Annotated in this window: 387 protein-coding genes, 8 tRNA genes and 2 riboswitches (2 of these 397 running past the window's edge); of the genes, 205 read left to right on the forward strand and 190 right to left on the reverse strand. The window is 65.9% G+C overall.

Annotated features, from left to right (window positions below):
• On the reverse strand, positions 1-167 hold the 5' end (the start) of the coding sequence (locus tag AC3QL3_RS10290; RefSeq protein WP_492898651.1) for an MBL fold metallo-hydrolase. Its footprint begins 640 nt before the window's first position; only the first 167 of its 807 coding nucleotides appear in the window; the start codon lies at positions 165-167; the stop codon falls past the left edge of the window.
• Positions 168-276: 109 nt separating this feature from the next.
• Between AC3QL3_RS10290 and pdxR the strand changes: the two genes are divergently transcribed.
• Positions 277-1,716, forward strand: coding sequence for a MocR-like pyridoxine biosynthesis transcription factor PdxR (gene pdxR / locus AC3QL3_RS10295; RefSeq protein ID WP_492898653.1), 1,440 nt, complete (start codon positions 277-279; stop codon positions 1,714-1,716).
• A 26-nt stretch (positions 1,717-1,742) separates the two neighbouring features.
• On the opposite strand, the gene AC3QL3_RS10300 is transcribed toward pdxR, so the two are convergent.
• Both AC3QL3_RS10300 and AC3QL3_RS10305 read right to left on the reverse strand, forming a co-directional pair.
• A complete protein-coding gene (locus AC3QL3_RS10300; RefSeq protein WP_492898655.1) occupies positions 1,743-1,958 on the reverse strand; it encodes a tautomerase family protein in 216 nt (71 codons plus the stop codon).
• Positions 1,959-1,997: 39 nt separating this feature from the next.
• Positions 1,998-2,735 carry an SDR family NAD(P)-dependent oxidoreductase gene (locus tag AC3QL3_RS10305; protein ID WP_492898657.1) on the reverse strand — a complete coding sequence of 246 codons (738 nt, stop codon included), beginning with the start codon at positions 2,733-2,735 and terminating at the stop codon, positions 1,998-2,000.
• Positions 2,736-2,865: 130 nt separating this feature from the next.
• Between AC3QL3_RS10305 and AC3QL3_RS10310 the strand changes: the two genes are divergently transcribed.
• Together AC3QL3_RS10310 and AC3QL3_RS10315 are read left to right on the forward strand one after the other, a co-directional pair.
• A complete protein-coding gene (locus tag AC3QL3_RS10310; protein WP_492898659.1) occupies positions 2,866-3,822 on the forward strand; it encodes a LysR family transcriptional regulator in 957 nt (318 codons plus the stop codon).
• 324 nt (positions 3,823-4,146) lie between these two features.
• Positions 4,147-4,896: a hypothetical protein gene (locus AC3QL3_RS10315; RefSeq protein ID WP_492898661.1), complete on the forward strand. Its 750-nt coding sequence runs from the start codon at positions 4,147-4,149 to the stop codon at positions 4,894-4,896.
• A gap of 85 nt (positions 4,897-4,981) precedes the next feature.
• Here AC3QL3_RS10315 and AC3QL3_RS10320 read toward each other — a convergent pair whose 3' ends face one another.
• Positions 4,982-5,857, reverse strand: coding sequence for an NmrA family NAD(P)-binding protein (locus AC3QL3_RS10320; RefSeq protein ID WP_492898663.1), 876 nt, complete (start codon positions 5,855-5,857; stop codon positions 4,982-4,984).
• A gap of 547 nt (positions 5,858-6,404) precedes the next feature.
• On the opposite strand from AC3QL3_RS10320, the gene AC3QL3_RS10325 reads away from it, so the two are divergent.
• Together AC3QL3_RS10325 and AC3QL3_RS10330 are read left to right on the forward strand one after the other, a co-directional pair.
• Positions 6,405-8,768 (forward strand): protease pro-enzyme activation domain-containing protein, encoded by a 2,364-nt coding sequence (locus tag AC3QL3_RS10325; protein WP_492898665.1) that lies wholly within the window; start codon positions 6,405-6,407, stop codon positions 8,766-8,768.
• Between the two features lie 14 nt (positions 8,769-8,782).
• Positions 8,783-9,457, forward strand: coding sequence for an NUDIX hydrolase (locus AC3QL3_RS10330; protein WP_492898667.1), 675 nt, complete (start codon positions 8,783-8,785; stop codon positions 9,455-9,457).
• Between the two features lie 113 nt (positions 9,458-9,570).
• Here the strand turns inward: AC3QL3_RS10330 and AC3QL3_RS10335 are convergent, their stop codons facing one another.
• The gene (locus tag AC3QL3_RS10335) at positions 9,571-10,593 is read right to left on the reverse strand and encodes a S1C family serine protease (RefSeq protein ID WP_492898669.1); all 1,023 of its coding nucleotides are present in this window, start codon (positions 10,591-10,593) and stop codon (positions 9,571-9,573) included.
• Between the two features lie 301 nt (positions 10,594-10,894).
• On the opposite strand from AC3QL3_RS10335, the gene AC3QL3_RS10340 reads away from it, so the two are divergent.
• Together AC3QL3_RS10340 and AC3QL3_RS10345 are read left to right on the forward strand one after the other, a co-directional pair.
• Positions 10,895-14,179, forward strand: a complete 3,285-nt coding sequence (locus AC3QL3_RS10340) for an ATP-binding protein (RefSeq protein WP_492898671.1) — start codon at positions 10,895-10,897, stop codon at positions 14,177-14,179.
• Positions 14,172-14,531 carry a response regulator gene (locus tag AC3QL3_RS10345; protein ID WP_492898673.1) on the forward strand — a complete coding sequence of 120 codons (360 nt, stop codon included), beginning with the start codon at positions 14,172-14,174 and terminating at the stop codon, positions 14,529-14,531. The genes AC3QL3_RS10340 and AC3QL3_RS10345 overlap by 8 nt, the downstream gene beginning before the upstream one ends.
• 20 nt (positions 14,532-14,551) lie before the next feature.
• Here AC3QL3_RS10345 and AC3QL3_RS10350 read toward each other — a convergent pair whose 3' ends face one another.
• From AC3QL3_RS10350 to AC3QL3_RS10360, 3 genes are all read right to left on the reverse strand, one after another.
• Positions 14,552-14,902, reverse strand: a complete 351-nt coding sequence (locus tag AC3QL3_RS10350; protein WP_492898675.1) for a winged helix-turn-helix transcriptional regulator — start codon at positions 14,900-14,902, stop codon at positions 14,552-14,554.
• Between the two features lie 64 nt (positions 14,903-14,966).
• Positions 14,967-16,142: a CDGSH iron-sulfur domain-containing protein gene (locus AC3QL3_RS10355; RefSeq protein ID WP_492898677.1), complete on the reverse strand. Its 1,176-nt coding sequence runs from the start codon at positions 16,140-16,142 to the stop codon at positions 14,967-14,969.
• Between the two features lie 88 nt (positions 16,143-16,230).
• Positions 16,231-16,680 carry a nuclear transport factor 2 family protein gene (locus AC3QL3_RS10360; RefSeq protein WP_492898679.1) on the reverse strand — a complete coding sequence of 150 codons (450 nt, stop codon included), beginning with the start codon at positions 16,678-16,680 and terminating at the stop codon, positions 16,231-16,233.
• Between the two features lie 232 nt (positions 16,681-16,912).
• On the opposite strand from AC3QL3_RS10360, the gene AC3QL3_RS10365 reads away from it, so the two are divergent.
• Entirely contained in the window at positions 16,913-17,365 is a 453-nt protein-coding gene (locus AC3QL3_RS10365) for an SRPBCC domain-containing protein (RefSeq protein ID WP_492898681.1), read from the forward strand.
• A gap of 25 nt (positions 17,366-17,390) precedes the next feature.
• The gene (locus AC3QL3_RS10370) at positions 17,391-18,251 is read left to right on the forward strand and encodes an alpha/beta fold hydrolase (protein ID WP_492898683.1); all 861 of its coding nucleotides are present in this window, start codon (positions 17,391-17,393) and stop codon (positions 18,249-18,251) included.
• Here the strand turns inward: AC3QL3_RS10370 and AC3QL3_RS10375 are convergent.
• A complete protein-coding gene (locus tag AC3QL3_RS10375; RefSeq protein WP_492898685.1) occupies positions 18,248-19,816 on the reverse strand; it encodes an alpha/beta hydrolase in 1,569 nt (522 codons plus the stop codon). The genes AC3QL3_RS10370 and AC3QL3_RS10375 overlap by 4 nt on opposite strands.
• Between AC3QL3_RS10375 and AC3QL3_RS10380 the strand changes: the two genes are divergently transcribed.
• The 6 genes from AC3QL3_RS10380 to AC3QL3_RS10405 all read left to right on the forward strand — a co-directional run bounded on the left by AC3QL3_RS10380 (position 19,764) and on the right by AC3QL3_RS10405 (position 25,531).
• A complete protein-coding gene (locus tag AC3QL3_RS10380; RefSeq protein ID WP_492898687.1) occupies positions 19,764-21,224 on the forward strand; it encodes a cytochrome ubiquinol oxidase subunit I in 1,461 nt (486 codons plus the stop codon). The two genes, AC3QL3_RS10375 and AC3QL3_RS10380, sit on opposite strands and share 53 nt — an antisense overlap.
• On the forward strand, positions 21,221-22,222 hold the full coding sequence (gene cydB, locus AC3QL3_RS10385) for a cytochrome d ubiquinol oxidase subunit II (RefSeq protein WP_492898689.1): 1,002 nt from the start codon (positions 21,221-21,223) through the stop codon (positions 22,220-22,222). The genes AC3QL3_RS10380 and cydB overlap by 4 nt, the downstream gene beginning before the upstream one ends.
• The gene (locus AC3QL3_RS10390) at positions 22,222-22,350 is read left to right on the forward strand and encodes a DUF2474 family protein (RefSeq protein ID WP_492898691.1); all 129 of its coding nucleotides are present in this window, start codon (positions 22,222-22,224) and stop codon (positions 22,348-22,350) included. Before cydB ends, AC3QL3_RS10390 begins: the two co-directional genes overlap by 1 nt.
• A 118-nt stretch (positions 22,351-22,468) precedes the next feature.
• Positions 22,469-23,287 carry a hypothetical protein gene (locus tag AC3QL3_RS10395; protein WP_492898693.1) on the forward strand — a complete coding sequence of 273 codons (819 nt, stop codon included), beginning with the start codon at positions 22,469-22,471 and terminating at the stop codon, positions 23,285-23,287.
• A 265-nt stretch (positions 23,288-23,552) separates the two neighbouring features.
• The gene (locus tag AC3QL3_RS10400) at positions 23,553-25,076 is read left to right on the forward strand and encodes an FAD-dependent monooxygenase (RefSeq protein ID WP_492898695.1); all 1,524 of its coding nucleotides are present in this window, start codon (positions 23,553-23,555) and stop codon (positions 25,074-25,076) included.
• A 68-nt stretch (positions 25,077-25,144) separates the two neighbouring features.
• On the forward strand, positions 25,145-25,531 hold the full coding sequence (locus AC3QL3_RS10405; RefSeq protein ID WP_492898697.1) for a RidA family protein: 387 nt from the start codon (positions 25,145-25,147) through the stop codon (positions 25,529-25,531).
• Between the two features lie 292 nt (positions 25,532-25,823).
• On the opposite strand, the gene AC3QL3_RS10410 is transcribed toward AC3QL3_RS10405, so the two are convergent.
• Positions 25,824-26,411 carry a hypothetical protein gene (locus AC3QL3_RS10410; RefSeq protein ID WP_492898699.1) on the reverse strand — a complete coding sequence of 196 codons (588 nt, stop codon included), beginning with the start codon at positions 26,409-26,411 and terminating at the stop codon, positions 25,824-25,826.
• A 427-nt stretch (positions 26,412-26,838) separates the two neighbouring features.
• On the opposite strand from AC3QL3_RS10410, the gene AC3QL3_RS10415 reads away from it, so the two are divergent.
• From AC3QL3_RS10415 to AC3QL3_RS10465, 11 genes are all read left to right on the forward strand, one after another.
• On the forward strand, positions 26,839-27,348 hold the full coding sequence (locus tag AC3QL3_RS10415; RefSeq protein WP_492898701.1) for an RNA polymerase sigma factor: 510 nt from the start codon (positions 26,839-26,841) through the stop codon (positions 27,346-27,348).
• A gap of 131 nt (positions 27,349-27,479) precedes the next feature.
• Positions 27,480-28,436, forward strand: coding sequence for a FecR family protein (locus AC3QL3_RS10420; protein WP_492898703.1), 957 nt, complete (start codon positions 27,480-27,482; stop codon positions 28,434-28,436).
• Positions 28,437-28,612: 176 nt separating this feature from the next.
• Positions 28,613-31,729 (forward strand): TonB-dependent receptor, encoded by a 3,117-nt coding sequence (locus AC3QL3_RS10425; protein ID WP_492898705.1) that lies wholly within the window; start codon positions 28,613-28,615, stop codon positions 31,727-31,729.
• Between the two features lie 78 nt (positions 31,730-31,807).
• Positions 31,808-32,575, forward strand: a complete 768-nt coding sequence (locus AC3QL3_RS10430; protein ID WP_492898707.1) for a Slam-dependent surface lipoprotein — start codon at positions 31,808-31,810, stop codon at positions 32,573-32,575.
• A gap of 316 nt (positions 32,576-32,891) precedes the next feature.
• Positions 32,892-34,337 carry a surface lipoprotein assembly modifier gene (locus tag AC3QL3_RS10435; RefSeq protein WP_492898709.1) on the forward strand — a complete coding sequence of 482 codons (1,446 nt, stop codon included), beginning with the start codon at positions 32,892-32,894 and terminating at the stop codon, positions 34,335-34,337.
• A gap of 54 nt (positions 34,338-34,391) precedes the next feature.
• Positions 34,392-35,036 carry a biliverdin-producing heme oxygenase gene (locus AC3QL3_RS10440; protein WP_492898711.1) on the forward strand — a complete coding sequence of 215 codons (645 nt, stop codon included), beginning with the start codon at positions 34,392-34,394 and terminating at the stop codon, positions 35,034-35,036.
• Positions 35,037-35,115: 79 nt separating this feature from the next.
• Positions 35,116-35,499 (forward strand): YbaN family protein, encoded by a 384-nt coding sequence (locus tag AC3QL3_RS10445; protein WP_492898713.1) that lies wholly within the window; start codon positions 35,116-35,118, stop codon positions 35,497-35,499.
• A complete protein-coding gene (locus tag AC3QL3_RS10450) occupies positions 35,496-35,807 on the forward strand; it encodes a hypothetical protein (RefSeq protein WP_492898715.1) in 312 nt (103 codons plus the stop codon). Before AC3QL3_RS10445 ends, AC3QL3_RS10450 begins: the two co-directional genes overlap by 4 nt.
• A gap of 4 nt (positions 35,808-35,811) precedes the next feature.
• Entirely contained in the window at positions 35,812-36,534 is a 723-nt protein-coding gene (gene exbB / locus AC3QL3_RS10455; protein ID WP_492898717.1) for a tonB-system energizer ExbB, read from the forward strand.
• A gap of 7 nt (positions 36,535-36,541) precedes the next feature.
• Positions 36,542-36,964, forward strand: coding sequence for a TonB system transport protein ExbD (gene exbD / locus AC3QL3_RS10460; RefSeq protein WP_492898719.1), 423 nt, complete (start codon positions 36,542-36,544; stop codon positions 36,962-36,964).
• Complete coding sequence (locus AC3QL3_RS10465) at positions 36,961-37,794, forward strand: energy transducer TonB family protein (RefSeq protein ID WP_492898721.1); 834 nt, start codon at positions 36,961-36,963, stop codon at positions 37,792-37,794. The genes exbD and AC3QL3_RS10465 overlap by 4 nt, the downstream gene beginning before the upstream one ends.
• A gap of 47 nt (positions 37,795-37,841) precedes the next feature.
• Here AC3QL3_RS10465 and AC3QL3_RS10470 read toward each other — a convergent pair whose 3' ends face one another.
• The gene (locus AC3QL3_RS10470; RefSeq protein WP_492898723.1) at positions 37,842-38,774 is read right to left on the reverse strand and encodes an aromatic alcohol reductase; all 933 of its coding nucleotides are present in this window, start codon (positions 38,772-38,774) and stop codon (positions 37,842-37,844) included.
• A 68-nt stretch (positions 38,775-38,842) separates the two neighbouring features.
• Here AC3QL3_RS10470 and AC3QL3_RS10475 point away from each other — a divergent pair, with 68 nt between their 5' ends.
• Positions 38,843-39,271 (forward strand): winged helix-turn-helix transcriptional regulator, encoded by a 429-nt coding sequence (locus tag AC3QL3_RS10475; protein WP_492898725.1) that lies wholly within the window; start codon positions 38,843-38,845, stop codon positions 39,269-39,271.
• Positions 39,272-39,357: 86 nt separating this feature from the next.
• On the opposite strand, the gene AC3QL3_RS10480 is transcribed toward AC3QL3_RS10475, so the two are convergent.
• Positions 39,358-39,606: a hypothetical protein gene (locus AC3QL3_RS10480; RefSeq protein ID WP_492898727.1), complete on the reverse strand. Its 249-nt coding sequence runs from the start codon at positions 39,604-39,606 to the stop codon at positions 39,358-39,360.
• A 33-nt stretch (positions 39,607-39,639) separates the two neighbouring features.
• Here AC3QL3_RS10480 and AC3QL3_RS10485 point away from each other — a divergent pair, with 33 nt between their 5' ends.
• Positions 39,640-40,284 (forward strand): dienelactone hydrolase family protein, encoded by a 645-nt coding sequence (locus AC3QL3_RS10485; RefSeq protein ID WP_492898729.1) that lies wholly within the window; start codon positions 39,640-39,642, stop codon positions 40,282-40,284.
• 180 nt (positions 40,285-40,464) lie between these two features.
• Positions 40,465-41,079, forward strand: a complete 615-nt coding sequence (locus AC3QL3_RS10490; protein WP_492898731.1) for a DedA family protein — start codon at positions 40,465-40,467, stop codon at positions 41,077-41,079.
• Positions 41,080-41,113: 34 nt separating this feature from the next.
• Here the strand turns inward: AC3QL3_RS10490 and AC3QL3_RS10495 are convergent, their stop codons facing one another.
• A complete protein-coding gene (locus AC3QL3_RS10495; protein ID WP_492898733.1) occupies positions 41,114-42,103 on the reverse strand; it encodes an oxidoreductase in 990 nt (329 codons plus the stop codon).
• A gap of 60 nt (positions 42,104-42,163) precedes the next feature.
• Between AC3QL3_RS10495 and AC3QL3_RS10500 the strand changes: the two genes are divergently transcribed.
• From AC3QL3_RS10500 to AC3QL3_RS10525, 6 genes are all read left to right on the forward strand, one after another.
• A complete protein-coding gene (locus tag AC3QL3_RS10500; RefSeq protein ID WP_492898735.1) occupies positions 42,164-42,811 on the forward strand; it encodes a TetR/AcrR family transcriptional regulator in 648 nt (215 codons plus the stop codon).
• A 192-nt stretch (positions 42,812-43,003) separates the two neighbouring features.
• On the forward strand, positions 43,004-44,659 hold the full coding sequence (locus AC3QL3_RS10505) for a hypothetical protein (RefSeq protein WP_492898737.1): 1,656 nt from the start codon (positions 43,004-43,006) through the stop codon (positions 44,657-44,659).
• Between the two features lie 50 nt (positions 44,660-44,709).
• Positions 44,710-45,174, forward strand: a complete 465-nt coding sequence (locus tag AC3QL3_RS10510) for a nuclear transport factor 2 family protein (protein ID WP_492898738.1) — start codon at positions 44,710-44,712, stop codon at positions 45,172-45,174.
• A 33-nt stretch (positions 45,175-45,207) separates the two neighbouring features.
• The gene (locus AC3QL3_RS10515; RefSeq protein ID WP_492898740.1) at positions 45,208-45,498 is read left to right on the forward strand and encodes a hypothetical protein; all 291 of its coding nucleotides are present in this window, start codon (positions 45,208-45,210) and stop codon (positions 45,496-45,498) included.
• The gene (locus AC3QL3_RS10520; RefSeq protein WP_492898742.1) at positions 45,479-45,676 is read left to right on the forward strand and encodes a DUF4926 domain-containing protein; all 198 of its coding nucleotides are present in this window, start codon (positions 45,479-45,481) and stop codon (positions 45,674-45,676) included. Before AC3QL3_RS10515 ends, AC3QL3_RS10520 begins: the two co-directional genes overlap by 20 nt.
• A gap of 158 nt (positions 45,677-45,834) precedes the next feature.
• A complete protein-coding gene (locus tag AC3QL3_RS10525) occupies positions 45,835-46,236 on the forward strand; it encodes a VOC family protein (protein WP_492898744.1) in 402 nt (133 codons plus the stop codon).
• 19 nt (positions 46,237-46,255) lie between these two features.
• Here the strand turns inward: AC3QL3_RS10525 and AC3QL3_RS10530 are convergent, their stop codons facing one another.
• Positions 46,256-48,472, reverse strand: coding sequence for a TonB-dependent siderophore receptor (locus tag AC3QL3_RS10530; protein ID WP_492898746.1), 2,217 nt, complete (start codon positions 48,470-48,472; stop codon positions 46,256-46,258).
• A gap of 191 nt (positions 48,473-48,663) precedes the next feature.
• On the opposite strand from AC3QL3_RS10530, the gene AC3QL3_RS10535 reads away from it, so the two are divergent.
• Positions 48,664-49,047 carry a hypothetical protein gene (locus tag AC3QL3_RS10535; RefSeq protein ID WP_492898748.1) on the forward strand — a complete coding sequence of 128 codons (384 nt, stop codon included), beginning with the start codon at positions 48,664-48,666 and terminating at the stop codon, positions 49,045-49,047.
• Between the two features lie 109 nt (positions 49,048-49,156).
• Here the strand turns inward: AC3QL3_RS10535 and AC3QL3_RS10540 are convergent, their stop codons facing one another.
• From AC3QL3_RS10540 to AC3QL3_RS10570, 7 genes are all read right to left on the reverse strand, one after another.
• The gene (locus tag AC3QL3_RS10540; RefSeq protein WP_492898750.1) at positions 49,157-49,513 is read right to left on the reverse strand and encodes a hypothetical protein; all 357 of its coding nucleotides are present in this window, start codon (positions 49,511-49,513) and stop codon (positions 49,157-49,159) included.
• 107 nt (positions 49,514-49,620) lie between these two features.
• Entirely contained in the window at positions 49,621-50,490 is an 870-nt protein-coding gene (locus AC3QL3_RS10545) for an FAD:protein FMN transferase (protein ID WP_492898752.1), read from the reverse strand.
• A 6-nt stretch (positions 50,491-50,496) separates the two neighbouring features.
• Entirely contained in the window at positions 50,497-51,003 is a 507-nt protein-coding gene (locus AC3QL3_RS10550; RefSeq protein ID WP_492898754.1) for an FMN-binding protein, read from the reverse strand.
• A gap of 32 nt (positions 51,004-51,035) precedes the next feature.
• Complete coding sequence (locus AC3QL3_RS10555; protein ID WP_492898756.1) at positions 51,036-52,406, reverse strand: porin; 1,371 nt, start codon at positions 52,404-52,406, stop codon at positions 51,036-51,038.
• Between the two features lie 21 nt (positions 52,407-52,427).
• Entirely contained in the window at positions 52,428-53,627 is a 1,200-nt protein-coding gene (locus AC3QL3_RS10560; protein ID WP_492898758.1) for a cytochrome-c peroxidase, read from the reverse strand.
• Between the two features lie 360 nt (positions 53,628-53,987).
• A complete protein-coding gene (locus AC3QL3_RS10565; protein ID WP_492898760.1) occupies positions 53,988-54,800 on the reverse strand; it encodes a COG4705 family protein in 813 nt (270 codons plus the stop codon).
• Between the two features lie 243 nt (positions 54,801-55,043).
• Entirely contained in the window at positions 55,044-55,703 is a 660-nt protein-coding gene (locus tag AC3QL3_RS10570) for a glutathione S-transferase family protein (RefSeq protein ID WP_492898762.1), read from the reverse strand.
• Between the two features lie 271 nt (positions 55,704-55,974).
• Between AC3QL3_RS10570 and AC3QL3_RS10575 the strand changes: the two genes are divergently transcribed.
• The 3 genes from AC3QL3_RS10575 to AC3QL3_RS10585 are packed head-to-tail and all read left to right on the forward strand — an operon-like array spanning position 55,975 to position 59,199.
• Positions 55,975-56,583, forward strand: coding sequence for an ECF-type sigma factor (locus AC3QL3_RS10575; RefSeq protein WP_492898764.1), 609 nt, complete (start codon positions 55,975-55,977; stop codon positions 56,581-56,583).
• Positions 56,580-57,638 carry a serine/threonine-protein kinase gene (locus tag AC3QL3_RS10580; RefSeq protein WP_492898766.1) on the forward strand — a complete coding sequence of 353 codons (1,059 nt, stop codon included), beginning with the start codon at positions 56,580-56,582 and terminating at the stop codon, positions 57,636-57,638. The genes AC3QL3_RS10575 and AC3QL3_RS10580 overlap by 4 nt, the downstream gene beginning before the upstream one ends.
• Positions 57,568-59,199: a hypothetical protein gene (locus AC3QL3_RS10585; protein ID WP_492898768.1), complete on the forward strand. Its 1,632-nt coding sequence runs from the start codon at positions 57,568-57,570 to the stop codon at positions 59,197-59,199. Before AC3QL3_RS10580 ends, AC3QL3_RS10585 begins: the two co-directional genes overlap by 71 nt.
• Here the strand turns inward: AC3QL3_RS10585 and AC3QL3_RS10590 are convergent.
• The gene (locus AC3QL3_RS10590) at positions 59,196-59,474 is read right to left on the reverse strand and encodes a hypothetical protein (RefSeq protein ID WP_492898770.1); all 279 of its coding nucleotides are present in this window, start codon (positions 59,472-59,474) and stop codon (positions 59,196-59,198) included. The two genes, AC3QL3_RS10585 and AC3QL3_RS10590, sit on opposite strands and share 4 nt — an antisense overlap.
• Between AC3QL3_RS10590 and AC3QL3_RS10595 the strand changes: the two genes are divergently transcribed.
• Positions 59,473-61,365 carry a hypothetical protein gene (locus tag AC3QL3_RS10595; RefSeq protein ID WP_492898772.1) on the forward strand — a complete coding sequence of 631 codons (1,893 nt, stop codon included), beginning with the start codon at positions 59,473-59,475 and terminating at the stop codon, positions 61,363-61,365. The two genes, AC3QL3_RS10590 and AC3QL3_RS10595, sit on opposite strands and share 2 nt — an antisense overlap.
• Positions 61,366-61,457: 92 nt before the next feature.
• Here AC3QL3_RS10595 and AC3QL3_RS10600 read toward each other — a convergent pair whose 3' ends face one another.
• Positions 61,458-62,045: a YdeI/OmpD-associated family protein gene (locus tag AC3QL3_RS10600; protein WP_492898774.1), complete on the reverse strand. Its 588-nt coding sequence runs from the start codon at positions 62,043-62,045 to the stop codon at positions 61,458-61,460.
• 80 nt (positions 62,046-62,125) lie between these two features.
• On the opposite strand from AC3QL3_RS10600, the gene AC3QL3_RS10605 reads away from it, so the two are divergent.
• Positions 62,126-62,281 (forward strand): hypothetical protein, encoded by a 156-nt coding sequence (locus tag AC3QL3_RS10605; RefSeq protein ID WP_492898776.1) that lies wholly within the window; start codon positions 62,126-62,128, stop codon positions 62,279-62,281.
• A 102-nt stretch (positions 62,282-62,383) separates the two neighbouring features.
• Here AC3QL3_RS10605 and nadC read toward each other — a convergent pair whose 3' ends face one another.
• Positions 62,384-63,241 carry a carboxylating nicotinate-nucleotide diphosphorylase gene (gene nadC / locus AC3QL3_RS10610; RefSeq protein ID WP_492898778.1) on the reverse strand — a complete coding sequence of 286 codons (858 nt, stop codon included), beginning with the start codon at positions 63,239-63,241 and terminating at the stop codon, positions 62,384-62,386.
• Positions 63,242-63,823: 582 nt separating this feature from the next.
• On the opposite strand from nadC, the gene AC3QL3_RS10615 reads away from it, so the two are divergent.
• Positions 63,824-66,424 carry a prealbumin-like fold domain-containing protein gene (locus tag AC3QL3_RS10615; RefSeq protein WP_492898780.1) on the forward strand — a complete coding sequence of 867 codons (2,601 nt, stop codon included), beginning with the start codon at positions 63,824-63,826 and terminating at the stop codon, positions 66,422-66,424.
• A gap of 139 nt (positions 66,425-66,563) precedes the next feature.
• Here the strand turns inward: AC3QL3_RS10615 and AC3QL3_RS10620 are convergent, their stop codons facing one another.
• Positions 66,564-66,746 (reverse strand): CsbD family protein, encoded by a 183-nt coding sequence (locus AC3QL3_RS10620; protein ID WP_492898782.1) that lies wholly within the window; start codon positions 66,744-66,746, stop codon positions 66,564-66,566.
• A 100-nt stretch (positions 66,747-66,846) separates the two neighbouring features.
• Positions 66,847-68,379 carry a PAS domain S-box protein gene (locus tag AC3QL3_RS10625; RefSeq protein WP_492898784.1) on the reverse strand — a complete coding sequence of 511 codons (1,533 nt, stop codon included), beginning with the start codon at positions 68,377-68,379 and terminating at the stop codon, positions 66,847-66,849.
• Between the two features lie 224 nt (positions 68,380-68,603).
• Between AC3QL3_RS10625 and AC3QL3_RS10630 the strand changes: the two genes are divergently transcribed.
• Positions 68,604-69,593: a hypothetical protein gene (locus AC3QL3_RS10630; RefSeq protein ID WP_492898786.1), complete on the forward strand. Its 990-nt coding sequence runs from the start codon at positions 68,604-68,606 to the stop codon at positions 69,591-69,593.
• Between the two features lie 20 nt (positions 69,594-69,613).
• Here AC3QL3_RS10630 and AC3QL3_RS10635 read toward each other — a convergent pair whose 3' ends face one another.
• The 7 genes from AC3QL3_RS10635 to AC3QL3_RS10665 are packed head-to-tail and all read right to left on the reverse strand — an operon-like array spanning position 69,614 to position 76,362.
• Positions 69,614-70,759: an SAM-dependent methyltransferase gene (locus AC3QL3_RS10635; protein WP_492898788.1), complete on the reverse strand. Its 1,146-nt coding sequence runs from the start codon at positions 70,757-70,759 to the stop codon at positions 69,614-69,616.
• A complete protein-coding gene (locus AC3QL3_RS10640) occupies positions 70,756-71,553 on the reverse strand; it encodes a DUF1295 domain-containing protein (protein WP_492898790.1) in 798 nt (265 codons plus the stop codon). Before AC3QL3_RS10640 ends, AC3QL3_RS10635 begins: the two co-directional genes overlap by 4 nt.
• Positions 71,550-72,083: a DUF2878 domain-containing protein gene (locus AC3QL3_RS10645; protein ID WP_492898792.1), complete on the reverse strand. Its 534-nt coding sequence runs from the start codon at positions 72,081-72,083 to the stop codon at positions 71,550-71,552. Before AC3QL3_RS10645 ends, AC3QL3_RS10640 begins: the two co-directional genes overlap by 4 nt.
• Positions 72,080-73,345: a class I SAM-dependent methyltransferase gene (locus AC3QL3_RS10650; RefSeq protein WP_492898794.1), complete on the reverse strand. Its 1,266-nt coding sequence runs from the start codon at positions 73,343-73,345 to the stop codon at positions 72,080-72,082. The genes AC3QL3_RS10645 and AC3QL3_RS10650 overlap by 4 nt, the downstream gene beginning before the upstream one ends.
• Entirely contained in the window at positions 73,342-74,118 is a 777-nt protein-coding gene (locus tag AC3QL3_RS10655; RefSeq protein ID WP_492898796.1) for a DUF1365 domain-containing protein, read from the reverse strand. The genes AC3QL3_RS10650 and AC3QL3_RS10655 overlap by 4 nt, the downstream gene beginning before the upstream one ends.
• Complete coding sequence (locus AC3QL3_RS10660; RefSeq protein ID WP_492898798.1) at positions 74,115-75,395, reverse strand: NAD(P)/FAD-dependent oxidoreductase; 1,281 nt, start codon at positions 75,393-75,395, stop codon at positions 74,115-74,117. Before AC3QL3_RS10660 ends, AC3QL3_RS10655 begins: the two co-directional genes overlap by 4 nt.
• Position 75,396: 1 nt before the next feature.
• Positions 75,397-76,362, reverse strand: coding sequence for an acyl-CoA desaturase (locus AC3QL3_RS10665; RefSeq protein WP_492898800.1), 966 nt, complete (start codon positions 76,360-76,362; stop codon positions 75,397-75,399).
• Positions 76,363-76,503: 141 nt separating this feature from the next.
• On the opposite strand from AC3QL3_RS10665, the gene AC3QL3_RS10670 reads away from it, so the two are divergent.
• Both AC3QL3_RS10670 and AC3QL3_RS10675 read left to right on the forward strand, forming a co-directional pair.
• Entirely contained in the window at positions 76,504-77,130 is a 627-nt protein-coding gene (locus AC3QL3_RS10670; RefSeq protein WP_492898802.1) for a sigma-70 family RNA polymerase sigma factor, read from the forward strand.
• Positions 77,127-77,807, forward strand: a complete 681-nt coding sequence (locus AC3QL3_RS10675; RefSeq protein WP_492898804.1) for a ChrR family anti-sigma-E factor — start codon at positions 77,127-77,129, stop codon at positions 77,805-77,807. The genes AC3QL3_RS10670 and AC3QL3_RS10675 overlap by 4 nt, the downstream gene beginning before the upstream one ends.
• A gap of 125 nt (positions 77,808-77,932) precedes the next feature.
• On the opposite strand, the gene AC3QL3_RS10680 is transcribed toward AC3QL3_RS10675, so the two are convergent.
• Entirely contained in the window at positions 77,933-78,508 is a 576-nt protein-coding gene (locus tag AC3QL3_RS10680; protein WP_492898806.1) for a lipocalin family protein, read from the reverse strand.
• A 356-nt stretch (positions 78,509-78,864) separates the two neighbouring features.
• Here AC3QL3_RS10680 and AC3QL3_RS10685 point away from each other — a divergent pair, with 356 nt between their 5' ends.
• From AC3QL3_RS10685 to AC3QL3_RS10700, 4 genes are all read left to right on the forward strand, one after another.
• Positions 78,865-80,412 (forward strand): DUF4331 domain-containing protein, encoded by a 1,548-nt coding sequence (locus tag AC3QL3_RS10685; protein WP_492898808.1) that lies wholly within the window; start codon positions 78,865-78,867, stop codon positions 80,410-80,412.
• 54 nt (positions 80,413-80,466) lie between these two features.
• Positions 80,467-81,651 carry a tetratricopeptide repeat protein gene (locus AC3QL3_RS10690; RefSeq protein WP_492898810.1) on the forward strand — a complete coding sequence of 395 codons (1,185 nt, stop codon included), beginning with the start codon at positions 80,467-80,469 and terminating at the stop codon, positions 81,649-81,651.
• Positions 81,648-82,787 carry a HupE/UreJ family protein gene (locus AC3QL3_RS10695; RefSeq protein WP_492898812.1) on the forward strand — a complete coding sequence of 380 codons (1,140 nt, stop codon included), beginning with the start codon at positions 81,648-81,650 and terminating at the stop codon, positions 82,785-82,787. Before AC3QL3_RS10690 ends, AC3QL3_RS10695 begins: the two co-directional genes overlap by 4 nt.
• 72 nt (positions 82,788-82,859) lie before the next feature.
• A complete protein-coding gene (locus tag AC3QL3_RS10700) occupies positions 82,860-83,501 on the forward strand; it encodes an outer membrane beta-barrel protein (protein WP_492898814.1) in 642 nt (213 codons plus the stop codon).
• A 48-nt stretch (positions 83,502-83,549) separates the two neighbouring features.
• On the opposite strand, the gene AC3QL3_RS10705 is transcribed toward AC3QL3_RS10700, so the two are convergent.
• Positions 83,550-85,448, reverse strand: a complete 1,899-nt coding sequence (locus tag AC3QL3_RS10705) for a TonB-dependent receptor (protein WP_492893366.1) — start codon at positions 85,446-85,448, stop codon at positions 83,550-83,552.
• Between AC3QL3_RS10705 and AC3QL3_RS10710 the strand changes: the two genes are divergently transcribed.
• Together AC3QL3_RS10710 and AC3QL3_RS10715 are read left to right on the forward strand one after the other, a co-directional pair.
• Positions 85,434-85,613 (forward strand): hypothetical protein, encoded by a 180-nt coding sequence (locus AC3QL3_RS10710; RefSeq protein WP_492893368.1) that lies wholly within the window; start codon positions 85,434-85,436, stop codon positions 85,611-85,613. The genes AC3QL3_RS10705 and AC3QL3_RS10710 overlap by 15 nt on opposite strands.
• Positions 85,614-85,864: 251 nt before the next feature.
• A complete protein-coding gene (locus AC3QL3_RS10715; RefSeq protein ID WP_492893370.1) occupies positions 85,865-86,104 on the forward strand; it encodes a DUF3653 domain-containing protein in 240 nt (79 codons plus the stop codon).
• Positions 86,105-86,482: 378 nt separating this feature from the next.
• Here AC3QL3_RS10715 and AC3QL3_RS10720 read toward each other — a convergent pair whose 3' ends face one another.
• The 7 genes from AC3QL3_RS10720 to AC3QL3_RS10750 form a co-directional block, all read right to left on the reverse strand.
• Complete coding sequence (locus AC3QL3_RS10720) at positions 86,483-87,484, reverse strand: zonular occludens toxin domain-containing protein (protein ID WP_492893372.1); 1,002 nt, start codon at positions 87,482-87,484, stop codon at positions 86,483-86,485.
• The gene (locus AC3QL3_RS10725; RefSeq protein WP_492893374.1) at positions 87,481-87,771 is read right to left on the reverse strand and encodes a DUF2523 family protein; all 291 of its coding nucleotides are present in this window, start codon (positions 87,769-87,771) and stop codon (positions 87,481-87,483) included. The genes AC3QL3_RS10720 and AC3QL3_RS10725 overlap by 4 nt, the downstream gene beginning before the upstream one ends.
• A gap of 2 nt (positions 87,772-87,773) precedes the next feature.
• A complete protein-coding gene (locus AC3QL3_RS10730) occupies positions 87,774-88,043 on the reverse strand; it encodes a hypothetical protein (protein ID WP_492893376.1) in 270 nt (89 codons plus the stop codon).
• A gap of 1,471 nt (positions 88,044-89,514) precedes the next feature.
• Complete coding sequence (locus tag AC3QL3_RS10735) at positions 89,515-89,739, reverse strand: major capsid protein (RefSeq protein WP_492893378.1); 225 nt, start codon at positions 89,737-89,739, stop codon at positions 89,515-89,517.
• Positions 89,740-89,940: 201 nt separating this feature from the next.
• Positions 89,941-90,204: a single-stranded DNA-binding protein gene (locus tag AC3QL3_RS10740; RefSeq protein WP_492893380.1), complete on the reverse strand. Its 264-nt coding sequence runs from the start codon at positions 90,202-90,204 to the stop codon at positions 89,941-89,943.
• The gene (locus AC3QL3_RS10745) at positions 90,192-90,818 is read right to left on the reverse strand and encodes a rolling circle replication-associated protein (protein ID WP_492893382.1); all 627 of its coding nucleotides are present in this window, start codon (positions 90,816-90,818) and stop codon (positions 90,192-90,194) included. The genes AC3QL3_RS10740 and AC3QL3_RS10745 overlap by 13 nt, the downstream gene beginning before the upstream one ends.
• Before the next feature lie 121 nt (positions 90,819-90,939).
• Positions 90,940-91,119, reverse strand: a complete 180-nt coding sequence (locus AC3QL3_RS10750; RefSeq protein ID WP_492893384.1) for a hypothetical protein — start codon at positions 91,117-91,119, stop codon at positions 90,940-90,942.
• A 141-nt stretch (positions 91,120-91,260) separates the two neighbouring features.
• Here AC3QL3_RS10750 and AC3QL3_RS10755 point away from each other — a divergent pair, with 141 nt between their 5' ends.
• Both AC3QL3_RS10755 and AC3QL3_RS10760 read left to right on the forward strand, forming a co-directional pair.
• Positions 91,261-91,812: a helix-turn-helix domain-containing protein gene (locus AC3QL3_RS10755; RefSeq protein ID WP_492893386.1), complete on the forward strand. Its 552-nt coding sequence runs from the start codon at positions 91,261-91,263 to the stop codon at positions 91,810-91,812.
• A gap of 103 nt (positions 91,813-91,915) precedes the next feature.
• A complete protein-coding gene (locus AC3QL3_RS10760; protein ID WP_492893388.1) occupies positions 91,916-92,623 on the forward strand; it encodes a PP2C family protein-serine/threonine phosphatase in 708 nt (235 codons plus the stop codon).
• A 9-nt stretch (positions 92,624-92,632) separates the two neighbouring features.
• On the opposite strand, the gene dnaQ is transcribed toward AC3QL3_RS10760, so the two are convergent.
• Genes dnaQ through AC3QL3_RS10775 form a run of 3 tightly spaced genes read right to left on the reverse strand, consistent with a single transcriptional unit; the run spans position 92,633 to position 94,502 of the window.
• Positions 92,633-93,334, reverse strand: coding sequence for a DNA polymerase III subunit epsilon (dnaQ, locus tag AC3QL3_RS10765; protein WP_492893390.1), 702 nt, complete (start codon positions 93,332-93,334; stop codon positions 92,633-92,635).
• A gap of 11 nt (positions 93,335-93,345) precedes the next feature.
• A complete protein-coding gene (gene rnhA, locus AC3QL3_RS10770; protein ID WP_492893392.1) occupies positions 93,346-93,804 on the reverse strand; it encodes a ribonuclease HI in 459 nt (152 codons plus the stop codon).
• The gene (locus tag AC3QL3_RS10775) at positions 93,801-94,502 is read right to left on the reverse strand and encodes a methyltransferase domain-containing protein (protein ID WP_492893394.1); all 702 of its coding nucleotides are present in this window, start codon (positions 94,500-94,502) and stop codon (positions 93,801-93,803) included. The genes rnhA and AC3QL3_RS10775 overlap by 4 nt, the downstream gene beginning before the upstream one ends.
• A gap of 185 nt (positions 94,503-94,687) precedes the next feature.
• Between AC3QL3_RS10775 and gloB the strand changes: the two genes are divergently transcribed.
• The 3 genes from gloB to AC3QL3_RS10790 are packed head-to-tail and all read left to right on the forward strand — an operon-like array spanning position 94,688 to position 97,639.
• Positions 94,688-95,449 carry a hydroxyacylglutathione hydrolase gene (gloB, locus tag AC3QL3_RS10780; RefSeq protein WP_492893396.1) on the forward strand — a complete coding sequence of 254 codons (762 nt, stop codon included), beginning with the start codon at positions 94,688-94,690 and terminating at the stop codon, positions 95,447-95,449.
• A complete protein-coding gene (locus AC3QL3_RS10785; protein ID WP_492893398.1) occupies positions 95,449-96,807 on the forward strand; it encodes a transglycosylase SLT domain-containing protein in 1,359 nt (452 codons plus the stop codon). Before gloB ends, AC3QL3_RS10785 begins: the two co-directional genes overlap by 1 nt.
• A 49-nt stretch (positions 96,808-96,856) precedes the next feature.
• Complete coding sequence (locus AC3QL3_RS10790) at positions 96,857-97,639, forward strand: enoyl-ACP reductase FabI (protein WP_492893400.1); 783 nt, start codon at positions 96,857-96,859, stop codon at positions 97,637-97,639.
• Positions 97,640-97,785: 146 nt separating this feature from the next.
• Here the strand turns inward: AC3QL3_RS10790 and AC3QL3_RS10795 are convergent, their stop codons facing one another.
• The 15 genes from AC3QL3_RS10795 to AC3QL3_RS10865 form a co-directional block, all read right to left on the reverse strand.
• Positions 97,786-99,666: a SurA N-terminal domain-containing protein gene (locus AC3QL3_RS10795; RefSeq protein WP_492893402.1), complete on the reverse strand. Its 1,881-nt coding sequence runs from the start codon at positions 99,664-99,666 to the stop codon at positions 97,786-97,788.
• A gap of 253 nt (positions 99,667-99,919) precedes the next feature.
• Positions 99,920-99,994, reverse strand: a tRNA-Val gene (locus AC3QL3_RS10800).
• A gap of 62 nt (positions 99,995-100,056) precedes the next feature.
• On the reverse strand, positions 100,057-100,329 hold the full coding sequence (locus AC3QL3_RS10805; protein ID WP_492893404.1) for an HU family DNA-binding protein: 273 nt from the start codon (positions 100,327-100,329) through the stop codon (positions 100,057-100,059).
• 374 nt (positions 100,330-100,703) lie between these two features.
• Positions 100,704-103,166, reverse strand: a complete 2,463-nt coding sequence (gene lon / locus AC3QL3_RS10810; protein WP_492893406.1) for an endopeptidase La — start codon at positions 103,164-103,166, stop codon at positions 100,704-100,706.
• 165 nt (positions 103,167-103,331) lie between these two features.
• Positions 103,332-104,615: an ATP-dependent Clp protease ATP-binding subunit ClpX gene (gene clpX, locus AC3QL3_RS10815; protein WP_492893408.1), complete on the reverse strand. Its 1,284-nt coding sequence runs from the start codon at positions 104,613-104,615 to the stop codon at positions 103,332-103,334.
• 121 nt (positions 104,616-104,736) lie between these two features.
• Positions 104,737-105,372, reverse strand: coding sequence for an ATP-dependent Clp endopeptidase proteolytic subunit ClpP (clpP, locus tag AC3QL3_RS10820; protein ID WP_492893410.1), 636 nt, complete (start codon positions 105,370-105,372; stop codon positions 104,737-104,739).
• 23 nt (positions 105,373-105,395) lie between these two features.
• Complete coding sequence (tig, locus tag AC3QL3_RS10825) at positions 105,396-106,673, reverse strand: trigger factor (RefSeq protein WP_492893412.1); 1,278 nt, start codon at positions 106,671-106,673, stop codon at positions 105,396-105,398.
• A gap of 125 nt (positions 106,674-106,798) precedes the next feature.
• Positions 106,799-106,880 (reverse strand) — tRNA-Leu (locus tag AC3QL3_RS10830).
• Positions 106,881-106,935: 55 nt separating this feature from the next.
• A tRNA-Lys gene (locus AC3QL3_RS10835) sits at positions 106,936-107,011 on the reverse strand.
• A 133-nt stretch (positions 107,012-107,144) separates the two neighbouring features.
• Positions 107,145-107,221, reverse strand: a tRNA-His gene (locus AC3QL3_RS10840).
• A 125-nt stretch (positions 107,222-107,346) separates the two neighbouring features.
• A tRNA-Arg gene (locus tag AC3QL3_RS10845) sits at positions 107,347-107,423 on the reverse strand.
• A 29-nt stretch (positions 107,424-107,452) separates the two neighbouring features.
• Positions 107,453-107,529: transfer RNA gene (locus AC3QL3_RS10850), tRNA-Pro, on the reverse strand.
• 150 nt (positions 107,530-107,679) lie between these two features.
• Positions 107,680-108,687 (reverse strand): ribonucleotide-diphosphate reductase subunit beta, encoded by a 1,008-nt coding sequence (locus tag AC3QL3_RS10855; protein WP_492893414.1) that lies wholly within the window; start codon positions 108,685-108,687, stop codon positions 107,680-107,682.
• A gap of 49 nt (positions 108,688-108,736) precedes the next feature.
• Complete coding sequence (locus tag AC3QL3_RS10860; protein WP_492893416.1) at positions 108,737-108,964, reverse strand: hypothetical protein; 228 nt, start codon at positions 108,962-108,964, stop codon at positions 108,737-108,739.
• A 28-nt stretch (positions 108,965-108,992) separates the two neighbouring features.
• The gene (locus AC3QL3_RS10865; protein WP_492893418.1) at positions 108,993-111,428 is read right to left on the reverse strand and encodes a ribonucleoside-diphosphate reductase subunit alpha; all 2,436 of its coding nucleotides are present in this window, start codon (positions 111,426-111,428) and stop codon (positions 108,993-108,995) included.
• 209 nt (positions 111,429-111,637) lie between these two features.
• A riboswitch (cobalamin riboswitch) is annotated at positions 111,638-111,842 on the reverse strand.
• A gap of 257 nt (positions 111,843-112,099) precedes the next feature.
• Here AC3QL3_RS10865 and AC3QL3_RS10870 point away from each other — a divergent pair.
• Entirely contained in the window at positions 112,100-115,465 is a 3,366-nt protein-coding gene (locus AC3QL3_RS10870; protein ID WP_492893420.1) for an Ig-like domain-containing protein, read from the forward strand.
• A gap of 113 nt (positions 115,466-115,578) precedes the next feature.
• On the opposite strand, the gene AC3QL3_RS10875 is transcribed toward AC3QL3_RS10870, so the two are convergent.
• Positions 115,579-117,369: a DUF885 domain-containing protein gene (locus tag AC3QL3_RS10875; RefSeq protein WP_492893422.1), complete on the reverse strand. Its 1,791-nt coding sequence runs from the start codon at positions 117,367-117,369 to the stop codon at positions 115,579-115,581.
• Between the two features lie 87 nt (positions 117,370-117,456).
• On the opposite strand from AC3QL3_RS10875, the gene AC3QL3_RS10880 reads away from it, so the two are divergent.
• The 3 genes from AC3QL3_RS10880 to AC3QL3_RS10890 all read left to right on the forward strand — a co-directional run bounded on the left by AC3QL3_RS10880 (position 117,457) and on the right by AC3QL3_RS10890 (position 122,139).
• A complete protein-coding gene (locus AC3QL3_RS10880; protein ID WP_492893424.1) occupies positions 117,457-118,107 on the forward strand; it encodes a TetR/AcrR family transcriptional regulator in 651 nt (216 codons plus the stop codon).
• Positions 118,108-118,117: 10 nt separating this feature from the next.
• A complete protein-coding gene (locus AC3QL3_RS10885) occupies positions 118,118-120,535 on the forward strand; it encodes a S9 family peptidase (protein ID WP_492893426.1) in 2,418 nt (805 codons plus the stop codon).
• Positions 120,536-120,870: 335 nt separating this feature from the next.
• Complete coding sequence (locus tag AC3QL3_RS10890; protein ID WP_492893428.1) at positions 120,871-122,139, forward strand: SH3 domain-containing protein; 1,269 nt, start codon at positions 120,871-120,873, stop codon at positions 122,137-122,139.
• A 75-nt stretch (positions 122,140-122,214) separates the two neighbouring features.
• Here AC3QL3_RS10890 and AC3QL3_RS10895 read toward each other — a convergent pair whose 3' ends face one another.
• Complete coding sequence (locus AC3QL3_RS10895; protein ID WP_492893430.1) at positions 122,215-124,065, reverse strand: hypothetical protein; 1,851 nt, start codon at positions 124,063-124,065, stop codon at positions 122,215-122,217.
• Positions 124,066-124,621: 556 nt separating this feature from the next.
• Positions 124,622-125,686, reverse strand: coding sequence for a hypothetical protein (locus AC3QL3_RS10900; RefSeq protein WP_492893432.1), 1,065 nt, complete (start codon positions 125,684-125,686; stop codon positions 124,622-124,624).
• A gap of 100 nt (positions 125,687-125,786) precedes the next feature.
• On the opposite strand from AC3QL3_RS10900, the gene AC3QL3_RS10905 reads away from it, so the two are divergent.
• A complete protein-coding gene (locus tag AC3QL3_RS10905) occupies positions 125,787-127,112 on the forward strand; it encodes a Spo0J and IME4 domain-containing protein (RefSeq protein ID WP_492893434.1) in 1,326 nt (441 codons plus the stop codon).
• Positions 127,113-127,353: 241 nt separating this feature from the next.
• Here the strand turns inward: AC3QL3_RS10905 and AC3QL3_RS10910 are convergent, their stop codons facing one another.
• From AC3QL3_RS10910 to AC3QL3_RS10940, 7 genes are all read right to left on the reverse strand, one after another.
• Entirely contained in the window at positions 127,354-128,481 is a 1,128-nt protein-coding gene (locus AC3QL3_RS10910; RefSeq protein WP_492893436.1) for a DNA methyltransferase, read from the reverse strand.
• On the reverse strand, positions 128,478-129,836 hold the full coding sequence (locus AC3QL3_RS10915; RefSeq protein ID WP_492893438.1) for a hypothetical protein: 1,359 nt from the start codon (positions 129,834-129,836) through the stop codon (positions 128,478-128,480). Before AC3QL3_RS10915 ends, AC3QL3_RS10910 begins: the two co-directional genes overlap by 4 nt.
• A complete protein-coding gene (locus AC3QL3_RS10920) occupies positions 129,826-131,949 on the reverse strand; it encodes an ATP-binding protein (protein WP_492893440.1) in 2,124 nt (707 codons plus the stop codon). The genes AC3QL3_RS10915 and AC3QL3_RS10920 overlap by 11 nt, the downstream gene beginning before the upstream one ends.
• Positions 131,950-132,119: 170 nt before the next feature.
• On the reverse strand, positions 132,120-132,857 hold the full coding sequence (gene gmtX, locus AC3QL3_RS10925; RefSeq protein WP_492893442.1) for a gamma-mobile-trio protein GmtX: 738 nt from the start codon (positions 132,855-132,857) through the stop codon (positions 132,120-132,122).
• On the reverse strand, positions 132,854-135,217 hold the full coding sequence (gene gmtZ, locus AC3QL3_RS10930) for a gamma-mobile-trio integrase GmtZ (RefSeq protein ID WP_492893444.1): 2,364 nt from the start codon (positions 135,215-135,217) through the stop codon (positions 132,854-132,856). Before gmtZ ends, gmtX begins: the two co-directional genes overlap by 4 nt.
• Entirely contained in the window at positions 135,214-136,704 is a 1,491-nt protein-coding gene (gmtY, locus tag AC3QL3_RS10935; RefSeq protein WP_492893446.1) for a gamma-mobile-trio recombinase GmtY, read from the reverse strand. The genes gmtZ and gmtY overlap by 4 nt, the downstream gene beginning before the upstream one ends.
• 459 nt (positions 136,705-137,163) lie before the next feature.
• The gene (locus tag AC3QL3_RS10940; protein ID WP_492893448.1) at positions 137,164-138,816 is read right to left on the reverse strand and encodes a MobA/MobL family protein; all 1,653 of its coding nucleotides are present in this window, start codon (positions 138,814-138,816) and stop codon (positions 137,164-137,166) included.
• A gap of 88 nt (positions 138,817-138,904) precedes the next feature.
• Here AC3QL3_RS10940 and AC3QL3_RS10945 point away from each other — a divergent pair, with 88 nt between their 5' ends.
• The 3 genes from AC3QL3_RS10945 (at position 138,905) to traD (ending at position 141,036) form a co-directional block, all read left to right on the forward strand.
• The gene (locus AC3QL3_RS10945; RefSeq protein WP_492893450.1) at positions 138,905-139,516 is read left to right on the forward strand and encodes a hypothetical protein; all 612 of its coding nucleotides are present in this window, start codon (positions 138,905-138,907) and stop codon (positions 139,514-139,516) included.
• Between the two features lie 690 nt (positions 139,517-140,206).
• A complete protein-coding gene (locus tag AC3QL3_RS10950) occupies positions 140,207-140,629 on the forward strand; it encodes a hypothetical protein (RefSeq protein WP_492893452.1) in 423 nt (140 codons plus the stop codon).
• Positions 140,630-140,760: 131 nt separating this feature from the next.
• Entirely contained in the window at positions 140,761-141,036 is a 276-nt protein-coding gene (gene traD / locus AC3QL3_RS10955) for a conjugal transfer protein TraD (protein ID WP_492898908.1), read from the forward strand.
• Between the two features lie 234 nt (positions 141,037-141,270).
• Here traD and AC3QL3_RS10960 read toward each other — a convergent pair whose 3' ends face one another.
• A complete protein-coding gene (locus AC3QL3_RS10960; protein ID WP_492893454.1) occupies positions 141,271-142,137 on the reverse strand; it encodes a hypothetical protein in 867 nt (288 codons plus the stop codon).
• A gap of 119 nt (positions 142,138-142,256) precedes the next feature.
• Between AC3QL3_RS10960 and AC3QL3_RS10965 the strand changes: the two genes are divergently transcribed.
• Both AC3QL3_RS10965 and AC3QL3_RS10970 read left to right on the forward strand, forming a co-directional pair.
• Positions 142,257-142,709: a hypothetical protein gene (locus tag AC3QL3_RS10965; RefSeq protein ID WP_492893456.1), complete on the forward strand. Its 453-nt coding sequence runs from the start codon at positions 142,257-142,259 to the stop codon at positions 142,707-142,709.
• Positions 142,709-143,755 carry a hypothetical protein gene (locus AC3QL3_RS10970; protein WP_492893458.1) on the forward strand — a complete coding sequence of 349 codons (1,047 nt, stop codon included), beginning with the start codon at positions 142,709-142,711 and terminating at the stop codon, positions 143,753-143,755. Before AC3QL3_RS10965 ends, AC3QL3_RS10970 begins: the two co-directional genes overlap by 1 nt.
• Before the next feature lie 49 nt (positions 143,756-143,804).
• Here AC3QL3_RS10970 and AC3QL3_RS10975 read toward each other — a convergent pair whose 3' ends face one another.
• From AC3QL3_RS10975 to AC3QL3_RS10985, 3 genes are all read right to left on the reverse strand, one after another.
• On the reverse strand, positions 143,805-144,281 hold the full coding sequence (locus AC3QL3_RS10975) for a JAB domain-containing protein (RefSeq protein WP_492893460.1): 477 nt from the start codon (positions 144,279-144,281) through the stop codon (positions 143,805-143,807).
• 199 nt (positions 144,282-144,480) lie between these two features.
• On the reverse strand, positions 144,481-145,611 hold the full coding sequence (locus tag AC3QL3_RS10980) for a Kelch repeat-containing protein (protein ID WP_492893462.1): 1,131 nt from the start codon (positions 145,609-145,611) through the stop codon (positions 144,481-144,483).
• Between the two features lie 52 nt (positions 145,612-145,663).
• Positions 145,664-146,785 carry a hypothetical protein gene (locus tag AC3QL3_RS10985; RefSeq protein WP_492893464.1) on the reverse strand — a complete coding sequence of 374 codons (1,122 nt, stop codon included), beginning with the start codon at positions 146,783-146,785 and terminating at the stop codon, positions 145,664-145,666.
• A gap of 113 nt (positions 146,786-146,898) precedes the next feature.
• Here AC3QL3_RS10985 and AC3QL3_RS10990 point away from each other — a divergent pair, with 113 nt between their 5' ends.
• A complete protein-coding gene (locus tag AC3QL3_RS10990) occupies positions 146,899-147,210 on the forward strand; it encodes a helix-turn-helix domain-containing protein (protein WP_492893466.1) in 312 nt (103 codons plus the stop codon).
• 21 nt (positions 147,211-147,231) lie between these two features.
• Here the strand turns inward: AC3QL3_RS10990 and AC3QL3_RS10995 are convergent, their stop codons facing one another.
• From AC3QL3_RS10995 to AC3QL3_RS11010, 4 genes are read right to left on the reverse strand one after another with little or no spacing between them, the layout of a single operon-like run.
• On the reverse strand, positions 147,232-148,194 hold the full coding sequence (locus tag AC3QL3_RS10995; protein ID WP_492893468.1) for a hypothetical protein: 963 nt from the start codon (positions 148,192-148,194) through the stop codon (positions 147,232-147,234).
• A 7-nt stretch (positions 148,195-148,201) separates the two neighbouring features.
• A complete protein-coding gene (locus AC3QL3_RS11000) occupies positions 148,202-148,738 on the reverse strand; it encodes a hypothetical protein (RefSeq protein ID WP_492893470.1) in 537 nt (178 codons plus the stop codon).
• 27 nt (positions 148,739-148,765) lie between these two features.
• Positions 148,766-149,434 (reverse strand): hypothetical protein, encoded by a 669-nt coding sequence (locus AC3QL3_RS11005; protein ID WP_492893472.1) that lies wholly within the window; start codon positions 149,432-149,434, stop codon positions 148,766-148,768.
• Positions 149,400-150,875, reverse strand: a complete 1,476-nt coding sequence (locus tag AC3QL3_RS11010) for a tyrosine-type recombinase/integrase (protein WP_492893474.1) — start codon at positions 150,873-150,875, stop codon at positions 149,400-149,402. Before AC3QL3_RS11010 ends, AC3QL3_RS11005 begins: the two co-directional genes overlap by 35 nt.
• 199 nt (positions 150,876-151,074) lie before the next feature.
• On the opposite strand from AC3QL3_RS11010, the gene mutS reads away from it, so the two are divergent.
• Positions 151,075-153,681: a DNA mismatch repair protein MutS gene (mutS, locus tag AC3QL3_RS11015; RefSeq protein ID WP_492898910.1), complete on the forward strand. Its 2,607-nt coding sequence runs from the start codon at positions 151,075-151,077 to the stop codon at positions 153,679-153,681.
• A gap of 15 nt (positions 153,682-153,696) precedes the next feature.
• Here the strand turns inward: mutS and AC3QL3_RS11020 are convergent, their stop codons facing one another.
• Complete coding sequence (locus tag AC3QL3_RS11020; RefSeq protein WP_492893476.1) at positions 153,697-154,305, reverse strand: O-methyltransferase; 609 nt, start codon at positions 154,303-154,305, stop codon at positions 153,697-153,699.
• Positions 154,302-154,970, reverse strand: a complete 669-nt coding sequence (locus AC3QL3_RS11025) for a PadR family transcriptional regulator (protein WP_492893478.1) — start codon at positions 154,968-154,970, stop codon at positions 154,302-154,304. The genes AC3QL3_RS11020 and AC3QL3_RS11025 overlap by 4 nt, the downstream gene beginning before the upstream one ends.
• A 178-nt stretch (positions 154,971-155,148) precedes the next feature.
• On the opposite strand from AC3QL3_RS11025, the gene bla reads away from it, so the two are divergent.
• Positions 155,149-156,105 carry a subclass B3 metallo-beta-lactamase gene (gene bla, locus AC3QL3_RS11030; RefSeq protein ID WP_492893480.1) on the forward strand — a complete coding sequence of 319 codons (957 nt, stop codon included), beginning with the start codon at positions 155,149-155,151 and terminating at the stop codon, positions 156,103-156,105.
• A gap of 33 nt (positions 156,106-156,138) precedes the next feature.
• Here the strand turns inward: bla and AC3QL3_RS11035 are convergent, their stop codons facing one another.
• Positions 156,139-157,185 carry an AraC family transcriptional regulator gene (locus tag AC3QL3_RS11035; protein ID WP_492893482.1) on the reverse strand — a complete coding sequence of 349 codons (1,047 nt, stop codon included), beginning with the start codon at positions 157,183-157,185 and terminating at the stop codon, positions 156,139-156,141.
• Between the two features lie 101 nt (positions 157,186-157,286).
• Between AC3QL3_RS11035 and AC3QL3_RS11040 the strand changes: the two genes are divergently transcribed.
• The 4 genes from AC3QL3_RS11040 to AC3QL3_RS11055 are packed head-to-tail and all read left to right on the forward strand — an operon-like array spanning position 157,287 to position 161,571.
• Positions 157,287-158,786, forward strand: a complete 1,500-nt coding sequence (locus AC3QL3_RS11040) for a flavin-containing monooxygenase (protein ID WP_492893484.1) — start codon at positions 157,287-157,289, stop codon at positions 158,784-158,786.
• Positions 158,783-159,661 (forward strand): SDR family NAD(P)-dependent oxidoreductase, encoded by an 879-nt coding sequence (locus tag AC3QL3_RS11045; RefSeq protein ID WP_492893486.1) that lies wholly within the window; start codon positions 158,783-158,785, stop codon positions 159,659-159,661. Before AC3QL3_RS11040 ends, AC3QL3_RS11045 begins: the two co-directional genes overlap by 4 nt.
• A gap of 28 nt (positions 159,662-159,689) precedes the next feature.
• A complete protein-coding gene (locus AC3QL3_RS11050) occupies positions 159,690-160,574 on the forward strand; it encodes a metal-dependent hydrolase (RefSeq protein ID WP_492893488.1) in 885 nt (294 codons plus the stop codon).
• 19 nt (positions 160,575-160,593) lie between these two features.
• A complete protein-coding gene (locus AC3QL3_RS11055; RefSeq protein ID WP_492893490.1) occupies positions 160,594-161,571 on the forward strand; it encodes an alpha/beta fold hydrolase in 978 nt (325 codons plus the stop codon).
• A 12-nt stretch (positions 161,572-161,583) separates the two neighbouring features.
• Here AC3QL3_RS11055 and AC3QL3_RS11060 read toward each other — a convergent pair whose 3' ends face one another.
• Positions 161,584-161,994, reverse strand: a complete 411-nt coding sequence (locus AC3QL3_RS11060) for an RNA-binding S4 domain-containing protein (protein WP_492893492.1) — start codon at positions 161,992-161,994, stop codon at positions 161,584-161,586.
• 43 nt (positions 161,995-162,037) lie between these two features.
• Positions 162,038-162,382, reverse strand: coding sequence for a quaternary ammonium compound efflux SMR transporter SugE (sugE, locus tag AC3QL3_RS11065; protein ID WP_492893494.1), 345 nt, complete (start codon positions 162,380-162,382; stop codon positions 162,038-162,040).
• A 410-nt stretch (positions 162,383-162,792) separates the two neighbouring features.
• Between sugE and AC3QL3_RS11070 the strand changes: the two genes are divergently transcribed.
• Positions 162,793-164,115 (forward strand): DEAD/DEAH box helicase, encoded by a 1,323-nt coding sequence (locus tag AC3QL3_RS11070; protein ID WP_492893496.1) that lies wholly within the window; start codon positions 162,793-162,795, stop codon positions 164,113-164,115.
• A 28-nt stretch (positions 164,116-164,143) separates the two neighbouring features.
• Here the strand turns inward: AC3QL3_RS11070 and AC3QL3_RS11075 are convergent, their stop codons facing one another.
• The 4 genes from AC3QL3_RS11075 to AC3QL3_RS11090 all read right to left on the reverse strand — a co-directional run bounded on the left by AC3QL3_RS11075 (position 164,144) and on the right by AC3QL3_RS11090 (position 168,490).
• Positions 164,144-164,752: a ParB-like protein gene (locus AC3QL3_RS11075; protein ID WP_492893498.1), complete on the reverse strand. Its 609-nt coding sequence runs from the start codon at positions 164,750-164,752 to the stop codon at positions 164,144-164,146.
• A 9-nt stretch (positions 164,753-164,761) separates the two neighbouring features.
• Positions 164,762-165,244 (reverse strand): MgtC/SapB family protein, encoded by a 483-nt coding sequence (locus AC3QL3_RS11080; protein WP_492893500.1) that lies wholly within the window; start codon positions 165,242-165,244, stop codon positions 164,762-164,764.
• A 110-nt stretch (positions 165,245-165,354) separates the two neighbouring features.
• On the reverse strand, positions 165,355-166,605 hold the full coding sequence (locus AC3QL3_RS11085) for a winged helix-turn-helix domain-containing protein (RefSeq protein ID WP_492893502.1): 1,251 nt from the start codon (positions 166,603-166,605) through the stop codon (positions 165,355-165,357).
• 16 nt (positions 166,606-166,621) lie between these two features.
• Positions 166,622-168,490 (reverse strand): M61 family metallopeptidase, encoded by a 1,869-nt coding sequence (locus tag AC3QL3_RS11090; RefSeq protein WP_492898912.1) that lies wholly within the window; start codon positions 168,488-168,490, stop codon positions 166,622-166,624.
• Positions 168,491-168,833: 343 nt separating this feature from the next.
• Here AC3QL3_RS11090 and AC3QL3_RS11095 point away from each other — a divergent pair, with 343 nt between their 5' ends.
• Together AC3QL3_RS11095 and AC3QL3_RS11100 are read left to right on the forward strand one after the other, a co-directional pair.
• Positions 168,834-170,081, forward strand: coding sequence for a polyhydroxyalkanoate depolymerase (locus AC3QL3_RS11095; RefSeq protein WP_492893504.1), 1,248 nt, complete (start codon positions 168,834-168,836; stop codon positions 170,079-170,081).
• A gap of 47 nt (positions 170,082-170,128) precedes the next feature.
• On the forward strand, positions 170,129-171,058 hold the full coding sequence (locus AC3QL3_RS11100) for a peptidylprolyl isomerase (RefSeq protein ID WP_492893506.1): 930 nt from the start codon (positions 170,129-170,131) through the stop codon (positions 171,056-171,058).
• 99 nt (positions 171,059-171,157) lie between these two features.
• Here the strand turns inward: AC3QL3_RS11100 and ypfJ are convergent, their stop codons facing one another.
• The gene (ypfJ, locus tag AC3QL3_RS11105) at positions 171,158-172,042 is read right to left on the reverse strand and encodes a KPN_02809 family neutral zinc metallopeptidase (protein ID WP_492898914.1); all 885 of its coding nucleotides are present in this window, start codon (positions 172,040-172,042) and stop codon (positions 171,158-171,160) included.
• Positions 172,043-172,287: 245 nt separating this feature from the next.
• Here ypfJ and AC3QL3_RS11110 point away from each other — a divergent pair, with 245 nt between their 5' ends.
• The 12 genes from AC3QL3_RS11110 (at position 172,288) to phoU (ending at position 189,602) form a co-directional block, all read left to right on the forward strand.
• Positions 172,288-175,440 carry a sulfotransferase gene (locus AC3QL3_RS11110; protein ID WP_492893508.1) on the forward strand — a complete coding sequence of 1,051 codons (3,153 nt, stop codon included), beginning with the start codon at positions 172,288-172,290 and terminating at the stop codon, positions 175,438-175,440.
• 48 nt (positions 175,441-175,488) lie between these two features.
• Positions 175,489-177,135, forward strand: a complete 1,647-nt coding sequence (locus AC3QL3_RS11115; RefSeq protein ID WP_492893510.1) for a sulfotransferase family protein — start codon at positions 175,489-175,491, stop codon at positions 177,133-177,135.
• Between the two features lie 72 nt (positions 177,136-177,207).
• The gene (locus AC3QL3_RS11120; RefSeq protein WP_492893512.1) at positions 177,208-177,798 is read left to right on the forward strand and encodes a tetratricopeptide repeat protein; all 591 of its coding nucleotides are present in this window, start codon (positions 177,208-177,210) and stop codon (positions 177,796-177,798) included.
• Positions 177,795-179,393 carry a sulfotransferase family protein gene (locus AC3QL3_RS11125; protein ID WP_492893514.1) on the forward strand — a complete coding sequence of 533 codons (1,599 nt, stop codon included), beginning with the start codon at positions 177,795-177,797 and terminating at the stop codon, positions 179,391-179,393. Before AC3QL3_RS11120 ends, AC3QL3_RS11125 begins: the two co-directional genes overlap by 4 nt.
• 185 nt (positions 179,394-179,578) lie before the next feature.
• On the forward strand, positions 179,579-183,415 hold the full coding sequence (locus AC3QL3_RS11130) for a beta strand repeat-containing protein (RefSeq protein WP_492893516.1): 3,837 nt from the start codon (positions 179,579-179,581) through the stop codon (positions 183,413-183,415).
• 240 nt (positions 183,416-183,655) lie between these two features.
• Positions 183,656-184,315, forward strand: a complete 660-nt coding sequence (gene rnt / locus AC3QL3_RS11135; protein ID WP_492893518.1) for a ribonuclease T — start codon at positions 183,656-183,658, stop codon at positions 184,313-184,315.
• Between the two features lie 31 nt (positions 184,316-184,346).
• Complete coding sequence (locus AC3QL3_RS11140) at positions 184,347-184,631, forward strand: FmdB family zinc ribbon protein (protein WP_492893520.1); 285 nt, start codon at positions 184,347-184,349, stop codon at positions 184,629-184,631.
• A 249-nt stretch (positions 184,632-184,880) separates the two neighbouring features.
• Complete coding sequence (gene pstS / locus AC3QL3_RS11145) at positions 184,881-185,864, forward strand: phosphate ABC transporter substrate-binding protein PstS (RefSeq protein ID WP_492898916.1); 984 nt, start codon at positions 184,881-184,883, stop codon at positions 185,862-185,864.
• Positions 185,865-186,025: 161 nt separating this feature from the next.
• Entirely contained in the window at positions 186,026-187,021 is a 996-nt protein-coding gene (pstC, locus tag AC3QL3_RS11150; protein ID WP_492893522.1) for a phosphate ABC transporter permease subunit PstC, read from the forward strand.
• Positions 187,018-187,917 carry a phosphate ABC transporter permease PstA gene (gene pstA, locus AC3QL3_RS11155; RefSeq protein WP_492893524.1) on the forward strand — a complete coding sequence of 300 codons (900 nt, stop codon included), beginning with the start codon at positions 187,018-187,020 and terminating at the stop codon, positions 187,915-187,917. The genes pstC and pstA overlap by 4 nt, the downstream gene beginning before the upstream one ends.
• 73 nt (positions 187,918-187,990) lie before the next feature.
• A complete protein-coding gene (gene pstB, locus AC3QL3_RS11160) occupies positions 187,991-188,734 on the forward strand; it encodes a phosphate ABC transporter ATP-binding protein PstB (RefSeq protein WP_492898918.1) in 744 nt (247 codons plus the stop codon).
• 136 nt (positions 188,735-188,870) lie between these two features.
• Positions 188,871-189,602: a phosphate signaling complex protein PhoU gene (phoU, locus tag AC3QL3_RS11165; protein WP_492893526.1), complete on the forward strand. Its 732-nt coding sequence runs from the start codon at positions 188,871-188,873 to the stop codon at positions 189,600-189,602.
• A gap of 129 nt (positions 189,603-189,731) precedes the next feature.
• Here phoU and AC3QL3_RS11170 read toward each other — a convergent pair whose 3' ends face one another.
• The 6 genes from AC3QL3_RS11170 to rnr form a co-directional block, all read right to left on the reverse strand.
• Positions 189,732-190,298 carry a hypothetical protein gene (locus AC3QL3_RS11170; protein ID WP_492893528.1) on the reverse strand — a complete coding sequence of 189 codons (567 nt, stop codon included), beginning with the start codon at positions 190,296-190,298 and terminating at the stop codon, positions 189,732-189,734.
• 34 nt (positions 190,299-190,332) lie between these two features.
• The gene (locus AC3QL3_RS11175; RefSeq protein WP_492893530.1) at positions 190,333-190,689 is read right to left on the reverse strand and encodes a hypothetical protein; all 357 of its coding nucleotides are present in this window, start codon (positions 190,687-190,689) and stop codon (positions 190,333-190,335) included.
• Positions 190,686-191,357: a sigma-70 family RNA polymerase sigma factor gene (locus tag AC3QL3_RS11180; protein WP_492893532.1), complete on the reverse strand. Its 672-nt coding sequence runs from the start codon at positions 191,355-191,357 to the stop codon at positions 190,686-190,688. Before AC3QL3_RS11180 ends, AC3QL3_RS11175 begins: the two co-directional genes overlap by 4 nt.
• A gap of 80 nt (positions 191,358-191,437) precedes the next feature.
• Positions 191,438-192,187, reverse strand: coding sequence for a 23S rRNA (guanosine(2251)-2'-O)-methyltransferase RlmB (gene rlmB, locus AC3QL3_RS11185; protein WP_492898920.1), 750 nt, complete (start codon positions 192,185-192,187; stop codon positions 191,438-191,440).
• 108 nt (positions 192,188-192,295) lie between these two features.
• Positions 192,296-193,777, reverse strand: coding sequence for a tetratricopeptide repeat protein (locus AC3QL3_RS11190; RefSeq protein ID WP_492893534.1), 1,482 nt, complete (start codon positions 193,775-193,777; stop codon positions 192,296-192,298).
• Between the two features lie 139 nt (positions 193,778-193,916).
• On the reverse strand, positions 193,917-196,232 hold the full coding sequence (rnr, locus tag AC3QL3_RS11195; protein WP_492893536.1) for a ribonuclease R: 2,316 nt from the start codon (positions 196,230-196,232) through the stop codon (positions 193,917-193,919).
• A gap of 119 nt (positions 196,233-196,351) precedes the next feature.
• Here rnr and AC3QL3_RS11200 point away from each other — a divergent pair.
• The 9 genes from AC3QL3_RS11200 to AC3QL3_RS11240 all read left to right on the forward strand — a co-directional run bounded on the left by AC3QL3_RS11200 (position 196,352) and on the right by AC3QL3_RS11240 (position 210,721).
• Positions 196,352-196,436 (forward strand) — tRNA-Leu (locus AC3QL3_RS11200).
• Between the two features lie 222 nt (positions 196,437-196,658).
• Entirely contained in the window at positions 196,659-200,156 is a 3,498-nt protein-coding gene (locus AC3QL3_RS11205; protein ID WP_492893538.1) for a GEVED domain-containing protein, read from the forward strand.
• Between the two features lie 176 nt (positions 200,157-200,332).
• Positions 200,333-200,447: riboswitch (glycine riboswitch) on the forward strand.
• Positions 200,448-200,491: 44 nt separating this feature from the next.
• Complete coding sequence (gcvP, locus tag AC3QL3_RS11210) at positions 200,492-203,365, forward strand: aminomethyl-transferring glycine dehydrogenase (RefSeq protein WP_492893540.1); 2,874 nt, start codon at positions 200,492-200,494, stop codon at positions 203,363-203,365.
• A 425-nt stretch (positions 203,366-203,790) separates the two neighbouring features.
• The gene (locus AC3QL3_RS11215) at positions 203,791-206,220 is read left to right on the forward strand and encodes a DUF6531 domain-containing protein (protein ID WP_492893542.1); all 2,430 of its coding nucleotides are present in this window, start codon (positions 203,791-203,793) and stop codon (positions 206,218-206,220) included.
• Positions 206,221-206,396: 176 nt separating this feature from the next.
• On the forward strand, positions 206,397-206,762 hold the full coding sequence (locus AC3QL3_RS11220; protein WP_492893544.1) for a hypothetical protein: 366 nt from the start codon (positions 206,397-206,399) through the stop codon (positions 206,760-206,762).
• A gap of 20 nt (positions 206,763-206,782) precedes the next feature.
• Complete coding sequence (locus tag AC3QL3_RS11225) at positions 206,783-208,495, forward strand: AMMECR1 domain-containing protein (RefSeq protein WP_492893546.1); 1,713 nt, start codon at positions 206,783-206,785, stop codon at positions 208,493-208,495.
• Positions 208,492-209,409 (forward strand): Fic family protein, encoded by a 918-nt coding sequence (locus tag AC3QL3_RS11230; protein ID WP_492893548.1) that lies wholly within the window; start codon positions 208,492-208,494, stop codon positions 209,407-209,409. The genes AC3QL3_RS11225 and AC3QL3_RS11230 overlap by 4 nt, the downstream gene beginning before the upstream one ends.
• Entirely contained in the window at positions 209,406-209,930 is a 525-nt protein-coding gene (locus tag AC3QL3_RS11235) for a DUF6932 family protein (protein ID WP_492893550.1), read from the forward strand. The genes AC3QL3_RS11230 and AC3QL3_RS11235 overlap by 4 nt, the downstream gene beginning before the upstream one ends.
• Positions 209,930-210,721, forward strand: coding sequence for a Stf0 family sulfotransferase (locus tag AC3QL3_RS11240; protein ID WP_492893552.1), 792 nt, complete (start codon positions 209,930-209,932; stop codon positions 210,719-210,721). The genes AC3QL3_RS11235 and AC3QL3_RS11240 overlap by 1 nt, the downstream gene beginning before the upstream one ends.
• Before the next feature lie 130 nt (positions 210,722-210,851).
• Here AC3QL3_RS11240 and AC3QL3_RS11245 read toward each other — a convergent pair whose 3' ends face one another.
• The 3 genes from AC3QL3_RS11245 to AC3QL3_RS11255 all read right to left on the reverse strand — a co-directional run bounded on the left by AC3QL3_RS11245 (position 210,852) and on the right by AC3QL3_RS11255 (position 214,823).
• The gene (locus AC3QL3_RS11245) at positions 210,852-212,420 is read right to left on the reverse strand and encodes a hypothetical protein (RefSeq protein WP_492893554.1); all 1,569 of its coding nucleotides are present in this window, start codon (positions 212,418-212,420) and stop codon (positions 210,852-210,854) included.
• Positions 212,421-212,767: 347 nt separating this feature from the next.
• Complete coding sequence (locus AC3QL3_RS11250; protein ID WP_492893555.1) at positions 212,768-213,025, reverse strand: hypothetical protein; 258 nt, start codon at positions 213,023-213,025, stop codon at positions 212,768-212,770.
• Between the two features lie 148 nt (positions 213,026-213,173).
• Positions 213,174-214,823, reverse strand: coding sequence for a hypothetical protein (locus AC3QL3_RS11255; RefSeq protein ID WP_492893556.1), 1,650 nt, complete (start codon positions 214,821-214,823; stop codon positions 213,174-213,176).
• Between the two features lie 236 nt (positions 214,824-215,059).
• Here AC3QL3_RS11255 and AC3QL3_RS11260 point away from each other — a divergent pair, with 236 nt between their 5' ends.
• The 5 genes from AC3QL3_RS11260 (at position 215,060) to AC3QL3_RS11280 (ending at position 219,849) form a co-directional block, all read left to right on the forward strand.
• A complete protein-coding gene (locus tag AC3QL3_RS11260) occupies positions 215,060-216,079 on the forward strand; it encodes an amidohydrolase family protein (protein WP_492893558.1) in 1,020 nt (339 codons plus the stop codon).
• A 4-nt stretch (positions 216,080-216,083) separates the two neighbouring features.
• Positions 216,084-216,593, forward strand: coding sequence for a hypothetical protein (locus tag AC3QL3_RS11265; RefSeq protein ID WP_492893560.1), 510 nt, complete (start codon positions 216,084-216,086; stop codon positions 216,591-216,593).
• A gap of 90 nt (positions 216,594-216,683) precedes the next feature.
• Entirely contained in the window at positions 216,684-217,955 is a 1,272-nt protein-coding gene (gene kynU, locus AC3QL3_RS11270) for a kynureninase (RefSeq protein WP_492893562.1), read from the forward strand.
• Entirely contained in the window at positions 217,952-219,358 is a 1,407-nt protein-coding gene (locus tag AC3QL3_RS11275; RefSeq protein ID WP_492893564.1) for an FAD-dependent oxidoreductase, read from the forward strand. The genes kynU and AC3QL3_RS11275 overlap by 4 nt, the downstream gene beginning before the upstream one ends.
• On the forward strand, positions 219,355-219,849 hold the full coding sequence (locus AC3QL3_RS11280) for a DUF3293 domain-containing protein (RefSeq protein ID WP_492893566.1): 495 nt from the start codon (positions 219,355-219,357) through the stop codon (positions 219,847-219,849). The genes AC3QL3_RS11275 and AC3QL3_RS11280 overlap by 4 nt, the downstream gene beginning before the upstream one ends.
• Before the next feature lie 25 nt (positions 219,850-219,874).
• Here the strand turns inward: AC3QL3_RS11280 and AC3QL3_RS11285 are convergent, their stop codons facing one another.
• Positions 219,875-220,462, reverse strand: a complete 588-nt coding sequence (locus tag AC3QL3_RS11285; protein WP_492893568.1) for a TetR/AcrR family transcriptional regulator — start codon at positions 220,460-220,462, stop codon at positions 219,875-219,877.
• 200 nt (positions 220,463-220,662) lie between these two features.
• Between AC3QL3_RS11285 and AC3QL3_RS11290 the strand changes: the two genes are divergently transcribed.
• The 9 genes from AC3QL3_RS11290 (at position 220,663) to ccmE (ending at position 229,234) form a co-directional block, all read left to right on the forward strand.
• Positions 220,663-221,337 (forward strand): class I SAM-dependent methyltransferase, encoded by a 675-nt coding sequence (locus AC3QL3_RS11290; protein WP_492893570.1) that lies wholly within the window; start codon positions 220,663-220,665, stop codon positions 221,335-221,337.
• A gap of 87 nt (positions 221,338-221,424) precedes the next feature.
• Positions 221,425-223,836 carry a serine/threonine-protein kinase gene (locus AC3QL3_RS11295; RefSeq protein WP_492893572.1) on the forward strand — a complete coding sequence of 804 codons (2,412 nt, stop codon included), beginning with the start codon at positions 221,425-221,427 and terminating at the stop codon, positions 223,834-223,836.
• Positions 223,833-224,396, forward strand: coding sequence for an ECF-type sigma factor (locus AC3QL3_RS11300; protein ID WP_492893574.1), 564 nt, complete (start codon positions 223,833-223,835; stop codon positions 224,394-224,396). The genes AC3QL3_RS11295 and AC3QL3_RS11300 overlap by 4 nt, the downstream gene beginning before the upstream one ends.
• 70 nt (positions 224,397-224,466) lie before the next feature.
• Positions 224,467-225,174: a heme ABC exporter ATP-binding protein CcmA gene (gene ccmA, locus AC3QL3_RS11305; protein WP_492893576.1), complete on the forward strand. Its 708-nt coding sequence runs from the start codon at positions 224,467-224,469 to the stop codon at positions 225,172-225,174.
• Positions 225,171-225,854 (forward strand): heme exporter protein CcmB, encoded by a 684-nt coding sequence (ccmB, locus tag AC3QL3_RS11310; RefSeq protein WP_492893578.1) that lies wholly within the window; start codon positions 225,171-225,173, stop codon positions 225,852-225,854. Before ccmA ends, ccmB begins: the two co-directional genes overlap by 4 nt.
• Positions 225,851-226,603 (forward strand): heme ABC transporter permease, encoded by a 753-nt coding sequence (locus tag AC3QL3_RS11315; protein WP_492893580.1) that lies wholly within the window; start codon positions 225,851-225,853, stop codon positions 226,601-226,603. The genes ccmB and AC3QL3_RS11315 overlap by 4 nt, the downstream gene beginning before the upstream one ends.
• Positions 226,604-226,785: 182 nt before the next feature.
• On the forward strand, positions 226,786-228,450 hold the full coding sequence (locus tag AC3QL3_RS11320; protein ID WP_492893582.1) for a hypothetical protein: 1,665 nt from the start codon (positions 226,786-226,788) through the stop codon (positions 228,448-228,450).
• Between the two features lie 152 nt (positions 228,451-228,602).
• Positions 228,603-228,788, forward strand: a complete 186-nt coding sequence (gene ccmD, locus AC3QL3_RS11325) for a heme exporter protein CcmD (RefSeq protein WP_492893584.1) — start codon at positions 228,603-228,605, stop codon at positions 228,786-228,788.
• Positions 228,785-229,234: a cytochrome c maturation protein CcmE gene (gene ccmE, locus AC3QL3_RS11330; RefSeq protein WP_492893586.1), complete on the forward strand. Its 450-nt coding sequence runs from the start codon at positions 228,785-228,787 to the stop codon at positions 229,232-229,234. Before ccmD ends, ccmE begins: the two co-directional genes overlap by 4 nt.
• A gap of 2 nt (positions 229,235-229,236) precedes the next feature.
• Here the strand turns inward: ccmE and AC3QL3_RS11335 are convergent, their stop codons facing one another.
• Positions 229,237-230,223 carry a LysR substrate-binding domain-containing protein gene (locus AC3QL3_RS11335; protein ID WP_492893588.1) on the reverse strand — a complete coding sequence of 329 codons (987 nt, stop codon included), beginning with the start codon at positions 230,221-230,223 and terminating at the stop codon, positions 229,237-229,239.
• 360 nt (positions 230,224-230,583) lie between these two features.
• On the opposite strand from AC3QL3_RS11335, the gene AC3QL3_RS11340 reads away from it, so the two are divergent.
• The 20 genes from AC3QL3_RS11340 to AC3QL3_RS11435 all read left to right on the forward strand — a co-directional run bounded on the left by AC3QL3_RS11340 (position 230,584) and on the right by AC3QL3_RS11435 (position 251,873).
• Positions 230,584-231,630 carry a DmsE family decaheme c-type cytochrome gene (locus tag AC3QL3_RS11340; protein WP_492893590.1) on the forward strand — a complete coding sequence of 349 codons (1,047 nt, stop codon included), beginning with the start codon at positions 230,584-230,586 and terminating at the stop codon, positions 231,628-231,630.
• Between the two features lie 99 nt (positions 231,631-231,729).
• Complete coding sequence (locus AC3QL3_RS11345; protein ID WP_492893592.1) at positions 231,730-234,321, forward strand: MtrB/PioB family outer membrane beta-barrel protein; 2,592 nt, start codon at positions 231,730-231,732, stop codon at positions 234,319-234,321.
• Positions 234,322-234,333: 12 nt separating this feature from the next.
• Positions 234,334-235,041: a c-type cytochrome gene (locus tag AC3QL3_RS11350; RefSeq protein ID WP_492893594.1), complete on the forward strand. Its 708-nt coding sequence runs from the start codon at positions 234,334-234,336 to the stop codon at positions 235,039-235,041.
• A 53-nt stretch (positions 235,042-235,094) separates the two neighbouring features.
• The gene (locus tag AC3QL3_RS11355) at positions 235,095-235,307 is read left to right on the forward strand and encodes a ribbon-helix-helix domain-containing protein (protein WP_492893596.1); all 213 of its coding nucleotides are present in this window, start codon (positions 235,095-235,097) and stop codon (positions 235,305-235,307) included.
• On the forward strand, positions 235,301-235,660 hold the full coding sequence (locus AC3QL3_RS11360) for a type II toxin-antitoxin system VapC family toxin (protein ID WP_492893598.1): 360 nt from the start codon (positions 235,301-235,303) through the stop codon (positions 235,658-235,660). Before AC3QL3_RS11355 ends, AC3QL3_RS11360 begins: the two co-directional genes overlap by 7 nt.
• 105 nt (positions 235,661-235,765) lie before the next feature.
• Complete coding sequence (locus AC3QL3_RS11365) at positions 235,766-237,784, forward strand: heme lyase CcmF/NrfE family subunit (RefSeq protein ID WP_492893600.1); 2,019 nt, start codon at positions 235,766-235,768, stop codon at positions 237,782-237,784.
• On the forward strand, positions 237,781-238,326 hold the full coding sequence (locus AC3QL3_RS11370) for a DsbE family thiol:disulfide interchange protein (protein WP_492893602.1): 546 nt from the start codon (positions 237,781-237,783) through the stop codon (positions 238,324-238,326). Before AC3QL3_RS11365 ends, AC3QL3_RS11370 begins: the two co-directional genes overlap by 4 nt.
• Positions 238,323-238,787, forward strand: a complete 465-nt coding sequence (locus AC3QL3_RS11375) for a cytochrome c-type biogenesis protein (RefSeq protein WP_492893604.1) — start codon at positions 238,323-238,325, stop codon at positions 238,785-238,787. The genes AC3QL3_RS11370 and AC3QL3_RS11375 overlap by 4 nt, the downstream gene beginning before the upstream one ends.
• On the forward strand, positions 238,787-240,022 hold the full coding sequence (ccmI, locus tag AC3QL3_RS11380) for a c-type cytochrome biogenesis protein CcmI (RefSeq protein WP_492893606.1): 1,236 nt from the start codon (positions 238,787-238,789) through the stop codon (positions 240,020-240,022). Before AC3QL3_RS11375 ends, ccmI begins: the two co-directional genes overlap by 1 nt.
• A 137-nt stretch (positions 240,023-240,159) precedes the next feature.
• Positions 240,160-240,990 carry a M48 family metallopeptidase gene (locus AC3QL3_RS11385; protein WP_492893608.1) on the forward strand — a complete coding sequence of 277 codons (831 nt, stop codon included), beginning with the start codon at positions 240,160-240,162 and terminating at the stop codon, positions 240,988-240,990.
• 472 nt (positions 240,991-241,462) lie between these two features.
• Positions 241,463-242,659 (forward strand): choice-of-anchor Q domain-containing protein, encoded by a 1,197-nt coding sequence (locus tag AC3QL3_RS11390; RefSeq protein ID WP_492893610.1) that lies wholly within the window; start codon positions 241,463-241,465, stop codon positions 242,657-242,659.
• Positions 242,660-242,747: 88 nt separating this feature from the next.
• Positions 242,748-243,848: a homoserine O-acetyltransferase MetX gene (gene metX, locus AC3QL3_RS11395; protein WP_492893612.1), complete on the forward strand. Its 1,101-nt coding sequence runs from the start codon at positions 242,748-242,750 to the stop codon at positions 243,846-243,848.
• Positions 243,849-243,884: 36 nt separating this feature from the next.
• Positions 243,885-244,463 (forward strand): cysteine dioxygenase family protein, encoded by a 579-nt coding sequence (locus AC3QL3_RS11400; protein ID WP_492893614.1) that lies wholly within the window; start codon positions 243,885-243,887, stop codon positions 244,461-244,463.
• Between the two features lie 277 nt (positions 244,464-244,740).
• Complete coding sequence (locus AC3QL3_RS11405) at positions 244,741-245,205, forward strand: MarR family winged helix-turn-helix transcriptional regulator (protein WP_492893616.1); 465 nt, start codon at positions 244,741-244,743, stop codon at positions 245,203-245,205.
• Positions 245,206-245,227: 22 nt separating this feature from the next.
• Positions 245,228-246,685 carry an efflux transporter outer membrane subunit gene (locus AC3QL3_RS11410; protein ID WP_492893618.1) on the forward strand — a complete coding sequence of 486 codons (1,458 nt, stop codon included), beginning with the start codon at positions 245,228-245,230 and terminating at the stop codon, positions 246,683-246,685.
• A gap of 45 nt (positions 246,686-246,730) precedes the next feature.
• Complete coding sequence (locus AC3QL3_RS11415; protein WP_492893620.1) at positions 246,731-247,948, forward strand: HlyD family secretion protein; 1,218 nt, start codon at positions 246,731-246,733, stop codon at positions 247,946-247,948.
• 125 nt (positions 247,949-248,073) lie between these two features.
• Complete coding sequence (locus AC3QL3_RS11420) at positions 248,074-249,606, forward strand: DHA2 family efflux MFS transporter permease subunit (RefSeq protein ID WP_492893622.1); 1,533 nt, start codon at positions 248,074-248,076, stop codon at positions 249,604-249,606.
• Between the two features lie 276 nt (positions 249,607-249,882).
• Positions 249,883-250,224 (forward strand): BON domain-containing protein, encoded by a 342-nt coding sequence (locus AC3QL3_RS11425; RefSeq protein WP_492893624.1) that lies wholly within the window; start codon positions 249,883-249,885, stop codon positions 250,222-250,224.
• 40 nt (positions 250,225-250,264) lie between these two features.
• The gene (locus AC3QL3_RS11430) at positions 250,265-250,462 is read left to right on the forward strand and encodes a CsbD family protein (protein WP_492893626.1); all 198 of its coding nucleotides are present in this window, start codon (positions 250,265-250,267) and stop codon (positions 250,460-250,462) included.
• A 196-nt stretch (positions 250,463-250,658) separates the two neighbouring features.
• Entirely contained in the window at positions 250,659-251,873 is a 1,215-nt protein-coding gene (locus tag AC3QL3_RS11435) for an NAD(P)/FAD-dependent oxidoreductase (RefSeq protein ID WP_492893628.1), read from the forward strand.
• 209 nt (positions 251,874-252,082) lie between these two features.
• Here the strand turns inward: AC3QL3_RS11435 and AC3QL3_RS11440 are convergent, their stop codons facing one another.
• Both AC3QL3_RS11440 and AC3QL3_RS11445 read right to left on the reverse strand, forming a co-directional pair.
• Positions 252,083-252,229, reverse strand: a complete 147-nt coding sequence (locus AC3QL3_RS11440; protein WP_492893630.1) for a DUF3309 family protein — start codon at positions 252,227-252,229, stop codon at positions 252,083-252,085.
• 65 nt (positions 252,230-252,294) lie between these two features.
• Positions 252,295-252,627 carry a hypothetical protein gene (locus tag AC3QL3_RS11445; protein ID WP_492893632.1) on the reverse strand — a complete coding sequence of 111 codons (333 nt, stop codon included), beginning with the start codon at positions 252,625-252,627 and terminating at the stop codon, positions 252,295-252,297.
• 712 nt (positions 252,628-253,339) lie between these two features.
• On the opposite strand from AC3QL3_RS11445, the gene AC3QL3_RS11450 reads away from it, so the two are divergent.
• The gene (locus AC3QL3_RS11450) at positions 253,340-253,597 is read left to right on the forward strand and encodes an RNA recognition motif domain-containing protein (RefSeq protein ID WP_492893634.1); all 258 of its coding nucleotides are present in this window, start codon (positions 253,340-253,342) and stop codon (positions 253,595-253,597) included.
• 298 nt (positions 253,598-253,895) lie between these two features.
• Here AC3QL3_RS11450 and AC3QL3_RS11455 read toward each other — a convergent pair whose 3' ends face one another.
• Complete coding sequence (locus AC3QL3_RS11455; RefSeq protein ID WP_492893636.1) at positions 253,896-257,360, reverse strand: S8 family serine peptidase; 3,465 nt, start codon at positions 257,358-257,360, stop codon at positions 253,896-253,898.
• Between the two features lie 475 nt (positions 257,361-257,835).
• On the opposite strand from AC3QL3_RS11455, the gene AC3QL3_RS11460 reads away from it, so the two are divergent.
• The 3 genes from AC3QL3_RS11460 (at position 257,836) to AC3QL3_RS11470 (ending at position 263,994) form a co-directional block, all read left to right on the forward strand.
• Positions 257,836-258,495, forward strand: coding sequence for a hypothetical protein (locus AC3QL3_RS11460; protein WP_492893638.1), 660 nt, complete (start codon positions 257,836-257,838; stop codon positions 258,493-258,495).
• 415 nt (positions 258,496-258,910) lie between these two features.
• Positions 258,911-261,763, forward strand: a complete 2,853-nt coding sequence (locus AC3QL3_RS11465; protein WP_492893640.1) for a PKD domain-containing protein — start codon at positions 258,911-258,913, stop codon at positions 261,761-261,763.
• Positions 261,764-261,888: 125 nt separating this feature from the next.
• Positions 261,889-263,994, forward strand: a complete 2,106-nt coding sequence (locus AC3QL3_RS11470; protein ID WP_492893642.1) for a TonB-dependent receptor — start codon at positions 261,889-261,891, stop codon at positions 263,992-263,994.
• 136 nt (positions 263,995-264,130) lie between these two features.
• On the opposite strand, the gene AC3QL3_RS11475 is transcribed toward AC3QL3_RS11470, so the two are convergent.
• Together AC3QL3_RS11475 and AC3QL3_RS11480 are read right to left on the reverse strand one after the other, a co-directional pair.
• Entirely contained in the window at positions 264,131-266,320 is a 2,190-nt protein-coding gene (locus AC3QL3_RS11475) for a TonB-dependent receptor family protein (protein ID WP_492893644.1), read from the reverse strand.
• A 116-nt stretch (positions 266,321-266,436) separates the two neighbouring features.
• The gene (locus AC3QL3_RS11480; RefSeq protein ID WP_492893646.1) at positions 266,437-269,433 is read right to left on the reverse strand and encodes a hypothetical protein; all 2,997 of its coding nucleotides are present in this window, start codon (positions 269,431-269,433) and stop codon (positions 266,437-266,439) included.
• A gap of 1,045 nt (positions 269,434-270,478) precedes the next feature.
• Between AC3QL3_RS11480 and AC3QL3_RS11485 the strand changes: the two genes are divergently transcribed.
• Positions 270,479-270,907, forward strand: coding sequence for a hypothetical protein (locus AC3QL3_RS11485; RefSeq protein ID WP_492893648.1), 429 nt, complete (start codon positions 270,479-270,481; stop codon positions 270,905-270,907).
• Between the two features lie 600 nt (positions 270,908-271,507).
• Here AC3QL3_RS11485 and AC3QL3_RS11490 read toward each other — a convergent pair.
• Positions 271,508-271,594 (reverse strand) — tRNA-Leu (locus AC3QL3_RS11490).
• A 278-nt stretch (positions 271,595-271,872) separates the two neighbouring features.
• On the opposite strand from AC3QL3_RS11490, the gene AC3QL3_RS11495 reads away from it, so the two are divergent.
• On the forward strand, positions 271,873-273,786 hold the full coding sequence (locus AC3QL3_RS11495; protein WP_492893650.1) for a M20/M25/M40 family metallo-hydrolase: 1,914 nt from the start codon (positions 271,873-271,875) through the stop codon (positions 273,784-273,786).
• Between the two features lie 45 nt (positions 273,787-273,831).
• Here AC3QL3_RS11495 and AC3QL3_RS11500 read toward each other — a convergent pair whose 3' ends face one another.
• Both AC3QL3_RS11500 and AC3QL3_RS11505 read right to left on the reverse strand, forming a co-directional pair.
• Positions 273,832-274,395, reverse strand: coding sequence for a hypothetical protein (locus tag AC3QL3_RS11500; RefSeq protein WP_492893652.1), 564 nt, complete (start codon positions 274,393-274,395; stop codon positions 273,832-273,834).
• Between the two features lie 62 nt (positions 274,396-274,457).
• On the reverse strand, positions 274,458-275,486 hold the full coding sequence (locus AC3QL3_RS11505) for a sensor domain-containing diguanylate cyclase (RefSeq protein ID WP_492893654.1): 1,029 nt from the start codon (positions 275,484-275,486) through the stop codon (positions 274,458-274,460).
• 178 nt (positions 275,487-275,664) lie between these two features.
• Between AC3QL3_RS11505 and AC3QL3_RS11510 the strand changes: the two genes are divergently transcribed.
• Positions 275,665-276,780: an alpha/beta fold hydrolase gene (locus AC3QL3_RS11510; RefSeq protein WP_492893656.1), complete on the forward strand. Its 1,116-nt coding sequence runs from the start codon at positions 275,665-275,667 to the stop codon at positions 276,778-276,780.
• 11 nt (positions 276,781-276,791) lie between these two features.
• Here AC3QL3_RS11510 and AC3QL3_RS11515 read toward each other — a convergent pair whose 3' ends face one another.
• Positions 276,792-277,715 carry a M14 family metallopeptidase gene (locus AC3QL3_RS11515; protein ID WP_492893658.1) on the reverse strand — a complete coding sequence of 308 codons (924 nt, stop codon included), beginning with the start codon at positions 277,713-277,715 and terminating at the stop codon, positions 276,792-276,794.
• Positions 277,716-277,856: 141 nt separating this feature from the next.
• On the opposite strand from AC3QL3_RS11515, the gene AC3QL3_RS11520 reads away from it, so the two are divergent.
• Together AC3QL3_RS11520 and AC3QL3_RS11525 are read left to right on the forward strand one after the other, a co-directional pair.
• Positions 277,857-279,056 (forward strand): reprolysin-like metallopeptidase, encoded by a 1,200-nt coding sequence (locus AC3QL3_RS11520; protein WP_492893660.1) that lies wholly within the window; start codon positions 277,857-277,859, stop codon positions 279,054-279,056.
• A 71-nt stretch (positions 279,057-279,127) separates the two neighbouring features.
• Positions 279,128-280,006 carry a class I SAM-dependent methyltransferase gene (locus AC3QL3_RS11525; protein ID WP_492893662.1) on the forward strand — a complete coding sequence of 293 codons (879 nt, stop codon included), beginning with the start codon at positions 279,128-279,130 and terminating at the stop codon, positions 280,004-280,006.
• A gap of 12 nt (positions 280,007-280,018) precedes the next feature.
• Here AC3QL3_RS11525 and AC3QL3_RS11530 read toward each other — a convergent pair whose 3' ends face one another.
• On the reverse strand, positions 280,019-281,242 hold the full coding sequence (locus AC3QL3_RS11530; protein WP_492893664.1) for an MFS transporter: 1,224 nt from the start codon (positions 281,240-281,242) through the stop codon (positions 280,019-280,021).
• A 213-nt stretch (positions 281,243-281,455) separates the two neighbouring features.
• Between AC3QL3_RS11530 and AC3QL3_RS11535 the strand changes: the two genes are divergently transcribed.
• The 4 genes from AC3QL3_RS11535 (at position 281,456) to AC3QL3_RS11550 (ending at position 288,026) form a co-directional block, all read left to right on the forward strand.
• Positions 281,456-282,679, forward strand: a complete 1,224-nt coding sequence (locus tag AC3QL3_RS11535) for a DUF418 domain-containing protein (protein WP_492893666.1) — start codon at positions 281,456-281,458, stop codon at positions 282,677-282,679.
• 91 nt (positions 282,680-282,770) lie between these two features.
• On the forward strand, positions 282,771-285,209 hold the full coding sequence (locus tag AC3QL3_RS11540; RefSeq protein ID WP_492893668.1) for a winged helix-turn-helix domain-containing protein: 2,439 nt from the start codon (positions 282,771-282,773) through the stop codon (positions 285,207-285,209).
• 112 nt (positions 285,210-285,321) lie between these two features.
• Positions 285,322-286,026 carry a hypothetical protein gene (locus AC3QL3_RS11545; RefSeq protein ID WP_492893670.1) on the forward strand — a complete coding sequence of 235 codons (705 nt, stop codon included), beginning with the start codon at positions 285,322-285,324 and terminating at the stop codon, positions 286,024-286,026.
• The gene (locus AC3QL3_RS11550; protein WP_492893672.1) at positions 286,023-288,026 is read left to right on the forward strand and encodes a hypothetical protein; all 2,004 of its coding nucleotides are present in this window, start codon (positions 286,023-286,025) and stop codon (positions 288,024-288,026) included. The genes AC3QL3_RS11545 and AC3QL3_RS11550 overlap by 4 nt, the downstream gene beginning before the upstream one ends.
• Before the next feature lie 65 nt (positions 288,027-288,091).
• Here AC3QL3_RS11550 and AC3QL3_RS11555 read toward each other — a convergent pair whose 3' ends face one another.
• Positions 288,092-289,900 (reverse strand): GmrSD restriction endonuclease domain-containing protein, encoded by a 1,809-nt coding sequence (locus tag AC3QL3_RS11555; RefSeq protein ID WP_492893674.1) that lies wholly within the window; start codon positions 289,898-289,900, stop codon positions 288,092-288,094.
• A 121-nt stretch (positions 289,901-290,021) separates the two neighbouring features.
• On the opposite strand from AC3QL3_RS11555, the gene AC3QL3_RS11560 reads away from it, so the two are divergent.
• The gene (locus AC3QL3_RS11560; RefSeq protein ID WP_492893676.1) at positions 290,022-290,192 is read left to right on the forward strand and encodes an oxidoreductase-like domain-containing protein; all 171 of its coding nucleotides are present in this window, start codon (positions 290,022-290,024) and stop codon (positions 290,190-290,192) included.
• A gap of 29 nt (positions 290,193-290,221) precedes the next feature.
• On the opposite strand, the gene AC3QL3_RS11565 is transcribed toward AC3QL3_RS11560, so the two are convergent.
• The 4 genes from AC3QL3_RS11565 to AC3QL3_RS11580 form a co-directional block, all read right to left on the reverse strand.
• Positions 290,222-290,722 (reverse strand): YciI family protein, encoded by a 501-nt coding sequence (locus tag AC3QL3_RS11565; RefSeq protein ID WP_492893678.1) that lies wholly within the window; start codon positions 290,720-290,722, stop codon positions 290,222-290,224.
• A gap of 76 nt (positions 290,723-290,798) precedes the next feature.
• Positions 290,799-291,248 (reverse strand): helix-turn-helix transcriptional regulator, encoded by a 450-nt coding sequence (locus AC3QL3_RS11570; protein WP_492893680.1) that lies wholly within the window; start codon positions 291,246-291,248, stop codon positions 290,799-290,801.
• Between the two features lie 71 nt (positions 291,249-291,319).
• Positions 291,320-292,012, reverse strand: coding sequence for an alpha/beta fold hydrolase (locus AC3QL3_RS11575; RefSeq protein WP_492893682.1), 693 nt, complete (start codon positions 292,010-292,012; stop codon positions 291,320-291,322).
• Positions 292,013-292,195: 183 nt separating this feature from the next.
• Positions 292,196-293,737 carry a serine hydrolase gene (locus AC3QL3_RS11580; RefSeq protein ID WP_492893684.1) on the reverse strand — a complete coding sequence of 514 codons (1,542 nt, stop codon included), beginning with the start codon at positions 293,735-293,737 and terminating at the stop codon, positions 292,196-292,198.
• Between the two features lie 332 nt (positions 293,738-294,069).
• On the opposite strand from AC3QL3_RS11580, the gene AC3QL3_RS11585 reads away from it, so the two are divergent.
• From AC3QL3_RS11585 to AC3QL3_RS11595, 3 genes are all read left to right on the forward strand, one after another.
• Positions 294,070-294,324, forward strand: coding sequence for a hypothetical protein (locus AC3QL3_RS11585; protein ID WP_492893686.1), 255 nt, complete (start codon positions 294,070-294,072; stop codon positions 294,322-294,324).
• On the forward strand, positions 294,321-294,689 hold the full coding sequence (locus tag AC3QL3_RS11590; protein WP_492893688.1) for a DUF1028 domain-containing protein: 369 nt from the start codon (positions 294,321-294,323) through the stop codon (positions 294,687-294,689). The genes AC3QL3_RS11585 and AC3QL3_RS11590 overlap by 4 nt, the downstream gene beginning before the upstream one ends.
• Before the next feature lie 141 nt (positions 294,690-294,830).
• Entirely contained in the window at positions 294,831-296,141 is a 1,311-nt protein-coding gene (locus AC3QL3_RS11595) for a CSLREA domain-containing protein (protein ID WP_492893690.1), read from the forward strand.
• On the opposite strand, the gene AC3QL3_RS11600 is transcribed toward AC3QL3_RS11595, so the two are convergent.
• Positions 296,138-296,983: an amidohydrolase family protein gene (locus tag AC3QL3_RS11600; RefSeq protein ID WP_492893692.1), complete on the reverse strand. Its 846-nt coding sequence runs from the start codon at positions 296,981-296,983 to the stop codon at positions 296,138-296,140. The two genes, AC3QL3_RS11595 and AC3QL3_RS11600, sit on opposite strands and share 4 nt — an antisense overlap.
• A 61-nt stretch (positions 296,984-297,044) precedes the next feature.
• Positions 297,045-298,286, reverse strand: a complete 1,242-nt coding sequence (locus AC3QL3_RS11605; RefSeq protein ID WP_492893694.1) for a right-handed parallel beta-helix repeat-containing protein — start codon at positions 298,284-298,286, stop codon at positions 297,045-297,047.
• Between the two features lie 216 nt (positions 298,287-298,502).
• Here AC3QL3_RS11605 and AC3QL3_RS11610 point away from each other — a divergent pair, with 216 nt between their 5' ends.
• On the forward strand, positions 298,503-298,946 hold the full coding sequence (locus tag AC3QL3_RS11610; RefSeq protein WP_492893696.1) for a DUF2231 domain-containing protein: 444 nt from the start codon (positions 298,503-298,505) through the stop codon (positions 298,944-298,946).
• Positions 298,939-300,261, forward strand: coding sequence for a PQQ-dependent sugar dehydrogenase (locus AC3QL3_RS11615; RefSeq protein ID WP_492893698.1), 1,323 nt, complete (start codon positions 298,939-298,941; stop codon positions 300,259-300,261). The genes AC3QL3_RS11610 and AC3QL3_RS11615 overlap by 8 nt, the downstream gene beginning before the upstream one ends.
• Before the next feature lie 62 nt (positions 300,262-300,323).
• Here AC3QL3_RS11615 and AC3QL3_RS11620 read toward each other — a convergent pair whose 3' ends face one another.
• The gene (locus AC3QL3_RS11620; RefSeq protein WP_492893700.1) at positions 300,324-301,238 is read right to left on the reverse strand and encodes a VOC family protein; all 915 of its coding nucleotides are present in this window, start codon (positions 301,236-301,238) and stop codon (positions 300,324-300,326) included.
• Positions 301,239-301,399: 161 nt separating this feature from the next.
• Between AC3QL3_RS11620 and AC3QL3_RS11625 the strand changes: the two genes are divergently transcribed.
• The 3 genes from AC3QL3_RS11625 (at position 301,400) to AC3QL3_RS11635 (ending at position 303,625) form a co-directional block, all read left to right on the forward strand.
• Positions 301,400-302,086, forward strand: a complete 687-nt coding sequence (locus tag AC3QL3_RS11625) for a MerR family transcriptional regulator (RefSeq protein WP_492893702.1) — start codon at positions 301,400-301,402, stop codon at positions 302,084-302,086.
• 5 nt (positions 302,087-302,091) lie between these two features.
• Positions 302,092-303,012 carry an alpha/beta fold hydrolase gene (locus AC3QL3_RS11630; protein WP_492893704.1) on the forward strand — a complete coding sequence of 307 codons (921 nt, stop codon included), beginning with the start codon at positions 302,092-302,094 and terminating at the stop codon, positions 303,010-303,012.
• Between the two features lie 103 nt (positions 303,013-303,115).
• Positions 303,116-303,625 carry a hypothetical protein gene (locus AC3QL3_RS11635; RefSeq protein ID WP_492893705.1) on the forward strand — a complete coding sequence of 170 codons (510 nt, stop codon included), beginning with the start codon at positions 303,116-303,118 and terminating at the stop codon, positions 303,623-303,625.
• A gap of 61 nt (positions 303,626-303,686) precedes the next feature.
• Here the strand turns inward: AC3QL3_RS11635 and AC3QL3_RS11640 are convergent, their stop codons facing one another.
• From AC3QL3_RS11640 to AC3QL3_RS11685, 10 genes are all read right to left on the reverse strand, one after another.
• Complete coding sequence (locus tag AC3QL3_RS11640; RefSeq protein ID WP_492893707.1) at positions 303,687-304,433, reverse strand: histidine phosphatase family protein; 747 nt, start codon at positions 304,431-304,433, stop codon at positions 303,687-303,689.
• A 133-nt stretch (positions 304,434-304,566) separates the two neighbouring features.
• Entirely contained in the window at positions 304,567-305,259 is a 693-nt protein-coding gene (locus tag AC3QL3_RS11645) for a glutathione S-transferase (RefSeq protein WP_492893709.1), read from the reverse strand.
• Positions 305,260-305,346: 87 nt separating this feature from the next.
• Positions 305,347-305,604, reverse strand: a complete 258-nt coding sequence (locus AC3QL3_RS11650; RefSeq protein ID WP_492893711.1) for a hypothetical protein — start codon at positions 305,602-305,604, stop codon at positions 305,347-305,349.
• A 22-nt stretch (positions 305,605-305,626) separates the two neighbouring features.
• Positions 305,627-306,082 carry a DUF6841 family protein gene (locus tag AC3QL3_RS11655; RefSeq protein WP_492893713.1) on the reverse strand — a complete coding sequence of 152 codons (456 nt, stop codon included), beginning with the start codon at positions 306,080-306,082 and terminating at the stop codon, positions 305,627-305,629.
• A gap of 95 nt (positions 306,083-306,177) precedes the next feature.
• Entirely contained in the window at positions 306,178-306,621 is a 444-nt protein-coding gene (locus AC3QL3_RS11660) for a hypothetical protein (RefSeq protein ID WP_492893715.1), read from the reverse strand.
• Positions 306,622-306,852: 231 nt separating this feature from the next.
• Positions 306,853-309,441: a rifamycin-inactivating phosphotransferase gene (rph, locus tag AC3QL3_RS11665; RefSeq protein ID WP_492893717.1), complete on the reverse strand. Its 2,589-nt coding sequence runs from the start codon at positions 309,439-309,441 to the stop codon at positions 306,853-306,855.
• Between the two features lie 196 nt (positions 309,442-309,637).
• On the reverse strand, positions 309,638-310,543 hold the full coding sequence (locus tag AC3QL3_RS11670; RefSeq protein WP_492893719.1) for an NAD(P)/FAD-dependent oxidoreductase: 906 nt from the start codon (positions 310,541-310,543) through the stop codon (positions 309,638-309,640).
• Entirely contained in the window at positions 310,530-310,997 is a 468-nt protein-coding gene (locus tag AC3QL3_RS11675; RefSeq protein WP_492893721.1) for an Rrf2 family transcriptional regulator, read from the reverse strand. Before AC3QL3_RS11675 ends, AC3QL3_RS11670 begins: the two co-directional genes overlap by 14 nt.
• Positions 310,998-311,004: 7 nt before the next feature.
• Positions 311,005-311,646, reverse strand: coding sequence for a class I SAM-dependent methyltransferase (locus AC3QL3_RS11680; RefSeq protein WP_492893723.1), 642 nt, complete (start codon positions 311,644-311,646; stop codon positions 311,005-311,007).
• Between the two features lie 145 nt (positions 311,647-311,791).
• A complete protein-coding gene (locus AC3QL3_RS11685) occupies positions 311,792-312,652 on the reverse strand; it encodes a DMT family transporter (protein WP_492893725.1) in 861 nt (286 codons plus the stop codon).
• 85 nt (positions 312,653-312,737) lie between these two features.
• Here AC3QL3_RS11685 and AC3QL3_RS11690 point away from each other — a divergent pair, with 85 nt between their 5' ends.
• Both AC3QL3_RS11690 and AC3QL3_RS11695 read left to right on the forward strand, forming a co-directional pair.
• Positions 312,738-314,192, forward strand: a complete 1,455-nt coding sequence (locus AC3QL3_RS11690; protein ID WP_492893727.1) for an aminotransferase-like domain-containing protein — start codon at positions 312,738-312,740, stop codon at positions 314,190-314,192.
• 171 nt (positions 314,193-314,363) lie between these two features.
• Complete coding sequence (locus tag AC3QL3_RS11695) at positions 314,364-314,585, forward strand: hypothetical protein (protein ID WP_492893729.1); 222 nt, start codon at positions 314,364-314,366, stop codon at positions 314,583-314,585.
• A gap of 99 nt (positions 314,586-314,684) precedes the next feature.
• Here AC3QL3_RS11695 and AC3QL3_RS11700 read toward each other — a convergent pair whose 3' ends face one another.
• Positions 314,685-315,797: a S41 family peptidase gene (locus AC3QL3_RS11700; protein WP_492893731.1), complete on the reverse strand. Its 1,113-nt coding sequence runs from the start codon at positions 315,795-315,797 to the stop codon at positions 314,685-314,687.
• A 262-nt stretch (positions 315,798-316,059) separates the two neighbouring features.
• Here AC3QL3_RS11700 and AC3QL3_RS11705 point away from each other — a divergent pair, with 262 nt between their 5' ends.
• From AC3QL3_RS11705 to AC3QL3_RS11720, 4 genes are all read left to right on the forward strand, one after another.
• Entirely contained in the window at positions 316,060-317,211 is a 1,152-nt protein-coding gene (locus tag AC3QL3_RS11705; protein ID WP_492893733.1) for an SPFH domain-containing protein, read from the forward strand.
• A gap of 20 nt (positions 317,212-317,231) precedes the next feature.
• The gene (locus tag AC3QL3_RS11710; RefSeq protein ID WP_492893735.1) at positions 317,232-318,536 is read left to right on the forward strand and encodes a TFIIB-type zinc ribbon-containing protein; all 1,305 of its coding nucleotides are present in this window, start codon (positions 317,232-317,234) and stop codon (positions 318,534-318,536) included.
• Positions 318,533-318,793: a hypothetical protein gene (locus AC3QL3_RS11715; RefSeq protein WP_492893737.1), complete on the forward strand. Its 261-nt coding sequence runs from the start codon at positions 318,533-318,535 to the stop codon at positions 318,791-318,793. The genes AC3QL3_RS11710 and AC3QL3_RS11715 overlap by 4 nt, the downstream gene beginning before the upstream one ends.
• A 269-nt stretch (positions 318,794-319,062) precedes the next feature.
• Complete coding sequence (locus AC3QL3_RS11720) at positions 319,063-319,866, forward strand: type II toxin-antitoxin system RelE/ParE family toxin (RefSeq protein ID WP_492893739.1); 804 nt, start codon at positions 319,063-319,065, stop codon at positions 319,864-319,866.
• A gap of 57 nt (positions 319,867-319,923) precedes the next feature.
• Here AC3QL3_RS11720 and AC3QL3_RS11725 read toward each other — a convergent pair whose 3' ends face one another.
• Both AC3QL3_RS11725 and AC3QL3_RS11730 read right to left on the reverse strand, forming a co-directional pair.
• Positions 319,924-320,457 (reverse strand): pyridoxamine 5'-phosphate oxidase family protein, encoded by a 534-nt coding sequence (locus AC3QL3_RS11725; protein WP_492893741.1) that lies wholly within the window; start codon positions 320,455-320,457, stop codon positions 319,924-319,926.
• Positions 320,458-320,616: 159 nt separating this feature from the next.
• Entirely contained in the window at positions 320,617-322,137 is a 1,521-nt protein-coding gene (locus AC3QL3_RS11730; RefSeq protein ID WP_492893743.1) for a TolB family protein, read from the reverse strand.
• 426 nt (positions 322,138-322,563) lie between these two features.
• Between AC3QL3_RS11730 and AC3QL3_RS11735 the strand changes: the two genes are divergently transcribed.
• Complete coding sequence (locus AC3QL3_RS11735; RefSeq protein WP_492893745.1) at positions 322,564-323,898, forward strand: MFS transporter; 1,335 nt, start codon at positions 322,564-322,566, stop codon at positions 323,896-323,898.
• A 68-nt stretch (positions 323,899-323,966) separates the two neighbouring features.
• Here AC3QL3_RS11735 and AC3QL3_RS11740 read toward each other — a convergent pair whose 3' ends face one another.
• The 4 genes from AC3QL3_RS11740 to AC3QL3_RS11755 all read right to left on the reverse strand — a co-directional run bounded on the left by AC3QL3_RS11740 (position 323,967) and on the right by AC3QL3_RS11755 (position 329,144).
• Positions 323,967-324,323, reverse strand: a complete 357-nt coding sequence (locus tag AC3QL3_RS11740) for a SymE family type I addiction module toxin (protein ID WP_492893747.1) — start codon at positions 324,321-324,323, stop codon at positions 323,967-323,969.
• A 209-nt stretch (positions 324,324-324,532) separates the two neighbouring features.
• Positions 324,533-327,562: a metallophosphoesterase gene (locus tag AC3QL3_RS11745; protein ID WP_492893749.1), complete on the reverse strand. Its 3,030-nt coding sequence runs from the start codon at positions 327,560-327,562 to the stop codon at positions 324,533-324,535.
• 155 nt (positions 327,563-327,717) lie between these two features.
• Positions 327,718-328,302, reverse strand: coding sequence for a hypothetical protein (locus AC3QL3_RS11750; RefSeq protein WP_492893751.1), 585 nt, complete (start codon positions 328,300-328,302; stop codon positions 327,718-327,720).
• A gap of 191 nt (positions 328,303-328,493) precedes the next feature.
• Positions 328,494-329,144, reverse strand: coding sequence for a hypothetical protein (locus tag AC3QL3_RS11755; protein WP_492893753.1), 651 nt, complete (start codon positions 329,142-329,144; stop codon positions 328,494-328,496).
• A 210-nt stretch (positions 329,145-329,354) separates the two neighbouring features.
• Between AC3QL3_RS11755 and AC3QL3_RS11760 the strand changes: the two genes are divergently transcribed.
• Entirely contained in the window at positions 329,355-331,436 is a 2,082-nt protein-coding gene (locus tag AC3QL3_RS11760) for an alkaline phosphatase D family protein (RefSeq protein ID WP_492893755.1), read from the forward strand.
• Positions 331,437-331,443: 7 nt separating this feature from the next.
• Here the strand turns inward: AC3QL3_RS11760 and AC3QL3_RS11765 are convergent, their stop codons facing one another.
• The 6 genes from AC3QL3_RS11765 to AC3QL3_RS11790 all read right to left on the reverse strand — a co-directional run bounded on the left by AC3QL3_RS11765 (position 331,444) and on the right by AC3QL3_RS11790 (position 340,074).
• Entirely contained in the window at positions 331,444-333,477 is a 2,034-nt protein-coding gene (locus tag AC3QL3_RS11765; RefSeq protein ID WP_492893757.1) for a tetratricopeptide repeat protein, read from the reverse strand.
• A gap of 113 nt (positions 333,478-333,590) precedes the next feature.
• Positions 333,591-333,794, reverse strand: coding sequence for a hypothetical protein (locus AC3QL3_RS11770; protein ID WP_492893759.1), 204 nt, complete (start codon positions 333,792-333,794; stop codon positions 333,591-333,593).
• A gap of 113 nt (positions 333,795-333,907) precedes the next feature.
• Complete coding sequence (locus AC3QL3_RS11775; protein ID WP_492893761.1) at positions 333,908-337,459, reverse strand: methylmalonyl-CoA mutase family protein; 3,552 nt, start codon at positions 337,457-337,459, stop codon at positions 333,908-333,910.
• Positions 337,460-337,613: 154 nt separating this feature from the next.
• Positions 337,614-338,480: an alpha/beta hydrolase gene (locus AC3QL3_RS11780; RefSeq protein ID WP_492893763.1), complete on the reverse strand. Its 867-nt coding sequence runs from the start codon at positions 338,478-338,480 to the stop codon at positions 337,614-337,616.
• A gap of 79 nt (positions 338,481-338,559) precedes the next feature.
• Positions 338,560-339,162 (reverse strand): TetR/AcrR family transcriptional regulator, encoded by a 603-nt coding sequence (locus AC3QL3_RS11785; RefSeq protein WP_492893765.1) that lies wholly within the window; start codon positions 339,160-339,162, stop codon positions 338,560-338,562.
• Between the two features lie 45 nt (positions 339,163-339,207).
• Positions 339,208-340,074, reverse strand: a complete 867-nt coding sequence (locus AC3QL3_RS11790) for a hypothetical protein (protein WP_492893767.1) — start codon at positions 340,072-340,074, stop codon at positions 339,208-339,210.
• Positions 340,075-340,142: 68 nt separating this feature from the next.
• On the opposite strand from AC3QL3_RS11790, the gene AC3QL3_RS11795 reads away from it, so the two are divergent.
• A complete protein-coding gene (locus AC3QL3_RS11795) occupies positions 340,143-341,246 on the forward strand; it encodes a Glu/Leu/Phe/Val dehydrogenase dimerization domain-containing protein (protein ID WP_492893769.1) in 1,104 nt (367 codons plus the stop codon).
• Between the two features lie 65 nt (positions 341,247-341,311).
• On the opposite strand, the gene AC3QL3_RS11800 is transcribed toward AC3QL3_RS11795, so the two are convergent.
• Both AC3QL3_RS11800 and AC3QL3_RS11805 read right to left on the reverse strand, forming a co-directional pair.
• A complete protein-coding gene (locus tag AC3QL3_RS11800) occupies positions 341,312-342,814 on the reverse strand; it encodes a choice-of-anchor J domain-containing protein (RefSeq protein WP_492893771.1) in 1,503 nt (500 codons plus the stop codon).
• A gap of 164 nt (positions 342,815-342,978) precedes the next feature.
• Positions 342,979-345,465, reverse strand: a complete 2,487-nt coding sequence (locus tag AC3QL3_RS11805; RefSeq protein WP_492893773.1) for a winged helix-turn-helix domain-containing protein — start codon at positions 345,463-345,465, stop codon at positions 342,979-342,981.
• 231 nt (positions 345,466-345,696) lie between these two features.
• On the opposite strand from AC3QL3_RS11805, the gene AC3QL3_RS11810 reads away from it, so the two are divergent.
• The gene (locus tag AC3QL3_RS11810) at positions 345,697-345,885 is read left to right on the forward strand and encodes a DUF6229 family protein (protein WP_492893775.1); all 189 of its coding nucleotides are present in this window, start codon (positions 345,697-345,699) and stop codon (positions 345,883-345,885) included.
• A gap of 238 nt (positions 345,886-346,123) precedes the next feature.
• Entirely contained in the window at positions 346,124-348,871 is a 2,748-nt protein-coding gene (locus AC3QL3_RS11815) for a type 2 lanthipeptide synthetase LanM family protein (protein WP_492893777.1), read from the forward strand.
• A 64-nt stretch (positions 348,872-348,935) separates the two neighbouring features.
• Here the strand turns inward: AC3QL3_RS11815 and AC3QL3_RS11820 are convergent, their stop codons facing one another.
• Together AC3QL3_RS11820 and AC3QL3_RS11825 are read right to left on the reverse strand one after the other, a co-directional pair.
• Positions 348,936-349,784 carry a hypothetical protein gene (locus AC3QL3_RS11820; RefSeq protein ID WP_492893779.1) on the reverse strand — a complete coding sequence of 283 codons (849 nt, stop codon included), beginning with the start codon at positions 349,782-349,784 and terminating at the stop codon, positions 348,936-348,938.
• Positions 349,785-349,824: 40 nt separating this feature from the next.
• Positions 349,825-350,874 (reverse strand): hypothetical protein, encoded by a 1,050-nt coding sequence (locus tag AC3QL3_RS11825; protein WP_492893781.1) that lies wholly within the window; start codon positions 350,872-350,874, stop codon positions 349,825-349,827.
• 76 nt (positions 350,875-350,950) lie between these two features.
• On the opposite strand from AC3QL3_RS11825, the gene AC3QL3_RS11830 reads away from it, so the two are divergent.
• From AC3QL3_RS11830 to AC3QL3_RS11895, 14 genes are all read left to right on the forward strand, one after another.
• Positions 350,951-351,316: a hypothetical protein gene (locus AC3QL3_RS11830; protein WP_492893783.1), complete on the forward strand. Its 366-nt coding sequence runs from the start codon at positions 350,951-350,953 to the stop codon at positions 351,314-351,316.
• Between the two features lie 133 nt (positions 351,317-351,449).
• Complete coding sequence (locus AC3QL3_RS11835) at positions 351,450-351,911, forward strand: (2Fe-2S)-binding protein (protein ID WP_492893785.1); 462 nt, start codon at positions 351,450-351,452, stop codon at positions 351,909-351,911.
• Positions 351,908-354,250, forward strand: coding sequence for a xanthine dehydrogenase family protein molybdopterin-binding subunit (locus AC3QL3_RS11840; protein WP_492893787.1), 2,343 nt, complete (start codon positions 351,908-351,910; stop codon positions 354,248-354,250). Before AC3QL3_RS11835 ends, AC3QL3_RS11840 begins: the two co-directional genes overlap by 4 nt.
• A 142-nt stretch (positions 354,251-354,392) precedes the next feature.
• On the forward strand, positions 354,393-355,550 hold the full coding sequence (locus AC3QL3_RS11845) for an isovaleryl-CoA dehydrogenase (RefSeq protein ID WP_492893789.1): 1,158 nt from the start codon (positions 354,393-354,395) through the stop codon (positions 355,548-355,550).
• A 7-nt stretch (positions 355,551-355,557) separates the two neighbouring features.
• Positions 355,558-356,100: a nucleotidyl transferase AbiEii/AbiGii toxin family protein gene (locus AC3QL3_RS11850; protein WP_492893791.1), complete on the forward strand. Its 543-nt coding sequence runs from the start codon at positions 355,558-355,560 to the stop codon at positions 356,098-356,100.
• A 266-nt stretch (positions 356,101-356,366) separates the two neighbouring features.
• Positions 356,367-357,539: a thiolase family protein gene (locus AC3QL3_RS11855; protein WP_492893793.1), complete on the forward strand. Its 1,173-nt coding sequence runs from the start codon at positions 356,367-356,369 to the stop codon at positions 357,537-357,539.
• Between the two features lie 91 nt (positions 357,540-357,630).
• The gene (locus tag AC3QL3_RS11860; RefSeq protein WP_492893795.1) at positions 357,631-358,182 is read left to right on the forward strand and encodes a hypothetical protein; all 552 of its coding nucleotides are present in this window, start codon (positions 357,631-357,633) and stop codon (positions 358,180-358,182) included.
• Positions 358,183-358,405: 223 nt separating this feature from the next.
• Positions 358,406-360,013, forward strand: coding sequence for a carboxyl transferase domain-containing protein (locus AC3QL3_RS11865; RefSeq protein ID WP_492893797.1), 1,608 nt, complete (start codon positions 358,406-358,408; stop codon positions 360,011-360,013).
• A 354-nt stretch (positions 360,014-360,367) separates the two neighbouring features.
• The gene (locus tag AC3QL3_RS11870; protein WP_492893799.1) at positions 360,368-362,059 is read left to right on the forward strand and encodes an Hsp70 family protein; all 1,692 of its coding nucleotides are present in this window, start codon (positions 360,368-360,370) and stop codon (positions 362,057-362,059) included.
• Position 362,060: 1 nt separating this feature from the next.
• Positions 362,061-363,641 carry a hypothetical protein gene (locus tag AC3QL3_RS11875; RefSeq protein WP_492893801.1) on the forward strand — a complete coding sequence of 527 codons (1,581 nt, stop codon included), beginning with the start codon at positions 362,061-362,063 and terminating at the stop codon, positions 363,639-363,641.
• A gap of 199 nt (positions 363,642-363,840) precedes the next feature.
• Entirely contained in the window at positions 363,841-364,383 is a 543-nt protein-coding gene (locus AC3QL3_RS11880) for a hypothetical protein (RefSeq protein ID WP_492893803.1), read from the forward strand.
• Between the two features lie 44 nt (positions 364,384-364,427).
• On the forward strand, positions 364,428-366,464 hold the full coding sequence (locus AC3QL3_RS11885) for an alkaline phosphatase (protein WP_492893805.1): 2,037 nt from the start codon (positions 364,428-364,430) through the stop codon (positions 366,462-366,464).
• Between the two features lie 151 nt (positions 366,465-366,615).
• A complete protein-coding gene (locus AC3QL3_RS11890) occupies positions 366,616-368,256 on the forward strand; it encodes a fatty acid--CoA ligase (RefSeq protein ID WP_492893807.1) in 1,641 nt (546 codons plus the stop codon).
• Positions 368,257-368,316: 60 nt separating this feature from the next.
• Complete coding sequence (locus AC3QL3_RS11895) at positions 368,317-369,972, forward strand: hypothetical protein (RefSeq protein WP_492893809.1); 1,656 nt, start codon at positions 368,317-368,319, stop codon at positions 369,970-369,972.
• 44 nt (positions 369,973-370,016) lie between these two features.
• Here AC3QL3_RS11895 and gorA read toward each other — a convergent pair whose 3' ends face one another.
• Positions 370,017-371,399 carry a glutathione-disulfide reductase gene (gene gorA / locus AC3QL3_RS11900; RefSeq protein WP_492893811.1) on the reverse strand — a complete coding sequence of 461 codons (1,383 nt, stop codon included), beginning with the start codon at positions 371,397-371,399 and terminating at the stop codon, positions 370,017-370,019.
• A gap of 332 nt (positions 371,400-371,731) precedes the next feature.
• On the opposite strand from gorA, the gene AC3QL3_RS11905 reads away from it, so the two are divergent.
• Both AC3QL3_RS11905 and AC3QL3_RS11910 read left to right on the forward strand, forming a co-directional pair.
• Positions 371,732-372,238 (forward strand): bactofilin family protein, encoded by a 507-nt coding sequence (locus AC3QL3_RS11905; protein WP_492893813.1) that lies wholly within the window; start codon positions 371,732-371,734, stop codon positions 372,236-372,238.
• Positions 372,235-372,561: a hypothetical protein gene (locus tag AC3QL3_RS11910; protein ID WP_492893815.1), complete on the forward strand. Its 327-nt coding sequence runs from the start codon at positions 372,235-372,237 to the stop codon at positions 372,559-372,561. Before AC3QL3_RS11905 ends, AC3QL3_RS11910 begins: the two co-directional genes overlap by 4 nt.
• Positions 372,562-372,720: 159 nt before the next feature.
• Here the strand turns inward: AC3QL3_RS11910 and AC3QL3_RS11915 are convergent, their stop codons facing one another.
• From AC3QL3_RS11915 to AC3QL3_RS11925, 3 genes are read right to left on the reverse strand one after another with little or no spacing between them, the layout of a single operon-like run.
• Positions 372,721-374,520, reverse strand: a complete 1,800-nt coding sequence (locus tag AC3QL3_RS11915) for a CocE/NonD family hydrolase (protein WP_492893817.1) — start codon at positions 374,518-374,520, stop codon at positions 372,721-372,723.
• Between the two features lie 36 nt (positions 374,521-374,556).
• Positions 374,557-376,365 (reverse strand): CocE/NonD family hydrolase, encoded by a 1,809-nt coding sequence (locus AC3QL3_RS11920; protein ID WP_492893819.1) that lies wholly within the window; start codon positions 376,363-376,365, stop codon positions 374,557-374,559.
• Positions 376,366-376,382: 17 nt separating this feature from the next.
• The gene (locus tag AC3QL3_RS11925; RefSeq protein WP_492893821.1) at positions 376,383-377,639 is read right to left on the reverse strand and encodes an NAD(P)/FAD-dependent oxidoreductase; all 1,257 of its coding nucleotides are present in this window, start codon (positions 377,637-377,639) and stop codon (positions 376,383-376,385) included.
• Between the two features lie 145 nt (positions 377,640-377,784).
• Here AC3QL3_RS11925 and AC3QL3_RS11930 point away from each other — a divergent pair, with 145 nt between their 5' ends.
• From AC3QL3_RS11930 to AC3QL3_RS11950, 5 genes are all read left to right on the forward strand, one after another.
• Positions 377,785-378,306: an RNA polymerase sigma factor gene (locus AC3QL3_RS11930; protein ID WP_492893823.1), complete on the forward strand. Its 522-nt coding sequence runs from the start codon at positions 377,785-377,787 to the stop codon at positions 378,304-378,306.
• Entirely contained in the window at positions 378,303-379,169 is an 867-nt protein-coding gene (locus AC3QL3_RS11935) for a hypothetical protein (RefSeq protein WP_492893825.1), read from the forward strand. Before AC3QL3_RS11930 ends, AC3QL3_RS11935 begins: the two co-directional genes overlap by 4 nt.
• A complete protein-coding gene (locus tag AC3QL3_RS11940; RefSeq protein ID WP_492893827.1) occupies positions 379,166-379,762 on the forward strand; it encodes an IMPACT family protein in 597 nt (198 codons plus the stop codon). The genes AC3QL3_RS11935 and AC3QL3_RS11940 overlap by 4 nt, the downstream gene beginning before the upstream one ends.
• 52 nt (positions 379,763-379,814) lie before the next feature.
• Positions 379,815-381,593, forward strand: a complete 1,779-nt coding sequence (locus tag AC3QL3_RS11945; RefSeq protein WP_492893829.1) for an ABC transporter transmembrane domain-containing protein — start codon at positions 379,815-379,817, stop codon at positions 381,591-381,593.
• Positions 381,594-381,740: 147 nt separating this feature from the next.
• A complete protein-coding gene (locus AC3QL3_RS11950) occupies positions 381,741-383,567 on the forward strand; it encodes an O-linked N-acetylglucosamine transferase, SPINDLY family protein (RefSeq protein WP_492893831.1) in 1,827 nt (608 codons plus the stop codon).
• 22 nt (positions 383,568-383,589) lie between these two features.
• Here AC3QL3_RS11950 and AC3QL3_RS11955 read toward each other — a convergent pair whose 3' ends face one another.
• The 10 genes from AC3QL3_RS11955 to AC3QL3_RS12000 form a co-directional block, all read right to left on the reverse strand.
• Positions 383,590-385,260 carry a hypothetical protein gene (locus AC3QL3_RS11955; protein WP_492893833.1) on the reverse strand — a complete coding sequence of 557 codons (1,671 nt, stop codon included), beginning with the start codon at positions 385,258-385,260 and terminating at the stop codon, positions 383,590-383,592.
• A 177-nt stretch (positions 385,261-385,437) separates the two neighbouring features.
• Positions 385,438-385,644, reverse strand: a complete 207-nt coding sequence (locus AC3QL3_RS11960) for a cold-shock protein (protein WP_492893835.1) — start codon at positions 385,642-385,644, stop codon at positions 385,438-385,440.
• A 166-nt stretch (positions 385,645-385,810) separates the two neighbouring features.
• Positions 385,811-386,557, reverse strand: a complete 747-nt coding sequence (locus tag AC3QL3_RS11965) for an S-methyl-5'-thioinosine phosphorylase (protein ID WP_492893837.1) — start codon at positions 386,555-386,557, stop codon at positions 385,811-385,813.
• Between the two features lie 21 nt (positions 386,558-386,578).
• Positions 386,579-387,121 carry a hypoxanthine-guanine phosphoribosyltransferase gene (locus AC3QL3_RS11970; protein ID WP_492893839.1) on the reverse strand — a complete coding sequence of 181 codons (543 nt, stop codon included), beginning with the start codon at positions 387,119-387,121 and terminating at the stop codon, positions 386,579-386,581.
• Positions 387,118-388,134, reverse strand: coding sequence for a beta-N-acetylhexosaminidase (gene nagZ / locus AC3QL3_RS11975; RefSeq protein ID WP_492893841.1), 1,017 nt, complete (start codon positions 388,132-388,134; stop codon positions 387,118-387,120). The genes AC3QL3_RS11970 and nagZ overlap by 4 nt, the downstream gene beginning before the upstream one ends.
• Before the next feature lie 15 nt (positions 388,135-388,149).
• On the reverse strand, positions 388,150-388,653 hold the full coding sequence (locus AC3QL3_RS11980) for a CYTH domain-containing protein (protein WP_492893843.1): 504 nt from the start codon (positions 388,651-388,653) through the stop codon (positions 388,150-388,152).
• Between the two features lie 7 nt (positions 388,654-388,660).
• Entirely contained in the window at positions 388,661-389,956 is a 1,296-nt protein-coding gene (rlmD, locus tag AC3QL3_RS11985) for a 23S rRNA (uracil(1939)-C(5))-methyltransferase RlmD (protein WP_492893845.1), read from the reverse strand.
• An 86-nt stretch (positions 389,957-390,042) separates the two neighbouring features.
• Complete coding sequence (locus AC3QL3_RS11990; RefSeq protein WP_492893847.1) at positions 390,043-390,306, reverse strand: hypothetical protein; 264 nt, start codon at positions 390,304-390,306, stop codon at positions 390,043-390,045.
• 25 nt (positions 390,307-390,331) lie between these two features.
• Positions 390,332-390,931, reverse strand: coding sequence for a YdbL family probable chaperone protein (locus AC3QL3_RS11995; protein ID WP_492893849.1), 600 nt, complete (start codon positions 390,929-390,931; stop codon positions 390,332-390,334).
• Between the two features lie 158 nt (positions 390,932-391,089).
• Positions 391,090-393,894 carry a translocation/assembly module TamB domain-containing protein gene (locus AC3QL3_RS12000; RefSeq protein ID WP_492893851.1) on the reverse strand — a complete coding sequence of 935 codons (2,805 nt, stop codon included), beginning with the start codon at positions 393,892-393,894 and terminating at the stop codon, positions 391,090-391,092.
• 41 nt (positions 393,895-393,935) lie between these two features.
• Here AC3QL3_RS12000 and AC3QL3_RS12005 point away from each other — a divergent pair, with 41 nt between their 5' ends.
• The gene (locus AC3QL3_RS12005; protein ID WP_492893853.1) at positions 393,936-394,637 is read left to right on the forward strand and encodes a response regulator; all 702 of its coding nucleotides are present in this window, start codon (positions 393,936-393,938) and stop codon (positions 394,635-394,637) included.
• A gap of 14 nt (positions 394,638-394,651) precedes the next feature.
• On the opposite strand, the gene recO is transcribed toward AC3QL3_RS12005, so the two are convergent.
• From recO to AC3QL3_RS12065, 12 genes are all read right to left on the reverse strand, one after another.
• Complete coding sequence (gene recO / locus AC3QL3_RS12010; protein WP_492893855.1) at positions 394,652-395,362, reverse strand: DNA repair protein RecO; 711 nt, start codon at positions 395,360-395,362, stop codon at positions 394,652-394,654.
• Positions 395,363-395,420: 58 nt separating this feature from the next.
• Positions 395,421-396,323 carry a GTPase Era gene (gene era, locus AC3QL3_RS12015; RefSeq protein ID WP_492893857.1) on the reverse strand — a complete coding sequence of 301 codons (903 nt, stop codon included), beginning with the start codon at positions 396,321-396,323 and terminating at the stop codon, positions 395,421-395,423.
• Entirely contained in the window at positions 396,316-396,984 is a 669-nt protein-coding gene (rnc, locus tag AC3QL3_RS12020) for a ribonuclease III (protein ID WP_492893859.1), read from the reverse strand. The genes era and rnc overlap by 8 nt, the downstream gene beginning before the upstream one ends.
• On the reverse strand, positions 396,974-397,363 hold the full coding sequence (locus AC3QL3_RS12025; RefSeq protein ID WP_492893861.1) for a DUF4845 domain-containing protein: 390 nt from the start codon (positions 397,361-397,363) through the stop codon (positions 396,974-396,976). The genes rnc and AC3QL3_RS12025 overlap by 11 nt, the downstream gene beginning before the upstream one ends.
• A gap of 32 nt (positions 397,364-397,395) precedes the next feature.
• On the reverse strand, positions 397,396-398,229 hold the full coding sequence (gene lepB / locus AC3QL3_RS12030; protein ID WP_492893863.1) for a signal peptidase I: 834 nt from the start codon (positions 398,227-398,229) through the stop codon (positions 397,396-397,398).
• Positions 398,230-398,333: 104 nt separating this feature from the next.
• Positions 398,334-400,124, reverse strand: a complete 1,791-nt coding sequence (gene lepA / locus AC3QL3_RS12035; protein ID WP_492893864.1) for a translation elongation factor 4 — start codon at positions 400,122-400,124, stop codon at positions 398,334-398,336.
• A gap of 155 nt (positions 400,125-400,279) precedes the next feature.
• Positions 400,280-401,722: a DegQ family serine endoprotease gene (locus AC3QL3_RS12040; RefSeq protein WP_492893866.1), complete on the reverse strand. Its 1,443-nt coding sequence runs from the start codon at positions 401,720-401,722 to the stop codon at positions 400,280-400,282.
• Positions 401,723-401,861: 139 nt separating this feature from the next.
• The gene (locus AC3QL3_RS12045; protein ID WP_492893868.1) at positions 401,862-402,959 is read right to left on the reverse strand and encodes a MucB/RseB C-terminal domain-containing protein; all 1,098 of its coding nucleotides are present in this window, start codon (positions 402,957-402,959) and stop codon (positions 401,862-401,864) included.
• Between the two features lie 3 nt (positions 402,960-402,962).
• Positions 402,963-403,655, reverse strand: coding sequence for a sigma-E factor negative regulatory protein (locus tag AC3QL3_RS12050; RefSeq protein WP_492893870.1), 693 nt, complete (start codon positions 403,653-403,655; stop codon positions 402,963-402,965).
• The gene (gene rpoE / locus AC3QL3_RS12055; protein WP_492893872.1) at positions 403,652-404,245 is read right to left on the reverse strand and encodes an RNA polymerase sigma factor RpoE; all 594 of its coding nucleotides are present in this window, start codon (positions 404,243-404,245) and stop codon (positions 403,652-403,654) included. The genes AC3QL3_RS12050 and rpoE overlap by 4 nt, the downstream gene beginning before the upstream one ends.
• A gap of 245 nt (positions 404,246-404,490) precedes the next feature.
• The gene (locus tag AC3QL3_RS12060) at positions 404,491-407,088 is read right to left on the reverse strand and encodes an EAL domain-containing protein (RefSeq protein WP_492893874.1); all 2,598 of its coding nucleotides are present in this window, start codon (positions 407,086-407,088) and stop codon (positions 404,491-404,493) included.
• Positions 407,085-407,579: a hypothetical protein gene (locus tag AC3QL3_RS12065; RefSeq protein WP_492893876.1), complete on the reverse strand. Its 495-nt coding sequence runs from the start codon at positions 407,577-407,579 to the stop codon at positions 407,085-407,087. Before AC3QL3_RS12065 ends, AC3QL3_RS12060 begins: the two co-directional genes overlap by 4 nt.
• Positions 407,580-407,797: 218 nt before the next feature.
• Here AC3QL3_RS12065 and AC3QL3_RS12070 point away from each other — a divergent pair, with 218 nt between their 5' ends.
• The gene (locus AC3QL3_RS12070; protein WP_492893878.1) at positions 407,798-409,873 is read left to right on the forward strand and encodes a 3-hydroxyacyl-CoA dehydrogenase NAD-binding domain-containing protein; all 2,076 of its coding nucleotides are present in this window, start codon (positions 407,798-407,800) and stop codon (positions 409,871-409,873) included.
• On the opposite strand, the gene AC3QL3_RS12075 is transcribed toward AC3QL3_RS12070, so the two are convergent.
• The 4 genes from AC3QL3_RS12075 to AC3QL3_RS12090 form a co-directional block, all read right to left on the reverse strand.
• On the reverse strand, positions 409,870-411,429 hold the full coding sequence (locus AC3QL3_RS12075; RefSeq protein ID WP_492893880.1) for a choice-of-anchor Q domain-containing protein: 1,560 nt from the start codon (positions 411,427-411,429) through the stop codon (positions 409,870-409,872). The genes AC3QL3_RS12070 and AC3QL3_RS12075 overlap by 4 nt on opposite strands.
• Before the next feature lie 29 nt (positions 411,430-411,458).
• On the reverse strand, positions 411,459-414,296 hold the full coding sequence (locus AC3QL3_RS12080; RefSeq protein WP_492893882.1) for a choice-of-anchor J domain-containing protein: 2,838 nt from the start codon (positions 414,294-414,296) through the stop codon (positions 411,459-411,461).
• Between the two features lie 190 nt (positions 414,297-414,486).
• On the reverse strand, positions 414,487-416,880 hold the full coding sequence (locus AC3QL3_RS12085) for a winged helix-turn-helix domain-containing protein (protein WP_492893884.1): 2,394 nt from the start codon (positions 416,878-416,880) through the stop codon (positions 414,487-414,489).
• A 246-nt stretch (positions 416,881-417,126) separates the two neighbouring features.
• Positions 417,127-419,115, reverse strand: a complete 1,989-nt coding sequence (locus tag AC3QL3_RS12090) for an SDR family oxidoreductase (RefSeq protein ID WP_492893886.1) — start codon at positions 419,113-419,115, stop codon at positions 417,127-417,129.
• Positions 419,116-419,248: 133 nt separating this feature from the next.
• Here AC3QL3_RS12090 and AC3QL3_RS12095 point away from each other — a divergent pair, with 133 nt between their 5' ends.
• Positions 419,249-419,506 carry an acyl-CoA-binding protein gene (locus AC3QL3_RS12095; RefSeq protein ID WP_492893888.1) on the forward strand — a complete coding sequence of 86 codons (258 nt, stop codon included), beginning with the start codon at positions 419,249-419,251 and terminating at the stop codon, positions 419,504-419,506.
• A 34-nt stretch (positions 419,507-419,540) separates the two neighbouring features.
• Positions 419,541-420,173, forward strand: coding sequence for a TetR/AcrR family transcriptional regulator (locus AC3QL3_RS12100; RefSeq protein WP_492893890.1), 633 nt, complete (start codon positions 419,541-419,543; stop codon positions 420,171-420,173).
• 22 nt (positions 420,174-420,195) lie between these two features.
• Here the strand turns inward: AC3QL3_RS12100 and AC3QL3_RS12105 are convergent, their stop codons facing one another.
• The 10 genes from AC3QL3_RS12105 to AC3QL3_RS12150 all read right to left on the reverse strand — a co-directional run bounded on the left by AC3QL3_RS12105 (position 420,196) and on the right by AC3QL3_RS12150 (position 432,896).
• Complete coding sequence (locus AC3QL3_RS12105; RefSeq protein WP_492893893.1) at positions 420,196-421,629, reverse strand: FG-GAP repeat protein; 1,434 nt, start codon at positions 421,627-421,629, stop codon at positions 420,196-420,198.
• Positions 421,630-421,804: 175 nt separating this feature from the next.
• Positions 421,805-424,234 (reverse strand): DUF7933 domain-containing protein, encoded by a 2,430-nt coding sequence (locus AC3QL3_RS12110; RefSeq protein ID WP_492893895.1) that lies wholly within the window; start codon positions 424,232-424,234, stop codon positions 421,805-421,807.
• Positions 424,235-424,286: 52 nt separating this feature from the next.
• On the reverse strand, positions 424,287-425,717 hold the full coding sequence (locus tag AC3QL3_RS12115) for an NHL repeat-containing protein (RefSeq protein ID WP_492893897.1): 1,431 nt from the start codon (positions 425,715-425,717) through the stop codon (positions 424,287-424,289).
• 184 nt (positions 425,718-425,901) lie between these two features.
• On the reverse strand, positions 425,902-426,504 hold the full coding sequence (locus AC3QL3_RS12120; RefSeq protein ID WP_492893899.1) for an ATPase: 603 nt from the start codon (positions 426,502-426,504) through the stop codon (positions 425,902-425,904).
• Positions 426,485-426,715 carry a hypothetical protein gene (locus AC3QL3_RS12125; protein ID WP_492893901.1) on the reverse strand — a complete coding sequence of 77 codons (231 nt, stop codon included), beginning with the start codon at positions 426,713-426,715 and terminating at the stop codon, positions 426,485-426,487. Before AC3QL3_RS12125 ends, AC3QL3_RS12120 begins: the two co-directional genes overlap by 20 nt.
• A 60-nt stretch (positions 426,716-426,775) precedes the next feature.
• Positions 426,776-427,531 carry a cell division protein ZipA gene (gene zipA / locus AC3QL3_RS12130; RefSeq protein WP_492893903.1) on the reverse strand — a complete coding sequence of 252 codons (756 nt, stop codon included), beginning with the start codon at positions 427,529-427,531 and terminating at the stop codon, positions 426,776-426,778.
• A 119-nt stretch (positions 427,532-427,650) separates the two neighbouring features.
• Positions 427,651-431,154: a chromosome segregation protein SMC gene (smc, locus tag AC3QL3_RS12135; protein ID WP_492893905.1), complete on the reverse strand. Its 3,504-nt coding sequence runs from the start codon at positions 431,152-431,154 to the stop codon at positions 427,651-427,653.
• Between the two features lie 196 nt (positions 431,155-431,350).
• Positions 431,351-432,331 (reverse strand): peptidyl-prolyl cis-trans isomerase, encoded by a 981-nt coding sequence (locus tag AC3QL3_RS12140; RefSeq protein ID WP_492893907.1) that lies wholly within the window; start codon positions 432,329-432,331, stop codon positions 431,351-431,353.
• Positions 432,331-432,594, reverse strand: a complete 264-nt coding sequence (locus AC3QL3_RS12145) for a BolA family protein (protein ID WP_492898922.1) — start codon at positions 432,592-432,594, stop codon at positions 432,331-432,333. Before AC3QL3_RS12145 ends, AC3QL3_RS12140 begins: the two co-directional genes overlap by 1 nt.
• Before the next feature lie 2 nt (positions 432,595-432,596).
• Positions 432,597-432,896 (reverse strand): YciI family protein, encoded by a 300-nt coding sequence (locus AC3QL3_RS12150; protein WP_492893909.1) that lies wholly within the window; start codon positions 432,894-432,896, stop codon positions 432,597-432,599.
• Between the two features lie 365 nt (positions 432,897-433,261).
• On the opposite strand from AC3QL3_RS12150, the gene AC3QL3_RS12155 reads away from it, so the two are divergent.
• From AC3QL3_RS12155 to AC3QL3_RS12210, 12 genes are all read left to right on the forward strand, one after another.
• Positions 433,262-434,113: a segregation and condensation protein A gene (locus tag AC3QL3_RS12155; RefSeq protein ID WP_492893911.1), complete on the forward strand. Its 852-nt coding sequence runs from the start codon at positions 433,262-433,264 to the stop codon at positions 434,111-434,113.
• Between the two features lie 156 nt (positions 434,114-434,269).
• On the forward strand, positions 434,270-435,154 hold the full coding sequence (gene scpB / locus AC3QL3_RS12160; RefSeq protein ID WP_492893913.1) for an SMC-Scp complex subunit ScpB: 885 nt from the start codon (positions 434,270-434,272) through the stop codon (positions 435,152-435,154).
• Positions 435,151-436,701 (forward strand): pseudouridine synthase, encoded by a 1,551-nt coding sequence (locus AC3QL3_RS12165; RefSeq protein ID WP_492893915.1) that lies wholly within the window; start codon positions 435,151-435,153, stop codon positions 436,699-436,701. The genes scpB and AC3QL3_RS12165 overlap by 4 nt, the downstream gene beginning before the upstream one ends.
• Before the next feature lie 152 nt (positions 436,702-436,853).
• The gene (locus AC3QL3_RS12170; protein WP_492893917.1) at positions 436,854-438,443 is read left to right on the forward strand and encodes a hypothetical protein; all 1,590 of its coding nucleotides are present in this window, start codon (positions 436,854-436,856) and stop codon (positions 438,441-438,443) included.
• 60 nt (positions 438,444-438,503) lie between these two features.
• Positions 438,504-439,850 (forward strand): choice-of-anchor Q domain-containing protein, encoded by a 1,347-nt coding sequence (locus AC3QL3_RS12175; RefSeq protein ID WP_492893919.1) that lies wholly within the window; start codon positions 438,504-438,506, stop codon positions 439,848-439,850.
• Complete coding sequence (locus tag AC3QL3_RS12180) at positions 439,847-442,321, forward strand: NosD domain-containing protein (RefSeq protein ID WP_492893921.1); 2,475 nt, start codon at positions 439,847-439,849, stop codon at positions 442,319-442,321. Before AC3QL3_RS12175 ends, AC3QL3_RS12180 begins: the two co-directional genes overlap by 4 nt.
• Positions 442,322-442,389: 68 nt before the next feature.
• Positions 442,390-444,825, forward strand: coding sequence for a right-handed parallel beta-helix repeat-containing protein (locus AC3QL3_RS12185; protein WP_492893923.1), 2,436 nt, complete (start codon positions 442,390-442,392; stop codon positions 444,823-444,825).
• Positions 444,826-444,923: 98 nt separating this feature from the next.
• Complete coding sequence (locus AC3QL3_RS12190; protein ID WP_492893925.1) at positions 444,924-445,481, forward strand: RNA polymerase sigma factor; 558 nt, start codon at positions 444,924-444,926, stop codon at positions 445,479-445,481.
• Positions 445,474-447,054 carry a serine/threonine protein kinase gene (locus AC3QL3_RS12195; RefSeq protein WP_492893927.1) on the forward strand — a complete coding sequence of 527 codons (1,581 nt, stop codon included), beginning with the start codon at positions 445,474-445,476 and terminating at the stop codon, positions 447,052-447,054. Before AC3QL3_RS12190 ends, AC3QL3_RS12195 begins: the two co-directional genes overlap by 8 nt.
• Positions 447,055-447,184: 130 nt before the next feature.
• Entirely contained in the window at positions 447,185-450,199 is a 3,015-nt protein-coding gene (locus AC3QL3_RS12200; protein WP_492893929.1) for a CHAT domain-containing protein, read from the forward strand.
• A gap of 58 nt (positions 450,200-450,257) precedes the next feature.
• Entirely contained in the window at positions 450,258-450,569 is a 312-nt protein-coding gene (locus tag AC3QL3_RS12205) for a hypothetical protein (protein ID WP_492893931.1), read from the forward strand.
• A gap of 57 nt (positions 450,570-450,626) precedes the next feature.
• Complete coding sequence (locus tag AC3QL3_RS12210) at positions 450,627-451,121, forward strand: C40 family peptidase (protein ID WP_492893933.1); 495 nt, start codon at positions 450,627-450,629, stop codon at positions 451,119-451,121.
• A 279-nt stretch (positions 451,122-451,400) separates the two neighbouring features.
• Here the strand turns inward: AC3QL3_RS12210 and AC3QL3_RS12215 are convergent, their stop codons facing one another.
• Together AC3QL3_RS12215 and AC3QL3_RS12220 are read right to left on the reverse strand one after the other, a co-directional pair.
• The gene (locus AC3QL3_RS12215; RefSeq protein WP_492893935.1) at positions 451,401-451,886 is read right to left on the reverse strand and encodes an FKBP-type peptidyl-prolyl cis-trans isomerase; all 486 of its coding nucleotides are present in this window, start codon (positions 451,884-451,886) and stop codon (positions 451,401-451,403) included.
• A 54-nt stretch (positions 451,887-451,940) separates the two neighbouring features.
• Positions 451,941-453,182 (reverse strand): MFS transporter, encoded by a 1,242-nt coding sequence (locus AC3QL3_RS12220; protein WP_492893937.1) that lies wholly within the window; start codon positions 453,180-453,182, stop codon positions 451,941-451,943.
• Positions 453,183-453,287: 105 nt separating this feature from the next.
• On the opposite strand from AC3QL3_RS12220, the gene AC3QL3_RS12225 reads away from it, so the two are divergent.
• A complete protein-coding gene (locus tag AC3QL3_RS12225) occupies positions 453,288-453,962 on the forward strand; it encodes a class I SAM-dependent methyltransferase (protein WP_492893939.1) in 675 nt (224 codons plus the stop codon).
• Here the strand turns inward: AC3QL3_RS12225 and AC3QL3_RS12230 are convergent.
• Entirely contained in the window at positions 453,959-454,501 is a 543-nt protein-coding gene (locus tag AC3QL3_RS12230; protein ID WP_492893941.1) for a YkvA family protein, read from the reverse strand. The two genes, AC3QL3_RS12225 and AC3QL3_RS12230, sit on opposite strands and share 4 nt — an antisense overlap.
• A 358-nt stretch (positions 454,502-454,859) precedes the next feature.
• Positions 454,860-457,382: a DNA ligase D gene (gene ligD / locus AC3QL3_RS12235; protein WP_492893943.1), complete on the reverse strand. Its 2,523-nt coding sequence runs from the start codon at positions 457,380-457,382 to the stop codon at positions 454,860-454,862.
• Positions 457,383-457,817: 435 nt separating this feature from the next.
• On the opposite strand from ligD, the gene AC3QL3_RS12240 reads away from it, so the two are divergent.
• The 3 genes from AC3QL3_RS12240 (at position 457,818) to AC3QL3_RS12250 (ending at position 459,631) form a co-directional block, all read left to right on the forward strand.
• Positions 457,818-458,081 (forward strand): hypothetical protein, encoded by a 264-nt coding sequence (locus AC3QL3_RS12240; RefSeq protein WP_492893945.1) that lies wholly within the window; start codon positions 457,818-457,820, stop codon positions 458,079-458,081.
• 624 nt (positions 458,082-458,705) lie between these two features.
• Positions 458,706-458,840, forward strand: coding sequence for a hypothetical protein (locus tag AC3QL3_RS12245; protein ID WP_492893947.1), 135 nt, complete (start codon positions 458,706-458,708; stop codon positions 458,838-458,840).
• 236 nt (positions 458,841-459,076) lie between these two features.
• Positions 459,077-459,631 (forward strand): metal-dependent hydrolase, encoded by a 555-nt coding sequence (locus AC3QL3_RS12250; protein ID WP_492893949.1) that lies wholly within the window; start codon positions 459,077-459,079, stop codon positions 459,629-459,631.
• A gap of 210 nt (positions 459,632-459,841) precedes the next feature.
• On the opposite strand, the gene AC3QL3_RS12255 is transcribed toward AC3QL3_RS12250, so the two are convergent.
• On the reverse strand, positions 459,842-460,423 hold the full coding sequence (locus tag AC3QL3_RS12255; RefSeq protein WP_492893951.1) for a hypothetical protein: 582 nt from the start codon (positions 460,421-460,423) through the stop codon (positions 459,842-459,844).
• A gap of 658 nt (positions 460,424-461,081) precedes the next feature.
• On the reverse strand, positions 461,082-461,373 hold the 3' portion of the coding sequence (locus AC3QL3_RS12260) for a hypothetical protein (RefSeq protein ID WP_492893953.1). Its footprint extends 248 nt past the window's final position; only the last 292 of its 540 coding nucleotides appear in the window; the start codon falls outside the window, past its right edge; it ends in the stop codon at positions 461,082-461,084.

A 461,373-nucleotide genomic window follows, 5' to 3' on the forward strand; every position in this document is an offset into this window, starting at 1 on the left:
TCGTCGATGCGCAAAGCGTGCGTGGCGGCGAGTTCGTCGTGGCTCAGCCAGCGCTGGCCGCTCCAGCCGACGTATTGGCGTTCGTCCTCGCAGATGTCGCAGCGGGCGGGCGGCGAGGGCGCCTCCGCGTGTTGGGTGCCGCAGGTTTCGCAGATCGATGCCGGCATCGGGTTCGCTCGTTCGGCTTGCACTGGTAGGGTCGCACTGTAGACTCGTCGTGGTTCCAGTAATGAGCCAGTTTGTATGAGTTTGCAGGAACCAGTTTTCGAGTTCTCGTTGAGCTTCGACGACGGCCGCAGCAGCGTCACGCGCACGCGTTCCCTGCATGCGCAGCTGCGCGCCGCGATCCTCGACCAGCGCTTGCGCGCCGGCACCGAGTTGCCGTCGACGCGGCGCGTCGCGTCGGCCTACGGCATCGCGCGCAATACGGTGATCGCCGCGTACGATTTGCTGATCGCCGAGGGTTACGTCGCGACGCGACGCGGTGCCAAGGCGGTGGTGACGGCGCACGCGGCGCGCAAACCTTCGCCGCGTGCCGCGCCCAGATCCCACGCACGCATACCGATCGATCCGATCTGGCAGACACCTGCGCTGCGCGGCATGCCGAGCCGCTCGCTGCCGGCGCGCAGCTTTCGTCTGGGCATGCCCGAGCATCGGTACTTCCCGTTCGCGACCTGGCAGCGGCTGAGCGCACGCGCGCAACGCGCCTGGGCCAAGGCGGCGTTCGCCTACGGTCCGACGCAGGGCCTGCCGGCGTTGTGCGAAGCGATCGCGCAGCACGTCGCTTTCGCACGCGCGGTCGCGTGCACGGGCGAGGACGTCGTCGTCACCACCGGCGCGCAGCAGGCGTTCGATCTGCTCGCCCGCTTGCTGGTGCGCTCGGGGCAGACGCGCGTCGCGGTGGAGGAACCGGGCTATCCGCCGCTGCGCGCCGCGTTCCTCGCGGCCGGTGCGGAAATCGTGCCGATCGCCGTCGACGAGGAGGGGCTGTGCGTCGATCGGCTCGAACGCGACGTGCGCGTGATCTATGTGACGCCGTCGCACCAGTCGCCGACCGGCGTGGTGCTTTCGCTGCGCCGCCGCCGCGCCTTGCTCGATTTCGCGCGCGCGACCGGCGCCGTCGTGATCGAGGACGACTACGACGGCGAGTTCCGTTTCGGTCCGCGCCCGCTCGACGCCTTGCAGACGCTCGATCGCGACCAACGCGTGTTCTATGTCGGCACGTTTTCCAAGAGCCTGTTTCCGGCGCTGCGCAAAGGCTTCATCGTGGCACCGGCATGGGCGCGCGAGGCGCTGCTCGCGGTGAAGTCGTGCGTCGACCCGCACTGCGATCCGCACAGCCAGTCCGTACTCGCGGCGTTCATCCGCGAGGGTCATCTCGCACGCCACGTACGTCGCATGCGCCCGATCTACGCGGCACGGCGCGACGCCTTGCTCGAAGGCCTGCACGACCTCCTCGGCGACTGGCTGCAAGCGATTGCGCCGGAGGCCGGCTTGCATCTGGCCGCCCGCGTGCTCGAGCCGCGCCGCGCTCCGGCGATACTCGCGTCGATGGCCGAGTGCCTGCCCGGCGCGCAGTCGATCACCGACTACGCCCTTACGCCACCGTCGCCAGCCCTGGTCTGCGGCTACGGCACGATCGATGCGGAAGCGATCCGGCCCGCGCTGGCGCAATGGCGGCGCAGCTTGCTACGGGCGGAGCGGCGCGACGGCTGAATCTCGGCGGCGAACGCAGCACGCCGTTACGACGCGCTGAGCTTCGCGCGCTGACGAAACTCGGTAGTGGTCAGGCCGCCGAAGCCCCAATTGTCGGTATCGACTTCCTCGATCACGACATGCGTCCATTCGGGCGGCTTGTGCAGCACGCGCTGCAGGGTTTGGGTTACTTCGGCGATGACCTGGGCCTTCTGTTCGGCGGTGTTCCCTTCGCGGGTGATGCGAATGCTGACGAAAGGCATGCTGCGCTCCTCAAGGACGATGGGGTCGATTGCTCTGCTTCAACGGCCGGCGCTGAAGCCGCCGTCGACCGGCAGCACGGTGCCGGTCACGAAGTCGGCTTGGGCGAGATAGAGCACCGCCGCATTGATGTCGGCGTTGGTTCCGATCCGACCCAGCGGATGCAAGCGTGCCAGCGCGGCGTGATGTTCCGGTGCATGCATCGGCGTATCGATGATGCCGGGCGCGACCGCGTTGACCGTCACTCCGTGCGGCGCGAGTTCGAGCGCCAAGGCTCGCGTGGCCTGATTGATGCCGCCCTTGATCGCGACCGCGAGCAGGGCCGGCACGTCGCCGAGCGGCTGCATCGCAATGGCCGCGGTGATGTTGATGATCTTGCCGCTCTTGCGCTCGCTCATGTGGCTGGCCGCTTGCTGCGAGGCGTACAAGACGCCCTTGAGATTGGTCGAGATGTTCTCTTCGATTTCTTCCACCGTGAACTGCACGAACGGCTTGGGCGTGAAGAGACCGGCGTTGTTGATCAGCACGTCGACCTTGCCGTAACGGGCGATCGCCTGCTCGAACAGCTGTCGCGCCGACTCCGGCTTGCCGACGTCGCCGACGACGCCGAAGAAGCGCTCGCCCGCGTTCAGCTTTTCCGCAGCGCTGCGCAAGCGCTCGGCGCTGCGGCTGCTGCCGACGACGTTGTCGCCTTGATTCAAAAAGGCTTCGGCCAGGCCCAGGCCGATGCCGCTGCTGGCGCCGGTGATGACCACGGTGCGTTTATTTGAGCTGCTCATGAGACGTCTCCCGATGCGTGATTGGATGTCGGCACGGACTCTTTCCCGCCGTCGGGAGGCAATGTATTGATGTCGTAACGTATAAAAAATCGGATTCGGTACACTTGTATTGATACATGGTGTAAAGAATATGCAGCGACATTTCGACGACATCCTGCTCGGCAGCATCGAGTTGTTCTGCCTCGCGGTGGAGGCGGGCAGCTTCACCGCGGCGGCCAAGACCGCCGGCGTCACGCCTGCGGCGGTCAGCCGCTCGATCGCGCGCTTGGAACAGCGCCTAGGGGCGCGCTTGTTCGTGCGCTCCACGCGGCGCATCCGGCTGACGGAAAGCGGCAAGGTCTACTACGAGCAGAGCCGCGCCGCGCTCGATCAGCTGATCGAGGCGGAGCGCAGGATCAGCGGCGAACAAGAACAGCCGGCGGGCACGATCCGCATCAGCGCGCCGACTACTTACGGGCACTACCGTCTGCTGCCGCTGCTGCCCGCGTTTCGTGCCAGATATCCGCAGATCAAGCTGGAAACGCACATCAGCAACCGCAACGTCGACTTTCGCGAGGAGAATTTCGATCTCGCCATCCGCTTTCGCGCGCAACCCGATTCGATGATGGTTTCGCGCCACCTCGAAGAAGCGGTACTGGTGGTGGTCGCCAGCCCCGCCTATCTGCAAGAGGCGGGATCGCCGCGGAACCTCCAAGACCTCGAACGGCACGAATGCATCCAGTTCGATCTGCCCAGCAGCGGACGGCCGATTTCCTGGTTGTTCGCCGAGAATGGCCGCGAGCAGGAAATCTTTACCGCCGGCCACTACGTCTGCGCCGAGGACGTGCTCGCCGGCGTGACCTTGGCCAGGGCGGGCGCCGGCTTGTTCCAAACCTACCGCTTCATCGTCGAGCAGGATTTGGCTGCCGGTCGTTTGGTCGAGGTTTTGCAGTCCTTCGGTGGACGCTCGCGGCCGGTCAGCTTGATGTATCCGCATGGCCGTCTGTTGCCCTCGCGCGTGCGCGTCTTCGTCGATTTCCTGATCGAACAGGCGCGTACGCGGTCGCCGGCATCACGCAAGGCTTCGTCGCCTCGACGCAAGTCGTAAGCGGGGCCGCGGCAAGCGTCGGCGTTGTGCGAAGACCTGCTCGTATCGATTGCATCGCATAGCTCTGATTTCACGCGCTCTCGACGCCGCTGAACGTACGCACCAAATCGAAAGCGGCCGCATGTGCAATTCGCTACCCGCATCGCGGTCGCGTCCACGGTGCAGTGCGAGCATCGCGCAAGCGGCGAATTCTTCGCCCTCGCTCATCCACTCCGGATGCGCGTCTTCGCAGTTCGCGTTCGTCGACGCCGCTCGCGCGGTCGACGAGCACGCGAGACCGGCGATCGGCGATCCCGCCGTCGCCCTTCGATCAGGAGCGAAACCATGTTCGATGCACAGAAAGCTTTGGTGGTGTATTCCGGCGCGCTGACCTTGGCCTGCGTCGCGATGTTGCTCAGCGGCTTCACCGAGAGCGGCGGTCGCGATGCGCGCTTCGATACCCTGACCGTACAACGCATCAACTTCATCGAGCCCGACGGCACCTTGCGCATGGTGCTGTCCAACAACCGCAAGATCCCCAACGTGATCGTCGCCGGCCACGAGTATCCCGACTACGGCAACCGCAAACCGTCGAACGCGGCCGGCATGCTGTTCTACGACGCGCAAGGAACCGAAAGCGGCGGCCTCACCTTCGGCGGCAGCAAGGCCGGCGAGGCGAACAAGTTGCGTTGGGGCCATCTCAGCTTCGACGCGTACGATCAGGACCAGATGTTCGCGATCGACGCCAGGAGCGACGGCACCAACCAGATCGCGAAGATGCAAATCTGGGATACGCCGAGCTGGTCGATCAAGGAATATCTCGATCTGCGCGACGACATCCGCCATCTGCCGCCCGAACAGCAGCAGGCGCGCCTGGAGGAATTCGCCGCCACGCATCCGGAGGCGAAGCTGCGCACGCTGTTGAGCGAAGAGAACTATCCGGACGCGCCCGACTCCAGCCGCAACATCTTCAGCCTCAACGACCAGGCCGGCAACGAGCGTTCGCGCCTCGGCGTCGACGCGGCGGACGATCCGAGCCTGAAGTTCTTGGACGCCGCGGGCACGGTGACGCACGAGTACCCGCCGTCTCCTTGAGCGTTTTCGTTTTGCGACACTGAAGGCCGCACCGATTGGCGGCCTTCAGTGCGCTCGCGCGAAGGATTCACGTGCTCGGCAATGTTTACCGAGCCGCTCCGGCACGACTCGATTCGACCACGCCGCGTATGTGCTCCTGCAAGGTCGTGCTGCCGCGCAGAGGGTCTTCCGCCATCGCCATGTCCTCGACCACGGTTGCGGTCATGCACGCGTACGACTTCGCCGCGGCTTCGGAAAATCCGAGTTCGCGGAAGGCCCTTTCCCACGCTTCGGCGGGCACGCTTTCCACCCGCACCTCGATGCCCAGCGCCTGCGCGTAGGCGTCGGCGACATCCTGCGGCGTGTAGCGCTGCGGACCCTCGACGTGACGCAGAGCCGTCTCGCCTTTCGATTCGAGCAGACGGCGCGCGGCGATCTCGCCGAGATCGGCCGGCGCGACCATCGGGATCGACAAGTTGGCCGGAAAGAAGCTGCGCAGCACGCCGGTCGCGCGTACGTCGTCGAGAAGGCCGTCCCAGTTGCTCAGGTAGTACGCACCGCGATTGATGGCCGCAGGAATCGGCTGTGCGCGCACGCGCCGCTCCAATTCGTACAAGACGGTCAAGTCGCCGCAGCGCTGGCCGGGTCGCGCGCCGTAGGCTGACGCGAGCACGACCTTCTCCAGCTTGGAGCCGGCTAGCGCCTCGACGATGCCGGCGAGATTGGCGCGTTCCTCGGCATCGGTATCCGTCGACGGCGCCGCCGGCGGATTGAGAAGAAAGGCGCGGCGGCCTTGGCGGAAGACGGCACGCAGGGCTTGCACGTCGCGCACGTCGGCTTCCGCGATTTCCGCACCGGCTTGCTTCAATGCGGTCGCGTGCGCCGCCTCGCGCGTCACTACCGTAACCGGCTCGCCACGTGCGAGTAGCGCGCGTGCCGTAGCCGCGCCGACGTGGCCGGTGCCACCGAGAACGATATTCACGACAGCCTCCATGGTGAGCTATGGGCGAATACGAGAATGGCGTCACGAACTTGATGAACGGCTGAACTGTTCGCAGGCGCACTCAGGTGCGAGCCAGACTTCGCCGCGCATGTCACTCGCACGTCCGCGCGTGTGCGAAAAGCGAATCGCAAGACGCGCCGTCGATGCGCGACTGCGCGGAGCGCGCAATGCCTCGCCGATGCATTCGCACGACTCGCGACGAGCGATGTGCTTTTGCACATTGGGAAGCGACGCACACTTCGGGGCGTGTCTCGCAATCTGTCAGGTTGTTGACAGCTTTCGGGTGATAGCAACGACGACGCAGTCGACGTCGGGCCTCCGCTTCACGCAGCAAACAAGCCCTTGTGCGCCTTCCATCGCCTCGCCGGGGCGAGGCGATGGGAGCGCCTTCGACGATTGCAGGGGTAATCGTTTCACGTTTGGAAATTGCACCAAGCAAGAGGACGCGCAGCACGGCGGAGCCGGCAGAAGGCCGCGCCCGGTATGTGTTGCGCGCAACGACCATTCGCATTGGAGGGAGTCAGCAATGCAAACGACGATTCGGATCTTGCATCGGAACCTTTTGGCGGCGGCCATCGTGCTCGCCTGCGGCGGCACCGCGGCGCAAGCGGCGACCGGCGCGGCCATCGACAGCAATGCCGGCAAGGTGACGCCGGCGAAGACGCTGCCGGAAGGTTTGCAGTTCAGCGGTGTGGTGGCGAACGACAAGGTGATCCACATCACCGTATCGTTGCGCATGCGCGATCGCGCCAAGCTCGACGCGCGCATCGCGTCGCGCAACTTCGTCACCCGCAGCACGACGGCACCGGCGATGACCGGCGCCGAGTTCCTGGCGGCGCACGCGCCGACCGCGGAACGTGCGCAGGCGGTGATCGACTATCTCGAAAAATCCGGCTTCAAGAACATCGAGCTGGCCTCGAACCGTCTGCTGATCACCGCCGACGGCAGCGCCGACGTCGTGCAGTCGGCCTTCGCCACGCGGCTGTCGCGCGTGGTCACCAAGGACGGCCGCGAGGCTTACGCCAACAGCGAACCGGCCTCGGTGCCGGCCGAACTGGCCGGCGACGTGCTCGCGATTCTCGGTCTGCAGGACGTGACGCGCCCGTACCTGATGCACCGCTTCCTCGACAACAGCGGCCCGGTCACCAATGCGATCGTCGGCCATAACCCGGCCGAGTTCTCTTCGATCTACGGCGGCAGCGGCGTCGCCACCGCGGCCGGCGTGCGCGTGGGTATCCTGGCCGACGGCAATCTCTCGCGCGTGATCAGTTCGCTCAACCGCTTCACCTCCAACAACGGCTTCTCGACCGTGACGACGCAGACGGTCGGCACCGCCAACAGCGACACGCAAGGCGTCACCGAGTGGGAGCTCGACAGTCAGAGCATCGTCGGTGCCGGCGGCGGCCAGGTCGGCGCGCTGGTGTTCTACATGATGCCGAACGTGACCAGCGGCTCGGCGATCGCATCGGGCATCAACACCGCGGTGACCGACAACACCTCGAAGATCGTCAACGGCTCGCTCGGCTATTGCGAAGCGGATGCGCAAAGCGAAGGCCTGATCGCGACCGGCGATCAGTCGCTGGCGCAAGCGGTGGCGCAGAACCAGACGTTCTCGTTCTCGACCGGCGACTCCGGCGCGGACGAATGCGGCGACGGCGGCACCAAGGCGAGCTGGCCGGCGAACTCGCCCTACGTGGTCGCGGTATCGGGCACGCGGCTCGACGCTTCCACCGGCGCCAGCGCCTCGTGGAACGGCGAAACGGTGTGGAGCGATTCGGGCGGCAGCCAGAGCACGATCGAACCGAAGCCGAGCTGGCAGACGCTGTGGAGCGGCGCGCATCGCGGCGTCGCCGACGTCGCCTTCGACGGCGATCCAAGCTCGGGCGCCCTGGTCGTCGACGGCACCAGCACGCAGCAGGTCGGCGGCACCAGCCTGTCCTCGCCGATCTTCGCCGGCTTGTGGGCGCGCGTGATCGCGATCAAGGGCAATCTCGGCTTCGCCGCGCCCTTGCTGTATCAGTTGCCGGCCGGCGATTTCCACGACGTGACCTCGGGCAGTAACGGCATTTCCGCCGCTGCCGGCTACGACCTCGCCAGCGGCCGCGGCAGCATGGTCCTGAGTTCGGCGCTGAATCATCTCGGCGGCGGTGGGAGCAACGTACCGCCGACGGCGAACTTCAGCGTCACCACCAGCGGCCTCAGCGCGAGCTTCACCGACTCCTCCACCGACAGCGACGGCACCATCGCGTCGCGCGCGTGGAACTTCGGCGATGGCGGCACCTCGACCGCGACCAACCCGAGCCACACCTACGCGGCCGCGGGCACCTACACGGTGACGCTGACGGTGACCGACAATGGCAATGCGTCCAACACCAAGACGCAATCGGTGACGGTCAGCACGGGCAGCGGCGGCAGCACGCAGCTGTTCTCCAACACCGGCTTCGAAAGCGGCACGGCGCCGTGGACCGGTACCACCGGTTCGATCTGCACGACCGCCTGCGGCACCGGCGAGTCGCCGCATGCGGGTACGCACTTCGTCTGGCTAGACGGCTACGGTTCGACCCACAGCGAGAGCATCGCGCAGCCGGTCACGATCACGGCCGGCAAGACTTCGGCGACGCTGCAGTACTACCTGCATATCGATACTGCCGAGACCACCACGACGACGGCCTACGACACCCTCAAGGTGCAGGTGCTGAACTCGTCCGGCACGGTGCTGGCGACGCTGCAGACCTACTCGAACCTCAACAAGAACACCGGCTACGCGGTGCACACGAACGATCTGTCCGCCTACATCGGCCAGACCGTGCAGGTGCGTTTCCTCGGTGCCGAGGATTCTTCGTTGCAGACCTCGTTCGTACTCGACGATGTGACGTTGACGGTGCAGTAAGTACGATTGCTTGGTTGTTCGATCTCGTTGGAAGGAGGGCCGCCGCGTGCGGCCCTCCCTTTTCGTGGAGTCGAAGTGCATCGCGGGCGCCTTGCCGAGATCCGAACCGCCATCGTCGTCCGTACGAATCGAGCGCGTGCCGTCATAATGAGATTCCTGTCGACGGAAGCGGGCGCGACATCCGCTCATCTATGCCGAAGCGCAGTGCGGGCATCTTGATGTACCGGAACGAGGGCGAACAACGGCTCGTCCTGCTCGCACATCCCGGCGGTCCGTTCTGGCAGCGCCGCGACGACGGCGCGTGGTCGATCCCGAAAGGGGAATTGGTCGGCGAAGAATCGGCCGCAGCGGCAGCGCGGCGCGAGTTCGAGGAAGAACTCGGCATGCCCGTGGTCGGAGAAATCCATTCGCTCGGCAGCATCCGGCAGGCCGGCGGCAAGTGGGTGGAAGCGTTCGCGCTCGAGGGCGAGTTCGACGTGGCTGCGTTGCGCAGCAACCCTTTCGAGATCGAGTGGCCGCCGCGCAGCGGCAAGCTGCAGACGTTTCCGGAGATCGATCGCGTGGCGTGGTTCTCGCTGGCGGAAGCCCGCACGAAGATTCTCGCCGGGCAGCGGCCCTTGCTGGATCGCCTCGAAGCTTGGGTTGGCGGCGCCGGTGGCATCGCCGATGGAAGCTCCGCGGAAGATTGATCGTTCCGAACCTGCCGCCGCGTTCGTTCACAACATGCGGCCGATGTCGCGATGCTTGGAATGCGAGGTTAGCGATTCCTCCGGCGCTCCGCGCAGCCCAGCGCGAGGTCGAATCAGCCGACGAGTTCGCGCGGCACGACATCCAGGCGCACGCGCCGATCGCGACGCAGCACCTCGATCTGCGCGGCGCGACCGATCGCATCGGCATTCAGCACGCGATGCAGCGCATCGATGCCGTCGATCGGCTGGCCGCCGAAGGCGACGACGACATCGCCGCTCTGCAAGCCGGCTTGTGCGGCCGGGCCGTCGTCGCTCACTTCCATCACACGCACGGCGGTGGCGGCGGGCAATTCGAACCAGCGCACGTAGCGTCGCGACAGCTCCAGATTCTGCGCGCCGATGCCGAGCGAAGCGCGACGCACTCGACCGTGCCGCATCAGCTCGGCGACGACCTGGTTGGCGATGTCGATCGAGGTGGCGAAGCAGATGCCTTGCGCGCCGGCGATGATCGCCGTGTTGACGCCGATCACGCGGCCGCCGGCATCGAGCAGCGGGCCGCCGGAATTGCCGGGATTGAGCGCCGCGTCGGTCTGGATCACGTCTTCGATCAGACGTCCGCCGGTCGAGCGCAGGCTGCGGCCGAGTGCGCTGACGACGCCGGCGGTGACGGTGCAGGCGAAGCCGAGCGGATTGCCGATCGCGACCACCAGTTGGCCGGCGCGAATCGCGCGCGCCGAACCGAGCGGCAAGGTCGGCAGCGGCTGCGGCGCGGCGACGCGCAGCAGCGCGACGTCGGTATGCGGGTCTTCGCCGATCAGATCGGCGGCGAAGTTCTGTCCGGCCGTGGTCGCGATCTCGATCCGTCGCGCGCGATGCACGACGTGCGAATTGGTCAGGATCAGCCCGTCGGGCGTGAACAGGAAACCGGAACCGCCGCCGCCGGGCAGGGCGCGGCCGTCGTGGCCGCTGCGGCCGGATACCGCGATCGAAACGACCGCATTGGCGGCCGTTTCGACCACGCCGGTGACGACGCGGGAGTAGGCGTCGAGCGCCGCGCTTTCATCGGCGGGGAGGCTGTCGCGAGTCTGATCGGCGGGGACCGGGTCGCCGCCGCAAGGGGAGTCGGATTCGAGCATGCGCTGGAAATGGGGGCCGGCGCGCCGCGCTCAAGCAGGGCGCTATCCGGCGCCCAGGAAGAGCCGTCGGGGACGCGATCGTCGATCCGCCTCGACGTCAGCCGCCGTGATTTAGCCGGCCAAACGGTTGCGATTTTCAGCGTTGCGCCGGCTGCCGGTGTGATCGAATGCGACGCACCGCGGGCGGCGCCAACCGTCTCGACACGGCGGCGCCCGAGATGGCATCTTTGGCGCCCTTCGCGCCACCCTGGTCTCGCTACCGGAACCTCGAGACCGCGACGCATTCGATGAGGGAGCCGAGTTGTCCGGCAGCACTTCCGACCGCAGTCTTTCCTTCCTCGCCGGCGGCGGCGAGATGGGCGAACGCATGCGCGCGATGGATTGGGCGCAGAAGCCACTCGGACCGCCCGAGCAGTGGCCGCCGGCGCTGAAGATGATCGTCGGCGTGCTGTTGGCGAGCCGCTTCCCGCACTTGCTCTGGTGGGGGCCGGACTATCTGTCGATCTACAACGACGCCTACCGTTCGGTGCTCGGCACCAAGCATCCGTGGGCGCTCGGTCGCCCGTTTCGTGAGGTCTGGACCGAAGTCGCGCACGTGCTCGCACCGCTGATCGACACACCATTCCACGGCGGTCCGGCGAGTTGGACCGACGACATCCAGCTCGAGATCAATCGCCACGGCTTCTTCGAAGAAAGCCATTTCCAATTCGCCTACAGTCCGGTTCCGGACGACACCGCGCCGAACGGTATCGGCGGCGTGCTGGCGACGGTGAACGAGATCACCGAGAAGGTGATCGGCGAACGGCGCCTCGCCATCTTGCGCGACGTCGGCAGCGACAGCGGGGCGGCGCGGCCGGTCGAGGAAGTCTGTGCGGAGATTGCGCAGGCGCTCGCGTCATACCCGCTCGACATCCCGTTCGCGCTGATCTACCTCTGCGAAAGCGAAGGGAATCGCGCCCGTCTCGCCGGCGCGACCGGCGTCGCCGGCGGTGCGCCGGCCGCGCCGATATCGATCGATCTTGCCACGCCGTCGAACTGCTGGCGCTTCGACGAGGTCGCGCGCACGCAGGCGCCGGTGATCGTCGAAGCGCTGTCCGAGCGCTTCGAGGAGGTGCCGCCCGGTCCCTGGTCCGATCCGCCGCAGAAGGCTTTCGTCGCGCCGATCCAATCGTCGCCGCCGGGCCAGTTAGCGGGCTTCCTCGTCGTCGGCGTGAGTGCGCGGCTGGCCTTGGACGAGCGCTATCTGGCCTTCCTCGATCTGCTGGTGGCGCGGGTGTCGGCCGCCATTGCGACCGCGCGCGCCTACCAGGCCGAGCGGCATCGCGCGGAAGCGCTGGCCAAGATCGATCGCGCGAAGACCGTGTTCTTCTCCAACGTCAGCCACGAATTCCGCACGCCGCTGACGCTGCTGCTGGCGCCGCTGGAGGACTTGCTCGGTGGGGTCGTGCCGGACGAGGCGGTCGCGCGCCGGGCAATGATCGAAGTCGCGCATCGCAACGCGCTCAGGCTGACCAAGCTGGTCAACACACTGCTCGATTTCTCGCGCATCGAGGCCGGTCGCGCCGATGCCGTGTACGAGCCGACCGACCTGGCGCAGCTGAGCGCGGAGCTGGCGAGCAACTTCCGATCGCTGGTGGAACGCGCCGGCCTTGACCTCGAAATCGATGCCGCGCAACCGGTGATCGCCGTCGTCGATCGCGAGCTGTGGGAAAAGGTCGTCCTCAACCTGGTTTCCAACGCATTCAAATTCACCTTCGAAGGCCGCATTTCCGTGCGCGTGCGGCGCGAAGGCGAGTACGTCGTGCTCGGCGTCAGCGATACCGGAACTGGCATCGCGGCACACGAACTGCCGAACCTGTTCAAGCGCTTCCATCGCATCAGCGGGGCGCGCGGGCGTTCGTTCGAGGGCAGCGGCATCGGCCTGGCGCTGGTGCACGAGATCGTGCGCTTGCACGGCGGCACGATCGAGGTCGACAGCAGCGAGGGCCGCGGCAGCACCTTTCGCGTCACGATTCCGAGCGGATCCTCGCACCTGCCGCCCGAGCGCATACGCGCCGAACGAGCTCGCCTCTCCACCGCGATTCGCCCGCGCGCCTACGTCGAGGAAGCGACGCGCTGGCTGTCCGCTCCGGCGCCGGACGCGCTCGAAGTCGACTCGCCGCCCGACTACCTCGAGACGGACGTGCCGCGGCGGCGCGTGCTGGTCGTCGACGACAACACCGACATGCGCGAGTACATCGCGCGGCGCATCGCGATGCATCACGAAGTCGTGGTCGCGTCGGACGGCGAGGAAGCGCTGCGCGCAGTTGCCGCCCGGCCGCCCGATCTGGTCGTCACCGACGTGATGATGCCGCGCCTGGACGGCTTCGGCTTCCTGCGCGCGCTGCGCGCCGATCCGAGTCTGCAAGGCATTCCGGTGATTCTGCTTTCGGCACGCGCCGGCGACGCCGCGCGCGTGGAAGGCATCGACGCGGGCGCCGACGACTACCTGACCAAGCCGTTCTCCGCCGACGAGCTGCTCGCGCGCGCGAACAACGCGCTTCGACTGGTCGACTTGCGCCGGCGCGAAGCATCGGCGCTGCGCGAGAGCGAGGCGCGCTTCCGCGCCCTGGTCAACGCGTCTTCCAACGTGGTCTATCGCATGAGCGCGGACTGGACCGAGATGCGCCACCTCGACGGCCGCGGCTTTCTCGCCGACCTCGAGCGGCCGAGCATCGCCTGGCTGACCGAATACATCCTGCCGGAAGACCACGCCGAGGTGACTCGCGCGATCGAGAACGCCGTGCGCGAAAAGAGCGTCTTCGAGTTCGAGCATCGCGTGCGCCGCATCGACGGCTCGGTCGGCTGGGCCCAGTCGCGCGCGATTCCGATCGTCGAAGACGGCCGCATTGTCGAGTGGTTCGGCATGGCCACCGACGTGACCGCGCGCAAGCAGTCCGAACAACATCGCAAGCTGCTGCTCGACGAACTCAATCACCGCGTCAAGAACACTCTCGCGATCGTGCAATCGATCGTGCGGCAGTCGTTGCGCGAGGTTGAAGGTTCCGAGCTCGCGCGCGATCAGCTCGACCAGCGCCTGATCGCGTTGGCCAAGGCGCACGACACGCTGACGCGCGAGCACTGGGAGGACGCGCCGATCGCGCGCGTCGTCGCCGACGCGCTGCGGCCGCACCGGCTCGAAGGGCGTGCCGACTTTTCGATTCAAGGTCCGCCGGTGTCGCTGTCGCCGCGTCAGGTGATCGGGCTTTCGATGGCCTTGCAAGAGCTCGTCACCAACGCGATCAAGTACGGCGCGCTGTCGGTCGCGGGCGGCACGGTCGACCTTTCTTGGCAGCTGGTGCCCGAGTCCGCGCCGCCGTTGTTGCGCATCCGCTGGATCGAACGCGGCGGGCCACCCGTGCGCGCGCCGCGGCGTCGCGGCTTCGGCATGCGCCTGCTGTCGCGCGGCTTGAGCCAGGACTTGGGCGGCGGCGTCGAGCTCGACTTCGCACCCGGCGGACTGCGCTGCACGATGGAAGCGACGCTCGAGATGCGGCAGCGTCGTGCGCCGAGCGCACACGCCGGCGGGGAGGGGTCGCGTGCCTGAGCTGGCCGGTAAGCGCATCTTCGTGGTCGAAGACGAAGGCATGATCGCGATCTTGCTCGAGGATTTTCTCGAGGAGATCGGCTGCGTCGTCGCGGCCAGCGCGGCGACGCTGGAACAAGCTCTCGCGCAAGCCGAATCGGTCGACGCCGATGCGGCGGTTCTCGACCTCAATCTCGCCGGACGTTCCTCGGTCGACGTCGCCGCCGTGCTGGCGCGACGCGGCATTCCGTATCTGTTCGTGACCGGCTACGGCGGCATGGCGGAAACGGAGCCGACCTCGGCATCGGTGTTGACCAAACCGTTCCGAACGCGCGATCTCGAGCGCGCGCTGCGCACACTTTTTAGCGCTTGAGCACCGCTGCGATCGCCGCGTCAGGCGCGCTCGGTGTCAGTGCGGAAGCGCACGCCGAACGTGCGTCCGTGCTTGTTGCCCCAGTCGTACAGTGCCTGCAGCGGAGCGGCGAGCTCGCGACCGCTGGCAGTCATCGCGTAGCGCTCCTTGCCGTCGGCACCGGCCTGCAATGCGATGAAGCCGGTCTCGACCAGATCCGCCAGACGCTGCGTCAGCATCTTGTCCGACAGCGACGGAATCAGCCGGCGCAATTCCGAATAGCGCAACGGCTCTTGCTTGATCCGCGCCAAGATCACCGCTTTCCATTTGCCGCCGAGCGTGTCGAGCGCGAACTCGACCGGGCAACCGTAGGTTCTGCCGCGCTGGGTCATACGCGCATGATAGGCGCTGCGGCGGCGCGAGGGCGAGCGAACCGAGAGCCAGCGAACGACGCCATCACTTGTCGGCGTCGTTCGAGCGGTCACCGGCCTCGCGGTGCCCTTGCGCAGGTCCCCAACCCCAGCGCGGCATCGGCCATTCGCCTTCGGGTTTTTCGATTCCCTCGGCGGAGTTGATGACCGCGAGCTTGGAGCCCCATTCGAGGTAGCCGACGAACGCGTCGCGAAACGCGGGATCGGCCGGCAGGCCGACTTCGACTGCGGTCTCGAGCATCATCTCCACCCAGCGCGCGCGCTGCGCTTCGGTGATGCGGCGACCCAGATGCTTGGCGATCATGCCGATGTGGCTGCCGCCTTCGCTGGAGTAGAGCGGCGCGCCGCCGAACACTTCGGCGATGAAGTCGGCGACGCGTTCGGCGTGACGGCGATCCATGTGTTCGAACACCGGCGCCAGCAGCGGATCGTGCGGCACCTTGGCGTAGAACGCGACGGTCAGCGCCTTCAGCTTCTCGCGCCCGCCGGCCCATATCGCGAGCGAGGGCAGGTTCGGATGCGGCGTCGGCCGTTCCGCTGGCGGACGATCGCTGAAGCCGTTGAGCGCATGCGTGCCGTCGCAGAACGGCTTGCTGCTCGATCCGCCGCAACGGCAGAGCAGGGCGTGCGTGGTCTTGGCGAAGGTTCGTCCGGTGCCGCTGACCAGCTCGGCCGGTCCTGCGACTTCGAGCGGACCGTCTTTCATCGGGGTGATCGTCAGCGGGCCGGCGCGCGGGTCGAGCGGACGATAGGGCAGGGTGTCGGGCTCGCCGGTGGCTTGGAAGGCGACCTCCGCATGACTGCCGTCGCAGAACGGCTTGTTCCGCGACGCGCCGCAGCGGCACAACGTGCGGCGGCGCATCGGTGCAGCGGACGGATGACCGGCGATCTCGATGCGCGCATCGATCGCGTAGGGCCCGTTCTGGCGCGTGCGGATGGTATTGACCGGCGGATCGACCTCGTCGAGCGCGGCATCCTTGGCGCGATAGGCGATGGCGCCCGAGGGGCAATTGCGCGCGACCGCCGCGAGCGCGGCCGCGTGCATTTGATCGGGAAAGATCCACTCGCCCGGCGTGTTCGCCTTGAAGACGTCCGGCGCTTGCAATACGCAGAATCGCGAATGGATGCACAGCCGCGCGTCGAAGCGTATTTCGATCTGCTCGCCGATGGCGACTTCGGGTTGGCTCGGCTCGTCCGTCACGCGCAAGCCGCCTTCGCACGGCCTTCGTGCGACGGATTGGCATCGATCCGATCCGATGCCGGCGAGAGCAAAAGCGATCCGACCATGCTCAATCGGCCTTGGTCACTTGCGTGAAGACGACCTGCCAATGCCCTTTGCGTTTGGCCCAGACGTCGACGAAACGCGCGTGGATGGTCGACTCCTTGCCGCGATTGAGCCCTTTCGCATCGACCATTCCGCCGAGCACCGCGCCGTCGCGCCAGACGCGCGTGACCGGCTGGGTGAGGTCGACCGCGAGCGTCTTGCTCCCGGGTGCGGTCGCATCGGCGATGGAGTCCGCCTTGGTATGCGTCTTACCGTCCGCGTCCACCACCGCATAGTCGTCGGCCAGCAAGCGCTCGAGTTCGGCACGGTCGGATTTGAATTGCGCCAGGTCGTAGGCGGTCGCGGCGGCGGCGAGATCCTTCGGCAGCGCGCGATAGTCGCCGACTTCGCCGGCTTGCGCGGACGTCGCCATCCAGGCGGCACAAACGATCCAACTCCAGAGTATCGAACGCATGCGGTTCTCCGATGGCGGGATGGAGGGACGAGCGAGTGCGCGTAAAAGAGCAGGGCGGCAAGTGCATTTCAACGAACCAATTGGTTCGTGGCGGCGAACGATAACAACGTGCCGAGAAGAAGTCCGTCGGCGCCGAAGCCGAATGCGAGCTTTCACCGCGGCGGCAGGGTTCACCCGCGACTCAGTTGCCGCCTCGCAGCATTTCGGTCATCGGGCTTACGGAGAGGCGGCAATGAGCGAGAACCGGCGCGTGCGCGTTTCCCTGTGGATCGAAAGCGAACCTGCGCGTATCCACGCGGCCTTCATCGATCCCGCCGCGCTGACGCGCTTTTGGCTCGCATCGGCCGACGCGCCGCTCGCGCTGGGGCGCAGCGTGCGCTGGGTGTTCAAGGTCGCCGGCGCCCACACCGATACGACGGCGACACGGCTCGATCCGCCCCACACCTTGGAATGGGATTGGTCGGACGGATCGCATGTGCGCATCGAGCTGGAGCCGATCGCCGGCGGCAGCGCGGTGACGGTGCTGCACGATCTGGCCGCCGACATCGCCGATCCGCACGCCGCGGCGCTCGACGCGACGGAAGGCTTCGCCTACGTGCTGGCCGATCTGAAGAGTTGGATCGAGTCGGGAACCTCAGCGGGAATCACGGCGGGCAAAACGAAACTGATCGAGCTTCAGCGCTGACGCGCGCAAACGGCAGGAGGTGGCGATGCCCGTTCTGAGCCGAAAATATTTGCGTTTGTCCGGCGGCAGCAGGCTCGCCTATGCATCGGCCGGTGATCCTTCCTTGCCGGCCGTGCTGTTGCTGCACGGCCTGCCGAGTTCGGCCGACACGTTCCGCGACGTCGTCTCCGAGCTGGCGCAGGTCGCGTACCTGATCGTGCCCGACCTGCCGGGTTTCGGTGCGTCCGAACCGCTGGCGAAAACTTCGTTCGAGGGTTACGGCGAGGCGATGTTCGAGCTGTTGGCGGCGCTGAACGTCGGGCCGCGCTATCTGTATCTGCACGACTTCGGTGCGCCGGCCGCTTTGCACGTGGCGATGAACGAGCCCGATGCGGTGCTCGGTCTGATCGTGCAGAACGCGAATGCGCACCGCTCGGGCTTCAGTCAGCAGTGGGACGACGTATTCGCCTTCTGGGCCAATCCCAATGCAGAGACGACAGCGGCCGTGACCGGCCATCTGACCTACGAAGGGACGCGCGATCAGTATCTCGCCGGCGTGCCGCCCGAGTTCGCGGCGCACATATCGCCGCAAGGCTGGGAAGAAGATTGGCGCGTAATGAGCCTGCCCGGCCGGCTCGACATGCAGCGCGAACTGCTCGCCGACTACGGCAACTACGTCGCGCGGTTCGACCAAATCTCGCGCTATCTGATCGAGCAGCAGCCGCGCGCGCTGATGGTGTGGGGACGCCACGACGTGTACTTCGAGATCGAGGAGACCTTGTCCTGGATGCAAGAGCTGCCGCGGATGGAGTCGCACATTCTCGACGGCGGGCATATGCTGCTGGAGACGCACGCGGCGCCGGCAGCGGAACTCTTCGCCAAGTTCATCGCGGGCGGCACGCACTAGGCGCCGTCGTTTTGCGACGGCGAAACCGAAGGCTGCGTGGGCGTCGTATCGATCGACGCCGGCAAAATCCCGATGCCCTGCAGCCAACGCTCGAGCAGGGAAGGCCAAACCGCAACCGGATGCTCGGTGGGCCGCAAGGTGAAGGCGTGTCCGCCCTTGGCGAAGAGATGGACTTCGGCGGGCACGCCGGCCGCGTCGAGCGCGCGTGCGTACAGCGTGCTGTTGCAGATTTCGTCGACCGGATCGTCCCAAGCCTGCAGCAAGAAGGTCGGCGGCGTTTGTTGAGTGACGCGGATGCCGGGATCGAGCTTGCCGCCGCGGCGGCAGAGATGGCCCGGATAGAACGCGACGGCGAAATCCGGGCGGCTGCTGACGCGATCAACGGCGTCGGCCGGCACATAAGCCGGCTCGAATAGGTTGCTGGTCTGCGCGACCAGATAGCCGCCGGCGGAAAAACCGATCACGCCGATCTTGTGCGGATCGATCCGCAGGCTTTCGGCCTGCGCGCGCACCAGCTTGATCGTGCGCTGGGCATCTTGCAGCGCGCGCGGCACTTTCGGCGTGACGGCGCAGCGGCAGTTCTCGTCCCAATGGTGAGCGCTTTTGGGAACGCGATATTTGGATAGGACGCAGGTGATGCCTTTGGAGGCGAGCCATTGGCAGATCTCGGTGCCTTCGGAGGTGATCACCACCGCCTTGAAGCCGCCGCCCGGGAACACGATCATCGCAGCGCCGGTGTTGCGGCCCTCGGCGGGAAAGATCGTCATGGTCGGATCGGTAACGTCGAACACCGCTTCGGAGACGGTTCCTCCGATCGCCTGCGGCGTTTGCACGGTCAAGACGCTCTCGGGCGCACGCGCGCCGCTCTCCGTTCCGGGTGCGCCGTTCGGCCAGATCGGAACCTGTTTCAGTCCGGCAGGCGCTTGCCAAAGACGAACCGTTTTGACTTGGGCTGGCGGTGACTTCGTCGGTGCCGCTTCATTCGCTTGCGCACCGGCTTCGCCCGCGATCGAGAGCGGCGTTCCGAAAAGTAAAACGAGAAGCCAACAAATCCTGTGCATCGTCGATCCCGCTCGATGGATGGGCCGGCGCAGGCTGCGCCGATGCCGTAGTCCGAACAAGCGCGCCGGCGCAATCGCCCGAGTTTCGACTGCGCAAGCGCCTGCGTGCGCCTCATCGGTGGCCGTCTTGCCATCTATCGCCCGCAGAATGTCCGTTCGCGCGATCGCCATCGAGCCGCGGCGGCGCACGCGTTGTCGCTCGCTTTGTCTTGTCGATGAGGCAAAGGCGCGCACGTCGCACAATGTCGCGGCCCCCGTTCTGCGCTTGCGTTCCCGATAGGGCCGAGCTTTACTGACCGTGGGTTGCGCGCTTGCCATCCCGCGGGCAGCAAGACGCAAGCTCTTTCGATCCGAGCGCCGCAACACGCGGCGTCGGCGAGCGGTCCGGGGAGCTGAAATCCGGGTCGATGGCGCCGCGCCGATCGCAGCGAAGTCCTTCGAGGAAGCCGTCATGTTCGACCACTTCGATCCGGTCCTGCTCGCACGAATCCAGTTCGCTTTCACGGTCAGCTTCCACTTCCTGTTTCCGGCCTTCTCGATCGGGCTCGCGAGTTTCCTCGCCGTGCTCGAAGCGCTGTGGCTGAAGACGCGCAAGCAGGTCTATCTCGACCTGTTCCGTTTCTGGTTGAAGATCTTCGCGGTCGCGTTCGCGATGGGTGTGGTGTCGGGCATCGTCATGTCGTATCAGTTCGGCACGAACTGGGCGGTGTTCTCCGACAAGGCGGGGCCGATCATCGGGCCGCTGATGGCGTACGAGGTGATGACGGCGTTTTTCCTCGAAGCCGGCTTCCTCGGTGTGATGCTGTTCGGCATGAAGCGAGTGGGGCCGCGCCTGCATTTCTTGGCGACGCTGATGGTCGCACTCGGCACCTTCATCTCCGCGTTTTGGATCTTGAGCGCGAACAGCTGGATGCACACGCCGACCGGCTACGCGATCAACGAAACGGGCCAGTTCGTACCGGCCGGCAGCTGGCTCGACATCATCTTCAATCCGAGCTTCCCCTACCGCCTCGCGCACACGCTGATCGCGGCTTACTTGACCACCGCGATGGCAGTCGGCGGCGTCGGCGCGTATCACTTGCTGAAGGATCGCCGTGCGGCGAAGGATCGGCGCGAAGGGCAGGAGTTGTCGCCGTCGCTGGCCGCATCGAGAACGATGTTTTCGATGGCGATGTGGATGGCCGCGATCGTCGCGCCGATCCAGATCGTCGCCGGCGATCAGCACGGTCTCAATACGCTCGAACACCAGCCGGCCAAGGTGATGGCGATGGAGGGTCACTACGACAGCCATCCCGACGGCGCGCCGCTGATCTTGTTCGGCATTCCGAATACGCCCGAGCGCAGGGTCGACTACGCCATCGAAATTCCCAAGCTGTCGTCCTTGATCCTCAAGCACGATCTCAACGCGCCGCTGGCGGGGTTGGATACGATTCCGCTCGATCGGCAGCCGCCGGTCGGCATCGTGTTCTGGTCGTTCCGCATCATGGTCGGGCTCGGCTTGGCCATGCTCGCACTCGGCGCGTGGAGCTTGCTCGCGCGCCTGCGCAAGCGGCTGTACGACTGGCCGGCGCTGCATCGTGCCGCGATCGCGATGGCGCCGTCCGGCTTCGTCGCGGTGTTGGCCGGCTGGGTCACCACCGAAGTCGGGCGGCAGCCGTTCACCGTCTACAACCTGCTGACCACGGCGCAGAGTGCGTCGCCGCTGGCCGCGCCGGCCGTGGGCGCGTCGCTGCTTGCCTTCATCGTGGTGTACTTCATCGTGTTCGGCTTCGGCACGTCTTACATCCTGCGCTTGATGGCGAAGGGCGTGCAGATCCAGGAAGAGCCGCTGGCCGAAGGCGACGGCCCGATCCGCACCGCCGGCCTCACGCCGGGCCCCGGCATGAAGATGGCCAAGGGAGGCACGCCATGAGCTTCGACATCGCCATCGTGTGGGCGGCGATCATCCTGTTCGCGGTGTTCGCCTACGTCGCCATGGACGGTTTCGATCTCGGCATCGGCATCCTGTTCCCGATCTTTCCACCCGGTCGCGAACGCGACCAGGCGATCAATTCGATCGCGCCGGTGTGGGACGGCAACGAGACCTGGCTGGTGCTCGGCGGCGGCGGGCTGATGGCCGCGTTTCCGCTGGCCTACGGCGTGGTGATGACAGCGCTGTATCCGCCCATCATCGCGATGCTGCTGGCGCTGGTGTTTCGCGGCGTCGCGTTCGAAGCGCGCTGGCGCGATCCTGCACATCGTCCGTGGTGGGATCTGGCCTTCACGCTCGGCTCCACCGTGGCGGCGTTTGCGCAAGGGGTGACCTTGGGCGCGTTGCTGCAAGGTGTCCACGTCGAGAATCGCGTCTACGCCGGCGGCTGGCTCGACTGGTTGTCGCCGTTCTCGCTGCTGACCGGCGCCAGCGTCGTGATCGGCTACGCCTTGCTCGGCGCCACCTGGCTGATCTGGAAGACCGAAGGCGTGGCGCAGGCGCATGCGTATCGGATCGCACCGCGGCTGGGTTTGGCTTTGCTGGCCGGCATCGTCCTGGTCAGCGTGGCGACGATCGGGCTGCGCTTCGACTACTACAGCCGCTGGACCGCCTACCCGGCGGTCTTGCTGACCGCGCAGGTGCCTCTGCTGACCGCGATCCTCGGCTACGCGTTCCTGCGCGCGCTGCGCAAGCGACGCGAACTGTCGCCGTTTCTGCTCACGCTCGGCTTGTTCCTGCTGACTTTCGTCGGCTTGTGCATCAGCATGTTTCCCTACGTCGTGCCGCGCGCGCTGACGATCTGGGATGCTGCGGCGCCGGCAGCCAGCCTGCGCTTCATGCTGGTCGGTGCCGCGGTGCTGATTCCGATCATTCTCGCCTACACCAGCTGGTCGTACTGGGTGTTCCGCGGCAAGGTCGGCCACGAGGGCTACCACTGATGGCGACGCAAGGCGAATGGCGCGAACCGTTGTGGAAGCGTCTGGCCTGGTTCGTCGCGCTGTGGATCGGCGGCGTCGCCGTGGTCGGAGCGGTGGCCTGGCTGCTGCGGCTTTGGATCGGTCGATGAGCATGCAAATAGTCGACCGGTAGCGTCCACTCGATCGTTTCGACCGAAGGTCGATGTCAGCGAATGGCCCGAACCGACGTAACCGCCGGTTTCGTCGCCTGAGCTTGCAGGACCTCCGATGCCGTTTCCTCTCGCGTCTTTCTTATTGGCGGCATTCGCAGCCGCCGATGGCGGGCAAACCCTGCCGCCCGCCGCCGCTTCGAACGATGCGGACACCACGGCCGTCGGTCGCGTCGACGTCGTTGCCGTCGTTCCGCTCGACCAAGTTACTGCCGGCGTGGAGTCGCGTCCTTCGAACGTGGCCGTCGATCCCACCGCCTACTATTCCAATCTCAGCGGATTCTCCGGCGTCATCGCGCCGTTCGGAAACACCGCGGCCTTTCCGATCGGCCTCAGCACGACCATGGGCTGCGACGACCTGACCGTGGGGGGAGGCGCGCCCAGTATCGATCTCGGCCGCGTGCGCTTCACCATCGCCAACCAGAACAACGTCGCGATGCGCGTGACTCCGACGATCGTGTTCTACCAAAGCGACGATCTTCGAGCCCCGCGCAGGCGCGTCAGCGCCCCGGTCCGTGCGGCCCATCCGGTGACGATCCCCGCGAACGCGATGCAGATCGTGCAGCTGGACATCGCGATGCAGACGCTCTGGCTCGATGCAACGCGAACCTTGTGGGCCTGCGTCTTCTACGACAATTTCGACGACCCGTCGGCCGGCACGGTGGCGCAAATGAATCAGCTCGGTGCCGCGCTATTCGATCCGATCGCGATTGGCAGTTCGAGCAACATACTGTTCGTCAACGTCGATCCGCACGACAACATGGCGGAGCGGCCGCTGGGTTCGCTGTTCTTCTACGACACCGTGCCTTCGAATTTCGGTTGGGAGCTGTTGCCCGTTCCTCCCGATGCGATTTTTGCGAACGGATTCGAGCGCTAGCTCAGGATCGCTACGCAATTCATCGTGCGGCGCCACGTCGCGGATGGGGCGCAGCCAAAATCGACGAGAAGTGCTAAATTCCCGCGGTCGAAAAAGGCAGGCTTGGTTCGGGTAGGCCCAAGCCCTTCCGCTCGCGGAAGCTCTTATCCTTGCGTGGTCGCAATGAGATACCTCGACGTTCCCGGCGCGTTTGCGTCTTGGGTTCGTCCGAGTGCGATCGTCGTTCGACACGTCGCTCCAGCGAACCCGTTCTTGGAGCAGATTGATGATCTACGACGTCGTGATTGCCGGTGCAGGCCCCGTCGGCTTGTTTCTGGCCTGCGAGCTGCGGCTCGCGAATGTGTCGGTACTGGTGCTGGAACAGGCCGAAGATCCGAGTTCGCCGCTGAAGCGGCTGCCGTTCGGCATGCGCGGGCTTTCGGTGCCTAGCCTCGAAGCCTTTTATCGTCGCGACTTGCTCGACGAGATCGTGGCGCCGCACGCCAGCGAGGATTCGAGCGGCGGCGCACCGCAAAAACCGCGCCGCCAGGTCGGCCACTTCGCCGGCATTCCCTTCCACTCCGCCAACATCGACCGCGCCAAGTGGCGCCATCGGCTGCCGAGCCCGGTCGACACGAACGCAGCGGTCGAGATGGCGCACATCGAAACCGTCCTGGCCGCGCGAGCGGACGCGATGGGTGTCGAGATCCGGCGCGGTTTCGCTGTCGAAGACCTGCAGCAGTCGGACGAAGACGTCGTCGTCCGCGCGAACGGCGAAGCATTCCGCGCGCGCTGGCTGGTCGGCTGCGACGGCGGCCGCAGTCGGGTGCGCAAGGCGGGCGGCTTCGAGTTTGTCGGCACCGATCCCGAGTTCACCGGCTACTCCGTGCAAGTCGACGTTGCCGACCCGGACAAGCTCAGCCTGGGCCGCCACTACACGCCGACCGGCATGTACTTCCAGTCGCAGCCGGGCACCATCGCCATGCTCGCCTTCGACGGCGGTGCCTACCATCGAACCCAGCCGATCACGCTCGAGCACGTGCAGGCGGTGCTGCGTCACATCTCCGGCACCGACGTGCGCCTGACCGCGCTGCGGCTGGCCACGACCTGGACCGATCGCACCTATCAAGCGAGCGCGTACCGCAAAGGACGCGTGTTGCTCGCCGGCGACGCCGCCCATATTCATTCGCCCTTGGGCGGGCAGGGGCTGAATCTCGGGCTCGGCGATGCGATGAATCTCGGCTGGAAGCTCGGCGCCGTCGTTCGCGACGCAGTGCCCCCCGATCTTCTCGACAGCTACTACGACGAACGGCATCCGGTCGGAGCGCAAGTGTTGGATTGGTCGCGCGCGCAAGTCGCGCTGATGCGGCCGAGCCCGAGTTCGCGCGCGCTCGAAGCCATCATTCGCGACCTCATCGACACGCGCGATGGCGCGACTTACTTCGCCGAGCGCGTGTGGGGCATTTCCCTACGCTACGATCTCGGCGACGAGCATCCGCTGGTCGGCCGCAGCGCGCCCGATTTCGAATGGGCCGATGGCACCAAGCTCGGCGCGCTGCTGCGCCAGGGCAGGGGCTTGTTGCTCGACTTCGAGGTCGATGCACCATTGCGCGCACTCGCAGGTCGCTGGAGCGGGCGCATCGCGTACGTCGCGGGCGAGGTGACGGAGCGGCTCGGGGTGAGCGCCGTACTGGTGCGCCCCGACGGCATCGTCGCTTGGGTCGCCGAGGCGTCGTCTGACGACGAAGGTGCTACGCGGGCGGCTTCGCGATGGTTCGGCGAGCCGCGAGACGCGCACGGATCGGCCTGAGAGCGTGGGTGCGACTCGGCCCTCGCACGGAATATTCCCGAGTTCGTTCGATCCATCGGAGCACACAGATGAGCATTCAATTGCACAACCCTGCCGGCATCGCGCCGCCGTTCTCTTCTTACAGCCACGGCGCATCGGCGCCGGCCGGCGCGCGCTGGCTGTATGTGTCCGGGCAAGTCGGCATCACGCCCGACGGCGTGGTTCCGGACGACGCCGAAAAGCAGATCGTCTTGGCCTGGGACAACTTGTTCGCCGTGCTCGCGGATGCCGGCATGAACAAGAACGACTTGGTCAAGGTCGACTGCTTCCTCACGCGGTCGGACTTGGTGCCTCTCTATCGGCGCGAGCGCGAACGGCGAGTCGCCGGCCACGCCCCTGCAACCACCACGGTCATCGTCGCCGGTTTGGTCGAATCCAATCTGTTGGTGGAAATCCAGGCGGTCGCGGCGCGCTAGTCTCCGCGCCTTCGGCCGGCGGCATGTGAACAGAGCAGGGCTCTCGCGAATGCACAGGCGTGGACGCGACCACATTCAATCGGTACCGGAATCTGTATTGGTCGATCGAGTGAAAAACTGTAGCTGCCCCGGCAGCTCGCCATTCGCTACGGTTCGGCGCTACCTCGGCTGCGCCGACCATCGAGAGCGCATGGCGAAGTACGGGATCGCGCAGGCCGAGATCGACGGCGCGCTCTGAGGGCGAGAGCGGACATCGCCCTCGCGAGCTTTGCGAACTGAGACCGACATTCGGCTAGAGACCATCCACACCGTTCGACAGCGGCCCGTAAACGAGCGTGCATGCGCCGGCTTCTGGCGACAACGACCGGCCGGACTCGTCGTAGGTGATGCGATTGCCGGAAGCGGCATCGTTCCAGCGCAGTCGTAGCGGTTCGCGCGGGCTGCTCAGTTCTTCGCCCGCACCGTACTTGTCGCGCAGATCGCGCAGCGTGCGTGCGCATTCGCGCGGCAGATCCTGCGACAGCGCGACACCGACCAGCGTATCGCCCTCATCGAACAACGCCGCCGCTTTGAATGCGTGTTCCCCGGCCGTGTATTTGCCGCGCAGGCCGACATAAGGCGTGCCGGCGCGACGTGCGGACACCGGAGACAGCGCGCCGTTGGAAGCCAGAAATACCTGGTCCTTGTTCATGCCCCAGCGGGTGTATTGCCAGTTCGCCTGGGCAATCGGAGCGAACAAGAAAACACCGCTCAGAACCAGAAATCCGAGTCCAGGCCGTCGTTGCACGAATTGCCGCGCAATGCGCGAGCGAGAGGAAGAAGCCGGTCGATTTCGCGTCAGGGTTCGCATGGTCGTCGTTCCTGGGTGGACGAATCGCATCGAAGCAAACGGGAGGTTACCGCGCCGAAAAAGTATTCATTCGCCAGGCGAGGTTGTCGAACGGATTTACAGAACTTTGAAAGGCTCGCGCGTTTCCTTACAGCGTGCAGCGCGGGCGATGACAGGTCACTGAACCCATCAGCGAATGCTTCGTCGCAGCGGCCCGAAACGACGAAGCGCGCGGCGCGTTTTCGCAGCACGCGTGACGCAAGCGACGCGAGCCGAGCGCGATCCGTGCCTTGGAAGGTTATGATAGGGAGGTCAGCCAGCGACGAGCCCGCCGACGACTGTTGAACGTCGGAGATCGTCGCATGGCGCAATTTGCACGCCACTGTTTTTCCTTGCGCGGCCCACGGGCCGCTGCCGCGCACGCGGCTGATGCGTCCTTCCGTTTGCGAACGGCGTGTCCTGATCGAGTTCGCGTCCAGTGACGCGTCCTCCTTCGCGCTTGATCGACAGCTTCCTCGGCTTCTACGACGAGCTGGTGCGCCACTTGCGCCGGCGCGGCGGCGACGCCGAACGAGCCGAGGACATCGCTCAAGACACGTATCTGCGTCTGCTCGACAGCGAGGCTCGGCAAGAACGCGAGGAGGAGATTCGCGACCAGCGCGCCTTCATCTACCGCGTGGCCGGCAATCTCGCCATCGACGCCGCGCGCCGGGATCTGCGCACGGCGAGTGAAGGCGAGCCCGATGTCGCGCTGCCCGATCCGGCTGCGGGTCCCGAGCACCGAACCCTCGCGCAAGCGCGCTTGTGGCAGCTCGACCAAGCCTTGCGCGAACTGCCGCCGAACGCGCGGCTGGCGCTGCTGTTGTTTCGCGTAGACGGCTTGTCGCACGTACAAATCGCGAGTCGCTTGGCGGTGTCCGAGAGCATGGTGGCCAAGTATCTCGCGCAGGCGCTGCGGCACTGCCGCGAGCGTCTGGCCGAGCCTTGACCGTCCGGCGTTGACGCCGTGAGTCGGCATCGCTGCAAGTTTCCCCTGAGCCGATCGTCTTGTTAGGAAGAGGGGAGTCTTCTGTACCTGCCGCCATCCGCCCGTTCCGCGCAGCCCATGGCCACGCCACGATGCTCGACCGCTTCCAATTCCGCAACGACACGCTCAGCGACGAAGCGATCCAGTGGCTCGTTCGCCTAGGGCATGAGCCGACGCCGGGGCAACGGCGCAGCCTCGAGCAATGGAGCCGGCGCTCGCCGGCGCATGCCGAGGCTTTGCGGCAGGCGCAGTCGCTGTTGAAAGAGGTCGGGCACACCGAGGTCGCGGCCGAACATCGACGCTGGACCCAGGCCCTGGCCGCTGCGCCGAGACGCGGCATGCGCCGGCGCGCCTTCCTCGCCGGCGGCGCCGCGGCGGCATGCGTGGCGGGCCTTGCCGGCAGCGGTCTGCTCGGATCGCCGAGCGTCCTCTTCGCCGATCGCAGCACGCGCGTCGGCCAGCGCAGCCGCAGCGCGTTGCCCGACGGCTCGCAGGCCTGGCTCAACACGGCGAGCGCGTTCTCGATGGATTTCTCGCCGACCTCGCGCCAGGTCTCGCTGGCGGCGGGCGAGCTGATGTTGCAGATCGCAGCCGATCCGCAGCGCGCCTTCGTCGCGCGCTGCCGCGACGGCGTGATCCGGGCCTCGTCCGGGCATTACGCACTGCGTTGCGAGTCGCGTCGCAGCACGCTCACCGTGCTGTCCGGAACGGTGGAGGTACGCAATGCGGCCGGCGTGGCTACCGTCAGCGATGATCAGCGTCTTGCCTTCAGCGCGGATGTCTTGGGCCTGATCGAGGCGGTGAATGCGGACGAGCTGACCGCTTGGGTGCGCGGCAAGCTGATCTTCAATCGCCAGTCGCTGGCGGCGATCGCAGCGGAACTGGAGCGCTATGTCGCCGGTCGCGTGGTCGTGGTCGGCGATCGACTTCGCCGTCTGCCACTAAGCGGCGTGTTCGACCTGGACGATCCGGACGCGTCGCTGGACGCCGTCGCTACGCTGGCGCGTGCCGATATCGTGCGGCTGCCGTTGTTGACCCTGATTCGCTGACTGCCGCGCCGCGGTCCGCCGTACGAGTACCTGCGAGAAAAATCGACGCTGCCGCGAAGCCGCCGCTGCAAGTTTGCCCAGGCCGATTCGTCTATAGGAAATGAGAGTCATTTGCATTTGCTGGGGACGCCCACGAATGCAGGCGCTCGCTCCTCCATAGAACCTCGATCGGACTCATGAGATTTTCTGCTTCTTCGCGTCATCGCTCGCGCCTGCGTTCCGTACTCGCCGCCGGCATCACCTGGGCCTTGTCGGAGCCGCTGCTGGCGCAGGAGTCGGCCGCCGTTGCGGCTGCGGCGACGCCTGCGCTGAACTTCGACATCCCGGCGCAGCCCTTGGATACCGCGCTGACGCGCCTGGCCGACCAAGGCGGTGTGCGCATCCTGTTCGTCTCGGACGCGGTGGCGGGATTGCAGGGCAAGAACATCGCCGGCCGTCGCACCGCCGCGCAGGCCTTGACCGAGTTGCTGGCCGGCACCGGCCTCGCCTGGCGCTGGCGCGAACCGGGCATCGTGATGGTGGAGGAGGCGGCATCGACCGCAGCGCCCGGCGATTCCGCCGTCGTCACCGATGCGCTCAGCGTGGCCGGTCAACGTGCCGACGATACCGGCGGCGCCGAGCGCGATGTGCGCGGATACGACGGCGTCTACGATCTCGATCTGTCCAGCGTCTACGCCGGCAAGGAGCAGATCGAACGCTACAAGGGCGCCGCACCGGCCGACCTGTTCAAGGGCATGGTCAACGTTTACAGCGGCGATGCGCGCAACAGCGGCGCGCTCGATCCGAACATCCGCGGCATCCAGGGACCGGGGCGCGTGCCGGTCACCATCGACGGCACCGAGCAGGCGCTGACCGTTTGGCGCGGCTACATGGGCGCCAACAACCGCAACTACATCGATCCGAATCTGATCGGCGGCATTCAGGTCATCAAGGGGCCGCAGCTGACTCGCAACGTCGACACCTCGGTCGGCGGCGCCGTCGTCATCAACACGCTGGACGTCGACGACGTTCTCGCCAAGGGCGAAGGCTTCGGCGCGGAGATCAAGGTCGAGGGCAGCGACAACGCGGTCTCGCCGCGCTTGCCCAAGCTGTTGACCGGGCAGCGCTATCGCGACATCCCCGGCTGGCCGACGCAAAGTTGGAATTACTACGACCCGAGTCTGTACGTGCAGCCGCGCAGCGACGGCAGCAATCATCTGCTGTCGGGCGACGACTACGCCTATCGCGCCGCGCTCGGCTGGCGCAAAGGCAGTTTCGATGTGCTGGCTGCTTACGCTTATCGCGAGAAGGGCAATCACTTCGCCGGCAAGAACGGCAGCGGCTACTACTCCCATCCGGTCGAGGCAGGTTGGGACTACATCCCGTTTCTCGCCAACATCTACAAGCCCGGCGACGAAGTGCCCAACACCTCCAGCGAGATGGAGTCGTGGCTGGGCAAGGTCACCTATCGCATCAGCGACGAGCAGGTGCTGCAACTGGGCGTGCGCAAGACGCTTTCGCACTACGGCGAGATTCTTCCCTCGCGCATCGCGTGGGTGGACACGGCCAGCCACGGCGTGCCGCAGTGGCCGCTGAGCCGCGTCGACGCCAAGGCCTACAACCTCGAATACAAATGGCGGCCGGACGGCAGTCGTTGGGTCGATTTCTACGCCAACCTGTGGCGCACCGACACCGTCAGCGACACCTACAGCGCCGGCGGCCGTCCGAACGATACCAGCCCCTATTACGTGCCCAACGACGCGGGCACCGGTGGGCGCTCGATCAACAGCGATTTCCTGCGCAACACCGCCTTGGCCAATGCCGACGACACGCGCAGCGGCCTCACCGTGAGCAACAACTTCGCCCTGTCCGACGATCTCACGCTGAGCCTGGGCGGCAACTATCAGCACGAAAAGCTGGGTTCGGACGACGACTACTGGGACACCGCGATCAACGGGAACTTCCGCATGTTCCCGCGCGCCGGCCGGCGCGAAGAAAAGGAGTTCAAGCTCAAGGTCGAGTGGCGACAGCAGGACTGGCTCACCCTCGGCGGCGGTCTGCGCTATCAATCGTTCTGGGCCTACGACGATTTCGTCGACGGCATGGCCAGGGACGGCTACACCAATATCAGCACGCGCTCGTACTGGGATTTCTACGGGCTGAGCTACTACACCGCCAATCCGGACCTCGACGCAGCGCAGATCGAGGCGTATCGGCAGGAGTTCATCGCGCAGGGGCTGAGCGGACAGCAGCTCGAAAACGCGATGGACAATGCGGTCTACACCCAGCAGCACATCGTCGAGTGGCACGCCGACAAGAACGGCAGGTATTCGCGCGGCGACAACATCTTCCTCAACGGCGCGCTCGACGGTATCGACTATCGGCGGCTTTCCGCGACGAATGGCCTTTCCGCCGACGGCAGCTCGGACATCGCCACGGCCAAGCGCGTCGTCGCGGCGGCGCGCAAGAACGGCAACGGCTGGGCGCCGTCGTTCTCCGCCGCGGTGCATTTCAACGACTCCAGCCGTCTCTACTTTTTATACAACCAGGCGCGGCGCTATCCGAGCTTGTTCGAGAGCACGCTCGGATTCTCGGCCGCGATCCCCGCGGCGAATCTGAAGCCCGAGCACGTCTACAGCTACGAACTCGGCTACGTGCACGATCTTTCCGGTCTGCTCGACGTCGGCGAGAACGGCCACGCGGACTTCAAGCTGGCCTATTACCACCACAAGACGCGCGATGTGATCGAGCGCGATCCGAACCTGATGTTCAGCAATCTGGATCGGCAGATCCTGCGCGGCGTCGAGATGCAGAGCCGCTACGACGACGGACGCTACTTCGCCGATCTGAGCGCGGCCCACACGATCGAGAACAAGGTCTGCGACGAGCATTCGGCCGTGCTGCTCGATCCGGTGACCGGCGCGGTTCCCAACTGCGTCGACAACGGTTTCGTCGGCGGCTACGTCGTCACTCAAGCCATCCCCAAGTGGAGCGCGAACCTGATGGCCGGGATGCGCTTCCTCGAGCGCAAGCTCGAAGTGGGCGGGCGCGTCGTCTACTACAGCGCTTTCGACAATCCCTATCGCAACAACTACGGCACGCAGACCATCGTCAGCTACTACGCCAACACGCCGATGCAATGGGATCGCATCGTCACCTACGACGCTTACGTGTCCTACCGACCGCGAGAAAACCTTTCCTTCGAACTGGTCGGAACCAACCTCGGCAACCTCTACTACATCGATCCGTTGACGCGCTCGGCAATGGCCGCGCCCGGACGAACGTTCAAGCTGAGCATGAACTATCGGTTCTGACAGCGACGCTTTTGGAGCAATGCCAACGGCAAGGATGCCTCTTTCCCGAACATCGATACTCAACGAACGGAGTTGGATATGAAGACGATGAAAATTTCGATGCTGGCCCTCGCGCTGGCCGGTTTCGCCGGCGCCGCGCAGGCGGCGGTCTACAGCGGCACCAGCGACGACACCTACATCTCGGTCGGCGGCGCCAGCGGTTCCACCGTCGACGACCACGGCGGCCAGGCCGGCGATCCGGCGATCGGCGTGAAGGCGTTCTACAACGGCGCGCGCGTCAGCTTCTCGGGCCTGCAGGGCATGGGTACGACCACCGGCGCCGGCACCGCGGCCAGCCCGAAGGTCACGCGCATCACGCCGGCGATGATGCCGCCGAGCCACGCCGCGCTGGGTTACTTCAACTTCGCCCAGGCCGGTTCGCAAGCCGTCTACTTCGGCGAATGGTCCAACACCGGCAGCTCCTCGAGCAGCCAGCACACCGTCTACTACTCCGGTGAAGCAGGCAACGTCGCTACGACTCTGCCGAGCGGCACCGCGACCTACACGGTGAAGTCGATCAACAACGCGTACGCGTCCACCAGCGTGCTGCCGACCAGCACTCTCACGGCGAACTTCGGCAGCAAGACCGCCAGCTCCACCGGCGACATCGCCTTCACCAGCGGCAACATCACGGTCAACGGCGCGCGCGTGCAGCTGGGCGCGAACAACGTCTCGGTGAGCAGCGTCAGCGGCACCGGCGGCGTTCTCAACGGCGACTTCTTCGGTACCGGCGCGGCTGCCGTCGCCGGCGTCGTCAAGTTCGCCGATCGCAGCAAGAACACGGCTTTCGGCGGCGTCAAGAACTGATCCGCCGACGGCTTTCCCAGGCAGCAAGCTCCGCCGCCGGCGGTGCCGCCAACCCAAGGAAATCCGATGTTCCATCCCGCAAGAACGGGCAGGGGCGGGCCGCAGCCGCCCCTGTCTTCCAGCACGCAGCGATCGGCGACAGGGCATCTGCAGATCAGGTGTGGCCTGCGGCTCGTTCGTTCGTGGCGATCGTCCATTGCCGTCCGTACCGATGCCCAAGATTCGAGCGCGAAGTTTTCCGATCTCCCTCATTCGCGCAGCCGCCGCAGCCGCGATCTGTTCTCCGCGCCGACGCCGCGTTGACGGCGCGTTCGCCTTGCTGTGTGCGCTGATGCTGCCGCTGTTGGCGCAGGCGCAAAGCCAGGAAGACACGCGCCGGCTGCTCGAGCAGGGCTCGCAGCTGCAAGCGATCGAGCGCGAGCAGGAACTGTTGAAAGACGGGCAGGGCGACGAACGTCCGACGCTCACCATCGACGGGCGCACTTACGCCGTCGGACACAATGCGAACGACCTCGGTCAAGCTTTGCATCTGATGCTGCAGAGCCGGCAATGGTCGTCGGCGCAACGCTTTCTGGCGGAGTATCTCGAACTTCCCGATCGCGATCCGCTCTTGGTGCACTACGCGCAGGGCACGCTGGCGCGGGCCGGTGGCCGTTACGCCGACGCGCTGCGCGAGTATCGCGCGCTGCTGGCGCTGCAGCCTGATTTCCTGCTCGGCCGCTTGGAGCTGGCACGCACTTTGTTCGAGGATCAGCAGGATCGCGAGGCGGAGCAGCTGTTCGATGCCGTCGTCGCGTCGCTCGATGCGGCCGATGCGAAGAACGCCGGCGTATTGCGCTCGATCGAGACGTTTCGTCAGGCCCTGCTCGACCGCGACGCTTGGGACGGCTCGTTCTCGCTCGGTCCGACGTGGAACGACAACGTCAACCGCACCTCGGCCAGTCACGTATGCCTGTTCTACATCGGCAACGAGTGCATCGTCGATCGCAAGACGCCCGATTCGATCTCGGCCGCAGGCCTCGACTACGACGCGACCTTGAACAAGCGCTGGTCGCTGCGCGGCCATCACGGGCTGTATGTGCGCTCGCTGCTGTTCGGCCAGGCGCATCGCGAGCAAAGCCTCTACAACGAACTCAACTTCGCAGCGCAAGCCGGCTACAGCTATCGCAATGCGCGCCATAGCGTGCTGCTCGCACCGTCGTTCGACTACTACGCCTCAGGCAACCAGGCGCTGTACGGCGCGTTCGGAGCGCACGGCGAATGGAACTGGACGCTGTCGTCCCGATCGATGCTCAAGCTCGAAGGGGACTGGAAGGACATGCGCTATCGCGGCCAGGCCTATGCGCGCAACTACGACGGCCCGTCGCGCTCGGTCTATCTCACCTATTTTCGCGGCGTGGGAACGCGCTGGACGTTGTTCGGCGGCGTCGACCTCACCGACAGCGCCGCACCCGATCACGCCAACGCGTACTTGCAGAAAGGGGTGCGCCTGGGCGCGACGCTGCAATGGCCGCAAGGATTCAGCGTCACCGCGCTCGCTTCGTATCGTCGCCGCGACTACGACGCCTACACGCCGCTGCTCGATGCCAAGCGCAACGACGGTGAACAGAACTACACCTTGATGATCAAAGCGACGCGTTGGAGTTTCGCCGGGTTCACGCCGCTCCTGACGCTGCGCCACAACACCGTCAACAGCAACGTCGATTGGCTGTACAGCTACGACAAGAACGTCGTCAATCTCAAGCTCGAACGCGCGTTCTGAGCGCGAGCCCCGTCACGCGCACGCCGCCTCCGCTTACTTTCGCGAACCTCCGTCATGAACCCGACCATCGCCGATCCAAGTCCCGCTGTTTCGCAGCTCACGCGCAGCCAACGCCTGAAGAGCGCGACGCAGGCCACGCACGCGCTGCTGGATCGACGCATCATGCGCGCCGACATCTTCGGCAGCCGCGAGCAGTTCGCGCGATTCCTGCGCGTGCAATATCGCTTTCACCGCGACGTCGACGTGTTGTATTCCGACGCACGGCTGGCGCAACGGCTGCCGGGCTTGAGCGAACGCGCACGCATGCTGCAGATCGCCGCCGATCTGCGCGATCTCGGCCACGCGCTGCCGGCGCCGGCAGCGCCGCGCTTGCAAGGCGATACGCCGCTGCCGACTGCGCTGGGTTGGTTGTACGTCGCCGAAGGCTCGAACCTCGGCGGCGCGGTGTTGTTCAAGCTGGCACAGGACAAGCTCGGGCTGCGGCGCGAGTTCGGCGCGCGCCATCTCGCTGCGCATCCCGACGGCGCCGCCCGGCATTGGCGCGAATTCACCGCCGCGCTCGACGCCGTCTCTCTGTCGCCGGCGCAAGAAGAGCAGGCGTCGAGCGGAGCGGAAGAGGCATTCCGTACCGTGCTCGGTTACGTCGAAGAGGAGCTGCCTCTGGCGGACGTTCGCACGACCGAGGCGGCGGCGCTGTGAATCGGGGCGAAGTCCAGTTCTGGCTCATTGACGCGGATGTGTTCGCGGAAATTCCTGCCGGCACTTGCCGAGGTTATACATGCCGATGAAGCCGGCCACGAGCGGCGGTCTGCGCGGCTGGATGCTGCGTGCCTTCGCTGTGCTCTGCCTCGGCCTCGCGTTCGTAGGCTTAGTGACGCCGGGACTTCCGACCACCGAATTCGTGCTGCTGGCGGCGTGGGCCGCCGCGCGCAGTTCGCCGCGGCTGCACGCGTGGATTCTGCGGCATCGGCTGTTCGGTCCGCTGCTGGCGCATTGGCAGGCGGGCAAGCTGCCGCGTCGCGCGAAATGGGCAGCGACGGCCACGATGGCGATTGCCGGCACGTTTTCGGCATGGACCATTCCGCATCGTCCGAGCGTGGCGATCATCCTCGGCTGCATGGCCTGCGTGCTGCTGTGGCTTTGGTGCAGGCCGGAACCGTGAGCGCGAAATTCCCGATCCGCCGCGACTTCGATCGCGCCGCTCCCGCTACGGACGCGCCTTCGCCGCACGCGCGCATCCTGCGTGCGGCCGGGCTGACGGTAACCACGGCGCGCCTGGCCGCATTGCGCCTCGCACCCGAAGTGCTGCGCGAACACGGTTCATTGACGCCGGGCAATCTGCACGCGGCGGCATGCCACCACGGCTACGTCGTGTCGCCGACGGCGTTTCGCGGCGTGCTGCGCCGGCTGCGCGAAGCCGGCTTGCTGCCGCCACCGATTCTTCCTTCTTGCTCCGACGACTGGGACTGACCCCATGCAAAGCGCAAACCTCGAACTTCCGCCCGATCTCGGCCCCTGGCAGATGTTCCAGCACGCCGACTGGGTCGTGCAGACCGTCATGATCGGGCTGGCGTTGGCCTCGATCGTCACTTGGACGGTCCTTCTGGCCAAGGTCTGGGAGTTGAACAAAGTCGGCCGCTCCTTGCGCGCGGCGCGCGCCGTGCTTGCTCGCGCGGCGCGGCTGTCGGAAGCCGAGGCCGACGCGCAGCTCGGTAGCGGCATCGCACGTGACTTGATCGACGAAGCGCGCAGCGAATTGCAGCAGTCGGCGGGGCTGTCGGACAAGGCTGGGATCAAGGAGCGTCTGGCGTCGCGATTGGAACGATGCGAGTCCGCCTACGCGCGTCACTTGCGCGTAGGCACCGGCGTTCTCGCCACGATCGGCGCGACGGCGCCGTTCGTCGGCTTGCTCGGCACGGTGTGGGGCATCATGAACAGTTTCATCGGCATCGCGCGCTCCAACACCACGACCTTGGCGGTGGTCGCACCGGGGATTGCCGAGGCCTTGCTCGCCACCGCGCTGGGCTTGGCGGCGGCGATTCCGGCTGTCGTGATCTACAACCATTTCAGCCGCCGTCTGGCCGCGTTGCGTGGCGGTCTCGGCGATCTCTCGGCCATGGTGCAGCAGCTGCTGTCGCGCGATCTCGACCGCCGCGAAGCGCCCAAGGGCGGGCTCGCGGCGGTGGCGGCGCATTGAGGTGGGCATGGCGATCCGCACCAGCCGCGAAGACGACGAGCTGGACGAGCAGCACGAGATCAACGTCACCCCGTTCATCGACGTGATGCTGGTGCTGCTGATCATCTTCATGGTGGCCGCACCGCTGGCGACCGTGGACGTGCCGGTGGAACTGCCGTCGAGCAGCGCGCAGCCGCAACCCAAACAGCGCGATCCGATTTATCTGACCGTGCAAGCCGATCTGTCCCTGAGCCTCGGCCAAGAAAAAATCGCGCCTACTGAGCTACAGACGAAGCTCGATGCGCTGACCGGCAGCGATCGCGACGAGCGCATCTTCCTGCGCGCCGACCAAGCCGTGCCCTACGGCGACTTGATGAAAACGATGAACGTGCTGCGGCAGGCCGGCTATCTGAAGGTGGCGCTGGTCGAACTGCAGCAGGGCGCGGAATGAGGGCATGGCAGAACGAGCGCGCCGCGCTGCGCTGGGGCGGCAGCCTCGGCGTGGTGTTGATCGCTTATGCGCTGATCTTCGCCGCGGCATCGCTGTGGCGTTCGTCGCAGCCGCTGCCGCCGCAAACCGAGCCGGCCGATGCCGTGAGGATGGAATTGGCGCCGCTCGCTGTCGCCCCGGCAGCGCCGCACTCTGAGGTGCTGCCGGGGCCGCCGCAACAGGAGCAGCACAAAGCGCAATCGAAACCGAAGCGATCTCCGACAGCCACAGCGCAGTCGCAAACCCTGTCCGAGACAGCGGACTCGGCGCGATTGCAGACGGCACCGAAGAAGCAAGCGAAGGCCGAGCCGCTGCCTGCGCTGGCGCAAGAGAGTTCTCTCGCTACGAGCGATGCACAACTCACGGCTCCGTCGCAGGCCGCCGCTCCGAGCCGCGACAACGCCGCAAGCGATGTTGCGCAAACCAGCGCACCGCCGAGCGTGCAAGCACCGATTGCGAACCGCTACGCCGCGCCGCAAACCTTGTCGGGCCGCGCCAGCCAGGCGATGGTCGATTGGCAGGCGCAAGTGCTGGGGCAGCTGGAACGGTTCAAGCGCTATCCGCGTGCCGCGCAGCGGCGGCGTTACGAAGGCAGCGCGCAGATACGCTATGCGGTGGATCGGCAAGGAAACGTGCTCTCGGTCCGCTTGGCGCGCAGCAGTGGGCACGAGCCCTTGGACACGGAAGCGCTGGCTGCGGTGCAGCGCGCGAGCCCGTTGCCGCCGCCGCCGGTGGAGATTGCGGGAGATCCGGTCGAGGTGATCACGCCGGTGGATTTCTTCCTGCGCTAGACGCATCGTCGATGGATCTCGATCATGCGCCGAAGTACGCAGGTGCTTTACGCCGCTTCGCGCTGCACGAGCCAGGCGGCTACGTCAGTTACCGGAATTCCCTGCGCGAAGTTGAAAGTGTCTTGCATGTCCCAAACCACGCCCGTTTCGCGCGCGAAGGCCAAGTGATACTTGCGCATGCCGTCTTCGGGATGTTCGGCCGCCGCCGATCGAAGCGTGTCCATGTCCCACAGCACGCGCTCGATGCGTCGCCCGAGATGCGCTTCCACCGTGTCGGCGAGCTGCGCGTACGAAAAGGTATCTCCCGCCACGAAGACCACCCGATCGGCCAGCGGCGGCTCGTGCGCCAGAATGGCGGCGGTCAGGCGGCCGATGTCGTCGGGTGTCGTCACCGTCAGCCGGTGGTCCCAGCGGCCGAGCGCGTGCACGCGATTCTGCTCGAAATCGACCACGCCGAACGAAGGCTCGAACAGGAAGCTGGTGAACATGCCGGTAGAGACTACGATCCAATGCGTGCGCGACTGCGCGCGCAGCAGGTCGCGCACGTCCAATTGCTCGTCGAACACCGGCTGGCCGCTGCCGCGTCCGACCGCGTCGTAGTCGACCCCGAACTGCCACGGAACGTAGCGTTCGACGCCGGCCTTCAGCACGGCTGCGGTGATCTTGCGTTGCGTGCCCGGACCGCCGACGAAGCCCGTGCAGCAGATGACGGTTGCGAAGTCGGCGAAGATCGCTGCGAGGCCGTCTTCCGTTTCCGCCGCCAGGTCGGCACGCACGATGTTCACGCCCATGTACCGCAGCATGGCTGCCTGGCGGTTCTGCGCAGCGCGGTCTTCCTGCACCGCGATGGGGCGCAGGAGGACGTTCAATGATCCTCGATGAGACGCGCTCGGCTCGGACAAGGCGCGTAGCATCGCCATACCAAGTTCGCCGGCACCGATGACCAGGATGGCATCGGCGTTGGATTGAGCGTTCGACATGGGTGTCTCCATGAAAAGCGAGTCGTCATGGTGGGGCGCCCGCCCCGAAAGCAGAAGAAGGCACACGCGTGATACCGATCGATGAAATCGACTTCGAAGCAGTGATCGCGCGCTCGCAGGCCGCGTGCGAAGCGTTGACGGACGACGAGGACGGCTTGAAGCGCGAAGTACTCGCGCACGCCGGCAATCGCTGGTCGCTCGGCATCGTGCACGCCTTGGGCGTGCACGGAACGCTGCGACACGCTGAGTTGGCGCGGCAACTCGAGGGCGTCACCCAGCGCATGCTGACGCGCTCCCTGCGCCAGCTGGAGCGCGACGGCTTGATCGTGCGTTGCGATCATCGCGAAGTGCCGCCGCGCGTGGACTACGCGTTGACGAAACTCGGTCGCGGCCTGCTGCTCGGCATGATGCCGCTGTGGACTTGGGTCATCGATAACGCCGTGGCCTTCAGAAAAGCGCGCGACGATTTCGATGCGCGCAGCGCTCACGAAGATTGACGCAGAGTCGACGAGCGGCAACGAGCCGAATCGGTTCGTTGCAAGCTTCCAGCAAGCTTCGCGGAGTAGGGTGCATAGGCATTCCTTCACAGCCGGCGTATCGCGAACGATGCATCGGACCGGCGAGGCAATCGGCCATGCGCAAGATCGGTTTGCTCGTATCTCTCGCTGTCGTGCTGTTCTCTTCTCAGTGCGCGGCCGGCCTTTTCGCCAAAAATGACGGTCAGGCGATCCAGATTCCGATCGTCGATCTGACCGGCAAATTGTGGGAAATGCAGGGGCGAATCTGTCGCCCCGAAGGCGTCGAACGCCCGCGACTGGTCGTCATCAATCACGGTTCTCCGCCGCGGCCGGATGCGCGGCCGCATATGGCTCTACCGAGTTGCGACGACGAGTCGGTGCAGTGGTTCGTGCATCGGCGCTACGCCGTGGTGGTCGCGCTCAGGCTCGGCTATGGCGCGACCGGCGGTCCCTGGAGCGAAGGCTACGGCGCTTGCGACAGCACAAGCTATCGCCGCGCCGGCTTGGAGACGGCGCGCGAGATCAAGACCATCGTCGACTACGCGGTGACCTTGCCCGGCGTGGATCCGAGCAATGCGGTCGTGGTCGGACAATCGGCCGGCGGATGGGGAACCTTGGCCTACGACAGCATCGATCATCCGAACGTCGCGGCCTTCGTGAACATGGCGGGAGGACGCGGCGGCCATATGCACGACATGCCGAACAACAACTGCCATCCGGAAAACTTGGTCGATGCGGCAGGGCAGTTCGGCCGCACGGCGAGCACGCCGATGCTCTGGATCTACGCCAAGAACGACAGCTTCTTCGGCCCCCAGCTGGCCGCTGCGATGTATCAAGCGTTCAGCGCGGCGGGCGGAAAGGCCGAATTCGTTGCGGCGCCGGCGTTCGAAAACGACGGGCATCACCTGTTCGCCGGGCACAACGGTTCGAGCGAGTGGGGAGCATCCGTCGAAGCGTATTTGCGGCGACAAAGCTCTCCGCCATCGCGCTGATCCACGAAACAGACACGTACGCATTCTCGTCGTCGCGCGAACGCGAATCCGCTCGCGCACCGCACCGCATTCGCACCGTTAAACAAAAACTAAAAACTGAGAGACAGAATGCCGCGACCGTCGAGATCCATGAAGGCGTGATGCCTCACATCGCGCTCGACGAAGCCGGAGACGAATGCAATGGACCCGCTCGGCACTCTCATTCAGTGGGTCGCGGAATACGGCGTATTCGGCCTCATCGCGCTCGGTATCGCGGAACGCTTCGTGCCGATCCTGCCGTCGTACGGCGTACTCGTCGCGATCGGCATCGCCACCTCCAACGGCGCTTGGACAGTACTGGCCGCCGTTGCCGGGACCGGCATCGGCAGCGCGATCGGTTGCCTGGTTCTGTTCCGGTGCGCACGCGTTCTGAGCGAGGAGAAGACGTATCGCTTGCTGATCCGAGTCGGCCGCTTGCTCGGCCTGTCGCCCAAGCGTGTAGACGGCACCATGGCTGCGTTCCGAGCGCATCAGCACGCGCTTGCGTTCGGCACCCAGCTCGTTCCCACTCTGCGGCTGATCTCGCCGGTGATCGCAGGCTTGTTCCGAGCCGACACCAAGGCGTTCACGCTCGCTACGACGTCGGGAATCGCCCTCTGGAACGGTCTTTTCATCGGCGTCGGCCACATCGCCGGCGGCATTCTTCCGGCAGCCAACGCCTCGGCCTTGGCCTTCAAGATTCTGATGTTGATGCTCGGCTGCGAAGTGATCGTGGGACTTCTGTGGCGATACTTCCGCGCGCCGGCTTCCGCTTGATCGAAGGGCGCAGCGGTGACGACCTGGCCGCGATCTAGACCGCTGCTTCAGATGCCACGTCACGCCAATTCACGCCCACGCCGGTGAGTTCTTCCGAAAGCACCCACAAGCGTTCGGCGAGCGCTGCATCGCGTGCTGCTTTCACGGGTTCTACCAGCGTCGGATAGCCTTTCATCTCGTTCGGGCCGTCGGGTCCGAAGAATTGCCCGCTGCGGACTTGCGGCGCGGTGGCGGCATAGAGTTGCGGCAGCACACCCATTTCTGCGGGCTGGGCGAAAAAGCGGTTGCCGATGCGCATGAACAATTTGAGCACGCCGCTGGGGCCGCTCATTTGCAGATTGGTCGCGGCGTAGCCGGGATGCGCCAAGAGACTTTTCACCGGCCAATGCGCGGCCTCGAGGCGGCGATCCAACTCCAGCGCGAACAGCGTATTGGCGAACTTCGACTGCGCGTAGTAGGCAACGCGGCCGTAGTGACGGCGGCCGGTGAGATCGTCGAAGTGAATGCGCCCGCGTTTGTGCAGGTCGGAACTGATCGTGACGACGCGGCCGTCTGCGCTTTTGCGCAACAGCGGCAGCAGCAAACCGGTGAGAGCGAAATGCGCCAGATGGTTGACGCCGAACTGCAGCTCGTGACCCTGCCGCGTCAGGGAGTGCGGCGGCATCATGATGCCGGCGTTGTTGATCAGCAGATCCAGACCGCCGTTCTCGCGCAGCAAGTCGTCGGCGAAGGTCTTCACTTGCTCGAGATCCGCCAGGTCCAGTTGGCGCAGTTCGGCGCTGCCTTTGGGGCGCGTGGCCAACAGCGTGGCGTGGGCACGGCGACCTTTCTCGATGTCGCGCGCGGTCATGATCACATGCGCGCCGTGCTCGGCGAGATGCAAGCAGGTCAGATAGCCGAGTCCGCTGTTGGCGCCGGTAACGAGGACGGTGCGACCGCTCTGATCCGGAATATCTCGCTCGGTCCAGTTGCGCTCACCCGCTGCGGCTGCCGCTCCGTTGTTGCCTTTCAAGACCGTACTCATGTCGCTCTCCAATCTTGACAGTGTTAATATACGCTACCGTCAAATTTGAACACCGTCAAGATGACCCGGCAGACTCGTCAGAAAACCGGCCGCAAAGCCGCACCCGTCAAGGGCTATCACCACGGCGATCTGAAAGCCGCTCTGATCGAGGCCGCCGACCGCATCCTCGCCGAGCACGGCGTCGAGGGTTTCAGCCTGCGCGAAGCGGCCCGGCGCGCAGGCGTGTCGGCGGCTGCGCCAGCCCACCATTTCGGCAGCGCCGCCGGCCTGCTCTCGGAAGTGGCCGTGCTCGGATTCGAGGAGCTGGCCAAGTACCTGGACGTCGATCCTGCCGCCGGCACACCGACCCAACGGTTGCGCATGCAGGCGATCGGCTATGTTCGTTTCGCGCTGGCCCATCCGGGCCGATTCCACCTGATGTTTCGCCACGACCTGTTGAGCCACGATCACGCCGCCTTGCAGGCCGCAGGCGACCGAACCTTGCTGCAGCTTGAGCAGACCATCCGGGCGATACGCTCCTTGCCGGCACAGCGCGCGCTGGATGCGCCGGCGCGCGCCGAGTTGCTGGCGGCGTGGTCGATAGTGCACGGCTTCGCCCACCTCGCGCTCGACGGCAAGCTCGGCCAGCTGCGCGGCGGCGCAGGGTCCGGTGACCTGCTCGCCGATCTACTGCCGGCGATGCTGAAGAATCGCTGGCCCGATGCCTGATTCGATACCCGCCATCGGCCGCCGTGGCTGTTCGATCTGATCTCGCCGCGAAGCTGGGTCAAGAAACTAGGCCACTTCCGTCCACCGAAGCGGGACGGAAGCGAATCGGAAGTCCTTTGGAATGGACACACCCGCCTAGCTGCAACCACAGTCGTCTAAGGCTCGATCCGTCGTCGCGGCGGCCGAAACGCCGTGTCCGATGTCGACGGCGACGTCGCTCGGCGGAGGCCCTCAAAGCTGTCGATGCCTGAACGCCTTGGCGAACGGGCGAGCGTCTCGCGTGCTCACTTGCCCGGAGATCCGCCGGGTTCCGACCTGCGCCCAAGGAGATGTCGAATGAAGTCCCGCATGAGTCTTGTTCTGAATCTCGCGCTGGTGGGTGGACTGCTCGCCGGCAGTGGACTTGCCCGGTCGCAAAGCAACGGCGTCGTTCACGTCGACATCGATCATTTGATCCACGACAGTTTCTTCGGAACCTCGTTGAACCTCGTCACTGGCGCGTACGACGACAACGGCTCGCTCAGCGGCGACTACGACGTCAACTTCTCCAACGGCGGGGGAGGGATGGTGGCTTGGCCTCTCGCCATGCACAGCGCCGCGATTGCGGTGGATTCCGACGGCTTGGCGCTGGCGCTGCACGACGGCGACACGATCGGTCCGAGCAGCACGTTTCAAGACTTCCCATCGGAAGTCGCAGACGAATGGAGTCTGGGCACCGTCGCGGCGCTCGGCGTGCGCTTCAACTGCGACGGGCGCTTGCCCAATCCGGTGGCGAGCGGCGTCTGCTACGGCTACGTGCAATTGCGCACGACCGGCACCGCGGCGTTTCCGGCCACGATGATCGATGCGACCTTCGATGGAGACGGCAATGCGGTCACGGTTTCCGGTCTCGGCTCGCTGCCGCCGCCCGCGGCCGCGGCATCGCCCGATTCGCTGGCCTTGTCGCTGATCGCCGCTGAAAACGAGACCGCGGCGGCGGCGATCCAGCTCGCCAATGCCGAAGGCGGCCAATCGTTGACTTATGCAGCCACCACCGGCACCGATTGCTCCGGCGCGGCCGTACCTTGGCTTTTGGTTTCGCCCGCGAGCGGCGTGATCGGTGCCGGCTCGAGTACAGATATCACGCTCACCGCAAACGCGACGGCGAACGGTTTGTCGGTGGGCGTGTACCCCGCTGTCGTTTGTCTCACGACCAACGATCCGACGCATGCGTTGATCCAGGTTCCGCTCGTGCTGACGGTGACCGCTGCGACGACGAGTTCCGCCTGCCCGGAGGGCGTCGACGACGCGGTCTTTTGCGATGGCTTCGAGAGCTCGACCACGGTCGTCGGTTTGCCCGGAGCCTACACCGACCGCACGGCGTTCCTCGGCGGAATCGCCGCGGGCTACTACGAGAACGGATTCGACGAGCTGGGCGAAAGCGTGGCGCAGGAGCCGGCACGCGACTATCACGACAAGACCTCCGGCATCGCCTACACGGTCGATTCGTCACCGGAACCGGACAACCTTTGGTTTTATCCGGGGGTACTCTCGGACGGCAACTCGGTCGCTTCGATCGTCGTCACGTTCACCGGCGAACCCGTCACCGCCGTCGGCGGCAACTTCTACGGCGTCGATGGCGGCAGCGGAACACCGCTGTCGCAATCAGGACTCACGATGACGCTCACTCTAAGCGACGGCAGTACGCGAACCTTCGACGCGACCGCGACCGGCGCGGACGATTTCCACGGCTACACCTCGACGCAACCGATCGTCAGCATCGCCTTTACGACGCCGATGCCGCCGCCGGCAGACCTCGACTTCGATTGGGCCGCGATGGACAATTTGATCGTCGGCAAGGCGAAGTAGCAGCGAGCTGCTTGCGACCAGCCCACACGATCACGATAGGAGTAAGCGCCGTGTCCAGACCTCCCTTGCCTCCGTTCACTCGCGACACCGCCATCGAAAAGATCCGGCTCGCGGAAGACGGTTGGAACACGCGCGATCCCGACAAGGTATCGCTCGCTTACTCGGAGAACAGCCGCTGGCGAAACCGCGCGGAGTTCGCCACCGGCCGTGCCGAAATCGTGGCGCTGCTTCGGCGCAAGTGGACGCGCGAACTGGACTATCGCTTGGTCAAAGAACTGTGGGCGTTCGGCGGCAACCGCATCGCGGTGCGGTTCGCCTACGAGTTCCACGACGACAGCGGCCAATGGTTCCGCGCTTACGGCAACGAGAACTGGGAATTCGATGCGGACGGCTTGATGCACACCCGTCACGCCAGCATCAACGAGCACCCCATTACCGAAAGCGAGCGCCGTCTGCGCTGGCCGCTCGGCCGCAGGCCGGACGATCACCCCAGTCTGAGCGACCTTGGCTTCTGAGCGTTCGAGATTCGCCGGCAGAGAAGCTGCACGATGTTTCCCTACACCATCGGCGATCCGATCGAGACCGCTCAGACGGGCTCCGTCGAGGTCACGATCGACTTCCCTGCGGGTAAGCGCTGGTTGTTCTTCGTCACGCCTGTCGCTCTGGCGCAGATCGGCGACTTCGTCGAGGGAACGCAGGCTCGCCTGCATCTCGGCGAGACGCACATGATCGTAGTCAGCGAACTCAACGCCGCGATCATTGATTCGGTTTTGCGACAGCTGGCCGATGCCGGCGAACTCGAGAGCAGGACGCTTCCCTATGAAGCCGCAGATCCATGACGTCGTTCGCTTAGTCGACGACATTCCAAGTCCGTCACTCCCCAAAGGACTTGTCGGTGCGATCGTCGCCGTGTTCGCCGACCCGCACGAGGCGTATGAAGTGGAGTTCTGCGATGAGAGTGGGCGTGTCGTGGCTCAGCTCGCACTACGACCCACTCAGTTTGTCTCGGTGGCGTGACCAAGCGGATAGTGGCGCATCCGCATTGCGCGTACTGTGCGGCTCTTACTTCTCAGTTTCCCGGCACGGAACGCAGCCCATTCGGCGCGCGGATCGGCAGCTTCGTGCGAGGTTTGATCGGCCGGTACTTGCGTGCGCCGCAGAACAGGAGCACTGCCATGCTGGACCACGTTTTTCTTTCGGTGAGCGACACCGCGCGTTCGATCGAGTTCTACACAGCCGTACTCGCGCCGCTCGGCATCACGGTTCGTCTGGACTACGACGGCCGCCTAGGACCGCCCGGCCACCCGGACCTCAAGGGATTTGGTGCGAATGGCCGGGTGTTCTTCTGGCTCAGACAAGGAGTGGCGGCGCCCGCTGCCGCTCATGTCGGTTTCGTGGCCGATTCCGAAGCGATGGTGGATCAAGCCCATGCCGCAGCGATGGCGGCAGGAGCGACCGAGATCCATCCTCCTGGACCGCAGCTTCACTACGACCCGCGCTATTACGCCGCCCAAGTCAGAGACCTCGACGGATACAGTCTGGAGTTCGTCTACAAAAGCTGGCAACACGGTCGGTGATGCCATCGGTGTCCGCGGCTCAGTAAGTCACTCGCAAGGTGAGAGACGCGTTGGCCGGAGCGCCGTAGTAGGTGTTGTCGTACTCGTCGAGCACATAGAACTTTCGATCGAATACGTTGTTCGCGTTCAACTGCAGCGAGGCGTGTGTCGAGAGATCGTACTTCGCCATCAGGCTGACCTGCGCCAGGCTGCCTTGGCGAAAGATCGTGCCGTCGTTGGGCGAGCTCACGAAGGTGCTGCTCTCCGACTGCCAGTTGACGCCGGCGCCGAGGGTCAATCCGGATATCCATGTGGTCGGCGTCCAGGTCGTGAACCAGCGCAGCAGAGTGCGCGGAATGAACGTGCGCACGGGCTTGCCGCTGCCGTCGTGGATCAGCGTGCGTGTCAGGCCGAACGAAGTCTGCCAATCCTCGGCGAGGCGACCGGCCACTTCGAATTCGAAGCCGCGCGAACGCGTACCGTCGAGCGCTTGCGAAACCTGCGAATGATCCGGCAGCAGCACGGGTTCGCCCGTCTCCGGATCGAACACCGGCGCGGCGACGTTGTTCTGCAGGGTGTCGAACAGCGTGAGCGCCGTATTCAAGCGGCCGTCGAAATGTTCGCCCTTGATGCCGATCTCATAGCTCTTGCCGTCGATCGGATCGAGGTAGTGACCGTTGATGTCGCGTGCGTTCTGCGGCTTGAAGATGCCGGTGTAGCTCGCGAACACCGAGTAGGTGGAATTGAGGTCGTAAATCAGACCTGCGTAGGGGATCGTGCGCTTGAAGTCGTAGGTCGACGCGTTGGGCGTGTCGTAGGCGTAGACCGAATCGACCTTCCACGTTGCGTAACGCGCGCCGGCGATCAGCTTCAAGCGATCGGCCAGCGACCAGCGCGTTGCTGCGTACAGCCCGTTTTGCGTCGTGTAGATGTTGTTGAGGGGCGTGGCCGGCCCGAATTCGGGCCGCGGGTAGGAGCCGTCCCAGTGAAAGAAATTGCCGGGGGCGGGCAGCTCTTCGCCGAGTGGCTGGCTTTCCGTTCCGGTATTGGTCGATCGCGAGCCGTTGTAGCCGACCACCAGTTCGTGCTGGCGGCCCCATGCTTCGAACGGGCCGCTCGCATACAAGTCCACGGCGCGCTCGATGACGTTGCCGCGGTTCTTGTAAGCGGACGCAGTCAAGCCCTCGCCGGTTTCGGGGTCCGGGAACCCGGACATATAGAGCAGCTCCGCGCTTTCGCGGAAGCGTCGCCAGTCCGCCGACGCTTGCACCGTCCAGCCGTTGTCGAAGCTGTGCCTGAGTTCCGCGAAGACCGTATCGGTGCGGCGCGTCCAAAACGTCCAGTCCGCCGCCGTGGTCACCGAACGCGGCCAGTTCGCCGGCGCCCCGTCCGCAAGGAACAGCGGAAAAGAGCCCCACGTATTGGAGCGCGGACGGTTGGCCTGATGGTCGAATCCGACGGAGGCCAGCGTCGCCGGCGTTACGTCCCAGTCGACGATGCCGTACAGCACAGCGGTTTTCTTGTGGTAGAGCGCTTGGTAGGAGCCTTGATCCTCGTACACGGCGACGCCGCGCGCACGCAGGCTGCCGTCCGCATTCAGCGGCGCGCTCGCGTCCAGTTCGACACGCCCATCACGCCACGAGCCCGCGGTCAGGTCGGCCGCAAAGCGCGGCGTCTTGCTGTCGGCGTGCTTGCGCACGAGATTGATCGAGGCCGCAGGACTGCCGGCACCGCTGGTGAGTCCGGTCGCGCCGCGCACGACTTCGATGCGGTCGTAAAGGGACGTGTCCAAGGTTTCGTTGATCGATCCGGTGTCGAACGACGACAACGCAGGCACACCATCCACCATCAGCGTGTCGATGACGAAGCCGCGCGAAAAGAACAACACGCGCTCGGAATCGTAGGCGTCCGAGTAGATGCCGGTGGTGCTGTCGAGCACGTGGCGCAGCGAAGTCAGATTCTGATCGTCGAGTCGCTGGCGCGTGATCACGGTCAAAGACTGCGGCGTATCGCGCGGCGAGAGATCGAGCTTCGTCGCCGCCGCGCTGCTCGGCACGGTATAGCCCGGATCCGACGCCGTCGTCACCACGGCTTCCAGCTCGACGGTGTTCTTGTCGCGTTCTTTGTCCGCGGCTTCCGCATTCGCTTCGGCGGCGCGGAGCGGCGTCAGCTGGACGACGAGCAAGGCGCCGGCCAGCACCGTGCGACCAGTAGCGATAGAACGGGATGAAGCGAAGGATCGGGTGTGCGAGGGCATGGCGCTCAAATGCGAATGGTTATCAGTTATTTTGCCTGCCCAAACGCAGTTCGTCACCCCGCCACGCACCGAGACGACTTCGATTCACCAAGACGGACGACAGTCGCTGGAAAGATTCGTGGCGTTGCGTCGAATGCCTCAAACGGCTTCTAGCGGCTATCCTCGACGCATCGACCTCGCTGCAACGACGCATGCCTCGTTACTTCATCTCTGCCGAGTGCATATCCGCGGAATCCATTCGCTTCGATACGTCCGATGCAACCCGATTGGTGGCCATTCGCGAATGCGAGTCGGGGCATGAGATCGAAGGGACTCTGTTTGACTTCTCGATCGACATCGTCGCTCCGCATCGCGCCAACAACCGCATGCACACGCAAACGGTCGAGAAGCCCACAGTCGATGGCTTCATTCAGAACGTGCTCAAGCCGGGGCGCCGATACCGCGAGATATCCGAGCAGGAATACTCGGCGTTCTACGCTCAGTTGATCTCCAAGGCCAAGCACCTGGAGAGGAAACGCCGCAGAAAATTCATCGTCACTGAAGTGCGGGGCGATGAAAGCCTGCCACTCCCATAGGTGGCGCGAGGCAGGCGCGAACGACGATTTGGAAAGCGACGGCGCTGCTCCAGGCAATGCCGCAGGGCTCCGCGATCGTACTGCTCGCTGCGCTCTGTCGGAGCGAACGTCAGGTTCGGCGTTTCGCACGTCCACGAATCGAGTGCCACAGCAACGGCAGCGGCAGTGCGATGCCGACGATCCAATGCATCAGTCCGACGACGTCGCGAAAACCCTCACTTGCGTAATAGAGGAAGTATCCAGTCGCGACCAGCAACGTAGTGATCGACGCGAGCACGATGCCGCTCCAGCGCCGTTGAGCGCGCCAGGCGGGGACGAGGTGTGTGACCCAGAGCACGCCGAGAAGCCACAGAAAGACGAACGCACCCAGGCCGTGAAGCCGCAGCCACCAAGCTTCCAGCGGATGCGGAAGCTCGCCAAACTCGCCTACGGGCCGAAGAAAGTATCGAAACACCAGCCAGCCCACACCGCTCGCCCAAAGCCCGCCGACGACTGCGTAGATCAGTCTCTCTCGGGTCCGAGAAAGGCGGCCGCGACCTGGGGAATGCGTGAAAGGATGCGAACGGCGCGGTTTCATGAGCGGTGCAGCATGGACCAACCACGCCGTTCGTCATAGACGCAGGCGCTGGCGGAATGCGTGCGCAGCAGGCGCTTGCCGATCCTGAGGTCGACAAGCAGGATTTTCGTCAGCGCGTCCGCGGTGCAGCAGTCGGCCGCGACGACGCTGACCGAACGTCCCGCGCGCAGAGATCTCCTCGTGCGGCCGTGAACGTGCGCAGCAGCCAACCTGCCTGCCGATTGCCGCCTCGCCGGGGTCGCAATGCTGGTGGCTACAGCACCATCGGCGACCTCGAGTGCCGGGACTCGGATGTCTGTGTTCGGTGTGAGGCGCAGTTCGACCGCCTCCGCTGTCGCGCCGAAGCGCCGCAAGTCTCCGCCGGCATTGACGCAAGCCGACGCGGCACCGGCGTCACGGAGAATGTCGATGGCGCGGTCGACCGCATAACCCTTGGCAATTCCGCCCAGGTCGATCCAGAGACGGCGCCGAAGCCGAACCCGCCGCCGGTCCGACAGATCGATGTCGCGCCAAGTCGCTCCGATCTCCGTTTCTCGCGCCGCATGCGGTGGCGGCAGACAGCCGAGCTCGACCAATTCGGCTGCCACGCACGGATCGAAGCATCCATTCGACGCTTGCGCGAAATGCAGCGCGCGCGCAAGCACTTCATGGGTGCGGAAATTTACGGTGATCGCCTTTCCGTTGGCAGCGCGATGAAGGCGCGAGAGATCGCTGTCCGCTTGGTGGAAGCTCATGTATCGGTGAACTTCACCGATCTCGAGGAAGGCCCGCTCGATAGCGGCGAGCGCGTCCGCGCTGGGCATTCCGGCGGCGCGAACTTCGACGAAAGTCCCGAGCAGGGGACGCGCGCGTGCAAGTTCGCGCATCGCGCTTCAGCTCACGGAACGGAGCGAACGCTCGTACAGTTGCAGCAACCGATGGACACCCTCGGTGACGTGCCGAGATGACAGCGTTGCACCCGAGATGTTCTTGATGTCCCGATCGAGCTGTACCGGATCCTGTGCCGTCTTGCCGGTGAACTGGCGGCGCCAGGCCGGAAGACGAATTTCGGACCCGTGCGTTTCCCGATACTCCATGATCTCGATCGACTTGATCGCGCCCTTGTCGTCCAATGCGAGGGCATAGGTGATCAGTTCGCTCTTGCCGATCACACGATCCACCAACACCCAACCGAGGCTACGTTCACCGGCGCGCGCTTGCCAGATCTGCGGCGACCATCCCGGTGCGGCGAGCGCGGTGGCCGTCTCTGCGTCGATCGGCGGCTGCGCGCGAAACTCGCTCGCCTCAGAAAACGCAGCGCGCTGCGCTTCCTCGACACTGAGGTATTGCGTCGCGTAGGCCGCGTGGTAGGCCGGTACACTCAACAAACCGACCGGCAACAGCCAACGCGCTCGCGGTGAACTCGCCATGGTCAGAACTGATAGCCGACGCCGACGTCGAATCGCGTGTCGTAGCCGAGCAGCTCATCGGTCAGGTTGAAATGCTGGTAGTCGACCTTGAAGACGACCTGCGGCGTCATGTAGTAGTTCAGACCCACGGTCCAGACTTTCTCGGTAGGGGCGTTGGGCACACCGAGGCCGAGCGGAACGTCGGCGTATGAAGCCGCGGTATTGAATTCTTCGTAGCGTACGAACGGCGCGAGAGACGAATCGCTCTTTTGCCAGACACGCCAAGCTCCCTGCACGTAGCCGCCCCAGAACGACTTCGGCACCGGATACGGGCTGCCGATGAAGGTCAGATTGAGAGCTTGGGTATCGGTGATCTTTCCACGCGAATACAGCGCAGAAAAATCGAACGGTCCGGGTTGCCAGCGCGCATGGACTTCACCGATCGTCACGCGCGAGTCGTCCGCCAACGAGTTTTTCTGACCTTGCCCCAGGTCACTCGTGAAGACACCGCCGCCCAACTCAAGACCCGGAATCCCCTTCCAACTCGCCGCCGCATAGACGGCCAGATCGTGCGCCTTCGCCAGCTGCAGTTCCTGGTGAATCGCGCCGAGCGGAGAAGCGCGCGATTCCGGATCGGTCGGATCCCACTTGTTGAGATCCTGTGTGGTGACGATGCCGACGTTCCAGCTCAGACCGAAGTCGGTGGTACCGAGCGCCGAGAAACCGCCCTCGCGCCAGGTCGACGGGATGATCGCCGTCTCGACGAAATTTCGCTCGACGCCGTAGTAGTTGGTCGGTTCGTGGCGTTCGTTGAGGAAGCCGAACGGAATCAAAGTTAGACCTGCGCGGAACGCGACGGCCGGATTCCACTGATGCTCGACATACAGTTGCTCGACTTCGCTTTCGCCCGAGTCGTCGGCCGAGACCACGGCGTGCTCCCATTCCAGCTCGCCGTAGACACGCGTGTCTTCATCGAACGCATGACTGAAACCGATCACAGCGCGGCGCACATCCGCCTGGGTGTTCGCGGATTTGCCGGTCGGGCGGTTGTAGTTGAGTTCGCCGTAGCCCCAAAGGCGCGTGCTGTCGTTCACGGCGATGCCGGAACCGGAGGCTGGAGCCGCGGCAATATCGCCGCTCGTGCTGTTGCGATCGGCGAGTGCCGGAGCCACCGCAGTCGTAGGTGGCGGCGTGCTCGCCACACTGCTCTGGCTCGCCGCAGGGGTTGTCGCCTTCGGCGAGTTGCGCAGCGCGTTCACTTCGGCTTTCAAGGCGCCGACCTCGGCGCGCAGCGCATCGAGCTCCTTACGCAGACTCTCTTCGTCTGCATGCGCGGGCAATGCGGCGAGCAAGCCGGCGGCAAGTGCCGCGAGCGGCACGGAACTACGCAACATGATCTTCTCCCTGAGATTTCGTCACGGTGCCGGAGGCACGTTACGCGCTGGATCAGCGGTGTCGGTCGCCGGGTCGTAGCCGTCCGTCAATGTGCCGAGGAACGCCATCAAATCGTCAATCTCGCCGTCGTCCAGGCGCGGTGCCTGACCGGGATGGCGGTCGTAGGGAACCTCTTCGGTATTCACGTTCCGATGCAGTTCCACGGGTAGATCGTCGAATTTCTGGACCGCGCCGCCTGCATCCAGCGAGTAGAACTCCTCGGGATTGGTGTCGCGTCTGACGTAGAAGCGGAGCGCGTCGCGCAGTTTCGTGAACTGGCCGTTGTGAAAGAACACCAGTCGCGTCGCGACGTTGCGCAAGGTGGGCACCTTGAATGCGCCGCATAGATCACGTTGTGCATCGAGATCGGCCCGTTCCGGTCCGCATAGGCCGAGATCGAAGTAGGCTGGATCCGAATTGGCCGGAATCTGCACGTTTCGCGGCACACCCAGGTTGTCGTAGGTGTAGTCGGTGAAGAGGGGAGGCGATCCGTCGCTGCCGCGCCTACTCGGATGGCAGCCGGCGCAGTTTCCCTTGTCGGCCCGATTGAACACCGCGAAGCCACGCAGCTCCGATGGCGACAACATGGTCTTGCCTTGCAGAAAGAGGTCGTACTTGGAATCGAACGGTTGGAATTCCGCCGATGATTTCTCGTACGCCGCAATGGCGAAGCGCGCGCTCAGGAAAGCCGCGTCGGCGTCGTCGAAAACGTGTGCGCCGAACAGCGCCTTGAAATCGTCTGCGTAGCTGGCGACCGCCAGTTTGCCGGCGACCGTCGCGGCGTCGCCATTCGCCATCTCATGTGCGGCCAGGAACGGACGCTCCGCTTGATCGATCAGCGTGGCGGCGCGGCCGTCGCGATTGAAGCCGGCGGTCGGAGTGCCTTCGCTATCGAAGAAGAAGGCCTGTGTCGTCATGTAGCGGAGCGAAGGGACGCTGCGGAATCCCGGTACGTCGAGGTTCGCACCGCCCGATTGCACGGCCAACGCGTTCGTTTGCGCGTGCGCGTGCGCGGGGTCGTGGCAAGTGGCGCACGACATTTGTCCGGATGCGGAGAGCGATGTATCGAAGAAGATCTCGCGACCGAGTGAGGCGGCGGTCAGGCTACTGTCCGCTCGAACAAGATGGAACGGGCTGCAAAGCAGCAGCGCGACTACAACGATCCGTTGCGCGTTGGACAAGGACGCCAACGCGCTTCGCTTGCCCCAAGGTATACCCACGCTGGCGCTTCCCCGCCGGAATATGCGAACGATTCTCAGTCGTCCTTTCGTTGTTGTCAACGCGTTAAGAGAGCGCTCCGCCTGAGTCGTCTGTAGGGATCGACGGCGAGGTGGCTTCTGCCGCACTCGACGCTTGAACGAGCCAAGCTAGGCTGCGCTTCGACGACAACATCGTGCCGCATTCGAAGTAAGAGCACACCGAGCGCGATCGCAAACAGGATGATGAGTCTGTCGATCGGCGCGACCTTGGCCAGAGGGTCCAGCCGGTAAGCGCGGCGAACGCCGCCGAGCCGAGTGCAAACCACCGCCCGGAAGGAAACTTCATGGGGAGCCTTTCGTGCGGCTAGTACGTTGCGCGATCAGAAGGCCGACGACGAGGACGGTCGCCAGGACAGCAGAAGAGCCGGCCGTCCCGAAACCCAAACCACCGAGGTCGTGGCCCTTGGTCAAAAGGTCGCCGAATGTCGCGCCGAACGGGCGAGTCAGCACGAACGCGGCCCAGAACAATGCGATGCGGTTCACCCGCGGCAGGAAATACAGCGAAGCAAGCACGGCGATGGCCGCACCGACCAAGGAAGCGCCGCCCAGAAATCCGAGGCCCGAGCTGTCTGCGAGGCAGTCGCCGAGCGCCGTGCCGAGCGTGTTCGACACCAGGATCGCGCTCCAGTAAAAGCCCTCCGCTTTCGGTCCGCGTATTCGCTCGACGGAGAGCGTGCCCACGTTCCACAACCACAACGCCAGGACGAACAGCAAAACGACGATCAGCAGCGCTGTTCCAACGACGTAGCCAAGACCGAGCGTACGATCCATGAAGTCGGACACGGTGGTACCCGCGGTGCTCGTCGCCAGAACGACGGCCCAGTAGAGCGGCGGGTAGAAATGTTCTGCGCGGAGCTGGGCGATCAGGGTTACGACGAAAAATCCCAGCAGTAGCAGCGAGCTCGCCGCGTAGCCGATTCCGAACGTCATGGAAAAAAGATCGCCGGCCGTCTCGCCTAGCGTCGTGACGCAAATCTTGAGTATCCAGAAGCCGATCGTGACGGACGCAACCTTGTTGGCTGCGTCGTAGGGCGACGTCTTGCTCGCCTCCTCGGCGATGGAGAACGCTGCGCTCGTCCGGCGCGTATCGCCCAACTTTCTGTGAGTTGAACCGGCGCGTCGAGATGTGGGCATAAGCTGCGTGAGATCGTCGCTACTGGCTTGCGCGGCTTCGCGCCGCAACCCGAAGAGAGAGACGTCATCGACGACAATGCGTGCGTGAGCCTCTTGCCTGATGAAGGCACGATATCGTGGCCAGCTTAGGTCGAGCTTAAGTTGAGCACGCCTGCCGAAGGCTCCTCGAAAACTTCGAGCCGCTCGGCCTGCCGATGGCTACCGCTACTCGAAGTAGTCGTCCAATCGGACTGGCGGCATCGCGTAGGCTTCAGTCAGCCACTCGGACACGGACTCCAGCGCCAGCATCCGCTCTATCCAGAGATGGGTCAGCGGCCATGCGGTCTTGTATTCCATGTGCGTGGTCAAACGTTGAATCGTCGGAACGAACATCAAATCGGCCAGCGACAATTGTCCAGTCAGAAAAGGTCCGCCGCTGTCGGCGAGTTCCTCTTCCCACACCGCGAATATCCGCGCAGCCTGTTTTTGTTCCTCGCTCGTCATTGCCCGCTTTTCAACGTAGAAAGAGGCTTCAAATGACAGCCTCGGGCAGATGTTCGATAGCCCCGAGTGCTGCCATGCAAGCAGCGAACGACAGTGCGCCCGCTTCTTGATTTCAGCGGGAAGCAGCTTCCCGTCGGCCAATTCGTTCGCGTACTCCATGATGGCCAGGGAGTCGTAGATGACGACATCTCCCTCGGTGAGCACGGGAACCGCACCAGGAGGAGAGAACTTCGCGATCGCCGCCAGGTTGTCGAATCGCTGCGGAACGCGGATGTCCACAACGACTTCTTCAAAGGGCACGCCGGCTTCGCGAAGTCCCAACCAAGCTCGCAGTGCCCAACTGGATGCGTTGCGGGTGCCGCTGTAGAGAATGCGCTTCATCGGTCGGCGTCGTCCGAGTGTCGGTTATCGAGGAGGTCCGCACGATACCGGCAGCGCCAGACTCGTTGCCACCTCGCGGCGACCGGGTAGCGACGCCAGCAATGCAAGGCCACGCCGCCGAGCCCCGCAGCGCAGCCTGCGGCGCGATAGTGGCGAGACCGCGAAACGTTTCGCCACTCGGCTGCGTCCCGAGCGGACGGCTGCGGCGCGGGACAGGTGCTCTCCAACGTTGCAGGCTCTTCAGCCTCCCATGTCGACCGAGACGTCAACGATGCTTCCGATTCCCCCGAACGCAGCGGCCGGCAGCCCGTCGCACGAAGTCACGCGTCTGCTCGGCCGCTGGCGCGCAGGAGATCCGGATGCCGAGCAGCGTCTGATCGCGCTGCTCTATCCCATGCTGCGCGCGCTGGCTCGGCGCGAACTCGCGCTCGGCCGCCTCACCTTACGCGCGACTGAGCTGGTGCACGAGACGTATTTGAGATTCGTCGAGCAGTCGACGCCATTGCGAAATCGCGCGCACTTCCTCGCGCTGTTCGCGCGCGTCCTGCGCCGCGTCGTGGTCGACGTTCTGCGCTACCGCAGCGCGGCGAAACGTGATCGCGATCTGCGCATGACGCTACCGGAGGGAGACGGCGAGGGCACCGAGTTCGCCGCATCGATGGATATCGTCGACGGCCTCGCCCTCGACGCCGCGCTCAAAGCGCTTTCGGAACACGACCCGCTCGCCGCCGAAATCGTCGAGGCGCGTTACTTCGGCGGCATGAGCAACGAGGAGATCGCGGCAGCCCTCGAGCTGAGCACGGCGACGGTGGTGCGCCATTGGCGCTTCGCGCGCGCCTGGCTGCATGCACGGCTTCATTCCGCCGGCGGTGCGCCGTGAGCGCACCGGCGAGCGCGCAGCGCGACGACGGCGCGAGCCGCTTCGCCAGGCTGCGCGCGCTGTTCGACGCCGGCTGCCTGCTCGCCACCGGCGATCGCACGCGCTTTCTCGCACGCGTGACGGCCGAAGATGCCGCGCTCGGCGGCGAGCTGTCGCTTCTCTTCACCGAGCACGATCGCGCCGATACCGGTCGCTCGCGCCGCGAGCTGCTCGCGATGGTCGCCGAACTCGCTGCGGCTCCGTCGCACAAGGCCGGCAGCCGCATCGGCCGCTACGAGGTGCGGCGCGAGCTCGGGCGGGGAGGGATGGGCGTGGTCTACCTCGCCGAGGATGGACACGGCGCACCGGTAGCGGTGAAGGTGCTCGCGGCGAGCGGCACGCGTCCGCGATTCGAGCGCGAATGGGCGATCCTCGCCGCGCTCGAACATACCCACATCGCGCGCTTCCTCGGTGCGGGCGACACCGACGACGGCGCGCCGTACTACGCGATGGAATACGTTCCCGGCGTCGCGCTCGGCGAATACTGCGACGGCGCCGCGCTGTCGGTGGCCGCGCGTCTCGCGATGTTCCTCGAGGTCTGCGCTGCGGTGCAGTTCGCGCATGCGAACTTGGTCCTGCATCGCGACATCAAGGGCGACAACATCCTGGTCACGCCCGAAGGCGTACCCAAGCTGATCGATTTCGGCATCGCCCGCTCGCTCGACCGCGGTGCGGCGACGCGCACGCAGCAACGATTCTTTTCGCCGGTGAACGCTGCGCCGGAGCAGATCAAGGGCGAACGGCTCGGCGTCACCTGCGACGTGTATCAGCTGGGTACCGTGCTGTACGAGCTCCTGTGCGGGCGGCGGATCTTCGATCTCGCGCAGCTGACGCCGAGCCAGCTCGAGCAGCACATCCTCGACTCGCCGCCGCTGGCGCCGAGCCTCGTCGCGCAACGCGGCGCCGTGCGCGGCTGCGCGGCTGCGCGGCTGCGCGACGCCGCGTGTGCTGGCAGCGGCCCTCGCCGGCGATCTCGACAACATCGTGCTGCAGGCGCTGCGCAAGAAGCCGGATGAGCGCTACGCTTCGGTCGAGCGTCTCGCCGACGACGTGCGCGCGCATCTCCAGCGCCGGCCGGTGTCGGCGCGCAGCGGTCAGACTTGGTACCGCGTGCGCCGCTTCGTCAGCCGCCATCGCATCGCCGTCGCGGCGAGCGCGCTCGCGCTCGCGACCGCCGTGGCGCTGGTCGCGGCGCTGGCGCTGCAGGCGCGCGACCTCGAGCGAGAGCGCGACGCCGCGCGGCACGACCGCGATCGCGCGGACACCACCGCGCACTTCCTGGTCGACCTGTTCAAGACCGCCGACCCCGGCACGGCGCTCACGCGCGACATGCGCGTCGGCGAAGTGCTCGCGAGCGCCGAGCGCAGCCTGGTGGGTCGCACCGACCTGTCCGCGGACATCCGTGTCGGACTGATGACGGCGCTCGCCGACGTGCAGCTTTCCCTCAGCGACCATCGCGCCGCGCGGCGCTTGCTCGACGCGGGCGCGGCCGTGCTGGATGCCGCGGGCCTCGCGCGCAGCGCCGCGATGGCGAGCGTGCTGGAGATACGTGCGCGCGTCGAAGGTGCCTCCGGCAATACGCGTGCGGCTCACGCGCTGGCCGAGGAGGCGCTAGCTCTTCACGAACGGCTCGGCAGTCCGCCGCCTGCGCGGATCGGCGCGCAACATACCGCCGTGCGCGCACTCGAGGATTTCGCGCCGGCACGGGAAGCGATCGACGCCTATCGGGCATTGCTGGCGCAGATGCAGCAGGCGCATGCCGATCCGTCGCGGCTCTCGCGCATCGAAATCCAACTCTCGCAGCTGCTGCTCGCCGAGCGCGATTCGGCGGCGTGCGATCTCGCCACCAGCGCGTCGGCGCGCCTGCGCGCCGCGCTGCCGGCGCGGCATCCCGACGTGCTATGGGCGGCCGCTGCCGTCGCCGCTTGCCGCGACGAAACCGCCGCCGTGCCCACGCCTTCGGTGCTCGCCGAGCTGCAACATGTGTACGGCGAGCAGATCGATCTGCTCGGCCCGCGATCGTTCGTGCCGGTGGCGACGCTGGCGTGGATCGCGGCGGCGTTCCATCGCCGCGGCGCGAACGCCGGCGCCATCGTCCTCGCGAGCGAAGTCGAGCGCCTGTTCTCGAGCCTGCACGGCCATGCGCAATTCGACAGCTTCGGCGCCTTGACCCAGCTCGCCGAGTACGAGCTCGCCGACGGCCGCATCGACGCGGCAATCGCGCATCTCGAGCAAGCCGCTTCGATGGCGCGCGCGATCTGGGGCGAGTACGGCGCCAAGATCGCCGCGGCCGACGGCCGTCTCGGGCGCGCGTATGCGAAGGGCGGCCGCTGGGACGCGGCCGAAACCGCGTTGCGCCGCGCCGCCGGTCGCGTGCGCGACGATGGGCCGAGCGCGGCGTGGGTTGCACTGGAATTCGTCGATGTCGCGATCCGGCGCGGCCGCATCGACGAGGCACGCGCGGAGCTGGCCGCGATCGAGCCGATCGTCGTCGCCGGCACGGCGAGGTTTCCCGAGTTCAGTGCGCGCTGGGCGGCGCTGCATGCGCGCCTGCCTCCCGTAGAAACAGCACCTTAGCCGATATTCTTCCGGCTCTTTTTCGAAGTGATCGCGTCGCGCGACGTTTTACGCGTCTCTCCCGACGAGTCGGACGGCAGCCCGCCGTGCGCGTTTTCCATCGTGAGGAGATTGACGATCGTGGCGTATTTGAGAATGCGAGAGTTGCCGGCGCCGGGCCGGAAGTGGACTGTGGGTGCGCTCGCCTGCGTAGTGCTCGTCTTGTCGCTCGGCGCGGCGGGGGCGTCGGCCGGCGCGTGGGATTGGAAGCTTCCTGCGCCGACCGGCAATGCCATGCGCGCGGTCGCGCACGGCGCCGGCGCCTACGTGGCCGTCGGCAACGGCGGCAGCATTCTCTACTCCGACGACGGTCGCGCATGGTCGCTGGTGCGCGCAGGCGGTCCTGGCGAAGCGCTCGATGCGGTCGCCTACGGCGACGGCGTTTTCGTCGCCGTGGGGCAGGGCGGTGCCGTGTGGCGATCGCCGGACGGCCGCCAATGGACGCGCTCGAGCACGCCGACCACGACCTTTTTGCGCTCCGTCGCGCACGGAAGCTCGGGCTTCGTCGCTTGTGGAGAACTGACGATGATCGCCTCCGCCGACGGCGCGACGTGGACACGAGTCGACACGGGCTTGACGCCTGGTGTCTTCGGTCCAAGTTTGCAGGGCGTCGCGTTCGGCAACGGCGTCTATGCGGCATGGATCGACATCGATCCGATCGGCGCCGCCTCGTCCGCAGCGGTGTTGACGTCGGTCGATGCCGCGACGTGGACGCGGGTGCCGCTCGGTCCGTTCGCAGGACATGACGGCGTGCTGTTCGGACGCGGCTTCGTCTATGCCGGCGGCCGCTTCGTCGCGTTCGCCACGAGCGACACTTTCGACAGCCTCAGCCTGACCTCGCTCGACGGATCGAGCTGGAGCGCCGGCAGCACGGCAGCGCACGAAGGCAATACGGTGTACTTCAAATCCGGCGCGTTCGACCCGGCCAGCGGACGCTACATCGCGCTCGCCGGCCTCAACGATCCGCCCGAAGCGCTCGACGTGCAGGCGGCCGTCATGAGCTCCGCGGACGGCCTCGATTGGACGGGCGAGGGGCTCGTCGACCGCATTCCGCTGGTCCGGCTGGCGCAGGCAGGCGACACCGTATTCGGCTTGCCCAACTTGGGCGGCGGCCTCTACGCCAGGACCGGCGCGTCGAGCTTTGGCGCGATCACGCCGGTATCGCCGGCCTGGCGGCTGTCGTCGATCCTCGCTGAGGACGGCATGCTGATCGCCGCGGGGACGGGCGCCGGCGACAGCGTCCACGGTTCCAGCGCCGCGCTGATCGCGTCGTTCGACGACGGCGCGACCTGGTCGAAGGTGCTGACCGTGGAAGGCGACTTCGCCGGCGGCGGATTCGCGGGCCTCGCATCCGGCGCTTCGCACCGGGTCGCAGTGGGCACGACCAACCGTTCCGCCGACGGCGCCTTCGTGCCGATGGCGTACTCATCGACTGACGGTGCCGTCTGGACGCGCGCCGATCTCTCCGCCGTGGATGCCGCCGTCAGCGGACTGTACGGCGTCGCGTACGGCAACGGTCTCTTCGTCGCCAGCGCGGCGTACAACGGCGACGCGACCGAGGTGCTCATCTCCAACGACGACGGTTCGACTTGGCGATCGCAACCCGTCGAGCTGTCGCAGCCGCTCGGCCGCATTGTCTTCGCCGGCGACAAGTTCGTAGCAATTTCGGCCGGCTTCTCGACCTCGGTGTTCTTTTCGTCCGATGCGGCGACCTGGTCGGAAAGCGCTACCGGCACGAGCGCGAGCTATCTCACCGACATCGCCTACCGCGACGGCACCTATGTCGCGCTCGGCCAAGCGTTCGGGCCGGCAGGCAACGTATCGACGCTCGTCGTGTCGACCGATGGCATCTCGTGGACGCCCGTCGACGCGGCACCGACGGATATTGTCGGCCTGTCTGCTAACGCCGACGGCTTCGTCGCGACCGGAACGAGCGGAAACGTCTATCGCAGCATCGATGGCCGCGTCTGGACCTCGAGCTGGTCCGGCTCGGCGGACTGGATCACCGCATCGGCGCGGCTTCCCGACGGTCGACTCGCCGTGGCCACGGTGAGAGGCGGGGTGCTGGTCGGCAGCGCTGCGGATCGCATCTTTGCCGACGGATTCGAACGAGACGGGAAGCGGTAGGCCGCGCGGCGATGCCGCTGGCAAAGGCCGGCGGTATCTCGGCGAACACGAAGCACCGCTGATGCAGTGCTTCGAGGCGCGGGCCTCGGCGGTCAGTGAAATTTCTCGCCGCGCGCGAGCATGTCGATGATGAGCTTGATGCGCTTGATCTTGGTCTCTGGGCGCTTTGCCGTTTGCAGTCGGTAGGCAATCGCGTACAGATTGGTCTTGTTGAGCGTCGCGTAAAACTGCTCCGCCTTGGCGTTGCGTGCCAGCTCCTCGACGAACTCCGGAGGCACCGTTGCGCTAGTGGACGAATCGTACGCAGCGGCCCAACGCCCATCGGCTTTGGCGGCTTCTACTTCCTTGAGGCCCGCCGGCGTCATTTGATCCTCCCTGGCAAGCCGATCCACATGCGCCGTATTGATCTTGGACCAACGACTTCTTGCCCTGCGCGGGGTGAATTTTTGCAGCCAAGAGTCCGCGTCAAGCGGCCACTTTTGCCCGTCGATCCAACCGAAACAGAGCGCCTGGTCGAGCGCATCGGCATAGGTGACCGATGGAACACCCGAGTCTTTCTTGTAGATTCGCAGGAGCAAAGCAGGGGTTCGGGCGTGTTCCTTCGTCAGCCACGCGCGAAGTTCTTTCGATGATCGAAAACTCTGCGGTTCCGGCAGATTTTGGGAAGGCAGCTTGCGCATAAGTGGTTCAGTTCAGGCGCGTGCGAGCGAGCGAGTGGTCACACTCTATCAAGCCGCGGGTGTGCTCCAGCACAAGCACGATGACCGCTTCCGATGCATGGCGAAGCGTCCGCTTCCTGGTGGCGACGCGGTTGTTCTACGGTCGTTCTTCCGGCGCGCTGAAAGCAGTCCAATGTTTCGCGGATCCACTTGCCACCTGCGGCCTGGACGAGGGCACGATCGGTTCGATGATCTAGGAAGGCGAGGAAGGATCGCGCCAAGAATAGCGAGCGCGGCAGGGTTGGCGAGCAGACGCCGTCCCAGACATCAATCGAAAACGCGCCCTCGCATAAATCCCATCACGCCAGCTCAAAATCCAGCCCGATATCCGCCGCAGGCGCGCTTTGCATCAGCCGCCCGACTGAGACGTAATCCACTCCGCTCGCAGCGATCGCGCCGATGTTGTCGAGCCGCACGCCGCCGCTGGCTTCGGTTGCCGCACGGCCCGCCACCAGCGCCACGGCCTCGGCGAGCATCGCCGGCGCCATATTGTCGAGCAGGATATGCGCGGCGCCAGCGACGATCGCCGGCTCGATCTGGTCGATCCGATCGACCTCGCAGATGATCCGCTCGACGCCCGCCGCCTTGGCCCGCGCCACCGCTGGGCCGACACCGCCCGCCACCGCGACATGGTTGTCCTTGATCATCGCCGCATCCCACAGACCCATGCGGTAGTTGGTCGCGCCGCCCATCCGCGTCGCGTATTTCTCCAGCACGCGCAGGCCGGGAATGGTCTTGCGGGTGTCGAGCAGCGTGGCGCGGCCGTGCATCGCATCGACATAGGCGCGCGTCATCGTCGCGATGCCCGAGAGGTGCTGGACGGTATTGAGAGCATTGCGCTCGGCGGTGAGCAGGGCGCGGGCGTTGCCGGCGATCCGCATCAGCGCGGTCCCGGGAGTGACGCTTTGCCCATCCTGCACAAGCATTTCGATCTCACACGCCGGGTCGAGATGGCGGAAGAAGGCGGCGGCCAAAGGTAGCCCTGCGACGGTGATCGCCTCGCGGCTGTCCATCACCCCGGCAAAACGCGCGTCCGCTGGGATGACGCTCTCTGAGGTGATGTCGCGCCCGCCACCGGGAAGGCCAATGCCGAGATCTTCGGCTAGCGTGGCGGTGACAAAGGCAGCCAGGTCAAAGCCGGGGAGGGTGAAAGACATACGCGTGGATCTTAGGGGATTGAGGGGAAGATGAAAGGGTTCTCCCATTGTGAAACGCCCAATTTTCCAACGTGAGAGATAGCTGGGAGCGGCATTGCTCGGCGTTGGTGTGCCAATTCGTGTGGTCGCTCGCGCATGGCGCTCAAAGCAACTCGGCGATTCGCGGACCAGCTTGCTGCCATTCGAGGAGGGAGAGGGCTGTGGCCCGGTCGATGGCCCGGCAATGCATCGAATGCGTCGGCGCTGCTCGCTGAACTCGTAGTCAATCGAATGCCTGCTCCGACTGTGTGGCAGTAGACGTATCAGGCAGCGATGGTTGTGCTATGGGTTACAGCGCCCACCGAAATAGTGGATTTATCCACGCCTGCAAACGAAACGGTGATCACCGGCTCCCCGCAGTCTCCAGGGCCGCAATCCCAACATCTGAAAATGCCAGGGGGATCTGTGAATCGGCTGACACTCTCTTTCGGACATCCTGGCGGCTTGGATCCGCAGAGCCGCGTTTGCGGCATCGTCCCCGCAGGCCAAAGTCCGGAAAGGGCTCGAGTCCGTCGACTTGGCCTGCGCTTGCTCGCATCGAGCATGCTACTGCTCGGACCGGCTGCGCAGGCGCAGTTCAAGGTGAACTCCCCCTTCACCAATAACACCGAGCCCGGCTGGACGATCACGGGCACCAACAACGCCGGCACCAACGACAGTGGCATCCTCACCGGCGGCTACGGGGCGATTCCGGTGGGTATCGATGACGCCATAGGCAGCGGCTGGTTGCGGTTGACCACCAACTCGACGAACCAACAGGGGCGCGCGCTTTATCAAGACGGCTCGTTCACCTCTGCCATGGGTGTCGTGGCGGAGTTCGACTACGTCAGCTGGGGCGGCAGCGGAGCGGATGGCCTGTCGATGTTCTTGTACGACGCCACTCAGAACATGGCCGGCGCGGGCATCGGCGGTGCTTTGGGCTATTGCAACGGAGCAGGCGGCTACCTAGGCGTGGGCCTGGATGAGTTCGGCGATTTCTCGGGGAGCAACACTGGGGTGAACTTTTGCCACTCCGGTAGCCCCGGCACGACTCCCGACCAGGTGGTGGTGCGCGGGCCGGCAGATGTTCCGGCTCCGACCGGCCCCAATCCGCTCGTAGGGATGGCTGCGGTGACCGATTTGGATTCACCCAACGCTGCCGCCCGGCCCACAAGCCGACGTGTACGCATGCTCCTGGTACCCAATGGCTCAGGCGGGTATCGCGTCACGGTGCTGTTGGGCCCCACAGGCGGCACCCTGTCGACATTTCTAGATGCGTTGAATTTCCCCTATACCGCTCCCGCGACCTTGCGCCTGGGCTTCGCCGCTTCGGCGCTCAGCTCAACCAACATCCACGAAGTACGCAATGCGCTGGTGTCCACGCCCGCCGACATCGTGGTGACGAAAACGGTATCGGCGGCCACGGTGCTGCGCGGCCAGCCGGTCAGCTACACGGTCGCAGTGCGCAATAACGACACCAATCCGACCGACCCCGGCGATCAGTCGCCGCCCATCGACGCCGCCAATGCGCCGGACATCACCGACACGTTCCCCGCGGAGCTGGCCAACGCCACTTGGACCTGCACCGCCACGTCGGGATCCACCTGCCCAGCCGCCAGCGGCACGGGCAATCTGGCGATCACCGGGGGCTACACCTTGGCGGCCGCCGGTCAACTCACTTTCACCATCACCGGCACGGTGGCAACCACGGCCACCTGCGGCGGCACCGTGAACAACGCCGCCACCGCGGATTTTTCCGCCCCCGATGGTCTTTTGGACATCGACCCGAGCAACAACACGGCCAGCGCCAGCTTCACCGTAGCCTGCCCGCAGCTGATCGTGCGCAAGACTAGCCAGACGACCGATGCGACCGGCACCTTCCAGTTCAGCGGCGACAACGGAATTCAGGCGCACACCATCACCACCACGGCCGCCACCGTGGGCACGCCGGTCAGCGGCACCACCCAGACCTTGCTCGCCGCCGGCACCGCGACGACCATCACCGAGGCCGCGGCCGCCAACACCGCCCTCAGCAATGTTGCCTGCACCGGAATGGGCAGCGGGGGTACCGCAACCGCGACCGTCAACGGCAGCACGGGCGGCAGCGTCCTGCTCGATGCCGCGGCCACCAATACTGCCGGGCCGATCACCTGCACCTTCACCAATCGAGCCCAATCTGCGGATCTTGCGATCACCAAATCGCAGGCGACGCCGAACCCGGCGGTGCCGGGCCAGAACGTGACGTGGACGATCACGGTGACCAACAACGGCCCGGACCCGGCGGTGAACGTCACCGTGGCGGATGCGGTGCCAGCCGCGGTGACGCCGGTGACGGTGGGCGGCCCGGACGGCGCATCGTGCCTGCCGACGAACCAGACGGTGAACTGCACGTTCGGCACGCTGGCGGTGAATGCGACGCGCACGTTCACGGTCTCAGGTGCGCTCGCGGCGGGGTTCGCGGGCAATCTCGCGAACACGGCGACGACGACGAGTAGCACACCGGACCCGACGCTTGGCAACAACAGCGCAACCTCGACGACGCCGATGGGCGCGCCGAGCTTGAACGTAACCAAGTCGGCCACGCCGACATCGTTCATCGTGGCCCAAAGCGCCGCGTACACGTTGACGGTGGGCAACAGCGGCACGGCGCCGACGAGCGGCGCCGCGAGCGTGCTGGACACGTTGCCGGCGGGCATCACGCTGGCGTCCGACCCAACCACGAGCAACGGCTGGAGCTGCACGGCGAACGGCGGCACGACGGTGACCTGCACGAGCGCTACGACGCTGAACTTGTCGCCGGGAGCGAGCTCGGCGATCAGCCTGCCGGTGACGGTGGGTGCCGCTGCCGTGCCGAGCGCGGTCAATCACGCTTCGGTGGGCGGTGGCGGTGATCCGTTCAACGGCGGCACCCCGCCGAACCCGAACACCTGCACGGACAGCGCCGCGGCGCCGAACCACTGCGCGATGCTCACCACGTCGGTCAACACGCCGGTCAATACGCCGGCACCGACGCCAATAAACGCACGCTGGATGCTGGTGCTCATGTTGCTGGCGGTGAGCGCCTTGGCCGCAAGGCATTTCTCACGCGTCGGGCCCGCCAGGATGAGCAGGGCGTCAGAAGAAGCATTGCTGAGAAGCGAGGCGGGGGAGGCGGAGAAGGACTAAGTTGCCGGGACGCCAACGCGAACGAGCATTCCTCCTGAACGGCTCGTTCGCTTCTGCCTCCGCCGTTATGTCCAGCGGAGTACAGAATCCAGAGCGATCGCCTGCGAGGGACGATCGCCCCGGAGTCCGACCTAGATCGTCACTTGTCCAGCTTTGAACGAGCCTTGTCCGCCAGCTCGCCGGCTTTGGCCTGGGCCTTGCCGATGTTCTTTTCGGCGACACCTTCCAGTTCCGTCTTGGTGTCGCCGGTCATCTTGCCGATCGCTTCCTTGACCGAACCTTTGACCTGTTTCGCAACGCCTTCGATACGATTCTTGTCCATGAAACACCTCATGAGAGTCGAACGTCCGGAGCAACCGCGTCCGGATCGGTTGCGACTGTAGGAAACGCAGGTGAGTCGCAACAGCTGAAAATGAACTAAGTCAGCTAGTGCGTTTACGCCGGTCCTTGCGCGACCGCGGGCGCGGCGCGGGCTTGTCCGTCGCTCGGCCGAAGAAGCCGCGTTCGCGTGCCCACACAATCGCCTCGCTGCGGCTGTGGACATCCAGCTTGGAGTACAGCGCGGCGACGTGGTTGCGCACCGTGTTGGGTGCCAGCCCGAGGCTCGCCGCAATTTCCTTGTCGGCCATGCCTTCGCAGAGCAATCCCAATACGTCGCGCTCGCGCGCGGTCAACTCGGCCAACGCGACATGCCGCTCGTGGGGTGCACGGGTTCGACGGACATTGGCCAACTTCTCGATAAGAGTCTGGCTGAACCACGATGCATCCTGCATCACGGTCTCGATCGCCGTCACCAGCTCGAGTTCGGCGCGCTTCCGGTTGCTGATGTCCAGCAGCACCATCAAGTAGCAGTCGGCGCCGTGGATGGTGACGGCCTCGGCCGACACCAGACAATCCAACGTGCTGCCGTCCTTGTGCGCGATCACATACTCCTCGTTCTGCAGGTTGCCGCGTTTGAGCAGGGTGGCGGCCGCCTCCTCGGCATCACGGACGTCGTCGAATACGCCCGATTCTTCCAATGCCTTGCCGGTCACTTCCTCCAGGCCGCGGCCAGTGGCGGCAAAGAACGCGTCATTGGCTTCGAGTACGCGCAGATGGTCGGCGCTGCACACCAGCGTTGGTACGGGGGTCATCTTGAAAGCCTTGGCGAAACGCTCTTCGCTTTGTCGCAGGGCGATTTCGGCTTTGCGTCGCGGCTCCAGGTCCATGAAGGTGAACAGCATGCACGCCTCTTCGCCGACTTCGATCGGCTGACCGGCGACGATCACCAACTTGGTGCTCCCATCAGGCAGGCCGAGCTCGGCTTCCATTTGCGGAATCGTCGTGCCCTGTGCCAGCCGCTCGACGGCGAGATCTTTGTTCTGCGCGCGCTCCAGCACATCCAATTCGTAAACCGAGTGGCCGATCACTTGATCGCGCTCGTAGCCGGTCATCTCCAGAAATCCGACATTGACCTTGATGTAGCGCAAATCGCTGAGGCGACAGATCACCGCTGGCGACGGGTTGGCGTTGAACGTCTTCTCGAAGCGCTGCTCTGCGCTCGCCCAATCGGTGGCGTCGGCAAGGATCAATACCAGGCAGTCGGGAGCTCCATTGGTGTCCGTGAGCACCAGGCTGCGCACGCGGTGCACCCAGCGATTCTCTTCGTCGCCGATCGGCGTGACCTCGACCACGACATCGGTGAAAACCTCGCCCGCGATGACTCGGTCGATGGGATAGCTGCCTTCGTCCAGCCGGTGATGATTGCGGTAGCGCAGCTCGAAGCGTCGGCGATACTCGGCGACGCTCGTGCCGAGCGCTTCTACGCTGTCGACCCCGTGCATCTGCAAGGCCGCGTCGTTGGCCCAGACGATCCGTTGATCGGGCTCGACCAGAATCACCCCATCACTGAGGCCACGGATGATGTGTTGCAGCTGCTGCCGGTCTGTCTGGCGTTGCAGGACGAGATCGTTCATTGGCCGGTGCCCAGAGCCTGAGTGGTCTGCCTAGGATGCGTAGGAGAGTTCATCACCGAATGAAGCGAATGCACCATCGAAAGAGGTGCATTTGCGCGGCGAGCGCGAGCGGCGCGGTGAGCATACTACCGCCCCTCGATCGGCGGCTCGCGACACCACCCAGGAGTCGGCACGGATGGGCCGCGACGATCGCCGTCTCCAGCATTCTTCTCGCGAGGTTCGCCATGAATACTTATGTCGCACGCGTACGCTCCACACACATTTCTTGGGGAGCCGTGTTCGCCGGTGGACTGATTTCACTGATCGTCTACCTGATCTTGAGCGTGCTCGGCACGGCGATCGGCGCATCGGCGATCGACCCAATGCACGATGCGCATCCCTTGTCCGGATTTGCTGCAGGAACCGGCCTTTGGCTGAGCGCGACGACCCTGCTGTCGATCTTTGCCGGTGCCTACGTCGCGGGTCGCTCAACCCTCGCTCAAGGCGCTTTGCACGGAGTCTTGTCTTGGTCGCTAACCACGCTGATGGCGGTTTGGCTGCTTGCGTCGGTCGTCAGCAGCGTGACGGGCACGGTTGCAGGGGCCGCGGGCCAGGGCTTGAGCGTGGTGGGGCAGGGCGTCGCCGCCGCCGCGCCCGAAGTTGCCTCCGGCATCAAAGACCGGCTGCGCGAGAACGGTGTCGAGTTGGACTGGGACAGCCTCAAGCGCGAACTGGATACTGCTCTACGTCAGACCGGTAAGGCCGAACTCGATCCCGCTCGCTTGAAAGACCAGGCACAGCGCGACGCCAACGATGCTGCGGCGACCGCCGATGCAGCCGCGCGCGATCCGCAGGCCGCGGGCCAGGCGTTGACCGATTGGTTCAATACCGTACGTGCACGCGGCGAAACCGCCCTCAATGCGGCCGACAAGGAGGCGCTCGCGAACCTGATCGCTGCCCGCACCGACCAGACACCGGAGCAGGCTCGCGCTACGGTAGATCGCTACGCGCAGACCTACGCCAACGCCATGGCCAAGTACGAGCAACTCAAGGCGCAAGCGGAGCGTAAGGCTCGTGAAGTCGCTCAAGTTTCCGCCGATCAGATCTCCAAGGCGGCGTGGAGCACGCTCATCGTCCTGCTGCTCGGTGGTTTGATCGCTGCGGCCGCCGGCCATTTGGGTTATCGCCATCGACCGGCCGCGTATGCTCTAGACGCTGAAGTCACGGCGGCTTGAAACGTAGGCATCCCGCTATCTCAGTTCTCACCTGACACGTCATGCGCACCGTGCAATGTGCACGGTGCGCTGTAAGGCACGTGATCGCTCCGACGCTCGAAGCGATAGTGCGCGACGAACCACTCTTGACCCTGCGCATAGCCGAACAACTCGGCGCAAGACATCCAGAAGATGCGCCAGCGCTGAAACCACAGAGCAGCGCTTTCGCCGTACGCTTCTCGTAGCACGGCCATCACCCGATCGCGCTGGCTGTCTTGCCGTTGCAGCCACTGATTGGCGGTCTTCTCGTAGTGCGTCCCGTCGACCAGCCAGCGCTGTTCGATTTCGAGTGCCTGCTGGAAATGCAGCAATGTGTCGGCTGCGGGCATCAGTCCGCCGGTGAAAAAATGCCGTCCGAGCCAGTTGCCGGCGCCGGCGGTTTCGAACGGATACAGCAGGTCGCGGTGCGCGAAAATGTGTACGAACAGCTTGCCGCCCGGTACCAACCAGTGGGCGATGCGGGCCATCAGCGTGCGGTAGTTGCGCATGTGCTCGAACATCTCGACCGAGACGCAGCGATCGAAGCTGGCGGGGTCGAGGGCCAAAGAGTTCACGTCGCGCGTCAGCACCAGCACGTTGCTCAGGCCGCGTTCGCGGCAGCGCGCTTCGATGAAGCCGCGCTGGCTGTTCGAGTTGGACACCGCAGTGATGCACGCGTTCGGGTAGCGCTCCGCCATCCACAAAGTCAACGACCCCCAGCCACAACCGAGTTCCAGGATGCGCTGCCCGTCGGCCAGTTCGGCACGTTCGGCGTACAGGGTCAGCATCGCGATTTCCGCCTCGGCCAGTGACTCGTCGCCGCGCGCGTAGTGGCAACACGAGTACTTCAAGCGCGGACCCAGGCAGTGTTCGAAGAATGCAGGAGGCAACTCGTAGTGCTGGGCGTTCGCGGCCGCAGTCTCGATCGCCACGGCGCTCTGCTGCAGCGCTAGGAGACGTTGCGTTTGGCGCTCACCCTGCGCACGAGCGCCACCCACACGCTCGGCGCGCAAGCGCTCGGCACACAGACGGCGTATGCCCAGGCGTATCAGCGCGTCCGGTACGAGTCCGCGCTCGGCGAGACCGAGCAGGCCGGGCGCGGCATGGTCGGCGACGAGATCCTCGGCTTCCACGTTCGTCGTCGTCATCGTTCGACCCTTGCGTCGTCGGCATGCTTGGGAAACCATGGGAACAGCATCGGCGTGCTGCGCTGATAGGCGCGGTAGTCCTCACCGCGCGTGCGCAGCGCCTGCGCCTCGGTGAACGGAATACCGCTGACGTATCGAAGAAACAAGAACATCAGCAGCGGTCCGCACCAAGCCAGCCACGCCAACGGCGAGCCGACGGCGAGTGCTACGTAGGCGAACCAGTGCAGCCATTCGAAGAAGTAGTTCGGGTGTCTGGAATAGCGCCACAATCCGTGGCGCAGGGTGCGGCCGTGTTGTGCCGGATCGGCGCGGAAACGCACAAGCTGGAGGTCGGCGGTCGCTTCGCCGATCACCGCCAGCAGCCAGACCGCGACACCGAGCACCAGCCACGCCGGCGAACTCGCCCGGTTCGTGGCGACGGCGAGGAACGGCAACGCGAACAGCGGAATCGACACGGCTTGCAGCAGGAAGAACGCGAGCAGCTTGCGCTGATCGCCGCGCCAGTGTTCACGCAGCGCCCGATAGCGGCCGTCCTCTGGCTCACTCCGCACGCGTCGCCACAAATGCCGAGCGAGGCGCGCGCCCCACAATCCGCCGAGGACGCCGAGAGTGATGCGTATCGGAAAGGCTCCTGTACCGAGCAGCGCCAGTAGCACGGCTGCGCCGGCGAGGCCGCACGCCCACAGCACATCGACGATTCCGGCGTTGGCTTGACGTCGCTGCCACAGCCAGCCGAGCAACATCATCGGCATCGCGAGCAAGCCAACCAGCAACAGTGCCGACCATGGACTCATGGAGAACTCCGCGCGGCGTCGGTGCGCAGTCCGTGTCGGGCCAACGAGGTCAGCAGCGTCAACGCGACCGCCCAGCCGGCCGCCAGCGCGAGCAGACTTGGCCACAGTGGAGTGGGGAAGCGCACCACCTGCCAGCCACGCGCGGCGCCGAGATACGCCAAAGGGCCGCCAATCGCGCCGAGCACCGCAGCCAGAACCGGACGTGTTCTCAAATAACCGAACAGCGGTATCACGGTGAACGCGAACGCCAGCCACAAGGCCATCAGCCACGCCGGCGCTTCGGCCAAGGGCCACGCAACCGCGTAGCTCAGCAGGCCCGAGCGCACCCACCAGCATTCCAAGCCGAAGCCGATCGCCAAAGCGGCGGCGGCAAGGTGCAGTTCCGCGCGACGATGCGAAGAGGTCGCGGCGCGCGCGGCCACGAACACGAAAGCGGCGGCGACTCCGGGCCACCACGATCCACGGCCGGCACCGGCGACCGCGAGGAACCACACGGCCTGATAGGCGAGCAGGATCAGCCAGAAGCTCATGCAGCGGCGGTCCGTCGTTCGTGCCGCCACTGCGGACGTGCCAACAGCAGTTGCGAGACTCCGATCGAACGTTCGCGGAAGCCGCCTTCGCAGTACGCCAGGTAGAACTCCCACAGGCGAATGAAGCGGTCGTCGAAGCCTTGCCGGCGCACGGCCGGCAGTTGCGCCATGAAGCGCTCGCGCCAAGCGTGCAGCGTACGCGCATAGGAGTCGCCGAGATCTTCCTGCGAAATCAAAGCGAGGTCACTGCTGCGCGTCTTCGCCGTCAGCATCGCGTTGATGGAGGGGATGAAGCAGCCGGGAAATACGTGGCGCTTGATGAAATCCACCGAACGCACGGCGCGTGCGTAGCGATGGTCCTCGATCGTGATGGCCTGCAACAGCGCGAGGCCGTCCGGCTTCAGCAAGCGACCGAGCTGGCGAAAATACGTATCGAGATGATCGGCACCGATCGCCTCGATCATCTCGATCGACACGAGTTTGTCGAAGCGGCCTTCGAGATCGCGGTAGTCGCGCAGCAGCACCTCGATGCGATCGTCGAGCCCGGCGGCGGCGACACGTTCGCGCGCCAGCACGTATTGCTCCTGGGAAATCGTCGCCGTAATGACGTGGCAACCGTAGTGGGCGGCCGCATACAGGGCGAAGCCGCCCCAGCCGGTGCCGATTTCGATCAGGCGATCGCTCGGCTTCAGCGCGAGCTTGCGGCAAATCCGGTCGAGCTTGCGCTCGGAAGCCGCCTCCAGCGTGTCGTCTTCGTCGGCCCAGCAAGCCGAGGAGTACATCAGGTCGGGCGACAAGAACAGCCCGAAGAATTCATTGCCGAGATCGTAGTGCGCCGCGATATTGCGCCGGCTGCCGCGTCGCGTGTTCCGGCGCAGTGAATGCAGGACGCGCATCGCCAGGCCGCCGACCCGCGCCAATCCGGTTTCCATGCGATCGAGCAGATCGCGGTTGCGCAGCAGCAGGCGGATCAGCCCGACCAAGTCGTCGCAACGCCATTGGCCGTCCATGTAGGCCTCGCCGGCGCCGACGCTGCCATTGGTGGCGACGGCGCGATAGAAGTCCGGGTCGAGTACCTCGAGGTCTACGCTGAGGTCCGTCCATTGCTCGGTGGGCGTTCCGAACCGTTGCGTAGCAAGAGCGTCTCGCACTGTCAGCCGGCCGCCTCCGAACTCGGCCAGCCGCGCCAGCAATCGCTGGCGCAGCAGACGATCCAAGCCGGCGAGGGAAGCGGATCGGTCGTGCTGGACGATGGCGTTCAAGGTGGATTCCTCGTGAGTCGTGGATGGCTGTGGAAAGGCGTTCGCTTTCGCCACAGCTGCAGCGCGTTCCAGTAAATCGAACCGACGACTTGAGCAGTCATCAACGGATAGCGCCACAGCACGCGCGCGAGCGAAGCGCCGCTCAGCGGCAGACGGCGCATGCGGATGTGCGCGTCGAATTCGCGGCGGCTGCCGTCCAGCACGTTCATGTGCACGTGCAGGTCTTCGTGCGGCACGCTGAAACGCCAGTCGTAGCGGCGCTCCATCGACATGAACGGCGAGACGTGAAACGCCTTCGGGAAGTCCCAGCGCAAGAGCGAGCCGGACACGCGAGCGGCTTCTCGCGTGAGCACGTAAGCGTGGCGTTCGCGCCAGGGCGTGTTGGTGATCTCGGCGACGATGCAATCCAGCGTGTCGCCGTCCTCGGCGTAGCAGTAGTAGAAGCTCACCGGGTTGAATACGAAACCGGCGTAACGCAAGTGCGCGAGCAGGCGGATCGGGCCGAGCGGGCGGCGGCCGATCGCCTGCTGCACTCGCCGCCGTACCGCTTCGGCCAGCGGCACCTCGCTCGGCGCGAGATAGTCGCTGCGGCGGAATTGCGCGAGATTGCGGCGACCGTTCGACCACAACCAGCGGGCCTCGAAAACGCGATCGACCTCGTCGAGATCGAGATACAACTGAGCCAGGCGGTAGGAGAACGCGTGCGAGGTAGGAAGGTGGCGCCGATGCCACACCGTTCCTTCGTACACCGCACTGCGCAGCGCCGTGTTCACGCTGCAATGTCCGTCGCGACAGGAGCGCGGGTTCGCTCCCAGTGCACGCCGAGCGCGTGCGCCACCTCCACCGCGCTGCGCATGCCGTCCTCGTGAAAACCCCATCCCCAATAGGCGCCGGCGAACCAGACGCGAGCGGTTCCTTGAATTTCGGCCTTGCGCCGGCGCGCGGCCACCGCCGCGTGCGTGTGCAACGGATGCTGATAGCGGATGCGTCGCAGAATCTTGGCCGGATCGATCGCCTCGCTGCGATTGAGCGTGACGACGAAGGGATCGGGCGAAGCGATACCCTGGAGCAAGTTCATGCAGTAACTCACCGTGCAAGGTGTGTCGGACGCGCGCGGCATGAAGGCGTTCCATGCGGCCCAAGCCTTGCGCCGCGTCGGCAGCAAGCGCGCATCGGTGTGCAGGATCACATCGTTGACCTGATACGGAATCGAGCCGAGGATGGCGCGCTCTCGCTCACTGGGCTCGGCCAGCAGAGCCAGCGCCTGATCGCTGTGGCAGGCGAGCACGACGTGATCGAAGCGGTCTTGACCTGCGACGCTGTCGAGGGTGACCCCCGCTGCGTCGCGACGAACCGCATAGACGGGGCAGCGCCGGCGTTCGCGCACTCTCCAACGGCGGCTCAACGCGCTCACGTAACTGGCCGAGCCACCGCAAACCACGCGCCACTCGGGCCGGCCACTCGCCTGCAACATCTGGTGATTGGCCATGAACTGCACCAGATAGGCGGCCGGAAACGCCAGAATCTGCCGCGGCGACGACGACCACAGCGCGGACGCCATCGGTACCAGATGATCGTCGCGAAACGCAGCGCCGTAGCGTTTCTCGGCCAGGTATTCGCCGAGTGTCGGACCGTCGTCTTCGCAGTCCAGTAACGCCGGCGCCTCGCGGTAGAAGCGGAACACATCGCGCAACATGCCGAGGAAGCGCGGCGACAGCAGGTTGCGCCGTTGACAGAAGAGTGCGTCCAGCGAGGTCGCGTTGTATTCCAGGCCGGTCGCTTGGTTCTGCACGGAGAAGCTCATCGTGGTCGGCTGCGTGGCGACGGCGAGCTCGTCGAAGAACCGCGTGAGCAGCGGATAGTGCGCGCGGTTGTGCACGATGAAGCCGGTGTCGATCGCGTAGCGGCGACCGTCGCGCTCGATGTCGTGCGTGTGCGTGTGGCCGCCGAGATAGTCATTCGCCTCGTACAACGTCACCTCGTGCTCGCGCGAGAGCAGCCAGGCGGAAGCCGAGCCGGCGATGCCCGATCCGATCACGGCGATGCGCATGTCAGGGCGCCGCCTTCGCGTGAACCCAGGCCGGCACCGGTTTCAAGTCGTGCACCCAACCCAGTCGCTCCATCAGCTTTAGCCCGTACCAGGTCAGGTCGATTTCCCACCAGCGAAATCCCTGGCGCGCGCTGCCGGGAAAGAAGTGGTGATTGTTGTGCCAGCCTTCGCCGAAGGTGAGCAGGGCGAGCCACAAATTGTTGCGGCTGTCGTCGCGTGTCGCGTAGCGGCGCGATCCGTAGCGATGCGCGAGCGAGTTGATCGTCACCGTCGCATGAAACAGCGCGACCGTGGAGACGAAAAATCCCCACACCAGCAGCTGCGCGCCGCTGGTGCGCAGCTCGGGTGCCAGCTGTTGCAGCACGGCGCCAAGGGCGTACAGCGAGACGGTCAGCAAGACCGGCACGACGATGTCGTAGCGATCGAGCCAGCGCAACTCCGGGTACACCGCCAGGTCACGGACGCGTTCGAGGTCGGTGCGGAACGCGCGCGCGGTCAGGAACCAGCCCATGTGGCTCCACAGGAAGCCGCGTACGCCCGGGGAATGCGGGTCCAACGACGTGTCCGCGTGACGGTGATGCGCACGATGGTGCGCGGCCCACCACAGCGGACCGCGTTGCACACACGCCGCTCCGATCAGTGCAAAAGCGAACTGCACACCGCGCGAGGTGCGGAAGGTCTTGTGCGAGAAGTAGCGGTGATAGAAGCCGGTCAGCGCGAACATGCGCAGCGCATACAGCGCCGACGCCGTGATCAACGCGACCGGAGACACACCCACCCACAGCACCCCTATACATGCGAAGTGCATGGCGAAGAACGGGACGGCACGTACCCAATCGATGCGGTCGGCTGACGCGACGTCGAGGTCGGCCTGCGCGCCGGCTGCGTCGAACCATCGATGCACGCTGCGGCGAAGGCGCGGCGTGATGCCGCGCGACGCGGCAGCAGATGGGTCGAAGTCGGGCATGGCGGCGATCGAGGGCGTGACTGAGACACTTACGTGTGTCAGAGGCAAATAGATGCGGTCCGCCGAAAAATGCATCCAAGCGTCGCGGTTCGCCGTATCGGCTGGTGCAATCCGCCCAGTGCAGCCTCGTTCTGTCCTACCATGAGCAACATCAGCCGCGTGAAACGGTGGCCATCCGATATCGCGAGAGCCATGGCAACCGGTCAATCGCCAGGAAAAGATGACGCGAGCTACTGGTCCGGCCAGATGAGCGCCGTTTCGCGCAAGCGAGATCGCGACAGTTTCATGCGCATCTACGACCATTTCATGCCGCGCGTGCGCCTGTATCTGCGCGGCCTCGGTTCGCCCGAGGCGGTGGCCGAGGAACTGGCGCAGGAGGCGCTGCTTCGGCTCTGGCAGCGCGCCGAGATCTACGACGACGCGCGCAGCAGCCTGTCCACCTGGTTGTTCCGCATCGCACGCAACCTGCACATCGATCGCGTGCGCCGGGAACCGGACTGGGGCCCAGTCCAGGACGATCTGGACCGGGTGTCGGAAATCGAAGAGGATGTCTTTTCATCGGCGGAAAGCCACGCCGACCACGCCGAATGTCAATCTCGCATCGAGCGCCTGCCGGCGGTGCAGGCGCGCCTGATCCGCATGTCGTACTTCGAAGCCAAATCGCACCAGGAAATCGCTGACGAGCTTCACATGCCGCTGGGCACGGTTAAATCCAGCTTGCGTCGCGCATTTCTCCGGCTGCAGCGCAGCGTGAGGGGGACGGCATGACACCGCGCCATCACCTCGACCAGGCCACCTTGCTCAGCTATGCCGCGGGCGCTTTGTCGCCCGAGATGGCCGCCGTCGCCGCCACCCATTTCGAGGTATGTCGGGACTGCCGCAGCCGACTCGCCGAGGCCGAGCGTATCGGCGGTGCGTTGTTGAAACAGCAGCAGCCGACCGAAGCGGATCTAGCCAGCGCCGCGCGTTTGCGCGCCGACATGCTGAGCCGTTTGCAAGAAGTGCCGACGGTCGAGCTCGTGACGTCGCTGGCGCCCAGGCATGCCGAAGACGCGGCCGACCCGGATCGACTGCCGCGGTCGCTGCACTCCTACTTCGGTTCTTCGTGGAGTGGGCTGCGCTGGCGCTGGATGGCGCCGGGCGTGCACATGATCCGCGCCGCGCGCACCAGCGGAGACACCCTGATTCTGCTGAAGATCGCGCCTGGCAAGAGCATGCCTCTGCACAGCCACGGCGGAGTCGAGCTGACCCAGATCCTCAAGGGCGCCTACGACGACAGCCTCGGCCATTTCGCCGCTGGGGATATGGCGGACCTCGACAGCGAGACCGAGCACCAGCCGGTCACTTCGCCCGGCGTGCCTTGTATCTGCGTCGCCGCGTTGAATGCGCGGCTGCGGTTTCCTAGCTGGCTGGCGCGTGCATTTCAGCCGTTGGTCGGACTGTAGGAATCGCGCGCGGGCTCGCGCGGCATACGAGAGCGGGATGGCCGTCGACGGTCTCGAATCGTCTATCGGTGGGAGCGGATCGGCGACTGCCTGCGGCCGCAGGCAGAAGAGGGGGCTTCGCTACGTCACGAACATTCGCCCGTGAATGTCTCGCTGTCCGCTGCGGTTTCAGGCCAACGTTGCGGCGACTTCTCGATGCGGTTGACGTCGTAACCCAAGACCTTGGCGCGCTCGAGCATGGCCTGATAGTCGGCTTCGGAGACTTCGGCCGAGCGCGCCATATACCAGAGGTAGTCGCGCGCGTCTCGCACCACCAAGGTCTGGCTGTAGTCGGGCTTCAGCCAGCCAACCAGATATTGCATGCTCAGAACAGCGAACAGGCGAACCCGCCATTCGCCGTTGCCGCTGTCGGGCAGCACTTTGGCGGTGGAATGCAGCAACTTCACCGGCGCCTCGAAGCTGCCCGGGCGATGGCGGAACGACGTGCAGATGGTGCCGTCCGCGTTACGAACGTAGGTTTCCACCGGATTGTGCCCACCGCGTTCGTAGCGAGTCGGAATCGAGGCGATCACATACCAACGCCCCATGAAGCGCGGCAAATCCACATCGCGCACCGGTTCGATCGGCGCAGCGCCCCAGGCGCCGTTCCAACTCGAGGCGAACGACAGAGCGAGTACGAGCGGCACACGCGTCGGCTTCATGGCGTCGGGCTCCATCAGGGATGTTTCGAGCGGGCGATGATTCGATATACGGCCGCCGGTCGCGATCGGATGCGCATGGATCCGGCCGAGTCGATGCCAGTGCGAATCGCATAGTCCAACGAATAGCGCTCCCGTCTGCGAACGCGCAGCGCTCCTTCATCGTCAGCGCCGGCCGCGCCCATCCTGAATGGGCGCCCTCAGCCGGCACTCGCTCGAGCAAAGCACAGCGGCGCGACACGCAGCTCGACAACTCGCCGTAAATATTTGCGCAGCCACTGCATCCGGATCGCCCTCGCGTCCGTACCGTTCATCGCGCCATCCCACCAAACCGTTCTTCTTCGACCAAGGAAAGCGACATGCGACAGCATTCCCTCGGAAATTCGCTACGCGCCGCTTTCGCGGCGACGCTCGCCGGCTGTTTCGGTATCGCGGCGCTACCGGCCGCTGCCTCCAGCCATCGCGAGGCACCGGCCATTACGCAGTATCCGAAGATGGACGGTACGGACGTCTATGCGTTCCGCAGCTACGAGCCGGGCCGCGCCGACTTCATCACCATCGTCGCCAACTACGATCCGCTGCAGGATCCGTTCGGCGGACCGAACTACTTCACCATGGATCCCGACGGCATCTATGAGATCCACATCGACAACAACGGCGACGCACGCGAAGATCTGACGTTCCAGTTCAAGTTCCAGTACCAACTCAAGAACATCGAACTGAACGTCGGCGGCCAGAACGTCGCCATCCCGTTGCGCAATGCCGGCGCGATCAGTGCCGGCGATGCCTCGGCGCGCAACGACGAAGAAACCTACACGGTGACCGAAATCAAGGGTCCGCGCCGGCAACCCGGCGGTGTCGCCGGCATGTTGGTCAACGCAGCCGACGGCACGACCAAGTTCGCCAAACCAATCGACAATCTGGGCAATAAATCGATCGCGGATTATGCCGGCTATGCCGCGGCGCACATTTTCTCGACGACCATCCCAGGCTGTTCGTCGCCGGGCAAAGTGTTCGTCGGACAGCGCAAGGAAGGGTTCGGGGTCAATCTTGGCGAAATCTTCGATCTGGTGAACATCCCGGCCGCGCGCGTGCTCGGCAGCCGTTCCGGATCGACCAACGCGACGGCGGGCAAGAACGTCACCGCGATCGCATTGGAACTGCCGATCGCCTGTGTCACCAGCGGTGATCCCGTGATCGGCGTGTGGAGCACATCAAGCCTGCCGCGATCGCGGCTGGTCAGCAACGAGCCGCTGCGCCAGCTGATCCTCGATCGCAACCTGGTGCAGGTGTCCCGCCTGGGTATGCCGCTGGTCAATGAAATCGTCATCGGCCTCAAGGACAAGGACACGTTCAATGCCAGCGAACCGAAAGACGACGCGCAATTCGCCACCTATGTCACCAATCCGACCTTGCCCGCACTGCTCGAAGTGCTGTTCGGCGCGGAGGGCGTGAAGGCACCGACGGTATTTCCGCGCGTGGACCTCGTTGCTGCGTTCCTGACCGGCGTACCGAGCGTGAACCAGCCCAAGAACGTCGTCGCATCGGAAATGATCCGGCTCAACACGGCGCTGCCTGTGACGCCGAAGGGCAGTCAGAACAGCCTCGGTGCAGCGGCTTGCTTCGTCGATGGAGCGTTGACGCTCAGCAATCCGGGCTGCGACCCGGCCGGATTTCCCAATGGCCGCCGCCCCGGCGATGACGTCGTCGACATCGAGCTGCGCGTCGCGATGGGGTATCTGCTGCCGCCGAGCAGCAACAAGCCAGGCAGCGCGGTGCTTCCTTACACCGACGGGGTATTGGTCGAAGACAGCCAGTTCGACGCGAGATTTCCGTATCTGACGACGCCACTGCCGGGTTCGCCGAACGGCAACAACGGTCTGTCTCCCAATCCCGCCACGCCGTAACTCGAGCAGCGCCGCCGTTCGCACGAACGGCGGCGCTGAAGGGGAGTATCCGAGATGAGGCCGCCGAAGCTCGGTATTGCCACTGCGTGGATCGCGGCGCTCGTCATCGGCTGCGCCGCTGCGGCACCGTATACGCCGAGCAATGACGACGAGGTGGTCGAATATCTGCCGTGGCAGGGCGGTGACGCCGATCGCGTGACGCGTGCGTTGCGTACCTTGCTGGCAAGAGATCCTAAAAACCTCGACATTGCTTTGCGGCTCGCGCAACTCGATGTCGAGCATGCACGGCGCGAAGCCGACCCACGCCGCCTTGGACAAGCCGAAGCGGCGCTGGCTCCGTGGTGGAGCGAGGCCGATCCGGCCGTGCCGGTGCTGCTGCTGCGAGCGACGATTCGGCAGAGCAGCCATCATTTCGACGCTGCACGCGCCGATCTCGAAAAAGCCATCGCGCGCGACCCGGGCAACGCGCAGGCATGGCTCACTCTCGCGACCGTGCAGCAAGTCACCGGGGATTTCGCGGCAGCAGCGCGAAGTTGTGGGCACCTGCGATCGGTAGCCGCGAACTCCGTCGGCGTACTTTGCACCGCAGCACTCGACGGCGTGACCGGTCGTGCCGCCGAAGCGTATGCGGCGATCGACGCGCTGCTCGCGCGCCCCGGATCGCTCGGCGATTCGGCGAGTATCGCGGCATGGGCGACCACGCTCGCCGCCGAACTCGCGCAGCGCATCGATCGCCCGGCCGACGCGGAACGTTGGTATCGGCGAAGTCTTGCTGCAGACGACAAGGACACGTATGCGATTGCCGGCTACGCGGACTTTCTTCTCGACTCGGGCAGGCCAGCGGAGGTCGCGAGCCTGATTGCGGCGGACACGCCGGTCGACGTGCTGCTGCTGCGCCGCGCGCAAGCCGATCGCGAGCTGCAGTCGGTCGACGCGGCACGCAGCGCGAGCGATCTCGCCGACCGTTTCGCCGCACTGCGCGCTCGTGGCGATCGCGTGCATCTGCGTGAGGAAGCGCGCTTCACATTGGCGATTCTGAATCAGCCCCAAGAGGCGCTTGCACTCGCGCTGCAGAACTGGACGGTGCAAAAGGAGCCGCTCGACGCGCGCATCGCGCTCGAAAGCGCACTGGCGGCGCGTGACCCGCAATCCGTCTCATCGCTGCTCGGATGGATCGATCGCACGCATCTGCAGGACGCGCGCTTGGCCGAGCTGGTCCGCCAAGTGCGTGCGCTGTGAGCCTGCTCTGGTTCAAAGGCGTTGCGATTCTGCTGTTGGCGTATGCGGCTTGCGCGAGCGCCCACAAACCGAGCGACAGCTACTTGACGCTGCGCACCGAGAACAGCGCGGTCAGCGGACGCTGGGATATCGCGCTGCGCGATCTGGACGTCGTGCTCGATCTCGACCGCGATCACGACGGACGCATCGACTGGCGCGAGGTGAGGACACGGTTCCCCGACATCGAAAGCTATGCGGTGAAGCATCTTTCGTTGAGCGCGGACGGACTGGCCTGCACTCTGAGCGCGAACGGGTATCAAATCGATCGCCACACCGACGGTGCCTACGCGGTGCTGGATCTTTCGGGCCGCTGCCCGAAGTCGATCGAAAGGCTCACGGTCGTCTACCAGCTTCTGTTCGAGCAAGACGCGCAGCATCGTGGCCTGTTGAAACTCGAACGCGCGGCGAGCGAGGCGGTCACCACGGCGGTGTTTTCCACCGAGCAGCGTCAGCAAAGTTTCGCGTCTTCGGGCGTGTCGGCGTGGTCGCAGCTGAGGAGCTTCATCGCCGATGGTGTTCGTCACATCGCTCTGGGCTACGACCACATCCTGTTCCTCGTCGCGCTGCTGCTTCCGGCCGTGCTCGGCCGCGCGGGCCGTGTATGGGGGCCGGTGCCGCGGTTGTCGGTTGCGCTCGTCAATGTCGCGAAGACGGTAACCGCGTTCACGCTGGCGCATTCGATCACCTTGAGCCTGGCGACCTTGCATTGGGTGCAACTGCCTTCGCGCTTGACCGAGTCGCTGATCGCGCTGTCGGTGCTGGTGACTGCGGTGGACAACGTGGTGCCGATCCTGCCGCAGAAGCGGTGGATGGTGGCGTTTGCGTTCGGCCTGATTCACGGTTTCGGTTTCGCCAGCGTGCTGCTCGATCTCGACTTGCCCGGGTCGGCGCTCGCGCTGTCCTTGTTCGGCTTCAACCTCGGCGTGGAAATCGGGCAGCTCATCCTCGTCGCGATTCTCATACCGCTTGCTTACGCGATGCGCGCAAGCCGGTTGTACCAGCCGCTCGCACTGCGCGGCGGTTCGATCGTCATCGCAACACTCGCGTTCGGCTGGCTGGTCGAACGCAGCTTCAACCTGAAGGTCATGCCGTTCTAGATCCAACCCATCAGCCAGAGCGGAGCCCTCGGCCGGCGTGGCCGTACGATCCTCAAGTCGAAGGAAATTTCCATGAACCACTATCGTATGCAGACACTGGCCGCACTGATCGCCGCGATCGCCGTCGTTCCCGCGCACGCTCAGCTCTATCTTGGCGGGAGTGTCGGCCGCTCCGATATCTCCATCGATGGCGACAAGAAAGCCGACGAGTTCCTCGACCTGGGCTTCGACAGTGCTAAGACCACCAGCGACGACAACGACATTGGCTATCGCGCGTTCGTCGGCTACCAGTTCCTGCCTTACCTCGGCGTCGAAGCCGCCTCCGTCGACCTCGGCAGCTACCGGTTCCGCACCGAGGTGCAGCCGACGGGTTCGCTGAGCGGCAACGCGAAGGTCAAAGGCGCCGAACTCAGTCTGGTCGGGCAGCTGCCGATCGCCGACCAATTCGCTCTCTATGCACGAGTGGGCGCATTTCGCGGCCGCGTGCGCACCTCCTACCGCGGCGACGGCTCGGTCGAACTGATCAGCGGTGCCGAACGCCAAAGCAAGACCAGCACCGAACTCGCCTACGCGGCGGGAGCTTCGTATGCCTTTACGCCGAACCTCGGCTTGCGGGCGGAATGGGCTCGATACACGAATCTCGGTAACGACCTCACGGGTTTGAAGAGCGACGCGAATCTGTTCTCGCTCGGAGTCGTCTATTCGTTCCGATAGAAGTTCGACGTTCCGATTGCGGCGCGAGCGTGTTCGCGCCGCATCCGCTCAAAACGTGCCGCGCAAGGTCAGGCGTATCTGCCGCGGCTCCAGCGGGTGAAAGTGGAAGTCCGACGTCGGGCTGGATTCGCCGGGCAGTTGCGACTCGTAAAAATAGGTGATGTCGTTCTGCCGGCTGTCGAACAGGTTCAATACTTCCAACGATGCTCTCAGCCGATCCGTGAAGCGGTATCCCCATTCAGCGTTCACGGTCGTGGTTGAACGCGAGCGGGCGCTGTCGTCTTCGACCAGCGGCGCAGGCCCGAGGAAACGATAGCGCACGCCGCCGAACCAGCGTCCCGGCCCGCTGAATTGGGCGCCCACCGAGGCCACACGCTCGATCGCATTGGGAATGCGCGTGCCGGCCGGATTGGCCTTGCTGAATCGCGCGTGCGAAGCGGCGTAGTCAGCGTCCATCAGAAGCCACGGCAGCGCGCGGTAGTACACCGACAACTCGAGTCCACGACGCGTGGACGAGTAGCTAGGCTCGGTGGTGCCGCCGTCGCCGGCGAAGACGAGTTCCGAGCCGATCTTCAAGTGCCACAGCGACGCGGTGAGCGTGAGTTGATCGGCCGGGCTGGTGCGCAAGCCGATTTCGCGTCCGGTGGTCGGCACCAGCAAGGCTTGCGATGCGGCCGGCTGGCTGGGATCGTTCGGGTCGACGCGAAGCGTTCCGCCGCGCGCGTCGTTCGAATGGAAGCCGCGGCCGGCATTGACGAACAGTTCCGTGTTCGCCCATGGGCCGAAGATCAGGCTCAGCTTCGGGCTTGGCCGGGTATCGGTAGCGCGCCCCGAATTCTGCGCGATGTTGCTGTCGACGCTTGCATGATAGTAGTCGTAGCGCGCTCCGATCACACTGCGGAACCAGCGATTCCAGCGCACGGAATAGCTGACGAAACCGCCGATCGACGCTTCGCCGACCGAGTCGTGGCGTACCGTGCCGATCCGTTCTCGCGCCTGTGTGTGGTAGAGGCCGACCGTGCCGATATCGTCGTACCGCGTCTCCAAACCGACGGAAAGCTCCTGCTCGATGCCGCCGCCGCTCCAGCCCTGCACGTACTTCATTGCGCCGCCGTAATAGTTGCGGCTGTCGGCCTGCTCGAACTCGTCGCCGTGCACGGGATCGTCGAGGTAGTAGGTGAAATTCGAATAGAGGTTCAGCGCGTAGTGCACAGCATAGGCGGTGACGATGAGATGCCCGGGGCCGAGTCTCGTGTGCAGATCGCCCGAAGCCGTGTAGCGAGAGGTATCGCCGCCGAGATACGGATCGATCTGGCCGAACGCGTCGATGAGGCCCTCGTCGACTGCGCGCTGAGGAATCTGGTCCGACGATTGCCAGCGATTGCGATAGATCAGCAGGTTCAAGTGATAGCCGAAGTCTGCGTCACCGCCGGTGTAGCGACCGAGCAGCGAAATCTTGCGCTCGTCCTGTGCTTTGTCCCAAGGCCCGTCATAGACGCCAAGATCGGCCGCGCCGAGCCATCGGTCCGAACCCACGGAGCCGGATCGCGCGAACAGCGCTCGCGCATATCCGTGCTCGCCGTCGGTGATCTGATAGATATCGTCGTCGAGGCGGTCCTTGTAGCGGATCCGCACCGATCCGGCCGAGGAGAAGTCGCCGTCCTCGGCGTAGTAGGGGCCCTTGCGGTACTCGATCACGTCGATCAGTTCGGGAATCAGGCCGTTGAGATCGTTGTAGCCTTGGCCGTGAGCGTGCGTTCGCAGGTTGTTCGGCACGCCGTCGATAAACGTCGACAGATCGGTGCCGTGATCGAGATTGAAGCCGCGCAGGAAGTACTGGTTCGCCTTGCCGTCGCCGCTGTGCTGGGTGGCGACGAGACCAGGCACCACCTCCAGCACTTCCGCGGGACGCGAGATCGGCCGGTTCTCGATTTGTTCCTGAGTCACCACGCCGGCGGACGCCGCATCGGCCTGCGCGAGCTGATCGATATCGGTTTCACCGACGACCCGCACGACGGCGAGCTGCGTTGCCGGGACGCCGCCGGCGCCAGCGTCGAGCGCCAGGGCGATTCCACACAGGACAAGGAGGCGCCGGATGCGTCTGGACGCTGAAGTCTGCATGGGCGTCCTTGGGCAGTGGGTTCTGCGTATACGCAGAATTCGTGCTGCTGGATGCGCGAACCTCGATGTCGGCAAGGGCGCCGACTATTTATCTGGGGATTTTGTTTGACCGCTGAGGGGGCGGAATTAGACGTTAGAGAGATTCCATTTATTATTTTACATAATATACATTGCGCACGTTAGACGGTGGGTGGCACGTCGATTGCTGTCACTACGATCCAGTATCTTTGGAGCCGTCCGGCATGGACAAGCCGCCTTGTGTTGAGCGTGGCAAGCCCTTCAACTGGTGTGCACGCGATCGCTTTCACGAACAGATCGAGGGGCGTCTCATCCTGCCGGCCGACTGGTGGAAAGGCTGGCGTGTCAGTAAGGGGCATCTGATCGGACCAGGCGGCATACGCTTCACGCCGCGAATGCTGACCGCGCTGCATCGTCTGGAAAACTTGCGAGCTCGTGAGAGACGTCGGCGTGAAAATCCCTAAGCCCAACGGAAAGGACTTGGCTGTTCTGATCGCCACGTGCGCGATCCTGACAGTCGGAATTAGCTACGGCCTGCAACAGGTCATGCGGTGGCGGCTCGAATCACCGCCGACACCGCCAACGGTTACTGCAGCAACACCGTCTGCAGGAGGCGCGGGAGATCCGCGAACGATCGCCGTCGCAGGCGCAGCCGCACCCCAGTACGCCCGATCGGCCCCAGATCAAGGGCGTCAGCGTCTACGACGTGAGCCACAACCGGACAACTACACGCCGGCAGCTGCAAAGACCTTGGGCTACGAATGCCTAGGCAACGTTGCGTATACGAAGAAGATCGTCAACGGCGTAACGGTCGTCGAGAACGATCCGACCATCCGTTGTCGTTAGTGCGTTGACGCGACCGACGTCGGCCGCTCAGCCTCATACCGCGTATTGAGTGATCGCGTGGCCGCCGCACGAAACGGGTTATAGATGCCGTTCTTCGCGATCTGGTAGCAGTCCAAGATCGACACCTTCAAGCGCGTTATCTGCTCGGTGTAGCACTGACAGCCCTTGATCTCGCTCGCCACGCACAAGATGTCCGGCTCAGCCTTGGGCTTCGCAGCGTCGTGCCAAGGAGCGGACCATGGCATGCCAGGCACACGCGGCACCATCTGCTGTAGATACTGCTCGGCCGTCATCGGCGCAGTCGGTTGTTGCGGAGACGCCGGGTTACGCGCCGCTGGCGCGGCGCTCTCACCCGGCGTTTTCTGCGGTTTTCCTCTCGCCTCGAAATCATGGAAGACCCACCACAAGCAGCCGGCCACCACGATCAAGAGAACCGGAATCGCCAAGACCTGCCACGGCAACGATCGCTTGACCGTGTGCACCTCAGCCGATTGGTACAGCGCGAACACATCGCGAGGGTAAGACCACATCGACCTGCGTGCGCTCTTCCCTTCCGCGTCGCTCGACACGTTCGACTGGTAGCGATCCCATTCGAGCAGCACCGCTTTCTCGAACCCAAACTTGCGCCGCACGTGCACGTGACGATCGACCAGGCCGCGCACAAACGTGCTGATCTGCGTCCCCAGCTGGCAGATCAAGATGAAGTCGAAGCCGCGATGCCGGTGCGTCGCCAACGCCTTCTCCCAATCGGGCATTCCCTTGCCCTGCCCTCGCGCCGGAATGTCCTCGTAACACTCGTCGACGAGAACCACCGATCCATCCGGCAACGATTGCCACTCACTGAGGGATACGAGCTCTTTGAACCCGGTCGCTTCGTGATCGAGGCCGCGAACCCGGCAGGCGTACACGACTCGACCTTCCTCGCGCTCCTTGCGCGCCATCCACAGAGCGCGAAGGGTCTTGCCGTGGCCAGGCTGGCCAGTGACCAGGTAGATCACGCTGCGGCCCTCGTAGAGAGCGCCACTTTGCCGACCGTGCGAGCGACGCCGGCCGAGAGCATCATCGTGACGGCCTTATCGACGTTGAGATACGCGAACAAGCCAACGACGTCGGCCGGAAGGCCGCTCGCGTGGCTCTGCACAAACGCGATCAGGTCCGGCAAAACGAGCGTCGTCGTCGCGAACGTGAGGCCCAACGTGAGCAGGATTTTTCCGACGATCGACGGAAGAACCGAGCGAGCGACGTTCCAGAACAGACCAACTAAAGCAAGAATTATCGCAGGCATGGTCAACCCTCAATCAGAATGCGCATGGAGATCACGCCGCCGATAAACAGAATGATCGCGCTCAGTGCGGTCATGAGATCGCACCACCACGACACCTCCGCGAAATCGAACGACGTGCCGAAAGCCGAGAACGCCGGAGGTCGCGGGCAATTGCCACCGCCCAGAAACCCCGTTGAAGAAACTCGCGTGAGCATGTCCGCGCCGACGTCTTTGATGACGTTCGTATCGCCGGGGCTTTCCCCTTCATGACCTGTCGGAATTTCGCCGGTCACCTTGCCGAGGTTCTCAACAGCGCATCGCGTAGACCACTGCTGCGCGAGGATGTTGCACAGCGCTTCGTCACCCGAACAGAACGGTTGCGCGGCGCACGTTTCTCCACCGCCTGCATGATTGTCATCACCCTCGCAGTGATTTGGGTCCGTCGCCGGATCGCAGTCGCTGCCTACCGGGCATTTACCGTCTACCGGCTGCGACCCATTGGGGCACCGCCCAAGCGTCGGCGGACATTTCCCACCAACCGGCTGAGAACCGTCCGCACAAGGCGCGTACGACGCGGGACAAGTGTGCCCATCCGGAGGTGGCTTACCATCCGCGCACAGCCCTTGCTGCGGCATGCAGTAGCCATCACGTGGCTTTGAACCATCGGGGCAGTTCGCCCAAGGCGCTTCACACTTACCGTTAACCGGCTTCGTGCCGTCAGGGCAATTCGCGTTTGGCGCGGGACACTCGCCATTCACCGGTTGCGAGCCGTCAGGGCACTGCCCTTCGTCGCTTACACACGCACCGTTCGCGCCCTGATGCGTTCCCGCAGGGCACGCGTGCGGCTGCACGCAGCCTTCTGGAGGACACCCGCCGTAATGCGTGATCTCCACCGGCACACAGTTCGAGCCCGTACATCTGGCACCTTCCGCGACGTGATCGGGCGGGCCCGTCTCGTCCGGATTCGCGGGCGGCGGCCCAGGCTTGCTATCAGGTGGTGGCGGCGGCTTCGGCGCATTCGGACTGCCAGCGCACAACCAACCTTCGGTGCGACCACCCGCGCAAGGACCGTCGTCGGCCGGCACGCACATGTACTTTCCGTTGAACGTCCCACAGAACTTCGGCGGGTGCGACTTGCTGTCGCCGCCCAAACAATCACCGTCGCTATTGCACGTCGGATTGCTGGGATCACCCGGTTCTTCGGCAAAAGGATCGCAGTTGCTGCCGTCCGGCTTACGAGCGCCATCGCATACTTTTGCGCCACCAGCGCTCCCAGGTGGGTGCGGCGCACCCCAACAAACGGACGGCGTTTCCGGGATGTATTTGCACCCAGCAACGCAGTTTCCTGACACGCCACCAGACCAGGCCTCACCAGCCGGAATTGGCGGCTGCGCTGCACAGTTACACGCCTGAAACGTTTCGATGGTTACGAACGCGCTCCACGCTTCCGGACCAGTACACGATTGCAGATTGGATTGCTTCAAATCGACCGCATCATTTGCACGCCCTTCGCAGCGAAATCTCGCAGCAACGCGACCGTCCGTGCATCTACCAGCGGCAATCGTATGACTCACCACGCCAGCCTGACACGCCAAAAATCCACATTGCGACGTGTCGATTGCTTGCGCACTCAGTCCGAGAAAGCCAACCAACACGCAGGCAAGATAGCCAACATAACGAAATAGCCGGCCATACGTCTTTACCTCCATAGCACTCCCCCGAAAAAAAAGGGGAGCCCGAAGGCTCCCCGACCCCACCGCCGAATTACTTCTTGATCGAACGGGCAACCCAGCCGATCGCGGCAATCAGGACGATCACGGCGAGAACCGCAATGCCGATCGTCGTGACGTCCGACTTCGTGCTGTTGATCGTGCCCGTCACAGCGGTCGCAAAACCGCTGTCCTGTGCCATCGCTGCCACAGGAACAAGCGCGGCACCCAACGGCGCCAACGAAAGAACACCAAACTTGCGCAACTTCGCAGTACCCATTTCTCACCTCCGTAGAACCCGCGCACACTGACGGATCGCCCAACCGATGGCCCAAACGCCAACGATCGCGGCAGAAATCTGAACCCCTTCCGTCGCCGAGAGCGGCGGGAAACCCCCGGCATACTCGACCCAAATCGGGCCGGCGCAGGTCTGCGTCGCGGCGTCGTATTGCGATTCCGGGCAGACCTGCACCAGCACGACTTAGGCCACCTTCTGCGGAGAAGTCTTCAACGGCACCAAGCGCGGCGACACCGACAACTTGCCGTCGCGCGAGACGTAGATCGCATCAGGCGCGAACTCGTATGGGCCGGGCGGATACGCTTTCTTGGCGTCGTCGTGCAGGATGTCGAACGGCGACGGAAAGTCGTTTGCCGACTCCAACGCTGCGGTTTGCACGAAGTAGGTACGGCCGGTTTTACGCGATTGAAGCTCACGCAGATTGCTGCTTTTGATCAGGACTCGCATTGCTCTCTCCAGACGAATACACGTCCCCGGTCACCGATATGCACGTGCCACGGCGACCGGAGAAAAAGGCCGTTGCACCGATCGACGTACCCGCCGACCACTTTCCGAATGTCAGCCGCGACGCCAAGGGCATCGCGCGAAAATAGAGGGGCCTTCCACCAGCGAAGCTCCCTCTTCCCTTCCTGCATCAACCCACCAACACCATGCGTGCGCGCGCCTTTCGGCAGTGCAGCCATCGCGTCCGGTGTCGCCTTGCTCGCATACTTCGCGACATAGCCCACAGCGCGCCGCGCCCACTCGACGCGAGTCATGCCCCACGGCCACCACCCGCGTTTGTCGGGCTTCGGGATCGTGAGTCCGCGCGGTAGCCATATCAGGACGTGGTAATGCGGCACGCGCCGCTTGGTGAGTTCGAGGCACCAGACGAACCGAGCTGAAACGCCGCGCCGGCCGAGCCATTGGCGAACGTGTTTGAGAAGGTCTGCGACCTGTCGAGGCTTCCACTCCGCGTCTTGGCGGTACGTCGCGGTGACCATCGCCCAACGGCCACGAAAACCGCCGCGCGATCCTTCCTCGACCAGGAGACGTGCGCCGGTGAGAATCGACTTACGCATGCGCGTTGCACGCGACTTACAGCGATCGATTTCAAGAAGACCATCGTGAAACGCCTTGCCCTCTGGCGAGAGCGACGGCGTGTCACTTGTTGTAGAAGGGACAAGCCCAGAAGAGCTGCCATCAGCGGGCACCGTCTGCACCCTTCGGCGGCACGTACGAAACGGCCTTGAGCGCTGCCCTGAGCGCCAATTTGGACGCTACGTCCTCGCCCTCGTTCGCGAGGTCTAGCGCGATCTGCTGCAACTCGCGGCCGAGGTCGCGGATGCGCTTCGTCTTAACGACGCCCTCCTCGCTCGTCATGGCGACACCTCGGAGGCGACCGACGCAGCAGGCCGGATCGGCAGGGGCGCAGACACGCGCCGCGCCGGTCGCCATAGCAACCCGAGAAGGAACGAAAAGATCGCGAGCAGGACTGCTGCGACGAGAGCTTCAAAACCATTCATGCTGCGCCCCTTGCAGTGCAAGACCGTTGCACCGTGGCGCCTGTATATTGGGCTTGAACTCTCAGGTCAAGAGGCTTGCACCTTGGACGCAGTGAATAATCTCCTTGACAAAGTCAAGGAAACATGCTCGCTCGAATCAGATAAGGAACTAGCTGAAAAACTCGGCGTCGTCAAGTCAGCCGTCAGCAACTGGCGCAACGGTCGTGCGAAGCCCGACGTAGTCGCCGCTGCCGAAATCGCGAAACTCACGCATATGAAGCTCGGCGCCGTGATCGGAATGATCGAAGAGGCACGGGCGCTATCCCCGGCTGCTAAAGCGATATGGCGCAAGCTCGCCACCGCCGCAGGAATACTTTTAGCTGTCTACACAACCACTTACCCGCAGACCGCAAGCGCTAAAATTTTTGGACATAACGCCGACAAACTATACATTGCACACATTGCACACATTAGATGCGGTTGGCAGGACGAAACGAATTCCAGGAACCAGGCACACCTAAGCCCAAGCTCGACGGTCTTCGACGCGAACCGCTGCCGGACAACTATTTGATTTCGCTCAGACACGAAAAGTATCGTCTTGCCAGATACCGCCTCGTATTGCGCGCGGCCCGAACCAACCGGCATCCTATGCCGCTCACGGGCCCGCCTAGCGCATGATCGAATACGGACACAGCACCCACGTCGGCTTGCGGCGCGAGCACAACGAGGACACGTACTACGCCGACGGCGATCTCGGTCTGTGGCTGGTCGCCGACGGCATGGGCGGTCACGAGCACGGTGAGGTCGCCAGCGCGCTCGCGCGCGACACCCTGGTGCGCGAAGTCGGCAAAGGCGTCGAGCTGGTACGGGCGATTCAGCTGGCCGACGAAGAAATCATCCGTCATTCCACGCGTCGTTCCGAGTCGTTGCCGATGGGTACGACGATCGCCGCGCTGCGCATTCCCGACAGTGGCGAGTTCGAGGTCGCCTGGGTCGGCGACAGCCGCGTTTATCTCTGGAGCGACGGCGGCTTGAAGCAGCTTTCGCAGGACCATTCCTACGTGCAGGAACTGGTCGACCAGGGTGCGATCACCAGCGAACAGGCACGCAGCCATCCGCATCGCAACGTGGTCACGCAGGCGCTCGGTGTGACCGATCCGCAGGCGCTGCGCGTGGAGAGCGTGCGCGGCGTGCTGCGCCCGGGCATGCAGCTGCTCTTATGCAGCGATGGGTTGACCGAGGAAGTCAAAGACGCCTCGATCGCCGGCATCGTCGGCCGCCAGGATCTGAGCACGCAGGAGTGCGTCGACCACCTCGTCATCGCCGCGCTCGATGGCGGTGGCTCGGATAACGTCACCGTCGTGCTGGTGCGCGCGCGCTGAGCCGTCCGCTCAGTCGGACGGCTGTCGCCACAGGCAACTGCCGCCGCTTTTCTTGTCGAGCGCCGTGAGGCGCAGCTCGTGTGCTTCGAGTTCGGCGCTGCCGGCGCGCAGTACGCGCGGCCGCACGCTTATGTGCAAGGTCGTCGCCACCACCAGCGTTTCCACCGTATCGGCTTCGCTGGCGAAACCGAGCTGCCCCTGCCCTGCGGTCAGCGCCAAATAGACGTCGGCGAGGAGATTCGCATCGAGCAAGGCGCCGTGCAGCTCGCGATGGCTGTTGTCGACGCCGAGCCGCTTGCACAAGGCATCGAGGCTGTTGCGTTGCCCGGGAAATTTTTCGCGCGCCAGTGCCAGCGTGTCGAGCACCTGCACACGATCGGCCAAGCGTCCTGCACTGATCCGCGCGAGTTCGGCATCGATGAAGCCGGCGTCGAACGCGGCGTTGTGCGCGATCACTTCGGCGCCGTCGATGAATTCGAGAAACTCCGCCGCGATGTCGGCGAACAGCGGCTTGTCGAGCAGGAAATCGTCTTCGATGCCGGTCACCGCACGCGCGCCTTCGTCGATCGCGCGCTGGGGATTCAAATAGGTGTGGAAGGTGCGGCCGGTCGGGCGCCGCTGCACCAGCTCGATGCAGCCGATCTCGATCAGGCGATGGCCGCGCTGCGCTTCAAGTCCGGTCGTTTCGGTATCGAGAATGATCTGTCTCATGCGCTGTTCCATTACTCCTTGAACGCCAGCGCCTGCAGCCGCGCCAACGTGTCGACGCGCTCGTTCTCGGCGTGGCCGGCATGGCCCTTGACCCACTGCCACTTCACGCGATGGCTGACCAGCGCGGCCGACAGACGCTCCCACAGATCCTGATTCTTGACCGGCTTGCGGTCGCTGGTGCGCCAGCCGTTCGCGCGCCAGCGCGCCATCCATTCCTCGACGCCGCGTTTGACGTATTGCGAGTCGGTGGTGAGGACGACAGTACAGGGCCGCTTCAAGGCCTCCAGGCCCGCGATCGCAGCCATCAGCTCCATGCGGTTGTTGGTGGTCAACACCTCGCCGCCGGAAAGCTCTTTTTCGCGTGTGCCGAACCGCAGCAAGGCGCCCCAGCCGCCCGGACCGGGATTGCCGAGGCAGGCGCCGTCGGTATACAGCTCGACGCGTTCGGCGTCCGCAGGAAGTTCGCTCATGCGCAGGCGCGGTGGCTCGGGCTGGCCAGGCGTGGGCCGAGCGCCACGCGCTCGCGCGCGAAGCGACGGCGCAGCGGGGTCAGCACCGCGCGCTGCTTGGATGCGGTCAGCAGGTAGGCACCGCGCAGCAGGGTCAACACACGCAGTTCGTGCAGCGCCGAAGGCACGCCGCGCGGCGGCCAGCAGGCGCCGAGATAGTCGACGCTGACCGGCGCGAACTGCCGCTTAAGCAAGCGCCGGCGCGCCAGTTCCGCGTGTGCCGTATGCGGCAAGGGCAGACCGCCGCGTGCTTGCCAGTGCAGCCAGGCCAGCCACGGGCTCCAGGGATTCAAGGCGAACCAGAGCATCACGCCGCCGGGTGCGAGCAGGCGCGCAAGTTCTTCGGTGAAACCCTCCGCCGCCGGCAGTGCGTCGGCGCAATGCTGCACCACGATCAGGCGAAACGCCTCGTCTTCCCACGGCAATGCGTTCGGGGCGCAGATGACGTCGCCGGCGAGCCGGTCGCGCTCGGCATGCGCGCGCACGGCCAGAAGGTGGCGCGTGTCGACCGCGAGTTCCCGATTCGCAGCGCTGGCCTGCAGCACCAGCGCGCGCCCGTTCGGCTGGCGCGCCGCGTGTTCGGCGACGCGATCCAGCTCGTCGCGCAACAGCGCAGTGACGTCGGGAAAGGCGAAAAGGCTGTCGGGACCGGTGATCACGGAACGAAGCGAAAGAAGGACCGCGGAAGTGTACCCGTTCACGGACAGCGCGGGCCGCACGACGTTCATAGCCTCCGCCGCGGAGCGGGGTCTGCAGCCTATTCCACTTTTTACATGAATGCCCCTGCCCGGCTAATGCCGGCTTAACCTCGACCGCAAACGCCCTGGCTATATTCGCGCCGCCCATGCGCCTGACCGCCCTCCCTGCCCTAGCCGACAACTACATCTGGCTGCTTGCCGACGCAGCGGGCGCCGCGGTGGTGGTCGACCCCGGCGAGGCCGCCCCCGTGCGCGCGGCACTCGTGCGCGAACGCTTGAATCTGCGTGCGATCCTGTTGACGCATCATCATCCCGATCACGTCGGCGGCGCGGCCGAGCTCGCCGCAGAAACCGGCGCCGTGGTGTATGCGCCGGCGGACGAACGCATCGCCGCCGCCAGCATCCGTGTCGGCGAAGGCGACCTCGTACGCTTGTCCGAACCGGAGCTCGCGTTCGAGGTGATCGAGATTCCCGGTCACACGCGCAGCCACATCGCTTACTACGGCCACGGCCTCCTGTTCTGCGGCGACACGTTGTTCAGTGTCGGCTGCGGGCGAATGTTCGAGGGAACGCCGCAGCAAATGCTGGCCTCGCTCGATCGCCTGGCCGAGCTGCCGGGCGATACGCGCGTGTGCTGCGGACACGAATACACTTTGGCCAATTGCGCTTTTGCGCTTACGCTGGATCCCGACAACGCCGCGCTGCAGGCACGCAGCGCACAAGCCGAGCAATTGCGCTCGCATGGCGCGCCGACCGTGCCGTCGATCTTGGCCGAGGAGCGCGCTTGCAATCCGTTCTTGCGCGTCGATTCCGCAGCCTTGGCCGCGGCGCTCGAAAGTGACGATCGCGTCGCGCGCTTTGCCGAGCTGCGGCGGCGCAAAGATGTCTTCAAGGCACCCGCCGCGTGATGCGCGGATCGTGCAAGCGCCTGCGCGGCGGCCTGCTCGGCGTCGGTGTCGCCGTACTGGCCGCGTGTAGCGCACCCTCGGTGCGCCCGCCTGCCCCGCCCGCCCTCCCCTCACCGACGCCGGCACCGGCGCCGCGCGTCGGCGACATTTCGCAGCAAACCGCGCCGGTGACGCTGTCACCCGCGCAAGCGAACTCGCCATGGGCACGCCTGCGCGCGCGCTTCGCTCTACAAGGTTGCGAGTATCGGCCCGGCGTGCAACGTTGGGCGCGCAACTACGTGCGCGGTTCGCGTGCATTCCTCGCCAGCTGGGAGCAGGCGATGCCGCTACTGCTCTTGGTGGCGGACGAAGTCGAAAAACGCGACCTGCCGGGCGAGTTCGCGATGCTGCCCTACGTCGAAAGCACCTACCAGCCAGTCGCGAGCAGCGGCGATCGCCCGGCCGGCATGTGGCAGATGACGCCGGATACCGCACGCAGCGTCGGCCTGACCATCGACAAGAACTACGACGGCCGGCTCGACGCGCTCGCCTCCACGCGCGCCGCGCTCGACCTCATCGAGCGCTATCACAAGGAATTCGCCGACTGGCGTCTCGCCAACATGGCGTTCAACAGCGGCGAGTTCCGCGTCAAGAAGCTGCTCGGCGAGCGCGACCCGCGCACGCTGTCGGCGGAGGAGCTGGGCAAGATCGCGTTCAATCCGGTCACCCACGATCATCTGGACCGCCTGCTCGCGCTCGCCTGCATCGTCGACGACCCGCAGCGCTTCGGCATCGAACTGCCCGAGCCGAGTGCGGACGATCGCCTGCGCAGCGTCGATCTGCAGGCGGCGATGGATTTGCGCCTGGCGGCGCGCCTTGCCGGCGTCGATGCGGACGACCTCAAGCGCTGGAACGCCGGGCATCGGCGCAATCGCATGGCGAACGAGGCGGGCCGCAGCTTGCTGCTGCCGGCGACGCACGTCGAGCGTTTCCAAGCGGCGGCGCAGTCGGTGCCGCTTGCATACTGGAGCGAATGGCGCGAACAGCCGGTCGCGCACAGCGGCGGCCTCGGCAGCTGGGCGGCGCAGATCGGCGTGCCGGTCGCAGTGCTCGCGCTGGCCAACTCGATCGACGAGAACGCGACCGTCGGCCGCAGCACGCGGCTGCTCCTGCCCGGCCGCGAGCCGGAGCCGCTGGCCGATACGCGCAAGGACAGCGGGCGGCGTCCGCGCGTGCACGTGGTCGCCGCCGGCGACACCCTGTCCGCCATCGCGCGCCGCTACGACGTGGCGCTGAAGGATCTGCGGCGCTGGAATCCGCGCGCGAACGGGACGCTGCGTCTGGGCGAGCGCCTGCGCCTCGGCCTCGCGTCGGACTGACTCGGTTACACTGCGCGGCTTTACCGTCTACGCAGTTTTCGGAGGACAGATGGGTTTCCTGCACGGCAAGCGCGCTTTGATCACCGGCATCCTCAGCCAGCGTTCGATCGCTTGGGGCATCGCCAATGCAATGCATCGCGAAGGCGCTCAACTCGCCTTCACCTACGTCGATGAAAAACTCAAGGATCGCGTCGACGAAGCCGCCGCGGCGTTCGGCTCGAACATCGTATTGCCTTGCGACGTCACCCGCGACACCGACATCGACGCGCTGTTCGCCGAATTGGGCAAACAGTGGGACGGCTTCGACATCCTCGTGCACTCGATCGGCTTCGCGCCGCGCGAGGCGCTGCAGGGCGAATTCCTGGACGGCCTCACGCGCGAGAATTTCGCCGTCGCGCACGACATTTCCAGTTACAGCCTCGCCGCGATGGCGAAGGCCGCGCGACCGCTGATGAAGGATCGCGGCGGCGCCATTCTGACGTTGACCTATCTCGGCGCCGAGCGCGCGCTGGCGAACTACAACGTAATGGGCCTGGCCAAGGCGAGCCTCGAGGCGAACGTGCGTTATCTCGCCTACAACCTCGGCCCGGAAGGCACGCGCGTCAACGCGATTTCGGCCGGCCCGATCAAGACCCTCGCGGCAGCGGGCATCGCGAACTTCCGCAAGATGCTCGACCACGTCGAGCAGAACGCACCGCTGCGCCGCAGCGTGACGATCGACGAGGTCGGCAACACCGCCGCGTTCCTGTGTTCGGATCTCGCGTCTGGCATCACCGGCGAGGTGACCTTCGTCGATGCCGGCTACAACACGCTCGGTATGACCGGAATTTGAGATAGGGGTGCGCGCAGGCGAATGTCGAAGACATCGCCGCGCGCTCTGATCTTTCCGGGTCGGAGCGCTCAGGAACAAAAAAAAGGCCGATCGATTGATCGGCCTTTTTCTTGGTGCGAAGGCGGAACGTCCGCAGCAGCGCTCGCTTACTCTTCGAGACGGGCCTGCGACATGGTGACCTTGGTGTTCTTGCGCAGTGCCGAGACGAACTCGCGCGTGCTGGCATAGCCGAGACCGTCGGTCAGCGTGGTGCGCGTCGCTTCGCGCGTCTTCGCATCGAGCTTGGACGGATCGCCGTCGACGACGTGATCGAGCTGGACCAGCGCGTAGTTGTCGCCGCCGAGTTCGATCAGCTTCTGCTGCGACTTGCCTTCGGCCGGGCGCGGCATCGCGAACACCGCCTTGACCAGCGCGCTTTCGGGCACCGCCGCATCACGGCCGACGCCCTTCTGCTCTTCCAATTTCAGTTTCTGCGCGGTGGCGATCTGATCGAGCGTCTGGCCCTTGCCGAGGTCGGCGAACAGGCCATCGGCACGTTCTTTCGCCTGCTTGGTGGCGCGCTCGGCGAGAATCTTGCCGCGCACCGAACTCTTGACCTCTTCCAACGGAATCGGCGCCGACGGCTTGTGCTCGGCGATGCGCACGACGACGACGCGATTGGGGCCGACTTCGATCGGATCGGAGTTGTTGTTCTGTACCAGCACGCTGTCGGAGAACGCGGCCTTGGCGATGGCCGGATTCGCGCCGAGACCGTCGCCGCCGGTGCGTCCGAACAGCGCGGTTTTCTGCACTGTGAGACCGAGTTCCTTCGCCGCTGGCTCCAGCGAGGCCGGGTTCTGATAAGCCAGATCGGTCAGGCGGCCGGCCTTTTCGGCGTAGACGCGGTCCTTTTCAGAATCTGCGTACTGCTTGGCCAGCTCCGGCTTGACCTCTTCGAAGCTGCGCGTCTTGCCCGGACGGAGGTCACGCAGCTCGATCAGGTGGTAGCCCTCGCCGGTCAGGATCGGCTTGGACACCTCGCCCTTCTGCAGGGCGAACAGCGCCGTTTCGAAAGCCTCGTCGGTGGCGCCCTTGTCGAGCCAGCCGAGATCGCCGCCCTGATTCTTCGAACCCAGGTCGGCTGATTCCTGCTTGGCGACGTCGGCGAAGGCCTTGCCGCCCTTGATCTGCTGTTCGATCGCTTCGGCTTTGGCCAGCGCCTGCTTCTGATCTTCGGGGCTGCCCTTGCCGTCGACCTTGATCAGGATGTGCGAGGCGAGACGCTGCTCGGCGGTGACGTAGCGCGCCTTCTCTTTCTCATAGCGTTCTTTCAGCACGCTGTCGTCCGGCGTCAGATTGACTTCGAGCTTGGAGCCGTCGAGTTCGAGGTAATCCAGCGCGACGCGCTCGGGCGTCATGAAGTCGGTCGTGTGCGCCTTGTAATAGGTGTCGATGTCGGCGTCGGAAACCTCGGCGTCGGTGGCCGCCGGCTTGTCGAGTTTGACGTAGTGGAAATCGCGACGCTGATCCTTCAGACGCAAATAAGCGTCGATTTCCGCGTCGGTCACCAGCGCGGTCGCCGTCACCTGCGTCGGCAGCTCGCGCACGGCGATGTCGTCACGCAAACGCTGCTCGAAACCGGCCGGCGTCATGCCTTGCGCTCCAAGCAACATCTTGTATTGGTCGGGATCGAACTTGCCTTCGCTCTGGAACGCGGCGATGCCGAGAATCTCGCTGCGGATGCGCTGCGCCGGGACCGACACGCCGAGCTTCTCGTTCGCATCCAGCAGCACGCGCTCGTCGACCATCTGATTGAGTACCTGAAGCTTGGCTTCGGGCCGGTCCAGGAACGAGGTGTCGATGTTGGCCGCCCCGCCCATCATCTGCAGCATGCGCTGGCGATATTGGCTGTAGCGTTCGCGAAACTGGTCCTGGCTGATCTCGTTGCTGCCGACACGCGCGACGCTGGTATCGACGTTGGAGATGAAATACGACTCGATTCCGAAGAACGAGAAGCCGATCACGATCACCACGAGGACGATCTTCACGAACAGACTGGATTTCTTTCCGCGGAGCAGCTGCAGCATGGGTACGGGGACCTGTTCTGGATTATGACGCCGCCGGTGCCGAGGGCGACTCGTCCGGGGCGCGAATTCTACGCGGTCGGCGGCCGCGAACACAGGCCGCACGGGAGGCCGACAAGCCGAGGGCGCCACGTGGGCGCCCTCGCTGTTGACGCTCAACCGGACTTGGATCGTTCCGGTTCCGCTCCAGCGAACGCATTCGGCATCCGCTGCGACTTGGTGGGTGCTGAGGGTTTCGAACCCCCGACCCTCGCCTTGTAAGGGCGACGCTCTACCGCTGAGCTAAGCACCCGGATCGTTTTCGTTGGACCCGGCCGACTTCGCCGGAGTCGACGAAGCGGGGCGCGGATCGTATCAGCCGAGCGCGTCCTTGAGCGCCTTGCCGGCCTTGAACGCCGGAACCTTCGAAGCCTTGATCTTGATCGTCGCGCCCGTGCGCGGATTGCGACCAGTACGCGCCGCGCGCTTGCGCACGACGAAAGTGCCGAAACCGACCAGCGAGATCGACTCACCCGCCTTCAAGGTTTTCTTGACCACCTTGAACATGGCTTCGACCGCGCGCTCGGCATCGGCCTTGGTCAGCTCGGACGCATCGGCAATGGCAGAAACGAATTCGCCTTTATTCATGTATTGACTCCCATCTCGGGGACGCTCGCCCCGCAGTGAATTTGATCGAGCCGAAACGCGATTCGGGAGGTCCTTCCGCCTCGAATTCTTGCGCTTCGCTACCCCGCAATCGCCCGGATTTTGCATCGCCCGGATCGCGGCGGGCCCTTTATACCAGCGCCCCCCAGGGCACGCAATACAAGGCGTGGCGCGGGTTTGCGGCCATTCGAGCTAACCCAGGAAGTGAATTTTTCGCATGCTCCCTTGACAGGGAGACGCGATCGAAGGCGGGAGTTTTTTGACTTCGCTGCGATCGCCGACATCGTCGCGATCGAGGTGTCGAATGGCGCGATCGCTCGACATCGCCGCAAGCAGCGGCGATGTCGAGCGCATGTTCAGTGCGGACGCGCCGGCGTCTCGACCACCGCTTCTTCGCGCGCGATCGGTGCCTCGCCTTCTTCGCGCGCACGCGGCAGCGGCCGTTCCAGTGCGATGTCGAGCACCTCGTCGATCCAGCGCACCGGATGGATCTCCAGCGACTGCGTCACGTTCTTCGGAATGTCGGCGAGATCCTTGCGGTTCTCCTCCGGAATGATCACCGTCGTGATACCGCCGCGATGAGCCGCCAGCAGCTTCTCCTTGAGGCCGCCGATCGGCAACACGCGGCCGCGCAGCGTGATCTCGCCGGTCATCGCGACTTCCGAGCGCACCGGTACCTTCGTCAACAGCGAAACCAAGGCCGTGCACATCGCGATACCGGCGCTGGGGCCGTCCTTCGGCGTCGCGCCTTCCGGCACGTGCACGTGGATGTCGAACTTCTGATAGAAATCCGAATCGATGCCGAGCCGGCTGGCACGCGCGCGCACGACGCTGAGGGCGGCTTGGATCGACTCCTGCATCACGTCGCCGAGCTGGCCGGTGTGGATCAGCTTGCCCTTGCCCGGCACCACGGTCGCTTCGATGCTGAGCAGGTCGCCGCCGACTTCGGTCCAGGCAAGTCCGGTGACCAGACCGACTTCGTTCTGCTGCTCGGCACGACCGAAGGTGAACTTGCGCACGCCAAGATAGTCGTCGAGGTTTTTCGCCGTGACGTTGACCTTGCGCTTGCGCTCTTCGCCGTCCTTGCCCTTCTTGGCGGCCTTGGCCGCGGCGAGGCTGAGTTCCTTGACCACCTTGCGGCAGATCTTGGAGATCTCGCGGTCGAGGCTGCGCACGCCGGACTCGCGCGTGTAGTAGCGGATCATGTCGCGAATTGCCGCTTCGGCGATCGACAGCTCGCTCGCCTTGAGTCCGTTCGCCTTGAGCTGCTTGGGCACGAGGTAGCGATCGGCGATGTTGACCTTCTCGTCCTCGGTGTAACCCGGGATGCGGATCACTTCCATGCGATCGGCCAGAGCCGGCGGAATGTTCAGCGAGTTCGCGGTCGCGATCCACATGACCTCGGACAAGTCGACGTCGACTTCGAGATAGTGATCGTTGAACGTGTGGTTCTGCTCGGGATCGAGCACTTCCAGCAAGGCCGCCGACGGATCGCCGCGGAAGTCCATCGACATCTTGTCGATTTCGTCCAGCACGAACAACGGATTCTTGGTGCCGGCCTTGGCCAGGTTCTGGATGATGCGACCGGGCATCGAGCCGATGTACGTGCGGCGATGACCGCGAATCTCAGCCTCGTCGCGCACGCCGCCGAGCGACATGCGGATGAACTTGCGGTTGGTCGCCTTCGCGATTGACTGCCCGAGCGAGGTCTTGCCGACGCCGGGCGGTCCGACCAAGCACAAGATCGGGCCCTTCATCTTGTTCACGCGCTGCTGCACGGCGAGGTATTCGAGAATGCGTTCCTTCACCTTCTCGAGGCCGAAATGGTCGGCGTCGAGCACTTCTTCGGCGCGCTTCAAATCGCGGCGCACCTTGGTCTTCTTCTTCCACGGCACGCTGAGCATGACGTCGATGTAGTTGCGCACGACCGTCGCCTCGGCCGACATCGGCGACATCTGCTTGAGCTTGTTGAGTTCGGCGCGCGCCTTCGTCTCGATCGGCTTGGGCATGCCGGCCTCGCCGATGCGGCGCGCCAGCTCCTCGAGCTCGTTGGGCGAATCCTCGGAATCACCGAGTTCCTTCTGAATCGCCTTCATCTGCTCGTTGAGGTAGTACTCGCGCTGGCTCTTCTCCATCTGCGTCTTGACGCGACCGCGGATGCGCTTTTCGATCTGCTGCACGTCGATCTCGCCGTCGACCATGCCGACCAGGAGTTCCTGCCGGTCGGCGACGTCGACGGTCTCCAGCACTTTCTGCTTTTCAGCCACGCGGACGGCGATGTGCGAAGCGACCGTGTCGGCCAGACGCGAAGGATCGTCGATGCCGGCCAGCGTCGACATCAGCTCCGGCGGAATCTTGCGCGACAGCTTCACCAGCTGCTCGAACTGGCCGACCAGCTGGCGGCCGATCACTTCGACTTCGCGCTCGCTGCGCGTGTAGGTGGCTTCGAGCACGCGTGCGTGCGCCACCATCAAGCCGTTACGCTCGCCGAAGGTCGCGATCTCGGCGCGATCGGTGCCTTCGACCAGCACTTTGATCGTGCCGTCGGGCAGCTTCAGCAGCTGCAGCACGCTGGCGATCGTGCCGATCGAGTACAAGTCACCGGCGCCCGGCTCGTCCACGTCCGGGCTGCGCTGCGCGACTAGCAGGATCTTGCGACCGCTCTCCATCGCGATATCCAGCGCTCGCACGGATTTCTCCCGGCCGACGAACAGCGGGATCACCATGTGCGGAAACACCACGACGTCGCGCAGCGGCAGTACCGGCAGCTCGGCGAGGTCGGTGGAAGACGGGGTGGATTTGATCGGCTTGTCGGTCATCGGCCTGTGGAAATTGGAGGAATGGAAAAACGCCACGCCAAAACGCTTACGGCAGCGTGTACCCACGCTGCCGTATCGTCAAGTAAGGATTTCTGAAGCGGATTGCAAGGCGACCCCTTGCAGGGCGAGCCGGCGGCGATACGCCGGCTGTGGGTCGCGGATCGCCTATTCCGACGAGGCCGCCGCACGCGTCTGCATGTTGCCGCGATAGATCAGGTACGGCTCGGCCTGACCGTTGATGACGGCTTCGTCAACGACGACCTTACTGACGTGTTCGAGTGACGGCAGCTCGAACATCGTGTCGAGCAACACCTGCTCGAGGATCGTGCGCAAACCACGCGCACCGGTCTTGCGTTTGATCGCCTTGCTCGCGACCGCGGTCAGCGCGTCCGGGCGGAACTCGAGTTCCACGCCTTCCATCTCGAATAGACGCTTGAACTGCTTGGTGATCGCGTTCTTCGGCTCGGTCAGGATCTTGACCAGGGCCGTCTCGTCGAGCTCTTCCAGCGTCGCCACGACCGGCAAGCGGCCGACGAATTCGGGGATCAGGCCGAACTTGATCAGGTCTTCCGGCTGTACATCGGCGAGCAACTTGCCGGTGTCGGCGCGGCGATCCTTGCTGCGCACTTCGGCGTTGAAGCCGATCCCGGTCGACTCCGAGCGCTGCAGGATGATCTTCTCGAGCCCGGCGAACGCGCCGCCGACGATGAACAGGATGTTCTTCGTGTCGACTTGCAGGAATTCCTGCTGCGGATGCTTGCGCCCGCCTTGCGGCGGCACCGATGCGATAGTGCCCTCGATCAGCTTGAGCAGCGCCTGCTGCACGCCTTCGCCGGAGACATCGCGTGTGATCGACGGGTTCTCACTCTTGCGTGAAATCTTGTCGATTTCATCGATGTAGACGATGCCGGTTTGTGCCTTCTCGACGTCGTAATCGCACTTTTGCAGGAGCTTCTGAATGATGTTCTCGACGTCCTCACCGACGTAACCCGCTTCGGTCAAGGTCGTCGCATCGGCGATCGTGAACGGCACGTTCAACAGGCGCGCCAGCGTGTCGGCCAACAAGGTCTTGCCCGAGCCGGTCGGTCCGACCAGGAGGATGTTCGACTTGGCGAGCTCGACTTCTTCGTTGCGACCGCGCGATTCGAGTCGCTTGTAGTGGTTGTAAACCGCTACGGCGAGCACCTTCTTCGCGCGCGACTGACCGATCACGTACTGGTCGAGCACGTCGAGAATCTCGGCCGGCTTGGGCAGATCGCTGCGCGCGCTGGCCGCTTTTTCCTCGAGTTCTTCGCGGATGATGTCGTTGCACAGCTCGACGCACTCGTCGCAGATGAACACCGACGGGCCCGCGATCAGCTTGCGTACCTCGTGCTGGCTCTTGCCGCAGAACGAGCAGTAAAGAATTTTGCCGTTGTCGCCCGATCGGCTTTGCCGCTCGTCTGTCATGCTCCGCCTCGGAGTCGCCCGCTATTTGGGCCGAGAATAGCACAGCGGAACCGGGCGCCCAGCCCGATCCGCAGTGGCTTCAGGAAAGTGAAAAATCCGCTGTTAAAACGTTCAGCGGCGGTCAGGGGGTCGTCGCGACGTCGCCGGGGCGGCGCTCGAGCACCGAGTCGATCAGACCGTAGGTCTTGGCCTCTTCGCCGCTCATGAAGCGGTCGCGCTCCATGTCGCGCTCGATCTGCTCGAGTGCTTGACCGGTGTGCTTGACGTAGATCTGATTCAATCGGTTGCGCAGATAAAGGATCTCGCGCGCCTGGATCTCGATATCGGTGGCCTGACCCTGCGCACCGCCCGAAGGCTGGTGAATCATCACGCGCGAATTGGGCAGGGCGTAACGCTTGCCCTTGGTGCCCGCCATCAAGAGCAGCGACGCTGCGCTGGCGGCTTGGCCGATGCACATCGTGCTGACGTCGCAGCGGATGTACTGCATCGTGTCGTAGATCGCCAGGCCCGCGGTGACCACGCCGCCGGGGCTGTTGATGTAGAGGTTGATGTCCTTGTCCGGATTCTCCGATTCCAGGAACAGCAACTGCGCGACGATCACATTGGCCATGTAATCGTCGATCGGACCGACCACGAACACCAGACGCTCCTTCAACAGGCGCGAATAGATGTCGTATGCCCGCTCGCCGCGCGAGGTCTGCTCCACGACCATCGGCACGAGGTTCAAACCATGGATCGGCGAATTCTGGCTGGACATGGGTACTCCTAGGTACCCGGCGCTCAGGCGCCGGGACGCATGACTTCGTTGAAACTCAAGGCTTGTTCACTGTGCTTGGCGTGTTCGGCGATCCATTCGACCACCTGGTCCTCGATCACGCGGTTGCGCAGCGCATTCATCAATTGGGGATCGCGCGTATAGAGTTCAACGACCTTTTCCGGCTCCTCGTAGGTCGAGGCGATCGTCGCCAGCGACTCGCTGACACGGCGGGAATCGAGACGGATGTCGTTTTGGCGCGCCAGCTCGGAAATCAAGAGGCCGGCGGCCACGCGACGGCGCGCGGCCGGCAGATACGCGACGAAAGCGTCATCGCCCGGCGCATTCGCCTGGCGCGCGAGCATCCGCGCTTCGTTCTCGATCATGCTCTGCGGCAGATCGAGTTCGGGGTGCGCGTCGACCAACTTTTCCACCACGCCGGCCTTCAGGCGGCCCATCAACACGCCTTTCAGTTCGCGATCGAGGTTGCTGCGCACGTCCTCGCGGAACTTGTCCAAGCCGCCGTCCTTGACGCCGAAGCTGGCCGCGAAAGTCTCGTCGATCGCCGGCAGCTGCGGCTCCTGCACGCGCATCACCTTGCCGGCGATGTCGGCCGACTTGCCCGCCAGCGCAGCGATGCGGAAGGTTTCCGGGAACTGCACGTTCGCCTTGAACTCTTCGCCCGTCGATTTGCCGCTCAGTACGCGCTCGAGCTCGGGCGAATACGCGTTCGAGCCGATCACGATGCCGACGCGATCGGAGCCTTCTTCCGGATGGCGGAAGCCTTCGCCCTCGCCGACGTACTCGAACAGCACCATGTCGCCGTCCTGCGCCGGACGCTCGACCTGCGTCCAGCTGCGGCGCTGCTGGCGCAGCGTCTCGATCATCTGGTCGACATCGGCGTCGGTCACCTCGGCGGTCGGCTTGACGATCTCGAGCTCACCGACCTCGAGCTTGCCGATCTCCGGCAGCACTTCGAACGTTGCGGTGTACTCGATCTCGCCGTTCTCGGGATATCCGCTGGTGGCGATCGACGGCTGCACCGCCGGACGCAGTTTTTCCTGATTGACCGCTTCCTGGAAGCTCGATCCGATCATCTCCGACAGCGCTTCGTTGCGGATCTGGAGACCGAAACGTTGCTCGATGACCTTGGTCGGCACCTTGCCCGGACGGAAACCCTTCAGACGTGCCGTGCGCCCCATTTCCTGGATGCGCGAACGGATGGTGTCTTCCAGCCGCGCGGCCGGCAGGCGGACGGTCAGCTTGCGGCCGAGGGAGCCAACGTTTTCGATCGAAACTTGCATCGGGTGTACCTCAATAGGCCGGCGAACGTTCCTGCGGAAGTTTCGCCTCGGTGTCTACGAATCGGGATTGCCGGAGCGCGGCGACGAGGGCGCGACCGGGCAGCGAAGCGGTCCGTAGGGCGGCGTGCGAAAGGAGAGACTCGAACTCTCACGGGTTGCCCCACTGGAACCTAAATCCAGCGCGTCTACCAGTTCCGCCACTTTCGCCCGGATCGACACTCTTTACCCGCAAGCGCGCAGACTCGACGTTGCGCGGTGAAATTGGTGGGCCGTCTAGGACTCGAACCTAGGACCAAGAGATTAAGAGTCTCCTGCTCTACCAACTGAGCTAACGGCCCCCGTTTGCATCAAACCAACTCGGCAGTTTGTCGCGCAACCCTCGTTCGTACTCCCTGGCGGGAGCGACTGAGGGCGGAAGGTTGGGGTACCTTCGACGCACCGACCGGAACTGCCAAGTATAGCGAAACAATTTGGGGTGGACGAGGGGATTCGAACCCCCGACAACCGGAATCACAATCCGGTACTCTAACCAACTGAGCTACGCCCACCACGAAAACTCGTACTGCAACCATCCTTGTTACGCTTTCCGGTCGGCTCATCGCCGCCCGCCTGCGTTCTTCCCTGCCCTCCTCTCCGGCGTTCCGGCTTGCGCACGCGCCTCGCGTCGCTCAACTGGCACGCCCGACAGGACTCGAACCTGCAACCGTCGGCTTAGAAGGCCGATGCTCTATCCGGTTGAGCTACGGGCGCATCATCAGCCGCATTCGCCGCACGTCGGGTGGTCGGGGTAGAGGGATTCGAACCCCCGACATCCTGCTCCCAAAGCAGGCGCGCTACCAGACTGCGCTATACCCCGCCGCTGCTTCCGTCGACCGGGTCGCCTCGGGAAGACGCGGGATGTTACGAACCGAGGTCAGCGCCGTCAATCGCTCCGGCGCATCGGATCGCGGCCGGCTGCGATCTGGTGTCCTTCTGGCAGAGCGCGCCGCGACCGATCTGCATCGCCTCAGAACGCGTGATCGAAGCCAACCTCGCCTTCCACCGCAACCTGATAAGCCGAAACTCGACGCTCGAAGAAGTTGGTCAACTCCTGTACATCCTGCAGCTCCATGAACGGGAACGGGTTGCGCGCGCCGTAACGACGTTTCAGACCGAGCATTTCCAGCCGCCGGTCGGCCACGTATTCGAGGTACTGGCGCATTTCCTTCACCGTCATGCCGACGACACCGCCGGCGAGCACGTCTTCGGCGAACGCGGTTTCGCAGTCGACCGCCTCGGCGATCATCGTTTCGACCTGCGTCGCCCACTCGGCGTCGAACAGCTGCGGCTGTTCGCTCTGCACCGTGCGCAGGACTTCGAAGGCGAAGCCCATGTGCGCGGATTCGTCGCGGAACACCCAGGCGGTACCGGCGGCAAGCCCCGGCAACAGGCCGCGCGAGCGCAGGAAGTAGACATAGGCGAACGCGCCGAAGAAGAACAAGCCCTCGATGCAGGTCGCAAAACAGGTCAGATTGAGCAGGAACTGGCGCCGTTCGGCGTCGTTCGAAATGCGTTCCAGGGTGTAGATCGAGTCGATCCAGCGTTGGCAGAACTCGGCTTTCGCGCGAATCGAGGGAATGTTCTCGACCGCCGCGAACGCCTGCGCGCGCCGTTCCGGTTGCGGGATGTAGTTGTCCAGCAGGGTCAGATAGAACTGCACGTGCAGAGCTTCTTCGAACAACTGGCGCGACAGATACATGCGCGCTTCGGGCGCGTTGATGTGCTTGTACAGGTTCAGCACGAGGTTGTTGGCGACGATCGAATCGCCGGTGGCGAAGAACGCGACCAGGCGCTCGATCAAATGCCGATCCGCCGGCGTCATGCGCTGCGCGAGATGACCGAGGTCGATCTGGAAGTCGATCTCTTCGACCGACCAGGTGTTCTTGATCGCGGCGCGATACATCTCGTAGAACTGCGGATAACGCATCGGCCGCAGCGTCAGGTCGAAGCCGGGATCGAGAAGTTGATTGCTCATTGTTGAAAAATTCCTTGTGCAGCCGGCTTCGTTCGGCGGAACGGATGAATCAACGTCCCGACCATGCGTACGAACTCCAACAGTGCGAACTGATGTAGGTGTTGAGGCCCCGCCCTGCCACGGCGAGCCGCTTCAATTGGGCGAGATGAGCAGAACCGGCGCTGGCTTCGGTGTAGAGATATTTCTTGCCGTCGTGGAATTGGACCAGGATGCCGGCGTCGTCGATCCGGTAGGCGACGACGCCGGAGGTGCCGCTCAGATTTCGGTAGCGCTCCATGCCTCTTCCCACAGCGACCATCGACGTCTTACTGGCAGGCCTCGCACATCTCCGGGTTCTCCAACGAGCACACCACCGCTTCGGTGTCGCTGTAGGGTTTTGCCGCCGCATTCGCATCGACCGTCGCCTTGGCGATGCGCGTCGCCGGACGCGAACGCAGGTAATAGGTCGTCTTCAAGCCTTTCTTCCACGCATACATGTACATGCTCGACAGCTGGCCGATGTTCGGACTTTCGATGAACAGGTTCAGCGACTGGCTCTGGTCGATGTAAGCGCCGCGGTCCGCGGCCATGTCGATCAGCGAACGCATCGGCAGCTCCCACACCGTGCGATAGATCGCCTTCAATTCATTTGGCAGCTCCGCGATCGACTGCACCGAACCCTCGGCGAGCTTGATCGCATCGCGAATCTCCGCGGTCCAAAGACCCAGCCGCTTCAGCTCGTCGACCAGATACCGATTGACCTGCAGGAAATCGCCGGACAAGGTTTCGCGCTTGAACAGGTTCGACAGCTGCGGTTCGATGCATTCGTAACAGCCGGCGATCGAGGCGATCGTCGCGGTCGGTGCGATCGCGATCAACAGCGAATTGCGCAAGCCGTGCGCCTTGATCTCCTCGCGCAGCGCGTCCCAGCGCACCGTATCGCGCGGCGTCACCTTCCAAGCATCGAACTGCAGTTCGCCGCGCGCCGCGCGCGTCTGCGCGAACGCCGCGTGCGCGCCCTTCTCGCGCGCCAGCTCGAGCGAAGTGCGCAGAGCCCAGTAATAGATTTCTTCGGAAATACGCGCCGACAGATCGCGCGCCGCTGCGCCGTCGAACGGCAGGCGCAGAGCGAAGAACAAATCCTGCAAGCCCATCAGGCCGAGGCCGACCGGGCGCCAGCGCAGATTCGATGCGCGCGCGGTCGCGATCGGATAGAAATTGAGGTCGATCACGCGATCGAGCTGGCGCACCGCGACTTGCACCGTGTGCGCGAGCTTGTCGAAATCGAACGCGCTGCCGTCGTGGTGCTGGGCTAGATTGATCGAGCCGAGATTGCAGACCGCAGTCTCGCCAGTGCTGGTCACCTCGATGATCTCGGTGCACAGATTCGACAGATGCACCGCGTTCTCGCTGCGCGCGGTCTGGTTGCAGGCACGGTTGCAGGCGTCCTTGAAGGTCATCCAGCCGTTGCCGGTCTGCGCCAGCGTACGCATCATGCGCGCGTAGAGATCGCGCGCCTGCAGCGTCTTTTTCGCCAGCCCGCGCGCTTCGGCCTGCGTATAAGCGTGTTCGAACGCCGCGCCCCACAAATCAGGCAGATCCGGCACTTCGCTCGGATCGAACAAGGACCAGCTGCCGTTCTCGTCGACGCGACGCATGAACAGGTCCGGCACCCAGTTCGCCAGATTGAGGTGATGCGTGCGGCGCGCGTCGTCACCGGTGTTCTCGCGCAACTCCAGAAACGCCTCGATGTCGGCGTGCCACGGTTCCAGATAGACGCAGGCGGCGCCCTTGCGCTTGCCACCCTGGTTGACCGCCGCGACCGATGAATCGAGCGTCTTCAGCCACGGCACGATGCCGTTGCTGAGACCGTTGGTGGAACGGATCAGCGAGCCTTCCGAGCGCACGCGATGCCAGGCCAGACCGATGCCGCCTGAAAATTTCGACAGCAACGCGACGTCGCGGTACTTGTCGTAGATCGCTTCGAGCGAATCTTCCGGCGAATCGAGCAGGAAGCAGCTCGACAGCTGCTCGTGGCGCGTGCCGGCGTTGAACAGGGTCGGCGAGCTGGGAACGTAGTCGAGCGCGCCGAACTGCTGGTACAGCTCGATCGCTTCAGGCACGTTCTCGCTCAGCGCGCAGGCCACGCGCAGCCAGAAATGCTGCGGCGTCTCGATCACCTGGCGTTTGCTCGGGTGCTTGAGCAGGTAGCGGTCGTACAAGGTGCGCAGGCCGAAGTATTCGAAGCGCAGCGTATGACGCGCGTCGATGGCGTCGTTGAGCTTGCGCGCGTTGGCTTCGACGAAGTTGAGTACGCGCTCGTTGATCAGCCCGGCGTCGAAGCCGAGCCGGATCGACTGCGAAAACGAGTACACGCCCAGACCCTGCACTTCCTTGTCGATGTAGCCGGCGAGCAGACGCGCGGCCGCCTTGGAGTATTCCGGCTCCTCGGCGATGAACGAAGCCGCGGTGCGGATCGACAACTCGTCGAGTTCGCGCGTGGTGGCGCCGTCGTAAAGTCCGCTGATGGTCTTTAGCGCGACGCGCATCGCGTCGACGTCGGCCAAACCTTCGCAGCAGCGCGTGACCGCGCGCACGATTTTGTTGAGGTCGACCGGTTCTTGCGCGCCCGAACGTTTGGTCACCTGCATCGCGACCGGTCCCGCGTGCGGCGCGGTCAGCTTGAAGCCGGGCTGTTGTTGCGCCGCAGGCGCGTCGGCAGGGGAAGCGATCGGGGCGGCGGCAATTTCAGAGGTGGTCATGCGTGTACTCCTTTACGAGCGATCGAACTCGCTAAGGAGAAAGGCACGGCGACGCACGGCGTGAGACACGATTCCGCGATCCGCCGGCCTTCGCTCCCGCGAGCGAATTCAGTCCCGGCGGAACGAAAGGTCGAAGGACCGTCGCTCCAAGAGGAACGTCGACGGTTCTCGGCCAGCCCGTCCCGCGAGGGCCTGAAGCCAGACGCCGCGCAAGCGCGACGATTGCGGCAGGTATTCGGACTCTCGGGCGCGAGGAAGCCTCTCCTCACCTAATGGACGCCGCTTCCCAAGCCTTCGCTCAGTGCGTGCTGCGTCGGTCGTTCCCGATCACCGCTGCGGGGCAGTTCCGGATTCGCACCGGATTCCCTTGAACCCAGCATCTTGGGCTGGGCTACCGCAATGGACACAAGATATTCGATACGCGCAGTCGAAGCAATGAAAATCTTCGAGTTCGAGACGGCGCTTTTGCAGGCCTGCGGCGCGTGCTGCGCAGCAGCCGAATGTCGAGCGGCGGCGGCGTCACGATTCGGCCTTCAGCCGACCCGGCATTCCGCCGCCCGCCCATGATCCGCGGCGTCGCCACTTTGCGCGTTCCTGCCATCGAGGGATCGTTCTCAGCCGCAATCCAGTAGCTGCGAACCCTCTTCAAGCGGATCAGGGGAAAGGCAGCCGTGGCGACCAATGCGACGAAGGGCTCGGTAACAGGCGGTTGGTGGCTGCTCGGAGTCCTCGGACTGCTGCTGACCGGCTGCGGTGGCAGCGGCCCGATGTGGATCCACGCCCCGCTGATCGCCGACACCTCGCGCGATACCGGCGCCGCAGGCGCCGGCCGGCCATTCGATGAAAACCTGCTGGTCGGCGAAGACGCCTACGCCGAGTTGAAATTCTCGCTCGACACGCTACCGAACGGGGTCTTGTCGAAACTCACCATCGCCGACGGGGCAGCCACGATCGGCAGCGAAACCTACACGCTGACGCCGGAAAAAGTGTTCCGAGCGCGACTGGTGCTGTTCGTCGACACCGTCGAGCAACCGGGCTATCTCGCGATCGACGGCGCCTACACGCCGGGCGTCGACTGCTTCGCCGACGAATCGGCACCCGCTGTCTGTACCCAGACGGTGGCCGGTACCGCGCTCGCCGCCGACGCCGACGCTCCAACACAGACCTTGCGCATCACGCAGCGCGGCTACTACAGCTTTGACGTCACCGAGTTGGTCAAGGATCGCTTGCGCAACGGCTACGCCGGCATTCTGCGCATCCGCGCGGCGCGCGACCCGCAAGCGAACGACTGGGGCCGGTTCCTGTTCGCCAGTAAGGAGAAGGTGATGGGGCAGGCGTTCGTCCACCACCCGCAGCCGCAGTTGCTGGTGACCCTGACCGATGCCGCCGCGGTGACCTCCAGCGCCTTCATCACCTCGAGCGTGCAGAACTCGCAAACCGACCCGTCATTGGCGGGCCGCGACTTCTCGCAGGATGCGCAGATGCTGGCGAACGGCATGCCGAGCGAGATCGCTTATGCGCTGGCCGAGCCGCGCGGCATTCCGACCGCCGGCGCCACCGTCCGCACCTTCCTCAACCAATTCGGCACGCGCAGCTACAAGATGACGATGACGAGCAGCGTCGATTCGGCCGTGCCGTTCTCCGCGCAAGATCCGGCGCGCATCGACTGGTATCGCGTCGGCCGGCTCAATAATCCCAACAACAACAATCGCGTCATCACCTGGAACAACGGCTGGAGCGAGCCGCCGGCGAGCGCGCTGATCGCGAGTAATCGATTGGCCAGCGACCTGCCCTCGCAACCGGTGGTCACCGATCTCAGCGCCGGCTATGTCGCTGCGCTGCGGTCGTCCTACGCCGCCGACGATCTGAGCGTTTCTTTCGCCGTCGCCGGCAAGACCAATGTGCAAGGCCCTGTCACGCTGGAAGCCCGTTACAACGCGCAAACGGCGCGCTCGCCGCGATTCGAGACGGTGATCGTGCCGCTGCCGACCAATTCGTTCTACACCTTCGACATCAACGACAGCACACGAGCGATCAAGTACTGCATCGGCACCTCTGTGACCGGCGCGCAGTGCGACGCGCCCACGCTCGCACTGCGTGCCCGCGCCGGACAGCCGTACGCGGCGAACACGCTGATCGTCGACATCCGTTCACTGCAAGGCGACACCAACGTCCCTTACGCGGCACCGATCCACATCGATGTGCCGAAGGCGGGAGCCAGTGTCGATCTGGAAGCCGATCCGAACCCCGACGAGCAGGCGCTCGCCGCCGGCATCGCCGACGCGCCGGGCTACTACATCAGCGTGCGGCGAGCGAATCGCGAGGTCGGTACGTACAAGGCGGTCATCAGCATGCCCGGCCACAACGCACGCGCCGAAATCGACTTCACCAACCTCCCCTTGCCCTCGCCATCGTTGTCCGGCCCCGCGCGCGTCACGCTCCCGGCCGGTGCCGGCTCGGTGAGCGTGCCCGTCGACGCCGAAGTCCCGTTCGTGCTCGAAGTCGAGGACCCGGTCAACGCCAACATCGACGACACCACGAAATGGCTGTTCGCCAGCAGCGTCGCAGCCGACACGATGCCGGGAGAAACCCAACGCAGCGACGGCCGCGTCAACCTGGCGATGAGCTTCGCCTCGCCGGGACCGCGCACGATCAGCGTGCGCAGCAAGGGAGACGCAACCCTCATGGCGGCGTTCGACCTCGTCGTCGACGGCGGCAGCACGACGACGCTCGTCACGCCAGGGCCGGCCGCCGTGTTCGGCCAATCGGTAACGTTGACGGCGCAGGTCTTCGATTACGCCGGTGCGCCGCTGGACTCGGGCACGGTCGAATTCCGTGACGGTGCCGACCTGCTCGGCGTCGGCGAGATCGTGGCTGGTACGGCGGAGTTCGCCACCTCGACATTAGCCGTCGGCGTCCATGCGCTCAGCGTCAACTACGCGGGCGACCCGGACCGTTCGATCGCCGCGTCGAATTCGGCGGAAAGTGCGTTTGTCGTCGACCGCGCTGCCACGGCGATGACGGTCTCCGCCCCCGCATCCAGCCTGATCGGCGCTCCGGTGGCGGTCGGGATCACGCTCGGCGTGGTGGCGCCCGGAGCCGGTACGCCGAACGGCTCGGTGTCGATCAGCGACGGCAAGGTTTCCTGCAGCTTCGAGATCGGCAGCGCCGCTGGCTGCACGCTGACACCGACCACTGCGGGCGAGCGTCTTCTCACGGCGACCTATTCGGGCGATGCGAACTTCCTCACCTCTTCCGCGTCCGCGTCGATCGCGGTGCTCGAACGCGCGGTCCTCGTAGCGAGCTTCGCCGACATCCACGACTACGCACGCTACGGACGCGTCGCCGACTTCACCGTGACTTTGCGCAACACCGGCCTCGGCACCGCCACGCAAGTTGCGGTCGCCGCCACGCTATCGGCCGCGTTCGACGACACCTTCGCTCACTGGCAGTGTTTCGGTGCCGGTGCCGGCGCGACCTGCGCCGAAAACGGAAACGGCGCCCTGCACGACCTCGTCACGATTCCGCCCGGCCGCAGCCTGACTTGGCGCGTCAGTGCCCCCGTGCGCTACGACACCCCCGAACCCGAAGCGGCATTCACGTTCGATGTCGGCGCTCCCTCCACGCAGAGCATCGTGCACACCGCCACGCTGGTGCTGCTGCGCGACGGTTTCGATCGGCCTTACGCCTCCGGCACAGCGATGACGGCGAACGATGCCGAGGCGATCCTTTCCGGAACCCGCACGTTCGCTTTCGCGTTGCCTGCTGCGACAGGCCGCGCCATCGACGAAGTGCTCGCCGTCCAAGGCAACGGCCATGCCATCGGCGTGCAGCGCACTTGGCAGGACGCGAGCACGCCGCTCATCCGGTTGTTCGTACGCGACGAGAACAGTATCGAGCGCGTGTCGCCTTGGGCGCGAACGTCGGCCGATGCCTCGCTCGCGATCTCGGTGCTGACGACGGAAGATGATCGCGCCACGTTGCTGCTCGAAGGCAGCGCGACGCCGATATCCATGACGTTTCCGCTCCGCGAATAGGCCGCACTGGCGCAGCGGTGCGCGCAACCGGGCGGCCTACCCTTCCACGCTGCGGTTCGTGGCACGTCCGAACGCCAGCAGCGGCGCGCATAGTGCCGCGCTCACTCGGCGATTCAGTCCTTCGTCGGCGCCGGTATCGCCGCGGACAGTGGCGCGCCGTCGGTAGCGCCGCGCCCGCCCGCCGCCGGACAACGGTCGATGTAGCGTTCGAGCACGCCCAACGGCATCGATCCCTGCTCCAATACGCAGCCGTGAAACGCACGCAGGTCGAACGCGGCGCCCGCGCGGCGCTCGGCGCCCTCGCGCAGACCGATCCATTCCTCGAAGCCGATCCGGTAGGCCAACGCCTGCCCGGGCATGTCCACCGCATAGCGCAAGGTTTCCGAACCGATCTCGACCTCCGACAGAGTCAGATGCTCGCGCATGTAGGCCATCGCGCGCTCGCGCGACCAACCGTAGTAGTTCATACCGGTGTCGACCACCAGGCGCGCAGCCATGAACAGGTCCGAGGCGAGCTGGCCGTAGAGATCGTAGGGATCGTCATACAACCCCATCTCGACGCCGAGCTGGCTGGCGTAGGTGGCCCAGCCTTCGACATAAGCGGTCGGCGAGCCGAAGCGGCGGAACTCCGGAATGGATCGGTTCTCCATCTGCAGCGACAGTTGCAGATGATGTCCGGGCAAGAGCTCGTGCAGGATGATCGAGCGCGACTCAAGCAAGGAGCGTTGATCCAGCTGCGAGGCGTTGTAGTTGTAGTAACCCTTCGGCTCTTCCGGCGTCGGCGTATCGTAGTAACCGAAGGTCTGCGAACCTTCCAATGCAGGATCGAGCCGCCGCAGACCGTAGGGCGCCTTCGGCCGCACCGGAAAGTAACGATCGAGCACGGCGCTCGCCTGCTCGACCGGTTTCGCCAAGCGTCGTTCGAACTCTTCCGGCGTTGCGGCGTAGAAACGGCGATCGTTGCGCAGGAACTGGCGGAACTCCGCTTCGCTGCCGCTGAAGCCGGCTTTGCCGCGCACGGCGAGCATGCGCGCCTCCAGCTCGGCGACCGCTTTCAAGCCGCGTTCATGCACCGCTTCGGGCGTCAATTCCAGCGTCGTGTGGTAGCGCACCAGATAGCGGTAGTAGTCCTTACCCTGCGGATACTGGAACAAGCCGACCGCGACCGGCGCCTTCTCCCGGTACGCGCCGGCGAGGTAGTCGCGCAAGGAGCGCAGCGATGGATCGATGCGCTGGTCGACCAGGCGCTTCACCTCGGCTTGAAAGGCCAGCGCCGTCTTCGCATCGAGCTTGCTAAGCCGTTCGTCGCCGACCAGGAACGGCTTCGTGCTGAGATAGGAATCGAGCAGGCCGAGCACCGCCGGCAGCTCGTCGCGCGGCAACACGATGCCGCGCGTGGCCTGACCGCGCGTAAATGCTTCCATCGCCGCGACCAGCCGCGGCACCTCGCCGAGCAGGCGGCGGTAGTCATCGAGATCCTTGCGCTGCTTCAGCGCGAAGCCGGTGAAGTAGCGTTGCGCCGAATTCAACGGCGTCGAATACGGTGTCAGCAGCGGTTGCAGCCAGCAGTAGCGCGCACCTTCGACACGTTGGCCGAACTCCCAACGCAAGACATCGAGCGTGACGAGATCGCCGGCGGCAAGCGACTTCGCATCGACCTCGGCGAGCTGATCGAGCCCGCGTTTGGCCGCGCGCGCATCGGCTTCGCAGCGAGCCGCCGACGGCAGCGGCAGATGAGACGGCATATATCCGGCGAGGCGGGCCACGTCCAGGTTCTCTTGCTGCGCCGCGAGCCAGAAGTTGTCGGCTACGCGCGCCAGCCGTGCTTGTGCGGCCGAGCCGCCCGCTTCTGCCGGTGCTGCAATCGCAACGCCCGAGATCGACAAGGCACCTATCAAAGCCAACCGCACTCCACGCATCGCATCCCCCATAGACATGTCTATTGAATGACCATAGAGTAGTCTACGGATCGACGCAAGGAGCCGTGCACCATGCGAGCCACTCGACTACGCAGCAGTACCGGACGCGAAGGCAGAAGCCTCGATCGCCAACGCTGGCTCGACGCCGCGCGCGCGGCGCTGATCGAGGGCGGCGTCGAGCGCGTCAAGGTCGATGCGCTGGCGAAAAACCTCGGCGTCACCGGCGGCAGCTTCTATTGGCACTTTCGCGACCGCTCCGACCTGCTCGAAGCGCTGCTCGAGCATTGGCGCACCAGCAACACCTCGCCGTGGTTCGACGCCGTTGCCGCCGCCGGCGACGACCCCTATCAGCAGTTCGAAGCGATCGTCGCGATGTGGATCGACGAGACCGGCTTCAGCGCGGCCTACGACTCCGCCGTGCGCGACTGGGCGCGCACCGCGCCGCAGACCGAAACCGCCGTACGCGAGATCGACACGCGCCGCATCGAACTCTTGGCCGGCATCTTCCGCCGCTTCGGCTACGCCAAATCGCAGGCCTTCGTGCGCGCGCGCATCACCTATTTCCACCAGGTCGGCTACTACGCCATGCGCATCGTCGAAACGCCGGCGCAACGGCGGCGATTGAAGCCGCTGTACTACGAAGGACTGCTCGGCACCGACATCGTTCGCCGTTACGCCGATTCCGCCGCGCGCCGACGCCCTGCGCGCACTCCACGATCCTGAGGACTCTTTCATGCCCCATCGTGTCTGGCCGTCATCGTGTCTCCTACTCGCCGGCTTCTGCAGCACTGCTGCCGCAGCGCCGTCCGTCATAACCGCAGCCGACTACGCGCGAGCGGAAAAAGTACTCGACTCGCGCCTCGCCGGCGCGGTACGGAACGGACGCGTGGCCGCGCATTGGATCGGCGACGAGCCGCGCTTTTGGTATCGCCGCGACGGCGCGGAAGGCACCGAATACGTCTTGATCGATGCCGGTCAAGCAAGGCGCGCCGCTTTGTTCGATCGCGCGCAGCTGCTCGCCGCATTCACCGCCGCCAAAGCACCGGACGGCGTGCGCAAGGGGAGCTTCGAGATCGATCGCGTCGAGCGCATCGACAACCGCCTGCAAGCGACGTTGAAACCAACCGACGGCAAGGTGTTGAGCTGCGATCTGGAACGCTACGTCTGCACCGTCGCGAACCCGCAGCCAGCACCCGCCGACGCCTTGTTGTCGCCGGACGGCAGCGCACAGCTGTTCGCGCGCAACGACAATCTCTGGCTGCGCAAAGACGGCGGCGAACGTGCGCTGAGCCGCGACGGCGAGGCGTATTTCTCCTACGGCAAGCTGCCCGATTCCTCGCTCGCGAGCGTGCCGCAGCTGCGCAACAAGACGCCGCTGCCGCCGATCGACGTGGCCTGGTCGAAAGACGGCCGCTACGTATTCGGACAGCGTATCGACGAACGTGCGCTCGCCTCGTATCCGTTCGTCGAGTCGGTGCCGCAGGACGGCAGCTTCCGCCCGATCGTCTACAACCTGCGCATGCCGCTGCTCGGCGACGAAGGCCAACCGCGCGCGGAGGCATTCGCCATCGATACGCGCGACGGCAGCAAGCGCGTGTTCGATCTCGGCGAAGGCGCCGCGTTCGATCCGGCCGCGACCTTGGCCTGGTCCGACGACGGCCGCGAGGCTTACGCGCTGGTCCGCGGCAAAGACGGCCTTCGCCTCAGCCTCGATGCGCTCGATCTCGCCAGCGGTAAGACGCGACGTATCGTCGACGAAAGCGGCGCGACCAGCGTGCTGCCGAACAATCTGCTCTACAGCGCCCCGAACGTGCGCGTGCTGCCGGAAACGAACGAAGCGGTCTGGTTCTCCGAGAAAAGCGGCTGGGGCCATCTGTACCTGTACGACCTGCGCAACGGCCACCTCAAGCGCGCACTGACTTCCGGCGACTGGCTCGTGCGCGACCTCATCCATGTCGACGCCAAACGGCGCCTGCTCTGGTTCACCGCCAGCGGCCGCGAGGCGGGACGCGATCCGTACTATCGCCATCTCTATCGGGTCTCGCTCGACGGCGGCCGCCCACGATTGCTGACACCCGAAAACGCCGAACACGAGATCGAATCGCCGCTGCCGGGCCTGTTCGACGGCGCCGCCGACGGCCGCGCGTTCTCGCCCGACGGACGCTATTTCGTCGATAGCTATTCGACCGTCTCGACCGCACCGCTGACCCTGCTGCGTTCGAGCGACGACGGCCGCGTAGTGATGACACTCGAACAAGCCGACGTCAGCAAGGTGCTCGCCGCCGGCTGGCAAGCGCCGCAGCGCATGAGCGCGAAATCCGCCGACGGCAAGACCGACCTGTACGCCTTGGTCTACCTGCCGCCCGGCTTCCGGCGCGACGGCAAATACCCGGTCATCGACGCGTTCTACGGCGGCCCGCAAATGATGAACGCCTCGCGCAGCTACGCCGAAGCGGTAAAGACCTTCAATCCCGTCGCGCGTTCGAGCCTGGCCCAGCTCGGCTTCGTCGTCGTCACCATCGACGGCCGCGGCACGCGCGGACGCTCCAAGGCCTTCGCCGACGTCGGCTACGGCAACTTCGCCGATCCGCAGATCGAGGACCACATCGCCGTCTTGCGCCAGCTGGCCGAACGCTACGGCGGCTTCGATCTCGACCGCGTCGGCGTCTACGGCCATTCCTTCGGCGGCTACACCTCGGCGCGCGCAATCCTGTCGCACCCCGAATTCTACAAAGTGGCGGCCTCCTCAGCCGGTCCGCACAACTATCAGGGTTTCTACGACGGGCTCGAAGGCTTGCTCGGCATTCCCGACTACGGCGACGGCCGCCGCGTGCGCCCGACGCCGCAGAGCGTGCCGAACAACTTCGCCGCGATGGACAACGGCAAGCTCGCAGCAAACCTGCGCGGCCACCTGATGCTCGCTTACGGCGAAATGGACGAGAACGCGCTGCCGTCGGTGACCTTGCAGCTGGCCGACGCCTTGATCAAGGCGAACAAGAGCTTCGATCTGGTGTATCTGCCCAACCGCACGCACAACTTCTTCCGCACCGACGACTACTACCTGCGCCGGATGTGGGACTACTTCGTCGAGCATTTGATGGGCACCACGCCGCCGCCGAACTACGATCTCACCGCCTCGTCGCCGCGCTAGCGACGAGGCAAGCGCCGACCTGAGCGCGGAGGCGGTCGGCTACACTAGCCGGCCCCTCGTTCGCGCCGATCGGATGAACGCGCCCGACCTGTCTCTGCACACGCCTTTGATGCGCCAGTAACGGCGTCCATCATCGAAAAGGCCTATAAATAAGGCGCTTTAATACAATCCAATAGACGCGTAGAACCTGGGCTACAAGACTGGGCTACATTATTGGTAGAAAGTCGGGGGTTAGCCGGTATGTTGCTGCTGGCCAGTTCTTCAGCGCGCGCTCGTTGAAAAAGCTCTCAGAATCCCCACTGATTTTTTGCTAGGGGTGACGTCGAGGAGGGAGCGTGAGCAAGAATCTTTTTGACCCATTTAGTGGGCTCGGAAGCATCCAGAACATCCAGGATCAGCTGGGGATCGGGCGGCAACCGCGGTGGATCGACGAACTGCAGGACACCGTCTCTCGATGGAACCGCAATCAGGCGAACTTGGCGTCCACATTAGGAAGCCAGCTCTGGGCGCAGGAAGAAGCGCGCCGGCTTATGGCACCCCAAGTCGATGCCATCCAGGCGTTAGGCAGTCAGCGCCTCCTCCAGGAAGCTATCAACCAAACGCGGGCCTTTGATCCGAACAACCTTCAGGCACTCGCCGAATCGTTGTCGGTGCGCGAGATGTTCGGCGCCCATCACTTTCTCGGAGAAGACCTCTCGAAGCAGTGGGGTCGGATGTTCGACACAAAGGCGTTCACCGGCTACGCGGCAGAACAGCTGAGCGGAACGGCGGCGCTGCGCGCTGCAGCCGAACAGTACGCCATGCCCGAGTCCGTCAAGTTTGCCGAACAACTGACCCGGCAAGTCCAAGCGCTCCTGCCGAAGAACTACGCCGATCAACTTCAGGGCATCTTCGGCGGCATCGACTTCGAAACCATTCGGTCGGCTGCCGAGGCTGCGTCGTCTCGGATGTACGACGACCTGCAGGCTGACCAGGACTTCGATTTCGACAACGTCTACGACGCGGCCGAACAAGCGAACCTGGATAGTGTGCGGGCGGCCGTCGAAGAGGCACTGGCAGCAGCCTTCGTGGCCGCGGCAGAAAAGGGCCTGCTGACCGGCGGCCCCTCGCAATGGAAGTTGTTTTTCCTTTCGACGCTCGTCGCCATGCTGATGACGATCACGCAGACCATCGGCCAACCGATATTTCAACACTGGTACGAAAAAGCCCAGGAGCCTTCCGCGGCCACGAAGAAAACGGCTGCAAAGGCCATCCGCACGGCCTCTGGTCCGTCGGCTCATGTCGAAGCACGCATCACGTTCGCCTCACCTCCTCCAGCGTCCGACACGATGCTGGTGTCGTTGAAGGAGGTGGCCCTGCTTCGGGGGCCCGATACGAAGCAGCGCATCGTCAGCACAGTGGCCCCCGGACAAATCCTGCGCAAACGCCGCACTCAGAGAGATTGGGTACTCGTCGAGTACACCGATCCCCTCGGCGACGGCACATCTGTGACCGGCTGGTTACGGGCCAAGCACGTACGTTCGGTTGAGGCGGCGACGCGCCAAATCATCCTGTCCGCCTTCGATGCGGCCAGGGATGAACAGGACGGCTGCGTCGAGCGGTAAGACGCGTTGGCTCGCCCCTCCAGCAGGGCGCCTTAGCACGGGCTCGCATACCAATGAATGCGTCGCAGCATTAGGTCATTGCTGTGGTGCCGATGGCCAGACGAGGCGGTCCGCGGTGCGGCTCTTCTCATCCAGGATGTCGCCGAACGTGAGGCCCTCACCTGCCCGGGCCACCAGTCGGTCCGACAGGTAGTTGTATCGAAGCGCCTCATGTGCCAACGCGACATCAAGGTCCCACGATTTTTTCAAATCGAAATCGCGAAGGATTCGAGCCACCACCGTCGAAACATAATACTGAGCGTTCTGGAGCAATCGCAGAACCAACTGGTCTTGCTCGCCGGTGTGGACTACGATGTTTCTCGCACGGTATATCCGGAATATTTGCCACGCCACGCGCTGCTCCGATTGCCGCAGCGCCTGACCCAACTTCTTCGGTTCGTTGAACTCTGACCAAACTGCGAAAAAGCGGTGAACGAGCAGCGGCGCGTCTGTCAGCAGTTTGAAGAAGTGCATGATTTGGGCGTTACCGCTCGGCCCGGTGAGCGCTGTCAGCACGTCGTCCGGTGCGATGCGATTCGCGGTCGATACGGGAAGAATGGTCTCGTCCACCTCCAGTTTTCGAGCCTGGATATGCTTGTGGGCGGAGAATGCGAGGTAGGTGATGATTTTGTCCATTCGCCGCATGGCGACGACTGGCGCCAACTTCTCGGCGACCCGCTCACCGATGTTGGTCGAGCCGATGGAACCGGTGATGGTTTCCATAGCCGTCCAGAGGTTAATGATGGCGGTGCGCGAGTCCGCCGAACCCAGGGCCAGCGAGTAGCACTCCAAGGCGTTGGAAAGCCGCCCTGACAAATGCTCACCGGCTTGACGGTAACGAAGAGCGGCCTTGGCTTGGTAGTTGCTGCGCGGGAACAACCCAAAATACTTGCTCGCCTTGATGTCTTCCACAGAGAAGACGTTGTTGTCGACAACGAGGATGCGGGTGTTGGCTCGGAACACCGACGCATTGACGTAGAGGTTGAAGAGATTGAGGTAGGTCGACACCTTCGTCAGGGCCGTCTCCGCAGCCTTGGTCGATGAGACAGCGGGAATGTCTACTTGGAGCAACGTCCTGTCCTTGAAGTCGGCGACCCACAATGAAGACTCGGGGTTGTTCTTCAACATACTCGGACGGACGCGTTTGAACTCGGATGTGCGCGATGCTTGCCACACGGCCGACCGGGCGTCGTCGATGGCTAGATAGCAGGTGAACACGCGTGTTGCCTTGCGCAGCGGAGCGACCAGCGCGTCGATAATGGGCGCCGCAGCCTGCTCGTCTGACACCGCCAATAGGGCGGCCCGCGACTCCGCGGCCAAGCCCTGGAAGTGAATATGGGTGATGACGGTCGAAACCCGATGAAGGAACCGTTCTTTTTCGTTCGTGGACGAAAGCGCCACGAGATCCTGGCCTAAGGCACTCACGTCAGGTTCGAGGCGGCGGATGACATCGAGCGCTTTTTCCAGCTTCTTGACCTTGGCCCCCTGCTTGACATCTTCGACCACCGAGCGCAACGCGGTGTCGAGGTAGGGATGGCTTTTCAGAAACACACTCTCTTTCCGAGCGGTCTCGCCGATTTCTTCAGCGATGTGCTTGAGATGCGCCGCCCACTGCTCGTTCCCCTTCGCCAGCACGCACACACGGTGCAGTTCTTGAACCAGGAGAATCAAGTCCAGGGTGCGCGGCTGAAAGGAGTCGGGCGACTCGGGACTTAGAAACGCATTCCACGCCGCACGAATGAAGTCGGCACTGATACCCACAAGACGCGTACGAGTCTCGGTCGATTCGGCGGTAGGAACCTCGGGGCTGGCCGGCTGGTCCCGGCCAACTTGCACCGGCGCAGCGTCGGCAGCCTCGGCGGAAAGTTCCGCCGGGTCAACGGCCATCGAACGATGGCCCCAGAAAGAGGGAGGGCCGGCTTAGCCGCTTAACTTGCTTCGCAAGCTCCACGGTTTGGCCGACCCTAAATGCTGCTGCCCCTTGAGGGCATGACATCATCATGGCGTCACCCTATGTCTATGTCAAGGCTGAAGATTGGCGGCGCTGGGGAAATACGGGAACCCTTTGTAGCACACACCAGCCGCCCGAACGGGTCGCTGGTCATCGCCGTGGGCACTCCCACCCAGGGGCCGTGTACATGAGTGCCTCGCGCCGACGAGTGTATCAATGCCACGCGGATGGGCGAGCTCACACTCCACGCCTACCAATGAGATCGATTGGCGCGACGGTGTCGGCGGGCAGCGCATCGCTGCTGGGTTTTTCGCCTGTGCCTCTGTCAGGGAAACAAGCGGCAGCCGTATGGCGCCGACATGCCAACCCCGGAAATCACCACCGGCCAGCGTCGCTACATTGCATGGGCCCGACCGAAGTAAATCGGGGGTCAGGTGAAAGAGCAAATCAACACTCCACACGACGTGGCTGCCGCTGGAGCGGCAGGCGCACTTACAACACGCGTTCCACCACGTCATCGACGGGTGATCGGCCCTTGGGGAGTCGCGCGTAGCTTTTTTCTTCGAGCTCACGAAAGGCCACCGTGAGGCTCCGATGCACCCCGTTGAGCCACCAAACGGTGAGGTCCTGCGCCACGCCCAGCATGGACGACACCCGCCGTGCTGCTATTGCGTTGGACAGAGTCACCCACTGCCATTCGGGGGACAGGCGACCGACGCCCTTGGAAAGATCGATCGAGACTCTTCCACCCCCGACCGGGGCTTCTGTCAACAGGCGGGCAATGGCGGCGTCGATCTCTTCGCCGGGGGCGCTGGCAAGATCAGGATAGGTAGCCAGCGCGGCAGCGTGTTCGATCATCGCTTCGAATGTGCGGACATCGGCGGCCGACACCGTGTAGTCGGCGAACTGGTGAGCCCGCACAGCGTCCGTGAACTCGGTTTGGCCCAGACCACCGTCGGGCTCCAGCAGCTCATCCCACCCCGGATCTTCCATCGAGGGATCCAACGCCCGCCAAAGGAACATCTTGGCGAACCACGGGCTGGTGAAATCGAGCGCGTCATAGAACCACGGGTCGACACCGGCAGGTTCGTTCTCGAACGCTCGACGCGATCCGGGCACGAGGTCATCGAGCCGCTGAAGACGCGTGGCGTCCGGACTCGCGAGGCCACGCGCGATTCGGTCGGAGAAGTACCGTCCCCCCGTGCCTTCAGCGCCTCCGAACACTGGCCCAAACACTTCATCGAGCTGTGAGGGCGAGCGCCTGAGCTTTTCCCCAGGGATCGGGCTCATTGCCAAAAAACATTGCTTCAGCAGCTCCGCATCGATGGGGCGTGTCCTCCAACCCATTGGCAGAGGCGGAATGGACGGCTGTTCTGCTTTCTTGGTCTGCGCGTCGCGACGGCTGTCGACGGCGCCTGACCAATGCTGCACATGGTCGAGTGAATCCAGGAGGTACCGAATCCAAGCGAGGTTCCGCAATGAGTAGGAGGGCGTGCGCGCGGGGCGTCCGCTCTTTGCGGAGCTTGAAAAGGCGGTGGGTTGAAAGCCTTCCAGCATCTGCGTAGGAAACCATGGGGTATTTCGGGTTGCATAACCGGCCGGCCCATGTCCTTAAAAAGACGGTCGCTGCGATGGGCAGCTTAGCCGGAACGCGACCATGAACACGCACAAGAAGACTCCGACGGTGCTCGCCACCTCGGCCCAGACCGACACCCTGGCTGCGGTGCTCGCCCACGTCCCCTCGATGGACTTCGACGCGGACAAGATGCTCGCCCGCAGCCTCACCGCCCACGGGCAGCTGTCCCCGATTCTCCGCCGAGGTGGTCAGATCGTGGACGGTCGTCGCCGGCTGCACGCCCTCACGGCCTTGGGCCGCGAAGCGTGGATCGTCGACTTGCCGATGTCCGAGGAAACGACATCCGACGCCGAGCTGCTCGGTCGCAGCTTCTTCGAACTCAACGGCTGCCGCCGCGAGCTCACGCTGGGGGTCCGAGCAGCGATTGCGGATACGCTGGCGACTCTTCGCAAGGGCGCGAATCAACACGGCGGCGGTTCGGGTATCAGTCGAGCGGAAGCGGCACGCACGATGGGGCTCAGCGCAGATACGCTCGATCGCTATCGGAAAATCAAACTCGTCGACGACGTGCATGCCAAAGTGCTGGCCGGCACGATGTCCTTGCCGCAGGCGGTTCGCACCGTAGAAAGCCGCGCCATCGCTGCAAAAGCCCGCACGGCCGTCTTGCCGGAAGGCGATCTCGCCACGTGCATCGACCAACTGATGATCGAGGGCGTTGCGTACAGCGTGGTGTTGGCCGACCCACCCTGGAACTACGACGTCAGGGGGCCGGCCACGTACAGTGCTGCGCCGGGGCGCCACTATCCCACCATGGACCTGCCCGACATCAAGGCTTTGCCGGTCGACCGAATTTCCGCGAAAGATTCGGTGCTGTGGCTGTGGACGCCGAACTGTCTGCTCACCGACGCGTTGGAAGTCATGAAGGCGTGGGGCTTCGAGTACGTCACGCATGCGGTCTGGGTGAAGCGCAGGGGTTGCCCGAGCAACTCAGCCATTCGGCCCACGCACGAAGTGCTGCTCATGGGACGCCGCGGACAGGGATTCAGTTCGGCCAAGCCCGCGATGAAGAGCGTGTTCATCGACGACCAGACCGTCACGTTGCATTCGCGCAAGCCAGCCCACTTCGCCCAGGAGCTTGAGCGGTTGTACCCCAACGCGGCCAGAGTCGAGCTGTTCTGCCGCACCGCGCGGCCGGGGTGGGCAGCTTTGGGCAATCAGCTGGACGTTGTGTTCGATGAGGGGTCAGCGGCCAATGACGACGCTGCTCCGGATCCGACTGAGCGCACTATCAGCTCAAAGAAGACCCCGCGCGCGAAGAAACCGATGAAGAAGACCAAAACGTCTCCGATGAAAGGCAAGCGCGAGTCGAAGCCTGCATCGCGCGCGTCCCGCAAGGAGAAAAAATGACTCGCGTGATGAGCGACGATGCGATAAGACCCGCGGCGGTGCCGCCGTGCGCACGGCGGCACCGCTTTTTTTCATTGAACTTTGCCGAAGCCTCGTCTGCGCCGGCATGCCGCTGGCAGTATCGACGCACCGAGGACCGCGAACCAATGTTCTAACCGCGCTGCATCCTACAATCGGCCTTGCGCGTTCGTTTCGAACTAAAATCTATCGCTGTGAGTTCGCATCCTCAGATGCGCGAATCTCAAGCAGCTCGCGGAAGCGCGGGCATGCGATCAGGCCATCGATGGAATCCGTGCGGGCGCCGCACGCTTCGGGGCAGCAGTAACAAATCAGTCTCCCCAGGTTTCGCGCTCGTGTCACCAAACAGATGGGTCTGAGTCTTGGCTGGCTGTTCACTTCGTTGATACGCAGTGTGTTCCGGCCAAATGTCGGCCAGAACGTTTTTAGTTGTTTGAAGCGTAAACGGACGGCTGTCCGTCCGCACGTATACCACCGCATCCTCGAACATGCAGCCGTGCGAGGCTCGAAACACGCCTTCAAGCATCTCCTTGTAGGCTAGACGGTTGACATGTCGGTACGCAGACTCGTGAACGGGTAAGGCGGGGTTTCCTAACATCCACAAGCGAATCCAGTTATCGAGACGGTAGTTCGTGACCCCGCAATACGGGGGCGATGTCAGCAACAACGAAAATCGGCGCCGCACCGCGGGCAAGACGGTCCGTGCATCACCCCACGCGATGCGGCTTTCAGACCGCTTGGGAACTCCGCGCGCATATCTCCACTCTGCGCGTGCTTTGAAATACGCCACAGGATCCAGATCAGGCGGTTCCATATTGCGTTCTCGCCACCATCGCACCGCATAATCGGGCGCCATGCTCTTGCTCTGACGCATTTGGTTGCTCACAGCCCCCCCAGTCTTGCCATGGAGATGGATGAGGATCAACGCCATCAGGGTGCGGTCGCAGCGATCATTCTGCCAGTCAAGTTCGCGCCGAGCGGCGCGTAGGAAACCCAGCACCCTCGGTGCCCATGCCCACTTCTGAAATTCATTTTCTGGGCGACGATCTGACTGTCTTACCTCGCGCGCGATCTCGTCGATGCGACCGATAACATTCCGCACGTGGAGCTCTGGCTGCGTCTTGGCCGCGGAATAAACATAGGCCACCTCATTGATGTCGATTCCCACGGCCTGGCGCCCGGATGTTGCCGCGACATACGGCACAGTGCCCCGGCCGCAAAATGGGTCAAGCACTGCTGACCCCGGCGGTGAAAACTCGTCGACAATACGCCGTACGAAGTCGACCGGGAACATTGCATAGTAGGGCCCCAGCTTCGCCCATCGCGTGTTGGCGTCGAACACCGTCGTCATGGCGCCGCCTTGACGATGGGCGTGCCTTTTCCGAACAGGCCTTGGATGAGATCCGCACCGCGCTTGAGCGGAATAGCCGCATGTGCATTCGCACGTACCAGCGGCATGAATCCATCTCGGTAAAGGTAAGTTGCCAGCACGTCCAGGACATTGAGTGTATCGCCCAATCGTGGGTAGCAAGCAGCGTCACACCGGTGGAAATTGCGGGACGCCGCATTGACCATTGCGGCGGTGATCACCGCATGTTCTCCTGCACGGGTCTTGTAAAAAAGCTTCCTACCAAAGTACGTGTCTTGGCCATGTGGCTTGGAACCCGAAGGCCGCATGGTGATGTTGCAATTGATATAGTCAGCGTCTAAGGAAAAGACAGTTCCAGGGGCAAACTGGCCACGTGGTCCCTTCTTTTCGTCTCGATCAAGCTGATCGAAATGCTCGACAAACGCGCCTGACTTTTCAAACCCGAACACCGCAAGTTCAAAGCCTCGGTTCAGGCAGAGGTCATTGATGCGTTTGAGTTCCTCACGAAGATAGGGCGCAAGCCATGCCGGGTGGCCGAACAGCGCAAGAGGACCATCGAGCACGAATACGCTGTTTCTAAGGTAAGAAAAACCGAGTTCATCCTTAGTGAAGAACCGGAGCATGTTGAACAACGAAACAACTTCGATCACGTGACGGACTTCGCCGTGCGATTCGCCATTGCTGGCCACTTCGTTGAATCGCTCTGAAAACCGGAAAGCATCTGTCTCGAAGAGACGTTCGGCTCGCGAGCAAGGGCACGAATACTCATTCACCCCTGGCAATAGCTCCGAATCGCAGTCATCGACGGGGCAAGAAGGCGGCCGCGCAACGGATCGATGTGTGCCGACGATATTGCGCACCGTCTCTAGTAACGTTTCATGTTTCTCGTCAAGTTTTCCGCCAAACGCCTGAAACACCGAATGCCTAAAAAATCGCTTTGGCGTATCACCTTCTTCGTCAGGGCGCACGATATTTGCGCCTGGTAACACGCTGTCGAAAGTAGAAGCCTTTTCCATATCGTAAAAAACGGCGGGATGTGGAATTGTTCCGCTGTTTCCCTCCAAGAGTTTCGCGATGTCGATGCTCACGACCGAGACCTTCATCAGACTTACCTCGGCCAGTGGGAAGCCATTCTCGACTGGCGCTGTCACGGTCGATCCATCGATGGCGATGACGCGATGCGGCCGCCAATCGGTTCGAATCGGCGCCAGCTGACTCGGCAGAGCAGAAGCCGCGCCGTTGCGTGATCGGATTTTTCCGCGAAACTCCCTGAAAGCCGCGCTTGACTGAAGAGAGCTTAAGCTCTCGCCGGTCGCAAACTCGTGGTCAAAGGGCATCGGAACTCCCTGCAACCACAAATGGATCGATTTGAACGGGGACTGTGTACGGATTGGACAGCGTGCGCATGCGCAAGAACCCCGGCTCTGGGACCGCCAAAATCTGCTGTGCGAAATCGTCGAAGTCGTAGTATTTTTTTAGTTCGCGCAGCTCATCTGCGTTGTTCAAATGCGCAATGAACCAGTTGTCGGTGTTCTTAAGGATGTTGGACTGTATGGAGCTGGGTTCTTGCGTTGCGTATGCCAGACCGATCTTGAACTTCGAACCTTCTTTGGCGATGCGCGACCATATGAGCGTTATGTCGTCGTTCTTGGCTGGCAACAGGTTGTGCGCTTCTTCCACATAGACGAGAACGTCCGGCGGAGGAATCAGCCCGCCCTGGCTGTCGCGCTTGGGATTGATGAAATCCTCACGCTGCCTGTTGAAAACGTGCCACATCAACCGGTCAGATGCGGCTTTGTTCAACAGGGGATCACCGGTCGACTGATCGATGATGACCAAGCGGCCCGCGCGCAAGTCGGCTACGACGTCGTCGGCGTAGTCGGACGTGCTGGATGGATGATGGTATTCGCTCAGGCGGGAAATGAGGCGCACGCCACCGGGCTTGGTGATGTAATCCAACACGGCCATAAGCGAGTGATCGTGCCAATCACGCCCTTCTTTTTTGGCCGCGTACGCACGATTGAAGTCAGCGTAAGGAGACTTCGGATCATGGATGGCCTCACTCAGCTTCTGCCATGCCGCGCGCGTGGCATCCCAATGTGCAGACTCTTGCGAAAACGTCTGCGCAATCGCCGCATGGCCGGGAGATTTTGACAGCGCGGTGCGCAATTCCTCATTGGTGAGGCGTTTGAGATTTGCTTGCGCCATTGCCGGCGGCGGGGCTAAATGACTGGACAGAAGAGCCCGGTAGGCGGTGATGACCCTACGGTAACGGGATTGTGTGCTTTCGTCCCACTCGCTGGGGACGTCCAGACGCAGAGCGCGGAACTGTGAGAAGTATTGTGAAGACTGATCGCTCAACAGCGTATCGAGCACTTCCTTGCCGCGAATCAAACCGACCAAAGATCGCTCAACGTTCTCCCGATTCCGCCAGTCGCTGGGTTCGTTTCCGAAAAAGTTGAGCTTGATGATTCGACGCTGCGGATCATTGGGGTGTGGATGCAACCCGTAGGTTACGACATCTCCTGCGAGGGCTCCGGGCGTATATGTGGGGTTCGCAACAGCCTTCAGCGAACCGCGGTCCTGGACATTGTCGTTGGCGTATTCCCCATTCGGATCGAGAATCAACTGACCCACCCGAACGTCACGGTTGCGCAGCCCAAACACGGCGGACGCAATGATCTTTGTCGTATTGGACTTGCCGGTCCGACTCATGCCGAACAACGCCGTTCGGCGCGCCAGCAGATCCGTTGGATCCATGCTGACGGCACTGAGATGGGTGACATCGCTGTCGCGCTCGCTTGCGGCATAGCGCACGCGCCCAACACGAATGCGCGCATCGCCGATTGCCGGCCGATCTTGGCGTGGCCGCATGAAGTTGACTATGAAATCCAGAAGGGCGGCGTCCGGCTTGTACACCTTCATCCCGCGACCGGAGTAAAAATTCGCTAGGTCAGCTCCGAACAGTAACTTCCATTCTCGCTGTTCGTTTTCTTTCAGCAAGAACGTGCCCAGGATGCGGCAACGCAACCCTGAATAGCGCAGGAGGTTGAGCGTGAACTGGTCCGTTGATTTTTCATCATCCCACTGCACGTCCGCGCGCGCCGTGGATCGTTTTGCCGCCTCAAAGCGATCACGGTCCATCTCGATGGTGTTCGGGAGCATGGAAGGACCGAGTACGCGCATAAGGATGAGCGACGTGTCCTCCTGAGATGGATTCGGCTGGCTGTTTGGTGCGATGCGCGTTGCAACGAGAAAGCAACCCAGAGGCACGCCTCCGACCTCTTGGCGAAAAAAGTCATGGATGACGATCAACGCTTCGCTGTAGTCCAGCTTCAATAAGTCGCCGACTCGGCGGTCATCTTTGAGTCGTGCCGCAAGCTCCCGTCCTGCTCGCTCCGCCTCGGCTTGCGCCTGAGCGGCTTTCTGTCCTGAAAGGAAATCGTTCACCGCGTCGCTCCCTTAGCCCAATTCCTGCGACCAGCGTAGCGCATTCTGAACATTTGCCAACCTGCCCCTTTTGGAACGTCCGAAACCCCACCCTTCGCACTTTCGGTGACCTTACGTTACTAGGGAAAACGGGAGGATTCCCTAGTAACAGACTCACTTATCTCAAAGGATCAGGGACTTGTCTCGGTGACGTCACCGAACTGACGGTCACCGACCTCTATACCGGCCGCTGCCGCCACCTTGACCAGCATGGTCGCGAAGCCGATCGGTAAGACGGCCTTGCCTGCGGCGTCGAGCACACGCCCACGGCTGTCAACGCGTAGGCCCACGGAGGCCAAGCGGCGGGGGTTCAGCGCATCGGCCAAAGCAGCCCGTTCGATGGGCAGAAGATCCAACCGCATGCGGTGTCCCGGATGCGCCATTGGCAGTTCACCGGCGGTGGATGCCGGCTCCAAGGTCAGGGTGGCGGACGCATTCGCAACGGCTTGCAGCGCATTGGCCTTGAGCCGCCAGCGCTTTGCTTCTTCCGCGCACCGTCGCGCATCGGCCAACGCCGTGCGCACGCGGGCGCGGTGCAGCGGATTCTTCAGGCCAGCCAACAACTCGGCTTCCTCGTTGTGCGCTGCTGGAGAAGTTTTACCGGAAGCAGCGCGAGCGCGTTCGTGCGCCGCGATCAGCTGGCGGTAAGGAGCGCCGGCCGGATTCGCGATGGCTGCGCGCGTGGGCCCTTTCCGGGCCGATGACAGCCGCCCGATGGTCACCAGGGTGTAATCGCGACTCCCGTGCTCGTGCTGGGCCTGGCACACCGCATCGATGACGTCGAACGAGCGGCGGCGCCGCGGGTCGGGGTACAGCGCCCGCAGTCGTTGCAGCACCGCTTCGGGCGACTCCTGTGCATGCCCGTTCATCGCGTGCACTCCAGTTGCAGCGGGGGTGCCGCTGCAGCGTCATGCGCGAGATGCTCGACCATGTCCGCCACCAGCTGCCCCACGTCCGTCGACCCGACTGCCTGGCCGTCGAGCAGCGTGAGCGCGGTATCTCTTCCGACCTGCCGACTCATCCACCGCATCATCTCGTTGCCAGCAGCCAGTGCGACGTCGTCGGGAAGGTTCATGAGGAGCGGCGGCGCTCCGTGGCGCATCAGCAGCCGGTCGATCGCCTGTGCGCGGCGCAGCGTGGCTTCACTGACTTCAGGGCACGGATGCACGTGCGCGGATTGGCACACCGCGTCCCACAGCTCCACCTGGGAGGTCTCGCGCACCGCGATCTCCAAGTCGGGCATCGAGCCCGCCAGCACCAGATTGAGGCCGCCTCGATGGGTGCGCGCGACGGTCTTGCATCGTTCGCTGAGCTCGTAGCTGGCCTGCATGGCCGTGACCGCGGCAGCCAAGCGCGTTTCCGCCGCTTCCAGCCGACTGTTCGCACGCGCCAGCTCCAGCACATCTCCTTCCTTTCCTTCCTGCTCGCGATCGAAGCGGTTGTCTTCCGCTGTCGCGAGCGCCGCCTCCGCTGCACGGTGTTCGCGGCGCGCCCCCTCCATCGACAGACTGGCGGCGTTGAAGCGGGCGAGCAGCCCTGGCAAAAAAGCCGGTCCGGTCACGTGGAATCGACAGCTCACGCAGTTCGATGCGCCACCGGGCACCGGAGCGTGGCGATTGCCCGACAACCGCGGCCCGCCATCGCCGCAGCGGGTGCCGCCCACCGGGCAAACACCGGTGGACACGGTTTTCCAAAGCCCGGCGTCCGTACGACTCAGCGCAGCGACCCCGGCAGAGTCGTTACTAACAACCCCTTCTTCTTTGCGCTGCTCGGACGCGAGGTAACGGATGAAGTCGGCCTGCTCGCCCGCTTCGACCTTCTGTGATGCCTCAGTCAGGCAGCGCGACAGATCCGCGGGGTTGGTCTTCACGTAGTACAACGTCATCACCACGGACGCGTGGCCCGCGACGACCTTGGAAAGGATGTGCAAAGGCACAGCCCCTTCGGTCGCCAGGGCGGTCAACAGGCTTACTCGCAACGAATGGAGGCCAAACAACGGCGTGCTTTTCTTCTCCGCTTCGGTCGCCGTGACGAAGCGGATGCGGCTGCCGTCAGGGCGCGTTTGACCACGCGCGGCCACCCGGTCTTCCAGTTCGATCAGCAACGAAATCCAAAACCGATTCAACGCACCATCGCTGACCGGCTGCCGTGAATCGTGCTTCCGCGGAAGACGCATCAGGAAGTACGCGCTCCCACACCGCTGCGTGCCGGACAACCGAACCTCGGGATCCGCGACGTCACGCCACGCCAGCGGACCATCCACGGCGTTGAAGCGCGCCTGCCATGCCGCCAATGCATCCACGATGGTGATCGCCTCTCGCTGTTCCCACGGGATGTCGTAGCCGTGGTCGGCCTCCCCGGCACGATGGTCCGCGGTCTTGTTCGTGTTGACGAAGAATCCGGTGACCTCCGCACCCGTCGCGGTGTCGACGAACCGCCGCAGAAAGCCGCGTCGAACGTCTCGCTTCCCAGCCGGCGCATGGCGCCCCGTGTTGGGGGCCCAGCCGGCGTCCGAGTGCATGAGCGAGTCGCCTTCTCCCGAGTCCACCATGCGAACTTGGAACGTGCGCAGGGGAAGCAGGAGCTTCAACGCAATGGCCGATGCCCGAACCGGGCACCAGGTGCGCACGCGCTCGCCCGTGTGCGTGTCGAGGGACTCGACCCAGTCCACCTTCTGTTTCTTAGCCCACTCCCAATCGTTCGCCAGCAGAATCTGACGAAGCTCCCGCAGATACCGCGTGGGCAGTGGATCCCGACTGGTTTCCGCGTCGCTCGCCGGAGCCACACGCCTCGCAATGGGGTTGAAATGGGAAGGGCTTCGGATCAGACGACCGTGGTCATCCGATGCGCTGAGATGCGTGTCGAGGTACCAATCGAAAAACTCGTGAGCAAGGTTGACGATTTCTTTCCGATCCTTCGGCGTGCCACTCACCCATGCGTTGAACGACGTCAAAAGCGCACCATCGCGCCGGCACAGCACCTCCGGTGACGCACGCTCCTGCGGTCGTTCGCTCACGAAGTCGAGGAGTGCGTTGCCGCTCTTTACCGCAGCCTTCCGCGACAACCGCTGACCAACCCATTGCGCCAGCGCTCTGCGCCACGCATCAAGCCGCTTGTCGGTCGCGGCCCATCCAAAGCGGGGATCTTCCCGCCGCGGGAAGGGGCGCTCGTCCGTTTTTTCTGAATGTGGAGCCGCGGGATGCTCCCACCGGATCGGAGGCGAGTTCAAAGGATTTCTCCCGCCAGCTCCACCGGCAGACCGCTCATGCGCTTCGACGCCATGTCGAGCACCTGCGCTACTTCAGCCGCCTGTGCGGCGGTGTACACGTCCTGCGACCACGGGCTTTTGTGGTGAAGGGCGCGTTGGACAATTCGGCGATCAATCGCTGCGTTGGCCAAGGCCAACCCGTACGCGTGCCGGTGTCCATGCGGCGACGTGCCGTGTCGCTTACCGTGAATTAAACCGGCGCGGCGTACGGCGCGAGCGTGTGCCTGTTCGAACGCCGCGACGGTGTACGGGTGGCCTCGCTCGCCCGGACGCTCGCTCACGAACAGCCACGGATGCTGAGCGTCGGGTCGATGGCGGATATAGGCTCGATAGAGGGTCCAAAACACCTGCCCCCAATGCGTCGGGAACCAATAGACCTGCGATGCCTTGCGGCGGGTGTCGGTCAGCGCGAGATTTTTCCAGCCCGCTTGCCGCGCACCGGCTTCCAGGTTTCGTGGACGTAGCCCCCAGCGGTCCCGCAGGTAGTGCTCGCGATCGCGCCAGATGCCACCCGCGTCGTACGGCGCTTCGCCCCGTTCGGGATGAAACAGATGCACGAGTGCCGAACCCGGTTGATCCGGGTCTTCGATCACGTCGCCCACGAACAAGTGAAACGGCTCACACGCACGCAGACCACCCCCGTGCATCAGGATCGTCAGCATCAAATCGCGCAAGCGGTAGCGTGCGGACAGCGACGCTCCTACCGGTGCGCGCTTCGACCAACCGTGCGTCAGCAACCGCAGGAACGCCTCCTCATTGAACGCACGCACCTCGTCGAACGTGCTGCGCCCTTGTCGCGGCGCTTGGATGGTCCGCACGCGCCCCGCGGAGATGGCTTCGTGCGCGCGGTACGCGGCGTGCGCAAGCAGTGAACCTTTGGCACGGCGCTCGAACCGCCGCAGTTGCACGATCCGCTCCTCCGGGCGAGCGCTCCGCCACGGGTTGAGCGGCGCACTTCCGGTGCGTTCGGAAAGCCAATCCGCAAATGCGGTGATGCGAGCGAGGTGTGCCTCGACGATGGCCGGCGAATGGGGCGGCCAGTGCAAACCGCTGGGATCGCGCCCATCGAGCCCCACGGTTCCGGCGGCCAAGTCATCGACGAAGCGCTGAAGCGCGTTGGCTGGCGCGGACTCCACCGAGTCGCCGTGTGTGGCCAAGTGATCGAGAAGCAACCCCACGCTGCGCGCGTGCGTGCGCTGCCACGGCAATTGACTCACCTTTCCGCGGTCAATGAAAAACTGAAGCAGAGAAACGAACGGGTCAAGAGTGTTGCCTTCGTTCGCGGCGCGGTAGATGACGTAGTACCGTGCGGGGCGCAATCCTGATCCGGTGACCGTCGTCAGCGCGCAGACGTGAGCTGCGTGTGCGGGTGGCTCGGCCTTGCGACCACCTGCATCAGGACCGATCCTCGCGTCACTCGGAGGCGGCAGCGCATCGCCGGCGTTCACGACGACACCCCGGAGGCGTCGCGCCTGAGGCGCATGAACTGCGAGTACCCCATTGGAAGAGCGCCACGCTCTCGCTCGTGCGCCGCGTACGCCCGCCATGCCTTACGTCCGGTAGCGCCGGGGTGATCCCGTTCCAGTTGCGCAAAATCAGGCGGCGTGTAGCGCTGTGGTGCCCCGGGCCGCGCATTCAACACGTCGCGCAGGACATCGGGATCGCATGCCACCACCGCCGAGGGGTCGGCTCCCTTGAGCAATTGACGGTAGCGGCGCACACGGCGGCGATCGCAACCGAACCGGTTGGCTATGACGGCGTTCGACCATTTAGGACGCTCCACGATCAGCGTCGCGATGGGTCGAATGCACTCCATAAAAGGGCTTCCCGCTGGACACAATGAAGTCCAACGTATGCAGGTTGCACCGGCAGTCAAGTCCCCTTGGGACTCGCGCCGGGATGCACGTTCAGCGCGGTGACAACTTGCGCCTTGCACGTTCCGGACGCGCTGCCGGAGGTGGCGTTGGGCTCGCCGACAGCACGCGTTCCACGCCGTCCCGCAATGCCGGGTTGTCGCTCCTTTCCTTCGACGCAGAGGGATGACGAGCGCGTCGCTGCTTCTCCCGATATGCGGCATCGAGTTCGCGCAGAAGCTCTCCATGCGCCGCAGCCCATTCGAGGTGACGTGCCGCTGCATGGCCTTCCAGCGCACCGACTTGCGTTCGCGCTCGGCGTTCCTGACCTTCGACCGATGCAAGCAACGCGCGCTGACGGCGGCGATGCTCCGCCCAGTCACGCCGACTCAGCGGCCTCATCACACTCGGCCTTGCCGTTTCGGAACGCTCTACCTCAGCGCGCGCCTTCGCCGTGCGAAGCTCCGCCCGCGCTGCTTGGCGCCGCACCGATGCGTGGCGTTGGTGCGATCGATGGTAAGCAGCCTGTGCCGCTATTGCGCGCTCCAGGACCGACGTAGGCAGCGGGCACGCACCCAATGAGTTCGCTGTCCATCCGGTCGGTTGCAGCGGCGCGGCCGGCCACCACTGGCGCACTTGCGCGAAGTACGTCCGCAACTCTTCGGCTTGCCGATCGGCTTCGCGCGCCAACGTGTCGAGGTATTTCTCGGAGGCGTCGCGCGCCGCTCGCGCAGCAGAATGCGCCAGCGCGGCCTGCTCGTTGAGCAACTCGGCGTCGGCGCCCGTTGCACGCGTGATCGCGTTGAGTGGACCGAGACCCTTGCTCAAGGTGCGCAGCCGGGGAGCCGCCGCGCCCGTTGAGGCCGTCGAACGACGGACACATCGGACAGCTCGCTTCTGTGCTGCTCGCCCGAGCTTCTGCGCTCGTTTCGATGCCCATGCGCTCACCATAGCGTTGTCCGCTCGCCGCGCCGCGTTCTCGACGACGACCGGGCTCGAAAGGCCGCGGCGTGCCAACGCGGATGCCTCTTTGCCCTCATGAAGGGTCGGCGTGCGAGAGAGCTTGATGACGGCATCGAAGTCGCCGCGATCTGCCGCGTCGTTCGCCTGATCCCGCAGCCGGCGCGGGTCCACCTGAGCCGTGTGGCCCGAGACGGTCAAGGCGGCGTTGATGCGCTCGGCTACGCGGGCGCGCATCGTTTCGGCTTCGATGGGGCCGGTGGTGCGATCGTCGAGGATGCGAACCTTTGCGCCGAACCCATCGGGCCCGGCGACGCGGGTGCTCATCAAGAGATGACAATGAACATTGCGATCGTCGCCGTGCGCGTCGGGGCGGTGGACCGCCACGAGAACTGCAACGCCGTACCTGCCGACAAGATCCTGCGCGATCTCGTGCGCCAATCGTTGGTTCTGCTTCTCACTCAGCTCCGCCGGCAGAGCAACGAGGAGTTCGCGCGCCGTGCAGGCGTTACGTCGAACTTCGGCTCGCTCCGCACGGTTCCAGACGGAAAGGAGATCCAAAGCCCACGAAGCGCGTGCTGGAGCCCGCATCACCGCTGAAAGGACGCCCTTCCGTTTCGAGTAGTCATGAGCCTGATCGGTCCGTTCGTCGTGAAGGCGGACACCTGCACGGTAGGCCGCCGCCGAGACCGCGCTGTGGCCGCGGGAACGGGAGACGAGGGAGAGGCGGGAGTAGTAGATTGCCAAAATAGCTCACTGCAAATGAGAAATGTGCGAGCCAGCCTCGTCCAGCGATCGAACATACAATGGTCCGCCAACAAAGCCGGAGACTTCAATGGCGATTTCCCCGTGTGCTAGGAGCGTTTGGTCGGAGCTTTTGCTTCATTCTCCGCGCTCCGCCCCTTTTTCAGACGAGGAGCTCTGGTTCGCAGAATGGATGTGCGCTCAACCTTGGGCACCGGAACTTATCGCTTTTCACATCGCCGGAACACGCCGATGGCTTCGGATGTTCTTTACTCTCAAGCTTGAACTCGAACCCATCGGAGTTGAGGAAGCTGAGGTGTGTCGACGCCTTCTTCTCGGAAGAGTGAAAGTTGAAGACATAGTCATTCTCATACGGACCGGTCGGAAAAACGCAGAGCAAAGATCAAGTGACTATTTCTCGCAGCTGGAATGGTCCGAAGCTCGTCGGAAGCGAGAATCACAACAATGCGAAGACTGGTTGAACGTCACTAGAGAGCTTAGCGGCGAACTCAAGAAACTCGGCGTTGGAATAGGGACTTGGGAAATTGAGATGTGCCGCCGCCTTCGCTTGGAGGGGATTGAAATACCTGTTTTGATCCGGCTAGTTCAGAAGTTCAGGAATGGGAATCCTGTGAAGCTGGCGTTGGACGGATTGGCACAACGGTTATCGGTACGGCGCGAACAGAAGGTCGAAAAGGGCTGACCGCCTCATCCCGCACTGTCGTGTGTACGAGGTCGATAAACCCCCGGACTTTTTGCTCGCCCCAGGAAATGTCCTCGGCCGGCAAACATCCAACCCAGTTCAACAGTCCTGCGACCATAGTTCGGTTGGTACCGTATAGCTTGAAGATTTCCGAAAGATCGACCGGGTAGCGGATGGGGTCGTGCAGTGCGTTGAGCGCGATGCGAGCAAGCAACGCCCTGTGCCTTCGCTCAGCAGTTCGAACAAAGTTCAAGTAGTCGAGTGGATGGAGCATGTCGCCTCCGAAAACGGTGCTTCTACTGATCTAGCAGAGTTTGGCGGTTTGGCAAGGCCAAACGCTCCTTTGCACTCATGTCGGCGCGCGAGCGTCGGGGTCCGGGGCGCAGCTCCGGCGCAGCGGCCCCGCCAAGGGGCTGAGCAAAACCCGGAGGGAGTTTGCATCCTTGCGCTCTTGCTTCGGTTGGAACGTCGTCCTCTTCGGCCCCCTTCGCACCGGCGGCTGAGCGCTCCGGCCCACTGCGGCGATTTCTTCGAGCTCGACGTTCGCGGAATCGGCGTACCGCTGCGTGACGTGAACTGCGTCACAGGGGCCCGGACCCCATTATGCGAACCGTCGTGCGCACAACAAATGCCCTTGTGGCCGCCGCTCAATCGGATACCCAGGGAGTGTCTTCAACCAATGGACCTTCCATGACCGCCTACGAACCGCAACATCGCGCCGCCCTTCTTGAAGCCGGCTTCGCCCTCGATCACCTCGTGTGGTGCTACCGCTCCGAACTCGATCAGCGTCCGCATTTCTTGATGACCGCGGATGACATCTGCCTCCATGATTTCGCAAACCGAACGGCCTCCCTGGTTCGGGTCGTGCTCGACGAAGACACCCGACGGCGCGGACCCCGTCCTGCGTACAAGCCCACCGAGAATGAGCTGCGATTGCGCGCAGCCATAGAGGCGCGCCGACGCGCTCGCCGCGACGCCGACCGAGCCTCAAGTACATCGAGCGAAACCACTCCCGAGTACGACGAGTCGGCAGGCCAAGAGCCGATTGCGCTCGTCGAAGAGGTAGGTCCGTCAGAACACGCCACGGTTCGCTGCCGGAGGCGTCCACGGTGAGTTCCGCATCGGACCGATTCAACGAACGAGTCGCTGCGGCCACGAAGCGATTGGCCGCACTGAAGGCAAGGCAGCTGATGCGCGAAATACGAGAGGCCAACTCGGCCCGACAACGGGCGCGGCGTCAGGAAATGCGCCGACGCCTGGAGCTTGGCGGCGCGGTGCTGGCCGCAGGCTGCGGGGAGTTCACCGTCGTGGAAGTGATTGGGCTCTTGCTGGATTCAAGGGATCGCGTCGAGGCGTCTCCGACAGTACGGCTCGCTCTTCGGAAACGAGGGCAAGAATGGTTCGCGTCTCTGGGTCCATCGGGGCAGGTCGATCCAACGGCTCCAACGGAGGAGCGCCGCGACGTGGCTTCGGATACGGCTTCGATTCCGGACAGGCCGCCCGTCTTCTCGCATCAATAGGGCTTAGGAGCTGCATGGGTTATTGAGTGTCGGAAACGGGGCGGATGAACGTCGCGTTTCCGCGCTCCCCAGGTGATCAACCCATGCCGTGATGGCTCGGGTTCAGACCACAGACGCTGACCGTCTTCTTCGCGTTTTCATCGAGCTTCTCCAATCCCCGCGGTACGCGCGGGTGGGGGCACGATCGGCGGATCAGGCAGAACGGGGGCAGATCACGATGCGCTCCAGCCACCCCTAACCACCAAACAGTCTCTTTTCCAGGTCTTCGCGCGTTGGCACATTGCCCTCTTCCACCAGACGAAGCATCACGCGGCGAACCAAGTTGAAGGTTTCGAGCAGGCCGTCGGCGTGCTGGCCCCGCCGCCCGTGTGCCGCCGCGGAGCGCTTGTCGTACAGCTTCGCCGCCGACCGTTGAAGTTCGGCTCGTGCCGAACCCGGCGGCTCCAGGTATGCAGCGAGCAGGACGGACACACGGAACTTGAGTTCGGCGGACGTGGGCACGAATAAAGCTTCAAGAGCGCCCCAGAGCGACACCATTGCCAAGGCGGGGTCACTCAGGAACTGCCCCGTGTCGATGGCTTCAGCCGCAAGCCGAAACTCGGCTCTTTCCTGAAGCTGGCGGGTCGTCCGCCAGAGTCCAGCCACCCACCGAAGCACCGGAGGCGCGTCGAGCGTTTCCGAGATGCTCAAGGGAAACCGACGGGGCTGGATCTCGAACGGCACTACGCGTGCTTCGTGGTCTGGAACATTCGGCAGTTCGGCGAACGCATGGCTCGACAGCACGGGGGCGACGATGGCCGGATCGCCCCCGAGCCGGAGGAGGAACAGCACAGTCCGCGCCACCCCCATTCGGTCCGCCTCGTCCGTGCCCAACGCGGCGGGCACGAACAGCTCTGCGGAAACGTCGAACGAGAAGCCACCCGACAGTGCTTTCCACGGCGCAGGGTGGTGTTGCCCTGGGGGAGCCGGCTTAAACGCGGCGAGGAACGGCCCCATGATGTGGGCGTACGTGGGCCGAACCCACATGCCTTCGCCCAGGTCCACGTCGGCATCGAGCGCCAACCCAGACAGTCCGAGGTGGATATTGTGGAATGATTGCATCGCTGCGCCTCCCCGCCCGGCTCGGGCACGCACCCTATCAAGGTCGGGCACCAGATGGGTCCAAGCGTTGAAATGGGCAGGACGCACCGCCACAGGAAGATGGATGACGGAGACGACCCATGAACTCGAAAGACCCGAAATACAGCCAGACCGTGGCGCTCGGCGAGCAGCTGGTTGAGCAACGCATTGGGACGCTGTCGAAGGAGTTCCAGCGCATCATCGAGCGGACGGCAGCGCGCGGCTTTTCGACGTTGACGGGCCCCGCCATTGGCGAGATGAGCAACGCCACCATCCAGGCCTTGCGCAGCACCTCGGATGAGCTGCTCGCGCTGTACGCCAGCGCCTTCGGTGAAGGACCTGGGGACGGCCCGGAAACCTTGGACGCCGTCCGCAGCCACCTCGCGGACCACACGTGCGAGCAGATGGAGAGCTTGGCTTCGTCGTTCGAAGGAGCCCTAGAATCACGTGAGGGCGGGCGCGGAGCAAGCGATCCCCGTGTGGACCAGGTGCTCCATCAGGTTTCGAGTCGGATTCGCACCCGCATCGCAGAAATCGTCGCGCAAAGGCGCTGATGGCTGCGCTCGTCGTCCGTCCGGAAGACCTCATCGAACACCCTCTTGGCCTGAGGCCACAGGTCGTGCTTCTCGGCGCTGGCGCCAGTTGCGCGGCGTTCCCACAGGGCGAACCGGGTGGGCGACGACTACCTCAGATGTGCGACTTCATCGACGTCGTGGAGCTTCGTTCGGTGCTCGAACGAGAAGCGCCCGATTTGCTCGGAGATGGCACCGCCGAAAACTTCGAGGTGATCTACTCGGCGTTGAGCGAAAGCGCACGACACACGGAACTGTGCCACAGGGTGGAACAGGAAGTCCGCTCGTACTTTGCGGCCATGCGTCTGCCGGATACAGCAACCCTCTACGACCGCCTCGTGCTGGCGTTGCGTCCCGAGGACACCATCTTCACCTTCAACTGGGATCCCTTTCTGTTCGACGCCGTTGAACGCAATCGACGCGTTCTGCCCTCGCCCAAGGTTCACTACCTCCACGGCTGCGTGCGCGTTGCGAAATGCCCCGCACACGCAGACCACGTTGGCGTCGACGGCGACCGCTGTCCGAAGTGTGGCGACGTCATGCAGGACACGCCGCTCTTGTACCCAGTCGAAAAGAAGGACTACGCCAGTGACCCGTTCATTGCCGGCGAATGGGCAGCCGCATCGGAAGCGTTCGCAAACGGGATGATCCTGACGATCTTCGGGTACGGCGCGCCAACGTCCGACGAGGAAGCAAAGCAACGGTTGAAGGCTGCGTGGACCGCGCTCTCGAAGCGGGAGATCGAACACGTCGAAGTCATCGACAAACCGAACGCCGACATCGAGGTCCTAGAGGAACGGTGGCGGGCATTCACGCCGACCCACCACTTCCAGTTCATCGATGACTTCGCGGCATCGCACATCGCGCGGTGGCCGCGTCGAGCCGGCGAGTCTTGGTTCTACCCGATGACGCAAGGCCGGCCGTGCAGGGATTTTCCGCTGCCCGAGACGAAAGATCTGGGTGCCCTCCAGGACTACTGCCGGTGCATCGCCGCGTTTGAAGGGCACGATTCGCCTTCTTCAGCATGAGCTACTAACAACCGACGTGCGCACGTCGATTGAACTTGAAGAGCCGGGCTCACACCCATCCCCTCTGAGCCAGCGACACAACGCCCTCGGCTGCGACGACCACATGGTCCACCACACGCACGTCGATGACCGCCAATGCCTCTTTGAGACGGAGGGTGATGGCCCGATCGGCTGCGCTGGGTTCCGGCGTACCCGATGGGTGGTTGTGCGCGAGCAGGCAGGCGGCTGCGTTGTGCTGCAGGGCGGACACCACGACTTCACGCGGGTACACAGCGGCGGTGTCGATGGTGCCGCGAAAGAGCCGTTCTACGGCCACCACGCGGTGGCGCTGGTCCAGCCACGCGATGTGGAACTCCTCGTGGCGCAGGCCGGCCAAGCGGACTCTCAAGAAGGCGAACGCTTCCTGGGGCGAGCTGAGTGTGCCGAGTCGCTGCAGGCGGGCTCGAAGGATGTCCTCGGCGGCGGCCAAGATGTCGGCCTCGGCCAGTGGGGACTTGCGGTACCTGCCTGTCGCGTCGCGCACCATCGGTATTGCTCCCTCGGCGCTCGGGATGGCGCCGCGGAAACCCAGCGGCTCGGACGAAACGGGGCGGGCGCATCCCACGGACGGAAACGAAGAGGACGACCGCAGCGCGGTTGTGCGCACCCCAGGCCGTGCAAAGGTGTTCCGCAAGAGGCGTCGTTGTGGAGTCGACGGAATGACACCGATGGCCTGCGACGAGACGTCAGTGCTGAAAGCCGTCTGCAAAAACGGCATCGCCCACGTAGACCTCCGCGCTAGCCGTCCACTCGCCTCCGCCCGACTGCCCGCCTGCGAGCAGCACGCGGTTGCCGGCAAGCCGCGTTGCCGTGTGCCCGTACCGAGGGGTGACCATCGAGGGCCCTGGACGCAGTGCGTCCAGCGTGGGGTCAAAAAGCTCGGTGTCGCTGAGCGGCCTGCCCCAATCATCGCTCCCGCCCGCGATCAGAACCCGTCCGTCCGCAAGGCTCGTCAGGGTGCACTCCGCGCGCGGCGAGGCTATGCGCGCACTCCATTGTCGGGTGACAGGGTCGTAGACCTCCGCGGCGTCGGACACCCGCTGCCCCCCGCCGACGTAGCTGTAGCCTCCTCGCACCAGGACGCGTCCATCGGCAAGTCGAGCAGAAGCGGGTACGAACACGCCGTTGATGGTGTTGTGGAAGCACGCGGCGGTGGAGAAGCTCCCGGAGGCAGGTGCGTAAACCACGGCGCATGGATCGCCCAGACCCGATGCATCGACCCCGCCGGCGACCAGCACGCGGCCGTCGGGTAGGAGCTCGGCGACGCCGCCCGCGCGCGGTCGCGGCATCGCCCCGGTCACCGTGAACCGACCGGTGCGGGGGTCGTACACCTCGGCGCTCGCCGTGGGCCGCCCGTCCGGCCCGTAGCCGCCGGCGACCAGGAGGCGCCCGTCCGCCAGCGCCACCGCCTGCTCGTAGCGACGACCGTGCGACATGGCCGCATCCCAGGTCCATCTCATCGTCGGCGTGTCGTAGCGAACGGTTCGTGCATCGGCAACGTCGCCGCCCATGAGGAGAGCGGAACCGTCGGGCAGTGCGAAAAAATGCGCGTTGAACCGGGCGTTCGGGATGAGCGCGGTCTCGATCCATCGCTCGCCCACGGGGTCGTACCGATCGCCGTCGTGTGACGGGCCGTAAAGCACCACGGCTCCATCATCCAGGAGCGTGGCCGCCCCGGCGTAGCGCGCAAAGCTCATGTCCGGCGCCGGTTGAAAGGCGCCGTCAGAAGGCGAGGATGCCGCAGCGAGCCGCACCGTCAAAACAGCGGCGAGCGCGCCGGCAACGGCCCAATGCATCGATGAGAACACGGACGGCATCGCGGTTTTCCCAGCGGAATGAGGATGGCGTTTGAGTGGTTCGGCCAGGGCTTTAGCGAACACCTGGCTGGGGGAAGCCGACCTCGATAAGTGGACCCACGGTTTCCACTGCTTGTCCTGGCGTCGGCACCACGCCGTATTGGACTGTCGCGTGCGTCAACACCGCGGAAAGCGTGTGGGGGTTGGAGAGGCGAACGACGTAGAAGTAGAGCGTTGCGTCCACAACGGTCAGCGGGGCCGCGTGCTGGACCCGAGCCGACTCCATCGAGCGCGCGAGGGCCTCGTCCGAGATGGGAAGCAGGCACGTGCTCGGCACCCGTTCTTCTTCGCTGAAGCGAAGGGTCACCGTGGGTTGGTCTCGTGCGGCGCCCGCTCCCCCCAACTGCTGCGCGGCAAAGCAGTCGGACGGGAATCCCTTTCGCGCCAGGTCGTACGGCCCGACGAGCCGGCCACCCAGCGTTCCGTCGATCAACGGAAAACGCCGGCCTGGGTCCTTGTGGCCGCCCTCGTACATCAAGCGCTCCGCGGTCAGGCGCAGCTTGAAGTACCGCTGTCCCTTCAACGAATCCAAACGTGCGGCGACCGGTGGGAGCTCGACCTGGATGCGTTCGTTCCGCTTGAACGCGTCGGGCTCATTTCCCGCGTCCATGAGCCACGTAGCCGTTTCGTCCGCCGTCGCCGGCGGATCCTGGAGTGCGACGCGCACGAACGCCATGCCCTCGCTGCTGCCATCCCCGGTGATGTCGGTGTACGTCTCAAGGGGGAGCGACCGGTCGAGGCCATTGAGCCGCGTGCGCTCGCCGGTCGGTGTTGAACCTTCGCGATGAAAGCGCCGCTTGCCTCCGGGGTCGCCCGTGATGATGAGCGCGATTTCGTCAGGTCCTTCCACAGCACCGATGGCCCCTTGGCCACCAGGCAGCTTAAGAACCAGTTGATTCCCCGAACGGGTGTAGCTGCCGAACGACTCGGGATGGCCAACAACGGTCATGCGACCGTTGGGCAAGAACTCGAAACCCCCGCCGCTCCCGTCAACGAAACGTCCGGAGAGCCGAGCGTTTCCCTGGGCCTCCACAACGCCGCCGTCCATCGACGCGCTGGAGGTTCCACAACCGCTGATCAAGAGTGCGCACGCCATCACCACACCGAGCCAACCGCCCCCATCCTTCCTGTCCATGCACATTCCTCCCGGTCGAGATGGCCGAGGATGCTATCTGAAAATCAGATATAAATCTGAATTTCAGATATACGAAATTCAGTTCTACTTTCTCGGTCCTCCCAGGAGGACCGATGCGGAAACCCTCTCTCTATTCCACGGCGCAGCGGGAACTTGCGGCACTCTTGCGGGAGCTCCGGCTGGCCAACGGCATGACGCAGGGTGAGGTTGCCGAACAACTGGGCCGTCCGCAGACCTATCTTTCGGACATCGAACGGGGGAACCGCGCCGGGACGCTGCTCCAGGTGCGCGAGCTCGCGGCCGCATACGGCTTGCCCTTCGTCGATTTTGCGCGCCGGCTGGAAAAGCGCATTGAGTCAGCAAGCCCGAAGACGAAACCAGCTCCGGCTAAACGACCTTCCGCAAGCACGACACGGCGAAGCTGACGCGAAGGACTGCGTGGGCGGTCAGGCCTCGCCTGCCTTTGGCAGGGGAATGCCCTGTGCGAGAAACAAGAACGTGGCACCGGGCCGAGCACGAACGGGTTCGACCGAAAGTTCCACCGATAGCGCTCCACGGCTGGGCTTCACCGCTGGAACTTCCAGCACAACCGAGCGGCTTGCTCCGCCGTTGAGGACGAACGTCGGCTCATCGACAATCGTGGATGCCCCGACGCTTTTCACCTTGCGAAGCATGGAGACAAACGCGGGGGGCTCGCCATTCTGAAACTTCGCAAAAAGCGGCCATCCGGAGAATACTGCGCCGCCTTCGCGGGTCCAGGTGCCCACGCCCACCGCGGCGTCCTGGAAGCACTGACGTTCGATGAAAAGCCGGTTTCCGTACTCCGCCAACAGATTGAGCCGCTGCACGAGCAGATGACGCGAAACCGCCATGCCTTTTCGGGCGCTCATCAAATGCTCGATGGACAAGCGGGCGAGCGTGCTGGGGAACCATCGGTCCACCACCGAGTCGGGCATCAACAGCAAAGGAGAAAGCTGTTCCGTTCGACGCTCGATGTCCGCGACCAAATCGCCGGCAGACTCCCCCTGCCCACGTGTCGGCAACGTCAGTGCCACCCCGAACTCCTTTCCACGAAAGGCCAGGGAGTGTGTGAGCTCGTGGGCAACGGTGTTGCGGAAACGTTCCGGGAGCGGCGCCGCCGGGCTCTCCTCGTCCACCTGCGTCGAAGTGACTTCGTACTTTTCGTTATCCACCAGCAAACGCCACCGCGAAGATCGGTCCACCACAGACGCGGTCTCCGCGGCTTCGCACAGCATGGCTTCTACCAAGAGAGGACGCATGACGAGTTCCGCATCGAACCGATGCAGAAGCTCACGAACTGAAACAAAACCTTGCTTATCGGACGCTTCTTCGCCCAGCGCCAAACACGCCGCTGCCAGTCCCCCGACCTGCGTCCGCGTCAGCGCCATGCGTTCGTCAATCGTCGTCGGGCACTTCGGCTTCGAGACGACGAAGCTTGAGATCGCTTATCTCGATGGACAGCTCGCGGTTGAACTGCGGGGAAATGCCTGGAGTGCTTGAAAGGTCGTACCGCTTCAGTGACTGCGCCAAACGAAACCGAACGCCAGGGGAGCGGCGTTCGTTGCGGGCGATGAAATCGCGTTGATGCTGAGGGATGCGCCGCGGCAGATGCGGCGGCACGTACGGGAGGAATATACGTTGGCATTCCGATCGAAAATCGGCCTTCGACAGCTCTGTTTTTATGGACCGAGCCGGTGCTGGCGGTGCCTTGGCCCGGGGCGCCACGATGGCTTCGCTCGGAATGCCATCGTCAACGCCATCCCATCCCGCAAGCGTCGCGTAGGGATTTCCCGACCGGTAGAGCGCTGACCGTGCATGCTCCTCTAAGTCCTCGGAGTACGCATACGGATCCTCCAAGCGCTTGCGAATCGCTCGGATGGCATCAATGGGGCGTTTTTCGTGAGCCACATCGGCACAATAGGCCTGCCACACCCCGCTTTCAAGCCTCGCTGGGGAGATCTAAAGCCGGCAGGGCCGTCCTGGGTGCGCCGGCTTCCCGCACCCTTCACACTTCTCCACAGCAGACTCGGGTGCGGGCAACTCGATTTCGAGTTCTTCGGCAAGCGCCAGCGCGTCGACCCGGCGTTCCGTTTCGACGGCAATGGCGCGCAGCGCCGCTTGGTAGGGCTCGCGAGCGGACCCCTTCTCCCAGGACTCGTCCAGGATGGCCTCGCTCAATCCGTGAACTTCGATCACGTGGCCGCCTTCTCCTCGTAGCGCTAAGGCCACCGCCTCGGCACTCGCTCGCAACAGGTGCTCCCGTATCTTTCCGCCGTGCGAGACCCATGGTTCGGGCCGGGATGCGTCGGCCCAGGACCCGAAAGCCAGGCCTTGGCGCACAGCCACCTCCATCGTCGTCGCCATCTGACGGCTGCGGAGCCATGCCCTGACGGCGCCGACGTTGTAGCTGACGGCGGAGGTGCGTCCTGGGCCGGCGGTGAACGGTGGCCCGGTCTCCCCCGAGCGGTTGCGGGCCTGGCGCCAGCGCTCCATCGTCCGCTGCGACGGAGGGTCATCGAGAGAAATGAGGAGCGCCGCCGTTCCCGCGCCCACCTGTGCGTTGTCTGGTAGTCGAGCGAGCTGCTCGGCGAGATCAGCCAGGTTGCGGAGCGTTTCGAGCTTCGTCATCGCGCAGCGTCATCCTGGGGTACGTGCTGCTAGGCAGGAGTGCGTTGTACACCATCGGTGCGGCCGCCAGGATGGCGCACTCGACTTTCTGTAAGACCTCCACGACGCGCGGCCACTCGGGATCGGTGTAGCCGCTTGTGGCGTTGCGAGGGTCCAAGTGGTTGAGCAACCTTTTTACCATGCGATCCGACGTGGTCTCCTCCGCCACCCGACCAAACGTTCGACGCAAATCATGGGGCCTCAGCAAAGGCAAACCGGCGTCGGTTCGAAGGTACGAGAGAATGCTTTTGGGATCGCTGTAGTGGACCGCTTTCGTGGTCTTTTTCGAACTGCGCACGGGGAACACGTACAACTCGCCCGTGGCGCGCTCGTCGTAGCGCTGCTTCAAGATCTCCAACGCACCGTCGGCGATCGGCAGCTCGTGGTCGCTGCGATTTTTGGTGCCGTGAAACCGGATGAGGCGGCGATGGAGGTCGACGTACGACGTGCGCGCCGCTTCGGCGTACGACAGGCGATCGAACCATTGGAGGGCGGCAGTCTCATTTTTACGAGCCCCGAGCAGCAGGGTCAAAAGAAGGTAATCGGACCCAATGCGGCTGCGGGGGCGACGCGCCCAAATGGCATCGAGGAATCGCCCGAGTGTTCCATCGCGAACGCCCAGAGGATTGCGAGCGAGTCGCACTTTGTAGTCTCTCTCCAAATCCGCCTTGCTGCGGAGCAACCGCTCGAAGTTGAGCACGGAAAACGGGTTCACCCGAAGCCGTGGCTCGCGCCCCTCGGCGTGCGCCTCGTGCTCTTCCCTTCGCAACGCATGACGAACGGCCGCGGACGCCCATCGGAAACGTTGTTCGGTCACCGAACGGCCGCGATCGGTGGCCGACGAAGTCCCAGCGCGCTGAATGCCCGCGGCGAACCGCGTTTTGATTTCCTCCGACGTCAGGCGAGACAAGGGCCGCTCGGACCAGTCTGCGAAATGCCGGATGGCTGCATCGACAACGCGGAGGGTGGCGGGCGTCGCGCGCTTGTTGCCGCGCGTGGCAAGGTGCTCTCGGTACGCCGCAAGCGCTGCCCCCAGGGTATGGGACGCCAAAGACGCCGCCCGCTCCCGACGCACGGCATTGGGGTTGCGGCCTGAGGCGACCATTGCCCTCGCCATTTCCGCCGCAGCCGTGCGGGCCAACGCAATGCTTGGATAGTCCGCCACGTCGCCAATTTTGGCTTTCACCACGTGCGCGCCGACGCGGCGTTGGATGACGTATGTTTTCTTGGTTGCGCCGACTTTTACGCCGAATCCAATGGGCGCCTCGCGGTGGGTGTCGAACACCAGGAAAGGGGTGCGCGAGGGGTTGTCCACGTAAACTACCGAGCCGTTCTCCAGGGCCGGGCGGCGGTCGATGGACAGCTGCCGCAGGACGATGGTCTGCGTGAGTTCCATCTTCATCGGAGTGCTCCTGTAGCCCAGCGGAGGGCGAATGGCCGCGATCGTAGACCACTGGGCTACGACTGGGCTACCGGGGTGAGCGTGAAAGTGACGGCAACGTCGTGCAGGTGACGGCAATAGCGGAAACAAAATCAATAATATCAATGGATAAGACGTCTTGACTTCCCCGAACGACTCCCACAAAGACCACACGCCGCTCATGCGCCAATACTTCGCCGCCAAGGCGGAGTACCCCGACACGCTCGTGTTCTTCCGCATGGGCGATTTCTACGAATTGTTCTACGACGACGCGCGCAAGGCCGCGCGCCTGCTCGACATCACCCTGACCCAGCGCGGCGCTTCCGCCGGTGCGCCGATTCCGATGGCCGGCGTGCCCTACCACGCGGCGGAGGGCTATCTGGCCAAGCTGGTTCGGCTCGGCGAATCGGTCGCGATCTGCGAACAGATCGGCGATCCGGCCGCATCGAAAGGCCTGGTCGAGCGCAAGGTCGTACGCGTGGTCACACCGGGCACGGTCACCGACGCGGCCTTGCTGGAAGAACGTCGCGACAATCTGTTGCTGGCGATCGCGGCCGGCAGCAACGGCGCCTACGGACTCGCCTGGGTCGACCTCTCCAGCGGCCGTTTCCTGCTCAGCGAAGCGGCCGACGCCGAGGCGCTGTCGGCTGAGCTCGCGCGGCTGGCGCCGGCGGAGACCCTGGTCGGCGAAGACGTCGCCTGGCCGAAGTTCGTCGCTGCTCTGCGCGGTTTGCGCAAGCGCGCTCCCTGGCACTTCGACGCTTCGACCGCACAGCGCGAACTGGCGCGCTTTTTCGGCACGCGCGATCTCTCGGGCTTCGGCGTCGAAGCGCTGCCGCTCGCGGTAGCCGCCGCCGGAGCCCTGCTCGGCTACGTCGAGGAAACGCAGAAGTCCGCCCTGCCGCATCTGACCGGTCTCGCGGTCGAAAGCGCCAGCGAAACCATCACGCTCGATGCCGCGACGCGGCGCAATCTCGAACTCGATACGCATGCCAGCGGCAGCAACGAATACACCCTGCTCGGCGTGCTCGATTCGACCGTGACGCCGATGGGTGCGCGGCTTCTGCGCCGCTGGCTGCTGCGACCGTTGCGCGACCGCGGTGTGCTGCAGCGGCGCCAGCAGGCGATCGACACGCTGCTCGAACGGCGCCGCTTCGAGAGCCTGCGCGAAGTATTGCGCGGCATCGGCGACCTCGAACGCATCCTCGCGCGCGTCGCACTGCGCTCGGCGCGTCCGCGCGACCTCTCGACCTTGCGCGACGGCTTGTCGTCCCTGCCGGCACTGACGGCCGCCGTAGCCGACGGCTTCATCGCTTCAGGGCGAGACCGACGAGACGCAGCGGAACGGGCGTTTCCGCTCGCCTCGCCGCTGATCGAGACGCTGCTCGAGCGCATCGGCGAACATGCCGATACGGCCGAGCATCTGACTAGCGCGATCGTCGACGTGCCGCCGGTACTGCAGCGCGACGGCGGCGTGGTGCGTCCCGGCTTCGACGCCGAACTCGACGAGCTGCGTCTGTTGTCGACCAATGCGGACCAGTTCCTGATCGATCTCGAAGAGCGCGAAAAAGCCGCCACCGGCGTGCCGACTTTGAAAGTCGGCTACAACAGCGTGCACGGTTACTACATCGAGCTGAGCAAGGCGCAGGCGGACAAGGCGCCGACCCACTACACACGCCGGCAGACTCTGAAAGGCGCCGAGCGCTACATCACCGAAGAGCTGAAGTCGTTCGAAGACAAAGTGCTGTCCGCGCGCGAACGAGCGCTGATGCGCGAGCGCGCGCTGTACGAGTCCTTGCTCGATGTTTTGATCGAACGCCTCGCCGCATTGAAACAAGCCGCCGCCGCAGTGGCCGAGCTCGACGTGCTGGCGACGCTGGCCGAGCGCGCCGACGCGCTGCGCTGGAGCGCGCCGCAGCTGGTCGATACGGCCGGCATCCGCATCGTGCGCGGGCGCCATCCGGTGGTCGAGCGCGTGCGCGAAGATCCGTTCGAACCGAACGATCTCGACTTGCACGAAGGCCGCCGCATGCTGATCGTGACCGGCCCGAACATGGGCGGAAAATCGACCTACATGCGCCAGGCCGCGCTGATCGTGCTGCTCGCCCACGTCGGCAGCTACGTGCCGGCCGATGCCGCGACGATCGGGCCGATCGACCGCATCTTCACGCGCATCGGCGCCGGCGACGACCTCGCGCGCGGGCAATCGACCTTCATGGTCGAGATGAGCGAAACCGCGAGCATCCTGCACAACGCGACCGCCGCCAGCCTGGTGCTGATGGACGAAGTCGGCCGCGGCACCAGCACCTACGACGGGCTCGCGCTGGCGCGCGCGAGCGCGGTCGCGCTGGCGGCGACCAATCGCGCGTTCGCGCTGTTCGCCACGCACTACTTCGAACTGACGGAACTCGCCGCCGACTACGAAGGCATCGCCAACGTGCACCTGGACGCGGTCGAATACGCGGACCAGCTCGTCTTCATGCACGCGGTCAAGGAAGGTCCGGCCAACCGCAGCTTCGGCTTGCAGGTCGCAGCGCTCGCGGGTTTGCCCAAACCGGTGATCGCACAGGCGCGCACCTATCTCGAAACGCTCGAGCGCCAGCACCTGGCGCGGCTGGCGGAAGCTCCCGTGTCGACAGCGCCCTCTCCACCCACTTCACCGCAGCTCGGTCTGTTCGCGCCGGCGTTGCCGTCGCCTGCAGAAGAAGCGTTGCGTGCGCTCGATCCGGATGCTTTGAGTCCGCGCGAAGCGCTCGATGCGCTGTATCGGCTGAAGAAGCTGATCTGACGGCAACGCCGCGAATCAACGCGCCCGAACCGCCAGTTCGCAATAGCCGTCGAGCGACAAGCCCATTGCGCGAAATCCATTGAGCGGATCGCGCAGCCAGGCGCGCGAGCCGTCCTCGGCGTGATCGAGCAGCACGATCGCGCCGCCCTGCAGGCGCGGCGCCAGTTGTCGCAAGATCGGCTGGGCGACAACAGATATCGCCTCACTGCGGCCGATGCGCACGAAGTCGACATCGTCGAGGTCATGCCCGATCGTCGCGGGGCGGAGTTCGACGAACGAATCGAGTCCGGCCGCCAGTAAATGACAGCGCGTCGCCGCGACGCGCCCAGGCGCGATTTGTGCGGCGAGTACGCGTCCGCCGCCGTTGTCGCGTACCGCGGCGGCGAGATAGAGGATCGACAGCAGCGAGGCGCCGGCATCGACGACACAGCGTGCGCGCAAGGCGCGGCAGAGCAGATACATCAGCTCGCCGCGCGCGCTGGAAAGTGCTGCGTCGTCGGGCGCGGTGTCAGCGGCGGCGGGCCGATACGTCGCCCGTATCGCGGCGACGACCGCCTCGATGCGCGCATCGCACAACACGCTCGACGCGGAAGCGCTGAGCGCATCGGCGAGGTTCGCGCTCATCCCTCGCGACCGGCGATCTCGGCGGCGGCGCGCTGCAGGATCGCAGCGATGCGGCGCGCTTCCTTGAGGCCGGCGTGGCGCTTGCCGCGCAGCACGTGCTTGAGCTCGCGCAAGGCGAACCAAACCTCGGCCGCACCCCCGCCACCGCGCTCCTCGCTCGCCTCCTCATCGCTTTCGTCGTCGCCGGCGAAGGCGTCACGCACGCGTCCCATGCGCGCGCCGATGCGCTCGAGCTGGGTCAGGATCGCGTCGGCCGCCTGCTGATGCTGCTGGAGATATTCACGGCCGGAAGCGCTGATGCTGTAGCGCTTCTTGGCGCCTTCGACCTCGACCTCGGTGTAGCCGACTTCGTCGAGATAGGTCAGCGCCGGATAGATCATGCCGGGGCTGGGGCTGTAGAAGCCGCCGGAGCGTTCTTCCAGCGCCTTGATCAATTCGTAGCCGTGGCTCGGACGTGCAGCGAGCAGAGCGAGCAGGACCAGCTGCAATTCGCTGGAGCCGAGTTTGCGTCCCGCGCGGAAGCCCTGCCCGCCGAGACCAGGGCCGCCCATGAAACCGGCAGCGAATGGGCCGAAGCCGGGCCCGCGGCGATGCCGACCGAACCACAGAGCTTGTTCGAAGTGGTCCGCGCAATCGCGTGCGCGATCGAAGAAATGGTGATGCATGGACGTCTCCTTGAGTGTCGTAAAACGTATCTTAAGATATATTTTTCGATAGTCAAGCCAGCCGACAGGCGCCAGACCTTCGCCATCTGACGCCCGCACTTCGCTATATCGCTCGCGCAAACTCGCGCTTCGCGCCGTCGCCGACGGCACCCGACTCACCCGTTCCGCAGGACTTCGCATGACGCTTACCCCAGCCACGACGCTGGCGATCGCCCTCGCCTTCCTCACCGCTGCACCCGCCTTCGCCGGCAAGCCCGATTCGCACAAGACGGACCCGCTGACGCAGCCGATCCTCGAAAAGTGGTCCACCAAATGGAACGGACCGCAGACGCCGATGAAGATCTACGGCGACACCTACTACGTCGGCGTCGCCGGCCTGAGTTCGATCCTGATCCGCACGGACGAGGGTTTGATCCTGCTCGACGGCGCGCTGCCGCAGTCGGTGCCCCTGATCGAAGCCAACATTCGCCGGCTCGGCTTCAAGGTCGAAGACATCAAGTACATACTCAACTCGCACGCGCACTACGATCACGCCGGCGGCATCCCCGCTCTGCAACGCGACAGCGGCGCGACGGTGGTGGCGAGTGTTTCCGGTGCGCAAGGATTGAAGCTCGGCCACGCGGTTCCCGACGATCCGCAGTTCGGCTATGCCGACGAAGCCAAAGGGCCGCCGGTCACCGGTCCCGTGCGCGAGATCCGCGACGGCGAGGTGTTGCGCCTGGGCCGGCTCGCGATCACCGCGCACGACACCTTCGGGCACACGCCGGGCAGCACGAGCTGGACCTGGAAGTCCTGCGAAGGCGAACGCTGCCTCGATCTGGTCTACGCCGATAGCCTCAACTCGATCTCAGCGCCGGGCTTCCACTACCTCGCCGATGCGACGCACGGCGATCTCAGCGAGCGCTTTCGCGCCAGCATCCGCAAGGTCGCCGCGCTGCCGTGCGACATCCTGATCTCGGTGCATCCGGACGTCACCGGATTCGATCGCAAGCTGCGCCAGGCCGAACAGAAGGCGCAACCCAATCCGTTCATCGATCCGCAGGCATGCCGTCTGTATGCCGAGCAGGCCGAGAAGGCGCTCGATACGCGCATCGCCGAGGAGAAGGCCGCCGCCGTAAAACCGAAGACGCCCTAGCCCGCCATCGAGGCGGCGGCTGATGGCGCGGGACTAGTCGAGGGACGTCGTTGCCGAGGCGGCGTCCTGCGGCTCCGCTCCTTCCTGGCGGATTTGCGACGGCGTCTTGCCGAACCAGCGCTTGCAGCAGCGCGTCAGCGCCGATTGCTCGGACAGCCCGAGCAGGATGGCGACCTGGGTCAGCGCCAGTTCGGTCGAAACCAGATAGCGCAGCGCGGCCTGCTGGCGCACCTGGTCGCGAAGCGCTTCGAAGGTCGCGTCTTCTTCCGCCAGCTGACGCTGCAAGGTACGCGGATGCATCGCGAGCAAGCCGGCGACGCCAGCGATTTCCGATTGCGGGCTGCCCAGACTCTTCGACAGGATCAAGCGCACGCGAGCGGACAGCGAATGTTCGCGATCGGAGTAATTGCGTTCGAGATAGGCGACCGCGAGCGTGCGCAGGGTTTCGTTGAATTCGGGCAACGGTTGATCGAGAAACGCGACCGGCACGCGCAAGGCGGCATAGGCTTCGGCGAAGCGTACCGGCGCGCCGAAAAAGCGCGCATACACGGCCGGCGCGGCCAGCGGCTCGTGCGGCAGCAGCACACGATCGAGCGGATAGCTGCCGCCGAACGGCAGGCCGACGATGCGATGCGTCAACGCGATCGCCAGGTCGGTGGATTGGCGGCAGTACGCCATCTGCGATTCGAGAAAATCGAAGCGCAGTTCGGCATAGGCGCGATTGGTCGCGTCCGCCTGCACGGTGAACGCGATGTCGGTGCCTTGGATGAAGATGAAGCGCGAGGCGCTGGCGGCGGCCTCGCGCACGCTGCGCGCGTGTTGGATCGCGATCGCCAACGGCCCGAGCGTGGAGACGTCCTGGAACTCGGCCAAGCGCAGACCGAAATCGGGGCACTGCAACAGGCGCGCGCTGTCTTCGAGCAAGTGGATGCCGGCGCGCGAGGGAATCAGCGCGTCTTCGTTGTCGAGCACACTCGGGTTGAGCCGGTGCTGACGCAGCAGCGCCTGCGGATCGCCGCCGAGGCGGGTTACCAGCTCCGGAAAGCCGCGTAGGGAGGCCGCGCGCGACATCGTGGTCATGTCGCGCAGTGTCAAATCATTGTCGCGCTCGGTCAAGTCGGCTGCCTTCGCGCAGCGCAAGCTCCCACCACGTTGCAAGTCTGGGATTCCGAGGAAGTCGCATGGCGGCCGAATATCTCGACGTACTCATCGTCGGCGCGGGTTTGTCCGGCATCGGTGCCGGTTACTACCTGCAGAACCGGCTTCCGGACAAGTCCTACGCCATCCTCGAAAGCCGCAGCGAACTCGGCGGCACCTGGAGCCTGTTCCGTTATCCGGGCATCCGCTCCGATTCGGACATGTACACCTTCGGCTACTCGTTCCGGCCGTGGACGGCGGACAAGTCGATTTCCGATGGCGACGTGATCCTCAACTATCTGCGCGACACCGCCGCCGAATTCGGCATTGATCGCAAGATCCGCTACCAGCAACGCGTTGTCTCGGCGGCGTGGTCGTCGTCCGAAGCAAGCTGGCTGGTCGAAGTCGAGGCTGGCTCCGTGAAGGAACGCCGCCAATACCGCTGCAAGTTCCTTTATGTCTGCAGCGGCTACTACGACTATGCCGACGGTTACGCGCCCGATTTCGCAGGTCGCGAGAACTTCCGCGGCCAGGTGGTGCATCCGCAGCAGTGGCCGGACGACCTCGACTACGCCGGCAAGCGCGTGGTCGTGATCGGCAGCGGCGCGACCGCGGTGACCTTGGTGCCGGCGATGGCCGAGACCGCCGCGCACGTGACCATGCTGCAACGTTCGCCAACCTACGTCACCAGCCTGCCGGCGAAAGACAGCGTCGCGATCTGGCTGCGCAAGCATTTGCCGGCGCGCACGGCGCATCGCATCGCGCGCGCCAAGAACGTCGCCTTGACCATGTTCTTCTTCGCCTTCGCGCGCGGCGCGCCGAAGGCGTTCAAGCGGCTGATTCGTCACGCGCAGAAGCAATTCCTGCCGGCGGACTACGCGTTCGACACGCATTTCCAACCCAGCTACGAACCCTGGGACCAGCGCCTCTGCCTGGTCCCCGACGGCGATCTGTTCAAGTCGCTGCGCAGCGGCAAATCGTCGATCGTCACCGACCGCATCGAGGCCTTCACCGAAGACGGCATTCGTCTGCAGTCGGGCCAAGTGCTGCCGGCCGATGTGGTCGTCACCGCCACCGGCTTGAAGCTGCAAGCCTTCGGTGGTGCGCGCATCAGCGTCGACGGCCGGCCGCTCGAACTCGGGCGTTCGCACACGTACAAGGGGGTGATGCTGCGCGATGTGCCGAACCTCGCCTTCTGCGTCGGTTACACGAACGCATCGTGGACCTTGCGCGCGGACCTCGCCTCGCAGTTCGTCTGCCGCGTACTCGCACACATGGACCGGCACGGCTATGCGCAGGTCGTGCCGAAAGCCGACTCGAGCAAGCTCGAACCGTCGCTGCCGTTGTTGAACCTCAACTCGGGCTACGTGCAACGCGCGCTCAGCGAATTCCCGCAACAAGGCGCGCATGCGCCGTGGCAGTTGCGGCAGAACTATCTGCTCGACTTGTTCAGTCTCAAACACGCCGCGATCGCCGACGGCACGCTGGCCTTTTCGCAGGCCGCTCCCGACACCGCGCTCGACGCGGACAAGGCGGCCGCATGAAGACCTTCACGGACAAAGTCGCTGCGATCACCGGCGCCGCCTCGGGCATGGGGCGCGAACTGGCGCTGCAACTGGCGCAGCAGGGTTGCCACCTCGCGCTCAGCGACGTCAACGAGGTCGGGCTGGCCGAAACGCAGGCGCTGGCACAGCGTGCGAACGGCAACCTGCGCATCGGCACGACGGCGCTGGACGTCGCCGACCGCGCCGCGGTGTTCGCCTGGGCCGATGCGATCGCGCGCGAGCACGGCAAGATCAATCTGATTTTCAACAATGCCGGCGTCGGTCTCGCCAGCACGGTCGAAGCGATGTCCTTGGCCGACTTCGAGTGGCTGATGAACATCAACTTCTGGGGCGTGGTGCACGGTACCCAAGCGTTCCTGCCGCATCTGAAAGCGAGCGGCGACGGCCACATCGTCAACACGTCGAGCCTGTTCGGCCTGCTCGCCTCGCCCGGCGCCTCGGCCTATCACGCGGCCAAGTTCGCCGTGCGCGGTTTTACCGAATCGCTGCGCCAGGAGCTGGACCTGATGCATTGCGGCGTGTCGGCCACCTGTGTGCATCCCGGCGGCATCAAGACCGCGATCGCGAAGAACTCGCGCGTGGATTCCAATGTCACCGCGCTCGGCGTCGATCCGTCGAAGTCGGCGCAGGAATTCGAGAAGCACTTCATCACCAGCGCCACCGCCGCGGCGCGCACGATCCTCAAGGCGGTGCGTAGCGACCGCCGGCGCGTACTGGTCGGGCCCGACGCGGTCGTGCTCGACAAGATTCAGCGGCTGTTTCCGTCCGGCTACGCAACCGTCATCGAATCGATCCACCGGCGTACGCACAAGGCGCACGCCGTTCCCGTTTCGTCGCCGCTGCCGCGCGGCTGATGAGCGGACCCGCACCGGAGCCCTTGCCATGAACAAGCCACTCGGACAACACGAAACGATCATCCCGCGCGAGCATTTGGATTTCGGTTTCGACGAGTCGATGCCGAAGTACTGGTTCCGCGGCGACGTCTACAAGACGCGCGTCTTCGACGCCGTGCAGTCGAGCTTTCCCGACGGTGAGCGCTACTTCATCACCAGCGTGCGCGCATTCCGCGACGGCGTCGTCGATCCGGTGATGCTGCAGGAAGTGCGCGACTTCATGCGCCAGGAAGGCCAACACGGCCTCGCCCACACGCGCTACAACGAGATGCTCGAACGTCAGGGCATGCCGATGGACGAGCTGACCGACGACGTCAAGGAAATGAACGCTCGTTGGACGCGGCAATACTCGCCGGAATTCAACCTCGCGCTGACTGCCGCGTTCGAGCATTTCACCGCGATGATGGCCTATGCCTACTTCTCCAAGGCCTACGTGATGGAAGGCACCGAGCCGCGCGTCCGCGCCATGTTCGCCTGGCACGCGATCGAGGAAATGGAGCACAAGTCGGTCGCCTTCGACGTCATGCAGAAAGTGGCCAAGGTCGGCTACTTCAAACGTTCACTCGCGATGGCGTTCGCGATCAAGGAAATGATGCGCTTCACCTATCGCGTCACCGACCGCATGCTGGCGGCCGACGGCTACACGCGCTGGCAGCGTATCGGCTTGCACTTGAAGAATGCGCTCTGGCTGCACGGTCCGCGCAAAGGCATCTACGGCGCCCTGACCGGCAAGCTGCTGCGCTACTTCAAGCCCGGCTTCCATCCGACGCAGGAGCCGACCATCCACAACTACGCCAACTGGCTCGAAGCCTGGGAACGCACGCACGATCCGTTCGTCGCCAGCGACGCGTTGTACGCGGCGGCGTGGCGTTGAAGGTTCGCAAGGGGACTGCATGAAGATCATCCGTAGCGTCGCCGCCCTGCTCGGCCTGACCGTGGTCGGCCTGGCCCTGTTCTCCTGGTGGAGCGCACGCCAAGCCGAGGCGCAGGTGCCGCCGCTCGGCCGCTTCATCGAAGTCGGCGGCGCGCGTCTGCACTACGTCGATCGCGGTCAGGGACCGATCGTGGTGATGGTGCACGGGCTCAGCGGCAATCTGCGCAACTTCCACGCCTTGATCGACCGCTTGTCGAAGGATCATCGCGTGATCGCGGTGGATCGACCCGACTGCGGCTATTCGATCCGCTTGTCGGGCGATCATCCCGATCTGTTCGCGCAAGCGGCGATCATCGCCGAATTCATGCGCAAGCTGGATCTGCAAAAGCCGCTGCTGGTCGGCCACTCGCTCGGCGGTGCGCTGTCGCTCGCGCTCGCGCTCGATCATCCCGACGCGATCGGCGGCCTCGTGCTGATCTCGCCGGCCAGCCAGGAAACGCACGAGCCGCCGGCTGTGTTCAAGGATCTGAACATCCAATCGCCGGTCGCGCGCGAGGTGATCGCCTGGACCCTGGCCACGCCGATTGGCAAGCTCAAGCACGATCAATTGCTACAAGGCGTGTTCGCGCCCGAGCCACCGCCGGCCAATTTCGACGTCGATGGCGGCGGCGCGCTGGCCGGACGCCCGCAGGAATTCGTCACCGCCTCGGACGACATGGTCGCCGCGCCCGCCGAATTGGCCGCGATGATGCCGCGCTATCAGGGTTTGAAGCTGCCGGTGGACATCGTCTTCGGCACGCAGGATCCGGTGCTCGACTATCGATTGCACGGCCAGCGTCTGGCCGACGCGATTCCCGGCTCGAGACTGCACCTGCTCGACGGCGGCCACATGATCCCGATCACTCAGGCCGACGCCATCGCCGCGCTGATCGTGCAGGCGCAAGCGCCGCCGGCCGTTGTCGATACACCACCCGCCGGGACCGCGGCGTCGCTCTGACCCGACGCCGGATCAGAGCGCGTCGATGTCGCCGAGCGCGCGGATCAGCCGCCGCGCGCGCTTGTCCGGCTTCGTCGGCGGTTTGGCGTAACCGGCCCCTTGCAGGCGGCGCAGCTCCGCCGCCGCGCTGCGCGCAGCCGCACTCGCTTCGGTCTCGCGATAGAGCCGGCGCGCCGCCGCCGCCGGGCCGCGACGTTCGTCGAGATCGGCCACCTCGACCTCGAAGCGCTCTTCGCCGCGCGTGATCTTGAGCACGTCGCCGACGCGCAAGGCCTTGGCCGGTTTGCCGGCGGCGCCGTTGACCTCGACCTTGCCGCCCTCGACCGCCTGCTTGGCCAGCGCGCGCGTCTTGAAGAAACGCGCGGCCCAGAGCCAGAGGTCGAGGCGGACGCTGGCTTCCACGACAGGAACGTTCTGCGTCATCGCTCGGCCGCGCACCAATTCATCATCGACCGTCCGCTACCGCTCAATGCGCAGCTCCGCCGCTCAGCCACTTCAAGCCGACCACGCCGCCGACGATCAGTGCGATGCAGCCGACGCGCGCGAGATCGCGCGACTCGCCGAACAGCAGCATGCCCAGAATGACGGTGCCGACCGCGCCGATGCCGGTCCAGGCGGCGTACGCGGTGCCGAGCGGAATGCTGCGCATCGCCAGCGAAAGCAGATAGAAGCTCACGATCATGCCGGCCACGGTCAACACGGTCGGCAGCGGCCGGGTGAAGCCTTCGGTGTACTTCAGACCGACCGCCCAGCCGATCTCAGCGAGGCCGGCGAGGACGAGATAGAACCAGGCAAGCGTGGGAGCGGCCATTGCGGCATGCGTCTTAGAGGAAGGGGCACGCCAGCCTATGTTCGACCTGAACGGTGGTCAACGTGACGCGCGGCGGATGGCCCGGGGGCGGCGTCTGGTGTATCCTGCGCGCAGTTTGTTGCGCCGCTTTCGCGATTTTCCCTTAGGAACGCCGGCCTGCCGGATGCCGCAAGGCTCCCTCCGAAACGTTCCGCGCCGCTCGGCCTTCGTCGCGCCAAACCCGGAATCCACGGCCATTCGGGCCGTTGCGATCCGACCATCGTCCTGTTCGTAGCGCGGTTCCTGGGAACGCTGCGAGCCATTTCGGCTTCATCAAAGCCGGAATACCGCGCCTCGCGTCGACGATGTTCGATCCCACCGATCGACATCCCGCACGGCCGGACGCGGACTCAAGCAACGGAGTTCCTCACATGTCATTCGAAACCCTCGGGCTTGCGCCCGCGCTGCTGCGCGCGCTGGCCGAACAAGGCTACAGCGAGCCCACCCCCATTCAGGCCGCCGCGATTCCGGCCGCGCTGGAAGGACGCGACCTGCTCGCCGGCGCGCAGACCGGCACCGGCAAGACCGCCGCGTTCGCGCTGCCGCTCTTGCAGCAGCTCTACGTCGCCCGCCGCGGACAGGCGCAGCCGAAGACGCCGCGCGCGCTGGTGCTGACGCCGACGCGCGAACTCGCCGCACAAGTGCACGACAGCGTGCGCGGTTACGGCAAGCACCTCGGCGTGCGCGCGACCACGATCTTCGGCGGCGTCGGCATCAAGCCGCAGGTCGAAGCCTTGCGCCGCGGCGTCGACGTGCTGATCGCCACGCCCGGCCGGCTGATCGATCACGTACAGCAGCGCAGCGTGAACCTGTCGCACGTCGAAGTGCTGATCCTCGACGAAGCCGACCGCATGCTCGACATGGGCTTTTTGCCCTCGATCAAGCGCATCCTCAGCCATCTGCCGCGCCAGAACCGCATCACCTGGCTGTTCTCGGCCACCTTCGCGCCGGAGATCAAGGCGCTGGCCAGCGAGTTCATGCGCGAGCCGGTCGAGATCCAGGTGGCCAAGCCCAACAGCGTCGCCGCCACCGTCACCCATCGCGTGCACCCGGTCGACGCCGCCAACAAGCGCGACCTGCTCCTGCATCTGCTCGCGCACGACGCGCGCCAGACGCTGGTGTTCGGCCGCACCAAGCACGGCGCCGACAAATTGGCCAAGGTGCTCGAGAAAGCCGGCCTGCGCGCGGCCGCGATCCACGGCAACAAGAGCCAGAACCAGCGCACGCGTGCGCTGGCCGACTTCAAGAGCGGCAAGATCAACGTGCTGGTCGCGACCGACATCGCCGCGCGCGGCCTGGACATCGATCAGCTGCCGATGGTCATCAACCACGATCTGCCGATGGTGGCCGAGGACTACGTGCATCGCATCGGCCGCACCGGCCGCGCCGGTGCCGAGGGACTGGCGATCTCGCTGGTTTCGCACGAAGAAGAAGGCTTGCTGCGCGACATTCGCCGCCTGCTCAAGCAGGAGATCGAAATCGCCGCGGTGCCCGGCTTCGAACCCTCGCGCCCGCTGCGTGCCGACGGCACCGCGCGGCCGACGCAGAAACCGGCAGCGGCCCGACCGCAGCGGACGCAGCGGCATGCGCGCCGCCCGCACGCTTCCAACGGCAACGAAGCCAACCCCGGTGCGCGCAAGAAGAAGCCGCGTCGCCGCGGCGGTGGCGGCGGTCGTCAGAGCCGCCCGGCCTGATCGATCGCATTGCGCAGCGAACGTCGCGTCAACGCGACGTCGCTGCGGCGAGATAGCCTGGCAGCTTGCTCGCCTCGCCGCTGTGCGCGAGCACTAGTGCTCGCTCGACCGCTGCGTCGAAGTCGCTGCGCTTGGGTCCGATGACTACGCGCGAGCGGAAGAAATCGGCCCAGGCGAACTCGGCGAACGCGGTCGGCGTCTTCGCGTAGCCGCCGCGCTCGCGCACGTAACCGGCCAGGCTGCGGTACGGATCGTCGAGCAGGCGGTCGACGTGATGCGGAATCTCCGCCGCACTCTGGCGCTGTCCCTGCGCATCGATCGGATGCGCCCAGCGGCGCTCCTGCATCGTCTTCCAAAACGCTTCCTCGGCGAGCGCGGAAAGGTCGGCTTCGATCAGAAAAAAGCCGCTGTCGTAGCCGCCGTCGGAGAGCGCGCGCGCGAGGTGGTGATGGTCGGTGATGTAGAGCCGCTGGTCGGCACCGAGCACCGCCGGAATCGGCCGCGCCTTCAAGTACTCCTTGCGTTCGTGGTGCCCCAACGCCTGCAGATGCCGGCGCTTGTCTTCGACCTCGATCAAACCGACCGTGATCTGGGTAGGGCGCAACTTGGCGATTTCGCATTCGTGCGGCTCGGCCACGACGCTGTCCTAGTTTTTGGGCGGTTGCGGGGGCGGCTCTTCCAGTTTCGGCGACCAACGTCGCCGAAACGCGCGCTCCAGCCGACCGCCCAGCAGCAACACGATCGCGCCGAGCACGAACGCGATCGCCAGCGGCAGGTACAAACCGACGCCGCAGGCGACGCCGAGTAGAGCGGTCAGCCAGATCGTCGCAGCGGTCGTCAGGCCGCTGATGTGCTGCTTGTCCGGATTGCGCAGGATCACACCGGCACCGAGAAATCCGATCCCGGTCAATACGCCCTGCACGACGCGGCTGAGCGCGTCGTAGCGGTGGCTGTCATCGCCGCCCGGCGGCATCACCACGATCACCACCAACGCGGCGCCGAGACTGACCAGCGCATGCGTGCGCACCCCGGCCGGCTTGTGGTGCAGGTCGCGATTGAGACCGATCAGGCCGCCGACCAGAACCGCGGCCGAGAGTCGCAGCGACACCGCCAACACCTCATCGATCATCCCGCACTCCGTCGCCGACGCCGCGGCAGTTTCGCGCAATCGATGCCGCTCGAACAGCGCTCCGGCAGGCGAAGACTGCGCCGATGCCGAAGCGCCCTGGCCGCCCTGCCCTACGCGTCCAGAGCGTGCTGCAAGTCGCGCTTGAACGCTTTCGGCTCGCAGCGGCCGAGCTTCACTTCTGGGGTCGCATGCCAGTCGGCGCAACGCCGTATCGCGTCCGCCACGGCCGCGGCCAGTGCCGCGTCCGCGTTGATACCGTCTTCCAGATACAGCGTCTTGACCTCGAAGATGCCGTCGGCGCGGTGCGCCTTGGCGTCGAGCCGGCCGACTAGGCGGCCGCGGTGCAGGATCGGCAAGACGTAGTAGCCGTAACGGCGTTTGGGCGCCGGCGTGTAGCACTCGATGCGATAGTCGAAACCGAACATCGTCGCGGCGCGCTCGCGGTCCCACACCACCGGATCGAACGGCGACAGCAAGGTCGTCTGCGTCGAGCGCAGGCGGCCGGCGACGGCGCTGGTCAATGCGTCACGGTGATCGGGGTGCACGTAGCCCGGCTGCTTCCAGCCGTCCACTTCGATCCGCAGCAGCTCGCCGCTGTCGACGTAGGCGTCGAGGTCGCGATCCTTCAGCTTGCCCCCGCTGCGGAAATAGTCGTTGATCCAACGCGCCTGCGTGACGCCGAGCGCCTGCACCGCGCCGAGCGTGAACTCGCGCCGCATCTCCTCTTCGGATACCTCGTCTCTGACGGAGGCGTGCCCGTTCGTGCGCATCGTCGCGCGCACGCGCTCGCCGAGGTCGTACACGCGCTGGAAGTTTTCGCGCCGCGCGATCATCAGCTCGCCCAGCGCGAACCAGGCCTCCAGCCAGCGCTTTTCTTCTTTCCAACCCCACCAGCCGCCGCTCTTGCCTTCGCCGCGTTCGAAGTCGGACGACTTCACCGCGCCGCGCTCGCGCACGTGCGCGAGCAGTCCGTCCATGCCGCTCGCGCTGTGTTCTTTCGCGCGCGCGGCGATGCGCATTGCCCAATGCCCTTGCCGGCTGTCGCGCGAATGCTGCCGATGCAGCGCGTAATCGGCGCTCGGCGCGAAGCTCGCTTCATGCGCCCAGCATTCGAAGATCGCGCCCTCGGCCAGCCATTCCTCCAACCATTCCTTGCGATACGCGCCCAGGCGCGAATACAGCACCAGGTACGGACTGCGTGCGACGACATTGATCGTGTCGATCTGCAGCACGCGCATACGCGTGATCGCGGCGAGCACGTCCGCCTTGCGCGCGCGTCGGCTCGGCCGCGCCAGCAATCCTTGCGCGGCGAGGTGCAGCAGGCGCGCCTGCTGCGCGCCGATACGGGGCAAGGTCGTCATCCGAAGCGGGCTGCGATCACTTTCTCGGTGCCAAGATCGCACCGAGCCGGTCCGGCGCACCGGCGATGCGCTCCAGGTGCGGGTACTTCAGTCCACCGTGATAGTCGATGCGCACGTTCTTGTAGTCCTCGCCGTTTTTGATCAGAAGCTCCAAGCCCTTGCCGTCCTTGGTGGCGGCGACCGCTTCCTTCAAGCGCTCGGACGAGAACTCGCGGCCGTTCACCGCGATCAGCGTGCTGGTCGGCGCGATGCCGGCTTTGAAGGCGGGTCCGTCCCAGCGCACATCGTTGATGCGACCGCCGTTGCCGGCGACCATCAGGCCGAGCGAGGCGGCGTAGTCGCTGACCTTGCGCTCGCTCTCGAGGTTCTTCTGGTATTCGCTCGGGCTGTCGGTGTAGACCAGTTTCCAGCCGCTGGCGGCGAGTCCGTCCAACGGCGGCGCGTTCGCATCGAGACGCTCGCGCAGGAACTTGGCCCAATCGTGCGCGGCCACGGCGTTCAACGCGGCGACGACGTCGTCGAAGACGTAGGTCTTGACCGCTGCGCTGCCGTCTTCGACACCGAAGAACGCGGCGGCGAAATCGTCGAGCGAGCGGCGATCGCGACTCAGCTCGCGCAGCTTCGCATCGACCGCCAGCCACAACAGCAAGCCGCCGGAGTAGTAATCCTCGCTCATCTGATAGTTGCGATACGGCAGCGGGCGACGCTGCGCAACGATCGGATCGTTGGTGGTGTCCTGCAGACTGCGCCAGGCGAAACCGGGGCGATTGTCGGCATAGATCGCAGCGACCTGGGCCAGCTCGTCGCGCGCCTGCTCCGCCGTCCACAAGCCCGAACGCGCGGCCAGCACCGACCCCCAGTACTCGGTTTGGCCTTCATAGACCCACAGCAGCGAGTCCTGCATCGGCACGTTGAAATTCGGCGTCCACAGATCGGCCGGGCGGCGGAACTTGCCGTTCCACGAGTGGGTGTATTCGTGCGCCAGCAGGTCGCGCCCCGGCGCGCGCTTGTCCCAATCGGTGAAATAGCCGGGGTGGCGTGTGTTCTCGCTCGAGCGGTGGTGTTCGAGGCCGATGTTGCCGAGCTCGTCGGTCAGCGCGAGCAGGAATTCGTAGTGGTCGTAGTGCTGCGAAGCGAACAGCTTGCGCGCCTGCTGCACCAGGCGTTTGTGCGCCTCGATCTGCTCCGGCTTGAAATCGAGGCTCTTGGCCTCGTCGGCGACGAGGTTCAGATGCACCGGCGCCGGCGCGCCGCCGAGATCGATGCGCTTGTAGTGCGCGCCGGCGAACATCGGCGAGTCGACCAATACCTCGAAGCTGACCGGCTTGAACGCCACCGTGCCGTCGGCACCGACGGCGTTGCCGCTGCCTTCCGTCCGCTCCAGCGCGGTGCCGAACTGCCAGCCGTTCGGCAGCTTCACGCTGGGCGCGATCGTGATGCGGCTGGAATAGTGACCGGCCGGATACAGCGCGACGGTATTCCACTGCAAATTCAACAGCTCGGGCGTCATCACGACGCGGCCCTGGCTGGATTCCTGCGGCGACAGGAACTCGAATTCGAGCGCCAGCGTCGCCACGCCCGGCGGCACTTCGAGATGAAACGCGTGCACGTCGAGCGGGTCGCGCTTCCATGCGATCAGCTGGCCGTTGCCGCGGATCGCGAGGCCGGCGAGCTTGTCGATCGGGCCGCGCGGCGCGTGGTTGCCCGGCAGCCACTGCGGATAAAGCAAGGTCAGCGGCCCGGCCACTACCGGAATCTCCTCGCGCACGCGAAAGATGCGGCGGCCGATGTCGCTGGCGTCGACTTGGAGCCGAATCGTTCCCGCGTACGCTGCGTCGATCGGCGCCGGAATCGCCCGCGCCGCCTCGTTCTGCGCCCATACCATATCGATAGCTGCACTGCTCGTGATCGCACACGCGACCGCCCAAACCCATCTGTTCGCCATTCCCGCTCCCGCTGTCCAAAGCCAATCGAAGCCGTCGAGCCGGCCGAAAAACAGCCACGCGCGGGCGAGCGACGAAGGTCGGCTCGGGCTCGAACGGGGAGGCACGACGACCGCCCGATGTTCGCACACTCATGTCCGGCCGACGCATGACGAAGGTCGTGGCAGACGCTCGCGATCTATTCAGGGGCCGCCTGTCTGTGCGACCAATGGCTACGTTCTGTGTGTGTCACGCACGCCTTCGATGACCTAGAATCGCGTGTCGCAGTGCAACAGGAAGTCGTCGATGCTGTACCACTTGCATGAAATCAACCGCGCCCTGCTCAATCCGTGGGTGACCTGGTCGGGCGCGGCCGCGCATGCGTTGTCGGCGCCGGACAACTGGCTGGGCAAGTTGCCGGGCATCGACCGCGTCGCCGCCGGCTACGAATTGTTCTATCGCCTCGGCAAGGATTACGAGAAGCCGACCTTCGGCATCACCTCGGTCAACGCGCACGGGCGCGAAGCCGCGGTCATCGAAGAACGCGTGATCGAGTTGCCGTTCTGCCATCTCTTGCATTTCAAGCGCGCCAGCGACGATCCGGCCGCGCTGAAGCAGCTCCGCGACGATCCGACCATCCTGGTCGTCGCGCCGCTGTCGGGCCATCATTCGACCCTGCTGCGCGACACCGTGCGCACCCTCCTGCGCGACCACGACGTCTACATCACCGACTGGGTCGACGCGCGCATGGTGCCGCTGGACAAGGGCCCGTTCGGCTTGGACGACTACGTCGCTTATGTGCGCCGCTTCATCGGCCACATCGGCGCGGAAAAGCTGCACGTGATGTCGGTGTGCCAGCCGACCGTGCCGGTGCTCGGCGCAGTCGCGCTGATGGCGGCGGCCGGCGAAACCACGCCGCTCAGCCTGACCATGATGGGCGGCCCGATCGACGGACGTAAACACCCGACCCAGGTCAACGACCTCGCCACCACTAAGCCCTTTTCGTGGTTCGAGACGAACGTCGTGTTCGACGTGCCGCCGAACTATCCGGGCAAGGGCCGCCGGGTTTATCCGGGCTTCCTGCAGCACGCCGGTTTCGTCGCGATGAACCCGAGCCGGCATTTCACCGCGCACTGGGACTACTACCAGGACCTCCTGCGCGGCGATCTCGACGACGCCGCCGCGCATCGCCGCTTCTACGACGAATACAACGCCGTGCTCGACCTGCCGGCCGAGTTCTACCTCGACACCATCCGCACCGTGTTCCAGGAATTCTCACTGCCGCGCGGCGAGTGGATCGTCGCCGGCGAACGCGTCGTGCCCGCCGCGATCAAGCGCTCGGCCCTACTCACCATCGAAGGCGAACTCGACGACATCTCCGGCCTCGGCCAGACCAAGGCGGCGCACGAACTCTGCACCGGCATTCCGGCCAAGAACCGCAGCCACCTGGAAGTCAAAGGCGCCGGCCACTACGGCATCTTCAGCGGCCGTCGCTGGCGCGACATCGTTTATCCCGACGTGCGCGATTTCATCCGGCGCTTCCACCAGCCTTAAGCTATCCGTCTCGCCCGATATCGCGTCGGGCCTCTTTGGAGAAGCTCATGCGAAACGCACTCCGCGGCGTTTGCGCCGCGCTGTCACTCGCTTCCTGCTGCGCCATGGCGGCACCGGCATCGAAACCGCAAACGATGCAACAAGTGCTGGAAGCGTCCAAGCCTTCGGACTGGCGCGCGCTCGATCCGCAAAACACCTTGTACCTCGACCTCGCCGCCGGCCGCGTCGTGATCGAGCTAGCCCCCACCTACGCGCCGCTGCACGCGGCGAACCTGCGCACGATGGCGCACGAGCACTATTTCGACGGTCTCGCCATCCTGCGCGTGCAGGACGGCTTCGTCACGCAATGGGGCGATCCGGACGCCGAAGACAAGAGCAAGGCGCACGCGTACGGCACGGCGAGCCGCACCCTGGCGCCCGAGTTCGAGCGCGCGATCGCACGCGATCTGCCGTTCACGAAGCTGCCGGATGGCGACGTCTACGCGCCCGAGGTCGGCTTCTCCGACGGTTTGCCGGTCGCGCGTGACGTCAAAGCGGGCAAGACCTGGCTGGCGCATTGCTACGGCATGGTCGGTGCCGGCCGCGACGTCAGCGTCGACAGCGGCAGCGGCGCCGAGTTGTACGTGGTGATCGGCCAGGCGCCGCGTCAGCTCGATCGCAACATCGCCTTGGTCGGCCGCGTCGTGCAAGGGATGGAATGGCTGGCAGCGCTGCCGCGCGGCAGCGGCCCGCTCGGCTTCTACGAAAAACCCGAGCAGCGCACGCCGGTCAAGTCGGTGCGGCTCGCCGCGGACCTGCCCGAATCCGAACGCACGCCGCTGGAGATTCTGCGCACCGACACGTCGACCTTCACCGCGCTGGTCGAGTCGCGGCGCAATCGGCGCGACGACTGGTACAAGCAGCCGGCCGGCAAGATCGATCTGTGCAACGTGCCGATTCCGGTGCGTGCAGTGACCAGCGCGAAGCCGAAAGACTGAAGCGCCAAGGACACGAAGATCACGCGGGCAGCACTCGGAAATCCCGGCTGCCCTTCATGCTCTTCGTGTCGACCGCTTTTGCGCTCTTGAGCTGGTGTCTCAGAGCTGCGTCGCAGCGAACGTGTCGCAGCTCTTGATGTCGCCGCTGGACAAGCCTTGGCGGAACCAGCGCACGCGTTCGGCCGAGCTGCCGTGCGTGAACGAGTCCGGCACGGCATAGCCGCGTGCGCGCTTCTGCAGCGCGTCGTCGCCGATCTGGTTCGCCGCGTTGAGCGCGGCCTCGACGTCGCCGGCTTCGAGCCAGTTCAACTGCTGCTGCGCATGGTTCGCCCACACGCCGGCGAAGCAGTCGGCCTGCAGTTCTTGCCGCACCGACAAGCCGCTGGCGCCTTCCATCGGCGTACCGCGGCGGGCTTGGTTCTCGACTTGGTCCATCACGCCGATGAGGTTCTGGATGTGGTGACCGACTTCGTGCGCGATCACGTAGGCGCGGGCGAAGTCGCCGGCGGCCTGGAAGCGCGTCTGCATTTCTTGGAAGAAGCCGAGATCGAGATACACCTGGCGATCGCCCGGACAGTAGAACGGACCCATCGCCGCCGACGCCGCACCGCAAGCCGATTGCACGCCGTCGCGGAACAGCACCAAACGCGGCGCCGGATATTGCTGGCCACTGCGCTGGAACATCTGGCCCCAAACGTCTTCGGTCGAACCGAGCACCTTTTTGACGAATAGCGTCTGCTCATCGTTGCCGGCCGGACTGGTCTGCTGCGGCGCCATTTGCGTGCCGCCGTCACCGGCCATGGAACCGAGCAGTTGCAGGATCTCGCCCGGATTCTTGCCGAACAAGAGCCCGACGATGACTACCAGAATGACGCCGCCGATACCGAGCCCGCGGCCGCCGCCGAAGCGAGGTCCGCCGCCGCCACCACCGCCACCGTCGTCCTCGACTACGTTGTCGCTTGCACGACCTTTCTGCCAGAGCATCGTCGTCGCCTCGTCGTTAGCGGTCACCCGTTCGGGGGCGACACTACTCGGCGCGCATTTCGCCCGCAAGCCGCTGCCGACCAAACATTTGCGTCGGCGGCGGTGAGCGTCGCCGATGCGGCCGGTCGCTCGCTTCGACTACGATAGCGGGATGACGACCTACGCCCGTTCTCGTTCACACCTTGTTTTCTTCCACTATGGATAAGGCCCAATCCGCACCGCAACGCCACAGCGCGGCGAGCCGCGTGGAAGGATTGGGACAAGAGGCGGTGCAGACGCTGCAGCGTGCCGCGTTCGCGCTCGAAGCCGGCCGACTCGACGAAGCCGGCCGCAGCCTGCCCGAAGTGTTGGAGCGAGCGCCCGATCACCCTGAAGCGCTGCGCTTGCTCGGCATCTTGCTCGAACGCCAGCAACGCGGACGCGAGGCGGTCGCGCTGCAGCGCCGTGCGCTCGCCGCGTGGCCCGACGACGCATTGATTCTCGGCAATCTCGGCAGCGCATTGGCGGGCCTCGGCGAGGACGCCGCCGCGCTCGATACGTTCCGCCGCGCGACGCAGGTCGCGCCCAACAGCGGCGCGGCTTGGTTCAACTACGGCAAGCAGTTGGACATCGGCGGCGACACCCGCGCCGCCGCCGACGCGCTCGCGCGCGCGCTCGAGGTGGCGCCCGACCACGTGCCGGCACGCCTGCTGCACGGCGAGGTGCTCGGTATGCTCGGCGATACCGACGCCGCCGCTGCGCAGTTGCGCGAGACGATCCGGCGCCGTCCGAAGCTGGCGCACGCCTGGATCGACCTGGCCAATCTGAAGACAGTCGCGTTGGACGAAGCGGAAGAAGAACAGCTGCAGGCGCTGTTGGCCGACCCCGAACTCGGTGAGGACGATCGCTCGACGATCGGCTTTGCTCTCGGCAAGGCGCTCGAAGACCGCGCGGAATACGCCGACGCGCATGCGACCTTCACCGCGGCGAATGCATTGAAGCGGCGCGTGCTGCCGTGGGACGCCGCTGCGCATCGGCGTCACGTCGACGCCATTGCCGAAGTGTTCGGTGCCGGCACCGCGCGCGCGCAAGAGGCCAAGCTCGGTGAGGAGATCATCTTCATCGTCGGCCTGCCGCGCTCGGGCTCGACCTTGATCGAGCAGATATTGGCCAGTCATCCTGAGGTCGCCGGCGCCAACGAGCTGCCGGATCTCGAATACGTGCTGATCGAGGAAGCGCGCCGCCGCGGCCAACCGTTTCCGGCGTGGGCGGCCTCGGCGACACCGCAGGAATGGGAGCGCCTGGGCCGGCGTTATCTCGAGCGCACCGCGCGCTGGCGCGCCGACAAGCCACGCAGCACCGACAAACGGCCGGAGAACTGGGCTTTCGTCGGCGCCGCTCTGGCGATGCTGCCGGGCGCGCGCGTGATCGATTGCCGCCGCGACGCGCTCGAAACCGCCTGGTCGTGCTTCAAGCAGTCGTTCGGTCCGCAGCGTCTGCCGGCGTTGTACGACCTCGACGGCATCGCACAGTACCAGGCCGATCACGATCGCCTCAGCGCGTCGTGGCGCCGACTGCATCCCGACCGCTTCCGCGAACAGAGCTACGAGGCGCTGCAAGCCGATCCGGAAACCGAAATCCGCGCCCTGCTCGAATTCTGCGGCTTGCCGTTCGACCCGGCCTGCCTCGACTTCCATCAAACCCGGCGCGTCGTGCGTACCGTCAGCGCGGCGCAGGTGCGCCAGCCGCTGCGCAGCGACACGGCGCGCAGCGCGCACTACGGCGAACTGCTCGATCCCTTGCGCCAAGCACTGCGCACCGCGAACGAGGCGATCGACGAAGCCAGCGAATCGGCGCCGAGCGACTTCGCCGCCACGCAACCCGAGCGCCTCGCCGGCCTCTCGCCCGATGCGGTGCGAGCGCTGCGCGGCGCCGGCCAGCATCTTTTGCGACGCGAATTCGACGCCGCCGACGCTGCGCTCGAACACGTACTCGCCGAGGCGCCGGCGCATCCGGAAGCGTTGCGCTTGTTCGCCATCGCGGCGCAGGCGCGCGGCCGTTTCGCGCAAGCGATCGACGCGTTGCGGCGCGCCCTCGCCGTGCGACCCAACGACGCCGTGCTGATCAATACGTTGGCCGCGGCGCTCGCCGACGCCGGCCACGCCGATGCGGCGCTGGACGGTTTCCGCCGCGCTTGCGAAGTCGATCCGACGCTCACCTCGGCGTGGCTGAACCTCGCCAACGCGCTGCATCGGCAACGCGACCATGCCGGCGCGGAAGCCGCGTATGCACGCGCGGTCGCATTGCAGCCGCAGCAAGCACCGATCCGGATCGCGCAAGCGAACGTGCTGAAGGAACTCGATCGCCCCGACGCGGCCGCGGCCGCCTATCGCGCGGCGCTGTCGATCGATCCGACGGCCACCACCGCCTGGGTCGGGCTGGCCGAACTCGACACCACCGCGCTCCACGACGAGGAAGTCGCGCGTCTGCAAACTCTGTTGTCGCGTGCCGACCTCGCCGAGGACAAACGCAGCGACGGCGCGCTCGCGCTGGCGCGTGCGCTGGAAGACCGTGGGCACGTGCAGCAGGCGTTCGATTTGTACGTCGCCGCGAACACGATTCGCCGGCGCCAGGCGAACTGGGACGCCGCCGCGCTGTCGCGCCACGTCGATGCGATCATGCAGGCGTTCGAGCGGCCACCCGCCGCAGCCGCCGCGGACTTCGGCAGCGAGGCGATCTTCCTGGTCGGCATGCCGCAATGCGGAGCGGAAGAGCTGCGTACGCTGCTGGCGCAGCATCCCGAAATCGAAGACGCGCAGGAGCCGGGCGATTTGCTGGCTGTGCTGCAAGAAGAATCCGCTCGGCGCGAACTCGCATTCCCGCTCTGGGTCGGCGACGCCGGCGCAACCGATTGGCAGCGTCTGGGGCAGCAATACTTGGAACGTACTCAGCGCTGGCGCCTGGCGCGGCCGCGCCATCTCGATGCGAGCCTGTCGAACTGGCCCTTGCTCGGCGCCGTGCGCGCGATGCTGCCCGGCGCGCGCATCGTCAACGTGCGGCGCGATCCGCTCGAAGCGTGCTGGGCCTGCTTCAAGAAGTCGTTCGCCGCGGTCAACCGCCATGCGTTCAGTTACACGCTCGACGATCTGGCCGCGTATTGGCTGAACTACGATCGCCTTTCCTTCTTCTGGCACGCACGCTATCCGGGGCGAATCTACGAATTCGTTCAGGAAGAGTTCGCCGCCAAACCGGAACCGCAGATTCGCGCCCTGCTCGATTTTTGCCGGCTGCCGTTCGAAGCGGATTGCCTGCCGCGCCGCGGTGTGCGTCGCGGCATCGCTACGGCGCGCTACGGCGCACAGCTCGACCCGTTGCGCGACGCCCTCGGCATCGCGCGCGAGTCCGCATCGAGGCGATGAGCATGGACGGCTTTGTTATGCTGCCGCCGCATGCATGACGACTCGGCGATGAACCCTTCCGCACCCGAACGCGCCTCTGCCAGTGAGGCCGTCGGCAATCCTTCACCTGCGGCCCCTTCGCTCGACGAGCGCTCGGCCGGGCTGCCGCACGCCGTTCGAGAATGGTTGCGCGAAGCGCGCGCCGCGCTGGAACAACAGCGTTACGCCGACGCCGATGCCGCCTTGCGCAAAGCGCAGCCCGCCGCCGGCGACCATGCGGAGTTCCTGCGCCTGCTCGGCGTCACCCGGCAGGCGCAGAAGCGCTCCAGCGAAGCGGTTTCGGCGCTGCGACGCGCGCTGGAGCTGGCGCCGGGCGATGCGTTGATCCTGACCAATCTCGGCACGGCGCTGCGCGCGCAGGGGGATATGGACGCTGCGCTGGTCGCGCTGCGCCGTGCCTGCGAGCTGGCGCCGGAGCTCGCGCCGACCTGGTACAACCTCGGTCGCGCGCTCGCCTCGACACAAAATCCGGGCGAAGCGAACGAAGCCTACGCGCGCGCGCTCGCTTGCGATCCGCAACACCTCAAAGCGCGGCTCAGCTACGCCGACACCCTGCGTACGCTGGGACGAAGCGACGATGCCGTGGCGCATTACCGGCAGGCGCTCGAGCTGGATCGACCCGACGCGATCGAAGCCTGGGGGCGGCTGGCGAACATGAAGACGCTCGCCTTCACCGCCGAGGATACGGCGCGGCTGGAACAGATTTTTGCGCGCGGCGATTTGAGCGAAGAACAGCGCGTCCTGGTCGGTTTCGCCTTGGTCAAGGCACGCGAGGATCAGGGCCGCTACGGCGAGGCGTTCGACATGCTCGGCACGGTGAATGCCGTCAAGCGCCGCAGCCTGCAGTGGGACGCTGCCGCATTCCGCGATCGCAACGAGGCCGTCATGCGTGCCTTCGCGCGGCCGCTGCGTACCGCAGCGCCGGCGTCGATGGGCAAGGAAGTCGTTTTCGTGGTCAGCCTGCCGCGCTCGGGTTCGACCCTGATCGAGCAGATCTTGGCCTCGCACCCGGAGGTCGAAGGCGCCGGCGAATTGCCCGACCTGGCGGCGATCGTGGAGGCGGAATCCAAACGCCTAGGCGGTGAGCTGGCCGAATGGGCACCGCAGGCGACGCCGAAGGATTGGCGCCGTCTGGGCGAAGAGTATCTGGAGCGCACGCAACGCTGGCGCCGGTCGCATTCGCGTTTCACCGACAAAGCCTTGTCGAACTGGCGCCTGCTCGGCGCCGCGATGGCGATGCTGCCGGGTGCCCGCTTCGTCGACGCTCGCCGCGACGCGCTCGAGACCTGTCTGTCCTGCTACCGGCAGATGTTCAGCCGCGGCAGCCATCCCTACAGCTACGACCTCGGCGAGCTGGTCGCCTATTGGCGCGAATACGATCGCAGCATGCGTTTTTGGCACGCGCGTTATCCGCATGCGATCCGCGAGCAGTCGCACGAGAAGCTGCTGGCGGCGCCGGAAGCCGAAGTGCGCGCCCTGCTCGCGTTCTGCGATCTGCCGTTCGACGACGCCTGCCTGCGCTTCCACCGCACGCGCCGCAACATCCACACGCTCAGCGCCGCGCAAGTACGCGAACCGCTGCGCCGGAACACCGCGCGTGCGCCGCTTTACGGCGAACGTTTGGCACCGCTCGCGCACGCGCTGGGCCGCGCGTGAGCCGATCGCCCATGGCGTATCGATCCCCAACTGACAAGGCGCCCGAGCCGGCGCGGACGGAGAAGCGAACCGATGGTCGATAACCGCGTGACCAACCGCTATGCGGTCTGGAGCAACGCCGCCGACGCCAGCACGAGCATCGAGTCCTTACCCAGCCTGCCTGCGGTGGACTCGCGCCGACAGGATCTCCCGCACGGCGCGGCGCGGCTGCTCGCACGCGCCGAACGCTGGATGGGACTGGGCGAGTACGGTTTCGCCGCGCGCTCGCTGCAGGACGCGCTCGCTCTCGCAGCGGAACATCCCGAGCTGCTGCGCATGCAGGCGCTGGCGTTTCACGGATTGCGCCGCTACCCCGAGGCGATCGATTTGCTCCGGCGCGCACAGGCTTTGCGTCCCGACGACGTGCTGATCGAGAACAACCTCGGCGGCGCCCTCGGCGAATCGGGCGATCTGGCCGGCGCCGCCGCGGCTTTCCGCCGCGCCGCCGAACTCGCGCCCGAACTCGCCCCTGCGTGGTTCAACCTCGGCACGGCGCAACACGCTTTGGGCGAAAGCGCGGCGGCCGAAGCCAGTTTGACGCGCGCGCTCGAGCTCGAGCCGAATCATCTGCCGGCTCGTTCCCTGCTGGATCTGCTGCGACCCGCTTCGTCCGCACGAGAGTGACACGCAAGCGCGCTTCTACCGCCACGCCAGACCGCTCGGCCGGTCTCTCGGCCGAAGCGGCGCGGCTGCTCACGACGGCGGCCGAGCGGCTGCAACAGCGCGACGCCGAGGCGGCGGAACCGATGTTGCGCGGCGTGCTGGCGCTCGCACCTCATCACCCCGAAGCGCTGCGTTTGTGGAGCATCGCCTGCATCCTGCGCAACGATGCCGACGGCGCGATCGCGGCCTTGCGCCGTGCACTCGCCGCGCGTCCCGACGACGCGCTGCTGCACAACAATCTCGGCAATGCGCTGCGTGCGGCCGGCGACTTGGACGGCGCCGTCGCCGAGTTCCGCCGCGCGGTCGAACTCGCGCCGACGCTCGCGGCGGCCTGGTACAACCTCGGCAAAACGCTGAAGACACAAGCTCGCTCGGCGTCGGCCGACGAAGCGCTGACGCGTGCGCTGGCGCTGGCTCCCGAGCACGTCGCCGCGCGCATCGTGTACGCCGACAATTTGAAAGCGCTCGGCCGCGTCGCCGATGCAGTCGCGGCCTATCGGCACGCCTTGGAGAGAGAGCCGCACGCCGCGCTCGCCTGGTGGGGCCTGGCCAATCTGAAGACGGTGCGATTCGACGCTGACGACCTCGACCGGCTGCAAGGCGGCTTCGCCTCGTCTACGCGCACCGGCGATCGCGCCTTGCTCGGCTTCGCCTTGGTCAAGGCACTCGAAGATCATCGACGCTACGACGAGGCTTGGCGCGTCCTCGAGCAAGCCAATGCCTTGCGACGCGCCGAGGTGCCGTGGAACGCGGCGATGTTTAATCGCTACGTCGACGACATTCTGGCGGCGTTCCAAGCGCCCTTGCCGCAAGAGCCGGCACCGCTCGGTGGCGAAGTGATCTTCATCGTCAGCCTGCCGCGCTCCGGCTCCACCCTGGTCGAGCAGATCCTCGCCGCGCATCCCCAGATCGAGGGGGCCGGCGAGTTGCCCGACCTACCCGCGGTCATCGCGAGGGAGTCGCAGCGGCGCGGCCTGCCGTTTCCGGTTTGGGCCGCCCAAGCGGATGCGGCGGACTGGCGGCGGCTGGGCGAGGAATACCTCGAGCGCACGAAAAGTTGGCGCGATCGACGTGCGATCCATACCGACAAGGGACTGGACAACTGGCTCTATCTCGGCACCGCGGCCGCGATGCTGCCGGCTGCGCGCTTCGTGCACAGCCGGCGCGACGCGCTCGAAACGGCGCTTTCGTGCTACCGCCAGTGGTTCAACGCGGGTCAGGCGTTCAGCTATTCCCGTGACGATATAGCGGACTACTTCGGCAGCCACGTCAAGGCGATGCGCCACTGGCGCTCGCATCACCGCGAGCGCGTGCACGAACAATCCCTCGAAGCCTTGCAGGTCGATCTGGAAGCCGAAGTGCGGCGCTTGCTCGCCTTCCTGCACCTCGATTTCGATGCCCGCTGCCTCGCCTTCCACGACCACGATCGCCCGGTCAGAACCGCCAGCGCGGCTCAGGTCCGCGTCGCGCTGCAGCGCGACACGAGGCGCGTCCCCGACTACGAAACGTGGTTGGGTGAATGGCGCAAAAAACTGCTCCCGCACGCCTCCCGCTAGGGCTGCGGCGACGCCGTTCAGGCTCGGCGCAATGGAGCTGGAACTGCATTAGCAGCAATGCATTGCAGCAAGGTTTGCGCGGCCGTGACCGTACGTTGTCGAAGGAGTTCAAACTTTGTTGCAGCCCCCTTCATGCTCTGTTAGGTTCGACCTGTTGTACCAGTGTCAACCAATGGGGATACATCATGCGCAAAACTACAATAGCTGTAAGTATTGCTGCGGCCCTGACGGCGCAGGCTTTTGCAACGGCAAGTGACGTAAAACAAGATGTCACCCGCAAAGCAGACCCGAATTCCCGCAATCACCACCAAGCTCGCCCGAACTCTCCGCAGGGCACCGTCCTCTACGATCAGTCCGCCACCACGCTCGACGGCGGCGCTCAGGCTCTCATCGATTCCGCCTCGCCGGGCTACGACTCGGAAGGCGCAGACGACTTCGTCATTTCCGACGCCAACGGCTGGACCGTAACCGGCATCAAGGCGAGTCTCAGCTTCAACGCCGAGCCGGTGCCGGCCGACGCGGTCTACAACGTCAAAATTTTCGCCGATAGCAGCGGCAGCCCGGCGGCGACGCCGACCTGCGATGCATCGGGTTCCGCCGGCACCCTCGGCCCGGTGACCGGTACCGGTCAGGTCTTCGCCGACGTCTCGATCTCGCTGGCGACGCCGTGCAACCTGCCGGCCGCAGGCACCTACTGGCTGTCCGTCACCCCCGTCTTCAACTTCCCGCCGCAGTCTTTCTGGGCGACCAGCTCGGCCGCCACGATCGGTGGCGAAGGCAAGTGGAAGGAAGCCGGCGGCTACAACACGCCCTGCTCCAATTGGACCAACATGTCCGATTGCGTGGGCAACCTCGGCGGCAACCCGTTTCAAGCCGGCGACGGCGACACGAACTACGCGTTCCAGATCCTCGGCAGCGTCAACGGCGGCGGCGGCGGATGCACGGCGGGCGGTATCTGCTTGACCGTCACCCTCGGCAGCGACACCAGCACGGGCGCTTGCGGCACCGTCGACACGCTCTCGGTGACTGCCGGCGACCAGGTCAATTTCTGCTACAAGGTACAGAACAACACCAGCGGCGCGCTCAACTTCCACTCGCTCAGCGACAACATCAACGGCTCGATCTTCAGCTTGTTGAATCAGCCGCTGGCGGCGGGCGCCACCTATCAGTACAACCGCATCGTCACCGCGGGCTCGTCCGAAGAAATCAACACCGCAACCTGGACCGCGCAGGACCTTCCGCCCGGCTACGCCTCGACCGTGACCGGCGGCGGCGTCTCGGACCGCATCTTCTGCGACGGCTTCGACGGCACCGCATGCAGCGGCGGCGGCAGCGGCGGATTCATCGACATCACCACGACCGGCACCGCGCTCGGTCTGGCGGATGACGGGTCCGCCGCAGTGCAGATCCCGTTCTCGTTCAACTTCTACGGCACCTCGTCGAACAACATCTGCGTCGGCAACAACGGCTACATCCTGTTCGGCACGACGACCTGCCCGACCTCGGGCCTGTTCGACAACACCGAACTGCCGAGCACGGCGTTCACCGATGCTGCGATCCTGCCGCTGTGGGACGATTTCGACGCCGAGAACGGCGACGTGTACTACGCCACACAGGGAACCGCGCCGAACCGCAAGTTCATCGTCGAATGGTTCGACCGCTATCACTACGACGGCTCGCAGAACACCGACGGCGCCACCTTCGAAGTCATCTTCGACGAAGCCACCAGCAAGATCTCCTTCGAGTACAAGGACGTCGCGTACAGCGGTCTGGGCAACACGACGGATGATCCGGACGATTGCACCAACGGCGTCTGCGCGACGATCGGCCTGCAAGGCAGTGCGACCCTCGCCAATCAGTTCTCGTTCCAGACGGCGTCGATCTCCAACAACTCCGGCATCGACTGGGCGGCAACTACGCCGCAGATCTTCACCAGCACCGACACGGTCACGGTGGACTCGGGCGCGCCGATCATCGACGTCGATCCGGCCACTCTGAGCGGCTCGGCCGCGGCCGGTGCGAGCACCACAGTGCCGCTGACGATCGGCAACATCGGTACGCGCAACTTGACCTGGACCCTCGACGAAGCGCCGTCCAACGCGCACTTCCCGTCGGCACCCGGCACCCGCCGCTTCGTCATCCCGATGGGCCAGCACAGCGGCGCGCAGGTGCCCAAGCTGCAGCAGCATCAGAATCGTCCGAGCAAGCCCAAGCAGCATGCGTCCTTGCCGTTCGGCACGGCCGCGGTGCCGAGCTACGGCGTCATCGCCGGTGATGCGACGAGCTACGTCTCCTTGGACGCCGCTGCGCCGACCACGCTGACCGACATCCCGGTGACTGGCAGCCTCGGCACGATGTGGGGCGGTGCGTTCATCAACAACGACTTCAGCAAGCAGTACCTGCTGGGCGACACCGGCTTCGAGTCGATCGACACGACCAGCGGCGCGATCACGTTGATCAGTGCCAGCACTGGTGGCGGCGACGTCTGGGGCATGACCTCCGATCCGTCGACCAACGTCCTGTACGGCATCGGCCCGAGCAGCGGCCAGACGCTCTACACGATCGATCCGGTCACCGGCAACACGACCGACGTCGCGGCGATCACCGGCGATGCCGCCGGCAACACGATCAGCTCGATCGCGATCAATTCGGCTGGCCAGATGTACGGCGTCGACCTCGATGCGGACTGCTTGCTCGCGATCGACAAGACCAACGGCGACACGCAGTGCATCGGCTCGCTCGGCATCGACACCAAGTACGTGTCCAGCCTCGCGTTCGACCAGTCGACGGGAATCTTGTACTTCTCCGGCAACGACCAGGGCGCTGGCACCAACAACATGTACACGGTCGACGTCGGTACCGGCGCGGCGACGCTGATTTCGCCGATCGCCGGCGACGGTGCGCAGCAGCTGGTCGCGTTGGCTCCGGCGGTCGCCTCCGGTCCGTGCGCCAATCCGGCCGACGTGCCGTGGCTGTCGTTCAACCCTGCCAGCGGCACCACGCTGCCGGGTGCGGATACGCCGGTGACGGTCACGCTCAATGCAGCGGCCCTGACCAATGGCGTGTACGACGCGAATGTCTGCGTGTTCAGCAACGATCCGGCCAACCGCACGGTTACCGTGCCGGTCGAGTTCACCGTCGGTTCGGCGCCTCCGGTACCGCCGAGCGTGGCCAAGGCGTTCGCACCGACCAGCGTCGCTACGGGTACGGCCAGCACGCTGACGATCACGTTGAGCAATACGCAGGCGGGTGTGGCCACGTTGAGTGCCAACCTGGTCGACACGTTCCCGAGCGGCCTGGTCGTCGCGACCACGCCGAACGCCTCCACCACGTGCGGCAGCGGCAGTGTCACCGCCGCGGCGGGTGCGGCCTCGGTGACGCTGGGTACGGGAGCGACGATTCCGGCTACCGGTTCGTGCACGGTCAAGGTCGATGTGCAGTCGGCCGCAGCCGCGAGCTACACCAACACGATTCCGGTCGGCGGTTTGCAGACCAGCCTCGGCAACAATACGGCGGCGGCAACGGCTGCGCTGACCGTGACGGGTGGTAGCAATCCGAACATCGTCGACAGCGGCGTGGTATCCATTACTGTTCCGGCAACAGTCGACGGCCTGTACATCAACTGGGTGACGGGTGCCAACGGCTCCACCGCCGTAACTGGGTGGGACTTCAACGCCTACCTCGCGACCGGCAATGTGTTCGGCTTCTTCTGGGGCGGAACCAGCTTCCCGGAAAACGCCGGCGTCGCCAGCGCGACAACGGGTGGAACCTATACCGTGCTCGCGTCGGGCGCCACGATCGGCCCAGCCTCGATCTTCACCCGTGAAACGGCGGCCGCTACAACCGCGCCTTGGCAGGCGGGAGTGTCCGGTGGTTACCTCGGCGTTCGCTTCAAGAACGAAGGCACCAACCAGACGAACTACGGTTATGTGCGGCTGAACACGACGGCACCGGGCGGGTTCCCGGCGACGATCACGCGCTACGTCTACGACAAGTCGGGTGCGGCGATCACGATCCCGTAGTCGTAACGTTCCATTGAGCATCTCGAGGCGGGGGCAACCCCGCCTCTTTTTTTTGCTTACCGTTGCGATCGTCCATGATCGCTGCGCCTCGAAAGTCGAACCACTTTACGCGTTCGCTCTTCCCCGAAATCTAGAGCGGCCATCCATGGCCGCACTGTTCTATGACAGCCGATCTAAGACAGCCGACCTAAGTAGATGCCTGCTCACGCAATGGGGTGGTGAGCTTGCTATGCTGGCGAGATGACCACGCCTTCCCCCGCTTCGCGCATGGCGCAGCGCTTTCGCGGTTTCCTGCCCGTCGTCGTCGACGTCGAAACCGGCGGCTTCGACTGCGAGCGGCACGCCCTGCTCGAAGTCGCGGCGGTCGTCGTGCGCATGGACGAACAAGGCTGGGTGAGCCCCGAGCCGGTGGTGTCGACCCATGTCGAAGCGTTTGCGGGGTCGGAGATCGATCCGCGTTCGCTCGAGATCACCGGCATCGACCCGGATCATCCGTTCCGCTTCGCCCTGCCCGAGCGCGCCGCGCTGGATCTGATCTTCAAGCCGGTGCGCGCGGCGATGCGCGAGGCCGATTGCCAGCGCGCGATCCTGGTCGGCCACAACGCCGCTTTCGATCTCGGCTTTCTGAACGCCGCGATCCGTCGCACCGCGCACAAGCGCAGTCCGTTCCACCAGTTCAGTTGCTTCGACACCGTCACGCTCGGCGGCCTGGCTTACGGACAGACCGTGCTCAGCCGCGCGGTCGAAGCGTCCGGCCAGCGCTGGGACGCGCAGGCGGCGCACTCGGCCGTGTACGACGCCGAACGAACGGCGGAGCTCTTCTGCGGCGTGATCAATCGCTGGAAGCAGATGGACGATCGCTTCCGCATGCCGCTGGAGCGTCTGGCCGCGGACGCTTGATCGAAGCCTGCATCGGGCGCATCTTCCCCTCATGCCGATCTACGAATACGCCGCCAGCACCGAGCAATCCTGTGCGACTTGCAGCAAAGGATTCGATCGCCTGCAACGGCTCGCCGACGCAGCCTTGACGGAGTGCCCCGATTGCGGCGCGCCGGTGCATCGTGTCCTCAGCGCACCCCAGGTCGTGGCCGGCCAGGGGCATGTCCTGCGCGAAAACCACATCGCCAAACACGGCTTCACGCAGTACCGCCGGGTCGGCAAGGGTCAGTACGAAAAGACCGCCGGCAAGGGTCCCGATACGATCAGCGGCGACTGAAGCGTGCGCTGTCGTCATATTGACGCACTCCAATCCGTCGACATAAGTGATTGAATTTCATGATCCAACGCGAGCCGCAACGGCGGCACGAACGCGTCATGAAACATTACTGAAATAAATCTCTCATCGTTTCGCAATCTCGCGAGCCTACAAAGCGCGGAGCCGCCTTAACGGCGTGTTCGCTTTCCCACTGCTTTGAGGAGTCTCCGCGTGCTCACCTCGATCAAGACCCGCTTTGTCGCCGTTGGTCTGGCGACCGTCCTCGGGGCCGCCTCCGCGCAGGCCGCCGACATTACCGGCGCTGGCGCCACCTTCATCTATCCGATCCTGTCGAAGTGGTCGGACAGCTACAACAACGCCACCGGCAACAAGATCAACTACCAGTCGATCGGCTCCGGCGGCGGCATCACGCAGATCAAGGCCGGCACGGTCTCGTTCGGTTCGTCGGACAAGCCGCTGACCCCGCAGGAACTCGACGACGCGGGCCTGGCGCAGTTCCCGTCGGTGATCGGTGGCGTGGTTCCGGTCGTCAACGTCGAAGGCATCGAAGCGGGCAAGCTGAAGTTCACCGGCCCGCTGTTGGCCGACATCTACCAGGGCAAGATCAAGAAGTGGAACGACCCCGCGATCGCGCAGGTCAATCCGGGCGTAACGCTGGCCGACGCCAACATCACCGTCGTGCATCGCTCGGACGGTTCGGGCACCACCTTCAACTTCACCAACTACCTGTCGAAGGTCTCGCCGGAATGGAAGGCCAAGGCCGGTGAAGGCACCACGGTGTCGTGGCCGGTCGGCGTCGGCGGCAAAGGCAACGAAGGCGTCGCCGCTTACGTCAAGCAGATCAAGGGCTCGATCGGCTACGTCGAACTCGCCTACGCGCTGCAGAACAAGATGACCTACACCGCGCTGCAGAACTCGGCCGGCGCGTTCGTGCTGCCGAGCCTGTCGAGCTTCCAGGCCGCTGCCGCCAGCGCCGACTGGAAGGGTGCGAAGGACTTCTTTCTCGTGATCACCAACGCGCCGGGCGAGAACTCCTGGCCGATCACCGCGACCAACTTCATCCTGGTCTACAAGCAGCCGAAGGATTCGGCCGCGGCGAAGTCGGTGCTCGACTTCTTCAAGTGGGCGTACGAGAACGGCGGCAAGCAGGCCGAAGAACTCGACTACGTACCGCTGCCCAAAGCGCTGGTCGAGCAGATCGAGAGCTACTGGCAGGCCGAAGTCAAGCTGTAAGCAAGTGTGAGGGACGGCGGACGGAAACGTCCGCCGTCCGATTTTGCGACTGGGGAGTCGTTTGCAGTGGCGGCATGAAAACGCCGCTTCCGCGCCGCTGAAAGCGCGTCTCCAGCCTGCGCACCCCACCCGCGTACATCCCGTCCCTACGGAATTCCTGCATGTCCGCTCATTCCCCCGCAGCCGGCGCTGCGATTCCCGCAGCCGTCATCGATGCGAGCCGGCGCGCCGAGCGCGACGCCCGCGCCGACACGCTGTTCCGCGGCCTGCTCGCCGCAGCGGGTATCTTCGTCCTGCTCACCCTCATCGGCATCGCCTTGTCGATGCTGTGGGGCGGACGCGAAGCGCTGGCCGAGTTCGGCCTCGGCTTCTTCTTTTCCGCCGAGTGGGACCCGGTCAACCACAAATTCGGTGCGCTGATCCCGATCTACGGCACCCTGGTCAGCGCGCTGATCGCGATGCTCATCGCGGTGCCGGTCAGCTTCGGCATCGCGCTGTTTCTGACCGAGATCGCGCCGAACTGGCTGCGCGGTCCGGTCGCCTCGGCGATCGAACTGCTGGCCGGCATTCCCTCGATCATCTACGGCATGTGGGGTTTGTTCGTGTTCGTGCCGCTGGTCGGCGAACACATCGCCCCCTGGCTCAACGACAACCTCGGCTCGTGGCCGCTGATCGGTCCGCTGTTCACCGGTCCGCCGCTCGGCATCGGCATGCTGACCTCCGGTTTCGTGCTCGCGATCATGGTGATCCCGTTCATCTCTTCGGTCATGCGCGAAGTGTTCCTGACGGTGCCGACGCGCCTGAAGGAATCGGCCTACGCGCTCGGCTCGACCAAGTGGGAAGTGGTGTGGGACATCGTGCTGCCCTATACACGCACGGCCGTCGTCGGCGGTGTCTTCCTCGGTTTCGGTCGCGCCCTCGGCGAAACCATGGCGGTCGCCTACCTGGTCGGCAACTCGGTCAAGTTCACCCCGTCTCTGTTGGAACCGAGCACGACCATTGCGGCCCTGATCGCCAACGACTTCAACGAGTCAACCGGCCTGCATCGCTCCTCGCTGCTCTTGCTCGGCTTCGTCTTGTTCCTGGTCACCTTCGTCGTGCTGGCCGCCGCCCGCCTGATGCTGCTGCGCCTGTCGCGCAAGGAAGGTAACGCATGAGTTCCGCCGTTAGCGCCTCCGCTCCGGCCGCCAAAGCGGCCGCCGTCGAACGCCGCCTGTACATCCGCCGCACCGTGGTCAACCGCATCGCGCTCGTGCTCGGCTGCGCTGCGGCGCTGTTCGGCCTGGTGTTCCTGTTCTGGATTTTGTGGACCACGATCAGCTACGGCCTCAAGGGCGTCAACGTCGATCTGTTCACCAAGATGACGCCGGCGCCGATGGCGGTCGGCGGTCTGTTGAACGCGTTCTTCGGCAGCGCGGTGATCTGCCTGATCGCGATCGTGATCGGCTCGCTGTTCGGGGTCGCCGCCGGCACTTGGCTGGCCGAGTACGCCGGTGCCAAGCGCATCGGCACCGTCACGCGCTTCATCAACGACATTCTGATCTCGGCACCGTCGATCGTGATCGGCCTGTTCGTCGCGATCGTCATCGTCATGCAGTTCAAGCAGTACTCCGCGCTGGCCGGTGCGATCGCGCTCGCCCTGCTGGTGATCCCGGTGGTCGTGCGCACGACCGACGAGATGCTACGCCTGGTGCCGAGCCAGATGCGCGAAGCCGCGCTCTCGCTCGGCGTACCGCAGTGGAAGGTCACCGTGCAGGTGCTCTACCGCGCCGCCCTGCCCGGCATCGTCACCGGCATCCTGCTCGCGCTCGCGCGCATCACCGGCGAGACCGCACCGCTTCTGTTCACCGCATTCGGCAACCAGTACTGGAGCACGGACCTGCTCAAGCCGATGGCCAGCGTGCCGGTGGTGATGTACCAGTTCGTCGGCAGCCCCTACGAATCGTGGCAGACGCTGGCTTGGGCCGGCGCACTCGTGCTCACGCTCTTCGTGCTTGTGCTCAGCCTGCTCGCCCGCGCCATCCTGCTCAGGAACAAATCCAGCCATGACTGACGCCCGCCTCGCCATCGCCACCCCGACCCTCGGCGCCTCCGGCCGCGAGGTCGCGCCGGCCGGCGCGACCAAGATGGCCGCTCGCAATCTGAACTTCTACTACAACGGCTTCCACGCGCTGAAGGACGTCAACTTCAACATCGCCGAGAAGCGCGTGACCGCCCTGATCGGCCCGTCCGGCTGCGGCAAGTCGACCCTGCTGCGCATCTTCAATCGCATCTACTCGATCTATCCCAAGCTCGAGGCGAAGGGTGAAGTGCTGCTCGACGGCGAGAACATTCTCGATCCGAAGTACGCGTTGAACCGCCTGCGTTCGAAGGTCGGCATGGTGTTCCAGAAGCCGGTGCCGTTTCCGATGTCGATCTACGACAACATCGCCTACGCGATCCGCCATTACGAGAAGCTCTCGCGCAGCGAGATGGATGCGCGCGTCGAACTCGCCCTGACGCAAGGCGCGCTGTGGAACGAGGTCAAGGACAAGCTCAAGCAGAGCGCGCTCGGCCTGTCCGGCGGCCAGCAGCAGCGCCTGTGCATTGCGCGCGCGATCGCGCTGCGGCCGGAAGTGATCCTGCTCGACGAGCCGACCTCGGCGCTCGATCCGATCGCTACCGGCAAGATCGAGCAGCTGATCTCCGAGTTGAAAGATCACTACACGATCGCGATCGTCACCCACAACATGCAGCAGGCGGCACGCTGCTCGGACTTCACCGCGTTCATGTACTTGGGCGAGCTGGTCGAGTTCGGCGCCACCGAAACCTTGTTCACCAAGCCGACCAAGAAACAGACCGAGGATTACATCACCGGCCGATTCGGCTGATCCATCGTTCCCCTCTCCCGCGTGCGGGAGAGGCTTGGGTGAGGGCGAGCACGTGAATCGCCCCACTCCGACTTCCCTCACCCGCCCTGCGGGCGACCTCTTCCGCAAGCGGGCGAGGTAGACAGCGAGACGAGACATGACTACCAGCGCCCCCACCAGCGAACACATCGTCAAGAGCTACGACGAAGAATTGCAGCGCCTGACCGGCGAGATCCAGCGCATGGGCGAACTCGCGCTGGCCCAGCTCGACGCGGCGATCGATGCGGTGCTCGAACGCGACAGCGACTCGGCGCGCCGGGTCGTGCAGGCCGACGCCGCAATCGATACGCTCGAACACGACGTCAGCCACGACGTCGTGCGCCTGCTCGCGCTGCGCCAGCCGATGGCGCGCGATCTGCGCGAGATCCTGGCCGCGCTGCGCATCGGCGCCGACATCGAACGCATCGGCGACTACGCCGCCAACGTGGCCAAGCGCTCGATCGTACTGAATCAGTCCGCCCCGGTGCAGCTCGCCTACGCTCTGCCGCGGCTGGCGCGTCTGGCCGAGAATCTCGTGCGCGAAGTGCTCGCCGCTTACCGCGACAACGACGCCGACCGCGCGCTCGACGCCTGGACGCGCGACGAGGAACTCGACGAGCAGTACACCGGCCTGTTCCGCGAGCTTCTGACCTACATGATGGAAGACCCGCGCAACATCACGCCGTGCACGCATCTTTTGTTCATGGCGAAGAACCTCGAGCGCATCGGCGATCACGCCACCAACATCGCCGAGAACGTCTACTTTCTCGTACACGGTACCCACATCGCGCAGAGCCGCCGCAAAGGCGACACCACTTCGACGATGGCGACGGTCGACGATCCGCGCTGATGCGGTAGTCCTTGAAAGGCGATCGTCCTTTTCGAAGCAAGCGTCGGCGGCCCTGCCGAAAAAAAGAAACCGCCCTCGAGGCGGTTTCTTTTTGCCCTGCGGTGTCGACCGAGCCGCCGGCGCAGCGCCCTACTCCGAGAAGTCGAGATTCATCGGCTCGCGTGCGAGGCGGCGCATATTCCTGCCGGTCACCGGCACGTCCGTTCCGACCGTTTCGAACTTGAAATCGTCGGCCCAGACCTCGCCCTTGCCTGCCAGCAGGAAGCCGAACGCGACGGCGCTCGCCTGACTGGGTACATCGAGCACGATCTCGTAGCGCTTCCACGGCGTGTCGCCGACCAAGGGACGGTCGTCCATGTTGTCGAAGCCAAGCGAGCGGTCGTCGCTACCGTCGACGCGCATCCACATCTGCCCCCGATCCGCGCCCACCGTATGCAGGAAGGCGGACAAGCGCACGCGTTTGCCGCGATACGCCTCGGCATCGATCATCTGCGCCATGGTGCCGAAGCCGGTGCTCTCCTTCGTGCCGCGAATGAAGGCGCTCTTGTCGCCGGGGCGACGGACGCCGGTCTCGGTGTCCATCTGATAGTCCTTCGGTGCCGAGCCGGTAGCACCCCAGCCGGCCGGAACGTCGGCGTGCGCCGCGCACGAAATCGCACAAGCGCCCAGGAACACCCAGCGCAGAATCTTGTTCATCGTCGTTTCTCCGTCTATCTATCGGGCAGGAAAATCAGCGCTCGGCCGCGAGGCTCATCCGCGCCGGATCGGTCAACAAGTACTGCGCGATCGGCGAATTGGGTGCGCGCATGTCCATGTGCAGCAGATAAGCGGCGATGCGCCCGTCCTGGTATCCAGCCGCTACGGTCGTCATCGGCGCCGACACCGGCGGAGCCACCCGCAACACGTAGCCGACGATTCCGAGCAGCACGCCGGCGACCAGCGCTGCCGCCGTCCAGATCCAGGTGACGTGCGTGCTGCGCTGGCGCGAAGCCTCGCGCAGGATGCGCTCGTCGACGTCGGTAGACGGCGCCTCGCGCGCGTTGCGTCGATACAGGGCGAGCAGATCGTCGAGCGATTCGTCGTTCATCGCCAATCCTCCAAGGCAGCGCGCAGCCGGTTGTGCGCATAGCGCAGGCGACTCTTGGCCGTCTCGCGCGTAACACCGGTCGCCTCAGCAATCTCCTCCACGCTCAAGCCGCCTTCGGCCTTGAGCAGGAATGCCTCGCGCTGCGGCAGCGGCAACTGCGCGATCGCATCGATCAGCGCTCGGCCGAGCGCCTCGTTGCCGGTGGCGCGTTCGGGCGTATGCGTGATCGGCGGCAGCTGTTCTTCCCACGTGTCGCCTTCGTGCTCGGCGCGATGGCAGGCATCGGGCGCATGCCGGCCGAGCTCGCGCCAGCGATCGGCAGCGCGTCGGTGCGCGATCGCGAACAACCAGGCGGCAAACGGTGCGCGCGGCGCGTAGCGCTCGCGACCGCGGACGATCGAGATCCACACCTCTTGGAACACTTCTTCCGCTTCGTCGCGACTCGGCGCCAGCCGCAACAGATAACGATGCAGCTTGTCGTGATAACGCAGGTACAAGGTACGGAACGCGTGCGGATCGCCACGCCCGTAGGCGCTCATCAGCACTTCGTCGCTGTCGGCCTGCGCGCTACTGGCCACGGCCGCCTTGCGCTCGCGCCAAGCCGCATGCGCGAGCACCAAATCCCGTTCTGTTCCGAACCAATCGTCGGAGGCGGCGGCTGCGTACATGAGGTCTCGTCGCTGGAGTGACGACTCCGTAATCGCCGGAAGCCGGAAAATGGGGTTAATCCACCCCCGGCCTCGCGCGCCTAGCCCGGCTGGCGCTGCCGCAGCGCTTCGAACAGCACGATGCCGGTCGCGACCGACACGTTCAAGCTCTCCACCTCGCCGCGCATCGGGATGCGTGCGAGGAAATCGCAGGCTTCGCGCGTGAGCCGGCGCAGACCCTCGCCTTCGCCGCCGAGCACGACCGCGATCGGTCCCTTGAGATCGATCGCATACAGCGGCTGCGCGGTTTCGCCGGCCAAGCCGACCAACCAGACGCCGGCGTCCTTGAGCAGTTTCAGCGCACGCGCGAGATTGGTGGCAGCGACGATCGGCACGCGATCGGCCGCACCGGCCGACGCGCGGCGCACGGTCGGAGTGACGCCGACCGCGCGATCCTTGGGTACCAGCACCGCCGTCACGCCGGCCGCTTCGGCGCTGCGCAAGCAGGCGCCGAAGTTGTGCGGATCGGTGACGCCGTCGAGCACCAGGAACAAGGCTTCGCGCCCGGCCTTCTCGGCCAGTTCGGCCAGAGCGGTCTCGGGCAACGCCGCCGGCGCGTCGTAACGCGCGACCACGCCTTGATGACGCGCACCGCCGGTCATGCGGTCGAGCGCAGCGCGATCGCGCGCATGCGGCTTCACGCCGAGCTCGCGCGCGCGTTCGCCGAGCTCCTTCACGCGCGCATTCTGCGTGCCGGTCTCGATGTACAGCTCGATCAGATTGCCGACGTCGTGGTTCAGCGCAGCTTCGACCGCGTGGATGCCGATCAGGAGTTCGTTGGACATGCAAATACCTGGAATGAAAAATCTTGGAAAGCTATCTCTGGCACGCCGCCGATTCGGCGCAGTGGATCGAACACCCGCTCGTTCGGCCGTACGACCAGACCGCCGCGCGAACGATCAAATCGGCCGGCGCGCGAGAAACAACTCGCAAACGACGGGTTTGTTCCGCTCGAAGCGCAGATCCACCGTCTCGCGCGCCACTACGGCGAATCCCGTTTGCACCAGCTCGCCTGCAATCTGTTCCGGCGCATGGCGATAGCGCGCCGTTTCCGCGACGAGCTCGGTTTGGTCGCCGTCGCTCTTCTCGACCGAAAACGCATAGTAGCCGCCCGGCGCCAGACGATCGAATGCGGCCGCATGCACCGCCTTCAGCACGGGGAGGTAAATGAAGACATCGGCGGCGACGATCAACTCCCATGTCGCAGAGGACGCCTGCAGGAACGCGAAGATCTCCGACTCGTGCAGGCTCCGGTACAAGCCTTTGGCGCGCGCACGCTCCAACATGCGAGGAGACAGGTCGACGCCGTCGATATGACGCCCCGCTCGCGCCAACTTTTCCGCGGCCAAACCGGTGCCGCAGCCGAGGTCGAGCACGCTGGCTGCGGCGTCGGCCGACTGCCGCCGCAAGAGATCGGCCAGCTGCTCGGGCCCCGCATAGTTCAGCCGATCGACCAGAGTGGTTTCGAATCGATGGGCGAAGTCGTCGAACAGCTCGCGGATGTAATCGTCGTCTGCTGCGTCGGAAACGGTTCCGATCGTTGCAGCGTGCAGATGCCGCGCGACCGAGTGATCCGGCTCCAGCAGCAGCGCTCGCGCGAATGCTTCCCGCGCCACCGCTTTCTGGTCCAGCTTGAGCATCGTTCGGCCCAACCAGATCCACGAGCGCAGCTTGTCCGGCTCGGCTCGGATCAGCCCCTCGAAGCGAGCGGCGGCCTCTGCGGCTCCGCCGCTCATCAGCAAGGTCGCGGCGTATTCCCGCCCGACATCGGCATCCTTGGGCGCCAGAGCCAGTGCTCGCTGGCGGCTGTCCAAGGCCGCCTCGATCAATCCGGCAGCGATCTGCACGTCGGCCAGGCAACGCCACGCGGCCAGCACGCGCGGACTGTCGCGCAACAGCTCCGTGTAAGACGCGATCGCCTCTTCGTCGCGATGCAGGCGGCGCAGTACATGGGCCCGTTGCAGGCGCAGCGCGGCGTGCTCGGGCCACAACGCGAGGCCGGATTCGAACGCTGCCAACGCTTCGTCGAATGCTTCCGCGTCGAAAGCGGCGAGTCCCAAGGTGTACCAGGCCGCGACGTTGTCCGGCGCGCGGTCGCAAACTCGGCGCGCGATGCGGCGCGCGTCGTCCCATCGACCCAGGTTCCGCCACGCGGTCGACAGGTGCAGCGCAAGATCGGGATTGTCGGGCTCGGCGGCGACGAGCGGCTCGAGCAGGAGGGCGGCTTCTTCGTTCCGATCCCTTTGAAGCAACAACACGGCCAACAGGAAATCGGCGCCGGGAGTGCGCTCTTGCATGGCTTTGCGATAGCCCGACTCCGCCTCGTCGAAGCGGCCGGCACGATGCAGGTTCAGCAGGAGATCGAGTTTTGCGTCGAGCATGAACGAGAGCTTCCGCAGAAATCGCGCCGACCCGCAAGCAGCCGCTCATACGCAGGCCGCCCCCTCCGGCGCCGATCAATGAAGGCGGCACGAGGCCCAACGAGATTCGGTTCGCCGGGTTGCTCGCGTGCCGTTCGAGCTACGGCCGCGCGACCAGCCGGAAATCGATCTTGCGATCCTCCAAGCTCGCGCGCAGCACCTGCACGCGCACCGGATCGCTGAGGCGGAACTTCAATCCGCGCCGCTCGCCGGCGAGCAAGCGTCGCGTCGCGTCGAAATGGTAGTAGTCGTTGGGCAGCTGGCTGATGTGTACCAAGCCGCTGATCTTCGATTCGACCAGCTCGACGAACAGGCCGAACGAAGCGACGCCGGAAACGATGCCTTCGAATTCGCTGCCGACGTGCTTCTCCATCCAAGCGCATTTGTAGCGCTCGTCGACGTCGCGCTCGGCCTCGTCGGCGCGGCGCTCGTTGTGCGAGCAATGCACGCACAAGCTCGCCATCGTGCTCGGGCTGTACTCGTAACCGGCCGGCTTGCCGCCGCCGAGCGCGTAGCGGATCGCACGATGCACCAAAAGATCCGGATAGCGCCGGATCGGTGAGGTGAAGTGCGTATAGGAGTCGAGCCCGAGGCCGAAATGCCCCGGATCGGTGGCCTGATAGACGGCCAGACTCTGCGAACGCAGCAGCACCGATTCGATCAGGCTCGCGTCGGGACGCTTACGCACCTTCTTCAGCAGCGCCGAGAAATCTCCCGGCGTGACCTGGTCGTGCGGCGGCAGGCTCAGCTTGAACTCGCGCAGGAATTCGAGCAGATCCTCGTATTTGGATGCCGGCGGCGGTGCGTGCACGCGATACGGCGTCGGGATGCGGCGCTTTTGCAGGAATTTCGCCGCCTCCACATTGGCCGCGATCATGCATTCTTCGATCAGCTTGTGCGCGTCGTTGCGCTCGTAAGCGCCGAGCTGCACCACTTCTCCGTTCGGACCGAGCCGGAACGCAACCTCGCGGCTTTCGAAATCGATCGCGCCGCGCCGTTGCCGCGCCTTCGCCAGCAGTTTGTAGAGTTGATGCAGATGCCTGAGCTGCGGCATCACGCCGGCCAACTCGTCGCGCGCGTCGGCGTTCTTCTCGCCGATCGCCTGCCACACGCGCGTGTAGGTCAGGCGCGCGTGCGAGCGGATCACCGCCGCATAGAACTTCGAGCGCGCGACCTCGCCGTCCTGATCGACCTGCATCTCGCACACCATCGCGAGGCGCTCGACCTTCGGATTGAGCGAACAGATTCCGTTGGAGAGACTTTCGGGCAGCATCGGCACGACGAAGCCGGGGAAGTACACCGAGGTCGAGCGGTTGTACGCCTCTTCGTCCAGCGGTGTGCCGGTGCGCACGTAATGCGAAACGTCGGCGATCGCGACGATCAGCTTGAAACCGTTCGCGTTCGGCTCGGCGTAGACCGCATCGTCGAAATCGCGCGCGTCCTCGCCGTCGATGGTGACCAGCGGTGTCGCGCGCAGATCGACGCGGCCCTTGATCTCGGCCGCCGCAACCTCCGGCGCGACGTTGGCCGCGTCGCGCAGCACCGTCGCCGGCCATTCGTGCGGCAAGTCGTGGCTGGCGATCGCCATCTCCACCACCAGCGACGGCGTCAGCCGCTCGCCCAGCACGGCCAGTACACGGCCCATCGGTCCGCGCTGAGCGGTCGGCTGCTCGGTGATTTCGACGATCACGATCTGACCCGAGCGCGCGCCGCGCTCCTTGCCCGGCGCGATCAGAATGTCCTGGTGCAGGCGGCGATCGTCCGGCGTGACCAAGACCAGGCCGTTCTCTTCGATCACCCGCCCGACCAGACGCGGCGAGCGACGCTCGAGCACTTCGACGATCGCGCCCTGACGGCGGCCGCGACGGTCGACCCCGACCACGCTGGCGAGCACACGGTCGCCGTGCAGCACCTTGCGCATCTCGGCCGGCGACAGATACAAGTCTTCGCCGCCGTCTTCGGGACGCAGGAAGCCGTAGCCTTCCGCATTGGCGAGCACCGCACCCGGAATCAGGTCGAGTTTGCTGGCAACGCCGTAACCGCCGCGGCGGTTCTGGATCAGCTGGCCGTCGCGCAGCATCGCGCCCAGGCGCCGCGTCAGCGCCTCGAAATCCGTCGGCGCGGTCAGCTGCAACGTGTGTGCGATCGCCTCCACCGTCATCAGCTCGCCGTGCTGCTCGAGCAGACCGAGGATCGCTTCGCGGCTGGCGATCGGTCGCTCGTAGCGGCTCGCCTCGCGCTCGGCGTGCGGATCGTGAATCGCCGGTGCGGCGGTCTTGCCGCGCTTGAGCGGCGGCGCCGGCGTCGGCATCCAGGCCGGCAACGCCTTCTGCTTGCCGACGCGCTGGCCGGGCCCGCGCTTGCCGCGTTCGCCGGCGGCGCGCTTTTGAGGTGTCTTTCTGCGTTTCAAAGTCATTCCTTTGGTTTCGGCCCGCAGCGTCGCCGAGCAAGCCGGCGATTGCAAGCGCGATTCGTTGACAGCACGTAGCCGCGCCAGTATCGTTCGCGCCCCCGGTCGGCCCTGCCTTCCGGCAGGCCCAGGTGGCGGAATTGGTAGACGCACTAGTTTCAGGTACTAGCGGGTAAAACCGTGGAGGTTCGAGTCCTCTCCTGGGCACCAAAATTCGGCGAGCGTTCTTTCGGAATATCGCCTGCATTGCAATGAACCCGCCGCCAGGCGGGTTTTTTGTTTGTGATGCGCCGCACTCCGTCTGCCGCGGCGCGCCGGTGTAGGATCGCGCACGCAGGTTCCGCCCGGGGTAGAGCGAGCGAGGAACCGCCTGGACTTCGGCTGCAACGGCCGCCGTCCCGTCCGTATCGAACTCTTGGGGAGTTGGTTTCGATGAAAACCGTTTTTCACGACAGGCCCGGCCGCGGCAAGGGCCGGGGCAAGTGGCTGTGCGCCGTTTTTGCGGCGAGCGTGTGCGTCGCACTGATCAATCCGCCCGCCTCGGCGATCCAGCCGGTGGAACCGAGCCAGGGTCTCAAGACCAAGCTGTCGCGCTCGTTCGTGGCGCCTGAGTTGCAGGTGCAGCCGGATCTGGAGCCGAGCCTGGAGCTCGCAGCCGGCCGCTACGTTCCGCTGAAGAGCGGCGCCGCCGAATTCCTACAACGTCAGGGCGGCCAGTGGGAACTGCGCTGGGATCGCCGCGCCGATCGCCCGAACCTGATCCAGGGCAGCGGCGTGCCCCTGCTGCCGGGCAAGGGCAATCGCCTGACCGCCGCCAGCCTCGGCCTCGCCGCCGATGCGGCGATCGACCTCGCCGTGGTCGAAACGAAACTGCGCGACTTCATCGCGGCGAACGAGGATCTGTTGCAAACGCGCGGCCTCGACTTCCGCCTCGATCCGACCGCCAGCGTGCCTTACGGCAAGGGCGATACGCATTGGTTCGTCGAATTCGCGCAGTACGCCGGCGGCGTGCGCGTGGATCGGGCCAACCTGTTCTTCCGCCTCTCGCACGGCAACGTCGTGCAGTTCGGCGAAGAACGCGTCGCTCCCGTGAGCATCGACACGCGCCCGTCGATCGCGCGCGCCGACGCGTTCAAGGCGGCCTGGCGCGAACTCGCCTTCCCCGCCGGCACTGAAATCATCGAAACGCGCGAGGCCGGCGAACTGCTGCTGTTGCCGACGGCACTGGCAGGCGAACGCTCGGGCGAAAGCTACAGCGGCGCGACCGGCGCCGGCTACGCGCACCGGCTCGCCTGGCGTTTCGTGTTCCGCGTCAACGACGACGATGTGACCTACGAAGTGCTGTTCGACGCGCACACCGGCTCCATCATCGAAGTGCGCAACCTCGCCGTCTACGCCGACGCCACCGTCAGCGGCGGCATCTATCCGACCACCAACACCGATCCGGAGGTGGTCAAGCCGTTTCCGTTCGCGGCGGTCAACAACGGCGGCAGCAAGATCACCGACGTGCTCGGCATCTACGACTACAGCGGCGGCAGCGCCAGCACCGCGCTGGATGGCAAGTACTTCAAGATGAGCGACAACTGCGGCGCGATCTCGCTGTCGAACTCGACCGACGGCAATCTCGCGCTCGGCGTCAGCGGCGGCACCGACTGCGTCACGCCGGGTAGCGGCGGCGCCGGCAACACGCACGCCTCGCGCACCGGCTTCTATCACCTGACCAATATCAATCGCAAAGCGGCGACCTTCCACCCTAGCAATTCCTGGCTGGCGGGCAAGGTCACCGCGAACATGAACGTCAACGACCAATGCAATGCCGGCTGGGACGGCACCACCGTGAACTTCTTCAAGTCCGGCGGCGGCTGCTCCAACACCGGCGAGATCGCCGCCGTGTTCCTGCACGAGTGGGGCCACGGCATGGACACCAACACCGGCGGCGCCGCCGGCGAGAACGGCAGCGGCGAAGCGGTCGGCGACACCTTCGCGTTCCTGGAAACCAAGGATGGATGTATCGGCAAAAACTTCACGCCCGGCGAGGCCTGCCACAACTGCGACGCCAGCTGCACCGGCGTGCGCGATCTCGAAGCGTTCAGCACGCACGGCGCCGCCACCATCGCCAAGCCGGCCCTGATTAAGGACAACGGCGGCCCCGACTGCGACCAGTGGGCCTGTCCCTACCTGCAATTCGGCATCTTCCCGTACCAGGGTCCGATGGGCTACGAAGGCCATTGCGAAAGCTACATCGCAGGCTCGGCGAACTGGGACCTGACCCAGGCCCTGATCGACAAGTTCGGCGAAGACGACGGCTGGCAGGAAATGGACCGCATCTGGTACGGCTCGCTGGTGCCGTCCAAGAGCGCCTATCGCGTCACCTCCGGCGGACAATGCAACGTCTCCGCGCAGATCGACGGCTGCGGCTCGAACAACTGGTACACCGTCTATCTCGCGGCCGACGACGACGACGGCAATCTCAGCAACGGCACGCCCAACGCCTGCCGCATCTGGGACGCGTTCAACGCGCACGGCATCGCCTGCGGCACGCGTCCGGTCTGTTCGGCCGACGCGCCGGATTTCTCGCTCAGCGTCCCCAACCCTGCGCAGGCCACCTGCGCGCCCGGCAGCGCCAGCTACACGATCGACATCGGCGCGCAGATGAGCTTCGCCAATCCGGTCACCCTGAGCGCGAGCGGCGTGCCGAGCGGCGTCACCGCCACCTTCACGCCCAACCCGGTCGTTCCGGGAACCAGCGCGACGCTGAGCTTGACCGCCGACGGCAGCGCCGTCGCCGGCAGCGCGACCGTCACGGTCAACGGCACCGCCACCGGCAGCCCCGGCCATTCCGCCGACGTGCAGCTGCAGCTGACCGTCGGCATGCCGGCGACGCCGAGCCTGACCGCCCCGGCCGACGACGCCACCGGCATCGCACGCCAGCCGGTCTTCAGCTGGAGCGCCGATGCGTCCGCCTTGACCTACACCATCGAAGTCGCCAGCGACGAAGCGTTCACGACGATCGTCGCGAGCGCCTCGCCGAGCGCCGCAACCTGGACGCCGACGGCACCGCTGCAACCGCTGACGACCTACTACTGGCGCGTCAAGGCGAACAGCCCCTGCGGCAACAGCGCGAGCTCGCCGGTGTTCTCCTTCACCACCGGCGTGACCTTCCCCGAGCCGTACTGCCCGGTCGGTTTCTCCAACGCGGTCGAGCCGATCACGCGCGTGCTGGTCGGCGGCATCGACAACCCGAGCAGCCCGACCGTCAACGGCAGCCCCGCGCTCGAGGACTTCACCGCCATCGCCGGCGCCTTCTTGCGCGGCAGCAGTGCCGCGATCGCGGTCGAAGGCAATACCGCGGGCGACTTCTCCACCTACATCTCGGCCTTCATCGACTGGAACCACAACGGCAGCTTCGATGCCGGCGAGAACTACGACATCGGGTCGATCCGCAATTCGACCGGCACCGACGGCCGCCAGGCGACCGGTACCATCGCCGTGCCCGCCGGTGCGCTGCTCGGCACCACACGCATGCGCGTGGTGAAGAAGTACGCCACCTCGACCAGCTACCCGACCGCGTGCAACACGGCCGGCTGGGGCCAGGCCGAGGACTACACGGTCAGCGTCAGCGAAGCGACGCCGACCTACACCGTCGGCGGCAACGTCAGCGGCCTGCCCGGCAGCGGCCTGGTGCTGACCCTCAACGACGAAGCGCAGACCCTGCCGATCAGCGGCGACGGGCCGTTCACCTTCCCGACCGCGCTGAACGACGGCGCCAGCTATGCGGTCGTGATCAAGGCGCAACCGTCGGGCCTGCAATGCGAGCTCGACAAGGCCAGCGGCACGATCGCTGCGGCCAACGTCACCGACGTCACGGTGAGCTGCTCCAACGACCGTCTGTTCGCGGACGGCTTCGAGCAAGCGCGCGGCACGCGATAAGCCCGCTCGCCGCCGCACTCCGTCCCGTCGGGGCGGAGTGCGGCGCGCGATTTCCGCGGCGACTGGCGCTCGTGGACCGGCTATACTTCGCCGTCGATGCACGCCCCCGGGAGAAGCGGCCCTGCCGCTGCCGAAGGCGCAACCGCCCGTAATCGCTCAGGCTCGATACCGGCGCGTGCACACACTCTGGAGAGACCGGCGGCGCCTAGCGTGCGCCGGCGCCGAAGGGGCAAGCAGCGCGCCGTGACGGCACGCTTCCAAACTCTCAGGCAAAAGGACAGAGGGGCGCCCGCGTGCGGCTTCGCACGTGCTTCGTACGCATTCCGGACGCCTCCATGACCCAGACCGCCTCGCCGTCGCTGCGCGACCTCGAACATCATTCCGCTTTCGTCGAACGCCACATCGGTCCGAACGACGCCGAGATCGCGCAAATGCTGCGCGCGGTCGGCTACGGCTCGCTCGATGCGCTGACCGACGCGATCGTTCCGGCCAAGATCAAGTCGGCCGCGCCGCTGGCACTGCCGCAGGCGATCAGCGAAGTCGAAGCGCTGGCGAAGATCCGCGCGATCGCCGACAAGAACCACGTCTTCAAGAGCTTCATCGGCCAGGGCTACTACGGCACCCACACGCCGAACGTGATCCTGCGCAACATCCTCGAGAACCCGGCCTGGTACACGGCCTACACGCCGTACCAGGCGGAGATCTCGCAAGGTCGCATGGAGGCCTTGATCAACTTCCAGACCATGGTGGCCGATCTCACCGGCATGGAGATCGCCAACGCCTCCCTGCTCGATGAAGCCACCGCCGCGGCCGAAGCGATGACCCTGGCCAAGCGTTCGGCCAAGTCGAAGTCGAACGTCTTCTTCGTCGCCGACAACGTGCACGCGCAGACGCTCGAAGTGCTGCGTACGCGCGCCGAGCCGCTCGGCATCGAGTTGCATGTGGGCAGCGACGGCGACGCGATTGGCGTCGATGCGTTCGGCGCCCTGCTGCAATACCCCGACACCTTCGGCGGCGTGCGCGACTACCAAGCCGTGGCAGACGCCGTGCACGCGCGCGGCGGCATTCTCGCCGTCGCCAGCGACCTGCTCGCGCTGACCTTGCTGAAGGCGCCGGGCGAGTTCGGCGCCGACATCGTGGTCGGCAATTCGCAGCGCTTCGGCGTGCCGTTCGGCTTCGGCGGCCCGCACGCCGGCTTCATGGCCTGCCGCGATGCCTACAAGCGCTCGATGCCGGGCCGCCTGATCGGCGTCTCGATCGACACCGAAGGCAAGCCGGCCTACCGGCTGACCTTGCAGACGCGCGAGCAGCACATCCGCCGCGAAAAGGCCACTTCCAACATCTGCACCGCGCAGGTGCTGCTGGCGGTGATGGCCTCGATGTATGCGGTCTACCACGGCCCGGACGGATTGACCCGCATCGCGCGCCGCGTGCACCGCCTGGCTGCGATCCTCGCCGCCGCGCTGCGCCAGGCCGGCGTCAGCGTCGGTGCCGACTTCTTCGATACGCTCGACGTGACCGACGTCGACGCCGACGCGATCCACGCGAAGGCGACCGCGGCACGCATCAACTTGAACTACTCCGGCGATCCCGGCCGCGTCGGCATCAGCCTCGATGAAACGACCACGCGCGAAGACGTCGTGCAGCTGGCGGCACTGTTCGGTGCGCGCATCGACGACATCGACGCGCTCGACGCCGCCAGCAGCGACGCGATCCCCGCCGCGCTCGTGCGCCGCTCGACGTTCCTGCAGCATCCGGTGTTCAACACGCACCACAGCGAGCACGAACTCCTGCGCTACATGCGCGCGTTGGCCGACAAGGACCTCGCGATGGATCGCACCATGATCCCGCTCGGCTCCTGCACGATGAAGCTCAACGCCACCGCCGAGATGATTCCGGTGACCTGGCCCGAGTTCGGCAACATCCATCCGCTCGCGCCGGCCGCGCAGACGCAGGGCTACAAGGAACTGATCGACGGCCTCGAGGCGATGCTGGTCGAATGCACCGGCTACGACGCGGTCAGCCTGCAGCCCAACTCCGGCGCGCAGGGCGAATACGCCGGCCTGCTCGCGATCCGCGCCTACCACCGCTCGCGCGGCGAAGACCATCGCGACATCTGCCTGATCCCCGAATCGGCGCACGGCACCAATCCCGCTTCCGCGCATCTGTGCGGCATGACCGTGGTGGTGACCAAGTGCGACGCCAACGGCAACGTCGACGTCGACGACATTCGCCGCAACGCCGAGAAATACAGCAATCGCCTCGCCGCGATCATGATCACCTACCCCTCCACGCACGGCGTGTTCGAGGAAGACGTGGTCGAGATCTGCGAGATCGTGCATCAGCACGGCGGCCAGGTGTACACCGACGGCGCCAACATGAACGCGCTGGTCGGCTTGGCCAAGCCCGGCAAATGGGGCTCGGACGTCTCGCATCTGAACCTGCACAAGACCTTCTGCATTCCGCACGGCGGCGGTGGTCCGGGCGTCGGCCCGTGCGCGGTGAGATCTCATCTCGCGCCTTTCTTGCCGAGGACGCTCGGTGGTAGCGGCGACGTCGGCATGGTCAGCGCGGCCAACTTCGGCTCCGCCTCGATCCTGCCGATCAGCTGGATGTACATCACCCTGATGGGCACGGCCGGACTGCGCAAGGCGACCCAGGTCGCGATGCTCAACGCGAACTACATCGCCAAGCGCCTCGAACCGCACTACCCGACCCTGTACACCGGCCGCAACGACCTGGTCGCGCACGAGTGCATCCTCGACCTGCGCACGCTGAAAGACACCACCGGCATCAGCGCCGAAGACGTGGCCAAGCGTCTGATCGATTTCGGCTTCCACGCCCCGACCTTGAGCTTCCCGGTCGCCGGCACCTTGATGGTCGAGCCGACCGAGAGCGAATCGCTGCACGAGCTCGATCGCTTCATCGACGCGATGATCCAAATCCGCGAAGAGATTCGTGCGGTCGAAGACGGCCGCCTCGATCGCGAGGACAACCCGCTCAAGCACGCGCCGCATACCGCCACGCAAGTCAGCGCGAGCGAGTGGACGCATGCCTATCCGCGCGAGCTGGCCGCTTTCCCGCTGCCAACGCTGAAGCTGCAAAAGTACTGGCCGCCGGTGTCGCGCGTCGACAACGTCTACGGCGACAAGAACGTCATGTGCGCTTGCATTCCGATCGATGCGTACAAGGAAGAAGCCGAAGCCTGAGCGAGCGTCGCTCGGCGAATCTTCGCTTTCCTCGTATTCGAGCAAACCAGCCCCTGGCCACAGCCGGGGGCTTTTTTTTTGCAACGTCGCTCCCTTCGTTCCGCCGTCTCGGCGAGATCGAAGGCATCAGCGTTCGCGCCTTACGACATCCCTTCGAGAGGCACCGAAGACAGCGCTCGCGCCGAGCGCGATTCAACGCTAGCCGACGGCGCGCAATCACGATCGCAGCCTTTAGCGGTCGCGCGTCACAAAACATACGTAAAGAGTCGTAAGCCGACTTCTTCGTCAGCAAGCCGACAGGTTGTCGGCGTAGAACGCGCAGCGCTTCCCCGGAATCTGGCATCGCGCAGACAGCATTCGCATCGACCTATCGTCCCAGAACGCCCTTGTCTGCCGATTATTCGATAATCGACAACGGAGTTTCTATGGTCACTCGTAGAGAGTCGTTCAAGGTCATCGCCTCATCGCTACTCGTACCGATCCTCGATTCTTCGATACTCACGGCGCTCGGCGCCGCCGCGCAGAGCGCACGTGCGACCGAACCTGCCTGCGCCACCTGCGCCAGCACCGATTCGCTGCGCAAGATCTATGCGAACGTGCTCGATTCGGCTGCGCAACTCAAGCGCGTCGCGCTGCCGCGTTCGTTGTTGCCGATGCGCCGCTCTTCGCGCGCCGGCGTGACCATCCAATACGTGGAATCGGCGACCGGTAATCTCGCGCTCGCGGTCGAAGACATCCACCTGCGCGGATTGCCGGGAATCAGCCTCAAGCGCTATTACAACGGCGCCTCCTCGCTCGATGCCGGCCTCGGCAAAGGCTGGACCCTCGCCTTCGACGATCGCGTCAGCATCAGCGGCAAGAAAGCGACCTTGGTCACCGCCGCCGGAGACACGCTGGAACTCGACGCGACCGCCGGCGGTTACGCCGCGGCCAAGCCGGGGCTCGGCGCGCGCTTCGCACTCACGCGCGTCGACGCACGCACGCTGCGCGAAACGCTGGCCGCGAACATCGCGCGCATCTACAGCTTGCAGAGTGGCACGTATCGATTGAGCGGCTACGACTACGGCGCCGCGGGCCGCGTCACGATCTTGCGCAACGAAGCGGGACGCATCCAGTCGATCGAGAGTTCCGCCGGCGGCCGCCGCATCGACTTCGTCTGGAACGACAAAACCGCGGTCGCACGCCTGACCAGCCTGATCGACAGCGCCGGACGCACGGTTCGCTTCGACTACAACGGCGATCTTTTGAGTAGCGTCGTCGACGTCGCAGGCGCTTCGTGGACCTACGCCTACAGCGCCGATCGGCTCAGCGCGATCGTCGATCCGGAAGGCACCGACGTCCTGAGCGTCGCCTACGCCGGCAGCCGCGTGTCGAGCACGACCACCATCGCCGGCACGATCCGCTACGACTACGCCGCCGGCGGCAGCACCGGTCTCAACGATGCCGGCGGCCGCCGCATCCTGCTCTCGCACAACGCCGACGGCCAGCTCGTCTCGGCCACCACCACAGACGGTAAAACCGTCACCGCCGACTACGCCGCCGATGCGCGCTTGAGCCAAGTCGCCGACGCCGACGGCATCCACCAGTTCGCCTACGACGCCGCCGGCCGTCCGGTGCTGTCGGCCAAGGGCAAGAAGTGGAAACAGTGGCGTTATGACGAGCAGGGACGGCTCGTCAACGCGGTCGATCCGGCCGGACCGGTCGCCTACGTCTACGACGACAAGGCCGGCACCGTGCAAGCGCAGAGCGCACGCAAGGCGCGCGCCTACACGGCGGCGTATCGCAACGGTCTGCTCGTCTCCCTCAGCGGCGCCAAAGGCAATCACGCGTTCGCCTACACCGCCGCCGGTCAGCTCGCTAGCATCGGGCCGAGCCAGACGCCGCACGTTCAATACGAATACGACGACGCCGGCCTGCTGCTCGCCGAGCAATTCGGATCGGGTTATCGCGCCAGTTGCGTGCGCAACGCGCGCGGCCAGGTCACGCATTGGGCCGACTCGGCCGGACGCCAGTTCAGCTTCCAGCGCGACTCGCGCGGCGCGCTGGTGCAGGTCGCCAACGCGAAAGGCGACTGGGCGCGCGCGCAGCGTGACGCCAGCGGACGCATCGTGGCGATCGTCAATTCGAGCGGACAAAGCCGCCGTTTCGCCTATGGCGACGATGGCGCGTTGAGCCGCTACGTCGACGCACTCGGCCGCGACTACGCGGTGGAGTACGACAGCGCCAACGGTCGCGCGACGAAGATGACGCAGACCAACGGCAACTCCAGCATCGTACGCGCCGCCAACGGCGATGCCGTTTTCGCCGCCGGCGCAGCCGCTGGTAAGACTCCGGCCGGTGTCACCGCATCAACCTCGATCGACGACGGCTGGCTGGACCCGCTCGGCGGCGAAGGCTTGATCGGCTCCTTCTCAGGCTTCAGCGCCTATGCCGCAACGCAGATCGCCAGCACCTCCAACGGCGACATTCCCGCCGCGCTCGCCTCGATGCTGGTCATGTCCGGCGACTCGGGCGGCGACGACGACGATGGGGACGACGACGACGGCGACGATGATGATGGCGACGACGACGACGACGGTGATGACGACGACGACGGCGACGACGATTGCACTACCTGCGAGTCGACCTATACGCAGACCTGCGATGCGACCCAGGAAGACGCCTACAACAGCGCGCAGACGACCGAAGTGGCAGCCGACGCCCTGTGTGCGCTGACGATCGAAACCGGCCCCGGCGTTCTGCTCTGCCTCGCGGCGGCGGAAGCGGTGTATTGGGCACAGGTCAATACCGCCGACACCAACCATTCCAACTGCGTCGCGTTGATCCCGCAGAACTGCTACTCGCAGTGTCAGTGAGCTGGCTAGGAGATTGAGCGCCAGGGAGCCGGCATCGACGAATCGGACCGATCGGCAGCGATCGGTCCGATTCGCAGCAAACGGCACCGCTCGTGAGTCGCAGCGGAAGCGCCGCTAACTACCCGCAGCGAAGGAACGCTGCCTTCGACTCCTCACTTCACAAGGAGGCAACGACCATGACTCTGTCCCGCTTCTCGCGCAACTGCCTGCTCGCGCTCGCGCTGTTCGGCGTCGCCGCAACAGCGCACTTCGTGCTGCGGCAGCACGCCGCGATCAAACCCAGCGCCGCAAGCTCGGCGCTGTATGTGAGCTGCATCGTGCTGATCGGTCTCGGCTGGGTCGGTCTCCGAGAGCTGCGCGCGCTCGACCGCGACTCGCTGGTGCGATCGCTGCGCATCACCGCCATCGTGCTGATCGTTCCGATGCTGCTGATCCCGGCCGCGCGTAACACCTTCACGATGGTGCTGGCGGCGGTGGCGGCCTTCGCCTCGTTCCCGCTGGCGCTTTGGTACAAGAACGAACGGCGCTCCGACCGCCGCTGATGGGGGCAGGAATGGAAGCCGTGCTTGCGCCCGCGCCGTCTTCGGCGTCGAACGAAAACACTCTCCCTGCCGCGCAGATCGTCGACGCCTGCCGGCGCATGCTGACGGCGCTGCTGCGTGACGGCGTGCCGCCGCATGCGGCCACGGCCGCGTTCCATCTGCCCGCGTTCGCGCGCCTCGACGTCGGCCTGCGCACGCGCGGCGCTCTGCGCGCCTCGATGCCCGGCCGCGGCGCGAGCGCCGAAGCGCAGTTGGCCGACGCGGTCGCCCGCGCCTGTGCGGACGAACGCACGCAACGCGTGGTCGCCTGCGAGCTTGATCAGATCGACGTGGAAATCTGGCTGCAGACCGCCGCCGAACCGATCCCGCTCGCACGCCGCGAATCCGCGCGGGAACTCCTCTCCGGCCGCTGCGGCGTTCGCGTCGAATGGGCCGACGCCAGCGCCGACATCAAGCCGGCCGAGGTGCTCGAACGTGGGTATCGGCGGCCGGCCGACCTGCTCGATGCGGCCTGCGAGCAAGCCGGCTTGTTCGCCGGCGCTTGGCGCGAATCGGCTTGCCGGGTCAGCCAGACCCGCTGGCGCCACCTCTGCGGCGACCCGAACGGCGGCGGCGTCGAGCTGCACGGCCTGCGGCGGCTCGACGCGCAGGCGCCGACCGCCGCGTCGATGCGTCGCTGGATCGATCAGGGCCTGAGCTATCTCGCCAACAATCAGCACAGCGACGGCAGCTACAGTTATCTGTTCTATCCGCTGCGCGGCAGCAGCAGCGCCGAACGCTCCAACACCGTGCGCAGCTCGGGCTGCGCCTACGCGATGGCGCACGTGGCGCAAGCGTGCTCGGCGGCCTCGCGCGCGACGGCTCTGCACAGCGGCACACGCGCAGTAGACGGCATCCTCGCGCGCTGCACGAACGGCGCCGACGGCGGTTTGCTCGTGCCCGAACTCGGCGATGAGGCATCTGGCACCGGCAAGCTCGGCTCGACCGCGCTGTTGGCGCTGGCCCTGCTCGCGCCGGCGCTGCGCGAGCGCTACGCCGCGCAAACACAATCCCTGCTCGCCAGCGTGCGCTCGGCGCAAGACGGAGACGGCCGCTTCCGCTGTTACTTCGGCAGCGCGCGCGAAGCCGGCGCGGCGGTCGACTATTACCCCGGCGAAGCCTTGCTTGCGCTGGTACACGCGGCCGAACTCGGCTCGCGCGAATGTCTGCTGACGTGCCGCCGCGCATTCGCGCCGTATCGCGAGCATTTTCGCGCCGCGCCTGCGGCGGCTTTCGTCGGTTGGCATGTCGATGTGTGGACGCGCATGGCGCGGCTCGAACACGGCGGCGACTACGCCGCGTTCGCGTTCGAGCAGATCGACTGGCTGCTGCCTCGCCAGGACCTGAGCGATCCGCTCGCCGCGGAATACGGCGGCTTCCGCGTCGCCGGCGCCTACCCCAACGTCGCCTCGACGGTGTACGCCGAAGCGACCATTCGCGCCGCCGGCCTCGCACGCGAACTCGGCGAGGTGCGGCGTTGGCAGCGTTATCGTGCCGCCGCACTGGCCGCGTTGCGCTTCTGCGCCGGCCTGCGCATGCGTTCCGAGCAAGCCGCCTTCTTTCCGCATCCGCAGCGCGCGATCGGCGGCGTTACCGGCAATCTCGTGCGCTTCGAGGTGCGTGCCGACCACGTCCAGCACCTGATGACGATGGCGCTGGCCGCCTTGCAAACCCCCGAGTTGCTGGCGGAATGAGCTCCGCACCGGCGCAAGCGCCCGAACCTCTCAGCGACGGTGCGGCCGAGCTCGACGACCTGCGCGGCGTCGGCGGTTGGGAACATTCGCCCGATCGGCGCAGCCGCCGCTTCCGCCGCGAGCTGCTGCAACTTCCCGACCCCGACCTCTGGCGCCCCGCCACCGGTGTCGCACTGGCCGATGCGTTCGATCGCCTGGGCTCGATCGACGGCGACGCGTTGGCCGCGCGCCTCGCCTGCACGGACGGCGCAGCGCGACCATGGCCGCCGCGCGAGCCTGTGTTGTGGCGAGCGCTCAGCCATCCGTTGTCGACGCAGGCGCTGGAGCGCAGCGGCGCACAGCGTTACGACGCCGGCCGCACGGCGCGCGAGGCACGGATTTGCGCGCGCAGCGTCGCCTCGCTGCGCGAAGCGCTCGCCGCAGCCGATCCGCACGACTTCAGCGCCGCGATCGAGCGCATCGGCCGCGTAGCCGGCGACGGCATCGGCTTTCGCACCAGCCCGGTCGCCTTGCACGGCGACGCCACCGGCGCGCGTCTGCGCTTTCCGCCTCATCGCCACATCGCGACACAGCTGGCGCAATTGCACGACTATTTGCGCCGGCATCTCGCGCGCGATCCGCTGTTCGCCGCTGCCGTCGCGATGATCGCGATCACCAACCTGCATCCGTTTCTCGACGCCAACGGACGCTGCAGCCGCATCCTCGGCAATGCGCTGCTGCGCATCGCGAGCCCGCAAGCACTCACCTATCTGCCGTTCTACGACGTGTCCTGGCATTGCGGCCACGGCTGGGAAATTCGCGTGCGCATCGCCGAGCTGTGCGCGGACTGGACGCCGGTCTGCGCGTATCTGAGCGATTGGGTCGAGGTCGCCTGCGCGATCGCCCCGCGTGTGATGACGCGGGGCGAATCGTGAGCGAGTGGCGACAGACGCTGCACCGTCATTTCAGCCGCGCCGCGGAGCGCGGATTTCCGGTGCTGGGCACAAGCGAGCGTCGCAGCACGCCGTTCAATTCGACGCCTTACGTGGTCGCCTACGCCGAGTTCGTGCAGCGCGCGTCAAGCTGGCCCGGCCGCGCGGCGTTGGTGGCCGCTTTTCAACGCTGCTTTTCGGATGCGCTCGCCGCCGGTATTGCGGTGGATGCGATCCTGCTCGGCGGCAGCTTTGTCGAACTCGCCGGACCCGCGCCGCGCGATCTCGACAGCGTGTGGTTGTTTCGCAGCGCCGAGGGACGCGGTCACGAGGTCGAACTGTTGCGAGCGCTGCAAGAGCAGTTCCGGCAGCAGTCGATCGACACGCGCTTCGTGCCGCTGGATGCCGATCCGATCCTGTTGCTCAAATCGGTAGCGTTTTTCTCCATCCTCTACAGCAAACGCAAAGGCGAATCCGCGCACAGCCGCGGCTTGCTTCTGATCGATTGCGCCGGCGCGGGCTGATGTCGGTGCAGAGCCTGCCGCTACCCGCACTCGCCTCCACCACGGCGATGAAACCGCTGTACGGCGACGCCTACGATTTTCCGCTGCGCCAAAACGAACCGCGCCTGCGCTACGTTTTGATGACCGGCCCGCGCAGCGGCAGCACCTTTCTTTCGCTCGCCCTGTGGCAGACGCAACGCCTCGGCGCGCCGCTCGAATATCTGAATCTCGACCGCTTGCAGCGTCGGCTGCGAGGCGGCGACACACGCGCCTTCGCACACTACTGGAGCGCGATCAAACGCCGGCGTACCTCGCCCAACGGCGTATTCGGGGTCAAGCTGTTCGCCCATTTCGCGTACCAGATCCAGTGCCGGCACAAAGCGCTGTTCCACGAACTGTTTCGCGACGGCCGCGCGATCCGGCTCGTACGTCGCGACTCCGTCGCGCAGGCTGTCTCGCTGGCGCGCGCGCGGCAAACCCAGCGTTGGTATGCGAGCGACGTCGAAGCGAAAGAGCCGGCCTACGATTTCGAGAGCATTGCGAATGCGCTGCAACGCATCCGCGCGTTCGATGCATGGTGGGATTTACTCGCCGCCTCGCTGCGCGAGCCGCCGCTGCGGCTGGTGTACGAGGACGTGGTGGCCGCACCGGCGGCGGCCGTTGCGGCCGTCGCCGCTCACTTGGAGGTCGAACTCGACAGCGCAGCGCCTGCGAACACGACGGCGCACTTGGACGTGCAGCGCGACGAGATCAGCGCGCAATGGTGCGCGCGTTTCCGTGCACAAGCGCCGCGCGCTGGGCTGCCGGCCTAAGCGAGATCGCGCTCGCAACGAAAAAAGCCGGGGCCTGAGCCCCGGCTTGCATGAGGTCGACGCCTGCTTCGGCCAGGCGTACGACGATGCTCTGCTCGGCGGAGCACGCATGGCGGCTCCGGACGATGCCTTACGGCGCCGGCTCCGGATCGATGCTGACGTCGTCGAGGTTGTAGTTGGATATATAGCCGGCGCTCTCGCTGTAGTGGAATTGGAGCGTGTGCTCGGCACCGTCGGCGTAACTGCCGATGTCGACGCTGCGTTGCGTGTAGCCCGCCTCGGCCTCGTCCGGCTCCGGATACGAAGCGACTTCGCGGCCGTCGATGCGCACGCGCAAGATCGAATCGCCGCCGCTGACGTGGCCGATCCACAACCAGAAGTTCAAGTAACGCGGCGCACCCGCCGGAATCGTCAGCGTCTGCGTCACCGACGATTCCTCCGGCACGCCGTCGATGCCGCCCAGCCAGGCCCAGATCGCCGCACCGTGCGGCCCGGCGCTGCCGCTGCCGTCGCCGCAGAAAACCAGCGCGCACAAGGCGGTGCCGCGGTTGCTCGAGCTGGAACGCCAGGGGCCATCGCCATTGATGCTGCCTTCGAAGCTACCGTCGGCGACCGGGTTGGGAATCGGCGGATTGTCGAAGCCGTTGCCGAACAGCGCATCGATCGGCGCGTCGATGCCGCTCACGACGAAGGACTGCATGCCTTCGGCGCCGGTGCGCGTCCAACCGGCGACGGTGAGGCCGTCGCCCGCGATCGCCGTGAGCCCGCCCTCGAAGCCCCAAGTAGACGGATAGGCGATCACCCGCGCCGTCATGAAATCGGTCAACAGCTCGGTGCCGTGCGCCGCGGTCCAGACGTAGGGGGCTCGCGGCGGATACAGAAAGTACGAGCCGGAACCGACCACGGTACGGCCGTCGTCGCTGACGCCGAAGGCGAACGGCATGTCCGGAATCTCGATCACCTCACCCGTTTCGACATTCAGCCGCCAAGCACTGCTCGCCTCGTCGCGCGGGAAGAAATGACCGACCACCCAGCGTCCGTTGCCGCTCACCGCGACGCCCTCGCCGACGTTGCGCTCGACGCCGTCGACGCGCGCGAGCGGATAGGAGGCGACGCCGTCCTTCCACACCACGCCGCGACGGTAGCCGGTAGTGGCCTCGTCGCTCCAGCCGGCGATGACGCGGCCGTCGGCACTGATCGAATTCGCCCGCGACGCCGTGGCCGGCTGGTCGACCGGCAGTGGCGTCACCGTGCCGCTCGCGGCGGAATAGTAGTAGGCCCTGGCCACGCTCCAGTCGCTCATCCAGGTGAGCCCGACCGCCGAGCCGTCGTCGGCGACGTCGTCGACATAGGCGTTCTGCAGATCGGCCGGCAGCGGCAGCGCGCTCGGTGCGGACGCGCCTAGCGGCGACAGCGCCGGCGCATTGATCTCGCCCGGCCGCGCCACCGAACCCGACAGCGCACCGAGATTGTTGATGCCGCGCACGTAGCTCATGCCGGTAACCGCTTCCTCCGTGCCGCTCGCGCGCAACCAGCGCGCGCCGCCGGCATCACCGGTCGAGAGCGCCAGATAGTCGCCGTTCTGCGAGAACTTGGCCGCCTGTGCCGCGGCGGTGTGCAAGGGAATGAATTCGCCGGCGGCGGCAGCGGAGCCGCTGACTAGCGAAACCAGAAAAACGAGAGACGAACAAGGACGCATGAGGGAGCGGCTCCTGGCGCGAACACGCGAAGACCGCCGCAGCCGCAACTGCTTGCCCATGCGCTGCCGGCGGGAGCTTCACGTTAGCGGCGCGCGCACCGAACGAAACTCGCGCGCCATGCGCGCACGATGCACAGATTCTGGGAATCCGATCAGCGTGTTCCTGACGCGCTACATCCGCATCAATTTTGGATGCGATCGTCGCAATGCGGCGCGTCTTCCGCCCCAGAAACGCGCAGTCGGCGAAACCTCGGAAGCGCGCGAAAGAGTCGCCGCCGCAAACGGCCGAGATCGCGCAGCCGTAGCAAGCCGAACAAGAAAAAGCCCGCCTGGAGCGGGCTTTTGCGTCAGGCCGAAGCCATCGACGACTTGGGAAGCTGGTCGAGAAACGCCAGCAGCGTGTCGTGGAAGGAGGACTTTATCGCCTCGTAGCCAAGATCGTTCGGCTGCAAATCCACCAGAGTCATCTGGGTCGATATGCAAGAAGCGATGGTCTGGCGCAGCTTCTCGGGAGCCGGGTGGGTGGCGATCAAGGCGCCGATCAACGCGCGCATGGCCGCCGCTTCGCCCGCCTGATGAGCGATTTGAGATTGCGTTGCATCCACGATTTCCTCCTTACAGTTCGAGCCGAGCCGTCAAAACTATACGCCCTTTCGCCGGCGGCCCACGCGCAAAAAAAAAGCCGAGGCGCGCGCCTCGGCTGGGAGAAAAGTGCCGGTCTTGCCCGGCACGGTCGGAGTGTTCGTAGGCGGGTCAGCGTGGCCGGCGCGACGTCACCGCTGCATTCGGCTGTTGCGGCGAGCGAGTCGGAGCGACCAGCGGCGGCTGCGCGGCGTCGAGAGTGACGTCGTCGAGGCTGTAGTTGGACGGATTGCCGGTGGTTTCGGCGTAGCGGAACTCGATCGCATGCGCGGCGCCGTCGGCGTAGGCGCTGACGTCGACGCTGCGCTGGGTGTAACCCGCTTCGGCCGCGGCCGGTTCCGGATAGGACGCCAGTTCGGTGCCGTCGACGCTGACCACGAGCTTGGAGTCGCCGCCGTTGACGGCGCCGATGCGCAGCCAGAAGTTCAGATACTGCGGACCGCCGGACGGAATCGTCACCGATTGCGAGGCCGTGGCTTCTTCCGGCGTTCCCGCATCGACGCCGCCGAACCAGGCCCACACGCTGCCGGTGCGCGGCGCGGCCGTGCCGCCGCCGGTGCCGCACGAAGAGAGCGCGCACAGCGCGGTGCCGAACGCGGTCGAGGTCGACGTCCACGGACCCGCACCGCCGCCGCTGGCTTCGAAGCTGCCGTCCTGCACCGGGTTGGCTGCCGGTGCGCCGTCGAAGCCGTCCTTGAAGATCGCGTCGGCCGGCGCGTCGACCTCGGTGACGAGGAAGGACTGCATGCCGTTCGGGCTGGCGCGCGTCCAGCCGGCCACCGTGCTGCCGTCGCCGGAGATCGCGGTCAGGCCGCCTTCGAAACTCCAGTCCGACGGATACTCGATGCCGCGCGAGCTCATGTAGTCGGTGAACTGGACAGTGCCGCCGGCTTCGGTCCAGATCAGGGCCGCGCGCGGCGGAAAGTCGAAGAAGCCGCTGGCGCCGACCACGGTCTTGCCGTCGTCGCTGACGCCGAATGCGAACGGCATGCCCGGAATCTCGGTCAGCTCGCCGCTTTCGACGTTGAGACGCCAGGCGGCGCCGCCGTCGGGGCTCGGATAGTCGCTGCCGACCACCCACTGGCCGTTGCCGCTGACCATCGACGCTTCACCGACGTTGAACGCCGTGCCGTCGATCGTCACGCTCGGATAGCTCGCGACGAAGTCCTTCCACACCACGCCGCGGCGAAAGCCGGTATTCGGGTCGTCGTTCCAGCCGGCGATCACGCCGCCGTCCGGGCTGATCGAGTTCGCGCGCGAGGCTTCGCCCGGATCGGACACCGGCAACGGCGTGATCGTCTGATTGGCGCTGGCGTAGTAGTAGGCACGCGCGATGCTGAAACTGGTGGTCCAGGTCAGCCCGACGGCGGAGCCGTCATCGGCCAGGTCGTAGACGTCGGCGTTGTCCGTATCGGCCGGCAGCGGCAGCTGCGTCGGCGCCGCGGCGCCGATCGGCAGCGCGGCGGGAACGTCGGTGCCGCCTTCCACTTGAGAGCCGCCGTTCACTCCGATCGAGCCCGCGATCACGCCGAGGTTGTTGACGCCGTTGGAGGAATTGAGGCCGCTCAGCGGCTCCTCCACGCCGGTCGTGCGCGTCCAGCGCACGCCGCTGGTCTGGCTGACGAAGATCGACAGGTACTCGCCGTTCTGCGAGAACTTGACCGCCTGCCCTTGCGGGGTCTCGAGTGGAACGAACGTACCGGCCTGTACGGAACCGCAGGCGAGCGTGGCGACGGCAGCGGCTAACGAGGAAAGACGCATTGCGGGCTGACTCCTTCGATGGGATGCGAGTCCGCGTTCGGGAAGCCGCAGCAGTTGCGGCATGCACGCTCCCCAAGGCGAACCCGCCGACGCTAGTCCGAGCTGCCGCAAAGCGGACTCGCGATCCATTCGCGCAGCATTCGCGCAGCGTTTCGCCGCGCGTGCGGCGCGCCGGCGCGAGGATTCGTCGAGTCGGACACGCCGCGCCGGTGTGAGCATCCGGTTAAACTCCGCGGATGCTGAAGATCGATACCCACGCCCACATCCTGCCGCCGAGCTGGCCGAACTTCGCCGAGAAATACGGCGACGACCGTTTCCCGGTGATGGTGCAAACCGAAGGCCGCCACCGCATCTACAAGGACGGCAAATTCTTCCGCGAGGTCTGGGCCAGCGCGTTCGACCCGGAGGTGCGCATCGCCGACTACGCCAAGTTCGGCGTCGACGTGCAGGTCGTCTCGACCGTGCCGGTGCTGTTCTCCTACTGGGCCAAGCCGAATCAGGCGCTCGAGCTGCACCGCCACCTGAACGACCACACCGCCGCCCTCTGCCGCGACTATCCGCGCCACTACGCCGGCATCGGCACGGTGCCGCTGCAGTCGCCGCGGCTGGCGATCCAGGAAATGGAACGCTGCATGGACGAGCTGGGGCTGCAGGGCGTGCAGATCGGCTCGCACTGCGAGAACTGGAACCTCGACGCGCCCGAACTGTTCCCGTTCTTCGAGGCCGCGGCCGAACTCGACGCCGCCATCTTGGTGCATCCGTGGGACATGATGGGCGGCGCCTCGATGCCGAAGTATTGGCTGCCGTGGCTGGTCGGCATGCCGGCCGAACAATCACGCGCGGCCTGCTGCCTGATCTTCGGCGGCGTGCTCGAACGCCTGCCGCGGCTGAAAGTCTGCCTTGCCCACGGCGGCGGTGCGTTTCCCTACACGATCGGCCGCATCGAGCACGGTTTCCGCATGCGTCCGGACCTGGTCGCGACCGACAACGCGCGCAATCCGCGCGAATACCTCGACCGCCTGTACTTCGATTCCTGCGTGCACGACAAGGCCGCGCTGCGCTATCTGCTCGACGTGGTCGGACCGGCGCACGTGATGCTCGGCACCGACTATCCCTTCCCGCTCGGCGAGCAGGAGCCCGGCAGCGGCATCGCCGCGCTCGGTCTGCCGCCGGCCGAGCAGGCACGCCTGTTCCACCGCACCGCGTTGGAATGGCTCGGCCTGCCCTACGCCCGATTCGCCGACGATACGGAGTGATCCTGTGAGGCTACTTCTGTGCTTTCTGCTGTTGTCCAGCGCGAACGCTTTCGCGCAAGGCAAGACCGATTTCACGCTCAACGACGGCCAGGTGCATTTCCGCGTGCCGCCGGGCTGGAGCGCGGTAATGGAGAAAGCCGAAGGCAATCCGCAGGCGGTCGCGTTCCAGGTGCCCGATCCGGCGGCCCAAGGCAGCGAGGACAGCGCCACCGTGGTGGTGAAGACGCGCCAGCTGAAAGCGGCCGCTGCGTTCCCCGGCTTCGTGCAGGACGAGCACGCGCGCGCCGAATCGCAGGGCGGCTATCAGAAAGACGGCACCAACAAGAACGCCGCCGTGCACCAGTACTTCGTGCAGCGCGCGAAGACGCGCTATCTGCTGCGCGACAGCTACTACCTGACCGGCGAGGTCGCGGTCGAGGTGCGCTGCCAGCGGCCGCTGATCGAGAGCACGCCGGCGAATTGGAATGCGCAGTTCGACAGCGCCTGCGATGCGGTGGTTGCGTCGTTGAAGTGAGGCGCTGCGGCTCCTGCAAGACCGTTCGCCTCCCCCGCTTGCGGGAGAGGAGGAACAGCGGCGCTTATTCTCCGTAATGTATTGGTTGACATGACTCCGCACGAATCCGAAGCCCTCACCCTCGACGCGCGCGACCCGCTGGCGCCGCTGCGTGACGAATTCCTGATCCCGCATCACACCGACGGCGCCGAACAGGCCTACTTCTGCGGCAATTCGCTCGGCCTGCAGCCGCGCGCGGTGCGCGCTGCCCTGCTCGACGAACTCGACGACTGGCGCGATCTCGCGGTCGAAGCGCACTTCCGCGGCAAGCATCCATGGATGCCCTATCACGAACTCGTGCGCGAAGACCTCGCCGCCGTCGTCGGCGCGCTGCCGCACGAAGTCGTGGCGATGAATTCGCTGACCGCGAACCTGCATCTGATGATGGTCAGCTTCTATCGGCCGACGCGCGAACGGCACGCGATCCTGATCGAAAAGAGCGCGTTCCCATCCGACCATCACGCGGTCGCCTCGCAGATCCGGTTCCACGGCTACGATCCGGCCGAGGCGAAGATCGAGCTCGACAGCGACGAAGCCGGCGGCGCGATTTCGCAGGACGCGATCCTGCGTGCGCTCGACCAGCACGGCGAACGCATCGCGCTGGTGCTGCTGCCCGGCGTGCAGTACTTGAGCGGCCAGGCCTTCGACCTGCGCGCGATCACCGCCGCGGCGCACGCGAAAGGCTGCGCGGTCGGCTTCGATCTCGCGCATGCGGTCGGCAACCTGCCGCTGCAGCTGCACGACGTCGGCTGCGATTTCGCCGTCTGGTGCAGCTACAAGTACCTCAACTCCAGTCCCGGCGCGGTCGCCGGCTGCTTCGTGCACGAGCGCCACGCACGCGCCGAGCTGCCGCGTTTCGCCGGCTGGTGGGGCCACGATCAGAGCACGCGCTTCCAGATGGGACCGCAGTTCGCCGCCACGCCCGGCGCCGACGGCTGGCAGCTGAGCAATCCGCCGATCCTCGCGCTGGCGCCGCTGCGCGTGTCGCTGTCGATCTTCCGCCGCGCCGGCATCGCCGCGCTGCGCCAGAAATCGATCGCGCTGACCGGCTATTTCGAAGCGCTGATTCGCGCCGAACTCGCCGAGGTGATCGAGATCACCACGCCGCGCGAGCCGGAGCGTCGCGGCTGCCAGCTCAGCTTGCGCGTGCGCGGTCCGCGCGAAGCGGGCCGCTCGCTGTACGACCATCTGCACGCGCACGGCATCGTGGTCGACTGGCGCGAGCCGGACGTGATCCGCGCCGCGCCGACACCGCTGTACAACCGCCGCATCGACTGCCTGCGTTTCGTGCTCGCGGTCAAACACTGGGCCGCACGCGCATGAGCAAGCCGACCGTCACCCTCGTCGGCGGCGGCCTCGTCGGCGCCCTGCTCGCGACCCTGCTGGCACAACGCGGCTTCGCGGTCGAGGTGTTCGAACGCCGGCCCGATCCGCGCCAAGCCGGCTACGCCGGCGGCCGCTCGATCAACCTGGCCCTGGCCGAACGCGGACTGCACGGTCTGCGCCTGGCCGGCCTCACCGACGAAGTCATGCAGCTGGCGGTGATGATGCGCGGCCGCATGGTGCATCACCGCGACGGCCACACCGAACTGCTGCGCTACGGCCGCGACGACAGCGAAGTGATCTGGTCGATCAGCCGCGGGCGCCTCAACATCGCCCTGATCGACGCAGCCGAGCGCGCCGGCGCGCGCTTCCACTTCTCGCGCCGCCTGGAAAGCGCCGAATTCGGCAGCGGCGTGCAGCTGCGCTTTCGCGACGACCAACACGGCGATGCGCACGAGCACGAGGCCGCCTTCGTCCTCGGTGCCGACGGCGCCGGCTCCGCCCTGCGCGCCGCGATGCAGCGCGAACAGCCGCTCGGCGAGCGCATCGACGAACTCGGTCACGGCTACAAAGAATTGGAGATTCCGGCGCTGCCCGATTTTCCGAGCACGGCGCTGCCGCCCGATGCGGCGACTGTGCTCGCGCGCGGCGAACGCTTCGCGATCGAGCGCAACGCGTTGCACATCTGGCCGCGCGGCAACTACATGTGCATCGCGCTGCCGAACGCCGAAGGCAGCTTCACCGTCACCCTGTTCCTGCCCTCGCAAGGCGAGCCGAGCTTCGCCACGGTGACGACGCCGGCCGCGGCGCGCGCCTTGTTCGAGCGCGACTTCGCCGACCTGGTCCCGCTGATCCCCGAATTCGACGCCGATTTCGCCGCCAATCCGGTCGGCGTGCTGGCGACCTTGTACCTCGATCGCTGGCACCTCGATCGGCGCGCGCTGCTGCTCGGCGACGCTGCGCACGCGATCGTGCCGTTCCACGGCCAGGGTATGAATTGCGGCTTCGAGGACGCGGTGGAGCTGGCGGATCTGCTCGACGCGCAGCACGACGATCTCGCCTGGACGTTCGCCGAGTTCGAGCGCCGACGCCGGCCGAACGCCGAAGCGATCGCGGCGATGGCGTTGGAGAACTATGTCGAGATGCGCGATTCGGTCGCCGACGCCGGGTTCTTGTTGCGGCGCGAGTTGGGACGCGTGCTGGCCGAGCGCCATCCGCAGCGTTTCGTGCCGCGCTACTCGATGGTCACCTTCACGCGCATGCCCTACGCGCAAGCGTTCGCGCGCGGCGGCATCCAGGACGCGCTGCTGCGCGAGCTCGCCGACGGCAAGACGAGCATCAACGAAATCGACCTCGCGCGCGCCGATGTCTTGGTCGGCGAGCGCCTGACGCCGCTGGTGTGAGCGCACCGCAGGAACCGCCCGAGCGCGTGCGCGAACTGGTCGGGCTGTACCTGCGCACGCGCTACGAAGTCGTGCTGCCCGACGGTCGCGTCGACGTGCTTTGCATCGGCACGCCGGCACCGAACGACATCGCCAGCTGGATCGGCGCCGACACCGGCGCGCTCTATCTGAGCGCGTGCAACCCCTATTCGCAGCCGCTGCCTGACGCGCGCAACGCCAAGCGCATGAACGCGCTGCGCGTCGCTTTGCGCAACGCCGGCGCGCGCTGGCTCGAAGGCCACGGCCGCATCCCGGGCGAGCATTGGACGGAACCGAGCCTGCTCGTCACCGGCCTCGCACGTGATGCGCTCGACCGCTTCGCGCGCGATTTCGAGCAGAACGCGGCCGTCGAGGTCGCGCAGGATCATCGAGTGCGTCTGCACCTGTATCGCAGGGATTGGCGCGGCGCGATCGAAGACAATGCCGATCTCGAATGGGCTGCGCCGGCCTGAGCGATGTACGAGCGCAGCGCTGGAGTCAGCGCCTGCGCAGATAGCCGACGATCAGGCGCGTCACCTCGTCGATGAAGGCGCCGACTTTGTCGTCGACCAGCACGTCCGAACGATGCAGCACGGCGGCATGGGTCAAGGCCTCCACCGTGGTCACGCAGAAGAACGCGGCCAGATCGAGATCGGCGACCTCGATCTCGCTGCGGCTCGCCAGATAACTGCGCACCAGCGCGAATACTTCGCGGTCGACCGCTTCGACCTCGCGCAGCCGGCCGACCCGCGGCGTCTGTTCGACCAGCACGCGGTGCAGCCGCGTGTCGACTCGATGCACTTCGATCATCACCGACACCAGCTCGCGCACGCCGCGCTCGATCGGCTGCGCCGCGACCTTGGCCAGCGAATCGCGCACCAGCTGCATGATTTCCTGCATGTGGCGATCGATCACCGCCGCCACCAAAGCTTCCTTCGAGGGGAAGTACTGATACAGCGAACCGATGCTGACGCCGGCCGCGAGCGCGATGCGATTGGTACTCGCCTTGTCGAAGCCGTCCTTCTTCAAAATGCGAGCGGTCGCTTCGACCAGGGCGTCGACGGTCTGCTGCGAACGCGCTTGCACTGCCGTTTTCCTGGGCCGGGTGGTCGGATTGCGAACCATGCGCGCCGCTCCGCAAATGCGAGTATGAAATACGAGTGATGGCTCGTATTGTACTCACATCGACGCAGTGCCGTCGGCTGTCATCGATGCGACTGCCGAACCGCAGCGGCACTGCGTTCGCTCCGAACCTCCTGGAAACGCTTTCGAAGAGGCCCGCACGCATGTTTCCGACGACGTCTTCTGCTCCACGCGATTTCACCCCCGCCGCACCGCTGCTGTGGCCGTACGACCTGATCGTCGCCGCGTTCACGCGCGAGCGCGTCTGGCGCGCCGCTTTGTTGCGTCAACTCGATGCGCGCGAAGACGACGTCGTCGCCGACCTCGGCTGCGGCACCGCTTCGTTCCTGCTTCTGCTCGGCCGCGCTGCGCAGGCGCCGCGCTTGCTCGGCATCGATCCGGATGCGGCGATCCTCGCGCGTGCGCGCAAGAAACTCGCTGCCGCCGCGGTCACCGCGCCGCTTTCGCTCGGCTATCTGCGCGACGCGGCAAGCCTGCTCGCCGGCAGCGGCGTGACCAAGATCGTCTCCAGCCTGGTCTTCCACCAGGTGCCGCTGGCGGAAAAACGCGCCGGCTTGCGCGCGATTTTCGCGGCCTTGCCGCCGGGTGGCGAAATCCACATCGCCGACTACGGCTGGCAGCGCACGCCGCTGATGCGGCGGCTGTTCGGCATCGTGCAAAGAGTCGACGGCCGCGCCGACACGCAACCCAATGCCGACGGCGTCCTGCCGATCCTGATGCGCGAGGCCGGCTTCGCCGGTGTCGAGGAGACCGCGGTGTTTCCCACCGCGACCGGTTCGATCTCGCTGTATTGCGGCGTGCGACCGCATCCGGCCTGAGATTCCGCCGCACGGCGCGTCATCAGGCACAATCGGCGCACAAGCGTGCGGTGCCACCGCGCGGCTTGCCGTTGCGGGGAGGACGCAATGACCGAGGAAGCTGAGCGAGCGCTGCAGCACCGGCGCGAGCTGTTGGCGTTGCTGCGCGAAGCGTTCGACCTCGACGAAGCCGAGCGCGAACGCTGGATCGCGCAACGCTGCGCCGGCGACGCCGCGCTCGCCGCCGAGCTGCGCGCATTGCTGGCGCCGCCGCGCGCCGGCGTGCTCGACGGCGACGCCGGCACGCTCGCCGCGAGCCTGTCGGAGGAAGCGGACGCCGACACCGGCTTGAGCAACGGCGCGCGCGTCGGCGCCTGGACTGTCGTGCGCACGCTCGGCAGCGGCGGCATGGGCACGGTCTATCTGGCCCAGCGCGACGGCGACGGCTACGTGCAGTTCGGCGCGTTGAAACTGATCAAGCGCGGCATGGACACGGCTGCCGTGCTGGCCCGCTTCCGGCGTGAGCGGCAGATCCTGTCGCGGCTGGCGCAGCCGAACATCGCGCGCCTGCTCGACGGCGGCGTCAGCAGCGACGGCCTGCCCTACTTCGTGATGGAGTACGTCGACGGCCAGACCCTGCGTCAGTGGCTCGCCCGCGCACGCCCGGACCTGGCCGCGCGCCTCGCCGTATTCCTGCAGCTTTGCGCCGCCGTCGCGCATGCGCACCGGCATCTGGTCGTGCATCGCGACATCAAGCCGGAGAACGTTCTGGTCGACGCCGACGGCCACGCGCGCCTGCTCGATTTCGGCATCGCGCAGCTGCTCCAAGCCGACGGCGAAACAGTACAGACCGTGGCGCAGCGGCGCTTCGTCTCGCGCGCCTACGCCGCGCCCGAGCAACTCGGCGGCGACGCGACGACGACGGCCACCGACGTCTACCAGCTCGGCGTGCTCTTGTTCGAGCTTCTGACCGGTGCGCGCTTCGGCACGGCGCGCACCAGCGGCACGCTGTCCGGCTGGCTGGCGCGCGCGCAGGCGCAGGCCGACGCCGACGAACGCGCGCCGGTGTCGGCGGCACGTCTGCGCGGCGACGCCGCGATCGTCGTCGCGCGCGCGACCGACGCCGATCCGCAGCGTCGCTACGCCACCGTCGAAGCGCTCGCCGGCGATGTCGGCGCCTGGCGCGACGGCCATCCGATCCAGGCGCGCGCCGACAGCAACGCCTACCGGCTGCGCCTGTTCGTGCGCCGCCACGCGGTGATCGTCGGCGCTGCCGCGCTGGCGCTGGTCGCGATCCTCGGCGGTGCCGGTGTCGCCTTGTGGCAGGCGCGCGTCGCCGCCGCGCAGGGGCGCGTCGCGCTCGAACGCGCCGAAACCGCCGAGCGCGTCAAACGCTTCATAATCGGCCTGTTCCAGGCGCCCGATCCGGAGCAGGCGCGCGGCGTGGTGCCGCGCGCGGACGAATTGCTCGAGCGCGGCGCCGCGCAAGTCGCCGACGAACTTGCCGGTCAGCCGCGACTGCAAGCCGAGTTGTACGAAACCATGGCGCAGAGCTACATGGGCCTGGGCCGCTTCGACACCGGCGTGGATCTGCTCGAACGCGCCAGCGCCGGGCTCGCCGGCGGCGACGATTCCGCGCTGAAGGCGCGCATCGAAACCTTGACCGGATCGGCCTACGCCGAACTCGGCCGCTACGACGACGCGCTGGCGGCGCTCGGCCGCGCTTTGCAATGGCGTGCCGGCACGGCGTCCGCCGATCCGCTCGACACACGCATCGAAGCCGTGCGCGGCTGGGTGCTGCGCGACCTCGGCCGCTACGCCGAATCCGAAGCGGCGCTGCGGCACGCGCTCGCGCTCGCGCAGACCACGCCCACGGACATGAATCCCGCGGCGCTGCGCGCACTGAACAATCTCGCGTACACCTTGCAGCTGGCCGGGAAAAAGCAGGACTCGATCGCGACCTACGAACGCGTGGTCGGTTGGTACGCCGCGCACGCGCCGCCCGATCAACCGGCGCGCCTGTGGGCCGAAGCGACCTTCGGCAGAAGCCTGCGCGATCTCGGCGAGCCGGCGCGCGCGAAGGAATTGCTCGAACGCATTCGGCCGACCTTGCTCAAGGTCGTCGGCGCGGCGCATTCGGACCTGGCCAGTCTCGACATCGGCCTCGGCCTGGCGCGCATGGATCTCGGCGAGGAAGGTGGCTATGCGCAAGTGGTCGACGCGGTGGCGCGCAGCCACCAGACCACACCGCGCCGGAACATGCTGTGGGCACAGGCCGAGTTCGCGCTGGCCGAAGCGGAGTTGAGCATGGCGCACACGGCCGCCGCCGCGTCGCACTACGAGGCGGCGCGGGCGGCGTATGCCGCTCTGGTCGGCAATGACCATCCGGCCGTGCGCGAATGCGAGGCGCGCCTCGCTGCGATCGCCGCGAAGAGCGGCGCGCCGTCCGCCGCGATTGACGCCGCCGCGCGCGGCGGCGATGCTCGACCCATCACGGGGCGAGTCAGGCAGGAGCGATGAGCGAGAGCGTCACCGAGCTGCTCGGCGCTGCGGAGCGCGGCGACGCGGCGGCGCAAGATCGGCTGTTCGCGCTGCTCTACGACGAATTGCGCCGCTGCGCGCACCGTCAGCTCGGCGGTCGCGGCGAAACGCTGTCGACCACCGCCCTGGTGCACGAGACCTACGTCAAACTGAGCGTCGCCGACGGCTTGCAGCTGCACAGCCGCCAGCATTTCATGGCGCTGGCCGCGCGCGCGATGCGGCAGGTGCTGGTCGATCACGCGCGCCGCGTCGGCGCCGACAAGCGCGGCGGCGGCGCCGCCTTCGTCACGCTCGACGAGCAGGTGCCCGATGCGCCCACGCAAGCCTACGAAGTACTCGCGCTGGATCAGGCCTTGAACGAGCTGGAAAAGATCGATGGGCGCGCTGCGCGCGTGGTGCAGCTGCATTTCTTCGGCGGCCTCACCTTCGGCGCGATCGCCGAACTCGAAGGCCTCAACGAACGCACGATCAAGCGCGACTGGCAGGCGGCGCGCGCGCTGCTGGCATCGACCATGGAGCAGCCGACCGCTGCCGGCTGAGCATCGCCGCCGCGCGCGCGACATCGTGCGCATGGTGCTGCGACACGCCTGCCGCTAGCATGCGCGCCGCATGCCGCCCACTTCCGCCCCCTTCCGCGATCCGCCCGAACGCCCCGCCCTGCTCGAAGCATGCGGGCTCGCCTTCGCGCGCAACGACGAGCCGATCTTCGGACCGCTCGATTTCGTCCTGCATGCTGGTGAGGTGGTGCTGATCGAGGGAGACAACGGCGCCGGCAAGACCACCTTGCTGCGCGTGCTGTCGGGCCTGCTCGCGCCGAGCGCCGGCGAGATCCGTCTCGACGGCGAACCGCTGACCTTGGCGCGGCTGTCGCCGCAAGTCGCCTTGCTGTCGCACCAGGGCGGACTCAAACCCGAATTGAGCGCGCTGGAAAACCTGCGTTTCGCGGCCGGCCTGCACGGTCAGCGCAAGGGCATCTCGCCGCTGAGCGCGCTCGCCGGGGTCGGTCTCGACGGCTATGCCGAAGTGCCGACGCGGCAGCTGTCGGCCGGCCAGAAAAAGCGCGTCATGCTGGCGCGCGTGCTGCTCGCGCCGGTCGCGCTGTGGTTGCTGGACGAGCCTTACGCCAATCTCGATCTGGACGGCATCAAGCTGGTCAATCGCCTGCTCGAACGCCATGCGAACGGCGGCGGTGCGGCGTTGATCACCTCGCACGGCGCCTATGCCTACACCTCGGGCACGCCGCGCCGGCTGCGCTTGCAGCCGGGAAGCGCGAACGCTGCTGCGGATGTCGCGACAACGGCGGAGCGCGCGCGATGAAGCCCGGCTCGACCTCGGCCGCGTGTGCGGCGCTGATCCGGCGCGATCTGACCCTGGTCTGGCGGCGGCGCGGCGATGCGGTCAATCCGATCTTGTTCGCCTTGATCGTGATCGCGCTGTTTCCGCTCGCGCTCGGTCCCGAACCGGAGCAGCTGCGCCGCATCGCGGCCGGCGTGGTTTTCGTCGCCGTACTGTTGGCCGGTCTGCTCGCGCTGGACACCTTGTTCCGCAGCGACTACGAAGACGGCTCGCTCGAACAGCTGGTGCTGTCGCCGCATCCGCTCTCGCTCTTGCTCGCTTGCAAGATCGCGGTGCACTGGCTGACCACGGCGCTGCCGCTGATCGCGGCCGCGCCGCTGCTCGGCGAACTCTTGCATCTGGACGCGGCGGTGCGCTGGGTGCTGTTGCCCGCTCTGCTGCTGGCGACGCCGCTGCTCAGTTTGATCGGCGCGGTCTGCGTCGCGCTGACGGTCGGCATGCATCGCTCTGGTATGCTGCTGGCCTTGCTCGTGCTGCCGTTGTACGTGCCGGTCTTGATCTTCGGCGCGGGCGCTTGCAATGCGGCGCAGGTCGGCCTGCCGTTCCTGGCGCCGCTGTTGTGGCTGGCGGCGGCGCTGGCCTTGGCCCTGGTGCTGGCGCCGCTGGCGTGCGCGGCGGCGCTTAGAATCTCGCTCTCATGAATGCGCTGACGCTCTGGTTCCACAAGATCGGCTCGCCGCCGACGTTCTACCGCATCGCCGGCGCGCTCGCGCCGTGGTGCTACGGCGTCGCGCTGGTACTCGGCCTGGTCGCTCTGTACGGCGGCCTGGTGCTGGCGCCGCGCGACTATCAGCAGGGCGATGCCTACCGCATCATCTTCATCCACGTGCCGTGCGCCTGGATGAGTCTGTTCGCCTATTTCTTCATGGCGGCGAATGCGTTCATCGCGCTGGTCTGGCGCATCAAGCTGAGCGAGATTCTGGCGATGGCGAGCGCGCCGATCGGCGCCGCGTTCACCTTCATCACGCTCGTCACCGGTTCGCTCTGGGGCAAGCCGATGTGGGGCACCTGGTGGACCTGGGATGCGCGCCTGACTTCGGAGTTGGTGCTTCTGTTCCTCTATCTCGGCGTGATCGGACTGTACGCCGCGATCGAGGATCGCCGCCAAGCCGCGCGCGCGGCCGGCTTTCTCGCCCTGATCGGCGTGGTCAATCTGCCGATCGTGCATTTCTCGGTGAACTGGTGGAACACCTTGCATCAGGGCTCGACCGTGCGCCTGATGGGCCCGTCGAAGATCGACTCGGCGATGATCTGGCCGCTGTTGACGATGGCGCTGGCGACGCACCTGTGGTTCTTCGGCAGCTTGCTCGCGCGCACGCGCATCGGCTTGCTCGAACTGGACGCGGGCAAGGACTGGGTGCGCAAGATCGCGCTCGACGAGCGCGCTTAGCGAAGCTCCAAGCCGCTCCACTCCGCGCGCAGCGGAAGTGACTCGGCGGCGGGCGAAGGTCGATTCTCTCTCAGCGATTTTCCATGCGTGCCTGCGCTCGCGGGAACGCATGTCCGGTCTGAGCGGAAACCTGCGTATCCCCTGGCGATGCGGCTCTTGCCGCTGTTCGCGAGGAGAACACCATGTATCGCTCATCCACTATCGCCGCAGGTCGATTGCACCTGATCGGCCACTCGGCTCTGCTGATCGCCGCTGCGCTTCTGTTCGGGACCGCACGGGCCGCCGACTATGTCCCCGACCCGACCTGGAACCACGGCTTGATCGGCGCCGACAACTTCGCTTCCGTCAGCTACGACTACCGCGTCGGCAAGAAGATCGCGCGTATGGACAACGGCGACATCGTCGCCGCCGCCGTGGTGCCGGGTGTCGGTGCCGCCGCAGGCCGCCAGAAACTCGGGCTGGTGCGCTACAACCAAGCCGGCATCCGCCAGACCTGGAGCAATCCGGGCACCGACGGCTACTACAACAACCAGTACGTCATCACGCCTTGCCTCAACGTCGATCGCTGCGGCGAGGTCAAGGACGTCAAAGGCATCTACCGCTTCGGCGACCGCCTGTTCGTGCTCGCCGACACCGAGAACTTCCGCCTCCAACTGGTCGGCGGCAATCCGCCGCTGCCGGTGTGGGTGGCCGTGCCCGCGGTCGAGGTCTACGTGTTCGGCAGCGACGGCGCCTTGCAAAGCAGCGGCACGATGGACTCGGACGCCTACGCCGACGACGGCTCGCGCACGGTCGCCGGCGGTGGCATCGCGCTGTACGACAACGGCATGTTCCCCACGCTGACGACCCTGCTTTACGTCGGCACCGGCATCGTCGACGGCATCTACCGGCCGCGCTTCGCACGCTTCAAGGTCGAAAACGACAGCACGCTGACCAGCGAAGTCGACGCGCTCGAACCGGCCTTCGGCAACCTCTGCGCGGCCGGCGATTTCTGCCAGTTCGGCGGCATCGCGCTCGGCGGTCGCGCCACGCCGACGTCCACGCCGCGCATCTACGTCGCCGGTTCTCGTTGGCACCCCGATCCGCCGCCCGGAACGATCGGATGGCCCGCCGGCTGGGACATGTTCGCCGCCAGCCTCAATTCCAACGGCACGCCGCGCACGGCTTTCGCCACCAACGGCATCTACACCACCGAAGCCCTCGCCGCGAGCGGCCAGAGCGGCGGCCAAAAGCTGGCCGTCGATGCCGGCCTCGGCGTGATCTCGCAAGACGAAATCTTCGTGCTGGCGGATCTCGAGCTGCCGTGTCGAAACGGCATCGCAGTGCTCAAGCTCGGGCAAACCGGCAGCAGCGTGTCGACGTTCGGCATCAACGGCCACGTGCGCTACGGCGGCAGCGATCAGACCGACGTCGTCTCCTGCGCCCTCGGCTGGCGGCAGCAGTCGATCCGCGCCGACTATCCGACCGACATCGTGCAGTCGAACGGCAAGCTCGGCGTGTCGGGCCTGAACATCTACAGTCCCGGCGTGCTCTGCCCGGTCGGACAGCCCTGCCCGGAAGACAATGTCGACGGCGAAGTCGCGGTGATCGACGCCGATACCGGTGCAATCGAATCCTGGCGCGGCTACGCCTTTGCCGACAGCTCGGGCGGCGCGCGCTCGCGGCATTCGGGTTTCTGGGGCATCGTCGCCAACGGCGACGACAGCTTCTCGCTCGCCGGCGACGTGCGCTACTTCAACCAGACCTCGGTGCCGGAAGCCCAGCGCGGCCGGCAGATGGTCGCGACCTTGCGCGTCGCGCCGCGCGGCGATGTGATCTTCCGCAACGGCTTCGACGGCACGCCCTGATGCCCCGGCGTGCGCAGCGGCGCCCGGCTCGGCCGCCGGCGCCGCTGCGCGGCGCTTCGCCGCAGCATGCCCTTGCTGGCGGCGGTGATGCCCGAGGAATTTGGTAGGCTGGGCGCTTCCTTCGCTGCGCCGATAGCGCCGAGATCGCCAACATGAGCGAATTCCTTTCCATGGGCGGCTACGGCGCCTACATCTGGCCGGCCTACGCAGTGTTCTTCGTGGTGCTGGCGATCGAAGCGCTGGCACCGCGCGCGCAGCGCCGCCGCGTGCTGGCCGACATCCGCGGCCGCGCGCAACGCCGCGCCGCGCGCGCCCCTGCCGACCAGAATCCCGCATGACCCCGACCCGCAAACGCCGCCTGATCCTGATCTCGCTGATCCTCGCCGCGGTCGCCGTCGCGGCCAGCCTGACCGTGCTCGCGCTGCAACAGAACATGACCTATCTGTATTCGCCGAGCGAAGTGGACGCCGGGCATGCGCCGGCCGCGGCGCGTTTCCGCCTCGGCGGCGTGGTGCTGGAGCAATCGATCCAGCGCGCCAGCGATTCGCTCAAGGTCGGCTTCGTCGTCACCGACCGCTTCAAGCAGATGCCGGTCGAGTACACCGGCATCCTGCCCGATCTGTTCCGCGAGGGTCAGAGCGTGGTCGCCACCGGCGCGCTCGAGAACGGCCGCTTCGTCGCGACCGAAGTGCTGGCCAAACACGACGAAACCTACATGCCGAAAGAAGTCGCCGACGCGATCGCCAAAGCGAAGACCGCGCACCTCGACAAAGGCAAACAGTAGCCTCAGGCCGACGACGCGACGCGCAACCGCGGCGGCGCCGGCGGCCACGGCTCGTTGGCCGACTTCGCCCCGGCGAATGCGCTGTCGAGCGCGTCGCGCAAGTGTTCTGACAGATAGTCGATGAAGCAGCGCACCGCCGGCGCGAGTCCTTTGCGCGAAGGGAAGACGGTGTAGAGCGTCATCTCCGGCAGCGACCATTCCGGCAACAACACGATCAGACGGCCGTCGGCGATTTCCTCACGGCAGAGGATCGCCGGCAACTCGGCCACGCCGCAGCCGCTCATCGCGGCGTGCTTGATGATGACGATGTCTTCGGTGACCAGACGCGGCGTGAACGCGATCTCGCTGACGTTACCGTCCTTGCCGGTCAGCCGCCAGCTGTGGCGGTTGCCACGGCCCAGATCGAGCAGGCCGCCGAGGCCGATCGCGCCGCGCAGATCGTCGGGCGTGCGCGGCAGGCCGTGACGCTCGATGTAGTCCGGCCCTGCGATCAGCTGGTGCCGCCGCAGCGCGAACGAACGCACCGCCAGCGACGACGGACGGATGCCCGGCGCGATGCGCAAGGCGACGTCGTAGCCTTCCGCGATCAGATCGACTTCGCGGTTGGTCAGGTCGAGCACGATCTCGACTTCCGGATAGGTCAGCATGAAGTCGGCCAGCAGCGGGGCCAGGATCGTCTGCACGAAATTGACCGGACCGGTCACGCGCACGACGCCGCGCGGCGTGCCGCGCGCATCGTCGATGACGGTGTTGGCGCGTTCGATTTCCAGCAGCACCGCGCGGCAGCGCTGGTAGTAGCGCGCGCCGACCTCGGTGATCTGCAGCTTGCGCGTATCGCGCTGCATCAGGCGCACGCCGAGCTGCGCCTCCAATCGCGCGAGGTGCTGGCTCAATACCGATTTCGCCACGCCGAGCGCCGACGCGGCAGCGCTGAACGAGCCGTACTCGACGATTTTGGCGAAATAGAACAGGTCATTGAGATCGTTCAAGGCCCAAGCTCCCGCGAACGACAACGCCGGGAGCTTAGCAGGATGTGAAGGAGGCGCCGCCTGCCCTCCTCGGCCGCTGGCATCGAAGCGACGCCGCGCACTCGGCCCCTGCGCATCATGAGAAAGCAGGCCGCGTTTCGACCGCCCGTCGCGATCGTTCCGATTGGCGAACAATGTTTTCGCCGGATGCGCCTACTCAAATCCGCGATGGGCGAACACACTCGGACGTTAACGAAGGGTGAAGTTCGATCGAGCATCGACGCAGCGCACGAAGGGCGAAGCGTCGGTCGCGAACACACCGCTTCGGCAAGACCCAAGCCAGCAAGCCGTTGCGCCAGCCAGCCAGGGAGACGTCGAGAGATGCTTTTGCGAGCCCGCTTCCTGCGTGTCGCCGCCGCGGTCGCACTGTGTGTGCTGGCGCCGGCTCAGGCGCAGCAGAACCGTGAAGAGTTGTCGCGCAACCTGCCGGCCGGCGATCTTTCCAGCGCGGAAGTGCAGTCCGGTCGCAGCCTGCTCGCCGCACCGGGCTTCGCCAAGGCCAAGGTCGCGGTGAACCCGGCCTTTCCGGACGCGACCCCGGTCGGCGAACGCACCTGCACCGCCTGCCATCAGCTCGAAGCCGACCACTTCACCCACACCCTGCACGCGCTCGGCCTGCATGCGGCGAACAAGGCCGACGCCTCGATTCCAGTGTGCGAGACCTGCCACGGTCCCGGTTCGCAGCACGCGCAGGCGCCGCTGACGCGCGGCTCGATCATCGCCTACACCAAGAGCGGCGGCACGCCGATCGAGGTGCAGACCAAGACCTGCCTGACTTGTCACGAAGGCGGGCCGCGCGATCACTGGCTCGGCTCGGTGCATCAGCGCAACCAGCTGTCGTGCAGCGATTGCCACAACCCGATGGCGAAGTTCTCGGTCGAAGGTTCGCTGGCCAAGGCGTCGATCAACGACACCTGTGCGCAGTGCCACCAGGACGTGCGCATGCAGTTCAACCGCCGCTCGCACATGCCGCTGCCGGAAGGCCAGATGAGCTGCGTCGACTGCCACAACCCGCACGGCAGCCTGACCAGTCCGCTGCTGAAGACCAATACGGTCAACGAGACCTGCTACCAGTGCCACGCCGAGAAGCGCGGGCCGTTCCTGTTCGAGCATCCGCCGGTGCGTGAGAACTGCCTCAACTGCCACAGTCCGCACGGCTCCAACCAGAACACCTTGCTGGTCGCGCCGATTCCGTTCCTGTGCCAGCAGTGCCACACCGCGCAACGCCATCCGGACAACCTGCACACGATGCAATCGACCGGCACCGGCTCCAACCCGGACTTCCGCGTGATGGGCCGCGGCTGCCTCACCTGTCACGCCAACATCCACGGCTCGAACGCGCCGTCGGGTCCCAAGCTGCACGAGTGACGAGGAAGGAGGCGTGCCATGACGAACTCGACCAGCGGCCTTTTCTCCTCGCATCGGCAAAGGCAGACATCCATGGCGATCGCGCGCCGATGGCCGTGCATGACTCGCCTCGCTCGCCACTGCGCAGTCGTTCTGCGAACGCTCTGCGCGCTGCGCGCAGGTCCGCTGGCCGCGAGCATCGCGGCGGCGATGCTGTGCGCTCCCGTCTTCGCCGACAGCGGCATCGGCATCGACACCTGGCGCGGCAACAAGCTCGATCCGACCGCCGGCAGCAAGAGCGAAACGCCGGATGAGAACGGCACTTCGTGGTTGAAGCCCGGCCAGAACCGCTCGCCGACCGGCAATCTCTATCTCGGCCCGTACACGCCGCCGCAGCCGGAGCAGTACGGCGATTGGCGCGGCTACGGCACGCTCGAAGTCGGCGTGCTGATGATCCCGACCGGCGACCGGCGCAACTCGCTGTGGAACCGCTACACCGATTGGGACGAAGGACCGATCCTCGGCTTGCTCGACTACACGCTCGAACGCCCCTCCGACGGCAGCTACGCGAACTTCCGCGCCAGCCGCCTCAACGACGACGACGAGTACTACCAGGCCACCTTCGGCCGCGCCGGCAGTTACAAGATCCAGGCCTTCCTGCGCGACATGCCCAACATCGTGTCGGGCAACGCCAAGCCGATCTGGAACGGCGTCGGCTCGAACCGGCTGACCTTGCCGAGCGGATTGACCCCAGGCGGCAGTTCGCCGGCGCAGATCGCTGCCGCCTCGGCGGCGGCGCCCGAGCGCACGCTGAAAGTCACGCGCGAGAAGCAAGGGCTGAACTACAGCGTGTTTCTGACGCCGCAATGGACCGCGTATGCGAACGTCACCGACGAGCAGCGCAAAGGCGCGCGGCCGTACGGCGGTTCGTTCTTCTTCCCCGGGCTCGGCGGCTCGATGGAAACGGTCAAGCCGATCGACGACAGCACGATCAACGTCAACGGCGGCTTCCGCTACGCCGGCGCGTTGTGGCGCATGGATCTCAGCTACAGCGGATCGTTCTATCGCGACGCCAACACGCGCTACACGTTTGAATCACCGTTCGTGATGGCCTCGCCGGTGCCCGGTGCGCTGTCGGCGCCGGTGTATCAGGGGCAGATGTCGACCGAACCGGACAACGACTATCACAACCTGCAGGCCAGCCTGACGCGCAAGCTGCCGTGGAACGGCGAGGTCTCGGTCAGCGCGGCCGGCGGACGTATGGAGCAGGACGACACGCTGATTCCGCCGATCGATTGCCAAGGCGTGTTCGGCGTCGGTTTCGGCAACCTGCAACTCGGTCCGGCCAATCCGCTGCTCGGCGATTGCGGCCAGTGGAACACGCCGGCGGCGCTGTCGCGGCGCACGGCGAAGATGCGCATCGACACCAGCATGTTCGACACACGCATCGTGTTGAACCCGAGCACGGAATGGTCGCTGCGCGGCAACGTGAAGTACGACCGTCAGGACTACCGCAGCGGCGGCTACACCTTGTACAACCCGCTCACCGGGCAGTACGGCTACATCGCCGAGAACGGCTCGCAGCCGAGCATCATCCCGGGCGAAGGTTTTCCGGTCGGGCCGGTCACCGACGTCGGCAGCATGCGCATCCACAACATTCCGCTCGACATCCAGACGGTCGACGCGAACCTCGGCGCGGACTGGAAGTTCACCGACAAGAACACGCTCGGCTTCACCTTCGGCTACAACCGCTACGAGCCGACCAATCGCGAGCGCAGCGAGATCGACGACTCCAGCGTCAAGCTGACCTGGGTCAACCGCTCGCTCGACGCGCTGACGCTGCGCGTGAACTACACCTTCCTCAAACAGACCGGCGACGGCTACGACTACGACCCGTACGGGCAATTCGTCTCGGCCAGCCTGCCCGGTTACTTCCCGCCGGCGACCGGCACGCCGGTGATCACCACCTCGGCGATGCGCAAGTACGACATGTCCAGCTACGACCAGAACAAGCTCGATGTGATGGCGACCTTGGCGCTGCGCGAGGACATGACCTTGAGCGCGTCGGCGCGCATCGACCGCAAGTCCTACGAGGCGCAGATCGGCCGCCAGCACTACGACACCGGCAGCGCAACTTTACAGTGGGAATGGCAACCGGCGGCGACGACCAACCTGAGCGCGTTCTTCGGCTACGACCGCTCGAATCTGAAGATGTCCAACGTCAACGACGCGCTCGAGAACGGCGCCGGCACCGACCCCGGCCTCGGCGGTACGACCTATCCGTTCAATGCGCAGTGGTGGCTGCGCGACAAGCAGCGCGACTACTACGCCGGCGCGCTGTTCGATCATCGCATCGGGCGCGTGCGCGTCGACGCCGGCTGGAACTACATCTACTCGCGCGGCACCGACAGCTACCGCTACGCCGGCCCGGATGCGCTCGCCTACCCGACCACGGTCGGCCCCGGTCCCGGCAGCGGCGCGTTCTCGCCGATGATCTACCGGGTGAACTCGTTCAACCTCGGCGTGACGATTCCGATCGTCGAACGCGTCTCGCTGCGCTTGTTCGACTATTACGAGCGCGGCCGCGTCGACGACTGGCACTACCTCGGCTTCGACCAGAGCCGTTTCATCGGCGGCATGCTCTACAGCGACGGCGGTCCGCAGAGCTACAGCAACAACCTGGTCGGCGTGCTGGTCAACGTGAAGCTCTAGGGGAGCGCAGCGATGAATTCCCACTACTCGCTCCGCTGCGTCTTGCTCGCCGCCTCCATGAATCTGAGCGCGTTCGGAGCGGCCGCCGCCGCGGAAGCCGCCGCGTTCATCGATCAGCGCCAAGTCGACCCGATCCACGGCAACGTCGCCGCCGGCGCCGCCAAAGCGGCGGTCTGCGTCGCCTGCCACGGACCGAACGGCAACGCCATCGTGCCGGCCTTCCCCAAACTCGCCGGGCAGCGCGCGGACTACCTCGCCGGCGAACTGCACAAGTTCAAGCGCGGCACGCGGCCCGATTCACCGATGACGGCGCTGGCGCTGCCGCTGACGGACGAGGACATCCGCAACCTCGCCGTCTACTTCGCCGCACAGACGCACACGCCCTCGCCGCTGCCGCCGGCAGATGCCGCCGTGCGCTCGCGCGGCGAAACCTTGTACACGCAGGGCGATCCTGCTCGCGGCGCGCCGCCGTGCCAGGGCTGCCATGGCAGCGAGGCGACCGGCCCGGCCGCGGGACCGCCGCACTACCGCGCCTGGCCGGCACTGCGCGGGCAGAACGGCGACTACCTCGTGCAGCGCTTGAAGAACTATCGCGACGGCAAGCTGCGCGATTCCAGCAACGACTTCATCATGCACGGGGTGGCGCAGACGCTCGACGACGCGTCGATCCAGGCGGTGGCCGGCTATCTGGCCGCGCTGCCGCCGGCGGCGACGCCGTAGGCTTGCGGCTTCTTCGCTGGTATCTGATATACAAATCGCATATCATCGGTGCCATGCGCACCTTGATCGACATCCCCGAAAACGAACTCGAACGGCTGAACTCGCTCAGCGAGCGCGAACAGCGCTCGCGCGCCTCGCTCGTACGCGAGGCGATCGCCGAATACCTCGTGCGACGCCGCGACAGCGACGAATCGGCGTTCGGGCTGTGGGGCGAGCGCAAGGTCGACGGCCTGGCCTATCAGAAGAAAGTGCGCGCCGAATGGTGAAGGCGCTGTTCGACACCAACATCCTGATCGACTATCTCAACGCGGTCCCCGCCGCAAAGAAAGAACTCGACCATTACGGCGAACAGGCCATCAGCATCGTCACCTGGATGGAAGTCATGGTCGGCGCCAGCGGCAAGCTGGAAGCGCCGACGCGCCAGTTCTTGAGCCGATTCGAGCGCATCGAACTCGACGATGCGGTCGCCGCGCGTGCAGTGGAATTGCGCAAGGCGCATCGCATCAAGCTGCCCGACGCGATCGTCTGGGCCAGCGCGCAGCAGCACGCGATGCTGCTGGTCACGCGCAACACCAAGGATTTCCCCAAGGGCGATCCGGGCGTGCGCATTCCATACTGATCACCGGCCCTCGACAACGCCGCGACAGCATGCCCGACCCGTCCATCCGCGCCAGCGGCGCCTCAACCGGCTAAGCTTCCCGTCTGCCTTCGCCTCGTTGCCGCCATGCTGCCCGAACTCGGCCAATTCGCCCTGATCCTCGCCCTCCTGCTCTCGGTGGCGCAATGCGTGCTGCCGATTCTCGGTGCGCACCGCGGCAATCGCGCGCTGATCGCGGTCGCGCGGCCGGCGGTGGCCGGGCAGGCCGTGTTCGTCGCGCTCGCATTCGCGATCCTGACCTACGCGTTCGCCACGCAGGATTTCTCGGTGGCCTACGTCGCGCAGAATTCCAATTCGCTGTTGCCCTGGTACTACCGCTTCTCCGCCGTGTGGGGCGCGCACGAGGGCTCGCTGCTGTTGTGGGTGCTGATCCTCAACATCTGGACGGTCGCGGTGGCGGCGCTCAGCCGCAAGCTGCCGGACGAGTTCATCGCGCGCGTGCTCGGCGTACTCGGTTTCATCAGCTTCGGTTTTCTGCTGTTCACCGTGCTGACCTCCAACCCGTTCGCGCGCGAGCTGCCGATGCCGGCGGACGGTGTCGATCTCAATCCGCTGTTGCAGGATTTCGGCCTGATCGTGCATCCGCCGATGCTCTACACCGGCTATGTCGGCTTCTCGGTCGCGTTCGCGTTCGCGCTGGCGGCGTTGCTCGGCGGCGAACTCGACGTGCGCTGGGTGCGCTGGGCGCGGCCGTGGACGAACGTCGCCTGGGCCTTCCTCACGCTCGGCATCGCGCTCGGCTCCTGGTGGGCCTACTACGAACTCGGCTGGGGCGGCTGGTGGTTCTGGGATCCGGTCGAGAACGCCTCGTTTATGCCCTGGCTGGTCGGCACCGCCTTGATCCATTCGCAGGCGGTGACCGAGAAGCGCGGTTCGTTCCGCGCCTGGACCTTGCTGCTGGCGATCTTCGCCTTCTCGCTGTCTTTGCTCGGCACCTTCCTGGTGCGCTCGGGCGTGTTGACCAGCGTGCATTCGTTCGCGGCCGATCCCAAGCGCGGTCTTTTCATCTTGTGCTTCCTCGCGATCGTGATCGGCGGTTCGCTTTTGTTGTACGCGCTGCGCGCACCGAAGGTCGCCGGCGGCGAACCGTTCGCGGCCGTCTCGCGCGAGACCGCGCTCCTGATCAACAACCTGATGTTCACCTGCGCCGCGGCGATGGTCCTGCTCGGCACGCTGTATCCCCTGATCGGCGAGGCGTTCGACCTCGGCCGCATCTCGGTCGGGCCGCCGTATTTCGGTTTCATGTTCGTGCTCTTGATGCTGCCGGTGGTCGCGCTGCTGCCGTTCGGACCGATGCTGAAATGGCGCACGGGCCAGCTCGGCGGCGCGCTGCGTGCGTTACGGCCGGCCGCCGCGGTGGCCGTGCTGGCGGCGATCGCGGCTGGCTTGATCGCGCACGAGCTGCCGTGGAAGGCGCTGTTCGGCGTCGCCGCCGCGCTCTGGGTCGGGCTCGGCATCGCGCTGTACGCGCTCGCGCGCTGGCGCAACGCGCCGCGCGGACGCCGCTTCACGCCGGAGATGCTCGGCATGATCTGCGCGCACTTCGGCGTCGCGGTGTTCCTCGCCGGCGTGCTGATCGTCGAGGCGACCAGCGTCGAGAAGGACGTGCGCCTGGAGCCGAACCAGAGCGTCGAGATCGGCGCACTGAGTTTCCGCTTCGACGGCGTCAAAGCGGCGACGGGCCCGAATTATTCGGCCGAGCAAGGCGCGGTCACGGTGTCGAAGGACGGCGCGGTGATCGCGAGCCTGCATCCGCAGAAGCGCAAATACACGCGCAACGAGCAGGTGCAGACCGAATCGGCGATCGATCCCGGCCTGTTCCGCGACGTCTACGTCGCGCTCGGCGAGGCGGTCGGCGACGACGGCGCCTGGGCCGTGCGCATCTACGTCAAACCGTTCGTGCGCTGGATCTGGCTCGGTGCGCTGTTGATGATGCTCGGCGGCTTGATCGCTGCCGGCGATCGGCGCTTTAGGGCCGAGATTCGGGATTCGAGATTCGGGATTCGGGAAAGCGCGGACGATCGCGCCGCTCTCGCCGTCACCAATCCCCAATCCCCACTCCCCAATCCCGGCTCCCCCGCATGAACGCCCGCCTGTTGCCGCTCGCCGGCTTCGTCCTCCTGCTCGCCCTGCTCGGCTTCGGCGTCTGGTGGAGTCAGTACAAGAATCCGCAGGAAGTGCCCTCGCCCTTGATCGGCAAGGCGGCGCCGGCGTTCTCCTTGCCGACGCTGGACGATGCGGAACGCCGCATCACCAACCAGGATCTCGCCGGCGCGCCGTACTTGCTCAACGTGTTCGCGAGCTGGTGCTTCGCCTGTCGCGAGGAACATCCGATCCTGCGCGGCCTCGGCAAGCAGCTCGGCATCAAGCTGGTCGGCTTCAACTACAAGGATGCGCCCGAGGACGCCAAGCGCTGGCTGGTGCAGTACGGCAATCCCTACGATCTGGTGATCGCCGATCTTCCCGGCGACGTCGCCATCGATTTCGGCGTGACCGGCGCGCCCGAGACCTTCCTGGTCGATGCGCAAGGCGTGATCGTCTACAAATACATCAGTCCGATCACGCCCGAGATCATCGCGACGCAGTTGCTGCCGCGCATCGCGAAGATGAAGGAGGCGCCGCGATGAGCTGGTGTTCGCGCCTCTGGCGAATCTTCACGCTCGCGCTGGTGATCGCCGCGGTCGCGCCTGCGCTGGCCGCGGTCGACCCGCTGCCGTTCAAGGATCGCGCCGAAGAGCTGCGCTTCCAGAACCTGACCAAGCAGCTGCGCTGCCTGGTGTGCCAGAACGAAAGCCTCAACGATTCCAGCGCACCACTGGCGGCCGATCTGCGCCGCGACGTGTTCGAGCAGATGCAGGCGGGCAAGAGCGACGACCAGATCAAGCAGTGGCTGACCGCGCGCTACAGCGATTTCGTGTTGTACGACCCGCCCCTGCGCGGCGCCACCTGGATGCTCTGGTTCGGCCCCTTGCTGGTGCTGGCCGGCGGCGCCGTCGCGGTGGCGGTGACGGTGCGGCGGCGTGCCAGAGCGCGCCCGTCCGCGGCTTCCGCGGCGCGCGCGAACGACGATCTCGAGGACGACTGGTGATGACTGTTTTTTTCCTGCTCGCGGCGCTGATGGTCGGCGCCGCGCTGGCCTTCGTCGTGGTGCCGCTGCTGCGCCACGCGCGCAGCGCGCCGGTGGCCGACACGGCCGCGCGCCGCTTGCGTGCGCTCGAACTCGCGCTGGCCGAAGGCGTCGTCGATGCCGACGAGTACGCCGCCAAGCGTGCCGCTCTCGGCGCGGCGGCGAACGCGCCGCAAGCGGCACCGTCGCGGCTGGCGTTCGGCACGCTGCTGCTCGCTGCGCTTTTGCTGCCGGCGGCGGCGATCGCGCTGTATCGCCTGGTCGGCGCGCCGCAGGCCTTGGACGCGGCCAATCTCGCCGCCGCGTCGGCGCCGCACGGCGGCGATCGGGGCCCGGAAATGGAAAAGGCGATCGCGACCTTGGCCGAGCGTCTGCGCCAACAGCCCGACGACGTCGAAGGCTGGGCTCTGCTCGGCCGTGCCTATCAGGCGACCGGCCGCGTCGCCGAGTCGCTCGACGCGTTCAAGCGCGCCTACGAGCTGGGCAAGGACAACGCGACGCTGGCGATCGAATACGCACAAGCGCTGGCCTTGTCCGCGCCGGGCCAGCGCATCGACGGCGAACCGCGCGCCTTGCTCGAAGCGGCATTGAAGAGCGAGCCGAACAATCAGCGCGCGCTTTGGCTGCTCGGCATCAGCGACTATCAAGCGAATCGCTACGACGCGGCGATCGCGCGCTGGAACACGCTGCTGCCGCTGCTGCAGCCGGGCTCGGAAGTCGCGCAGAGCGTGCAGGCACAGATCGCCGAGGCCGAAGCCAAGCGCGACGGCAAGCCGTCCGCACCGGCGATGGCCGCGGCGGAACCGTCCGAATCGGCCTCGGCACCGACTGCGGCCGACGCGGCGGCATCGCCGCGGCTCAGCGTCAGCGTCGCGCTCGCGCCAGCGCTGAAAGACAAGCTCGATGCGCAGGCGACGCTGTTCGTGTTCGCGCGCGCCGCCAGCGGCCCGCCGATGCCGCTCGCGATCCAGCGCCTGAAGGCGAGCCAGTTGCCGCTCACGGTGACGCTCGACGACAGCATGGCGATGATGCCGGCGATGAAGTTGTCGAAGTTTCCGCAGGTCGTGGTCGGCGCACGCGTGTCGAAATCCGGTAACGCGATGCCGCAGAGCGGCGATCTGCAAACGCTGTCGGCGCCGCTGCCCACCGATCGCCGCGAGCCGATCGCGCTGACGATCGACCAGATCGTCCCCTGAGCTGCCGCGGCGCGCACGCACGCGCGCGGCGAATCATTTTTTTTCAATTGCCGGCGCAAGCTGGGGAGCGCCCCGATTGCGGGCGTCTTTCTCGCGATGCTAGGTTCCTGAGTTCCAACGGGAAGAAGGAACTGCTCATGCATACGAACATCCGCAAGCTCGCGCTGGCCACCGCAGTCGCGCTGGCGACCGTCGCTACGATCGCGCACGCCGACAACGACAAGAAAGGCGTGCTCGGCGGCATCGGCGGCTTGCTCGGCGGCAACAAGGGCGGCAGCGACAGCGGCAAGCTGCTCGAAGCCGGCTCCGACGCGGTCAAAGGCCTGACCTTGTCCGATGCCGACATCGCCAAGCTCGGCGCCGAATCGGCACTCGCCTACGACAAGAAGAGCAAGGTGCTGCCGGCCAGCAGCAAGTACACCCAGCGCCTGGCCAAGATCACATCGGGCTACACCAACGAAGACGGCCTCAAGCTCAACTACAAGGTCTATCAGTCCGATACGGTCAACGCGTTCGCGCTGCCTGACGGTTCGGTGCGCGTCTACACCGGCCTGATGGACCTGATGGACGACGACGAACTGCGCTTCGTCATCGGTCACGAGATCGGTCACGTCAAGTACGGTCATTCCAAGTCGCGCTTCAAGACCGCGTATCTGACCCAAGCCGCGCGCAAGGGCGTCGCCAGCCAGGGCAATGCGGCCGGCGCGATCGCGTCGTCCGAACTCGGCGGCGTGGTCGAGAACGTGATCAAGGCGCAGCACTCGCAGGGCAATGAACTGGAGTCGGATCAGTACGGCTTGGCTCTGTTGAAGAAGAAAGGCCAGAACCCGAAAGCCGCGGTCACCGCGATGCAGAAGCTCGAAAAGCTCGACGGCGGCAAGGGCGGTGGCGCCAGCAGCATCGTGTCGAGCCATCCGCCATCGGCCAAGCGCGTCGAACGCCTCGAAAAAGCAATCGCAAAGGGTTGAAGCGAGGCCCTTTCCGCACTGACCTCTCCCGTTCGCGGGAGAGGTCGGCGCCTGCGGCATCGGGCGATGGCGAGGTGAGACGACGCCTCGAGCGCACGCTCACACCGACCCTTGCAAGCGAATGAAGCGTAACTCGCGTGCGCAAGACAACGCCAGCTCTCGCCTCTCACGTTCTCGGGCGATTACGCATCGCTCCGCCCTGCCGCCGCACCACCAGGTCCGGCACACGCCCTGTCCGCTCAGAAAGCCATGCCTACGGGCGATCCGACAGCCGATCACTTCTCTCGAACGATGAGGCCAATGCCTGATGCCCTCCGTCACTGACGTCCCCCGCACTGCGCGTCTACTCCCCTCTCCGCGAAGCTTGTTCGTCTTCTGCGCGCTCGCCTGCGCCGGGGTTGCCAAGGCCGAGGTCTGCCGGGTAACGACCACCGCCACACCCGTGGGCGACGGCACGAGCTGGAGCAGCCCCATGCTCCTGCAGGAAGCGCTGGCGGCAACGGCCTGCACCGAAATCTGGGTCGCCGGCGGGGTTTACACGCCATCGACGACGGATCGAAGCATCAGTTTCGCGATCGCGCGCGAGCTCCAGCTCTATGGTGGGTTCGGTGGTACAGAAACCGCGCGCGAGCAGCGCAATCCCAAACGCAATCGCAGCATTCTTTCCGGCGACATCGGCAACGACGACATCAAAACCCTCGGCGTCACCGAAACCGCCGCCGATATCGTCGGCGGCAACAGCTACCACGTGCTGGACCTCGACGGCCAGCGGCCGCACCCGATCACCGCCGCCAGCGTGATCGACGGCTTCGTCATCACCGCCGGCCAGGGCGGCGATAACCATCCCGACAGCGCCGGCGGCGGTCTGCTGTGCGATGGCTTCCAGTTCAATCCGGGCGACGGCGACTGCAGTCCGACCCTGCGCAACCTGCACTTCAGCGGCAATAACGCACTGGAGGGCGGCGCGGTGTTTCTCTGGTGGCATAGCCGTGCGCTGATTTCCGGCGTCACCTTCAGCGGCAACCACGCCATCAACAACGGCGGCGCGCTTTCGATCGACGGCACCGGCGGCGACAACAGCCCGACTCTGCTCAACGTCACCTTCAGCGGCAACAGCTCCGGCAACAGCGGCGGCGCGATCATGATCGACGGCAGCGGCGGCATCGCCAATCCGCTACTGAACCATGTGACCTTCAGCGGCAATCGCTCCGGCAACGCCGGGGGCGCGATCCACAGCTCCGGCGGCATCGGCGGCGGCGGCGTCAGCCGACCGGTCCTGACGCACGTGATCCTGTGGGACAACAGCGCCGAAGGCCAAGGCGAAAACCTCTTCAATGCGGGCGTAGGAACCCATCTCGCACTGCGCTACAGCCTTCTGCAAGGCGGCTGCAGCGCCGTGCAGGAATCCTTCGACAGCACCACCGACTGCGCCAGCACCTTCAATGCCGATCCGCGGCTCGCTTCTTTGCAGGACAACGGCGGATTCGCGCCGACACTGTTTCCGCGCACCGGCAGCGCCGCGATCGACAGCGGCGATGCCGCCTCGTGCGCGAGCGTCGACCAGCGCGGCCTGCCACGCCCGCAAGGCGCCGGTTGCGACATGGGCGCGGTGGAATGGAGCGACGTGATCTTCGCCGACGGCTTCGGCGCCGCCGGCAGCGGCGGCTGAAACGATCGCACCCGGTCGGCGCAGCGCACGGGTTGGCGCAATGCGGCGCTGCCGCTACATTAGCGCGCCGCCCGATCCCGCTCCCCGCATGTCCGACGCACGCCGCTGGTTCGCGCTGTCTTCGCCGTTCCGCATGAAGCGCGGCGGCGAACTCGTCGGCGCGCGTCTCGCCTACGAGACCTGGGGCGAACTGAATGCCGCGCGCGACAACGCGATCCTGATCCTGACCGGTTTGTCGCCGAGCGCGCACGCCGCGGCGAATGCGCTCGATCCCTCGCCCGGCTGGTGGGAGGAGATGCTCGGCCCGGGCAAGCACATCGACACCGAGCGCTGGTTCGTGATCTGCGCGAACACGCTGGGTTCGTGCAAAGGCTCGACCGGACCTGCCGACGAGAATCCGCTCACCGGCGAGCCGTACCGGCTGGACTTCCCCGAACTCACGCTCGAAGACGCCGCCAACGCGAGCTTCGAGCTGGTGCGCTGCCTCGGCATCGAACGCCTCTCCTGCCTGCTCGGCAACTCGATGGGCGGCATGACCGCACTCGCCTATCTGGCGCAGCATCCGGGCAGCGCGCGTACGCACATCAGCATCTCGACCGCCGCGCAGGCGCAGCCGTTCGCGATCGCGATCCGCTCGTTGCAGCGCGAAGCGATCCGGCTCGATCCGAATTGGCAGCAGGGGCACTACGACGACGCGCACTACCCCGAGACCGGCATGTCGATCGCGCGCAAGCTCGGCGTGATCACCTACCGCTCGGCGATGGAATGGGTCGGCCGCTTCGCGCGCATCCGCCTCGACGCCGAGCAGCGCGAGGAAGAGCCGTTCGCGGTCGAATTCCAGATCGAATCGTACTTGGCCGGCCACGCGCGCCGCTTCGTGCGCAGCTTCGACCCCAATTCCTACCTCTATCTCTCGCGCGCCAGCGACTGGTTCGACCTGAGCGAACACGGCGGCGGCAGCGTCGAGAACGCACTCAAACGCATCGACGTCGAACGCGCGCTGGTGATCGGCGTCGAGACCGACATCCTGTTCCCGCTGCCGCAGCAGGAGCAGATCGCCGACGGCTTGCGCGCCGGCGGCGTCGCGGTCGACTTCGTCGCCCTCGACAGCCCGCAGGGGCACGACGCCTTCCTGGTCGACATCGCGCGCTTCGGCGCGGCCATCGCGCGTTTCCTGGCCGCAGGCTAGAATGCAAATGACGTTTCCTTCTGTCGAGATTGCCTGATGTTGTCGCTCGATTTCCCCGGCGCCCGCCACCTGGTCGACGAAGTCGACCGCGCCGTGCGCCAGCGCGAAGAGGCGGCCATCGCCGACGCTCTGCGCACGACGCTGTGCCGTCTGATTCGCGATCCGAACGTGCGTCTGCCCGACTGCGTGTTCGAACGCGCGAACGACCACTACGCAAGGCGCGAGCTGTACCGCAGCGATCAGCACGGCTACAGCATCATCGCGATGACCTGGGGCCCGGGCCAAGGCACGCCGATCCACGACCATGCCGGCATGTGGTGCGTCGAAGGCGTGTGGGAAGGCTTCCTCGAAGTCACGCCCTACGAGTTGATGGAAACGCGCGAGGATCGCTACCGCTTCGAATCGCGCGGCACCATGAATGCCGGGCCCGGTTCCGCCGGCAGCCTGATTCCGCCGCACGAGTACCACACGATCCGCAATCCCAGCGAAGACGCGATCGCGGTCTCGCTGCACATCTACCGCGGCGCGATGAACGCGTGCTCGGTCTTCCAGCCCACCGACGGCGGCTGGTACGCACGCGACGAACGCAAGCTTTCGCTCGACCGCACGCACTGACCCGGCACTGATCCGGGTCATCTAGCCGGCACTCCAGCGCACACGGCTTGGCTCGATGCCATGCCGCGGCGCTTGTCTCTGCACATCATTCTCCGAAATACGCCGCAAGTAATTGTTTTTGCTAGTGAGCCAGACACCTAACCTGGCCTAGCAAACGCCCTTTCCGTTCGACTCGCCCGGGCTCGCCGCGGCGCTCTCGCTTGCGCAGCCGCATTAAATAAACTTCATAGTCTGTAATTGCCTTGAAAAAAGTTGCCTAGGCAATATTAAGCCGCGCATGAAAACCATCGGCGGCCTACGCAGCTTTCGCGACGACGGCAACTTCGCGCTCCTGATTCGTCAAATCCGCGACGGCTGCCAGCACCTGATCGAGCGCCAGCTCGAAGCCAGCGGCATCCAGATCAGCTTCAGCCAGTACCTGGTCGTGAAGATTCTGGACAAGTACGGGCCGCAGCGTCCGGGCGAACTGGCGCGCTATCTCGATCACAACGCGGGCGCAATGACGCGTCTGCTCGATCAGCTCGAACAGAGCGGCTACCTGCGGCGCGAGCCGCACGGCCAAGACCGCCGCGCGCTGACGATCGAGCTGACGCCGCAAGGCCGAGCCCTGTGGCAGACGATGAGCACCTACGCCGAACAGATGCAGGCCCTGGCCCTGCACGACCTCGACGCCGCCGACCGCAGCCAGCTGCTGAATCTGCTCTGCCGCGTGCGCGACGCGCTCGACCGCCAAACCTTTTGAATCTCACGGACCACATCGCCCCATGCGCTCCTCTACCCGACTCGTTCCGTTGACTCTCGCCGCCGCCGTGTTCCTGGCCGGTTGCGCCAGCACGCGCGGCCTGCACACCGACGGCGCGCCGATCGATCCGACTACGCTGCACGGCGAGCGCAGCTTCGAAAAAGTCACGACCACACCGGCGGCGTGGCCGGCCGCCGATTGGTGGACGCGGCTCGGCGACACCCAGCTCGATGCGCTGATTGCCGAAGCCTTGAAAGACAATCCCGACCTCGCCAGCGCCGACGCGCGCGCGAAGGAAGCGCAGAGCCAGGTCGACACGCGCTACGCCGAACGCCTGCCGACGGTGAACGCCGCCGCCAACGTCGCCGGCGTGCGTCTGCCGACCACCGCCGCACCCGAGCCCGTCGGCGGTCATTTCAATTCCTATCCCACCGTCTACGCCAGCTTCAGCTGGGGATTGGACATCTGGGGCGGCAAGCGCGCCGCGTGGGAAGCCGCGCTCGGCCAGGCCCGTGCCGCCGAGATCGACGCGCATGCCGCGCGTCTCTCGCTTTCGGTCAATGTCGCGCGCGCCTACGTGCAGTTCGGCTACGCGTTCGCGCAGAAGGACGTCGCCGACGCCCAGCTCGAGCGCGCCAAAGCCGCCTACACCTTGGTCAAGCAGCGCGTCGGCGCCGGCATCGAGAACCAGCTGCAGGTCAAGCAGGCCGAAACCGAGATCGCCAGCGCCGAGCAGCAGGTCGCGCTTAGCAGCGAAGCGATCGACTCCGCGCGCATCGCGCTGTCGGTGCTGCTCGGCAAGGGGCCGGACCGCGGTCTCGACATCGCGCGTCCGCACGTACTGCAGCCGGCCGCGCTGGCCTTGCCGCCCAATCTCACCGCGGATCTGATCGGCCGCCGCGCCGATCTGGTCGCCGCGCGTTGGCGCGTCGAGGCGAGCGGCAAGAACATCGCCGCGGTCAAGACCGAATTCCTGCCCAATCTCAGTTTGTCGGCGTTCGCCGGGCTGACCTCCTCCACCGTCGACAACCTGTTCTCGCTGCCCGCGCGCTTCTACTTGGTGCAGCCGGCGATCAGCCTGCCGATCTTCGACGGCGGCCGCCGTCGCGCCGATCTCAACAACGCCGACGCCGGCTACGACCTGGTCGTCGCGCAGTACAACTCGACCCTGGTCGGTGCGGTCAACGACGTCGCCGACAAGCTCTCCAACCTCGCCTCGCTGCAAACCCAGATCGCCGCGCAGCAGCGCGCCGTCGCCGCGGCGCGCTCGGCCTGGGATCTCAGCCAGCAACGCTACCGCGCCGGCATCGGCAATTACCTCGACGCGCTCAGCGTGCAGCAGCAGCTGCTCACCGCCGAGCAGCGCGCCGCTGCGCTCGATGCGCAGCAGGTCGACACCTCGGTCTTGCTGGTGCAGGCGCTCGGCGGCGGTTTCGACGCCGGCGGCGCCGCGCCGCCGGTCGCCGGTGCGGCCCCGTAAGCGAACGCCTTTCTTCTTTCCCGCATCTTCCTCGAGATTCCCGCCATGAGCACTGCCAATCCGACCGTCAACGAAGCCGCTGCGCCGGGTAACGGTCGGCGCCGCCTGCTGTTGCGCCTCGTACTCCTGATCGTCGTCCTCGCTCTCATCGGCGTCGGCGTCTGGTACTACCTGGTCGGTCGCTGGCACGAAAGCACCGATGACGCTTATGTCAACGGCAACGTCGTACAGATCACGCCGCAGGTCGTCGGCACTGTCGTGAAGATCCAGGCCGACAACGGCGACCTCGTGCACAAGGGCGACGTGCTGGTCGAGATCGACGGCAGCGATGCGCGCATCGCGCTGCAACAGGCCGAAGCGAACCTCGCGCGCACCGTGCGCCAGGTGCGCGGCCTGTACAGCAACGTCGAGAGCGGACAGGCCTTGGTCGCCGCGCAGAAGATCGCGCTCGATCGCACGCGCGCCGACTTCACCCGCCGCAAAGGCCTCGCCGCCACCGGCGCGATCTCGGCGGAAGAGCTGGCGCATGCGCGCGATGCGCTGGCCGCGGCGGAAAGCCAACTCTCCTCGACCCAGCAGCAGCTGAGCACGAGCAAGGCCCTGGTCGACGAAACGGTGATCGCCAAGCATCCCGACGTGCTCGCCGCCGCGGCGAACTTGCGCAGCGCGTGGCTCAACAACGTGCGCTCGAGAATCTATGCACCGCTCGACGGCTACGTCGCGCAGCGCACCGTGCAAGTCGGCCAGCGCATCCAGCCCGGCACCGCGCTCATGGCAGTGGTGCCGCTGATGCAAGCCAAGCAGGTGTGGGTCGATGCGAACTTCAAGGAAACCCAGCTGGCCGAAATGCGCATCGGCCAGCCGGTGCGATTGGTTTCCGATCTGTACGGCGGCCAAGCGGTTTATCACGGCAAGGTCGAGAGCCTCGGCGTCGGCACCGGCAGTGCGTTCTCGCTGCTGCCGGCGCAGAACGCGACCGGCAACTGGATCAAGATCGTGCAGCGCTTGCCGGTGCGCGTCGCGCTCGATCCGCGCGAAGTCGAAAAGAGTCCGTTGCGAATCGGCCTGTCGATGCGCGCCGAAGTCGACCTGCACGACAGCACCGGCCTCTCGCTGGCGGCGCAAGCGCCGAGCGAACCGAAGTTCAGCACCGACATCTACACCGGACAGGTGCAGGGCGCAGAGGCCGAGATCGAGCGCATCGTGCACGACAACGTGGCCGGCGCCGGCGGCCGCGGCGAGCGGGAAGTTTCGCAGCGCTGAGCGCGGAGGACGCGCACGGCACGATCCGCAGTCCCAGGGCCGGGCGCCGAGCGTCCGGCCCGTTGCTCCGCCCTTTCCGTTTCCGCATCGACGCGCGCGTCCGCTTCGCTGCGTAGGACTTCTCCATGGCCACCGAAAGCTTCCGCCCCGCCAACCTCGCCCTGACGACCATCGGCCTGTCGCTGGCGACCTTCATGCAAGTGCTCGACACGACCATCGCCAACGTCGCTCTGCCGCACATCGCCGGCGATCTCGGCGCGAACGCGAGCCAGTCGACCTGGGTCATCACCTCCTTCGCCGTATCCAACGCGATCGCGCTGCCGCTGACCGGCTGGCTGGTACGACGCATCGGCGAGGTGCGCCTGTTCATCGGCATGACCTTGCTGTTCAGCCTGACCTCGTTCCTCTGCGGCATCGCCGAGAGCATGCCGATGCTGATCGCGTTCCGCGCGCTGCAAGGCGCGGTCGCCGGTCCGATGTATCCGGTCACGCAAAGTCTCTTGCTCTCGATCTACCCGCCGCACAAGCGCGGGCAAGCGCTATCGCTGTTGATGACCGTGGTGATCGTCGCACCGATCGTCGGGCCGATCCTCGGCGGCTGGATCACCGACAGTTATTCCTGGCCGTGGATCTTCTTCGTCAACGTGCCGGTCGGCATGTTCGCCGCGTTCGTCATCTTCAACCAGATGCGCAAGCGTCCCGACGTCACCATGCGGCCGAAGATGGACTACGTCGGCCTCGCCACCCTGGTCATCGGCATCGGTGCGCTGCAGATCCTGCTCGACAAGGGCAACGAAGAGGACTGGTTCAATTCGCAGTTCATCGTGATCTGCGCCGTCGTCTCGGTGATCGCACTGGCGGTGTTCGTGATCTGGGAGCTGACCGACAAGGAACCGATCGTCAACCTGCGTCTGTTCCGCCACCGCAACTTCGCCGCCGGCACCTTCGCGATGACACTCGGCTACGCCGCGTTCTTCGCCATCAACATCCTGGTGCCGCAGTGGCTGCAGCAGTACATGGGCTACACCGCGACCTGGGCCGGTCTGGCCGCGGCGCCGATCGGCATCCTGCCGGTCTTGCTCACGCCTCTGGTCGGCCGCTACGTCAACAACTTCGATCTGCGCATGGTCGCGAGCATCTCCTTCGCGATCCTCGGCACGACCTGTTTCCTGCGTTCGCAGTTCTATCTCGACGTCGATTTCTATCACGTCGCGATGGCGCAGCTGATCGCCGGCCTCGGTGTCGCGATCTACTTCATGCCGCTGACGCAGATCGTGCTGTCGCCGCTGCACTCGCACGAAATCGCCGCCGGTACCGGGCTTGCGACCTGCATCCGCAACATGGGCGGCAGCTTCGCCGCGTCGATCACCGCCTACATGTGGCAGAACCGCGCGATCTTCCATCACGCTCGCCTGACCGAGAACGTGACGCCGTACGACAGCGGCTCGCGCGAGGCGATCGCCACGCTCGGCCAAGGCAGCCCCGACACGGCCTACGCGATGCTCGAACGCACGATCAACATGCAGGCCTACCAACTCTCGTTCAACGAACTGTTCTACGTGCTCGGCTGGATCTTCCTCGGCCTGATCCTTGTTCTATGGCTGACACGGCCGCCGTTCGTGGCGAAGATCGGCGGTGGCGGCGGCGGCGGGCACTGAGGTTTCTTCGCCTCGCACGCGTCATCGCGGAGCGAACTCTCACGATGAAGCAGTCGCGTGCGCGCGGCTGCTTCATTGCTGATCTGTATTCCTATGGCTGCATACGCGCGGCATTTTCCGCGCGCTTCATCGCGACGCCGTTCGCTAGATGAATCGCAGCCGTCGTGAACTTTCCGTTGTTCATCGGAGAGTGCGGGCCATGGTCTAAGGTTTCTCACGCCGCAGCGATGTCGATGTTCCGGCATCCCGCTGGCCGGCCCATTCGAGGAATTCGATATGACCAATCGTGCTTCTATTACTGCGGTCTCGCTCGCTACTGCGCTGCTCTTCGGAGCGGCAACGTTTTCGACCCAGGCCGCGTCGCCTGACGGCGCCAACGATCCGACCAAGTCGGACCAGCCGGTCACCGACACTTGGATCACGACGAAAGTGAAATCCGAACTGGCGACGACCGACGGCGTGAAGAGCATGGACATCAGCGTCAAGACCGTCGACGGCATCGTCACGTTGACCGGCGTACTGGCCACCGATGTCTCGGTGAAGAAGGCCGTTGCCGCCACCGAAAGCGTCAAGGGCGTCAAGCGCGTCGATGCTTCGGGCTTGAAGTCGAAGGAATGAGGCAAGGCCTCGCCCTTACTCTGCAATCAAGGAGACAGCTATGAACGAAGACAAGATCAAAGGCCAATGGAAGCAGCTCACCGGCAAGCTCAAGACCCAGTGGGGCAAGCTGACCGATGACGATCTGAAAATCGCCGAGGGCAATAGCGAATACCTGGCCGGCAAGATCCAGGAGCGCTACGGCATCGCCAAGGACGAAGCGAAGAAGCAGGTCGAGGAATTCGATCGCAGGCTGTAAACGCCCTGTCCGTGTGAACGAGCGGCGCCGCAAGGCGCCGCTCTTTTCTTTGATGCAGTGAAATGGGAGTCGCGAATCCCAACGCGCGATCTTGGCGACATCCAATCGTCCGCCGCGTCGTGCCATCGATCGGCATCCGACTTAGAGATATCGGACATCTCTTGGACGTGGGACATCACAGAAGAGGCGGAAGCCCATGGACCTCAAAAGCGGCTACCCCTTCTGGATCGTCAAGAACGGGCTCCTCGCCCACTACCCTGCTTTGCGCGCGAACCTCGACTGCGATGTCCTCGTCGTCGGCGCCGGCGTGACCGGCGCGCTGATCGCCTGGCATCTGCAACGTGCCGGCCATCGCGTCGCCGTCATCGATCGGCGCGAAGCGGGTTGGGGAAGCACCGCCGCCAGCACCGCGCTGCTGCAATACGAAATCGATACGGAATTGCAGGATCTGGCACAGCTCTACGGACTCGACGACGCCCTGCTCGCCTACCGCGCCTGCGCCGACGCGATACCCAAGCTTCGCCGCCTGGCGAGAAGATGGGGCGATACCGGCTTCGAATCCAAGTACAGCCTCTACTACGCGAGCCACTGGTACCACCGATCGAGATTGCGACGCGAAGCGGCGCTGCGGCAGAAGCACGGTTTCGATGTCCGCCTGCTTGACAGCGACGAGGTGCAGCGGCAATTCGGCTTCGAGGCACCGACGGCGCTGCTGACTGCGCTCGCGGCCTCGGTGGATCCGTATCGCTTGACCCATCGCCTGCTGGCCGCGATCGTTCGTGCCGGCGGCCGGGTATTCGATCGCACGTCGATGGCGGAATTCTCGACCGGCCGCGGGATGGTTCGCACGCTCACCGACACAGGAGTGCGCATACGCAGCCGCCACCTCGTGATCGCCGGCGGCTATGAAACACAGCAGCACATCGGTGAGCGCGTCGCGCGCAACCGCAGCAGCTACGCCTACGTCACCGATCCACTGGAGGATTCAGCCGGACCGCTACGAAGCTGCGTGCTGTGGGAATCTGCGCGACCCTATTTGTACCTGCGCACCACCTCGGACGGACGCATTCTGGTTGGCGGAGAGGACGACGCGATCGACATTCCGATGCGACGCGACGCACGCGTGCTGAAGAAAGCGGAGAAGCTCGCGCAAAAAGGCCGCCGACTGTTTCCCCACTTGAGCTTCGCGCCGGCGTTCGCCTGGGCCGGAACCTTCGCCGAGACCAAGGATGGCTTGCCGTTCTTCGGCCCGCACGAGCAGCACGGACCGCGCGTGCATTTCGCGATGGCGTACGGCGGCAACGGCATTACCTACAGTTTGATCGGCGCGGAGCTGCTCGTCGCCGCCTTGTCCGGCCGCACGCATCCCTGCGCTTCGCTGTTTTCGTTCGCTCGTTTGCGTCGCCATTGACGCGACATGCGGCAGTCGAATCGCGATGTCGTCGTCATAGAACCCGGCGCATCAGCTGCATATGAGCGATGTGGGACAAGACGACGCTTCGCGTCGAAGTTGTGCAATTCCCGGAGCAGCCGCGCTGCTCCGGGAAGGTCGAACGCGCCGATCAAATCGATGCAAGCACGCAGCGGTCACGTGCCAGAACGCATCGTCGATCCAAACGCCTAGCGGCGGAAAAGCAGAAGCAACAAGATGATCAAGAGCAACAGGCCGCCACCGCTCGGGTAGTAGCCCCAACCGGTGCTGTAGGGCCACGCCGGTAGTGCACCGATGACCAAGAGCAGCAGGATGATCAACAAAATCGCACGCATGAATCGCTCCTTGTAGGGGCGGCGGAGGAGCCGCTTCTCGTTGCCGAACTTGTGGTACAGGTTCGCTAGCGCTTGCGAGCACGCGTGCGAGCGGCTTTCTTCGCCGCCGCCGAACGGCTCGCCGAACTGCGCTGCGTCGTCTTCTTCTTCGTTGTGGTTTTCTTGGTTGTGCGCTTGACGGCGGTCTTTTTCGCGGATGCTTTTTTCGCTGCCGTTTTCTTGACGGCCTTCTTCTTCGCCACCGCGCCCTCAGCCCCACCATCACGCTGGTTCACGGTGGCCCAGGCACGTTTCTGCGCGGTTTTCTTGGAAACGCCACGCTTCTCGTAACCCTCCTCGATGTGCTCCGCCTGGCGTCGCTGTTTGTCGCTGTAGCTCGATTTGTCGCCGCGTGGCATCGAATCTCTCCTGTCGCGTTGGCGGATACATGTATACAGATCGTGTTCCTCGCAACTTGACTGCAAGCAGAACGACATTGACGCATCCGCCGCTTCGTCGAGGCGTTGAGATCGCCGCATGCACGAACGACAAGAAAGCTTTTCCGTCCGGGTGAATTTGCTTTCCACCTGCTGAAATCGCGAGCGCTCCGAGCGAGGAGCCGCGGCTCCGCGAGCGCGGACCGACGAATCGGAGTATGGTCGTCAGGCAATTCGCCTATCTAGCGCCCATCGGCTAGGAGCCCGTCGCCGACCGCGACTTCAGCGCCGTATCGCTGCGCAGCTGCACATGGAGGGGCGATGAGACTGCCGTCACCGGTCTTCCAGTTCCGACTTCTGGACAACCACTCGATCGGACACGAGGCGCTCCACCGCATGTGGTCGGAGGCGTGCAACGACGATCAAGTGCGGGTTTCGCGCAAGTGGGTGGGAAGCAACGCTTCCGGAACTTCCAAGTATCTCTATTGCCTATATCCTCCGACGTTCGGGTTCAACATGACCTCCGCCGAGTCGCGCATGACCTTGTCTCTGCGAGCTCGCTATCCGTCGATGTCCGTCGTCTTGCAACGACTTTGAGTCCGCAGGCCGTTTCCTGCATTGCCCGGCGCACTCCGCGCATCGTTACGCGTTGGTGCACTGCCCATTGTTTTCAGTGTCCATATAGGAAAATTCCATGATCACCATAGATGTCCGAGGTCTCCCACGCTCGATGACCGAGAACGCCCTGCAAACGATCTTCTCGGGCCACGGCAAGGTGTTCGGCCTCAAGATGGCCAAAGACCTGTTCAACGGCGAATGCAAGGGATTTGCCGAGCTGAAGATGGAAGGACATCAAGGGCGAGAAGCGATCGCGGCGTTGAACGGTTCGATGCAGCAAGGTTCTCCGATCCGAGTCTCCCTGCACTCCGACCGCAAACGCGGCGGTCGTTGAGGGACATCCGGCAGCCGCGAGGCCCAATACGCGGCTGCGTCATTCCGAACTGACCGACCGGCCAGCTGCGGCGCATCGCAAACGCGACGTATTCGATCGAGATGTGCGAGCTCTGGACGCACGCCGCCTGCCGCGATAGCGCAGGCGATGGATTGCGCTCTGCGTCCGCAGCGACCCTCATCGATATCGAACGGGACTACGTCGTAGCGGTTGCGCAGGCAACCGCATCCACGAATCGATGCGAGAAAGTCGGACCCTTGCCGCGGTCCGACCGTCCTCTCGCGTCAGTCACTCCGTTTCAGTGGCAGACGTAGTCGTTGCTGTCGCCTTCCTCGAAGCCGTTGGCGAACACCGCCTCGATGGCCGTGCTGCCGTCGCCGATGCGCACTTCGTCGAGCCAGAAGCCGGCGTACTCCGAGCCGCTGTCGGAGGAGAAGCGCCAGCGGATGCGCACGGTCTGGCCGGCATAGGCGGCCAAGTCCGCATCGAAGGCGCGGAACACCGGCGTGGCCGTGCGGTTGGCCGGATCGGCCAGATTGGTCGCCGTGCTGACGCCGTTGAACGCGCCGTGCGTCGCGGCGTAGCCGCATATGTTGGTCGGCGGTGTGCCGGTCTTGGCGAACGTGCTCGGGTAGCCGCCGGTCGGCGGCAGATCGCTCCAGCTCGCGCCGTCATCGGTCGAGATCTCGGTGACCACGCCGTCGAATTGAAACTCGAGGTTGTACTGCGCCTTGAAGCTGAGGCTGGCGTCGGCCGGCAGCCGCAGCGCCGGCGTCTCCAAGCTGGCACAGACGCTGGACGGATAGACGCCGCCGTCGCGAGCGCTGTGATAGCTCAGACTGCCTGCACTCGCCGCCGTGCGCGTGACCTGCCAGGGCAACTGGAGCGTCGAATAGGCATGAGTGTCGACGTCGTCCAGATAGTGGACCGGATCGGGGCCGTCGCTGCCGGCCGGCGTCACCGCGACCGTGCTCGTCACTTGGCTGGTGTTGCCGAATCCGTCCGTGGCGAATGCGCGGTAGAAGTACGGCGTGCCGTTGGCGACGGCGCTGTCGGTGTAGCTCGGCACCGTCAGATCGTCGGCCAGGGTGGTCGGCGCACTGAAATACGGATCGGTGTCGCGCTGCACGGTGTAGGCGATCGTCTGCGTGCCGACGCACTGCGATGCAGCCTCGGCCCAGGCCAGGGAGACGCTGCAACTCGCATTGGCACCGTCGCCCAGCAACGACCGGGTGTCGAAGGTCGGCAAGCGCGTGCAGGCATCCTGCGAAACCACGGCGACGCAGCTCTCGGACAGTTCCCCTTCGACGTCGCCCGACACGCCACGCACACGATAGGCGTAGGAAGAACCGCCCTGCGTGCGATCGTCGAGCAGCGGCGATGCGGCGCCGCTGGCGACCAGGTGGAAGTCGGCTGCGTTGGCGCTGCAATCGCCGTCGGCGCGGTAGAGCTGGAAGCCTTGCGCGCCGTCCGCGGCGGTGAAGCCGACGCCGACGCCGTCGGCGCCGTTGCTCGCTTCGGTCAGCGCGGTCGGCGCCGGGAACGGCGTCGCGCCGGACATTCCGAAAGCACCCGACAAGGCCAGCGCGTAACCCTGTCGATCGGAACCGTCGCTGCCATCGCCCGGCACGTTGTCCGCCTTCACGCGGATCGTGTAGCGACCGGCCACCGGCGTCGGCAGCCGCACTTGTTCGACCGTGTCCTTCGCGTTCGCCGTGCCGCCGGGTACCGACACGCCGTCGCTGAACTGGTTGCCGAGATACACCGTGCCGTCCGGCGCGACGACTTCGAGATCGAGATTGTTGACCAAGGTCGACGCCGCACCGGGCGCCGCTTCGACGTCGAACCAAGCCAAGGTCGCGCGCAGTTCGAGGCCGGCGGCGACATCGTCGATGACGTACTCGTTGGCCTCGCCGGTTTCCAAGCCCGCCGCGTTGACGCGTTCGAACAAGCGCAGGCGGCGGCTGTCGTCACCGCCGGTGGTGGTGTTCTTGAACCACAGGTTGCCGTCGAGCCAGGCGCGGCCCCAGCCGTTTTCGACGGTCGGCCAATTGGGCGAGGCCAGCGGATTGGTGCCGTTGAGCAGCACCGCCTTCAAGGTCGGACCGGTCGGATGCAGCGCATCGGCGGCGGTGCGTTCGCCGCGCGGATAGAAACCGTCGGTGAAGAACTGCCGCACCAGTGCCGCGTTGCCGGTCAAGGTCGGCGTCGACATCGAGGTGCCGGACTTGACCTGCGTCTGCGGTTCGCGCACGACCGCCGAAACCGGATCGACCTCAGTCGTGTTGAGCGCAGAGACGATGTTGGAGCCAGGTGCTGCGATGTCCGGCTTGATGCGACCGTCGGCGGCCGGCCCGCGGCTGGAGTAAGCGGCGTGCTGCGTGCTGCCGGCGTGTTCGAGTGCGGCGACGCTGATTGCGTTCTTGGCGTTGCCCGGCGAGGCGGTCCGCACCGTGCCGTTCGGATTGTTGCCGGCCGCGAATACGACCAGCAGATCTTCGTGCCGGCGCGTGACGCGATCGACCTTGGCGTCGTCGCCGACGTAGACGCCGCCGCCCGCACCGGCCCAGCTGTTGTTGTGCAAACGGGCACCGCCGGCGTGCGCTTGCTCGAGCAAAGCATCGACGTCGCCGGTGTTGGCGGCGCGCGGGTCGGTGCTGCCGATGTCCTGCATCAAGAGCTGCGCGTTCGGCGCCATGCCGTCGGCGAGATCGTGATTAGAGAGCAGCGGCGTAGACGGCAGAAAGTTGACGGCGCCGAAGGTGCCGGCGGCATCGCCGAGTATCGTGCCGGTGGAGTGCGTGCCGTGGCCGGCGTAGTAGTCGTAGGGGACGTTCGCCGGCTGCGTCCAGTAGCCGATGATCTTGTTGTCCGGATACAAGCGGCCGATCGCCGGCGGGATCGGTGGCGGATCGTCGGCGAAGGTCACTTCGGTATGCGGTCCGTTGCCCTTGTCGAGCGTGGCGAACCAGGCTGCGTCCGGCGTCGTGCCCGAATCGGCCACGGCGACGATCTGGCCGCTGCCGAGCAGCCCCTGATCCCATACCGGACTCGGACCGCACACCGTGCCGCTGCCGGCACAGGCCGCGGTGGAGTTGCCCTGGATCGCGCCGACCGAACCTGCGTTCGTGAATACGGACTGCACCCACGGCGTGACGTAACGCACGCCGTCGATCGCGCTCGCCTCTTGCACCAGCGCGTCGAGCTGCGCTGCGTCCACCCGCGCACGCACGTACGGCGCAGTGTCCTGGCGCTCACTGCGCGCGGTGATCTCAACGCCAGCCACGCGCTTGCGCAAGGTCGCGGCGATCTGCGCCGAGGAAACGCCGTCGAAGGCGTGCAGGATGATCTCGCGGCTGCCGTCCTCTTGCAGCGCGGTGGTGTCCGTGCGATGTGCGCGCCACAACTGCGGGTCGAGCTTCAACGCCGGCTGTACCGCGCCAGCCCAGCGCACGCCGGCGATCCGGCGCACGCTCTCCAGCGTGGTGCCGTCGAGGCGCGCGTAGTAGGCGTTGTTGGGTACGTAGCCGAGCAAGGTCACGCCGCGTGCGAGCAGCTCGCGCCGCGCTTGCTTGAGGCGATCGGCGTCGAGCTGCACGATCGCATAGGCGGTCGGGATCGCTGCGTCGGCGGCACCGACGGCGGAGACGTCGATGCGCTGCGTGGTCGGATCGAAGGAACCGACCTGCAAAATCAGGCGCCGCGCATCCGCGCGCGCGGCGTCCAGCGCGTCGATCTGCAGCGGTGCGGCGGCAACGGTCACGGCAGCGGCGTTCGCGCTGTGGGCGGACGCGCCGAGGGCAAGGATGAGCGCAGAGAACAGCGCCGTACGAGTCGGACTGACGAACATGGGGGGCCTCTGGGGAGTCTGGTGGGATGGGAGTGGCTCGGCTGCGGCGGAGGCAGGTGCGTCAGCTTTCCGCTTAGCCGCCGCCAAGTCGGCACGGATGGGAAACGAAGCGGTAACGAAATGACATCGCCGAATGCGGAACGCGCACACCGACACAGTTCGGTGTTGCCTCGTCGGAAGGCGCGCCGGATTTCTCGAACCACAGCCGCCTGCGGTTTGATATCGCCCCAATCTGCGACTAAGCTCGCGGCGGGTACTGGGACCCGCATCCTCACTCGCGCATCACTGCCGATGCGCCTTCGGACCGGCGTTTCCAGCCCCTCTCGGCGAATCATCGAAGCCGGCCTGTCGTCACCGGGCGGCGCTCAACTTTGAGAAAGGATCAACCGTGTTCTGGTCAGCTCTGATGTCGCTCAGTTTGGCCTTGGCCGCACCGCAGGCGCTGCCGGTGGTCGGAAAAGTGCAGCGCAATGTCGTCACCTATCCGGCCGAACCGACCTTGCGCGTGACCGTGCCTGCCGCTGCGACCTATCTCGGCGCCGATCGCTTCATCCTCAAAGAACTCAGCGATTGCGAAATGCACATCTACGTCGAGGCGGACGCCGATCACCGCGTGCGCCGCTTCTATTGGGTGCATTTCGAATCGAACCTGCCGAGCAAGCCGGACGATCGCATGCACTACGCCGACACCGATCAACGTTCCACGCTGTGGGGAACCACGATCTGGCTCAGCACCGAGCCCGCGCTGACGACACGAACACCGCGGCCGGCTTCCGATACCGAGCACTTCCGCAACATCATCAAGAATGCCGGCTACACGATGCCGCCCGGCATGATGACGGCGCGCCTGGTGCGGCTGCTCGACGATCCGCAAGGCACTGGATACGGGCGGCGCGAACTCATGCTGCTCTACGGCGAGGACATGGCGCCCAGCAACGTCGCTTACGAGGACGTGACCACGAACGGCAAGCCCAACGAGCGCTGGGCGACGTTGGAGAAACCGCTTTTGAAGCGCGCCATTGCTGCGTTCGACGTTGCCGAGCGCTGAATCGACGCGAGTCTCGTGCGCTAAGCGCGAAGCGTTCTAGGGGCTCCCTCATCGTATCGACACCAAGGTCGGCATCGCCTAAGCGATGCCACTCCCCTGCTCCGCGGAAAGTTGCCGCTCGCGGCCGCCGGCGGCGTGAGTTCTCGTCTCTCGCCGTCGCTGCTCGCCGCTTGGCGGAACATCTACGCGATCGTCTCCTCTGAATGAAACGTCGTCAGGCCGGCATCGATCCATGCCCACGCGACTCATTCCATCCCTTGCACGTATTGAGTGATCGGTCCTTCGGCTACCGGGACAAACCGGACGTTTGAGCCGTTTCGATCAGCCGGCTACACATAGTCACCTCCGACTCTGGTTTTTTCGACGGCGGAAAGGCAGGCTCCGAGTTCGAAGCTGGGGATCTGGGGAGGCTCTCATGTCGAATACCGTCTGGTGCCGGCTCGCGCTGGCCGCCTCGTCGTTTCTCGCCGTGTTGCCGGCGACCGCGTTCGAGCGGAAAAGGGAAAGAGACGAGAACCCACGTGAAGAGAGCTGGCAGATCGAGCAGCGCCAGCACTGGTTCGAACTGACGCGCGGCTTGCGTCAGACGGCCGACGCGTCGCGCTTGCGTGCGAACGCGGCGAACGAATTGAAGCTGCAGCGCCGCATCACGCAGGCGCGCCATCTGAGCGGCGGCGAGGTCTGGCAGGAACTCGGGCCCTCCTCGATGGACATGACCGACTGGGTCATGGGCCGCGTCGCCGGACGCCTGAACGCCATCACTCCGCACCCGACCGACGACAACACCGTCTACATCGGCGCCGCGGCCGGCGGTGTCTGGAAGACCAGCAACGGCGGCATCGACTGGACACCGCTGTTCGACGACGTCGGCACCTTGCCGATCGGTGCGATCACCTTGGATCCAGCCGACCCGAGCGCGATCTGGGTCGGCACCGGCGACAAGAACGGCGGCGGCTGCGCCGGCTACTTCGGCCAAGGCGTCTACCTCAGCGAAGACGGCGGCGAAACGTGGAGCGCGCGCAATGGCAGCGGCACCAGCGCGATGCCTTTGTCGATCGTCAATGCCGTTGCGGTGCAACCGACCGACAGCGCCGTGATCCTCGCCGGCGGCGCGGGCGCTTGCGGCGCAAGCGGCACCCTCGCCAACCCCGGCGTCTATCGCTCGGGCGATCGCGGCTTGACCTGGACCAAGGTGCTCAACACCAGCGTCGAGGACATCGTCTTCGTGCCGGGTACGGCGACGGTCTACGCCGGCTTGATCAATACGGGCGTGCGCAAGTCGACCGACGGCGGTATCACCTGGGTCGATTCCAGCAGCGGCCTGACCGCAACCGGATCGCGCCTGCGCCTGGCGATGGCGCCGAGCGACAGCAACGTGCTGTACGCGCTGGCGGGGCGCTCGGCCGGCAGCCGGCTGTTTCGCAGCGCGGACGGCGGTGCCACGTGGACGCAACGCAACAGCAAGCTCTGCGAAGGTCAGTGCACCTACAACCAAACTCTGGCCGTGCATCCGACCGACCCGAACACGGTCCTGGTCGGAACCATCCGCGCCGCGCGCTCGACCGACGGCGGCACCACGTTCACGCCGCTGACCGATCCCTGGGGCAGCAATCAGAGCGTGCACCAGGACACGCACGTGGTGCGTTATTCACGCAGCGATGCGGATCGCTTCTGGATCGGCAGCGACGGCGGCATCTGGCGCAGCGACGACGACGGCGCTTCGTTCCGCAACATGAACTCGAACCTCAACATCACCCAGTTCTACGACATCGCCGTGCATCCGGGCGACGCCAACGTCGTGTTCGGCGGTGCGCAAGACAACGGCTCTTCCGGCCGCCGCACCAGCCTCTTGTGGGATCTCACGTTCGCTAGCGGCGACGGCTTCATGAATGCGTTCGATCAGAACGATCCGTCGATCGTGTTCCAGACCAGCTACCCGAACGACGGCCTGCCGAGCATCGTCCGCTCGCTGCAAGGCGGCAGCAACGGCAGCTACAGCGGCATGCCGACCACCGGGCTAGTCGCCAGCGGGAACTTCCCTTGGGTGACGCCGCTGGTGACCGCCGGCAGCTTGCTGTTCGTCGCTTCCGACACCGTCTATCGCACGACCACGACCGGCAACACCTGGACCGCGATTTCGCCCAATCTCGGCAGCGACGTCGTGGTCGTCACGCCGCAGTTGCACGGCAGCCTGACGACGACCTACGTTGGCACCTCCAGCGGAAAGATCTGGACCAGCGCCGACGCCGGCGTGCCGACGCCGGTGTTCACCAATGTCAGCGGCGACTATCCCGGCGGCCGCGTATCGGACATCGCGATCGATCCGCTCGATGCACAGCGCGTATTCCTCACACGCGCCGGCTTCGGTGCTTCGCGTCTGTACCGATCCGTCACCGGCGGCACGACCTGGACCGCCGTCGGCAACGGCTTGCCGAACGTACCGGCGAACAGCGTCGCGATCGATCCGCTCGATACCGATCGGCTCTTCGTCGCCACCGACATCGGCGTGTACGAGAGCATCGACGGCGGCGACAACTTCGCCGCGTTCTCGACCGGCATGCCGCTGGGCGTGGTGGTGGTCGATCTCGAGATCGACGACAACCCGCACGTTCTCACCGCCGGCACCTACAGCCGCGGCGCTTGGCGCGTCTTGCTCGGCGGCAGCAGCGCGAACCTACCGCCGACCGCCGATTTCACCGCCGAGATGAATGGTCTCAGCGTGAATTTCACCGACCGCTCGATCGACAGCGACGGCAGCATCGTCGCGCACAGCTGGAACTTCGGCGACGCCAGCAGCGGATCCACCGACGCCAATCCGGTCCACACCTACGCCACGCACGGACGCTACACGGTGAGCCTAAGCGTGACCGACAACGGCGGCCTTAGCGGCAGCTACTCCAAGCTCGTACGCATAGCGGCACCGCCGATTCCGCTGACCAACGGCGTCGCCCAAACCGGACAACACGCGCCTCAGGGCGACGATCTGTATTACACGCTCGAGGTTCCGGCCGGTGCGACCAACTTGAACTTCGTCGTCGACGGTGCCGCCGGCGAGGACGCCGACCTCACGGTGAAGCTCGGCAACCAAGTCATCTGCCAATCGGCCGGGGCGACGGCCGACGAAAGCTGTGGCACGCCTGCGCCGCAGCCTGGCACGTATACCGCGATCGTGAATGCGTATTCCGACCTCAGCGATTTCTCCATCACCGGCAGCTACGAGATCACCGACACGGACACGATCTTCGTCGACGGCTTCGAAGCCCGCTAGCGCGCGCACGACGATGCGAGCGTGCGCAACGCGCTGATGAGGCGCGCTGCGCACGAGTTGCATTCCAAGTTTTTCGACGGACCGAACCCTTCTTGCATCCCGACTAGCTCCGAGGAGAGAGATAGATGCATCGTCCTCTGTTGACCTGTTTGATGGCCGCCGCCGCAGCCCCCGCCGGAGCCGAGGAAGCCGCGTTCGGCGAAGTCGCGGAAGTCACGGCAGAATCGAAAACACGCCGTCGCGATACCGATGGCGCTGAGGCGATCGCGCTGGAGCGGACCCAGGTCACCGCCACGCGGCGGCCGGAAACCGGCTTCGAAGTTTCCAACGCCGTCACCGTGGTCGGTGCGGACGACATCGACACGCGCGCTGCGCAAACCGTCGCGGACTATCTGCGTGGGCAGCCCGGCGCGTTCGTGCAATCGACCACGCCGGGCCAGGCGATTCCGATCGTGCGCGGGCTGAAGGGCTCGGAAGTGCTGCACCTGGTCGACGGCTTCCGCCTCAACACCGCGTTCTTCCGCAATTCGCCGAACCAGTACTTCGCCTTGGTCGATGCGCAGAACGTCGAGCGCATCGAACTCGTGCGCGGCCCGTCGTCGACCTTGTACGGCTCGGACGCGATGGGCGGCGTGGTGCAGGTGATCACGCCGGAGCAGCGCTTCGACGGCGATTGGGGCGCACGCGGTCACTTCCGCACCCAACTCGCCAGCGGCGACCTGTCCAAGCTCGCGCGCCTCGACGGCGCGGCCGGGCGCGAGGATTTCTCGATTGCGGGCGGCGTGACCTGGCAGGACGTCGGCGAGCGTCGCCGCGGCGACGGTCCGCGCCTGCCGCACACGCAGTTCCGTGCCTGGGCGGCCGATACCAAGCTGTTATGGAAGGCGGCGCCGGAACACGAGTGGATGTTCAACCTCCAGTATTTGAAGCAGCCGAAAACGCCACGTTTCGACGAACTCGTCGCCGGCTTCCATCAGCAAGCTGCGAACTCGGACGAGTTCTATTTCGAACCGAACGACCGCCTGCTCGCGCACGCGCGTTATCGCTGGAATGCGGCGAACGCGGTGTTCGACATCGCCGAGTTGCATCTCGGTTACCAAGAGATCAACGACGATCGCCGCAGCCGCGGCGCCGGTAGCTCCAACCGCGACCTCGAGAAGAATCGCGATCGTCTGCGCGGCTTCACCGGCAACTTTTCCAAGCAGATCGGCAGCCACGCGCTGGCCTACGGCTTCGAAGCGTACTGGGACACCGTCGACAGCCGCCGCACGCGCGTCAGCCTCGGCAGCGGCGCCACATCGATCCGCGCGCCGCGTTTTCCGAACGGCTCGACCATGGACAGCTTCGCGCTCTATCTCAACGACAGCGTCGAGTTGGCGCCGCGTTGGCAGCTCGACCTCGGCGCACGCTACAGCCGCTTCGAAATCGAACTGCCGGCGAACGACGGCATCGGCACTCAGCTCGATCCGGACGACCTCACCGGCAACCTCGGACTGACCTTCAAAGCGACCGATACGATCCGCTTGGTCAGCAATCTCGGCCGCGGTTTTCGCGCGCCGAACATTTTCGATCTCGGCGTGTTCGGCGATCGCCCCGGCGGCCGCTTCGCGATTCCCAATTCGGACTTGAAGCCGGAAACCGTGGTGACGTGGGACGTCGGCGTCAAGCTCGACCAGCCCGGTTTCCAAGCCGAAGCCTTTTTGTGGCGCTCGAACTACAAGAACAAGATCACTTCGGTCGACATCGGCGAAGACGCCGAAGGACGCATTCTGGTGCAGAACCGCAACGTGACCGAGCTCAAGCTGTGGGGCGCCGAGATCGGCGCGCGTTGGGTCGCGAGCGAACGCTTGAGCGCGTATGGCGTGCTCAATCTCACGCGCGGCGTGGAGAAATACGCCAGCGATCGCTACGACGCCGACCGCGTTCCGCCGCTGAATGGGCGGCTCGGCGCGGAGTGGCACTTCGCGCCGAACTGGAGCCTCGACGCTTGGGCGCTCTATGCCGCGCGCCAGGACCGCTTGAGTCCGCGCGACCTCGACGATCCGCGCGTGAACCCGGCCGGCACCGCGGGTTGGAACACCTGGAACGTTCGCGTCGGCTGGGACTTCGCGCCGCAAGCGACGCTCGCCCTGCGTTTGGAAAACCTCGCCGATCGCCGCTATCGCGAGCACGGTTCGGGCCTGGATGAAGTCGGCCGCAATGCGGTGATGACGCTGGACTGGCGTTTCTGAGGCGAACAATCGCCGCCGAACCGAAGAATCGCAGCGAGTTCGCCGACCTGAAATCCTAGTCTGTCAGACCGAGACGACGCGGCGGAAGCCGGCAGGCAACCGATCGTTCGGATCGGTTGCCCGTCGCGGCCGGCATTCAGAAGTCGTACGCGCCGCCGGCGTAGAAGGTGCGGCCGATACCCGGCTCGAGGCCGCTCGAAAACACGCGGTTGTAGTACTTGCGATCGGCCAGATTCGACACGCCGCCGAGCAGGCGCACGTGCGGCAGCACCCACCAGTCGGCGGAGAAATCCGCAATCGTGTACGAGGGAACCTTGGCCGGGATGTAGTTGATCGCGGCGGGCGTGCCCACCGGCAGGTTCGAATCTTGAAAGTACTGGCTTGCCGCGGAGACTGCGGACAGCGCGAGTTTGAGCTTGTTGTCCTCGCGGTAGACGAGGCCGACGCGCGCCAAGTACTTCGGCGAGAACGCCGGCGTGTTGCCGAGGTTGGCCGGATTGCGCGTCGCCGTGAAGCGCGCGTTGAGCAGACTCAGGTTCGCGAACACCGAGAAGTGTTGCGTGCTGTGCCGATCGCGCGCAGCGAGGAAGTCGTAGTCGATCTGCCCTTCGAACCCGCGGTGGCGCGTGTCGCCGGTATTCACATTGATCGTATTGTTCGCGACGCCCGTCGGCTGGCTTTCGATGCGGTCCTTCACGTTCACCCAGAACAAGCTGACGTCGTAGAACAATCCGTCGAGCGGAGTGCCGTGCACGCCCGCTTCCCAAGAAACGACTTTGGTCGGATCGGGATCGTTGGCGCCGGTCGGGTCGAGACTGCCGAACGGTGAACCGATGTCGAAGTAACGCACCGGACGCCAGCCTTGCGAGACGTTGAAATAGGTCTCGTTGCCGCGGCCGAAATCGTTGCCGAAGCCGAGGCCGAACAGCGGTACGCGGTGATCGACGCTGCGATTGACCAAGGCGCTCGGCGGGCGCACGCCGTGCACGCTCTCGTCGATGTCGACGTTCTCATAGTCCAGGCGCACCGAAGGCACCAAGTGCCAGCCGCCTTCGAAGCGGAACACGTTCTCGGCGAAGATCGCGCCGTAGTCGGTCGAACGCTGCTGACGCAAGATCGGCGTGCCGGTGCGCGCGTATTGATCGACGCGCAGATTGGGATCGGACCATTGCCGAAACGGCGCATCGGAGTGGTAGCCGGTGACGCCGATCGTGAACGCGTTGCCGCGACCCCAGCGGTGCAGGAGGCGCGCATCGATGCCGCTGAAGCGGAACTGTTCGTCCTGCAACGTCGTCGACACCGGCGGATTCGCCGGCGGCGAAGCGGCTTCGGAGCGCGAGGCTTGATCCTGATAGCCGTACCAAGCCTTGAGCACGAGTTGGGTGTGCTCGTCGAAATGACGGTCGTGAGTGAGGCTCAGCACATAGCGCTGCGTCCACAGCCGATTATCCGGTGTCGTCACCGTGTGCTCGTCCGCGCGAAACAGCGGATAGGTGAGCTTGCCCGGATCGCCGGTGTCGAGGTCGTAGGCGTGGAAATCGAGCGCGGTGTAAGCGGTGTCGTCCGGCCGATAACCGATGTGCAAGTCGGCGCCGCGCAGGGTGGAGTCGCCGTTGTCGCGTTCGCCGTCGTTCTTGCGGTAGTGCGCGTCGGCGAGATAGTCCCACTCGCCCGACGTACCCGATACCTGGTTGAAACTCGAAAACAGGCCGTTGCTGCCGACGACGTTCTCGCTGTAGCCGGCGAGTTGGCGATCCGCAACCGGCTTCTTGCTGACCAGGTTCACCACCGGCGGCGGCTCGGGCCCGTACAGCAGCGAGCTGCCGCCGCGGATCAGCTGCACTTCCGACAGCGCCTGCGGCGGCGGGAACGTGTACACGGTCGGAAATCCGATCCAGTCGCCTTCGAGCGGAATGCCGTCGAGCAGCACGGTCACGAATTCCGATTCCTGCGGATTGCCGATGCCGCGGTAGCTCAGATTCAACTGGCCCGGCGACTGCTGCTCGGAGTAGTACAGGCCTGGCGTCTGCGCGAACAGGTTGCGCAAGTTGTTGTCGACGACGGTCGGAATATTGTCGACCTTGGTGATCGAGGTTTTCTTGGTCACCGTGATCAACGGACCGTCCACCTCACGCATGATGTGCTGCAGCTTGGGGCGCGTGTCGTCTTGCGAGCGATGATCGCGTACTTCCACGCGCGGCAATTGCGGCGGCGGATCCTGCTTCGGCTGCGCGGCGTCAGCGAGCGGCGCGGACTGCGCGTGCGCAACTGGCTCGTGAGCCATGGCGAGCCCGAGCAGAACCGAGGTCAGGGCGATCGTCTTCATGAGTATCCTTGGCTGGAGGCGCGAGCCGCGCGGTGACGCGGCTCGCGAGGTCTGGCGAATGCGCAGCACGAGAAACCGGCTGCGCGCAGGGCTGAGGAAGTTTGCAAGCTGCGCCGCTACGGACAATCGAAACCATCGGCGAACAACACCGGAATCGACGGCACCTCCGCCGTGGCGCTGTTGTTCGTAACGATCGGATCGGTAGTGGCCGAGTTCGCCGACGCGGCCAGCGTAGCCGGACCCGTTCGATTGCGCGCGACGCAGGCGCGCGTCGTCACGGTGAGGGTCGTGCCGGCGGCCAGTGTTGGGAAGCTGCAAGGGAATGCCGTCGTGCAGTCGCCGCTGTTGGATTTGAAGGCGAGGCCCGCGGGCAGCGCGCTGGTCAGCTGCACGTTCGCCGCCGCGGCGGGGCCGTTGTTGGTCACGCGAATCGTGTAGCTCAATTCCATGCCGGCTTCGACGCCGCTCGGCGGCGTCAGCGTGACGGCGAGATCGGCATCGTCCCCGCCTTCGCCGACCGGCAACGGCCAGGCCCAGACGCCGCGGCTTCGCGTGTAGGCGGCCAGCGTGGTGAAACCGCGGTCGATCGACAGGCTCCAGATCATCACGTGTGGCAAGCCCTCGAAACGCTGCCACACCGGTGTCGCCGCGGTGATGTCATCGGTGAAATACAAGCCCCAGTCCATGCCGACGAAGACCTGCTTGGGGATGTTCGGATTGACGATGACCGCGTTGGCGGGAATGTCCGGCAGGTTGCCGCTCTTGTCGACCCAGCTGAAGCTCGCGCACTGCGCGTTGCAAGTCACCTGCAGCACGTGGCCCGGCGTGGCCGGCGCATTCGCGGTGAAGCCGCCGATCGCGGCGTAGCCGACCAGCGGATTGAGCGGATCGGTGGCCACGTCCATGATCGGCCGGTTCGGCAACACCGCGTTGGCGCCGGTCACGTTGACCGCCGTTGCGGCGGTCGTGCTGCCGAGCCCGAACACGTAATACACGTTGCCGTCGTTGGTGCCGACCATGGCGACGCGCGGATCGCTGACGGCGTAGTGCAAATTGTTGATGAACGAGCGCGCTTGCAGCGTGCCCTTGGTCAGATCGGCGGTCTTGGCGCTCCAGCCGCTGCCGTTGACGCCGCCGGTGGTGGTTTCCCACACGCGGTTGGAGCCGGCGATCAGATGGGTGCAGCCTTGCGTGCTGGTGCAGCCGCTGCCGGCGACGTCGAGTGCGCCGTAGCGATAGATGTCGAACGGGAAGATGAAGCTCAGCGTGTCGCCGCTCCAGTTGCCCGCGGCGCTGGCGTCCTGTCCGTTGGGCCCGTCCGTGCTGACCACGACATCGCCGTTCTGGCTGGAGTAGTACCAGCGTTGGCCGAGAATCGGCTCGATGCGCGAAACGATGCCGTCGCCGCCGTAGGTCGCGTTCCAGGCGCTGGCGGCGGGCGTGCCGGAGAAGACGGCGGTCGCGCTGCCGTTGTCCTGGAAGCCCGCGGTCACGCCGGAGCTGGTCGCGGTCGCGAAGTTCGCGGTGATGTCGCCGTGATAGACCTCGATGGTCGGCAGCGAGTCGTTCAGCGCGATCCAATTCGCGTTGTTGAAGGAGCTCGCGGTGAGCGCGTTGTCGACGTAGTAGACGCCGCCGTCGTTGCCGTTGAGCACCTTGTTCGCGTCGCCGCCGACGATCGCGCGCGCGTGATTGTCCGGGTGCACCGGACCGCCGCTGTAGGCACCGGTGAGATTGGTCCAAGCGCCGCCGCCGTTGGTGGTGCGGAACAGATCGACGGTGCTGATGAAGACCACGTTCGGATCGGTCGGCGAGACGGTGATGCCGGCGTCGTACCACATCTGCGAACCCGGATCGCCGGGCTGGCCGGTCTGCACCCAATGATCGCCGCCGTCGGTCGTCTTCCAAATGCCGCTAATGCCGCTATTGGCGGGATTGGCGAACATCGCGTAAAGAGTGAACGAATCGCTCGGCGCGACACCGATTTCCAGCCGCCCGCGCGAAGTGTTAGGCGTGCCGTTGCCGGTGCCGCTGGGGAAACCGTTCGCCAGCAGGCTCCAGTCGGACAGTGCGGGACATCCGCTCGCCGGCATGTTCCCTCGATAGACGCCGTTGGCGCCGTTGTTGACGAGATCCGGCTGCACCGGCGTCGGCTGGCTGCGCGTGCCGACTGCGGCGTAGAGCACCGTGCTGCCGCTGCGGTTCACCGCGATCAAGCCGGTCATGTCTTGACGTTGCGGCGGTGTCGCGCTGGCGTAGGCGTTGGTGTAGCAAGGGCCGGTCCAATTCGCACCGGCGTCGTAAGAGAAGTACAAGCCGGTCTTGGTGCCGACGATGACGTTGTCGGAGCGATTCGGATCGACCACCACCTTGCCGATCGCTTGGTACTGCGGAAAGCCGCCCGCGGAAGGGCCGTACAACGGGTTGAATACGTCCGCACCGAGCAAGCTCCAGGTCTCGCCCTTATCGGTGCTTTTGAGAATGCCGGCGGCGCCGAACGAGAACGAGCCGAAGCGCAGGTCGCCGGTGCCGGCGTAGAGCACGCTGGAATTGTTCGGGTCGAGCGTCAAGTCCCCGATCGCCATGCTCGCGATCTCGGGGAAATCGGTCTTGATCTGCCAGATCGTCGCCGCGGAGCAGCAGTTCGTCGTCTTCCAGACGCCGCCACCGTCGGACCCGATCCAGGCGACGCTCGGATCGGTCGGATCGCTGACGATCACATTGGTGCGGCCGGCGTTGTTGCCCTTGCCGAAGCCTTCACCGGCCAGCGGTTTGGGACCGAGCAAGGTGAATACGTTCGGATCCAGCGCAAAGGCCTTGTCCGGCGAGCGCGCATAACTGCGCGCGCCCGCCGGTGTCGCGGCGGCGAGGCGCTTGTCTTGTTTCGCCGCCTCGAGCAGCCAGGTCGGCTCGAAGCGCATCTTGTGCGGATCGCCGGCGTACGCGAGACGCGTGGCCCAGTAATCCCCTTCTACCGGCGGGCGCCCTCCTTCGCGCTCTTCCGCATCGCCACGCATCCCGCCCTGCTTGCCGAGTTCGCCTCGATACCAAAACGCGCCGCACACCGCCGCGACGACCGCCGCGACTACGATCACAACCGATTGCTTGTTCATAGCCGCCCTGGATGATGGATCGCCGCAGATGCCAACCCCCGTTGCGGCTCGGATCATACCCATCAATCCGGTGCCGGAGATCATTTGGATCGGGCGATTTGTTCAGTCCCGCGGGCGGTTTCGCCGGGATAGACTGGCCGACGCTCGAGTGGCCGAGGCGAGATGGAAGCGAGCGCCGGGCGCAAAAAAACCCGCGTCTTCCGCAGGGTTTTCGTCTCGTCGATGTTCCGCGGGATGCAGCGGAACGTATCGAGATTCTTGGATGGCGCGAAGGTGGGGCTCACATGCCGAGAAACCACTTGGAGCTGCCACCACTAGCTGATCAAGCTACTCACAATGTCACTTACTAGCCAGTTCGCGCCCTAGGCGGGCAGCCACTGGAAGCACTGCTAGACGGTTCACGCCTAAGACCCCAAGAAAACAGGTAAGGACTATGTTCGCATCTAGGTTCTACTGTTTCTAGCTATCGATACTCGTCTGGCTAGTGGCGTCATAGATCAGCGGCTGGAATACACACGCTCCCCGAACTACTCGAGCGGCTCTTGTACCTTGCAGCCAAGTCGGGCTCTACCCCACTACTACGGACACTTCATTTAGTCGCTGCGATGGATAAGACGAGTGTCAAGCATCAGAGAAAGCGATATAGCTTGCGGGGTGTCGCTTGGTTTGGGAGGGCGAGACACATGGTTTTGGATACGACTGACAACGCCCTGAAAGAGGTCAGAATGAGAGACTTCAAGTGGAGATGGCAAGCGACTCGCCTAGCCGAGAAGCCGCCCGAGCGTCTGAAGAACGTTTTTCTTGGAACGACCGAGTGTGCCCGCCAGACGAAGACAATCCTAATCAGAACAAGTGGGCTGCGTTCGTTGTTTGTTATTCGTATACACAATGCGTGTCGATTCGGCTTAAGACTTGCTATAGACAAAATCACTGTATCGATTTGCATGCGAAGGTTGCCCAATAACCTGCCTAATGCTATAGGTATGCGGCCTCTCGCTGAGGCAGGCATGGTAAGCCATATTTTATGGATGAATAGGGAGTAAGTATGAAGCGCTTTAAAATAGTGTTTCTTTTTTGGTTGCTCGCCGTTGGATGCCTTGGAACCGCTCTTGCCACCTCGACCAACAAAGTTACAACGGAGACAAAGACGTTTGAGGAAAACGTACCATTTGCTGCCACAATCGTGAACAGTCGGGAAACCGGTCGCGTTGTAAGCGCTCTGTTTATCTATACCGTATCTGGTCAGGTAGTTGCAGCCCCAAAAGAAACAATCGATGCTCTCAACGAAGAGCCAAAGAACGGTATCGAAAAAGCGGACTCTACGATCCAAACAGCTCCAGCCGACATCATCATTGAGCACGTTCGGGACCTTCCTGGCGGAGGGGCTGTCTACAATGTAATGCGCACGAATGGTCGTGTTATCGGCCTTCTGATTGTGGATTCTCGAGGATACGTTCAGTACATCGCCCTTTAAGCGACGCCTGTTTCGTTAGGGAAGCCCGCCGTAAGGCGGGCTTTCCATTTGGTAATCCCTAAGCAAACCGGACCAACTCTAGGCTGGTCCGCGTATGAAACGATGCCGTCGTTGTGCTGCTGCTCGTGCCCATCGCTTTAGCGATGGGCATTGGAAGTATCGTATGTGCCGGTATCGCTACACCTGGACTTCGCTGGTGGACTCGGCACGTCTGAGCCCCTATGCCAAGTCTCGTCTTCTGGACATGTTCGCGCTCGGCGTAGCGGTTTGAGGGCTGCGCTTCCGGCGCCCACCTAGCGCGCCGTCGATGGAGCGGTTCTGCCGCCTTTGCCGTGCGACCTGTGCTTGGGACCAGCATCTACACTCTCCCTTTGAAGGGGTGCTGGAATGTGACGAGACGACGTTTGGCAGAGCTCGGCGCGGCAAACGGGGTGGCAGGCGAATTGATCGTGCTCGGAATCGTCAGCGATACCGATTTTGGCGCGAGCTCTACCGAGCCTCGCCGGGCCGCCTTGCGACGGAAAGCAGACGATGTTCTCAGCCAAAGCTGCAGGAGCTTAAGGGTAGACCGTACCTATCAGTGGGCCGCGGTGCTTAGGATGGTGCCGAAGGTGGGACTCGAACCCACACGCTTTTAAGGGCGGCGGATTTTGAGTCCGCTGCGTCTACCGATTCCGCCACTTCGGCTGGCATCGCGCGGCGGGGGCGCCGTGCGGGTCGCGCAGTATAAGGGTTCGGCCGCGCGCCGAAAAGCTCGCGTAGAGGGGCGCGGAAAGCGCGCCCGGCTACCGGTCGAAAACACGAGCGGGGTCGGCGGCTCCGCGGTAATCGGAAACTCGTCCACCACTGGACACTTGCGGGAAAGTGTACGGTCCACCGGCGCGGGCGCAGGGCAATCCGGCCGTAGTTCGGTAGGATGATGCGACGTTCGGCGCCACGCAGCGCCGCTATCCGCCGGGGACAACATGAAGCTCGTTCGCACGCTGGTATCGGTTTCGCTCGCCCTCGGATTCGTTATCGAGGCTGCTGCGGCTTCGGTACCGATCGAGCCTGGCGCCGCAGCGACGGCGCCACCGGCCGACGCATCCGGCGATACGCGCTACGTAGTCCTGTCCCGCCAGAGCTTCGACGCCTCGCGCGTGCTCGCGCGCGAGGCGACCGCCTGGGTCGATACGCTCGGCCGCGATCTCGTCGTCGCCGAGGTCGATACGGCGCAGATCGGCGCCATCGGCCGCCACATCCACGAAGTTGAAAATCGCTGCGGCGGATTCTTCGCCTTCGCCAGCCGGCCGGAAGCCGAAGCCTTCATCGCGCACGATCGCACCGCGCAAGCGATCGCGCTGCCGCTCGGCGGGCTGTATACGATCGACAACCAAGCCACGGTGGACGCGTGGCTGCCGCAAGTGGCCGAAGCGAACATCCGCGCCACCATCGCGACGCTGTCCGCCTATCGCAATCGCTACTACGCCTCGCCCACCGGGCGGCAAGCGGCGGAATGGATACGCGACAGCTGGCAGGCGCTGATCGGCAGCCGTACCGATGCGAGCGTGGCGTTGTTCGAAGGCTGCACCGATTGCTCGACCCAGCCGTCGGTGATCCTGACCGTACAAGGCACCGAGTTGCCCAAGGAGGTCGTCGTCGTCGGCGGCCATCTGGATTCGATCAACTGGTCGACCGGCTTCCCGACCGCGAACGACATCGCTCCCGGCGCCGACGACGACGCTTCCGGCATCGCCACCATCACCGAGATCGCGCGCATCGCGCTGGCCAGCGGCTGGAAGCCCAAGCGCACGGTCAAGTTCATGGGTTACGCCGCCGAAGAAGTCGGTCTGAACGGCTCGGACGCGATCGCGCAACGCTTCCGCAGCGACGGCATCAATGTGATCGGCGTGCTGCAGCTGGACATGACCAACTACAAGAACGGCGCGCCCTACGATCTGCAAATCGTCAGCGACAACTCCAATGCCGCCCTGCTGACCTATTTCGCCGAGCTGTTCGACGAGTACCTCGCGCCGCTCGGCTTCGTACGCTCCCCGCTCGCCTGCGGCTACGGCTGCTCGGACCACGCCTCGTGGACGACAGCCGGCTATCCGGCCGGCATGGTGTTCGAGGCCGGCCAGCCGCGTGACCCGAACAATCCGCGCGACCTCGGCGACTTCCCTTTCATCCACAGCGCCGGCGACACGCTCGCGAACATGAACAACTCGGCCGAATACAGCGTCAAGTTCGCGCAATTCGGCCTCGCCTTCGTCGGCGAGCTGGCGAAGACGCACGACGGCGGCGGCGTCAATCAAGCGCCGGTCGCCGGCTTCAGTTACAGCGCCGACCGCATGCAGGTCAGCTTCACCGACACCTCGACCGACAGCGACGGCAGCATCGCCTCGCGCCGCTGGGACTTCGGCGACGGCACCACGTCCGATCAGACCAATCCGGTCAGGACGTACACGACGGTCGGCGAATACTCGGTCGCACTGACGGTGACCGACAACGGCGGCCTGCCCAACAACACGATCCAAACGATCTCGGTCGACAACGGCATCGTGCCGCTCATCAACGGCGTCACCACGAGCGGACTCCCCGCGCAGGAGGACACGCGCCAGTTGTTCACCTTGGAATTGCCGCCGGGCGCGCAGGACTTGCACTTCGCGCTGATCGCCGACGACGGCGGCCAGGCCTATGTTTCGGTCGCGCTCGGAGGGCAAGTCCTATGCGAATCGGCGCAAGCGGCCTCGGTGCAAAACTGCGCGATCGGAAGTCGTCCTGCCGCCGGCAGCTATACCGCCACCGTTCACTCGGTCACGGCACTGAGCGGTTTCATCCTGACCGCATCGTACGTTGCACCCGGCGACCGCATCTTCGCGGACGACTTCGAGCTTTAGCGAGGCATCTCGGGAAGCAGCGTTGTGCCCGCGTCGACGCTGCGATTAGTCCAACCGCGTGAACAACAGCGCGATATAGGCGCCGATCAGCAGAGCCGCAGCGAGCGCGAGGAATTCCTGGTAGCGCGGCCGCGCGATCACAGCGCCGCTGATGCCCATCGCAGCGAAGGCGAGATGAAAGGCGAGATCGGTGCGCGACGGCAATACGCCCTGCAACACCAACTGCTTACCGATGCTTGCGACGATCAATAGAACCAGCAACGCAAAAAACCAGCGCCGATGTCCGTAGTAGTGTTCGCGCAGGTCGACCGCGGTTTCGCCGAAGAAATCCGGTAGCACCAAGGCGGCGAGCAGATAGAGCACGATCGTCTGCGCGAGCACGGCGGAAAAACCGACGAAGGTCCAATCCGTGTAGTGGCGCAGGCCGTACATCGACCACCACGACTGCACGGCGATCACGACGATCAGGATCGCCCACAGTACCGCCGGCCAATAGTTCTTCAGTCGCGTGCGCGACTGCATCAAGCCACGAAATCCCTTCAGCACCTGCGTGATCGCAAGGCCGAGGATCAGCGAGATCAGGACCGAAAGATAATTGAACGCATCCATCTCGTGGCGGCGGCGTATGGCGGGCGTTGCAGCATAGCCGAGCCGCGCGCGGCGCGTGCTGCTCAGTGGCGCGCAGCCGCCTTGCGCGCACGCTTGATCTCGTACATCGCCGCGTCCGCCAGCGCGAGCAGTGCCGCCGGATCGTCATTGCAAGATGCCGCCGCGATCACGCCGATGCTGGGCCCCGTATAGTCGAGCGTTGCGCCGTCGAGCCGGAACGCACCGCTGGTCGCCGCTTGCAAGCGCGTGCGCAACGAAGCGACCGCCTCGCCTGCCGCCGCGCGCTGAGCACTCGCCAGCGCGACGAATTCGTCACCGCCGAGCCGGGCGACGAAGCCATCTTCGCGCAGAGCGCTTTGCAGGCGTTGCGCGATGGCCGTCAAAAAGCGATCGCCGAGCTCGTGCCCGTAGCGATCGTTGATCGCCTTGAAGCCGTCCAGATCGACGAAGGCGACCAGCAACGCGCCGTCGTCGCGCGCATGCAAATCCTGGCGGCGGCGCATTTCCTCCATCAGCGCACGGCGGTTGGGCAGGCGCGTGGTCGGGTCGGTGAACGCGCTGAGTGCGAGCGCATCGTTGGCCTGACGCAAGGAATGCATCGTGCGTTCGCGATCGACCTGCTGCGCGATCAGGTGCGAGAACATCTGCAGCACCTTCGGTGCGCTGTCGACCAGCGGCTTGCGTTCGTCGCTGGCCGCGCACAGCGTGCCGTACAAGATGCCGTCGCCGGTGCGCACCGGCGTGCTGGCGTAGGTCGCGATGCCGAGCGCACGCGCGGCCTCGGAATCGCCCCAGCGGCTGGCGACGTCGTCGGTGTAGGCGCACTCCTCTTCCAGCGCGCGTTTGCACAAGGTGCCTTCCCACGGCACCGACAGACCTTCGGGAATCTTCAGCCGCCGGCTGTTGCGCGCGAACAATACGTGCTGCACGCCGGCCACATCGTCGATCGTGGTCAGGTAGGTCGATTCCAGACCGGTCACCGTCTGCAGCAGTTCCAGCAACGGCCGCACGAGTTGCTCCAGCGAGTGCGCGTGCGTGACCGAATCGGCCAGCTTGTCGAGGAAATCGTAGGTCGGATTGGAGAGCAGCATAGGCGACGATCGCAAACGGAAAGAGAGGCCTCGCGTCGGCGAACCCAGCGGTCGATCCGCGTGCCGCCGCACGACTGCGAGAAATAGTAGCGCAACCGTCGCGCCCGGCAATCGGGCTGCATCCGATCAAAGCGCCGAGGTATCTGCGTACTATGACGTCCTGTTTTCGGAGCGCCTCATGACTCGTTTGTTCACACTTCCCGCTCTCGCCCTGCTGCTCGCCGCGCTCGCCCCTGCGCGTGCCGACGAATGCAAGGACAGCTCGCGCTACGCCGATGCGCGCGCGATCGTGCAAGACCTCGATCGCATCGTGGCGCCGAACGGCGTGCAGGAGTCTTACGCGTTGCGCGCCGGCGGCGTCGAACACTGGGTCAACGCGCGCGGCCAGGACAAGGCGAATCCGGTCGTGTTGTTCATCCACGGCGGCCCGGCCTCGCCGGTGATCCCGACGCTGTGGCAATTCCAGCGGCCGATCGAGGAGTACTTCACCGTCGTCAACTACGACCAGCGCGGCGCCGGCAAGACCTACGTCGGCGACCACTCCGACGCACTCGCGGCCACCCTGCACATCGAGCGCTACGTGGACGACGTGATCGAGCTGGCCGAACAAGTGCGCCAGCGCTACGGCAAGCGCAAGCTGGTCCTGATGGCGCACAGCTGGGGCACGGTGATCGGCATGCGCGCGGCGTTGAAGCGGCCGGATCTGTTCTACGCCTACGTCGGCATCGGCCAGGTCATCAACACGCGCGAGAACGAGCGCCTCAGCTTCGACTACGGCCTGCAGCAGGCGAAAGCGCGCGGCAACAGCGCTGCAGTGAAGGAGATGGAGACGATCGCCCCCTATCCGGGCGATCGGCCGATCACGCGCGAACGCATCATCGTCGCGCGCAAATGGGCGCAGTTCTACGGCGGCCTCAGCGCGTACCGCGACAGCTCCGACTACTTCTTCAAGGCGCCGCTGCTGTCGCCCGACTACGACGATCCCGCGCGTTGCGCGATCGACGCCGGCAATGTGTTCACGCTAGGCCGCGTGCTGGACGAGTTCTTGAGCGTCGACCAGAGCGGCGTGCGCTCGTTCCCGATTCCGGTGCTGATGTTCATGGGCCGTCACGACTACACCACGCCCTCGGCGCCGACCGACGCCTGGCTGCGCAAGGTCCAGGCCCCCTACAAGCAAGGCGTCTGGTTCGAGCGCTCCGCCCACATGATTCCGTGGGAGGAGCCGGGCAAGACCGCGCTGAGCCTGGTGCAGTATGTGCTGCCGCTGACGCAAGGCGACGGCGCCAAGCGCTGACGCGCTACGCGCTAGTTCGCGCCTTGCGCCAAGGCGTAGTCGAGCGCCGCGCACACGGCCGCGACCTGTGCCGCGTTGCATTGCTCGGGCGTCGCGCGCGGGCTGTCGGGATAGACCTCGGTGGTCGTCTTGTAGCGCGCGTCGGTGACGCCGGCGCAGAGGCCGAGCGAACGCAGCGGATAGCGGATCACGCCGGGCGCGACCACCTTCGAGCCGATGATCTCGCCCTTGGCGTCGGTCGGCGCGATGTGGGTGACCTTCGCCACCGCCTCGACGATCGCCTGCTGGAAGCCGGGCTGCGGCGCGTCGGCATCGTCGACCAGGTAGAACCCATCCGGTATCCCGTCCGGCTCGAACGGCTGACCGTCGCGCGCCGCCAGCGCCGGGCGGAATTCCGACTCGTCGGTGTCGGTGGTTTCGTGCAGGTCGACGTGCACCAGGAAACGCTCGCGCCAAGGCGCGACCAAATCCAGCAGCGCAGCCGACTCGCCCGCCGGGCTGTTCGCGCGGAACGAGCGATTCGGATCGATCGCGTGCGGGTTCCAGCGATGAATCCGCTCGTACGCCCACGGGCTGATGCACGGCACCACCAGCAGATTGACGCGACCGGCGTAGTCGGCCATGTGGCGATCGACGAACTGGAGCGCGCCATGCACGCCGCTGGTCTCGTAACCGTGCACGCCGCCGGTGACGAGCGCGTAGGGCACTACCTCGCGCCAGTCGCGGCTGCGGATCGCGAACAAGGGATAGCGCTCGGGCGCGTAGTCGAGTTCGCCGTACTGGACCACGTCGTAGCGATCGCGCTGACGTTCGACCGCACTCAGCACGTCGTCGGCGTAGCTGCGTTGGCGCGTCTGGCGCGACAGCCATTCGGCTTTTTCCGCATCGCCCCAAGCCTTGCCGGGCACGCCGATCGGATAAGGTGCTGAGTTCATTGCCGCGTCGCCATCGTTGGAATGATCCGAGAACTCTAGCATCAAGCGCCGCGACGCCGACGCGATGTCGACGCCAATCGCGGCCTCGGCGATCATGCCGCCCGATGGCACCTCCGGTGCCGCCATGGCCTCGGGGGATCCATGCGCTCGCTGCTACTCGTCTTCGCACTGGGCGCTGTGCCCACGCTCGCTGCCGAAACACCGATCTGGCTTAGCGCCGAGCGCGTCGATGCCTCGCACGTGCAACCCGCGGCCCGGCGCGCGCAGCGCGTATCGATGCCCAGTCACTGGGACGCACGCGCGAACGAGCGACTGTTGCTCGACGTATTCGGCACGCCCTTCAGCGCGACGCGCAGCGCGTTCGAACACCGCCGCGAAGGTTGGTTGTGGCAAGGGCGGCTCGACGGCGCGCCGGACTACGCGGTATCGCTGACCATGCACCGCGATGTTTTGGCCGGCTGGATGCAGACGCCGCAAGGCAGCTACGAGATCGTGCCGCTGCCGGCGGGCGGTTCGGCGCTGGTCGAACTCGATCCGTCGGCGTTTCCCGCTTGCGGCGGCGGACTTCGGCGCGACGCACTGATGCGTTATACGATTCTGCCCGCACCGAAGATCGCGGCCACCGCGCCCGCCGGCGCCGACGAGCCGATCGATGTCCTGATCGTCTATTCGCCGCAAGTGCTGGCCGCGATGGGCTCGCTCGCCAACGTCGAAGCGGAAATCCACGCCGCGGTCGACAGCGCCAATCTCGCCTTCGCCAACAGCGACATGACCGCGCGCTTCCATCTCGCCGGCATCCGTCCGTTTCCGCGCGACGAGGTCGACGTATACGACCTCGAATGGCTGCGCGTCGATCCGGCCGGCGTCGCCATGCGCGAGGAAGTCGGCGCGGATCTCGCCTCGCTGTGGGTCGAGAACAGCATCAACGTCTGCGGCGCCGGCTTCATCATGGACAGCCTCGACGGCAGCTTCGCCGGCGACGCGGTGCAGATCACGATGCGCAGCTGCGCGGTCGGCGATCTGGTTTACGCGCACGAACACGGCCACAACCTCGGCATGCAGCACGATCCCGCCAACGGCGTGCCGTCGGCGCAGGCGCTGTTCCCGTGGGCGTTCGGCCATTACGTCGATCACAGCTACCGCACCGTGATGTCCTACCCCGACGAATGCGTCGGCGGCTGCCCGCGCGTGGCGCAGTTCTCCAACCCGGACATCGCCTTCATGGGCGTGCCGACCGGCATCGCGAACCAGCGCGACAACCATCGCGTCGGCAATGTCACCGCGTCCATCGTCGCCGGTTTCCGGCCGCGCGCCTTGATCTTCGCCGACGGCTTCGACTGAACGCACGCAACGAACTCGCCGGCGCAACCGCTACCATCGCGGTTTCCGTACTCGCGACGATTTCGCCTCGCATGATGTCCGCCACGCAAGATCGCTACACCGGCGCGGTGCTCACGCGCGAGATCGTCGCCGCGATGCAGGCCGCGCTCGCTGCCGGCGCGGCGAGCTGGTCGGGCTCGTTCGATCTCGGCCGCAGCCGCGACGAGGTGAGCTTGTCCGCCGACGGCTGGCGCTGGCGCGAGCGCGACTATCCGTGGCCGCAAGCATTGAAGGAGCGCACGATCTACGTCTGGGACGGCGCGGCCTTCGTTCCGGCGCAGCGCTACGACGGCGCGCTGATCAAGCTGGTGCCGACCGAATGGGGCGCGCCGACCTTCGAGATCGACGGCATCAAGATGCTGCCGACCGCGCAGCTTTCGCCGTATGTGGACGCGCAGCGCAAGGTCGCCCTGGTCGCGCCGCGCGGACGCCATGTGCTCGATACCTGCGGCGGGCTCGGCTACTTCGCGCGCGCCTGTCTCGAAGACGGCGTCGCGCGCATCGACTCGTTCGAGAAGAACGCCGACGTGCTGTGGCTGCGCCGGCTTAATCCGTGGTCGCCCGATCCGCACGACGCGCAAACCGGCGGCCGGCTGCGCCTCGAACAGGCCGACATCGCCGAGCGCATCCTGACCTTGCCCGACGCCGGCTACGACGCCGTCCTGCACGACCCGCCGCGTTTCGGCATCGCCGGTGAACTCTATTCGCAGGCGTTCTACGGTCAGCTCGCGCGCGTGCTGCGCGCGCACGGCCGCCTGTTTCACTACACCGGCACGCCGAACCGCAAGACCAGCGGGCGCGACGTGCCGAGGGAAGTCTCGCGCCGGCTCGAACACGCCGGCTTCGCCACCGAACTCGCGCTCGACGGCGTGTTCGCGACCCGGCGCGGCGCTAAGACGCGCCGCCACTGAGCGAAACGCTGGCTAAGTCGGGCACGCCTGCGGCCGCGGGCGACGCAAGGTCGCTGCGGCCCAGACGTAGATCGCGGTGCCGAGCAGCGCAGTGATCGCGCCGACGTAGCCGGTCGAGGTCCAGCCGAGGCCGGCGCTGATCGCAAGTCCGCCGAGCCAGGGACCGAGCGCATTGGCGGCATTGAAGGCGGCGTGGTGCGAAGCAGCCGCCAAGGTCTGTGCCTCGCCGGCGACGTCCATCAGATGCGTCTGCAGCACCGCGCCGAGCCCGCCCATCAAACCGACCGCCACCGTCGCCGGCAGCAGCGTCCAAAGCGAGCCGGCCGCGAGCGGATACAGCGACAACATCACCGCCGCGCCGAGCAGGATCACCGGCACCGCACGGAAGCGCAGACGATCGAACAACCAGCCGCCGCCGAGATTACCGATCACACCGCCGAGCCCGAAACCGGCCAGGCCGAGCGGAATCCAACCGGCCGACACACGCGTCACTTGCAGCATGGTCGGCGCCAGATAGCTGAACACGCAGAACAGACCGGAGAAGCCGACCGCTCCGATCGCCAGCGCCTGCCACACCGGCAGGCGGTTGAACGCGCGCAACTCGGCCAGCACGCGCGGCGCCTGCTCGATGCGATCGCGCGGTTGGAACAGGGCGATCAACGCGACCGTGGTCAGCGCCACCGCCGACACCATCACGAAGGCCCAGCGCCAGCCGATGGTCTGGCCCATCCAGGTCGCGAGCGGATTGCCGAGCAGGATCGCCAACGTCAAACCGAACATGGTCAGGCTGACCGCCTTGCCGCGCTCCTCCGGCCGGCTGATCGCGACCGCGGTCAACGCGGACACGCCGAAGTAGGCGCCGTGCGGCAGGCCGGCGACGAAACGCGCGGCGATCATGCTGAGGTAGTCCGGCGCGCCTGCGCTGGCGAGGTTGCCGAGCACGTAGAACGCCATCAAGGCGAGCAGCAAGGTACGGCGTGGCAAGGTTGCGCCGAGGATCGCCAACAGCGGCGCGCCGACCACCACGCCGAGCGCATAGGCGCTGATGATATGGCCGACCTGCGGCTCGGTCACGCCGAAGGTCTTCACCATGTCCGGCATCAAGCCCATCGCGGAGAATTCGCTGGTGCCGATGGCGAAGCCGCCGAGCGTGAGCGCGGCAAGGATCAGGGCGCGGTGCCGGCGCGACACGGCGGCAGCGGGAGGTGCGGCTGCCAGCGGCGGGATCGATTCCATGGACGGCATTATGCTGCGAAGCAGCATGATCGCGAAAGAACGGCGCTGCATGTGGACCTTCGCCCGCTCGGTCGCCTGCGTCGCCGAAACGCGTATCACCGATTGCGCGAACGCGAATCGTCATCGAACGAATCGAGAGCGACGTGACTATCGGGCTAGGCCGATCGTGCGCATGCGCTGTTAGCGTCGCCTACCCTGTAGCGACAATTCTGCATGCCCCCTATTCCGACCGCGCCTGCGCGCGAACGTCACGACCTGATCGATGCCCTGCGCGGGGCCGCCTTGGCCGGCGTGTTCCTGGTCAACCTGGTTTCGCTGAGCCTGTACGAATTTCTCGACGACAAGGCACGCGCGGCGCTGCCCAGCGCCGGCGCGGATGCGCTCATTGCCGCGGCGATGGCGTGGCTGGTCGACGTCAAAGCGGTGACCGTGTTCTCGCTGCTGTTCGGCCTCGGCTTCGCCTTGCAGATGGATCGCGCCGACGCCTCGCCGCGCCGCTTCGCGCGGCGGCTGCTGATCCTCGCCGCGATCGGCGCGCTGCACGGCTGGTTCTTGTGGTGGGGCGATATCCTGTTCACCTACGCCGCGGTCGGTTTGCTGCTGCTGCCGTGGCGCCACGCGCCGGCGTGGATGCTGTGGAGCGCGGGTCTGGTGTTCGCCTTGCTGCTGCCGCCGCTGTTGCTGCCGACGATGCGCGAACTGCTCAGCGATTGGCCGCGTCAAAGCGAGGTGTATGCGCTGGCGCTGCAGGGTTTCGCCTCGCCCTCGCCCGCCGCGGCTTGGAACGCGAACGTGGCCGTCGCCAACTGGGCGCGCGTGGCGAACTGGGCCTTGGTCTTCTTCGTGCTCGGCCGTTTCCTGCTCGGCGCCTGGGCCGGGCGGATCGGATTGCTGCAACGGCCCGAGACGCATCGCCGGCTGATCGTGCGCATCGGCCTCGGTGCCTTGCTGATCGGTGTGCTGGCGACCGCGCTCGATACCGTGCAAGCCGACTGGCGTGCGCAGTGGCCGGCCCTGAACGCCGGCTTCGGCCGCTATGCGATCCGCGCCGCGGTGCGCGCAGGTCCGCTCGCGCTCGGCATCGCCTACGCGATGGCGTTCGCCTGGCTGTGGCTGCACGCATCGCTGCGGCGCTGGCTGGCGTTGTTCGCGCCGACCGGCCGCATGGCGCTGACCAACTATCTGACCCAGAGCATTCTCGGCGTGGCCTTGTTCTACGGCGTCGGCGCCGGTATCGGACCGCGCTTCGGACTGCTCGGCGTGCTCGCCACGCTGGCTGTGATTTTCCCGGCGCAGATGGCGTTCAGCGCGTGGTGGTTGCACCGCTTCCAGTTCGGGCCGGTGGAGTGGCTGTGGCGCGCGCTGACCTACGGCAAGCGGCCAAGCTGGCGCCGTCGCCCAGCCACGTCCGGCGCGATCGCAACCGAGCGCGCCTGAGCGCCACGGACGTGCGCAACGAGCGGCCTCGGCCACCGCTGCGGCAACGCTTCGATTGACAGGCGCGCCGCGGCGACGCATATCGGCAGCGATGGAGTCCCCGATCTACCGCTTCGGCGAATACCGCCTCGATCCGACCAAGCGCGAACTGTGGTGCGGCGATGAGCTGCTCGACGCGCCGGCACGCGCGTTCGCCTGTCTTTTGTACCTGCTCGAGCAGCGCGAGCGCGCGGTCGGCCGCGCCGAACTGATCGAAGCGGTGTGGCGGCGCGCGAACGTTTCCGACACGCAGTTGTTCCAGCTGATCCTGCGCTCGCGCCGGCTGGTCGGCGACGAGGCCGAACGCCAAGACGTCATCCGCACTGTTGCCGGCTTCGGCTATCGCTGGGTCGCGCCGACGGAATGCGTGGCGCAAGCGCCAGTGCCGGTGCTTGCGGAAGCTGCCGCCGCGCCGTTGCCGGCGCCGGCGCCACTCGACGCGCTAACCGCCCTTCCCTCCGGCTCTGCCGCCACGCCAGCGTCGCGCCGTTGGCGAGCGCTCGCTCTCGCGGCGGGTCTGCTGCTCGCGGTCGGCGCGATCGCCGCAGGCTGGTATGCCACACGCGCGCCGGTGGCGCTGCCGCGTGCCGCCGACTACGCCGCCGATGCGCACATCGCCGTGCTGCCGCTGCGCATGGAAGCCGGCGCCGACGCGGCCTGGGTGCGCTTGGGCGGCATGGACTTGATCGCCGATCGCCTGCGTCGTGCGGGTCTGGCAGTGCAGCCGAGCGAGGCGACGCTCGGCGTCGTCATGGCCGCGAGCGGCGATAGCGACAGCGGCGCCGGACGGCTGCGGCAGCAGGCGAAAGTCGAACTCCTGGTCGACGGTAGCGTCGGAAGAATCGGCTCGGCCTGGCAAGTCGCCCTGCACGCCGAGGCGCCCGATCTGCCGCCGTTGCAGAGCACGGCCAGCGACGTCGACTTGATGGCAGCGCTGCGCGGCGCCAGTGATCGCCTGCTGCTCGCACTCGGCCGCGCGCCGCCGTCGGAACCACTCGATGCGGCGCAAGCCGAAGTGCTGCAACGCGCGCGCGCGGCGATGCTGGCCGACGACGCCGGCCAGGCGCGCAGCCTGCTCGAGCAAGCCGCCGCACCCTTGCGCGACGATCCCGAGCTGCGTCTGCTGCTGGCGCAGATCGAGGCACGCCAAGGGCACTTCGACGTCACCGAAACGATCGTCACGCAGCTGCTCGAACGGCTCGACGATCACGACGACGCGTACCTGCGCATGCGCGCCCTGATCACCCGCGGTAGCGCGCGGCTGCCGCTCAACCGGCTGGCCGAGTCCAGCGCCGACTTCGACGCCGCACTCGCCGTACCCGGCGCCGAAACCTACGTGCACGCATTCGGCGAGGCCTACCTCGGCCGCGGCGCCAGTGCCACGCATCGGCTCGACTACGCCGCCGCAGCCAGCGATCTCGGCCGCGCGCGCGTGCTGCTCGGCCAAAGCGGCGATGCGCTGGCGGTCGCACGCGTCGACCTGTCCTTGGCCGTGCTCGATTCGATGCGCGGCGAACTCGCGCAGGCCGGCAGCCGCTACGAACAAGCCGCGCGCCAGTTCGAGCTGTTCGGTGCGAAGCGGCCGTTGAAGAGCGCGCTGATCGGCCTGCAGGACGTGCAGTTCGACCAATTGCAGAATCACGCCGCTTTGGCCAGCAGCGACCGCGCCTGGGCGCTCAGCGCGGCCGGCGGCGATCCCTTGCTGCATCGCGTGCTGTCGTTGATGCGCGCGCGCATCCTGCTCGCCTGCGGACGCCTGCGCGAACTGCACGAGCTGCTGACGCAGATCGAGCGCGGCGATCAGGCCTATCTGGCCGTCTCGCGCGACGACGAACGCCTGCGCGTGCTGCGCACCGAACTCGCTCTGCGCGAAGGCCGCGACGCCGACGCCGCGCGCGAGGCCGGCGCGCTGCCGACCGCCTGGCTGCCCGGCGACACCGACGACACCTTGCGCGCGAAGTCGGCCTTGTGGCGGCAGCGCGCCTTGCCGCCGAGCGCGGCCGCACCCGGCACGGCGATCGCACCGTCGGCGCAGACCGATGCCGGCTCGCGCAGCGGCGCGCCGTATCGCCGGCTGGTCGAGGCCGAGCGCGCGCAACGGCTCGGCCGCGCCGACGAGGCCGAGCGTGCCTATCGGCAAGCGTTGGAGTTGGCCGAAGCTGGCGGCGTGCCGTTCGCGCTGGCCGAAGTGATCCAATCCTACGCGGTCTTTTTGATCGCGCAGGATCGCGCCGCCGACGCCGCCGCAGCCGGCGGGCGAATCGGCGCCTGGGCCAACGAGGACTTCGATTGCGCCGTGTTGCAACTGCGCATCGCGCATGCGCTGGGCCAGTCGACCGCCTGGCAAAGCGCGCTCGCCAATGCGCGACGGCTCGCCGGCGAACGCTCGATTCCAGCCGAGCTGAGCGCCGCGCCGGCCCCGCGCGCATCCGCCAACGTGTTGAAAAACCTGACGCAATCGGCGCGGAAGCAAGACGGAAGCGGATCGTAAGGCGGGCGGAATGGACGCGCTGTGGCGGCGCGTCGTAGAAGGCGGCGTTTACCCGACCGCGCCGCGAGGATTCCCTACGCGTGCGGATGTCCACCTGCGACCACGAGTATCCATGAAACGACTTCCCGTGTTACGGCTCGCCCTGCTTGCCCTCGCGCTGCCCGCGCTCCCCGCCGCCGCGGCCGTCTCGCGCTCCGGCGCGAACGCCACCGCGTCGGCTGCAACGATCGCTCCGATGCTGTCCGATCGCGTCTTCGCCAATGGCCTCGAAGCCGCACCGAGCGGCGCGCTGACCATTTACACGGACCGCACAGCCTTCCTGGCCGCGCTCGCGCCGGGCTACGCCGCGCACGACTTCAGCGAGATCGCGCCGGGACCGGGCCAACCGATCCACTACACCGACGGCAGCGCCGGCTACAACTACTTCATCTTCACCGGACTGTTTCCGCGCTACACGCTCTACAACGGTCCCGGCTACATCTCGACCGATCGCATCGGCGATCCGATTTCGGTGCTGACCAGCATCAACGACCCGCCGATCACCGCGATCGGCGGCAACGTCTGGCCGTCGGATTTCTTCGTGCAACCGACCGCAGGCTCGATCGTGATCACGGTGCTGATGCAGGACGGCAGCACCGGCGCGACCGAAACGATCGAAGCGGCCACGCCCGACTCGTTCCGCGGTTTCGTCTCGACCGCCGATGCACCGATCGCCGGCATCTTCATCGACGCGGTGCAGATCGACCCGCCCGTGCCCGACGAATCGCCCGATCGCTGGCCCTCGCTCGACAACCTCGTCGTCGGGAGCGTGCAATGAGCGCATCGATCCGCAATGCCGCCCTGCTCGGCGCCCTCGCCTGCGCCGCCGTCGCGCTGCCGGCACGTGCCGACATCGCCGTCACCGGCAGCAGCGAGCCGACCACCTACGTGCGCGGCCGCACCAACAGCTATCTGCTCGACCTGCGCCTGATTTCCGAAGGCTTCGCCGGCGCCGACGCGCTGTACTTCACCATGCCCGCCGGAGTGACCTTGTCGGCGGTGCGCAAGCGCAACACCTTCAGCTTCTGCTCCGACGTGTATCCGAGCGTGATGGGCGTCGGCAGCGGCGAAGGCGGCTGGTACCAGCTCGGCTACCCCGCATTGGATGGCTGCGGCAGCTTGGCTGGCGGACCTGCGCCGGGCGAAGAGCAGATCGTGCTGATCGACGTCGACGTACCGGTCGACTACGCCGGCGATCTGCCGGTGGTGGTCAACGTGCTCGGCGACGGCAACGGCGAGGCGCCGAACGAGGCGACCTTGACCTTGAGCATGACCGACGCCGGCGCCGCGCGCGTGTGGACGTTCGATACGATGACAGCGCCCGCGCTGCCGGCCGGCTGGAATACCGACATCGCCGGCGCGGCTACGGCGTGGGTCACGCAAGCGACGACCGCCGACAGCGCGCCGAACGCCGCCTACGCCGCGACTGCGGCGGCCAGCGGCGAAGCCTTGCTGACCAGCGCCTCGATGGCGATTCCCGCCGACGGCGCCGAACTGCAGTTCCGCCAGCGTTACCTCACCGAAAGCGGCTACGACGGCGGCGTGCTCGAGATCGCCTACGACGGCGGCGCGTTCGAAGACATCCTCGCCGTCGGCGGCCAGTTCAGCAGCGGCGGCTACGGGCCCGCACTCGCGACGCGTCCGCAGTGTTCGGCCGATGCCAATCCGCTGGCCGGCCGCGCCGCGTGGAGCGGCACGCAAGCCGGCTTCGACGTCACCACCGTGGTGCTGCCGAGCACCGCCGTCGGCCACACCGCACAGTTCCGCTGGCGCCTGGGCAGCGACTGCAGCGGCAGCGCCGACGCCGCGGGCGGCTGGTGGATCGACGATGTGCGTCTGACTTCGACCGCAGCGAGCGTGTCGACGCCGGCGAAATTGGCGGTCGCGATCAATGCGGGCATGCAACGGATCGAGCCGATCGAGATCGGCAATGCCGGCACCGGCACGCTGACGTATGCGCTCAGTTTCGGCAGCGGCGGCGACTGCACGACGCCGTCGCAGCCGAGCTGGCTGAGTCTCGGCACCAGCAGCGGCAGCGCACCCGGCGGCGTACGCGACGAGGTCGCGCTGACCTTCGATGCCAACGGTCTGGCCGCAGGCGACTACAGTTCACTGCTGTGCGTCGCGAGCAACGATGCGGCCCAGCCCATGCGTGCGATTCCGCTGCGCCTGAGCGTCGCGGCGAACGGCTGCGCGGCGACCGATCGCATTTTCGCGAACGGCTTCGACGACGCCAGCGACGGCCGTTGCGGCGAGTCGCTGCGCATCTACGACGAACGTTCGGCCTTCCTCACCCGCTACGCCGGCGGCTACGAGAACGCGTTCAATGGTCTGCGCACCGGCTACGTCAACGGCCCGCTGAACTTCGGCGGCGGCGGTTATGGCTACGCCATCAGCGTCACGCCGCACACTACGGTGGGCGACATGTATCTCTTCCCGGGTTCGGGCGTGTTGTCGGGCGTGTCGCCCGATCCGGAAACCGAATTCACGATCACCTTCACCGGCGCACCGGTGACGGCGATCGGCGCGAACTTCTGGGGCCAATTGTTCCAAGACCCGAGCAGCGTCGTGATGAACCTGCAGCCGCCGACCACGATCGTGTTGACGCTCGCGGACGGCAGCAGCGAGACCTTCGTCGCCAACGGACAGCAGGACTTCCGCGGTTTCGTCACCAGCAAGCCGATCACGAGCCTGCGCATGCGCGCACCCGAACCGGGTGAAGACGGACGCTACGCCTGGGGTGTGTTCGACCATCTGATCGTCGGCAGCGCGCGCTGAGCGGCATCGCCTCGTCGCCGGCAGGTTGCGCTGCCGGCGACGAGGGTTGTTCCGGATGAAGAGGATCAGTCGGAATCAAGCTCCGACGAGGACTTCTTTCCCATCACCTCTTCGATCAGCGCCAGCAAGTTGCGTCGGCGTTGTTCCCAGAAGCCGTCGAAGTCGTCCGCGCGTAACTCGGCAACCGGAATTCGATGGCTGGCCAAGAGAACATCCATGCCAGCAGCGTCGATTTGCACCTGCTTGTGCACCTGCAACGCGGCCAGATATGCGGACGGCGCGGAACCACCGATCGTGCGGTTGGCCTTATAGGAAATCGGCGTCTTGTTGATGATCGAGTCGTAGCGGCTGCGCGGAATCTCGCGTTGCTCACACCAGTCGCGCGGAAAGATGTGATGGATGTCCAACGCGACTTCGTCGGCTTCGAGGTCGCGAATACGCGATTTCCAGAATAAATCCTGCGCACCCTCGCGCAGCACCAGCACATTGATGCCCTTGTAGGCGGCGCTCAGGCGAGAGGTCAGCGAAGTGAGCCGCTCGATCCGGAACGCTGCATCGGCGACGGTGCGCGGCGTTTTGGCCTCGTCGTTCTCGATCCAAGCGAGCATTTCTTCGACGTCGTTGGCGATGCGCGTTTCGACCGCGCCGCCGTACAACTCGCCGAGCACGCCGCACCAGTACCACTGCGCCAGCTTGCGTTGAATGCGTGGTTCGCGCCAACGTTCGGCGCCGCCGATCATCGCCAATATCGCCGCCAGCGGCGCCAGTTGGGTGCGATACGGCAGGTCGCGCGCCGAGGTGAGGCATTCCTGGCGCAGGAACTTGGCCGCGCGCAGAAAGCCCTGCTCCACCGGATCGGCCCAGCGTTGGTAGGCGTCCAGCGGCAGCTCCAATACCGAGGCACGCTTGGCGCTGACCGGCGTCACCTGCTTGTCGGTTTTGCCCGCCTCGATGTCGGCGCGCCGCTGCGCCAGCGTGTGTAGCATCGTCACCGCCTGCAGGAAATCGGTGTTCTCTACACCGCGCAGAATCGGCTCCTGCGCCAGGCGCTTATGACGCGACGACACCTTCCGCAGTTCGCTGCCGTACCAGTCGTCGCGCAAGTTGTAGCCGTCGGCTGCATAGCTGGCGGTGACCAGCTCGAACACCGACAGCGGCACGCCGCCGGTATTGACCTTCTCGAACACCAGACACACCGCTTCCTTGCTGGTCTCCTTCTTCAGAACGATCAACGGGATTTGGTATTCGCTGTAGGCGTCGAGCACCTGTTTCTTGAACGAGAAGAACTGCGCGACTGCTTCGGTATTGAACTGATACAGATCCTGCAGCCAGCCCATCGCTTCGAGAATTTCCGAGCACGGAAAGTACAGTTGTCGGCATTCCAGTTCGCGCGTCGACAGATCGAGCTCCAGCTTGCGGCCGAAGTCGCTGCGTAGCTGACGGCTGCCGTCGGTGGCGACGATCGCATCTTCCAAATATTCCGCACCGGCCAGCGCCGTAGGGATGTGGATGTAATAGCAGCGGTCAACCGGCTTGCCTTTCTCGGTGGAGGTCTTCACTGGGCCAGACAGCTTTAGCACCTGGGTCAAGGTCGTCAGCCGCTGCTGCCCGTCGAGGATGAGTTTTTCGGGCGTTGCCAGCCCTGCGGTCGGCACGTTTTCCACTGGCCGTACTTGGAAGCGCACCGAGCCACCGGTCTCGAGCAGCATCACCGCGCCGACCGGGAACGAGCGCCCCAAGCTGACCAGCAGGCTGCGCACGTGTTCGTCGTCCCAGACCCAGCCGCGTTGGAAATCGGGTAATTGGATCTTGCCGTCGACGATGTCTTTCAGCAGGTCTTTCAGCGGCAGCTTGGTGCTGTCGAAGGTAGCCATGAAGTGTCCCCAGGGTGTCGAATATGCGGCATGCGTCAGCAGGCCTAGTGTGACCAATCTGGCCTTTGTTGGCACTTTGCCGAAACTGCAGTTTCGGGTCGCTTGCTAAGCTCGCGCCCGAATGAGCCTCGCCGACGACGACCCCCGCCCGCTGCCGCCGGAGCCGCCACTGCCCAGCGACTGCTGCGACAGCGGTTGCGCGCAGTGCGTCTACGATCTCTATGCCGACGAGCTCGCGCTGTATCGCGAGCGCTTGGCGCGCTGGCTCGAACGGCATCCGCAGGCGTCCTGAGACGGCCTGTCGGAGCCGTGCAGCGTCGCTCAGGGTTTCTTCGGCGCCGGCGGCTGCAGGCGTTCGTGCCACTCGGGTATCAGCATCGTCGCGGCGCTGCCGTACCAGTCGTGGAATTCGGGCACCAGCTCGCCCTTGCTGACGGTCGGATCGGTTTCGACCAGGCGGCGCGCCTGTTCGATGTCTTCGACCGCGAAGATGTACAAGCCGCGCCAGCCGGACGGGTCCTTGGAGAACGGGCCGGCCAAGGCGAGCTGGCCGGCCTTGGCCCAGCGCTCCATGTTGGCGAAGTGGCCGGCGAACATCGCATCGCGTTCGGGGCCGTCGGGTATGCGTTTGGCGCCGGTCTTCAGCACCACCAGCACGTACTTGCGCATGCCGCGTTCGTCGGCGCCGACGCGCTTGGCCAAAGCGGCGTCGTAGCCTGCGGCGGGCGTGTTCGCGGCCGGCTCGGCGGCGTGCGACGACGATGTCGCGGAGGCGAACGCAAAGCATGCGGCCGCACCGATCCACAACGAACGAATACGCATCGCATCGACCTCCCTTTGGACTGGCGGAGTCTAGGCTGGAAACGCGCCGCGCCCAAGCGCGGCACGCAGAGGACCGTCACGCCGGCTGCGGCTCGTCGGCCGGTGTTTCGCGCTGGCGGATCGGCCGCGTCACTTGCTTGGCCACGCACGGCGGCAACTCCGCCGGCGCGTGCAGCGCCTGTTGCCGATAGACGCTCGGCGACTGTCCGACCAGTTCGGTGAAGCGCGTGCTGAAGGTGCCCAGCGACGAGCAGCCGACCGCGAAGCAGATCTCGGTGACGCTGAGCGGACTGTCGCGCAACAACGCCATCGCGCGCTCGATGCGGCGGGTCATCAGATACGAGTACGGCGACTCGCCGTAGGCGGCGCGAAATTCGCGGCTGAAGTGCCCGGCCGACATGTGCACGCTGCTCGCGATCGCCTCGACATCGAGCGGCTGTGCGTATTCGCGGTCGATGCGATCGCGTGCACGGCGCATTCGCACGAGATCGCGCAGACGCTGCGGCGCGGGAGATCGGGGAGCCATCGGCAAGATCGTGGCATGTTGCCGCCGGAGGCTCAAGCCGGCGGCGACGTACCGAACGAACATCCGCGCCGCTATTGGATCAGGTCCACCTGCCGCGCCGCCGTGTACCAGAGCAAACCGTAATGGCCGTAGGTGTAGGTGGTGGTCCCGTCCTCGCCCTCGATCGAGGAGGAATGCACGCCGCCGAGGGTACACACGCCGGTGGCGCAGACGATTTCGTCGAGGTAGGACTTGAGCGAGTACATGCGCGTGCCGAAGCGTTCGCCGGCAATGCCGTCGAGAAACGGACTGCCGATCGACAGACCCCAGACGCCGCAGGTGCTGGTCCATACGTTGAACGGATAGCTGCCGCAGCTGCGCAGACCGCGGAACGCGCCGGCGATGCCGACGAAGGCGTCGACGTGATCGGCCAGACCGACGCGGTCGATCACGCGCGCGGCCAGGGTGGCGCCCATCGAGTGGCCGATCACGTCGATACGACCCGTGCACGAAGACGCGATCGCGTCGATCATCGCGTCTTCGACCGGCGTCTCCTCGCTGCCGTAGTGATCGTTGCAGGCCGCGCAGGCCGTGCCCCAGGACGGCGCGAAGATCTGCGCACCGTCGTAGCCGCGCGCGAGCAACTCGGCGCGCGTATTGACGAAGTCCGACGGGCTGCCGCTGTTGCCGTGCACCAGCACGACGTTGTCGACGCAGGCCGCTTGCGCGAGCGCGACGCCTGCGAGCGCGAACAGTGCGGCGAGGCCGCGTGCGATGCGGGACATGGCCGTTTCCTCCGATCGGCCCGGATGGGCACTGCGGAAAGCCTAGTCCCGTTCGCACGGCGGCGCCGTTGTACGAAAGTACAACGAGAGCATGAAAAACGGCGGTCCATTTCGCGCTTTCGCGCTGGCGAGCGAGTCGCTAGCCGCAACAAACGGAAAGCGGCGCGTTTGGATGACTGCCTCTCAGCCGCGAAACTCCTGCTTGCGCCAAACGATGCGGCGCTCATCGGGTTCGCAACGCAACGGCTCGGGCGGATCGAGAGTTGGACTTGTGGCAGCGAACAGTCCGGTCTGCGCCGGTTCGAGCTGCAGCTCCAATGCACCGACGCGCGCGATCAGACCCTGCCCGCTGCGCTCCACTCGCATCGTTCCGTACAACGCGTTTTCATAGCGGCCGCTGCAGGCCCGCAGCGCGGCCGCATCGGGTCGCCAGCTCCAGCCGCCCCACTGCGCATCGGCACGCGCGTTCTCGATGGCAACGCGCCGCTTCGCCGCCTTGGCAGCGACATTCGCCGGATACGCTTGCATCGTCTTGCGCAGACGTTCGAGTTCGTCCGGCTGGCCGGACGCGATGCCGATGAAGGCCTTCATCCATTCCAACTGCAGGCTTTCCATCGCGCTGTCGCTATTGGCCATCAGGCTGAGCCCCGCTCGCGCCGACGGCAGCAAGACCGTCACCGACACCGCACCGGCATACGAGCCGGGATGCATCAGCGCCTCCTGGCCGCGATAGCGGCAGCGGTACCAGCCGAGGCTGTAGCCGCTGCAATCGATCTCGCCGTCGGCGAGTTTGGATTGCGCGATCGGCTGTTGCGAGCGCTCGAATACGCTGGCCGGCAATGCGCCACGCGCCTCGCCGATACCAAGGTTCGCCTGCATCCAGCGCGCCATCGCGCGCGGCGAGGCGACCAGTCCGCCGGCGGCGTGCATCAAGGAATCGGGCTTGGGTGCGAGTACGCGCCAGCGCGCGCCGTCCCATTGATGACTCCAGCTCAGTTGTGCGGCCGGCACGTCCGAGCTGCGCGCCGACACCTGATCCAATTGCAGCGGGCGCAGCACCGAGCGTTCGAGTTCGCTGCGCCAGTTGCGGCCGGTGCGCGCTTCGAGCGCGGCGCCGTAGATCAGGTCGCCGATGTTGGCGTAACGAAAACCAGCCGCGCGCGTACCGACTTCACTCGCCAAGAGTCGCGGATACTGCGCGGCCGATACGTCGCGCACGTAGGCGGTGAGGAAGTTCAGTGTGTCGGTGGACAGGCCTTCCTGGTGCGATAGCAGATCAGCCATGCGAATACGCTGCGGATCCGCCGGTGCCGGCAAGCGCAAGTCGGGCCAGACGTCGGCCAAGCTCGTGGTCAGCGGAAACTCGCCGCGCACATCAAGCGTCGCGGCAAGCAAGCCGATGAACGACTTGGTCTGCGAGGCGATGTAGAAGCGTGTGTCCGCATCCACCGGCGTCGCGCGATCGGCACGCGCTTGCCCCTGCACCCACAGCCACGGCGGCGCATCGCCTTGCACGATAGCGGCGGCCATCGCCGGTGCCGCGCCCGGTACGCGCAGCGCGCTTTCGAGCGCTTGTTGAAACGGTGCGATCAGCTCGGGAGCGACGTTCGGCGCCTCCGTCGGCGAAGGTGTTGCAGCCGTGGTGCGCAGGCAGCACAGCGACAGCAAAAGCGCGCAGGAGCACGCGGCGAATTTCGGCACGATCAGGTCCGGCGAAGGGGGCACGACGGCCCGGTCGCGCCTTAGATACGCGAGGCTCGCTTCCGGTTGCGCCACGCCGCTGCGAATCGCGCCCGCAGCAAGTCGCCTCGTATCAACCGAATGCATCGCTCTCGCATCCTAGCCTCGATGTCTGCTTCCGATACGTCACATCGCCCGATCCTTGCTACGGAGGAATGCATGTCCAGACTCCGCTTTTCCGCTCTGCAACGCTTCGCGCTGACCTTGCTCGCCGGTGCCGGCTTCAGCGCACCGGCACAGGCGACTTGGTCGATCGCCGCGATCAATCCGCGCACTCTGGCACCATCGCCGTCACCGCGGCCTCGTGCTCGGAGGGCGTGTACGGCATACAAGCCGTGCTGCCGGGCAAGGGCGTGGTGATCGTGCAGGCCTCAAGCAACGGCGATGCGCGTGCGGCCGCGCTGAAGATGCTCGACGAAGGCGTGCCGCTCGACACCATCCTCGCGCGCATCTCCGATCCAGCCTCCGGTTACTCGCCCGAACGCCAGCAATACGTCCGCTCTCGAGCGGCGACGATGCGCGGCCGCGCACCTACACCGGCGCCGACGTGCCCGGCGCGAAAGGGGTCATGAGCAAGGATCGCCTCAGCGTGCAAGCCAACATCATGGTTTCCGATGAGGTGGTCGCGCGCACCTTTGCCGCGCTCGCGCGTGCCGACTGGCCGAACGATCTGGCGATGGCGCGCGCACTGATGCAGGCGATGAACGCCGGCGCCAAGGCCGGCGGCGATCGGCGCTGCGGCAAGGCCGCGAGTTCGACGGCTTTCATCGGCCTCTATCGCAAGACCGATCCGGACGGAAGACCCTGGGTGGAACTGTCGGTGCGCGGCGTCGACATCGAACGCGACAGCGGCACGGCGCAGCTCAACGTCCTGTTCCGCGACTGGCTGCGCAGCGGTATCGCCAAGCGCAGCACGCGCACGTTCATCGTGCCTTGATCCCGTGGACGGCGAGTGAGCGGCGTTCGCCGCTCGTTCGCGTCCGCGACGACACGAAATTGACGGATTGCCGCTAAGCTTGCGCTCGCGCTCGATGCGCAGGTTTGTACTTCTTTAAAACGCACGTCCTCAGGGGGACCGATGAACCGTTCATGCCTTCGCGCGCTCGCCGCCGCGATTACGCTCGCGCTCGCTTCCGATTTCGCCACCGCCGCCACGCTGACCGTCAACAGCCTGGCCGACGACGCTACGCCAGGCGACGGTCTGGTCAGCTTGCGCGAAGCGATCGACGCGGCCAATGCGGACACCGCCACCGATCTCGGCCAGAGCGGCGACGGCGCCGACACGCTCGATCTATCCGCACTGAGCGGCACGATCACCTTGCACGGAACACTACCGACGATCACCTCCGCCATCCTTCTAGTCGGCCCCGCCGCGGGCGGGCTCACCATCAGCGGCGCCGACGGCAAGGCGCGCCACCGCTTGCTGCTCGTGCGCGGCGGCGATCTGGAAGTCCGCTCGATCGATCTCGCCGACGGCGCCGCCAAGGGCGGCCATGGCGGCGCTTGCGAGCAGCGCACCGGCTGCGGCGGCGGCGGCGCCGGCCTCGGCGCCAACGTATTTCTCTACAGCGGCAGCGTGTCGCTGCGGAACTTGAGCGTGCGCAACGGCACCGCGCTCGGCGGCGAAGGCGGCAGCCGCGGCGACGCGTTCAACACCGGCGGCGGTGGCGGCGGCGGCCTCAGCTTGGATGCGGCCGATCCAGTCGAAGGCGGCGGCACTGCCGGCGCCGACGGCGCGCCGCTGGACGGTATCGGCGGCAGCGTCGCCGACGCGAACAATCCGGCCGGCAACGGCGGCGAAGGCGCCGGTGGTGGCGGCGGCGGTGCGTACCAACAGCGGCTGCCCGGCGGCAATGGCGGTTTCGGGGGCGGTGGTGGTGGCGGTGGCTACGGCCTGATCGCCGGTGTGCCCGGAGGCGGCGGTGATGGGGGCTTCGGCGGTGGCGGCGGTGGCAGCGGCGGCCAAGGTTCCGCCACGGCCGAAGGCAGCGGCGGCGCCGGCGGCCAATTCGGCGGCGCCGGTTCCGACACGACCGACTTGTCGAACATCGCCGGCGGCGGCGGCGGCGGTGCCGGTCTCGGCGGCGGCGTGTTCGCGCTCTCGGGCAGCTTGCGGCTGGAGAACGTGAGCTTCGTCAATTGCATCGCCGGTCGCGGCTACAGCGGCATCAACTCCAGCAATGCCGGCGTCAACGGCCAGGGCAAGGGCGGCGCGGTGTTCGTGGCCGACGAGGCCGTCGCACTCGCGCACGGGCTCAGCTTCGAGGGCGGCAACGCCGACGACTCGTCCGGCAACGGCTACACGGTCGGCAGCGCGAGCGACACGCGCGACGTGTACGGCACCATCGGCGAGATCGATGCGATCTTCGCCGACGGCTTCGACGGTTAGCGCGCGAACAGCTTGCGCGCGTTGTCGACGCGAATCTTCGCCTTCTCCTCATCGGTGAGGCCGATGCGGTCGAGTGCGTCGACCGTCTTCGCCAACGACAGTTGCGGATAGTCGGAACCGAGCAGGACGTGATCGATACCGACGTTGCGCAAGGTCCAGATGAACTCGTCTTCGATCGGTGAATCGGCGACCAGCACCACGGTCGCCGAGATGTCGAAATAGACGTTGTCGAAGAAGAAGTCCTTCGCCGTGCGCGCCAAGGCGAGCATGTTCCAGAAACGGAAGTTCATGCCGCCGATGTGGGCGAAGATGAACCTCGTCTTCGGCGCCTGCACGGCGAGATTGAACAGCCGCTCGCTGTCGCCGGGCAGGATGTTGGCGTTGTCGAACAGGACGATCAGGCCGAGTTCGCCGGCCTTGCGCACCAGGGCCAGCACGCGCGGGTCGGCGGCGTCGAACTTCTGCGTGTGCGGATGCAGCTTGAGCACCTTCACGCCGCGCGCGGCGACGCGAACGATCTCATCGAGCGCAGCCTGGCCGTCGTAGGGATGCACGGTGGCGACCGGCAGCATCTCGGCGTGCTTGGCCGCGAGCGCGAGGTGCGCGTCGTTGTTCTTGCGTATCGCCGCCGGATCGCCCTGCAACGCTTGCTGCGGACCGCCGAACCACATGCCGGCGAAACCGGCGAGTTTCACCCGGCCGCCGGCGGCGACGTCGGCTTCGTACGCGCGCAGCGAGGTCTCGCCTTCGCGCAGATGCACATGGGTGTCGAACACGGTTTCCTGCGCCTGCGCGAACGGCGCCAGCAGAACCAGTCCCAGCGCCAGAATGCCTCGTTTCATGCGATTCGCCCCACGATCGGAAAGGCGCCAGCATAGCCGCTCGTGCGCACGCCGCGAGCGTCTAGCGCAGATAGTCGTAGCCGTCGCGAAACAGGATGTCGCAGACGTCGATCCAGGCGATGCCGGCGGCGACGTTGACGTCGAGGTCGTTGCCGCACACCACGTTCGGCCGGTCGTAACTGTCGAAGGTCTTGTAGAAGCGCACGCCCGAGCCGGTCACCTGCGAGATGCGGTTGTTGCGGATGTCGACCAGAGTGCGTTCGAGCGGATCGGTCGAACGCGTGTCGATCAGGATGCCGTCGCTGGACGGTACCGGCGGATCGGACAGCATGCCGCTGCGGCTGATGGTGTTGTCGTGAATCTGGGTGTAGCCGCTGCCGAGACTGAAAATGCCGAGCGTGTAGGTGTTGTCGATCGTGTTGTGATGAATGTCAGCGTGCGAGTAGCCGCCGAGCACGATGCCGTTACCCTGCTGGTCGTTGAGTTCGTAACCGGAATTGGTGACGTGGTTGCGATCGATCTCGTTGCGACCGAACTGTGCGCCCGAGAGTTGGATGCCGGAACGATTGGTGCGATTGACGATGTTGTCGGACACGCGAATGTTGCCGAGCCGCAGCGGACGCGGCGTGATCGTCACCCCGTTGCAAGTAACTGGGCGCGTGCCGTTGGGGTCGGTCGAGCCGAGGTACATGCCCTCCTGCCCCATCGTGTCGATGCGGTTGTTGTGAATGGAGATCGAGTCGATCACCCAGTTCGGATACTGGTAGGCCGGGTCGCAGTCGGCCTCGTGCTTGACCCAGAAGCCGTAGGTCTTGTCGTGGATGTCGAGGCGCTCGGCCTCGACGTGGTCGGAGCGGCCGTGCACGTGCACGGCGACGCCGCCGTTGCCTGGGTCGCTGATCTCGATGCCGTAGGCGTCGCCGCTGCCGCTGCCGGTGACGTGCACGTAACTGCTGTCGAGGATGTCGACGCCCTTGGTCATTCGCGCGACACCGCCTTCGTTGACGATGGTGATCGGGCATTCGGCTGTGCCGACGACGTACTGGAAGGCGAGATACGAATACGGACTGGCTGCGGCACGCAGCACGAAGCGATCGCCCGGCGCGTAGGCGAACTGACGGCCGTTGACGTAGAGGCCGCGGTCGCCGCCGCGCAGCTGGTCGACGTAGAACGTGGCCGACGAGCAGCCCTGCGCAGCCGCGCTCACGCGCGCGCAGGGGGCGAGCGCCAACGCGACCAAGAGCAGCGCGAAGATTCGCGCAACGGCGCAGCGTGCCTGCGCATACGACGGGATGGCGTTCATGGGTGAATTACGAAATGCGTCGTGAATCCGGCGCGGGCCGGCGATGCTAGCAATGCGCCGGCCGCAATCGGAGATCGGCGTCGCGTTTTCACGTCCTCGTCCGACGGCGTCTGCGATTTTTTTACTTTCGTCCTCTTGCAGTATTGTGTACGCGTCCCGTGCCGGCAGCCGGTGCGGATTCTTGCTCGTTCCGCTCTGCCAGCGAGGTAGCAGCTCATGAGTTTCCGTCCGCAACCCCGACGTAACGTCGTCGCCGCAGGTCTGTACGGCCTGCTCAACCCGATCCCGTTCGGCTGCTTCGTCGCCGCGCTGATCTTCGATGTGATCTACGCGCGCAGCGCGGTGATGCTGTGGAACAAGGCGGCGGCTTGGCTGATCGTGTTCGGCCTCTTGTTCGCGGTGCTGCCCCGCCTGATCAATCTCGCGCAGGTGTGGATCACCTCGCGGCGGTTCGCGACGGGCACCGACAAGTTCGACTTCTGGCTCAACCTGTTCGCGATCGTCGCGGCGATCTTCAACGCCTTCGTGCACAGCCGCGACGCCTACGCGATCATCCCGACCGCGGTCTGGCTGTCGGTCTGCACCGTCGCGCTGCTGTCGATCGCGCGGCTGGCAGTCGCCGTGCAGCACGCATCCGCCGGGAGATACGGCCATGAATGACGCTCTTCGCCGCAGCGTGCCGCTGCTCGCCCTCGCCCTCGCGTTGGCCGGCTGCGCCGAAAAGGCCGCCCTCGAGCCCGCGCAACAGTCGGGCAGCGCGCCGCCGCTGCCGGCGCCGCAGAATTTCCTGGTGCCGCCGATGCAAGTGCCCGACGGCGTCGGCTGGGCACCGGGCCAGACTCCGAAAGTCGCGGCGGGATTGAAGATCGAGAAGATCGCCGGCGACCTGCTGCATCCGCGCCAGCTCTATACCCTGCCCAACGGCGACGTGCTGGTGGTGGAAGCGAACGGTCCCGGCAGCGAACCGGTGACGACGCCGAAACAATGGATTGCCGGCAAGGTGAAGAACCAGTCGGGCAAGGGCGGCAAAGGCGGCAATCGCATCACCCTGCTGCGGCGCAAGGACGGCGGCGGCGAGTGGGACAAACACGTCTTCGTCGAGCATCTGCATTCTCCGTTCGGCGTGCAGCTGATCGAGAACACGCTGTACGTCGCCAACACCGACGCGATCGTGACCTTCCCCTATCAGCCAGGCGACACGCGCATCGCAGCGCCCGCCGCCGAATTCGCCGACCTGCCCGATACGATCAACCACCATTGGACCAAGGCGCTGCTGGCGAGCGTGGACGGACGCAAGCTCTACGTCGGCGTCGGCTCCAACAGCAATGTCGGCGAGAACGGCCTCGACGTCGAATACCGCCGCGCCGCCGTACTCGAAGTGGACGTGGCCACGCGCGGCAGCCGCATCTACGCCGCCGGCGTGCGCAACCCGACCGGACTGCAATGGGAACCGACCACCGGCACGCTGTGGGCGATCGCGAACGAGCGCGACGAGATCGGCGCCGACCTCGTGCCGGACTATCTCACCTCGATCAAGGACGGCGGCTTCTACGGCTGGCCTTACAGCTACTACGGCCAGAACGTCGACGTACGCGTGCAGCCGCCGCGCCCCGACCTGGTCGCCAACGCGATCAAGCCCGACTACGCACTCGGCTCGCATGTCGCCGCGCTCGGCTTGTGGTTTTCGCAGAAGAACGCGTTGCCGCCCAAGTACCAAGGCGGCGCCTTCGTCGCCGAGCACGGCAGTTGGGACCGCTCGCCGCTGAGCGGCTACGCCGTCGTCTACGTCGCGTTCCAGCAAGGCAAACCGGTCGGCGTACCCGAACCCATCGTCACCGGCTTTCATTCCGACGACGAAAAGCAGTTGTTCGGCGCGCCGGTGGGCCTGACGCAGGATCAGGAAGGCGCGCTGCTGATCGCCGACGACGTCGGCAATGCCGTGTGGCGAGTGACGGCGGACGCCGGTCAAGGCTGAGCCGAGACTCGCCGTCTTTGCACCGCTGCGGCGGCGCATCGCGCGCCGCCGCCGCTTGACCGCTATTTTGCGGCGGCCACCGCTTCGAGCTTGGCCAGGTCGACCTTGTGCATCGACAGAAACGCTTGCGTGACGCGGTCGACCGTCCCCTGATCGCCCGACGCCAAGATCTTGTGCATCGCGATCGGCGAGATCTGCCAGGACAGGCCGAAGCGGTCTTTGCACCAGCCGCACTGTTCCGACGCCGGCACGCTCGACAGCTGCGCCCAGTGACGATCGATCTCGGCCTGGTCGCGGCACGGGACGAGAAACGAGATCGCCTCGTTGAACTGGAAACCGTGCGGATAGGCGCTGTCCATCGCGGCGAACCAGGTCTCGCCGAGACGGAAGTCGGAGAACATCGTCGTGCCTTCGCGATCGCGCTCCATCCCGGCCGGATACGGCACGAACGAGCCTTCGCGCGAACCGTCGAACACGCTGCGATAGAACGCGCCGGCCTCCTTCGCCTTGCCGCAGACCTCGCCGGTGAACATCAGCGAGGGCACGATCATCGGCCGCGGCTCACCCTCAGGCTTGGACAGGATCAGCTGCCAAGACAGACCGTAGCGGTCCTGCACCCAACCGTAGTGCTTGCTGAAGGGATATTCGCCGAGCGGCATCAATGCTTCGCCGCCGTCGATCAGCGCGGCCCACAGCGCATCGAGATGCTCGCGCGCCTGCGCATCGCGCGACGGATCGAAATTGACGAAGAACGAGATCGACGGGTTGAAGCGGAAATGCGGCCCCGCGTTGATCGCCATGAACGGCTGGCCGCACAGTTGAAATTGCAGCACGTCGCAATCCCCCGACGGCGTGTCGCGCAGGCGTGTTTTCGCGTCGATGCGCGAATCGGGGAACGCCGAACAGTAGAACTCGACGGCCTCCTCGGCTTGGGTGTCGAACCAGAGGTGGGGCGTGATCGGCTGGGCGAGCGGCATGGGGCGTCTCCTTGGCTTGGATACGGATACGACGAGCGAGCATGAGCGAAATCGACAGCGGGTTCTGCCGATCGGTTCAGGTACACGCCAATCGGACACTTGAACCTCCCCCAGCGTAAGGTTTTATCGTGCGCGCCACAGCACGATCGGAGGAGAGAAACATGCGCGAGCGTCGATGGCGCGTGGGCGAGTTGGCCGGCATTACGGGGGTCACGGTGCGTGCCCTGCACCACTACGAGCAAGCTGGACTCTTGACCAGCGCCGGCCGCAGCAGCGGCGACCACCGGCTCTACGACGAGGCCGGCGTCGAGCGCCTGTATCGGATTCGCGCGCTGCGCGGGTTGGGGCTGTCGCTGGTGGAAATCCGCAAGATCATCGACGACGGCTCCGCCCTGCCCGACCTGCTGCGTGCGCATTTGGCGCATCTGGAAGCGGAAGTGGAGCGCGTGACGACGCTGCGCGATCGGCTGCGCAGCATCACCAACGCCGCCAGCGAAACGAACACCGACGCCCTGCTCGCGACCTTGGAGGCGATGTCGCGCGTGGAGCGGCACGGACGCGCGCGCCGCCGCCACGGAGCGGGTAACGGTGCCGAAGCTCGCTGGCGCACTCTGGGGCAAGCGTTGCGCGCTTGCATGGAAGCCGGCGACGCGCCGTCGAGCAAACGCGTGCGGGTATTGGCCGCGCAAGCGCGCGCGTCGATCGAGGCGTTCGCCGACGGCGACGCGCGCGTGGTCGAGGCGCTGGCGCGTCTGCGCGCGGTGGATCCTCCGCGCAATCTCGCCGGCTGGGATCCCGAACTCACGCGCTATCTCGACCGCGCACTGGCCGCGCTCGCGCAGGAGTGATCGGCATGCCGAATGAACGCTTTGCGCGCGCGGTGGGGACGGCGCAAATCGAGATCGCTTACGAGCGCCACGGCGATCCTGCCGATCCCGCCGTCCTCCTGATCATGGGGCTCGGCGGACAGCTGGTGCATTGGGCCGACGGCTTCATCGACGCCTTGCTGGCGCACGGTTTGCAGCCGATCCGCTTCGACAATCGCGACTGCGGCCGCTCCACCCACCTGCACGACGCGCCCAAGCCCGACCTCGCCGCTGCGCTGGCCGGCGACTTGTCATCGGTTTCCTACACGCTGTCGGACATGGCTGCCGATGCCGTGGGATTGCTTGACGCGCTCGGCATCGACGCGGCGCACGTGGTCGGCGCCTCGATGGGCGGCGCGATCGCACAAGTGCTGGCTATCGAACATCCCGATCGCGTGCGCTCGCTGACCTCGATGATGTCCACCACCGGCAACCCCGCCGTCGGGCAGATGCAGCCCGAAACGCGCGACGCTTTGTTCGGCTCTGCGCCGGCGACGACGCGCGAAGCAGCGATCGAGCTGGCCTTGCACCGCGCGCCGATTTATCGCTCTCCAGCCTACCCAACCGCGCCCGAGGCGATCACGAAAACCGCTGGTCTCGCCTGGGATCGCGATCACGACCTGCCCTCACTCCTACGCCAAGCCGCCGCCACCGTCGCCTCCGGCGACCGCACCGAACGTTTGCGCGGCCTCGCGATTCCAACCCTGGTGATCCACGGCAGCAGCGACACGGTCTGCGAACCGAGCGGAGGCGTAGCGACCGCCGCGGCGATTGCGGATGCCGAGTTCGTGCTGATCGAGGGGATGGCGCACGACGTTCCGGCTGGTTTGTGGTCGCGGATCGCGGATTGCATCGCACGTGTCGTTCGGCGTGGCGAAGCGCACGGCGAGGCTCGGTCTTCCGTCTAGAAAAGGCCTAGTCGCCTTCTGCCCCTTTCCGGTACCGGACTGCGTACTTCTCCCCGAAGCCATCGCATTTCCAGCGAGGCCCCAACGCACCGCCGGAGCCGCCATGACACGTTCGCTATCTCATCTCGCCCTGCTCGCACTCGCCGCCTTCGCTTCGGCGAACGCGAGCGAAGTCCAATCGCTGACCGCCCAGGTCGGCGAGATCGCGTTCGAATCCGGCGACCAGGAAATCACCTTGGTTCCCATCGCGGGCAACTTCTCGCTCAGCGCTTCGACCAAGGGCGCCGCCGCGTGGCCGCCGCCGAAGACACGCGTCGATCGTCTGTCGATCGTCTGCGACGGTTTCGAGGACGGCAAGCCGCTCGCGCTCGACCACAAAGCGTTCGAACGCAGCACTTGCAGTGTTCGCTTCGAAAAGGGCAGCAAGCCGATGGGCGGCTCGCCCGAGGCGGAATACCTACTCGACAAAGACAGCGCGGAGAACCGCTTCGAGATCGTGCGCGCGAACGGCAAGGTCTACGAGGGCACGTTCGCGTTCCGGCTGAAGGACGACAAAGGCGGTTCGATCGCGGTCACGAACGGACGCTTCAAGGTCGAGGACCGGCAACTCTGACGAGGCGGCTCGTTCGCACGAGCCGCGGTCGACGATCGCGCGAAAACGTGCCGGCGTTCCGTCAATTCCCCGCACCGCTGGACTTCGGCGCAAGCTCGAGCGCAGGAACTGCAAGGCTGCGCTCGCCCTCGCCGCTGGCACCGGTGCGCAAGTTCGGCGGGATGTGGCCGATGTCGCCGACCGCGATCACCTTGAAACGTCCGTCCGCCTCGATGCGGATGCGCGTGATGCTCGCGTGGCTGACCGACATTTCCAACCACGCCGCCGTATCCACGCCGAGCGCACGCGTGACCAGATAGCGGATCACGTTGCCATGGCAGACCAGCACTTCGCTGCGTGCCGCGCCCTCGGCGGGGCGGAAATAGGTCGCGAACACGCGATCCAGTCGCGCCTTGCATGCGGCTGCATCTTCGGGCTTCTCCTTCGCCATGATCTCGGCGCGGCGCGTGGGCGGCGTGCACTCGGCGAGATCGTCGATCACCTCGAAAGCACGGCCGGGATATTCCGCGCCGATCGCCGCGGCCGTGTCGCGCGCGCGTTGCATCGGACTGACGCGCAGCGCATCCGGCCGCGCCAGCTCGCTGCGCAGGCGCGCAGCGACGAGCCGCGCCTGGGCGACGCCGATCGGCGACAGCGGCGGGCCGATCTTCTCGTCGATCGCGGCATCGGGCGTGTAGTTGCCGTGGCGCACGAGCAGGATCTCGCGCGCCGCCGGCGCGGCGGGCGACGGCGTTGCCGCCGAGGCGACGGCGGGAGCCGCCGCGAGCATCGCGAGCAGCGCAAACAATGAGGCTAGCGGTCGAATCATCGGAAAGTCCCGGCGGGAAGCGCAGGCGTTCTTCTCGCATCTCGTCGCAAGCGAGTCAAACAGGCCGACCACCGCGGCTGCCCTCTCCCGCCGCGGGCACGGATAAGAAGTTCTCCACACCACGATTCGGCACTTACGTTGACGACGCGCGGCCGAGCAATTCGAACGGGCCGCCACGCTCCAACGCGCGCTGATACGCCGGACGCGCGTGGATGGCTTGGAGCCACGCCATCAGACGCGGCCGGCGGGCATCGAGCCCGGCGCGCGCCTGCGCTGCTTCGATCGGGAAGCTCATCTGGATGTCCGCCGCGCTGAACTCGGCGCCCGCGAACCAGGCGCTCCGCTGCAAGGCGCCTTCGAGATAGTTGAGATGCTGCTCGATCTGCGGCAGCACGAAGCCGTCCAAGGCCTTGCGCACAACCGAGTTGACGATCGGCCGCGCGAAAAACGGCATCGGCGCGGAGCCGATGCGATCGAACACCAGCTTGAGCAACAACGGCGGCATCGCCGAGCCTTCGGCGTAGTGCAGCCAATATCGATATTGCAGCGCTTCGGGCGTGTTCGCTGGCGGCGCCAACCGCCCCGGCGCGAAGCGTTCGGTCAGCGTCTCCAGAATCGCCCCCGATTCGGCCAGCACGATCCCGTCCCACTCGACCACCGGCGACTTGCCCAGCGCATGCACCTTGCGCAGCTCCGGCGGCGCCAGCATCGTGCGCGCGTCGCGCTGGTAGCGCACGATTTCGTAAGGCAGGCCGAGTTCTTCCAGCAACCAGAGCACGCGCTGCGAGCGCGAGTTGTTCAGATGGTGGACGACGATGGAGGTCATGGCGGCCGAATCGTGAGAGACGCGAGCATCCTACCTCGACGATGGTGTTGTTCACGCAATGCCGTGAGCCGATTCAACCCGATTCGGCTAGCTGCGCAGCTCGGCGTGGTGGACCACGATCGCTTCGATCCGCGCCACTTCTTCGCGCGTCATCCGATCGACCGGTTCGATGCTGGAACCGTAGGCGAGGTCGAACTTGGCGTTGAAGCGCCGTCCGTGGAACGTGCACAAGGCGACGTTCGCTTCGGCGATGACGACTTCCGAAACGACGTGCATGCCTTCCGCGCAGCCGGCGCGCCGGATGGAATCGACCATCTCGCGATAGAACAGCTCGTCGAACCTCATCGCAAGCGTGCCGCCTCGGCGTTCAGATCAGGCCGTGACGTTTCAGGATAGCCGCCTCGTCGGTCGCGATGTAGGCGAAGATTCGCGGCTTGCCGCCCGCCAGCGTGAGCAGGTACGTATGCTCGAACACGATGCGGACGAGCCGACCGTCGGTCCGGCGCCGCGTGCGCGAATCCCATCTGACCTGCGCCATCGCGTGCCGACCGTCTTTCAGCGGCGTCACGTCGAGCTGCGCGACCTCCATCGACTGCACGCCGATCTTGCGGTAGCGCGCGAAGCCGCGCTTAGCCATGAAGCGGAACACCATTCCGTTCTTGCCGCCGTGCACGCCGGTCGGGCTCGATTCGACGAAATAGTCGGCGTAGGCATCCGATACGGCGACATCCACGCCCGGCTTGTCCGCCAGGGCGCGCGCATAGGTCGCGGCGTAGCGTTTGAAGAAAGCTTGAACCTTGGTGCGGACGGTGGCGGGGGTCATCGGCGCGTCCTCGCTGAATGGAGAACCGACCGTAACGCCGTCAGCCTGAACGAAAACGGGGGCGACTCCGCCCCCGTTTTTCTTCGGTATCGCGCCTAGCGGTAGCGCGGCCCGTAGTAGGCGCCGTAGGGATAGTTGTAGGGGGAGAAACCCGGCCCTTCGGTCTTCTCCGCATGGATGTGCATGTCGAACGTGTTGCCATCGCCGTACGGCTTGCTGATGTGAAGCTCGACCGCATTCATCTTGCTGGTGCCGTAACCCTTGGAGTAACCGATGCCGGTGGTGACGCTGCCGTGGATCTCGACTCCATTGTCCTTGCCGTCGCCGAAATACTCGCCGGGGCTGTCGGCGCCGCCGGCCTGCGGAAACGGCTGCGAGTCCTGTTCGGGCAGCTGCAGCTTCAAGGGAGCCGTCGTCGCGGCCTGATCTGCCGAAGTCGAGGCGGTCGCCGGCACCTGCGCCGCGGCGGCGCCTGCGTAAAGAAAAGCCGCGCCGGCTAGGGCAAGGGTGCTCAGGTTCGCGACGATAAAGGCTTTCACGGTTGACTCCTCGGTCCTGCGTTCGCTCGGCGGCGATGCTTGTCGCCAAGCTTGGGTCCATTGGACGCCTTCGCAAGCACGTAGTTCAAGATCGGAGTGTGGGAAGGCTCGACTTTAGGCGATCTCGTGCGCGAGCGGATGACTGCCGCCTGTCCGGCGCGAGCGCCGGACAGGCGCGGCGCGCACTCCGACCCCCGCCGACGCGATGACGCAAGCTCCGAACCGCCCAAGCTAGGGCAGGATTTCGACGTATCCATCCGCTCCGTTCACACGGATGCGCTGCCCGTCGCGAATCCGCTGCGTCGCGCGCTCGACCGCGACCACCGCCGGCAAGCCGTACTCGCGTGCGATCACCGAGCCATGAGTCATCAGACCGCCGACTTCGGTGACCAGGCCCTTGATCCCGACGAACAGCGGCGTCCAGCTCGGATCGGTGTAGGCGGTGACCAGGATGTCGTCCGCCGCGAGATCGGCCTGCTCCAGATCGAGGACGACACGCGCCCGCCCCTCCACCGTTCCGCCGGACACGGCCAGCCCGAGCAGCGCGCCGGCCGGCACGTTCTCGCGCCGGTACGCGCCGCTGAGGCACTCGCCTTCCGAAGTCAGCACGCGCGGTGGCGTCAGCGCGCGGTACGACTGGAACGCCTCTTTGCGCCGGCCGATCAGCGCTTCGTCCGCTTGCTGCGCGCGTGCGACCTCGTGCAGCTCCTGGAACGTGAGGTAGAAGATGTCGTCCCTCTCCCTCAGCACACCGGCTCGCACCAGGCGTTCGGCTTCTTGCAGCAAGGCTCGCTTGTAGACGAAGTAGCGACAGACCAGGCCGTACTTCGGATACTCGCGATAGCCGATGAAGGTGCGCACGCGCTCGATCATGCGCTGCGTCTGCACGGCCTTGTCCTCGCCGTCGGGCAAGGCACGTAGGCGTCGCAGCACCTCACGCTCCTTTTCGCTCGCTTCGAGCCGACCCTGCCCGAAACGGCGCGCGGCGGCGCCCGGCTCGGCGTTGCGGATATGGCCGAGCAGGATCGGCAGCAGCATCGACGGGCTCTCGCTCCAGCGCGGATAGGTGATGTCGATCTCGCCGACGCAGCGCATGCCGTAGGTGTCGAGCCAACGCTGAATGGCCGCGCGCGCTGCGCGTCCGCCTGCGATCCCGTCCAACGCGGTGAGGAAGTGTTCGCCTTCGGCTTGCTGCAGGAAGGCCACTACGTCCGCATGCGGACGGATCGCGTCGGCGACGTCGAGCAGGGCCAAGCCCATTTCAGACGTCACGTTGCCGTGCGCGGAGCGCGTCAGCACATCGGCCGCGTTCTTCTCGCCCAGCCAGTCCAGCAAGTGCTCGTTGAGCCACCAGGTGGCCTCCATGCTGGCCATGATCGCCTGGTAGTTCAGCGGCTCGAATAGGAGCCGGTTCATCTCCTGCGCATCGGCCAGGAGGAAATCGAACAGCGCCGGCCCCGACTTGCTGCGGATCTCGCGCTTCAAAGCAGCGATCGAAATTTGGCTCTTCGCGATCAGCGCCTCGACGATGGCCGGATCGGTCTCGATCGCGGCCGGCGCGCTGGTAGCCGGGGCCGCACTCGTCGCCGGCTGCGGCAGCGAGCGGATGAAGTCGCGCTCGATCAAGGTTTCGAGCGCGTCCTTGCTGAGCGGATCGGACTTCCTCATCAGCTCGAGCAAGCCGGCGCGGCTCGCCGGCGCTGCCAGCGCGCGGCTGACGTCCACGAACAAGCGGCCGCCGGCCTCGCGCATGCCGGCATTCGTCAGCTGCCGTACCGAGATTCCGAGCGGACGCATCGGGTCGGTCATCATCTGCTGATGGCCGACCGAGAGGTAGACGTGGTTCTCGCCGTCGTCGGCAGCCGGGATCGGAAACAAGGTCGTGATCGGCCGGCTTTGCACGATGTGGATGTCGTCGTCGAGCAGGCACCACTCGATGTCCTGCGGGCAGCCGAAATGCGCTTCGATCCGCCGCCCTTGCTGCACGATCCGCAGCACTTGCGCATCGCTCAACGCCGGCTGTGTCTGCCGCTCCGCTTCGACGGCGTGCTCGTGCGTCCCGCCCGTCGGCGAACCGTGGAGCGCCAGCAGTTTGCTGACGATCGTCCGGCTCACGATCGCGTCGTCGCGCACGGTGTAGACGTCGGCATTCACCAAACCGGCAACCAAGGCTTCGCCGAGACCGAAGCACGCCTCGACCGAAGCGAGCTTGCGATTGCCGCTGACCGGATCGGCCGTGAACAGAACGCCGGAGGCTTGCGGCAACACCATCCGCTGCACCACCACCGCCATGCGCACAAGGCGTTGATCGAAGCCGTTGCGCAGGCGATAGCTCACGGCGCGTTCGGTAAACAGCGACGCCCAGCAGCGGCTGACGTGCCTGAGAATTTCAGCCGCCCCGGAAACGTTGAGATAGCTGTCCTGCTGGCCGGCGAACGAAGCGGTCGGCAGATCCTCTGCCGTCGCGCTGGAGCGCACGGCATAAGCGGCTTGCTCGCCGAGCCGAGCGAGCGCATCGATGATCTCGGTCGCGACGTCTTCTGGTATCGCGATGTCTTCGATCGTCGCACGGATCTCCGCGCTGAGGGCGCGAATCGCCGCGCGATCGTCCGGCTGCAAATGCGACAAGCGTTCGATTCGCTCGTCGATCGATGCGGCGTCCGTCACGATCCGCCGGAACGCGGCCGTGGTCACGCAGAAGCCGGCGGGTACGCGCAGACCTTCGATCCGCGACAGTTCTCCCAGATGCGCGCCCTTGCCACCGACCAGCGCGAGCTGGTTACGGTCGATCTCGTGCAAATCCAATACGTAGCGGTTCATCGGCTCGGCTCCCACATGCGCAGGCCCTGCTGCTGAGGCCGGCGATTGGGCAGCAAGAGCCGGGGCTTGCCGCAAGCCCCAGGTCTGGTAGGATCTTGATACGGGAAAGCGCGAATTCGCCTTTCCCGTTTTTTTTGCCGCAGCGGCACCGCGTGCATCCGCACGAGCGCAGGCGCAGCGCCCGCTCGACAATCGCTCAGTCGAACATCAGCGACCGATGCGCGGACGCACCCGCCTGAGTGCCGTCGCCGATCGCAAACGCGAGGCTGTGCGCGCCGCGCGCGGCGTCGCCGCAGGCGAATACGCCGGCGACCGTGGTCGCTTTGAGCGCGTCGGTACGAATGAACTCACCGAGCGGTCCTGATTCGAACTCGCAACCGAGCTGTTGCGCCAACGGGCTGGTGACGCGCGTACGCGCGGCGACGAACAAGCCGTCGAACTCGCGGCGGCGGCCATCCTCGAACTCGACCGTGGCGACGTCGGCGACACGCGCAATGCGCGCGGACTCGAACGCAACGCCGCGACGCTGCAAGGCCGCACGCTGTTCGTCGCTCGGTTCGAACGCCGTATTGACCAGAAAGGTCGTCGTGCCCCAATCGGGCAGCATCAGCGCCTGATGCTGCGACAGCTCACCGACCGCGATCACGCCGATACGGCCGCGATCGAGTTCGTAACCGTGGCAATAGGGACAATGGAACACGCTGCGACCCCAGCGTTCCTGCAAGCCGTCGATCGGCGGCAGTTCGTCGGCGATGCCGGTCGCCAGCACCAGGCGACGTGCGTGAAAGCGGCGGCCGTCGTCGAGTTCGACGGCGAAATCCTCGCTGCGGCCCGACGCACGCATGGCGCTGCCGTGCAGCCACTGCACGTTCGGATAGGCCAGCACCTGCGTGCGCGCGTCGTCGACGATCGCCGCGGGCGCTCGGCCGTCCTGCCCGATCAGACCGTTCGCGGCCGGCGCGAAGCGGTTGCGCCGCATGCCGGCGTCGATCACCAGCACGCGCTGGCGCGCCCGCGCGAGCTGCATCGCCGCCGACAGGCCAGCATAACTGCCGCCGACGACGATCGCGTCGAAGCGGTGGCGAGACTCATCGTTTTGCATGCGGATCGCTCCTGCGTGTTCGGCTGCGGTGCTCTTTCATGCCGTGGTCGAAGTGGGCGGCGAGATCGGCCAAGGTGACCTCGCCGAGCCGCGCGACCAACAGCGCCTCGGCCTCGCGGAAGGCGCCGTCGAGCGCCTCGTTGACGGCGCGCTCGACCAGGCACGGCGGGTTCTCCGCGCGATGCCCCATCGCGAACACGGTGGGTTCGCCGACCGCGCGGTAGACGTCGAGCAAGGTCACTTTGTGCAGATCGCAAGCGATGACCCAGCCGCCGCCGTGGCCTTTGCTCGACGCGAGATAGCCGCACTCGCGCAGACTCGACAGCACACGGCGCACCACCACCGGATGCGTGCCGAGCATGCGTGCGAGCGCTTCGGAGGTGAGCGGCACCTCGCTGTGCGCCATGTGCAGCAGCACGTGCAGGACGGAGGAAAGGCGGCTGTCTTTCTTCATGCTCGCCTCAACCCGATTCGCGCACGCGACGGCGCACGCGGACGATGGCATCCACGCCGGTTCCGACGATCGCGCGCGGCCGCTCTTCCGCGACGAGAAACTCCCACGCATCGCCATCGAGCGCGGCCTGCGCCGCTGGCACCGACACCTGCACCTGGTTCGCCGCGGCAGTGGCCGCGCCGCTCGCCGGATCAATCGGCCGATGGCCGACCAGCAACAAGCTGCCGCCGGGCGCGACCGCGGCCGCCATCCGCTGCACGAACGCTTCGACGGAGCCGGCGACGTGAACGTACAAACAAACGACGAGATCGTAGTGCTGCGTTGCCGGCGTCCAGTACGCGAGATCGCCTTCGATCCAGTCGATTCGATCCGCGATCGCCGGCCCCGCACGCTCGGCCAGCGATCGTGCGTGCGCCAAGGCGGCCGGCGCGAAATCCACCGCGTCGACCTGCCAGCCGCGCGCGGCCAGCCAGAGCGTCTCGGCACCGTGGCCGCAACCGGCGTCGAGCGCGCGGCCCGGCGCAAGCGCTGCGAATTCTCCAGTCAGATACGCACTCGGCGCACGCAGCGCGACCTTGTCGGCGTGCTCGCGCAAGGTCGTCGACCAGAGCCGGTCCCAGTAGTCGTGATCGAAAGTCGGCGTGTTCATCGGACTCGAATGCAGGGGTTGTGAGCGAGCGAGATCGACCATCCAAAGCCGCGATCTCGTTTCATGTAACTTACGATATTACATGAAGGCCTGGCGCACAACTTCAAGTCCGCATCGACACTAGACCCAGACGCCGACGAAACACTCAGGCGTAGCGCTTCGCCCCTGCCACGCATAGCACCACGATCGCGGTCGACGCGATCATGCTCCAGGCGATCGGCTCGCCGAGGAAGATTGCCGCCAACAGGAAGCCGAAGAACGGCTGCAACAGCTGCAACTGGCCGACGCCCGCGATGCCGCCCAAGGCGAGGCCGCGATACCAGAACACGAAACCGACCAGCATGCTGAAGATCGACACGTAGGCGAGTCCGATCCAGGCGCGGCTACCGATGCCGCTCCATGCCTGCGGCAAGGTGAACAGCGCGATCGCCGCCATCATCGGCAGGGCCAGCAGCAAGGCCCACGAGATGACTTGCCAGCCGCCGAGGCGGCGCGACAGCGTGGCGCCTTCCGCGTAACCGAGCCCGCACACCACGATGGCCGCGACCATCAAAAAATCACCGATCAAGGTTCCGCTGCGGCTCCCGTACAAGGCGAAACCGGCGACTGCCGCGGCGCCGGCGATGGAGAACGCCCAAAACACCGGCTTGGGTCGCTCGCCTCCGCGCAATACGCCGAAGATCGCCGTCGCCAGCGGCAGCAGCCCGACGAAGACGATCGAATGCGCGGTGGAAATGTGTTGCAGCGCCAGTGCCGTCAGCAACGGGAAACCGACCACCACGCCGAGCGCCACCCAGATCAGCGAAAGAACGTCGCCGCGCTGCGGCCGCGCCTGACGCAGCGCGAGCAGGAACACCGCGCCCAATACCGCAGCGATCACCGCACGCGCCGAGGTCAAAAACAGCGGCGAGAAGTCCGCCACCGCAACACGCGTAGCCGGCAGCGACCCGCTGAAGATCACCACACCGGCCAAACCGCTGCCCCAACCCGCTGTCGTTCGTTCCATACGCCCTCGCTAGTTCGAGCGTCTAGAAGTAGCGGTGCGGGCCGCGTGCGGGTAGCCACAGTCGAGTACAGTTTCGACGAACTGTATGGGTAAACTAAGTCATACACTAAGACGGGAATCGATCGTGGCCGACGCAGAAGCCACTCGCACCGAAACGCTGATGAACGCGGTCCGCGCCAAGATCGCCAATCGCGCGCTCGCTGCGGGCGAGCGCTTGCCCTCGGTGCGCCGCTTCGCCGAGCTCATGCGCGTCTCGCCTTCCACCGTGGTCGAGGCCTACGGCCGCCTGGAAGCGGAAGGCGTCATCCGCGCGCGGCGCGGCGCCGGCTTCTACGTGACCGGCGCCAACCTGCCGCCGATGGCCCTGGCCGAGAAGGGCCCGTCGCGCGAACGCGACGTCGATCCGTTCTGGGTTTCGCGCCAATCGCTCGATGCCGATACGACCGCACTCAAGCCCGGCTGCGGCTGGCTGCCGGCCGACTGGATGCCGAACGCCGCACTGCGTCGCGGACTGCGCACGCTGAGCCGCGCCGACGACGCCGTGCTGACCGACTACGCCAGCACGCGCGGTTCGCTCGCGCTGCGCCGTCTGCTGCTCGGGCGCTTCGCCGACGAGGGCCTGATGGCGACGCCGGAACAGATCCTTTTGACCGCCTCGGGAACGCAGGCGATCGATCTGATCGCGCGCCTCTTGCTGCGGCCCGGCGACACCGTGTTGGTCGACGATCCTTGCTACTTCAATTTTCGCGCGCTGTTGCGCGCGCATCAGGTCAAGATCGTCGGTGTGCCGTTCACGCCGACCGGGCCGGATATCGCCGCGTTCGAGCGCGCGCTCGAAGAGAACCCGCGCCTCTATCTGACCAACTCGGCGCTGCACAATCCGACCGGCGGCACCATTTCGCCGCAGACCGCTCATCGCGTGCTGAGCGCGGCGGCGGCGCGCGGAATGACCATCGTCGAGGACGACATCTTCGCCGACTTCGAACCGTCCGCCTCGCCGCGCCTAGCGATTCTCGACGGCCTCGATCACGTCATCCGCATCGGCAGCTTCTCCAAGACGTTGTCCGCCTCGGTACGCTGCGGCTACATCGCCGCGTGCGCGGACTGGATCGAAGGACTGGTCGATCTGCAAGTCGCCACCAGCTTCGGCGGCCCCAGCTCGGTCGCGACGGCCTTGATCGCCGGCGTGCTCGCCGGCGGCAGCTACCGCAAGCACATGGACGACGTGCGCCAACGGCTGACGCGCGCACGCAAGGAAGCGACCAGCCGGCTGGCGCCGCTCGGGATCGTGCCGTGGCTGCAACCGCGCGGCGGTTTCTATCTCTGGTGCCGCCTGCCCGACGGCCAAGACTCCGCCGTGCTGGCGCGGCGCTGCATGGAACAGAACGTCGTGCTCGCGCCGGGGAATGTGTTCAGCGTTGCGCAATCGGCCGCTTCGTTTCTGCGCTTCAACGTGGCGCAGCTCGGCGACAAGCATGTGTACGCCGTGCTCAGGGAAGCGATGAAGGGCGACGCAAGCGCAGCGCGACGGCGGCGATAGCGCGCTGCGGGCCGCGCTTGCGTAACGCGAATCTCTCGGCGAACAACGAATGGGTGCGAGCCTGAGGCAAGGCACTCCAGACTGCATCGCCGATCAGAAGCGCCGCCTCGCCTTCTGCACCGAAGGCGCGGGCTAAACCCGCGAAAGCTCGATGTCGACCAGAAGTCCCGCGTGATCGCTCAACCAGACCCCGTCCACCGGCCGATCGAACACGAGCTGCGCGGCGACGATTTCGATGCGTATTTTCGTGTCTGGATCGGGAGCGCTGGCGAAGACGTAGTCCCATCGTTGGTCGAGTCTCTTGCGACCGAACAATCCAACGCTGCCGGCAGCGGCATTCGGGTTGTCGCTGCTCCACGTAAAACCTTGCCCTGCTCCGGCGACCTCGGCTGAACGTCAGCGTTCGCCGAAGCTGGTCATTCCCTGCATCGACGGCGAGATCGGCAACGGCATGCGGAATGTGCGCACGGTAGCCGCCGTGTCGTGCGCGGCTCAGCCTTTCGCCAGCGCCAGCGCCTTGTCCAAAGCCTGGTCCGCCGGCACGGCGACGTCGGGAACGATGCCGCCGCCTTCCCAATCCTTGCCCGTATCCGGATCGTAAGTGCGCCCAACCGGAATGAACGCGGCCAGCCCGGCGCCGATCGGCTCGACGCCGCCGAAATGATTGGCGCCCGCCGTGCGCTCGCCGACGATGGTGCCGCGATGCGTGCGCTGCAGCGCCAGCGCGAAGTGCTCGCCGGCCGAGCGCGTGCGCTTGGAGGTCAGATAGAACACCTTGGCCTGGGCCAGGCGATGATCCGGCCCGGCGGGAATCGCCACGTGCTGAAGCACCAGCAGCCCGGCCGGCCCCGCTACCTCGCGCAGCGTGTTGCCGACCGTCGGCGGCCGTCCTTCCTGCCCGTTCCCTCTCGCCGTCGCCATTTCGACCAGCACGGTTTCGCGCTCGAACAGGTGCGGGAACAGCGTATCCATTTCGGCCAAGCCGCCGCCACGCAATAAGGTGCGCGTGTCGATCACGATCGCCTTGGCGCCGGCGTAGTCGCGCACGAAGGCCTGCAACGCCGCCACCGAGGCCGGCTCGCCGGCGAATTGGTTGAAGCGAACATAGGCCACGCCGTCGGCGATCCAGCGCGTCTCGGCGACGCTCGGCGGATCGATCGCTGCCGCCGCCTGCGGCGGCGCTCCCGCGGGCGAGCGTTTAGGCGCCGCGCCATCGCGCGGTCGCTCCGGCTTCGCGCCTTCGATGCGGCGCGCGCCACCGGCGTCGGGGCCGGGATCGGCGCTCACGCGCAGATGGCCGTCGGCGGCGACCGCTTGCAGATCCTGCGTCAGGCGTTGCGCCATCGCCTTCGCGTCGCCGACGTGTTCGTACTTACCCGCGACGAGATTCGCGCGCAGCGTGTCGGCGTAACGTCGGCCGGTGGCCGGATCGACGAAGCGCGTCGCCAAGGTGTCGGCCAGCGTATCGATCGCGCCGGCGTAGGGGTTGGTCGCGCTCGCCGCGAACGGCGTGGACGCCGACAAGCCGATGGCGAACAAGCCGGCGATCAAGACGCGCCGGCGCAAGGAGCGCGGCGAAGCGGACAGCGGGGCGTGTGCGGGCATGCTCGATCCTCTCCAAACCATCCAGATTCCCGATACGGATGCAGGTCGCGTCCGAATGGTCGCATCGGGAGCCGCGCGCGAACACGAGCGGCTTTCGCGCCTCGGCAATCGATCGGCCTTATGGGATGCGGCGACCGAGGCCGCTCGGCCCCGCTCCGCCCGAATTATTTTTGTTTTCCCGTGTCACCCTTCGGCGCCCGGGAACGTATAGTTCGTCCGAAATGGCGGGTACGGTGCCTGGCCAAGAATTGCAGGAGTAGTCATGGGTCTTGTGCAGGCAGTGGTGGGTTCGATCGGCGGCACGCTGGCCGACCAGTGGAAGGACTTCTACACCGTTCCGGGCGGTTTGCCGGCGACGGCGGCGCTGTTCGCCGCGGTGCCGCAGGGCACCAACGCCGGACGCGGCTCGAACACGAAGGGATCGTCGAACATCATCACCAACGGCTCGAAGATCGTCGTGCCCGAAGGCTACGGTCTGCTGCTGTTCCAAGACGGCAAGATCACCGGCTTCGCCGCCGAGCCGGGCGGCTACGAATGGCGCTCGGACGACCTCAACTCGCAGTCGATCTTTTCCGGCGGCGGCCTGGTCGATTCGCTGATCAAGCAGTCCTGGGAGCGCTTCAAGTTCGGCGGCCAGCCCGGCTCGCAACAGGCCGCTTTCTTCGTCTCGCTGAAGGAACTGCCGGACAACCGCTTCGGCACGCAGTCGGAAATCTATTGGGACGACGGCTTCTTGAACACCCAAGTCGGCGCGGTGACGCGCGGCTCCTACACGCTGAAGATCGTCGACCCGATCCTGTTCGTGAAGAACTTCGTGCCGGCCACCTACCTGCAACCGGGCCAGGTGTTCGATTTCACCGACATGGACAACGCCGCCGCCGGCCAGCTCTTCAACGAAGTGGTGGGTTCGCTGGCGCCGGCCTTCAGCTCGTACACGAACGATCCCGGCAAGGGCAATCGCATCACCAAGCTGCAACAGGATTCGATCGGCTTCGCCAAGAGCCTGTCCGATGCGGTGGAACAGGCTTATCAGTGGAAATCCGATCGCGGCCTGGCCATCGTCAAGACCGCCATCGTCTCGATCGAATACGACGCCAACACGCGCGAACTGCTGAAGAACGTGCAGCGCGCCGACGCGCTGTCGGGCGCACGCGGCAACTCCAACCTGCAAGCCAGCGTCGCCGCCGGCATGCAATCGGCCGGCGAGAACGGCGGTGCCGCCGGCATGATGGGCATCGGCATGGCCTCGGGCATGATGGGCGGCATCGGCGGACTGCAACAGCCGGTGGCGCCGGCCGCGCCGGCGGCCGACGATCCGGTGGCCAAGTTGAAGAAGGCCAAGGAGATGCTCGATCTCGGCCTGATCACGCAAGCCGATTACGACTCGCTCAAGGCCAAGGCGCTCGGTCTGTAAACGACGGATCGCGCACACCCATGTCGAACGCCACCACGCCGCCCCCGGCGCCTCCCGGGCCGGGCTCGCCGCAGGACGTGCCGCCGTTGCCGGGCAGCTTCCCGCTCGACCCGGCCAGACTGCCCGAGCCGATCCGCAACGAAGTGCTGGCGCCGGACCCGGTCGCCATCGACACCGCTGCGGCCGAGCTGAAGGACGGCGTCAATCGCTGCCCCAAATGCGGTTCGAGCGAGATCCGGCAGAAGGCCGGCAGCGACCTCCTGATCTGCCTGTACTGCCGCAATCAGTGGCACGGCGCGCGGGTGGAAGAGGAATTCGGGCTCGGCGAAGACCTCGATCAGCTGCACGGCACGATCATCGCCTCGGGCGCGCGCGACATCGCGGCCGACGCTGCCAGCGTGATGACCTTCAAGTGCGGCGGCTGCGGCGCCGAAGTGACGGTCAACACCGAAAACGCGATGACGGCGCGCTGCCATTGGTGCCGCAGCGTGCTCGGCGTCAACCAGCAGATCGCTAACGGCGCGGTGCCCGACGCGGTGCTGCCGTTTCACATCAAGAAGGACGACGCGGTCGCGCGCATCCGCCAGTTCGTCGACAAGCGACGGCTGTTCGCACTGAAGGAATTCAAGGAACAGTTCACGCCGGAGAACGTCGTCGGCGTCTACCTGCCCTACATGATCGTCGACGCCAATGCGGGGGCCGACGTGGTCGGCCGCGGCGAGATCCAGACGCGCAGCTACACCGAAGGCAGCGGCGACAACAAGAGAACGTACTACGACGCCGACGTGTACCGGGTCGAACGCCACGTCGACTTCACCGTGGACGACCTGCCGCTGGAATCCTCCGTCGAACGCGGCAATCTCGACACCCGCGTCAACACCAACAACATCATCAACACGATCCTGCCGTTCGACACCAAGAACGCGGTGAAGTGGAACGCGTCGTACCTGTCGGGCTTCACCTCGGAGAAGCGCGACAGCGACGTCGAGCAGCTGCGCCCGCGCGTGGAAGACCAACTGCTGTCGATCGCCCGCGCCCAGGTCGAGTCGTCGGTGAACCGCTACGGCCGCGGCGTGCGCTGGGAGCAGGAACGCCTCGACGTGCGTGGCACGCGCTGGGTCTCGATGTACCTGCCGGTGTGGCTGTACTCGTATCACCAGCCCGGCCGCAACGGCGGCCTTCTGCATTACATCGCGGTGAACGGCCGTACCGGCGAAACGATGGGCAGCGTGCCGGTACAGCAGTGGAAGCTCTTGATGACCGCGATCACCGTCGGCACCTTCCTCGAAGGCGTCGTACTCTGGATTTTGGGACACTCCTCATGAGCGACGACAATGGATTCTTGCTGCTCGCCATCGGCCCGGGCGGCGCGGCGGCCTTGTATTGGGCCTTGTACAAGTACTATCGCAACACCGACAAGTCGCACGCCTTCGAGCGCGAGACCGCGGTCGAAGCCAAGCCGGTGACCGGCTCGGACGACAAGGTCGGCGAGGTGACGCGCACGCGCGAGACGCGGGTCAAAGGCGAGAACGTGCGGGCGTATCGGCAGCGCGTGGAACGCATTCCGGGCGATACCGGCTGAGGTAAAGTGGCTGCGTAAAGCAAGCTGACGGCGAAGTGCGATTTCGCTAAGGTCGCCCGAACGGCAAAATCAACCTGACTCCGTTCTTACGCGCGGCGCGCGTAGGACAGGTCCGCACCGATACGCGCTCCGCGCCGATGTGCCGGCGGTCAAGCTGAAAACCGCGCACCCCGACTCGGGTTTCCGGACCCCGTTTTCCAAACACTCGTGTCTGCCCCTTTTTTCGGAAGAACCATGAAGGCCCGCCGCGTCCATCCCTTTCCGGCGGCATGAGCTGGGCGTCGCGCCGGGCCGTCAAACCGGCCCAGGACCGGACCGAGCGCCTGCAACGCGGGATAGCCGTGCTCGTTACGGCGCTGCTGCACATGCTGCTCGTCCTGCTGGTGATGCCGCCGCCTCCGCCGCCGATGAGCACCTCCGCCCCGCAAGGCGAAGCGGACGGCGGCCGGATGGACGTGACGCTGATCGACCAGCCGGGCGGTTCGCCAGCGCCGCCCGAGCCCGAGCCGCCGCGCAAGCCGCCGCCGCCCAAGAAGCCCAAGGCGCCGCCGGCCGTCCAGCGTGCTCCGTCCACTCCGGTCGTGCCGGCCGCCGAGCCCACGCCCCCCGCGGAGCCGCAACCGACCGAGGCCCCGCCCGAACCCGCCTATACGAATCGCCCGCAAGCGGTGGGACTGCCGCCCGGCATGCGCACGGACGACGACGCACGCGCGAGCGCGGCACTGGCCGCCAAGCTCGGCAGCAACCGCGGGCGAAGCGACGGTCCGCCGCCGGCCGGGCCCAACATGGAACTGGACGGCTTCCACGTCTACTACGAACTGGTCAACGAAACCCGTTTGCGCGCCTGGCGCGATCAAGGCATGACCGAACTCTTTCTCCCACTGCCCGGCACGCGGAGGCTCATGGTCTGCCCGCTGGAAGTAGCCCTGCACCGCGGCTCCAGCCCGTGTCGCATGGTCGAAATGGACTCACCGGAATTGAAATCCATCGGCGACGCCCGCGAGGTCATCAATGTCGACCGCGTCTATCACCTGGGCGAAGAGGTGTGGAACGGACCGGGTCGGTATCGCTAAGCCGAAACGAGGCCAGGTTCGCTTCCGGCGACCTCGCCGTCAGTGAACCTGAGTCCATCAGCGACTCGTCGTGGTGCGCAAGCCCGTGCGCAGATCGAAATGCTGCTGCGTGCCCAGCGCAGCGGAATCGCCGGTCAGCTTCGCTTTGACGAAGTCGAAGGCGCGGCCGACGGAAGTCGAGGCCGAGGTCCAGGCCTCGGCGGTGTCGGCGTCCACGCGCAGCGCGGCCAGGTTCGGATCGTCTTTTCCCGCCGGGAAGAACAACGCGTCGATCGCGTCGGACCATAGCGCCGCGATCTGCGCTCGATCGACCGACACGTGCGCGCGGCCGTCGATCGAAACGTAGGTCCCCTTGCCGGCGTTGACGTAAGCGAGGTTGACGCGCGGATCGGCTTCCAACTCGCCGATCTTGCGGCTGTCGAGCGCGGTGAGGAACCAGACGCTGCCATTGAAAGGAATCTTGCGTACCGCCAGCGGCCGGCTCACCAAGCTGCCCTCGCCGTTGCGCGTGGTGAACATGACCACATCGGTGCCTTCGATCAGCGCGGCGACGTCGGCGGTCGCGTTCGGAATGGCCTGTTCGTTGTGCATGGCGGGCTCCGCGGATTTTTCTCCAAGTTAGTGAGACGCGAAGCAGCAGCGTCTGAACGATCCGCGCGACGAATCGTGCTGGGTTCAGACAACAACACCCAGGACGTCGCTACAGCTGTCGATTGCAACCGAAGCCCGCAGCTCAGAACAGACTCCCGCTCAGAACGGAATCGCGAAGTTGCCCCAGGCCGGCGTATGGCTGGCGTCGCCGGCGGCCTGATTCCACGGATACAGCGCGGGATAGGTGATCAGCGTGGTGCCGTCGTCGACCACCGGCGCTACATAGATCAGCGGCACGCTGCCGGCGCGCGTCGAAGAGAAGGTCATCCAATAGAACCGCCGGCCGCCGTCGTTGCCTGGCACCGGCGCCCATTGCGGCCAACTGTTGGTGACGCCCGGGCTGCTGCGGCCGGTGCATGAAACCGGATCGTTGGCGGCGATCCGCAGCGGCTGGCCGCCGATCGCGGGGACCACGTACACCTCGGCCTGCGCGTTGTTGTAGCTGTTCGCGCTGGCCGGCGCGCGGTTGTAGGCGATGTAACGATCGTCGGGCGAGAACGCCGGGTAGTACTCGTTGTCGCCGCTTGCCGCGACCGTAACCGGTGCGCCGCCCGCGCGGTTGTTGAACGGCACCACGTGGATATCGCCATTGGTGACCGTCACGCCTGTGGTTACCGCATCGGGCGTCGAGACGTACACCACCTTGTCGCTGAAGTGCGCGAACGAGGCCGACGCCGCATTCGTGCTCTCGCCGGTGCGCGCGAGGAAACCCCAGCCGCTGCCCTGCGCGGCCGAAGTCGCTTCGAGGTCGGTCCAGATGATGTTGTTCTGGTACATCGTCAGCGCGATGCGGTCGCCGCCGATCCAGTGCAGCTGGGAGAACGACGGTGCGTCCTGATCCTGGCGCGCCATCAGCGTCTGCGCACTGCTGCTGATGAAAGACGGCGTGAGATGCTGCCCGTCGGCGGACAACAGGCCCAGCCCGGCGCCGCCGCCCTCGCCCGCCGAGAACCCGACGTAAGCGCCGTCGGGCGTCGAGGTGTGGCAGCCGAAGCAGCCGGCGCCCGCGTCGGCCGGCGCGAGGATGTCCTTCAAGTTCTCGTCGCCGATGCGGAACCCGCGCAGCCGCATGCCGTTGCTGGTGTTGGTCCAGTACACGATCGCGCCCGGCGCGGCGACCGGCGCGATGCGCACGGCGCCGCTCGAGCCCAGCTCCGGCCCGCTGGTGAGCGTGCCGGATGCGTAAGTCGCGCCGCGCACCGTCACGGTGATGGGAGTGTCGACCGTGTGCTGCGACAACGCGGCCCAGAGGTTGGCCGGCATCGTCCACGACGACGCGGTGGTGTAGACCAGCAAGGCGTTGCTTTGGTTGTTCGCGCTGAGACGCAGCTCGAACAAGTTTTCGCTACCGCTCGGAATCCACGCGAAGCGCGGACGCAGCCAGTTGTTGGGGAACAAGGTTCCGATCTGCGGATCGGCCAGGCAAGGCCCGCCCGTCGGCGCGCCGACCGTGCCGCCGAACAACGGCGGCGCATCCGCGGGCGTGCCGTCGTCGATGATCGGTTGGGCGGGGAAATCGCGGAACTCGAAGCCGTCGGCGAAGATCGCATCGAGCGCCGACGCGGGCGCGGATGTCAGCACCAGCGCCGACGTAAACAGCACGACCAACGAGCGACGCATGGCGCTCTCTCCCCATTGAGTCCGCAAGATTCGAAATCGCCCCGGGGCGGCATCGTACTCCGCTTCGCGATCGAAACGGGGCGAGGCTCATTTCCAGCGAACTCGCTGGAGCAAACCTGCGGCGATTGCCGAACCCGGCTCGACGACGTGGTGTCGATCCCGTCCGTCAGCCGTTTCAATCCGATCTCATTCGCCGACCAGGAAGACCGGCGCTGATCCCTACTCTCCGTCTACTTCCACAAAGTTCAATAACGTGCCGCCTTGTTGAACGTTGTCGCAAGCATCAACAGGCGGCGCATCGATGTCAGCGCGACGCTGGAACCGTATCCCGGTCCGGAAGCGGCCTGCGAGCGATCGCCCTCTTGTGCCGCAGTGAGGGTTCACGTCATATGAGCCGTCCTTGACCGAACCCGGCTCCGTTCCGACATGACTGCCGCCGCACCCGAAGCCGACACCCGCACCCGCCTGCGCCGCTCGGTCTCCAACACGCTGAAAGGCTCGGCCGGCAACCTGGTCGAGTGGTACGACGTCTACGTCTACTCGGTCTTCGCCGGCTATTTCGAATCGCAGTTCTTTTCGCCACAAGACAAGAACGCCACCTTGTTCATCTGGGCGATCTTCGCCATGACCTTCCTGATGCGGCCGATCGGCGCGTGGTTCTTCGGCCGCTTCGCCGACCGCTACGGCCGCCGTCTGTCGTTGACGGTGTCGGTCACGATCATGGCCGGCTGCTCGTTCGCCATCGCGATCACGCCGACCGAAGCCAGCATCGGCCTGGCCGCGCCGATGATTCTGCTCTTGGCGCGGCTAGTCCAAGGCTTCGCCACCGGCGGCGAGTACGGCGCCAGTGCCACCTATCTTTCGGAAGCGGCCCTGCCCGGCCGGCGTGGTTTTCTGTCTTCGTTCCACTACGTGACCCTGGTCGGCGGCCACGTGCTGGCGCAGCTCACCCTGCTCGTGATGCTGCAACTCTTCGACGCCGCGCAGATCTCGCACTGGGGCTGGCGCGCCGCCTTCGCCATCGGCGGCCTCGCCGCCATCGTGGTGTTCTGGATGCGGCGGACGATGGACGAATCGCTCGGCTCCGACGCCATCCAAGCCGCTAAAAAGGGCCAAGCGCGCGCCGCGGGCTCGCTGCGCGAACTGTTCGTGCACCAGTGGCGGCCGCTGCTGCTGTGCTTTCTGATCACCGCCGGCGGAACCGTCGCGTTCTACACCTACACCGTGGTCGGCCCGAAGATGATCCAGAGCCGCTTCGCCGGCGACGACGCGATGACCGGCGTCGTCATCAACTTGATCGCCCTGACCGTGCTGATGCTGCTGCAGCCGATCGGCGGCTGGTTGTCGGACCGGGTCGGCCGCAAGAGTCTCCTGGTGTTCTTCGGCCTCGGCGGCGTGCTCTACACCGGATTTCTGGTGCTGGCGCTGCCGCAGCAGAGCGGCTGGCTGCCCGCGTTCGCGATGCTCGCCATCGCCTTCGTGATCCTGACCGGCTACACCTCGATCAACGCCGTGGTGAAGGCCGAGCTGTTCCCCACCCACGTGCGCGCGCTCGGCGTGGGGCTCGGCTATGCGCTGGCCAATTCCGCGTTCGGCGGTACGGCGCCGTTGCTATACCAGGCTGCGCTGCGTGCCGATCAGATGATGCTATTCGCCGTGTACGCGACCGTGGTGATTGCGGTGTCGCTGGTCGTGTATGTGTTCTTTCTCAAGAACAAGGGAGCGAATTGGTTGGATGATGCGGCGGCGATGGGACGATAGATTTTCTTCGTTCAAGTCCAGCCGCAAGGCGTATCCACCTTGCGGCTGCGGCCTTTCCAAGCACTCAATCAGCTGTCATTCCCGCGGCGGCTGATGAGCAGCGTAGCTTGACCGACCGTCACCTGCAGGTCGTCGCCAACTGAGAATCCGCACTGCTCCAGCCAGCGCCCGCCCAGCCGCAGACGTGGTACGGCGCGCCCAAACCAATGCAAACCGCGATGCTCGTCGTAATAGATGGAACCCATCTTGCAGCGCGTGGGAGCGCGGAAGCGCTTGCGTGGCGAAGACGAGAGGTCAGGAAGCGCCTTGGGCTTCGAGGGATTCACTTCCGGCTCAATTGCAGGAGCGGGAAGTGATCGGGTGACGCGCTTGCGCGGCGCGACGAGAATGGCAGAACGCGAAGATCCTCTTCTAGAGCGGGACATGTCGGATTCCTCGTTCGATGATGGAATCCAACGCCATCGGGCGCTGGGGCGCCTTGTGATTCGAGCTGTCAAACCCGGCTGCGCAATTTTCGCAACAGACCAATAGTGCCAACGCACTTAGGGTTGGTCAACGAGCTCATCGACAACGTCGCTAAACGGTCCCAGAGCTTTAAGTAAGTGACTCTGCTCCGTTAGTCCCGCCGTTAGTTTTATATGCCAGATGCCGCAGAGCCAATATCAATCCTACTTAGCAAGTTCGCGTTCGGCTTATCTGTATTATAGAGATGCTTAGAAAGTATGATCTTCGCCATTCCAGAAACATCATCTCGCGTCCTATCGTCCAAATACTCAAAACGATACTCGTCCACGAACATCGTAAATAAATCATAAAGATAAAATGAATCCTTATCCAATGACGCCACGTACTTACCAATTGCGCTCTGCCATTTCTTTGGCCGGATAGTTGCAATTAACAACGCCACATTGTGCTTCCTAAGCTCATCTGTTTCAGACAATAACTTATTAAATAATAACGGCCCCATTTTTGCCGACGCCAAATCAGGACCAAACCATTTTAATACATTGAATGGTATGACGTTCCAAATCTTTGTTATCGCACCATCCTCAGAGCGAAGTTTTTCATCTACGACAAAGCGCGTACCGTCGAATTCAGCCTTACCTTGTTCCGCCAAAATAGGAGAAATGAGCACGAGGACACTTTGCACCTGCTCCCAGCAGCGCAGCAAGACATCAAAGAGCCTCTCCTTTCCCTTTGGTGAAACATAATCACTGTTTCGCAAGGCCCGCGCACTAGCTCGAAGCCCAGCGCATAAGTTATCGAATGAGTAAGAATTAAGAAGCGAACGAATTCTTTGGTCATATGGCCTGGAAGGGTCATATGAACGATCAAGAAAGTCATCCTTTACATTCTGGGGAAGATGAGAATTTAAAACATCATTATGCAAGTACTCAAGCATCCTCTCTTCGCCAAGCTGTCTCGCAGTCCAACGAAAGAAACTATAAAGATTAGACGGGTTAGAAATATTGGCTTTTCCGCCAACGCTAGACTGCAGCTTATCTAGATCATCGCTTAGTGACACAAGGGCATCGTTTCTACATCGATCAATGCCCGTATAGAACTCAATAACCTCAGGAAATCTCGTATATTGCATGTCGGTAAAAATATAATTTCGAAAATCAGAATCGTGATGCATCCTTGCTGCGGCAAAGTAGTAAATCCAATAGGAAAACCTAAATCCAAATTTTGCACCAAACTTAACAATTATTGAATGCTCAACAAGTAAATCCATTACTCCAGACACATCAACATCCACAAGCATATGATCGCAAAAGATATTACCGCGCTTTATAAAATCTTCACGAGTGAATAACTGATCACTACCCTTCAATATCGACTCGCAAAAATTTCCAAGAAGATGCTCGCAATCCTTCAAGTCTGCACGTGATCTGTAAGTCAGAGAGGCCGCTGATTGAAAGACTATATTGAGAACACCTCGAATGACTTCCGCCCTATTCACTATGGATTCCGATTCATCACCAGACACAAGCAACAATGTGAGACAATTTAATGCCGTTCGCGGAAGGTTTAACGCGTCAAGATCGTATAAAACACGATTGAATAAAATTTCAACGTCGATATCAAGATCATTTTCCTCGCAGTAACTACAGACTATCCTTCTGAGCGCCTGTCTTTTTAGGGCCCATAAATATAATGAACGAAAAACTCTTCCGCCGATTAGCCCGGCCTCTGATGCCCGCAGCGTTGGTGCGAATTCAGAGGCTAAAACTACGATCCTTGAATCAGGAAATTCCTTAATTATTGCCTCGATGCATTTATTAGCGTTATTTATTCCCCGGCTCCAAGAGTCAACTACGATTCCGACAACCTGCTTCTTCGTTCCGCCAAATGTACACAAGAGAGAATTCAAGTCTTGACGTACACGATGTTGCTTAGTCGTCGCGAGATCGACTCTAAGCCATAACGAATTATCTCCTAGGCCAGCATTACATAATTGCCAGCCAACACAGCTTAATCCGTACTGTGGTGGAGCAGTCAACACTAATGAATCAGGCTGTGAGACAATATCATTAATAGAATACTTTGCCTTCGAGGGACGCCCGCGCTCGGTTTCCGGGCAATCAAATATCTCAGGGTCAACCCAGCGCGAACTTTTATCTCGACCAAATGTACGCAGTGCACTAGATAAACCGTCGGAAAAGTAACGCCGTGCGACGTCACAGCAACTTGACTTAACCTGAGCTAACGACTGACCAAACTCAACTCTTCCGGAATCGGTTCCGGACATTGTTGTACCGAGGACGAATCGAGATTTTTGATCCCATTGTCGATAAAGAACTGATTTTGATCCATCTACTTTTATGCTTGTAATCGAATATCCCATTGGACTGCGCTTGTCAGTTAGAAGCGCCGGAGCATTCAACCTTAGAGTTCTACCAGTCGACCTCTGTTCATCAACCACATCTTGATCGTGTTCATGACCAAAAAAACAGAGATCGAAGCTAAGAAACTTATCGCGAAGCTCACGACGACACCAATCGGTCATCCAATTCAATGGATGGTGACATACGAATATTCGCAGTTTATGAGTACTTTTATGCAGCCAATTTGCTAAGTCACGCGTCCCAACGGCTAACCGTTGGAAGTCAGAAATTGCCTTTCCACGATATTTTAATCCTCCGGAAGAAAAGAACGCTGAATTAGCACAAAAAACACCTAAATCATCCGTGATTGAATAGCCAGCGCCCCCAACATGTGAAGACCCAACGCCATAACCTGCAAAGGATTTCTCAAATGAGAGATAACCTTCAAATTTTTCATCAAAAACAGTGCTGTGTTTTCTTATATAATTATTAAATGAATCCTCATCAAGGTTCATATTTATAATCGATTCATGATCTAAAAAGTTATCTTCAACGACCTTCTGAGATATGTCGTGGTTGCCCGGCACGCAGATACGATTAGATTTCGGTATACCAGCCGCTGTTAGAAGAGGATCTAGTTGCTCAAGGAATGATAAAAAATCCTCGTTCTTTGAGCCTGCGCCAGCAATATCCCCAGAGAGCAGTAAGAATGTCTCTCCATTCATCTGTGAAACTTGTCCTGGGAGATCTTCCAGAAACGGCCGAAATGCCGGCCTGCGATCGTACGCGCCAGGCGCGAAATGCACATCGGAGATATGAATGAAGTTGTAAGTCACTATTTTGTCTCTGCTTGGTTGCACGTTAGGTCGGCGCTCACTCAACCACGTTATCAGCACGTGCGAGATCCGCCTCAGCGATTACATCTTCGCTTCCATCAACGCCGCGAGCATCGCGAACGACGTCAGAGCGCCCTACTTGACTGAGAATTCCATCACTTCCTTTGCATCCCCATAAACGCCTCCCTAACCTCCGGCGCCACCACATCCACCTGCCGCTTCGCCTGCAGCAACGCCCTCTGCCCTTCCGGCAACTGACAATTGCGCGACAGCGTCGTCGCCTCGTCGCCGTTCCGCGCCTTCGCATCCTGCAGATTCACCACCACGCCCAAGGTGTCGCCGAGCGGCTCCAGCGCCACGCAGATGCGGTCGATCATGGCCATGTCGCGGTACTTCTGGCCGTCGACCATCACGGCCAGGTTGTCGGCGTCGAGCCAGATGGCGGAGCGCACGCCCGACAGCGGGCGCACCGCAGCGCGCGCGGCTTCGCGGTTGATCGGGCGATTGGCGTCGCGCAGGCGGATCGAGCGCGAGAAATCGGGCGCCATTGCATCGACGTGTTGCCGGGCGGCTTGTTGATTGCCGGTCAGCAGCGCCGCTTGAGTGCCGGCGATATGGCCGGCTGTGGCGTAAGGATTGGTGGGTTGCCCGGCTTGCTGCGGGCGAGACTTTTCAGACGCGGTATCGGCGGCCTGGCGCTGGCACGCGCTGACGCAGACGGCGATGGCGCCGATCAGCACGAAACGGAAACGATTGTGCGGTGTTCCCCAACACCGGCATCCAGCCGAGGACTCCATCCCGAATCTCCGCCCCCTCAAGCGTCGATGGATGGAGTAGGCAACAAATGCGAGCGGCGTTCAAGTTGCGCCGCAACCCGAGGCCGACTATCTGCCCGGGCGACAACGGCGCATTCGTTCCGACGCTTCCGGCATCAGCCGCCGTCGGCCTTTGGCGCCGCGCTGTCCGTCTTCCAGTACGCCGCGTCGTAGAGCGACAGGCTCAGCTCGGACGGTTTCGGCAGCTTGTTGGAGAGATCGAGAACGGCGCCCTCACTCTCCCAACGCGCGGCGCTGCCATCGGGCGATTTCCCCGCGTTGTCCGGTGCGCTGCCCGCTTCGGGCTTGGGTGCGCCGTGCGCCTTCGTCAGCGTGTCGAGGATCTCGTCGTAACGGTCCTTCGCGAGTCCGGTGACGCGGATCTGCACCAGCCGATCGTCGTGAAAGCGATAGAGGATGGCGACGTGTTTGCCGGCGAAATATTCGTTCTGCATGCGCGGGAACTCGTCCACGGCTTTGCTTTTGCGGCAGATCTTGTCGCCCGCGCGCGCGTCGGTCGCGGTGTCGCAGGTCCAGCGCTTGCCGTAAGACTTGGCCAGCTGATCGATCGGCGTGCCGATCGTCTTGCCGTTGATGTCGAGCCCCCACGCCGGACCGGCACAGGTTGCCGCAAGGCCAAGTATCGCCAGGACGATCGGACGCATGAATTCTCTCCCCTGATGTTTCGTGACGGTGGCTGGCGATCGTACCCAGTCGCGGGCGGGGCCGAAACAGCAACGCGCAGGCGGCCGCGACGACTTGCGCATCCGCTCGCCGCCCAAACCCAACGCTACGCAGGCGTTCGCCCCGCTCGCCGGCCGCGCACGAAGCCTTTCTCCGGGTCGATGAAGCTGACTCCGTTCCCGCGTAGATCGGAAGTCGTGCCGACTTCCGGCACGCTCACGCCCGCTCGGCCGGGACTAGCGTTGCGGCGGACGATCGATCTAGCGCGACCGTCGCCGCAGGGGAGCAACCACATGCCGGAACTCGATCGCCGCCGATTCCTCCAACTCGCCGCCACGCTCGGCGCCGCGCTGGCCTTGGGCTGCACGCCCGTGCGCCGTTCAGCCAGCGGCTGGCGCGAACGGCGCGAGCTGTATCCGCAGGGCGTCGCCTCCGGCGATCCGGACGAGAACAGCGTTCTGCTGTGGACGCGACGCCCTTACGCGGATGGACGCGACGAGGCCAGCTTGCTGGTCGAAATCGCCGAAGACGCAGCCTTCGCGCGCGTGGTCGCGACGACCACGGCAAAAGTGCAAGCGCAGTCCGACTGGACCTGCCGTGTGCTGGTCGGCGATCTGCAACCGGCACGCGAATACTGGTACCGCTTCGTCGACGCGGACGGCAACGGCAGCCGCATCGGCCGCACGCTGACCGCGCCGAACCCCGACGACGCACGGCCTGCGCGCTTCGCCTTCGTCAGTTGCCAGGACGTCTGCGAGGGTCATCTGAATGCCTATCGGCGCATGATCTTCGAAGACGAACGCGCCGCGCCGGAGGAGAGATTGGGCTTCGTGCTGCACCTGGGCGATTTCGTCTACGAGGTCGTGCAGTACCCAGACCAGGTCAAGAACGGCCATCGCTACGACCGCCTCATCACCTTCCCTATCCAGTTTCCGAAAGGCAAGACGGTGGCTAAGAACCGTTTCTGGGCGCCCGATTCGCTCGATGATTACCGCGCGCTCTACCACGCCTACCTGCAGAACCCGGACTTGCAGGACGCGCGCGCGCGCTGGCCGTTCGTGGCGATGTGGGACAACCACGAATTTTCCTGGAACGGCTGGCAGTCGATCCAGGAATTCGCCGGCACGGAAGGCTGGGTGCCGGCGCAGACGCTGAAAGTCGCGGCGAATCAGGCTTGGTTCGAATACCAGCCGGCGCGCGTGTTGCCGCCGGGCTCCAGCCTGGACACGTTCAACGTGCCGCAGGTGGTCGACACGTTGGTCAAGGATTTCGACGACGACGGCCTCGGACGCGAAGCCAACAACCTGGCCGCGATCGACAGCCTCATCGCCTATCGCGCGCTGCGCTGGGGCCGGCACATCGACCTGATCCTCACCGACCAGCACAGCTTCCGCTCGCGCGATCCCTCCTCGCACGACGAAATCGGTCCGCTGTTCGAAGGCGACACGCTGGGTTTCGTCCCCGAAGAATTGTGGCGGCAGCTCGACGGCGGCCGCGACTACGCCAACGGCCATCCGCCATCGAAGCTGTCCTTCGGCGACAAGAGCGTGGCCAACTACCGCGCCGGCGACGCCGCGCAGACGGTGTTGGGGGCGAAGCAGAAAGCCTGGTTCCTCGAGCGCCTGCGCAGCGCGAAGGCGACCTGGAAAATCTGGGGCAATTCGCAGGGCACGCCGGACTGGCGCGTCGATCCGCAGCATCTGCCGACCGCGCTGGGCTCATGGTCGGGCGAAGGCTTCGCGCTACTCGCCACCTACGATTGGGGCGCCGCCTACCACGAGCGCGCGCAGATCTTCGACGCCGTGCGCGATGCCGGCATCACCGGTTTCGCCATCGTCTCCGGCGATCGCCACAGCTTCTGGGCCGGCTACGCCGCCAAGGCCTTGCCGCCCGCCGCGTTCGAACCGGTCGGCGTTACCTTCGTCGGCGGCTCGATCTCTTCGCCGGGCATGGTCGAAGCCAACGAGCACAATCTGAAAAAGGACGATCCCTTGCGTCCGCTGTACGTCGCCAATCCCGATGGCGGTGCGCCGCAAGCGACGGTCAACCTGCTGTTGCGTCACGGCGTGCGCTCCGCGTTGGAATACGCGCGCAGCGGCGACTTGCAGAAGGCGCACGCGGCGAGCAATCCGGAGCTGGCGCCGCATCTGTCCTTCGTCGACATGGGCGGACACGGCTACGCCACGGTCCGCGTCGATGCAAATACGATGGTGACGGAGTTCGTCTGCATCCCGCGCCCGATCGAGCGCAGCCCGCGCGAGGACGGCGGTCCGCTGCGCTATCGCGTGCGTCATGAAGTGGCGCTGTGGCGGGCGGGGGAAGCGCCGCGGATGCGGCAGACGGTTGTCGAGGGGGACGTGGGGCTGGCGGTGTGACGGCGAATCAGTGCGTGGACCCGGCCCCGTTTGCGGGCGCGATCAGGGCCTGAAAGCGCGGATTCGCTCGCAGCGGGTCCCACATCGGATGCAAACGCAGCTCCGCGAGGGTCGGGCCCGCAGGAACCTCGAGCAAGTGCGGAAGCGCCGCGACGGCGGCATCCTGATCCCCGAAGTCGGCTTGCACTCGTGCCAGCAGAGCCTGCGCTCTCGGCAGCGCCACCGAATCGTCCGCATTCAGCGCGACGTTCCGCTTCGCCATGGCGAGCGCGTTCTCCTTGTCGCCAAGTCCTGCGTAAACGACCGCAAAGAATTGGGCGAGCTGCACGTCGTCCGCCTCGCTTTTTCGCACGCGAAGCCCCGCCTTGAGCGCCAGCTGGAAATTAGCCTGCGATTGCTGGCTCTCGCCTTTCCATCGCTGCGCGGAGGCGGCGACGATTCGACAATAGGCTTCGATGGCGACGAGGTCGTCGCTGGGTTTCGACAGCACGCCGCTGATCGTGTCGATCACCTCATCGAAGTGTCGTTCGTAGAGCAGCTGATCGATGTGAATGCTGAAATTGTAGAAATCTTCCTTGCGTACCGGCACGCGCTTGAGAAGTCGTGCGGCCTCCGCCAAATTTCCCTCATCCTGATAGGTCTGAGCTTTGAGTCCTAACAGACTCATCGAATCGGGCTCGATCTCGAGCGCTCGATCGAGTGCACGGCGCGCGTTGGTGAAATCACGCAACGAACCGTAGGTAGCAGAGAGCTCGGAGAACAGCGCCAAATCGCGGGGGTCCAGCAAGGTCGCCGCATTCAGATGCTCCAAGGATTCACGCCAGTTTCCTTGCCGGCGCTCGATGTAGGCGATCGAGGCCAACACCTCCGCGTTATTGGGCAACCGTTGTCGCGCCTGCTCAAAAGCCACCAGGCCGCCGGCGAAATCGCGCAAACAGCGGAAGCGATAAAACCCCAGCGCGAGATGCGCTTCACCGAGCTCGGGATCGAGCGCCAGAGCTTTGTCGACGGCCTCTTTCGCGGCAGCCTTCATCGCCGCCGCGTCGTCCGCCGAGCGGTCAAAAAAGCTGAACACCATGTAGCTGCGCACGATCGCCAGATGCGCCCAGGCGAGCGCGAACTGGGGATCCAATCGCACGACGCCTTCATACAGGCTTGCGACGTGGTGCCTGTCATAGGCGAGCCCTGCCGCACGCGTTTCGGCAGCGAGAGCCCGCAGATAAAGATCGTAGGCCTCGGCGTTCGCAGTCGGCCGCGCCGCGACGACAGCGGCCTGGCCGCCGCTGAGTTGGATGTGCAGCGTGGAGGCGACGGCTTGCGCAATATCGCTTTCGACCCCGAGCACGTCGTCGAGCTTGCGGTCGTAGCTCTCGGCCCAAACTTGCTCGTCGCTCGTGGCGCTGATCAGCTGCACGGAAACGCGTACGGCTTTGTCGACGCGCCGCACGCTGCCCTCCAACACCATCGCAACGCCGAGCTCGCGACCGATGTCACGCACGTTGCCGCCCTTGGCGGAATACCGCTGCGTAGAAGTGCGCGAGATGACCCGCAGCTCACCGATCTTTGCGAGACGCGTCAGGATCTCGTCCTGGATGCCGTCGGCAAAGTAGGCGTTGTCCGGCTCGGAACTCATGTTCTCGAAAGGCAGAACAGCGATCGAACGGCGCGCCTCTTTCTGTGCCGATTCGCCGCGCGGCATGAAGTAATTCACCAGCAAGAATATGACGGCCAGCGAAAGTACCCCGATGATCGCGCCATCGATGCGGCGCGAGCGCGGCCGCTGCACGTCGAGGTCTTGGTCGGCGGAAACCTCGCGCTTGAATCCCTGCGGAGTCCACTCGTAGAACCACGAGAAAATCAGCGCGACCGGAAAGCCGGCGATCACGGCGACAACGATGGCGCGCACGACCCGGTTGGGGATGTCGAAAAAAGGAAACACCTGCGTCGCGATCTGCACGAGCAGCCAGCCGCTGGCCAGATAGAGCGCGGCGGCCTGGATGACATTGCGGCGGCTTAGTTCACCGAAGAACGATCGCTTCATTGGGCCCGCTTGGAGTCTTCGGTCGATGGAACGATGATGCGGTCGATGTCCGCGCCGCGCTACTCCGACAGCGGACCGTCACAGCCAGATGGTTAGCGCCAGAGCAACGGAAGTCATTCCTCCCGCCGCTTCTCCGAGCTCGTTGCATCCCGCAGCGCCAAACGTTGCGGCGACAAGGCGCCACTGAAGTACGCCAGTTCAATCATTTCCTCGAAGAACTCGATTTTCGTACGGGTGCTCAGCTTCGACCAGGCTTGCAACTGGGCTCGTCCGGCATCGGCAAGCGAGAACGACAGTTCGTTCGATCCGATTGTCATGACTCACCTCGCTCGGCGTCGCGGATCTGCCGAAGCTTGGCGTAGTCCACCTGCGCGTCGTTCAGAGCGGCGAATATCTGGCGGACATTGAATGACATCGCAAGTCGCCGCGGTTACATATTCCGCCGGTACTCCCCACCCACGTCATACAACGCATGACTGATCTGCCCCAGCGAGTGCGTCTTCACCGCCTCCATCAAGGCCGCGAACACGTTCTGCCGGTTGCGCGCGGTGTCTTGCAAATAGCGCAGGCCATGCCCGTCGTGCGTGCCGGTGTCGGCTTCGTCGACGTCGGTGCCGTGTTCGCGTGAGGTCTCGCCGACCGGCGCGAGGCGGTTGCGGTTGTTCTGATACGCACGCACGTTCTCGATCTGCTGGCCCTTCTCTTCCTCGGTCGAACGGATCAGTTCGATCTCGGTGGCCACTTCGCCGCCGTGCTCCTTCGGCAGGAAGGTGTTGACGCCGATCAAGGGCAGGCTGCCGTCGTGCTTCTTGTGCTCGTAGTAGAGGCTTTCTTCCTGGATCTTGCCGCGCTGGTACATGGTGTCCATCGCGCCGAGCACGCCGCCGCGCTCGCTGATCGCCTCGAACTCCTTGTACACGGCCTCTTCGACGATGTCGGTCAGCTTGTCGACGATGAAGCTGCCCTGCCAGGGGTTCTCGTTGAAGTTGAGGCCGAGTTCCTTGTTGATGATCATCTGGATCGCGACGGCGCGGCGCACGCTTTCTTCGGTCGGCGTGGTGATCGCTTCGTCGTAGGCGTTCGTGTGCAAGGAATTGCAGTTGTCGAACAGCGCGTATAGCGCCTGCAGCGTCGTGCGGATGTCGTTGAACTGGATCTCCTGCGCGTGCAGCGAGCGGCCGGAGGTTTGGATGTGGTACTTCATCATCTGGCTGCGCTCGTTGGCGCCGTAACGCTCGCGCATCGCGCGCGCCCAGATGCGCCGCGCGACGCGGCCGATCACGGTGTATTCGGGGTCCATGCCGTTGGAGAAGAAGAACGACAGGTTCGGCGCGAAGTCGTCGATCTTCATGCCGCGTGCGAGGTAGTACTCGACGATGGTCAGGCCGTTCGAGAGCGTAAAGGCGAGCTGGCTGATCGGGTTCGCGCCGGCTTCGGCGATGTGGTAGCCGGAGATCGAGACCGAATAGAAGTTGCGCACCTTGCGGTCGACGAAGTACTGCTGGATGTCGCCCATCATGCGCAGCGCGAATTCGGTCGAGAAGATGCAGGTGTTCTGCGCCTGGTCTTCTTTCAGGATGTCCGCTTGCACGGTGCCGCGCACGGTCGAGAGCGTGTGCGCCTTGATCTTCTCGTAGGTGTCGGCGTCGACCACTTGGTTGCCGGTGATGCCGAGCAGGCCGAGGCCGAGACCGTTGTTGGTCGCCGGCAGGTCGCCGTGGTAGCGCGGACGCTCGCGCCCTTCGAACAATTGCGCGATCTGCTTTTCGGCGGCGGCCCAGCGCGCGGGGTCTTCTTTCAGATACTTCTCGACCTGCTGATCGATCGCGGTGTTCATGAACATCGCGAGGATCATCGGCGCGGGGCCGTTGATCGTCATCGAGACGGAGGTGGTCGGCGCGCACAGGTCGAAGCCGGAATATAGCTTCTTCATGTCGTCCAGCGTCGGGATGTTGACGCCGGAATTGCCGATCTTGCCGTAGATGTCCGGGCGCGGCGCCGGGTCTTCGCCGTACAAGGTCACGCTGTCGAACGCGGTCGACAGGCGCGCGGCGGGCAGGCCTTGGCTCAAATAATGAAAGCGGCGATTGGTGCGTTCGGGCGTGCCTTCGCCGGCGAACATGCGGATCGGGTCTTCGCCGGTGCGGCGGTACGGGTAGACGCCGCCGGTGTAGGGGTAGTAACCGGGCAGGTTTTCCTTCTGCAGAAAGACCAAAAGCTCGCCCCAGCTCTTGTAGGTGGGCGCGGCGATCTTCGGGATCTTCTGGTGCGAGAGCGATTCGCGGTAGTTCTCGACGCGAATCGCCTTGCCGCGCACTTCGTATTCGCCGACTTCATCGGTGATCGACTTCAGCCGCGCCGGCCACTCGCGCAAGAGACGCACGGCTTCGGAGTCGAGCGATTGGATGGCATCGTTGTAGAGAGCCGGGATTCGGGATTCGGGATTGGAGCTTCGGGAAGCGGAGCCTCGGTGCAGGTCGAGCGGCTCCGGCAATTCCGCATCGCCGAGCTCTTTCATGGCCTTCCAAAGCGCCTGCGCGCGATCGGCAATCTCCGCCTGCGACTCGATGCGCGCATTGATGCTGCGCCCCTGCTCGGCGATCTCGGCCAGATAGCGCACGCGGCTGCCCGGAATCAGCACGGTCGCACGCGGCTCCTTCAGCGTGGTGTCGAAGGCCGGCGTCCAGTCGAGCTTGGCCGGAGCGCCTTCGACCTTGGCGCCGACATGCAGCTTCTCGCGCAACAACCGGCACAGATTGGTGAACATCCAGGTCACGCCCGGATCGTTGAACTGGCTGGCGATGGACGGATAGACCGGCAAGTCCTCGTCCTTCGTCTGGAACGCGACGCGGTTGCGCTTCCACTGCTTGCGCACGTCGCGCAGCGCGTCTTCGGCGCCGCGCTTGTCGAACTTGTTCAGCACGATCAGCTCGGCGAAGTCGATCATGTCGATCTTCTCGAGCTGGCTGGCGGCGCCGTAGTCGCTGGTCATCACGTACATCGGGAAGTCGACCAGATCGACGATCTCCGAATCGCTCTGGCCGATGCCGGCGGTCTCGACGATGACGAGGTCGTAGCCCTGCCCTTTCAGGAACGCGATGCAGTCCTTCAGCACGACGCTGGTGGCGGCGTGCTGGCGGCGCGTCGCCATCGAGCGCATGAACACGCGATGGTTGCGCAGGCTGTTCATGCGGATGCGATCGCCGAGCAGAGCGCCGCCGCTGCGGCGGCGGGTCGGGTCGACCGCGAGCACGGCGATGCGCATGTGCGGGAACGCGTGCAGGAAGCGCAGCAGCAACTCGTCGACCACGCTCGATTTGCCGGCGCCGCCGGTACCGGTAATACCGATCACCGGCGTCTTGCCGCCGGCGAGCTGCCATTCCTTGCGCAGGCGTTCGAGTTGGTGCTCGTCGTGCAGGCCTTCCTCGATCGCGGTCAGCGCGTGGCCGACGGCGATCTCGTCGTCGATCGCGACCTGAGCCGGCGGTACCTCGGCACGTGGCTCGCCGGCCGCGTGCGCGTCGGAGGCGGCGCGGGCGCGCTTGACCACGTCCTCGATCATCTCGACCAGGCCCATCTTCATGCCGTCGTTGGGGTGGTAGATGCGCTCGACGCCGTAGGCTTCGAGTTCGCGGATCTCCTCCGGCGTGATGGTGCCGCCGCCGCCGCCGAACACGCGGATGTGGGCGGCGCCGCGCTCCTTCAGCATGTCGACCATGTATTTGAAATACTCGACATGACCGCCCTGATAACTCGACAGCGCGATCGCGTCGGCGTCTTCCTGTAGCGCGGCGCGCACCACGTCTTCGACCGAACGGTTGTGGCCCAGATGCACCACCTCCGCGCCCTGCGCCTGGATCAGCCGGCGCATGATGTTGATCGCGGCGTCGTGGCCGTCGAACAGGCTGGCCGCGGTGACGAAACGCAGCGGCTTGAGTTCGGCGGCGCTTTCGGTGGCGACGTGCTTGGCGGGAGTGCTCATGGCGCGGATCCGGCTTGCTGAAAACAGACCCCTATTCTACGCGGCGCGCGGTGCCTGCCGCGCTCCTCGGCGCCACGTCAGGCGGAATCGTCAGGATCCGGTCATGGCGGCGCTCACGCGATGCACGCACGGAGCGCCGTTGAACGGCGCCGCGTCAGGCCACGCCGAACGGCAGCTCGAAGGTCGAGATCACGCGCTCGCCGACGACGGCGCCGCCGAGGAAGCGCAAGACCGCTTCGATCACGTGGGCGTCGCCGAGGATGCGCTGGTGGCCGAGTCCGCTGGTGCTGAGCAGGCGCGCGTCGGGCCAGTAGCGCGCGTAGCGCTCGCCTTCGGACCACGGCACTTCGCGGTCGTCGAGGTCGTGCACGATCAGCGCGGGCGGCGTCAGCGCCGGCGCGCGATGCTGGATCTGGAACGATTCGAGTTCGCGCCCGATCTCCGAGGCGGCCAGCGCGCACATGCGCTGCGCGATCGACGGCGGCATGCCGAGCGCCTGGGTGAAGCGATGGGTCGCCGCGATCACGTCGGCTGGCGGCGCGATCAGCACGGCACGCGCGATCGGCGTGCCTTCCGACATCGCCAGTGCCGCCGCGGCCGCGCCGAAGGAGTGCCCGACCATCGCCGCCGCCGGCCCGTAGCGCGCCACCACGGCCGCCGTGTGCGCCGCGAAATCGACCAGATAACCGCGCCCCGGCGCGCTGCGCCCGTGCCCCGGCTGGTCGAACGCGACCACCGCGTAGCCGGCCGCGCCCAGCGCGCGCGCCCACGGCAACAAGCGCAACGCATGATCGGACCAGCCGTGCGCGAGCAGCACGTACGGCGTCGTTTGCGGATCGCCCCAGACGTAACAGGTCAGCGCGACGCCGTGGCTGTCGAGCACCGACGCGACCGCGCCGCCGGTATCGGCTTGACGTGCGCGCTGGCGACTCGACGCCAACGGCGTGCCGAACAGACGCAAGGCGCGGCGCGCCGTGTTCTGCGGCGCGATGCGCGCGCCGAGCGCGTAGCGCGCTCGCAAGGCTGCGAATGCTAGATTTTTTGGAACGATCGTGCTTTTTTTGGTCGCGGGCGTGGCCATGGGGGAACCTCGTTCGAATTCAGATGCGGCAGGAGTCGAGCAGGCGCCGGATCGCGCGGTCGCCGCGCGGGCTCGGGTCGCCGAGCAGGCGATGGTCGTGATGGGTGGCGAGCGCGATCGCGAACAGCTCGAACGCGACCTGCTCGGCGTCGGTGTCGGCACGCAGTTCGCCAGTGTCGACCGCCATGCGCACGGCGCGCACCAGTTCGGCGCGCAAGCGTTCTTCGTAGAACACCACGCGCTCGCGTACCGGGCCCGGCCGATCGTCGAACTCGATCGCGGCGCCGACCATCGGGCAGCCGCCTTCGCTCAGGCGCAGCCAGTCGAGCCAGTACGTAGCGATCGACTGCAGCCGCGCGAGGCCGCGCGGCGCACGCAGCGCCGGCACGAATACATCGCGCGTGAAGCGCTCGGCGGCGGCGTCGAGCACGGCCAGCTGCAATTCCTCGCGCGAGCCGAAATGCGCGAACACGCCGCTCTTGGACATCGCCGCGGTTTCCGCCACGTTGCCGATCGAGAGGCCGTCCAAGCCGTCGATGCGCACCCGCTCGAGCGCGCGCTCGATGATGTGGTTGCGGGTGGCGGCGCCCTTCGCGGTGGCGGCTCTAGCATCGACTTGCATGGCGAATAAATAGCACGACCGTGCTACACATTCAACCCAGCCGGATCAGCCCTTCGGCGGCGCCACGCGGATGCTGTCGTCGTAGCGGATGTCCTGGGTCGAGCGCGACTTGATGCCGCCGGTCTCGCCGTCGCTTTCCGAATGCACGATGCGGCCTTTCGCGTCGATCAGCACCTTGTTGTGCGCCTTCACTTCGGTGTCCATCGCCTTGATCAGCGTGTCGTAGCTGTAGGCGTGCACGGGCTGGCCGTTCCACACCGTGGCGCCCTCGTCTTTCAGATTGCTGGAGGCGGCGCGCAGATCGGCCGCCGACTTCGGCACGAACTGCTTCGCCATCGCGGCCATGTCGGCCGACGACTTGGTCCAGCCGGCCTTGTCGACCTTGATCCAGGTCGCTTCGGGCGTGCTGATGACTTCGACGCGATCGGTCTTCACGTGGAAGCGCGACAGGCTTTCGTATTCGGCCAGCGCCTTGACCTGGTTGCCCTTGTCGTCGACCGATTCGATGTCGACCGCGAAGTGCGATTCGAGCATCTTCGAATAGGCGGCGAACACGGCGTCGGCAACCTTGGCATCGCCCGACCCGTCGGCGGCAGCCAGCGCCGGCAGCGCGAAACAGGTGGCGAGGAGAAAGGAGGAGAAACGGCGGTGGAAGAACGACATGGAGGCTTCCTGCGTGAGGTAGGCGGTGAGCGATCTTGCGCCGCCGGCCGGCGCGCGACAACCGCGCCGCGCCGGGCCTGCGACGCAGTCGTGCGATCGGCCCGAGGCGCGCAGCGCCGTAAGCGATCCGCCACCGCGACGGCGTGCTGCGCAGAACATCGCGATAGGCTCTAAACTACGCGCCGTTTTTCCCCGCGGCCGACGACAGCGGCGAGGACTGGTCAGAAGAATCAGCGCGATACGGCGCATTCTTCGCGTCACCTCACCGCAGGCGCACCCTCGCCCGCCCCTCGCCCAGCGCCACATCCGGAGTTGCCATGATTTTCGAAACCATCGCCGAGACCGCTCACGAGCAGGTCGTGTTCTGCCACAACAAGGATGCTGGCCTCAAAGCCATCATCGCCGTGCACAACAGCGTGCTCGGTCCGGCGCTCGGCGGCCTGCGCATGTGGCCGTACAAGAGCGAAGCGGAGGCACTGAACGACGTGCTGCGCTTGTCGCGCGGCATGACCTACAAGAACGCGGTCGCCGGCCTCAACCTCGGCGGCGGCAAGGCGGTCATCATCGGCGATCCGGCCAAGGACAAGTCCGAAGCGCTGTTCCGTGCCTTCGGCCGCTTCGTCGGCTCGCTCAACGGCCGCTACATCACGGCCGAAGACGTCGGCATCGACGTCAACGACATGGAATGGGTGTTCCGCGAAACCGAGTTCGTCACCGGCGTGCACCAAGTGCACGGCGGCTCCGGCGATCCCTCGCCGTTCACCGCCTACGGCACCTTGCAGGGCCTGATGGCCGCGCTGAACCACAAGTTCGGCAACGAGGAAGTGGGCAAGTACAGCTACGCCGTGCAGGGCGCCGGCCACGTCGGCATGGAGTTCATCAAGCTCCTGCGCGAGCAAGGCGCCAAGGTCTACGTGACCGACATCAACAAGCAGCTGGTGCAGCAGGCGGTCGACGACTACGGCTGCACCGCGGTCGGCCTCGATGAGATCTACGACACCGACGCCGACGTCTACAGCCCGTGCGCGCTCGGCGGCACCGTCAACGAAGCGACCCTGCCGCGCCTGAAGTGCAAGATCATCTGCGGCGCCGCCAACAACCAGCTCGCCAACAACGCGATCGGCGTCGAGGTGGAGAAGCGCGGCATCCTGTACGCGCCCGACTACGCGGTGAACGCCGGCGGCGTGATGAACATCTCGCTCGAAATCGACGGCTACAACCGCGAGCGCGCGATGCGCATGATGCGCACGATCTACCTCAACGTCGGCCGCATCTTCGAGATCGCCCAGCGCGATTCGATCCCGACCTACCTCGCCGCCGACCGCATGGCGGAAGAGCGCATCAACGCGATCGGCCGCATCAAGCTGCCGACGATGGGCAACCATACGCCGCGCTTCCTCGGCCGCATGCGCGGGCAGTAATTCGCAAGCCGCTGAAAGCAAGCCGCCCGAGCTCATCGGGCGGCTTGTGCGTTTTCGCAAACCCGCTAACGGATCACCCGCTCCGCGCTGACGTCTCCCGGTGCGCCGGTCGGCCGTTCGGCGACGTGCACGGTCAGCACCATCGCATCGTTCGGGCCGTAGAAACGCGACCCGTCCGCGGCGGATACCAACTGCGCCAAGTCGACGATGCCGTCCATCACCGGCGTGAAGATGCCTTGGTCGCCGGGAATGCCGCAGGCGCCGGAGTAGTAGGTCGGCGCGGTCTGGCCTTGATGGTTCATGCCGACGAAGAACGCGCGGTAGGCCTCGCCGTATTCGTCGCTGACCTCGACCACCAGATCCTGCTCGGCGGCGTCGGCGATCACGCCGGTGACCGGCACGTTGCGGATGAGAGCCGAATCGGTGCTGTCGACCGGCAGCTCGGCTTGCCCGACCAGGGTCAGGTTGGCGTAGCTGAGTTCCGCTCCGTGCGCGATCGAGTACAGGCGCACCGGCACGTATTGGCTGCCCGAGGCCGCGTCGATGCCGACATCGACGCCGCTGATCGATACGCGGCCGTTGAGACCGTTGCCGCCGTGCAAGTCGAAGCGGCGCAGCCAGGCGTTGCGCGTGTAGAACCCCGAGGCGGCGTACTGGCAGACCACGCTCATGCTCGGTTCGACGTTGCGGTTGTCGAGGTTCTGCGTCAGCGCGCCGGGATCGAGCGGCGGTTCGAAGCCGTCGCCGAACATCGCATCGGCCAGGAACGGGCAGCTCGGCGCGCCCTCCAGCTCGACCGTGTCGATCGCGACCGCCAAGCCATAACCGGTCCAGGCGGTGGAGTTGTTCGGGTAGTGATTGTGGAACGCCACGCGGCCGCGGCCGGAGGCAGGCAGCGCGACCGTGTAGCGGCGCCAGTTGAGCGGATAGAACGCGCATGTGGTCGGGTCCTGCTCCAGACACAGATCGGTCGGCTCGAGATCCGGATTGATCGCGAGCAGGGTCTGCCCGAACGCGCCGACCTCGTCGGGCGTGGCGCCGACGTCGCTGCAGTCATCGCCGCTGCAAAGGCGCACGTACAGGCGCTCGGGCCAGCCGCCGATGTTGTTGACGACTGCGCGCGTCCAAAAGCTCAGCGTCGCGCCCGGCGCGAAGTCGAGCGGCGGCGTCAGCAGCCAGGAGCTGACGGTGTCGTCGTAAGCGCCCAGCGTGAAGCCGGCCGACATCACGCGCGACAGCGGCGTTCCGGTCTGCGCGCCGATCGCGACGTTCTCCCAACCGGCCGGCAGCGCGTCGGTGCCGAGGCCGTCCCAGAAAATCGAGGGCGAGCCGACCGGTGTGTCGCGGCCGCCGCTGCGATTGAAGCGCAGCCATTTACCGGCGTCGTACAGATGCGGAATGTCTTCGAAGCCTTCGCGGCACGGCGCCGCGCTCGCCGCCGCACGCCCGGCCGGTGCTTTGAACTGGACGATGTCCGGTGCCGCTGCGGCGGCGCTGCCGACTTTCAGGCCGAGCGCGAACAGACATGCCGCGAGCAGGTTGGAACATCGGTCGAATCGGTTTTTCACGTCGTACTCCCAAGGTCGCGCCAGGCGAATTCGCCTCAGCCCGGCACGCTGACGCAGACGTCCGCCCTGCGCGTTACCGGCCCTTGCCGGCGTCATTACTCTTTCATTACCACCGCGTCTGGCCGGCCGCGGGACGCCCGATCTGGCCGCGCCGGCGCTGCGAGCTAGCGCGCTGCGGTTGCCGGCATGGCCGCGAGCGCGGCCGGAATCGGTCGCTCGCCGGCCAGTTCGCGCGCACGCTGCAAAGCATTGCGCCAAGGCTCGGGCTGACCCAGCGCCCGATACAGCGCCGCCTGCGCCAGCGCACAGGTGTAGTCGTACTCGGCCCAGCGCGCGAGCTGGCCGATCACCGCCGCCGCCTTGGCCGTTTCGCCGTCGGCGAGCAAGACGTACCCGTAGGAGTTCGCCACTTCGCGCAGATCGGCCGCGACGCCGCTGCGCGTGACGCCACGCAGCGCGGCTTCGTAGTGGCCAACGGCCGCGCTGCGGTTGCGGCCGGCCCAAGCCTGCTCCGCCAGCGCCAACTCGGCGTAGGCGGCGACGGTCGAATCCTCTGCTGCGTGCGCCCAGTCGGCGAAGCGCGCCACGCTGGCGGCCGCTTCGCCGTCGCGACCGAGGCTGCGCAAGGAACGCGCCGCGAACAACCAGGCGATGGCGCGCGCACGCAGGCTGTCGGCCGAGGTCAGCGCATCGACCGCACGCTCGGCGCCGGCGTAGGCGGCGTCGGGTCGGCCCTGCGCGAACGCCAGGCGCGCGCGCTCGCCGGCCAGCTCGCCCTGCCAGCGCCGTTCGCCGGCCTGCTCGGCATCCGTTTCGGCGCGCTCGTACGCTTCGGTCGCCTCGCGCCAGCGCCCGTTCGCGACCAGCGCGCCGGCCAACGTCCCTTCGCCGAGGCTGCGCGTCAACGCGCCGGGCAGCCGCGGCAGCTGCTCGCGCAGGCGCTCGGCCGCGCGCATGGCGCGGTCGGGCCGCAGCGCCGACAGTTCCGCCGTGACTTCGGCGTTGAGCACCTGGGCCAGATCGACCGGGCGGGCGTAGCGTTCGAACGTCTCGCCGGCACGTTCGAGCAAGCCGAGCGCCGCGACGCCGCGCCCGAGCGCGACGTCCATGATGCCTTCGTTGGCGTCGACGCGCGCCAGCCCGAGCGTGTCACCGATCGTCTGCAAGGCCACGCGCGCGCTGGCGAAGTCGGCACGTGCGTCGTCGTAGCGTCCGCTGCGGGTCAGTGCGATGCCGCGCCAGGCATACGCGACGGCCAGCGCGGACGCACTGCCGCGGCCTTCGAGCAGGCGCAAGGCGTCGCCGAACACGCTGACGGCCGAGCTAGTGTCAGCCGGGTCGAACAGTGCGGCGTGGCCGCGCGCCAGCAGCACGTCGGCGCGCAATAGCGGATCGGTTTCTTCGCGCGTTTCCGCGGCCAGCGCGTCGAGATGGCGCAGCGCCTGATCCAACGCGCCTTCCTTCAGCTCGATGCGCGCGAGCAGGAGACGCGCGCGCGGAGCGGCCCGCGCGATTTCCGGCAACGCTTCCAGTTCGCGCCGCGCGACGACCGCGTCGTCGTCGAGCAGAGCCGCTTCCACGCGCAGGGTCGAGGCGTCGGGCGTGCCGATGAGCTTGGAAGCGGCAGTGTCCTGTTGCGGTGGCTGGCCGAGGACCGCCAACAGCCGATCGACCGCTGCTTGCGTAGCGGAAATCGCATCGGCCGCCTGCGCCTCGACCGTTTGCGCCGGCGCGCCGCGCACTCGCCATTCCAGGCGCGCGCTCCAGCCAGCCGCATCGTGGCGCAGACGCGGCACCAGCACCGGCCCGTCGGTGCCGATCAGGCTCGGGATCGACGCGGCCTCGTCCTTGCCGGCGGCAGCGGCGCCGCGCGCCGCCGCCATCACGGTGTCGTTCGGAACCACGTTGATGCCACCGGCGCGCAATCGCTGCGCGACCAGCTCCATCATGCCCAGGCGCAACCAGGTCGAGGACGCTTCCGCCTCGACGAAGGCCGGCAGGATGGTGGCGGCGCCCGTACTGCTCGCGACGGGCGCAGAAGCGCTCGGCGCGGGCGCGACGATCGCAGCGCGATGCAGCAGGCCGGCAGCCAGCGCGATCAGCAGCACGACGGCGCCGAAGCCGATCCAGCGCAGGCGCGATCGTGCCGGCGCGACCGATCGTTGGTGCGCAGGACGTGCGGCGATGTCGAGCGTCGCGCTGGCGCCCGCGTTCGCGGTGCGTTTGCTCGAAACTTCCGAAGCGGCAACGCCGAGGCGGCCGGAAATTCGATCACCGCCCTGCTCTATAAAAGCGGATCGATCGGACACGGATGCCGGCGCCGCTGCCACATCGAGATCCAGCGTCGGCGCGATCCAGCGATAGCCGAAGCGCGGCACGGTCAGGATCATGCCTTGCTCGTCGCCGTTGTCGCCGATCGCACGGCGCACCTGGAACATCGTCTTGCCCAAGTGCGTATCGCTGACGTCGACGCGGCCCCACACGGCCGCGATCAGCTCGTCGCGGCCGACCGCGCGCTCGCGATGGGCGATCAGCCAGACCAGGCAATCGAATACTTTCTGCGAGGTGGCGACGCGCACGCCGTCGCGCCGCAGCTCGCGCGCGGCCGGGTCGAGGACGAAGCTGCCGAAGCGGTAGGCGCGGGACGACATAGCCGCCAAGAGTAGCGCCTGGCGCCAGCGGCCGGATGGGCCGGACGTGGGGCTCGGCGTTGACAAGCCGTTCAGCCGAGCGCACAGTTTTGAAGCGGTGTTTTCAAATATTGGATGCGCCGTCCAAGGCGTCAATCCGAACGAAAATTCCGCGCAATCGAGCCATGACGTTCGCGCCCGCAGGGCGCTTGCCTCGTGGCATCCATTTGGGATCACGAAAGGAGGAATGCCATGCAAGATGAAAGCACCGTATCGCAGTGGCTCAGCGGCGCAGACGACGCCGGCGGCCTGGCAAATCCCGCAGGTCCGCTCTACATGTACGGCGAGGCGATGACCAAAGCCGCGACGGCCGATTCGAACATTGAAATTGCGGGCAGCTCGACGCTGCGCACGTGCGTCTTCACGACGCAGTGCTGCTGAGAGCTACGCTGTAACCGGCGCGCAGTTCGGTTGAACTGCGCGCCACCTTCCTCGCGCAGGCGACGTTCGATGTCGCTGCCGCCGTACCCTGCGGGCATGGAAGGCTCATCCTTTCTCAACGCCTCGCCGGGAGTGGAAGTCCATGACGGTTCAGAGCCGTACCTCTGACGGCTTTGCTCCGATCGTCAAACACTTCGTTTCCGCTGCGTGCGAGAAGCTCGGCGCTGTCCTCGAGCGCATGTCGGCAACCATCGACGCCGACGAAGCGCAGCTCATCCAAGAAGCCGCAGCGCGCGCCCTGCGCGAGAGCGCGCAGACCAAGCTCAATCGCGTGCTGTTGCTCGAGTTGCACGCGGCCAAACTGGCCGGCCGGCTCAGCGCCGAAGACGATCCGGGCCAGTTCGCGCAATTCGTCCAATACGCTCTCAGCCCCGAGTTCGCCGCGCATCTGGACCTGCGCTACCCGCCGCTGCGCCCGCGGCTGCAAGGCATGCTGGATCGTCGCAGCGGCGCGATCGAAGCGCTGCTCGCTCGCTACATCGCCGATCGTGCAGCGTTGGCCGCGCTGCTCGGCGGCACGCCGGGGCGCTTGACCGACGTCATGCTCGGCGAGGGCGACTCGCACGCCGGCGGGCAAAGCGTGGCGCGTCTTTCGTTCGAGGGCGGCGATGTGATGTACAAGCCGCGCTCGTTGCGTATCGACGACGCGCTCGATGCATTTCTGCGCCGCGTATTCGGCGACGCCTCTTCCCGCATACGCGCGCCCAAGGTGATCGACCGCGGCGAGTACGGCTGGGCGGCCTTCATTGTTCACCGCTACTGCGGCGACGAAGACGAAATGCGCACCTTCTATCGCGGGCTCGGCCACTGGCTCGCGATCCTGCGCCTGCTCGGCGGCACCGACATCCATTTCGAGAATCTGATCGCCTCCGGACCGCTGCCGATCGTGGTCGACGTCGAGAGCCTGTTCACGCCAGTCTGGTCGAGCGCGACCTCGAGCTACGGCGAGGCGCACGCGTTCGCGGAGCGGATGATTCAAAACTCGGTGTTGCGGACCGGCATCGTGCCGTTCCGTGCCTCGATCCTGGGTTTCGGCAACGTGGACCTGTCCGCGGCCGGCGCCTTGCAGGGAGAGCAGCCGAAAATCCGCGTGCCGATCATCGCCGCCGAAGGCACCACCGACGCTCGCCTGCAGATCGTCGACAGCGACGTGAAGTCGGCGCTGAATCATCCCAGTGCGAAACCGGAACTGCATCGTTACTGGGACGAAATCAGCAGCGCCTTTCTCGAAACGACCCGATCGCTGCGCAAAATCGACGCCGACGGCGAACTCGCGGTTCTGCTCTCCGCGTTCCGCGGCTGCCAGGTGCGCGAGATTCGGCGGCCGACGATGATCTACGGCGAATTGGATCGGATGCTGTGGCATCCGGCCTCGCTGCACAACGAAGCGGCAGCGATCGAACGCGCGCGCGGCTTGTTCACCTACGACGAGGCCGATGCGCGCAGCGCGCCGTCGTCGCCCGAGGAGGTCGACGGCGAGATCCACGATCTGCGCTACGGCGACATTCCGATCTTCGTCGCCGAGCTGACGCACGAGCGCATCGAGGAGGCCCTGGCCGACTGGCGCGGCATGCGCATTGAATTGGAGGAAGTGCTGATCCGCAGCGCCCTGGTGGCGACCAAGTTGAACGAGGAGATCGGCGCGCCGCCCGCGGACAGCGGCCACGCGCATCTCCTGTCGCTTGCGCATGCGGCGAGGCTCGACGCGCGCCGTCGCGAGCTGGCTGCCCGAGCGGTCGCGCATCTTCTGCAATTGGCCGTGCGCGGCAGCGACGGCTCGGCCACCTGGATCTCACCCGAATACAGCAGCGGCGCCTGGCACGTGAAGCCGTTGCAACCCGACCTCTACTCCGGAATCAGCGGCGTGGCGCTGGCGCTGGCCGGTTATCGGCATGAGGTCGAGCAAGGACGCGCCGACTTCGTCGCCGATGTGAATCAGGTTCTGGACGGCGCCTTGCAGGTGTTCGCGGCCATGACCGACGGCAAGAGAGCCAGAACCGTGGGCGGCTTCAACGGCAGCGGCAGCTACATCTGGTCCTGGCTCGCTCTGTACGACCTGCTGCAACGCGAGCCGCTGCTCGCCCATGCGGTCGCCTGCGCGGAAAGGCTGGAACGCGACGGCGTGGAAGCGGACAACTACCTCGACATCATGGATGGCTGTTGCGGAACGATTGCGCCCCTGCTCGCTCTCGCCGAAGCGACCGCCGATCCGCGCTGGCTCGCCCTGGCCGCGCGAGCGGGCCGCCATGCGGAGTCTTTCATCACGCTGACCGATGCTGGCGTGCATTGGACCACCGTCGCTTTCAGCGGACCTTCGGGCGGATTTCTGCACGGCGCGGCGGGCATCGCCTGGGCGCTCAAGCGCCTCGTGCTGGCCGATGCCGGCAGCGCCGCCGATCGTGCGCGCTGGAGCGCGCTCGCCGATGCGGTGTTCGCGTTCCAGGATTCGCTGTTCGACGACGCGCTCGGCAACTGGGACAACCGGCGCACGCCGGCCGGCGACAGCGTGCACATCTGGTGCAACGGCAGCGTCGGCATCGGCCTGTCCGCCGGCGATCTCTACCTGCGCAGCGGCGACGAGCGTCATCTGCGCGACCTGCGCCGAGCCGTTGCCGCCTCGCGGCATTCCTGGGGTCTCACCCATACGCTGTGCCACGGCGATTTGTCGGCCTGGGAGCTGACGGCGCGCATGATCGCGATCGATCCCGAGGCTTCGGCGATCGACCGCGAGACGCTGACCGCTCGCGTCATCTCGGCGCTGGAGCCGCGCTTTTCCGGATCGGCCACGATCGATCGCGAGGCCTATACGCCGAGCTTGATGATCGGTGTGGCGGGCATCATCCACAGTCTCAATCGCATGCACCCCGACTGCACCCTGGCCTCGCCGCTGCTGCTCGAGCGCAGAGCGCAGGCCGCGACGAAGTAATACGCGAAAGAAAACGGCGGCCGGCTCGAGGCCGACCGCCGTTCCTTCTTCACACTCGCCGAAGCTATTGCTTGGCCGAATTCGCGCCGGCGGCGACTTCGTCCGCCATCGCCAAGGCTTTGCCTTCCGCGTCGAAGCGCAGGATGCGCGCCTTGCCGCGACCGACTTCGCCGACCGCACTGCGCGCGATCACGCTGTACACCGCCTTCGCTTCGAACTGGCCGTGATAGCCCGAAGAGGTGTGCACGATCTTGACCTCGCCGGCCTCGGTCTCCGCTTCCGGCGACACCTTCTTGACGTTCTGCACGAAGGCCGCGCGCGCGGCCGGCGCGGCCAGCTTCTTCTGCAGCGACATCGCGCGGGCGACCACGTCCGCCGGAATCGACGGCCAGTACACGCCTTCGCTGATGACCTTGCCGGAACGATCGAGCGCGGCGTAGGCGTACGACCCTTCCACCGGAATGCCGCCGAGCGAGCGCTCGAGGTGGGAGGTGTACCAGAGCAAGGTCGAGTGCGACTTCGTCACGCCTTCGTCGGCCGGACCTGAGCCCGCCATCGTCGTCGTCACGTGCATGCCGCTGATTTCGGACTTGGGCACGCCGGTGGCGACCAGATAGTCGCGCACCGCGGCGCTGTGCCGCTCGGGGTCCTTGGTCAAAGGCTGCGGCAAGCTCGCCACTTCGCCCTTCGGCAGCGCCGTGGCGGCGAAGCTCGGCACTGCCAAGGTCGCACCGGTGACGGTGTCGACCATGAACGCGCCGCGGTCGCCGACCGCACGTGTGTAGAGACCTTCCGTTTCGTCGCGCCGGTTCGGCCCGACGTCGAAACGCGAGCTTTCCAACGTCAGCCGGTAGGCCTGCCCTTGCAAGCTGGCCTGTTCGGCGGCCCCTGCACTGGAGAGGCCTGCGAGCACGAGGCCCGCACTAATCATTAGCCGTTTCATAGCGACCTCGTCAGTTCAAAATGAAGGGATGGTTGTTGCAGTCGTAGTTGCAGGTGTAGATCCAGGCGACCCAATTGCGACTGATGCTGTCGTTGGCCGGATCGCGCAGCTGCGCCCAGTTCTCGGTGCGATTGGCCCACAGCACCCGCGCCTGATCGGTCTCGCGCGAGATCGAGATGTTGGCGCCGCAGCCGACCACGCCGTGATTGCCGCCACCAAATGCGCAGCCCGAGCCGCCGGTGACCGAGTTGATCGATTCCGCCCACGCCGGCGCTACCGCCGAGCCGGGATTGGCGACGTAACGATCGGCGAACGCGCGACCGCGGCCGGCCACGTCCGCGGTGTCGCTGCCCACGCGTGTCGGCATGATCAAGGCGATCGTGGAGACGCCTGCGAAGGCGAGATTGAGCTCCGGTCCCCACAAATCGGGCGTGATGCCGCAGCTGTTGTCGATCACGGCGAGGTTGACGCCGCCGTTGGTGCCGGCGCCGCCGAACGTGCCGGAGACCGGGCTCTCGCCCCAGCGCACCGGACCGGTCGAGTAGTTGACGAACTGGCACGAGGTGCCGGTGCGGTCGACCACGATGTTGCGCGGACGCGAGTACACGCAGCGGCCGGCCAGCGGGCTGTCGGTGAAGCGCAGGCAGCGCTTCTCGGTGCCGGCGACATTCGGGCAGCCGGCCGTCGTCGTGCAGGACGTGTTGGTCTGGTCGTCGCAGGTGCCGTGGCCGCTGAAGTACGAAATAGCGTCGCCGGTGCGGTCGAAGTTGAAGGTGTCACCGCCGCCCGACACCACGTCCGGATCGGTGAAATCGGTCGGATAGACCAGACCGTTGGTGTACCGCAGACCGGCGGTGTAGCCGGCGATCGACAGCATGCGACTGCGGAAGTTGTCGACGTTGGGAATGTCGTTCGACAGCGCGCCGCAGGAATACGCATCCACCGCTTCGATCGTGATGCCGGTCTCGGCGGCTTGCGTCGCCGCCATGCCGCTCAACAGCGCGACGGCGGCGAGGGTCTGCGCGATCCGCCGGCCCCAGTTAGAACTCCGATTGTTCATGACTTGTCCTCCCCATAGGTTTGCAACGGTCGTCTTGCTCGTGCGTTTTGCATGACGTTCTCCTAGACGTAGTCGATTGGAACGAACTGACACGCTGCCGGACGACGTCGATCACTCGTTCCGCCGTGCCCTTTCCGCGTCGCGGCCCACCGCGATGCGCAGGCGAGCGACGGCCGCGGCGCGGCGTTGCCGCGTCGAACGTCTTTGCGCTTGCGCTGCGGCGCTGCGGGCCGCTGTCGAGAGTTGCGAGCTACGCTTCGTGATCGGCCAGGATCCGACTCTTCACCGTGTCAAAAAGAGTTACGTCATCGCGACGAGCGAGCTGACACGAAGGTTTGAAAACCTTGATACGAATATAGGAATGGAAAAGGAAACACGTCCGCCGATGCGCATCGATGAAAGTCGTTTCACCGAAGCGGCAGCTGCGGCGGATATCGCTTAGGCTATGCCGGCTGCGCCGATGCGCAGTCGACTACGCGCGATGGCGCCATGCCCGCCGCGAGTCGCGACGCAGGCAGACCGCGCGGTCTTCCATCGATCGGACGAACGCGCGGTCATCCCACGACGAGGTGGACATGATCACGCTCACGGTCAATGGAACCGAACAACGCTTCGACGGCGATCCGACCCTGCCCCTGCTCTGGTATCTGCGCGATACCCTCGGCCAGACCGGCACCAAGTTCGGCTGCGGCATGGCGCTGTGCGGCGCCTGCACGGTGCACATCGACGGCCAGGCGACGCGCTCGTGCGTGACGCCGGTCGCGGCCGCCGCCGGCAAGCAGGTCACCACGATCGAAGGCCTGTCGCCCGAACGCAAACATCCGCTGCAGCAAGCGTGGCAGGAACTGAACGTGGCCCAGTGCGGCTACTGCCAGCCGGGTCAGATCATGCAAGCGGCCTGGCTCTTGAACACCAAGCCGAATCCGACCGACGAGGATATCGACCAGAACATGTCCGGCAATCTGTGCCGCTGCGGCACCTACACGCGCATCCGCGCGGCGATCAAGCAAGCCGCAGCGCAAGGAGGTGCGAAATGAAGCGCAAGACTCCCGCTCCGCTGCTCATCGTCAACGAAAGCCGGCGCGGCTTCCTGCTCGGCTTCGGCGCCGGCAGCCTGGTGCTCGCTTTCGGCGGCGGCGCGTTCGCGCGCCTCGCGCAGGCGCAGGAGAAGAAAGCCGAAGCGTCCAAGTACGGCGGCGAAGGCATGCCGAACGGACTGCGCGACGATCCGCATCTGTTCGTCGAGATCGCGGCCGACGGCAGCGTCAGCGTGGTCTGCATCCGCTCCGAGATGGGCCAGGGCGTGCGCACCAGCGTCGCCTTGATCGTGGCCGACGAACTCGGTGCCGACTGGGCGCGCGTGAAGGTGAAGCAAGCGCCCGGCGACGAGCCCAAGTACGGCAACCAGAACACCGACGGCTCGCGCAGCGTGCGCCAGAGCTTTCTCGCGCTGCGCCGCGCCGGCGCGGCCGCGCGCTCGATGCTCGAAGCCGCCGCCGCGGCGGCCTGGGCGGTCGACGTGAGCGAAGTCAAAGCCGGCGTGCACGAAGTCGTGCACGCGAAGTCCGGGCGCAAGCTCGGCTTCGGCGAACTCGCGGTCAAGGCCGCGTCGCTGCCGACGCCCAAGCCCGACGCGCTGAAACTGAAGGCGCCGAGCGAATTCCGCTACATCGGCAAGGGCAAGACCGCGCTGATCGACGGCGAGGATATCGTCGGCGGCCGCGCGCAGTACGGCATCGACGCGCATCTGCCCGGCATGCTGTTCGCGGTGGTCGCGCGCCCGCCGGTGTACGGCGGCAAGGTCGCTTCGTTCGACGCGGCCGGGGCGGACAAGCTGCCGGGCGTGGTCAAGATCGTGCCGCTCACGACCACGCCGCTGCCGTCGGGCTATCAACCGCTCGGCGGCATCGCGGTGGTGGCCGACAACACCGGCAGCGCGATCAAGGCGCTCGCGCAGTTGAAGATCGAATGGGACGCCGGCCCCAACGCCGGCTACGACTCGACCGCCTATCGCAAGCAACTGGAAGCCGCCACCAAAGCCCCGGGAAAGCGCATCCGCAACGACGGCGATGTCGACCAGGCCTTCGCCGCCGCGGCGAAGAAGCTCAGCGCCGACTACTACGTGCCGCATCTCGCTCACGCGACGATGGAACCGCCGGCGGCGCTGGCGCGATTCGAGAATGGGCGCTGCGAAGTGTGGGCCTGCACGCAAGCGCCGCAAGGCGCGCGCGAAGAACTGGCGAAGGCGCTCGGCATCGGCATCGACCAGATCACCTTGCACGTGACCCTGCTCGGCGGCGGTTTCGGGCGCAAGTCCAAACCCGACTTCATCATCGAAGCCGCACTGCTGTCGAGGGAACTGGGTAAGCCGGTGAAGGTGACGTGGACGCGCGAGGACGATCTCGTCAACGACTATTTCCACGCGGTCGCGCATTCGCATTTCGAAGCCGCCTTGGACAAGTCCGGCAAGGTCAGCGGCTGGCTGCATCGCGTTGCGGCGCCGTCGATCAATTCGACCTTTGGCCCCGATTCCAAGCACGAAGCCGCGTTCGAACTCGGCATGGGCATCACCGACCTGCCGTTCGCGATCCCCAACGTGCGCATCGAGAATCCGGAAGCGGCGGCGCATACGCGTATCGGCTGGTTCCGCTCGGTCTACAACGTGCCGCACGCGTTCGCGATCCAGAGCTTCGTCGCTGAGCTTGCGCACGCAGCGGGACGCGACCACAAAGACTTCCTACTCGAACTGCTCGGCGCCGATCGCAAAGTCGTGCCGCAGCTGGTCGGCGAGGAAAGCTGGTGGAACTACGGCGAAGATCCCGCCCTGCATCCGATCGACATCGCGCGCTGGCGCCGTGTAATCGAGACGGTGACGAAGGAAGCGGATTGGGGCCGCAAGCTGTCGAAAGGACGTGGCCTCGGCCTGGCCGCGCATCGCAGCTTCGTGACTTATACCGCGGTCGTGTGCGAGGTCGAGGTCGGCGAAGACGGCGCGCTGGCGGTGCCGCGCGTCGATATCGCAATCGACTGCGGTCCGCAGGTCAACCCCGACCGCGTGCGTTCGCAGATGGAAGGCGCGGTGATCCAGGGGCTCGGGCTCGCGCGCTACGGCGAGATCAGCTTCAAGAACGGACGCGCCGAACAGACCAACTTCCATCAGTTCCAAGTGCTGCGCATGAACGAAGCGCCGCGCGAGATTCGCGTGCACCTGATCGCGCACGAGGATTTCTCGCAACCGCTCGGCGGTGTCGGCGAGCCCGGCCTGCCGCCGGTCGCGCCGGCGCTGGTCAACGCGATCTTCGCCGCGACCGGCAAGCGCATCCGCGAGCTGCCGATCCGCAGCCAGCTGGCGGTGAAGGCGGAAAAAGCCGCCTGAGCCCGCCCGCGCATCGAGGCGCCGGAGCTGCGGTTCCGGCGCCTCGATCCTCGCGGCTGAACGGCGTGGCCGCATCCGTCCACGCGCGCGAACACGCCGTCGGGGATATCATTTCGTTTCGCCAGCCACGACGGAACGATCCATGCGCCCATTCCCCCTCGGTGAAGATCTCGACCTTTTGCGCGAAAGCGTGCGTGCGTTCGCGGACAAGGAGATCGCGCCGCGGGCGGACCTGATCGACCGCGAGAACGCGTTTCCGGCCGACCTCTGGCGCAAGCTCGGCGAAATGGGCCTGCTCGGCGTGACCGTCTCGGGCGACTACGGCGGCTCCGATCTGGGCTATCTCGCGCATCTGGTCGCGATGGAAGAGATCTCGCGCGCGTCGGGCTCGGTCGGCCTTTCTTACGGCGCGCATTCCAACCTCTGCGTCAACAACATCTTCCACAACGCCAACGAGGCGCAGAAGAAGAAGTACCTGCCCAAACTGTGCAGCGGCGAATACGTCGGCGCGCTGGCGATGAGCGAACCGGGCGCCGGTTCCGACGTGGTCGGCTCGATGACTTGCCGCGCCGAACAGAAGGGCGAGGTGTGGGTCGCCAACGGCTCGAAGATGTGGATCACCAACGGCCCCGACGCCGACGTGCTCCTGGTCTACATGCGCACCGCGCACCGCCCGGCCGGCTCGCGCTGCATGACCGCCTTCCTGGTCGAGAAAGGCATGAAGGGTTTCAGCACCGCGCAGAAGCTCGACAAGCTCGGCATGCGCGGCAGCAATACCTGCGAGCTGGTGTTCGACAACTGCGAGATTCCCGACGCCAATCGCGTCGGCGAAGTCAACGAAGGCGTGCGCGTGCTGATGAGCGGCCTCGACACCGAGCGGCTCGTACTGAGCGGCGGCCCGATCGGCCTGATGCAAGCCGCGCTCGACGTCGCCCTGCCCTACGTGCGCGAACGCAAGCAATTCAACGCGCCGATCGGCACCTTCGGCCTGATGCAAGGCAAGATCGCCGACATGTACACCGCGCTGCAGTCTTCGCGCGGCTACGCGTATCTGGTCGCGCAGAACTACGACGCCGGTGTGAAGTCGCGCATCGATCCCGCCTCGTGCCTCCTGCATTGCTCGCAGAGCGCGGTGCAGGTCGCGCTCGACGCGATCCAGGCGCTCGGCGGCAACGGTTACATCAACGAGTACCCGACCGGCCGCATCCTGCGCGACGCAAAACTTTACGAAATCGGCGCCGGCACCAACGAGATCCGCCGCATGCTGATCGGGCGTGAGTTGTTTCACGGCAAGAGTTGACGTAACGATGCCGCCTTCGTCGATTCGCGATCTACTGCTCGAACTAAGCGCAGCTCTCGAAGCGAATGGAATTTCTTACGCGTTGATCGGCGGCCTCGCACTCGGTCCGCGCGGCTTTCCGCGCGCTACCATCGATGTCGACTTTCTGATCAACGGCGACATGGTCGAGCGTGTGCGCGCCTTCATGCACGATCGTGGGGCCGAGGTGATCATCGAGGGTGAGGAATTCAGCAGCTACGTCGACCGCGGCATCCGCACCGACTTCCAGCATGCGCGCCGACCGATCACGATCGATATGCTTGCTCGTGCGGATGCCGTCGAATTTGCTGGCAGCTCGATGCCCGTGATCCAAGCCGAAGATCTGATCGGCCTGAAAATTCAAGCCTTTCACAACAATCCTAAGCGGCTGCAGGACCTCGTCGACATCCAGCGCCTCATGAGCGCGAACTGGGATAAGCTCGACTTCGACCGCGTACGCGGCTATTTCGTCCTGTTCGATCACGAGAAGGAATTCAATGGACTCCGTAACCTGGCTGATCCAAATAGCTGAGCAAAGGTTGCGCGCCTCGTCATCGCAGGATTTCGCGCCTCTTGTGTCCGGGCCTCAAAGCCCTGCCGAAGGGGCGACCGAACAATTGGAGGTCATCGCGCTCGCCGAAGCATTCGGCCTGCCGCCCGTCTCGCGCACACCGATCGCTCACGGCGAACTGCAACTGTAGACCAAGCCAGCGCCCGGTTTGCCGCAGCGCAGCGCCGGCGCGATAATCGAACGACCCCCTCGGCGCTTTCCGCGCCCGCCATCCGAAGAGGTTTTCCATGTCCGATATCGTCATCGTCGGCGCTAAGCGCACCGCGATTGGTTCCATGCTCGGCCAGTTCACCGGCGTGCCGACCACGACGCTCGGCGCCGCCGCGATCCAGGCTGCGCTCGAACACGGCGGCGTGGCGCCGGCCGACGTCACCGAAGTGATCATGGGCTGCGTGCTGCCGGCCAATCTCGGCCAGGCGCCGGCTCGTCAAGCTTCGCTCGCCGCCGGCCTGCCGAAGGCGGCCGGCTGCACCACGATCAACAAGGTCTGCGGTTCGGGCATGAAGGCGATCATGCTGGGTCACGATCTGATCAAGGCCGGTTCGGCCGAAGTCGTCGTCGCCGGCGGCATGGAATCGATGACCAATGCGCCGCACATGGTCAACGCGCGCCCGGGCCTGCGCTACGGCGACGCGAAGCTGGTCGATCACATGGCCTGGGACGGCCTGACCAATCCTTACGACGGCCAGTCGATGGGCGTGTTCGCCGAAGCGACCGCCGAGAAGTACGGCTTCACGCGCGAGCAGCAGGACGCCTTCGCGATCGAGTCGGTCAAGCGCTCGCAAGCCGCGATCACCTCCGGCGCGTTCGCCGCCGAGATCGTCGCGGTCAAGGTCGCCTTGCGCAAAGGCGAGGTCGAAGTCGCCACCGACGAGCAGCCGGGCAAGTCCGACATCGCCAAGATCCCGACCTTGAAAGGCGCGTTCAAGAAGGACGGCACCGTCACCGCGGCCAGTTCCTCCAGCATTTCCGACGGTGCCGCGGCGACCGTGCTGATGAGCGCGGACGAAGCGAACAAGCGCGGCATCAAGCCGCTCGCGCGCATCGCCGCGCATGCGACCCACTCGCAGGAACCGCAGTGGTTCACCACCGCGCCCGTCAACGCGATCGAGAACGTGCTCAAGAAGGCCGGCTGGAAGGTCGCCGACGTCGACTTGTTCGAGGTCAACGAAGCCTTCGCCGTGGTCGCGATGGCACCGATCAAGGATCTCGGTATCGCGCACGACAAGCTCAACGTCAACGGCGGCGCCTGCGCGCTCGGCCATCCGATCGGCGCCTCCGGCGCGCGTCTGGTGGTCACCTTGCTGCACGCGCTGAAGGCGCGCGGCGGCAAGCGCGGCGTCGCAGCGCTCTGCATCGGCGGCGGCGAAGCGACCGCGATCGCGATCGAACTGGTCTGAGCAGCGTTTACCGCAGCGGCGCCCGCATCGCCGGGCGCCGCTGCTTTTCAGCGCGGACTTGGGTGTCCGCCCATCACGGGGAGAAGCAACCATGAAGACGAACCTGAAACCGCTCCTGCTCGGCGTCGCGCTCGTCGCCGCGCTTGGTGCATGCAGCGAAAACTCCCAACAGCAGGCCAAGGAAGCGGCGGACAAGGCTGCAGCAGCGGCCAAGCAAGCCGCGGAAGACGCCAAGGCCACCGCGCAGAAGGCCGCCGACGCCACCGCCGAAGCCGCACGCAAGGCTGCCGAAGCGACCCAGCAAGCCGCCAACGACGCCGGCAAGGCGGTCAACGAAGCGGCGCAGCAGACCGGCGACGCCGCGCAAAGCGCCGGCGACAAGGCCAAGCAGGCCGCCGGCGAAGCGGCCGACGCCACCAAGGAAGCAGCCGGCCATGCCGGCACCGCAATCAAGGAAGGCGCCAGCGCCGCCGGCCAAGCCGTCGCCGAAACCGCCAAGTCCGGCTGGGAAGCGACCAAGGCCGCCGGCCGCGAGATCAAGGAAGGCGCCAAGGAAGTCGGCCACGACATCGCCGATACCGCGCGCGATGCGAAGGACGCGGCGAAGGACGCCGTCGACGACAAAGACCCGCAGAAGAAGTGATTCACCCCGCACCGGCCGCTTCGAGCGGCCGGTGTTCTATGGGCTCGTGCGGTCTTGCGCGGGCGCCATGGCGATGAGCGCTACGATCCCATAGCAGGCTAGGCCTTCGGTTGAGCCACCGCGGCCATCCAGGGCCGTATTGTTTCGACTGCTGCGTGCGCGCTCGCTTCCGCAAGATCGAGCGCTGTGCTTTCATGCGCCGTCCGCAGCAAGGAATTCCGGCATGACGCCGATTCACAGCAAGCTCGACCCGCGCAGCCCCGATTTCGCCGACAACGCCGCGCATCTGCGCACGGCGGTCGACGACTTGCGCGCCGTGCTCGCCCGCACCGCGCTCGGCGGCGGCGACAAGGCGCGTGCCAAGCACACCGAACGCGGCAAGCTGCTGCCGCGCGAACGCATCCGCGCCCTGCTCGATCCGGGTTCGCCCTTCCTCGAACTGTCGCCGCTGGCCGCGCACGGCATGTACGAGGACGCCGCGCCCTGCGCCGGCCTGATCGCCGGGATCGGCCGCGTGCACGGTGGTGAGGTGCTGGTCATCGCCAACGACGCCACCGTCAAGGGCGGCACCTATTTTCCGATGACGGTGAAGAAGCATCTGCGCGCGCAAGAGATCGCGCTCGAGAATCGCTTGCCGTGCGTCTATCTGGTCGATTCGGGCGGCGCCTTCCTGCCGCTGCAGGACGAAGTGTTTCCCGATCGCGATCACTTCGGCCGCATCTTCTACAACCAGGCGCGCATGAGCGCGCTCGGCATTCCGCAGATCGCGGTGGTGATGGGTTCGTGTACCGCCGGCGGCGCCTACGTGCCGGCGATGAGCGATGAGACCATCATCGTCAAGGAGCAAGGCACGATCTTCCTCGGCGGTCCGCCGCTGGTGAAGGCGGCGACCGGCGAAGTGGTCGACGCCGAGACGCTCGGCGGCGCCGATGTGCACACCTCGATCTCCGGCGTGGCCGATCATTTCGCCGAGAACGACGCGCACGCGCTCGCCATCGCGCGCGACATCGTCGCCAGCCTGAATCGCAAGAAAGCCGTCGCGCTGGCGCTGCGCGCACCGGTCGAACCGAAATACGCGAGCGAAGAGCTGTACGGCTGCGTGCCGGCCGATACGCGCAAGCCGTTCGACATCCGCGAAGTGATCGCGCGCATCGTCGACGGCTCGGAGCTGCAGGAATTCAAGGCGCGCTACGGCAAGACCCTGGTCTGCGGTTTCGCCCACATCCACGGCTACCCGGTCGGCATCGTCGCCAACAACGGCATCCTGTTCGCGGAATCGGCGCTGAAAGGCGCGCATTTCATCGAACTGTGCAACCAGCGTAACGTGCCGCTGGTATTCCTGCAGAACATCACCGGCTTCATGGTCGGCAAGAAATACGAACAAGCCGGCATCGCCAAGGACGGCGCCAAGATGGTCACCGCGGTCGCCTGCTCGCACGTGCCCAAGTTCACCGTGGTCATCGGCGGCAGCTTCGGCGCCGGCAACTATGCGATGTGCGGCCGCGGCTACCAGCCGCGCTTCCTGTGGATGTGGCCGAACGCGCGCATCAGCGTGATGGGCGGCGAGCAAGCCGCCAGCGTGCTGGCGACGGTGCGGCGCGACGGTCTCGAATCCGCCGGCAAGTCGTGGTCGAAGGACGAGGAAGAAACCTTCAAGACGCCGATCCGCGAGCAGTACGAGCGCCAAGGTCATCCCTACTACGCCAGCGCGCGTCTGTGGGACGACGGCATCATCGATCCAGCCGATACGCGCCGCGTTCTCGGCCTCGCGATTTCGGCGACCCTGAACGCGCCGATCGAAGCGGGTCGCTTCGGCGTGTTTCGGATGTAGTGCGATCGTCCTGATCGCTGCGATTCTGCAGGCGATTGCTCTGCCTGCAGGAACGAAGGCTTCGGAAAGATCACCCGCTGCCATCCACGGCCGCACTTCTCTCGGGTATGTATTGCGATCGTCCTTGATCGCTGCGATCTTGCCGGCGATTGCTCTACCTGCAGGGGCTATGACTTTGGAACGTCCAACCGCGGCCGTCCATGGCCGCACTTCTCTCGGGTATGTATTGCGATCGTCCTTGATCGCTGCGATCTTGCCGGCGATTGCTCTGCCGGCACGGGCTATGACTTCGGAACGTCCAACCGCGGCCGTCCATGGCCGCACTTCTCATAAAAGACTGAACAGGGACGGATCATGATCGTCGGCATCGACCTCGGTACTACGAATTCGCTGATCGGCGCCTTCGTCGACGGCGAGCCGCGCCTGTTCCCCAACGCGCTCGGCGAATTGTTGACGCCGTCGGCGGTCAGCATCGACGACAACGGCGAGTTCATCCTCGGGCAGGCCGCGCGCGAGCGTCTGGCGACGCATCCCGAGCGCAGCGTGGCGACCTTCAAGCGCTGGATGGGCAGCGCGCGCGAGACGCAGCTGGGCGCGCGCGGCTTCCGCCCGGAAGAACTGTCGGCGCTGCTGCTGCGTTCGCTTCTGGCCGACGCCGAAGCCGCGCTCGGTCACAAGATCGAGGAAGCGGTGATCAGCGTCCCGGCCTATTTCTCCGACACCCAGCGCAAGGCCACGCGCACGGCCGGCGAACTCGCCGGCATCCGCGTCGAACGGTTGATCAACGAACCGACTGCGGCAGCGCTCGCCTACGGTTTGCAGGAGCGGCGCGAAGGCAGCCGTTTTCTCGTGCTCGATCTCGGCGGCGGCACCTTCGACGTGTCGATTCTGGAATTGTTCGACGGCGTGGTCGAAGTGCACGCGAGCGCCGGCGACAATTTCCTCGGCGGCGAGGATTTCCTCGAACTCCTGACGAGCACCTGCCGCGCCGATCTCGGCATCGACGCGCGCTCGCTGTCGGCCGCGGAGATGGGCCAGCTGCGCCACCGGCTCGAACGCGTCAAGCGCGAGCTCAGCGCAAACGCGCGCGTGCGGCTGGAAGTGCGCGTCGGCGGCAAGGAAGCGCCGTGGGAAATCGACGAAGCGCGTTTCGAGCGGCTCGCCGAGCGTCTGATCCAGCGCATGCGCACGCCGCTCGAACGTGCGATGCGCGACGCGCGTCTGCAGCCGGCGCAGCTCGACGAGATCGTGCTGGTCGGCGGCGCCAGCCGCATGCCGCTGGTCGCGCGCATGGTCTCGCGCATGTTCGGCCGCTTGCCGTTGCGCCACGTCAACCCGGACGAAGCGATCGCGCGCGGCGCGGCGGTCGCGGCGGGACTGAAAGCGCGCGACGCGCGCCTCGAAGAAGTGATCCTGACCGACGTCTGCCCGTACACGCTCGGCACCGAGGTGTCGCGCCAGCACGAAGACGGCGAGCATCACGCCGGCTTCTTCCATCCGATCATCCAACGCAACAGTACCGTGCCGGTCAGCCGCGAGGACACGTTCTATCCGGTGCGCGAGAAGCAGACCAAGCTGTCGATCGACGTCTATCAGGGTGAGAATCCACTGGTCGCGCGCAACGTCAAGCTCGGCGAGCTGGTGCTCGAGCTGCCGCCGAACGTGCCCAGTCACGAAAACGGCATCAAGGTGCGCTTCACCTACGACGTCAACGGCGTGCTGCAGGTCGAAGCGACCGTGCTCGCCAGCGGCAAAACCTACGAACTGGTGCTGGAACAGAATCCCGGGCTGTTGAGCCCGGAAGAGATCCGCACGCGCCTGGCGGCCTTGGCCGACCTCAAGATCCATCCGCGCGACAAGCAGGAGAACATCGCGGTGCTGGCGCGCGCGGAACGTCTGTACGAGGAACATCTGCGTGAACGGCCGGCCTTGCAGCAGTGGATCGGCGATTTCCAGGCCGTGCTCGCGAGCCAGGACGAGCAGCGCATCGGCGAGCTGCGCCGCAATCTGGAACAAGCGCTGGAACGTCTGGAAGCCGGCGGCTGAGGTGTCGACGCCGCTGACCCGCCTGGGCCTGCGCCCCGATGCCGACGAGCGCAGCGTCAAGCGCGCCTACGCATTGCGTTTGCGCCAGGTACGTCCGGATGTCGACCCGATCGGCTTCCAGCACCTCAACGAAACCTATCAGGACGCGCTCGAATGGCTGCGCCGGCGCGACGCCGGCGATGCGCCGCCGCTGATTTCCTATCACGAAGAGCTGCGTTTCGAGCGCACCGAAGTCGAGCAACCAGCCGAAGCGCCCGCGCCGCCGGTTGTGCCCGAGACGCCGGCACTGGAACTGAGCTGGGCGCAGACGCCCGATCCCACGCCGACACCGCCGAATTTGGCGCAGCCGGTCGAGATCGGTTGGGACCGTGAAACGCAACCGAACACCTCGTCCAGAGCTTTGCCCGAGCTGGGCGCGTCGCCGCGCATCGCGTTCGATTTCGACGCGTTCTTTCACGCGCTGGCGGAACAGGCGTCGCACGGCGACGCCGACGCCCTGCGCGACTGGCTGCATCGGCAGCCGCCGCTGTGGTCGCTGGCGATCAAGGCGGCGACCGCGCGCGAGCTGATGCCGGCTTTGTACCGGTGGGCGCCGCCGCTGCCGGACCGCGGTCTCGATGTGATCTTGGCCTTCTTCGATCTCGATCATGTGCTGTCGGGACAGAACGTGCTGCAGCTGGGCGTGTTGCGCCGGCGCTTGCACATGGAGTGGCTGCTGCAGCAACGCGACACGCGCGAGCTGAATGCCTTGCTGCGCGCCACGCAGCCGCCGGTTTCTCTCGAGGCGGAGCGGCTGCGTGCGCTGGTGTCCGGACCGTTCCGATGGTTCGCCGTGTTGTGGAACGCGCTGCCGCCGGGCCGGCCGACCGAAGTCGCGAACTTCGTGCGACAGCTCGAGGACGCACGCATCGAGACACTGCCGCCGCGGTTCGACCGCTGGCGCCTGGTGTTCTGGCGGCGCGCCGGCGATCGCACGCGCCTCCGCTTCGCGCGCATCGCGGTCACTGCCGCGCGTTTCGCCTTCGCTCTGCTGCTCGGCGTGCTGATCGACAGCGCCCTGTACCTCTCCGGCGAATCGCCGTTGATGACGCGCTTGGTCGCCTACGCCTGCGTCGGCGGCGTGATGTACTACCTCGGTATCGCCTTGATGCAGTGGCAAGGTGCCGCGCAGAGCGACGATCGCCCCGGCCTGCCCGCTTGGTGGCGTCTGGCCTTCGTTCCGCTGTTGGCGATCGTCGCGGTCGCGGTGCATCAATTCGATGTGTCGGGTGGTCGCAGCGGCAATCCGACCTGGATCACGCCGGCCGCGGCCGGCGTGGCCAGCCTCGCCGCCGTCGTCGCGTTCTTGCGCTACCGGCGCCGCGCCGGATTGAACACCTTCGGCTGGCTGAGCGGTTTCGTGGGCTGGCGCCTGATCTTCCTCGTGCCCTTGCTGAAAGCGATGGTGCTGCTGTTGGCCGGCAGTGCCGTGTATGCCGAAATCCCGGCGGCGATCGCGGTCGCGTTATGGTCGGCTGATCTGTGGCGTCAGCGCGGGAATCTGCGCGCTTCGTTGTTCGGAGTCGCCCTCAGCGAGCGCTGAGCGACGCGATCATCTCGCACGGGCCGCAAAGACCCGAAGCGCCAGCCACGCCGATCTGTCATCGCCGCGTCAATTAAGTTTCATGCAGGCTCTCTAGTGTGACGCCGTTCGCGCACGGCGCTCCAGCCGCGCGCTTCAACGGGTCGGTCGAATGTCATCTCTCGCTCTTGCACGCGTTCTCGCGCTCGGTGCAGCTCTCTTGGCTGCGCCTTTCTTCGTCGGCGGCGACGCCGTCGCCAACACGCCGCAGGCGACCCTGCCGCCCGCCTCGCTCGCGGTCAGCAAGCAGCTCGGTGTACCGCCGGCCGGTGTCACCGATCTGAAGTTCCGCGAGCTGTTCAAGCTGCCGGTCGGCCCGAAAGGTCTCGAACCGACCGAGAAGCTGAGCGGCCTCGACGGCAAGCGCGTGCGCATCGTCGGCTACATGGTGCAGCAGGAGCCGCCCATCGCCGGCGGCTTCATCCTGTCGCCGCTGCCGGTGGTCGCCGGCGACGCCGACGACGCCTATGCCGACGACATTCCGGCCAGCGCGATCTTCGTCAGCTTGCCGAAGGAAAAAAGCGCGGTCATTCCGCCGCTGGCCGGACTGATCCAGCTCACCGGCACCTTGCGCGCCGGTGCGCGCGAGATGCCCGGCGCCGGGCGCGTCGCGCCGGCCGTGCTCGAACTCGACCGCGAACCGGAACGTGTCCTGCTGCGCCACGCGAAGACGACGGCGAAGTCGTCGAGCAAGACGCGCTGAGCGTTCCCTTCTCCCATTCCGAATCACCAGCAGGAGTTATTCCGATGCGCGTTCCGCAACTTCTCCGCAAGACGCTACCGACGCTGATACTGGCCACGTTAGGCAGCGTCTCCCTCGACGCCTACGCCGCTAAAGTGTCGCGGCTGACGCCGCCGAGCGAACTGTTCTCTTCCGGCGAAGAGAGCCCGGTCATCGCGCGTTTCCTGCCCGGACAGATGTTCGACCTGCAGGCGACGGTGCAGCCGGATGCGAACCAGACCGTCACCAGCTTCACCTTCTACGTCGACGGCAACTACGTCTACGGGCGCGAGAACGGCCGCACCAGCCTGGTCACCGAAACCGGCCCGGCGGAAACCTGCATCGATGCGGCCACCGGCAAGACCAAGGGCGCTTCCGGCTGCAAGCTGGTCGCCGGACTGCCGGCCAACGCCGCCGTGGGTTCGCTGCGCGGCTACTCCAACGGCCGCGCCGGCGTGCACGAGCTGAAAGTGATCGCGCGCCAGAGCGACGGCCAGCAGATCACGGCGGTCGGCAACTTCGAAGTGGTCGGCGTCGACGCGACCAGCGGCAAGGCGGCCAAGAACATCATCGTGATGCTCGGCGACGGCATGGGCGCAGCGCATCGCACGGCCGGCCGCATCATGGCCAAGGGCTACGCGCAGGGTAAGGCGAAGGGCAAGCTGACGATGGACACCTTCCCCTACACCGGGATGGTGATGACCGCGTCGCTGAACTCGATCGTGACCGACTCGGCGCCGGGCATGCAGAACTACGTCACCGGCAACAAGGCCAACAACAACGAAGAAGGCGTGTTCCCGGACGATACGCTGGACGCGTTCGACAACCCGCGCGTCGAGTACCTGTCCGAATACCTGCACAACCTGCAAGGCAAGGCGCTCGGCGTGGTCACCACCGCCGACGTGTTCGACGCGACGCCGGCTTCCAACGGCGTCCACACCAGCGCGCGCGGCAACGGCACCGGCATCGTCGACCAGTTCCTCGACGACCGTCACCTGACCGGCCTCAGCGTGCTGATGGGCGGCGGCCGCAAGTGGTTCCTGCCGAACGAATCCAACAGCGTCAGCCCGCAGCCGGCGAACGGCTCGCAGCGGCGCAAGGCGAACGACTACGTGATGGCGCCCGACATCGTCGCCGGCTGGGGCGCCAGCGCCGGCAAGCTCGATCCGGAGCGCGATCTGATCGCCGACTTCCAGAGCGCCGGCTTCGCCTACGCCCCGGACAAGACCACGCTCGATGAGGTGATCAGCCGCGGCAACACCAAGCAGCTCCTCGGCCTGTTCTCCTATTCGAACATGAACGTCGCCTACGACAAGATCGCCGGCCGCCGCGGCGACCGCACCGTGGTCGACGCGTTCGGCTTCCCCGACCAGCCGATGCTGGACGAGATGACCGACGCCGCGCTGAAGGTGCTGTCGCGGAATCCGAACGGCTTCGTCGCGATGATCGAAGGCGCTTCGATCGACAAGCAGGCGCACCTGATGGACAGCGACCGCTGGCCGCTGGAAGTGATCGAGTTCGATCGCGCCATCGCGGTGGCCAAGGCCTTCGCCGAGAAGAACCCCGACACGCTGGTCATCGTCACCGCCGACCACGAGTGCTCGGGCGCCGCGATCATCGGCGCTTCGGTCAAGACCGCCGTCGAGCTGCAGTCCAATCCGGCGCTCGGCAAAGACGCCGTCGGTGTCTACGAAGCGGCCAAGTTCCCCAAGTACACGATCGCCGAAGACGGCTATCCGACCACCACCAACGTCGACCGCAAGATGCTGATCGGCTACGGCGCGAACGCGGACCGCTACGAGACCTGGCTGCCGAACGCGTTCCCGACCAAGGACACGCAGCAGCCGTTCCCGCCGTCGCAGTCGCCGGAGAATCCGAGCCTGCGCAACAAGGACGTCGGCTTCCTCGTGGTCGGCCAGGTCGCCGGCGACCAGGCCGTGCACACCGGCACCGACATCCCGCTGTCTGCCTTCGGCCGCGGCGCCAGTCTGTTCCATGGTGTGTTCGACAACACCGAAGTGATGTTCAAGATCGGCCAAGCGGCGGTCGGCGGCGTCGAATAAGCCGTCCCGTCCAGCAGTCGCTTTGCGAAACTCCCGCCTCGCGCGGGAGTTTCGTCATTTGGGGCGGACTTTCGGGCGAATTGAGGCGCGGCGCCGCTGCGATCGACTCTGCTAGGCTCGGGCCATCGGCCTCGCCCAGTTGGAGTCGCCCATGAACCGTGCGTTGCCTGCCCCCGACGCCTACGCCTACCCGCTGCTGGTCAAGCAGTTGTGGAGCGCGCCGCTGCGGCGCTTCGCCGAGCAGGAAATCGTCTATCGCGAACTGCGGCGTTTCAGCTATCGCGAGCTGCGCGAACGTGTCGGTCGGCTGGCCTCGTCGCTCGCCGCTCTCGAGGTCGGCTTCGGCGACACCGTCGGCGTGATGGATTGGGACAGCCACCGCTATCTCGAAAGCTTCTACGCGGTGCCGATGATGGGCGCGGTCCTGCTCACGGTGAACGTGCGTCTGTCGCCCGAGCAGATTCTCTACACGATCAATCACGCCGGTGCGAAGGTGCTGCTGGTCAACAGCGATTTCCTGCCGCTGTTGCGCGAGATCGCGCCGCGCTTGCAGACGGTCGAGCGCTTGATCTGGATCAGCGACGACGGCCAGCCGCTGCCATCGGACACAGGCTTCGCCGGCGAATACGAGGACCTGCTCGCGGCCGCCGCGGCGGACTACGCCTTCGCCGATTTCGACGAGAACACGCGCGCGACCACGTTCTACACCACCGGCACCACCGGCGCGCCGAAGGGCGTGTTCTTCAGCCATCGCCAGCTCGTGCTGCACACGCTCGCGGCGACCGCCGCCTTCGCCAGCCCGGCCGACGGCCAGCGCTTCCACAGCGGCGACGTCTACATGCCGATCACGCCGATGTTCCACGTGCACGCGTGGGGGATCCCGTTCGTCGCGTTGCAGCTCGGCGTCAAACAGGTCTATCCGGGCCGCTACCTGCCCGACGCGCTGCTCGACCTGATCGCACGCGAAAAAGTCACCTTCTCGCACTGCGTGCCGACCATCCTGCAGATGCTGCTGTCCGCGCCGAAGGCGCGCGAAGTCGATCTCAGCCGCTGGAAGGCGGTGATCGGCGGCGCGCCGATGCCGCCCGGACTCGCGCGCAGCGCACGCGAGCGCGGCATCGACGTGTTCAGCGGCTACGGCATGTCGGAAACCTGCCCGGTGCTGGCGCTGGCGCAGGTGCATCCGTCGCAGGGTCCGCTGTCGGACGAAGAGGAGCTGCGCCTGCGCTGCAAGAGCGGCGCGCCGATTCCGCTGGTCGACCTGCGCGTCGTCGACGGCGAGCTCGGCGACGTCGCCGACGACGACCGCAGCACCGGCGAAGTCGTCGCGCGCGCGCCGTGGCTGACGCAAGGCTATCTTGCCGATGCGAACGGCTCGGCCGCCTTGTGGCAAGGCGGCTGGCTGCACACGCAGGACATCGGCTACTACGAGCGCGGCTATCTGAAGATCACCGATCGCATCAAAGACGTGATCAAGACCGGCGGCGAATGGATCTCCTCGGTGCAGATCGAAGATCTGATTTCGCAACATCCGGCGGTGCTCGAAGCCGCCGTGTTCGCGGTCAGGGACGAGCGCTGGGGCGAACGCCCGCTCGCCTTGGTGGTCGCGCGCGCCGGTCACGCCGCGAGCGAGGACGAGTTGCGCGAGCATCTGTTGCGCCTCAGCGCGGACGGCGTGATTTCGCGCTACGCGGTACCGGCGCGCGTGCTGGTGGTCGAGACGATCGAGAAGACCAGCGTCGGCAAGCTGGACAAGAAACTCCTGCGCGAGAAGTACGCCGACGCCGGCTGAGCCGGCGAGCTCGGACGCCGGTCGCAGCTTCGGCGCGAACGCCTCTCGCCGGCGCGAGACTTGCGTCTATCATCGTTCGGCGTGACCACTCCCTTCGAACTTCTCGGACTCGACGACGACGCGGACGAACGAGCGATCAAACGCGCGTACGCGGCGCGCTTGCGCCAGACGCGGCCCGACAACGACCCGGCCGGCTTCCAGCGATTGAACGAAGCGTATCGCGCGGCCCTGGCCTGGCTGCGTGGCGACTACGCCGAAGAAGAGCGGCTGTACGCGCCGATCAGCGCGGATGTTTCCGCGCACTTGCATCGACAGACCGAATCGCCCGACCTCGAGGCCACCGAACCGGCCACGGAGAATCCGGCCGCGCAGGTTCCCTGGCAGACCCAATCGCTCGATCCCGCGGGGATCGATGCGACACCGAAAACTCCAGCCGCGCACATTCCCTGGCAGACCGAATCGTTCGATCGCGATACGGCCGAGCCGACACCGCGGACCGCGGCCGCACACGTCCCCTGGCAGGACGAGTTCTTCGAGTCCGAGCCGTCCAATGCGATCCGCCTGCCCGCGGATGCTGCGCAAGCGATCGTCGATTTCCCTGCGTTCTTCGTCGAGCTGAGCGACTGCGCGGCGAACGGAGACGCGGCGGCATTGCGCGAATGGCTGGCGCGCCGGCCCGACTTGTTCGCCTTGCAAACCAAGGCCGCCGTCGGACGCCTGACCTTGGCCGCGCTGTTCGAGCACAGCCCGGCGATGCCCGTACACTGCGCCGAGGCGGTGCTCGCGTTCTTCGACTTGGATCAGGTGCACGCCGAGGTCGATCCGCTGCAGTGGCGGGCTTTGTGCGCGTACATGGAGCAGCGCTGGTACTTCGAAGAACGCGAACGCTACCGCTCGCGGCCGCCGCTCGACGTCGCGGCACGATTCGAACAGGCCGGCTTCGCCGCCTTGCTCGCCGACTTCGCGCGGCCGTTTCGCTGGACATCCGCGCTGTCGCACGCCTTGCTGCCGATGCGGCCGCGCCGGATCGCCGCGTTCCTGCGCAGTCTCGATCCAGCTCAAGCGCAGCAGCTGTCCGAGCGCGGCTGCCAGCGTCATCTGCTTTTTTGGCGCCGGGCCGGCGATCAGGAACGCATCTCGCTCGCGCGCACGGCGATCGGCGCTGCGCGCTGCGCCGTGCTGATCGCCGTCTGCGCCGTGCTGTTCGGCCCGTTGGCGTGGAAGAGCGGAGACTCGCTGCGGAATTTCTTGCTGCAGATTTCGCTCGCCGTGCTCGCTCCGTGGGCGATCTATCTCCTCTGGAGCGGCATCGGCAAGTGGCAGGGCCGCGCGCAGAACGAACAAAGCGGGCCTGCCGCCTGGTGGCGGCTCGGCTTCATTCCCTTGATGACTGCGGGTGCACTGGTCGCGCAGCTGCTGACGACCGCGGCAGCCACCGGCGGGCGCATGGCGATGGTCTGGCGCACCGTCTCGGTGCTGCTGTTCATCGTCGCCAACGTGTTCGCGCTCGAACGTTATGTCAGGCGGATTTTGATGGAGACGCGCAGCGACCGTTATTTCTGGTTCGTGCTCGCATTCGGCCTCGTCAGCGTAACAGCCGCCTTGCTGCACAAGCTGCCGCCCTTGGCCTTCTTCGTCTTGGTTCCGATGACCTTGTGGAGTGTGGATCTGTGGGTCCACCGCGGTTCGCTGCCGCGCCGGCAGCGGTCGCGTTGAGCCGGGGATCTCGCGCGTTCGATCGCGACGATCAATCGTGCTGATCAATCGGCCGCGCCGGCGAACGCGATGCCCGGTTCGCTCATCAGCACCAACTCTTCGGCGGCGGTCGGATGGATCGCCACGGTGCCGTCGAAATCGGCCTTGCGTGCGCCGACTTTCACCGCAACGGCGAAACCCTGCAGGATTTCGTCGACACCGGCGCCGACCAGATGCACGCCGACCACGCGCGCGTCGTCGCCGACGCAGACCAGCTTCATGAAAGTGCGGCGTTCGCGTTCGGCCAGCGCGGCCAGCATCGGGCGGAAACGCGTGCGGTAGACGCGCACCGAATCGCCGTAACGCCGGCGCGCCTCCTGCTCGCTCAAACCCACCGTGGCCAGCGGCGGATGCGCGAACACCACCGTCGGCACGTTGGCGGAGTCGAGCTTGGCTTGCGCATCGCCGCCGAATACGCGATCGGCCAGCTTGCGGCCGGCGGCGATCGCGACCGGCGTCAAGGCGATGCCGCCGGTGACGTCGCCGACCGCGTGCACGCCGGCGACGGCGGTGTTCTGCCACGAGTCGACCACGATGTGACCTTGCGCGTCGAGCTCGACGCCGATCTCGCGCAAACCCAGCCCTGCCGTGTTCGGGTGCCGTCCGACCGCCCAGATCAGCTCGTCGAAGCCGCGCACGACTTCGCCGCCGGCGAGGGTGAGCGCGTAACCGTCCGCTTCGCGTCGCACGCTCTCGACCTCGCAGCGCAAGCGCAGATCGATGCCGTCGTCGCGCATCGCCGCCGCGAGTACGTCGGTCGATTCGTGATCGAACTCGCGCAGCACGCGGCCCTTGCGCACGAACAGGCTGGTTTCCGCGCCGAGGCTGTGCAGCACGCCGGCCAGCTCGACCGCGATGTAGCCGCCGCCGACGATCGCGACTCGGCGTGGCGCCGTGCGCAGCGCGAAGAAGCCGTCCGAATCGATGCCGTGTTCGGCGCCGGGGATGGACGGCCGCGACGGCCGCGCGCCGGTCGCGATCAATACGTGCTTAGCGCTCAGTTCGCGCGCTCTGGCGAGAACGCGGTCGGGCGCGAGCAGGCTTGCGCGCGCGGCGATCAGCTCGACGCCGACCTCGGCGAAGCGGCGCCGATAGCTCGCGTGGATATTCTCGATGTAGCGCTCGCGACGACCGACGAACGTATTCCAATCCAGCGTCGCTGCTGGCGCGGAAAAGCCGACCTCGCGCGCGATCCGTTGAATATGCGCCAGCTCGGCCGCCAGCCACATCGCCTTCTTCGGCACGCAACCGACATTGACGCAGGTGCCGCCGAGCGCGCCCGCTTCGACCACCGCCACGCGCGCACCGTGCAGCGCCGCGCGCACCGCCGTGGCGATGCCGCCGGAGCCGGCGCCGAGTACGACCAAGTCGAATGAGTGTGCGTCCACGCGGCCGTCCTTGCGATCGTCGGAAAGGGAATCGTCCGACTGTAGCGTACGGACCGGCGTTCCGAGCCGTGGCTGGCAAGACCGCCGCGGCTCGCCGCCGCGACCGCGGCGGCGCCACCATAACGATGCCGCTCAGGCCGGCGCGGGAGCGCGACGGGCTAGCGCAACCCCCGCTCCGAGGAAGCCACACCGACTCATACTCTCGTTTGTTAACGGTGCAAATATTTCGTTATTCATCAATTGCTTAATGCGTATTTCGTGAGTAAGTTCACAGGCGGCGGAACGACCCGCCCACTACCCTCCTCGTCCCCTGAAGCGGAGTACGCAGCACCATGGCCATCTTCAACCAGCCCTCGCCGAAGAAAGAAACGCCCGCCTACACGCCCGAGCCGCTGCCGGTTGCGCCGAAGGAGACGGCGCCGGTGGTCGACTACGTGCCCGCTCCGGCTTACCGCAGCGAACGCAGCGAAGCGAAGGAGTCCTTGATCGCCTCCGACATCGCGATCGAAGGCAAGATCGAAGGCGCCGGCCACGTGCGCATCGCCGGACGCTTCAAGGGCGACGTCAACGTGCAGGGCGATCTGAGCATCGAGAAGGACGCCAAGGTCGCCGGCGGCGTGCGCGCGAAGAAGGTCATCGTCGCCGGTGAACTCGAAGGCAACATCGATTCGGCAGCGCAAGTCGAGCTGCAGCAGAGCGGCGTCCTCATCGGCGATCTCAAAGCCGGCTCGCTGACCGTCGCCGCCGGTTCGCGCATGCGCGGTCAAGTCGAATTCGGCTGGGACGAGAAGAGCGCCAAGGCCGGTCGCAACGGCGCGGAGAACGGCGCCGCGTCGTGACCGCACAGCGAGCGCGCGTCACCGGCGTCTGTCCGCACTGCAAGGCGACCATCCTCGCCAGTGCGGACGTTTGTCCGTCGTGCCAGCACCATCTTCGTTTCAGTGCGGCCACCGGGAAGCGCCGGACTTCGTCCGCACTGCGCGTCGAGGGCACCTTGGAGCAGCCGTCCAAAGGCGGCTTCTCCGAGTATTCGATGGTGCTCTCGATCCGCAACGAGCGTGGCGAGGAAATCGATCGCAAGCTGGTCGGCGTCGGCGCGATCCGGCCCGGCGAGCGGCGTACGTTCGCGTTGTCGGTCGAGCTGACGCAGGACGTCGAGTGAAGACTCGACGTCTCGCGTTTCCGGCACCGCACACACGCCGCTGAGCCGTCTGCTTGAAGGGCACGTCATCTCCGCGAACGCGGAGGTCGGCTTCAGCTTTCCCGATCGGAGTCGAGAGCGGGATGACGGCAACGGGCGCGCAAGACGCGCGCCCTTCGATTACTTCGCCACCACGGACGAGGCTGCCGCAATCGGCAGCGACAACGCGCTCGGTCGCGCCGCGTCGTGATAGAGCTTGACCGTGACCTTGCGCGCGTCCTTGCCCGATTCCTCCGCTACTACGCCGCCGGCGTTGTAGTTCTTCTCGGCGTACATCGAATTGATCGGAGCGATCGCCAGGCGCAGGCGGCTGCCCTTGGCGATGCGGCGCGCGACGAAGGTGAAGGTGTCGAAGTCGTAGCGCTCGATCGCGCCCGGCTTGACCAGCTGCGCCTCGCGTTGGCTCTTGCGATAGCGCGCGCGGATCGCGTCGCCGGCGAGGAAGACCACGCTGCCGTCCGGCTTCACTTCGTACACCGACACGCCGATGTCGGTATCGGGCTGGTCGAGTTCGATCCAGGCCGACAGCTTGAAGAAGCCGGCGAGATCGGTGTCCGCGGCGAACGCCGGCGTGTGATAGAACAAGGCCTTGCCGCCGGCCAGCAGTGCGCCGCGCTGGTCGGTGAGCGCGTTCTCCGACTCCTCCACTTCCCACGCCGCCGAACTGGTGTCGAGCGGATCGTAGACGTAGCGATCGGGCTGGCCGCGGCCGGGTCGATCGCGTTGCAGCTCGCCCGAAGCGAACACGTCGTTGGCGCGCGCGGCGACCGAATCGAGATGCCAGGTCTCGCGCTTGGCGGTCACTGATTGCAGGTTCGGCGCGTAACGCCAGGCTTCTTCGCCGTTGACGTAGAAGGCGACCTTATCCTTGAGGAACTCCGGCTTGGCGCCGTCCTTCATGGTCCAGTCGTACCAGGCCTTGTGCAGGGCGTTCATGTCGAGCAGCGAGGCCGGCCCGAATTTCAGACCGGCCACTTCCGCCTTCGGCGTGCGCGTACCGGCGTGATCCCACGGGCCGATGATCAGGTAGTGCTTGGCCTTCGCCGCGTCCGAGCCGTAGCGCATGTGCTGGTCGTAGAACGCGAGCGCGCCGGGCTGGTCGCCGTCGTAGTGGCCGGTGATGCTGAGGATCGGCAGGCTCAGTTTGGCGAACTGTTCGGAGGTCGGGTTGTAGCTGTCCCAATACGCATCCTGCAGCGGGTGCGAGATCCAGGTCTGGAAGTGCGGCGAGGGATTGCCGACGTAGCGATCGAGTTCCTTGAACGGCGCCTGCGCCTCGTACCAGCGGCGAAACTGCGTGCCCCAGAAGCTACCGTCGCCGAAGATCTTTTCCTGCCCGGCGCGGCCGCTGACCAGGGTCAGCCACTGCGTGTCGTAGGAATAGAACATGTTGTGCGCCATCGGATAGTCGACGCCGGGCATGGGCGATGCGACCGGCACGATGGTCGCCAGATGCGGCGGGAATTCCTTCGCGCTGGCCCACTGGTCGTAGCCGGCGTAGGAACCGCCCCACATGGTGATCTTGCCGTTGCAGTAGGGCTGCTGCGCCAGCCATTCGATCACGTCGTGACCGTCTTTGGCTTCCTGCAACAGCGGCGTGAACTCGCCCTCGGAATTGCCGCGGCCGCGCACGTCGACGGTGAGGAACACGTAGCCGTTGGCGGCGAAGTACATGCCGCGATCGTGGTAACTCTGCGCGATGTAGGGCGTCAGCGTGAACACACATGGCAGCGGCTGCGCTTGCTCGCGTGGCTTGTACAAGGTGGCGTTGAGATGGACGCCGTCGCGCAGCGGAATCTTGACGCCCCATTGGAACTGCACCTCGGCGGCGGGCGGCTCGGCTTTGCTGTCTTTCCCCAAGGCCGGCGCGCCGATCAGCAGAGCGGCAAACGCCAATCCGACAGCCAGTGTGTATCGCATGCGATTCCTCGACGATCCGCCGATGCGGCGGGCGGGTTACTTTGCCGGCACCGACGAGGGCGAGGCAAGCGGCATGCGCAGCACGCTGGGGTGCTGCGCGTCGTGATAGAGCGTAACTGTGACCGTGCGCGCATCCTTGCCCGATTCCTCGGCGATCACGCCGCCCGTGTTGTAGTTCTTCTGGTAGGCCATCGAATTGACCGGCGCCAGCACCAGACGCAAACGGCTGCCCTGGCTCAAGCGTCGCGCGATGAAACTGAAGCGCTCGAAGTCGTAGCGCGACACCGCGCCGGGCGGCACCAGGGTCTGCTCGCGCAGGCTCGTACGATGGCGCGCGCGCAGCTGGTCCCGGCTCAGCAGCACGCTGCTCCCGTCCGGCTTGATCTGATGGATGGTCGCGATGAAATCGGTATCGGGCCGGTCCAGCGCGATGAACGCCGACAGCGCGAAGAAGCCGGCGATGTCGGTGTCTTGTTGCAGCGGCGGCGTGTGATAAACCAGCTGCTTGCCGGCCGCGGCCAATATGCGGCGCTGGTCGACATAGGGCGCAAACGCCGGATCGAAGCGGTCGGACGACGCTTCGTAATCGAGCGGACTCAGGTCGAGCGGATCGTAGACGTAGCGATCCGGCTTGCCGCTGCCGTGCTGGTCCGCGCGCAAGCTTCCGGCGTGGAAGACGTCGTCGGCGCGGCCGTCCGAGTCGAGGTACCAGTCGCGCGTCGTCGCTGTTGCGGCTGCGAGGCTCGGCGCGTAGCGCCAGGCTTCTTCCCCCGAGACATAGAACGCGACCTTGTCTTTCAGGAATTCCGGCTTGGCGCCGCCCTTCAAGGTCCAGTCGTACCAGGCCTTGTGCAGCGCGTTCATGTCGATCAGCGCGGCCGGGCCGAAATGCAAACCGCCGACGTCGGCGTGCGGTTCCTGAGTACCGAAATGGTCGGACGGACCGATCACCAGATAGTGCCGTGCCTTGCCCTGCTCTGGCCCGTAGCGCAGATGGTCGCGATAGAACGACAAGGCACCGGCCTGATTGCCGTCGTAGTGACCGGTGACCGACAGGATCGGCAGGCTCATCTGCGCGTATTGCTGCGGTGTCGGATGGAACGCATCCCAGTACGCGTCGCGCAAGGGATGCGCGATCCACTGCTGAAACGTCGGCGAAGGATGGCCGAGATAACTGTCGAGTTCCTTGAACGGCGCATGCGCCTCGTACCAGCGGCGGAACTGCGGCACCCAGAACTTGCTGTCGGCGAAGATATCGCTTTGATCGGCGCGGCCGTCGACCAGGGTCAGCCAGCGCATGGCGTAGGTGTAGAACAAACCGCTGCCGACCGGAAAATCGAGGCCCGGACCGACCGCGACCACCGGTGCGATCGCGCTCAGATGCGGCGGCAGCTCTTTCGCCGTCGCCCATTGCGTGTAGCCGACGTAGGACGCGCCGTACATCGCGACCTTGCCGTTGCAGTAGCTCTGCCGCGCCAGCCATTCGACGATGTCGTGGCCGTCCTTCGCCTCCTGCAACAGCGGCGTGAATTCGCCTTGCGAGTTGCCGCGGCCGCGCACGTCGACGGTCAGGAACACGTAGCCGTTGGCGGCGAAGTAAGTCCCTTTGTCGTGATAGCTCTGCGCGATGTAGGGCGTCAGCGTGAACAGGCACGGCAGCGGCTCTGCTTGCTCGCGCGGCCGGTACAACGTGGCGGCGAGTTCGACGCCGTCGCGCATCGGAATGCGCACGCCCCACTGGAACGCGACCGCCGCTTCCGCTTCCGATGCCGCGTGCGCTGCGCGCAGGCCGATCGGACTGCTCCATGCGAATGCGAGCGCCAGCGCGCGACCCAGGTATCCCATGCGCATCCCCCTTCGAGCTAGCGACCGAACCGCGCCGCCGCAAACGGTGCCAGGTCGAACGACGGTGACTTGCCGACGATCACCTCGCTGACCAAGAGACCGGTGATCGCGGACAAGCTGACGCCGAGCATGCCATGCCCGGTCGCCAGCAGCAGATTCTCGCAAGCAGGCGCGCGGCCGAGCATGGGCAGATCGTCAGGGGTCATCGGCCGCCAGCCGTACCACTCCTCGACTACGCTCGCCCCCTCCGGCTCGCGCAGGAATTCGGCCGCGCCGCGCCGCAGCGCATCGAGCCGCGTGCGATTGAGGCTGCTGTCGTAGCCGGCGAACTCCATCGTGCTGCCCAGGCGATAGCCCGAGCCCCACGCCGTCACGCACACGCTGCGCTCTTTCAGGGTCAGCGGAATGCGTGGGCACAGGTCGGGCCGCGCATAGGTGATCGAATAGCCCTTGCCGGGCTGGATCGGCAGGCGCAGGCCGAGCTGGCGTGCGAACGGCGGCGACCACGCGCCGAGCGCGAGCACCACCTCGCGCCCCTCGAACTCGCCTTGCGTCGTCGCGACACGCGTGATGCGTGCGCCTTCGCGCACGCAGCCGTCGATGCGCGCACCTTCCATCAGCACGGCGCCGCGCGCACGCACGCTGCGCGCGAGCTCGGCCACGTAGCGATCCGGCCGCAGCTGCGCATCGCCGGGGTTGTACAGCGCGCCGGCCACGCCCGGCTTGAGCGCGGGTTCGCGCGCGAGCGTGGCGTTCGCATCGAGCGCGTCGACGCGGATACCGAGTTCGGCCAAGAGCGGCAGCGAGCGCTGCGCCTGCTCGAAGTTGTGCGCGTCGCGGAATACATTCATGGTGCCGAGCGCTTCGAATTCGCAGTCGAGACCCTGCTCGCGCACCAGAGCTTCGATCAGCTCGCGCGAACGCACCAGCAACGGTGCCTTGACCCGCGTCGCGCGTTCGAAATCGCGCGGATTGCAGCGCGCGGCGAAGCCGAGCAGCCAGCGCAGCAGCGCCGGATCCAGGCGCGGCTTGATGCGCAGCGGCGCGTCCGGCTTGAGCAGCCAGCGCAGCGCGGTGCCGACCATGCCCGGCTGCGCCAGCGGCGCGGCGTGGCTCGGCGTCAGCGTGCCGCAGTTGCCGTGCGAGCTGCCGCTGCCGATGCGGCCTTGTTCGAGCACGGTCACGCTGCGTCCGGCGGCGAGCAGGTAGTGTGCGCAAGCGAGGCCGATCACGCCGCCGCCGAGAATCAGCACGTCCGTTCGCTTTGAAGTCATCTGGCGATTGTACGGGCTCGTCCGCCGAGCCGAACCCCGCCGGGCGCCCGCCCGCGTTACAGGCTCTACTCCACCCGTGACGGCCCGCGCCCGTTTGCCGTACCCTCTGGCGGATATGGGGGCCGAAAAGACCGATGAGGAACTGATGCTCGCTTACGCCGGAGGCGACCTGCTCGCTTTCGAGATGCTCTACCGGCGCCACCGCGGCATGTTGTACCGCTTCCTGCTGCGCAACCTGCGTCAGCGCGCCGATGCCGACGAACTGTTCCAGGACACCTGGAGCCGTCTGATCGCCGCGCGCGAGCGTTACCGGCCGGAAGCGAAGTTCACCACCTGGCTGCTGCAGATCGCGCACAACCTCGTGGTCGATCGCTTCCGGCGCCAGCGCCCGCAAGCGTCGAGCGAGGAAACTGAAGCTGTGCTGCGCACGCTGGACGCGCCCGAATCGGAACAGCCCGAGCGCGCCTTGAGCGAATTCGAACAGCGCCGCCGGCTGCAGATCGCACTGGAAGAACTGCCCGAAGAACAGCGCGTCGCGTTTCTGCTGCGCATCGAAGGCGGCCTCGGCCTGGAAGAGATCGGCGAAATCACCGGCGCCGGCCGCGAAACGGTGAAGTCGCGCCTGCGCTATGCGCTGGCGCGCATCCGCGCGAGATTTTCGACGTGAACGCACGCCGCCCCGACGACGACCTCGAGCGCTTGCTCGCCGACGACGGCGGCGAGCTCGGCGCGTTGTACCGGCGCTTGCCGCGATTGGATCCGCCGCGGCGGCTCGATCGCAGCGTGCTCGCCGAAGCGGCGCGCGCGGTGCACGGCACGCGGCCGCGGCGGCAACGCTGGCTGGTCGGTTTCGGTTCCGCGGCGGGCTTGGTGCTGGCGGCCGGAATCGCCTGGCACGCCGGACATGAAGGCCTGCGTCAGCAGGAACATGGCGCGCCGCACAGCGCACCGAACGTGGTGCCGGTGCAGCCGATCGACGCGCCGGCGCGCCGCCACGAAAGCGCGCCGGCCGCCGATGCGGTCGCGCCGATGCCCGCCGCGCCGCAATCCGCGCCGGCTGAACCGAAAGCGCGCGTGAACAAACCGGCGGCAGAGAAAAACGCCCCATCCATGCGCCGCGCGCCGGCTCCGGCGGCTCCGCCGCCGCCTGCTGCGGTCGCGGCGCCGCCGCTCGAGCCGGACAGCGCGCCGGCCGCACAACCTGCCGCGGCGCCGTTCGCCGGTGAACAGGAGGCGGCGGCGAATGCCTCTGTTTCCGCAGACACCGCCGCGCGCGCCGCCGCGTCTTCGAAGCAGGCCGCGCAGGACGAAGCCTCGCCCAAATACGAACGCTCCGCGGGCACGCCAGCTCTCTCCAGCTCAGCCGAACTGCGCCGCGACACCCAGCTCGCGCCGGAAGCCTGGCTCGCGCGCATCGAGCAACTGCTGCACCAAGGCCGCCGTCAGCAGGCGATCGAGAGCCTGCAGCTGTTCCGCCGCGCCCATCCGGACTGGCAGCTGTCGCCCGAGTTGCGCGCGCTCGAACCATGACGGCAGCGTCGCAGACCTTGGACGGTGACGCGCGCCTGCAGCAGGAAATCAAGAAAAGCCGCTTCCTCGCCCACGCCGCACCGATCGACGACGCCGCCGCGGCACTCGTCTTCGTCGCGCGCGTCAGCGTGCGCGAGGCGACGCACAATTGCTGGGCTTATCGATTCGGCACCCACTATCGCTTCAACGACGACGGCGAACCGGGCGGCAGTGCCGGCCGCCCGATCCTGGCCGCGATCGAAGGCCAGCGGCTGGACCGCGTCGCGGTGGTGGTCACGCGCTGGTTCGGCGGGGTCAAGCTCGGCGTCGGCGGGCTGGTGCGCGCGTATGGTGGCTGCGCGGCGGAATGCCTGCGCCTGGCGGCGAAGCGCCCGTTGGTGGAACGCGTCACGATACGCGTACGCTGCGATTTCGCCAGCGCCGCGAGCCTGCATACTCGCCTGCGCGAGTTCGCCGCGGTCAAGCTGGGCGAGCGTGCCGCCGCCGACGGCGCCGAATTGGAACTGGAGCTGCCGCGCGAACGCGTCGCAGCGTTGACCGTGCTGCTGCGCGATTTGTCGCGTGGCCGCGCTATCGTCGAGGCCGACACTTGAACCGACCCGCCCCTACCCGCAACTCGAACCGTCTTTTGCCGGCTGCGCCCCGATGACCCTCGCCGCAAGCAACGAGAAATCCGCCGAGCCGCCGCGCCGCCTGCGCTATCTGACGCGCCTGTTTCCGTACCTCAAGCCGTATCGCGGCCTCGTCGCCGGCTGGCTCGGCTTCCTCGCCGTCTCCTCGACCGCCACGCTGACTCTGCCGCAAGCGGTGCGCGTGATGATCGACAACGGCTTCACCCAGGCCAACGCGGCCGCGATCAATGCGAGCTTCCTCGGCTTGTTCGGCGTCGCCGCAGTGCTCGCGGTGGCGACGGCGGGGCGCTTCTTCTTCATCAGCTTCTTGAGCGAGCGCGTCGCCGCCGACCTGCGCCGGCGCTTGTACGACCATCTGCTGACCTTGGACCAGGCGTTCTTCGAGCGCACCCGCAGCGGCGAGCTGGTTTCGCGCCTGGCCGCCGACACCGAGCTGGTGCAGACGGTGGTCGGCTCGACGCTTTCGGTGTCCGTGCGCGGCGTCGTCACCCTGGTCGGCGGCGCCATCGCGATGGTCGCGACCAGCCCGCGCCTGGCCGGCTTCACCGCGCTGGTGATTCCGGCGGTGATCCTGCCGATCGTCATATTCGGCCGCCGCGTGACCGACCTCGCGCGCGAAAGTCAGGACCGCATCGCCGAGACCTCGGCGACCGCCAGCGAAGCGCTCAACGCGATGCACACCGTGCAGGCCTACACGCGCGAACCGCGCGAATCGGCGCGCTACGCCGACGCGGTCGCGCGCGCTCTCGCTGCCGCGAAGAAGCGCATCGCGATGACCGGCACACTGACCGCGATGGTGATCCTGTTGACCTTCGGTGCGATCACCTCGGTGCTGTGGGCCGGCGCGCAGGCGGTCATCGGCGGCAGCATGGCGGCCGGCGTGCTGAGCCAGTTCGTGCTGTACGCGGTGCTGGTGGCCGGCTCGGTCAGCGCGCTGACCGAAGTCTGGGGCGACATCCTGCGCGCGGCCGGCGCGCTCGGCCGCATCGGCGAGCTGCTCGACACGCGCACCGAAATCCGCTCGCCCGCCGCGCCGCACGTGCTGGCGCAGCCGGTGCGCGGAGCGATTCGCTTGGAGGGCGTGGAATTCCGTTATCCCTCGCGCCCCGATCGCGCCGCACTGCACGATTTCAACTTGACGGTCGAACCCGGCCAGACCGTCGCCCTGGTCGGACCTTCCGGCGCCGGCAAGAGCACGGTGTTCCAGCTGCTGTTGCGCTTCCACGAACCCCAGCACGGCCGCATCACGCTGGACGGCGTCGAACTCGGCGCGTTGGCGCTGCCCGATTTGCGCGGTGCGTTCGCGCTGGTGCCGCAAGATCCGGTGCTGTTCGGCGCCAGCGCGGCCGACAACATCGGCTACGGACGCGCCGACGCGACGCGCGAGCAGATTCTCGCCGCCGCGCGCGCGGCCGAGGCGCACGATTTCCTCGAAGCGCTGCCCGATCGCTACGACACCTACCTCGGCGAGCGCGGCGTGCGCTTGTCCGGCGGTCAGCAGCAGCGTGTGGCGATCGCGCGCGCGCTGCTGCGCGATGCGCCGGTGTTGCTGCTCGACGAGGCGACCTCGAGCCTGGATGCGCAGTCGGAGCATCTGGTGCAGCAGGCGCTCGAACGGCTGATGCGCGGCCGCACGACCCTGGTCATCGCCCACCGCCTCGCCACCGTGCAGCGCGCCGACCGTATCGTGGTGATGGAGGGCGGCCGCATCGTCGCGCAAGGTACGCATGCGGAACTGGTGCGTGAAGACGGTTTGTATGCGGAGTTGGCGCGCTTGCAGTTCGCGGCTTGATGCGACGCCTTTCCGCCTCTCCCGCTTGCGAGAGAGGTAACTGCGTCTGCTGCGAAACAAGCGTGCTACGTGAGGACGCTGCACGCCATGCGCTATCTTGCGAGCGTGACTGAATCTGATCCGACTCCCAAGCCACAGCGCGCCGTCATGGACGCGCTTCGCCGCTGCGAAACCGCACTCGCTGCCGAACGGGCTGAGGAGGCGCTGGCCGCGGCACACGAAGCGCTTGCGCTGGAGCCGGGCAACGTCGCGGCACGCGTTTATCTCGGCCTCGCCCTGCTCTTCCGTGCGCAGTACGCAACGGCTGCGGTCGAACTGGCCGGTGTACTCGAGCACCATCCGCAGCTCCTGCTGGCACGCTGCGCCCTGGTGCGCGCCTTGCTGCACGACGGACGCTTCGATGCCGCGCTGGCCACAGCATGCGATCCGAGCCTGCTCGATGCCGGCAACGAGTTCGGCGGTGCGCTCGGCGATTTCGCCGCCGCCGGCGCCTGGCTGCATCGGACCGAGTTGCTGCAGGCACGCGCGCAACGCCAGCCGCAGGACTACGCCTGCGCGCTGCTGCTGGCCGAGACCTTGCACAACCAAGGCGCGCTCGGCGCCGCCTTGGTCTGGAGCGAACGCGCGCTCGCGCTGCGGCCGCGAGCGCGCGCGCCGCGCGCGGTGCTGGCGACCGCACTGATCGATCGTGGCGAAGTGGAAGCCGGCCTCGCCCACTACCGCGAGCTGCTGCCCGATGCGGATGCGGACACTGCGGCGCGGCATCTGGTGCTGATGCACTACGACCCGCAACAGGACAACGAGGCCCTGTACGCCGCGCATTGCGATTTCGTGCGGCGTCACGTGCCGCGCTTCGGCGCGCCGTTCGTGCGTGCGCGGAGCTCCCGAGCGGATCGCGCGCTGCGTGTCGGCTGGCTGTCGCCGCGCTTCGACGAAGGTCCGGTCGCCACCTTCCTCGGCGGCCTGCTCGGCGCGTTCGATCGCACGCGACATCGCCACCTGCTGATCGCGCTGCATCCTGCGGACGATGCGGCGACGCGGCGTCTGCGCGCGCTCGCCGAGGAATGGATCGATGCCGCCGGGCTCGACGACAGCCGCTTGCTGCAGCGCCTGCGCGAACTCGACCTCGACGTGCTGGTCGATCTGGCCGGGCATTCGACCTGGAATCGCGCACGCGTGCTCGCGCAGCGCGTCGCGCCGGTGCAGCTCTCCTGGCTCGACTGGTTCGACACCACCGCGTTGCCGTCGATGGATGCCTGGCTCAGCGACACCTGGCTGACACCGATCGATTCCAGCCAACGCTACAGCGAACGCCTGCTGCATCTGCCGGCCGGGCGTTTTTGCTACACCCCGCCGGAATTCTCACCCGCGGCGGAATACGCCGGCGACGGCCGCGTCCGTTACGCCTCGTTCAACCGCCTGGCCAAGCTCAACGACGCGGTGATCGCGAGCTGGGCGGAGATCCTACGTCGCGTGCCGCAGGCTGAACTCGAACTCGGCACGCGCCTGCTCGACGACGACGCCACGCGCGAATTCACGCTTGCCCGCTTCGAGCGCCACGGCGTCGCGCGCGAACGCGTGCGCTTGTACGGCAGACGTCCGTACGCCGATCTGCTCGAAGCCTACCGCCGGGTCGACATCGCACTCGACCCGTTCCCGTTCTCCGGCTGCGCGACGACTTGCGATGCGCTGTGGATGGGCGCGGCGGCGGTCGCACTGGCGGGCGAAACCTTGGTCAGCCGGCAGAGTGCAAGTCTCTTGTGGCGGCTCGGCCGCGCGGAATGGGTCGCGCGCGACCACGACGACTACGTCGAACGCGCCGTCGCGCTCGCCGCCGATACGAGCGCGCTGCGCGCGGGACGCGCCGAGCAGCGTCGTGCGGTGCAGGCACGTTTGTGCGATGCGCGCGCGCAGGCCGCCGACTTTGCCGCGGCGCTGCGCGAGCTCTACGACGCAAGCGGCGCGCCGGCGTGAATGCCAGCGCGCCGTGCGGACTTCACTCGTAACCGAAACCGTCGGCGAAGATGCGATCCATCGCGTTGCCGCGCACGATCACGGCGTCGTCGTAACCCTCCAGCTCCACGCTTTGCAGCACGAAGCCGTTCGCGTTGAACACGCCGTCGTCGCCGGGCGAGCTCACGTTGCTGGTGGTGGCCGAGTAGATGATGCGGACCGGCGTCTGCACCACGCCGCTGGCGGTGGGTACGTCGACCAGGGTGCCGTAACCGAGGATCTTCTGCGGCGGCTGGCCCGCGCGCAGGCGCCAGATCGCGGCTTCGAGGGGGCTGGTGACGCTGCCGTAGACGACCACGTCGCCGTTGTCGAACACCGACCAGCGATAGAAGCTCTCCCATGTGCGCCCCGGCGCCGGCGCATACGCACCGGTGTCGCCGATCAGGGCGATCGGCGTGGCGCCTTCCTCGGGCGTGATGCGCCACAGACCGGTGGTCTTCTGCTGCGGATTGCCGACCGGCGCGATCGCCGCCTTCAGCGCGGCGTAGCGGCCGGCCGCTTGCACTTGGTACTCGAAGTCGCCGTCTTGGAACACCTGGCCGGCGACTTTCGGGCCGAGATTGCCCTCGGCACCGCGCAGCAGCACCGGCGCGTGGCTGGCGTCCGGCGCGTGCCGGAACAAGCCGAGGAACGCACCGGAATCGGCCTGGCCTTTCGCGGTGAACAGCACCTCGCCGGCGCGGCCGGTCGCCAGCGACGGATAAATGCTGGTGAAGGTGGCCGAACCCATGCCCGGACCGAGAGCGCCGCTGTCGGCGGTCAGCGCCATCACGCGCGGCGCGCCGTCACACAGACGCCAGATGCCGCCGCGTGCGCTGCCCGGCACGCCGTCGACGCCGCGCGTGCCGGCGACCGAGTAGATCTCGGCGCGCGGACTGACCGCGAGTTTGTCGGCGCCCGCGCCGCTGGCGAACGGACCGATGCCGTCGACGCCGGGCGACCAGTCCGGCCCGACGTCGTAGGCGAACAGGCAGGCGCGATTGCCGACACCGGGCTGATGGTGGATCACCGCATCGCGGATATTGCCGGCGCCGTTGCCGTAGATCTGCACGCTCATCACCGCCTCGCCGTTCGGCAACGCGCGCGCATCGATGCTGCGGAACGAACCGAACGGCTTGAGCGAATAGAACTTCCAACCCGGCGGCAAGCCGGGGCCGAGCGGACTTTCTTCGCCGGCGTCGTTGCGCGCGATTTCGATGTTGCGCGTGCCGTCCCAGCGCCACACGCTCTGCGCGTTGTTGGACGAACCCGGCGCGCCGGCGATGGCGGCGAATACGCGGTGATTGGTGCCGAAGCCGTCGCGATTTTCCTGCACGCTGGTGAAGACATGGCCCGCTTCGGCGCCGCTGCGGCCGGGACCGCTCGCATCGGTGGTGCCGGCGCGCGCGATCGGCACCAGCTGGCCGCCCTTCTCCACCCAATGCTCGTTCGGCTGGTTCGGCCGCGTGCGCGCGAAGCTCAAAAGCGGCGGTCCGCGGTCCGCCAGGGTGGCCGACTCGATGTTGTAGTTCTCGCTGCTCGGCGGCAGCTGCGGCAGCGCGATGCCGGCGTTGTCGGAGCTCAGCACCACGCGCCATTCGGCGGCGGATGCGAACGGAGCGGCCAATGCGGCGGCCAGCAGGGCGAAGCGAGGGCGGAAGATCGGAAGACGCACCAGAATGACTCCAAGCAGACGATTGGAAGCGCGAGAGTCTAGTGAACCGGTGCGCAGGCGTCGGCACGGAGCGGGAACGGCACGGTAACGTGACGGTAACGGCGCAACAAAGCGCCGCCATTGCAGCAAAAAAAAGCCCCGCATCAGCGGGGCTATGTAAGGCTTCGTACGATCGTCTTATTTGACCGGCAATACGCCTGACGCCTGTTGCCCTTTAGGGCCTTGGACGATCTCGAAATTGACACGCTGCCCCTGTTGCAGCGTGCGAAAACCTTGCGAATTGATGGCCGAGTAATGAACGAATACGTCCTCCCCGCCACTCTCGGGCGCAATGAACCCGAACCCCTTGGCATCGTTAAACCATTTCACGGTACCGGTTAGCATCGATGAAACCCCTTGCGATGGAATGCGTGCCGTCGAGGTCTCAGGACGCGAGTACCCGCGGACCGTACGCGACTGCACGGTCCAATATAACTATTAATTAACTTTGAAAATCAAGCGGGGTACTACGCAAAATGTGAAGCAGGTCCGGTGTACGGCTTGCCGCCGCTCAGTGACCGGCCAATAGGGCCGCGATCAGCACCGGCACCTGCCGGGTCGCCGCTTCCAGGTTGGCGTAAATCTCCGGCAGGCTGATCTCGGCTTCGTCGCCGCAACCGGCCGCCCAGTTCGCGACCAGGGCGATGCAGGCGTACTCCAGTTCCAGCTCGCGCGCGAGCGCCGCTTCCGGCATGCCGGTCATGCCGACCAGGTCGCAGCCGTCGCGGCGCAGGCGCGCGATCTCGGCGCGCGTTTCCAGGCGCGGTCCCTGGGTCGCGCCGTAGCAGCCGCCGTCGACGATCGCGATGTCGGCACGCGCAGCCGCGGCCAGCAGCTCGCGGCGCAAGCCGGCCGAATACGGCTCGCTGAAGTCGATGTGCTTGACCTCGGCACCGGCGACGTCGGAGAAACTGGTCAGGCGTTCGTGCGTGTAGTCGATGATCTGGTCGGGCACCGCCAGCACGCGCGGCCCCATGTCCGCGCGGATGCCGCCGACCGCGTTCACGCCGACCACGCGGCGCGCGCCCAGATCGTGCAGCGCCCACAGATTGGCGCGATAGTTGACCCGATGCGGCGGAATCGTGTGGCCTTCGCCGTGGCGTGCGAGGAACGCGATGCGGTGCGCGCCGACGCGGCCGAGCACGATCGCATCGGAGGGATGGCCGTAGGGCGTGTCGGTCGCGTAGCGCTCGACGTCTTGCAGGCCCGGGAACTTGTACAAACCGGTGCCGCCGATCAAAGCCAGGTCGATGCTCATGAGTGATATCCGTGGTCGAGATCAGCCGTCGATGGCGTAGATCGCGGGCAGGTTGCGGCCCTGTTCGTAGTAGTCCATGCCGTAGCCGAACACGTAGCGGTCCGGCACTTCGACGCCGACGAAATCGGCGCCGAGTCCGGCGACGCAGCGGTCGTGGTTCTTCTGGCACAACACCGCGAGCAGCACGCGCGCGGCGCCCTCGGCCACGCAGAAATCGCGGATCGCCTTCAGCGTGTGGCCTTCGTCGAGAATGTCGTCGACCAGCAAGACGGTGGCACCGGCGAGCTGGGTCGCCGGGCGTTTGATCCAGGTCAGTTCGCCGCCGCTGGTGGCGCCGCGATAGCGCGTCGCGTGCACGTAGTCGAACACCAGCGGCGAGCGGATCGCGGTCGCCAGCTGCCCCGCGAACGGCAGCGCGCCCTGCATGACGGTGACGAATACCGCCGACTGGCCGTCCAGCGCGACGTCGATTTCGTCGCCCAGGCGCGCGATCGCGCTGCGCAGGGCCGGCTCGTCGTGGATGCAGTCGGCGTGGGCGAGCGCGGTGGAAAGGTCGTGGCTCATGCGGACTCCGTCGAACGATCGAGCGCAGTCACGCTCGCGATGAATTCGTCGCGCTGCGGGTTTTTCACCAGCGCGTCCCAGGTTTGCGCGACCGCGCCTTGCAGCACCGCGACGCGCTCTGGATCGCAGGCCGGCAAGTCGGCGCTGGCGGCGAGCGATTCGGGCACGATCGAGGGATTGCAGGCGAGCAGCAGATCGCAGCCGGCGGCCAGATGCGCGCGGATGCGCGCGCCGATGCCGCCGACCGATTCGGCCGCGGCCATGCCGATGTCATCGCCAATGACCAGGCCGCGAAAGCCCAGCTCGCCGCGCAGCACCTGTTCGATCCAGATGCGCGAATAGCCGGCCGCAAGCGGGTCGACTGCCGGATAGGTCACGTGCGCCATCATCACCGCCTCGGCGCCGGCGGCGATGCCGTCGGCGAACGGGATCAGGTCGGTCGCGAGCAGTTCTTCCAGCGTGCGCGGATCGACGGCGGCGTCGAAATGCGTGTCTTCTGCGACTGAGCCGTGACCGGGAAAATGCTTCAGCGTGGCGGCCATGCCGCCCAGATGCATGCCGCGCAGATACGCCTGCACCAGCTCGGAGGCGATCTGCGGGTCGGCGTCGAACGCGCGCGTGCCGATCGCGCGATTGCCGCGCGCGAGGTCGGCGACCGGCGCGAAGCTGAGGTCGATGCCGATCGCGCGCATCTCGCTCGCCATCAGCCAGGCGTGTTCTTCCGCCCGCCGGATCGCCGCCGCGGCATCACGCGCGTACAGCTCGCCGATGCGCAACAGCGGCGGCAGACGCGTGAAGCCCTCGCGGAAACGCTGCACCATGCCGCCTTCCTGATCGACGCAGAGCAGGAACGGATCGGGCCGCGCATTGCGGATGTCGTCGATCAGCGCGACGACCTGGTCGCGGCTTTCGAAGTTGCGCGAAAACAAGATCACGCCGCTGACTTGCGGCGCGGCCAGCTGCGCGCGGTCGGCTTCGCTCAGGGTCTTGCCGGGAATTCCAATGATCAGCATGTCGTCAAAGTGACCTCAAATGGCGTCATTCGCGTGACGTTCCGCTTCGCTCCAGCGCGAATACGGATACGCGGCGAGATGCAGATTGTAGTAGCGCACCAGTTCGCTGACCTCGCGGCCGAGCCAGGCCGGGCGCGGGAACGGCGCGTCGACTCGCTCGAGTTCCAGTTCGGCCACGATCAGGCCGCGATTGTCGCCGCCGAATTCGTCGACCTCGAACCGATGTCCGTCGACGTCGACGTAGTGGCGCACCTTCTCCACCACATCGCCGGCCAAGGTCGTCAGGAGACGCTGCGCGTCGTCCGCCGGAATCGGGTATTCGTACTCGTCGCGCTGCACGCCCGGCGTCGCCGATTTGATGTTGAGGAAGGCCGCTGTGCCGGCCAACCGCACGCGCACCGAGCAGCGCGCAGCCGGCGGCCCGGCCAGATAACCCTGCACCATGCGCTCGCTGTGCGAAACCTCGCTGCGCCAGGCTTCGCAGACGACGAGAAACTTGCGTTCGATTTCGATGCCCATGCCGGCCTCAACGCTCGAACAGCGCGATCGATTCGACGTGCGCGGTGTGCGGGAACATGTCCATCACGCCGGCGGCGGTCAGGTTGAAACCGTGGCGTTCGACCAGCACGCCGGCATCGCGCGCGAGCGAACCGGGATGACAGGAGACGTAGACGACGCACTGCGTTTCCTTGCGCGGCAGATAGTCCAACACGGCGGCAGCGCCGGATCGCGGCGGATCGAGCAGCACTTTGTCGTAACCGCGCGCCGCCCACGGCGTGCCGCGCTGATCGGCAGCCAGATCGGCGGCGAAGAACTCCGCGTTGGCGATGCCGTTGCGCGTCGCGTTTTCGCGCGAACGCGCGACCAGCGCCGCCTCGCCTTCGACGCCGGTTACGCTGCCGACACGACGCGCGATCGGCAGCGTGAAGTTGCCCAGCCCGCAGAACAAGTCGAGCACGCTGTCGTCGGGCTGCGGATCGAGCAGTTCGAGCGCGCGCGCGATCATGCGCCGGTTCATGCCGGCGTTGACCTGGATGAAATCGAGCGGCCGGAACGCGATGTCGATGTCGGCTTCCGGAATGAGGAACGACAGCGGCACCTGCTCGGGCCACAGCGGCGTGACGCTGTCGGGTCCGCCCGGCTGCAGCAGGATCGCGATCGAATGCGCTTGGCCGAATGCGGTCAAGGCGGCGCGGTCGTGTTCCGACAAGGGCTGCAGATTGCGGAACGTCAACGCGACGGTATCGTCGCCGGCCGCGATCTCGATCTGCGCGATCTGCGCCTTCGCGTCCAGCGCACCGACCAGCTCGCCGAGCGCGGCGAGGCGTTCGCCGACCTGCGGCAGCAAGGTGTGGCAGACCGAAAGATCGGCGACGAAACGCGGGTTGTCTTCGCGAAAGCCGACCAGAACCTTTTCTTTCTTCGCCACCCATTTGACCGACAGACGACCCTTGCGCCGGTAGCCCCAGGGCTGATCCGTCAACGGATCGAGCCAACGCATCGGCGCGACCTTGCCGATGCGTTCGAAATTCTCGGCCAACACGCGTTGCTTCGCGGCGATCTGTTCCGCCGGCGCGAGATGCTGCAGCGAGCAACCGCTGCAGGTGCCGAAATGTTCGCAGCGCGGTTCGACCCGCAGCGGCGAGCGCGTCAGCAATTCCTCCGCCTTCGCCTCGTCGAAGCTGCGGCTGCGCTTGACCATGCGAATGCGCGCGCGCTCGCCCGGCAGCGCGCCGGCGACGAAGACGGTCTTGCCGTCGATGCGCGCGACGCCGCGGCCGTCGTGGGAGAGATCGGTGATGTCGACTTCGGTTGTCTGCATAGTGAACGCACTATGCCCACCCGCTTGGGGTAGGCGTTATTCGAATAGAAGGGTGGGTCGTTCGAGCTGCTTGGCGGCGTAAGACGTCAACCGACCGGCTCGATGTCGTCAGGGAACCGGCTGGCAGTGTCCCACTCGGAGTCGAGGATGTCATCTTTCGCGTTTCGGCGATGCCACGCACGATTGAGATGCGCGTAAACATGACCAAGATCAATTCTGAGGCTGTCTTCCGAGTAGTCGGCCTCTGAAATCTCCTTCAATAGATTGCCGAGATGCTCATGCGCATCTTGCAGCTCGTAGAAAAAGAGAGCCCATTCGACCGGGTTGTCTTCTTGGTTGATCACATCCAATCGAACCTCTCCGATCTGCCCCGCCTCACTTCTGCTTCCATGCGCCGCCGGCGTCCTGGTAGTACCAACCCGCCTTCGCCTGCTGTACCCATTGTTTGGCGAACGTGCTGCGGATCTGCGCTTCCCAGCCGGGCTGACCGTTGGCGACCGCGATCTCGCGGTAGACCGCCTGGCGGTCGCGGTTCTCGTCGGCGACGGCGGTGTTGAGCGCCGGACGCTCGGGCAAGGGCACCGCGGCGGCGTCGCGCAGCGCGACCAGACCGTCGTTGCTGAAGCCGATCGCACCGCTGGCGAAGTATTTGGACAGCGAGGCGGCGAAGCGCTGCTGCATGCGCGCCTGGATCGCCTGGATCTGCGGCGTCTGGATGCTGATGTTGGCCTGTTGCGCGTACGCGCTCGGCAGCAGGAAGTCGAGCAGCATCGCGCCCGGCGACTTGCCCGGCGGCGGCTGTTGCGATTCGTTCGGCGGGGTCGGGTTCTGCGCCGGCGTGTCCAGCACCTTGTCGACGAATTGCTCGGCCGCCTTGTCCGCGGCGGCTTCCGGAAAGTAGACGTTGATCGTCACGCAGGCGGCGAGGACGGCGAGCGCGATGAACAGGGTGGAGCCGGTGATGAGCTTTCTCATAACTGTCCTGTGTTTTTGCGTTCATCCATGAACGCGAGGATCAAGAGCGGCCATCCATGGCCGCACTGTTGAATGTTCATGCATTCGTCCTTGAATGCGAGGATCAAGAAGCGGCCATCCATGGCCGCACTGTTCAAGGAAGAGGTTGCCCTGCTGCTTCACTTCACGATCGGGCCCTGGCCTTGCATCGATTCGCGGACGCGGCGGACCAGGGTCGGCCAGTCGACGCGGCGGCGGTGGCCGACGACGTCCAAGTGCGGCACGCCTGAACCTGCGACGATAGTGTAGCGATCGGCGGCCGAATCGGGCCCTGGCGGTACTTCCGGCAGCGGATCGATGCCGCCCATCAAACAGACCTCCTTAGTCAGCCGGCAACGCAGTCCGAAGGCGTTGTAACCGAAGGTATCGAACACCTTCAGCGCCATGGTCTGGATATTGTTCGACAGGCCGCCGCCCCCACCGAGCGCGGTGATGTCGTTGACCGCCTTGTAGCTGAGGCGGCCGCCGCCCTTCGTGCGCAACCAGGCGTCGAGCGCGACCGGGCTCCAATCGACCAGACGCAGGCCCTCGATCGTGCCGAACAGGCGCCCGCTCATGCCGCCGAGCGAGAACGCGCTGGTGAATTGCTCGAGATCGAAGTTCTCGAAATGAATGTTCGCGCCGAGCGACGGTGCGACGCCGAATGGCCGCTCCAGGGTCAGGCCGCTGACGCCGAGGTGACCGTCGAACACATACAGATCCAGACCGCCGCGAAATTCGATGGTGTCGCCGGCGAACACCAGTTCCGGGATACCGCCGGACAAGCTGCCGGGAAACTTCGGCCAGCCGAACGCGGCCGAGATCTGCGGCATCTCCAGGCCCGCCACCGCGAACGAACCGGCGTAACGCTCGCCGCGCGGCGAGCGCGGCAGCAGGCTGAGTTTTTCCAGCCGCACCTCTCCGCCGAACACGCCGACCGACAACGGCTGCGCCAGCACCACCGCGCTGCGCTGCGACTCGAAGCGCGCCGCGGCGGCGCCGAGCGGAATCTTGAACAGCTCGATCGAGCGCCACGCCAAGGTGGTCGCCGGCGTGTCGGTGCGGTATTGCCAATCGACGCCACCGTCGACGCCGACGAAGGCGAAACGGCCGCCGCCGTCGCGCAGGCTCACGCCGTGCGCATCGAAGCCGAAACGCTGCAAGCCATCGGCATCGAAATGCAGGGCGCCGGAAACGCCGCCCTCGCCGTGCAGCTCGGGGTAGCCTTTCGAGGCGAGCCAGCTGCGCGCGTAGCGATCGAGCGCGGGGCCGAGCTGCGCCGCACGCACGTCGATCTGCAAGGCGCGCAGCGGCTGCGCCGCGCCCGGCGCGAGTTCGCCGCGCGCGCCGAATTCGAGCGTGCCTGCATCGCGCCAGTCCAGTTCGCGCAGCGCCAAGACGCTGCCGTCCCAGCCGGCGTCGACACGCACCTGCACCGGAGTCGTCGGCAATTTGAGGTAGACCGCACCGGCCAACGCTTCGCCGCCGCGCAGATTCGCTTCGAGCTGCAGCATCGGCGCCGCATTCGGTCCGGACACGCGCAGCTCGCCGTCGGCGGCGAGGTGCGCGGCGCCGAGCGTGCCGTCGGCGCTGTCGTAGCCGATCCCTTGCACGGCGAAGCGGGTCGACAGCCGCTCGCCGTCGCGCGCCAAGGGGTGCAGCACGCTGCGCGACAATTTCAATTCCCCGCCGAACAGCTTGGTGCGCAACTCGCCGACCAGCTGCAAGGCGCCCTCGCGCGACTGCCAGCGCGAGCTGGCGGCCGGTAGATTCAGATTCGCGAGGCGCAGCGAGGTCCAGCTCAACGGCGCCGCCGGCCGTTCGCCGGCGAGAGCCCAGTCGATGCCGCCGCGAATGCCGCGCGCGGCATGGCCGGCACCGTCGCTGGCGTCGAATCCGGCGGTCGTCAGCGCCAATCGCTGCAAGCCGCTGCGATCGAGCGCGAACTCGCCGGCCAACTCGCCCTTCAGCTTCCAGCTGCCGAGCCCCTGCTCGGCCAGCACGCTGCGCGCATAGCGTTGCGTGACCAGCGGGAACACGGCTCGTTGCAGGCGCACATCGAGCGCCTGCAGCGGCGCCAGCGCAGCGGGTTCGAGCACGCCGGCGGCTTCGAAGACCAAGGCTTCGGCGTCGTTCCAACCCAAACGCGTGATATCCCAGCGGCCGTCCGCTCGAGCCACCGCGTCGATCGTCGCGGCGACCTGCGTTTGCTCGAGTTCGATCCGCGCCGCGCCGAACTGCAAGTGGCCGCCGCGCAGCTCGGTGTCGGCGACCAGATGCAGGTCCTCGCCATCCGGCGCGGTTTGCAGCCGGCCGCTCGTCGCGAGGTCGCTGCCGGCGACGGTGCCGTCGCCGCTGTTGAAGTCGAGGCCGGTGACCGCGTAGGTGGCGTCGACGCGGCCGTCGGCGTGCACGTTGGCGTTTGCGTCGAATACGCCATCGCGCAGTTCGCCGCTGCGCCAGGAGTGCGCCAAGGCACTTTTCAGCCAGCTCGCCGGCACCTGTTGCAAGGACGCTGCATAGGCTGCATCGGCCGCGAACGGAATCGTCAGCGTGACGCGCGCCTGGGCGCGGCTCAGGCGCAGTTCGAGCTGTTCGCGCGCCAAGTGCAATTCGAGATCGGCGCTCTGCTCGGCGCCTGTCTCGCCCAGACTGACCGGGCCTGCGCAGGTGTGCGCCGCGCCGTCACGACGGATTTCGCAGCGCCATTCCAAGCGGCCATCCAGCGCCAGCCGCGATGCGACGAGGCGCGCGGCGGTGAGGTGCAGCGAGGCGGAATGGCCCCGCTCGACGACGTCGATATGCAGATCGCGCAGCTCCGCCTCGGCGTTCTGCACGCGCGCGGCCGCCACCGTCAGCGTCCGCGCCGAAGCGGCCACGGCCGTCAGCGCCAGCACACCGGCAGCCGCCCCTATCCAAACGCTGCGGATTGACCGGACTCGCATCGGCGACCATTCTGCCAGTCAACGCGATTCCATGGCTCGGCATGTCCGCACCACGCATCCTCGTCGCAGACGACAATCCGCTCAGCTTGCGCTTCTTCATCGAGGCGTTGCGAGGTTTCGGCTACGACAGCCGCAGCGCGGCGGATGGCGCCGAAGCGCTGACCCTCGCCAGCGCGGAAGAATTCGATCTGCTCCTGCTCGACGCGCGCATGCCACGGCTCGGCGGCGCCGATGTGCTGGCAGCACTGCGCGCCGGCAACGGCGCCTCGCGACAGACCGTGGCGCTCGCCACCACCGCAGCTGACGACGAACGCGCGCATGCCGACCTGCTCGCCGCCGGCTTTCTCGAGGTGCTGGGCAAGCCCTTGAGCGTAAGCGAGCTGCGACAGGCGCTGATACGGCACCTACCGTTGCCAGCGGCGGCCACCGCCGTGCTCGACGACGCTCAAGCGCTGAGCGCGGCCGGCGGCGATGCGACGATCGTCGCCGCGCTGCGCGGCTTGCTCGCCGGCGAACTCGAGACGTTGCCGGCCGAGATCGCGGCGTTCGCTGCTGCGGGCGACGTCGCCGCGTTGCGCGAACGCCTGCATCGCCTCGACGCTTCGGCGGGATTCTGCGGCGCGCGTGCACTCGGCCAGGCGAGTACGCACTTGCGCGCCGCGCTCGCGGCGGCGGCGTGGCCGCAAGCGGCCGTCGACGATCTGCTCGAGGCCTGCGTCAGCACTCGCGCGCTGCTGGCCTGAATCGAATTTCTAGATCAGCTCTCGCGACCTGACGGCAGCGTGCGCATCGACCACGCATTCAAGTCGCCGCCCAGCAGATGCCTCACCACGGCACGCACGAGCCGGCGCAATTGCGCGAGCGGCTCCGGCGCCGGCATCTGGTCGTGCGCCAATGCGAGCAAGGCCGCGCCCCGCACACGCGGCCAGCGCGTGCCGTCGCGCCAGGCCAAGGCGCCGGCGTCCGGGTCGTAGGCGTAGTCGACGTCGGCATCGAGCGGGCGCCCGTCGGCGGCATGCGTCAGCGCCAAGGCGTAGCCGAGATCGGCGAGAAAATCGCGCTCAAACCGGCGCAACGTCCACGCCGTCGTACGCTCGTCTGCCAGCCGCGCCAGGCACAGCGCGTAGGCGGCGAACGCGTCGGTATGCGGATCGTTGCGGCCGCTCAGCCGCAGCACCAGCTCGTTGACGTACATAGAGGCGAACAAGGCCTCGCCAGCCGGCACGATCGATGCACCGGCGGCTTCGGCAGCGCTCAGAGTGCCTAACTCACCGCGCGCGACCCAGCTCAACAGCAACGGCTGCAGCGGCTGCAGCACGCCGCGCGGCAGGCGGCTGCGTTCGCGCCGTACGCCGCGCGCGACCAGGCCGACGCGGCCGTGATCGCGCGTGTACGCCTCGATCAGCAGCGAGGTTTCGCGATACGGCCGCGCGTGCAGGATGTAGCTCGGTTGCTGATCGATCTGCATGAGCGGCGAGGATGACGTGGGAAAACGGCGGCGAGCCGGCGCCGCCCCATTGCGGCCTTCACTCTCCGTATCCGAACTGCTTCAAGGCGGCGGCGTCGTCGCTCCAGGACTCGCGCACGCGCACCCACAACTCCATATGCACGCGGCGGTCGAGCACCTGCTCGATCGCGCGGCGCGCGGCGCTACCGATCTTCTTCAGCTGCGCGCCGCCGGCACCGATCACGATGCCTTTCTGGCCGTCGCGTTCGACCCAGATCACAGCGCCGATGCGGCTGATCTCGGGGGCGTCTTCAAAACGTTCGATCTCGACCGTGGTCGCATACGGCAGCTCGGCTGCGAGCTGCAACATCAGCTGTTCGCGAATCAGCTCGGCGACCAGGAAACGTTCGCTGCGATCGGTGTACTCGTCCTCGGCGTATTCGGCCGCGCCCTCGGGCAAGCGCGCGACGACGTCGTCGAACAAAGCCTTCACGCCGTCGCCGCGGCGTGCGGCGACGAAATGCACGCCGGCATAGCCGCGCTCGCGCGTCACTTCGGCGGCGAACGGCAGCAAGGCGCCCTTGTCGTTGAGTTTGTCGACTTTGTTGACCGCCAAGAGACACGACGCGGCGCGCGGTGCGATCAGTTTCCAGACGTCCTCGTCTTCCTCGCGCCAGCGCACTCCGTCGACGACGTGCACCAGCACGTCGGCCTCGTCCGGCACCTGCCGGGCGACGCGATTGAGCTGGCGGTTCAGGCCGCGCGTGCCGCCTTGGTGCAGACCGGGCGTGTCGAGGAAGGCCACTTGCGCGTCGTTGCGCGTGACGATGCCGAGGATGCGGTGGCGGGTCGTCTGCGGTTTCGGCGTGACGATGCTCAGACGCGTGCCGAGCAAGGCATTGAGCAGGGTCGACTTGCCCACGTTCGGACGGCCGATCAAGGCGACACGGCCGAAGCGGTGCGCGGAGGTGGGTTCAGTCATTGTCGGCATTCCTTTCCAGTTCGGCCAGAGCTTGCTCGGCAGCGATCTGCTCGGCAGCGCGCCGGCTCGATGCGCTGCCGCGCGTGAGCAACCGCGCACTCGCGATGCCGCAGGTCGCTTCGAAAATGCGGGCATGTTCCTCGCCCGAACTGCCGACCAGCTCGTACACCGGCAACGGCAGATTGCGCGCCTGCAGCAGCTCCTGCAATCGAGTCTTGGCGTCCTTAGGCGTATTCGCGCCGGCGGCGACACGCGCCGCAAACAGGCGCCGTACGGTATCGCGGCAGGTCAACCAGCCGGCATCGGCGTAAATCGCCGCGATCAGCGCTTCCAATGCATCGGCGAGTATCGATTCGCGCCGGAAACCGCCGCTCTTGAGCTCACCCGGACCCAAACGCAGGCGCTCGCCGAGCTCTTGTTCGCGCGCGATCTCGGCCAACGTGCCGCCATTGACGAGCGCGGCGCGCAGACGCGTCATCTCGCCCTCGTCGGCGCGCGGATAGTGCTCGTAGATCAGCTCGGCGACGAACAGATTCAGCAGCGCGTCGCCGAGGAATTCGAGGCGTTCGTTGTTCGCGTGGCCGACGCTGCGATGCGTCAGCGCGCGCTCGAGCAGCGCGGGATCGGCGAACGCGTGTCCGAGGGTCCGGTCAGTCGCCACCGGGGCCGCTGAGACTGACCGACTTGTCGAACTTGCCGACGAGCTCGAGGTTGTAGATGAACGGCACGCGCTTTTCGTAGGCGATGCGCAAGGTTGCAGCGCCGCCTTGGCGCACGAGCTGGATCGCCGATGGCGGAATGCTGTTGTCGTCGACGTATTGCGTATCGAACTTCACATCGAGATCGCGGCGGATTTCCTCGATCGATTTCTGCGCAATACCCGGTTCCTTGCGCAACGCTTCCATTGACTTCACCACGCCGAAGTACTCGGTGTATATCGGCACCAGCCGCATCGCCATGTAAGCGAAGAAGCCGACCACACAAAGCACGATGACGAAACCGATCAGCGTGATGCCCCCGACCCTGCTCCGACCGATCATATGCCTTCCCCGTCTGTTTTGGATGCCCGGCGCTACTTTATCAGCGTGCCGATACGGCTGAAGTCGATGCCGTTATCGAAATTCATCCAGATCACGAAAGCGCGGCCGACCAGGTTCTGCTCCGGTACGAAACCCCAGAAGCGGCTGTCCTGACTGTTGTCGCGGTTGTCGCCCATCGCGAAGTACTGGCCCGGCGGCACCTTCCAGGTGCCTTCGTGGCCGATGAAGACCTGCGGGAATTCCATGATGCGGTGCTCGACTTCGCCGAGTTTTTCCAGCTTGACCTGGGCGCCGGCCATGCTGCGGCCGGATTCGCCCGGTCCTACGTACGGTCCGAGCGGCGTTTCCGCGATCTCCTCGCCGTTCACGTACAGCACCTTGTTGCGATAGCTGATCTCGTCGCCCGGCAGGCCGATGACGCGCTTGATGTAGTCCTCTTTCGGATTTTCCGGGTAGCGGAACACGAACACGTCGCCGCGCTTGGGCTCGCCCACTGCGAGAATTTTCTTGTTCAGCACCGGTAGACGCAGACCGTAAGCGAACTTGTTGACCAGGATGAAATCGCCGACGAGTAGGGTCGGCATCATCGATCCGGACGGGATCTTGAACGGCTCGGCGATGAAGGAGCGGAACAGCAGGATCACGAACAAAACCGGGAAGAACGAGCGCGCGTATTCGACCGCGATCGGCTCGCGCAAAGCGTTACGCGAACGCGCATCGCGTTCCTCTTGCGACAGCGCCGTCATCGATTCGAACGCGTGTGCGCGGCGTGCGCGCGCACTCGCGAGAAACAAGCGATCGAGCAGCCAGATCACGCCGGAGACGGCAGTCAGCACCACCAGCAGCAATGCAAAATCAAAGTCCATCGGGGCTCCTTCGGAGCCGGGATTGGGGATTGGAGATTAGGGATTGGGCGAAGGCAAACCTGTTTCGTCCAATCCCTAATCCCCAATCTCGAATCCCAGCCTTTCTATTTGTCCATCTGCAACACGGCCAGAAACGCTTCTTGCGGAATCTCCACGCTGCCGACCTGCTTCATGCGCTTCTTGCCTTCCTTCTGCTTCTCCAACAGCTTGCGTTTGCGCGTGATGTCGCCACCGTAGCACTTCGCCAGCACGTTCTTGCGCAGCGCCTTGACGCTGGAGCGCGCGATGATCTGCGCGCCGATCGCAGCCTGGATCGCGACATCGAACTGCTGCCGCGGAATCAGCTCCTTCATTTTCTCGACCAGCTCGCGGCCGCGCCGGTCGGCGCTGGAGCGATGCAGGATCAGGCTCAACGCATCGACGCGGTCGCCGTTGACCAGCACGTCCACGCGCACCAGCGGCGCCGCCTGAAAACGCTCGAAGTGATAGTCCATCGACGCGTAGCCGCGCGAAACCGATTTCAGCTTGTCGAAGAAATCGAGCACGACCTCGGCCAGCGGCAGCTCGTAGCTGATCTGCACCTGGCTCGCCATGTAGTGGATCGAGCGCTGCACGCCGCGCTTTTCCTCGCACAGCTTGATCACGTTGCCGATGTGCTCGGGCGGCGTCAGCACGTTCGCGACGATGATCGGCTCGCGTATCTCCTCGATGTACTGGACCGGCGGCAGCTTGGCCGGATTGTCCAAGGACATCACGCTGCCATCGGTCTTGAGCACCTCGTAGATCACGGTCGGTGCGGTCGTGATCAGGTTCAGATCGTATTCGCGCTCGAGCCGCTCCTGGATGATCTCCATGTGCAGGAGACCGAGAAAGCCGCAGCGGAATCCGAAGCCCATCGCCTCGGACGATTCCGGCTCGAACACCAGCGCGGCATCGTTCAAGCGCAGTTTCTCCAGCGCTTCGCGCAGGCTCGGATAATCGTCGGCTTCGACCGGAAACAGGCCGGCGAATACGCGCGGCTGCATCTGCTGAAAACCCGGCAGCGGGCTAGGCGCCGGCTTGTTCGCTTGCGTCAGCGTGTCGCCGACCGGCGCGCCGTGCACGTCCTTGATCGACGCCGTGACCCAGCCCACTTCGCCGGCGCGCAAGGCATCCTTGACCGTGCGCTTGGGCGTGAACACGCCGACCGAATCGACTTCGTGCGCGCGCCCGGTCGACATCACCAAGAGCTTGTCGCGCGGCTTGATCTCACCCTGCATCACGCGCACCAGCGAGACCACACCGAGATAGTTGTCGAACCAGGAATCGATGATCAGGGCCTGCAGCCGATCGGTGTCGCGCGGCTTGGGCGGCGGGATGCGCGCGACGATCGCTTCCAGCACGTCGACCACGTTGAGACCGGTCTTCGCGCTGATCGCGACCGCGTCGGTCGCATCGATACCGATGACCGCCTCGATCTCCTCTTTGACCTTGTCGACATCGGCGGTCGGCAGATCGATCTTGTTCAACACCGGCACCACTTCCAAACCCATCTCGACCGCGGTGTAGCAGTTCGCGACCGACTGCGCCTCGACGCCCTGCGCCGCGTCGACGACCAGCAGCGCACCCTCACAGGCCGCCAGCGAGCGGCTGACTTCGTAGCTGAAGTCGACATGGCCTGGGGTATCGATGAAATTGAGCTGATAGGTCTGCCCGTCGCGCGCCGTATAAGGCAGCGACACCGACTGCGCCTTGATCGTGATGCCGCGCTCGCGCTCGATCGGGTTGTTGTCGAGCACTTGGGCTTCCATTTCGCGCGCGGTCAAACCTCCACACAGCTGGATGATGCGGTCGGCGAGCGTGGATTTGCCGTGGTCGACGTGGGCGATGATCGAAAAATTGCGGATATGAAGCATCGGTTCTGCTGTGGCCGTGGCGGACGCCCGGCACAATCGCCGGATTATCGCAGAATCCTGCGTCCGATGGCGCCAACAAAAGAAAACGGGACCTCGCGGTCCCGTTTTTCGAGGGCAGTACAGGCCGGCGCCCGCAGCGCCGGCCCGCACCTGCCTCAGCCGCTCTTCGCCTTCGGTACGGTCACGGCGAGGAATTGCGTCTGATCGCCGCGTCGTGCCAGCAGCATGACCGAATCGCCCGGCTTGGCGTCCTTGGTCGCGGCGGTGAAATCGCTCACCGACTTCACCGACTTGCGCCCGACCATCAGGATGACGTCGCCCGGAGCGAGACCAGAGCGGCGAGCGCCGGCGCCGGTCAGGCGCGTGACCACCACGCCGTCGCCGCCGGTGATGCCGAGCTGCTTGCGCTGCTCCGCGCTTACTTCCTCGACCACGATGCCGAGCGGATTGTTGGCCGCGCCGGTGGCGCCGTCGCGCGCGTTCGCGAGCGACTTGCCGTCGGCGGGCTGCTCGCCGACCGTGACCGGGATAGTCAAGGTCTTGCCGTCGCGCCAGATGCTGAGGTCGGCCTTGGTGCCGGGCTTGGTCGAACCGACCAGCGGCGGCAAATCGGGCGAGGTGACGATGTCGCGGCCGGCGAACGCGAGAATCACGTCGCCGAGCTGCACGCCGGCCTTGTCGGCGGCGCTGCCCGGGGTGACCTGGTTGACCAAGGCACCGCCGCCGCGCGGCAGGCCGAGCGCCTTCGCCTTGTCGCGATCGACGTTCTGGATCTGCACGCCGATCATGCCGCGGGTGACGCGACCGCTGGTCTTGAGCTGGTCCACCGCATTCATCGCGATGTCGATGGGAATCGCGAACGACACGCCCATGAAGCCGCCGGTGTTGGAGAAGATCTGCGAATTGATGCCGACGACCTGCCCCGCCAAATTGAACAGCGGACCGCCCGAGTTGCCGCGATTGATCGGCACGTCGGTCTGGATGAAGGGCACGTACTGCTGGTCGATACCACCGAAGTTGCGGCCTACCGCGCTGACGATGCCGGCGGTGACCGAGTGGTCGAAGCCGAACGGCGAGCCGATCGCGACGACCCATTGACCGGCCTTGAGCATCTTCGAATCGCCCACGCTGACCGCCGGCAGGCCGCTGGCCTCGATCTTCAACAACGCGATGTCGTATTGCGCATCGGTACCGACCACCTTGGCGTCGAATTCGCGGCGATCGGGCAGATGCACGGTCACGTTGTCGGCGCCGTCGACGACGTGATTGTTGGTCAGCACGTAGCCGTCCTGCGAAATGATGAAACCCGAGCCCATCGACAAACGCTCGCCGCCGCGCGGATTGGGCATCGGACCGAAGAAGCGGCGGAAGATCTCCGGCACGTCCTGCTGATCGGGACCTTGGCCCTGGCCTTGATCCTGGTCGGATTGCTTGTCCGGATTGCCGCTCGCCTGCACGTTGACGACGGCGGGGCCGTACTTCTCGACCAGTCCGGTGAAATCGGGCAGGTCGACCGCCATCGCCGGCGTGACCAGCACGCTCGCCAACGCCACCGCGCCGAACCAGCGGGAGAGCGTCCCGCTCCTCATGTACGTCATGACACCACCTCTTGTTTCCCTGGTTGGATGAAACGGGCCGCTACGACCCGGATTGCGCGCTTGGATGAAGCCTACCGCGCAAAGTTCCGCCGCGACGAGCGATGCAGTCCATCTCGCTCAGACTCGCTTCAGATCGAAACTACGGCGCCGAAGAAGGGACGGGTTGCACCGAGCGCCCCATGCGCTGCACGGTCGCTTGCGGCACGTCGCCGAGCACGGTGATCTTCCAATCGCCATCGTCGCGCGAGTAGACGCTGAGCAAGCCTCGCTTCAACGCGCTGTCCTGCGCCGGCGCCTGGCGGGAGTCGCGCGGCTCCACATACACCGAAACATTGGCGATGCCGTCGGTGTAAACGTAGTGCTCCGCCTGACTCGGCTCCTGTGTCGGCCGATACCCGCGCAAGTACAGAAAACCCGGCGCCGGGTCAGTGATACGCCAGCGCGGCGCGGAAGTCAGCGGGGCCTCGTCCGGTGCGGCGCCAACCCCGATGCCAGGAGGCAGCGCGAGATCACCGGCTTTCGGCTTGGCGTGAATGTCGAGCGAGACGAACATGAACTGTTCGAGCGAACGCCGCGCCGAATCGATCACGGTCGAACGCAGCAGCAGTTTGGAATCCTGCTCCAGCCAGAGCCGATAACCGTAGCGGTAAGCGTCGCGCGGAAGGATTTCGACGACCTGCGCGCGATACCCGGCGACGCGGTCCTCGCCGTCCAAGCCGAGCGCGTACAGCTTGCCGAAGGCGCGACCACGCGTGTCGGGCACCAGCGGCAGCAGGCGCGAACCGACGCGATTGGGGAACAGCACGGTCGGGCGGCCATCCTGCACGCAGGTAATCAGGCTGCCGTCGCGCAGCACCTCGCTGCGCGGACCGCTGACGCTGATCAATCGCTCGCGTTCTTGATTGCCGCCCTCGTGAAACAGGCGCAACGCGTCGATTTCTCCGTTGTGCTCGTAGACGAACACGCCTTGATAGTCGAGCGTGCGCAATGCCGCCGACATGGATTGCAACAAATTCTCTGCAACAGCCTCGTCTTGCGCGTGCAGCCGCGTCGAGATCAGACCGAAGGCGAGCGCGAGCGCAAAATACAGAACGAAAGCGACGTGCCCGAAGCGCCCTCGCCCCTCGTCGCGCGCACCATTGACTATTGCGTACACGCCAGGCCCACGATCGTCGTCGTTAAGAACGAGGGCCTCTTCGAAATACGTCTTCGCAACACCGCCGAAGAGCTTGCGCATCGATCAGCGGTTCTGCGGAGTCTGTGCGCCGGCCGCTTGTACCGATTCGCGTTGCGGTGCGACCAGCAGCACGTACGGCACGAAGGCGGTCTGGCCCGCCGCGCCGGCGGTCTGATAGTGACGGATCAGATACGACTGCATACGCGGATCGGTCGCGATCGGCTGGGTCAGATCGGTGCCGAAGTTGGCCGGTGCGGTTTCGATCGGCGTCGCCGGCGCCAGCAGCGGCGGCCGGAAATCAGCGCCGGCCTGCGTCCGCGGTGCGACCGAAACGGGTGCGGCCGGTGCCGCGGCCAGCTGCGTGGAAGCCGGCGATGTCGGGGTTCTTGCGGCCAGTCCGGAGCGTTCCGGCTCGGAGGTCGGCGGTTTCGCCAGCATCAAGGCGACGACCGCGACGGACGCCGCGATCGCACCGCCGGCGCCCCAGCGCAGCCATACCGGCTGCACGCGTGCGTGGGCGGTCGGCTCGATTTCGATCGTCGCCATCACCCGCTCGGTGAAATCGACCGACAAGGTCGGCATTTCCTGCCGTCGCAGGGTCTGGCGTACGAGGTGGTAGCGCGTCCAGCGCTGCGGCAGCTCGTGGTCGGCTTCGATGCGCTTGAGCAGGAAACGCGTCTGATCGCGTTCGAGTTCGCCGTCCATCAAAGCCGATAGCTGTTCGTTGATCGTCTGGTTCATGGCGTCTTGGGTCATGCCGTCTTGCTTCCTTCCGACAACAGCGGGCGCAATTGTTGGTCGATCGCTTCGCGGGCGCGAAAGATGCGCGAACGGACCGTTCCGATCGGGCAATTCATCGTTTCCGCGATTTCCTCGTAACTCAGGCCGTCCACTTCGCGCAGGGTGATGGCCGTCTTCAGTTCCTCGGGCAGGGCTTCGACCGTGGCGAACACGGTTCGTTCAATTTCCTGGCGCATGAGTTCGCGTTCGGGCGTCGCCGACTCGTGCAGACGGGTGGCGCCGTCGAACAAGACGGCGTCTTCCACTGCCACGTCCTCGGTCGGCGGTCGCCGGCCTTGCGACACCAAGTAGTTCTTGGCCGTGTTGATCGCGATCTTGTACATCCAGGTATAGAACTGGGCGTCGCCGCGGAACGAACCGATCGCGCGATAAGCGCGCACGAACGCCTCCTGGGCCACGTCCTGACACTCGCTCCAGTCATTGACGTAGCGCGAGATGACGCTGACCAGCTTATGTTGGTACTTCCTGACCAAGAGGTCGAACGCGCGCTTGTCGCCGTTCTGGACACGCTCGACCAGCGCTTGATCCAAGTCGCTTTCGCCCATCCGGGCCGTTCTCCTTCGTTGCCGACTCGGTCAGGCATATTCGACTGACCATGGCCGGGGCAAATAGTTTCGTGGGCGCCAACGCGCAGGAACCCGCCTTCGAGACGGGCGAACCACGGCCGTGCGGGCGCGCACGGGGCGCAGGGACTGCAGTGTACGTAGAAGTTCGAGCGGATTTCGAGCATCCAGTCGCCCGCCGCAGCCGCGACGGCGGCAAGGCTAGATGGGGCCGCCCGAAATCCCGCTCAACCGTGCGCGGGGGGAGCCTGTTGTCTTCCTCCGAGCAATCGCTCCCGCTCCTGCAGCAGGTTCTCGAAGCTCGCCGCCGGCAGCGGCCGGCAGAACAGGAAGCCTTGCAGCACCTCGCAACCCTGTTCGCGCAGAAAGTCCAAGTGCTGCTCGATCTCCACCCCTTCCGCGACCACTTCCCGATTGAGATTGTGCGCCATCGCGATGGTCGCCTGCACGATCGCCTCGTCGTCCGGATCGATGCCGATGTTGCGCACGAAGGCCTGGTCGATCTTGATGCGATCGGCCGGGAAACGACGGATGTAGTCGAGCGAGGACTGCCCGGTACCGAAGTCGTCGATCGAGATCGCGCAACCGAGCTCGCGCAGCCCGTGCAAGGTTTCGAGCAAGCGCGGGATGGTCTTCACGCTGATGCTTTCGGTGACCTCCAGATCGAGCAGACGCGGATCGAGGCCGGTCTCCGCCACGATCGACTCGACCAGGGCGACCAGGTTCGGCTGGCGCAGCTGCAGCGCCGACAAGTTCACGCCGATGCGCAGCGGCAAGCCGAAACGCATGTGCCAGCGGTGCGCGTCGCGACAGGCGGCGCGCAGCACCCATTCGCCGATCGGGACGATCAGGCCGGACTCCTCCGCCAGCGGAACGAAGAAACCGGGGCTGATCATGCCGAGCTCGGGATGCTCCCAGCGGATCAGCGCCTCCATGCCGACGATGTCTTCGCTGCGTCCGTCGATCTGCGGCTGATAGAACACGCGCAATTCGCCGTTCTTCTCCGCCTGACGCAGCTTGGCTTCGAGCGCGAGACGCTGCTGATGAGATTCTTCCGGCACCGCGACATAGGCCTGGAAGTTGTTGCGCCCCATACCCTTGGCCGAGTACATCGCGATGTCGGCGTACTTCAGCAAACGTTCGGTGTCGCTGGCGTCGTCCGGATAGAAGCTGAGACCGAGCGAAGCGGTGATGCTGAGTTCGAGCCCGCCGGCCAGGGTCAGCGGCGCCTCCATCGCGCGCACGATCTTCTCGGCGATGCGTACCACGTCTTCGCGCTGCACGATGTGGCGCAGGATCAGGGTGAACTCGTCGCCGGCGTAGCGCGCAACCGTATCGGAGGCGCGCACGCTGGCACGCAGACGCTTGGCGACCGCCACCAGCACCTGATCGCCGACCGGATGGCCGAGCGAGTCGTTGATCGTCTTGAAGCGGTCCAGATCGACGAACATCACCGCGAACATCTCGCTGCTGCGGTGCGCTTCGTGGATCGCCGAATTCAGGCGATCGTTGAACAGCAGCCGGTTCGGCAGACCGGTCAGCGGGTCCATCAGTCCGGTCACCCGACCCTGCTCGCGCGCACGCCGCAGCTCCAGCTCGACCGCCAGCGCATGAGCGAACACGCGCAATCCTTCGATGGTCGCGTCGGTCGCTTCCAGCGCCTCGCGCCGCGCCATCAGCAAGGCGCCGAGGCCCGTTCGGCGTTCGCCGATCAGAGGCAGGCCGATCAGGCACTCGAAGCGCCGTTCGCGCACGAAGGCATCGTCGCCGACCGCGCTCCAGGCGTCGGTGGTCAACAAGATTTCGCGGCCACCGAGCACGCGCTTGAGGCTCGGTTGGCGTAAGGGATCGGGCATGCTTTCGGCCAAACCGAAGCGGTGGAACACGCTCAGTGGCTGCACTTCGCCGACGTGCTCGGGCAAAGCTTCGACCACGGCCAAGTAGTCCAGTGCGAGCCAGTCGACCATCGCCTGCACGGCGGTGTCGAAGTTGTCGCCGCCGGCACCGGCGGCGGCGACGCGGCCGAGCGCGTGCAAGGCCTCCTGATACCGACCGAGCTCGCCCAGTTCGCGAAACAGATAAAAATGCACCAGCCGGCCGTCCTGCACGGCCAGCCGCATGTGCACGTCGACTGCATAAGTGGAGCCGTCCGCGCGCGGCTTGCGTCCGCGCAACTGCACGCCGCCTTCGCGGCCGAGGGTGGCAGCGGCTTCGGCGCGACGCTCCGGCGTCAGCGCCACGTCGAAGCTCTCGATGTCGCCGGCCAGCAGCTGCGCGCGCGAATAGCCCGAGCGCTGCACGAAGGCGGTGTTCACGTCGAGGATGCGGCCGCTGGCCGGATCGACCACGGCCAGCTCGTCCAAGCTGCCGTCGAAGGCGAACTGGTAGCGGTCGACGCCGCCGCTGATCGAGGTCGGTACGCGCTGGTCGCGTCCGCTCATCGCGTTGCGGATGCGCTTGCGTGCGTCTTCGGCCACCGCCGGCAAGGCGATCCAGTCGACCACCCCGGGCGGCTCGCCGCCGCGGCGCCAGCGCAGCGCGCCGGGCGAGCCGGCCAAGAGCCCGATCACCGGCACCGGTGCACCCGGGCGGTACTGGCGCAATTCTCCGCAGAAGGCGAGCGCGTCGACCGCTTCGCCCTGGAACTCCAGCAGCACCAGGTCGATCTGCGGGTCCTGCTCGAGGAAACCGCGTGCCTGGCCGAGGTCGCGCGCCGAGTAGATCGCGTCGAAACCTTGCGCGTCGAGCGCATCGAACAGCAGGCGGCGGTCCTCGCGATCGCTCGCGACAACCAGGACGGCGCCGCTGTCTTCGGCTTCCGTCACTCGACCCAGCGCCCGTCGCGCAATTTCAGCTTGGGCTGTTCGCGGTTGGCGGCGGCGATGCGTTCGAACATGCCTTCCAGTTCCTCCGGCAACTCGAAGCCGTTGCCGACGAAGACCAGTTTGCGCTCGTTCGCGCTCTGCATGCGCGAAATGCGTCGCAGCAATACAGTGTCGGCCGGTCGCAGATGCTCGCCGAAATCCACAAATAGATAAATGCCGAAGTGCATGCTCTGCAGCACGTAGCGCAAGGCGTCGCCGATGCGCTTGGAACCGGGTACGTGCAAGCCGCTCTCGCGCAGCGAATCGATGCCCCCTTCCGGATCCCAGACGTAGATGGAAGTGCCGCCGCGCATCGCCAACACGCGCATCTGCACCAAGGTCTCGGCGACGTTGGGCGTATCCAGCGCGATCAAATGCTGCGGCGAGCGCATGATGCGATCGAGCAGTTTCTGCGTCAGCGACGATTCGGCCTGCTTGTCGAGCACACGCATTCCCCCTTGGCGGACCGGGAAAGCGCTCCCCGTCCTTGTTCGGCGCCGACGCTACGGCACATCGCCCGGCCCTCGCTGCGACCGTTATCGGCGCGCCGACGACGCCGCGTTCGGATCGGATCGGAGCGCCGCCCCTGGACGGTGCTGCGGATCGCATTGACCCGGCGCATGGCTAGCCGGGATTATAGCCATCCCCTTGACGCTTCCCGGAGCCGGTCATGTTCGAAGGCCTGCGTTTCCAGCATTGGCACCCCGCACGCGACGACGATGGCATCGTGGTGCTCGCGCTGAACCGCGCCGGCAGTTCGGTCAACGCTCTTTCGCGCGCCGTACTCGACGAGCTTTCCGAGATCGTCGAACGCCTGTCGTTCGAGCCGCCCAAAGGCGTGGTGATCCGCTCGAGCAAGGCGGCCGGCTTCGTGGTCGGCGCCGATCTCAAAGAGTTCGAAGGCTACGAGCGCAGCGGCGGCGTGTTCGATGCGATCGAGAACGGCCAGCGCGTGTTGCAGAAGCTGGCGCGGCTGCGCTGCATCACCGTCGCTGCGATTCACGGCGCCTGCATGGGCGGCGGCACCGAGATGGCGCTGGCCTGCCGCTTTCGCGTCGCCGCGCGCGATCCGTCCACGCGCATCGGTCTGCCCGAGGTCAAGCTCGGCATCTTCCCCGGCTGGGGCGGCACCGCGCGCCTGCCGCGCTTGATCGGCGCGCCGGCCGCGCTGGAGCTGATGCTGACCGGACGCGCAGCCTCGGCCGAGAACGCCAAGGCAATCGGTCTGGTCGATGCGCTCAGTTCGCCCGATCTTCTGCTCGAAACCGCGAAAGAGCTGATCCGCCATCCGCGCAAGCGCCCGTTCGCGCAGCGCGCCACCGCCTGGGCCACCAACACCTGGCCGGCACGCCAGATTCTCGCGCCGATGCTGGTCAAGCAGACCGCGGCGAAGGCGCGTAAAGAGCACTACCCCGCTCCGTTCGCGCTGATCGAAACCTGGCGCCGCGGCGGCTCCAGCATCACGCAGCGGCTCAAGCTGGAAGCGCGCGGCGTGGCCAAGCTCGCCACCACGCCGACCGCACGCAACCTGATCCGCGTGTTCTTCCTGCAGGAACGCCTCAAGAGCCTGGCCGGTGGCGCCGAGCACGGTATCCAGCACGTGCACGTCGTCGGCGCCGGCGTGATGGGCGGCGACATTGCCGCGTGGTGCGCGCTGCGCGGCTTCCAGGTGACCTTGCAGGATCGCGAGATGAAGTACGTGCAGTCGGCGCTGGACCGTGCGCGCGAACTGTTCGGCAAGAAATTGAAGACACCCGATCGCATTGATCCGGCGCTGGCGCGCCTGAAGGGCGACGTCGAAGGCACCGGCATCGCGTCGGCCGATCTCTTGATCGAAGCGATCTTCGAGAACGCGGAAGCGAAGGAAGCGCTCTACCGCGCCGACGAGCCGAAGCTGAAAGCCGACGCACTGCTGGCGACCAATACCTCGAGCATTCCGCTCGACGAGCTGCGCCAGGCGGTCGCCGCGCCGAGCCGCTTCCTCGGCCTGCATTACTTCAATCCGGTCGCGCTGATGCCGCTGATCGAGATCGTCCGCCACGACCATCTCGATGCGGCGAACGAAAAGCGCGCGCTGGCGTTCTGCAAGGCGATCGACAAGCTGCCGGTGCCGGTCAAGGGCACGCCGGGTTTCCTGGTCAACCGCATCCTGATGCCCTACATGCTCGAAGCCGCACGCGCTTTCAGCGAAGGCATTCCGGGGCCGGTCATCGACAAGGCGGCGAAGAAGTTCGGCATGCCGATGGGACCGATCGAGCTGATCGACACGGTCGGCCTCGACGTCGCCGCCTCGGTCGGCAAGGAGCTGGGCCCCTTTCTCGGCCTCGACATTCCAGCCACGCTCAGCGAGCGCGTCGAAAGCGGCAAGCGCGGCAAGAAGGACGGTGAAGGCCTGTACGTGTGGAAGGACGGCAAGCCGCAGAAGCCCGACGTCGATCCGAGCTACGTCGCGCCGGACGATCTCGAAGACCGTCTGCTGCTGCCCATGCTCAACGAAGCGGTCGCCTGCCTGCACGACCGCGTCGTCGACGACGCCGAACTGCTCGATGCCGGCGTGATCTTCGGCACCGGCTTCGCGCCGTTCCGCGGCGGCCCGATCCAGCACGTGCGCGACGTCGGCCCGAGTACGTTGAAAGCGAAGCTCGAAACGCTCGCGCAGAAATACGGCGAGCGCTTCAAGCCGCGTCCTGGCTGGGACGACGCCGCGCTCGCCGGCGGCGAGCCGGCGCGCACGAACGCGGCTTAGCGCGGGTCGAAGCCATCGGCGAACAGCTTCTCGTCCGCCGGCTGATGTTCGAGCGCACCGATATCGGTGGCGGCACCGAAGCTGCGTGCATAGCTCCCGCCGCGCTGGTCGCTGGCCAGCGCCGCGGGATTGCTGCCGGCGTCGATCGCGCAGGATCCTTCACCGAGCCGGTGCGTCAGGGTGGCGCCGCCGTTGGTAGCCAGCGGCATCAGTAGCGGATCGCAGCGCAGCGTATCGGCCGGAAACGTCGCCGTGGCGGACAGCGCTCCGATCAGATTGTGGTCGCCGACGATCGCGATCGATCCCATCTCCCCAGTCGTATCGATCAGCGCGACGTCGGCATCGCCGCTCGCGCCGTTGCCAAACAGCAGACTGCTGTCGAGCCGTATGCTCGCCGACGGGTCGACGCCCCAGACGGTCACGCCCCCGCCGCTCGCCTGTTGCGCGCGGTTGCCGACGATGGAGCTGTTGCTGACATTCGAGCTGAGGATGAAAACGAGGCCTGCGCCCCAGGAATTGGGACCGGAAGTGAAGTTGCCCGAGATCGTGCTGTTGCTGATTTCCGAAACGGTACTGAAAACTCCACCGCCGTAGGACGCATAACCGCTGGTCGAGTTGCCCGAGATCGTGCTGCCGCTGGCCTTGACGAGGTAGGCGTAGCCGGCCCCGCCCCACGAGCCATTGCCTTCGGTCGTGTTGCCCGACACCGTCGAGTCGGTCAGCGTGATCGTCGCCAGCGGCACGTGGAAGCCACCGCCGAAACCGGCGTCGCCGCTGGTCCAGTTGTCGGCGATCGTGCTCGAGATCACGGTCACGTCGACCTGGCGCGTCGCAATGCCGCCGCCCTGCGAACCGACTTCGAGCGTGGCGTTGCCGGTGATGAGACTGCGCGTCAGCGAGACTGGCTGGTAGTAGGAATAGATGCCGCCGCCGGGAGACGACTGGCCGGTCGTCGCATTGCCGCTGACGACGCTGTCGATCAATTCCAACCCGGCGCGCGCGAGGATGCCGGCGCCGCGTCCCTGCAATTTGTTGGTGACGTTGGAGGAAATCTCGCTGCTTTCGACGCTGAGGTTTCCGCGCGCCAGAACGCCGGCGCCGCCGCCGTACAAGTCGGCTTCGTCCAAGCGGCCGCCGCTGATCTTCATCGAGCGCAAGGTGAGCGGCGCGCTTTCGCGCGTGTCGATGATGCGGAAGGTCGCGTCGTTGGCGCCGCGGCGCAATTCGACGCGGCGCTCCTGCCCGTCCAGCACCAACTCGCCGGTGATCGAAAGACTGCCGCCGGCTTGCTTGGTCAAGGTGATCGAGTCGACGCCGGCCGCGAACTCGATCGTATCGGCGCCGCTGCCGGCAGCGCAGCCGGCGACCGCCGCATCGGTGTTCGCAGCGGCGACGGCATCGCGTACCGTGCAGCGGCCGGCGACCGAACCGTCGGCGTCGCTGTCGACGATGAGGGTGGCGGCCTGCAAGGTCGGCAGGCCGAGCAAGAGCAGCAGCGCAGCGCTGAGCGGGCGCAGGCGCGAGGGAAAGGAAAGACGATGACAGTGAGCACGCATGAGGTTCTCCGCTGGCGGCCGTGGCGGCGCTATGGGATGGAATCGAAGCCGTCGGCGAACAAAGCGTCCGCGCCGAGCGAGAGCTGCACCGGCAAGGTTCGCCGACGCTGCATGGGGTCGTTGCTGTACAGGCACAGATTCGCGCTGTAGGTACCGTCGGCCAGCGCGCTGCCGTCGAAGTCGATGCTCAGCGTCTGCGCGGCGCCGCCGGCGGCGATCGAGCCGTTCGACGAGGACAAGGACAGCCACGGCACCTGCTCCGGCGCGGTGCAGGCGTTCATGCGCCGGGCGACCGCGAGCGACTGCCACACGGCCCAGGCGCGGTCGATGCCGAAGATTTCCGCCTTGAACGTGGTCGCGGCGCTGGCCGGATCGACCGTCCACAGCGCGCCGCTGCCGTGCGCCGACAGTGCCGTCGAGGAGAGCAGATAAAACTGCCCGATCGAAGGGTCGTAGTCGAGCGCGAGAGAACCGACCGCATCCGGATCGAGCGCGCCGATCACCACCGCCTCGGCGGTGTGCTTATCGAGCATCAGCAGCGAATTCAACGCGTCGTCGACGGCGTAGAGCTGGCCTTGCGTATCGAAGGCGAGATCGGCGAGACGCGGCGCGTTCGCAATGGTGCCGACCGGCTGCACCGAAGCGGTGGCCAGGTCGAGAGTCCACAGTGCGCTGCCCTCGCCTTCCGAGGTGGCCAGATACATCGTGCCGGTGGTCGGGTCCTGGCGCATGCCGGCGATCTGGTTCAGCAGCAGCGGCACCGTACCGATGACTTCGTACGGCGGCGCGGTCGGATTGGGCTCGATCGCGGTGCGCCAGCGCAGCAGCTCGTGCGTGTAGTGGTCGATGGCGTAGAGCTGGGTGAAATCGTCGTCGGCGAACGCGATGGCGAAGATCAAGCGGCCGTCGAGGTTGGCGACGATCTTCGCTCCGTCCGCAAAGGAATAGTCCGGATGCGCGGGAGCGAAACGGATCAACGAACCGAAGCCGATTCCGCTGAAATCGTTGTTGAGATCGAATGCATACAGCGGGGTCTCGCCTTCCCCAGTACCGGTCAGCAGCGGATCGCGCTGCGCCCGCGTCGGCGCGCTCAGCGGGAACAAGCCATGGCTCGCCGGTGCGATGCCGCTCGACCAGTCGAGCCGGCCCTCGCCGTCATTGCCGATGTCGAACTGAACGCGCCCGCGGCCGTGCGTAGGCAGGTTCGCGGCAACCGAATCGGCGCTGCGCAGTTGCGGCGCCAGGCCGACGATCTCGAGCGCGCGCGAATCGACGTGCACCGACGGCGTCGTCGGCGTCCACACGATGCGGCGCACCGTTTGCAGGCTCGGCGTGCGATTCGAATAGCCGACGCCGTGCAGATCCTTTTGCAGACCGATGCTGGCATTGCCGCCGTCGTCTTCCTGCGGCAGCGCACCGAAGCGCGTGTTGCGGTACTGGAATTCGAGCTGGTCGCTGCCTTCGTGCAGGATCAGCTCGGCGTCGAGGCCGAGGGTCGGATCGACCTGGCCCGGCGGAATCGTGGTCGGTACTTTCTGATACCACTGGATCACCAGCTTCCGGTTCGGCGCAGCGCCGATCAGCTTGCGATGGATCGAGCCGTAGCGCGGCCACAGCTTGGCCGCATAGACCGCCGCGAACGGACTGTTCTGAATGTAGTCGGCGTTGGCGACCGGAATCGCGCCGAGCAAGGGCGTTTGTGGACACTGCTCGTTGGAGACCGCCGCGAACACGCCGTCGTTGCTGATGCAGTAACGATCCATCGCCTTGCGGTAGAAGCGGAAGTCGAACGGCATCGACGCGACCTCGTCCGGCGCCACCGTCTCGCCGTCGCGCGCATCGATGTAGTCGGCCGGCTGGCTGTCGTCGTAGCGGTAGTCCTGCGGCTCGGTCTGCGCCGTCGCGGTGGCCGAGAGGGTCTCCGAACGGCCGACCGTGATCGTGCGGTGGTAGCGATAACTCGCTCCCGGCGCGAGCTCGCGCGAATCGTCGCTCAGGATCGTGCCGACGCGATCGTCGCGCAGCCAGTGGTGGCGCAAGGTCTCGGCCGAGTCGTTGACGATTTCGTAGCAGAGATTGAGGCGGTCGCCGAGGGTCGCTTCGACGCGGCTGGAGCCGTTGCAGGCGTCGGGCGCGGCCGCGTCGTACGGCGTCGCGGTCACCGCCAGGCGCAGGCCGGCGGAGCCCTGCGGATTCGCCCCGATCACCACCCGGTCCAGACCCAGCCGCGCCGAGGCGCGATGCGTCGGCGTCTGCCGCACGTAGTAGCGGAACGCGATGCGGCCGACGCCGCTGGTCGGCACGCCGGCGCCGGGACCGACCGTGTACGGCGTCCACTCACCCGGAAAGCCGTCTTCGGCTTCGTCCGCGTTGATGTCGAGCAGGACGGTGTCGAAACCGCCGACGTCATCTGGTCCGTCGCCGACGTCGTTGCAGGCGCCGCTGCCGCACAGGCGCACCTGCAGGCGGTCGATGGCGGGGGTGAGTTCGGGATCGATGAAGCTGCGGGCGTGGAAGGACAGCGAGAACGACTCGCCGAACGCGATCGGCGGGCTCAACAGCCAAGCGCTGACGATGCCGTCTTGCGGCACCTCCTGCGGATTGAACGGCACGATGAAGGACTGCGGCGGCGCATCGTAGGCCAAGTAGCCGTACGGCGATTGCCGATGCCAGCTGTGCCCGAGGCCGCCGTAGCGCGCCGCGAACTCGCTGTTGTCCTGACGCATCCAGCCGTTCGCGTAGATGCCGACGCCGACCGCTCCGAATTCCTCGAAGCCTTCGTTCACGACCAGCGGCAGGTTCGCGCCGGCCGCCATCGCCGTGGCGCCGTACAAGAGCGCGGCCAGCAGACTCCATTGTCTCGTCATGATTCTCGATCCTCTTGTGCGGGCAGCGCCGCTTTCCCCGATAGCGCCGTTCCGTCGTGCGGAGCGGCCTTGCAGACGACGAGCGACGCTAGGTCATCGGCGCGAAGGCGCCCTGAGAAAATCGTCTCCAAACGATCTCCGCGCCGTCAAAACGCACACAAGAGCGATCTCCGCGTCGGAAATCAGCGACTTAGAGAGAGCCTTGCGGATCGCGCTCGCCGGCGAGCCGAGCCGCGGCGACGGTCGCGGCGGCGGCGAGGTCGTGTTCGTCGAGCAGCCAATAGAGCTTGGCCGCGGCGCGCGCGGCGCGGAAATCGCGCTCGACGAACGGCGCCAGCCGACCGGCCAGCATGGTCGCCGTTTCGCGATCGCCGGCGCCTTCCAAGTGCCGCGCCCAGGCGACGCAGACGGAAACCAGCGCGTCCGGATACGCATCGCGGTCGACCACCGCTAGCGCCGCCGCGAAACGTGCGGCGGCGGCCGAGTCCTTGCGCAACGCCGCTGTCTCGGCCTCGAGCAAAGCCAACGCCAATGGATACAGCTTGTCGCCGCTGCCGTCGCCGCTACGCAGATGCTGCAGCAGGCGCTCGGCCAGCGCAGCGTCGTCGGCGCGCGCGGCGGCCGCCACGAGCGTCAGCATCGCGCCGCCGAGACTGGTGCGATAGGTCGGCTCGGCCGGATGCTCGATGCGCTGCAGCCACAGCGGCAGCTGCTCCGGCGCAAACGCGGGCTTGGCTTGGGCGGTGAGCAGATCGACCCGCAACAGCAACAGATCGGGCACCGCCTCGGCGCTGTCGACTGCAGCGACCGTGCCGAGCGATTGCAGCAGCGCCTCGACCTCGCGCAAATGGCCGTTGGCGAGCAGCGCGTTGCCGTGGACCACGGCCAGATAACGCACCAGGATCGGATTGTCGAGGCGCGCCGCCAGCTTCCAGCCGCGCTCGCCGAGCGCGAGCGCGCGCGGCAACTCGAGCAAGGCCAGGCGCGCGCCGGTCGCGCCGATCAGCGCGTTGGCGAGACGATCGTTCATGCCGAAGCGTTCGAGCACATCGGTCGCGCGCTCGAACGCCGCCGCCGCGTCGGCGTAGCGGCCGCGCGCGCGCTCGGCCAAACCGGTGACGGTATCGAGATTGGCCAGCATCGCCGGATCGCCGGCACGCGCCATCGCCACTCGCGCACGGCCGAAGTCGGCGAGCGAGGCGTCGACCTGGCCGAGGTAGCCTTCGGCCAGGCCGCGCATCATGTGCGCCTGGCCGAGCTGGGCCGGATCGCCGCGTGCGCCGAGCAAGTTCAGCGCTTCGCCGTAGCCGGAGATCGCCTCCGCATAACGTTGCCGCCGCTCGGCGATCGCCGCCAGGCCGAGCTGCGCCGCGATGCGCGTGGTAGGTGTGAGCGATGCGGCGGAATCGGACAGCCGCCGGAAGCCGGCCGCCGCCTCGTCGAGCCGGCCGCGGCGAAACTCGGCTTGCGCGATCTTCACGCGCAGGCGTTCGTCCTGTTGCAGCGCGGGCGGCGCCGACTGCGCCAGTTCGAGCGCGCGCGCGTGGTCGCCGGCGAGACTTGCCGCCTCGATACGCTGCAACAACTCGCCCAGCGGATCGGACGGCAGCTCCAGCTGGCGCGCGTCGATGCCGGCGACGCGCAGCACGCGATCGACCGCCTCGTTGGCGGCCTGCAACGGATTGACCGCGCGCGCGTCGACCGACTCGACCGAATCGGAGGCGTACACGGCAAAGCTGAGCTTCCAGCTGCCGTCGACGCGTTCGGCGCGCGGCGCGATCAGGTAGGACACTCCGGCGACCAGTTTGAGCTGCATCAGCTGCGCCGGATCGCCAGGATCGAATTGCGGATGCTGGCCGAGCAACGCGAGCACGCGCTCGCTCGGCATCACCGCGACCTCACCGCTCTCGCGCAGGCGCGCGGCGAGATAGTCCATCACGCCGAGCCGCACCCAGGCGCTGTCGCTGCTGTCGGCGGCGAGCGCGACCGGCAGAACCAGGAATCGCGCGCTCGGCTCGGTCATCGTGCTATCGGTTATCGGCGTGACGCGTGGCGGCGTCGACAAGGGCCGCGCGCGCCAGAGCGCGGCGGCGAGCAGCATCCCGACGAGGACGATCAAAGCGGCGAGCAGGAGTCGCCGCCGCGGATTGCGCGAGCGAGATGGCGACAGGTGTTCTGCCGGCGACAACGGCACCACGGCGGGTGTATCGGTGGTCACCGCCGTTTCCGCGGCCGGCAACGGCGTGTCGATCGACTCCACCGGCGCGACCCATTGGTAGCCGAAACGCGACACCGTGCGCACGATCGACGCCTCACCGCCGCCTTCGCCGAGCGCGCGCCGCGCTTTCCACAAGGTCTGCGCCAGCACCGGGTAGCCGACATCGGCGCGCCCCCACACCGCCGAGATCAGCTCATCGCGACCGACCGCGCGATCGCGGTGTTCCAGCAGGTAAGCCAGACATTCGAGCGACTTGGGCGGCAGCGCGATGCGTTCGCCGCTGCGCGTCAGCGTGCGCGCACGCGGATCGAAGAGGAAGCCGACGAACGCGTAGCGGCGCGCGGGATGCGTGGGATTGGCCGCCATGGTTGTGCTTGCTCGTACCCAGGTAGGCGGATTGCGATGGTATTGCTTTGGCGGCTCGTCGTTCGTGGTCAACGAGCGCTCAGTGGCGCAAATCCCGGCTCCGATGGACTGCGCGTTACCAGCCGTCCTTGGCGCTCCCCCGCTCGGCTTCCTGCCTCGCCCTCAGCCGCCTGAGGGCGGCTTCGACCATGGCTCGCCAGCGAACGAGCGCACGACGCCCGACGGCGTCGTGCAAACGCTCGTTCGCTACCAATGCACTCCGCGCATCAATGCGGCGAAGGCGACCTGCTCGGTAGTCGGCTGCTCCAGCTCGTCGCGCCCCTTCATGCCCTTGGAGGCGGACGAATCGGGGAACAGGCGGAACGCCGTGTTCATGACGATTTCGTAGACGCGCGGCGCCAGCGCGTAGAACACCTGCGCGAAGATGCCCAGCCGCGTGGCGATGCGCACCGGGCGTTCGACGATCGCTTCGATCACGATGTCGGCCGCTTCGTCCGGCGACAGCGTCGGCACCGATTCGTACATCTTGGTCGGCGCGATCATCGGCGTCTTCACCAGCGGCATGTTGATGGTGGTGAAGCTGACGCCGTTGTCGGAATACTCCGCCTGCGCGCAGCGCGAGAACGCGTCGAGCGCGGCCTTGGAAGCGACGTAGGCGGAGAAGCGCGGCGAATTGGTCAGCACGCCGATCGAGGAGATGTTGACGATGTGGCCGCGATGACGCTCGGCCATCTTCGGCAGGAATCCCATGATCAGCCGCAGCGCGCCGAAGTAGTTCAACTGCATCGTGCGCTCGAAGTCGTGGAAGCGGTCGAAGCTGGCGCCGATCGCGCGCCGGATCGAACGGCCGGCGTTGTTGACCAGCACGTCGACATGGCCGTGGTCGGCCAGCACGTCGGCGACGAACTTGTCGCAGGAAGCGAGATCGGCCAGATCGACTTGATAGGTGTGGCAGATGCCGCCGGCCGCTTCGACTTCTTTCTTGGTCTCGGCCAGCTCATCCGCGCCGCGCGCGCAGATCACCAGCTTGGCGCCGGCCGATGCGATCTTCAACGCGGCCGCCTTGCCGATGCCGGACGAGCCGCCGGTGATCACCACGACCTTGCCCTTGACCTTGCCGCCGAGCGAATGATCGACGAACAGGTCCGGATCGAGGTGGCGCTCCCAGTAGTCCCACAGCCGCCAGGCGTAATCCTCGAGCTTGGGCAGCTTGATCTTCGAACCCTTCAGCGCGCGCTCGGTCTCGCGGCTGTCGAAGCGCGTCGGATAGTTGACGAACTTCATCACGGAAGCCGGAATGCCGAGGTCGCGCAGCAGCACGTTGAGCACGCGCTTGACCGGCGGCAGATTGCCGAGCGCGGCGCGTACGCCGGACGGAACGAAGCCGAACATGCGCGCGTCCAGGCGCATCGTCATCTGCGGCGCGTGGCCGGCACGCGCGAACAGATTCAGCACTTCGCCGATGCGGCGCGGCGCCGGGTCGGTCAGGTGGAAGGTGTGGCCGTCCAGCGACGGCTTGTGCGCGATGTGATCGAGCGCGGCAGCGACCCAATCGACCGGCACCAGGTTGAGGCGACCGCCTTCCAAGCCGATCGTCGGCATCCACGGCGGCAGCGCCTCGCGCATTTTCTTGATCATGCGGAAGAAGTAGTACGGGCCGTCGATCTTGTCGATCACGCCGCTGCGCGAGTCGCCGATCACGATGCCGGGGCGATAGACCCGATACGGCCGCGCGTATTCCTTGCGCACCAGTCCTTCCGAATCATGCTTGGTGCGGAAGTACGGGTGATCCAGTTCCTCGGCCTCGTCGAACATGTCTTCGCGGAACACGCCCGAGTACAACCCGGCCGCCGCGATCGAGCTGACGTGATGGAAGCAGCCGGTCTTGAGCGCGTCGGCCAGTTCCAGCGCGTGACGCGTGCCTTCGACATTGGCGACGATCTGGCTGTCGGCATCGGCGGCGAGGTCGTACAACGCGGCGAGATGGAAGAAGTGTTTGACCTTGCCGGCGAGTGCGCGCTGCGCCGCCGGCGTCACGCCGAGCTTGGGCTTGGACAAGTCGCCGATCACCGCGACCAGACGCTTGTCGTCGACGCCGAGCCGTTCGCGCAACTCCTCGAACTTCGCCAGCGATTCCTTGCGCACCAGACAATGGATCGTGCCCTTGCGCTCGATCAGCCGCTCGAGCAGATGCCGGCCGATGAAGCCGGTCGCTCCGGTGACGAAGTAAGTCATGCTGCACGCCCTCCCGTCTCGTTGTGCGGGCAAGCATAGACCCGGATCGGCGACGCTGGCTACGTCCGAGCAGAGCGCCGCGACGTGTTGTAAGCTCGGCTTCCACAACGCGCGCAGCGCCCGGTGAGCGTCCATGTCCGATCTCAAAGCCCGCTTCGAAAAAGCCGCCGAAGACGTCAAGCAACTTTCCGAACGCCCCGACAACGACACCCTGCTCAAGCTCTACGCGCTGTACAAGCAAGGATCGGACGGCGACGTCTCCGGCCCCAAGCCGGGCTTCTTCGATTTCGTCGGCACCGCCAAGTACGAGGCCTGGGCCAAGCTCAAGGGCACCAAGGCGGAAGACGCGCAGCAGAAATACGTCGACCTGGTGAAAAAGCTCGCCGGCTGACGACGTTCGCATTCCGGCCGCAGCGAGGCCGCGCATGGCCCGGCACACGCGCGAGCGCATCCTCGACGCCAGCCTCGCGATGTTCAACGCGCAGGGCGAGCCGAACGTCAGCACCAACCACATCGCCGACGAACTGGGCATCAGCCCCGGCAATCTCTACTACCACTTCCGCAACAAGGACGACATCGTCGAGCACCTGTTCGCGCGCTATGAGGCGCGCCTCGACGAGGCCTTGCTGCTACCCGAAGGCCGCGCACCGGATCTGGAAGACATCTGGCTGCAACTGCACCTGGTGTTCGAATCGCTGCGCCAGTACCGCTTCGTCTATCGCGACCTGGTCGACATCCTCGCGCGCAACCGCAAGCTGAAGCTGCGCTTCGCGCGGATCATGACGCGTGCCGAAGCGAGCACGACCGGCCTGCTGCGCGGACTGGTCGCCGCCGGCGCGATGAAGGCCAGCGCCACGGAGATCCGCGCGCTGGCCGAGAACGTGCTGCTGGTGGCGACGTTCTGGATGAGCTTCGCCGCCGTGCGCGGAGGCAAGGCCGAAGCCGACGAGACCGACCTCAATCGCGGCATTCATCGCATCATGATGTTGATCGCACCGTTCCTGCGCGAAGCCGAGCGCGCGCATCTGAACTCGCTCGCACACGCGTACGCGCACTGAGACGACCACTGCGGCGCCTCGGCTACGGTGTGCAGGCTCCGCTTTCTGCGTCTTCGAAACCGCTGCAGAAGATCGCGTCCGCGGACCCCGCCGAGTAGGCGTAGAGGGCGCCCTGAAACGGGTTCTCGCTCACCGTCGTACCGATCGCGCCGACCAGGGCGAGATCCTGCTCGAGCGCGGTCGACCAACCGTAGAACGAGGTCGCGCCGCCGTCGCCGGCGACGAACTTCGCCCCCGCGGCCCAAGCGCCGTTCGTGCGCCCGTGAAGATAGGCGGCGCCTTGCGCGCTGTTCTCGCCGACCGTCGCGAACGGCGCGCCGACCAAGGCGGTGTCCCCACGCAAGGCGACCGCGTAGCCGTAGTTGTCGCTGGCCGCACCGTCGGCGGCGACCAGCTTGCCGCTTTGAGTCCAGTTGCCGCCGGCAGCGCTGAATACGTAGGCGGCACCCTGCCCTTCGTTGCCACCGATGGTCGCGCCGATCGCGCTGACCAGCGCGGTGCTGCCCGACAACGCGACCGCGGTGCCGAAGCGGTCGCTGCCGGCGCCGTCATCGGCGACGATCTTTTGCGCTTCGTTCCAATGGCCGTCGGTTTGCGTGAGCACGTAAGCCGCGCCCTGGTCGGCATTCTTGCCGATCGTGGCGGACAGTGCGCCGATCAGCGCCGTCGAACCCTCGAAGGCGAGCGCCGCACCGTACAGATCGTCCGCCGCGGCGTCGCTGGCGAGCAGCTTCTGCGTCTGCGCCCAACTGCCGCCCGCGCGCTGGAACACGTAAGCGGCACCCTGACGATCGTTCACGAACGGCGCGCCGATGATCGCCGTGTCGCCTTCGATCTTCAGCGCGTAGCCGAAGTCGTCCGAGGCCGTGCCGTCGTCGGCCACCAGCTTCTGCGCCTCGCTCCACGAACCGTCGGCTCGGTTAAACACGTAGGCGGCGCCCTGGTCCACGTTGCCGCCGATCGTGGTGCGGATCGCCCCGACCAGCATCGTCGTGCCGTGCACGGAAACCGAGGCGCCGAAATTCTCGCCGCCGATGCCGTCGCCGGCGACCAACTTCTGCACCTGAGTCCAACGGCCGTCGACTTTGGCGTAGACGTAGACCGCGCCTTGGCGTGCATTGCCGTCGATGGTCGCGAACGGAGCGCCGACGTAGGCGGCCTCGCCGACAACGGCAACCGACCATCCGAACTGCTCCATCGCCGCGCCGTCGGCGGCGACGAATTTCTGCTCCTGCCACGCTGGGGCACCGAGCATCGAGGCTGGACTCGCTCCACGCGGAAAGCTGCCGTCGACGCCGCGAAACAGCGGTTCCGATGCCTGCGCAGCGGGATGCACCTGCCACGAAGCGATTCGCACCAGCGGCGCGCCGCCGCCGTCGAACGCCGATGCGGGCGCAGCCAACAAGGCGGCGCCGAGGCTGCAGGAAAGCTGCAGCGTATTGATTCGTCCTGCCATGAAGCGAACCCCCTGATGAATGAAATGATGTGAGCCGAACTCAGCGCTCCGCTTCCTCGCCGCGCCGCCACGACGGTCTACTCGCGACGGAGCCTGCGCCGCAGCGCGCGCGGCAGCATTCGCTTCGCGTTGACGGCGCATTTCCATCGTGTTGCCGGCGGGCCGGCAGTGCGCCTTACTTTCGCTGCGGCGCAAGGTGCGCGCCGCCGCAGACACCGCTCGCAGCACCGTCGAAGCCGTCGCAGAAGATGCCGTCGAGCACCGGCTCCGCCACGAGCAGGCTGTAGTCTTCGGCCTGGCCGAAGCCGAAGCTGCCGCACGGCGCGGCGGCCGAACCGAAGTTCTTGGTCACGCGCAGACGCGTCGTGCCGAGCGCTGCGGCGGCTGGCACCGCGATCTGCGCACGTACCTGCCGGCCGTCGCTCCCGTCGGAATTGAGCAAGGTGCCGATCTCGTAGGCTTCGCCGGCATCGGCGAAGGATTGATTGCCGTTCCAGTCGATGTAAGCGACGACGACGGCGTCGAAATCGCCGCCGGTATTGCCTTCGACCGTCATCGTGAGCGAACCGCCGGGCGCCACGCGCGTGCGCACCGCGGTGAAATCCTCGAGCGGCGGTGAACCATCGACCTCCGCACTTGAAGACTGGTCGACGTCGCCGAACGCGACGCGGCTGATCGGGCCGATCCCACCCGGGAAGTCGATACGGCAATACGGCTCGGGGAAGGTGTAGCCGATCTTCAGTTCCGCGCTGGCGCGGAACGGACTGTCGCCGTGATCGGTCTTCAACGCACCGATCGCGAGTTCGTTGGTGTAGCGGCCTTCGATCGCCGACTGCACGTCGACCTCGATCGCACACGAGCCATTGCCCGGAATCTTCGCCCCTGCAGCGAGGGAGATCGCGCCACTACCGGCGGCCGCGGTCAGCGTGCCGTCCGCACAATTCGTGCTCGCGTTCGGCGCGTCCGCGACCACCACGCCGGCGGGGAACGCATCGGTGAACGTAGCAGTCAGCGCGGCGGCAGTCTTCTGCGGATTGGTCAGCGTGAGAGTCAGCCGACTCGGCACCCCAGCCGGTACCACCGACGGCACGAACTGCTTCGCTACGGTCGGCGCGGTGTTGCGCGTGACCGTCAACGTGTAGTCCTCTGCCTGGCCGAAGTTGTCGCTGTAGCAGGCATCCACCGCCGGGAAATTCTCCTGGTCGCGCACGATACGCAGCCGCGTCGTGCCGGGCAGCGCATCCGCCGGTATCGCGATGTCCGCCGTTGCCGGCCGTCCGGTCGCGTTCTCGTCGACCAGCGAGCCGACCGCGTACGCTTCGCCCGCGTCGAAGAAATCGCCGTCCTGGTTCCAATCGATGTAGGCCGAGACGACATGGCCGTTGGTGGCGCCGGTGCTGCCTTCCACGCGCATCGGAAAGGTGCCGCCCGGCATCACCTCGCCGACGAAGGCGGTGAAGTCTTCCAGCGGCGGCGAGCCGTCGATCGCGGCGTCGCTGGTGTGGTCGATACCGGCGAACGCGAGGCGCGTGATCGGCTCCACTGCCCACAGGAAGGGAATGTCGCAGTACGGCTGCGGGAAGAGATAGCCGACCTGCAAGGTCGCCTCGGCCGGATTGAGGTTGTTGCCGTGGTCGGTCGCCAGCGCACCGGAGGCAATCGAGTTGAGATGGCGTCCGCGCGCGGACGACGTCACGTCGAGCACGATTTCGCAGGTGGCGGCGGCAGGAATCTGCGCGCCGGCCGCAAGCCGGATGCTGGCAGCGCCGGCTTCGGCCGACAGGGTGCCGCTGCAACTCGTCGTCGCGTTCGGCGCGGCAGCCACGACGACGCCGGCCGGCAACGCGTCGATCAAGTCCGCGCTGAGTACCGCGGCGGTCGGCTGGCTGATGTTGCGCAGTTGAACGTGCAAGCGGCTCGTTGCCCCGGGCTGGATCAAGTCGGGTTCGAAACGCAGCGCCAGCGCCGGCGCGACCGGACCGAGCGCGCCGCCGACGGCACGGATGAAAAGGGTCTTGTAGCCAGGAAATTCACCGGCGAGCAGATGCCAGCCATTGCCGTCGTGCCGGTCGTAGCCGCTCGAATCGGCGGCACCATCGGTGTCGGCGGCGATGTTGACCCAACCGCCAGCGGCCGGCGTCGACGGCAGCCGCGCGCCGACGTAGACGCTGCCGCTGTCGATGTTCAACGCCATCGGCGTCAGATCGAAACGAAAAAAACTCGGTGTCGCGCCCGACTGCGGGCCGATCGGCTGCGCAGTCGCGGCGAGACGGCCCAGTTCGGTACCCGGTGTACCGTCGACGCCGTCGTCGTCCCACACCACGATCTCGAAGTCGAGCGCGGGCACGCCGCTTTCCTGGAAGAAATCGAAGCACGCGCTCGAGAACGTGGCCGGGTAACTTGCCGGTGTGAATTTCTCGGCGAACTCCCAGCGGTGCGCCACCCAGACCGTCAGGGAGTAGCCGGTTTCTACACTGCCGTCGTCGCGGACGACGATGCCGGGCGTCGCGCTGTCGCACGCGTCACCGCCGAAAGGAAGGGCGACAGCATTCGCCGCGCCGAAAAGCAAACCGAGCGCAGCCAGCGCCGTTGCAAACGGACTCATCGAAATCGCTCCGGGAAATGGGCGCCGCGCGCTGCGCGCGGCGCGGGCGGAATCAGTCGGCGTCGAAGCCGTCCGCAAAAACGCGATCGGTCGGTTCGAGCGTGTTGAGCAGGCGCATCGCGGCGAGGTCGCCGATGCTCCAGTCCGCAGTGCGCAGACTGCGACCGGCGAGCACGATGCGGCCATCGGTCTGCAGGGCGATCGCGCTGAGTTCGCTGTTCACGCCGCCCGGTGCGACGTCGGCCAGGATCACGCCGTGGTCGGCGAAGCCGGCATCGAGCCGGCCGCTATCGGTGGCGCGCAGCGCATAGAAGAGCTGCTTGTGATCGCCCTCGACGTAGTACGTCGCGCCGACGATCAGCTTGCCGTCCGGCTGCACCACCAGAGCGGTCGGGTTCATCGTCTGCGCATCCGGCGCGGGCTGCGGTTTGAAGTAGCCGGGTGTGGCGAGGTCGCCGAAGCTGGCGTCGGTGCTGCCATCGGGCAGCAGCGCACCGAGCACGAGGCTGCTCTGGTTCTCACCCGAGATGTGATAGCCGGCGAACACGACGCGGCGGTCCGGCAACAGCGCCAGCTGCTGCACGGCGTTGGAGGTCGAGGCATCGGTCGGATCGTGGAACACGCGCCAACCGACGCCGGCGAACGCAGGATCGAGACGGCCGACCTTGTCCAGCCGCGCGATCGCGTAGTCGTGGCCGTAGTGTCCCCACTTGCCGGGAATTTCGTAGTTGCCGCCGACGACCACGCCGTCGCCGGCGGTCACCGCCAAAGCGTCGAGTTCGCCCCACAAGTTCTCGCCGCCCGACCACGGAATGTGCGTGATGCCGGCTTCGCCGAAGCTCGAATCGAAGTCGCCGTTCGGCAGCAGGCGCACGACGACGCTGACGGTCAGCGTGCCTTCCACCGCATCGCCGCAGGCGAGCAGGCGCCCCTGGCTGTCGACACCGAGTGCGGACAGGCGCAAGCGATCGGGCATCGCGGCGACGCCGCTGTCGCCGAAGTTCGGATCGAGTTCGCCGGCGGCGTCGATCTTGGCGACGAAGCCGCGTGGGGTGAAGGCGCCGTAGGCATCGCCGGCGATCACCACCGAACCGTCGGCGAGGCGTTGGATCGCATGGATCTCCTGCATGCGCTGGCCGGAGACCAGACTAGGCAGTACGAGTACGCCGGGAATCTCGATGTTGCCGAAGCTCGCGTCCGCGCTGCCGTCGGCGTTGAGCCGCGCGAACATCGCGCGGATTTCCGGTTCGAACGGATTGTCGCTTTGCTTGTAGCGGGAGCCGGCGAACAGGAGCTTGCCGTCCGGCAGCGCGATCGCGGCGCTCGGCTTGAACGAGATCGCTTCGATCTGATCGGGCGCCACGTAGGCGATACCGGCGTCACCGAAACTCGAATCCACCGCGCCGTCGACCGCCGCGGCCGGCATGCTGACTAAGGCCGCGCACAGCGCGATTCCCGGCCCGAACTTAGAACCCCATTGCATAAGAACCCCTGTCGACCCCGTTGCAGTGGTGATCGAGATTGCGGCGCGTGCGGCAGCGGCGCACTCCGGTTTCGTTAGGGCCGCGTCTGGGTCTCGTCAAGGCGGGATCAAAACGTCGTTCGCAATGAATCGGAAGCTTTTGTCACACCGGATCACCGATGTCCGCCGGCGATGCGCAGCCGTTTCACTCCATGCCGAGCGCGTTGCGGATCGGCTGCAACGCGGCTTCGTCGAGGCTGACCACGCCGTCGATCTTTTCGGCGACGAGCTTGGGTTCCGCGCCGGAGTTGTCGTAGATCCAGGCGCGATCGGCCGCCTCGAGGAACCAGGGCAGTTGTTCGAGCGAACGCCGGTAGCGGTCGACGATCTTGTCTTCCGGCACGGCGTGACCGCCCTTGGCGACGCGCAGCCGCACGCGCTCGACGTTGCGCTCGGGCGAATCGAGCACGACGTAGATCAGGCTGACTTCGAAGGAGCGGCGCTTGGCCAGCTCGACCAGGCGCCGGTACTTCGGTGTCGACAGCACCGTCTCGACACCGACCGATTGATGCGCCTCGACCGAGGATTCGAGCCAGGTCTCGATGCGGCGTACGGCGGCGAGGTTCGCGGCGGGCAGCTCCTCGGCTTCGACATCGCGGATGCGCGCCGCCAGCAGATCCGGATTGATGATCCAGACCGAACGGCCGATGTGTTCGATGCTGACGCCGGTGTAGACGCTGCTTTTGCCCGAGCCGTTGGGTCCCGCGATGATCAGCAGTAAGGGCGGATCAGCGCTTGGCGGGAGCACGATCGCGGACGCCGGTCACGGCTCGGTTGTCCTTGCGCGCCTTGCTCACATTGGTGGCGAACACGCTGCGCAAGGCGCTGCCGAACTGCGGGCTGCCCGAATCGACCGCACGCACCGTCACCAGCTTGCCTTCGGCGTCGCGCACACGCTTGATCTTGACCATGGCGCTCTTGGCGGCGCGGTGGGCGAGCGATTTGACGACGATCTTCATGGCGTTGGGTCTCCTGCCGCGCACTCTATCGTATTGGAGGTGGCAGCGCGGATTTCCAGCTCAGCGTCCCGGGCGGATCTGATTGCGTTCCTGCTGCCGGTCCCAGGCGCGCAGTTCGTCGCGCAGATGCGCGATGCGCTGGCGGCCGAGCGCGTTGCGGCCTTCGTCGAGCACTTGCGCGTCGAGCAATTCGGCCAGCCGCTGCGCGGCGGGCAGCAGCATCTCCCACGCGTCCAAGGCCGGCAGCGGACCGGGCAAGGTCATGAACAGCGTCACGCCGGGCGTGCGCACCGCGTCGAGCTGGGTCATGTCGAAGCTGCCCGGCTTGACCATGTTCGCCATGCTGAACACCGGACCTTCGGCGTTGCGGCCGAGCACGAGGCGATGAAAGATGCCCATGTCGCCGAACTGCAGGCCGGCTTTCTCCGCCGCGACCACCACGTCGGCGCCGGCCAAGGTCTCGCCCGCGCGCGCGGCGACGTACAGGGTGACGATGCGTTCGATCTGGCGTTCGACCGGCCGCGCGCCCACGCTGGATCGCGCCGGCGCACGTGCGGCGCCCTCCTCGCCCGCGTTCGAACCGAGGCGCTCGAGTTCGGCTTGCAGGGAGACGTCGAGTTCGCCTTGTGAGGGTTCGCCTTGCGCGTCCGGGTCGCCGAACACCGGCTCGATCCGCTCGCCGCCGGCAGCGGCCGCTTTGGCCGCGCGGCGCTCACCTTGCTCGGGCCGTTTCGGCCGCCCGAACAGGTAGATCAACAGCAGTGCAATCGCACCGAGAACGACGAGCGGGATGCCGACTGCGGGGTTCCAATCCATCTTGCTTGCCTCGCTCCGATTCGACCGACGTTCCAGCCATCCGAACGTGCCGCCGCATCATGCACGCATCGGCCCGATGCGACAAACGCGGCGCCTGCGCGCGCGTTCGCGGCGCGCCGTTAGGCGGCGCCGGCGAGCTTGGCCGCTTCGGCCAGATCGACCTGAACCAGCCGCGATACGCCCGGCTCGCGCATGGTAACGCCGCACAGCTGTCGTGCGGCTTCCATCGTCGCCTTGTTGTGGGTGACGAAGATGAACTGCACCTGCTCGCTCATCTCCGACACCATCGCCGAGAAGCGGCCGACATTGGCCTCGTCGAGCGGCGCGTCGACCTCGTCGAGCAGACAGAAGGGGGCTGGGTTGAGACGGAAGATCGAAAACACCATCGCCACCGCGGTCATCGCCTTCTCGCCACCCGACAGCAGCGAGATCGAACTGACGCGCTTGCCCGGCGGACGCGCCAGGATCGACACGCCAGTCGACAGCAAGTCTTCGCCGGTCAGTTCCAGATGTGCGTGGCCGCCGCCGAACAGGCGCGGGAAGAGTTCCTGGAAGCCGGTGTTGACGCGATCGAAGGTTTCCTTGAAGCGTGCGCGCGTTTCCTTGTCGATCTTGCGGATCGCGCCTTCCAGCGTTTCCAGCGCGGTGCCGAGGTCGGTCAGCTGCGCGTCGAGGTAGGTCTTGCGCTGCGACTGTTCCTCGTACTCCTGGATCGCCGCGAGGTTGACCGGTTCGAGGCGCCGAATCTTCTGTTCCAGCTCGCCCAGATCGGCCTGCCACTGCGTCGCCTCGGCCTCGGCCGGCAAGGCGTCGAGCAAGGCCTGCAGCTCGAAACCGGCCTCGGCGATCGCCGCGGTCAGCGACTGCGCGCGCAGCCGGTGTTCCTGTTCGCGCAGGCGCAGCTCGGCGACCTGTTCGCGCTGCTCGTTCAGGCTCTGCTCGAAACGATGGCGTTCCTGCTCCAGCCGGCGCAATTCGGCGTCCTGTTCCTGCTGCGCCTGACGCGCTTCGACCATCTGCTTGTCGACCAGCAGGCGCTGGCTCAGATAGGTCTGCCGCTCGCTCTCGAGCCCGGCCAGCGGATCGCTGCCGACCGCCAGCTGCGCGGCGATTTCGCTGCGTCGCGTATCGAATTGCGCGAGCTGCACGTGCATGCGTTGCAGCGACTGCTCCAGCGCGACCACCGCGGCGCGGCGCGACTCGATCGACAACGCGAGCTGATGCGCCGTCTCGCGCGCTTCGCGCGAATTCATGCGCGCTTCTTCGCGCGCTTCGAGCAGCTGGCGGCGCTCGCCGTCGAGCTGTTGGCGGCGCTGTTCCAGATCGCCCATCTCGGCCACCGCGACTTCGAGCCGGCCGCGCGCCGCGTGCGCGAGCTCACGGTCGGCGTCGAGTTTGCCGATCACTTCCTCCAGCTCGCGTGCGACGCGGCCGAGGCGCTCCTGTGCGCTGTCGATGCGGCCGCGCTGGCTTTGCAGCTGCCCGCCGACTTCGGCCAGGCGGCGATGCGCGGTGTACAGCTCGCGCTGCGCGTCGTCACGCACACGTTCGGCTTCCAGCCGATCCTGCTTGCCGCGGTCGAGCGAATCGGCGTGCTGGGCGATTTCTTCTTCGAGCTGGGCGATGCGCGTGCCGAGTTCGCGGATCTCGCGCTCGCGCGCGAGCACGCCGACCTGCGCGCCGGTGCCGCGCTGCACGCGCAGGAAGCCGGCGCCGAGCCACTCGCCCTGCGGCGTGACCACCGATTCGCCCGGCGCCAGCACGGCCAGGCGCTCGCGCGCCGCGGCGAGCGAATCGGCCGCGTGCACGCGTGCGAGCAGCGCACGCGCGGCGGCGGGGCCTGCCACGCGCGCCGCCAAGGAGTTCGTGCCGATTTCGACGCCGCCAGCGCTCGACGCCATCAAAGTCAGATCGTTCTCACCGAGCGCACCGAGATCGCCGGCTGCGGCGAGCGGATCGTCGATCAGCACCGCTTCGAGCCAGCCGTCGAGCACGGTTTCCACCGCGCGTTCCCAGCCGGCTTCGACCTGCAAAGCTTCGCCCAAGCGCCGCGCGCCGCCGAAACCGAGGCGGTCGAGCCATTCCTGGATCGCCCCGCCGGCGTCGCCGAGTGCGGCGTGCTGCAAGGCTTCGAGCGAACCGAGACGGCCGCGCAGACTTTCCAGATCGCCGCGGCTGCGGCTGAGCGCAGCTTGCGTCGCGCGTTCAAGTTCGAGCGCGGCTTCAGCCGCGTGGCGGCGCTCGTCGAGCGCCTCGGTATGCGTCTCGACCTGTTCGCGCAACAAGCCGTGTTCTTGATCGAGCGTTTCCAGCGCGCGCGCCAGCTCGTCGATGTTGGCGGCGGCGCGTTCGCCTTCGAGCGCGCTGCGGCGCTGGTCGGACTGCAGCGCCTGCTTGTCCAGATAATCCAGACGCGTGCGCTCGACCTCGGCCGCCTGCCCCGCCTGCGAAGTCTCGCGCGTATGGCCGTCCCATTGCTCCTGCCATTGAGCGAGCTTGGTCTCGGCGCTGCGCAGCGCTTCGGTCGCGCTCTCGTCGGCCTCGCGCAGCGTTTCCAGCTGCGGTTCGGATTCGGCCAGGAGCGCGCCGAGCTCCTCGAAACGGCGGCGGTCGCCGTCGATGTGCTCGGCCAGCTCGCCGTGCGCGCGGTCGGTTTCCTGGCGCGCGCGTTCGAGCTGCTCGGCCAGTTCGCGGCTGTGCTGGATCTGCTGTTCCACGCGCGCGATCTCGGCGCCGACGCGATAGACCTCGGCTTGCACCGCGTTCATGTGCTCGACCGCGACCTGATGCTTCTCGCGCCCGGTCTCCAACCCCGCCTCGGTGTGGCGCTGCTCGGCCAGTTGCTGCTCGATCGCCAGCTCCGCCTTGCGCAGGCTGCCGGAATGACCGTCGAGTTCGGCTTGCGCGGCGCGCAGGTTCAGCGCCTTGACCTCGGCTTCCTTCTTCTTCTGTTCTTCTTTCAGCGCCTGCCAGCGCTCGGCGGTGCGCGCCTGACGCTTCAAGTGTTCCAGTTGCTTGTCGACCTCGTCGCGCACGTCGCGCACGCGGTCGAGGTTCTCGCGCGTGGTCTTGATGCGGCTTTCGGTTTCCTTGCGCCGCTCCTTGTACTTGGAGATGCCGGCGGCCTCTTCGAGGTGGCTGCGCAACTGCTCCGGATCGGCCTCGACGATCTCGCTGATCATGCCCTGCTCGATGATCGAGTAGCTGCGCGGACCCAAGCCGGTGCCGAGGAAAAGATCGGTGATGTCGCGGCGGCGGCAGCGCACGCCGTTCAAGAAGTACTGCGACTGGCCGTCGCGGCTGACCAGGCGCTTGACCGAGATCTCGTTGTAGCCGGCGTATTCGCCGCCGACCAGGCCGTCCGAGTTGTCGAACAGCAATTCCACCTGCGCGCTACCGACCGGCTTGCGGCCGGAGGAGCCGGAGAAGATCACGTCGGTCAACGCACCGCCGCGCAGGCGGCTGGCCGCGCTCTCTCCCATGACCCAGCGGATCGCGTCGATGATGTTCGACTTGCCGCAGCCGTTCGGACCGACCACGCCGGTCATATTGGTCGGCAGGTGCAAGGTCGTCGGATCGACGAAGGACTTGAAGCCGGACAGTTTGATCGTAGTCAGACGCATGCGGGAAGGGTATCGAAGGCGCGGCCGGCAGCGGCGGCGCGAAGCATGGACCGCGCGCGCCAGCGGCGGGCGCACGGACGAAAGCGGAGCGAGCGTAGGGGCTGCGCAAGGATCGCGAGATCCTTGCGCGCATTGTCCGCAAGCGAGCGCCCGCGGCGCAACGCCGGTGGACCAAACAAGTGCAACGGCAGGATCGTCAATCCTTCGCCGGCGTCGGCGCGGCGGCCGGCGGCGGGGCAGGCGCGTCGGTCGCAGCGGCCGGCGTCACCGCCGCCTGCCCCGGCAACATCGGCTTGGGCATCGCGCCGGCCGGACGGGTCGCGGCCGGCGACGGTGCCGGCGGCGGCTCCGCCGCGACGATGGTCGCGCCTTCGCGCAGCTTCGCGATGCGCTCGTCGCTGACACGCTTGGCCAGCGTGCGCTTGATGCCTTCCTTGACCTGCTCGAACGGCGGCTGCGGAATCTCGCTGATCGCGGTCAAATGCAGGATCGCCCAGCCCTGCGGCAGCTGCACCGGCACCTTCGTCGTCTCGCCCGCCTTCAGCGTCGCCAGCGCAGTGGCCATCGGCGGCGGCAGCTGGGTCGAGCGCGTCTTGTTGTAGTTGCGCGCGGAACGTGCGTCTTTGCGGTAGCTGTCGAGGGTCTGGTCGAACGGCTTGGCATTGATCGCGGTCGCCGCCTTCTTCGCCGTCGCTTCGTCGGCGTAGACCATCTGGCTGAAATCGTAGGCCGTGCCGGCGCCCTTGGAGGTCTGCTGGTCGTATTCGGCGCGCACCGCCGCCTCTTCGACCGCGACCGTCTTCTGCAGCTGGCGCATCGCCGCGGACGAAGCCGCCTGCAGACGTCCCAACTCGATCATCGCGGCGTATTCGGGATCGTTGGCGTAGCCATCCTTCTTCGCCATCTGCTCGAGCAGCACGAAATCGGTCAGCTGCTTGAGCGCCCGCTCGCGCTGCTGCGGGTTGGACAGATCCATCCCGCGCGCGATCGCGAAGGCATCCAGCAGCCGCTGCGGCACCGCCTCGCCATTGACCGTGACGACAACCGGTCCGCCGGCGGCGGCGGGCGGAGCAGCGGCCGTTCCGCCGCCTTGGCCGCCGGAGCAGGCGCCGAGTACGGCCAGCGCGACGGTCGCCAGCGACAGACGCATCGAGGTGGTGAGTAGTGCGGGTTTCATCATTCCTCCTCTGGGGCGCGGGCGTCGATCGCCAGCGCGTGAATGTCGGTTTGCATCAATTCGCCGAGCGCGGCGTAGACCGCGCGATGGCGCGCCAGCGGCGCCAGGCCGCGGAACGCCACGCTGACCACGCGGACGCGGAAATGGCCGCGGCCGTCGCGTGCACCGGGATGCTTAGCGTGGCGATGGCTTTCGTCCTCGATCTCAAGCTCGCTCGGCGCCAGTGCCGCTTCGATGCGCGTGCGGATCTGCTCGACGCGCAGACTCACGGCAGCACCTTGCGGAACGGTCGCACCAGCACCTCACGGTAGACCCCGGCGGCGACATAGGGATCGGCGTCGGCCCAGGCTTGCGCCGCCGCGAGGTCGTCGAACTCGGCCACGATCAGGCTGCCGCTGAAGCCGGCCGGACCCGGGTCTTCGGCATCGATCGCCGGAAACGGCCCGGCCAACAGCAGACGCCCTTCCTGCTTGAGCGCCTGCAACCGCTCCAGATGCGCCGGGCGTGCGGACGCGCGACGCGCCAGCGAGTCGGCGTTGTCGGTGCCGCTGATCGCGTACCACATGCGGAAACCTTCCCTCGACCAAACGCCAATGGTAGCCGATGCGCCGAGTGCTGAGAGTCCGCCGCCACAGCGGGCGCCGTTGCACGCCGGCGCATTTGCCCGTACGCTAGGCTCGAATCGAGAGACCGCAGTTCCCGCGCGAGACGCCGCGGCGACGTGCCCGCCCTGTCGCGGTCTCCCGAACCTTTGGAACGATGTGTGACGCTCCGGATTGCAGGATCCGGGCATTCTTCGTTGCAGACGCCGCGTTCCGCCCGGGTTGTGCCCGGCGCGCCCCGGCGTGTCGCGACTGACCAAGATCTTCGCATGACCCGCGCCGAGGGGAGCTTGAGGCATACCTCAGGCCGGTGCTCATGGGATCGAGCATGAACCAAACGCTAGAGCAGCCAACGCCAGATCCGCCGAGCAACGCTTTTGCGCAGGTGCCGCAGCAGCAGGAGATCCCGCTCGCGCTCGTGCACGGCCAGCCGCTGCTCGAGATTCCGCAGGATCTGTACATTCCGCCCGATGCGCTCGAGGTCATCCTCGACGCGTTCGAAGGACCGCTCGACCTCCTGCTCTACCTGATCCGCCGGCAGAATCTCGACATCCTCGACATTCCGATCGCCGAGATCACGCGGCAATACGTCGACTACATCGAGATGATGCACGAGCTGAAGCTCGAGCTGGCGGCGGAATACCTGGTCATGGCCGCGATCCTGGCCGAGATCAAGTCGCGTCTGTTGCTGCCGCGGCCGCCGAGCGAGGACGGCGTCGAAGAGGATCCGCGCGCCGAGCTGGTGCGCCGCCTGCAGGAGTACGAACGCTTCCGCAAGGCGGCCGAGGACATCGATACGCTGCCGCGGCAGGAGCGCGACTTCGCCATCGCGCACGTGCAGGTGGACGATCGCAACGTGATCCGGCTGCCGCCGCCGGTCGAGTTGCGCGAATTGCTGCTGGCGCTGAAAGACGTGATGCACCGTGCCGAGCTGTACGGCCATCACGCGATCCAGCGCGACGCGCTGAACGTGCGCAGCCGCATGAGCGATGTGCTGCGCACGCTCGGCGACGGCGAGTTCCACCGCTTCGAAAACCTGTTCGACGTCAGCGAAGGCCGCCACGGGGTGGTCGTCACCTTCCTGGCCCTGCTCGAGCTGGCCAAAGAACAGCTGATCGAGATCGTACAGGAAGAAGCGCTGGCGCCGATCTACCTGAAATCGCTCGCCACCGCGGGCTGATCCACCTACCAGGACCACCGACCACTCCATTCCGCCGCCGCGACGCGAACCAGCATCCATCTCAATCGTGCTGCAGGGGGCCCGAAGGATTCCGTCCGCAGCAGAAACGACAGCAGCCGGCCGATACCGCCGACGATTCCACTCTCTCCTATCCGAATGCTCGAAATCACCCAACTCAAACGCATCATCGAAGCGGCCCTGCTCGCTTCCGCGCAGCCGTTGACGCTGCCGCAGATCTCCGGCCTGTTCGACGAATTCGCGATGCCGTCGGCGGAGGATTTCGCTCAGGCGATCGCCGAACTGCAGGCCGATGCGGCCGAGCGCGGCGTCGAACTGGTCGAAGTCGCCTCCGGCTTCCGCTACCAGATCCGCCAGGACGTGCAGCCATTCGTGGCGAAGCTTTGGACCGAGCGGCAGACGCGCTATTCGCGCGCCCTGCTCGAGACGCTCGCACTGATCGCCTATCGACAGCCGATCACGCGCGCCGAGATCGAACAGATCCGCGGCGTCGCCGTTTCCACCAACATCATCCGCACCTTGGAAGAACGCGACTGGGCGCGTGTGGTCGGCTACCGCGACCTGCCCGGCAAGCCGGCGCTGTTCGGCACCACCAAGCAATTTCTCGACTACTTCAATTTGAAATCGCTCGATCAGCTGCCGGCCTTGAGCGAGATCCGCGACTTCGAAGACGTCGATCCGCAACTGGCCTTGGACGGCGAGCGCGCAATCCCGGCGCAAATCGCGCTCGACGATAGCGAGGACGCGGAAGACGCAGCCGGCGACCAAGAAAGCGCCGACGCAGCACCAGCAGCAAGCGAGAGCGCCGAAGCGCCGACCGAAGAAGAAGCTCCCGCGGCGGATGAAGAAGCCGCCCCTTCGCTCCACTCCGAACCCGCCGCGTCCGCAGACGCCGCCACCGCCGACGCCACCGACGTCGACCTTCAAACCCCCGCCGTCGAAGACGACGCCGAAACCGCCACCGCGCGCGCCGAGCTTCCCGCCGGCGCCACCTCCGGCAAGACCACGGAACCCGCCGCATGACCACGCCCAACCGCTCCATCCTGAAACTCAAGCGCTCGACCGCCGCCGAAGGCGCCGTCGCCGTCGAGGAACGCCTGCACAAAGTGCTCGCCAACGCCGGCCTCGGCTCGCGCCGCCTGCTCGAGCAGCGCATCGAAGCGGGCGAGGTCAGCCTCAACGGCAGCGTCGCCACGCTCGGCCAGAGCGTGCGCAGCGGCGATCGCGTCGAGATGGACAACAAGCGCTTCGTCGTCGTCGCCGACAACGCCGAGCACGCGCAAGTACTGCTCTACAACAAGCCCGACGGCGTGGTCGCCACGCGCGACGATCCCGAAGGCCGTCAGACCGTGTTCGAACAGCTGCCGGCGCTGAAAGGCGCGCGCTGGATCGCGGTCGGCCGCCTCGACATCAACACCACCGGCTTGCTGCTGCTGACCACCGACGGCGATCTCGCCAACACCCTGATGCACCCGCGTTCGGAAATCGAGCGCGAATACATCTGCCGCGTGCACGGCGAAGTGCCCGACGAGACGATCGAGCGCCTGCACACCGGCATCGAACTCGAAGACGGCCCGGCGCGTTTCGACGAGATCGCCGTGGTCAGCCGTGGCAACAGCCATTCCTGGTTCCGCGTCACCTTGCGCGAAGGACGCAATCGCGAAGTGCGCCGCATGTGGGAATCGCAGGGTCTGATGGTCAGCCGCCTCAAGCGCATCCGCTACGGCCACATCGAACTGCCGCGCGGCCTGTTGCGCGGCCGCTATGAAGAACTCGATCCGACCCAGGTCGCCGAGCTGCGCCGGCGCAACGGCACGCCCAATCCGGAGCCGCGCCTGACGCTGGCGCCGGTGATCGGCCAGCGCCGCGCCGCGCCGACCGAATACCGACCGAGCCCGAAGACGCAGCAAGCCTGGACCGGTGCGCGCAACGAAGAAGCGCGCGAGTTCGCCGCGTTCGATCGCGTGCGCGACGACGGCTGGCGCCCCGGCGCCGGCAAACCCGGACGCAAGCAACGCGGCGCTCCGCAACAGCGCGGCGCTCCGCGCAAGGGCGGCCAGGCGCGTCCGCCCGGACGCGGCGGCGCACCCGGCGGCCAGAAGGGCCGCCGCCCGGGTCAAGGACAGCCGGGCCAGAGGCAACAGGGGCAAGGACATCAGGGGCAAGGGCATCAAGGTCAGGGGCAGCGCCAGAACAACGCCTACAGCGAACCGGGCCTGAGTCCCGCCGTATTGCGCAGCTGGTTCCCCGACAGCGCCGGCCAGCCCGGCCGCAAGCGCCGCGGCGCCAAGCCCGGTGCCGAAGTTTCGTTCCAAGCCGGCCAGTTCCAGCCGCGTCCCAACGCGCCGCAGGGACAACGCAAATTCCGCGGCGGCGGCACACCCGGCAATTCGGTGCACGACGGCAACACGCGCCCGGCCCCGCCGCGCGGCCCGCGCCCGCCGCAAGGACCGCGCCGTCCGCAAGGCGGCTCGCCCGGCAACTCGATCTACGACGGCAACTCCTCCGGCGATCGTCGTCCCCCCGGCGGCAACGGCAATCGCCGACGCGGACCGCGTCCGCCGCGTTGAGGTCGTAACACTCCGCGCGTCGTGCTTCGTGCACGGCGCCTGCTGCTTCGCATGAGCCGCGACGGCGACACCTCCGCGGCCATCCTGTGCGCATCCTCCGTTGCGCTGCGTTGTTGCCGAGATCACGGCCACTTTCGCACCGGAGCGCCGCCATGTCTCGATCTTCCGACACCGTCATTGGCGTCGCGTTTCGCCGCGTGCGCGAGGCGTGCATTCCTCCCGCGTGCGCTCGCTTCGTTCTCGTTATCGCCGCCGTGCTCGCCGCCTCATTCGGCGAGCGCGCCGATGCGGCGACCTTCACCGTCGTCAACACGCAAGACAGCGGCGCCGGCTCGTTGCGCCAGGCGATCAACGACGCGAATGCGACCGCCACAGCCGACACCATCGCGTTCGCGCTTCCCGGCGAAGGACCTTTCCGCATCGCCCCGATCACGCGCCTGCCGAATCTGCGCGGCAGTTTGACCATCGACGGCTACACCCAGCCCGGCAGCCGGCCGAATGCGCTGACGCCGGAACAAGGCGGCCTCGACGGCCGCCTGCAAATCGAGATTCACGGTTCGGGCAGCGGCTACGGCCTGGTGCTCGAAGGCGGCAGCACCGTCGTCGACATCACCCTGCGCGGAATCGTGCTGAACGGGTTTCAATGGCAGATCGGCGGCGGCAGCGCCAACTCGCGCCTGACCCTGCACGGCTGCTACCTCGGCACCACTGTCGCCGGCGACGCAGCCGAGCCCGGTTCGTCGGCCGCCTGCCTCGGCACGGTCGGCACCACACAGATCGGCGGCCTGTTGCCGCTCGAACGCAACCTGATCGCCAACTGCGGCAACGGTGCCATCGCCGTCGGCAACGACCGCACTACGATCGAAGGCAACCTGATCGGCACCGATGCCGCCGGCGAACGCGAGTTGCCGGGCAGCGCGAATCAGAACGCCGGCATCGTCGTCTCCACCAGTCCGACAGCACAGCCGAACGTGCGCATCGGCGGCGCGAGCGCGGCCGCGCGCAACCTGATCTCCGGTCATCGCGGCGGCGGCATCGGCCTGTATGGATCGGCCGGCTTCGACACCTTCGCCAGCTTGCTGATCCAGGGCAACTTCATCGGTACCGACTGGAGCGGCACGCGCGCGATTCCGAACGGTAATCCGGCCGCGCCGCAATTCTCCGGCGGCATCGTGTTCTGGCGCAGCACGCAGGACGCCGCTACGGCGATTCTCGGCGGCTTCGGCGCGGGTGAAGCGAATCTGATCGCGTACAACTACGGTGCCGGTATCTTCAGTCGCGACGCGAGAGTCGGCGAGAGTTTCGACAACCGCGGCAACCTGATTCACCACAACCGCGGCGTCGGTCGCGCCAACGTCGACATCGCCTCGAACGGCCCGAGCGCGAACGACCCGGGCGACGTCGACGAAGGCGCCAATCGCGGCCAGAACTGGCCCGAGATCCTCAGTGTCCAGCGCAGCGGCGACCAGCTCAGCGTGAGCTATCGCGTCGATTCGAGCGCGAGCGCGGCGGCTTATCCCTTGCGCATCGATTTCTACGAGAACGTGCAAGGCGGCAGCGGCACCCTGCTCGGCCAGGACAGCTATCCGGCCGCCTCGGCGCAGCAGCCGCGCAGCATCGTGTTGACCCTGCCGGCCGACGCGAAGGCGATCCCGCTGGTCGCGACGGCGACCGACGCGGACGGTTACTCGAGCGAATTCTCGCCGGCCTTCGACGTGATCTTCGAAGACGATTTCGACTGACGTGCGATCGGTGCCCGCTGCCGCGTTGTAGCGAGAAGTTCCGCTAACGCGAGGCGCCACGTGTCCGACTACGCAACCAGCTCAGTCCTCGCTTTCCGCACGCCGCAGCGCCTGGCGCAGGCGATCGCACTCGCCTGCGGCCTCAGCGTCGCAGCGGCGCCGCTCGCGGCCGCGCCGATGCAACTCAGCGGCGCCCGCATCCTGGTGCAGAACTGCGACGACGACGGCCCCGGCAGCCTGCGCGCGGCCGTGCGCGATCTCGCCGCCAGCGGCGACATCATCGACCTCGGCCAGCTTTCCTGCAGCCGCATCACGCTGAGCACCGGCGCGATCGCGACCACGCTGGACGACTTGTCTCTCGTCGGCCCGCCGCAGCGCATCGAAATCGACGCCGACCGGCAGTCGTCCGTGTTCGTGCATCTGGGCGACGGCACGATCGGCTTTCACGACCTCGGCATCCGCGGCGGCCGCAACTATCTCGACGACGATCCGGCGCGCGGCGGCTGCCTCTATTCGCACGGCAACGTGCTGCTGAACGACGTCACCTTGACCGACTGCATCGCGCGCAGCCCGCAAGCTGCCAGCGGCGGCGGCGCGCGCGTGCGCGGACACCTCACGGCCAAGTACAGCGCCTTGGTGGAGAACAGCGCCGGCGCGACCGTGGCCGCCGGATTCTCCAGCTGCGGCGCCGCAGCGGCCGCCAACGCGACGATCGTCGGTTCCAGCATCGTCGCCAACAGCGCCGACTACTTCGGTGGCCTGTGCGCCGAAGACGCCAACGCCGCGATGCCGATGCGCGTCAGCAATAGCACCATCGCCGACAATCTTTCGCGCGGCGCTTCCCCTTCCACCGGCGGCACCGGGCTCAACGCGCAAGGCGCGCTGACGCTCTACAACAGCACCGTCGCGCACAACCTGCAGACGGCACCCGGCGCGGGTGTCGGCGTGTACGTGCGCACGACGGCGATCATCGAAAGTTCGATCGTCGCCAACAACGCCGCCGACGGCGGCGCACAAGCCGCCGATCTCGCCGGCGGTCCTAGCGCCAGCGTGAGCGGCAGCCACAATTTGATCCGCGCTTCGCTGCTCGCCGTTCCCGCCGACACGCTCGACGTCGATCCGCGCCTGCGCGAGATCGCCGTGTTCCTGCACGGACGCCCGACCGCCTACGTGCGCGCGCCGCGCGCAGACAGCGCGGCCATCGACGCAGGCAGCAATCCGCTCGATCTCGCCCACGACCAGCGCGGCGCGCCGAACGCACGCGTGTCCGGCGCAGCAGCCGACATCGGTGCGGTCGAACTCGATCGCGATCACCTGTTCGACGACGGCTTCGAGGCGACGCCGAGTGCGATTACCGCGCCCGGTCGCGTTGACAAGGCAATCCCGAACGCCGCGAGATCGCCATGAATCCGTTCCCCGCTCGATTCCTGCTGGGCTTGTGCAGCCTCTTCGCCGTCGCGTTCGCGCGCGCCGACGAGTATTGCGTGCACGATTCGGCCGGCCTGCAAGCAGCGCTCGATCGCGCCACGCTCGCCTTCACCGACGACAGCGTGATCCGTCTGCGCCAAGGCACCTATACGACGGCGGGCTGGCTCGGCAACGACAGCGATCATCCGATCGTGAACGATCTGAGCCTACTCGGCGGCTATGCCGATGCGAACTGCAGCGAAGCCGGCCGCTCGCTCGATCCGGCGTTGACCACCTTGCGAGCGGCGACGCCCGGCGGCGCCGACCGCCTCTTTCTGGTGATCGACGGCAGTCTGCTGTTGAAGTCGCTGACCTTGCGCGGCTACGGCAAAGGCGTCTATTTGATCTCGCCCGACCCGCTGTTCGGCGCCGACGACCAGTGGACACTCGACCGCGTGCGCATCGAAGGTTCGGGCGGCTTCGTCGAAGACATCGGCGGCCCCCATCACGCGCTGTACGTCAGCACCCACGGCGATGCAGATCTCAGCCTGCAGCAGGTCGTGATCGCCGACAACGTCTCCGGCGAATGGGCCGGCATCGATTGCGCCGCGATGATCGCTCCCGACGACAACGCCGTCGTGGTCAAGCAGAGCACTTTCGCCTACAACGCCGACTACGCCTTGTGCATCGACGCCTTCAATGGCGACGGCGATACGCGCGTCGATCTCGACAACAATATCTTTTCCGGCAACGGCTGCGGCCTCGACGTCGCCGCAGTGAGCGGCGCGAACCTGCGCCTGCGTCGCAACACGATCGACTGCAACACCTTCGACGAGCTGCCGGCGGTCAACCTCGGCAACGACTCGCTCGATCCGCAGTTCCGCGACGCGGCCGGCCGCGACTACCGCCTGCTCGCCAGCTCGCCCGCGATCGATGCCGGCGTCGATGCGCCGACCGGCGGTCAAGCCGGCAGCGACATCACCGGCGGGCCGCGCGTACTCGGCGCCGCAGTCGACCGCGGTCCGTGGGAAAGCAATTCGCCCAATGCGACCGATCTGGTGGTGACCACGACGGCCGACGTCGGCGACGGCTCGCTGCGATCGGCGCTCACGCTGGCCAACGCGACGCCGGGCCGCCAAGTGATCCGCTTCGACATTCCCGGCGCCTGCCCGCGTCTCATCACGCTCGGCAGCCTGTTGCCCGACATCACCGACAGCGTGCGCATCGAAGGCTACAGCCAGCCCGGCAGCGTCGCCGGTGCGACTTCCACGCGCACGATCTGCGTGGGACTGTGGGGCAATCAGGCGCGCGATCATCTCTTGCGCGTCAGCAACGACAGCGCCAGCCTCGACGTTTCCGGCCTCGGCTTCGGCGGCACCACGTTCAATCCGACCGCCGCCGCGATCCGCCTCAACGCCGGCGGCGCGCACTGGATCGTCGGCAATCAATTCGGCGGCGCGATCGGGCCGCCGAACCAGACGATCGCGCTGAACGTGCTGCAGAACGGCATCTATGCGACCGGCTCGGTGCGCGACAGCTATCTCGGCGGATTCGATCCGGAGTCGAGCAACGTGTTCAACAGCGCACGCGCGCCGGCGATCGAGATTCGCGACACCACCACCGACCCAGCCAATCTGCAGGTCCTCAACAACTACATCGGCCTCAGACCCAACGGCATCGGCGTCGACGCCAACGTCTATGGCGTCTACATCGCCAACTCCGCCGGCAATCTGGTCGACGGCAACTGGATCAGCGGCAACACGCAGGACGGCGTGGCCCTGCTGCGCGAAGGCACGCGACGCAACATCGTGCGCAACAACCAGATCGGCCGCTGCCCGCTCTGCCTCAATCCGACCGGCAGCGAGATCCTGCTCGGCAACGGCGGCCACGGCGTGCGCAATCAACTCGGCGCCGCCGCCAACCAGATCTACCGCAACGCCATCGCCGGCAACGGCCAGAACGGCTATATGGAAACGGACAGCGCGGGCGACGCGCTTTCGTCCAACCGCATCTATCGCAACGGCGGCCTCGGCATCGACATCGGCGCCGACGGCGTCACCCCGAACGACGCCGGCGGTATCAATCCGGACGGCGTGCCGAACCATCCCCTGCTCGCCAGTGCCGGTGGCGGCTTCTACGACGGCCAGGTCAGCGGCAGCTTGACCGCCGCGCCGCAACAGACCTATCTGATCGAACTGTTCGCATCGCAAGCCTGCGACGCCAGCGGTTACGGCGAGGGTGAACGCGCGGTCGGCTGGACACTCGTCACCACCCCGGCAAGCCCGCTGCCGGGCCTCTACAGCACGGTGAGCTTCGACCTGGCGATCCATTCCGGCGGCCTCGCCGGCAAGGCGATCAGCGCGACCGCCATCGCGGTTCCGAACGGCGGCATCTCCGAATTCTCGCCTTGCCGCCAATACGTCTACAGCGACGTGATCTTCCGCAACGGCTTCGACCTCCTCCTGCCCTGATCGCGGCGTGCGTTCGCGCGCCGCCGCTGCGTTGTTGCCGTCCATCCACCGAGCCGTAGGGAATCCTCATGTCCACTCTCCTGTTCCGAACGGCAGCACTGATCGCGGCCTTCGCGGCGCCGCTGGCGCAGGCGGACAACCTTTGGTGCGTCAACAACACGGCGAGCTTCGAGCAGGCGCTGCAGTCGGCGCGCGAGGACGACACCACCATCAAACTGGTGCGCGGCGAGTACCAGACCCTGAACATCGACGTGCTCGACATCGACCACGATCTGACCATCCTCGGCGGCTACGCGAACGCGAGCTGCTCGGAAGCCGGGCGCTCGCTCGATCCTGCGCTCACCGTATTCCGACCGCTGACGATCGGCGGCGCTTATCGGTTCGAGCTGACTTGGTTGCGCGCCAATCTGCTGATCAAGTCGGTGACTTTCCGCGGTTATGGGTACGGCGTCGAGATCGTCAGCAACTTCGACATCTACGCGCCGGACAAGGTCTGGACATTCGATCGCGTGCGCGTGGAAAACTCCGGCGGCCTCAGCGATCTCGGATCGCTCAGCGAGGCGTTCGAGATCAATACGCTGAGCAATGCGGATGTGCTGCTGCGCCAAGTCGTCGTCGCCGACAACGCGGCGGGCGAAGACTGTTCCGCCACCGCCTATGCCGGCAACGACGATCTGATCGTGCAGCAGAGCACGTTCGCGAACAATGCCGGAACCGGTCTGTGCGTGTTCGGCGACGGCGGCAAGGTCGACATCGACAACAACATTTTCTGGGGCAACGCGTGCGGACTGCGCGTCGAAGACGTCGCCGCGGCCGATCTGCATCTGCGCCGCAACACGATCGACTGCAACAGCTTCGAAGCCTTGCCGTCGATCAACCTCGGCAACGACTCGCTCGATCCGCAGTTCTTGGACTCGCCCAATCGCAACTATCGACTCGCCGCAAGCTCGCCTGCGGTCGACGCCGGCATCAATCCACCGACCGGCGGTACGCCCGGCAGCGACATCAGCGGCGGCGCGCGCGTGATCGGCAGCGGCATCGATCGCGGACCGTGGGAGACCGATGTCGACAACGCCTCGATCCTGTTCGTCACCACCACGGCGCCGTCCGGCACAGGCTCGCTCGCCGCCGCGATCGCGCAATCGAACGCGCTCGCCGGCACTCAGGTCATCCGCTTCAATATTCCCGGTGCCTGCCCGCAGGTGATCTTCCAGTTCCAGAACCAGCAGCTGCAGGCGATCAGCGACAGCGTGCGCATCGAAGGCTACAGCCAGCCCGGCAGCGTGCGCGGCTTGCCCGACGCGCGCACGATCTGCGTGGGTCTTTGGGGCAATCAGGAAGTCCCGACTCTGCTCACCATCGATCTGGCCTCGAGCCCCAGCGTCGACATCTCCGGCATGGGTTTTGGCGGCACCAACTTCGACGCCGGCGCGGCGGCACTGCGGCTGCTCGCGGGCAGCGGTCACCAGATCAGCGCCAACCAGTTCGGCGGCTTCATCGGCCCAGCCAGCAATCGAGTCGCGCTGAACGTCTTGCAGAGCGGCATCGTCGCCGGCTTCAACGCATCGGACAGCGTGATCGGCGGCTTCGATCCGGAACAGGGCAATGTGTTCAACAGCGCGCGCGGCGCGGCGATCGAACTCGGCACCACCACGGCGCCCTCGGCGTTGTTCCGCCTGGTCAACAACTTCGTCGGCCTGCGCGGAGACGGCACCACTGTCGATGCGAACGGCAGCGGCATCACGATCAACAACTCCGCCGGCAACTTCGTGCTGTACAACTGGATCGGCGGCAACAGCGGCGACGGCCTGCTGCTGAAGGGCGAGCGCAGCGATGGCAATTACCTCGTCGCCAACCAGATCGGCCGCTGCCCGTCCCTCTTGTGCAACCTGCCGATCGGCAGTGAATCGCTGCGCGGCAACGGCGGCCACGGCATCCTTCTGCAGAGCGGCGCCGACGCCAACATCGTCAACGGCAACCGCATCGCCGGCAACGGTTTCGGCTACGCCGAAGAGCATGGCGCCAACGGCAATCTGTTGGTGCAGAACCTGATCTATCGCAACACCGGGCTCGGTATCGACATCGGCCGCGACGGCGTCACGCCGAACGACAACGGCGGCATCGCGCCGGACGGCGTGCCGAACTTCCCCGTGCTGGCCGCGGCCGGCGGCGGCTTCTACGCCGGCAGCGCGCGCGGCACGCTGAGCGCGAGCGGCGGCCACGACTACATCGTCGAGCTGTACGCATCGGACGACTGCGACGGCTCCGGCTACGGCGAAGGGCAACGCTTCGTCGGCCGTGTCAACGTGACGACGCCGCCACCCAATCCGCAGTTCCCCAGCCTCTACACCAGCGCCGCCTTCGAGGCATCGATCCGCTCCACCGGCCTCGCCGACAAAGCCATCACCGCAATCGCACGCAGCGCGAACGGCGCCAGTTCGGAGTTTTCCGCCTGCCGCCCCTATCTCTACAGCGACATCATCTTCCAGGACGGCTTCGACTGAACGCCGATTCCGCGCGATGGCCGCCGAGCAAACTTCGTTGCGAATCCGCCGCCGCGGCGGCTCGCTATACTCGCGCCGAAGCTTCGACGGGTGCGCGGATGGATGGCGCCGACACGCAGGATCTGCTCGATCGCGCGCGCGAAGGCGACACGCAGGCGCGCGACGCCCTGCTGCATCGCTACCACGGCGCTTTGACGCGCTGGGCGCACGGACGCTTGCCCTTGCACGCGCGCGACCTGTCGGAAACCTCCGACCTGGTCCAGCTGACCTTGCTGCGCGCGGTCGCGCATCTGGGCGACTTCGATCTGCGCCGCCCGGGCGCGTTCACGCGCTGGCTGCGGCAGATCTATCGCAATCTCGTGCTCGACGAGCTGCGCCGCTCGAAAGCGCGCGGCGGGCAGGTTCCGCGCATCGAGCTCGATGCGAATGCGCCGCCGGAGATCGTCGACGCGGTCGGCGCCGACAGCCTCGCCAGTTATCAGAGCGCGCTCGAAACGCTGCCGCAGGATTTGCGCGAAGCGGTCGTGCTCAGCGTCGAGTTCGGCCTCAGCCACGAGGAGCTGGCCGAGGCGATCGGTGCGCCCAGCGCGAACGCGGCGCGCATGCGCGTGTCGCGCGCGCTGACGCAGCTGGCCGGTGTGCTCGGCGATGAATGAAGAGGAATTGCAGCGCTTCGTCGAACGTCTCGCCGATCGCGAGGCGCTCGACTGGAACACGGCCGAGCGCCGCCTCGGCCCGAGCCAGCTGCGCGGCCTGCGCCGGATCGAGTCGATCGTCAGCGCCTATCGCCGCTTCGACGAGCCCGCTACCAGCCAGCACTTCCAGCGCCTGCTGCTGCAAGAGCGCCTCGGCGGCGGCCTCGGCGGCGAGGTTTGGCGCGCCTACGACCCGCTGCTCGAACGCAACGTCGCACTGAAGCTGCGCGGCAGCGAGGTGCGCGAGGTACGGCGCGAAGCGCGCCTGCTGGAAGAGGCGCGCGCACTCGCCCGCATCGATCATCCGAACGTGCTGCGTGTGCTCGGCGCCGACCTCGCCGACGGCCGCCTCGGCATTTGGAGCGAGTTCGTCGACGGCGAAGACCTCGGCGTGCGCATGCGCCGCGACGGTCGCATCGGCATCGAGGAAGCGCGCAGTCTCGGCGCCGCGCTGTGCGGCGCGCTCGCTGCGGTGCACGGCGCCGGCTTCGTGCACGGCGACGTCAAGCCGGCCAACGTGATGCGCACGCGCGACGGCCGCTACGTGCTGTGCGATCTCGGCTCGGCGGTCGCCTTGCAGCGCGACGGCGAGCGTGCGCAAGCGCTCGCCTCCGGCAGCCCGCTCTATCTCGCGCCCGAAGTGCTCGATGGCGGACCGCCGAGCGTCGCCAGCGATCTGTACGCGCTCGGCGCCAGCTTGTTTCACTTGCTCGGCGGCCGCGCGCCGGTGGAGGGAGACGATCTCGAGCAACTCCTCGCCGCGCATCGCGCCGGCAGGCGCCACCATCTGCGCGACCTGCGCCCCGAGCTGCCGCGCGACTTGCTCGACGCGATCGAACGCGCGATCGATCCCGATCCACGCCGTCGCTTCGCCAGCGCCGGCGCGTTCGAGGCCGCCTTGAATCCGCGGCCGGCGCCGCGCCGGCGCGCGTATGCGACCGCGCTCGTTGCGGCGATCGCGCTGTTCGCCGCTTTCGTCTGGCGCGCACAGGTCTCCGCTCCGCTGGCGAGCGAGGTTCGCTGGCTGCGCGGCGACGGCACGCCGTTGTTCGACGGCGACCGCGTACGCCAAGGCGACACCTTGCATCTGCAGCTGCGCTGCGCACGCGCCTGCTGGACCTATGTCTATGCCGAAGACGGCGCCCGTGCGGTGTCGGCGCTGTTTCCGCTGCCGGCGACGAGCGGCAATCCACAAGCCGCGCGCACGACCCTCGACCTGCCCGGTACGGTCGATGCCGAACCGCGCCACTGGCGCGTAGGGCCGACCGAGGGCATCGACGAGCGCGTGCTGCTGATCGTCGCCGACGCCGCGCTGAACGCGCTGGAAAAACCAGCCAAGACCGTCGCGCTCGCCGACGACAGCCGCTATCGCGGCATCGACGCCGTCGTCGTCGCACCCACCGCCATGCCGGCCGGTGGCCTCGACACGCTGGCCGCGCAGGCGGCGCAACAAGCGCACGCGCACGCCGAAACGCATTGGTTACGCTTGCGCCGCGGCGACTACGCCCAAGCGCATCCGATTCAATCGCGCTAGCATGAAGGCGCCGAACGTATTCGACGTCCGGCAGCACATGAAGCTCGGCGGGGGTTTTGTGGGCAGGTGGATGGGCGCCATCGCACTGGGCACGATCGTCTTCGCGGCGGGGCCGCTACGAGCTGCGACGGTGGACTTCGATGAAGTCGAACTCGCCTTGCGCGTCGAGGACTACGATCGCGCCGATCGGTTGACCAGCCAGCGCATCGCCGACGGCGAGCGCGACCACGGACCATCCCTGCCGACCTTGCATGCGCTCGATCAGCGCGTCGAACTGCTGCTGGAAAGCGAGCGGCACGATCTGCCGGAGGCCGCCGCGGCGGTCGAGCGAGAACTCGAGCTGGCCCGCAAACTGACCGGCGCCGCTTCGCGCGAGTCCGCACGCGCCAACCTGCATGCGGCGCGACGCGATTTCCAACGCGCCGACTACCGCGCGTTCCGCACATCGATCGCGACGGCGGTTGCGTCGAGCCGCGCGCTCGCGACGAACGATGTCGATCGCGCCGAAATCGAACTGCTGGCCGCCCAAGGCGACTACCACGTGTTCGACCGCCAGCGCCAAGGCATGCGCCGCGCCGCACGCGCGCTCGCCACCTTGCGCGCAGCGGAAGCGGAGCGTCCGCGCGCACTGGTGCGTGCGCTGTGCGCCTATGGTCGCATGCAGCGCGACGTGCAGGAAACCGAGGCGTCGGTGCAAACGCTGCGCGAGTGCGAGCGCCGCTCGATCGCGCTGGCGGGAGCGGACAGCGCGGCGCACAGCCGGGCGCTGAGCTTGCTCGGCTACGCGCTACGCGAACGGGGCGAATACGCCGCCGGCACCGAAGCGCTGGAAAAAAGCGTGGAAATCGCCGCGCGCACGAAACCCTACAACCAGAGCTTGCACGTGCGCTCGCTGATGCTGCTCGGCACGAATCTGGAAATGCTCGGCGATTTCGCGCGCGCGCGCACCGCACTGGAAACCGCCGGCTCGCTGCAGGAGCAGCGTCCCACGCTGAACCCTTTCGAACACGCCACGCTGCTGTCCAACCTGGCCACGCACTACTACTACAGCAACGATCTGAAGCGGGCGCTGGAATACGACGGACGTGGGCTGCCGCTGCTCGAGCGCGTGCTCGGACGCAATGCCTTGTCGGTGCGCATGGCGCGCATCAATCACGCCGCGCTGTTGCAGGAAAGCGGTCAACTCGACGATGCGGCGAGCATCTACGACGAGGAAATCGCCGCCTTCGAAGCGGCGCCGATGCCCGGCGACGGCCTCTTGCTGTCGTACGCGAACCTGGCCGAAATTCGTTTGCGGCAAGGCCGCTATAGCGAAAGCGAGGCGCTGTATCAGCGCTTCCTGCGTCGCCTCGGCGAAGGGCGCGATCTGGCCGAGACGACGCCGAGCGGCGCGCTCGCCGGCATCGCCGCGGCGCGTTGGGGGCAGAAACGCCACGCCGCCGCATTCGACGCGTTGCGCCGCGCGCAACGGTCGTCGATGCGCGCCCGCTACGCCGCGCTCGGCGAACTCAGCGAGCGACAAATGCTGTCGTTGGCCAGTATGAGTCGCGACTACAGCGGCCTCGCCGTCGCAATCGCCACGGACAGCGGCGATGCCGACTTGATCGAGCAAGCCTGGCAGCTCGTGCTGGAAGCCGACGGCATGGTCACACGCCGCGCGGCGCTGCGTCTGGCCGAAGCGAACAAAGGCAAGGACGGAGGCAACGGAGCGGCCTGGCGGGAATGGCGCGCGGCCAGCGGAGCGTTGTCCGCCGCGCGCGTCGCTGCGGCCAAGCATCCCTCGAAGGACAGCATTGCGGCGTTCGACCGTGCCCAGAACCGCATCGATCGCAGCGAGCGCCGGCTCGCTGCGATCGGCGCCGCAAGCGGATCGGAGCTGGCAGCCGACCTCGGCGATCTCGCCGGCGTGCGCGCCGACCTCGCGCCGGACACCGCTCTCGTACGCTACTTGGAAATCGACGTCGCCAGGCCTCAGTCGTACCGCAACGATCGCGGCGGCGAGGATCGCGAGCTGTTCGCCCTGCTCGGCCGGCACGACGGCCGCGCACGCGCGCTCAAGCTCGGCCCGATCGGACCGATCGCCGACGGCGTGGATCGCTGGCATCGGCTCGCCTCGAGCAAGACCACGGATGCGGCATCGATGGCAGCCTCGGCGAAGGAGCTGCAGCGTCTACTGATCGCGCCGCTCGCATTCGACGCACAGGTCGAGCGCGTCCACGTCGTTGCTTCCGCCGCGCTGCATCGGCTCAACTTCGCCGCCCTGGCCGGAGAGGACGATCGCTACCTGCTCGAATCGGGTCCGGCGTTTCATCTGCTTAACCACGAGCGCGAGATCTTGCTGCCGCACGCGCCGAACGAAGCGCGCAGCCTGCTGCTGGCGGGCGCGGCGACCGGCTCTGCGACGCAAGCCTCGAACGAATTCGATTCGGTGATGCGCAAAGCCTGCCCCGGCGTCGAGCTGCACGCGCTCGATCCACTGCCCGGCGCCGCGAGCGAACTCGACAGCTTGCGCGAACTCGCGCAAGACCGCGCCGGCAAGATCGATGTCCTGAGCGGCGCAGCAGCGACCGAAGCGGCCGTGCGCGCGGCGATGCCGACGCGTTCGATCATCCATCTGGCCACGCATGCGTTCGCGCTCGGCGAACGCTGCAGCGACGGCGATGCGCTGCGCAGCATCGCATTGGAGCCGGTGGCCGCCGGCGGCAGCACGGCCGACGCGCCGAATCTATCCGGCCTGTCGGCGCTCGCCTTCCTGCCGCAACGGCGCAGCGACGGTGCCTACGACGGTCTGCTCACCAGCGAAGAGGTCGCAACGTTGAATCTGTCCGCCGCCGACTGGGTCGTGCTGTCGGCGTGCGAAACCGCACTCGGCCAGACGCGCGCCGGCGAAGGCGTGTTCGGGCTGCGCCGCGCGTTCCGCCTGGCCGGCGCGCGCACGGTCGTGATGAGCCTGTGGCGGGTCGAGGATCGCGCCACCGCCGAGTTCATGCGCGAGCTGTACCAGGCACGTCTGCTCGATCGACTCGACACCCCGGCTGCGATGCAAACCGCGATGCGCGCGACGCTGCAAGCGCGCCGCCGCCGCGGCGATTCGACTCATCCCTTGTACTGGGCCGGCTTCGTCGCCGCCGGCGCCTGGCGTTGAATTGGCATCAAACCTGCAACGCAGACTGTACGAATCCACTAAGAGACAAGGCGACCCGATGAAGGTCTCGACGAACGAACTGCTGTTGGCCTTGCGCGCGCCCAGCGCCGGTTGGCTGGCCGCGCTGATCTGTGCGCTCGACGAAGCATTGCAGGACGCCGATTTCGGCGCGCCGCAACGCGACCTGATCCGCGCGCTGATCGACCACGGTTCGGTGCCGCGTGCGGTGGCCGACGCCGCCAACGAGCGCTTGTCGCAGTTCGAACGGACGGTGGAAGACCTGCACGCGCTGATCGCCGCGCCGCTGGCAGAATCGGCCGCGCCGATGCCGGCGCGTCCAAAACTGACACTTTGCGTCGGCGGTGCCTGAGCACGAACCCGCCGCGTCGCATTGACAGCGCGGCGCGAGGTCGGCGAACGTAGCCGGGTGACTGCCGCGCCGCGTCTCCTTCTAGTCTTCCTGCTCGTCTCGCTGCTGGCCGCCTGCGGCAGTGCGCCGCGCCGCGCCGAACCGCCTCTGCTCGCCGGCACGCCGCGCGCCGACGCTGCCAACGCGGTGCTGTTCCGCGCGATCGCCCTGGTCGGCACGCGCTACCGTTACGGCGGCAACACGCCCGAAGGCGGATTCGATTGCAGCGGTCTGGTCGTCTACGTATTCCGCGACGCGGCCGGCGTGGGCCTGCCGCGTACGTCGGCGCAGATGAGCGAAGTCGGCCGGCGCAAGCTTGCGATCGACGCGCTGCAAGCGGGCGACCTGGTGTTCTTCGCCGAAAGCCGCACAGTCAGCCACGTCGGCATCTACGTCGGCGAGCGCCGCTTCGTGCACGCACCCAACAGCGGCGGCACGGTGCGCTTGGACAGCCTCGACGGCTCCTGGTGGCGCGAGCATTTCGTCTACGGCAAGCGCCCGCTGGATCAGTGAAAAATCCAGCGACTCACAGACTCGCACGCATTCAACCGCAGCCACCCATACGGATCGCACTTAGTTGAAAAGTGCGGCCATGGATGGCCGCGGGTAGAGCAGCCGAAGACGCGCAGCTCACGGCTGGCCCATACCCATCCGACCACAGCGATCCCAGACGGACCGCACTTAGTTGAAAAGTGCGGCCATGGATGGCCGCGGGTAGATCAGCCGAAGATGCGCAGCTCACAGCTGGCGTTTACCCATCCAACCACAGCGATCCCGGACGGATCGCAAAAATCAATGCTCGTGAGCCCCGGCCCCATGCACATGCCGATGCGCAATCTCTTCCGGTGCCGCATCACGGATGTCGACGATCTCGACGTCGAACGCGAGCGTCTTGCCGGCCAGCGGATGGTTCAAATCGACGTCGATGACGCTGGAACCGAGCTTCAGCACGACCACCATGCGCGGACCGCTTTCCTTGGTCTGCAAGACCGTGGTCATGCCCGGACGCAGCGTCTCGGCCTGCTGGAAATACTTCTTCGGCACGCGCTGCACGAAGTCCGCGCGACGCTCGCCGTAGGCATCGGCCGGCGCGACTTCGACTTGGAAACGATCGCCGACTTCGTGGCCGAGCATCGCCGCTTCGAGCCCCGGAATGATGTTCTGCGCGCCGATCAGCACCACCAGCGGCTCGCCGCGTTCACGCGAAGAATCGACCGGCTCACCGCCGTCGCGGACGTCGTAGTGAAACGAGACGACCTTGTTCGCTTCGACCTTCATCCTTGCACTCCAAACCAGAAAAGCGCGCGAGCGTAGCAGCTCGGCGCGGCGCCGTCATGGGGGCGCGCCGCCGCCGGCGCCGAAGCGAGTTCCGCGCGCTTCCGGCCCGAGCGCGGTAACCACCGCCAGCAGCAGCGCGACCACCGCGATGAAGCTGGCCATGGCGAAGGCGTAGTCGCCGCCGCGCTGGGCGGCGAACCAGGTCAGAAACGGCGCCGTGCCGGCGGCGAGCAGGTTGCCGCCCTGGTAGGCGAAGCCGGGCAAGGTCGCGCGCACGGCGTCGGGCGATAGCTCGTTCAGGTGCACCGGCACCACGCCCCAGGCGCCCTGCACCATCACTTGCAGCAGGAATACGCCGAGCGCCAGCAGGACGACCGAGCCGCCGTACGCCCAAAGCGGCACCATCGGCAGCGCCAGCAAGGCGGCGGTGATGATCGCGCGGCGCCGCCCGACCCGCTCGGACCAAGCACCGAAGAACAAGCCGCCGACGATGGCGCCGAGGTTCAAGATGATCGTCAGCCAGGCCACGGTTTGCGTGTCGAAGTGATGCTGTTCCTTCAGAAAGGTCGGATACAGATCCTGCGAGCCGTGACTGAACATGTTGAAGCACATCATCAGCACGAGCAGATAACCGAACAGGCGCCAGCGGCCGCGCATGGTTTCGAACAATCCGGGCCGCGGCGCGCCGGCTTCGCCGCGCGTCGACTCCCACACCGGCGATTCGGGCACGTGCCGGCGGATGTACAAGACCAAGAGGGCCGGCAGCACGCCGATCGCGAACATGCCGCGCCAGCCGATGTGATCGAACAGCAGCAGGTAGCACAGTCCGCCGAGCAGATAACCGGCGGCATAGCCTTCCTGCAGCAGGCCCGATATCGCGCCGCGCGCCTTGGCCGGAATCGACTCCATCGCCAGCGAGGCGCCGATGCCCCACTCGCCGCCCATCGCGATGCCGAACAAGGCGCGCACGATCAGCAGGGTGGCCAGGGTCGGCGCCAACGCGGACAAGGCTTCGAGTACCGCGAACAGGATGATGTCGACCATCAGCACCGGCCGCCGGCCGTAGCGGTCGGCCAGGCGTCCGAACAGATACGCACCGAGCGGCCGGAACGCCAAGGTCAAGGTCAGCGAGAACGCGACCTCGGTCTTGTCGGCCTGGAAATCGCGCGCGATCTCGGAGATCACGAAAACCAAGAGGAAGTAATCGAACGCATCCAGCGTCCAGCCCAGAAAACTGGCGAGCACGGTCTTGCGCTGCGTGGTGTCGAGTTCGCGCAATACGGCGATCAGACCCATGGCCTCGTTCCGTTGAAGACGCCGTCCGCCGGCGCCGCAGCGCGCGCGAGACTAGCACGCGAGAGTGCTTCGGTTATGCTCGTTGCTCGACATTCCGGAGCCGCCATGGACAGCGCCGAGCGTGCCGCGAGCGCGCGCCGCATCGCCGAACGTTTCGAGCGCCCCTGGCATCGTCACTATGCGCGCAACAAACTGCGCTTCGATCCGGTCTACGCCGCTGTCGCCGATATCGTCCTCACCGATCCGCAGCCGCTGCTCGATGTCGGCTGCGGTCTCGGCCTGCTCGGTTTTTACTTGCGCGAATGCGGCTTCCGCTCCGACTACCGCGGGCTCGATTTCGACGCGCAGAAAATCGCCGCCGCGCGCGCCGCGGCGGCTCGCGGGGATGCGGACCTCACACTGGAGGAAGGCGACGCCGGCGGCCTGCCGCCGTTTCGCGGCCACGTCGCCGTGCTCGATGTGCTGCACTACCTGCCGGCTGCCGCGCAGCAGCGCCTCTTGCGCGAGGCCGCCGCGCGCGTCACCCCCGGCGCGGCGCTGATCGTGCGCAACGTGCTGCGCGAACACGGCTGGCGCTTTCGCATCACGGTGTGGGAAGAATCGTTCTTGTACGCGACGCGCTGGATGCGCTCAACGGCCGTGCACTATCCCGAACGCGAGGAGATCGAAACACCACTGCGCGCGGCCGGGCTCGATCCCGTGACCGCTCCGCTGTGGGGCAACACCCCGTTCAACAGTTTCGTGATCGTCGCGCGGCGCGCGGCGGGTCGCGGCGCTTAACCGGCCGCGACCTTGCTCGCAGCGGCGCGACCGCGCGTGCGCCGCATGCGCGAGTGCAGTGCGGCACGCCGCTGTGCGAGTTCGCGCGCGATGCGCTGACGCTCTTCGCCGCTGACCGAAGCATCGCCAAGCGTGGCGCGATGCGCGCAGAAATCCGCATACGCCTTGCGCACGTGGCGCAGGCGGCGCAGCAGGAGTTCCAACATGATCGCATCGTCGAGCAGCCCGATGACTTCGATCTCGTCGGGAATCAAATCGTCCGGATCGCTGAAATAGATCAGGGTTTCGATCACGTCCGCACGTTCGGGATCGGGCAAGGCCCAAGCTTCGTCTTCGAGCATGACGATCAGCCGCTGCACTTCGAGCAGACGCTTGCGCACGTAAGCCGGCGCGGAGCCGACGTTCAGATGATCGAGTGCGTACTTCGCCGCGTCGATCACTTCGAGTTCGTCGGCGCAGCGCGTGGCCTGCCGCGCGCGCAGCAAGGCGGCGTGAAAACGCTCGATGTCGGCGGCTTCGAGTTCGAATGTGATGCGCATCAGCGGCGCTCGTCCGGACGAGCGTGGATATCGAGCGCCGATCCCGCGGCGTTCGATTTCTTGGACAAGTACCTTTTTGGAACCATTCGCCCCGTGCACCACCGCTTGCCGATCCCGGATCATACGCCGACTGACGCGGCCTTGAGTCGAAGCATCCGCTGCATCGCTTGCAGCTCGATCGGCAGCGTACCCCCAAAAAAACTCCCGCAGTTCCGGCGTCTCACGACGAGCGGCTGCGGGACAGTGGCTGTGACGCCCGCCGAGGAGGGTTTCGGCGGGCAGGTGCAGAATGACCCTTCGCGATCTCAGAAGCTGCGACCTCGCAGCGGAACTTCGAGGCGCGAATCCGAAACAGGTTCTAGCCGTCCAGATCGGGCAGACCTTGTTCGAGCGCATCCATATCGCGCCAAGGGTCTTCGGATCGGCGCTGGATCTTCGCCAGAGCGTTGTTCAAGGCGTAGGCATCGCCGCTCTTCAGGCGAGACAGCTCGGCCCAGGCAATCGGCATGGCGACGCCCGCGCTCGCGCGTGCCCGCAACGAGTACGCGGCGATCGAGGTTGCGCCGCGACCGTTGCGCAGCCAGTCGATGAAAATGCGGCCGTTGCGGTTCTTCTCGCCGGCGACGCTGACGAACTCGCGCGGCCGTGCCGCCGCAGTGGCCTCGGCGAAGGCGTGGGCGAAGGCTTTGGCGGCCGCCCACGGTGCCGCAGGCCGCAGCGGAATGACGACGTGCAAGCCCTTGCCGCCCGACGTGCGCAAGAAGGATTGCAAGCCGACGCTTTCGAGCTGGTCGCGCATGAGTTTGGCCGCCTCGATCACACGCTTCCAGGCCACCGACGGGTGCGGATCGAGGTCGAACACGATGCGATCGGCGCGATCCGGCGCAGAAGCTAGCCCGCCCCAGGGATGGAACTCGAGCACATTCATCTGCACCAGTTCGAGCAGGCCGGCTTCGTCGTCGATGCAGAGATAGCTTTCGCGCTTCTCTTTCTGCTTGATCGCTACGCCGCGCACATGCTTACCCCAACCTGCTCCAAGATGCTTTTGGAAGAAGCAGGCCTTGCCCGAGCCGTCCGGGCAACGCACGATCGAGAGCGGACGATCGGCGAGTTGCGGAACGATCCACGCAGCGACACCGCGATAGTAGGCGGCGACCTCGCCCTTGGTCAGACCAAGCTCGGGGAACACCACGCGATCGGGATGAGTGATCGACAGCGTCGATACGCCTTTCTTCGAGCCGCTCACACGTGAAGGCTTTGCTGCTGCGGCGCCCTGCTCAGCACGCGAGATGGTTTTCTCTTTGCGTTCTTTCTTCAATGTCGCGGGGGTCTTGTCGGCGCGAAACGCCTTGAAGCTGACTTGCCGCAACAAACCGTTGCCGCCACGCCCTTGGTGGAAGACTTCGATCACGCGCTTGGGTTTGACCCAGATCGCCAAGCGCCGATCCGGCCGCGCCATCCTTTCGTCGCTGGCCGTGGCCTCCTTCGCGATCTCTTTTTGCAATAACTTCTTAAGGCTCAGCAATTGCTCGCTGCCGAAGCCGGTGCCGACGCGTCCGACATACTCCAAACCGCCGTTCGCCGACGGTTCGGCTAACAGCAGCGCGCCGATGCCGGCGCGACCGCCTTTGGGCCGCGTGTAGCCGACGACGACGAACTCGTCCGACGCGCGCAGCTTGATCTTGACCCAGTCGCCATTGCGTCCGCCGCGATAGCCGCTGTCGGCGCGTTTGCTGACGATGCCTTCAAGACCGTGTTCCTTGGCTTGTGCGAGCACCTCCATGCCGTGCCCGATCGCGTGCTCGGAGTAGCGCAGGAGCGGATGCGGACGGGCTTGCAGCAAAGCGGCCAATGCGCCCTTGCGCTCGACCAGTGGGACTTGGCGCAACGAGCGGCCGTCGACGTACAAGAGATCGAAGAGCATGTAGGTCGTATCCGCTTCGCTCTCGCCCGCCAGCCGCGCCTGCAGCGCGTTGAAGCTGTCCTTGCCTTCGCGCAGAACGATCATCTCGCCGTCGAGCTGCGCCTGGCGCATTCCCAAGGATTCGATTGCTGCTGTGAGCTGCGGAAGCTTTCGTGTCCATTCGATCGCGTTACGCGACCACAGCTTCGCCTTGCCCTTCTCGACCGTCGCAAGGAGGCGGTAACCGTCCCATTTCGCTTCATGGAGCCAGCCTTCGCCGCTCGGCGGTTTGGCCTGGACGCGGCACAGCTCGGGCTCGAAGGGACCGGGAACGAAGCGAGCGGATTTTGCGCCGCTCAGCATCGCCGGAGCCGGGCCGACTTTCTTGCGCGGTTTTGCGGGCGATTTCGGCGTGCTGCGCTTCAACGGCTTCCACACGGCACGGCGCTGCGCGAGCGGTAGCGGCCGATCCGTATTCGGATCGACGAAATCGTCCGCCTCGCGCGTGCCGGCGTACTCGTCGCGGTGCTTGATCAGCAGCCATTGCTGCTTCTTGCCCTGTTTGCGCGTGCGCACCAACACCCAAGAACCGCGCAACACGTCGCCGTGCAATTCGAATTTGAGTTCGCCCTTGCGCAAGGATTCGCGTGCATTGCCGATCGGCGTCCACGTACCGTGATCGAACACGTCGACGTGGCCGGCTCCGTAATTGCCCGCCGGAATATCGCCCTCGAAACCGGCGTAGGAGATCGGATGGTCCTCGACCTCGACCGCCATGCGCTTCACCGACGGATCGAAACTCGGCCCCTTCGGAACCGCCCAACTCTTCAGCGTGCCGTCCAGTTCGAGGCGGAAATCGAAGTGCCTGCGCGTCGCATGATGCAGCTGGACGACGAAGATGCGTCGCCCCGCGCCGCCTTTCGCCGGTTCCGGCGTGCGCTCGAAGTCGCGCTTCCGGCGGTACTCGCGCAATGCCATCAGTCGAGCCCGCGCCACGGATCGTGGGCGTAGGAGCGCTCCTCTTTGCCCGTGACGCTCTTATGCGAGGTGAGATCTGCGATGCGATGAAGCATGGCTGCTCCTGCAATCCCAAAAGTACGTGCTGTCGTTCCGGCCGAAGCCGCTCGAACGACGGCGAGAAACCTTAGGCCGCCCTCCGTAGCTCGGGCCTAAATTCCGTTCCGGCACGTTGGCGCGGGTTCAGTTGCACGGGTCGGGTCGGGTCGATGACCTGCTTGCAGGTGACAGCCCGAGCGAAGCGGCCGCTTGGCTGGCGTTCGTCGAGCGCAGCGTTACGCGTACTAACCGTATGCGTGCGCACTGCGACGATTCGGACGCAAGGAACCGCTCCCAAACAGGCGCCGTCGCGGTAGGCTGTGCGCCCTAAAATCCCTCGTACGAACGGAGCAAGGCATGGCTGGCGAACAGGAATGGCGAATCTACGAAATTCAGAACATGGGCGAACGCATCCTGGTGCAGGCCGTGCTTCGATCCTTGCTGGCCAGCCACCCCAATCCCGCCGCGCTGCGGACGGCATGGACTGACGTCATCGCTCAGATGTGGCAGGACTACCCTGCGATGTTCGGCAATATCCCACCGAACGAGAGAGAGCTGTTGGTGGACGCGATGAAGCGAGCGCAGGCCGGATACGAGCCGCACTTGCCGCCGGTGGCTTAGAAGGATCGCGCCTCGAAGCGCGCGAACGGATACGCACCGTTCGCGCTGCCTTCGATTGGAGGTGTCTTCGAACCTGCCTCGCTACCGCACACAAGAAATCTAAGACGACGCAAGCTACATCCATGCGGCGCAGCTCCTTCAGCGTGGCGCTGAGCGTCACCTCCGCGAGAGCGGCCGGACGCGCATCGTCGCTGTCGCTGATTTCGTACCCGTAGAGCTCCATAGTCGGACAATGCTTTCGTTTCAGGGATGACAGATACGCGAGCGAACGACGCGCCCGGAAACGTACCGATATCACCGGTGAAATCCAGTCGACGAGCTTTCCCTTAGGTCCGGGATCGCCGACTCGACGCATAAGCCGGTACGCCAAGAGTAGGCCGTAGCAAGTTCGCGCAGCGCCGCCTGTCGCGCTGTTTGAGAAGCCATTCGCTGGGCCACTACGGCTTCTGGCGTCTGCCCAGCTGGAGGCAACGCCCACTCGACTGTAAGAAATTTCCTACACGAACTCACAGCACTTTCAGACAGACCGTACACATTTCCCTCGTTAGTCTTCCCGGACAACAGGGGACTGACATGCGACCGGAAGCCAGACGACACCTACGCGATCTCCAGCAGCTGCAGGACATGGAGGTCTACTTGCAGAAAGTACGCGCCGATCCTGCGATGACGGCCAACGATCATCAGCTCGAGGCATTCGTGCGGCTGGCCGAGAAGGTACTCGCGCACGAAAGAAAGCGGCTGGGGATGGAAGCTGCCTAAGCTCCGGAATGGCCGAACTTCGGCGCACAACGGGCGGCGTGCCACAATCCGCCGAACGCCTCCATCGCTGTCACAGGCTTGCGCGAAGTACTCGGGGCTGGCGATACGTCTCGGCAACCGGAGCGACTGCAGAATGACGACCCAGGTTTTCGCCGTGCTTTGCTTTCTCAGCTTCGCCGTCCCTATTCCCTTGTTGGCTTGGCTCGACAAGCCACGCAAAACAAAGGCGCTTTGACATGTATGCCGGACATTTCGCTGTCGGGCTTGCGATCAAGGCCAAGGTCCCGGAAGCTCCCACGACCGCTCTGCTCATCGGCGTAGGCCTCTTGGATTTGCTGTTCGCGCCCCTCCTCTTCGCCGGCATCGAGCACATTTCCCCCGCACCCGGCAGACCGCCGGGCTTCTCGCTCGACTACATCGACTGGTCGCACTCGCTAGCGACGAGCCTGATCTGGTCGGCGCTGTTCGCAGCGCTGTTCGTGCGACACGGGCGCGCCGTGGTGGCGGCCATCGCATTCGCCGTGTTCTCGCACTTTCTGCTCGACCTGCTCATGCATCCCGGCGATCTCGCGCTATGGCCGGGCAGCCAGACGCATCTTGGATTGGGCATCTGGAATTGGCTGCCCAGCGGCTGGTGGTGGTTCGAACTGGGCTTCATTGCGCTCTGCGGCGCCTACTACCTCATACGCGCGCATCGTCTAGGCAGCTTCGGCGGACGCGGAATCGCTGCGATTTTCTGCGTGGTCGTCTTGCACGTCGTCAATTCGCCTTGGCTGTCGCCGATTGGCTGAGTTCGCGCATAGGCATCCGCCGGCTTGCGTGGCGCCCCTAGTGAGCAGCCATTGGTCCTCGGCGATGTTGCAGAGCCAGTGCCCACTTCTGCTTGCTCTGCAACGGAATGTGCATGGCTTCGCCAAGCGTCGGCCGCTACCGCGCTCTTCGGTTCCAGCGTCGCAAGAGCCTTCGGCCGGGGTAGTTTCCACTCGACCAGCACCCGCCCTCTATTGGGTCAGATCAGGTGCCCGGTACTTCACGACCTGCGCCAGTTGCTCGTCTTTCCACTCGATCCCAGCGAAATCCAAGATCGTGCCGTACATGAGCATCCGCTTGGCGTAATGGAAATCGGAGACGCCGTTCCCAGCCAATGCGCTATCCAAGGATTCGTTCTTCGACAGCAAAAGCGCAAGGAACAACCGGTCTTCGACGATTTCTCTTGCGGCACCCAACTCGTCGCTCAGCTTGCACCCGGCAGCCCCATTGAAAGGGGCGAACTGGCCGTACAAGAGTTCGGACAAGGCTTGGGTATTCCAGAACGGGCCATGGATCATCTCGTGCGTTTCCCAGTCCTTGAGAGAGCGCGAGACATTCCTGCCGGCGTCAACGAAATTGGTTCTGATCGCCGGCGGCAGGTGCGCCTTCAGCCATTTCGACGCGTCGCGGATCGTGGCGAAGTCGGGTGAGTTCGACAGTGAATCGTTTGCAATCTTCTTGATCTTCTCGACGCAGTCGACCGACCGCGATTCCAGATCCGCGCCGTTGGCAGCCTCGCCGGCGAATGCCGCGAACAGCAGCAGTGTTGCCAAGACCCGTTTCACAATGCGCCCCCTCTGCGGCCATGGATTTCTTTAGGATACAAAGAATCCGCTCAATCGCCGCCATGCCGTGGTGCGCATCACCCTCGTCATTTCCCTTGATCGCTGGGCCCCAAGTCGTTCGTCGGCTGCATAAGTTCTTCAGCCCAGAAACGAGGGATGAGCCGGCGGCGCCGGAAGCAGGCTACGTATGCAGTGCCGAGGTGAAAGCCTCGAACCCCGCGCCTTTCCCTGCGGTACACCATGCTGCGTGCCGCCAACCGCTGACTCCGAAGCGGGCCGAGCCGCCAACTGGCCGCGGCCAAGCGTCGGTGGACTCTGATCTTGCCCATCCTCGCGATGCGGAATCCGCTCGCCTGAATGATTTCCCTGGTTGCTCATGCCGATCTCCGATGCGAGCGTCTTCGCTTCGTCGAGCTAGCAAACAGCGAGCCAAACTCGAAGCCGCCTCGCAATGACCGATCGCTAGGCGTAACAGCCGGTCAGACCTAGGTGCTCCGCTTCGCCGAGATACGTCGCTTGGCCGAACTCCGCGAAAGATTTTCTTCCGTGGGACGAATTCTTCTCGACTGATGCCCGCAAATCGCGACGTGCGACCTACGGGCCAGCGTCCGCGCTTGTCCGCTTGCCGCGCCCAGTGGCTTGGATATCAGCGAAGCATTTTCTCGACAGCCGGTTGAATCGTGCCGACGGTCGAGTGGGCCGGTTCCGTCCACTTTCCTCGCTTGCGCAAATAGAGGATTTGCGCCGTCAGGCCGACGACCAGGATAAGAAAGAGAACTCCTTGTGCGCCGAGGAGCAGCGGCGATTTCAGGTCGGTCACCCAGGGATGACCGTCGGGAACGCGCCGAAGGATTTCGCTGACGGTGGGCACCATCAAGAGGAAGGCGGTGATGCTGAGGAAGATGGTTTCGAGGTAGGTCGCCGCTCTGCCCAATATC

This window comes from Dokdonella sp. GW821-FHT11D02 (assembly GCF_058808595.1).

Excerpts from the sequence above, each read along its gene's own strand:
- AC3QL3_RS10300 (WP_492898655.1), bottom strand. The coding sequence starts at position 1,958 with ATGCCTTTCGTCAGCATTCGCATCACCCGCGAAGGGAACACCGCCGAA.
- AC3QL3_RS10305 (WP_492898657.1), bottom strand. The coding sequence starts at position 2,735 with ATGAGCAGCTCAAATAAACGCACCGTGGTCATCACCGGCGCCAGCAGC.
- AC3QL3_RS10310 (WP_492898659.1), top strand. The coding sequence starts at position 2,866 with ATGCAGCGACATTTCGACGACATCCTGCTCGGCAGCATCGAGTTGTTC.
- AC3QL3_RS10315 (WP_492898661.1), top strand. The coding sequence starts at position 4,147 with ATGTTCGATGCACAGAAAGCTTTGGTGGTGTATTCCGGCGCGCTGACC.
- AC3QL3_RS10325 (WP_492898665.1), top strand. The coding sequence starts at position 6,405 with ATGCAAACGACGATTCGGATCTTGCATCGGAACCTTTTGGCGGCGGCC.
- AC3QL3_RS10335 (WP_492898669.1), bottom strand. The coding sequence starts at position 10,593 with ATGCTCGAATCCGACTCCCCTTGCGGCGGCGACCCGGTCCCCGCCGAT.
- AC3QL3_RS10350 (WP_492898675.1), bottom strand. The coding sequence starts at position 14,902 with ATGACCCAGCGCGGCAGAACCTACGGTTGCCCGGTCGAGTTCGCGCTC.
- AC3QL3_RS10360 (WP_492898679.1), bottom strand. The coding sequence starts at position 16,680 with ATGCGTTCGATACTCTGGAGTTGGATCGTTTGTGCCGCCTGGATGGCG.
- AC3QL3_RS10365 (WP_492898681.1), top strand. The coding sequence starts at position 16,913 with ATGAGCGAGAACCGGCGCGTGCGCGTTTCCCTGTGGATCGAAAGCGAA.
- AC3QL3_RS10370 (WP_492898683.1), top strand. The coding sequence starts at position 17,391 with ATGCCCGTTCTGAGCCGAAAATATTTGCGTTTGTCCGGCGGCAGCAGG.
- AC3QL3_RS10380 (WP_492898687.1), top strand. The coding sequence starts at position 19,764 with ATGTTCGACCACTTCGATCCGGTCCTGCTCGCACGAATCCAGTTCGCT.
- cydB (WP_492898689.1), top strand. The coding sequence starts at position 21,221 with ATGAGCTTCGACATCGCCATCGTGTGGGCGGCGATCATCCTGTTCGCG.
- AC3QL3_RS10390 (WP_492898691.1), top strand. The coding sequence starts at position 22,222 with ATGGCGACGCAAGGCGAATGGCGCGAACCGTTGTGGAAGCGTCTGGCC.
- AC3QL3_RS10395 (WP_492898693.1), top strand. The coding sequence starts at position 22,469 with ATGCCGTTTCCTCTCGCGTCTTTCTTATTGGCGGCATTCGCAGCCGCC.
- AC3QL3_RS10400 (WP_492898695.1), top strand. The coding sequence starts at position 23,553 with ATGATCTACGACGTCGTGATTGCCGGTGCAGGCCCCGTCGGCTTGTTT.
- AC3QL3_RS10405 (WP_492898697.1), top strand. The coding sequence starts at position 25,145 with ATGAGCATTCAATTGCACAACCCTGCCGGCATCGCGCCGCCGTTCTCT.
- AC3QL3_RS10410 (WP_492898699.1), bottom strand. The coding sequence starts at position 26,411 with ATGCGATTCGTCCACCCAGGAACGACGACCATGCGAACCCTGACGCGA.
- AC3QL3_RS10420 (WP_492898703.1), top strand. The coding sequence starts at position 27,480 with ATGCTCGACCGCTTCCAATTCCGCAACGACACGCTCAGCGACGAAGCG.
- AC3QL3_RS10425 (WP_492898705.1), top strand. The coding sequence starts at position 28,613 with ATGAGATTTTCTGCTTCTTCGCGTCATCGCTCGCGCCTGCGTTCCGTA.
- AC3QL3_RS10430 (WP_492898707.1), top strand. The coding sequence starts at position 31,808 with ATGAAGACGATGAAAATTTCGATGCTGGCCCTCGCGCTGGCCGGTTTC.
- AC3QL3_RS10440 (WP_492898711.1), top strand. The coding sequence starts at position 34,392 with ATGAACCCGACCATCGCCGATCCAAGTCCCGCTGTTTCGCAGCTCACG.
- AC3QL3_RS10445 (WP_492898713.1), top strand. The coding sequence starts at position 35,116 with ATGCCGATGAAGCCGGCCACGAGCGGCGGTCTGCGCGGCTGGATGCTG.
- exbB (WP_492898717.1), top strand. The coding sequence starts at position 35,812 with ATGCAAAGCGCAAACCTCGAACTTCCGCCCGATCTCGGCCCCTGGCAG.
- exbD (WP_492898719.1), top strand. The coding sequence starts at position 36,542 with ATGGCGATCCGCACCAGCCGCGAAGACGACGAGCTGGACGAGCAGCAC.
- AC3QL3_RS10465 (WP_492898721.1), top strand. The coding sequence starts at position 36,961 with ATGAGGGCATGGCAGAACGAGCGCGCCGCGCTGCGCTGGGGCGGCAGC.
- AC3QL3_RS10470 (WP_492898723.1), bottom strand. The coding sequence starts at position 38,774 with ATGTCGAACGCTCAATCCAACGCCGATGCCATCCTGGTCATCGGTGCC.
- AC3QL3_RS10485 (WP_492898729.1), top strand. The coding sequence starts at position 39,640 with ATGGCTCTACCGAGTTGCGACGACGAGTCGGTGCAGTGGTTCGTGCAT.
- AC3QL3_RS10490 (WP_492898731.1), top strand. The coding sequence starts at position 40,465 with ATGGACCCGCTCGGCACTCTCATTCAGTGGGTCGCGGAATACGGCGTA.
- AC3QL3_RS10495 (WP_492898733.1), bottom strand. The coding sequence starts at position 42,103 with ATGAGTACGGTCTTGAAAGGCAACAACGGAGCGGCAGCCGCAGCGGGT.
- AC3QL3_RS10500 (WP_492898735.1), top strand. The coding sequence starts at position 42,164 with ATGACCCGGCAGACTCGTCAGAAAACCGGCCGCAAAGCCGCACCCGTC.
- AC3QL3_RS10515 (WP_492898740.1), top strand. The coding sequence starts at position 45,208 with ATGTTTCCCTACACCATCGGCGATCCGATCGAGACCGCTCAGACGGGC.
- AC3QL3_RS10520 (WP_492898742.1), top strand. The coding sequence starts at position 45,479 with ATGAAGCCGCAGATCCATGACGTCGTTCGCTTAGTCGACGACATTCCA.
- AC3QL3_RS10525 (WP_492898744.1), top strand. The coding sequence starts at position 45,835 with ATGCTGGACCACGTTTTTCTTTCGGTGAGCGACACCGCGCGTTCGATC.
- AC3QL3_RS10530 (WP_492898746.1), bottom strand. The coding sequence starts at position 48,472 with ATGCCCTCGCACACCCGATCCTTCGCTTCATCCCGTTCTATCGCTACT.
- AC3QL3_RS10535 (WP_492898748.1), top strand. The coding sequence starts at position 48,664 with ATGCCTCGTTACTTCATCTCTGCCGAGTGCATATCCGCGGAATCCATT.
- AC3QL3_RS10545 (WP_492898752.1), bottom strand. The coding sequence starts at position 50,490 with ATGCGCGAACTTGCACGCGCGCGTCCCCTGCTCGGGACTTTCGTCGAA.
- AC3QL3_RS10555 (WP_492898756.1), bottom strand. The coding sequence starts at position 52,406 with ATGTTGCGTAGTTCCGTGCCGCTCGCGGCACTTGCCGCCGGCTTGCTC.
- AC3QL3_RS10570 (WP_492898762.1), bottom strand. The coding sequence starts at position 55,703 with ATGAAGCGCATTCTCTACAGCGGCACCCGCAACGCATCCAGTTGGGCA.
- AC3QL3_RS10575 (WP_492898764.1), top strand. The coding sequence starts at position 55,975 with ATGCTTCCGATTCCCCCGAACGCAGCGGCCGGCAGCCCGTCGCACGAA.
- AC3QL3_RS10595 (WP_492898772.1), top strand. The coding sequence starts at position 59,473 with ATGCGCGCGGTCGCGCACGGCGCCGGCGCCTACGTGGCCGTCGGCAAC.
- AC3QL3_RS10590 (WP_492898770.1), bottom strand. The coding sequence starts at position 59,474 with ATGGCATTGCCGGTCGGCGCAGGAAGCTTCCAATCCCACGCGCCGGCC.
- AC3QL3_RS10600 (WP_492898774.1), bottom strand. The coding sequence starts at position 62,045 with ATGCGCAAGCTGCCTTCCCAAAATCTGCCGGAACCGCAGAGTTTTCGA.
- AC3QL3_RS10605 (WP_492898776.1), top strand. The coding sequence starts at position 62,126 with ATGACCGCTTCCGATGCATGGCGAAGCGTCCGCTTCCTGGTGGCGACG.
- nadC (WP_492898778.1), bottom strand. The coding sequence starts at position 63,241 with ATGTCTTTCACCCTCCCCGGCTTTGACCTGGCTGCCTTTGTCACCGCC.
- AC3QL3_RS10615 (WP_492898780.1), top strand. The coding sequence starts at position 63,824 with ATGCTACTGCTCGGACCGGCTGCGCAGGCGCAGTTCAAGGTGAACTCC.
- AC3QL3_RS10620 (WP_492898782.1), bottom strand. The coding sequence starts at position 66,746 with ATGGACAAGAATCGTATCGAAGGCGTTGCGAAACAGGTCAAAGGTTCG.
- AC3QL3_RS10625 (WP_492898784.1), bottom strand. The coding sequence starts at position 68,379 with ATGAACGATCTCGTCCTGCAACGCCAGACAGACCGGCAGCAGCTGCAA.
- AC3QL3_RS10630 (WP_492898786.1), top strand. The coding sequence starts at position 68,604 with ATGAATACTTATGTCGCACGCGTACGCTCCACACACATTTCTTGGGGA.
- AC3QL3_RS10635 (WP_492898788.1), bottom strand. The coding sequence starts at position 70,759 with ATGACGACGACGAACGTGGAAGCCGAGGATCTCGTCGCCGACCATGCC.
- AC3QL3_RS10640 (WP_492898790.1), bottom strand. The coding sequence starts at position 71,553 with ATGAGTCCATGGTCGGCACTGTTGCTGGTTGGCTTGCTCGCGATGCCG.
- AC3QL3_RS10645 (WP_492898792.1), bottom strand. The coding sequence starts at position 72,083 with ATGAGCTTCTGGCTGATCCTGCTCGCCTATCAGGCCGTGTGGTTCCTC.
- AC3QL3_RS10660 (WP_492898798.1), bottom strand. The coding sequence starts at position 75,395 with ATGCGCATCGCCGTGATCGGATCGGGCATCGCCGGCTCGGCTTCCGCC.
- AC3QL3_RS10665 (WP_492898800.1), bottom strand. The coding sequence starts at position 76,362 with ATGCCCGACTTCGACCCATCTGCTGCCGCGTCGCGCGGCATCACGCCG.
- AC3QL3_RS10670 (WP_492898802.1), top strand. The coding sequence starts at position 76,504 with ATGAGCAACATCAGCCGCGTGAAACGGTGGCCATCCGATATCGCGAGA.
- AC3QL3_RS10675 (WP_492898804.1), top strand. The coding sequence starts at position 77,127 with ATGACACCGCGCCATCACCTCGACCAGGCCACCTTGCTCAGCTATGCC.
- AC3QL3_RS10680 (WP_492898806.1), bottom strand. The coding sequence starts at position 78,508 with ATGAAGCCGACGCGTGTGCCGCTCGTACTCGCTCTGTCGTTCGCCTCG.
- AC3QL3_RS10685 (WP_492898808.1), top strand. The coding sequence starts at position 78,865 with ATGCGACAGCATTCCCTCGGAAATTCGCTACGCGCCGCTTTCGCGGCG.
- AC3QL3_RS10690 (WP_492898810.1), top strand. The coding sequence starts at position 80,467 with ATGAGGCCGCCGAAGCTCGGTATTGCCACTGCGTGGATCGCGGCGCTC.
- AC3QL3_RS10700 (WP_492898814.1), top strand. The coding sequence starts at position 82,860 with ATGAACCACTATCGTATGCAGACACTGGCCGCACTGATCGCCGCGATC.
- AC3QL3_RS10715 (WP_492893370.1), top strand. The coding sequence starts at position 85,865 with ATGGACAAGCCGCCTTGTGTTGAGCGTGGCAAGCCCTTCAACTGGTGT.
- AC3QL3_RS10725 (WP_492893374.1), bottom strand. The coding sequence starts at position 87,771 with ATGCCTGCGATAATTCTTGCTTTAGTTGGTCTGTTCTGGAACGTCGCT.
- AC3QL3_RS10735 (WP_492893378.1), bottom strand. The coding sequence starts at position 89,739 with ATGGGTACTGCGAAGTTGCGCAAGTTTGGTGTTCTTTCGTTGGCGCCG.
- AC3QL3_RS10740 (WP_492893380.1), bottom strand. The coding sequence starts at position 90,204 with ATGCGAGTCCTGATCAAAAGCAGCAATCTGCGTGAGCTTCAATCGCGT.
- AC3QL3_RS10745 (WP_492893382.1), bottom strand. The coding sequence starts at position 90,818 with ATGCGTAAGTCGATTCTCACCGGCGCACGTCTCCTGGTCGAGGAAGGA.
- AC3QL3_RS10750 (WP_492893384.1), bottom strand. The coding sequence starts at position 91,119 with ATGACGAGCGAGGAGGGCGTCGTTAAGACGAAGCGCATCCGCGACCTC.
- AC3QL3_RS10755 (WP_492893386.1), top strand. The coding sequence starts at position 91,261 with ATGCTGCGCCCCTTGCAGTGCAAGACCGTTGCACCGTGGCGCCTGTAT.
- AC3QL3_RS10760 (WP_492893388.1), top strand. The coding sequence starts at position 91,916 with ATGATCGAATACGGACACAGCACCCACGTCGGCTTGCGGCGCGAGCAC.
- dnaQ (WP_492893390.1), bottom strand. The coding sequence starts at position 93,334 with ATGAGACAGATCATTCTCGATACCGAAACGACCGGACTTGAAGCGCAG.
- rnhA (WP_492893392.1), bottom strand. The coding sequence starts at position 93,804 with ATGAGCGAACTTCCTGCGGACGCCGAACGCGTCGAGCTGTATACCGAC.
- gloB (WP_492893396.1), top strand. The coding sequence starts at position 94,688 with ATGCGCCTGACCGCCCTCCCTGCCCTAGCCGACAACTACATCTGGCTG.
- AC3QL3_RS10785 (WP_492893398.1), top strand. The coding sequence starts at position 95,449 with ATGCGCGGATCGTGCAAGCGCCTGCGCGGCGGCCTGCTCGGCGTCGGT.
- AC3QL3_RS10790 (WP_492893400.1), top strand. The coding sequence starts at position 96,857 with ATGGGTTTCCTGCACGGCAAGCGCGCTTTGATCACCGGCATCCTCAGC.
- AC3QL3_RS10805 (WP_492893404.1), bottom strand. The coding sequence starts at position 100,329 with ATGAATAAAGGCGAATTCGTTTCTGCCATTGCCGATGCGTCCGAGCTG.
- lon (WP_492893406.1), bottom strand. The coding sequence starts at position 103,166 with ATGACCGACAAGCCGATCAAATCCACCCCGTCTTCCACCGACCTCGCC.
- clpX (WP_492893408.1), bottom strand. The coding sequence starts at position 104,615 with ATGACAGACGAGCGGCAAAGCCGATCGGGCGACAACGGCAAAATTCTT.
- clpP (WP_492893410.1), bottom strand. The coding sequence starts at position 105,372 with ATGTCCAGCCAGAATTCGCCGATCCATGGTTTGAACCTCGTGCCGATG.
- tig (WP_492893412.1), bottom strand. The coding sequence starts at position 106,673 with ATGCAAGTTTCGATCGAAAACGTTGGCTCCCTCGGCCGCAAGCTGACC.
- AC3QL3_RS10855 (WP_492893414.1), bottom strand. The coding sequence starts at position 108,687 with ATGAGCAATCAACTTCTCGATCCCGGCTTCGACCTGACGCTGCGGCCG.
- AC3QL3_RS10860 (WP_492893416.1), bottom strand. The coding sequence starts at position 108,964 with ATGGAGCGCTACCGAAATCTGAGCGGCACCTCCGGCGTCGTCGCCTAC.
- AC3QL3_RS10865 (WP_492893418.1), bottom strand. The coding sequence starts at position 111,428 with ATGACCACCTCTGAAATTGCCGCCGCCCCGATCGCTTCCCCTGCCGAC.
- AC3QL3_RS10880 (WP_492893424.1), top strand. The coding sequence starts at position 117,457 with ATGCGAGCCACTCGACTACGCAGCAGTACCGGACGCGAAGGCAGAAGC.
- AC3QL3_RS10885 (WP_492893426.1), top strand. The coding sequence starts at position 118,118 with ATGCCCCATCGTGTCTGGCCGTCATCGTGTCTCCTACTCGCCGGCTTC.
- AC3QL3_RS10895 (WP_492893430.1), bottom strand. The coding sequence starts at position 124,065 with ATGGCCGTTGACCCGGCGGAACTTTCCGCCGAGGCTGCCGACGCTGCG.
- AC3QL3_RS10900 (WP_492893432.1), bottom strand. The coding sequence starts at position 125,686 with ATGCTGGAAGGCTTTCAACCCACCGCCTTTTCAAGCTCCGCAAAGAGC.
- AC3QL3_RS10905 (WP_492893434.1), top strand. The coding sequence starts at position 125,787 with ATGAACACGCACAAGAAGACTCCGACGGTGCTCGCCACCTCGGCCCAG.
- AC3QL3_RS10910 (WP_492893436.1), bottom strand. The coding sequence starts at position 128,481 with ATGACGACGGTGTTCGACGCCAACACGCGATGGGCGAAGCTGGGGCCC.
- AC3QL3_RS10915 (WP_492893438.1), bottom strand. The coding sequence starts at position 129,836 with ATGCCCTTTGACCACGAGTTTGCGACCGGCGAGAGCTTAAGCTCTCTT.
- gmtX (WP_492893442.1), bottom strand. The coding sequence starts at position 132,857 with ATGAACGGGCATGCACAGGAGTCGCCCGAAGCGGTGCTGCAACGACTG.
- AC3QL3_RS10945 (WP_492893450.1), top strand. The coding sequence starts at position 138,905 with ATGGCGATTTCCCCGTGTGCTAGGAGCGTTTGGTCGGAGCTTTTGCTT.
- AC3QL3_RS10950 (WP_492893452.1), top strand. The coding sequence starts at position 140,207 with ATGACCGCCTACGAACCGCAACATCGCGCCGCCCTTCTTGAAGCCGGC.
- traD (WP_492898908.1), top strand. The coding sequence starts at position 140,761 with ATGCGCCGACGCCTGGAGCTTGGCGGCGCGGTGCTGGCCGCAGGCTGC.
- AC3QL3_RS10960 (WP_492893454.1), bottom strand. The coding sequence starts at position 142,137 with ATGCAATCATTCCACAATATCCACCTCGGACTGTCTGGGTTGGCGCTC.
- AC3QL3_RS10965 (WP_492893456.1), top strand. The coding sequence starts at position 142,257 with ATGAACTCGAAAGACCCGAAATACAGCCAGACCGTGGCGCTCGGCGAG.
- AC3QL3_RS10970 (WP_492893458.1), top strand. The coding sequence starts at position 142,709 with ATGGCTGCGCTCGTCGTCCGTCCGGAAGACCTCATCGAACACCCTCTT.
- AC3QL3_RS10975 (WP_492893460.1), bottom strand. The coding sequence starts at position 144,281 with ATGGTGCGCGACGCGACAGGCAGGTACCGCAAGTCCCCACTGGCCGAG.
- AC3QL3_RS10980 (WP_492893462.1), bottom strand. The coding sequence starts at position 145,611 with ATGCCGTCCGTGTTCTCATCGATGCATTGGGCCGTTGCCGGCGCGCTC.
- AC3QL3_RS10985 (WP_492893464.1), bottom strand. The coding sequence starts at position 146,785 with ATGGACAGGAAGGATGGGGGCGGTTGGCTCGGTGTGGTGATGGCGTGC.
- AC3QL3_RS10990 (WP_492893466.1), top strand. The coding sequence starts at position 146,899 with ATGCGGAAACCCTCTCTCTATTCCACGGCGCAGCGGGAACTTGCGGCA.
- AC3QL3_RS10995 (WP_492893468.1), bottom strand. The coding sequence starts at position 148,194 with ATGGCGCTGACGCGGACGCAGGTCGGGGGACTGGCAGCGGCGTGTTTG.
- AC3QL3_RS11005 (WP_492893472.1), bottom strand. The coding sequence starts at position 149,434 with ATGACGAAGCTCGAAACGCTCCGCAACCTGGCTGATCTCGCCGAGCAG.
- AC3QL3_RS11010 (WP_492893474.1), bottom strand. The coding sequence starts at position 150,875 with ATGAAGATGGAACTCACGCAGACCATCGTCCTGCGGCAGCTGTCCATC.
- mutS (WP_492898910.1), top strand. The coding sequence starts at position 151,075 with ATGCGCCAATACTTCGCCGCCAAGGCGGAGTACCCCGACACGCTCGTG.
- AC3QL3_RS11020 (WP_492893476.1), bottom strand. The coding sequence starts at position 154,305 with ATGAGCGCGAACCTCGCCGATGCGCTCAGCGCTTCCGCGTCGAGCGTG.
- AC3QL3_RS11025 (WP_492893478.1), bottom strand. The coding sequence starts at position 154,970 with ATGCATCACCATTTCTTCGATCGCGCACGCGATTGCGCGGACCACTTC.
- bla (WP_492893480.1), top strand. The coding sequence starts at position 155,149 with ATGACGCTTACCCCAGCCACGACGCTGGCGATCGCCCTCGCCTTCCTC.
- AC3QL3_RS11035 (WP_492893482.1), bottom strand. The coding sequence starts at position 157,185 with ATGACCACGATGTCGCGCGCGGCCTCCCTACGCGGCTTTCCGGAGCTG.
- AC3QL3_RS11040 (WP_492893484.1), top strand. The coding sequence starts at position 157,287 with ATGGCGGCCGAATATCTCGACGTACTCATCGTCGGCGCGGGTTTGTCC.
- AC3QL3_RS11045 (WP_492893486.1), top strand. The coding sequence starts at position 158,783 with ATGAAGACCTTCACGGACAAAGTCGCTGCGATCACCGGCGCCGCCTCG.
- AC3QL3_RS11050 (WP_492893488.1), top strand. The coding sequence starts at position 159,690 with ATGAACAAGCCACTCGGACAACACGAAACGATCATCCCGCGCGAGCAT.
- AC3QL3_RS11055 (WP_492893490.1), top strand. The coding sequence starts at position 160,594 with ATGAAGATCATCCGTAGCGTCGCCGCCCTGCTCGGCCTGACCGTGGTC.
- AC3QL3_RS11060 (WP_492893492.1), bottom strand. The coding sequence starts at position 161,994 with ATGACGCAGAACGTTCCTGTCGTGGAAGCCAGCGTCCGCCTCGACCTC.
- sugE (WP_492893494.1), bottom strand. The coding sequence starts at position 162,382 with ATGGCCGCTCCCACGCTTGCCTGGTTCTATCTCGTCCTCGCCGGCCTC.
- AC3QL3_RS11070 (WP_492893496.1), top strand. The coding sequence starts at position 162,793 with ATGTCATTCGAAACCCTCGGGCTTGCGCCCGCGCTGCTGCGCGCGCTG.
- AC3QL3_RS11080 (WP_492893500.1), bottom strand. The coding sequence starts at position 165,244 with ATGATCGATGAGGTGTTGGCGGTGTCGCTGCGACTCTCGGCCGCGGTT.
- AC3QL3_RS11085 (WP_492893502.1), bottom strand. The coding sequence starts at position 166,605 with ATGACGACCTTGCCCCGTATCGGCGCGCAGCAGGCGCGCCTGCTGCAC.
- AC3QL3_RS11090 (WP_492898912.1), bottom strand. The coding sequence starts at position 168,490 with ATGGTATGGGCGCAGAACGAGGCGGCGCGGGCGATTCCGGCGCCGATC.
- AC3QL3_RS11095 (WP_492893504.1), top strand. The coding sequence starts at position 168,834 with ATGCTGTACCACTTGCATGAAATCAACCGCGCCCTGCTCAATCCGTGG.
- AC3QL3_RS11100 (WP_492893506.1), top strand. The coding sequence starts at position 170,129 with ATGCGAAACGCACTCCGCGGCGTTTGCGCCGCGCTGTCACTCGCTTCC.
- ypfJ (WP_492898914.1), bottom strand. The coding sequence starts at position 172,042 with ATGCTCTGGCAGAAAGGTCGTGCAAGCGACAACGTAGTCGAGGACGAC.
- AC3QL3_RS11115 (WP_492893510.1), top strand. The coding sequence starts at position 175,489 with ATGAACCCTTCCGCACCCGAACGCGCCTCTGCCAGTGAGGCCGTCGGC.
- AC3QL3_RS11120 (WP_492893512.1), top strand. The coding sequence starts at position 177,208 with ATGGTCGATAACCGCGTGACCAACCGCTATGCGGTCTGGAGCAACGCC.
- AC3QL3_RS11130 (WP_492893516.1), top strand. The coding sequence starts at position 179,579 with ATGCGCAAAACTACAATAGCTGTAAGTATTGCTGCGGCCCTGACGGCG.
- rnt (WP_492893518.1), top strand. The coding sequence starts at position 183,656 with ATGACCACGCCTTCCCCCGCTTCGCGCATGGCGCAGCGCTTTCGCGGT.
- AC3QL3_RS11140 (WP_492893520.1), top strand. The coding sequence starts at position 184,347 with ATGCCGATCTACGAATACGCCGCCAGCACCGAGCAATCCTGTGCGACT.
- pstC (WP_492893522.1), top strand. The coding sequence starts at position 186,026 with ATGTCCGCTCATTCCCCCGCAGCCGGCGCTGCGATTCCCGCAGCCGTC.
- pstA (WP_492893524.1), top strand. The coding sequence starts at position 187,018 with ATGAGTTCCGCCGTTAGCGCCTCCGCTCCGGCCGCCAAAGCGGCCGCC.
- pstB (WP_492898918.1), top strand. The coding sequence starts at position 187,991 with ATGGCCGCTCGCAATCTGAACTTCTACTACAACGGCTTCCACGCGCTG.
- phoU (WP_492893526.1), top strand. The coding sequence starts at position 188,871 with ATGACTACCAGCGCCCCCACCAGCGAACACATCGTCAAGAGCTACGAC.
- AC3QL3_RS11170 (WP_492893528.1), bottom strand. The coding sequence starts at position 190,298 with ATGAACAAGATTCTGCGCTGGGTGTTCCTGGGCGCTTGTGCGATTTCG.
- AC3QL3_RS11175 (WP_492893530.1), bottom strand. The coding sequence starts at position 190,689 with ATGAACGACGAATCGCTCGACGATCTGCTCGCCCTGTATCGACGCAAC.
- AC3QL3_RS11180 (WP_492893532.1), bottom strand. The coding sequence starts at position 191,357 with ATGTACGCAGCCGCCGCCTCCGACGATTGGTTCGGAACAGAACGGGAT.
- AC3QL3_RS11190 (WP_492893534.1), bottom strand. The coding sequence starts at position 193,777 with ATGCTCGACGCAAAACTCGATCTCCTGCTGAACCTGCATCGTGCCGGC.
- rnr (WP_492893536.1), bottom strand. The coding sequence starts at position 196,232 with ATGACTTTGAAACGCAGAAAGACACCTCAAAAGCGCGCCGCCGGCGAA.
- AC3QL3_RS11205 (WP_492893538.1), top strand. The coding sequence starts at position 196,659 with ATGAAAACCGTTTTTCACGACAGGCCCGGCCGCGGCAAGGGCCGGGGC.
- gcvP (WP_492893540.1), top strand. The coding sequence starts at position 200,492 with ATGACCCAGACCGCCTCGCCGTCGCTGCGCGACCTCGAACATCATTCC.
- AC3QL3_RS11215 (WP_492893542.1), top strand. The coding sequence starts at position 203,791 with ATGGTCACTCGTAGAGAGTCGTTCAAGGTCATCGCCTCATCGCTACTC.
- AC3QL3_RS11220 (WP_492893544.1), top strand. The coding sequence starts at position 206,397 with ATGACTCTGTCCCGCTTCTCGCGCAACTGCCTGCTCGCGCTCGCGCTG.
- AC3QL3_RS11230 (WP_492893548.1), top strand. The coding sequence starts at position 208,492 with ATGAGCTCCGCACCGGCGCAAGCGCCCGAACCTCTCAGCGACGGTGCG.
- AC3QL3_RS11240 (WP_492893552.1), top strand. The coding sequence starts at position 209,930 with ATGTCGGTGCAGAGCCTGCCGCTACCCGCACTCGCCTCCACCACGGCG.
- AC3QL3_RS11245 (WP_492893554.1), bottom strand. The coding sequence starts at position 212,420 with ATGCGTCCTTGTTCGTCTCTCGTTTTTCTGGTTTCGCTAGTCAGCGGC.
- AC3QL3_RS11255 (WP_492893556.1), bottom strand. The coding sequence starts at position 214,823 with ATGCGTCTTTCCTCGTTAGCCGCTGCCGTCGCCACGCTCGCCTGCGGT.
- AC3QL3_RS11260 (WP_492893558.1), top strand. The coding sequence starts at position 215,060 with ATGCTGAAGATCGATACCCACGCCCACATCCTGCCGCCGAGCTGGCCG.
- kynU (WP_492893562.1), top strand. The coding sequence starts at position 216,684 with ATGACTCCGCACGAATCCGAAGCCCTCACCCTCGACGCGCGCGACCCG.
- AC3QL3_RS11275 (WP_492893564.1), top strand. The coding sequence starts at position 217,952 with ATGAGCAAGCCGACCGTCACCCTCGTCGGCGGCGGCCTCGTCGGCGCC.
- AC3QL3_RS11290 (WP_492893570.1), top strand. The coding sequence starts at position 220,663 with ATGTTTCCGACGACGTCTTCTGCTCCACGCGATTTCACCCCCGCCGCA.
- AC3QL3_RS11295 (WP_492893572.1), top strand. The coding sequence starts at position 221,425 with ATGACCGAGGAAGCTGAGCGAGCGCTGCAGCACCGGCGCGAGCTGTTG.
- AC3QL3_RS11300 (WP_492893574.1), top strand. The coding sequence starts at position 223,833 with ATGAGCGAGAGCGTCACCGAGCTGCTCGGCGCTGCGGAGCGCGGCGAC.
- ccmA (WP_492893576.1), top strand. The coding sequence starts at position 224,467 with ATGCCGCCCACTTCCGCCCCCTTCCGCGATCCGCCCGAACGCCCCGCC.
- ccmB (WP_492893578.1), top strand. The coding sequence starts at position 225,171 with ATGAAGCCCGGCTCGACCTCGGCCGCGTGTGCGGCGCTGATCCGGCGC.
- AC3QL3_RS11315 (WP_492893580.1), top strand. The coding sequence starts at position 225,851 with ATGAATGCGCTGACGCTCTGGTTCCACAAGATCGGCTCGCCGCCGACG.
- AC3QL3_RS11320 (WP_492893582.1), top strand. The coding sequence starts at position 226,786 with ATGTATCGCTCATCCACTATCGCCGCAGGTCGATTGCACCTGATCGGC.
- ccmD (WP_492893584.1), top strand. The coding sequence starts at position 228,603 with ATGAGCGAATTCCTTTCCATGGGCGGCTACGGCGCCTACATCTGGCCG.
- ccmE (WP_492893586.1), top strand. The coding sequence starts at position 228,785 with ATGACCCCGACCCGCAAACGCCGCCTGATCCTGATCTCGCTGATCCTC.
- AC3QL3_RS11340 (WP_492893590.1), top strand. The coding sequence starts at position 230,584 with ATGCTTTTGCGAGCCCGCTTCCTGCGTGTCGCCGCCGCGGTCGCACTG.
- AC3QL3_RS11345 (WP_492893592.1), top strand. The coding sequence starts at position 231,730 with ATGACTCGCCTCGCTCGCCACTGCGCAGTCGTTCTGCGAACGCTCTGC.
- AC3QL3_RS11350 (WP_492893594.1), top strand. The coding sequence starts at position 234,334 with ATGAATTCCCACTACTCGCTCCGCTGCGTCTTGCTCGCCGCCTCCATG.
- AC3QL3_RS11355 (WP_492893596.1), top strand. The coding sequence starts at position 235,095 with ATGCGCACCTTGATCGACATCCCCGAAAACGAACTCGAACGGCTGAAC.
- AC3QL3_RS11360 (WP_492893598.1), top strand. The coding sequence starts at position 235,301 with ATGGTGAAGGCGCTGTTCGACACCAACATCCTGATCGACTATCTCAAC.
- AC3QL3_RS11365 (WP_492893600.1), top strand. The coding sequence starts at position 235,766 with ATGCTGCCCGAACTCGGCCAATTCGCCCTGATCCTCGCCCTCCTGCTC.
- AC3QL3_RS11370 (WP_492893602.1), top strand. The coding sequence starts at position 237,781 with ATGAACGCCCGCCTGTTGCCGCTCGCCGGCTTCGTCCTCCTGCTCGCC.
- AC3QL3_RS11375 (WP_492893604.1), top strand. The coding sequence starts at position 238,323 with ATGAGCTGGTGTTCGCGCCTCTGGCGAATCTTCACGCTCGCGCTGGTG.
- ccmI (WP_492893606.1), top strand. The coding sequence starts at position 238,787 with ATGACTGTTTTTTTCCTGCTCGCGGCGCTGATGGTCGGCGCCGCGCTG.
- AC3QL3_RS11385 (WP_492893608.1), top strand. The coding sequence starts at position 240,160 with ATGCATACGAACATCCGCAAGCTCGCGCTGGCCACCGCAGTCGCGCTG.
- AC3QL3_RS11390 (WP_492893610.1), top strand. The coding sequence starts at position 241,463 with ATGCTCCTGCAGGAAGCGCTGGCGGCAACGGCCTGCACCGAAATCTGG.
- metX (WP_492893612.1), top strand. The coding sequence starts at position 242,748 with ATGTCCGACGCACGCCGCTGGTTCGCGCTGTCTTCGCCGTTCCGCATG.
- AC3QL3_RS11400 (WP_492893614.1), top strand. The coding sequence starts at position 243,885 with ATGTTGTCGCTCGATTTCCCCGGCGCCCGCCACCTGGTCGACGAAGTC.
- AC3QL3_RS11405 (WP_492893616.1), top strand. The coding sequence starts at position 244,741 with ATGAAAACCATCGGCGGCCTACGCAGCTTTCGCGACGACGGCAACTTC.
- AC3QL3_RS11410 (WP_492893618.1), top strand. The coding sequence starts at position 245,228 with ATGCGCTCCTCTACCCGACTCGTTCCGTTGACTCTCGCCGCCGCCGTG.
- AC3QL3_RS11415 (WP_492893620.1), top strand. The coding sequence starts at position 246,731 with ATGAGCACTGCCAATCCGACCGTCAACGAAGCCGCTGCGCCGGGTAAC.
- AC3QL3_RS11420 (WP_492893622.1), top strand. The coding sequence starts at position 248,074 with ATGGCCACCGAAAGCTTCCGCCCCGCCAACCTCGCCCTGACGACCATC.
- AC3QL3_RS11425 (WP_492893624.1), top strand. The coding sequence starts at position 249,883 with ATGACCAATCGTGCTTCTATTACTGCGGTCTCGCTCGCTACTGCGCTG.
- AC3QL3_RS11430 (WP_492893626.1), top strand. The coding sequence starts at position 250,265 with ATGAACGAAGACAAGATCAAAGGCCAATGGAAGCAGCTCACCGGCAAG.
- AC3QL3_RS11435 (WP_492893628.1), top strand. The coding sequence starts at position 250,659 with ATGGACCTCAAAAGCGGCTACCCCTTCTGGATCGTCAAGAACGGGCTC.
- AC3QL3_RS11440 (WP_492893630.1), bottom strand. The coding sequence starts at position 252,229 with ATGCGTGCGATTTTGTTGATCATCCTGCTGCTCTTGGTCATCGGTGCA.
- AC3QL3_RS11445 (WP_492893632.1), bottom strand. The coding sequence starts at position 252,627 with ATGCCACGCGGCGACAAATCGAGCTACAGCGACAAACAGCGACGCCAG.
- AC3QL3_RS11450 (WP_492893634.1), top strand. The coding sequence starts at position 253,340 with ATGATCACCATAGATGTCCGAGGTCTCCCACGCTCGATGACCGAGAAC.
- AC3QL3_RS11465 (WP_492893640.1), top strand. The coding sequence starts at position 258,911 with ATGTCGAATACCGTCTGGTGCCGGCTCGCGCTGGCCGCCTCGTCGTTT.
- AC3QL3_RS11470 (WP_492893642.1), top strand. The coding sequence starts at position 261,889 with ATGCATCGTCCTCTGTTGACCTGTTTGATGGCCGCCGCCGCAGCCCCC.
- AC3QL3_RS11475 (WP_492893644.1), bottom strand. The coding sequence starts at position 266,320 with ATGAAGACGATCGCCCTGACCTCGGTTCTGCTCGGGCTCGCCATGGCT.
- AC3QL3_RS11480 (WP_492893646.1), bottom strand. The coding sequence starts at position 269,433 with ATGAACAAGCAATCGGTTGTGATCGTAGTCGCGGCGGTCGTCGCGGCG.
- AC3QL3_RS11485 (WP_492893648.1), top strand. The coding sequence starts at position 270,479 with ATGAAGCGCTTTAAAATAGTGTTTCTTTTTTGGTTGCTCGCCGTTGGA.
- AC3QL3_RS11495 (WP_492893650.1), top strand. The coding sequence starts at position 271,873 with ATGAAGCTCGTTCGCACGCTGGTATCGGTTTCGCTCGCCCTCGGATTC.
- AC3QL3_RS11500 (WP_492893652.1), bottom strand. The coding sequence starts at position 274,395 with ATGGATGCGTTCAATTATCTTTCGGTCCTGATCTCGCTGATCCTCGGC.
- AC3QL3_RS11505 (WP_492893654.1), bottom strand. The coding sequence starts at position 275,486 with ATGCTGCTCTCCAATCCGACCTACGATTTCCTCGACAAGCTGGCCGAT.
- AC3QL3_RS11510 (WP_492893656.1), top strand. The coding sequence starts at position 275,665 with ATGACTCGTTTGTTCACACTTCCCGCTCTCGCCCTGCTGCTCGCCGCG.
- AC3QL3_RS11515 (WP_492893658.1), bottom strand. The coding sequence starts at position 277,715 with ATGAACTCAGCACCTTATCCGATCGGCGTGCCCGGCAAGGCTTGGGGC.
- AC3QL3_RS11520 (WP_492893660.1), top strand. The coding sequence starts at position 277,857 with ATGCGCTCGCTGCTACTCGTCTTCGCACTGGGCGCTGTGCCCACGCTC.
- AC3QL3_RS11525 (WP_492893662.1), top strand. The coding sequence starts at position 279,128 with ATGATGTCCGCCACGCAAGATCGCTACACCGGCGCGGTGCTCACGCGC.
- AC3QL3_RS11530 (WP_492893664.1), bottom strand. The coding sequence starts at position 281,242 with ATGGAATCGATCCCGCCGCTGGCAGCCGCACCTCCCGCTGCCGCCGTG.
- AC3QL3_RS11535 (WP_492893666.1), top strand. The coding sequence starts at position 281,456 with ATGCCCCCTATTCCGACCGCGCCTGCGCGCGAACGTCACGACCTGATC.
- AC3QL3_RS11540 (WP_492893668.1), top strand. The coding sequence starts at position 282,771 with ATGGAGTCCCCGATCTACCGCTTCGGCGAATACCGCCTCGATCCGACC.
- AC3QL3_RS11545 (WP_492893670.1), top strand. The coding sequence starts at position 285,322 with ATGAAACGACTTCCCGTGTTACGGCTCGCCCTGCTTGCCCTCGCGCTG.
- AC3QL3_RS11550 (WP_492893672.1), top strand. The coding sequence starts at position 286,023 with ATGAGCGCATCGATCCGCAATGCCGCCCTGCTCGGCGCCCTCGCCTGC.
- AC3QL3_RS11555 (WP_492893674.1), bottom strand. The coding sequence starts at position 289,900 with ATGGCTACCTTCGACAGCACCAAGCTGCCGCTGAAAGACCTGCTGAAA.
- AC3QL3_RS11560 (WP_492893676.1), top strand. The coding sequence starts at position 290,022 with ATGAGCCTCGCCGACGACGACCCCCGCCCGCTGCCGCCGGAGCCGCCA.
- AC3QL3_RS11565 (WP_492893678.1), bottom strand. The coding sequence starts at position 290,722 with ATGCGTATTCGTTCGTTGTGGATCGGTGCGGCCGCATGCTTTGCGTTC.
- AC3QL3_RS11570 (WP_492893680.1), bottom strand. The coding sequence starts at position 291,248 with ATGGCTCCCCGATCTCCCGCGCCGCAGCGTCTGCGCGATCTCGTGCGA.
- AC3QL3_RS11575 (WP_492893682.1), bottom strand. The coding sequence starts at position 292,012 with ATGTCCCGCATCGCACGCGGCCTCGCCGCACTGTTCGCGCTCGCAGGC.
- AC3QL3_RS11590 (WP_492893688.1), top strand. The coding sequence starts at position 294,321 with ATGAGCAAGGATCGCCTCAGCGTGCAAGCCAACATCATGGTTTCCGAT.
- AC3QL3_RS11595 (WP_492893690.1), top strand. The coding sequence starts at position 294,831 with ATGAACCGTTCATGCCTTCGCGCGCTCGCCGCCGCGATTACGCTCGCG.
- AC3QL3_RS11600 (WP_492893692.1), bottom strand. The coding sequence starts at position 296,983 with ATGAAACGAGGCATTCTGGCGCTGGGACTGGTTCTGCTGGCGCCGTTC.
- AC3QL3_RS11605 (WP_492893694.1), bottom strand. The coding sequence starts at position 298,286 with ATGAACGCCATCCCGTCGTATGCGCAGGCACGCTGCGCCGTTGCGCGA.
- AC3QL3_RS11610 (WP_492893696.1), top strand. The coding sequence starts at position 298,503 with ATGAGTTTCCGTCCGCAACCCCGACGTAACGTCGTCGCCGCAGGTCTG.
- AC3QL3_RS11615 (WP_492893698.1), top strand. The coding sequence starts at position 298,939 with ATGAATGACGCTCTTCGCCGCAGCGTGCCGCTGCTCGCCCTCGCCCTC.
- AC3QL3_RS11620 (WP_492893700.1), bottom strand. The coding sequence starts at position 301,238 with ATGCCGCTCGCCCAGCCGATCACGCCCCACCTCTGGTTCGACACCCAA.
- AC3QL3_RS11625 (WP_492893702.1), top strand. The coding sequence starts at position 301,400 with ATGCGCGAGCGTCGATGGCGCGTGGGCGAGTTGGCCGGCATTACGGGG.
- AC3QL3_RS11630 (WP_492893704.1), top strand. The coding sequence starts at position 302,092 with ATGCCGAATGAACGCTTTGCGCGCGCGGTGGGGACGGCGCAAATCGAG.
- AC3QL3_RS11635 (WP_492893705.1), top strand. The coding sequence starts at position 303,116 with ATGACACGTTCGCTATCTCATCTCGCCCTGCTCGCACTCGCCGCCTTC.
- AC3QL3_RS11640 (WP_492893707.1), bottom strand. The coding sequence starts at position 304,433 with ATGATTCGACCGCTAGCCTCATTGTTTGCGCTGCTCGCGATGCTCGCG.
- AC3QL3_RS11645 (WP_492893709.1), bottom strand. The coding sequence starts at position 305,259 with ATGACCTCCATCGTCGTCCACCATCTGAACAACTCGCGCTCGCAGCGC.
- AC3QL3_RS11650 (WP_492893711.1), bottom strand. The coding sequence starts at position 305,604 with ATGAGGTTCGACGAGCTGTTCTATCGCGAGATGGTCGATTCCATCCGG.
- AC3QL3_RS11655 (WP_492893713.1), bottom strand. The coding sequence starts at position 306,082 with ATGACCCCCGCCACCGTCCGCACCAAGGTTCAAGCTTTCTTCAAACGC.
- rph (WP_492893717.1), bottom strand. The coding sequence starts at position 309,441 with ATGAACCGCTACGTATTGGATTTGCACGAGATCGACCGTAACCAGCTC.
- AC3QL3_RS11670 (WP_492893719.1), bottom strand. The coding sequence starts at position 310,543 with ATGCAAAACGATGAGTCTCGCCACCGCTTCGACGCGATCGTCGTCGGC.
- AC3QL3_RS11675 (WP_492893721.1), bottom strand. The coding sequence starts at position 310,997 with ATGAAGAAAGACAGCCGCCTTTCCTCCGTCCTGCACGTGCTGCTGCAC.
- AC3QL3_RS11680 (WP_492893723.1), bottom strand. The coding sequence starts at position 311,646 with ATGAACACGCCGACTTTCGATCACGACTACTGGGACCGGCTCTGGTCG.
- AC3QL3_RS11685 (WP_492893725.1), bottom strand. The coding sequence starts at position 312,652 with ATGGAACGAACGACAGCGGGTTGGGGCAGCGGTTTGGCCGGTGTGGTG.
- AC3QL3_RS11690 (WP_492893727.1), top strand. The coding sequence starts at position 312,738 with ATGGGTAAACTAAGTCATACACTAAGACGGGAATCGATCGTGGCCGAC.
- AC3QL3_RS11700 (WP_492893731.1), bottom strand. The coding sequence starts at position 315,797 with ATGCCCGCACACGCCCCGCTGTCCGCTTCGCCGCGCTCCTTGCGCCGG.
- AC3QL3_RS11705 (WP_492893733.1), top strand. The coding sequence starts at position 316,060 with ATGGGTCTTGTGCAGGCAGTGGTGGGTTCGATCGGCGGCACGCTGGCC.
- AC3QL3_RS11710 (WP_492893735.1), top strand. The coding sequence starts at position 317,232 with ATGTCGAACGCCACCACGCCGCCCCCGGCGCCTCCCGGGCCGGGCTCG.
- AC3QL3_RS11715 (WP_492893737.1), top strand. The coding sequence starts at position 318,533 with ATGAGCGACGACAATGGATTCTTGCTGCTCGCCATCGGCCCGGGCGGC.
- AC3QL3_RS11720 (WP_492893739.1), top strand. The coding sequence starts at position 319,063 with ATGAGCTGGGCGTCGCGCCGGGCCGTCAAACCGGCCCAGGACCGGACC.
- AC3QL3_RS11725 (WP_492893741.1), bottom strand. The coding sequence starts at position 320,457 with ATGCACAACGAACAGGCCATTCCGAACGCGACCGCCGACGTCGCCGCG.
- AC3QL3_RS11730 (WP_492893743.1), bottom strand. The coding sequence starts at position 322,137 with ATGCGTCGCTCGTTGGTCGTGCTGTTTACGTCGGCGCTGGTGCTGACA.
- AC3QL3_RS11735 (WP_492893745.1), top strand. The coding sequence starts at position 322,564 with ATGACTGCCGCCGCACCCGAAGCCGACACCCGCACCCGCCTGCGCCGC.
- AC3QL3_RS11740 (WP_492893747.1), bottom strand. The coding sequence starts at position 324,323 with ATGTCCCGCTCTAGAAGAGGATCTTCGCGTTCTGCCATTCTCGTCGCG.
- AC3QL3_RS11755 (WP_492893753.1), bottom strand. The coding sequence starts at position 329,144 with ATGCGCAAGTCGTCGCGGCCGCCTGCGCGTTGCTGTTTCGGCCCCGCC.
- AC3QL3_RS11760 (WP_492893755.1), top strand. The coding sequence starts at position 329,355 with ATGCCGGAACTCGATCGCCGCCGATTCCTCCAACTCGCCGCCACGCTC.
- AC3QL3_RS11765 (WP_492893757.1), bottom strand. The coding sequence starts at position 333,477 with ATGAAGCGATCGTTCTTCGGTGAACTAAGCCGCCGCAATGTCATCCAG.
- AC3QL3_RS11770 (WP_492893759.1), bottom strand. The coding sequence starts at position 333,794 with ATGACAATCGGATCGAACGAACTGTCGTTCTCGCTTGCCGATGCCGGA.
- AC3QL3_RS11775 (WP_492893761.1), bottom strand. The coding sequence starts at position 337,459 with ATGAGCACTCCCGCCAAGCACGTCGCCACCGAAAGCGCCGCCGAACTC.
- AC3QL3_RS11785 (WP_492893765.1), bottom strand. The coding sequence starts at position 339,162 with ATGCAAGTCGATGCTAGAGCCGCCACCGCGAAGGGCGCCGCCACCCGC.
- AC3QL3_RS11790 (WP_492893767.1), bottom strand. The coding sequence starts at position 340,074 with ATGCGCCGTATCGCGCTGATTCTTCTGACCAGTCCTCGCCGCTGTCGT.
- AC3QL3_RS11795 (WP_492893769.1), top strand. The coding sequence starts at position 340,143 with ATGATTTTCGAAACCATCGCCGAGACCGCTCACGAGCAGGTCGTGTTC.
- AC3QL3_RS11805 (WP_492893773.1), bottom strand. The coding sequence starts at position 345,465 with ATGTCGTCCCGCGCCTACCGCTTCGGCAGCTTCGTCCTCGACCCGGCC.
- AC3QL3_RS11810 (WP_492893775.1), top strand. The coding sequence starts at position 345,697 with ATGCAAGATGAAAGCACCGTATCGCAGTGGCTCAGCGGCGCAGACGAC.
- AC3QL3_RS11815 (WP_492893777.1), top strand. The coding sequence starts at position 346,124 with ATGTCGGCAACCATCGACGCCGACGAAGCGCAGCTCATCCAAGAAGCC.
- AC3QL3_RS11825 (WP_492893781.1), bottom strand. The coding sequence starts at position 350,874 with ATGAACAATCGGAGTTCTAACTGGGGCCGGCGGATCGCGCAGACCCTC.
- AC3QL3_RS11835 (WP_492893785.1), top strand. The coding sequence starts at position 351,450 with ATGATCACGCTCACGGTCAATGGAACCGAACAACGCTTCGACGGCGAT.
- AC3QL3_RS11840 (WP_492893787.1), top strand. The coding sequence starts at position 351,908 with ATGAAGCGCAAGACTCCCGCTCCGCTGCTCATCGTCAACGAAAGCCGG.
- AC3QL3_RS11845 (WP_492893789.1), top strand. The coding sequence starts at position 354,393 with ATGCGCCCATTCCCCCTCGGTGAAGATCTCGACCTTTTGCGCGAAAGC.
- AC3QL3_RS11850 (WP_492893791.1), top strand. The coding sequence starts at position 355,558 with ATGCCGCCTTCGTCGATTCGCGATCTACTGCTCGAACTAAGCGCAGCT.
- AC3QL3_RS11855 (WP_492893793.1), top strand. The coding sequence starts at position 356,367 with ATGTCCGATATCGTCATCGTCGGCGCTAAGCGCACCGCGATTGGTTCC.
- AC3QL3_RS11860 (WP_492893795.1), top strand. The coding sequence starts at position 357,631 with ATGAAGACGAACCTGAAACCGCTCCTGCTCGGCGTCGCGCTCGTCGCC.
- AC3QL3_RS11865 (WP_492893797.1), top strand. The coding sequence starts at position 358,406 with ATGACGCCGATTCACAGCAAGCTCGACCCGCGCAGCCCCGATTTCGCC.
- AC3QL3_RS11870 (WP_492893799.1), top strand. The coding sequence starts at position 360,368 with ATGATCGTCGGCATCGACCTCGGTACTACGAATTCGCTGATCGGCGCC.
- AC3QL3_RS11885 (WP_492893805.1), top strand. The coding sequence starts at position 364,428 with ATGCGCGTTCCGCAACTTCTCCGCAAGACGCTACCGACGCTGATACTG.
- AC3QL3_RS11890 (WP_492893807.1), top strand. The coding sequence starts at position 366,616 with ATGAACCGTGCGTTGCCTGCCCCCGACGCCTACGCCTACCCGCTGCTG.
- AC3QL3_RS11905 (WP_492893813.1), top strand. The coding sequence starts at position 371,732 with ATGGCCATCTTCAACCAGCCCTCGCCGAAGAAAGAAACGCCCGCCTAC.
- AC3QL3_RS11915 (WP_492893817.1), bottom strand. The coding sequence starts at position 374,520 with ATGCGATACACACTGGCTGTCGGATTGGCGTTTGCCGCTCTGCTGATC.
- AC3QL3_RS11920 (WP_492893819.1), bottom strand. The coding sequence starts at position 376,365 with ATGGGATACCTGGGTCGCGCGCTGGCGCTCGCATTCGCATGGAGCAGT.
- AC3QL3_RS11925 (WP_492893821.1), bottom strand. The coding sequence starts at position 377,639 with ATGACTTCAAAGCGAACGGACGTGCTGATTCTCGGCGGCGGCGTGATC.
- AC3QL3_RS11930 (WP_492893823.1), top strand. The coding sequence starts at position 377,785 with ATGCTCGCTTACGCCGGAGGCGACCTGCTCGCTTTCGAGATGCTCTAC.
- AC3QL3_RS11940 (WP_492893827.1), top strand. The coding sequence starts at position 379,166 with ATGACGGCAGCGTCGCAGACCTTGGACGGTGACGCGCGCCTGCAGCAG.
- AC3QL3_RS11945 (WP_492893829.1), top strand. The coding sequence starts at position 379,815 with ATGACCCTCGCCGCAAGCAACGAGAAATCCGCCGAGCCGCCGCGCCGC.
- AC3QL3_RS11950 (WP_492893831.1), top strand. The coding sequence starts at position 381,741 with ATGGACGCGCTTCGCCGCTGCGAAACCGCACTCGCTGCCGAACGGGCT.
- AC3QL3_RS11960 (WP_492893835.1), bottom strand. The coding sequence starts at position 385,644 with ATGCTAACCGGTACCGTGAAATGGTTTAACGATGCCAAGGGGTTCGGG.
- AC3QL3_RS11965 (WP_492893837.1), bottom strand. The coding sequence starts at position 386,557 with ATGAGCATCGACCTGGCTTTGATCGGCGGCACCGGTTTGTACAAGTTC.
- AC3QL3_RS11970 (WP_492893839.1), bottom strand. The coding sequence starts at position 387,121 with ATGAGCCACGACCTTTCCACCGCGCTCGCCCACGCCGACTGCATCCAC.
- nagZ (WP_492893841.1), bottom strand. The coding sequence starts at position 388,134 with ATGCTGATCATTGGAATTCCCGGCAAGACCCTGAGCGAAGCCGACCGC.
- AC3QL3_RS11980 (WP_492893843.1), bottom strand. The coding sequence starts at position 388,653 with ATGGGCATCGAAATCGAACGCAAGTTTCTCGTCGTCTGCGAAGCCTGG.
- rlmD (WP_492893845.1), bottom strand. The coding sequence starts at position 389,956 with ATGCAGACAACCGAAGTCGACATCACCGATCTCTCCCACGACGGCCGC.
- AC3QL3_RS11995 (WP_492893849.1), bottom strand. The coding sequence starts at position 390,931 with ATGAGAAAGCTCATCACCGGCTCCACCCTGTTCATCGCGCTCGCCGTC.
- AC3QL3_RS12000 (WP_492893851.1), bottom strand. The coding sequence starts at position 393,894 with ATGCGAGTCCGGTCAATCCGCAGCGTTTGGATAGGGGCGGCTGCCGGT.
- AC3QL3_RS12005 (WP_492893853.1), top strand. The coding sequence starts at position 393,936 with ATGTCCGCACCACGCATCCTCGTCGCAGACGACAATCCGCTCAGCTTG.
- recO (WP_492893855.1), bottom strand. The coding sequence starts at position 395,362 with ATGCAGATCGATCAGCAACCGAGCTACATCCTGCACGCGCGGCCGTAT.
- era (WP_492893857.1), bottom strand. The coding sequence starts at position 396,323 with ATGACTGAACCCACCTCCGCGCACCGCTTCGGCCGTGTCGCCTTGATC.
- AC3QL3_RS12025 (WP_492893861.1), bottom strand. The coding sequence starts at position 397,363 with ATGATCGGTCGGAGCAGGGTCGGGGGCATCACGCTGATCGGTTTCGTC.
- lepB (WP_492893863.1), bottom strand. The coding sequence starts at position 398,229 with ATGGACTTTGATTTTGCATTGCTGCTGGTGGTGCTGACTGCCGTCTCC.
- lepA (WP_492893864.1), bottom strand. The coding sequence starts at position 400,124 with ATGCTTCATATCCGCAATTTTTCGATCATCGCCCACGTCGACCACGGC.
- AC3QL3_RS12040 (WP_492893866.1), bottom strand. The coding sequence starts at position 401,722 with ATGACGTACATGAGGAGCGGGACGCTCTCCCGCTGGTTCGGCGCGGTG.
- AC3QL3_RS12045 (WP_492893868.1), bottom strand. The coding sequence starts at position 402,959 with ATGCGCAAGCTCTTCGGCGGTGTTGCGAAGACGTATTTCGAAGAGGCC.
- AC3QL3_RS12050 (WP_492893870.1), bottom strand. The coding sequence starts at position 403,655 with ATGACCCAAGACGCCATGAACCAGACGATCAACGAACAGCTATCGGCT.
- rpoE (WP_492893872.1), bottom strand. The coding sequence starts at position 404,245 with ATGGGCGAAAGCGACTTGGATCAAGCGCTGGTCGAGCGTGTCCAGAAC.
- AC3QL3_RS12065 (WP_492893876.1), bottom strand. The coding sequence starts at position 407,579 with ATGCGTGTGCTCGACAAGCAGGCCGAATCGTCGCTGACGCAGAAACTG.
- AC3QL3_RS12070 (WP_492893878.1), top strand. The coding sequence starts at position 407,798 with ATGTTCGAAGGCCTGCGTTTCCAGCATTGGCACCCCGCACGCGACGAC.
- AC3QL3_RS12075 (WP_492893880.1), bottom strand. The coding sequence starts at position 411,429 with ATGCGTGCTCACTGTCATCGTCTTTCCTTTCCCTCGCGCCTGCGCCCG.
- AC3QL3_RS12080 (WP_492893882.1), bottom strand. The coding sequence starts at position 414,296 with ATGACGAGACAATGGAGTCTGCTGGCCGCGCTCTTGTACGGCGCCACG.
- AC3QL3_RS12085 (WP_492893884.1), bottom strand. The coding sequence starts at position 416,880 with ATGGCGGCCAATCCCACGCATCCCGCGCGCCGCTACGCGTTCGTCGGC.
- AC3QL3_RS12090 (WP_492893886.1), bottom strand. The coding sequence starts at position 419,115 with ATGACTTACTTCGTCACCGGAGCGACCGGCTTCATCGGCCGGCATCTG.
- AC3QL3_RS12095 (WP_492893888.1), top strand. The coding sequence starts at position 419,249 with ATGTCCGATCTCAAAGCCCGCTTCGAAAAAGCCGCCGAAGACGTCAAG.
- AC3QL3_RS12100 (WP_492893890.1), top strand. The coding sequence starts at position 419,541 with ATGGCCCGGCACACGCGCGAGCGCATCCTCGACGCCAGCCTCGCGATG.
- AC3QL3_RS12105 (WP_492893893.1), bottom strand. The coding sequence starts at position 421,629 with ATGGCAGGACGAATCAATACGCTGCAGCTTTCCTGCAGCCTCGGCGCC.
- AC3QL3_RS12110 (WP_492893895.1), bottom strand. The coding sequence starts at position 424,234 with ATGAGTCCGTTTGCAACGGCGCTGGCTGCGCTCGGTTTGCTTTTCGGC.
- AC3QL3_RS12115 (WP_492893897.1), bottom strand. The coding sequence starts at position 425,717 with ATGCAATGGGGTTCTAAGTTCGGGCCGGGAATCGCGCTGTGCGCGGCC.
- AC3QL3_RS12125 (WP_492893901.1), bottom strand. The coding sequence starts at position 426,715 with ATGAAGATCGTCGTCAAATCGCTCGCCCACCGCGCCGCCAAGAGCGCC.
- zipA (WP_492893903.1), bottom strand. The coding sequence starts at position 427,531 with ATGGATTGGAACCCCGCAGTCGGCATCCCGCTCGTCGTTCTCGGTGCG.
- smc (WP_492893905.1), bottom strand. The coding sequence starts at position 431,154 with ATGCGTCTGACTACGATCAAACTGTCCGGCTTCAAGTCCTTCGTCGAT.
- AC3QL3_RS12140 (WP_492893907.1), bottom strand. The coding sequence starts at position 432,331 with ATGAAACCCGCACTACTCACCACCTCGATGCGTCTGTCGCTGGCGACC.
- AC3QL3_RS12150 (WP_492893909.1), bottom strand. The coding sequence starts at position 432,896 with ATGTGGTACGCGATCAGCGGCACCGACAACGCCGACTCGCTGGCGCGT.
- AC3QL3_RS12155 (WP_492893911.1), top strand. The coding sequence starts at position 433,262 with ATGAACCAAACGCTAGAGCAGCCAACGCCAGATCCGCCGAGCAACGCT.
- scpB (WP_492893913.1), top strand. The coding sequence starts at position 434,270 with ATGCTCGAAATCACCCAACTCAAACGCATCATCGAAGCGGCCCTGCTC.
- AC3QL3_RS12165 (WP_492893915.1), top strand. The coding sequence starts at position 435,151 with ATGACCACGCCCAACCGCTCCATCCTGAAACTCAAGCGCTCGACCGCC.
- AC3QL3_RS12170 (WP_492893917.1), top strand. The coding sequence starts at position 436,854 with ATGTCTCGATCTTCCGACACCGTCATTGGCGTCGCGTTTCGCCGCGTG.
- AC3QL3_RS12180 (WP_492893921.1), top strand. The coding sequence starts at position 439,847 with ATGAATCCGTTCCCCGCTCGATTCCTGCTGGGCTTGTGCAGCCTCTTC.
- AC3QL3_RS12185 (WP_492893923.1), top strand. The coding sequence starts at position 442,390 with ATGTCCACTCTCCTGTTCCGAACGGCAGCACTGATCGCGGCCTTCGCG.
- AC3QL3_RS12190 (WP_492893925.1), top strand. The coding sequence starts at position 444,924 with ATGGATGGCGCCGACACGCAGGATCTGCTCGATCGCGCGCGCGAAGGC.
- AC3QL3_RS12195 (WP_492893927.1), top strand. The coding sequence starts at position 445,474 with ATGAATGAAGAGGAATTGCAGCGCTTCGTCGAACGTCTCGCCGATCGC.
- AC3QL3_RS12205 (WP_492893931.1), top strand. The coding sequence starts at position 450,258 with ATGAAGGTCTCGACGAACGAACTGCTGTTGGCCTTGCGCGCGCCCAGC.
- AC3QL3_RS12215 (WP_492893935.1), bottom strand. The coding sequence starts at position 451,886 with ATGAAGGTCGAAGCGAACAAGGTCGTCTCGTTTCACTACGACGTCCGC.
- AC3QL3_RS12220 (WP_492893937.1), bottom strand. The coding sequence starts at position 453,182 with ATGGGTCTGATCGCCGTATTGCGCGAACTCGACACCACGCAGCGCAAG.
- AC3QL3_RS12225 (WP_492893939.1), top strand. The coding sequence starts at position 453,288 with ATGGACAGCGCCGAGCGTGCCGCGAGCGCGCGCCGCATCGCCGAACGT.
- AC3QL3_RS12230 (WP_492893941.1), bottom strand. The coding sequence starts at position 454,501 with ATGCGCATCACATTCGAACTCGAAGCCGCCGACATCGAGCGTTTTCAC.
- ligD (WP_492893943.1), bottom strand. The coding sequence starts at position 457,382 with ATGGCATTGCGCGAGTACCGCCGGAAGCGCGACTTCGAGCGCACGCCG.
- AC3QL3_RS12240 (WP_492893945.1), top strand. The coding sequence starts at position 457,818 with ATGGCTGGCGAACAGGAATGGCGAATCTACGAAATTCAGAACATGGGC.
- AC3QL3_RS12245 (WP_492893947.1), top strand. The coding sequence starts at position 458,706 with ATGGAGGTCTACTTGCAGAAAGTACGCGCCGATCCTGCGATGACGGCC.
- AC3QL3_RS12250 (WP_492893949.1), top strand. The coding sequence starts at position 459,077 with ATGTATGCCGGACATTTCGCTGTCGGGCTTGCGATCAAGGCCAAGGTC.